This is a genomic window from Mucilaginibacter gotjawali (genome assembly GCF_002355435.1).
GTDB classification, from domain to species: Bacteria; Bacteroidota; Bacteroidia; order Sphingobacteriales; family Sphingobacteriaceae; genus Mucilaginibacter; species Mucilaginibacter gotjawali.
The window spans coordinates 4,030,966-4,492,338 of sequence record NZ_AP017313.1; the positions used below are offsets into that span (position 1 = coordinate 4,030,966).

The window sequence follows — 461,373 nt, forward strand, 5'->3', positions numbered from 1 at the left end:
CGCTTCGTCGGGGGTAATAGTGGCGCATTTAATGCCTACGCCGTATTTTAAAATAGCGTTGGCGGCATCAACGGTTACCTGGTCGTTGGTTTCATCGCGATACTCAATTCCAAGGTCATAATATTTAATATCAAGATCGAGATACGGAAAGATTAATTTGTCTTTGATGAATTTCCAGATGATCCGGGTCATTTCATCGCCATCCAGTTCAACTACCGGATTTTCTACTTTAATTTTTGACATTTTAGGATTCTTTTATTTTGTGCGCCAAATATATGAATTGGTTGATTAAGTTGAATAGTTGATTAAGTTTTAAATTAATGCCACATCCCGTTATATTCGCGTGCTGAAAATAAGAGCATAAATTCACAGGGACACCGCGTTTAAAAAACCAGGCATATTTATAATTGAGGCTAAAGCCATCTTTATTGCTTTAATTTACCCGTTGGCTAAAGCCAACAGCAATATATGAAAGACTATGCTTCTAAAATCCCTTGCCGTTCCTTAAAAGGAACGGTAGAAACAAACAAAAAGACAACGGCTTTAGCCATAATTAAGCCCCGGGTTTTTAAACGTCATTTCGCTGCATAAATTCAGCCTTATTTTTCAAATTCATTAACTTTATTAACTTAGCCAAACGATATATGATAAATATCCGTACAAGCGATAAAATATATCAGCTTAAAATAAGTTAAAGTAAATATCTTTAGCCATCTCCCGCATATTATGATAAAAAATATACTTAGAACAACCTTTTTAACCTTTGTGATTTGTTGCAGCGCGTTAATTACACGGGCGCAAATAGGGTTTGATTTTTCGCATTACGAAATAGGCTTTGCTGCCGGTTTTAATCAGGTGTATGGCGATGCACAAACACAAACTACCACCCCATCCTTTCATTTGAATTTAACTTATGACCCAACGCCTTACGTTAACATTGTGTTTGAAGCGCAAATGGGCCGGCTTGCAGGCGGCGACTCGCTAAAGACCTCCACCGGCAGGCAGTTTACAACCGATTTAACAGCACTGATATTAAGGGGCCAACTGCAAATGGGCGAAATTGTTGATTATTCGCACAGCCCTTTTAACAATGCCATCAAAAACCTTTATGTTTCGGCAGGGCTTGGCTTTGTAGTGAGCCATATTACCAGCATCAACAGGTACTCTATAAAACCTGTCGCGGGCTTGTATACACCGGGTGTATTAAACAGCCAGGGCCCCTTTATACCCTTGCGCCTTGGGTACGAATTTAAGGTGTTTAACAAATACCAGCAGCCCGCTTTTAAAATAGACCTCGGCTACGAGTATAATATCGTGTTAAGCGATAACCTCGACGGCCTCACTTCAGGCAGTCATTTTGACATTTACAGCCAGTTTATTATCGGTGTAAAGTTTGCCTTTGGGGGCGATATTGTTTCGTACAGAAAACAAATTCCATATTAACGGGTTTTTAAAGGTATACTTTAGGGATTGTTGCGGCTGGGTTATTTTTAATCATTATAGATTGAAAATAACCGCGAAATCTGCTTGCTCTTTAGCGTAAATTTAGCTTAGCTAATTAAACCTGATATTATGAATAAAGATACCTTTTATCCCGGATTTAACGACGAAAGCGAAGACCGGGACAGGACACTAAAAGATGACCTGGGCGAAACCATCGACAGCGAAGACCTGGCTTTTGATGAGGATGAAAATAGCTTTGAATATGACGTAAAAAGCGATGACCCCGACTACCAGCATGCCGACCCGTATAACACTGCCGCAAAAAACGGCGAGGATATGAACTCCACCTATGATGAAGCTAATCCTTACGATGCCGGTGAAGAATACATTCCCAATGAATCGTTGGAAACTGATGTGGACAAGTTAGGCATGCACATTGATGACGGCGAAATTGTGGACCTTGACGTTACCGACAGGGTACTTGGCCATACGCCCGAAGATGACCGTGATGATTTGGATGAAGAAGGGTATCCGAAAAATGACAGGGTGTAGATAAAAATTAAAATTTGATTTACCTGACGACGGGTGGTTTTCCTGGGATTATCAATAGTGGAACCGCATCTGTGCGATAACTATTTTCCACTCTTCAACCTGATAAACAAGCCGGTGTTCCTCATTTATCCGCCGGGACCACCATCCGGCGTAATCGTATTTTAAAGCTTCAGGTTTTCCGATGCCTTCGTATGGGGTTTCTAAAATAGATTGAATAATTTTACTGATTCGTTGTTGAATACCTTTATTTCCGGATTTCTTCCAATATAAAAGATCAGCTTGCGCCCTGGGAAGGTAAATTATTTTTATTTCCAAAGATCCTCAAGTTTAATCTCAACGCCTTCGCCTTTTTTGGCTTCAATCATAGCAGTATCCAGCCACTCTTTATTTGCATTCGTTGAAAGCAAATATTCAGTAGCATCAGACGGCGGTTCATTTTCATAAGGAACTTTAAAACCATCTAAAATTACCTGTAACGCCTTTTGTTGGGCTTCGTTTTCCGGGTGAATGACTATTATGTCCATAAATCAAATTTAAGCTTAAAAAATAAAACAGACAAGATAAATATCGATACCAATTAATGCCGGTAGCAAAAATATTTCATTAGTCACCCATTGTCAACCAAACATAATCTACATATCAAAAACCCACTCGTCAGCATCCGACTGTCAGTCCCGCGTAATCTGCATCCCCGCACATTTAAAATCTCCACATTAAGCACTATCTTTGCCGGTAGTAACTGACAATTTATGCTTAAAGGATTTTTTAACGTTCCTGCACCGCAGAACGAGCCGGTATTGAATTACGGCCCGCGCAGTGTGGAGAGGGCAGCGCTTAAAGCTGCTTTAGATGAGGCCCGCGCCCAACAATCAGATATACCCATGTATATCGGCGGTAAGGAAATACGGACCGGCAAAAAGCTGGAGATCCGCCCGCCGCATGACCACAAACATTTATTAGCTACTTTTCACGAAGGTGATGCCAGCCATGTGACTGCCGCAATTGACGCAGCCCTGGCCGCCAAAGCCGATTGGGAAAACCTGCCCTGGGAACAGCGCGCCGCTATATTTTTAAAAGCTGCCGAACTGCTTTCAGGTACTTACCGCGCAAAAATAAATGCAGCCACTATGCTGGGGCAATCAAAAAATGCCTACCAGGCTGAAATCGATTCTGCGTGTGAGCTGATCGATTTTCTGCGGTTTAACGTGGAGTACATGTCCGAGATCTACAAACAGCAGCCGCCCGTATCAGGCAAAGGTGTTTGGAACCGGGTGGAACAGCGCCCCCTGGAAGGCTTTATATTCGCCCTAACCCCTTTTAACTTTACTGCCATAGCAGGCAACCTGCCGGCATCTGCGGCCATGATGGGCAATGTGGTGGTTTGGAAACCTGCCTATACCCAGATCTACGCCGCTAACGTGATTATGCAGGTATTTAAAGAAGCAGGCGTACCCGACGGCGTGATCAATTTAATTTATGTTGACGGCCCGGTTGCCGGACAGGTGATCTTTAACCATCCTGATTTTGCCGGCATTCATTTTACCGGTTCAACCAAAGTATTCCAGAATATCTGGCAAACTATCGGTACCAATATCCATAAATACAAAACTTACCCACGTATTGTGGGCGAAACAGGCGGTAAAGACTTTGTTTTAGCGCACCCGAGCGCCGAAGCTGACGTGGTTAGCACAGCACTTGTCCGCGGCGCCTTTGAGTACCAGGGACAGAAATGTTCCGCTGCTTCACGGGCCTATATCCCGGCATCCTTATGGCCGGCAGTGAAAGAGAATATGCAGCGTGATATCGCCTCCTTTAAAATGGGGCCGGTTGAAGATTTTGGAAACTTCATCAACGCGGTGATCTCTGAAGTATCCTTTGATAAACTCGCTAAATATATTGATGCTGCTAAGGCTGACAAAGAAGTTGAAGTTGTTGCCGGTGGCAGTTATGATAAAAGTCAGGGTTGGTTTATTGAACCTACTGTGCTAAAAGTGAACGATCCGTACTATGTAACCATGTGCGAGGAATTATTCGGCCCGGTGCTTACCATTTATGTTTATGAAGATAAGGACTTCAGCAAGGTGCTGGATATTGTCGACAAAACATCCATCTATGCCTTAACAGGCGCCATTATATCGCAGGACCGGTATGCCATTGCGGAAGCAACCTACAAATTACGCAACGCCGCGGGAAACTTTTATATTAACGATAAACCCACCGGTGCCGTAGTTGGCCAGCAACCTTTTGGCGGCGCCAGGGGTTCAGGCACCAATGATAAAGCCGGATCAATGATCAACCTTTTACGCTGGGTATCGCCACGTACGATAAAAGAAACATTTGATCCGCCTAAAGATTACAGGTATCCGTTTTTGGGGAAAGAAGTGTAGTTTGGTTCATTGTTGATAGTTCATGGTTCATGGTAGAAGAAAAATCACTATGAACTATGAACCATCAAACAATTTAAATTACGTTTTTATCAGGCATCGTTAATTGCATATTGAAAAAGCCTTAAGGCGATTTCGGCGGAGCCGGGTTTAACAGCCAGGCTATTAACGTAATCATTAATAAATTCCTTAGCTATAAACACTTCCAATAGATAAACATATCTGACACCATTCTTTATTAAAACACCGTTGACATTATCTTCCCCGTCAAACAATGCAACCTCGGCCCCGATACTTAAATTATCTTTTTGAAAGATGATCATATCTTCATCAACATCATCAATTACATTAACAAAGTCTTCAAGAGTCATCTTTCGTTTTATTTATATTAATTCAAAAGTTCTCAGAACGATTGGGATTATTAGTGCCTTAACTCATTTTTAATCGCACTAAATAATACTTCACGCTTCACATTAGGGCTTACTTGAATTTAAATACGTTATCCATATTGGCATTGTCGTAGGCGCTAACCTTCATATCGGTGATCACACCTGTTTTAAGGCTGTAAACCCAACCGTGCACGCCAACGGGTTGGCCGATCTTCCAGGCGTTTTGCACGATGGAGGTTTTGCAGAGGTTACGTACATTTTCTATCACGTTATATTCCACCAGGCGGTCGCAGCGCTCGTCCATATCTGCTATTGCGTCGAGTTTAGCGGCATGCAGGCGGTACACGTCTTTGATGTGCCTGAGCCAGTTGTCGATCAACCCGAATTGCTGGTTGCCCATGGCGGCTATAACACCACCGCAGCCATAATGCCCCGTTACGATCACATGCTTTACCTTTAATACATTCACCGCATAATCCAGTACCGAGAGCATGTTCATGTCCGAGTGGATCACCATATTGGCGATATTACGGTGCACAAATATTTGCCCGGGTGCGGTATTGGTGATCTGGTTGGCCGGCACCCGGCTATCAGCACAACCTATCCATAAAACCGGCGGCGCCTGGCCTTTGGCAAGGGTAGTAAAATACTCCGGATCTATTTTTAAAGAGTCTTCAATAAACTGCTTGTTTCCCTCCAGCAAACTTTGGTACAGAGGGTCAAGTTCATTCAGGGCATCGTCAATTTTTGCGCACATTTTATTTTATAGGATAGTTTGTTTGGCTGTAAAAATACAATTTATGTTGGAAGGTTGGAATGTTGGAACGTTGAAAGGTTGTAATGTTTTGGGGTTAATTTCTTAATGGCATATTATCAGCGCAAAAACTATTTCCTCGGCATATACATAATCATACAAACCCCGATCAAAGCTATTCCGGCGCCTATCAAATCCCATTTATCGGGTTTAAAGCCATCTACTTTCCAGGCCCACAGCAACGCCATTACAATAAAGATGCCGCCGTAAGTAGCGTACACCCGCCCGAAATTACTGGTTTGCAGGGTAGCGACGATACCGTAAAGCACCAGGACCAAGCCTCCCAAAATCCCGTACCACAAAGGTTTATCCGATTTTAACCAAAGCCAAACCAAATAACCGCCGCCAATTTCGCATAAGCCGGCCAGCACAAATAACCCTAACGATTTTACAATATTCATTTCAACAAAAAAGCCACTTGTTTGGCGGCTTTAAGGTACATATAAATTTCAAATTGATGTTTAAAGCATGCTATTACCCCCTGGAAATCGCTTAAAAAAAACAGCAGTGAGGAGGCTCCTCCGGAGCCTTAATTTTTGATTTTATTTTCCTATAAACACGGCACTCCTCCGGAGTCCGATAGGCACGTTATGATTAGCTCCGGAGGAGCGGCCTGTTTATAGAAATTTGATTCATTTTTGAGGCTCCAGGAGAGTCCCCCTATAAAAGCGACTTCCATTTCTATTTCTGCCGCTGGCAGTGCTATTCAACTTTGCAACATTCAAACCTTTTCATTACCCCTCACTTCCCTCCTACCTCTCCGTAAACGGACAACGGCGTTAACCGGTTCTGAAAGATCAAATGACTGTCCTCCGAAAATTTCTTAAAATCTTCGGCACTTTGTTGGCCGGGATATGGCGCATAATATTGCTCAGTACCGGCGTTGCGCCAGATGAGTACATAGGAGGTTTTGTATTTGGAGATGACCGGCAGCAAAACATTCGTCCACCAATCCGTCTGAGGGATATTCAGATAACCTGTTTCGGCAAGGCAGGCTAACTTATGATGTTTAGCGGCAATCACATCCAGCAGCGCCAGCCTTTTGTCAAGGTTTTTCGCATAGGCTGCAGTATTGGCAAAGCAGTAATTATCGAAACCAACAAAATCAACATATCCATCGCCGGGGTAACGCTCCATAAAATCGGCTTCTGAATTAAAGTCAGACACCGAATAAACGATGAGTAAATTATGCAGCTTTTTGGTATTACGCATATAATCAATGGTAAAACGCCATAAGGTTTTAAACTCATCGGGTGTACAGGTATTTTTGCACCACCAGAACCAGGTACCCGTAAGCTCATGAAACGGCCTGAACAGCATCGGGATCTGCTCGCCATTCTTTCCTTTCACATCAGCAAGATAACTGGCGGCTTTATCCAGGTATTGCACATAAGCATCATGGAATGCCCCACCCGGTATAATATCGGCTACAGTACGCCTGCTGGTGTCCCAGGCTGTTTTACCGTTGGTTGGGTTATCCATATGCCAGCACCAGGTATTGATACCGCCGCGTTCATAAGCTTCTTTCACCCGCTCTTTCTGCACGGCAAACGGGAGGCCGTTGATATCGTTGATACTATCGTGCTCAATTTTTGATAGGTCCCATTCATAAATTGCCGGGTAAGTTCCGGTAATACTTTTCACATCCGAACTGTCCTGGTCATATTTCCAGTTAACGCCATAACCTGTATCATCATGATGACCAAACAATATACCTGCACCCTGCAGCCGCTGCATACTGTAATACAATTCCCGGGTTTCGGCCGTTGCCCGCCGGTCGCTTGGGCCAAACAACTGTCCTTTTGCACACGAATTAAACAAGATAATGCAGCATAAGATTTGTATTTTCTTCATTAATTAAATCGATATAAAATTACAATAACAAACATAGGGCCAAAAAGCCTATTTGGTTAACCTCAAAACCACCACATCATCCGCCGGAATTACCTGGCTGAAAGGCTTGGTGGTAGTGCCTATATCCTTTTTCTCCCAAAGGTCGCGCAATTTGTAAGTTGTTTGGTTGAAATCAAAACCGGTATTGGACAGTGCATCGTTGATCACGTGGTCTTTCCAGTCATAACTTACCTTTTGCGGCTTGCCGGAGCGGTTTAAAAAGCAAACGCCCAGTTCGTTATTGGCCAACGGTTTTACCCATATTTCAATCCCGTCAAAAGCATAAAACCTGAATGCCTCAACACCCAATGGATCCTGGTCAAGTGCGATCAGCTCTTTATTAGTTAAAATAGCCCTGGTTTGATCTGACATTTTGCGCAGATCGTTCCCTGCCATCAGCGGCGCTGCCAGCATGCACCATAGCGAGAAATGGGCCTTATCCTCATTATACTTCATCCCGTTGCCCACTTCCAGCATATCAGGATCGTTCCAGTGACCGGGACCGGCATATTGACGGATGCTATCCTGCTGGTCAAGAATCGATAGCACACTTAACGCTGTCCAGCCGCCTTTGCTGATATTTTTTTCAAAGCCGGCACCAATATCGCCGGTCGACCTCCAAAGCTGGCCCACATCTTTGGCCCAGCGCCATGGTTTATGCTGCCCCCACTCGCATAAACTAAAGATCATCGGCCTGCCTGCCGCGCGGATGGCTTTGCTCATCGTTTTATAGGCTTCAACGGCATTGATTCCATCCGTATTGCACCAGTCGAACTTTAAATAATCAACGCCCCATGAGGCATATAAGCGGGCATCCTGGTATTCGTATCCGCGGGTACCGGGATAACCGGCACAGGTCAATGTTCCGGCGCAATTATAAATGCCGAATTTCAGCCCTTTAGCATGCACATAATCCGCAAATTCCTTCATCCCGTTGGGGAATTTTTTGGGGTCGGCCACCAGGTTGCCATCCTTGTCCCGCTGCATCGCCATCCAGCCATCGTCCAAAACAAAATAAGTATAACCCGCGTCCTTCATTCCCGAAGACACATAGGTATCCACCATCCCTTTTAACAGGGGCAAATCAATATTAGTTTGAAATGTGTTCCAGCTGTTCCAGCCCATCGGGGGCGTTTGGGCCAGTTCCTCAAATTTTTGAGCGAACAATTGACCGCAGCAGGCCAGGCAAAGCAACGATGCCAGCAGGATTTTTTTTATAGGGTTTACCTTCATGTTATTGAAATTAAAGCAGCCAAAGTTTTTTGGTTTACAAAACCAAATTTAACGATATACCGCTGTGTTTTACTTTTTATCAGCCACTAAATAAACTGCGCCGTAAGCCGGAACCGTAACGATGATACCGCCTGAAACCGTTTGCGAGATGGCAGGCACTGTTGCATAAGAAGCCGGGCCACCGGTTTTGCCGCTTGCGGCGCCAACTCCGTTTACGAAAACATTATGCGAAAAAGGTACATTATCAGCACCTCCGTTAAGCGTATAATAATAGTATTTGGCGCCGATAGCATAGTTATTAAAGGCAATATTTACAACATGATCAAAATTGCCCTGGTTTACTAAAACTACACCTGCCTGGCCGGACGAAAAGGTTGACCCATAACTCACAATATCGCTGCTTCCGCTTACGGTTGAACTTACCACCCTGTCGCCAAAATATTTTTGAAAAAAATACATATAATAAAACGCGGGGCGCGGGTTCCATGCAGGTGCTCCCGGCTCGGCGCCGCCGCCTGATGAATTGTTAAACATGCCCATATCATCGCCATTGCTGTACCCGTTGGCCAAATCCCACCGGCTTGCCATACTCACCTGGTTTTTTAACGCCTCGCCCAACACCATTACCGCGTGCAAACCTGCGATATTCGAAACCATCTGGCTGGAACCTGTTGCCTGGATGTTCCATTCATCCATGGCCACAGGCTTTTGTGTTACACCGGCATTTTGCGCCGACGTTTTTACCCAGCTCATCATCGCGCTGGTTGAAGGCGCAGGTGAACTTAATATCACCGTCGGGTTTGAATTCTGGCCATAGGGTGTGTAATAATTATGCACCACAAAAAAATCTGCTGCATTACCGGCGGCGGCCAAAACATCGCGGTTCCAGTTGGTAACGCCGGCATTGTTATTTGCATCGTTGGTTGTGGTTAGTACGATACCTATTTTTATATTATTGTTACCCGCCTGGATGGCAGCGGCACGCATAGAGTCGGCAAAAACTTTAAAATGTGTCCCGTAAACAGTTCCCGTGATGATTGCCGGCTGCCCGTCCTGGTTTTTGGTCGGGTCGATCCGGTAACCGGCTTCCCAGTTGCCGTAATTCTCGTTACCTACTTCCCAATAAGTAGTTCGGCCCTTGTCATACCTCACCCAACTGGCTGCTAAATGTGCAGCGGTTTGAACAGGTGTTGGCCCGGTGCCATAACGGGCATAACCGTAATTCACGGTAATCAGGCCGGTGCTGCTGCTTTGCTGCAACAATTTATAATAGTTATCAATACTAAAGGTCCAGCTTTGGGTATTATTGCCAAACCAATACCCTGCAGAGGAGGCAGTGCCATTTAAATCGGGCAGCGTGGAAGGTGCATCAGCCGGCGCCTGTACATTTCCGTTACCATCACCATTAAAAAAATAAATATCAGAAAGGCTGCCTCCCGGTGCTCTTATGATATTAGGCGCGAGTGCGGTTATATTGTTAAGCAAAATTGAATTGCTGAACGTGGAAGGGTCAACAACCTGACCCATAAACGGGTTGGAATTATTGCCATAAAGCAAGTTGGAAACTTTTGTGGTGATCTGGCTAAGGTCGACAGTTACATTGATTGACCCGGCCGATGGTTTGGAAACACTTTGCGAGGTGGGAGCGGTAAACGTTTTACCCTGCCAGTTATCCAAAAAGAAGCCCTGTGTAGCAGCAACGGATGGATCTGTCCCGGCTACTATACTGCCGCCCGGGCCCGTACCAACGCCGGTTCCGGGCGTTGAAGGTGTTGTAGCTGTTCCTCCTCCCGAATTACCCGGGTCTTTTTTACATGATTGTATCGCCATAAACGACGCCAATAAAATTAATGCTGCTTTTTTCATTTTTTTCATTTTTGACTAAGATTCGTTGGATTTTCAGGATGATAGGATTGATAAAAAGCCGACGATTTAAAATCCTGTCAATCATTTAATCCTACGAATCTTAGTTCAGACAAATAGTCCTGTTCTTTTAATTATCTCTAAACACGCCCTGCTGTTGTGATAGGGGCATTTCCATATACCTGCTTTATCTTCGCCGGGCATTATTTGCCCGTTTTCATTGATGCCCCAAAACCATTCGCCGTTTACTTTATCTAAAATTTTATCTTTAACAAACGCCCAGTTTTTGATGGATAGTTGCAGGTATTTTTCATCGCCGCTTATTTGCCAGGCATTATAAAAGCCGATCATTGTCTCCGCCTGCACCCACCAATGTTTTTCTTTTATCAAATGATCTTTTGCAGGTTCATACTCATACCACAGGCCTCCGTCTGCATCCATACCTTTTATCGTAGCTTCAGCAACCGGTACACTTACCTTTCTCACCTTCGCGATCATGCCCTCATCGCCAATTGCTTCGGCGGCTTCCAGCAAAAGCCATGTTGCTTCAATATCGTGTCCAAAAGATACCAGGCCCGACTTTCTGTTCCAGTTTTCATCAAAAAAAAGTTGCAGGTGGTGGGTTTGCTGGTCAATGAAATGATCGAAAAAGTTATTCAGCAGCAGCCATATCTGCTCTTTCAGCGCTTTATCCGGCCATACCCGGTACAAATTAGTATACCCCTCCAGTACGTGGAGGTGGGTGTTCATCGTCTTTTTTTCATTTTCATCCTTGGCACTCAACCGCAAATCATCTATCGGGTTCCACTCTCTTGTGAAGGCTTCAAAGTACCCTGTTTTAACCGGGTCGTAAGCCTTGCCAACCAGTAAATAATATAATTCAACCGCTTTCGTCCTTGCTGCTTCAATACCCGAGGCAAGGTAATACTCGCTCAGCGCGTAAATGGTAAAAGCGATGGCATAAACCTGTTTTTTGGTATCAAGCGGCGCGCCGGTATGATCAACAGACCAAAAAACACCGCCAAACTCATGGTCCGTAATAAACCTGCCTATATAATCATAAGCGCGGTTCGCCATCTCCAGGTAAACCGGGTTTGCATCATGATTATAGGCAGCAGAAAATGTCCATAAGATCCGGGCGTTTAATACCGACCCTTTTGGCGCGTCAGCTATAATCCGTTCCTGACTATCAATCCTGCCTAAAAATCCGCCATTGGTTTTATCAATCGTATTACTTGCCCAATAATCCAATATGGACTGTAACTCCGTACCCAGTTCCGTCGTGTAGTTATCAATTTGTGACCTTATAGCCTTCCCCTGCATCCTTCCGTGTTATTGTTATTTTTATTTTTTTATAGTTCATTTAAACATTTTTTTTCTTTTACCCTCTTTGCCGCTTGCGGGAGAGAGGGTCGACCAGCGTAGCGCTGTCGGGGTGAGTAAACTCGCCGACATGCATTGGCGCTAATGTCCGCCGGGTTGACTCACCCGGTCTATGCTTCGCTCGACCACCCTCTCTTTTGCAAGCAAAAAAGAGGGTATAACTTCAATAAAACCATATTTTTCTGGCCAATGAAATTGACTCGTTTAGACTTCAGACTAAAGACTTCGGACTTAAAAGCGCCCTGTTGTTATCAATTATCCGGTAAAGGGTACTTACTGATGACGCTGAACGCAAACCATCCGGCGGCGTATTCATTACATAATCCAGCAGTTTATCTACCGTGCTGGTAGCCACATGCATCCTGGTATCCGATGATGCATAATAAATATAAACGGTATCGTCCTCGTCCCTGATCCAGCCGTTGCAGAACACTACATTGGATACATCGCCAGTGCGCTCCGCCCCTTCAGGCGCTAAAAAGTAACCTGCCGGTTTGTATAAAACTTTGGTTAGATCGTGCAGATCGGTCATAAACATATACAGCGTATAACGCAACCCAGCGGCAGTATTGCGAACACCGTGGGCTAAATGCAGCCAGCCTCTATCGGTTTTGATGGGTGTTGGCCCCTGCCCGTTTTTTGCCTCGTAAACCGTATGATAATTTTTATTGTCGATGATGGTTTCTTCATTAACAAAAGCATTTTCCATGGTTGCTGTTAAGCCAAAACCAATGCCACCGCCCTTACCGGCGCTTATAAAACCATCCTGCGGGCGAGTGTATAAAGCATATTGGCCATCCACAAATTCGGGATGTAATACCACGTTGCGCTGCTGCGGCGAGTTGGTGACCAGGTCGGGCAGGCGCTCCCATTTTACCATGTCTTTGGTACGGGCAATACCGCAGGCGGCTATCGCCATGGATTGGTCATGCGCAGGAGCGTCAGGGTCGCGTCTTTCGGTGCAAAATAAACCATAGATCCATCCGTCTTCATGGGCGGTTAAGCGCATATCGTAAACATTGGTGTCCGGTTCATCTGTTTCGGGCATATCCACCGGGTAATCCCAAAAGGTAAAGTTGTTAATGCCATCAGGGCTTTCGGCAACCGCGAAAAAAGATTTACGGTCGGCACCCTCTACCCGCGCTACCAACAAATATTTATCATTCAGCTTTATAGCCCCTGCGTTAAAGGCGGCATTGATGCCGAACCGTTCCATCAAATATGGATTGGTTTCCGGGTCAAGGTCATACCGCCAAAACAGCGGGGTATGTGCTGCCGTTAAAACAGGATATTTATAGCGATCAAAAACACCGTTTCCGGTACCCGCTATTTCATTACGGAGGTCCGTCAGCTGTTTTTGTTCCGCTTCTAATTCTTTTAAACGTTTTTCAAATAGTTGTGCCATTTTTTGTTTTTTTCTATTTCGTAGAGACGCAACACTTTGCGTCTCCATTTTCGTTATGCATAAATTCGTGGTAGGGGCGCAAATATTCCGGGGGCGCAAAATTTTGCGCCCCTACGTGTTAATAATCTTTCAATTTATCCCACCAGGTTTTCTTCAGGATGATGATGATCACCGCCAAAATGCCCACGGTGATCAATAGCGGCATTTTTTGGCTCAATACCAGGTACATGGGCAATATGGTTAAACAACATTGCGCTGCGGTACCTATCACCACGTTGAACATATTAAGCTTAAAGTTTTTATTGGGCTGAAATGATGGGTCATCGGCCAAAACAGCTGCTTTAACCGGCCCCCAAAATCCCCATGGGCGAACATTTTTATAAAAAGACTTTAACACTGATTCGTCCGTTGGAGGAAAAGCATAGGAACCAATGATTGAACCCGCCATAGATAAGCCGAACAATAACGGGAACCAATACAATAACTCACCATCAGGTATAACCAATGAGAAAACCATGGCGGTTACAATCCCTGTCAGCATACCAACAAAAAATCCGGACGCGTTAAAACGCCACCAATGCCATTTCAATACATTTGAAGCAATATACCCTCCATAGAGCGCCGACACGATCCACTGTAAAGTCGTATTTACGTTTTTCATAAAAAACCCTATGAAAACGCCCAGCGCCACAACTACTATTCCGGCAAGATAATTCATTGCGATCGTTCTTCGGTTTGACGCTTTTGGGTTAACGTATTTCAAATAGATATCATTAACCAAATACGCCTGCGCAGCATTCATCGTACCGCTAAAGGTGCTCATGAAAGCGCCAAGTAAACCGGCCAGCAGCAGGCCTACCAGCCCAACCGGTAAAAAGTTATTGATCACCGCCGGCAAGATCCGTTCAAAATCAATCCCTCCTGCGCCATCGCTTAAATTCATCTGGTGATAATAGATGAGCCCTAAAGCAGTGAGGCTGATGATAAGGGTGTAACGGATAGGTAACAGGATGATATTTACAAAACCACTCATCTTACTGGCCTCTTCAGGCGAGCGGGTGGAAAGGATCTTCTGCATATCATAATTTGGCGCCGGGCCTGCCAGGGCCGCAAAAAAGCCTTTAAAAGTCATCATCATGAAAAACAGCCCGAAAAGCGAATACCCGTCGCTTTTTATTTTATCATTTACCTGGCGGATAATACCCGACCAGTTTAAATCCAGGTGTTTGCCAAAAAACGGACTGAACCAACCATCCGGCACATTTAAATGATGGCTGCTTAATTGCCCGGCGGCAATAAACCCTATCCAGATACAGGCTACCGTCATGATACCGTATTTGACCATATCGCCTACTACAATGCTGTGCATACCGCCCAGAATGGAGTAAAACATGGCAAAAAGGGTAAAAATTATTCCATAAACATGCGGAACGTATTGCGGCGCAACATTAAAGGGAATATAACCCTTGATCATGTCCCAGGGGACAAATATTTCGATGAACTTACCGAGGCCGATAAAGCCATAGGCCATAAAACCAAGGCAGCTCAACAGCGCGAAGGCAATGACCACCACCTGTGAAGCATTAACCCCGGGACCGCTTTTGCCAAAGCGGGTGGCCAGCCACTCGGCGCCGGTGGAGGCATTGGAGCGGCGCAGCCAGCGCGACAGGTACATCATTAAAAATACCTGGTTAAATACCGGCCAAAGCCAGGGGATCCAGATACTTTTCATGCCGTACACAAAACACAGGCTCACCATCCACATGGTGCCGCTGATATCAAACATGTCAGAGGCATCGCTTAACCCCAGTTTATACCAGGGCAGCGATTTACCGCCAAGCATATAGCTCTCCTTGTTTTGCCGGGCCTTTTTACGATACCACAGCCCAATAAATATGGTACTTGACAGGTAGAGCGCAATAATGGCAATGTCAATGGGATGGAGCTTCATTTTTTAATTTGAAAATGTGTTGATTTGAGGATTTGAAAATTGTATTTCAAATGGGCTATAATGGCAATTACTAAAGTAGATTTATTGACAACCATTTTATAATACTTTTTTAACCATAAATTTCAATTTATTTACCATACAACCCATTTTCAAATTTTCAAATTGCCAAATCTTCAAATTGTCTAAATAAAAACCCGGTTACCGGTATAGGTCTCCCTGAATTCCTTCGGGATACACATCTTCTTGCGTTTAAAGATCCGGTTGAAGTTGGAAATGTTATTAAAACCGCATTTATAGGCAATTTCAGCAACCGTTGTGGTGGAATCGATCAGCATCCTTGAGGCATGACCAAGCCTGATCTCATTTAAACTATCAATAAATGTTTTGCCGGTGCGCTTTTTTATAAAGCGGCTAAACGAAGCTTCCGGCATATTGGCTATCCTGGCCACCTCTGCAAGCGTTACCTGTTTATTATAGTTATTGTTCATATGCTCAAACACCTTTTCGATACGGCGGCTGTTGTAATAAAACTTTTCATTAGTAAAACTGGAATCCGACAGCGTTTTCATGTTCCTTGAGGTAGAAAGATCATGAAGTATTGACAGTAACTCGAGCACAGAATCGAAGCCGCTTTTTTTATCCAAATTAAGCACCCTCTCCTTAAGCGTGTTGATGGTTTCCTGCGAAAACACGATACCCCGTTGCGAACGCTCCAGCATATTTTTTAAAAAGCTCAGCTGGTTCCTCTTTAAAAATTTCTCATCAAAAAGATCTTTGTGAAACTGGATGGTAATCTCGGTTATCGCCTCACTCTGGCACTGGTTGGTAAACCAGGCATGGTAAAGATTAGGGCCTATCAGGGCCAGTTCCAGGTCATCAATTACCTCAATGTGGCCGCCCACTACACGCTTCGCCCCTTTCGCGTTCAGTATCAGGTTAAGTTCGTATTCGTCATGATAATGAAGCGGGAAGTCAAATTTCTTTTTTACCCTGGAAAAAATAGTAAAGCAATCGCTTGGTGTCAGCGGGGTAATTTCGCGCATTACATTGCTTGTCATCATAAGTAATTTAGTTATACAAAAACATCGTTTATATGATACGAAATTAACAGTTTTTTTGGTGAGTTGTTAATGGCGAGTAGTGATTGGTGAAATGTGAGCCATGAATTGTTAAATATTTTATAAATCCCTATTCACTACTCACTATTCCACCTTCACCGCCGAAACGTCATCAACCAGCATAGTACCTGATGCATTTCCCATGGCAACAAGTATTTTAAAACTATATGCCTTATCAGGCATTTTTATTGTTTTTTTGTAAAAGGTCCAATCATTGGTGCCCGTTATTTGGGCAATATTAACGCCATCCTTCATTTCCTTATCCTGGCTATCTAAAAACACTACCGTAAAAATTGCCCCATCCCAATCATCTTTACCTTTTACAACATTGGTAGTTGCTATCCAGGCACTAAACATAATGTTTTGCACTTTTTTCGGGATCTCAACAATTTGGTCAATACCTACCCAGTTACCGGTATTATGGGTAACTATGGCGCAGCTGTATTTCCCGCTTTTAAGGTTGTACGGCGTTTGCATGGCGCCATTATTATTCCAGCCAAAAAATTCATCCTCGAAGCCACCGTTCAGCACCATGTTTTTTTGCGCCGGGGCACTATTAACCATCAGGAAGATGATAAAACAAAAGGTTAACAAATAACTTTTCATGAGCATGCGCGATAAAAAAAACGCCACCACCGGCCCAGCCTAAGCTTCCAGCCGGCGATGGCGGCAATTAATCAACTATTATGTAAATCCTCATTATTTACACTTTTATCTTTATCGTTATTTATAAAAAAACGTGGCAATGCTATGGTACTTTTATTATTTTTCAACTTATTTAATAAAAGCAACTTCATCAAAATAATAGGTTTCGTCAACATCAGCAACGGAGTTCTGACCGCTTTGAAGGAAGAACCCTAAGTTGTTTGCAGTGGCACCATTCGCCCAAAAATTAAGCAGGGTTGAAGTTTGCGAATAAGCAGTAGATGGCGCCGTAAGCGGGATTTTTACAAATGTCCAAACAGTAGGAGGCACATTAATGATCTGAGCAGCATAGGCATTTTGAACGGTTACCTGGCCATAGCCGTTAACTGTTTGATTACCTGTTAAAACAAGCTTATGGGCAACGGTTCCGCCTTTAACCCAAAACGTTAAATATTTATAAGCGGGATCATATGCAAAACCAGGCCACCAGTTGGCAAAGCCTTCAACCTTCCAGCCACCTGCGGGGAAGCTTGCTTCGGCAGAAGCGGTACCGCCAACGGCGTGTGCCGTACCTGTTTGTATCCCGGACGGACCCGCCCATGAATTATCGCCCCATCCATTTTGAAAACTATTGTTAAACACAATGGTATAGGCATTATCCAGATTATTAAACACCGCCGTGGAAGCGGTTTGGGCATTTGCATTTGAACCCGACGTATAAGTAAACAACAATGTTGACTCGGTTGCACTGCTGTTTGCAGGGGCCTTCAGTACCAGCGTGCTGTCATTTTGAGACACGATTGACATGGCTTCGCCGGTAGCAAGCAATTTAACGGCACTTACAGAGGCAAATCCTTTACCACTGAGCGTAAGCTGGGTATTTGACCAAAAGTCAAAATCAGATACCTGGAGAATGGTTGGCGGCGGAGGCAATGTTGTAAATTTATACGTTACCGAACCATGCAGGGTAGTAATCACTATTTCATTTGGTTGCGGTTGTACATAAGGAATATTATTTGGCAGGGTGAAGATAATAGCATTGTCACTGCCCAGGCTGCGGTTATAATAAACGTTAACCCCATTGATGGTAAGTTTAGTGGCGCTGCCCAAATTTGCTCCATTTATCTTATACATGGTACCCAAATTACCCGTTGCAGTAGTGGAGTCAAATGCCATTACCGATGTATGGTTTAAATTGGTATCAAGCACAGTGGTAACAATACCTGAGCTGCTATAAGTGGTTGTGGACTGTATAACGGTATCCGTTTTGTATTTATTAATAGTTTGCACCGACGATATTGTTGGCGCTCCCGTGCCCGGGGTATACCCCAGGCCGCTTTGCTTTTTACACGAAGCCATACCAAATACAGCCAACGCCGGCAGTATCCAGTAATAAATTTTTGATAGTTTCATTTTCTTTTTTATATAAAATGTTTACAATTATTTAAATACATATTTTACAGGCGCTTTAATCAGATTTGGGTCGGCAGCTGACTCCAGCACCGGCACCGGCAAGAAAAAGTTCGCGTCAACCGGCGTTAAATGCTGCGAATAAATCACCGGGTTATTGTCGGCAGTAGTGCTGTAAGTTCCTCTTTCCTGCTGGCTTATAATTGAGATGGCTGTTGGGTGATGCGTAGGAAAGGTTGCCGATCCTTCTTGCTGGTAACCGTCAATCCGGCATAAATCAAACCAGTAATCCTGCTCAAGCGCAAATTCAAGACGCCTTTCGCGCAGCAGGTCCGCGTAAGTGAACGAAGTAACCGCCGGCACGCCAACGCGCTGCCTAACCATATTAAAGTATGTTAAAGCGGTAGCATTTGAGGTGGACGCTGTTAACGGGATACCGGTACCGGCCGTTGCGCCCGATTCCTGGCCTAATATCGCCTCAGCTTCAATCAATAACACATCGGCAAAGCGCTCAATATAAGTATTGTTGCCGGCTGCCTGTGCGGCACTTTTACCGCCGTTATCGGCAGGCGTACCGACAACATATTTTTTTGCCGCGGCATTTTGATTCTGCGCGCTTCCGTTTACAGGGAAACGGTAACCGCCTGCTGCCGCATCCAGGTCGGGGTAAAAACTCCCGGGCACCATAATGGTAGCATGCCTGCGGATGGTATCTCCGCCTTCGGCTTTAAACGCATTTTGCAGATCGATAGTGGGGCCAAAAACAGCATACCCGTCGCCTGTACCTGTGATGGTACTGTTATACGCCCATGACGCCTGTATGGAATTGCCATAGTCATAGCCCGCTGTCGAGATCCATTGCATGGCCAAAATACTTTCTTTATTGTTGTTATTAGCAGTTTGGAACAAGTTTTCGTAAGTTGGCAAAAGTGCAAACTCGCCACTGTTGATCACCTTTTCGGCTTCTTTTTGTGCATTAACGTAGTCCTGCATATACAGGTAAACTTTCGCCAGCATTGCCGATGCCGAACCACTATCGCCGTGCCCGGTTTTTGCTGTACCCACCGAACAGTTGGCTTCCGCATATTTCAGGTCTTTAATTATGAAAGTATAAACATCGGATATCGGATTAGTTGGCACTGCGTCGGAATTATTGACTTCCTGCAGTGGATTTTCAACTATCGGTACGTTTCCAAAAACGCGCACCAGGTAAAAATAGGCCACCGCACGCATTAAATGGGCCTCGCCAAGGGCATTGTTTACCATTGATTGCGGTACACCCGGTATGGTTGCAGCCATATTGGTAATTAATCCATTGCATTGGGCAACCACGGTAAATGGCGAATCCCAGGCGGCCAGCACTTCGGGGTTGCCATTTGGAACCGACCAGTTAAAAAAGGCGTTAACGTCCGACGAATAGGTAAATCCGTTGCCGCTCGACAATTCGGTAAGCGCCCATCCCGCTTTGTTATTCCAGCCAAACCATAACGAGCCATACAAGCCATTAGTGGCGGCCTGTACCTGTGCCGTTGTTTGATAATAATTACCTACCGTTACCTGTGACTGCGGCGGACGGTTAAAAAAATCCTTTTTGCAACCGGCGGCAAGTACGCTCGCCACAAGCGCCAGTCCTGTAATGTATTTTATATGTCTTTTCATGTCAAATTTCTTTAATAAATTTAAAACTGTGCATTAACTCCCAATGTAAAAACACGGGGAGACGGATATCTTCCCATATCAACATTCATTAAAAGCGGATTTTCATTAAACGCACCTACTTCGGGATCAAGGCCCGGGTATTTAGTGATTACAAACAGGTTCTGTCCGGTTACATATACTTTTAAGCTATTCATCGCCACGTATTTAGCCCATCGTGCAGGCAAATTATATCCTAAACGCGCGCTTTGTAAGCGAAGAAAAGAGGCGCTTTCCAAAAATCTGTCAGACATCACCAGGTTGGCATTGGAAATACCTGCACGTGGCGCCGGGATATTTGAATTGGGATTGCTAGGTGTCCAGAAATTAGCTGTAGACGCTAACTGGTTGGAGTAAAGGCTTGACAAACCGGCGGTTTGATATTCAAGCACATCCAATATTTTGCCGCCGTATGAGCCATAGAAAGAAAAAGACAGATCAAAATCCTTGTATGTGAAATTATTGGTAAACCCATAGGTAAAATCAGGATTAGGGTTACCAAGCGGTACCTGGTCATTTTCATCCACTTTCCCATCATGATTGGTATCGGCATATTGCAGATCTCCCAGCCAGATCGTATTGCCCTGGGCGTTGCTAACCACCTGCGGTGAAGTGCCGGTAACATTTTGAGGATGGGTAGACAGGTATTCCAATTGCGCCTGTGTTTTTACTACGCCCTGTACTTTGTAACCAAAAAACTCGCCTTCCGGCTGGCCAACTATCGTTTTTGTGGCAGCCAAAGTAACATAAGACGTACCTACTGATTGCGTGATCGCCGGCGCACCACTTAATGAGGTTACGATGTTAGAGTAATGTGAAAATGTTAAAGTTGTGTTCCATTTAAAATTCTTAGTAGCAATGTTGCGGCTGTTAATAGTAAACTCAAACCCTTTATTTTCGATATTTCCGGCGTTAATGTAGGGAACTGCAATGCCGCCCGGGTTATCGCCATATTCGTTAGGCCCCCCTAAAAGGTAATGAGGTAAAGGTTTGGGGAACAGGAAGTTTTTGGCTGTTTTATCATAAGCATCAAAAGTAACATCTATGCGGTTAAGCAGCGTTAAATCAACACCCAGGTTTTTTTGAATAGCTGTTGCCCATACAAGGTTTGGATTTGCAACGTTGTTGATCAAAAATCCGGCGCCAAATGCAGTAGGTATGCCTTTAAGTGATGCACCATACACATATTGCGGCACATTTGAGTTGCCTGTTGTACCATATCCCAGCCTGATCTTGATATTATCAGCAATGCTTTTTACGCCGCTCATAAATGACTCTTCAGATAGCCGCCATGATACTGCTACACCCGGAAAATAGCCAATCTGTTTGTTTGGATTTGGGTTAAAATTTGAACTTTGGTCGCTACGTATATTGGCAGTAATACTGTACCTGTTGTTATAGGTATAAATTAAACGGCCGATGTACGATTGCATTACCTGTGTGCCTATTTGTTCGCCAATAGACGATGCCACCACATTAGCCAGCGCTATACTCTGAACATTATTACCGGCAGGAAAGCCGTTGCCCGAAAGCGGCAGATAATCGTAGTTTGATTCCCAAACTTCACGGCCCGCCAGGGCAGTAAGGTTATGCTTGCCCCAGCTGTGTGCATAGTTAAAATATTCTTTCCAGCTCCAATACGTGCTGTTTGTAATTGCCCGGTTTAACGTTGCATTATCGTTGTGATACGTTTGGTTGATATCGGTTACACCAGCAGCACCGTATTGATAAGTCGGATTAAACGTTTGACCGTTGGCCCAGTTAAAATCTCCGTCAAGTTCGGAGTGAAGGGTCAGGTCCTTAAAAAACTTAATATCGGCGTACATGTTACCGTTTATCTCGCTCCTGGTTAATGTATTGGTAATATTCAGGGCCTGCTGAACCGGGTTAGGGCCGCCTTCAAACTGACCGTTTATATAAGCCGGACCGGCAAATGAACCATCGGCGTTATAAACTGCCTGATCGGGCGCGGCTAACAATGCATTATAAATAATACCGGTATTGCTACCCAGGCCAACGTTTTCGTCGCTGCGCATGGCGCCAAATACGGTTCCAATTTTTAACCATTCTTTTACCTGCGAGTTAACTACGCCACGGAAAGAGTAACGGTCGAAATTATAACCTAAAATTGTTCCATCCTGTTTAAAGTAACCGCCCGAAATATAGTAGTCGGCTTTATCGCTGCCGCCTGATACACTCAGGTTATGGCTTTGCTCCATCGCTGTCCGGAAAATAGCCTGTTGCCAATTGGTACCGGAGCCCAAAGCACTTGGGTTGGCAAATTCGCCCCTTGGCGTTGTGCCGAAAATAGCCGCAAGTTTGTTTTCCAATACAGCATATTGCTGCAGGTTATCTACATCCAAAAACTTACCTTGTTTTTGCATGCCTACATAGCCATCATAACTCACTTTGGCGCTTCCGCTTTTACCACGCTTTGTGGTAATCAAAATAACGCCGTGTGAACCCCGGCTGCCGTAAATGGCGCTGGCCGACGCATCCTTTAAAATGTCGATCGACTCTATATCATCCGGGTTAAGCATGGACAGCGGGCTTACCGTAGTCTCCATATTACTTGACCCCGGACTATTTAATTGCGCACCGCCGCCGTAGCCGCCTTTTGCATCACCGTCAACCTCTACCCCGTCAATCACATATAAAGGCTCGCTTGAACCAAATTCCGTGATCCCGCGGATATGGACAGACGTTGCACTGCCTGGCTGGCCGGAGTTTAGCGTAACGGTTACACCCGCAGCTTTACCCTGCAATAGCTGATCGACAGATGGCAGCGGGATATCCTGTATATCTTTGGCGCTAACCGAAGATATGGCTCCGTTTACATCTCTCTTTTTTTGCGAGCCGTAACCGATAACCACTACATCCGACAGCGCTGTTGAGGACAATTGCAATGCCACATTAATAAGCGCTTTAGCACCAATAGCTACATCCTGTGCATCCATTCCAATGAATGAAAATGTAAGTACCTTGCCACCGGCCGGTACCACTATGCTATACTTTCCGTTTACATCGGTAGCTACTTTTGTTTGCGTACCCTTTACAGTAACCGTTGCGCCCGGAAGTGTGACGCCTTTATTATCGGTTACTGTACCTTTGATCACTGTCCCCTGGTTTTGCGCCATCACACCGGCACTTATTACCATGGAAAGAAACAGCAATGCTATTCGTAGAATTTTTCCCATAATGATTTGTTAATTGAAATTGGTTTATAATATGTATTGTTTGATGCACTATTGCTGCCCGTTTTTTGTCATATAAAAAAGCACGCCGGCGTTATAACCTGATCAATCAAATTGCCGCCAAACAGACTTTGAAGCCTCAACAACGCTTCAAAAACTTTCACTAAAATTTATAACTTATTACTTAGGCTTTGTTTTTAAACAATTGGTATCGCACCTCATGTTCATTTTTTCATTATTATGAGGGTAAAATTATATGCTAATAAAAGCCCGGTTGTGGATAAATAGGGGCACAAATGTCAACCTTAATTAAAATATTGATTATCAATAAATTAATTACAATAATTCGTAAACAAGAGATCAAAAACAGGTGAATTATTGACAAATGTGCACCCCTGTTGACTGTAAAATAGTTTTTAAAGTGGTATTATAGTACCATAAGCAGCTGGCTATAACTCCTGGCAGTTTGATGAGTTGCAGAAAGATTAACCGCAGCGGCTTGCACGACGAGCAGATTAACCAAACTGAATAGCGTTTAACACACCGGACTAGGGGGAAGTTTAATAAACTGAATAGGCCCCTTTTGCAGCGCGTCCATTAACGTAAGGGAGGCTTTATTTTTTTGAGAGTGCTATTAGGTGTCTGATATTGGCAGAAAATATAACGGAAGCGAAAGTGTGCCGGCGACCAATGTCACTAAGGTAAAGAAGGTAGCCCCTATGGCTAGGCAATCTCCTCTTCCTGTACACTTTCCAGGTATTTTGACGGGATGGTATTATATTCTGCTTTAAATGATTTTACAAAGTACTTCTGGCTCTTGAAACCAACTTTATGGCAAATTTGTGAAATGGTTAAGTGCCCGGTCTCCAGCAGTTGGACGGCTCGCTTAAGGCGCATGGAGCGTACCAGTTCGTTTGGCGTTTTACCCGTCATTGCTAATATTTTTTTATAAAGCGTATACCGGCTTACAAATACTTCACTGCTCAATTCTTCAACAGAAAAATTCGGGTTCGAGATGTTATTGTCTATTAAAAGCAGTACCTTTTTTATAAACAGCTCGTCAGGCGAATCCACCTGCATTTCTGTCGGCGAAACGTCAACCTGCTTGGTATAGGTTTTTCGCATATATTCCTGCTGGCTCAGTATATTCCTGATCTTTGATTGCAGGATCTCGAAATTGAATGGCTTGGTCAAATAATCAGTGGCCCCTGTCTCCAGGCCTTTTATCTGCTGGTCCTCCCCTATCAGGGCAGTCAGCAAAATAACCGGGATATGCGATGTACGCATATCATTCTTCAACTTTATACAAAGGTCAATGCCGTTCATTTCGGGCATGCTGATATCACTCACAATCAGGTTGGGGTGTTGAGCCAGCGCTTTTTGCCAGCCTTTTTTCCCATTTTCGGCCTCGATGATATTAAACGATGCCTTTAAATTGTCTTTTATATAAAACCTGAAATCTTCATTGTCTTCAACCAGTAAAATGGTTGGCTTTTTTAAGTCGCGGTTTTCCTTATGGCAGCCATTAAGTTTATTGGGCGCCTCAGCCGGCATAAAATCAAGTGAATGATCCAGCAACAATCCGGTATCGGTAAACAGGCTACTGTTCAATTGCCGTACCGGAAGTAAAACAGTAAAGCAACTGCCTTCGTTAAATTCACTTTCAACTGTTATTTCGCCCCCGTGCAGCTTCACAAACTCCCTGGTGATAGATAAACCTATCCCGCTGCCTGAGTTAAGCATTGACCCCGGGATATCATTCTGGAAAAACGGCTCGAATATTCTATCCTGTTTATCCGGCGCAATTCCGATACCGGTATCAATTATCCTTATCTCCAAAATCTTATCATCATCGCCATCCTTCGTTATCAAATTAAGCAATACACTTACTTGTCCGCCTTCAGGAGTAAACTTATAGGCGTTTGAAAGCAGGTTAAATACGATCCTTTCAATTTTATCGTGGTCAAAACTGGTGTAAAAGGAAGCTGTCTCCGTATCAAAAAGGAATTTAATGTTTTTCTGATCGGCAATATCTGTAAACGCGTAGGACAGGTCTTTAATAAAATTTACAATATCCCCATTTTTTTCATGCAGCTTTAATTCCTGGTATTCCATTTTCCTGAAATCAAGTAACTGGTTTACCAGGTTTAACAACCGTTTGGCATTCCGGTTAACCAGCATCAGTTGGCGCTGAATATCAGGTTCCGAAATCTGCTTCAATATTTTATCAACCGGGGCCATTATTAATGACAGGGGAGTACGGAACTCGTGGCTTACGTTGGTAAAGAACTTGATTTTCATCAGGTCCAGTTCGTGCATCCGGTGTGCTTCTTCCCGTTCTTTTTCTATGGAGAACTGTGCCCTCAGTTTTTGTATTGCCCTTTGCCTTAAATAAAGAAGCGCACCTATTATTGCCATGGCATATAAAATATAGGCCCAGGTAGTTTTCCAGAAAGGGGGAAGGATACTGATATTCATAAATTCAACCCGGCTATTCTTCCAGTTATCCCCGCTGGTTGCTCTCACTTTAAAAACGTAGTCATCCGGATCCAGGTTTGTATAGGTGGCCTTCCTTATCCTGTTATCAGCATTGATCCAGCCTTTGTCAAACCCTTCCATCATATACTGGTACCTTACTTTCCCGGGATTGAAATAGTTAAGCGCCGCAAATTCAATGGCGAAGACATTGTCGTTGTATTTTAAATTCAATGATTTAAGGCCGGTAATTGCTTCGGGTAAAATCACTTTCCCGTTTATTTTTTCGCCAACTTTAACACTTTCGTTAAAAACCTGAAAATCAGTAAATACAAGGTCAGGTACATTTTGGTTGGTATAAAGATTTGATGGTTTGAAGATATTAAAACCATTGCCCCCGCCAAAAAGCAATTCGCCTTCGCGTGTTTTAAATGAGGAGTTTTCGGTAAACTCACGGCCCTGCAAACCTTCAGTTTCATCGTAATTGGTAAAATGAAACTTAAGGGCCGCCCCGCTCCTGTCTACGTTGATATCTGAGATACCATTCAGCGTGCTTACCCAAATGTTACTTTTATCATACTCCTGCAGATCGATCACCGTATTATCCGGCAGGCCATCCTGCCTGGTGATGTTGGTAAACCGCCCGGTTTTATAATCAAACACACTCAAGCCTTCGCGTGTGCTTACCCATATTAAACCATAACTATCTTCCATTACGTTATTGGTACTGTTATTGATGAGGCTATATGGATTTTTGTCGTCGTGTATATAATGGATAAATTGATGTGTACGCTTAAGCAAAACATCAACGCCATACGAAGTAACTACCCATAGGTTTTTATGCCGGTCGAGCAAAATCTTACTGATATAATTAGAATGAATGGCGTTTTCTTTCGAATTATACACATAATGCGAAAAAGTTTGTGTTTTGCTGTCGAAAACATTCAATCCCGCCGATAGCGTGCCAACCAGTAAATGGTGCTCATCATCTTCGGCAATTGAGCAAACGCGATCGTCAGAAATACTTCCCGGTATTTTGTCGTCATGTTTAAAGTGGGTAAAATGCTGACCGTCAAAACAGTCGAGCCCCCCGAAATAGGTGCCTATCCATAATTTCTGATCGTGACTGAAGTATAAATAAACCACCACATTATTACCCAGGCTATTATTGTCAGCTGCATTATGCAGGTAAGTTTTAAAAGTTCCGTTTTTCCGGTCGAAACAGATAAGCCCGCCGCCGTTGGTGCCAATCCACAGGTTGCCTGTTTTATCTTCAGCGAAGCTATTGATGTCGCTAAAGCTCAGGCTATGCGGGTCAGAGAACGGATCGGCCAGGTGATGTGTGTATAAAGGGAATTTGATGATACTTTGGTGATAATACCCAACGCCCTTTTTGTATGTACCAACCCAAATAATACCGGTGTAGTCATGATAAAGCAGGGTGATGCTGTTTTGGCCTATCGTTTTGTTATCGTCTTCGCGGTTGAGCAGGTATTGGATTTTAAAATCATGTTTATTAAGCAGATTTACCCCGCCATGATCCGTCGCGATCCAGATCCTGTCTTTATCGTCCTGTATAACACTTGCAACTACATTGGTATTTAAATGGGCATTATCGGGCCCCTTATCAATATGTTTAAAAATGCCATTTTTTACATCAACAAAATACACGCCTTCTGAGTAGGTAGGCACATAGGCCCAGATACAGTTTTCTTTATCAATGAATATTTTATAAGATGCATTCTGCTCAGCCGACAACTTATTAAATACCTGCGAACGGTACGTAATTTGCAGGCTCCGGGGATCCATGCGTTCCAATTGCCCGTTGCGATAGGTGAGCCAGAAATCCCCCTGCGAATCCTGTCCAAGGTCAGACACTGTATTTGAACCTATCGTTTTTTTATCTGCCGCGGCATGCATTAAGTGAATAGTTTTATGACCCGCGGGATCAAATTTGAATATCCCCTGGTTTACATGCAGGAACCAAAAATTGCCGGCCCTATCCTTTTTTATGGCGGTAATATACCTGTCGGGGATATCAATTGTCCGCAAATAGCGGGTAATATTATGATCAAACTTTTCTGTAGCCGGGTCATAGATATTAAAGCCATTACGGGTTTCAATCCATAGTTTGTTTGCGGGTCCTTCACTTATACTTACAATATAATCACCATCAAGCGAGGTGGTATCGTTAACCAAATGCTTAAATATCTTAAATTTATACCCATCATACCGGTTTAAACCCGAAATGGTGCCAAACCACATAAAACCCCTGTTATCCTTAAATATGCAGGTAACATCGTTATGTGATAAACCGTTGTTGATATCAAGATGCGAAAACTGAAACTGGTTGTTTTGAGCGCACAGGAAAGTAGCCTGCAGCAACAGCAAAAAAAACAGTGTTAAAATTTTACACTTCATAAATGTATTTTTTCTATCAGATGCCCGCTTATTCAGGTGAATAAAACTTAGGTTTGCAACGCGTAATTCTATTACCGGGATTCAAATTAACCTAATAAAAATGGTTAAAACAGGTATTACCTTACAATTAGTATTTTTACAATAATACCCCTGCATTAATGTTGATTAGCACAGAGAGTTACTTTTTTAAAAATATATTTTAAAGAAAAACGATGTATAATTGACAATTATCAAAAATAACAGCATTTAAGAAGTTGGCTGTAATAGTATTTTTACATTTCTTAATTTAAAATTAACCCGTGGAAAGCAACAATCTGCCTTTAGTAAATCAAAATCAGTATAATATACGGAATTGGTAATAATACTTTTCCTTCAATTAACAGGTAAGTTTTTGAGGTTTATAAATTACTTTTAAAAAGTATGGTCATCCTGTTTTTTCACAATCGGTGTAATTACCAATATCAGCAAAACAACCTGTGAGTTTTTTTGTAGTAAACGCATTACATTTAGCGCTAAAAGCTTGTTATAATTAATGGATTCATCAAACAACATAGAAGAACCTGTACATAAAAAACGAAATGGCTTTAAAAATAGCCTGGTAACCTTTTTTGCCGATCTTTATAAGATCCACCTGTTTATCGTGCGCTTTTTTAAAGAGGCCTTCGTGCCTCCCTTTGAACTAAAAGAAGTGGTAAGGCAATGTTACGAAGTTGGCGTGCGCTCCTTAACGTTGATTAGTGTAACAGGTTTTATTGTAGGTTTTATTTTCACCAAGCAGGCTCGCCCTTCGCTGGCAAGTTTTGGGGCAAATTCGTGGTTGCCGTCATTGGTTTCCATCGCCATTATGCGTGCATTGGCACCTTTGGTTACAGCATTGATCGCATCAGGCAAAGTGGGATCGAGCATCGGCGCCGAATTAGGCTCCATGCGGGTAACCGAACAAATTGATGCCATGGAAGTTTCGGGCACCAAGCCCTTTAAATATTTAGTGTGTACCCGTGTGCTGGCCACTACCCTTACCCTCCCTATCCTGGCCACCTATACCGCTTTTATAGGTTTATTGGGTGGTTATTTAAATGTAAGCCTGGTTGAAGGCATCAGCTATACCGCATTTGTGCAGGATTTTTTTCAGCCCCTGGTATTTCTTGATTTTACAGCATCACTTGTAAAATCAATCGTATTTGGATTTACCATCGGCATAGTAGGCTGCTATCAGGGTTACTTTTCAACCAAGGGAACCGAAGGCGTTGGTAAAGCCGCAAATGGCGCTGTTGTTACCGCTATGTTTTTAGTTTTTATTGAAGAAGTGATCATCGTACAAATAACCAATAACTTCCGTTAATGAGTGCCCTCCAATCATGAAAAAGGCAAAAGCAAAGATCGATTATAACAATACAGTAATAAAAATCAGGGGGCTGGAAAAGTCGTTTGAAGATTATGCCGTATTGCGCGGCATCGACCTTGATCTGTACCAGGGGGAAAACCTGGTAGTTTTGGGGCGCTCCGGTTCGGGTAAATCGGTTTTGATAAAATTAGTTTCCGGGTTATTAAAGCCCGACAAAGGCAGCATTGAGGTTTTAGGGCAGGATGTTCGCAGTATCACCGAAAAAGAATTGCAGGTACTGAGGATAAGGATCGGTTTTTCTTTTCAGAACAGCGCCTTGTACGATAGCATGACCGTGCGCAAAAACCTTGAATTTCCGCTGGTGCGCAACCGGAAACATCTTACCCGAAAGGAAATTGACAGTGCCGTTGAAACGGTGCTGGATGCAGTTGGCCTTAGCCAGACGCTGAACCAGATGCCTGCCGAGCTTTCGGGCGGGCAGCGCAAGCGGATAGGTATAGCGCGCACGTTGATCCTTAACCCCGAGATCATGCTGTACGATGAACCCACAGCCGGGCTCGACCCGATCACCTGTATCGAGATCAACGACCTGATCAACGAGGTGCAGCAGCGTTTTAAAACATCGTCTATCATTATTACCCACGACCTAACCTGCGCCAAATCAACCGGCGACCGGATAGCAATGCTGATAGACGGCCAATTTCAGCGGGTAGGAAGCTTTGAAGAAGTATTTGACACAACAGACGAAAGGATAAAACCTTTTTATGATTACAATTTTACAGATTAGTCCGGGCGTCAGCAACGTTTGCGGGCAGGCAGGTCCGGAAGTCCGAAAGAAGCTGCAACTGACGTCCGCCAATTGGCGGATAACTTAAGTTATATAGAAGACATTTATCATATCATGGATTTAAAGGAAAACAGGAAAGCATTAACGGTAGGCATATTTTTAGCCATCGGGCTTGTTATTTTTATAGTGGGCGTTTTTACCCTGGGCGGCCAGCAAAAAAGCTTTGATAAAAGCATCCACGTCAGCGCCATATTTGACGATGTTGCCGGTTTAAAAAAGGGTAATGATGTTTGGTTCTCGGGCGTTAAAGTGGGCACGATAAGTGAGATCAAATTCGTCGGCTTATCGCAGGTTAACGTAAGAATGAAAATAGACGAAAAGGTACAGCCCTATATTCACCACAACTCGGGCGTGCATATCGGCACCGACGGATTGATCGGCAATAAGTTGATTGTGATTGACGGCGGCAGCCCCCAGGCCCCGGTAGTTGCAGACGGGGATACGCTGCATGCAGTAAAAATGCTTTCGACCGACGACATGCTGAAAACCTTCCAGAAAAACAATGAGAACCTGCTCGCCATTACCGGTGATTTTAAAGTATTGAGTCATAATATTTTAAAAGGTAAAGGTACCGTAGGCGCCCTGATGGCCGACAGCGCTATGGGAATGCAGCTTAAAAACTCCATGCGGAACCTGCAGGCAGCCACCGAAAAAGCGGCCACACTGGCTGCACAGCTGAACCAATTTGGCGATAAACTGAATACCAAAGGAGGCTTTGCAGATAAGCTATTAACAGATACGGCCACCTTTAACCGCCTTAAAACAGCCGCCAGCCAATTACAGGAGGCCGCTAATAATGCCAGTACATTCACCAATAACCTGAACAGGGCCAGCAATAAACTAAACAACACAGATAATACCCTGGGCGTATTGCTTAATGATCCCAAAGGCGCTGCACAGGTGCAATCAACCCTTAAAAACCTGCAGGAAAGCTCCGTAAAACTAAATGACGACCTTGAAGCTTTGCAGCATAACTTTTTATTGAAGGGATTTTTTAAAAACAAGGAAAAGGCGAAGGCAGATAGTTTGAAGAAGTAGTCCGGAAGTCGGGAAAGTCAGTAAAGTCCGAAAGATAGAGTTGTCTAAAATCAGGAGGCTGTGGGGGCTTTGAGGATTTAGGTTGATGAACATTATTAATGGATTCAAATCAAATATCGCACAACCACGAAATGTTCCTACGGAACATGAATCGTTCATTTTTTATTTTCTACCCACCAAACATCCCGATGGGATGTAAAAAATAATGTCCCGGAGGTACGTCTCGTCGGTAGAAAAAAGGCCGGTAAGGGCGTTCCATCGGAACGCATAGTGAGAAAACGCGACAGGTTGATTTGCAACCTTTACAATTAGTTGCTTGCTATCGTTAGTGTGATTAACTTAGTAAAAAGGAATAGATATGACACGCCTCACTATCGACAAAAAAAAATATGCGCTTATTCCTGAAGAAAATTACCAGGAATTAAAGAAAATGGCTGCTTTAAAACGCGAACCTGAAAAAACATTTTCTATAGAGGAGGCGCGTAATTACAGCAAAAGCCTTATCCGGAAATGGGCCTCAGAAAAGTAGTCAACAAACAATCCGCGGCCGAAAATATTACTAAAATATCTTGGTATCTTGAAGCGAATTTAGGTTGATAACTTTTTGCTGCGCGGATTTTTTAAAAGCAAGCTAAAGGCGAAGGTGGATAGTTTTAAGAAGCGGTGATTAGAAGTTGAGAATTGTATGTTAGAAAAAGCCAGTACACTATAATTAGAACAATGATATTTGTAAAGTTTTATAATGAAATAATTTCTAATTTTATCCAATAATTGATTTCTCAAACCTAAAATCCAATGGTTAAACCTAAAACCTATAGAATTCTTGGGGTCGTTTTTTTTGGATTGTTCAACATATATAATTTATATGCTTTCTTATATGTCCCATATAAAAGCGATCAGGATATTTTAAAAGTATCTTATGGTATAAAATCTAATCCACTAAGAAAAAAATTAAATATTCCTGTTATAGAAGGCGATATGTCGCCTATTTATAGATATCATCAATTCTATGCAAGCAATAGGTGGGAATCAGGAAATGAGTATCCAGTCAATGGAGTAATCGCTCATCCTTACAAGTTTGTAGATGCTGATAGAAAAACCCTGAGGCTAAAGGAAGAAGGTGATTCCTATCGACGGAGAATTAATGATACCATCTTTCAACAAATCAATATAGATTCTGAAATCATTGGGGACACCATTTCCAAAAGACATGGATTGCTTTTTTACATGCATAAAAGCAACTTACTACTGGATACTTTTGTATTAGTCAAACCATATAACAAGGAATTAAAACTTGATGAACGTGGCGTTGATAGCGTAGCCAAAAAGTGGCACCTTGATTATTTGGTTAAAGAGAAATAATTTTCAAAAAAAAGACTTCCGATGTTTGGTGACATCAGAAATTAAAACCGTAGGGGCGATCCTTGTGGTCGCCCCTGTTTTTGGAGCATTGTAGAGATTTTGCGATCAATGCGCCAGATTCGTGATGGCGAAGCCGGATTGGTGGCCGTGTTCCGGAATCTGATTGCATTGGTGGCTACGTCGTTTAGGGCGACCACAAGGGTCGCCCCTACGGACGTCTGCGTTGCTAATCACAATTCACTACTCACCTGCCGAAGGCTTTTTCTCACCACTCACATTCGCACCACTTACCTTTTCACCTGCGGCTTCATTCGCCTTTTGTAGCTTTTTCAGCATCTCGTTGCCTATCAGGGCATCGATCATACCGTTACCACCGCCATCTTTACCACTCACAAGGATATCAGGTACTAATTTGATACCATTACTTGCTAAGGCCTCGGCTACGCGGACAATAGCGTACTGTTCGGTACCCATGGCCATGGTTTTTTGCTTGGTTACTTCGGCTTCGGCCAAACCTATGGCTTTTATTTTGCTCGCTTCGGCATTACCGTTTACTTCAGTTGCGTTGGCATCCGCTTTGGCGTTAACCGTTTTGGCTTCGGCATCGGCCTTGGCTATGGTGATACGCACTTCGGCATCGGCAGTTGCATTAATGGTTTTGGCCTGGGCCTCACCACGCGATGCAGCAACCTTTGAAGCAGCCATCTGGGTGTTGATTTCTACCTGGCGGGTTGATTTTACCACCTCAGGCTGCATATCGGCGCCGGCTTTGGCGCTTTCAAATTCCTTACGTTCAATTTGCGCATTACGCTGAATCTCGTAAGTAACTTTTTCCTGCTCGGCTATTTTACGGTCGGTAAGCGTTTTCATTAAAGCGGCCGGCGGCACAATATCTCCGATCAGTGTATCCACGCCCACAACGTTATAATCATCCAGCACTTTGCTGATATGCTGCTTGGCATCATCCTGCCGCTGGATCCGGTTTGCCAAAAACTCAATCACGTCGCTTTTTTGTGCCGAGTTACGGAAATAGTTGGCAATGGTAGGCTCCAGCACCTGCGAAACCAGGTTTTTCATGTTACCAAACCTTGCGATAACTTTCGGCGCTTCGTTGCGCGGAATATGGATAATTTGCGACACGTCGAGGTTAAAAGTAAACCCGTCTGACGACCTTACCGTGATGGTACACAGGTTTTTATCCAGCTCGTGCGCCTCGGTACGGCTATCGGCCCAGTTGAGCACGATATTGGTGGTAGGCACCACTTCCACCGCGTGGGTGTAAATATTTACCGGGTGTTTACCGGGATCAAGCGGCTGGTCCCAAACCCCTTTTTCGTTGCGTTTTACAATATTGCCATGTTTAAAGCCCTCGCCGCTGGTATCCTTTCCTTCCGGACCAACGAAAGAGTTCACCACCCCCACATAACCAATGGGGATATAGATCATATCTACCTGCTCCACAATTACAAACCATGGGTTAAGGTAGTAAGTACCCGCCAGGATGACGTCTTCCTGCAAACCTTTCATACCACCGGCATTGATAAAAGCCATCGGGTCCTGGAAGTTTTTATGTCCGGGGACCGATACACCGGCGATCTCGCCTTTATCCAGCGGTTCGCCATCCAGCGTGGTAATAATACCTACCTTATTTTCATGGATCTGGGTAATGGGTACCATTTCGATATCAAACAAAAAGGTATTGATACGGTAACTACCGGGGGTTAAGAATGCAGCCTGCGGGCCTTTCTGGCCGTTATTGTCCAAAAATTTCACCGCATCCTGGAACTTGTCGGATTCCACAGGTTTGCCCAGTACGCGGCCTGTATCCATACCGGCGCCGTCTTTTGCCTTTACCAGGCCCAGGTTACCCTGCTCAATAATGGTAAAAGGCGCCATGGTAATGGCATACTGCCATGGAAACATGCCCCAGTATAAACCCGGGGCAAGCGCTTTTGCCTGCATACCGGCTTCGCCGTTGATGGCAATGATTCGGCCGTCGGGCAATCTTTTAGCGCCTGACAGGGCATACTTTTTTACCACAAGGCCGATACGGTCATCAGGTACGATCACCATACCAAAAAATACGCGCAGTACAAATTTGTACATCAATAAAACAACTACAACAGGCACAGCCCACCATAGGATTGGAATTAAATCGTTCATTTTTTTTTAGATTGTAAAAGTTGAATTTTTATAAACGGAACCCTTGAGATGCGGACCCTCACTGAAACTTACAGCATTTATGAAGTTTAACCTGGCTGTATAGTGTAATTTAGATAACAGGGCAATGGGTTTGTTACGCATTACGATAAGATTATTTTCAAATATGTTTGAATAGGTTGGGATTAGCAAGGGTTGGGGGAAATAAGATTTAACAGTTGTGGATCGCTTCCGTGCGCGGTGGTTTCCTGTTAGCTCGCCAATAAATGCGTTTTAAATTGTCATGCAGGTATAAAATGTTTTCGGGTGAGCGACGTATCGCCCAGAGGTATTAACCTATCCTTGTTTGTTTGCAGGTCCATGGCCGCCACAATCTCGTTCATATCGAAAAATTCATCGATTTTGTTGTCAAATAGATCAAGCATTTCCAAAAAAGCTTGTTCAATGGTTTTTTCCGAACACAAAAATTCTTTAAGACAATAAGTTTCACACTCGATATAAATAGCGTTAAAATCCTCATTATCTGGTGCAAAAGAAACATCGGTATAACCGACAAAGCACCTACAGCCTTTACTAATCAACGCGGGACCTAATTCAATTGCCGCACAACATCCCGTCGTATAAAAAAAAGTATCATCAAAATGGTGGCAATTATTTACACTAACAAAAATCTCACCCGCACCCAAAACCTCAGAATTACCGTGCGACAAACCGGCAAATATCGAGGGTTTAGCCCTACCCAAAACACAAGCGCTAATATTGGCTTCGTTACAGTCCAACCCAGGTATGGCGTGCAAAGAGATTAATGAATTATCAATAGCATCCCTGATAAATTGAAAACTTTCTTCGAAATACTCCCCCAACTCATTGTCGTTATCGTCGTAGGCGATAGCAAGGTTAATCATCGATTTTTATTTTTTGACGTCCGAATAATTCAATTGCCAACTTCAACAGGCTTTTTTCAAATTCGACTCCTATAGGCGTCTGCTTCCTGATGCTTTCCAAAATATCATTCATGGAGTATGATCTGTCGTCTTTCGTCTTCAACAAAGGCTGCTCTCTCTTTTCAGGCGGATGTCTCATTATCCAATCCTCTATGACAGAGTCTATTCTAAGGCTTAAACTCAATATTGCTTCATCGATCAACTGTATTATTTGAGCATAGTCTGAAGTGAAACTTTCAAATTTGAAAAGGTCTTTGTTTATAAGCATTTTCAGATCTTCATCACTTATTTCCGTGATCCTGCTTACACTAATTAAAATAATATATACTAAAGACGTTTTTTCACGAATACCTTCGAAAACCTTTAACCCGGATATATCCTTCGGGTCGTCGAAGTTCTTATCAAGAAGGACAATCATCTTCTTGCCTAAATTATCCAAAACATAATTTAGTCCGTCATTTGAATGAGAAAAAAGCTTTACATTTTCCTCTCCGTGCTTAATTGAAAGTTCGACCATAATAGGATCGTCCTTTCCTATATCATCATGAATGATGACTATTTGTGCAGGTGCAATTTCGTTCATATTATGATTTGCTAAATGGTATTGTTATCTTAAAAGTTGCGCCGGTGGGTTTAAACTCGTTGTCTACTACTTCTATGCTACCTCCTAGCGCTTTTACCTGTTTTTCTACTATATATAATCCTACGCCAGCGCCACCTTGCTCGGCGGTTCTGGTGTTATAGAGACCAAAAATCCATTCTATATCGCTATCTGCGATGCCGGAGCCATTATCGGAAAAATATATAACAAAGTTATTGGTATCTAAATACCCTGTACATTTAATTTTCTTGTCATCGATATTTCTTAGCGCTTTAATTGAATTGGAAACCAAATTCTGAAATATGTCTTGGAATGTTTTCTTGTTCGTATCTATGATAAAATCATCCCGTATATCGATTTCGAGTTTTATACCTTCGCGTTGGAAAACCTCTTTGTAAGAATCTTCCAGCAAGTCCGTGATCAGGCTTTTTACATTAAACTCTTCGTAATATTTGTCGGAACTGGCATAGCTGAGCATAAAATCAGTGACAACGACTAACGTGTTCATTTCGTCGTAAATCAAGCCTGCGTATTTAATAAAAATCTGTTCAAACTTTGGATTAGGATAGTTACGTTTAAAGAACTCTCCTAAATGCTTCACTTTTGCTATGGAAGTCCTCACTGCATGAGCGATGAGCGATGCATATTCCTGCATTGAAACAATGCTGTAAAGAATTTTCTCTTTTCTTGCTACTTCTCTTTGAAACTTTTTCTGTTCGTCAATTCCTTTGCTTATCGTCGTATGAAGTCGTTGTACTTGTTGTTTTAATATTGTCACATTTTCCTTTACTTCTGGAGGGCTATTGGCTATATCCTGTTCAACTTTTTCCAATTGCCGCTCTAGTTGCTTGACGTCCTTGCCAGCGTCGGATAATTCTTTAACTACTACAGACCGCTTTTCACTGCGTTCGTATTCTTTTAAAGCCTCAAATGCAGATAGCTGTTGTATTATGAACTCTTTTAATTGCCGGTATTCGACGTTATCAATAAAATCCTGCCGATTGGTTGCGTCAACGATATTGGGATTATCTTTTTTAGTGATATCTACCACGCCTATGATTTCCCTGGTAGCTATTTTCTCGAATGTTCCCCTCCATCTGCGTTTATCTATGCCAAGAATATCACGCCGCTTCTCTGTCTCAGGTTCAAATTCAGCAAATGGGGTCGCAATTACACCATCCCTATAAATCTTGATACCATCTATCCGCGTATCATCGTTTTTGTAGGCGGCATTGTATCGCTTTTTTGCAGCCTCATTAAAGTAATATAACTTCATTTTTATCGGGCCGAATGACTTGATGTCAACCGATTCGGTATCGATATTTCCTGTTTGCAAATTAAATTTAAGCGTACCTTGTTTACCTGCGTCTAAGTCATAATCGATTTCCGCCTGGTGTGAAAAAAACTTTACGGGGTCGGGTTTCACTTGCGCATTAGTGTAATGCTTAAATTCGTTACTGTTAATGAATACGTCAAATGGCGGATTCAAGGGGTAAAACGGAGACACCAGCCTTGATAATTCTTTATACAACCTTTCGATATCTTTTTCGGTCCACCCGTCGCTAACTTGTGAAATGATTAATTCAGTTCCATGATCCGTCGCAACGCCATCTTCATAAAAATATTCATTGGTAATGTCAGTAAACAAAGATAATTGGTTGTCTCTTGTCGCTTGCTTTTCTTTGGCTTCATACGCATCCCAGTTTATCGTTACGTTTAACCACTTTTCACTGCCGACTTCTTTTGTTTTTATGAGCAGCCGTTCTCCCAATTTATCGACTGCAAAACGACCTATGCCTTTCTCGCCTACAAATTTTCTATTAAAAGGAGGATCGGAATAAAGCTGTGTTCGTTTACTATTTGTCCCGACCACCATCCACTTATTTTTGATATCTAAAAATGACATGCCTGTACCGTTGTCTCTGATAACGATCGTACGATCGGGAGTTTTAGCACTTACATTGCGAAAATCTACCGTTACTTCGGTGGCATTAGCATCATAACAATTCTTTACGAGTTCAAATACTGCGGTAATCCGGTCTGTAATCAGGTCGCGACCAATTAGACGAAATGTATTTACATCAAAACGCCATTGTAGTACATCATCTTTATCTTCCGGTTCAGTTATCAAATTCCTGTATGTGGTTTTTTATCGTTTTCGCTATCGCCACTCCTAAGCCTACTGGCACAGCGTTACCAATTTGGCGGGCCAAAGTTGGTGCAGAAAACTTTTCGTTTGGGTCTAAGAATTTATAGGTTTGGGGGAAACTTTGAAGTAACGCCGCCTCTCTTAAGGTAATCGCTCTGTCTTGTTCAGGATGGCCGAACCTTCCGTTACCTAATCCGTTGCAACAGGTGGTCATTGTTGGTGCCACGTCATCCCATTTCATTCTGCCATAAACACTTCTGAAAGCCTTCCCACTTTCCTTTTTATGGCACTCCAGCCACAGGCTTTGATCCCAATCGCGCCAAAAACCGCCTTCCTTTGTCGCTTTGATCCTGCGTTTATTTATTTCTGAAAGCTTGCGTGCCTTATGAAGTCCGTCATCAGGATGAGCCACACCATCCTCCACCCAGGGTAAATGTCCGATAGCGTCTTTAACCGTAGTGTATTCTCCATCTCGCACGGTTTTCGGAACCAATTTAACAGCCCCGAATTTAGACCCGAATAAAAGCAACCTTTTTCGACGCTGGGGAACACCGTAGTCTTGCGCGTTCACAACCTTCCAGGTAACGACATAACCCCTATTTTTAAGTCGATTTACGAAGTCATTAAAAACCTTTCCGCCATTAAACTTAACCAACAACGGAACGTTTTCCATCGATACAATTTCCGGCTCAACCTCATCAATTAAATCAGCAAACGAATAAAGCAACTTCCATTTCTCGTCGGCAACGCTATTGTCATCCTCCCCTCCCGCCTTTGGCGAGCGATTTTTATTGGCGTTTTTATAGATAGAAAACGGCTGGCATGGGGCACAACCCACAAGAATTTTTCTTTTTCCTTTGCTATAAAGCTTGACCAATTCGTCGCCGGTGAAAACTGTAATATCTTTGTGCAGAAATTCAGCTTGGTTATTTTCTTCGTATGCAAAACGACAACTTTTGTCAAAATCAATTCCTGCTTTAACAACAAAGTCTTCTTTTACAAATCCGTGAGTAAGCCCACCAACGCCACAAAATAAATCGACTACTTCAAAATTTTTATGGTCTAAGTTTTGAGTAACGTTTTGCATGGTATAGTGACAATAATTCACGCGAATTTACCAATTTTAATTAACTTTGAGACTATCTGGAGTTAATTAATTTACTTAGCTGTGTTCCTGATTTTGCATTATTATTAACTAAACGCCTTTAGTTTTGGCAGATATCTTCAGTAAGGAAAAAAGAAGCGCTATCATGCGCAGGGTATCAGGAAAAAATACTAAACCAGAAATAATGGTACGGCAATTTCTTTATAAAAATGGTTTTCGATATAGGAAAAATTATAAAAAAATAGCAGGCAACCCCGACTTATATATTCTCAAATATAATATCGCAATTTTTATACACGGGTGTTTTTGGCATGGACATCCCGGCTGCAAACATGCGGCCCTACCCAGATCAAACAATAACTATTGGACGAATAAAATTCAAGCGAACATTAAAAGAGACAGTAAGAATTTTCAAATTCTTGCTAAGAACAATATTTCTTCGATCACTATTTGGGAATGTGAAATAAACACTGCGGCAAAACGAGAAGAACGATTAAATAGGTTAATAGCCGATATTCATTTGCTAAATTTACAGGCCCCGGGCTAGCAGATGTCTGGTCAGCGATGTTATCAAGTTTAGAGGACCAATCTGATTTCGATTGCGCCGTCAGGTGCAAAATATCGGTAGAAAAATTAATAATAAACGAAAAAGCGTGCCATCGGTACGCAACAATTGAAGCGGCATTAGCGCCAATGTATTACGTACAGTTCCGTACCTACGGCCAATGTCATTAAGTTAAGGATTTAGTAAGATGGTTTAAAGTTTGAAAACGTCCTATGTTTGCTTTTAGATTGTTTGTTTTTCCTGACTCGTTCATAGGATCTGTTGGGTCTCACCGGTAATATATCTCTTATAAAATGAGCGTGTAATATATTCAGGATACGACCAACGTCATTATCTGTAAAAAGAGAGATAAGGTTGATCTTAAGCTTACCGATTGACTTATTTCTATTAACTTTCATAGGATATTTTCTACTTTTTGAGTTTTCGTCTATTGATTGTTGAGCATCTTTTATCAAAACTGAATGTAGATTTGCAGTAAAAACGGTAGCATAGAAGTCCTGTTCAACGGATTCAACCGTTAATCCGCTGAAAGCTTCTAGTTGAAGGATATTCTTTTGAATGGATATATTCGTCTCTACCCCCCATCTCAAGAAGTAAAGCTTTTTGAAGTCGCTATTGGGAAAACCGTCTTCTGCCCATAAGTTTGTCACTAGTACTTCTATTGTTTTTTCAAGCTCAACCCGTACTAGCCTCACTTTTAGCAATGTCTGCCTGGTGATGATGAATCCGCTTTCTTTTAATCCTTCTATGGCCGCTTTCCCTGGTGATAGATGAATAACTTCTGTTTGTTTACCTCTCGCTACAAATTCCTGTACCATACTATGATTATCCTTTCCCCTGATGACGAATTTAATTTCCTTCTCGGCCCAAAGATGTAAGGCGAACATTTTGTAACTGCAAAAATTTCTGTCGTAAATAGCCAGCATATCTTCCTCCAATTCTTCTGTTGCATCGTAGGCCATTGGCACTTCTCCATAACGATAAGGCGCTATTTTAGAATAAAGAACAAGCTGATTGAGCACGTCGTAGTGGTAAAATGTTTTAGCCTGTACAAAATTGCAATTCTGATTACTTGCACCACCAAAATGGCCGTTGAGCACCGGAGTGTTTATTAAGCTTACATTAGAACCATCTGCTGCAATAACTCGTAAGGCTTTCCATTGCCTTATATCCGACCCCGCATAACAGTAAAAACTGCTGCAAAGAACCCTGTTCCAGAGACAAAAGAAGGATGGTTTTAGCTTTATGCGTTGTTGGGTAAAAGCACTTACCGAGCAGGTATTGGGGGCACCTAACTCCTCAAAAAACTTTTCCAACTCTATGCTAAGCGTCTTTTTGCAAAGCTTAACTATCAATAAAACAAGCCGTTCAAAAGGTAATTTTCTATTTCGAGTGAAGTCTTCAGGAGATCTTCGGAAATTATTCAGTAGAGCTTCATTATGTACTATCAATGAAACAAAGCTTTTTAGTTCGGAAATAATTTTTATTCCTATTTTTATCTCGGTCTTGGCCATTAGGGTTGTAGTAGTGTTTTGTGTTTTAGTCGATTCAAAACTACTTGCTGCAATCCTTTTTTGCTTGTCTTTTTCCTAACTTAATAACATGTGAGTCAATTGAGTATCGCTTAACTTAATGACATTGACCTACGGCACGGCTAATCGAGCTGGCATTTTTTTTCTACCGATATTAGACCCCGATGGGGTCGGACAGGTTAACTTAATGTCCGCCGGGTTGACTCACCCCGACTACTCCGCCTATAGGCGGATGGTCGACCCTCTCTTCGCTGCGCGGAAAGAGGGTAGCTGCGGTTATTTTATTGTGCCACACCGCTTATTTATGCGCTAAATTGCATTCATGATACTAATCGCTTAACTTTGTTATTATGGAAACTTTGATCATAAACGTTCCGGAAAAAAAGAGCACTTTGGTAAAACAACTACTAAAAGAGTTGGGGGTTACCATAGAAAATAAAACCAAAGCAAAACTGCTTGCCGAAGAAATCAATAAAAACATCAAACCCGGAAAAAAACCCAGCCTGGACGAAATCGTAGCAGAAGTGCGGGACGTGAGATCAAAACAATAACTATGGTAGTTGTTTTGGATTGTAATATATGGATAAGCCTTGCCATTAACAGCCAAATTGATTTCATAGCCGACTTAATGGTATTGTGATTGCCAGCTGCTCAACGTTGAGAAAGGAGATAACTGAGGTTTTGCACAGGCCAAGGTTACGTAAGTTCATTTCGGATGCCAATATCCAAAACATTGTGGCATTGCACGACTTAGTTTCAACCAACTTTTTACCACGGACAATTCCCAATGTAGTAGCTGACCCCAAAGACAATTACCTGTTTGCATTAGCGATGAAATCTAAAGCTGACTATCTTGTTACCGGAGATAAATTATTACTTGATGTTATCGAATACAAAAAAACGCAGGTAATTAAACTTACTGACTTTAAAAAGATTGTTCAATAATCTGTGCTCACCTTTAGGTAATTTGCCCAATACAACAACAATTATATTGTCACTTTTAACTATTGAACTGGGAAAGCATTAACGGTAATATCCGCCGGGTTTACTCACCCCGACTACTCCGCCTATAGGCGGATGGTCTACCCTCTCTTCGCTGCGCGGAAAGAGGGTAGCTGCTTTATTTTATTGTGCTACATACAAACACCGGTGAGGCATTGAAAATTACCAGAAAACAAGAAAAACTGCTGACAAGATCTTGTCAGTGACAAAATCTTGTCAGTAGTTAAATTGTTCATTATCAGTTGTGTTGCGCTTTGTTGCAGGGTATTTCACTTGTTGCGCATCGCAACATGTTTTTATTCATAAACTTTGGTTGATGGTAGTTGCCCCCGCCAGTTCAAGTTCGTCAATTGATCAGTAAGGCTTCGATTTTTTTGTTTAATTCATGGCCATGATTGCTATTGGTCATGGAAATAAAGCCGGTTCCGGTTTTGCGGTCGATCATGAAATTGGATTGAAAATCCTCGTTGGTGCCGCCATGGGCGTACACATCCCCGTAAGCTGTGGGTTTGACCGCGAAACCCAGCGCCCAGTCTGTCCAGCCGAAGTATTGGGTAATGATATGACCCGCCGGTAATTTAACCTGTTTACTTAGCATTAGTTCGGTATTGGGCTTTGATAACAGCTTATTGCTGATAACGGCCGACAAGAAACGCGCGTAGTCGCCGCAGGTAGTGAGCAAGCTGGAAGCGGCGTTGACCACTTTGGGCTTCCAGATCTCTCTGGGCGTTTTGCCGTCTTCATACCCGGTAGCCAGGCGGTCTTCCAGGCCATCCTGCCAAACGAGGTAACTATCCTGCATCCCCAAGGGAATAAACAGGTCCCGTCTGATCCTTAGCCCTAAGGTAACCGCATTGGTATGGGTGATCCTGGCCACTACTTTTGCCAGGTAATCATAACCTTCACCTGAATAAGAGAATTGCGTACCAGGCTCAAACTTAATATCGAGTTCCTGGCCGCGGTTATCGGCACGCCAGTTGGGTAAACCGCTGGTATGGCTCAGCACCATCCGCGCGGTTATCTTTTTATAACGAGGGTCATAATCCAGATCGGGAAGCGGTAAGTACTGGTATAAAGGTTTATCCAAGCCGATCATCCCTTTCTGGGCAAGCCAGTCCACATAATAAGCGAACAAAGGTTTGGTCATGGATGCTGCTTCGAACAAAGTAGCTTCGGTGACGGGCCGCTTTTGTTCCAGGTTGGCATAACCAAAAGCATGCCGGTAAACTACCTGGTTATTATTCATGATGCAAACAGCAGCACCAGGTACCTTCAGCGAATCCATCTGCTTTTTGATATAGACGCTCAAGGCCGCAGTGTCCATCGGCCGGCCGGACAGGCTCCTCACCTGCGCCGGCAATTTCGCCGAAAATAGCACCACCATTGCCAGAAATAAAATACTTGTTTTTTTTAACGGGTAGTTCATCGAAATTCAAATTTAAAAATAGAAGACGCTTTAGCGGGCCAAAATGTGACCGAATTTTAGCGATCATATACTGAGCAAATGCTAAAATATGCAAATGAGAACTTTCCGGCCGAAGAAAATAGAACGAAATTAGCCCGATAGCGTTTGGTACTTTAGAGAACAACGATGTTCTTCCACTGAATCGTATTTTTAGATAAGTAAACTAAAATTCCCACTATATTTAACCTAAATTTGGTTTATTATGAGAAGATTCCTTTTGTTCTTACTGCTTGGCCTTGCGGGTTCAAAGGCGATGTGTATTGACCCGGTTAAAACCTACGGACCCATCATCCCAAACAAAATACAGGATAAATATACACCGGCCTATTACCAAAACATTGGCGGCTACCTGGGTTACCGGATGAATATCAACCTGGAAAAAAGGCTGTTAAAAATTGATTCGGCTACGCTCCTGTCGGGTTTCCGGAAAAGGCCGGGCGAGCAAGTTTGGATCGGCGAGCATGTGGGCAAATTTTTGTTCTCGGCATCAAAAACGTATGCCTATACGCATGATGCCCGCATTAAACACCTGATGGACGATATGGTGCAAAAGTATATTGTTTGCCAGCTACCGGACGGCTACCTGGGCACCTATCTTTACAAAGACCGCTGGACCGACTGGGACGTTTGGGCGCATAAATATGCCATTATCGGCTTGCTGAATTATTATTCGGTTACCGGCTATAAACCCGCGCTCGAAACAGCCAAACGCGCCGCAGACCTGATTTGCCGTACCTTTGGTGACGGCCCCGGCAAACGCGATCTCATGCTGGCCGGCGATCATGTTGGGTTGGCGCCCGGCAGCATCCTTGAGCCGATGGTTGACCTTTACCGCTATACGGGCAATAAAAAGTATCTTGATTTTAGTAAATATATCCTCCGCGCATTTGAACAAAAGGATGGCCCGAAGATTATCGGCGGGCTGGAAAAATATGGCGATGTAACCAAAGTGGGTGATGCCAAGGCTTATGAAATGCTCTCCTGCTTTTTGGGGATGCTTAAATATTATAAGCTTACCGGGGATACCAAATATTTAACCCTGCTGCAATCCGCCTGGGTTGATATTACAAAACATCACCTCTATATCACCGGCACGGCCAGCGATCATGAAGTATTTCCGGCTGACGGCACCTTGCGGGCCACCAATAACGATGATATGGGCGAAGGCTGCGTTACGGTTACCTGGATCCAGTTTAACCTGTCGCTGCTGCAAATAACCGGCGATACAAAATATGCTACCGAAATGGAGCGATCTGTTTACAACCACCTGCTGGCTGCCGAAAACCCGCAAACAGGCTGCGTAAGCTATTATACGGCACTGCAGGGCGCTAAGCCCTACCGCTGCGACCAGGGTTACTCCTGCTGCCTCTCCAGCGTACCCCGGGCAATCTCGCTGATCCCCGAGATGATGGGTGGCAAAATAAATAATGTTTTCACGGTGCTGTTATACGAAAACGGCGAAGCGTCAACCCAAATCGTCGCCAATGACCATTCAAAGATCGGTCTGAAAGTGGATGCGGTAACCCGGTTCCCGCTGGACGGCAAAGTTGAATATACCATCACACCATCCGCCGCTAAAACATTTAAAATTGATTTCCGGGTGCCCGATTGGTCGGAGAACTTTACGGCCAGCGTTAACGGCGAAACTTATAAGGGTAAAAAAGGCCAATTACTCGGCATCGAAAGAAAATGGAGCGCCGGTGATAAAGTATCCATTGCTTTTGATATGCCGGTACAGGTGATCCCAGGCGGTATTTCATTTCCAAATGCCATAGCGGTAAAACGGGGCCCGCAGGTATTTGCCATAGACAAAGGGTTGAACAGGCAAATTGATTCGCTAAAGGATGTCAACTACTTTAAATACGATGGTGCGTTAACTAATGCCAGTGCAAATTTGCCTGCCGACTGGGATTGGAAAGAGGCTTTTTTCCTGAACATGAAAGTGAACAATATCCCCCAACAGGTGATGATGGTTCCCTTTGCGGAAGCCGGGCAAAAAAGCGCAAGTATTGAGGTTTGGATAAACAGGTGATGAATTGGTAACATTATTATTATCCGGTTTTTTATAATATATTTGATTACCAATATATTCCGAATGAAAAATTATGTGATTGCAGCAATAGCCTTCGTTTTGCTGGCTTGTTGCGGGTGCCTGAAAAAAGGCATACCAGGTCCTGATACAACCAACACCGTCCCTGGCTTTACCTTCACTCCTTCTAAAAATCCGGTAGTTACCCCTGTAAATGGCAACTGGCAATGGATAAAGAGCTACGGCGGCGAAGGCGGATTAAGCACCCCGGCCAGCACAAATTCAACCATGAGCATAAATTTTAAAGCGGACTCTACGGTAGAAGAATACAGGAATGGCACCCTCGGCTTACACGAAAATTTTAGTTATTTAAACAGCTATACTTTTTTTGATAATTCAGTATCCGCTGCTGTGGAAATTAACCAGCTTTATTACCGGCCTACCATCAGTAACGATACGCTAAGGCTCGATGTAATTGTAATGGCTGACCCTTCGTACTCGCTGTTTGTTAAAATCAAATAGTTGGGGCGACCAAAAAGGTCAGCCCCGCCATCTCAATGCCCGTAAGTAATCTCCCGGGTTACCCGCCAAACACCATCCTTCTTTTGCCAGATCTGCATAAATTTAAAAGTGGCCGACTGCAACTGGCCATTTTCGATGTGAGAGAAGGTGTGATGCCCGGTTTCGATAGCGCCATAATCCTTGATCGGGTACACTTCCATTGTTCCCGCAACTAATTTCCGGTTCAAAACATAACTCATTTTAAACAATGCCCCAAAAGCCTGTTTTGTCTGATCATAGTTTCGCACGCCGGTATTATCCTGGTAAAGTTCCAGGCTGCTGTCAAAATAATCCATCAACTTTTCAAGGTTTCGGGAGTTAAAGGCGTCGAACTGAAGTGAATCCTGCCGGGCGATCTCGTTAAACAAGGGACCAGAGGTCTGCGCCGCTGCGCTGTTAACTGTAAAAATGCCAGCTATTATTAAAAGTGTCGCAGCAAAAAATTTGTTAAATGTTCTCATATTTAGTTTTGGTTCTTAATTTTTCATTTCGGTAGCAACAATGGCATCGCCCTGTTTTTTCAGGAAATCTTTCACCAGGTCGGAGTAGATCTGGGGGCCGTTATCAGAATTGGTAAAGATCAGCAAGGCACGTTTTGATTGGGGTAAAACAAATACAATTGTATTTACGCCCGGATCAATGCCGCTATGCGATAAGCCAAACTCGCCGCCGATAGCCGGGTAGACTGCCCAGCCCAGCCCCATAAATTTATTTTCAATGATCCTTGACTGCGGGCCGGTCATTTGCTTGTAAAGTGATTCCGATAAGCCCGCGCCATTCAGTACCCATATCATAAATTTGCTGTAATCTGCTACGGTTGTCTTCATTTGGTCGGCTGCGCTGGCCTCGGTGTTTTTTACAATTTCCAATGCTTCGCCCTTTGCGTTGTGGGCAACAGCAAAATGATCCTGCATTGCATCGTTCCAGGTTAAATGGGTGTCATTCATGTGCAGCGGTTTGAAGATCAGCGAGTCGGCTAATTGTTCGAAGGAACGGTGAAACTTTTTTTCAAGGGCGCGCCGCAAATATTCCATTCCTTCGCCCGAATACTGGAACTTTAAGCCGGGCTCAAATTCAAAGGCCAGTTTTTTTGATGGGGTCATCCAGCGCCAGTTCGGGAAGCCTGTTTGGTGCGTCAGGATATGCCGGGTGGTGAGCCTTTTACTCCTTGGGTCGGCCGCCACATCCGGGTCGGTCCAGTAATGCCAGAGGGGTTCGTCCAGGTCCCATTTCCCGGAATTAACCAGGCGCAGCGTTATCATCGCCGTTACCGTCTTGGTAACCGAAGCAACATTAAATACCGTGTTAGCAGGTGCCGGTGCTCCGGCTCCGAGCTCGCCGTAAACCTTTGATTGTGCCACTTCGCCATTATCAATAAAGGCCAGGCCCAATGCCGGAATATGTTTCTCCTGCATCAGCCGGATAATAGTAGAGTCGGCCACCTGCGCGTTAGCTGCGGCATAAAAAATAGTTAACAAGAACAATGTGATAATTTTAGATAGGAATCGGTTCATAGTGGGTAATATTATAAAATAAAATTCAAACCGAATAAACCAAGGTTGTGCCGGAATTGTGATGAGTTGATTATCAATTAATTAGCATTAAGTACATTTTAAAGCGCTGTATCGTAAGCGGACAATCAGCGTACGTTAACAGGGGCGCCCGTTGCCGCTTGTTGATCGTAGCTGCATTTTGGATTCCCTGTAAATAAGTTTACCGACCTTTTTATAAGGATTTTTCTTTAAAAATACAAGTAAATTACAGAATTTATTAGCGTACCAGGTGTACCAGCCTTATTCATCTGTGTCGGGTGGTTCAGGTGCTTCCTAATCCCTGGCTGTAAAAAACGACGATATTCTACAGAATCTATTTAATACTCCTTATGATACCCCAACCCAAAAACTATCCCAAATGAAACGTAACTGTGCTGCGATACATTACCCGATAACTTAAACCCGAAACTATGCCCAAAGCCTGTTGGCCTGCCAACAGGAATGAGGTAATAGATATGATATTTTCGCTTGCGGCCCTTAAACCACATTACATTCATTTCAAAAGGCAGGCCCGGGTAACGTGACTCCAGTTGCAGCCTGTTGTTATTGGAAGAGTAGATGATTTCCCTGTCGTTGTATGAAACACCGGCCGAAACACTGAAGGCCTCGTCGTCGTCAACCGTTCTCCATCCATATAAAACGCTCCATTCGGTAAGGTGCCCCGCATCTTTAAAATACGGAAACACCGTAAACGGTGAAAGTTTAACCGTTGCAACGGTAAATGATTGAATGGCCACAACCCTCAATGTAAATAAACTTTTATTGCGCTGATAATTAAGGCTCGAATTGAATTGTACGCCGCCAATACCGGATATGGGTACGCTAAAACCGATATCCCCGTAAATAATAGGGTTGGTTTTTAATTTCAGGCTATCCTGTCCGAAAGCGGGTAAAGAGAACAGAAAAATAAAACAAGGTAAAAAGAAAAGGTGTTTCATTGCAATAGTTTGGTTTAAGGGATTACGGGGAAGATATTGCAACTGATACAATTACAGCTTTAAATCGGAGGCGGAGCTAAACTGAGTTTAATGTCATTTTTAAAATACGTAGCATAGAAGCTGAGAAAGCCACTGATACTTGTTTTAACTTAGCGGAAATAAATCATCAACCATGTTAAATAAAGGAACAATAACTATTGCAGGCAAAAGCGAAAACCCTTTAACCGTTAACCGCCTGGGCTACGGAACGATGCGCCTTACCGGCGAAGGCATCTACGGAGAACACCCAAACCGGCCTGAAGCGTTGCAGATCTTAAAGCGGGCCGTTGAAGCAGGCGTTAATTTTATTGATACGGCCGACTATTATGGCGAGGATGTTACCAACCGGCTGATATATGAAGCCCTATATCCCTACGGCGGTGACCTGGTGATTTGCACCAAGGTTGGCGCAACACGCAAACCCGACAAAAGCTGGATTCCCTTTAACACGCCGGAGAACCTGCGCAGCAGTATTGAAAATAATTTACGGACCCTGAAAATAGAACAGGTGAGCCTGGTGCACTTCAGGGTAATGCCGGGTGTTGGAGATTTTGAAGAATCAATGGAAGCCATGTTTCAAATGCAGCAGGAAGGAAAGATTTTGCACGTTGGCGTAAGCAACGTAAGCCGCGACCAGTTGGAAACTGCTATAAAAATGGGTCCGGTAGCCACTGTTGAAAATATGTATGGACACGCGCAACGCAATTCAATGAAAAGCCATTATGGCGATACCAACGGCGGCGCCGAAGTGCTTGACATTTGTGAAGCCAATGGCATACCACTGGTGCCCTATTTTTCACTATTTATGTCCATGCCTAAAAAGGATACGCGCATTGCAGAGATCGCCAAAAAATATGCCATCAGCGAAGTACAAGCTAATATAGCCTGGCTGTTGCACCGTTCGCCATGGATCCTGCCCATTCCGGGAACATCTGCGCTGAAACATTTCGAGGAAAATTTAAAAGCAGCCGAAATTGAGTTAACAAAAGAAGATATGGATTTTTTAGAATAAAAGGCGATGTTTGGTTGATTTTAAATTAAACATTTATGCTGATTGAAAATGAAATTCCGGAATATGCGGCCGAAGAAACTATAACTATGCTTGCCCCCGGCGATGATGACGATGCAGACGATGGGGATGGCGATTGGTCGGATATCGACGACGAAGATTTTGAAGATATGGCTGAAGACCGGGATGATCTGCATGAAATAGAGTTGGATAACAACATTTTTGATGTGGATGACGATGATCATTTGCCGGATGATGACGATTGATCTGGCTTTTTAATCTTTATCTTAATTATAATAACGGTTAGCCAGGCGTATATAAATTGTTGATGTATTCCGCAGATTTTACGGCAATAAATCAACTTATTAGCTAATTACACACACCACTTTCAGGATAACCATTTTGTTATTACCTTAGTGGCTGTGGATAATTTTATTGTTTCGGCACGCAAATACCGCCCTGTTACTTTCGAAAGCGTTGTAGGTCAGCAGCATATTACCAATACGCTCAAAAACGCCATCAAGAATAACCAGCTGGCGCAGGCCTTTTTGTTCTGCGGTCCGCGCGGTGTGGGCAAAACTACCTGTGCGCGTATCCTCGCTAAAACCATCAATTGCGAAAATTTGCAGCCCAACGGCGAAGCCTGCGGGGTTTGCGCCTCCTGCCTTTCGTTTCAAAATGGCAACTCCTTTAATGTGCACGAACTGGATGCCGCCTCCAATAACTCGGTTGACGATATCCGCAGTTTAATTGAGCAGGTACGTATCCCGCCCCAGGCTGTACGGTATAAGATCTACATCATCGACGAAGTGCACATGCTGTCGCAGGCAGCTTTCAATGCGTTTTTAAAAACGCTGGAAGAACCGCCGCACTATGCCATTTTTATATTGGCTACTACCGAAAAACATAAAATACTGCCTACTATCCTTTCCCGCTGCCAGATCTTTGATTTTAACCGCATCAGGGTAGAGGATATGGCCCATCACCTGGCAGCTATCGCTAAAAAGGAAAATATCAGTTATGAGAACGATGGTTTACACATCATCGCCCAAAAAGCTGATGGCGGGTTGCGGGATGCTTTGTCTATGTTCGACCAGATTGTCAGTTTTTCCGGTGGAAATGTTACTTACCGCTCGGTAATCGACAACCTTAACATCCTTGATTACGACTATTACTTTACCATAACAGATCGTTTGCTGAATGAGGATAATGCCAAATCGTTATTGTTGTTTGACGAGATTTTGGGTCGGGGTTTTGACGGAGCCCATTTTATTTCGGGGCTATCAGACCATTTTCGTAACCTGCTGGTAAGCAAGGATCAATCAACTTTAAAACTATTGGAGGTTAGCGAGGGGATTAAGGCTAAATACCTGCAGCAATCGCAGGCCTCATCAGTTTCTTTCCTGCTGTCAGCTTTGAACATAGCCAACCAATGCGATATTAACTATAAGCTGAGCAAAAACCAGCGCTTACAGGTGGAGCTGGCATTGCTGAAGATGTGTAACCTGCAATCCGTCTTTAATCTCGCGGCTAACCCGCTCGCAACAATGCCCGCGCCGGACGGGCAATTAAAAAAAAAACCTGATTCCGCAGTAATCAGGGAAGAAAGCCCCCAAAAAGTTGAAGAGAAAGTGGCATTAGCCAGCGATCCGCAGGTTGCTTATCAAGCCACAAAACCCCAATCTGCTCCGGCAACTCCGGTAACTACTGCTGTATCGGCACCTGCTGAAAAGCCCAAAATATTTATGCCTGCCGCAAGTGGTTTGTCAATTCCATCCTTAAAAGACGTGCGTAAAACCAGGGAAGAAGTGATGGAAGAGGAGGACCCCTATATAAAAGGGACTGCCAAAGACGATTATACCCCAGATCAGTTTTCAAAAGCCTGGAGCGATTTCGCGGCACAGCTAAAGGCCGATGGTAAAAAAAATGCGCTCACCATATTTATTTCTAATCCGCCAAAACTTACCGGTCCTCATATCTATGAAATTATTGTAGAAAATAAGGTTCAGGAAAGTACTTTCCGTGATGAGCGGCCCAACCTGTTGAATTTTTTGCGAACCACGTTAAGGAATTTTAACATTGAAGTTACCGCAAGGATAGATGAAAAAGAAGTGGTAAAACGCCCTTATACCGCTATCGAGAAATTCCAGTACATGGCCCAAAAAAATCCGGCGATGATGGATTTAAAGAATAAGTTTAATTTAGATTTTGATTAAGAGGAGTCGATAGACCATGGACCATAGTCCATAGCTGTTTTGGGATATATTCTGCCATGGAAATCGTTAATTTTGAAAGTGTTTTGCCATGGACTATGGACCATCGACCATGGACTTAATACTTATCGACCACGGACTTAAATCTATAAATATGGAGTTTTTAAAAGCAATCTGGGAAAATTTTACCGGCTTCTTCGGCTTCGGGAATTTAATTGATATTCTAAAATCGGGTAAGTACGACCGGTTACTTACCTACCAGGGGATTACTGCTGTTTTAGGGCCCTTGATTCCTTTTTTATTGATTGTTGAAATCATCCGTGCTGCATTTTACAAGCGTTTCAAGGTAATTGATTATAAGATCTCATTTTTCACTTATGTGCTGAATGCTTTTGTAGGCCGGGTAATATCATTTGCTATGGTGGGTATTTGTATCGGGCTTTTCGAAAAGTATGCTATCGTTAAAACTTCATTTACCTGGTATTGGTTTGTTTATGGTTATATAGTTTGGGAGTTTGCCCACTTTATTTATCATTACCTGGCCCATAAGGTGCGTTTGTTTTGGTGCCTGCATTCAACCCACCATGCCCCTGCATCCATGAATTTATCGGTTACCTACGCACACTTCTTTTTGGAGGGCCCTTATGCCGATATTATTCGTACCACCATTTGTATTTTGCTGGGCGTAAACCCCGCCATGTTGTTTGTGATCATGTTTATTGATGGTACCTGGGGCGCATTGATCCATATTGGCGAAAACCTGGTGAAAGATGCCCGCTTTGGGTTTTTAGGAAAAATAATCCTGACGCCCTCATTTCACCGGGTGCATCATGCCAAAAATCCACTTTATATGGATACCAATTTTTGCAACCTTTTAAATATATGGGACAGGGTATTTGGCACCTACCAGCCGGAAGACAGGGCAATCCCTATTGAGTACGGTATTACCCGCCCCATGAAACCACATAGTTTTCTGGATGCTTATTTTGGTGAGATCGTGGCCCTTGCAAAAGATGTGGCAAAAGCTCCCGGCGTTAAAAATAAGTTTCTATACATCTTTATGCCCCCGGGCTGGAGCCATACCGGCGATCATAAAATGTCAAGCATTGTGCGGAAGAAATATTTCGAGGAAGAACAAAATGCCAAACTTCAGCCTGAAATAATAAAAAACTGAGTTGACTTCACCAATTTTCTACCATGAACCATTAACTATTAACCACGAACTAACTCATACCACCTGGTTCAATACCAAAACCCCAAGCAATCCCACGACTGAAACAATGGTTTCCATAGCCGACCACGATTTAATAGTATCCTTTATCGAGAGATTGAAATACTCTTTAAATAACCAGAATCCCCCGTCGTTTACATGAGAAAAGGCCAGGCTGCCGGCGCCGATGGATAAAACCATCAGGTTTGGGTTGATGCTGTGATCGCGCAACACCATCGAAGATACTATCCCGGCGGCCGTAAGCCCTGCAACCGTGGCGGAGCCTAAACTGATGCGGATGATTGCAGCGATCAGCCAGCCTAAAACCAGCGGCTGCAAATTAAGGGTTTGCAGCGCGTTGGAAATTTGGGTGCTAACGCCGCTGTCGGTAAGTACCTGCTTAAATGCGCCCGACCCGGCGATAATGAGCAGAATGAGGGAAATATCCTTAACCGCGTCACCATAAATTTCGCCGAGTTGTTTCATTGTTTTGCCCTGGCTCAGGCCCAGGGTGTAGGTGCCCACCATAATGGAAATGAGCATAACAATAGGTGCATCGCCGATAAAGGCAATAAATTTATGCGTGCTGCCGGAGGATTTATCAATGTTGAGATATAAAGTCGTCGCCATCAGCAGGATTACCGGTAATAACGCAGTCAAAAAACTCTTCCCCGATCCGGGTAGCTGATCTGCCGGGATTTCTTTGGCGATAAATGTTTCCAGCGGGGTTGAAGGAATCTTTTTTAACGTTTGTGCGAACACAGGCCCTGCCAGTATCACTGCAGGTATAGCAACCAAAAGTCCATAAAACAAAGTTTTACCCATATCAGCATGGAAAATTAACACGAGCGCGGACGGCGAGGGGTGGGGTGGTAAAAAGCCATGGGTAACCGATAAAGCGGCCAGCATGGGCAGGCCGATATAAACCGCGGGCAATTTATATTTATAAGTAACCGAAAATATGAGCGGTACCACCAGTACAAAACCTGTATTATAAAATAAGGGTATGCCGATAATAAAACCTACTATTAATAGGGCCCACTGGATATGTTTAACCCCAAAAGCATTCACCAAAACATCAGCAATTTTTTGAGCCGCGCCGCTTTCAGCGACCAGTTTCCCCAGCATAGCGCCAAGGCAAATGATAATGGTGATTGATTTCAGCGTATCGCCCAAACCATTTTGAACTGAAGCAGTAACCTTACCCAACGGGATTCCAAGCAGTAAACCGACGGCTATTGAAACAATAAGGAATGCTAAAAAAGGGTTTACTTTTGCCCAGCTTACTAAAAGTACCAGCAGGATGATGCAAAAAAAGATGGTTAACAGGGCCATTGATTGGGTTATATATCGGGTTAGCCTGTAAATATAGAATCCTGGCGGTTATCCCAGAAAAATAAAATTAAAATTTCATTTTCGTGGATCTCGTAATAGAATGATGCCTGTTTGGAAATTAAGCCTTTTCGAACAGTTTCCTCAATTGATGGACTTTATACATGTACGGGTTTTCAGCCGTCAATTTAAGAACTTTATCAACACGCATTAAGAATTTATCGGCCTGCCTGGATCCCCATTCGCCTGCAATATAATTTTTGATTGATAAAAGGATTTCTAACGCATCATCAGTAAAAATAACGCTGCGGCTCATTGGGCAGCAAGAATTTCTTTCACCTCTTCATAGGTCTTGGTTTGGCCGTTCCTCGCTTGTTCCTGGCTTTTTTTAATGCCAGCTTTGACGTTTTCCGGTAAAGTCGTCCAAAAACCCGGTTCTTCTTCCACAATAGACGCATTTGCCGCTTTTACCACTTCGTAAAAAAGATTCTTGTATTTTTCATCAAGGTCAATTACCAATCGCATATTGAAGGATTTATAATAACAAATATAAGTTTTTAGGTAATATCATTATTTGCTTTGAAATTTTTTGAATGTAAAAACTTTGTACATTAGTATAAAAAACAACCTCAAATGAAACTAATCCCTTATTTAAACTTCGACGGTAATACCGAAGAAGTAATGAACACTTACGCAAGAATTTTTGAAGGAACAGTGCATGATGTCAGCCGTTTTGGTGATACCAACCCGGATATGCCCGAATCGCACAAAAACGGGATCATGCACGCGCGCTTAACTTTTGGCGATAATATGCTGATGTTTTCAGACGGAATGCCCGGCCACAAAGTGAACCATGGCGACGGGATCAGCTTAAGCATTGGCCTGAACGATGAAGCAAAGGCTGTGTCTGTTTTTGATCAGCTGAGTGAAGGTGGTATTGTTACCATGCCAATGGCCAAACAATTTTGGGGCGCCCTGTTTGGTATGGTTACAGATAAGTTTGGCATCCACTGGATGATCAATTGCGAAGCCGGTTCATAATTAACGATTGATGGTTCACAACACAAGCCGGTAAAATAATCGGGGTGGATGGCTTATTGTTTTGTTGCATTGACACTGTCCGGTACTGCACACTGCCTATTGCCTCACCGCCGTAACCTGTGATCCGTCATCCCCTCTCGTCTCAAAAATAATTTCCTTATCCGTTAATTCAGCTACCCAAAAAGGAAATTTGCGGGTGGTTCCGTCCGGCAGGCTTTCGGTATAGTTGATGTTATGCCCTTCGATGCTGAATTTGCCATGCGAGAGTAGTTTGCCGCCCCACATAATGATCAGTGTATTATTTGCTGAGAATTGAATATAAGGAACCGCGTAGGTAAGGTCATGCTTGCTTACTGTATCAGGCGGGTAGGCGTGCGGGTGTTCCACTTTGATGTATTTCCATTTGCCGTAAAGTTCATCGGCGCTGATAGTGGATTTGCAGGCGGAAAAGGACAGGATAAATAAAGGTGTTAGGTGAAATAAACGTCTGAGATAATTCACAATGACAAGATTAAACTAAATCCATTCATTTCTTACTTCTTTTTGGTAAGCGAGGCCGTCAATTCCTCTTTTTAATTTACCAAAGTGTTTCCGTAAACTCTTTTTCCCTGTTTCCTTATTCAGTAGCGCAATAGCCTGTTGAACTTTTTCCTTTGTAACAGGGTTTTTAATTTCTATTGTCATATTCAAATATAGCAAATTATTTTTTTATGGATACATTCAACAAAACATCTGCCAATAAAAATAATCGCACAAAATGCTAGGATTTGAAAATTCTTTATACATTTAACAATTGTTATTTTAACACTTATTAACCAGTTATGATCTTCAAAAAACAACTCAGCATTTTACTGTTCCTGGCCGGGTCTGCCTTGGCCGCAAATGCACAGACAACGGCTAATCTTAGCATCAGCAACGATTCAAAACTCATCGTCAGCAAGTACATCTACGGCCAGTTTGCCGAACATTTGGGCCATGGTATTTACGGTGGTTTTTGGGTAGATAAATCTATGCCGGTTGAAAAGCAGGATAGGATACGGCTTGATATTGTTAAAGCACTCGTAAAAATAAAGATTCCCAGCCTGCGCTGGCCCGGCGGTTGTTTTGCCGACGAATACCACTGGCGCGATGGCATAGGCCCGGCCGAACAAAGGCCGAAAATGGTAAACACCAATTGGGGTGGCACTACCGAAGATAACAGCTTTGGTACGCATGAGTTTCTGGAGCTTTGCAGCCTGCTGCACTGCGAACCTTATATGGCCGCCAATGTTGGCAGCGGAACAGTGGAAGAAATGTCCAAATGGATTGAATATGTAAATAGTAACAGTACCAGTACCGTTGCCGAAATGCGCAAACAAAACGGACACCCTGACCCATACAAAGTAACTTTTTGGGGTATCGGTAACGAGAGCTGGGGCTGCGGCGGCAACATGACGCCTGAGTTTTATAGCGACCAGTTTAAGCGCTACGCGTCTTTCGCCAAAAACTATCCCGGCGCCCCGTTGAAAAAGATTGCGAGCGGACCCAATTCAGATGATTATAACTGGACCGAAGTGATCATGAAAAACATCCCTGATTACTTTATGTGGGGTATTTCATTGCATTATTACACCGTACCAACCGGCAACTGGGGGCATAAAGGATCAGCTACCAGTTTTAGCGAGAGCGAATATTTTGCTACTATGCAGCGCTGCCTTAAAATGGATACGCTGGTTACAAAACATTCGGCCATAATGGATAAATATGATCCCGAAAAACATGTAGCACTGGTAGTTGACGAATGGGGTGTTTGGACCGATGTAGAACCCGGCACCAACCCAGGCTTTTTATACCAGCAAAACAGCCTGCGCGATGCTTTGATAGCCGGTACTAACCTTAATATCTTTAACAACCACTGCGACAGGGTGCGCGGCGCGGCACTGGCGCAAACCATCAATGTGCTGCAATCGCTTATCCTAACCGATAAAGAAAAAATGCTGCTGACCCCAACTTATCATATTTTTGATATGTACAAAGTGCACCAGGATGCCAAATATTTGCCGATTCAACTAATCTCTCCTGATTATGTGGTTGACGGTAAAAAAATGGCCGCGGTAAATGTTTCTGCTTCGCAGGATTCATCAGGCAGGGTGCATATCTCGCTGGTAAACCTTGATCTGCATAACAATATTACGATCAGCACTGCATTGAAAAATATCCAGTGGAAAACAGTTAACGGCCAGATCCTGACCTCGGCTAATATCACCGATATCAATACTTTTGACCAACCAGATAAAATCCACCTTGAAAATTTTAAAGGCGCCAAAAAAGACGGGGATAATTTAGTAGTGGTACTGCCTGCAAAATCAGTGGTTACGCTGGAATTGCAATAATAGTTTAGCCCGGTTGCTATGGCAACCGGCGGAAATAAGATACGTTGCTTTCGCGCCAGGGATAGTAGCGGATACAGGCCTTTGTGGCTAAGGCCTTGTGCAGTATGAGCGGATAGCCCGCCCGGGCGCCCACATTATTAGCGGCGGCAGTTAGCAGTTTATGAATGAAATACGTTAATACGTTCACACCATAAACGATGAATATCTGTTAAAATGAACGATGTAGAGACGCGATGCTTCGCGTCTCAATGCCTGCGACCCTGTGAAACGCCATTCAGACAAAAGACGCGATGCATCGCGTCTCAATACCTGCGACCTTATAAAAGCGCCATTCTGCCAAGAGACGCGAAGCATCGCGTCTCTACAATTTTCCATTAATTTAATCTTACCCGTTTCTATCAAATAATCAACAACATACCACCAAATCCTCATTAACAAACCCCAGCAAACACAACTGGATATTTTTTCACAAAAAGCACACACTTTTTCACAAAAACTTCTTACATTTGCAGCCCCGTAATAGCGGGTAATTTATTAAAAATCAAAGTATAACAATGCAACAGTACGAAATCGTGATCGTTCTAACCCCGTTGTTGTCAGTTGAAGCTGCTGCCGAAGGCATTGCCAAGTTCAGCAAAATTCTTACTGATAACGGAGCCGAAATTGTCCAGGAGGATAATTGGGGTTTGAGAAAACTTGCGTACCCTATCCAAAAAAAGACGACAGGGTACTATCACTTAACTGAATTCAGGGCTCCGGGTGATTTAATTAACAAACTGGAGATCGAATTAAGGCGCGACGAGCGTGTTTTGCGTTTCCTCACCATCGCTTTGGACAAACATGCCATCGCTTACAATGAGAAAAAACGCAGCGGCGCTTTCAACCAAAAGAAATCAGTTAAAACAGAGGAGGCTGCAAACTAATGGCAAACGAACAAATTAAATACGTTACCGCTCCAAAAGTGGAGGATACACGTAAAAAATACTGCCGTTTTAAAAAGAACGGGATCAAGTATATTGATTACAAAGACGCTAACTTTTTATTAAAGTTTGTTAATGAGCAGGGTAAAGTATTACCACGCCGTTTAACCGGTACTTCATTAAAATTCCAGCGTAAAGTGGCACAGGCTGTTAAGCGTGCACGCCACATCGGTTTATTACCTTACGTTACAGATTCACTTAAATAATCAGGAGGTAAAAAAATGGAAGTTATTTTAAAACAAGACGTAAAACACCTCGGTGATAAAGACGACGTAGTAAAAGTAAAACCAGGTTATGGCCGTAACTACCTTATCCCTAAGGGTTATGCTATCCAGGCTACTGAATCTGCACGCAAAGTTTTGGCTGAAAACCTTAAACAGGCCCAGTTTAAACAAGAGAAGATCCGCAAGGATGCTGATGCTATTGCTGCCCGTTTAGAAGGCGTGAAATTAACCATCGGCGCTAAAGCAGGCGAAACCGGCAAAATTTTCGGTGCTATCAATACAATTCAAATTGCTGACGCTTTGAAAAAAGAAGGCTTTGAAGTTGACCGCCGCCGCATCACTTTTGACCAGGAGCCAAAATTTGTTGGTGAATATATTGCCAACGTTAACCTGCATAAAGAAGTAAAAGTTCAGGTGCCGTTTGAAGTGGTAGCTGAGTAAGTTGATTTCGGAATTTCGATTTCGGAATTGGATATTAGAATATTTAAAGGTGTTTTGCGTCGCAAAGCACCTTTTTTATTATTTGCTTCTTAAAGTCTCCCCCCCCACCGGGGGAGATTTAGAGGGGGCTCTTTTTTCATTGCTACGTAAATATTCTGATACGGAGTGCCGCAGGAAACGGGATTCCGGATAAATTCATCTACTTTTCATAAAAATATTCCATCTTCATCAGCATGAAAAAATTATCACTAATAATAGCAATTCTATTTGGCGCTGTTTATTGCGCCTCTGCTCAATATTATAATAACGCGCCAACCGCAAAATTCGGTATCGGCGTAAGCTCCGGGTTTGCAACCGGCGCTGCCTCAGGGGTATTTCCCGAAGCAGGGGGCATATCCCTGAACCTTGACCTCCCCATTGATAAATCACCTTTAAGCTTTTTGGTAAGCACTGGTTACACTTTCTATGTATCAGGCGGCGGTTATTCTTTTGATTATTATGGCTACGGATATGGTGCATCAACGTACGTGAGCGGCGATGTAGCCTCGTTTATTCCCGTTGAAGCCGGTCTTAAACTACGGTTTGCGCACAGGCTTTTTGTTGAAGGCCTTGCCGGTGTATCATTCAATGTTAATGCCTACCCTTCGGATTATACTGGCAAAGCTACTGCACTCATTTACTCACCAGGCATGGGATATAGTTTCCCGCTGGACTATAACGGCAGATCAAATTTGGATTTGAGCCTGAACTACGAAAACCGCCAAGAACCCGGTGGCGGTTATAGCCAGGTGGCTTTAAAGGCTGTATGGAACTTTAAGTTATAATTGGTTAAAATGTAAACGGCATGGCAAATAAATTGCCATGCCGTTTTTTCATTCATCAAAGGCCGTGGTTTTTTGTATTTTTAACCGATGAAAACTTCCAGGGCTAAAGTTGCTCCAAATAGAAAATCAGGCGTCTCCAATTCAAAAGGGATCTTTAAAGGCGGAATCTTCAGGCTTATTTTTCGGATACTGAAATTGGTGATCATCGTTTTTGTGGTAGGCAGTGTGTTTTTTGTGGTGCTTTTCCGTTTTGTTAACCCGCCTGTTACTTACCTGATGATTGAGCGCGGTTTTGAGCGCAAAAGCGCAGGCAAGGAATGGAAGATTGACAAGAAATGGATCAACTTTGATGAAATTGCGGATCCCATGAAACGCGCCGCCGTAGCCGCGGAAGATCAAAAGTTCCTGGACCATTTTGGCTTCGACTTTAAAGCCATGGAAGCGGCTATTGATAAAAACGCGCATAGTCATAAGTTGCAGGGCGGCAGTACCATCTCACAGCAAACTGCCAAAAACATTTTCCTTTGGCAGGGCCGCTCCTATTTACGGAAAGGGCTCGAAGCATGGTTTACGATATTAATAGAGACCTTTTGGAGCAAAAAGCGCATTATGGAGGTTTATTTGAACGAAATTGAAATGGGTGACGGCATTTACGGTGTTGAAGCCGCCTCGCAGGCCTATTTCCATAAATCGGCACACGATCTTAATAATTACCAGGCCGCTGCCATTGCTTCCATCTGGCCCGATCCGCTAAAATGGTCAGCCACCGATCCGAGCGATTATGTGCGCCATCGGCAATACCTCATCAGGAAGAATATGCGAAGACTAGGGCCGCTGGATTTTTAGCCCCGGCCCCCTGGCCCCCTAAAGGGGGAGTTTAATTCTGATAGTTCGGAGCCTTCCCGGCTGTTGCCTCTAATGCTATTGATTTAAGGGAAAAGAACAAAATCAATATCGAATAATGAATATTGAATTTCGAAGTTTTTTATTTCATTATTCAATATTGGGCATTCGGTGTTCGATATTAAAACACTCCATTTAATAGCTTTCATATTCCCCCTTTAGGGGGCCAGGGGGCTATTTATACTTCCAATTCCTTGTCTTCCCTTCCCCTATCCATTCCACGGCTGTTTCCATCCGTTTCAGGCGGGTAGCTTCCGCTTTGGCGTCTACAATCCATTCCAGGTACTCACGTTTGGCTGATGGACTGAAATCATAATAAACTTCCAGCGCTTTTGGGTTGGCACCTAACAGCTCGGCAAAATCAGCGGGCATTTCAATCGGCGCTTTGGGAGCTGTTTCTTTTTTTACCGCAGGCTTTTTGTTCTCAGCTTTATTCAATTCCATAGCCTGCCGTATAAAATCAATTAAAATTTCGTCGGAAGGCAGTTCATTTAAGCTGGTGATCTTTCCAAAACTCCCCGCGGTACCATCCTCCTCTTTTATTAACTTACCCGGATCATTTAATTGTTTTTGTTTCCAGAATCCAAAACCCATATGTTGCTTAAAGGCGGCCATCTGGCAAACCGGGCCGTTATAATCAAAAAAAGGGAAGCCCCATTTCATAGTTTCAGTTAATAAAGGAGATACCGAGTGTACCAGTTGCCGTAAGTGTTTTAAAATTGGTTGTGCAAACGGGGCGGCTTTTTCTATGTAAGCATCTACCCGGCTATCGTATTGTTCCATACGCTAATTTAATTACAAAAATTAACTTAGCAAATCTTTAAGCGCAGGGTGATATTGAGAGGTTAAAAATTCGGTGACGGTAAACTCCGCCAGTTTATGCTTATGAAAGGGATCCTCTGAAATTATTTTTTCTACCTCTTCAACCGACCCGGCTAATGCCAATATAACGCCGCCTGTACGCGGAACTTTCCTGCCTGAAGCCACGAACACATTTTTGTCGTAATATTTACGAAGGTATTTCACATGATCGGCCATGTGTTGGTCTAACTCTTCCAGCGGAACAATATAGTTGAGATTTATAATGAACATGCTATTAACACTAAGGCTATTAATTAATTATTAGAAGAGTTCTTCTACCAGTTTGCCATTAGATATCTTTAAGACTCAACGGCTTCATTTTCCCCACCTGCAATTGTTTAACTTCTCTTAAAGCTTCCGCAATTTCCAGCGTAATTTTACTCACTTTTGGTTCTTTAATAACTTTTGCCTTAAATTTTTTCAAAATAGTTAACACCGCTTCGGCATCGCTATCTTTTATTTGCACGGTGAAAGTTGTCATACACAAAGCTAACTATAATCAAACATTTATCAAATCGCGGAATAACTGGATGTGCCAGCTATCCTTAAACGGCACTTCCCATTTGGTTTGCAGTTCGCTTAAGTTTTGCACCATGTTATTAAATACTATGGTGTCGGTATTGATACTGCCTTGTTTGATGAGGTTTTCAAAAACATGCCGCGGCGCCGAAAGCACTTCGCTGCCTTCGCGGTAAGCCAGGTTGAACCGATCCAGCAGGCTGATGTTAAATTGTTGTTGCATATCCTTGATAAAACGGACGGACTTATCAATGGAGCAGCCACTGGCGCCTGCCTGGCTTTCGTCAACGGTTAAAATTAAAAAGCGGTTGTACCTTACTTCGCCTTTCGCTTTTAGCTGGTTATTGTGTGCCGTCCAGCCGGTGGCAAAGCTGTCGAGTTCGTTTTGTATCAGCTGTACTTCCCTTTCCGACAGTTCCCTGTCAGCCTGGTAAACCCAAACCCTTGAATTTTCTGAAAATTGCATGTACAAAGCTATGCATTTTATTAATTAAGGGATTAACTTTGTTGTCATGCTAATATCAGATACCCAATATCCACGTTATTAACAGGATAAGCCGATTTTTACTATGAATGTTAAAAAAGTACTTATAACCACTGCATTTATTATTGCTTTATCAACCAGTTATGGGTTTAAATATCGTTTTGATGAACAGGACTGGCTCAGCTATACCAACCGCTGCCTTGCACAATCCTACGACGCATCGGGCGACAGTAAACTGAAAAAAGTAGAGTTTTTTTTAACACCTGATTCTTTTATCCGGCTGCGTAAAACCTATGCGAAAGGCAAACAGGAATATTACTCCTTTAACCTGCACCAACTGAATGATTTTGATTACCTGGGCAGCAGCACAACGGGTATTTTAGAATTTAAAACCCTGGCGGATGATATCATTGTACAGACCTACAACGACCGCCACGGCGATGTGGATTCCATGACCACCGTATTGGACATCCCTGTAAAGAACATGGAACCTGAACGTTTGGACAGCCTGCACGAAGCTTTGAATTATTTTAAAGCGAAGAGATTATAATTCCGGACACTATCCATTTAAAGAGAGAAACAGAATTTATTACTGAACACCGAATATCGAAGGCTGAATATTGAAGTTAAAAACTTCGAAATTCGATATTCAAAATTCGGTGTTCGTTATTACTTGCCGGCTTATAACCCGTTTGCTCTTACAGTGATCTCCGCAATATCCAGCACCTGGATTTCCTGTTCTTTATTTTCATTTTTAACGCCGTCGCTTAACATCGTCATGCAAAACGGGCATGCAGCCGCAACCACGCTGGCTTTTGATTCCAGCACATCGGTCATCCGTTCAATATTGATATCTTTCTTGCCTTTTTCGGGTTCTTTAAACATTTGTGCACCGCCGGCGCCGCAGCATAAGCCGTTGGATTTGCAACGTTTCATTTCTACCAGTTCGGCATCCAAAACTTCCAGCGCCGCACGCGGGGCCTCATAAACATTGTTTCCACGGCCCAGATAGCAGGGATCATGATAGGTGATCTTTTTGCCTTTAAAGCTTTCGCCGCCTTCGGCCTTTAATTTGCCTTCGTCAATCAATTGCTGGATCAGTTGCGAATGGTGGATCACTTCGTAATTGCCACCTAAACCAGGGTATTCGTTTTTAATCGTATTAAAACAATGCGGGCAGCCTGTTACTATTTTTTTGATCTCATACGCATCCAGCACCTGTATGTTAGCCATCGCCTGCATCTGGAACAGGAATTCATTACCCGCGCGTTTCGCAGGGTCGCCGGTACAGCTTTCTTCGGTACCCAGCACCGCAAAACCGATGCCCACATGATTCAATATCTTGCAGATATCGCGCGTGATTTTTTGCGCACGCTCATCAAAACTACCGGCACAGCCCACCCAAAACAGTATTTCGGGCTTTTTGCCTTCGGCAGCCATTTCGGCAACAGTTGGAACGGTTAATGGTTCATGGTTCATAGTTCATTGTATTTGTCCATAGTCGATGGACCATAGACCATGGAATATTTTCTCTAACTTCTAAATTTTTGCCATGGACTATCGACCATGGACTATGGTCTTAAATATTTTCCTTCCAATTCAACCTATCCGCACTGCTGTACTTCCAGGGTGCGCCGTTGTTTTCAACGTTGCTGAACATATTGTTTAAACTAGCCGGGGCCTGCGACTCTTCCATCACCACATAGCGGCGCATTTCGATAATAATTTCCAACGGGTTAATATTTACCGGGCAGGCATCGGTACAGGCATTGCAGGTGGTACAGGCCCATAATTCTTCGCGGGTGATATAATTATCCAGAAGTGATTTATCGTCCTTAAAATCCTTGCCGTGTTTATCTATGTTGTTGCCCACTTCAGTGATCCTGTCGCGGGTATCCATCATGATCTTGCGGGGCGACAGTAACTTCCCCGTTATATTCGCCGGGCAAACCGAGGTACACCTGCCGCATTCCGTACAGGTATAAGCCTCCATCAGGTTTTTCCAGGTAAGGTCTGTTACATCTTTGGCGCCGAATCTTCCTGGCTCGCCGGCTGTTTCGGGCACAAATGAAGGATCAAGCATGGCTTTTACCTCATTGGTAACCGAGGCCATATTGGTCAACTGTCCTTTCGGATGCAGGTTTGAATAATACGTATTCGGGAAAGCCAGCAGGATATGAAAATGCTTGGAATACGGCAAATAATTTAAAAACGCGAGGATCCCGACGATGTGGAACCACCAGCAACCACGTTCTATCATCTCAAGCGAACTTGCGCCATCAGGCAGCATAGGTGCAATAAACGAACTAACAGGAAAACTACCCGCTTTGATATAATGACCAAAATTTAGCAGCTGCAACTTGTGGTCGGCAGCGTTCATCGTTAAAAATGCGGTCATTAACAGTATTTCGATGATGAGGATATAGTTGGCGTCGGATCGTGGCCATTCGGTCATCTCAACGCCGCTAAAGCGCTTTAAACGGGCAATGTTACGCCGTGACAGGAAAGTAATACAGGCAACAAGTACCAACAGCGCCAAAAATTCAAAACCGCCGATAAGTAAATCATAAAGGCTGCCCAGGGGCTTTGAAAAGATGCGGTGCGACCCAAATACGCCGTCGATCATGATCTCCAACACCTCAAGGTTGATAATAATAAAGCCTGCGTAGATGAAAAAGTGCATTACGGCAGCAAGCGGCCGTTTCACCATTTTGGTTTGACCAAGGGCTATTTTAGCCATCGTTTTCCAGCGCAGCGCGGGGTTGTCCGAGCGGTCGGTGTCTTTACCCAAAAGAATATTGCGCCTTATTTTACCGGCATTTTTGCTGAACAGGTAAATGGCGGCGGCAAGGATGATGATAAAAAGAATCTGTGCAATCATTATGCGTGCATAGTATTTTTCAAATATAGTTGAAAAGTTTTAAGGTTGAAAAGTTTTAAGGTTGAAAAGTTGTATAGCGACATAATCGATTACAAACGAACCAATTACAGATAAATAGTCTTTTTATAATGATCGGATATTTTAACCTTACAACATTCCAACCTTACAACATTTCAACGTCTTGAATCTTTTTTCAAAAAAAATTAAGGTAAAATAAAAAAAACGCTACATTTGCAATCCCGAAACGGACGGTATCATAGCTCAGTCGGTAGAGCAAAGGACTGAAAATCCTTGTGTCGCTGGTTCGATCCCAGCTGATACCACAAAAATTCAAAAGGTCATTTTCAAGCGAAAATGACCTTTTTTGCGTAAAAAGGCATATTTCTGTCTCACTCTTTTATAATAGGTCTATTGCGCGACTTAACAGTTTAAAAGATTGAATTGACCGAATATTTATAGTGAAGCCTATAACGCTTAAACCGCAAATGGATGGCGATCATCTTGGATGACAAATTCAAAATATAACCTGCCGTTTGTACAAAGCTGGCGTAGTTCCCTTAATTTCTTTAAATACTCTTGAGAAATGATGCCGGTCTGAAAAACCACATTCACCTGAGATTTGCGCAATACCGGCATCGGTGTGCTGCAATAATATAACAGACTTATCAATCCTTTTCCGTTTAATATACTGCTGAATCGAAAACCCTGTAAATTCTTTAAAGAGGCGGGCAAACGAGTTTTCGACCATGTTGGCCTTATCCGCAAATAGCTTGTTGGGTAATCGTTCTCCCAGGTGCTGTTCGATAAAAGCTAATGCATTTGATACCCTTTTGTCAACAATTTGCACTTGCCACCGGTTTCTGGGAATTTCGTCGAGTAAGCATAAGATAAGGCCGTTGATGGCGGCACACACCGTAAAATCAAATGTATCGTCACCTTTAATGCAGTATTCCTTTATTTCGTCCAATAATTTATTTTCTCTTTCCCTCACCTTGAATGTATAGATAGCCGGTTGAAGCAAATCATAAGGTAGCCCAAGATTAAAGTGTATAAACAAGTGATCAGACATGATTCCGTTCGGCAATTCGGCCCGGCTGACTATTTTTCGCCGGTAATGCCTTTCATTTATTCCGTTTTCAATATTGCCTTTCAACCTTGTCGAGAATGGTGTATTTGGTGGAATTATCAGAATTTGCTCTTTATGGAGAACTGTGTTAACTCCATTATAGCTAACTGCAGCATCACCCATGGTATTGTAATAGAGTCGCCAGAAAGGAGAAGCCAGATTAGTACATTCCCACTCCATGATCATCCAATAATGACAGCAATGCAGCCTGAGGTTAATATCAGGAAAAATCTGTCTCACATTTGACGGGTCGTATTTCAGCCGGTCCGAAATATCTTCTTTCATTTTGATATGTTTAAATCATTCACAACACCGTGTGTTTATAACTACGTGAAAGTTTCCACTTTAACATAACTTTGACAGCTGCGAATGTGCAAAATATCCAATCATAATTTAATACCAAAGGATAAGAAGATATAAAATATCACATTAATTATAACCTGAAAAGAATGAAAATAGCTAAAGCCAATTGTTTTGCTTATTCTCTTTTTGCGTGCAAATGAAAGGCTGAAATCAAAATAAATTAAAAACTATTTACCGTGTGATTGAATGAAAAGAAGAACAGTTATTAAGGGGCTGGCGACAGGATTGTCATCATTATACCTTTCCAGGGTATATGCGGGTAATTATTTTAGTTCAACATCCAATCCCGGTTTGGCGCCGGGCCCGTTTCAGCCAAATTGGGAGTCGTTATCAAAGTACAAGGTGCCGGATTGGTTCAGGGATGCCAAATTTGGTATCTGGGCTCATTGGGGCCCCCAATGCCAGCCTGAGCGGGGCGACTGGTATGGGCGCGGTATGTACCAGGAAGGCAGCGATCAGTACAAATTTCACTGCGAAAAATACGGGCATCCTTCAAAATTTGGCTTTAAAGACGTGATCCATGAATGGAAAGCCGAAAACTGGGACCCTGAAGGATTGGTTGAGCTTTATAAAAAAGCGGGTGCGCAATATTTTGTTGCTTTAGCCAATCATCACGACAATTTTGACCTTTACGATAGTAAATATCAGAAATGGAACTCAACCCGGATCGGGCCCGGAAAAGACCTGATTGGCGGCTGGGCAAAAGCGGCTAAAAAAAATGGCCTGCCTTTTGGTGTCAGTGTTCATGCGAGTCACGCCTGGCGATGGTATGAAACGGCACAGCGGTCGGATAAAACCGGGACTTACGCCGGCATTCCTTACGATGGCAAGATGACGGCAGCAGATGGCAAGGGTAAATGGTGGGATGGTTATGATCCGCAGGAATTATATGAACAAAACCATCCTTTGAGCCTGAACAGCCTGGATGACAACTCAATTGGCGAACAATGGGACTGGAGCCACGGTGCAAATCAACCTTCAAAAGCTTATTGCGAAAAATTTTATAAACGCACCATCGATCTTATTGAAAAATACGAGCCCGAACTTTTGTATTTTGATGATACCGCATTGCCACTGTGGCCTGTAAGTGATGCTGGCTTGCGCATTGCCTCGCATTTCTATAACTCCAGCATTAAAAGGCATGGAGATCTTCGGGCGGTGCTTACCGGGAAGATCCTGGATGAAAAACAGCGCAAGTGCATGGTTTGGGACATTGAGCGGGGACAAAGCAACCAGATTGAGCCTTTACCCTGGCAAACTGATACCTGTATTGGCGGCTGGCATTACGACCGCAGGATTTTTGAACAGCATGGGTATAAAAGCGGTAAAACAGTTGTTCATACCCTTGCCGATGTGGTGAGCAAAAACGGCAACCTGCTTTTAAATATCCCCGTTAGGGGCGATGGCACCATTGATGCCGATGAACGTGCTGTTGTTGACGAAATTACCGGTTGGATACAGGTGAATAAGGAATGTATTTTTGGCAGCCGCCCATGGAAGGTATTTGGTGAAGGCCCCGCTATGGAATCAAGTGCACAATTAAGTGCGCAAGGCTTTAACGAGGGAAAGGGTAAACCATTTGGTGCAGAGGATGTCCGTTTTACTATAAACGGAAATACCTTGTACGCAATTGTATTGGGCTGGCCAGGCGAAAAGGATGCAGTTATTAAATCCCTGGCCACCCAATCAGCGCAGCTGAGCGGCCGTAAAATAGATGGTGTAACCTTACTTGGTTATAATGGAAAATTGGAATGGTCGCAAACACAGGAAGGGCTAAAAGTAAAAATGCCCGCAGAGCAACCGTGCAAACATGCTATTGTACTTAAAATCAATGGCGCTATTAGTTAATCGCTGAATAAAACGCCGGTAAGGGGTGGTGCTCTTTTGCGGGCGCGGCCATCATCATTACCCATAAATTAAAGCAGATAAATGAAAACATTGGTATGCGTTGAACCCGGAAGGTTTGAATTTGAGGAACGGGACGCGCCGGTTTTGAAAGAAGACCATGCGATTATAAAGATCAGGAGAATAGGGATCTGTGGAACTGATTTGCATGCATTTGAAGGCACACAGCCTTATTTTGAATACCCCCGTGTTTTAGGCCATGAGTTGGCTGGTGATTTGGTAGCTTTTAATAATGCACCAGGTTTTACACTGGGTGAAAAGGTAACATTTATACCTTATTTTAATTGCGGCAATTGTATTGCCTGCCGCTCGGGCGGCCCTAATTTTTGTGTAAATATTAAAGTTTGTGGTGTACACATTGATGGGGGTATGGCTGAATACCTGATGGTACCATCACCATCGCTGATACATGGAGACGGGCTTGGTGTTGATGAACTGGCATTGATTGAACCATTGGCTATTGGTGCCCATGGAATAAAACGCGCCAATATTAAGCCGGGCGAGTTTGTATTGGTAATTGGCGCCGGCCCGATAGGTTTAGGCACGATGGAGTTTGCCCGTATTGCCGGGGCAAAAGTAATTGCATTAGATATTAATGAGGCACGCCTTAAGTTTTGTAAAGAAAAAATCAAGGTCGATCATGCCATAAATGCGCTTTCAAATACCGTATTACAGCAGTTAATGGAAATTACGAATGGCGACATGCCAACTGTAGTGATTGATGCAACGGGGAACCTTAAAGCAATTAATAATGCGTTTCAATATATGGCCCATGGCGCCAGGTATGTTTTGATAGGGTTGCAGAAAGGCGATATCAGCTTCAGCCATCCTGAATTCCACAAACGGGAAGGAACATTAATGAGCAGCAGGAATGCACTGCGCCCGGATTTTGAACATGTTATTGATTGTTTGAAGAAAGGAATGGTTGACCCGTCAACCTATATTACCCACCGTGCTGATTTTGACCAGGTAAAAGATGAATTTGAAAGCTGGCTGAGACCGGAAAATGGCGTGATAAAAGCGATGGTTTCAATGTGACCATTTACCATACGGGTTTCCTGCCGTGCTCTGCGCGCCACTTTTGTTTTATTATTATGTGCTCGCACACGCATTTTTTTTATATTTGATTTCAAATCGTCAAATACCTGCAAATGGAAAGAAAACTGTTAATAATCATCTTATTTTTATTTCTGTATAATACCACATTTTCACAAAGTTCAAATTATAAGCCTAAACGAATTATAAAAATCAACAAGGGCGAAAAGTGGTTTGGCGGAACTGTTGATGATGGTTTTGTAATGCCATTTACTGACGGGTATAAATTAAATCTTTACGGCAATAATAAAGGCAACCAGGCGGCGCCTTTATTATTATCCACCAATGGCCGTTTTATCTGGAGTGATCAGCCGTTTGAATTCAGCTTCAGTAATGGACAGCTGATCATTGACAAAGCCCTAGATAGCGTGGTGGTTGTAAACGCTGGGACATCCCTTTCGGATGCATTTAAGCTGGCAAGTAAGAAAAACTTTGCACCGGGCGGTAAAATGCCCGACAGCCTGTTATTTAGCCGCCCGCAATATAATACCTGGATTGAATTAGCCTATAATCAAAATCAAACCGATATATTAAAGTACGCTCACCAGGTGATCGATAATGGTTTCCCTGCAGGTGTTTTGATGATTGATGATCACTGGGCCGATTATTATGGTAAATTCAGCTTTAGAAAGGATAGGTTTCCTGATCCGGCATCCATGATAGATCAGCTTCATCTTTTAGGGTTTAAAGTAATGCTATGGGTATCGCCGTTTATTTCCTCCGACTCCGAAATCTTTCAAACATTGAATGATAAAAAGCTTTTATTAATGGATAATAAAGGCGATAAAACCCTTACATGGGATAAAGCAGACCAGGCTGCAATCATACACTGGTGGAATGGCTACAGCGCTTTATTGGACTTTACCAATCCTAAAGCAGTGGAATGGTATAGTGATCAGTTGCATAACATGGTTACAAACTATAAACTGGATGGCTTTAAATTCGATGCGGGCGACATGGAATTTTACTCCGGAAATATGGTATCCTTTAAAGCTGCGTCACCCAACGAACAAACATCCCTTTGGGGTGATTTTGGATTATCCTATCCGCTGAATGAGTACCGCGCTATGTGGAAAAAAGGCGGGCAGCCCTTAGCTGAACGATTGCGCGATAAAAAGCACTCATGGGAAGATTTGCAAAAACTGATACCGGATATTACTGTAGCCGGGCTGCTTGGTTACCAGTTTACCTGCCCGGATATGATTGGCGGCGGTGAATATGGTTCATTTATCGGGCTGGCTAAAATCGACCAGGATCTGGTCGTCAGATCCGCCCAGTGCAGCGCCTTAATGCCCATGATGCAATTTTCTGTAGCGCCATGGAGGATATTGGATTCCGTTCATCTTAAAGCCGTAAAAAAAGCAGTGGATATAAGGATGGCTTATACGCCATATATTATGAAAACTGTAAGACGATCAGCCTTAAGCGGCGAACCCGTCATTCGAAACCTGGCGTATCAATTTCCTGGACAGGGCCTGGATACCGTCAGGGACCAGTTTATGTTAGGTGACGCACTGATGATCGCCCCCCTGGTAAACAAAGGCAACAGCAGAAAGATCATTTTCCCGGCAGGGAAGTGGAAATATTCCAATGGGAAAGTATTTGAAGGGCCGGCAACAAAAACCCTCGGGGTAGCGTTGGATCAAATCCCCGTTTTCGAAAAAATACAGTGATCATTTACCGCTGTATATAACCCTCCTACCCACAGTGTTATAAATCGTTCAACACCATGGCATCGAAGTTTTTTCAGCAATTGTAAACGCATTGTCCCCGCTGAACTGACTAAAGGATATTTTTTCGTTAATTTGTGTGTGATATCCATCATCTTGTAGTAATGAAAAAAAAACTTGTTCCATCGAATTTGCCCGTACGAATTAAAGATATAGCACTAAAAGCAAACGTGTCAACAGGTACAGTAGATAGGGTTATCCATAACCGTGGCCGGGTAGCAGACGATGTAAAAGAGCGTGTATTAAAAATAGTTAAAGAACTTAACTACGAGCCGAATATGATGGCCCGTATGCTCGGTTCTAAAAGACAGTATTACTTTGCCGCACTCCTCCCCGATCATCACTATGATAATTTTTGGCTTGCACCTAAATTGGGGATCGAAAAAGCTGAACAGGACTTAAAGCAGTATGGTGTAACGGTTGAACAATTTGTTTTTGACCCCCAGGACGTAAACTCCTACGTTGCCAAAGCCAATGAGATAACCCAAAAAATGCCTGACGGGATTTTGCTTTCACCCATATATTATAAGGAAACGTTAATGTTTTTTGAAAAGTGGAAAGAACAAGCAATTCCTTTCGTCCTGTTTAATACCCAGATAGCGGATTATGACCCTTTAAGTTACATAGGGCAGGATTCATACCAAAGTGGCCAGGTGGCCGCAAAATTAGTGCATTACGGACAGCCCTCCCCTTGCTCTATCTTAATAGCCCATATTGATGAAGAATTAAGTAATGCGCAGCACCTGGTGAAAAAGGAACAGGGCTTTAAGAATTATTTTGTACAAAACAACCTGGAGCATCAGTATAATATTTTAAGAGTTGAACTTAAAAGATCCAGCCAATCCAGCTTTATAAAAAAGTTGGACGAGATTTTTGAGAAAACCATTGATCTTAAACAAATATTTGTAACCACCTCGCAGGCATATGACGTAGCGAAATATTTGGAACAAAAGTATATTACACACATCAAGCTTATAGGTTACGACTTGATTCCACCAAATTTACACTACCTGGAGAAAGGTAATATCAGTTTTCTGATTAACCAAAACCCAAAAGGGCAAGGTTATTGGGGTATTTACCAGCTGGCAGAACACCTGGTTTTCAAAAAAGAAGTACCTATACTTAAATACCTTCCTTTAGATATTGTAACCAAAGAAAATCTGAATTATTTTTTGGATGAGAAGGACCCGTTTATTGCTAATTTCTAAGCATAAGGGTTTATTTGTTAATTAAAACATCTTAGGCGGCACTTTATTTTTGCCGTTATAATTACAAAATGAAGTATCTCCGTGTTCCCTTTGTTTCAACAATTACAGCCGCTACTGCAATTACAGATGTCTCTTTTTTTTTAAACGGAGCAACAAGACATAGCATTGACAACTTATTGTGGAGTAATAGTGGCTATAAACCAAATGTTTCGTTTGCTATTGCATATACAAGCGAAAGCATTTTATTGAAATACTTTGTAACTGAAAAATATACCACAGCAGTATATCACGAAATTAATGATCCTGTTTTTGAAGATACCTGTGTTGAATTTTTTATTGCCTTTGGTGATGATAAGAATTACTATAATTTAGAATTTAACCGGCTGGGCACCCCCCTTGTCGGTTACGGCCCGGGCAAGCAGGATCGAACCCTCCTGCAAAATGCCTCTATTTCTCAAATAAAAAGTCTGGGTAAAATGGCATCAGAACCTGATGCAGAGGGCCATATAGAATGGGAGCTAGCTTTATGCATACCTTTATCGTTGTTTGTTCACCATCATATTAACCCGTTAACTGACAGCATTGGACGGGTAAATTTCTTTAAATGCGGCGACAATCTCCCTGAGCCGCACTTTTTAAGCTGGAGCAGCGTTGACAGCCCTCTGCCTGATTTCCATTTGCCGGAATTTTTTGGCACCATTCAGTTCATTTAAAAGACATTAACTGATTCTTTGACTGATTTATTGATCCTAAAGATAAATGACAGTTAAAACATTACCAATTTGTCAATAAATATCACAATTTTATTGAGTTTTTTACCTTTTTAACATCAATTTAATATTAAAATAATAAAAATGCATTTTTTACGAAAAAAATAATTTTCTATGTGTGCGAACACGCAATTAAATTACATATATTTGTTTTAGCGATCAAATACACTTAATAATGAACGTATATGGAGATATATACACAATTAAATTTTGCGTATTCGGCGACACCTATTTTTTTTTGCAATTAACATTAAACAAACTAAAATGCACTTATCCGTTAACATTCTTTTAAAAAAACAACTATGTTCAATTTGAAAAAACTTTTACTCTTTCTTTTGTTGGTAGTGAGCTGTTGTAACCTTTTTGCCCAGGGCCGGGTGTTAAAAGGAAAGGTTACTGAAAAAGATGGCTCAGCATTACCCGGAGTTGTTATTGAAATAAAAGGCAACACTAAAAGCGCAGTCGCTTCGGGCCCGGATGGTTTCTTTTCCATAAACATTAGTGGCGCCGCTACTTTAGTGGCACACTCCATTGGTTACACGGCTCAAACCATTAATGTAACCGCATCGCAAAACAACTTAACCATCGTAATGCAGGTGGACAACCAGCAATTAGGCGAGATTGTAATTACAGGTTATGCCAAACAAAAGAAAGGCAACCTTACAAGCGCTATTTCTGTAGTATCAGCAGATAAATTAAAAGATGTAACCAGCGACGATATTGGCGCTATGTTACAAGGCAAAGTTGCGGGTTTGCAGGTAGTCAATTCATCAGGTGCCCCCGGCAGCGCATCTGAAATCCGACTCAGGGGGGTATCCTCTGTAAATGCCTCGCAAAGCCCTTTATTTGTGGTTGATGGCATAATTGGAGGCAATTATGACCCTAATGACGTGGAAAGCGTAACAGTTTTAAAAGATGCCGGTGCTACTGCCATTTATGGTTCACAGGCAAATGGCGGCGTTATCATCGTAACTACCAAAAAAGCTAAGGGCGATAAAACGCAATATGAATTTAGTGCCACAACAGGTTTTAAAACCCCTGATTTTGGCACCATGGTTATGATGAATAGCAGCGAGTTGTATCAAAACCAAAAGCAGTTGTTTCGTGATTACATTCCGGGCGCTGCCAATAACAGCTATGTAATTGATTTGGTTCAGTTTCAATCGCAGCGGCCGGCATCAATACTAAATACCAATACTAATTGGTTAACTACCTTATTTAAAAGCGCCCCTATTCAAAATTACCATTTTTCTACATCAGGTAAAACGGCAAAGAACGAATATTACTTCGGCGCCACTTTTTATAACGAAGGCGGAACCTTTATGAACACTGATTTTAAACGTGTTAATTTAAGGACAAACGATGTTTATCACTTTACCGACAAGATCACGATGACCAACAGCATTAATGTTAGCGGTACGCTGGGGAAAAGCTATGATTATAATGACATTTATTACGCTTACTTAAATTTGCCATGGGATAACCCGTATGATGCTAATCATAATGCGATTTATGTTGATGGCAACTCTACTTTCAAATGGTGGTCAAGGGATAAAACAAACCCTATAAATACCATCCAAAACTCAAACCATCCTTATAAAAATTTTGATGTGAATTATGACCTCGGGCTGGATTTGCCTATAACCCCCTGGTTATCATTTAATACATCAAACCGTTTAAGTGCATATTACGGGTACAGTTCAACTTATTACAGCCCCGCGGTCGAAGGATTTTATCATGGCACCGGGTATTTAAATAACCAAAGTTCGTTCAGCTATGGTGGCATTTCCACCAACTTACTGAAATTTAATTTTCAGTTTGGCAAAAGTGCATTGAACGGAATAGCCGGTGTTGAGTTTGAGGGTAGTGAAAATGATTATATGGGTGCAAGCGGTAAGGGATTGCCGCTCGGACTGGCTGTATTGGATGTAGTGTCTAATACGCAGACGGTAAACGGCTATTATAATACGCCATCAATCGTATCTTATCTTTCACAGGTAAATTACAGCTACCTTGGTCGCTACTTTTTAAGCGGATCCTTCCGGACAGACGGATCTTCAGCATTTCCTCCATCTAACCGTTATGCCTCTTTCCCATCTATATCTGCAGGATGGTTAGCAAGTAATGAGGATTTTTTAAAGGATAGCCACACCATTGACAATCTGAAATTGCGGGTAAGTTATGGTATTACCGGCACACAGGATATTGGTGCAGGCAGATACCTGGGTTTGTACTCGTTAAATACACAATATAACTCATCTGTAGGCGCCACGCCTTACCAATTGGAAAGCCCGAATTTAACATGGGAAAGTAAACACCAGCTGGATGCAGGTTTCGATATAGGCTTATTCCACCGCATTAACATTACGGTTGATGCCTATCACAATATTACAAAAAACCTGTTATTGCAGGTTGCCCAGCCCTTATCTGTTGGCTTTGAAACCAAATGGGAAAATAAAGGACAGGTACTTAATAATGGGTTGGAGTTTGCTATCAATAGCGTAAATATAAAAAGCGCTAATTTTCAGTGGACAACCGATTTTAACATCAGCTTTAACAACAACAAACTACAGGGTTTCCCTTCAACAGTTGTTTCAACAGGCGCCAGTTCAGTTTCGCAAATTTACCGTAATGATGGTAACCTGTACGAGTTCTATATGCCAAAATGGGAAGGGGTAAACCCGCAAACAGGCGCTCCCCAATGGGAAGTTGAAACTAAAGATAGCAAAGGCAATGTAACCTCTAAATCAGTTACTTCCAATTATGCTTTGGCAACTTTGGAGGAACAAGGTTCGGCCCTACCAAAATACCAGGGAGGTTTTAACAACGAGTTTAAATACAAGAAGTTTTTCTTGCGTGTAAATACTTACTTTGTATACGGTAACAAAATTTATAACGCAAATCTGAGCGAAGTACAAAATGACGGCAGCGAACCGTATCTGAACCAGATCGTTGCGCCAAAAGGCACTATCGTATGGACACATCCGGGTCAAATAGCGACAGATCCAAGCCCTCAGAATAACACTAACTCTACCTCACCGTCAACCAGGTATTTGAAAGACGGCAGTTACCTGAGTATAAGAAATATTGCATTGGGCTACAGCTTGCCCAAATCTTTCGTGCAGCGGCTGAAATTATCCGATGTAAACGTATCTGTAAGCGCCGACAATGTATACACCTTTACCCATTACCTGGGCCAGGATCCGGCAACAACTATTACACCAGGTAATTTTATTACCCCTGGCGTTGCCGATTTTAAATACCCGGACAATCGTCAATTTTTATTGAACATAAATATCAAATTTTAAAAGATCAGGTGATGAAAAATAAATTATTTTATATAACAGCGCTATCTCTGCTGATATGCACAGGCTGTAAACAAAATGACCTGCCTACCAATGCTGTAACTACGGCATCATTAACAACTACACCCGATGGCTTATTAAATGCCGTAAATGGCGCTTATGCGTTATTTAAGGATCATGTTTCTTTTGAGGGCACTACAGATGATAATAATATGTATCTGCGGCAGTATTTCCAGATGTCGGACTTCGCGTCAGACGATGTGGTATGCGCCCAGATCACTACCGACCCGTTATTTCTTGCTTTTTCGTTGGGTTTTACCCCTACACAAACCAATGCAAGTTATTTCTGGTACATTTCCTACAAAATCATCAGTGATGCAAATACTGTAATAGAGGCCGGAAGCAAAATAAGCAGCCCAACGGCCGCGCAGCAGCAATTGATTGGCGAATGCTATTTTTTAAGAGCTTTCTGCCACTTTAACCTGGTTCGCTTTTTTGCTGAGCCTTATACCATAAACCCCGATGCTCCCGGCATTATATTAAGAACATCAACCACTGATCCGTCATCAAAAGCGCGTTCAAGTGTTAAAGAAGTTTATGCACAAATAATTGCTGATGGAATTAAAGCTGCATCGCTGATGAACGCGCCGCGCGGAAAAACCTATGCGAGTAAGGAAGCTGCAGAGGCCTTATTATCAAGGGTTTCATTATACGAAGGTGATAATACAAGCACCATCACCTATAGCAACGCGGTTATTAATTCAGGGAACTTTACTGAATCAACTGCAGATGCCTATAAAACACTCTTTTCAAATGCACCGGCGAATCCTGAAACAATATTTTGCATAGCGTTTACCACTTTGGATGATTACGGAAAATTTGGTTCAATAGCTTCTCAATATTATTCAAACGGCAACTCCGGCTGGGGTGAAGAATATGCTTCGCAGCCTTTACGTACGTTATATGCCCAAAATCCATCGGACGTCCGCTCCTCCTATATAGTCGACCTGGTAGATTCAACAGGTACACAGCAGTACAAAAATGGCATTCCAATTTATTATGTAACCAAATTCTCCTTCCAGGGAGGCAGTCCTACGCTCAGCTCCCCGGTAATGTTCCGCCTGTCAGAAATGTACCTGAACAAGGCAGAGGCAGAAGCTAAACTTGGCCAAACAGCAGCCGCGCTTGCCGATGTGGATATGATCAGGAAAAACAGGGGATTATCCGGTGCGCTTTACAACGGCACCGTACCTTCAAATACGACTTTGTTGGATGTTGTATTAAAGGAAAGAAGGTTAGAACTGGCTTTTGAAGCCGACCGTACTTTCACAGTTTACCGCAACAAAATGAATATGGATAAAACTTATTGGGGATACCATTTGCAGGGCTTACAAGCCAGCGACATTAATTTAAGTGTTGCACCTGCCAACTACCCTAATATGATCATCCCGTACACCAGTACCAAAATCATTTATTATATACCACAAGCCGAGATATTATCTAATCCACTGGCAACTCAAAATCCATAATTAACAGTAAAATAATTCAATTGCTATTAATGAAAATGATATGAAAAAATTTAAGTTTATATTAAGCTGTTTCTTGCTGACAGGATTTATTACCGGATTTGAAGCCTGTAAAAAGAACCCGGAGCAACCCGTAAAAGATGTGGTTTTTACAGACGTTGTAAAAAGCTACGTAGTTACCTTTTCCAACAAAACTACTGATGCAAAAGCATTCAGATGGGATTTTGGAGACAGCACCAGCTCAACCGATGCCAATCCGGTACATACCTATACAAAAAAAGGGAAATTTGTAGCCACTTTGTATGCGACGTTAAATAACGGCCAGGTTATAAATGGTTCAACCATCATCAACGTATCAAAAAGCTCACCCATATTATTGAATGATAATTCATTAAAGGATTGGGATACCATATCAAACGTGGTTATACCAACCGGGGCCCTGGGCGGAATTGTTCAGAAAGCTAAATTCGATTATGATAGCCAGAATGTTTATATCTACATGGAGATGAAAGGAACGGTAGCTGCAGGAAACATTTTTGACTTCTATATGGATACTGACAATGATGCCACCACTGGTTTACTTACAGGCGAGATACCGGGCGGGGGTTACGATTACCTGCTGGAAGGCCCGATGCTTAGCGCCCCGGATGCATTGGTTCAATATCAACATACAGGGGCACAAAACGCGTTTAGTTTTAACGCACTAAGTATCGCTGAATTTTATACTGTAGGTACGGTTCAGGACGCAGAGGGAGTTGTAAAATTCGAGATGTCACTTAGCCGCAGTAAAATTGGCGGGTTAAGCGGCAAAGCGTTGACCTTCGGTATAATTGTTAGTGATTCGGGTTGGAGTGAAGTGGGTTGGATGCCTGGACAGGGCCAAACTGCTTTAACACTTGACATCAGCCAATAATAAGTTTTATACCTGATAAATGGAAAGCATTATTCCGAAATCGGCTAACAGGCTCATCTCCTTAGATGTGATGCGCGGGCTTATTATGATATTGCTGGCCGGCGAAAGCTGCCTGGTATATGAGCATTTACACGCACTGCATTTAGGAGGTGCCGCCGACGGCTTGATCAACCAGTTTTTTCATGACCCGTGGCATGGCCTCCACTTTTGGGACTGCGTACAGCCGGCCTTTATGCTAATGGCGGGGGCGGCCATGTATATTTCCTATAACTCAAAACGGGCGAAAGGCATAACCTGGCAGCAAAACTTTAAACACATTGCGCTGCGGTCGGTAAAATTATTTTTACTGGGTACAGGCTTACACTGTGTTTATGCAGGCAAACTTGTTTTTGAACTTTGGAATGTGCTTACCCAGTTATCGTTTACTACCATTATCGCTTATCTGATCATCAACAGATCGTTTTGGTTCCAGTTAAGTTTCTCAATAGCCCTGCTGGTGATAACTGATGTTTTGTACCGCAATATATTAATGCCCGGGTTTGATCGGCCTTATACAGAGTTTCACAACTTTGGGGCTTATATGGATACCGTGCTGATGGGGAAAATCAATACCGACGGGTGGGTTGCCATCAATATTATCCCAACGGCGGCACACACCATTTGGGGGGTATTGGCGGGCAAACTATTGATATCAAAAGAACCGGCCACGAAAAAGATCCAATACCTGGTAATTGCCGGCCTGGTTGGGCTGGCCTTGGGTTTTGGGCTGGATATTGCAAATATAACCCCGATCATAAAGCGGATAAGCACCAGCTCCTTTGTGCTGGCATCAGGCGGATGGGTATTGCTGCTCCTGGCTTTTCTGTATTGGTTAATCGATATAAAACACGTAAACAAATATGCATGGATTTGTATAGTGGTGGGGGTAAACTCCATCTTTATTTACCTGTTTTTTGAAACCGCAGGCGCACAATGGTTCAACAACGCCATAGGCATATTTGTTAAGGGATTGCTGGGCTTTACAGGCTTGCAGGCAAACCTGATTGCCGTATTTTCTGCACTGGTAACCTTATTTGCTGAATGGTACCTGTGTTATTTCCTGAGTAAGCATAAAGTGTTCATAAAAATATAACGAACAAGGCTTACCCGCGAATTTTAACCAACAAAAAATCAAAATGAAAAACTCAATCATAGTTGCTGCGCTATTATTTGCGCTGTCGTCATGCAGTAAAAAGGAAACAGTAGTTAAAACCCCTGTTGATACGTCGGCAATTGTAACGTATACCGAAAGCAGCCAGGATATAGTAAATCCCGAAAGAGGCTTTTTTCAATATGCCGAAATACACGCAAGTAATTATATTCCGCTGAGCGCAAGCCTGCTTGCGGGTTACCGCGGCAATCAAAGTATCCCGGGGGCAACTTATACAGTAGCCTGCAGTTTGGTTTATGTGGAATATGTGCTGGATAGCTTTGTTACCTCGCCGATCTCGGCCGACTTCTTAACCAAATTCGATCAGGACTGCGCCACGGCGCGAAGCGCCGGTGTAAAACTGATCCCGCGTTTTATCTATACCAACACTACGCACGGTGGCACTTGCCCCGAGCAATCAATCTGCACCCCATATGGTGATGCGACAAAGGCGGTGATATTGAATCATATCAGCCAGTTAAAGCCCTACCTGCAAAAGGATGCAGATGTAATTGCTTGTATGCAGCTTGGTTTTATAGGCATTTGGGGAGAAAATTACTACACCGATAATTTCGGTGATGCCTCAAGCAACGGACAGGGCAAACTATTGGACAATAACTGGCAGGACCGCATTGATGTGTTAAAGGCGCTTTTGGCGGCGTTGCCTGCTGACCGGATGGTGCAGGTCCGTATTCCGCAGCTCAAGGAAAGATATGTATATGGTATCAACGCTAATGTAAATTCTGCAGCGATGACTGATGCGGAAGCCTTTACTGAAACGGATAAAGCCCGCATTGGCTTTCATAACGATTGCTTTTTATCGGGTACTAATGACGAGGGCACTTATTTTGACTATGGCAACTCATCAACCCCGGAAGCCGATGCTACAACAGCTTTAAGGAATTTCGAGAAGTATGATACCAAATATGTTGCGGTTGGTGGCGAAACCTGCACCAATGGCTACACCCCGCAAAATGAATGCGAGCCCACGGGCATAGCCAAATCAGAGTTTGAAAGATTTCATTACAGTTTCCTGAACGCTGTTTACAACCTCGATCTGAATAATAACTGGGTAACCGGCGGTTGTATGGACAGCATCAAACAAAAATTAGGCTACCGGTTTGTATTGCGAAAAGCAGAATTCCCAACCTCTGCCAGCGCATCGGGCAACATCAGTGTAAATTTAACCATTGCCAATATTGGTTACGCATCGCCATACAACCCAAGGCCGGTACAATTGATCCTCCGTAATCAAACATCAGGCAATGTGTTCGTGGCTGCTTTTAAAACTGATATCCGGAAATGGTATACCGGCACTATAAATTTACAACAGACCCTGGCATTGCCGGCGGGCATTACTGCGGGCAATTATGATGTCCTGCTAAATATGCCGGATAACGCCCCTACCCTGAATACAAACCCAAATTTCAGCATTCAATTGGCCAATAATAATACCTGGGAATCAAACACCGGCTACAATAAATTACAAGGTGTTATCGCGATAAAATAGCAATGGGAAAAAAGATATTGGTTACAGGAGGCACAGGTTACATAGGTGCGCACACAGTTGTTGAATTACAAAATAATGATTACGAGGTTATTATCGTTGATAATTTAGCAAACTCGGATATAAAGATACTCGGGCAGATAGCGTCCATCACCGGGGAAAAACCGGAATTTTTTAGATTGGATCTCCGCGATAAAAATGCAATAGCTGAAATATTAAAAATCCATCCGGATATAAAAGGCGTTATACATTTCGCTGCCTCCAAATCGGTAAGTGAATCTGTAAAAAAGCCACTGCTATATTACGATAACAATATTTTAGCGCTGGTAAACCTGCTTAACGCTTTGGCCGGTAAGCCTGTGAATTTAGTCTTCTCTTCATCATGTACCGTTTACGGTGAACCCGATACATTACCGGTAACAGAACTTGCTGACATAAAAAAAGCGGAATCTCCGTATGGAAATACGAAACAAATCGGTGAGGAAATATTAAAAGAAACCGCCAACGCAGTAAAAGATTTAAGCGTTATTGCGCTCAGGTATTTTAACCCTGTGGGGGCCCATCCATCGGCTTTAATCGGGGAGTTGCCGAATGGGGTACCGCAGAACCTGGTACCCTATATCACGCAAACGGCTATCGGCAAACGCGAGCAGCTAACGGTCTTCGGCGACCAGTTTGATACGCCGGATGGCAGCTGTATCAGGGATTTTATTCATGTTGTTGATTTGGCCAGGGCACATGTTGCTGCAATCAGGCGGATGGAAGCCGGGCAGGCTCATGCTGCTTTCGAGGTTTTTAATATTGGCACAGGTCAGGGTTATTCCGTGCTGGAGCTTATCCGCACTTTTGAAAAAGTGACCGGAACACAATTGAACTATCGTATTGGCCCACCTCGCGACGGCGACATTGTAAAAATTTGGGGGGATGTGAGCCTGGCCGAAAAAGAATTGGGATGGAGAGCCGAAAATGATTTAACCAGCATGTTGTCTTCAGCATGGGCCTGGGAAAATTATATCAATAACAATCCTTTTAATTAATAAGATGCATAAAAAACTTTATTTGGTTTTAATTTGGTTGATTGCCGGGTTTAATTTTTCTTTTGCCCAGGTTGGTTACCTGGGCAAAAAACCCGGCCTTGCTGCTATCAAAAACACAAACGGCACCATCGTTTTTGAAAACAATGTACTCGCTTTGAGTTTTGCTACCAACGGTCGTAAATTAGTTATTACCGGCTTTAAGGATAAACAAACCAACCAACTACTGTCAATTCCAAACAGCCCACTATTTTCTTTATTGCTGGGCAACAACACCGTCAATTCAAATGAATTTACGTTAGTTGGCCAAGCATCATTATCAGAAATAACCGGTGATAAAAACGCACTAAAATTTGCGGGCAAATTGTCCGGCAAAAAATTAAGTGCGGATCTGGAAGATTCAAAAACAGGACTAAAAGTTCATTGGGAAGCAACTTTGTTAAACGGGGCCAACTACCTTCGCCAGGAATTTACATTCAGCGTTGCCGATTCCGTAAAAATATCAAAGATTACGTTGCTAAAATTCCCATCGTCGTTAAGTGTTAAAAAGAAGGCACCGTGGATGGATCCCCGCTGGTTCATAACAACATGTTCTTCGCAATTGAGCACCCGATGAGCCAAACTATGGCTGATAAATTTAGTACTTCTATTTACCTGCCGCGTTTAAATGCTGTTTATAAATCGGCTCCGCTTACCATTTCATCAGTATGGGGCATTACGCCGCCCAATCAAATGCGTCGTGGCTTTTTACGCTATATTGAGCTTGAAAGGGCAGTGCCCTATCGCCAGATGTTGCATTACAACTCATGGTTTGACATTTCGTGGGATGACCGTAAACTCAGCGACTCGGTTTGTCTTGACCGTATAAAAGGGTTTAAAGATAGCCTGGTAGATAAACGCAAAGTAAAACTTACCGCATTTTTATTTGATGATGGCTGGGACGACAATAAAACTTTATGGCAATTTAATACAGGTTTTCCTCGTGGCTTCAGCAAAATAGCAGCAGCAACTAAAGATGCCAGTTCAACACTGGGAGTTTGGATCTCACCATGGGGAGGTTACGATGAGCCGAAAATACAGCGTATAAATTACGGAAAGGCACAAAACCCGCCTTTTGAAACCAATGAAAATGGATTTTCATTAACGGGGCCTAATTATTATAAACGATTCAGGGCTGTAACCACCTCATTTATTAAAGACTACAATATCAGCATGTTTAAGTTTGATGGTGTTGGGGCGGGTAACGGTGCAAGTGGCGCCAGCATAACTTATCAAAAAGATATCGAAGCTTTTTTAAAGCTGATTACTGGGTTGCGTGATGAGAAGCCTGACCTCTACCTGAGTTTAACCGTTGGCACATGGCCATCTGTTTACTGGTTAAAATATGGCGATGCGATCTGGCGGGCCGGTGAAGATACAGGGCTTGGCGGCGAAGGCCCGAAGCGCCAGCAATGGATCACTTATAAAGACGGGCAGGCTTATACCAATATTGTTAAAAGAGCGCCCTTATTTCCGTTAAATTCCATTATGTATCACGGCGTTTGCATTGCGGATAATGGATTGCCCGGAACATTGGAAATGGACGACAAGAATATCAGTGATGAGATCTGGGCTTTTTTTGGCACAGGTACCGGCTTGCAGGAGTTGTATGTTAATCCGCATAAATTAAATTCAGCCAATTGGGATTGCATACGTAATGCTGCAAATTGGTCGCGGGCTCATGCTGAACAAATGGCAGATATCCATTGGGTAGGTGGCGACCCGTTAAAGGGCGAAGTTTATGGTTATGCAGGCTGGGCCGATAAAAAAGCTGTACTTACGCTGAGAAACCCCACATCTCATTCAAAAACATTTATTTTAGACGTTAAAAAAGTGTTTGACTTACCTGGTGGATACACTGCGGGGTACAGTTTTTCTGACGCAAAGTCAGGCTCAGGGTCGACTATGTATCGCGGAAAAAGGTTTACAGTAAAATTGGCCCCTTTTGAAGTTAAAACAATGAATGCAAGCCAGTTATAAATACAATACAGATTAATAATATTAGTGTGTGTGTTAATTTTCAACCAATGTGTACGGACACGCAAAAATTATATTATATTTGTATCATCATATTTTTATAAAACAAAAACAAGCGTAAACCAGGTTTAAAAAACATATATGAATAGCAGCGCAATGCTTTATGATTTTGCAGGCATCATTGCACAATTTAATACTGAAGAGGGCGATTTCGAAATATCAGGTTTTGGATCAGGACACATAAATGATACTTACCTGGTAAAAAATCCCGGAAGTGAACATCCGGGCTATTTGCTTCAAAAGATAAATAGTTTTGTATTCAAAAATATCGGCGGTTTAATGAACAACATGCTCTATGTTGTAAACCATTTAAAACAAAAAATAAGCGAAACAGGCGGCAATCCTGATAAAGAAGTATTAACACTTATCCCTACAAAAAAAGGCAAGTATTATTACAAAGATCAACAGGACAATTACTGGCGGATGACTTGCTTTTTAGCCGACACCAAAAGCTATGACCTGGTTACTACCAAACAACAAGCCTACCAGGGCGGCGTGGCTTTCGGCAGGTTCCAATATCTTTTATCCGATCTGGACCCGGCATTGCTGATCGATACTATTCCAGACTTTCTGAATATTGAAAAACGCTTGTTTGATTTCAGGAAAGCTATAGAAGGTGATACCGCCGGCAGGTTAAAGGAGGTTAAAGAAGAAGTTGATTTTCTGAACAGCCGGGCTACGGCCATGAATGAGATCCCGAAATTAGGGCGAGCGAATATTTTACCCCTGCGCATTACCCATAACGACACTAAATTTAACAATATACTGCTTGATAAGGAGGGTAATATTCAGTGTGTAATTGATTTAGATACGGTAATGCCCGGCTACATAGCTTTTGATTTTGGTGATGCCATCCGCACCATCATCAATACCGCTGCTGAAGACGAGGCTGATTTAAATACTATACAATTAAATATCCCGCTGTTTACAGAGTTTACCAAAGGTTATTTGAGTGAAACAAGGTCATTCCTTACCGAAGCTGAATTAAAATCGCTGATGATGGGTGTGTTATTGTTACCCTACATGCAGGCAGTGAGGTTCCTGACGGATTACCTGGAGGGCGACGTTTATTATAAAACGCACTTTGCCGGCCATAATTTACAGCGCACCCACGCACAGATACAACTGTTTAAAATACTTGAGCTGAACAAGACGGAGCTGGAGAATATTCTTCAAACCGAGTGGAACAATTTAAAACCCGGGGCTATACTAAATGCACCGGTAATAAAACAAGATGCCTTATAAAAATCATCATTTACCTATCCTACTTACCTATGGCACGCTTAAATCTTTTAGAAGAAACAAGATTTGAAAAACTACCGGTTACGGTGTACCCCGATAAACTTACTGCATCAAAAACAGTTGCAAAACGCATTGCCGATATCATCATCCGGAAAGCCGCCAAAGGCGAAAACGCTGTACTTGGCCTGGCAACAGGTGTAACGCCTATAGGTGTATACGCCGAATTGGTGCGGCTGCACAAGGAAGATGGGCTCAGCTTTAAAAATGTAATTACCTTCAACCTGGATGAATATTTTCCAATGTTGCCTTCATCATCACAAAGCTATGATGCTTTTATGAAGGAGCATTTGTTTAACCATATTGATATTGATTTAACCAACGTACACATCCCTGATGGTACATTAAAACAAGAGGAAGTAGCTGCCTTTTGTTTGGCCTATGAACAAAAGATCACCGCATTGGGCGGTCTGGATCTGCAAATATTAGGTATTGGGCGTACTGGTCATATCGGCTTCAATGAGCCCGGCTCTGCACCCAATTCGGGAACACGGCTGGTATCACTGGATGACTTAACGCGAAGCGATGCAGCGCATGATTTTGGTGCAAAATCAAAAGTGCCCACCAAAGCCATTACCATGGGGATAGGCACAATATTTAAGGCCCGCGAAATCATCCTGATGGCATGGAGCGCCAAAAAAGCGCCAATACTAAAAAAAGCCGTCGAGGGTGATCTATCCGCAGATGTGCCAGCTACCTACCTGCAACTATCTGATCATGTTGAATTTATAGTTGATAAAGAAGCAGCATCCGAATTAACCCGCTTTAATACCCCATGGCTGGTAAAAGATTGTGTATGGACCGACCTTTTAATTAAAAAAGCGGTGATCTGGCTTGCCAAAACATTAAACAAGCCGATTTTAAAGTTGACGGATGACGATTACAACAACCACGGTATGGCCCAGCTGGCGACCGAAAAAGGGCCTGTTTATAACATCAATATCCAAATATTTAATAAACTGCAGCATACTATAACCGGCTGGCCCGGAGGGAAACCCAATGCAGATGACAGCCAAAGACCTGAAAGGGCAATACCGGCCCAAAAACGGATCGTTGTGTTTTCGCCGCATCCGGATGATGACGTAATTTCAATGGGTGGCACCTTTATCCGCCTTGCCGACCAGGGGCATGATGTGCACGTAGCCTACCAAACATCGGGTAATACCGCAGTTTGGGACGACGACGCATTACGATATATCGAGTTCTCGCTTGATTTTTCAAAATCGCAAAACATCAAAGCTGATGCTATAGAAAAATTATATGGCGATACCCGCGGGTTCATCAACACAAAACAATCCAACCAGGCTGACCCTGCGGAACTCCAAGCAATAAAAGGGTTGATACGCAAAGGCGAAGCTATTGCCGGTGCGCGGTTTGTAGGTTTGGATGATGACCATATTCATTTTCAAAACCTGCCTTTTTACGATAAGCGGAAAACGAACAAAAATGTATCCTACGAAGATGACATTCAACAAACGGTAGCTTTATTGCAGCAGGTGAAACCGCACCAGGTTTTTGCAGCAGGCGATTTTGCAGATCCGCATGGCACCCATGAAACCTGTTTCAATATCATTTTAGAAGCCTTAAAACGTCTCAGTAAAACGGAAGCCTGGGTTAACGATTGCTGGCTATGGCTGTACCGTGGCGCATGGTTTGAGTTTGAAACCTACGAGATTGAAATGTGCGTGCCCTTATCGCCGGACGAAGTAGAGCGAAAGCGTTTGGCCATTTTCAAGCACCAGTCGCAAAAAGACAGGCCGGTATTCCCCGGCGATGATGCAAGGGAATTTTGGGTACGCGCAGAAGACCGTACCAGCGAGACGGCTAAAATATACAACGAACTTGGGTTAGCGGAGTACGAAGCCATGGAGGCATTTGTAAAATGGAAGTTCTGATAAAAAATTAAAATGACTTTAATTAAATCAATCTCCGGCATCAGGGGAACTATTGGCGGCAAGCCTGGTGAAGGCCTCACCCCTTTTGATATTGTTAAATACACGGCAGCTTATGGCCGTTGGGTGAAACAGACCACAGGTATCCCCAAAATCGTGATCGGGCGGGATGCCCGCATTTCGGGTGAAATGGTAAAAAACCTTGTTATTGGCACCCTGATGAGTATTGGTATTGACGTTATAGACATCGGGCTTTCAACCACCCCTACCGTTGAAATTGCTGTTCCCGGCGAAAAAGCAGGTGGCGGTATCATTATCACCGCCAGCCATAACCCCAAACAATGGAACGCATTAAAATTATTAAATGCGCTTGGCGAATTTATTAATGATGAGGAGGGTAAGGACGTTTTGGCAATTGCAGAAGATAGCGAGCTTACCTTTAGTAGCGTAGATAAAATAGGTAAAGTAACTGCCGACGATTCCTATCTCCAAAAACACATCGACAAAATTTTAGCGCTGCCTTACGTTGATGCTGAGGCGATAAGAAGTGCAGACTTCAGGGTGGTTATTGACTGCGTGAATTCAACAGGTGGCATCTTCTTACCGCCTTTATTGAATGCGTTGGGAGTTACACAAATAGAGGAACTATTTTGTGTGCCAAACGGGCAATTCCCGCATGACCCGGAGCCTTTGCCCGAAAACCTGGTAGCATTATCGGGCAAAGTAATTGAAACCAGGGCAAACCTCGGCATTGCCGTCGACCCTGATGTCGACCGGCTTTGTTTTGCAGACGAGAACGGCGCTATGTTTGGTGAAGAATATACGCTGGTTGCTGTTGCCGACTATATCATGCAGCGCAATCCCGGGAACACTGTGTCCAACCTGTCTTCGACACGCGCTTTGCGCGATATTACTGAACTGAACGGAGGCACCTATTATGCATCGGCAGTTGGTGAAGTTAACGTAGTAACAAAAATGAAGGAGACCAACGCGGTTATCGGCGGCGAAGGTAATGGAGGTATCATTTATCCTGAATTGCATTACGGCAGAGATGCGTTGGTTGGTATCGCTTTATTTTTAACGCACCTGGCAAAAACCGGTAAAACAGTGTCTGAATTACGCGCAACCTACCCTGCCTACTACATCTCGAAAAACAAGATCATCCTCACTGAAGGTATGGACATTGATGGTTTGTTAAAAAAGATGGAGCTGAAATACCGGCATCAGCCTTACAGCACAATTGATGGCTTAAAAATTGAATTCGATAAACAGTGGGTGCACCTGCGCAAATCAAATACTGAACCTGTGATCCGGATCTATGCGGAAGCAGGAACAATGGAGCGCGCTGCGCAATTAGCCGAACAAATCATTACCGACATCCATAAGCTTATTAAAAATCAGTAAAACAAATAGCTTGTGAGACTTTGGACAACATGCTGAATAAAGTAAAAACAAGGCTGCGGGTTTGTCAATTAATCTGACTTGATTTTTCAATCAATTCAACTTTACATCCCCTCCTGTTTTATCAGCCTCAGGTAAAACAGGACCAACATTTTTATACCCCGCATCCTTAAACTTTTTAAAGCATCCCCTGATATACACCTCCATGTCATAGTCTGTTGATTTTTTTACAAAATCATAAGTTGGGCGATATTGCAGTAAAAAGGCTGCAAGGGTATCGCCTTTCAGATCGGTGATGCCCGATACGATGCCCCGGTTAAAATGTTCATCCACATATTGCTCATGTTCATCGCGGATGAGCAGCTTATTGAATTTATATTCAGGTGTGCTTTTTTTGGTGAGGGCCTCAACTAAAGTAAGCAGATTAACCGAAAAAAACTCCCCCGGCGAAAAATTCATGCCATTGGTAAACGCATCAATTACCCTTGGGCCTTTATAATTAAACTGCCGGGCAAAGTCGGCCCGGTTGGCGAGGGAATCCTTTTTAAAGTTCCTGTCACCATAAATAGTCACCTCGTTAAGGTTATTTACTGTTGATGTAAGCTCGATGGTGAGCAGCACGTTTGGCTTGCCTGCAGCAACAAAACGCGTTTGATAGCCCGGGTGTATTATTTTCAGGCTGTCATCAGGATGAGAAATTGTGATCTCAAATTGACCAAGCTGGTTGCTGCGGGTGGTAACTAACGCGGCTTTTATAACCACACCACTGATGCATTGCCTGGTGGCTTTATCAATTACCAAACCCGTAACTTTTTGGGCATAAGAAGTAAGCCCCGATAAAAGGAAAAACAAAACCAATAAATATTTAGCCGGCTTTACCAATTCAAAAAAAGATTCTATCAAAAATAGCAATCTTTAATCGCGTGAGGATTCGTTTAACATCATTTAACAAACCGGAACTTAAAAGATTTCAACACTATCCGGGTTTTATTTTACTTTCTTTGTGTATAATATTACTGAACAATGAAATCCATTCCATTCCTGTTCCTTATCTTCTCAATAATAATTACCTCATGCAATTATGACGCAAAAAAATCAGCGCTGGTAAAAAGGCACAAGCAGCCGACCCGCCCGGATGCGGTTGACACGAACAAAATTTTGCTGAGTAGGACATACCTGCATGCTTTTTCAGATCAATCAAAACTTGACACTTTTAAACTGATTATACGGGGTTCTTCGATCAACACCGGAAGTCTCAAATTCGAGATCATTTCATATAAAAATGAGAAAATTTACAATGAAAATTATAGTGCTGTTGATTTGTTAGGTGATCTCGATGATTTATCAGCTAAAGAAAGTGAGGACACTATAAAAAGCCGGTTTAGTCATTTTTTTAACCCTGATGACTTTTATACCCCGGCGTTAGATCGAAAGTTAGATCTAACTGACACTGATTATGTGGATATAAATACGCAAAAGGACATAAGTGCTGATCCAACAGCAGTAGGGTTTATCTATAGCATTGGTTATGAAACCAGCTTAGAAATAGCTTACTCAAAAAAACAGAAGAAAACGCTAGTTTGCTATGCAAGTGATTAATCCTTTGTAAGGGGAACGGCTAGTTCCATCCAAACAAAAATTAAAATCAATTTAATAGATTTATGGCATGATATCATTGCAAGATTACAACCCTCCTCAAAATAAAGTACTTGGAGCAATCATTTTCATTTTGTTATGGGTTGGCATGGGTTTAATGTTTGCCAACATGATGTTGTTTGATGTTGTTGTTATGCCACTATACCTGGCGCTGTTGCTATGGATTGTGCCCGGTGCAATCCTTACGCCCTATTTAAATAATGCGAACCCAAGCAAAAAACTAAAAGGTCTGGCAAAAATTATCATCATGTTCGTTATAAGTATAATAGCGTTTGGCAGTATTACTTTATTTGCCGTTTTAGCACTTGATTATTACCCGGCTAACGGTACACCGCTTACGGTCCAAAACTTTCCGGTAGTTAAATATGGCTACACCCAGAGCCGTTCCGGCGACAAGACACTTTGCGCTGATATCAGCTATCAAAATCATTACAAGCGTTTTGATTTCCCCGAATATAAGCTGACCGACTCAAGTTTGTACCATTATGTTCAACTGCAAACCACGCCGGGATACATTGGTTTTGATGTGATCAGAAGCAAAAAGCTGGTTAAATAACATTTGGATTTCACCACATTCCTGCCATAATAGCCTCAAACTTTTTCACTTTCGGACTTTCGGACTTTTCCGACTTTCGGACTTTCCCAAAAATCCTATCTTTGCGCTATTATGAGCAAATCAACCGACGAACTTTTTAAAAACGTTATATCGCACGCAAAAGAATATGGCTTTGTTTTTCCTTCCAGTGAAATTTACGACGGACTAAGCGCCGTTTATGATTACGGGCAAAATGGTGTGGAATTAAAGAACAACATTAAAACCTACTGGTGGAAAGCCATGGTGCAGATGCACGAGAATATCGTAGGGCTTGATTCTGCCATATTTATGCACCCTACCATCTGGAAAGCCAGCGGACACGTAGATGGTTTCAGCGACCCGATGATCGATAACAAGGATTCGCAAAAACGCTACCGTGCTGATCAATTGCTGGAGGACAAAATTGCCCGTTATGATAAAGACGGCAAAACCGACAAGGCCGAACAGCTGCAAATTGAAATGGATAACGCCCTTAAGGCCGAGAATTTGCCGCGCTTAAGGGAATTGATTATAGAACATGAAATTGCCGACCCCGTTAGCGGTACCCGCAACTGGACAGAGGTGCGTCAGTTTAACCTGATGTTCAGCACGCAGATGGGCGCTGTTGCCGATGATGCCGACCTGATCTATCTCCGCCCCGAAACGGCCCAGGGCATCTTTGTAAATTACCTGAACGTGCAAAAATCGGGCAGGATGAAAATTCCTTTCGGGATCGCGCAAATTGGCAAGGCCTTCCGTAACGAAGTGATCGCCCGCCAGTTTATTATCCGCATGCGCGAATTTGAGCAGATGGAAATGCAATACTTTGTACGCCCCGGCACGCAAAAGGAATGGTTTAACAAATGGAAAGAAACCCGGTTAAAATGGCACCTTGCCTTAGGTACCGAACCCGAAAAATACCGTTACCACGAGCATACCAAGCTGGCGCATTACGCCGACGCTGCATATGATATTGAGTTTGAATTCCCGTTTGGCTTTAAAGAGGTAGAAGGCATCCATAGCCGTACCGATTTCGACCTGAGCCAGCACCAGAAGTTCTCGACCAAAAAAATGCAATATTTCGATCCGGAAGTTGACCCTGAAACCGGGAAACCTTTTGGTAACTATATCCCTTATGTAATTGAAACCTCCATCGGTTTGGACAGGATGTTTTTATTGACGATGATCAACGCCTTTGAGGAAGAAGACCTGAGCACCGAAGAAAAACAAGACAGCCGCACTGTATTAAGGCTTCACCCCTGCCTGGCGCCGGTTAAAGCCGCTATTTTCCCATTGATTAAAAAAGACGGTTTGCCCGAAAAGGCCCGTGAAATAATGGACAGGCTTAAGGTTGACTTTAACCTGCAATACGAAGAGAAAGACGCCATCGGCAAACGTTACCGCCGCCAGGATGCCATAGGTACCCCATTCTGTATCACCGTTGACCACCAGACATTAGAAGACGATACCGTAACCATCCGCTACCGCGACACCATGCAACAGGAACGCGTTAATTCAGCTGAACTGCAAAAGATCATTGGCGATAAGGTGAGCTGGAGGAATTTGCTGGCATAAGATGTGTGAACCAGGATTCGTAGGATTAGAGGATTAAAGGATTTTGATTTTTTTCAATCCTAAAATCCTTTAATCTTATAAATCTTAGTTCAGACAAATAACCATCATCTATAAACCCTTCCCCTTCGTCGATTGCTTTTTATATTGCCGGGATTCCTTCGTATTATTGTGAGTATAAATCACCAATTTATCCTTACTTAAAATGAAAAAACTTATCCTCTCCCTTGTGGTAGTTTCCGCATTTGCTATATCCGCTGTTACTGCTCAAACCTATCGAGTTGCCAAAACCTACCATATTAAAAGCAGCGGTGGTTACGATTATATAACGGTTGATTCGCTATCAAACAACCTCTACGTTTCGCATGGCAACCAGGTAAACGTTTTAAACAAAACTACCGGCGACTCCATCGGCGTTATCAAAACGGATAAAGATGTACATGGCATTGCATTGGTGCATGCAATGGGCAAAGGCTATATCACCAACGGTGGCGCCAACAGCGTAGCAGTTTTCGACCTGAAAACTAATAAAATATTGGGCCATGTGCCTGCCGGCGAATTTGCCGATGGTATATTTTACGATACTTTCTCCAAAAAAGTGATCAGCTGCAATGGCAAAAGCAAAAACATGACGGTGATTGACCCTTCAACAGACAAAGCCGTAGCCACTATCCAGCTTACCGGTTGGCCCGAAACAGCTACCAGCGATGGCAAAGGCAGGATCTATGTAAACAATGCCGAAAAAAGCGAGATTGATGTAATTGACGCTAAAACCTATAAAATTATTCATACATGGGCTTTAGCACCAGGCAAAGGCCCGTCAGGTTTGGCAATGGACCGCAAGACCATGCGCCTGTTTGCAGGTTGCGATGGTAATTTATTAGTGGTGATGGATGCCACCAATGGAAAAATAGTTACTACCCTCCCTATCGACGATGAATGCGATGCCGTTGGTTTTGATGTAAAGCTAAAAACAGTTTATTCATCCAACGGCGAAGGCACCTTAACCGTCATCAAAGAAATTACCCCGGATAAGTTTACCGTAGCCCAGGTGTTAAAAACCGAAAAAGGCGCACGCACAAACGCAGTCGACCAAATCACCCACAAAATTTATTTACCTACGGCAGATTTTAAACCGAAGGATCCAAAATCTTTCAGGCCAGCTGCGATACCAGGTACCTTCAGGGTTTTGGTGGTGAGCCAGTAAACCAAACATCGATTTATTGTAGAGACGCAATATTTTGCGTCTCTGGGGTGCCTCTCATAATGCAGACGCAATATTTTGCGTCTCCGGGCTATAAAAGAATAAACTTTTTATAAATTGTGATCTATTAGGAAACATCCAAAATGCATCTTTCAGAGACGCAAAATATTGCGTCTCTAAAAAAGTTTATTCTAATGGCAGGTTACGAAAACAAGATAGGTATCAAATCATGGGCGGAAGAAGATCGCCCCCGCGAAAAACTGGCGGGCCAGGGCAGGCGCGCTTTAACGGATGCAGAATTGATCGCCATCCTTATCGGCTCGGGCAGCAGGGATGAAACAGCGGTTGAGTTAAGCAAACGCATCCTGCATCATTATGATAACGACCTCAACAAACTGGGCAAAGCCTCCATTAACGAGCTATCCAACTTTAAAGGCATCGGCGAAGCCAAAGCTATCTCCATCATCGCCGCACTGGAGATAGGCCGCCGCAGGAACGATTTTGAAACCAAAGCGCCCGACATTATCAGCAGCAGCAAAGATGCCTACAACCTGATGCGCCGCCACCTGGTTGACCTGAACCACGAAGAGTTCTGGATCATATTAACAGGTCGGTCGCAAAAGGTTTTGGCAAAAGAACTGATCAGCAAAGGCGGTTTATCCAATACTGTTATCGACCCGAAAGTAATCTTCGGCGTAGCATTGCAGCACCAGGCAAGCAATATCATCCTGATCCATAACCATCCTTCGGGCAGTTTAAAACCGAGCCAGAATGATATTGTATTAACCAAACAACTGGTAAGCGCAGGCAATATCCTCGATATAAAAATACTCGACCACCTCATTATCTCCGACCAGGGGTATTTTAGCTTTGCGGATGAAGGGTTGTTTTGAGGAAGTCCGAAAGTCGGAAAAGTCAGGAAAGTCCGAAAGAAAGAGTTTTAAAAATATTCCCGAAACATCCATCTGGAAATATCGTTATCTTTATATCACTAAATACTAAAACCATGATAAACCCGGAAGACGAATTATTACCCGACGATTCAGACAGTTCAGATACCGCCGACCAGCAAAGCCAGCAGGATATCCATTCCAACGGGCTGGATGAAACCCCGGTGGATGAAAATACAACGGACACCGATATTTTAAAGCAATCGTATGATGCGGCAGAATCTGCCTACACCTTAAAGTTAGGCGGAGAAGGCAAACCTAAAAAAGAATAAACTTTGTAAACCGCCTACGCTATCAGAGTCGCAGGATAACAGCTTTTAAATATTAAAAGTTTAAGGTGACCTTGTGTTATGCTGAATAAAAATTCACAGGCTATTCATGCTCCGCCAATTGGCGGACTACCTGTTTGTAGAAAACAAATACAAGAAAATATTACCCCTTCAGGGGTTACCCATTCGCAAAGGGTATCCCCTGACGGGCATTCGATCAGATTTGCCTCATCAGCCGCAGCTTATTTTGCTTCATTCAGATTCGGCAGATCGTAATTACTTTTTAAATAGCGCTCCAGGTATTGAAAACTTACATTTTCAATCAGCAGGTAGCTTTGCCAGTTGTATGCCGCACCATGGGCACCGGGAGGATAGATCCTCAAGTCCACATCCTTACCTGCATTGGTTAATGCGGTTAACAATTGCATCGTATTAGCCGGGTGAACGTTATCATCGCTCATGGAATGAATGAGTAATAAATGATCTTTCAGGTTAGCAGCATAGGTCATATCCGCACTTTTGATGTAACCTGCTTTGTTTTCATTCAGCGGGGCCATATAACGCTCGGTATAAACATCATCATATAAACGCCAGTCGGTAACCGGGCTGTTCGCTATACCCACCTTAAACACGCCTGGATGGGTTAACAGTGTGTAGGTAGTGCTGTAACCGCCATAGCTGGTTCCCATAATGGCCATTTTGGTGCTATCAACCGACATGTTTTTTGCCAGGTAGCGTGCCAGGTCAACAAAATCGCTGCTTTCCAGTTTGCCCAATTGCTTGTAAACCGATTTCATAAAACCGCTGCCATAATTAGCCGAGCCCCGGTTATTTACATTGGCAACCATATAACCATTCTGGGCCAGCCATTGCGCCCAGGTATCGGTACCAAACTGGTCGAAGATCTCGTGCGATTCGGGCCCGCCGTAAACCAGTAATACCAAAGGGTATTTTTGTTTGGGTCGAAGTTTGCGGGTTTAATGTAAAAACCATCCAATGCAGCGCCATCGCTTGCGGTAAACTTAAATTGCGTTTCGGGCGCATATTCATGCGCTTTTAAATAATCGCTCACTTCGTGATTATCCACCAGCGTTTTCAGCACTTTGCCTTTATTATCATTCAAAGTAACCTGTGTTGGCGTGGTGTGGTTGCTATAGGTATCCAAAAAGTATTTGGTATTTGGCGACATGTTTACGTCGTGAAAACCGCTTATAGTAAATAGCCTCGTCTCCCCGCTCCCATCAAAATTAATGCTGTAGGGTTCCTGGTAAAGGCCGCCGCTTTCTGCCGACAAGTAGTAGATCTTTTTCGCTTCCGCGTCTATCCCGGTAACCTTTATCATATCCCAGTTACCTTTTGTAACCTGGTTGATCAGTTTGCCATCATAGCCATAACGGTAAATATGGTAATAACCTGAACGGTCGGATACCCAGAAAAACTCTTTTGATTTCTCGGGGAAATAAACCATATCGTTCACATTGGTATAAAAATTAAAAATAGCTACCCAGGTGCTGTTCTTTTCTTCCAATACCACATGATGCTCTCCTGTTTTTACATTAAAAAAGTACAGCTTCATATGGTTTTGGGCACGGTTAAGGGTCATCAATGCCAAAACATCGGGGTTGCTGGTCCAGTAAATGCGGGGGATATAAAAATCGCCGGTTTCATCAGGCGTCATCCAAACTTTTTTGCCGGTAGCCACATCAATAACGCCAATTTTTACGGATGGGTTTGGATCGCCCACCTGCGGGATCGAGATATGCACCTGTTCGGGATGATTACCTTCAAAGTTAGTCATCTGGAAATCGGGAACCGGCCGTTCATTAAACTGCCAGAAAGCCATATACCTGCTATCCGGCGACCAGTTCCAGGCTTGTGCCTGACCAAATTCTTCTTCGTACACCCAATCATAATGACCGTTAAAGGTGCCGTTTTCGCTGGTTTTATCGGCAGTTAATTGCTTTTCTTTCGCGGCAGCAAAATCATAAACAAACATGTTGCCGTCGCGTTCCATGCCTACTTTTTTACCATCAGGAGATAACTCGGCAGTACGGGCATCCTTTGCCGCCCGTTTGAGCTGTTTACTTTCCAAATCGTAGATATAATAATCCGCTACACCCGAGCGCCGGTAGATCGGCCTGAAATTGGCTTTAAAAACCAGGTGTTTCGAGTCATGCGACCACTGGAACGACTCGTAGTTGAATGGCTTAGTGCTTCCAGGAAAAGTAAATCCTTTATTACTGAAGATCAGTTCATCCTTTAAGGTTTGCGGGTCCATGGAGCGGATCTCGTCGTTATCGATGAAAGAATATTTATTCCCGCCGTTTGTCCAGTTAACGCTTTGCGGGCCAGCATTGCCAGCCAAACTGCCTGCAGACCGTATAGCATCCTCTAAACTGGTGTAGGCTTGTTTGGTTTGCGCCTTAAGCCCCATGGGTAAAATAACACATAATGAAAGCAAGCCTGTTAAACTAACCCGCACAAATTGAATCTTCATATAAAGAGTGTATAATTTTATAAACTGGGATAAAGCTAATAGAAAAAGGTGAAAGGTAAAAGGTGAAAGGCGAAAGGTAAATTATACTATAATTTTCAAATTAGCGATCAAATTTCATTGAACAGTTCAAAAACCTTTTACCTTTAGCCTTTTACCTTTCGCCTCATTAAGTATCTTTGCACAAACAACATATCTATGAAAGGAAAAACGCCCAAAGAATCACATACCATCATGAATGAACTGGTATTACCCAATGATACCAATACACTGCATAACTTAATGGGGGGGCGTTTACTGCACTGGATGGATATTGCTGCAGCCATATCAGCACAAAAACATTGTAACCGGATAGTAGTTACGGCATCGGTTGACAACGTATCCTTTAAACAACCCATTAAATTGGGGGATGTAATCACTATCGAGGCACAGGTTTCAAGGGCTTTTAACACTTCCCTCGAGGTAAGGCTGGATGTTTGGGCCGAAAATATCCCTTCGGGCACGCGGATAAAAAGCAACGAGGCTTTTTACACCTTTGTGGCCCTTGACCAGAACGGCCGGACTACTCAGGTACCGGAAGTAATCCCCGACACGATTGAGGACATGGTATTATACGAAGGCGCCCTGCGCAGAAGGCAATTACGGTTAATTTTAGCCGGTAAGATGAAACCCAACGATGCCACCGAGCTAAAAGCGCTTTTTTTTGGCGAAGAGTAATAATAAACGTGCTCTTATTTAAACATTAACGGCATACATCAAAACCGATTTTTTTCTTAAAGATTCAGTACCTTTATGCACCTGAATTTATTTTATGAGAAAGATAACCTTATTGCTGTTGATGATTTGCGCATTGGGCATTTCATGTTCAACAACTAAAAAAACGGTACAAAGCGGCGCTGCCTCCGTTTCCCGCACTGAAAATGACGGATCATCCTTCGAAAAAGCTATTGTTATACAGGAAACACATGAAACACCCGGCATTGATGCTGAATATGCCTGGATCAGGAATAAATACCCCGGTTCACACACCAATAGCCAGGCCTTAGTCTATAATAAAAATAAACCTTTCGATATCCTCCATATCACTACGGCGGATAATAACAAGGTGGACGTTTACTTCGATATTTCGAACTTTTACGGGAAGTTTTAGGGCTCAAACCAGGCTTCCGAAGTTTCGAAAACTTCGGAAATCTCTTATCATCCCTGGCTCTATCCCAACGTTTCCTGCTTTAAAATATCCAAAACAGACGGGGTAACATTGCCAAAAAAAGACACGCCGGAAGCGCCGTTTTTTAACGCAATTTGTATCCCCTGCCTTATTTCGTCATCGTTTTTAAAGTCCGAAAGATAAAGCCCTGCATAAAGCGGGAATGAGCCTGATAAAAAATGGATGCCTTCGGCAACCGCATCCCCTATCCAGGCCACCTTTTCTTTGTAAAACCCATGGTAGATCATCGGGCAAACGCCGTCCAGTTTAAAGTTGGTCCAGTCCTGCCTTACGTTACGGCGGGCAACTTCGGGTGTCGGGAAAACAGCCGCGGTAATTAATTTTTTATGCTGACGGGCAATAGCTGATAAGCTATTCACTACCCTGGCAATATTGTTATACCTGAACAGGCGCCATGACAGGCTTGCTTCAGGATATTGAATCTCAGAAAGGTCTGTACCATATTGTTCCTTAAATTTCGAGCGGCAAACATCGCAGTAGCAATAATCATAATCGGGCAGTTCCTTTGTTTGTTCAATATGGTAATTGCCCCAAAGATTTACAGGTAAAACCACATCGCAATAGCGCACATAATCCAGGTGGATGCCGTCAACGTAATCCTTATCCAAAATATCATTTACCTGTTGCTCCAGGTATTGCTGCACTTCCGGCCTCGAGGGGCAAAGCCAGCGGTAATAATTTACATAGGGAGGCTTGTCTGCACATGAATCGCCGTTGCGGTTTCTGCTGTACCAATCGTCATGAACGCCCAGTAATTCGGCACGGTTAAAGGTCCAGATCCAGCGGTGCGCTTCCAAACCCGCTGATTTGGCGGCACGAAAATGTTTTTCGCTGTCGGCTTCAAAAAACACACCGGTTATTCCACCTGCTTTAAAACCAGTATAACGTATTTTTAATTGATCCTCAGTATCTTTTGGATCAGGGCCTATCCAGACCCAGTTTTTGTGTTTCTTCTTTTTGGAATTTACATTAGTTGCCGCCGCTTCGCTTTTTAAACCGATAGCTGACGCCGCAGTAACCAATAGACCTGTTTTTAAAAATTCACGTTTATTCATATACCTGTAAAAATTAAATGACTGCGCCGCACACGTTCAGTCATACCGCTTCCAAAAATTACGTTTATCCCCCCGAAAGCTATTTATAGCTGTGAACAAGCCCTTCCTGGTTAATTGCCCAGGTAATATGATCCTTTTCATCCCTGATAAAAGCCATAAACTGGTGCGGGGTAGCTTCTACGCTAAGGGCATTCCTGTTTTTATTTATCACTACCTGCTTACCCAGGCCAAACGCTTTTAACGAAGCCGTATAACCTTGATGCTGCTGGTACCAAAGCTGCTCATGGTAGTAAATAAGCCATAAATATCGCTTTTGCTGTTCAAAATATGGCAAACTAAAGCCTGTATTATTTATGTTACTTTTTGTGAACGACAAGTATCCCCAGCGTTCCGGGCAATGCATATCCACTACGCCCTGCGGCGACCAAACCCAGTTGTGTTCCGGCAGGTTATGGCCGCCATTGTTTTTCAATTTTACATAGCTGCCATTTTCGGGCCTGGTGTCCCACTCCACCCGCGAAAAGTTAATACGCCACAAGGTACCCTCTGATGGCACCTGTACATTGTTGGCAAGGCTAATGGCTTTAAATGGAATAGCAATTTCAATGGTCCAGCCTTTGTCGGCAGCCGAGGGGTCGTTAACCGTTCCCTGTACCTTAACAGCCGAGTGCATCCCCTCCGCATCCCAGCTAAACATAGGCGTCCCGCCATTTCGGTAAGGCTTGTTTAAAAAAAGGTCGAACACCGTATTTAGCGCATTGTATTCCAGTTCAAAATATTGGTGGGTAGTGTTATTGGGATTGATAAAAACCTCGAAATCATTGTCATGGAAAACGATCTCATCATGCTGTTTGACGTACGCCCACACATTCGGATCGTGTATCTGCGCAGCAATATACAGGCAGCTGTCATCCCAAAGCATTTTTACATTGGTTTGCAGCCGCGGATCAGGTTTTAAATCACCCTCAATATCGCGGAAATCATCGGTCCATTTGGCCTGTTGCCAGGCGGTATCGTTAAGATCACCGTCAATTACCGGCGGGGCTTTGGCGTAGGCAACGACGTAGCTTTTTGGCATGGTAAACATATTGGCGAAAGCACTGAAAGGCGATTGCGCATTGGACGCCAGGGGGAAAAATGAGATGCAGAAAGACGTGAACAGGAAAATATTTTTTTTCAAATGGAGCGAATTGCTTTTTGTTAAGGATAAGACTTAATTTAAATTCAGCGGCTCATTTCCAATATCTTATCAAACTCTTCAGGCTTTACTGCACTTACAGATAATCGGCCCTGCCGCACCAGCTGGATCTCGCTTAACATGGGTTCAGCTTTTATCTGCGCAAGGGTAACCGGTTTTTTAAGTGATTCAACCGGTGAAAATTCAACCACTACCCAATTGGTGTCGTCGGTGGTAGGGTCCTGGTAGGCCTCTTTTACAACCTTTGCAATACCAACAATTTCTTTGCCTTCGTTACTGTGGTAAAAAAAAGCCAGGTCGCCTTCCTTCATGGCGCGCATGTTGTTACGTGCAGTGTAATTACGTACGCCGTCCCAAAAGGTGCGTCCATCCTTATTAAATTTTTCCCAGCTGTATTTTCGGGTTCTGATTTGATGAGCCAATAATTCATTTAGTTGATTTATGTTGCCCGTAAAATTGGGAAAAAGGATGCAGATTAGGAAATGGTAAAACTCCCGCGCGTGTAAAATTGAACAGCAGTATCTGTATAGGCTTTTATCAACATTAATTTCAGTCTCCATACAACATCCAACGAGCAGGTATCAGCAAAAAACAGCGCATAAAAAGAGTTGAATAAGTATTTGCCATCAAATTACCATTGCAATTTATTAATCCTGTTTTAACACTAAAAGGCTAAATTCGGTGCGGCATTTTAGCCTTTAATCAAAATACCCCATGCAAGATAACAGGCTGAAAGAGATCGCCCGCGTATTTCTAAAATTAGGCGTTATAGGTTTTGGCGGTCCGGCGGTACATATTGCCATGATGGAAGAAGAGGTCGTGAGGAAACGGCAGTGGTTTACCCATGAGCATTTCATTGACCTGATTGGGGCCACCAACCTTATCCCCGGCCCAAACTCAACCGAAATGGCTTTGCATTGTGGTAAAGAAAGGGGCGGCTGGAAGGGGTTGCTGGTAGCAGGCGCCTGTTTTATTTTACCGGCGGTGATTATAACAGCAGCATTCGCCTGGGCCTACCAGCAATATGGGCGTTTGCCGCAGGTTCAGCCGTTTATATATGGCATAAAACCAGCCATCATCGGCGTTATACTTTCGCTGATGATCACGCTCGGAAAAAAGACATTTAAGAATATAGAACTAGGGTTCATTGGCCTTTCGTGTGCCATTTTAGCCATTGCGGGTATTAATGAGGTGCTTATCCTTTTTGGAGCGGGGTTTACTGGCATACTGATTTACAATGTCAGAAATAAATTTAGCGCTTTAAATTCTATTAGCCCTTTTGCGATGCTGCCAGCATTAGTTGTTTCCGGAGACGGTTCAGATTGGAAGATTTTCTGGATCTTTCTTAAAGTAGGGGCAATTTTATACGGCAGCGGCTATGTCCTGTTTGCTTTCCTCGATTCGGAGTTAGTAAAAACAGGAATGCTCTCGCGGCAAACGCTGATTGATGCCATAGCCGTCGGGCAGTTTACTCCCGGACCGGTGTTTTCGTCGGCTACGTTTATTGGCTGGCAAATGGGTGGCTTAGCAGGCGCTGCAAAGGCTACCATCGGCATATTCCTGCCCTCATTTTTGTTTGTTGGATTGTTAAACCCGTTGGTTTCATGGCTCCGAAAATCAAAAGCTATGTCGGCGTTTTTGGATGCAGTAAATGCATCCGCTATCGCTTTGATCCTGGCGGTTTGCGTTGAGATGGGCAAAGAGTCCGTAAATAATTGGAAAACCGTTTTGATCCTGGTTGCGGGGATTGCAGTTAGCCTGTTCAATAAAAAGTTAAACAGCGCCTTTATAATTATTGGCGGCGCCGCGGCAGGTTACCTGCTTTGGTTAATATAACGGGCTGTAAAAATAGCTTAACTACTGCTTAACTACTGCAGATTTACCGCATCATCTATATTGCCAACGATATGCCTTATGGTGATGTCCAAAGATTGAACGGCTTGTTCAAGCAGTTGAAGGTATTCTTTTGGCGCCTTATAATCGTGTTCTTTTATCAGCCCCATCAACCCCATGATTGAAGTAAGGGGCGCCCGGAACTCGTGGGCTTGTATGTGCGCAATTTTCAACAGCGACGCATTTTGAGCGATAATCTTTTGTTCTTTAATTTTTCGTTCGGTTACATTCCGGATAAGGTAAGATACTCCAATAATATCATCCTGGTGATTCCTCGCGGTTTCAAAAGTAGCTTCCCACCATATTAAACCCAACTCTTCATAGTCGGTTGATCCTTCAACAAAAGCCCGCTGGCCATCTAAAGCCTGGTTGTACAGCCTGATAAACGTGGAAACAAATGCAGGTTCCAAATATTTAACGAGCTGATCTCCGCGCAATGGCTTCACCTTATGCACCATTCTTATAAAATTGTACGCAGTTCTGTTAAAGTCGATTATTTCGCCATGTTTGCCCAAAAGTACCTGGAAATTGGTTGAGCTTTCAAAAAAAGAACGAAGCCTGATATTAGCCTCGTCATTAATTTTCTTTTGCTCCATTAATTCATTTTGCTTTTTTTCAAGCATTTTTGTGATAACCTTAAACTCAAGTACTTTTACTACCTGGTTTCCAAGTAACTCGAGTGCCATTTGCTGATGTGAGTTCAAAAATCCCGGTTTAAGCCCCATAACACAAAGCGCACCAATGCCTTCACCTTTTGGGGTAATCAATGGTACGCCTGCAAAAAATCGTATGCCGGGATCCCCGCATACCATCGTACTACCGGCAAAACGTTCGTCAAGCAGGGTATCATTTATAGTAAGCGCACCATTATGCAAAGTGATATGAACACAAAAGCTCAAATGTCCTGAAATCGATTTTTCAATAGGCCCATATTTTATTCGTAAATAAACAACATCCCCGCCTGAGAATGCAATAAAAGCATAGGGCATACCGGTTATGGCAAACGCCTGCTCAACAATAGGCTGTAATTCTTTATTTATTTCCGGGGTAAAGTCAATAATGCCCTGGCCTTCCTGTAAACGTAAGTCTTCAATAATCATTTAAATGTTTGGAGTTTAGCCTTATTACATTTACCGGTAGGTACCCTGCGATAAAAATGTCAAATCAACAAATAATGCCGTTGTACGGATGAATTGCAGCTTTAGTTATCCTAAAACCACTGTTTTTGGTAAATAATTTAATTATCACAACATTTTTTTATCAGATGAATACATTTAGCAATAGATCTTAGGTAAAAGATAAATCTTCATAAATTTTATTTTACTGAATATCAATATCTTAACTTAATTAAATTAATTTTTATAGTTCTATGTATTGCATATTACTATCCTAAACATATATCTTTACATAACAATTAACAACTTAAAGGTTTTAAAAGCCTTTTGTAATAAAACATAAAAAAAGACATGAAAACAGGTGTATTTTTTGCTGTATTCAGCATCCTTTCATTGAGCATCTTCCTGGTTTGGTCGAGGTTTGAGGATTTCAACCATAATATCTCCATCACCGTGAGCGAGGAGACAGACACCTATGAATTTTCGGCCCGTTATGATAGATTAAATACGCGCCAGGTTCAGGCTTATATCAATGAGTGCATTAAACCTAACCAGATGGGTAACTCGGAAAATGATTACGTTGATGCTACCACTACATTACCGGATAATACCCGGTTTTATATAAAAGAATCGCCCGGAAGGGTAAAAATACGGCTGGATAAAACACAAAATTCACCGGCATCCTGTTTTCGCATAAAAAAGATGTGCGAAGGGCTAAAACAATTATTAGCAGGGAAATAGGCTTTACAACAACCAATATCAAAAAAATCAGTTAACAAATTCAAACAATGAAAACAATAGCCCTTATCCTTTCACTGCTGTTAGCAGGTGCTACCGGCAGTTTTGCCCAATGCGGCAAAAAATTTACCATTACAACATCAAAAACCGAACACATGGACAGCAGCGGCAATATTACCCGCACCGATGACGAAAAAGCTGTAGTGGTAATTGGTAAAACAGACATCAATATTTCGGTAAACGACGACCACAAAATGAGCGGAACCATCAAAGCCGACACCTGTAACTGGCCTGTAGCGTATAAAGAAGGAAAAACCGTTGTTAAGGCCGTTATCACTACGCAAAATGGAGAAGATAAAAATGTTACGATCACTATTACGGGCAAGGATGGAAAAGTTAGCCTGTTGTTTGAGGTAGAAGGCGAACCCGATGACAGGATCAGGGTTGCCGCAGATAAATTTGAAGAAACGCTCTGATATCCTTCTTAAAGCTTTGCCTATTTTAAAAGTTGGCAAAGCTTTAATTTTAACAGGCTATACCGCAAAAAGCATGACAAACTCGGTACCCTCGCCGAGTTTACTTTTTACTTTAATTGTTCCGCCGATAGCTTCAACCTGGGTTTTCACCATAAACAGGCCCATCCCTTTGCCTTCGGTTGTGGTATCAAAGCGCTTATACAAGCCAAATAACTCCGATGCATTTTTAAGAAGATCTATCCCTTTACCATTGTCTTTAAAACGCAATTCTATCTTGTTTTTAAGTTGATGGCTTTCAATGGTAATTACCGGCGAAACGCCGGCTTTACAGTATTTAATACTATTTGAGGAAAGGTTATAAAGAATACTATAAAGATAGCTCCTGATACTAAAAATAGAATCGACATCAAATTGACAGTTGAACTGAATTTTTTTGCCAACTACCGTGTTATTTATACTTGTTTTAATAGCATTGACAAGATCCAAAAAATAAATTTTTTCCTTTTTTTCATTCGTCAGCTCCCGTGCCTGTAAAATCTGATTCAGGTCCTGGATCACGGTGTCCATGTTTTTGATCGAGAGAGAGATTCTTTCCACCACTTCCTGTTTTTCGGCCTGGTCAAGGTCTTCTTCCATTAACATTTCGGACAAACCAATAATATTTGCCACAGGTGCGCGCAGGTTATGCGAAATGATATAGGTAAATTGTTCAAGATCCTTTATATGCTGTATCAGATCAGCTGTTATTCTTTCGCGTTCAAGGGCAGCGGTTTTAGTTTCTGTAATATCTTTATTGGCTAATATAAAGCCCCAATTTTGGTTGTTTTTGTCCTTTACGGCCAACCACCGTACGTTATTCCATTGCGTCGTCCGGTCGCCGCGCTGGTAGCTTACTTCATAGCTAACTGTTTCACCTTTAGCCACTCTATCCAGCATTTCTTTGATCAGTGACCATCGTTCTGCGGTAAAATAGTCACGTGCATGCGTACCTACTTCAAGCTGTTTACCGTTTTGCTGGATGGAATATCTATCTGCCAAAGCATTAAACGACAATATCTTCATATCAGCATCAAACAAGATGTATGACGAGTCTGTATTGTCAAAAATGGTTCGCAGGTTGGCTTCCGATTTTTTTATTGCTTCTTCATCCAGTTTGCGTTGTGTTATATCGGTCACCATGGCCAACGCTCCTTTATATTTGCCGGTTTCGTCAATTATCGGGTTTGCAGAGATATTGGCCCATACATCTTCCCCTGCCTTGGTTTTGTACCGGATATCCAGGTTTTCCTTTGATCCCCGCCTCCGCCTTTCCATACAGGCAATGGCATAGGCTTTGCCCTCCTCATCCATAAAATCATAGAGTTCTTTACCCATCATTTCATCGGCGCTATAGCCTAAAATATCGGCCATTTTTTTGTTTACAAAATTGGTCTTTTCATTTTCGTCAATCGTCCATATCCCTTCCTGGGCCGATTCAACAATCTGGCGGTACCATGCATCACTTTGCATGTGTTTTTCTTCTGCTTCTTTGCTTTCGGTGATATCGCGTGTTATGCCGTCGACCCTGATCAGCCTGCCTGTTTCATCAAGGCAGGGTAACACTTTATTTTCTACCCAGCGTACCGATTTATCTTTACGGATGATGCGATATTGCTTGCTAACCTTTTCGCCACGTTGTAACACTTCCTCTTCACCATCCAACAAATGTTTGTCATCCGGGTGGATCAGCTCAAACCACAGCCTGTTATTTTTCAGAAATTCGGATGCTTTATGCCCGTAAAGTTTTTCGCAGCCGCTGGAAATTTGGATAACCTTAAAGTTGATCATATCAACGGAGAAAAAAACCTCATCCATCGCGTTAAAAAACAAAGTGAGCTCCTGATGCGAGGCGACCAGTTCATTTATATTGTTGGGGATCTGAACATGCTCTGACATTGAGTTCGGCTTAATTTTTACGTTAATATTTAAGCCCATTGCCAATAGCGGCGGCTATATTATTGTTAAATTAAAACTATTTTATAAGCCATTAACTTACTGTAATACAAACAAAAAGGACTTAACAACTTATTATTAACCTAAATTAAATATAAAAGTTTGTTTTAATAAAAATTAAAATATTTTTAGGGTATATCATTTAACTATTTTTCATTTTTTAACCATTAGCCAAAAAATCTTCATAATATACCTAATTAAGTATTGTATATTAGTTATAAGAGGGGGCCATTTGGAACTAGCCCAAAAGTACATGCTTGACACGTACATGCAGCACAATCCCGATGTACCAACCGGCAGGCAGGGCTTCATTGATTTTTTTCAGCAAATTTGCCAAAGCGCAACCCATAGCCGATACCATTAAAGCACCCCTTATTCAATCGTCGCCGAAGGCGATTTAGTGGTGCTTAGTTTTAAGGAAATGAACCCTGACCCAAAAGACCGGTCAAAAAAATATACTACCACATGGTTTGATAGGTTGCTTATTGAAAACGGGGAGGTTGCAGAACGTTGGGAATCGCTTACGTTATAACCAAGCAATTCCTCCGGAGTCATAGACAGAAGGCCGTAATAGTTCCGGCGGAACTACCTGTTTATAGCACGTACAATTGGGTTTGAATTTCCCCGGTGGAGCTCCTCTCTCTTAAAAGAGAGGGCTGGTAAAAACTCACTTTATCTGATGCTATTCAATGCAATATCTTAAAAATCAGTTCCTTCATCAACCCACCATGGCCGGTAGTTGAATCAACGCCTTTGCTTTTCACATCGTACTCACGCAGGTAACTGATAATCTGCATTGTTTTGCCATAGCTGTAACTCCTGCCAGCCTGTTCATAATCCTTGATAAAATAGGGGCTTACGCCTAATTCGCGCGCCAGGTTTTGGGGCGACTTGTCTTTCACATAATGATAAACCAGCACCTTGCTGAAAAAATTATTCAGATTTCCCAATACCAGCACAATCGGGTTGGCTTTGGGATTTGCCTCGAAATAATTAATGATCTGGTTAGCTTTGAAAGCATCTTTTTTTCCAAGAGCTGCCTGCAGCTCAAATACATTATACTCTTTACTGATGCCGATATTATCCTGTATCAGTTTAAGGTTGATCTCCTGCCCTGCCGATATGTTCAGCATGAGTTTTTCAAGCTCGTTGGCAATCTTTGAAAGATCATTTCCTAAATATTCGGCCAGCATCAATGAGGCCTGCTGGTTTATTTTGTAGCCCTTCCCGGCAATAAAATCCTCTATCCAGGCTGGCACTTTACTGTCATAAAGGGCTGCGGATTCAAATATTAAACCGCTTTTTTCAATAGCCTTATAGGTTTTCTTTCTTTTGTCGAATTTGCCGTATTTATAGCAAAACACGAGGATAGTGCTTGATAAGGGGCTTTCGAGATAGCTTAATAATGGATTAATGCCTTTTTTATCCCCATCATCATTTCCCCATTTCATATCCTGGGCCTCTTTTACCAAAACTACCTGGTAATCAGCCATCATCGGGTAACGTTTGGATGCATTTAACACAGACATGATATCCGTATCCTTACCATAAAATACCGTTTGATTAAAGCCTTTTTCCGCGTCAGAAAGCAGTTTGTGTTCTATAAAATCGCTTACCAGGTCGATATAATAAGGCTCTTCACCATGCAACAGGTAAATAGGTTTGTATTTGCGGTTTTTTAAGTCTTTCAGTAATTCGGTGGCCGTCATTTCACCGGCAAATTACGGAAATTTATTATGAAAAGTCGTTGGGTATCGGTCATTAGTCATTGGTGAAAAATTGTTACTAATCGATTTGCTGCCCTCTGCCCATTATTAGGATTCTAGCGTTAAATTGATCATTTTCGCACCATGGATTTGTTGATTCCGCTTCAGTTGCCCCCTTACCCTTTTAAAATTACCGACCAAAACGGGCAATTGATAATGTTTGATCCCATCAGAAAAAAGAACATCGTCATTACCCCGGAGGAATGGGTGCGGCAGCATTTTGTGCAATACCTTATCAACCAAAAAAAATACCCAAAAACCCTCATTAAACTGGAAGGCGGGCATAAGCTGCACGGGATGGCCAAACGATCGGACATTGTGGTTTATAACCCTGCGGGCGAGAAAATATTACTGGTTGAATGCAAAGCCCCCTCGGTAAATATTGATCAAAAAGTTTTCGACCAGGTAGCGCGTTATAATATGGTGCACAAGGTAAAGGTAATTGCCGTTACCAACGGATTGCAGCATTACTTTTGCCTGATAGATTTTGAGGCTGTGAATTATAAATTTATAGAGGAATTGCCCACCTACGCCCAGATGTGATTAATGCACTGCTGCAACCAGGTTTTGGATCTTTTCAAGCAATTCTTCAGGCTTAAACGGTTTCGAAACATAATCATTCATACCGGCCTTTAATACCTGTGCCCTGATATCATATAACGCGGCGGCTGTAAGGGCGATAATGGGCGTAAGCGCTTTCCTTGGATCCTGCAGCCTGCGGATCTCCATCGCAGCATCGAACCCATTCATCACCGGCATTTGCAGATCCATCAAAATAATATCAAAATCGCTTTCTTTGGCTAGTTCTATTACATGCTGCCCGTTGTTGGCAATAACAGGTTTTATTCTCCATTTAGAAAGCAGCTTCTTCATCAGCAACACGTTAACCGGGTTATCTTCGGCAATCAGCATCCTCAAATTCTCAAAAGATTCGGCGTAGTTAAGCAATGTATTTTTGTCATCGGCATCATCAATAGCAGCAGCAACCGGAAAATCCATACTGAACGAAAACTCTGAACCGCGGCCTACTTTACTGGTTACATACATCTGCAGCCCCTGCAATTCAAGCAGTCGCTTTACAATGGCAAGGCCCATGCCGGTGCCGCCGTATTGCCGGGTTGTGGTTATTGATTCCTGCGTAAATGGTTCAAAAATACTTTCAAGGTTTCGTTGATCTATACCTATCCCCGTATCCTTAACCACAAAATTCACCGTAATATTATTACCCTGGCTTTCGTGAAAAGATGCTTTGATCCATATGTTACCGGCCTGGGTAAATTTGATGGCGTTGCTAACCAAATTAAATAATATTTGTCCAAGGCGGGTAGGGTCGCCAATCAACGTTTTCTCGTTTAGCAAAGGGTCTATTTTCACCATAAACTCCAGCCCTTTTTGTTCGGCTTTAATTTTTTCGGAACCGCAAATATTTTCAACCACTTCAACAAGATTAAACCTTGTTTTTTCAAAAATCACTTTCCCTGCCTCTATCTTGTTAAAATCAAGCACATCATTTACGATTGCCATCAGGTTATTGGCCGAAAACTTCAAAACATCAAGGTTTTCCACCTGGTCGGGCCTGGGCTTTGCCATTAACATTACATTGCTCATACCGATAATGGCATTAAGCGGCGTCCTGATCTCATGCGACATAGTGGCCAGGAATTCGGATTTTATCCTGGATGATTTTTCCGCCTTCTCAATAGCCAGCTCAAGTTCGGCATTCAGTTCCACCTGTTTTTCCCCGTTTTCTTTTAACTCACGGATATTATTTAAAAATGCCCCGTAAAAATGGCTGTGGATGTAAATGATCAATATAAAATTAGCAAAAATGCTGATAATGATCGTCGACTGGTCAACCGACTCGGGACGAAGTGCTATGGAATAGTTGCCCTTATAGGAAATCAGCAAAAATACCATTACGGGCACCAGGTTCAACAACGAGTAGAACAAACCCCAGCGCTGCCCGATCATATAATAACTAAACAGTATAACTAATAAAATTACCTGTACCGTAATAATATCAACCTTCTGCATGGCAATAAAAACATTATTAAGGTTAATGATGGTAGCAATAATTAGCACAGCGTGCGAAATTTGCTTCCAGTTGGCCCGGTAGGTCAGGTATTTAAACAATACCAATAACGACACGAGCAAAATACCTGCAGTAATGGTGAGTAAGGCCTGGCGTTGAAAATAAACACTTATAAAAAGGCCGAACACAGCTACCCCCACTATCCAGAAGCCATAATAAAGTAAACGTATCCGTGCCTGGTCAAGAAGAGATTGGTCCTTTGAAAGAATATTATTAAGTGAAAAGTTAAAAAAACTTACTTTCCTGTTCATTAAGAAATGGCCTAAATTGTTAAGTTTAAAATCTGCAATAAAAATTCAGCAATACAAGGCCAGGCCCATTGGGCGCCCTGCTTCATCTATAATTTATCACAGTTTCAAATGCAATTAACAAGCCAAAGCTTCTAAATTCTCTTCAATGATCTTCAACTTAGCTTCGGCATCCGCTTTTTTCCGTAACTCACCCTCTATGATCTCGGGTTTCGCGTTGCTCATAAACCTTTCGTTCCCTAACTTTGAGTTAACTGAACGAAGGAACCCTATATAATACTCCTGTTCTTTTTTAAGCTTTGCACACTCGGCAACCGGGTCTAAAGTTTCATTTAAAGGAACATAAAACTCGTCGGTTGACACCATAAAGCTCACTGCACCAACTATTTTATCAGTAACGATATTGAAGTCGTTTATATTGGCAGATTTGCAAATCACCTCCTCATAAATTTTATAAAGTATACCGGAATTTGCTTTAACGGAAAGTGCAAGTTTCTCTTTTGGAGCGATCTGTTTTTGGTTGCGAATATTTCTAACCTGGGTGACAATTTGCTTCACAATTTCTATATCCGACAGCAGCTGGGTATTAATTTTCCCATTGCTTGGTAATTGGGCAACGATGCAGCAATCATATACCGAACGTGTGCCGAACAACTCCTCATCATGCCATAATTCCTCAGATATAAATGGCATAAATGGGTGCAGGACCTTTAAAATATTTTCAAAAAATCCAATAGTTCTATTAAGCGTTTCTCTGTCAATCGGTTGCTGATATTCGGGCTTCACCATTTCCAGGTACCAGGCGCAAAAATCGTCCCATACCAATTTATAGGTTGCCATTAAAGCATCCGAAATCCGGTATTGTTCAAAATAATCTTCAATTTCGGCCAGTGCCTGGTTAAACCTGCTTTCAAACCATTCAATGGCTAAATCATTATTATTTTCAAGGGTTTCGTTAACTTCCCAGCCTTTTACCAGCCTGAAGGCATTCCAGATCTTATTGGCAAATTTACTTCCCTGCTCACAATAGCTTTCATCAAACATCAGGTCGTTTCCTGCCGGCGAACAAAGCAGCATCCCTACCCTTACGCCATCGGCGCCATACTTTTCAATCAAGCCGAGCGGGTCAGGCGAGTTGCCCAATGATTTTGACATTTTACGCCCAAGCTTGTCACGAACTATCCCGGTGAGGTAAACATTTTTAAACGGCACCTCGCCCCTGAATTCATGCCCCGCCATGATCATCCTGGCTACCCAGAAAAATAAGATCTCCGGCGCGGTTACCAGGTCGTTGGTTGGATAATAGTAGTTAATATCGGCATTATTGGGATCCTTAAAACCATCAAAAACGGATATAGGCCAAAGCCATGATGAGAACCAGGTATCCAATACGTCTTCATCCTGTTTTAAATCCTCAGATGTGAGCTGTGAGATGTGAGATGTGAGATTTTTGGCCAATTCAAAAGCTTCTTCGCGTGTTTTGGCAATTACAAACTGCCCGTTTGGTAAATACCAGGCAGGGATCTGCTGGCCCCACCATAGCTGGCGGCTAATGCACCAATCGCGCACGTTTTCCATCCAGTTGCGGTAGGTATTGATAAACTTTTCAGGGATCAGCTTAATATCGCCTTTCAACACATAGTCAAGCGCAGGTTTGGCCATTTCGTCCATCCTGCAAAACCATTGCATGGATAGTTTTGGCTCAATAACTGCATCGGTCCGTTCTGAAAAGCCAATCTGCGATTTGTACTCTTCTACTTTCTCAAGGCTGCCATCTGTTTCCAATAAAACGGCTATTTTTTTTCGGGCAATAAAACGATCCTCTCCAACTAAAATTTGGGCTTTTTCGTTCAATGTACCGTCGTCATTTAAAATATCAATAACCGGCAGATGGTGTTTTTGCCCAAGCTCATAATCGTTCAAGTCATGCGCAGGGGTAACTTTTAAACAGCCGGTACCAAAATCCATGGTAACATATTCGTCCAGGATCACCGGGATCTCCCGGTTGATTAACGGAATTAAAACGGTTTTGCCATGCAAATGAAAATACCGTTCGTCATTCGGGTTAATACAGATCGCTGCGTCAGCCATGATCGTTTCGGGCCGGGTGGTGGCAATAGTCAGGTAATCCAGAGCAGACTCCTGACTCAAGACTTCAGACTGAGGACTTACGACTTTATACCTGATATAATAAAGCTTTTGGTTAACTTCTTTACGGATCACCTCTTCATCACTCACCGCAGTTTTCCCTTGCGGGTCCCAGTTCACCATACGTACGCCGCGGTAAATCTGACCCTTTTTATACAAATGAATAAAGGTGTCTATAACCGCATCGGATAATTCATCCTCCATGGTAAAACGTGTCCGTTCCCAATCGCAGGAAGCACCGAGTTTTTTTAGTTGTTCAAGGATGATACCGCCGTATTTCTCTTTCCATTCCCAGGCGTGAGCCATAAATTCCGGACGGGTAAGATCTTTTTTTGCGATGCCCTTTTCCTTTAGCATGGCAACTACTTTGGCTTCGGTAGCAATACTGGCGTGGTCGGTTCCCGGTACCCAGCAGGCATTTTTGCCTTTCATACGGGCACGGCGGATCAAAACATCCTGTATGGTATTATTAAGCATATGGCCCATGTGCAGCACACCTGTGACGTTTGGCGGCGGAATTACGATGGTGTAAGGTTCGCGTTCATCAGGCACCGACCTAAAAAACTCATGCTGTAACCAGTAACTGTACCACTTCTCTTCGGTTGCTTTCGGCTCGTATGTTTTAGAAATACTCATAGGGTGCAAAAATAGGGTTTTGCTTTTATGGTTCATAGTTTTTTGTCCATAGACCATAGTCCATGGTCCATAGAAAGAATTTCTCAACATTAACAGCGAATGAGCTATGGTCCATCGACCATCGTCTATGGACTCTTCACCCCATCACAATATTTTTACAATACAGCGTTATCTTACTAAACTAAGCTCCCGTCCATGAAATCAGTGCCTGTTCAGCGTTTTTTACTGGATATTTTAAAAAAAATGCGCTCATCATTTTTAATCAAATGGTTTAACCGTTAGGTTATATCGCCATCTGTTGGCGGCAATATTCTTTATTTACTACCTTTAATTTTTCGGGCATGAAATTAATGCCTTAAAAAAAACTGACTGACCCTCATTATTAAAGAATTAACTAAATGAAAGTAAAATTTACCCATTTTATGCTGATCGGCCTTGTTGGCCTTTCGGTAAGCGCGTTTAAGGTTATAGGCGATAAAAAACCGGGGCACAAAAAACCGCCGATGAAGTATATTGATCCGGCAAACATGGATCTTTCTGTTAAGCCCGGTGATGATTTTTATGAGTATGCCAATGGCAACTGGATAAAGAACAACCCGATACCCGGCAAAGAAACCCGTTGGGGCAGTTTCGGCATATTGAGCCAGGGAAACACCAACAAACTGCTTGAATTATTAAAAACCGTTAGTAAAACACAGCATCCCAAAGGCAGTTTGGAGCAACGCGTGGGCGACTTGTATGCCAGCGCGATGGATACAGTTGCCATTGAAAAACTTGGTTATGACCCGATAAAACCGATCCTGGAAAGAATTGATAAAATATCCGACCTTAACGGGGTGATCAGCGAAGTGGTGTTTGAGCGTACGCATGGCGAGGCCGACCCATTATTCCGTTTTGGGGTTGGCCCCGATGATAAACACCCGAATAAAAATATCGCCAACCTTAACCAGGGCGGCACCAGCCTGCCCGACCGCGACAATTACCTGAAAAGCGATGCACGCAGTGTAAAGATCCAGGATGCCTACAAACAATACATTGTTAATTTATTTACATTAACCGGCTTAAACCATGATGACGGTGTAAAAAATGCGGAAACGATTTTTAATATCGAAAAAACGCTGGCCAAAGCACAGCTCAGCCGGGTAGCTATGCGCGATCCGAATGTTACCTACAATAAATTCTCGGTAGCTGATTTCAGCAAAACTACGCCACATTTAAACTGGGTTGAATTGATGCCCGAAATGAAAGTTGGCGGCCAGGATACGCTTTTAGTTGGCCAGCCCGGCTTTTTTAAGGCAGAAGACGCTTTATTGACTGAAACCCCTGTAAGCGATTGGAAAGTTTATTTGAAGTGGAATATCTTAAAAGGTTCAGCAGGATCTCTAAGTTCACCTTTTGTAAAGGCTAATTTTGATTTTAGTGCTGCTTTAAGCGGGCAAAAGGTGCAGACACCACGCAACGAGCGCATGGCCCGCCTGGTTGACGGCAGCGAAGGTGAATTGCTTGGCCAGTTATACGTAGCTAAATACTTTACCCCTGCAGCTAAACAATACATGGTTAACCTGGTAAACAACCTTAAAGTTACCCTTGGTGAACGCATTAAAAACCTGGCATGGATGAGTGAGGCAACCAAAACCCGGGCCCTTAAAAAACTGGCTGCCTTTACCGTAAAGATAGGTTACCCTGATAAATGGCAAACGTACAGCGGGCTGGAGATTGACAGGAACGATTATTTCGGTAACCTGAAACGCGTATCCGAATGGAGGTATAATTACGGCGTGAGCCAGATCAGTAAGCCGGTGGATAAAAAGCGCTGGGGAATGTCGCCGCCTACCGTAAATGCCTATTACAACCCGGTAAATAACGAGATCGTTTTCCCGGCAGGAATCCTGCAATTCCCTTTCTTTGATTTTGGAGCAGATGATGCCGTAAACTATGGCGGCATTGGCGCCGTAATAGGCCACGAAATGACCCATGGTTTTGATGACCAGGGCCGCCAGTATGATGCCGATGGTACACTGCGCGACTGGTGGACAAAGGATGATGCCGATAAATTTAAAACCCGCGCCGACCAGGTGGTTACCCAATACAATGGCTTTACTGTGCTGGATACCCTTCATGTAAATGGCAAACTTACACTTGGCGAAAACCTTGCCGACCTTGGCGGCCTAAATGTAGCGTATGCTGCATTTAAAAAGACCAAAGAAGGCCATTCGCATAAAAAGATCAATGGGTTTACGCCCGATCAGCGGTTCTTCCTGTCGTGGGCACAGGTATGGAGAAGCTCGCAACGCCCCGAAGCTGCCGCCCAGCGTATTTTGACCGACCCGCATTCACCTGAGCAGTTCCGGGCCAATGCGCCTATTACCAATATTGATGCGTGGTATGCCGCATTCAATGTAAAACCGGGTGATAAGATGTATCAAAAACCAGAAGACAGAATTAAGGTTTGGTAAAACTCGGTAAATTGAATAATATTAATCAATTAGCCTGTTTTACGTTTTTAACTGCAGGGAAATCGCTTTTAAGATTTCTGAACTTGGTTTCGTCTTTTTGGATGTGTCGTAGGCACATTTCGTTGGTAGAATATCAATTCGTAAGTTCACCAAGCGTTCCTATTGGAACGCCTCGTGCTTATTTATGCAAATCTACCAACCAAATGTCCCGCTGGGACATAGAAAACTAAGGTTTTTATCTTCTGTCACCATGAAATATTTTAAAACCGACTTCCCTGTTTTTAACTGTTAGGGCTAACAAAAATGCCTCCCAAAATTTGGAAGGCATTTTTGCTTTGTTGCACCAAAAGTAAAGTGCAGCCCCAAATTAAGCGCAATAAAGGAATGATCCATGTCCGGCGCCGGCACAGTAAGCCGGCTGACATCCGATTTTCATGCTTCCTGCCACCGGAAACGGTGTGCCAGGCGTTCCAGAACAATAAGTTTGACTGCCGCTTAGGCCGCCAACCACTTGTTTCATTTCGCTTTTTGTTAATTCTTTTGAAAGGCTGAATTTGCCATTTGGTTTTACCTGCTTTTTCATAGCATTTTTGATTTAGGTTTATTAATTGATATTTAAATCTAAATGTTTTATTGGTTAATCGCAAATAAATCTAAAAAATAATTTCTATTGCCCCGGCGTACAATAATTGCTTAACAATGCCAACAATCAATTTCCTGAAAGATAAATAATCCGCCTTAATTTCCTCCTCATCAAAATATTGTTCCATTTTGCTTATCAGCTCTTCAATCGTGATTATATTCGTAATATAATTGAAAATAAGCAGGTCAAGCTCATCTATATAGTATTCCCTTATATTTAATGGTAATATATCCGGCATTATTAAAGCCGTATAAGCCGACTTTTCAAGGTTAAAATTCTGTTCGGTTACGGCATCGATATTTTCGTTAAAGTCATATTTCCAGTTCCACCCCGTTTCAATAAGCCGGCACTCTTTTTTAACTGTTAGTTTAACACTTAAGTAATTCTGCTCGACCATACAAAACGTAGTTTGAATCCGTTTGTAAGCAATTGCATCCTCGTTATATAAGCGTTGCACTGAACCTGGTTCATTAACTAATTCCTTAAACAATGAGTTTTCTTGTGATTCTACTGCTAACAGGTCCCAAAAGCATTCTCTGTCATTTTCTTCTGTTATTAGTGCCAGAAAGCTTTGTACAAGATCATTGGCTAAATCATCGGCTGCATTAAAATGAAAATCAAGTCCATATTTGCGATTTAAGTAGTCCATCGCTGCTTTAGTGCGTCGCCGTACAGTTTCACTCACCGGCTTAACTAAACTACCGTCGCTTTCAGGAAGCATCGATCCTTCATATTTAAAGTACGGCATCTGGTACACCCGGCTGCTTATTTCAATACCCGCCTTTTTTACAACCTCAACTATCCTGTAATAATATTCGGGATAATCGGCTCTTAACTTTTTTGCAACGTGGTTACACACATGCCGGTATTTTTTAAAGTTGCCAACCGGGTGGATCATTTGCACATCCGGAAAATCGTCAAATTTTATATAATCCAAAAAGACGGGATTATCCACCTCATCTTTTAAATAAGCTATCGGTATGTTCTCCCTTTTTGCAAGCTGACAAAACAGGTATTGTTCAAAAATAAAGTTCAGACTTCCCAGTCTTAACTTATCAAAACCATCCCTGTTTTGGTCAATAAAATCAAAAGCTTCGCGGCTATATTTTTTAAAGAATTCGGGATGATTGCCTCCCAATATGCCGGCATTGCTGGCGTAAAGATCCTGGTGTTGATAATTCTCCCTTGAAAAAACAGGAGGGATATAGTTGAAGTTGCTATTTATCTCATTTAAAGCATGATAATATAGGGGTAGATTTTTATCCAGGTTTTGCGCGATAAGACTATTGTCAAAAAAAGCTTTCACGGGTTTTTGGAAAAAGTACACGTCGCTATCCAAATGGAGAAAAGGTTGTTCCTGAATACTGTAGCTATATATTTTGGCAAGCGCAAATAAATCCGCGGGGTATTGGTCGAGCCTTTTTTCCAAATCAGTAGACACTGTTGCATAGGGCAACTGCAGCTGATCAATAAGTATCTCCTTCCCTTTCAGATCTGTAATAAGGTGTACTTCGCCTAAATTATTTTTTGCATTCAAGCAGCTTAATGCCCAACTCATCCAATGAAATTCGCTGGATTGCCAGCCCGCTTTAAGACTTACAGGATTTACATCAGAAGATCCGGAGGGCCCCGTCCACAATGATTGAAGAAATTTCATAGGTTATGATCAGGTTTTGGTTATAATTACAAATATGGCTTTTATGTTCCATTATTCATATAAATTCCCTCTGACAGTCAGTCAAATTAAAGCAATCTACTTTGTTTGAATATTTAAATGTCCCTAACAGCATTTGTTCTAACAACAAACCAACAAATACTAAATCCAAAATTTCTTATTGGTTTACATCTAATTCGGTTAATAAACTTAATTTGTACATTTACACAAAATAAAAATTAAATGGATAGAGTTGATTATCAGTCTTTAGTAATTCAGGACATAATAAATTTAGCAAACAAGGGGGAACTTAATCTGACTCCGTGGTATCAAAGGCGCTCGGTTTGGAACAAACCGCAGCAATCATATCTTGTGAACACACTTTTCGAAAAGAAGCCATTGCCTTCTATCTATATAAGGCATTCTTTGGATTTACAAAAAGGTATAAGCATTAAGGAAGTTGTAGACGGTCAACAAAGAACAAATGCAATAATAGCCTATTGTAATAATGAATATTCTGCTAGACATCCCAACCATAAAAAACTGATCAAATTCTCCGAGTTAACTAAAACAGAAAAACAGGATTTACTTTTAACGTCTATTCCCGTTGGATATCTTTTGGGAGCAACTGATTCTGATGTGATCGATATTTTTGCTAGAATAAACTCAGTATCGAAAACATTAAATGTACAGGAAAAACGAAACGCAGTCTATAGTGGAGAATTTAAGCAATTCTGCGTTAAAGAATCAGTACTTAGAACAGACTTGTGGAAAGAATATAAAATATTTTCTGGCAACGATGTTGCCAGAATGAATGAAGTACAATTTATATCTGATTTAATCATTAATTTAATAGAGGGGCTCACAGATTTTAGCCAACCGAAGATAGATAAGTATTATAAAGACAATGATGAAAATTTTGCGGAGATGGAAAATGTTGACAAGAGACTTACAAATATTTTTGACACTATCGTTTCCCTCAACCCAGACGCAATTAAACAGACAATTTTCAGCAGGCAACCAATATTCTTTTCATTAATTATTGCGATTGATAAGTTGCCCAAAATTTCGATATCAAAAATCGAGAAAGGAATAATGGAAATCGACAATAGGTACAATTCCGATAAACCATTAACAGAACGGACTAAAGAAGATGCGAATTTTTATAATGCCTGTTCAGCAAGTACCCAGCGGTTAAACAACAGAACCATAAGAGATAACTATATTTACAACTATATTTCCTAGTGCCCAATTTAAGTATAAATAAATCATATAATAAAAGTATTAGCGATATAACTGTACTGGAGAATTATATAAATAATTGTACTGGATTAGATGTAAAACATCAATACATGATTAGCGAAATAATCATGTTGCGACTATTTTCTATAGTAGAAATATCAATAGAAGAAGTAGCGTTAAAACTAGCCTGCGGAGCGAAATATAAAAACGGCACTCCCCCAATTGTGTTGTTAAGATGCCGAAGCATGCAAGATGCACATGTCAATATGTTGACTCATAATAGGAGAAGAGCCAGCCGGTATTTGAAATGGACAAAAGCTTCTTATATACGGGACAGTATTCAATTTGTATTGAACATTACAGACTGTTTTTATTCTAACATTCAAATACATGGAAATATTATTAATGAAATGCGAATAGTGAGAAATCACGTTGCACATCGTTCGACCAGTACCAAAAATGAATATTTGAATCTACTACGTTCAAGATATGGAGGCAATCCAAATCTTACATTGGGGGCTTTTTTAATTTCGAAAACCAGGAATCCCATATCTAACATCGAATATTATATTCGTGCTGCTAAAATAGTATTAAACGATATCACAAAAGGTTAAAATATCGCTTCCGCAATTCTTTTTGTTGGCCCTGCGTTACTCATAGTATAAAAATGCAATACCGGCACACCAAAAGCCATCAATTCTTTACACTGGTTGATCATCCACTCAATACCCACGTCCCTAACATCTTTCTCGGATTTACAGGCGTTTATGGCGTCGCAAAGGTCTTCGGGCATATCAATATGAAAGGTTTTGGATAGGTTAACCAATTGTTTGGAGCCTGTAACCGGTTTTAACCCCGGGATAATGGGCACAGTGATGCCATTTGCCCGGCAATTATTTACAAAATCAAAATACTTCTGGTTATCGAAAAACATTTGGGTTACAATGAAATTTGCACCCATGTCTATCTTTTGTTTCAGGTATTTAAAATCAGTCTTCAGATTGGGGGCCTCAAAATGTTTTTCGGGATAACCTGCTACGCCGATACAGAAATCGGTTTTCAGGTTTTCTTCGTTATTTTCGTGCAGGTAAACACCGTTATTCATATTTACCACCTGCTCCAAAAGATCGGTTGCATAATTGTGTCCGTTGGGAGTCGGGATAAATGAGGCATCAGCTTTGCGGGCATCGCCGCGCAGAACCAAAACATTTTCGATGCCTAAAAACTGCAGGTCGATCAGTCCATTTTCGGTTTCGTCTTTAGTAAACCCTCCACACAATAAATGCGGAACAGTATCCACTTTGTATTTATTCATGATGGCCGCACAAATAGCGATAGTTCCCGGGCGCTTGCGGTAGCTCAGTTTCTCCAGTAAACCATTGGGATGCTGTTTGTAGATGAAGTCCTCACGCAGCGAGGTAACGTCAATAAAAGGCGGTTTAAATTCCATTAGAGGGTCAATAGCATCATACAAACCCTGTATGCTATGCCCTTTTAATGGCGGTATCAGTTCAAAAGAAAAAAGTGTTTTGCCTTTGGCGTTGTTAATATGTTCGGTTATCTTCATGCCCCCTGACCCCCTAAAGGGGGAATTTTTATTTAATTTTTTATGATTCTTGTTGTAAGCTCCCGCAGTTGCTCCCCCTTTAGGGGGCCGGGGGCTAATAATTCAAATTCGGCCCCAGCCAGCGCTCTACGGTTTCTAAATCCATATTCTTGCGCTTTGCATAATCTTCTACCTGGTCTTTACTAATCTTACCTAAACCAAAATAACGCGCTTGCGGATGTGCAAAATAAAAGCCGCTTACGGATGCTGCCGGCGTCATGGCGAGGCTTTCTGTCAGGTGCATTTTTGCGTTGTCTTCGGCCTTTAATATTTCAAATAAGGTTGTTTTTTCGGTATGATCCGGGCAGGCAGGATATCCCGGCGCCGGGCGGATGCCCTGGTATTCTTCTTTGATCAGCTCATCGGCCCCCAGGTTCTCCCCTTTCGAATACCCCCAATATTCCTTGCGTACCAACTCGTGCATTTTTTCTGCAAATGCCTCTGCTAACCTATCGGCAAGGGCTTTGGCCATGATACTATTATAATCGTCGTAATCTGCCTCAAATTTAGCCACCAGTTCATCGCAACCAATCCCGCTGGTTACGGCAAAGCCGCCAAAATAATCGGGCACGCCGCTTTCCTTTGGTGCGATAAAATCAGATAACGCGTAATATGGCTCGCCTTTCACTTTTTCGCTTTGCTGGCGCAGGGTGTGGATAGTGGTTAATAATGTTTTGCGGGTTTCATCTGTATATAATTCAATATCATCCCCTACGCTGTTTGCCGGCCAGAAACCGATGACACCGTTTGCCTGAAGCAGTTTTTCTTTAACTATTTTCTTTAATAATACCTGTGCATCATCATAAAGCTTCTTCGCTTCCACCCCAACATATTTGTCATCAAATATCTTAGGATAGCTGCCCCTTAGCTCCCAGGTATGGAAAAATGGCGTCCAGTCGATATAGGGCACCAGTTCTTCCAGCGGGAATGCTTCAATAACTTTCGTCCCGGTAAATGTTGGTTTATTGGCGATAGCGCCATTCAGATTGATCTGTAATTTTGAATTACGGGCATCCGCAATACTGATAAAGCGTTTGTCCGACCGTTTATTTAAATGGGCCTCACGCGCTTTTGCGTATTCTTCCTTTATATTTTTTACATACGGTCCGCGCTGGTCTTTATTCATCAAACTACTGCAAACCGTAACGCTGCGTGATGCATCCAGCACGTGGATAGCCGGGCCGGAGTAATGCGGGTCAACCTTAACCGCCGCATGGATGCGCGAGGTGGTTGCGCCGCCGATAATCAAAGGAATAGTAAACCCTTCGCGCTCCATTTCTTTGGCAAAATGCACCATTTCATCCAGCGAGGGGGTAATCAACCCACTCAGGCCGATAATATCTACATTTTGCTTTTTAGCTTCCTCGATAATCCTTTGCGCCGGAACCATCACCCCAAGGTCAATCACCTCGAAATTATTGCAGGCCAAAACTACGCCTACTATATTTTTGCCAATGTCGTGCACGTCGCCCTTAACGGTAGCCATTAGTACTTTACCGGCATTGGCGCGGCTTCCGCTGCTATCTTCACCCGCGTCAATCACCCTTTGTTTTTCCAGTTCAATAAAGGGCAGTAAATAGGCAACCGCCTTTTTCATTACCCTGGCCGATTTTACCACCTGCGGTAAAAACATCTTGCCTGAACCAAAAAGATCACCCACTACGTTCATCCCGTCCATTAACGGGCCTTCTATTACTTCCAAAGGTTTGGCATAAGCTTGCCTTGCCTCTTCCACATCTTCATCCAGGTATTCAATAATGCCTTTTACCAAAGCGTGCGATAAACGTTCAGCAACGGGCGCTTTACGCCATTCTTCATCTCTTACAATTTCTTTACCTTTTGATTTTATCGTATCAGCAAACTCTACCAGGCGTTCAGTTGCATCCTCACGGCGATTCAAAAGCACATCTTCGACCAGCACCAGCAGGTCTTTCGGTATTTCTTCGTAAACCTCCAGCATGCCGGCGTTTACAATGCCCATATCAAGGCCCGCTTTAATGGCATGATACAAAAATGCGGAGTGCATGGCCTCACGCACCACGTTATTCCCCCTGAAGGAGAACGAGATATTACTTACCCCGCCGCTTACTTTGGCATAAGGCAAATTTCCCTTTATCCAGCGGGTAGCTTCAATAAAATCAACCGCGTAATTGTTATGCTCTTCAAGCCCGGTGGCAACTGTCAGGATGTTTGGGTCGAAGATAATATCCTGCGGTGGAAAGCCAATTTCATTGACGAGTATGTTGTATGATCGCTGGCAAATTTCTTTACGGCGCTCCAATGAATCGGCCTGGCCGGTTTCATCAAAAGCCATCACTACTGTAGCGGCGCCGTAGCTTAATATCTTGCGGGCATATTCTTTAAATTTCTCTTCTCCTTCTTTCAGCGAGATAGAATTGACGATGCCTTTACCCTGTAAACATTTTAAACCAGCTTCAATCACCGTCCATTTGGAGGAGTCGATCATGATGGGCAGTTTGGCAATATCAGGTTCCGAAGCCACCAGGTTAAGGAACTTTACCATCACCGCTTCCGAATCGATCATCCCTTCATCCATGTTGATATCGATCACCTGGGCACCGCCTTCTACCTGCTGGCGGGCAACAGTTAATGCCGCTTCATAATCCTCGGCCAAAATCAATTTGGAGAACTTTGGCGAACCTGTGATGTTTGTCCGTTCGCCAATATTTACAAAATTAGTTTCGGGTGTAAGGGTAACTGCTTCCAGGCCGCTTAGGCGCAGGTAGGGCTCAATTTCAGGCCTCACCCTGGGCGGGTATTTTGCTGCCTTTTCGGCAATACATTTGATATGCTCAGGTGTGGTACCACAGCAGCCGCCAACAATATTTACCAGCCCGGCCTTCATAAACTCGTCTACCTGGTGGGCTGTTTCGTGGGCTGTTTCATCGTACTGGCCGAATTCATTTGGAAGGCCTGCATTTGGATATGCAGAGATAAATACATCCGCTTTTTGCGAAAGTTCTTCAATATGCGGCCGCATTTCTTTTGCTCCCAGAGCGCAATTTAAACCCACTGACAATAAATTGGCATGGCGCACCGAATTCCAGAAGGCTTCCACCGTTTGCCCTGAAAGGGTACGCCCGGAAGCATCAGTAATGGTGCCGGAGATCATGATGGGCAACCCGTCCGGCCCCCCTCTAAATCTCCCCCCGGTTGGGGGAGACTTTTTTATTTCATTAAAGTACCTGTTGATAGCAAACAGGGCTGCTTTTGCATTTAGGGTATCAAATATGGTTTCGATGATCAACAGATCAGCGCCACCATCTACAAGGCCGCGCACCTGGTCGTAATAGGCTTCTGCCAAATCGTCAAAACTAACCGCGCGATAGCCCGGGTCGTTTACGTCCGGTGAAAGTGAAGCCGTACGGTTGGTTGGCCCGACAGCGCCAGCCACAAAACGCGGTTTGGACGGGTCTTTTTTATTATATTCATCAGCAACCTCGCGGGCAATGCGGGCGCCTTCATAGCTCAATTCGTAGGCCAATTCTTCCAGGTGATAATCAGCCAGTGAAATGCGCTGGGTGCTGAAGGTATTCGTTTCGATGATATCGGCACCTGCCTCCAGGTATTCAGCATGTATGGCTTTGATCACATCGGGGCGTGTGATGTTCAGCAGGTCGTTATTTCCTTTAAGATCAGAGCCATGATTGCGAAACCGTTCGCCACGAAAATCCTCTTCGGATAATTCGTACCGCTGGATCATGGTACCCATTGCCCCGTCAATTACAAGAATGCGTTTTTGTAGTTCTTTTCTGATATCCATTTTTAAGATGTGAGACGTGAGATATGAGATATGAGATAATAAAAACCGACAAAACAGTCTCTTATCTCAAGTCTCATATCTCACATCTAATAAAAAAAGCTTATATCGAGAAGTCGTCTGATCACTGACCTTCGCTTATCTTTCCCGGGAGCCAGTTGGCTCTCAAGTAGAATGTGGCACCTTGTAAGCACAGGTTGCCAAGACTTCGCAGGGTCTAATCCCTCCGTCTTTCTCTATAAGCATTGCAAAGATGCGTAATAAAGTAATCATATGCAAGAGGCGTAAATGAGCCAGGTCAAATGATATCATTTTTTACTTTGTCTATACAAAAAAAGCTGCCTCCAATAATTGGAGGCAGCTTTTTTAAAAGATTATTTTTCTGTTACCTTCTTCTGCCAAAAATACGCAGCAACATCAGGAACAGGTTGATAAAATCCAGGTAAAGGGTTAAACCACCCATTAGAGCCATTTTTGAGGCAGTGGCATCGCCATAGGCTAAACCGGCACCAATGTTTTTCAATTTCTGTACGTCATAAGCGGTTAATCCTACAAACACCGCCACACCAATATAGCTGATCAGCATTTGAAGACCTGAGCTATGCAAAAATAGGTTTACCAGACTGGCAACAACAATACCAACAAGAAACATAATTAAAATAGAGCCAAATTTGGTGAGGTCAGTTTTAGTGGTGTAACCGGCAATAGCCATAATTCCAAATACTATTGATGAAGTTAAGAATACGCCAGTTACCGAAGAAGCGGTGTAAATCAATAGTATAAAGCTTAAACTGATACCTGTTAAAGTTGCATAGGCAACAAACAGTAAAGCCAAAACGGGATAGGAAATGCGATTAAGGCCAAATCTCATTAGCAGCACAAATGCTAGCGGCGAAAACATTGCAATGTATGCAAACCCTGTTAACTGCCCGGTAGTAACGTCGACAAGAGTCATCAGTAGCGACGGCGTATTCGCAAAAACATATGCGGACAGCGCAGATACACCCAATGCCACAAACATCCACATGAATACATTAGCTAAAAACCTACGCGATGCGTCGGTATCATTTATTTGGACTATGTTATCATAAACATAGTCAGGTTTATTTATTTCCATTTTTCTTTTAAAATTTATTTATACAAATTTAATTATTAGAGTTGAGATTTTAGACGCCCAAAATGAGAAAAAGTTTAGTTTGAGTCCGGAAGTCGGAAAAGACCGAAAGTCCGGAAGATTAAAATCCTGTTCTTAAACAAAGTTTCGGGTTTACTCCAGTTCGTCTTTCGGACTTTACTGACTTTCCGGACTTTCGGACTCTTACCTACCCCAGTCTTCTTACCAATTGCTCTTCTACTTTTTTAAATACCTGGATAGGTTTTAATGCACGCCAGCCCAGGTCGTCCAATACCCCACCGAAATTGATATAGTAGTCGATATTGTTTCGTTTAAACTCATCAATTACGTGTTCGCGGAAATTGATGCCGGCTATCCAGCCGTCCTCCACATCCTGGAACCATTCTTCGTAGTAACAATCGTCGGATGAGTGAAAATTCAATACGTTTTCGCCAATCAGGATGAAATAATGGATACCACTATCCGTCATCAGGTCAAGGATCTCGCGTTTCAGCATCATGATATCGTTATTGATCGCGTCGTTCCACTCGCCTATAAATTCTATGATGGTGTAACCACGTTCGTAATCAACAAAAAGTACTTTTAAATACAGCGTATTTGAACCAAAGGCATCCCATTGCGGATGCAGCAGGTAATTGTAAACCTGCTTATCAAATTCAAACTCACTGTATTCAGTTGCATAAAACGGCGAATATTCGTCTTCCGCAGCAATATAATCGTCGCGCCATTTATAATATGGTTCTATTTCGTGCATTCTTTAATTTTAAATGTGCGGATGAAAAATATTTCAAATGTGCGGATGTGCAAATGTGCAGATTATAAAAACCTAAACCTTTGCATCCGCAGTTTATCAACTCACATCCATTTTTTTAATTAACTAATTTGCTTCTTCACTATTTGCACATCTGCACATACGCACATTACCCCTTATAAGCTTCTACTGCTTTTCTAACGCTGCCATGTTCCTTCAATAAACCAACAGCGGTATGCTCATCCAGGCCTGTTTCCCTCATTACCATTTTTGTGCCACGGTCAATCAATTTATCGTTTGAGAGCTGCATGTCCACCATTTTATTGCCTTTTACCCTGCCTAATTGGATCATTACACAGGTGCTCAGCATATTTAACACCAGTTTTTGCGCGGTACCCGCTTTCATCCGGGTGGAGCCTGTCAAAAATTCAGGTCCGGTGACAACTTCAACAGGATACTTTGCCGCTGCTGCCACCGGGCTGCCGCTGTTACAAACAATACAACCGGTTACCATATGGTGTTTGTTGGCCATTTTTAATCCACCCACCACATACGGCGTAGTACCCGATGCCGCTATGCCAACCAGCACATCCTTTTCATTAATTCCGTATGCCAAAAGGTCTTCCCAGGCCTGCCTGTCGTCGTCTTCGGCAAATTCAACCGCTTTACGGATAGCGCCATCGCCTCCGGCTATAATGCCCACCACCCGATCAAACGGAACGCCGAATGTAGGCGGGCATTCAGAAGCATCAACAACACCCAGGCGCCCACTGGTGCCTGCACCGATATAAAAAAGCCTTCCCCCTGCTTTCATTCTTTCAGCAGTGATTTTCGCGAGTGCCTCAATTTGTGGCAATGCTTTTTCAACCGCCAGTGGAACGGTACGGTCCTCTTCGTTAATATGCTGAAGGATCTCCTTAACTGTCATTTTTTCAAGGTCGTTAAACCTCGAGTCCCTTTCTGTAGTCCTATCCATGGAGGAATAAATAAATTTCAGGCAAAATTCGGTAAAAATGTTGACAAATAAAGCCTGGGCTTACCCGCTGAATTTTTCACAGGATTGGAAAAATTTGCCACAGGATTGAAATTTTATTTAAAACAGTATCCAACACGCCACTACCTTAACAACAATTATTAACTTTGTAGTAAGTATACTAGTATGAAGAATGCGGGGGCTATAATATTCAGGTCGATGATATTGCTGTTGATAGGAACAGTTATTGGCTTTTATTTAGCTGATAATAACCTGTCGGGCAATGGCCTCAATTTTTCACTCAAAAGCAATAACAAAATCAACAGTGTTTTAAGGCTTGTAAAAGACAACTATGTCGATTCTGTAAACGAAGACAGCCTTGAGGGTGTAGCCGTAAATAACGTATTGCAAACGCTTGACCCGCATTCCCTTTACCTGCAGCCGCAAAGAGCGCAATCAATTAACGAAAATTTAGATGGGGGTTTTAACGGTGTGGGCCTTGAATACCAGATCCTGCGCGACACGCTGGTTGTAACCCAGGTATACAACGGCGGACCGGCAGCAACTGCAGGGCTTTTACCCGGTGACAAAATCCTCCGTATTAACGAAAAAACTTTTTCGGGCACAAAACTTACGGCTAAAAAGGTTGACCAATCGCTAAAAGGCGATTCTCTTACCCAAATATCGATGTCGGTACTCACTGCCAACAATTCCATGTTAAAAACTTATCATATCCAACGGGGGCATGTTGATTTGAGCAGCCTTGATGCCGCGTATATGATCAACCCCGAAACCGGTTATATCAAAATAAGCAAATTTGCCTCAACAACGGATGCTGATTTCAGGGACGCGTTAACTAAATTAAAGGCCCGGGGCTTAAAAAAACTGGTGCTTGATATCAGGGAAAACGGCGGCGGATATCTTAGTGCAGCTACGTCGCTTGCTGATGAGTTTTTATCCAAAGGCAAGCTCATCGTTTATACAAAGGGCGCCCACGAAGAACGAAAAGATTATTTTTCTACTGATTCAGGCATGTTTAAGGAAGGTAAACTTGCAGTCCTGATAGACGAATATTCGGCTTCTGCAAGTGAAATACTGGCGGGCGCATTGCAGGATCTTGACCGGGCCCTGATCGTTGGACGCCGCTCTTTCGGAAAAGGGCTGGTACAGCAACAATTTCCTTTTGGTGATGGCTCTGCCGTAAATTTAACCGTTGCCAGGTATTACACTCCCTCTGGCCGTTCAATCCAAAAATCATACAAATACGGTACTGAAATATATCACAACGAAATAGCAGAACGGATGCGGAAGGGTGAGCTTTTTTCGGAACAAAGCACTTTAAACGATAGCATTTTTAAAAAACCATCGCCTTACCATACTTCATCCGGCAAAAAGGTATACAGCGGCGGCGGTATTATGCCGGATATTTTTGTGCCTGCTGATACCACTATCAATACAGCGCTTGTGCAGGAATTGAGCGAACAACAATTATTCACGGCCTATACTATCGACCAGCTAGGGCCGGTGTTAAATAAGTTCCATACTTCCGATGCTTTTGTAAGCCAGTACAATGTTAGCGATGATGCATTCAACAGGTTCATCCTTTATGCTTCAAAAACAATAAAGGAAATGGATTCAAAGGAATTACTTGTATCAAAGCCAACCATAAAAACCCTGTTAAAAGCCTCAGCCGCCCGCTTTAAATGGGGTGATAATGCCTATTTTGAAGTGATGAACAGCGATGATATTGCGTTAAAAAAAGCGGTGGAGTCAATTAATTAATTTGAAAATTTGTTGATTTGAAGATTTGAAAATGGCTCATTATTTTGCATTTTCAAATTAACACATCTTCAAATTTTCAAATCCGAAATTACTTCTGCCTGAACCAAACCTGGATCGGCGCACCCTGAAACTCAAAATTCTCTCTCAGTTTATTTTCAATAAAGCGGTAATAAGGCTCCTTAACGTATTGCGGTAAGTTGCAAAAGAAGGCGAACATCGGTGATGTACCGGCAATCTGGGTGATGTATTTGATCTTTACGTATTTGCCTTTGATAGATGGCGGAGGATAATTTTCAATGATCGGCAACATTACCTCGTTCAACTTTGAGGTAGGTATTTTGCGGACCTTATTTTGGTAAACCTGATTCGCAGTTTCAATTACTTTCAACACCCTTTGTTTTTCCGTTACCGAAGTAAATACTATAGGCACATCGGTAAACGGCGCTATTTTGTCGCGGATCTGTTCTTCAAAAACCTTAACTGTTTTGTTATTTTTTTCGATGAGGTCCCACTTGTTGACGACGATCACGACGCCTTTTTTATTTTTCTCGGCCAGGTGGAAGATATTGATATCCTGCGATTCGATCCCTTCCACAGCATCGATCATTAAAATCACCACATCGGCTTCTTCCAAAGCCTTGATGGTACGCATAACCGAGTAAAACTCGATATTCTCTTTAACCTTTGTTTTTTTACGCAGCCCGGCGGTGTCTACCAACATAAAATCGTGGCCGTACTGGTTATAGTGGATATGGATGGAATCGCGGGTGGTGCCTGCAATAGGCGTTACAATATTACGCTCCTTGCCGATAAGCGAATTAATGATGGATGATTTACCCACATTCGGGCGGCCTACAATGGCGTACTTTGGTAAAGTATTTTCTTCCAGCTGCTCATCGTCAAAATGTTTTACCACTTCGTCCAGTAATTCGCCTGTGCCTGAACCTGTCATTGATGAAATATTATATAATTCGCCAAGTCCCAAACTATAAAACACCATGGAATCAGCCAACAGCGAAGTGTTGTCCAATTTATTAACTACTACAAACACAGGTTTTTTACCCTTACGCAGCAGCGTGGCAATTTCATCATCAAGATCGGTGATACCGGTAGTAACGTCGACCATAAACAGGATAACGGTCGCTTCCTCAATGGCGATGATCACCTGTTCGCGGATAGCGGCCTCAAATACATCTGCCGAATTGGCTACATAGCCGCCGGTATCGATAACAGTGAACGAATGGCCCGTCCACTCAGAGACACCATAGTGCCTGTCGCGGGTTACACCGCTCACGTCGTCCACAATGGCCTTGCGGGTTTCGGTTAAACGGTTATATAAAGTTGACTTGCCTACGTTAGGGCGACCTACTATGGCTACTATGTTACTCATTTTTAATTTTAGATTTTAGAATTACGATTTACGATTTGGTATAATTTAAATCGCGGCTCATAATTTAATGCTAATTTACAAATCCGATCAGCCTAAATCTAAAATCGTAATTCGTAAATCGTAAATATTCTTTACTCGTACCCAAATTGTTTAAGGTAATTTTTCTTACTGCGCCAGTCGGGTATAACTTTTACAAACATTTCAAGGAAAACCTTTTTCTGAAAAAACTCCTCCATATCACGGCGGGCATAAGTGCCAACAATTTTTAGCATTTCGCCGTTTTTGCCGATGATTATATTTTTTTGCGAATCGCGTTCAACTATGATCTCGGCGCTGATGCGGTGCAATTTTTCGCCTTCCACAAAAGCGGTGATAATTACTTCCGTACTATAAGGTATTTCCTTTTTGTATTGTTTAAAAACCTGCGCCCTGATCATTTCGGATGCAAAAAAACGATCATTACGATCTGTCAAAGCGTCCTTCTCATAATAAGCCGGGTGTTCGGGCAAATGCTCGATCACAAAATTCATAACCGCCAGCACATTATAATCTTTTAACGCAGAGATAGCAAACACCGCCTTGGGATTCAGTTTTTCCTGCCAGTATTCAATCTTCGCTTTAACCGTTTCCTCGTCAGACTGATCGACCTTATTTACCAAAACAGCCAGGGGCGCCTGCGAGCCTTCCAGTTTCTTTAAAACATCACCCTCATCATATTCCTCGTAAATATCGGTAACCAGCAATATCAGGTCGGCATCCACAATCGAACCATCTACCTGGTGCATCATACTTTCGTGCAAAGCGTAATGCGGTTTGATGATGCCCGGTGTGTCAGAAAAGACGATCTGGTAGTCCTCATCGTTTACAATACCCAAAATTCTATGCCGGGTTGTTTGTGCTTTTGGGGTGATGATGGACATTTTTTCGCCCACGAGCGCGTTCATCAGCGTTGATTTACCCGCGTTGGGTTTACCAATTATACTTACAAAACCTGCCCTGTGCGCCATATAAAAATAAATAAAATTTAATTTGGACTGCAAAGAAACGAATTATATCTTTGCAGTCCAATTAAAACGGAGTGCAAATTGCATTTTTGACAATTGGAAGGAACTTTCCGGAGTTATGAACGGATCGCAACATATCAAAAAACAGTGCGGGATGGAGCAGTTGGTAGCTCGTCGGGCTCATAACCCGAAGGTCGTAGGTTCGAGTCCTGCTCCCGCTACCGAACAGGACAACTTAGAAAAATCTAAGTTTGTCCTGTTTTTTTTTGAGTATAACTCACTGTTAATCAGAAAAATAAGTCGTGCAGCCTCGTTCACGCGGGTGGTTCGATAAGTAAAGCCGTCAAAAACCAATTTTTCAGGGTAAATCGAACCAATTATTTCACGCTTTAAAGCGGTATTTCCTTCTAAATAAAGATTATCAAGTCTCGATAACATATCGATAGTCTGATTCAATAAGCTCTCGATATTCTGCGTGCTTTTACCAAAGCCCGTCAGTTTGGCTTCAAGGCTCAATAGCTTAGTTTCGCATTCTCCTTTAATAGATTTGTAGTCGGCACTATCAATAGTCTCATCAAGCAATAGCTTTCTGGCCTTCGCAAGCCTGTCATTTTCCGCCTGAATCCGGTTAAGCAAATCCTTCCTGCAATCCATTTGAGAGCCGCTTTGCTGACTATAGACGTCGTTGACTATATATTTAAACAATTCCGACATCCCTGGCTTTGGGATAAATTTTTTAAGATCATCTAAGAAAGTGCCATTTGCAGATTCGGCCTTATACCTGACGCCGCATGCAGCGATACAATGATAATAGTAATAATAATCTTTCCGCCCTTTAGACGCACTTCCTGTCAATTGTTTCCCGCATTTTGGGCATACCAAATAACCCCGCAGCGGCAAATTATCCAATGAAGAATATTTAACCAGTTGCGTACGTTTTCTGCCGTTTAGCACATCCTGAACTTCGTAAAACAATTCTTCCGACACGATTGGTTCATGGAGGCCCTGTACCAATTGCCTCGGCTCGTCGCGATACTCTGGAACGACAATCTTTCCGTAATATACCGGATTTTGCACCAATGTATAAAAATGGCTTTTGCTGCACTTAAGCCCTCTTTTGTTCAATTCCTTCCGAACCTGGTCAATTGCAAATTCTCCCTTCGCAATTTGTTCGAATGCCCATTTTACTAAACTGGCTTTCGGCTCAATTGGTACAATCGTTTTTGCCCCAAATTCTGTTGTTCGATTAACATAACCATAGGGGCCTGTTGTTAAGTATCTTCCCTCCTTTCTGGCCCTTCGCATTCCGTAAAAGGTATTTAATGCCCGTCGATCATTCTCGACTTCCGGCGCTGCCAGATAGAAAGCCAGCATCATTTTATTTTCGGGAATAGAAAGATCAAGGGGCTGCTCCACTGCTTGTGGATCGATCCCGATCTTTCTGAGTATATTGATCATTTGGTAGGCATCGCCTGCATTTCTGCTAAACCTGTCCCATTTTGTAAATAGTAACAGATCTACTGCTTTGCCTTTTTCCCTGCGGAACTTGTTAAGCATTTCAGTCCACGCCGGCCGGTTAAATGTTTTCGCAGAGTAATCCTCGTTAACTACTTTTCGAACCTTAATATTTTGGAGGTTACAGTATTTTCGCAACACTTCTTCTTGACTACGAATGGAATAACCCTTATCTGCTTGTTCATCAGTACTAACTCTTACATATAAATCAGCTTGCAACATAATTCAATAATTTAAAATGAAATTCAATGAAAGTCTTAACATCTCTTAAAGTGTTGATTTACAGCTAATTTAGCTAAATTATACAAGAAATCCAAAATTATTTTCGCATCTTTTTCATCACATTCAATCCCATTTTTACGAAGTATCTTAATCGCCTGCTCTGGGGTGATATTTCTTTTTTCAAACTCATTTGTCTTCATCTAAAGCCATCTTAGGATACAATAATGGCCTTTATGCAGATTATTTTAAGGTTCTTTAAAGGGTCCGACCCTAATATTATTAAAGCCAACTCCGCGCAAAAATCAGGGAAACGCTAAAATTCCTGTTCAATTATTTTATTGCGTTTTCTTCATCCAGCCGCTTCAACAGTGCATCACGGATTTGATCCAAATACTTAGTCTGTGCAACTCTTTTCCTTTTCGAAATGGATGTCCATCTTCGATAGGCCCTCCCAATCCTTACCTGGAAATGTACTTCCAGCCATTGAATAATTTCAGTAATCCCGGCATTGCCATTATTGATTTGGCCCGTAAGCCAAATGCCATAAGCAAGCTCAACAAGGTTAATTGTTTCACCGGTCCATTTAAGCTCAATAAGACTTTCTTTTATGTCAACGTTTGCGAGCTTTACAGGGTTTTCAAGGCTCATCAGTTCGTCCGAAATATACAATTGCAAACGGTCAAAAGCCATAAATTTGGCAAACAAGTAATCACAACTTGTAGAAAACTGAGGATCCGGATCGAAAGTTTCAGACAACACGTTATCTGATATTTTAGCACCTCTGACAAAAAGGAACTGGTCTAACTCCTTCAACTCAAACTTATAATACTGGTGAAGAAACTGGTACTGGGTAAAGAAACGTTTGATGAATAGTAGTTCTTGTTCATAAAAGCCCTTAAGTTCAAGGCGATCCCCTATCGGCCTGTTCGTTTCTATGGTAAAGATTTCCAGGGCATATAACTTTTCGCTAACGACACGTGGCTTTTTATGCTTGAAAAAATCGATTTCTTCTACCTGGTCCTTAAACGGATGCTCTACCAGGTAATCTTTTAATTTGGCGAGGGCTTCCGATACGCAATTTAATGCCCCTGTTAGTCTTCTGACAGGCAGAGTCCCCATTTCCGAGAAAAGTGTTAATTCTTCTTCCAGTTGCATCTGCAACTTTTCATAATACGCTGCTAACATAGTAAATCATAAAATGAAGTGAACCCATGCTCTGACTGCCGCTCTCCATCAACAGTTACCGCAAGGCAAGGGTATGATCAATCTTTTTTATATATGATGTTTTATAAGGGCAAAGTCACTAATAAGCGCTTCATTAATCAAGTGTCTGACCAGGAGCCCGACCTAGACACCTAAAGGAAATATCCTGTCAGGTATAGGCGATAGGCCGGGTTTTAGGGTGTCTAAAAAAAGATTAATTTGTAATGATACCTAGCTTATTTATATTTGAAATACGAAACTTACAGATCAATAAAACTTATATATTATAAACCAAAAGCTTTTTAAAATTTTTACTTGTTGCCGGATTCTGCTAAACTTAGTCGATACTCAGAGATGAATAGGCTTGCTGCCATGGTACACGAGCGCCGATTTTAGCGGAGCCTTAGCAGCATATCGCTGACTACTGGCGTTATTTCTTTAGATATGGAATTAAAAAATGAAACCAAGGGCCTGCTCTATCTGGACATTTCCAATCTTCCGGTTTCAACCGGATTTATAGAGAACTGCCATAACATGGGGTTTAACACCCTAAAAGACATCACCGATAAGGGTTGGATTGCCCTGATGCAAAAAAAGGACTTCACCTATAGATGGTTTGGCGAACTGATGGCCCTTTTAGAAAGCAACCAACTGGTTTACCTGCTTCAGGCTAAGCCGGATACTGCTCATTGATTAACCTGATCACTTCTAATAGGGCAATTTTTATTTTTTGGGCGGCGGAATACTGTGGGTTATTATACTTGTTTTTGATACTTCCAAAAGAAAGGTTTTCTTTCCTTTCCGTCCCGATGTGTTTAGATATAAAATCAAATAGCACCACTTTTTTTTCAGTAATTACAATTCCGGCTTCAATAAGCAAGCGAAAAAAGAGCACCAAAACTTCCAGCGAAAAGGCGACATGAAAGTAGAAAGGTGTAAAAATCATTGAGGACCATTTCTTATAAGTGAGTTTAGCCTGAAGCCTTTGCAGTCTTTTAAGGCAGGAGATCTCTTCTTCATACACCTTGCAAAGGATTTCTTTCAGTGTCTCTGCCGATGGCTCATAGCCGTATCCAACTTTTGCAGGTATTTGCTGCAAGTTTCTCAGTTCTATGATGGTATTGATCAATTCCTCCTGGTAGAAATCTACCTGGTCATAATCCTTTTGTATCCGGTTAATATAAAACCAGATAACGGGAAGGCAATTGAAATTCAGATAGATCAGCTCACGAAATAATTTCAGGTTTAAATCCGGTCCCGTAATTTCAATAACCAATTTATGAATGGCCGAAATAAAGTTAACATGGTAGTCCAGGTCACCGTTTGTTTTAATCTCGTGGTACCCGGGCTTTGATAAGGTGTAAAGATAGTCTTGCATGAGCAGTATAAACTCCTTGTCTTCACCACTTGCAGCCAAAACCGACAGTATCTTTTTCGACAGCTTATTGATGAAAGGGATATAAGTTTCTTTAAATGCCTGATGTACGTTCAACTGGTCATTAAAAAAAGACTTGAAGTTTTCTTTGAGGTACCTGTAGAGCAAATTTAGTTCTGAAAGTAACTGACTAATCAAATCGGCTACGGGAGATCCTTTATTTTGAGACTGCAAAAACTGATAGTACTCATCTGAAAGACGCGTGATTTCAAGCTGTAAATGTTCTATGTACAACCTAATCTTATGAGGATCGCCCTGAAAACTATGTGAAGCGGCCCGGATTTTTTGAATGATGTTTTGTCGCTCCTTAATGATATAATGCTGCGCGTCATTAAACGCGGCAGTATCGTCTCCGGCGGGTGCTTTTTCAAAAAACGCTTTTAAAAAGATTTCCAGTTGTTCCAGTTCATTCATATCTCACCCTATCTGACGATTAAAATATAGCGCAGGCGGTCTTAATGCTCGCCATTTCTTCTAAAAACTATAATTCATTTCCCTTTTGTTTTATTTTACCGGCGGCGAATGACCATTTAATGATCTGGCGGATTGCTTTCAGTATTTCATTTCTGCCTTCTTCAGTATTGATGTCAATGCCGCACTGCGTGCTCTTATTTTTTCTTGCATGCAAAACCAGATAGTAGATGCCCGATACCAATAAAGCGGCAACAGCTTGAAAGTTCACCTCCGACCCTTTAAAATGCCTGTTGGTCAATTCAAAAAAATCCTCCCCCAAGCTTTCCCTTGCATTTCCAACACTATTCATCATGTCAGATTTTTCGGTGATTTCCCATAGGATTAGTTGCTGCATTTCTTCCTCATTAAAGAAATAATCAAATTGTTTTTGCAACACGAATACCAGTATTTCAATAAGGCAGCCTTTCGTATTTGCTTTTTCCAATAATCCTGTCATCTGACTTTTAGAAACCATCCAAAAATCCTTTTCAAGAATGTAAGTTTCAATAAGTTTATCCACCGAAGTAAAATAGGTGTAGATCAGCGATTTGCTTACATCCGCCTCTTTAGCGATGGCATTGACACCCAACCCTTTGTAGCCACGTTTCTCTATAATCGTGCCCACAGCATCTATTAACCGGCGCTCTGTCAGGGGGCGGTTATGTATATTTCCTGAAATCCGTTTATATCCTGTTCTCATCCATAGTGATTTTAAGTTTTTGAAATCCCGATTTTATGATCCACATATTCAAATGCGTTTAGTGTCTTATCCAATTGTGCTTTCGTGTGGGTTGCCATCAGGCTCATCCTGATCCTGGCGTTCTTTTTGGCTACTGCCGGATAGATAATCGGGTTGGTATAAATCCCCTGTTCCAAAAGGAGGCGGCCGGCTTCCCCGCTTTTTTTAGGGTCTCCAATTTTAACCGGAATGATGGCAGAAGCGGTATTTCCAACATCCATGCCGATATCGATCAGCCCCTGTTTAAAATAATTGACATTCTGCCATAGTTTATCCATCCAATGCGGTTCTTCGTCCACCAGTTCAATTGCCTTTATAATACCCGCAACAGCAGGAGTTGACGTAGCGGAAAAAAGATGCTGCCTTGATTGAAATTTCAAAAAGCGGATAAGTTCAGGTCTTGCAACCACGTACCCACCTGCACTGGCGAAAGTCTTGCTAAATGTCCCCGTAATCAAATCCACCTCCCCAAAGAGATCATATAATTCCAATACCCCTCTTCCTGTTTTACCGATAACGCCGGTACCATGCGCGTCATCAATTGCCAAATAAGCGCCGTAGTGTTTGGTGAGCTCGAGTATCTTATCCAAGGGTGCAAGATCACCGTCCTGCGAATAAACGCCATCTATAATGACCATCTTATTCCTGTATTTATCTTTAGCATCTCCAAGCGCCCGTTCCAGTAACTCCAGGTTATTATGCAGAAATGTTTTGATATTCGTTAGTTGACAGCCTTCATAGACACTCGCATGAACGGCCATATCCAGGATAGCGATGTCTTCCTTTTGTAAAAGGCTTTGAAAGGTCGCGCTGTTTGCGGTATATCCTGTGGTATATAGGATAGCATTATCGCGACGGAAAAATGAGGCGATTTTCTTTTCCAGTTTTTCATGATAGCTAAAATGGCCGCCTATAGCAGGTGAAGCTCCGGCACCCGTACCGTATTTCCGGATAGCGCCGACGACAGCTTCCTTTACTTTTGGATGCTGGGTAAAACCCAGGTAATCATTAGAAACCAGACCTACCAGCGTTTCATGTTTGGATTTACCAGGAATCAAAATGTCCATTTCCGGCCCGCATCCTGAAATGGATTCCATCCGGTAATTCAAATGTCCCTTGTTATCTAAAAAGTTTAAATATTTATTAAAAATTGCTGCCCTGGCGTACATATCGTAGTCTTTGATATTTTCAAAATCTTTAAAACTCGCCTTTTCAAAATCTATTTCCATGGAGTTTGTGTAAGTGTTTTTGGTCTTACACAATAAAAATAAACGTGAATATTTTCAAAAGTGGTAACATTTGAAAATTTATTTTAACTTATCGTTAATAATTAATTAACAATAAGTGCCTGAATTTAAACTAATGATTATTTCATAAATAGACAGAGATAAAAAACCAGCTATATCAATCAGATAGACATAAATGCCTTTATTCGAGCATGTTGCGATGACTTCTCAAATTAAGGTGCCTAAAACATCCAAAGTACGGACACTTGACAGAGAGCCTTTAAAACTTTCCTTTGCCTTCGATTTTCCACGGCAATTATTTATGGAAGCAGAGAAATTTTTTAAAAAAATCCGCGAAAAGGCTTTTTTGACGGACGAAATACAACAGGAATTAAAAAACAGCTTAACCGAAATGCACTTCGGGCCGAATGACGGACTGATCAGTCCCGGTTATATTCCTACCTCCATTTACTTTATTCAGAAAGGGTTGGCGATGGGTTATACCGGACGGCAAAAACCGCAGGCGGTCACATGGTTCATGAATGAAAATAATTTTTTGATCCCATCCTATTTTTTCCACCAGGAGCCGGGCACAGAATTTATAACATTCCTGGAAGAAACCACTTTGTTGGCTCTGTCAATTGATAAGGTAAAAGATATGATCAACCGTTATGAAGAAGCGTTTTTTATCTTTTTGCTGCTTACCGAAGATAGCATCAGGGCCGGCAAAGAGCGGGAGTACATGCTGCGTTTACTCCCCGAGGAAAGATATTTATATATCGCCAAAACAACTCCTTTCCTTTTCGCCAGGGGGCATTTTGATCAATTAGCTTCCTATCTCAATATATCGCGAAGGCATTTTGTACGAATCAGGAACAACTTTTCAAGACGCTAAGGGTACTTTTTAGCGCCGGATGGCATCCCCGCCGGTGTCAAAAGTCCGGAATCTTTGAGCCATCTGCCGGGAGGGAAATTTTGATTGCAACCTAACTTTACCCCAACAAGCGAAGCCAATGCCCGGCTGCCTGGATAACACAAAAAGAAAGGAGGAAGGTGACAAAAAATGCAAAAATAAAAATCGCAGGTTACGTACCCGCCGGTGGCAAACGTCACCATATATAGAAATGGCATTTACCAATAGGACAAATAATGGAAGCATCTATTCTCCCAAAATCAAAATTTCAGATTTCAAATAAAATAAGGGAAAGCCTGATATGCTTCATTTGTTTAAGCTGCATGTTTTTATTTTTATACACAGCCCATAGCAAGTGGACAGACCATGCCCGATTTTTGAAAGGCTTATCAAGAGTCTCATTTATAGCGGGCTTTGCCCTTTATATCTCATGGCTTGTTCCGGCTGCAGAAGTTTTGATTTCGATACTGCTAATCATACCACAAACTTACAAATGGGGCCTTTATGGATTTACAGGGTTGATGACCTTGTTCACAGGCTACATCATAAGTATGGTACTATGGGCGAAAAAGTTACCCTGTCATTGCGGTGGCGCTATTGAAAAATTAAGCTGGCCACAGCATATATGGTTTAACCTGGCTTTCATTGCCATAGCCGTATTTGCCCTGTGGCTCAGTAAGTCAAAAATTAATAATTAAAACAATAAACATGAAAAACGTTAAAAAAATCGCTTTAGGCCTGATCGCAGGCGCTATGGCCATTAGCTTCAGTGCTTTTACAAACGCACACAGTAATAATTTTATCCGGCCCAATAAAGCTGTAAAAGCCGGCATGATTACGGACAATTACATTGTTCAGCCATCATTAAATGATTTCGTGCAGTTGAGCAGCACACCGGTTTCCGCTGACTGCAGCGGCACTGCGACAAGGCAATGTGCCTATGATGTAACGAGTACAGGTAAGAGCAATATTCCTGACCTGGCTTCTTATACCGGTGCAGAAATTGACAACTACGTATCACACGGTTGGTTAACACCGGCGTCCGGTTCATCTGATGCATTGTATCAGCCATAATCAATTACGGCGAAATGGTAACCAGGGCTGTATGAAATTACAGCCCTGGTTTTTGTTTATAAATATTTATCGATAAGCGCTTTAAATGCCTCTTCATCGATTCTTGGATCCGGAGGAGCCGCAGATATGATCTTGCCTGTTTTAGAAATAACAATAAGTGTCGGGCACTCCTGTATATTATAATGTTTATAGATGGATGATTCCCTGTCCATGCCTGCCAGTAAGTTAATTTCATCCGTATTGCAGTATTTTTCTTCATGCAAACTCTTTAACCATAACTCCTTATTCCCGTCGATACTTATGCTTACAAATACAATATTGGGATTTGACTTATAATAAGAAACAATAGGTTTCAAACTCTCTGCCATAACAACGCAACCATGGCACCCGGTGAACCAGAAATCCATCACCACTACCTTGCCGCTGAAATCGCTTAACTTATATAATTTCCCGTTTTGACCGGGCAGCTCAAAAGGAAAAGCATCGGCTCCAATGGTATTGGCATCTCTGAATTGTATCAATGCGGTTTTATACGGATCATCTTTAGCTTTGTCTATGGCTTCATTGATATAGCTTGCAAAGTCGCCTTGCCTGCGCCTGTCGATATTATAAAAAGCCAACAGTTTTATTTTATCTTTTAAAATCCCATTTACATAATGCTGATCAATAGCCTTGTTAATGTCTGCAAACTTAAGTTTTGAATAATAGCTTATTCCGTTTAAACTATTTTGAATAATGGCAAAGACCTTTTCCTTTTCCGCCAGGAAATCGCTGTATTTGTAAGATTTAACCAGTAATGCGGTATCATTAAAATGACCTTCTTTATAATTGCCGAAGTGTTTACTGAACAGATTCCCTGCTGTTTGATATTCCTCTGATCGTTGTAAAAGAAAAGGGCTTAAATAAATGTCAGCTAAATGTTGGTTATAATTCCCCAGGCAATCTAGTTTGATTAAATTATAAACATCCGTATTCAATTTTGCCTTGAACGTTTCAAGGATATGGAGCTGTATGGCATAGATCGAATCCTGCTGAAATTTCCTGTAGGAATAAGCTCCTTCAAAATCCTTCAATTTCATATAAGCATTGTATTTGTCGACGGAATTTATTTCATCGCTGTTACTGATCCGGTAAATACAATTGTATTTGTCAGCGCTTTTCCCCGTAAAAAAAGCGCCTTTTTCATGGTTGGATAAATGCAGCACAACCGAGTCGCCTGGTTGAAAAACAAACAGGTCGTTATTTTGGTTAAGCGGCAATTGCGCGGCCTGTTGCCTGTTTAAATAATCTATCCGGCCATAAGTAACTGTACCTGTTAAAGGGATGACCAGCCTGGTTTTAGCTGTGACGATTTCCTGGCCAAAAGTATCCCGATCTGATGCAAAATTTGAATTGATCCCGTTTTTGCTCATATTAATATGGATGGACCCATCATGCAGCATGGCCGTATCTTCAACAACGATATCCACTACGGCAAATAGTTTTTTTTCAGTCGTTTGAGCCAAAGCGACTGATGTCCCGGCGATCATTAAAGTGATGATGAAAACCAGGAGCATATTTTTATGTAGGTGAATTGATTTCATGGGTTTGACATTTTTTTTAAAATGATTTGATTTTTTGTAAGAATCATCGGTTGGTCACCTAGGGTTCTGCTGAATGCCACTTAATGCGATTTCATCATTTGGAATGGGCAAGACCCAGCGGGGATCATTCGGGGGCAATGTATAACTAACGCCATTCAGTACCCTTGTCAGGGTTAGGCCCTCCCCTTCCATGTTCAACCGTTTCAGGTCATACCAGCGCAAACCGCGCCACATCAGTTCTTTTCGCCGTTCGAGTAAAATGGCAGCTAATGCATCGGCAGCAGAAGTCGCGGTTACCGGCACATAATTACCGGCATTATTGTAGCGTTTCACCAGTAATTGGTTTAACTCATCCATCGCCGCCGCCGTTTGTTCGCGGCGGGCCAGGCATTCGGCTTTGATCAGGTATACTTCATCGGTCGCCAGCCCAGTAAAAGGGTAATTGCCCTGTCCGTAGTAGCCCCGCTTTCTGTAATAAGAACCATCGGATAATTGAGAAAAATAAACAGATAAACGCAGATCATTTGAATTGTATAGATTAATGATATTTCCAGGCACCCTCCCTAATGATGATGAATTGGTCGGGGTAAAAAGACCGTAGGCGGTCACTTGTTTTGTATTATAAATCAATTCATCATTGGTGGTAGAAAAGGGGCTTCTGGCCGTGATGCTGATGGTATTGTAATCAATTAAGGTATTATATAAACCCAGACATTGATCCGCATAGCTTTCGGCTTGCGTATAATTCCGCATATCCAGGTTGATACGGGCAAACAAGGCATAAGCCGCTATTTTGGAGGGCCGGTTTAAATTGGCCGAAGGCCTTGCTGCGGGAAGCAGGATGGCAGCCGTTGTAAGGTCATTTAACACCTGGTCAAAGCTTTGCTGCAAGGTTGACCGTTTGGCAATATAATCTATGCCCGAAGTAAGGCGTAGTGGGATACCTAAATCGGTAGAAGCCGTACCTGCATTGTATGCTTTACAAAAAGTCCTTGTCAGATCGTAAAAGGCAAATGCACGGGTAAACAGCGCCCAGCCTTTTATATATTGTCCTTGGGCAGTTCCGGCACTGTCAGACTTCGATAAACCATCCAGTACACTATTGGCGTAAAAAACTTCCTGGTATAACTGGTTCCAGTCTGCAATACCAGTATCCCCTGCATAAATGTCTTTTGCCCAAACATAAGCATTGCGCTCCGTTGCGGAACCTGTTTGCCAGTCCGCATAGCTTACCGTGTATTCATCCGCTGAAAGCTGTGCCAGGCCGCCGGTGGCATTAAGGAAGGTGGTATTATCCAGTAGGTTCTGAAAGTCTGTCAGGGTGCTTGGCGTCAGAATATTGGTAGTTGGTTTTTTATCTAAAAAATCAGATTTTTTGCAAGCGCCCAGGATCGAAAACTGGCTTACTATCATAATCCATTGAATTGATTTTTTCATTTTTCTTTGTTTTGATTCGTTTTTATTCGTTTCAATTGCTGTGTTATTTACAGGCCGGCTTTTATTCCGAAAGCTATGGTGCGTACTGCGGGGATGTTTGCCGGGTAATCCGGGTCTATATGGTATTTGTTGGCCCTCCAGAGGATACCGATGTTATTGATATAGGTAAACAGGTTCAGGTTTCTGAATGGCAGATAGGGCGTTTGGGAATAGTATAACCCAAACGAAGATCCTGCAAGCGGATATGAGCTGCATTGACGACCAGTATATTGGAATAGGTATATAAGTCATCCCGGTAAATATTATCCGGGTACACCAGCGCAGGGACATTGGTATGCAGTTCATCCCCTGGTTTTTGCCAGCGGCTATCAAAATCGGCCATCTGGTAACTATTGGGACCGGCAGAATAAAGGGTGCCGTTATTTAAGGAGGCCCTTCTGAAGTAGTATCCCAATTTGTAGGTGATATTAAAAGAAAGATCAAAAGTTTTGTAATTAAAAGTGTTACGCAGACTACCGAATGAGGTGGGTGTCGCTGAACCATTGTATACCAGTTCCGTCCTGTTGGTGGCATTCATGATACTGGTATAATCGGTACTGATTTTCCCGTTTAAATAGCCTTGCGGGTCACCTGATTTGTTAAGTCCGGCATATTTGAAGCTAAAAATGGCATAATAAGGATAGCCTTGCAGCGGGTTGTTGTAGTTGGCGGAAACTACATTCAGATTGGTTCCGTTACTTACTTTATACTGTGTTACCTTGTTCTGGCAATAGTTATACAGGAAAGTGGTGGTCCATTTAAACTTGCCCTTCAGGTTGATGCTGTTGATCTGCAAATCAATCCCTTTGGTTATCGTATTGGCGGAGTTACCTGTATATAGGCTAATTCCGGTTTGCGGTGCAATGGGGCTGCTGCCGATCAGGTCCAGCCCTGCTTTCAGCCAGTAATCTATACTGCCGCTGATGCGGTTGTCTTTTGTTCCGAAATCCATGCCCAGGTCTGTATTACGGTCTACTTCCCAGCGGAGGGATGGGTTTGGCGGATTGACAATGGTGGAAGCATAAGCATTATAGGTTTGTGCGATATTTCCGCCGACTGCGGCCAGGTAGGCGGAAATGCTGGTGTTTACATTGCCCGTATAACCGTAAGTGGCCCTCAATTTGAGTTGCGGCAGCCAGTCAATGGCATAAAATGATTCTTTGTCTATGATCCAGGCCAGACCTGCGCTGCCTAATGGCACCCCTTTCTGATTGGCGGACACGCCAAATAAATTCGATTCATCTTTACGTGCGCTTAGTGATAAGATGTATTTATCATCATACGTATAGGAACCGTTAAAATACACCGAAAAAAAGCGGTTGGTGGTACCCGTCTCAGAGGTGTTTGCCGGTATTTGCGCTGTATTGTAGCCATAGAAATAAGGGTTGTAGGCGGTAAAATCAACCGCCTGGTTCTGGTCTGTGGCGGTTTCAGGATTATAACCATATAGCGTGTAGGCGTTGTTAAATGTGGTGTAATCTTTTACCTCGGTACCGGCAATAGCGCTTACGGCATTCTTACCCCAGTGATGATCATAGTTCAGCTGGAAGCGGCCATTATTGGAAGAAATATTGGTCAGGCTGGTATTCAGAATGGCCCCCATGGGTACCGGGTAGGTTACGGCCCCCGAAACAGGATCGATGTTGGTAAAAGTGTTAATGAGGTTTCTTGTATAATAGGATTGCAGCTCATTCAGGTTATTGACATCGTTAATTCCTTTTTCATAGTTATATAGCCCGGAAGCTTTTAGCCCTTTTATGATCTGATAACTTAATGATACGTTTATGCGATAATCTGTCAAACTGCTGGTGGTACCGCTGTAACCATTTTCCAGTTCCTGCAAGGGTTTATACAGCCAGTTAAGCAAAGCGCCATTCCCGGCTGTACTGCCATAGGGAATACTCAAGGTGTTGGCGATAGCTAAAGGGTTGCCATTGGCATCTGCAATCTGGTCATAAGGATAGTCCGTGGAAGCTAATGCAGGGCCGGATTTTGTGGTGCTGCCGGTATAGACAATGTTTGTAAACAGTTCCAGTTTGTTTTTCAAAAAGTACCAGGTATTGGCGGCATTTAAAGTGATGCGGTCATAACTGCTGTTTACCGTATTGTTAAGGTTTTTATCGTAGCCAGCGGAGAAAAAATATTTCTGGGTGGCGCTGCCGCCGCTTACGCTGGCCTGGTATTGCTGATTGACGCTTGGCCTGTAAAAATATTTCAGTAATTGCGCACGGGAATCGTAGCTTTTCAGGGTATTGATCTCTGAAAGAGAGTCCGATTTGGAGATCGTGCCATTTCTTGCTGCTGAAAAGATTTCAACTGCGGGTGACAATGCCTGGTAGCCGGTGCTTATGGCATTATCGTAAGCCCCCTGGTTGAACAGGTATTGTTCTACGCCGATGTACTGTGCTGACGTCAGCTGCGGCAGGTAATATAAATCAGGTCTTGCGCCTACGGTGGTATTGGCATTAAAGCTTACCTGCGGGGCTGAATTGAGGTGCCCCTTTTTTGTGGTGATGACAATTACGCCGTTACCGCTGCGGGATCCCCATGCAGAGGCTGCTGCGGCATCTTTTAAAATGGTGATACTTTCTATATCGTTTGGATTGATGTTCCCCGGGTCGCCGTCATATGGAAAGTTGTCGATAATAATTAAAGGGCTGGGGTTTGAAAACAAGGTCGCGCGTCCGCGGATTTCAATTGCACTTTGTCCAAACTGGAGGTTACTGCTATTATTAAAAAGAACGCCGCTGGTGACGCTATTCAACCGGTCGAGAATATTCGTACTTACACTCCGGTTTAAAAGTGCGCTGTCCGCCAGTACAAAGCTTCCGGTCGCCCTTTCTTTTGGGATATTCTGGTAGCCGGTGGAAACAACGCTGACTTCTTTTAAAAGGTTCTTATCTTCAGCAAGGCGGATCGCAAATGGGTCTTTATCAGTTGGGTTAAAACTGATTTCGGTGGTTTTATAGCCGAGATAGCTGATGGTTAATTTGCCGCTGGATTCTTTTGTATATAGGGTAAAGTCTCCTTTTTCGTTTGTGGAGGTTGTTGTGCCTGTTGATTTGATTTTAATGGTTGCGCCGTGAAGGGGGGTATTTTGGGCAGAGTCAATGACCCTCCCGGTGAGTTTGGTAACGGCCTGTGCTTTGGCCCGGAAATTCAGGCAAAGCGCGGCCAGTACTATATATAGTATGGTTTTTTTCATGGAAGTTTAGTTAGGTTAGCTGATTGAATTGTTACTAAATCAGTCGATGAAGGAAAAACGGCAACCGGGAAAAACTATTAACTATTTGGCTGATCGGAGGTTGCCGTTTGTCCTGAAACTCAATCAGGGGATTTGATGATGTTTTTAAAGCGGTTTTTGAATAAATGTGAAGAAACTGCCTGATTGAATAAAAAGCACACGATTTGCCCATTGCTATAAAAAGCAACCCCTATATAGTCGTAATGATTTTGCTTCACGCTCATTATTCATTTTAATAACGAGCCCCGACGTGGTAAGTAAAATAGGCTGGGCCTTAAAAACCAACACTCTTAGTTGACAGCCAAGACTTGGAATTACAGTAAGGCCCATACCTATTCTTAAGTGCAAAGATATACACTAAAGACGATATGGGCATTATTCTTACTGTCTCGTGTCTGGCTGTCATTTTTCGAGTAACGAGACTCTTTAATTAATACCCTCTTTTTTGGAAAGACGAGATTTAAACACTATTTCAATTCATATTAATCCTATTTCAAATTCAAATATATAAAATAAATCATTTATTGAAAATTAAATTTAAATAAATGACTGTTTTTATAAAGTAATTGTCTTTAACGCCTTCCTTCTATACATTTAATGAAATTGTAACTTTGAAAGTAGAAGCGCCAGATAATTTATTAGGCCCTTATTTGACAAATAAGGGGAAAGACAGTGTTGATATACATGGAAAAACTGGAATACCAATTGGCAGCATCAGAAAAATGCGAAGTGGGGAAACAAAAGCAATTCCAGCTATCGAACTCTATAAAATCTCATTGGTTACTAAAGATGCGATTGGTGTAGTGTTGAAGGAAATCTATCCAAGTCTAAAATTAGTTCAGACGGATAAGGTCATTCTAACTAATATAAAATCCGATACAACTGATCTCGGAAAAGTAATTATGCATCTCGAGGACTACAATTTGGATAATTTAGCGTATAGAACAGGAATAAAGCGAGGGCGTTTACAGCGCCTGACTAAATTAGATTCTACAAAAATTCTATCACATGAACTTTACCTTATTGAGATGGCATCTAATAAGGAACCGGGAGAACTTTTTATTAGTCTATTTGCGGACATTAAACTTCATATCCAAGGAGAAGAAAAGTAATATCGATAAGGGATGAATAACCTATCATTTTTAGCATTAACACCCAAAAAGGTTGAGACAAAAATAAAAGCATCCTCACACTCGCTGCTTGAGGGCTTTAACCTAAACATACAAGACCTTCCTGAAGAACAATAACTTTCAAAGCAGGTAAAAGCAGAATGGATGCAGAAGCGATCTAAAGGATATCTGGGTTTGATTGGCGTTTCAATTGGACAAATTAAATGCCTGTAATGCTACTGCAAATACCATACGAGAATTTTATCAATTACTTGAACGGCTGAAAACAAGTATAACTAACGTTAACTTGATTAATAGGATTAAATATTTCGACCATTTGAGCTAACCGCAACACCCAAAATAGACTGTTGCGAAAAATCGAAATTCCGACTTCCTAAATAATTCTAAATCATTTTTTATCAACAATTTTAAAAAAGCTCCGGGTAATCCTTTGTATAATGGTGGCATCCTGGGTTATTATTTCAGCATCGGCCATCATTCCCTGTTTTAAGTGAATAGGCCTTCTCATGTCTGAACTGCTCCCGACTTTAAAATCAACTTTTGAAATAAATACACTGTCTCTATAAGGCACTTCCGAAATGTATTTTATCCTGCCTTTTATCATTCCGTATTCTTCAAAAGGATAGCTCCTGAGTTTAACCAGCACCTGCTGCCCTTCTTTTACTTTACCCATATTACTTTGGGTGATGGTCATTTCGCCAAAAAAACCTTCATTGCCCGGATCTATATAAAAAACCTCCTGATTGGGGGTTAACACCTGGTTCTCCTGGATTATCCCGGCAAATATTAATTTACCCGACTGGGCCGCCGTCAATATGTATTTGCTTTTCCAGTCTTCCGCGATACTTATCAGGCTGTTTAGCGCTTGTAAAAACTTTGCTTTTTCCTCTTGTACCTGGTTATCCAGTTCGGTTAATTCGCTTTGTTTGGCAATATAATTATTGTCGCCTGTTATAATGGACGATTCTGTTTGGAGCAAGGCGGATTTTTTTGCAAGGTATTTACTTTCTTCCTGCCGCAATTCGGCGGGCGTTTCGACTCTTTCCTGTTCCAGTTTTTTGTGCATATTATATTCATCGCCAGCAAGATCATAATCCTTTTGCTGGATCATTTTTTCTGCACTCGATTGCTGTTGTTGTTTGTTTAAAAAAACCAGGTCTTTTTGCAGGTAGGCTTTCTTTTTAACAAGGAAGCCATTATTAATGGACGACCGGTAAGCTAAATACTCCTCGTAAAAAATTTGATAAGCAGATTGCAATTCGCCAAACTGGATATTATCTGCTTCATTAAAATGCCCGTCATTTATGGGTTTACCCGCGAGCATTTGCAATTGCAGTTCTTTAAGGTTGATTAACAGTGTTAATACCTTTTGGTGGTTTGCGGTACTTTCCAAATAAGCCAATGGTTGACCTTGCGCAACTATTTCATTCTCTATTACCAGTATTTTTACCAGTTTACCTGAAATTTTTGACACAATGGGTTTCGGAGAATTCGGCGAATCTATTTTTAACGTAGCGTTTACAATATCCGGATATCTTACCAATGCGGCCAACCCGACGATTAAAACCAGGATGCCAAAAAAAACGGTAATCCCCCAGCGTAAAAGCCAGGAAGGAACAGCTGTAATAATATCCTGCATATCATCCGTATGCCTTACTTGTAAATCTGCATCTGTATGAATTGATGGCATATTTCTAATTTTTATTTGATCTAATACATATCACATTCCCAGTTCAAGCTGATTTTTCACCAACTTATAATAATCACCTCGGAGATCGGTTAATTCATGGTGAGTGCCCTGTTCTATAATGCGCCCTCTGTCTACTACGATAATGTTATCGGCGTTGCTGACGGTGCTTAACCGGTGGGCGACAATAACTACAGTGCGCCCGTTAAAAAACTCCTGTAGGTTATTCATGATCACCTGCTCATTATTGGCATCAAGCGCGTTGGTAGCCTCGTCGAAAAACAGATATTCCGGATCTTTGTAAACAGCCCTTGCTATCAGGATCCGCTGGCGTTGACCCTGGCTTATTCCATTTCCTTCGGCGCCAATTTTTGTAGTGAGTCCCAATGGCAGGCTATCGATAAAGTCCTGTATGTTGGCTACCTTTATGGCGTGTTTTAGTTTTGCCTTATCGGGGTATATATCACCAACGACAATATTCTGTTCAATGCTTTCTGAGAAGATGAAACCGTCCTGCATTACAACGCCGCACTGGCTCCGCCAGGTTTTAAAACCAATATTATTAATCTGCTGGTCACCCACTTTAATTTCACCTTTTTGCGGCTCATAAAAACGTAACAGTAGTTTAAGAATAGTGGTTTTACCGCTGCCGCTCATGCCAACGATTGCGGTAGTTTTTCCTTGGGGAATTTGAAGGTTAATGTTTTCAAGCACGGGAACATTCCCAGCACCCGGGTATCGAAAGGTAAGATCGGTAAGTGATAAACTTTTATTTTCAGGAAGTAAATAACTCAATTCCTTATCAATCGGTTCCTCATCCTGCATTTGGTGAATTTCATTTAGCCGCTCAAGGCTGATCTTTGCATCCTGAAACCCCTGTATAAAAGTCAGCATTTGTTCAATCGGGCTACTCAATTGACCAACAATATATTGTACCGCTACCATGGCACCTAAGGTAAGGTTACCGTTGATAACGGCTTCGGCACTCAAAAAAGTGATCAATATATTTTTACCTTCGTTAATAAACGTAGCGCCGCCCTGCTGGTATTGGCTAAGTGCTAGTGATTTTACGTTAAGTTTAAATAGGCGGGCTTGTATGTGTTCCCATTCCCATCGTTTTTGCAGCTCGCAGTTGTTTAGTTTTATTTCCTGCATGCCGCCTATTAATTGAACAATGCTGCTTTGGTTTTTTGCCGATACTTCGAAAGCTTTATAATTTAATGTCCGCCGCTGTTTTAAAAAAATCACTATCCATGCTGTGTACAAGGAACTACTCAAGATGAATACAAAAAAGATGGGAATATTGTAATAAGCCAGCACCACTGAAAAAACCAGCAAATTAAACATAGAAAATATGGTGGTTAATGTTGAACCTGTTAAAAAGGTTTGGATATTTTTTTGATCGTTGATCCGCTGCATAATATCGCCCGTAATTTTAGTATCAAAAAACTCATGGGCAGTTTCATCAGCTTAATCAAAAAATCCGTCAGGATGCTGACATTTATTCGGGTACTTATGTGTAGCAATATCCAGCTTCTTATAAACTCGACACTTACACGCCCTATAATCAATGCTACTTGTGCAATTAGGATGACGTAAATAAAATTAAGGTTTCGAGTATTGATGCCAATATCAACGATGGACTGTGTTAAAAAAGGGCTAATGAGCTGTAGCAAGCTGCCAATGCCCATGCCAAACAACATCTGTACAACTAATTTGCGGTGAGTGATTAAATATCGAAGCAAAAAACTCCATCGAACCTCGCCTTCTTGCTCATCTTCCCGTTCATAAAATTGGGATGTTGGTGACAACAATAAAGCGATGCCTTCACCGCTTTCCTTATCGACTTGCCAGTTACGGTTGAACTCGTCTTCATTCAGTATAATCAGTCCAGTGGTAGGGTCGGCTAAGTAATATTTGTGGTTTTTGATTTTGTACAATACCACAAAATGAAAGTTTCGCCAATGCAAAATGCAAGGTAACTCGCATGTTTTTAATTGCGATTTATTCAATTTCGCGCCCATCGTTCGAAATCCCAATTTTTCAGCCGCGCGACTTATTCCCAATAATGAAACACCGTCCCTATTAATTTCACAAAGTTTGCTTATGGTTTGCTGTTTACTATTACGCCCATAATATTTGGCCACCATTCGTAAACAAGTTGGTCCACAGTCCATCACATCAAATTGCTTATAAAACTTGAAGCCCATAATTATCTATTGGGGGGGGTTATATTGGGTTTGAGATATATTTTAATGAAGTGGTAAAAAAGTACTTTAGAGTTGTTTTAATTGACATTGTGACTGATTAATCTCTTTGTGGATATAGAATATTAAAAATGCTTTTTGGTGATAGTCAATTTAAAAAAGTCATTTCAATATTTTGGGGAAACTGTTAATTATTCAAAAACGAAAATCGGCGCTAGGTATTTTTGAATATCCATTCCGCCTATTTAACATTCTTAAACACACGAAATGGAATGCCTTTTAATAACTGTTTTTTTGAAATTAAATGTCAAACTCTTCATAATATTATTAGTCTATTTCATAATTTTCAATCCGCAATTTTACCCATCTTTAATTATTTAATATTATTTCCTTTGCTTTATCCAAAAGTTCATCTTTCCCCAACGAAATCCCTTTAATGGTTGGTTTGACTATATAATCAATTTTTACTCCATTGCGCTGTGTTTCAGTCCCATCTGGATACAATATATCTAATCCAGATATCATGGTACTGATTCCTCCAGGCAGTGAAATATTCGAGACATTTCCGTCTGCCCCTGCTGTTCTACTTCCAATTACAATAACATTTGGAGAGCTTTGGAAAGCCATTGTGGTATACTCCGCTTGGCTTTGTGTCATTTCATTAACAATCACAACAACTCTGCCGTTATAATCTCCAGTCCCGACAATATTAAGTGGATTCTTTAACTCAAAGTATCCAGGGTTTTTAAGACTAGCTGTTCTGTACATAACAAAATCGGAATTCCCTCTTTTAATGAATGGAACAAAGGTAAACGGCATGAAATCTGACGGATAACATCGCATATCTACAATAATGCCTTTTGTCGATCTGAACTTTTGCTCAATTAGTGGTAAATCAACGTTTTTGTACTTACCAGGAAATATATATCCAATTTGAGAATTTAGATTAGCATAATACGGTTGAGATGGATGTGGGTCATAATCTATAGATTTATTTAGTTTTTTTCGTTCGATCGCAATAATTTTCATAGTCCTTTTATTTCTATTATGTACGATCTCAAGAGAAACTACCTTTTTGTTGAATCTTAATAAAAAATTGTTTGGCATCTCTCGAAGCTGGGTTGTATAATTGGATGCTGCCGTTATTGGTAAATATTTTTTTATAAGATCTTCAATTTTTACTCCATTTATACTAATTATTACATCGCCAATATTTGCCTTTTTTTTTATGTCTAAAGTATCTAAGTAAAACCCAGTAACCGTGAGATGGTTCTCTATAAATTTTGCTTGTAAAGGGATCTCGTATTTGCCCTTGTAGGCGTCGAGAGTTGGATTATTTGACCAAATGTTTGCATGCGTATCATGAATACTACTTATTAAGGCTAAAGTCGTGATTACATAACCGGTACTATCTTTTGCCTTTACAAATCGAGGGATAAAATCTTTAAGAACATTATCCCAGTTACTGCCTATCAAATGTTTATATGGGTAGTAGTATTGAATCATATTCCAATACCTAAACAAACATAAAAGTCTAAATCCTACATCTGGCTTGGTTACCGTGTTATATGGAAGTTCATGCGTAAATAAGGGGTTTCCAATGTTAGGATCCAATTCGACATAATAATTTTCATTAAAATCATGATTCCGTAATATATAACGAAGTTTATTGATTAATGATTTTTTTAAAATATTATCATTGAAAATATCCCCATAATCTGGTTCACATTTAATGTCTCCGGATAAAGGGAGCTGGCAAGAATTACATAAACCCGGTTTTTCAAATTTATCGATCCAATGCTCAAGAGCATCACTTAATTCTGAATTATTACTAGCTTTAATAATTAGCGGCATTGCTTTAAAGAGCTCCGCATCAAAATTATAATCACCCTTAGCCACTGAAGGGTTATGGTATTTTAAAAAACCCCAAACTTGTCCAAATAGGGTGAGGTTTATTATTTTTTGTTTCGTTAATTTAATGGAGTCAATTCCTGAGTTCCTAGAAAAAGATGTATCTAATTGTGCTTTTTTAAAAATTATATTTTTTGATGTGGCATTTTCTATAGGTTTTCCATCTATAAATAATCTTAAATTATCTATCCATATTTTACCCTTGCCTACTAAAAGTCCTCCGATATTTATTGTGTTTGCGATTCCATCATCGTAAGGCAGTTTAATACTGTATTCATTCCAATCAGTTGTTCCTGTTATGGATTTATCCTGCATGTTATCAAAAGCCAACATGCCATCTTGTCCATCAACGCGCATCCATAATCCCGCGAAGCCTCCTGATACATTTTCAGTTTTTAAATACCCCTTGAGTTCAAGCTCTTTTCCTTTATAGGTACGAGGAATTATATATTTGCATACACCAAACGAAGGGGTAGCTCCTTTTTGAAATATATGTAAAGAGTATTTACCTTCTTCCTTAACTGTACTATCGACTGCGATTAAGTAATCATCAGATTGTTCTTTTTCATTAGCCCATTGCCAACCTACTGGGATCTTGTCTTCGTCTAATTTCTCGAAACCACCATTGTATTTGGAGCTTGGTTTACTGCAACTATGTAAGATTATAATTACGAAAGTGAATATTATGCTGGAGTATTTCAAAACTAAATATTTTAAGATTTGTCTTTAATTTTAACGTGTAAAATAGACCTTGTGAAGTAAGATATAAAAATAAAGCCATATACATGTTAAGAGTCGTAAGTTCTTGCCCGGGCTAAATTTGAACTGTAGAAACGTTCAAGAAACGAGTAAATTAATAATTCATATTTACGTTGTTTGGCTATAAAAAGTCTATTTATAAACATGTGAATATGGCTTGATAAAAACGATAAAAATTCTTGATCATTTTTATTTTGTTCAAATTCATCCATTATAATTCCAATATACTTTATATTCAATTTTGAACGGATATTTAACAATTCCGCAGGTTCATCAATGGCGTTTTGAACATCAAATGCTGAATCCATATGTAAGGAAATCTTTTTTTCTTGCATTTTATATTTTTGATTAAGTGATGATCTTACTTGGCTACTTGAAGAAAATTCTTTAGAAAAGGCCTCAACCTGAAGCTTAAAAAATTTATGCTTATCTAAAGAGCTAAAATTAAAATCATTAAGAAACATGTCTATGCCCCGCATGCCAAATATTATCCTATAGAATTCCGAGTTTTGATCATCTAATAGAGAAATAAATTTTAATACAGTAACGCTATCGTTATTAAAAAAAGTCTCTGAAATTTCCATCAAGTTATTTTTATAACGATTATTCTCTTGAATATAGGTGTCGATAACTAATTTGTCAGTATACATATTTTCATATAAATCTTTGACGATTGGGTTGAAATCTCTTTGTAATTTTTGTTGTTTTTCATCGTCAGAATTATAAAATCTTATCCTAATATGTGGCCGTCCATCATTATACCTAATAAAAAAAATTTCTCGAATAATTTTTCCTTTTCTCCATTTTCAATAAACGGCAAAATAAATTGCGTTAAAATCTTTTCTTGTGTTTTTACTCCAGCATAAATTTTGTAGTAAACCCATTCACTACCTGGAAGAAACTTTTTCGGATTTTTAATCGCTGCTGTATTTTCATTATATGATTTTACAATTTGGAAATCATTCTTAATAGGAATTATTATTTCACTTACAAATGGGTTCTGTTGTCCATCATGCAATATGCAGTTTTCTTCAGTCTGTAAAAACTCTTCAACTATAATAACTTTAAATTTCCTGATGGATCTTAGTAAAAATTTAATCGACTCCAAATAGTTCAAGTCTATCAACAATTTATTGTCACCTTCCACTAATAAAATACGATAAGGTAATTGTTGTCTATCCCTCAATCCATTAAAAAATGCAATATATTCGGTTTCATCCGTAGGCAACTCTTTTAAGTCGTCTGTGTCGAGATACCATTGCGCTTTTTTCAAAATAACGTTTTTATATACTACCCTTGGCAAATATTTATAGCGAGACAATATACCCCAATCCCAAGGTCTCAGATTTGAAAAACCTTGATTTTGAACATCCCCTAAAAAAGAATATACGGATAAACTATTAACCATATAATAATTATGCGCCGTTGTTAATCTCGGTATAACGCGTTTATTGAACTTAATACTTCTTAATATAACTTGATCATTTTGAACGCTAACCAATAAATCATTAATGGGAATTTGAAAATCCTCCTCGGCTCCGGATCTTCCTACATAAGGAATTTCGTACATTCTTAATATTGGGCGTAATAAGACATTGGTATCACGAACTTGCGAGGCATGTACAACTTCAGCGAATATAATATCGGGATAACTCTTCTCCTCGCCTTCTATTATTTGTTTGGTATAATTATGAAGAGTTTTATCACCGTGTGTAAATCGAGATAACAAATTACAGGCTGAGGAACCGCCAATTCCAACAAGGTCAAATTGAAAGTTTTCGACATCGAATACACCAAGCTTTGCTTGTATCTCCCCAATTATATACATCCCATTTGAGAAGCATAATTTTGAAGAGTTAGGTTTAAACTTTAAAACATCTTCTTCTGTAATTTCTATTTCATTTAAATTTCTTTTTAAAAAGTCAGTATATTTATCAATGATAAATCTTTGAAAAAAACTAATAGTAATATCACTACTTAACAAATTAACACTTTCTGCTAAACCATCAACCCATTTACTTCCACCAGTGTTTTTTTCAATCACAGAAGCATACCCAACTCCCAAATCCGCATCTAAAGCAATATTTAAAGGCACCTCTGTATCTTCGAACTTTTCTACAAACAACCGTTTGAAACTATTGATATTTTCGTTATGATAGGGTGAAGCAAAAGTTAATAATTCATTACACTGGTTTATTATTTCATTAATGACCTTTTCATTTATAGTGTTATTTTTCAAATTAAGGAGTAAGTCAACTTGAAATATATTCTTAAATTCAATATCTTGGGTAATTATCTTTTTCGTGGTTTGAATTATTTTTTGATAATAGTCAATTCCGGTCCTTTCACTTTCAATCGAATTAGTAATATCAGAAAATGCCATTTTTATATTATCAATGTCATCAAATTGACCTAATTTGCTGATTAACTGTGCCAACGGTTCTGTACCGGTAACAGATATTTCTAAATCTGAAACAAAAATCTGATCTTCGCATAGCTGCTCGATAAACGCAATCGATTCTTCGTAGGAAACGTCTTCTATTTTCAATAATTCTTGAGCAAGTTCTTCAATTGTCACACCTCTTTGAGCTCCTTTGATTAATTTGACTAAATAATCTGTCTTTTCAACAGAGGTAAGTTTATAGTTACGCTCATTCCCATTAATCGTATATTCTATATACCGCAGATCGTTCGGGCTCTCATATAAACTTTGGTTAACTTTAAATTTCAACTGCTTTCTCAAGAAAGGATCCTTTTCCAATTGAGTTACAATAGCCGAAATGAAATTCATATCAAACCTGACATTTCTAACATGATTATCAGATTCTGAAATCAAATCAGTAAATCCTCCTAATTCAAGTACACAAGTACCGGCGAAGATTCCAAATGGAGTAGATCTTGAACAACTCCTTAACCAATATTTCAACAAAGATTCCTCAATTTTTGCTTTTTTTTGAAGGTCACCTTTTTTAATATTTTCCCATAGGTCTATAGATGCAAGAAATAGTGCTTCATCGAATTCCGAGCTTATTTCAATTGGTTGAAAGGCTTTATTTAGACTTTGTAAAGGTGCTCTCAATAAAACAAAATTGTAACTTTTCATTTTTAATTTATATCCAATCAAAACCTAAATCTCTAACCAAGCCCCTAAAAAACTAGCAATTTAGGGGCTTAATAATCTTTAATTTGACTTGTTAACAAATAAATATTTTATGTTATAATTACTTGTTAGGCACAAGGGTAGGTTGGGTTTGGGCATTTAAAGCTCATGCAGATCGTAGTGGGCGTTATACTTCCACATGGGATAGAAACATTGACGCAGCCATAAGAAGTAGCACAGTAATCTGTAATACCCGTGCTGCCACCTAATACCTCTTTCATTTCCTGCTCTGATAATGAAGAAATGGTAGTCTTGCTTAATTTTAATTTTGAGGTGTCCAATTTTAACTTTTTCATTTTTTTAATTTGATTTTTAATAATGTATATAATTAATGTAATCTAGTTTAACATTAAACAATGGTCCCACGAGTAATCTTCTGTTATAAAACTTATTAAGGCCAGTCCAATACCAGCGCTTCCTTCCAATAAACTTAAATTCTTTTCATACCTATTGGAATAAGCATTAAATTTCATAAAACAATTCTCCCCTTGTAAATAGTTTTCCTTTTCTAAAGAATAGTCAATCCAGAATTCCGCAGCATTCCTATAAATTAGATTATTTGTTAGCCTCCATATTTTATTATAAATATGTGCTATTCCTATACTTCCATGACAAATACTAGCATCGCGCACATATGTTTCCTTTGGCAATCGCCTATAGGTTGTTTCTATAAGAACATTATTGGCATGCTGTAATAGTATGTAGTCATCGAATATTTCTGCAGCTTGATACAAAATATACCCTATGATTAAATCACCATAACACCAACCAAGTCGACTATCTTCAATTTTAGAATCATTGGAACAAAAAGAAGGGAAAATACTAACAGCCCCTTTTTGGTGCGTATTTTTAAGTATAAAATCGATGATCTTTTTTGCTACCAGCTTTGAGTCTTCTTCACAAATACCGGCTTGAGTACATTGAATGCACATTTTTAGGACTCCTATTACTCCATGGGCTAAACCAAGGTTAACGCGATAAATGTCCACATTTTGGCTCTTTAAATTAAAACTATTAGCAATTGAATCTTCAATAATGAACATCTTAAGTTTTTCAAAAACCTTAAAAAAAATGAATCGTTTAATTTATAGTTTGAAAACAGAAGATATTGTGCTAATCCAACGGCACCATTTAGAAATTCGTAATTCTTCGTTTCTAATAAACCCAGGGCGCTTTCAACAATTAATTCATCACCCAAGCATATGTTGTTATAATCACATTCTTCTATGATCTCCAGTTGATAGAGATAAGAAAAAAACCATTTAGTCCCGGAGTTCCCGTAACAAAAACTATTATCATTAGAGGATACTAAACTTTCAGCTAATGCTTGGATTGTAGAAATAGTTTTATCATCATACAGTGAATTTTCAAAATGTTTCAAATACAATATTCTAAATAATGCTACCCCTGAATCACCAATCATAAGAGAAGATGATGAAGTACCCGTATCAGATTCTATATATATTCTTTTTAAAATAGATTCAAGCTTTGACCTCAGAGTTTTCAAGAATTTGATGAATAATTTATTGTTAGAAGATTTAGATTATTTAAAAATGGAGTGTTAAGATGCTGCTTTGGAAACCTCTGTACCTAAATTGCCATCGCCAATAATACCTCACATCACTACCCGGTAAGTTCTTTGGATAAGGACCTAAAAATTGAAAGAACGCATTTTTAATTTCTTAGCTTGATACAGTAGTGACTACTATCAAAAATTCCCACAACCGGCAGAAACGAAGCGCTATCTATAACAATTTGATTTTACCACTGCAACACAGTCATTAAATAAACCAATACGGCAACGCGGCAGGGAATACTTATCGCCTTTCAGTTTAAGTACTGCAAAATATTAAAGCAGCGACTATCGTTAATCGTGAATTGAACCTTATAAACCCGTCGGTTCTAACTCTCGCTTACTGCTGCGCGGGTAAATGTTAATGAATAAATTTTTAAACAGTTGATAAGCTGTTGCAATGGTATTGGATTCTGGAGGAAATGAAAACATATGATTCGGTTTAGCGATTATTTATTGTTTTGCCAAATTTAATTAATTAGTCTTTGAATTCAAAAGGTATTCTATTTTATATTTATGCTCCATTTTTCGATGAATAATTATCCACCTATTAGAGCCTGTTTAAATTTTAATCGAAACTTTTTTATGAGCATTATTTTACTGACTGTGATTCAATAATTGCTAATAAGGCGCTTTTGTTAATTCGAAAGCGAATATGGAAAAATCCGAAGTAAACTATTTATCAGTTTCGACACAAAGGCGAAATGTGTCGACAGAAAATAGATATCGGCTGATAGGTATTAAGGGTGGAAATTATGGAGCTATTGAAAACAGTTCATATTTCAATTTTTAATATCATTTGAAATTATAAACCGATTTATTTGAGGGAATTTCTACAATAGTGAAAACCCGCTCAAGTATACTTTGAAGCCTGTAGGAGGCCGAAGTACATACAAGAGTGAGTCCACCGCTATCTTCAAAAAATAACGAATAGTTATCTTTCTCTTACAATTTTAAAAATTCCTATATTTTCAAAGCAAGATCCAAAATCCAAATGCCAGATAAAAAACAACAAATATCCTCTATCATCCAATATTCAACATCCGATTTTGGGTGTTTGATATTATAAGTAGAGATATGTTATTCAAATGTAGATAAATAAACATCTAAAATAATTGTTTAACACTAAATTAGTGTTTTTACAAACTGATGCAATGTTATTTCGTGCTATTAATTAGTATCCATCGGATTTTTGGCCAAACGATAAAATATATGGCAAAAAAACTCGTGTGAATCCGGCCAAATTGAAAAGCACCTTAATTTCTATTCAATCAAGATTTGAAACAGGTAAGATAAATAAGATGTCTGATATTGGTGAAATGTACGTGACAGGGCTTATTGCTGCATTTAGGAATAGGCAATAATGGCTATGTTACTAAATTCGATTCCCCGGAAAACTTTACAGTTAATGACATGCTTAAACTGGCTGACATAACCAATACCAATGTGGAGTTAATATGGCAAGTTGTTAAGAAAAAAGCGAAAAAACGAGATATCAGTAATTTGCTTGGAGAGGATACTAAGATAAATGAAAAATCTTAGTAGATATATCTGAATGAGTCAAGAATTATTATGACAGCTATTTAGATCAATAAATCACCGTCAGCGACCCGCTAAATTTTTGCGACCCATTTTTCGCCGTAACAATATAATAATAAGCTCCTGCTGGCAGCTTTTTGCCTTTGTATTCGCCGTTCCATGGCGTGCCGTAGCCGATGCTACTGAATACCTGCACACCGTTACGGGTAAATACTTTTACAGTTGATGTAGGGTCGCTATCCAGCCCTTCTATTACCCAGGTATCGTTAATGCCATCGCCGTTGGGGGTAAAGGTATTGGGGATATAGATATCAGGGCATCGGTCGGCTACTTTTATCTGCTGGGTGGCCTGGCAGCCGTTTGCATCCGTTACGGTTAAGCTAACCGTTTGCGGCTGGCTTACCTGGTAGGTTTGGCCGCCTGTTTGCCCGTTCCAGTCGTATTGGGCAAATCCGGCCGGTGCAGTAAGCGTCACCACCTGTTTTTTATAGGTACAGATAGTAGTATCGTTCACGCTAAAAACCGGGTTGGGCAAAAAGGCAATATCGGTGCTGGCTGCAGCCTGGCACCCTGCGGTTGAAGTGACGGTTGCGGTGTAGGTTCCTGCCTGGGTTATGGAGACCTGGTCGGTTGTTTCACCGGTGGACCATTGCACCGTTCCACCGTTATAATTTGCTTTCAGGTTTATTGTTTGCCCATCGCAAATGGTGGTATTTACAATTTTTTCGATACTTACCGTTGGCGGCGGATTAAAAGTAATAGCCTGTACCGCCGAGGATTGCGAACAGGTGCTGCCATCGGTATTTGGCGTACTGTAGGCAAGGGTTACGGTATAACTACCGGGCACATTGGTTACAATGGAACTTTGACCTGTACTGTTGGGTACGGGCACATTGTCTTTATACCATTGGATGGTGTAATCCGGATCGACTGTTTCCGCCAGGGACAAAGTAGCATTATCACCCACGCAATACGCCGGCTTATCGGTACTGATGGCTGGCACGGGTACAATTACAAATGCAACCTGCACTTCTTTTGATGCTACCCAGCTTCCGGCGCAACTGCTTACTTCCACTTTATAGGCGCCGTTTCGGGTTATGGGTAGTGATGTGGTTGTGATTCCGTTTAACGTACCATCCTTATACCAGCGGTACTGGTAATTGGCGCTGCCGGTAACCTGTAGGGTAAGCAGTGTGCCTATACAATATTGCAGCTGATTGGGGTAATTAAAGGTAAAAACAGGCGCAGGGGTAAAGGCAAGGGGTAAAGCCGACGAGGTTTGGGTACAGGTGGAAATGGTGCTGGCCAGCACCACCGTGTAGCTGCCGGCTGTGGTTTCATTGATGGTAGTTAAATTCTTATCTGCAGTCAGCAAAGTACCATCCCGGTACCAGTTGATGGTGTAGGATGGATCGGTTGGGGCACTCTCTGCCAGTACGGCAATATCTTCGGCGCAGTAAACGGCTTTATCTGAAGTTACCTGCGGAACGGGCAGGGTAACCAGGTCGACCTCCACTTCTTTTGAGGGCACCCAGCTATTGGTACAGGCGCTTACCTCAACTTTGTATTTGCCGGTTTGGGTAACGGTGTAAGATGAAGTGGTATTGCCGTTGAGCACGCCGTTGGTATACCAGCGGTAAGTATAGCCGGGATTATCGGTAGTTTGCAGGGTAAGCGGGGTATTATCGCATTGCTGGATCTTATCGGGGTAGTTGAAAGTGAAGACAGGGGCGGTGATTACTTGTACCGTAAGATGATTACTTTCAAGATGCGTATTTCCGCAGGGATCGTATAATACTGCGTAATAATCACCACTTGAATTGATCTCCAGCGAATTCTGCGATTTACCCGGCAGTTCCTTCCCGTTTGCATACCACTGAATGGCAATTGTCGGATCAAGAAGAAAGCTTGCAACTGCCGTTACAGAGCTACCAGCGCATAACTCGATCTTTGATACAGTATTTGCCTGATTTTCAAAACTTATCGTATATGACTGTTGACCGTTCCAGAACGGAGCATAATCGGGCTTGATCAGATAAAGCCCGTTGTCGCAGGCTAGCCAAACACCATCTTCACATATAGGCATTGTAGTGGACGAAGTATTAACGCAAATATCATTTACCCTGATATTGCCAAGTTCGCCATAATGAAATAAAGAAAATTGTCGTAAGAATGTAGCAAGCCAGGTATTTGACTCATAGTTGTTGTATACGGTACTGCTGAAATAGAGCCCGACATCCGTGCCGACTAACAGGTTTTCTTTTATATTTCCCGGATAGCCGGGTGACCCGTTATCACCCAAAGCAACAAGGCCATAAATACTTGTGATTTTGTTTACTGTAATATCGTTTAGATAATGACCATGAGCGGAACCGGATGAGTAACTTCGCTTTTCCGAATTTTGAAACATCCCCTTATTGTTTCCCCAAAATAAATTGGTCAAGTCAGTTACATCACCGAGTTCTTGTACATCTGAGGATATATAATATGCGGTATTGATATTGTACCCGAAAGATTTTCCACCTTCCCATAAGTATTCCCCATAAACACCTCCTGCCCAGTTTTCATGATCGACAGGGAGGTAATTAATCGTATCATTGCCAGCAAAAGGGTTGGTGCCGAAACTATCTTTGTACATTTCTTTTCGATACGTAGCCTCGTATATTTTACTTGATCCATTGTTTAAAAGTTGAGCAGCATTTTCGTTGTCCATGTTATATCGGCAAAATCCGCCACTGGTACCGATTATCAGGCAATGTCCAACGTAAGTTTCCTGATAGTACAAATTTTTATCGATCCCGATTGAATTTACCGTACCCAGTATGCCATCAGCAGGGCCAAGTAAGCGCACTGAGCCATTTTTATATTGTACAATATTAGCAGAATTAGCAGCGATAAATACAGTATCCTGGCTGCGGCCAGCTATATCAATAAACTGTAAACTGCTATAAGCAGCAAATTTATCACTGTAGTCATCAATCTTCTTGGTGAGACTATTAATGCGGTAAACCTCGTTATTCTTAGCAAGCACCCACAAATAAGGGTCATAGAAATCACGCTTTATTTTAAGTATTGTTTTACCATTCAAAAGTTCACTGCTTAAATGGAAAGCTACGTCCTGCTGCTGGCTGTAAGTTGTTGTAGATAGGAGCAATAGTATCAAAACTAGCAAATTGCGATTAGACCGCATAATTTGTGCAGTATTTATATTTATTATTAAAATTTCTTTACATCGCCGTCAACACCATGTGTCCAGATATTATTTAAAGAAAACTAAGACCCAATCGTGTATTTCGGTATTATTTTAATCAATACTCAAAAATGCACTTAGAGTGTTTTAGGCAATTAATCCTTTTGTCTCATATTCCTCTACTTTGTGAATAGGGGCTAACCCAGTAGAGTTTATGCCCATTAATTAAATATTAAAGATAGTGTTCCGTACTCAGTCCCGGTGTATTACATCACAAACTTTTCTCTGGGTCACAATCTCCGCCTCTTTTGACCTATTTACATCTGCATCATAGTGCAGGGTTAATTTTGTTATCTAATATTTCTTTGACGATACTTTCACAATCTTTAGGGAACACAACTTCTAAATAATGGTTTTCATCATCTTTCCAATCATAAACGGAATCATATAATATTTCAACATACGTGTATAAATTTTCATAATCAAGTATCGGTAGAGTATCGTGTACCAATACAATTCTTCTTTCTTTAATCCAGTCAAAATCTCTTAGTAGGTCATATAACGCATCCCAATTAAACCCAAAATAATTGGGAAATTTGAGTTCCTTGCATAATGTAGACAGTAGTGTTTCCTTATTTGTTACGCCTGACAAGTGTGCTACAAATGCTAAACTTGGATTGTACAATCTAGGTGTTTCTTCAAATCTAATCCTATTCATCTCCATAATCATTTTACTCGAATAAATGTTAAATAATGATCCGCTGTAAAATACATCTCACCATTTTGTCCAACAACAAAACGCATCGCCCCGGGACGATTAAGAAGGCCGGGGGTAGGGTGGACGTATTCAGTATAGTATCCTAATGGTTTTGCTGGCAAAAGTCCATCTCTGTTCATAAATATTGAGGCATCATTTCTGTGTGGGAAAGACCCTCCCGTTTCAATTCTGTTTATGGTTGGTCCTAAATCATTGACTACGCCATCTGCACTTACAATAAATCGTGTTGCTAATGGCACATCTTCAACAACAGAAAAATAAGCTTTAACTTTTGAGTATATAGCTCCGACTTCAGAAACGCCCGATACAGCACCATAGGTATCCACTGTGTTATTCACGATAGCCAAACTAGTAGATGGAAGACCAAAATCTTGGTAATTAACTTGTTCAGGAGGAGGCCATGCCTTAATAACACCTTGATTAGTTGGATTTAAAGGAACTCTATGCGGAGAGGATTTTTGAGGCCTAAACTTCGGAATTTTAGAAGCGGTTTTTGCGGCATCCGCTTTCGTAGTTGGCCTTGTTCCTGGAAGACCTCCACCCTTACTGACCTTTGCGGTTTCCGTATTTGTTAGATTATAACTTCCGCTAAAATTTGTACTACTCGCGTCAGTTTCGCTGTTTAAAGTTTGATAACCATTACTATATTCAAACATGCCATCAGGATCTATAACCCTTATCGGATTATCAAATCCATAACGGTAAGGTGTCCATCGCCGGGCATCGTCTGCCATCGGATCAATCACATTCCACCTCGCAATCACCGGGTCATAGAAACGTGCGCCATAATCGTATTCACCTAGCTCCTCCTGCAGCTCTTTTTTATTGTAAAGATATTCATTTTTCGAGCCAACTAATGTATCTCTTAAGATTTCGAATCCAAACGGATAGTAATCATCTTTTTGTATGGCCGCCGCCGAACCTGTTTTGGTGTCAAAAGTAACCCTAGTATTCCCAAGGTTGTCGCTCAAATAATAGATATAGTCATAACTATTTGAGCCGTATGATGCAGCTTTTCCTTCCTCCGTTTGGATAAAATCGAGCGTATCAGTAGTTGTCCCGTCGTACTCAATGCCATTGATGTAATCAGTGGTGCCTGTCGCTGGACTTACACGTCTCAATTTATTCCCAATAGCATCGTAGGTATAGGTAATCGACTTGCTCCCCGTTATATTTTGCGGCAAATTAACTAAATTATAACTTATACTTATACCTGTAAGGCCTTTACTTGGATCACTTACAAGATTACCATTGCCATCGTAACTATAGGTCCAGGTCCCGTGCTTTAACCCGACATCGTTGGTGGTTTTATCTGTGATTTTAAGTAGCTGGTTGTAATAATTACCAGACGCGTCAGTAAAAGTATAACTTAGAGAATCAATTTTAGTGCCATTTTGAAACCTGTTCATGCCGACAATATTGCCCATTTTGTCGTAAACTATGCTACTTTCATTATTCGAAACTGTTGAAACGCCCGAGGTAAGTCTGTTGAGTTTGTCGTAAGTATACGTGTAATGGTTGTTAACTGTGGGGTACCCCCAGTATTGATACATTATATTACCATTATATGCCTTGTTGGTTAGCGAGTCGTAATAAAGGTGCATCGCAAATAACGCAGAGCTGCTTGCAGTGAGCCACCCTCTGGCATTGTATTGATAACTGACGTTCTGCAGAAAATTCACACTATCAGTGCTATGCAAGTGTTTAATATAGGTTTGTCCTATTTCATTATAGTCTACTTTTGAAATCAAAATTTTCGTGGTAGGGGTGTTATTGAGCTTTTTTATTTGCTCCCACGTAGATCTCTTCCTACCTACCTGATCGTAATAGTAGGTATTCGTAATAGTAACTAGTGGAAATGAAGTATTGTTTATGTTCTTATGTTTTCTTGTAACGGAAGTTGGTTGGTTAACAAAGTTGTAAAGAGTACTATCTTTATCATAGTTGGCTAAATTCACTACTCCACCTAAATAATGCTGTGCATAATTTTGCGATGTCCTCCCCAAATCATCATAGTAGACCGCATTCCATAATTGGTCAGTTGGCGTATTCAATACCGCTGTTTTCTTTACAGTAAGCAGGCTACGAGTCAGTTGACTCACCCCTGAAGTAATATAATATCCTGTGGAGGAAAATCCCGGAATATTTGAATAGGTGTCATAATAACTAAGTGCCAATGTGGCCGTCACATTAGTCGTCGGCCAGGCAACATTGGTATAACCATTACCGCTGTTAACGACGGCTTCATACAGGTTGGTGGTGATCCCATTCAATATGCTTTGCAGACTTGAGCGACTAATACTGGTTCCGCCGTTATTCCAAATGCCCGACATGATCATCCTTTGCTGCGCATCATACTTGGTAAAAACCCATTGCTTATTAAACCTTTGCAAGCTATCCTGAGTAGCAACAGGCTGATCCATCCGATTATAGACTGTATATTCCCACCCCTTGCCAGGTATCTTTTTACCGACGAGTCTATTTTTACCATCGTACTGATACTGATAACCCAAGTTATTGAGTTTAGTTTGACTAATCGCTAATGCCGAATCGGCAGCAGTGATTACGGGAGGAAGTACAAATGACAATTTCCCCAGATCATCGTACACATAATAGGTGGAAAGCATTTCTACGCTATTATTTTTGTAATTATAGGCTCGCTTTAGAACGATCCGGCCATCAATATCCTTATATTCCTCCATAGTACCAGCTCTTCCGCTAACCCAATTCTCATCTTTGGAAATGGTAATAGTTAGAGTATTTGCTGCGTAATAGCCATTGTTATGTAGTGTTCTGCTGCTGTCACTTCCAATCGTCACATAATACAAGGACGCTTGTCGTCCATTCAATGAATCACCGGTAAAAGCCGTGCTATTATTCAGGGTATAAACCATCTTAATTGTATGGCTGCCCAGTTGCCAGAGTACACCGGGCGCACCTTGCTCCACCGGCCTATTCAGTGGTGAATTATCAAAGCCTGTTTGCGAATGCGGATCCGCAATAACTGTGATACCTGATCCCGACGGCGGAGATGAATAGAACACACTATCGGCACTTACTGCACTAGATCGAAAGCTACCTGCCGTGCCCGTTTGCGGAGTGTAGGGTAGATATTTATATACTTCTCGTCCATATTTGTCGTAGACTTGTGGCAGAATCATATCATATCCTAACTGAGAGGCTTGTTTTTGCACCGTTTGTATGACTCGGCCAAGCCCATCCACATATTGTATGGTAATCTGCACCTTGGTTTTGTCCGTATTATTGGCCACCATGGTACTATCATTATTTATGCCACTAATGCGGGGTGTCTGGGTAATGACGTAGTTATTGGTTTGGGTTTGTGCGTTTGCGGAAGATATAATAGCCGTAAACAATAATCCAAATACAACCGTTAATAGATTGGTGTAAGTAAACCGGATAGTGCGCTGGCTGGTTTGCTTAAAAATATTTTTCATGGCTTACTGAATTGATAAGGTTAGATTTGAACCAGAAGTCACTGCCACGCTACTAAAGCTTGCAGAATGTGCTACTACAGGTGTATATCCTGTCAGCGTAAACGTGTGGGTACCCGAACCGACTGCGTTAACTGAAATAGTCGCATACGTTCCCACAGGCACATTTATTACCGTACTTCCCGATGAGGGGAAATTATACGGCGTTGCTATTCCGGAAAATGTAGCCTGAAAGCCCGTCAAACCCGTAGAATTGCTCAAAGTAAAAGAAGTTGTAATCACCGGGCATCCGCAATACTGGTTCGCTTTTGCCTGCCCATTGACATTCATATCATAGGTAGCATCCGCATTTGCCGAAACTTGGGTGGAAGAATAATACCGGTTAATTGGTACGGTATACGTCAATGATCCTGGTGTGGTATTGGGTGGGCAGTTATTGCGCGTAAAAACCGCCGATTGCAGTTGATTGCCTATTGTCTGATCATAGGTATGGTAGCCATAGTTATTGACAATATATCCGTAAAAGTTTTTGATGTTTTTCAAGCGTTGCGCAAAGTCATATTCAAAGTAATTATTAAGTCCCTTAGTATCGGATATAGAACGCACACCTGACGGATCGTAGGCGTACGTGGTCATCTGGGCAGCCGATGGATAGAGTCGCAATTCATCTATTGATACACTTCCGCTGATGCTGACAGTTGTTACGCTGGTCGGTATCAGATATTCATAATAGGTCCAACCGTTAATACTCGTTAATGCTGTTCCAGTCAAATAACCGCCTGCGTATACAGTTGCAGCACCGCCGTTACTCCAGTAGGACAACGTATAGCCGACACCACTTGAAACTGATGCTGAAATTGAACCCGAACTTAAAGGATAAACCAGGCTTCCAGTGGGCGCCGTTAGATCAGTGACAGGTGTGCCGCTATAATACCAATTATTGCTTGGACTTCCGCCAAACTCAAAACTTGTATAGGCTGCATTTGTACTTATGGCATCCTTTACTTGTGCTATCGGGCTCTCGCCGAGATAGCCCCAAAAAATACTGACCGGTGTTGTATTTCTCGGGGTGAACTGTGTAAGGTTATTATTGCTATCGTAATTGTCAAAGCTAATCACCTGTTCGTAATGGGTATCGTTAGTTAAGCTGCCAGAGGTTATTGTTGAAGGACTAAAACTCGTAAGGGGCAGTGCAACTCTTAATGTTTTGATAGTCGACAATACGGCAGCGTTATTCGTTCCAAACTTATAAGTCGTCAGTTCCCCTGAAGCCACCGCATTGACCCCAGTTGTCACATTTTTTAGCGTGTCATATTTTTCGATAGCTTCAGCCTGCATATTGCGGCTTACCATGGTGTCAATAACGGCGTTGCCCGATGGATAATCGGCCGGATATTTACTGACCGAAACAAGCGTGTTTCCCTTACTATCTGTATGATAGCTGCGGGTGACTTGCTGATGAATGAGATTATCGTATTTGTAGGTTGTGGTTGATGTCGTGTAATTAGCTGGATTATTCGTATCGTAATAGTTAACCGTAGTGCCGGTTAAATAATTGTCGTCTGAAGTGATATAGTAATTCGGATAAAGGAAAGAATTAGTATCATCCGGACTTTGTGTACCCGGAGAGATCGGGTTTGGTGCACCTTCGTTATAAAATAACTTTCTTACAGCCAGGCCGACATAACTATACGATGTATAGGGAAAGGCGGTATAACTATTGCTTGTCGATTTGACGATTTGATAGCCACCACCGGAGAGATGGATATATTCATTTTTCGTCAAAAGATGGCCTCTTACATAAAATGCGCTGATGTAAATAAGATTTCCGGACATTGAGGCACTAGTATAAGCGTCCTGCTGATCAGTAAAGGTGTAGTCAGTTCGACCAACATTTGTTCCTGGCGTACCGATATATTCAGTAACTGACGGGTACACAACGGTTGCGCCATCATAACCCTCAAGATCGCAGTGAGGATTATTTGAATATGTACGTACAATTTCAGTACTTATGGGACTCGATCCATATAACCGGTGGGTTTGCTGGGTGCTGAAATAACCATAGTCCAGTAAGAAATTCGCTCGTGCGCTGTTATAAATATACGTTTTAACAATAGGTGTCGGATTGATTCCATCGTAACTGCTTATCGTCTTAACACGTAACCCTCCTGCCAGCATTAGCGTACTGCCACTATAATATTGGTTGGTTTGGTAAGTAAACGTAGAATAGCCACCGGTGGGGTAGCGTATCGTATCTAACACGAACGCCTGCATATAATTAGAATCGCAGTTGCGTCCATTTGCAACACTACTGCCGATAGTCACATAAGAAGTGCTTCCGCCAGACACTGGCTGATAACTGATTGTTTGCTGCGGTGTCAGCATACTGTTAGCTTTTCCGTTATAAAATCCCCAGTAATCCTGCTGGTACGAGGTATATGCCGGCAAACTGATACTGGTGTTATAACCGAAACGATAATGCTGAACGATGCTGCCCGCTTTATCGAGTATTTGTATGGAATCGAGTCTTAGTCGTTGATTACCGCCGGAGTTAAAATAACTTTTATAAAACACAATGGTTTTCTGTAACTCCATCGCTTTCGTGCCGAAGTTGTATTTATATACCTTAATATCCTTTAGTCCGTACGCATACGACCCCGAGCCAACGTTGATATCTTGTCTGGAGGAAGCGTCCAGATCAAAGACCACCTTGCCGTTTTTGAATGTAATCTGGCTTACTAACTTCTCGGATGTACTATTGTAGTTTCCGGGAGTCGTAGGTGTCGAGCTGTACGATGCATTATGATAGCCAGTACCAACGATCTGATCAATAACAGAATAAATTTCTCCATCCGCTGAAGGATAAATTATTGCGTCATTCTGGTAAGAGAAAGAAACCGTATCTCTCCTGTTTTGGCTGATCATATTCTCCAGTTTCCATGCGGATGCCGAAGTGCTGCCTGTGTGCCCAGATGTTGAGGAATAGGTGGTTTCGGTGGAGGCATCGCCAAACGTGTAGTTATTGCCGTGCTCATCTGCAATGGTAAATCGGGTAAGTCCAGTATTGGGCGGTGGGTTACTATAGGAATAAGCAACCAGATTGTAATTTATTTTTAAAGGAGCATAAGGTAACATTTTGACCTTATAGGTGCCTACAGAATCATATATAAAAAATTTACCTCCGTGACCTGGAAAATCGTAGGAGAAAATATCCGGCTTTGTGTCATAAGTCCCGTCGGATGCCTTTTCAAGATAGTAAACACCCGCATATGTTGAGGTATTGATAGCGCTATTCTGCCAAACATAGCCATTTAAACAACCATAAGGCATGTCATCAGGAAGCCCGTAGGTACGCCTGGTAATTTGTCCTGCGCCCGAAACAGACCAACCTAGTCCGGCCCAACTTGCCACATCAGTGACCTTATTACCTGACGCATGATACGACAACGTAATTGGTACTTGAAAACCGCCCGCTTCAATCGTGTATAGCGGTATCGATATATCAGGTATTCCGGTAAATTCATTTACCTGGTACGTGCCATATTTCTCAATCGCGGTAGCTGTGGGCGAGCGCGGAAAAGGCTGCGGAACAAAATAATTGATCTGTGTACCTGACTGCGCTTTTAAATGAGATGGCAAAAAGCATGAGGCAACTGTCAGAAAAGACAAAAGAAATGGTTTAAGTTTAATAAGTTTCATTCGAAAAGGCGTTTTAGGTAACAAAAAATAATTGGCATCAATATCATGCCCAAGGGGAATTGGGTTGAGCCAATCAGGTTCGAGGTATACTGGATGGTTTCATTGCAAATTAGGTTTATAGGTTTTTGGATAAAATTTAATAGTCTAATGTAAAATATAAATTTTAGAAATCCAAAGAAAATACATGCGGCTTTGAAATATTTATTTTGAGCTCAATTCCTTCAACGTAGAGGTAATCCTTTAACAGTTTTATGCGTTTTACCGTTGATTAAGTCAAAAGAGAAAAGTATTTATCATATTTGTAGTTTGATGGTTATTTAAATATTAACCAAAAGCTATAATTACGATGGCCGACCTAACACCACCTTATCAAAATAAATCATTAGCTGACATTCCGGGGAGGTATGGAAGGATATTCCAGGTTTCGAAAGCACCTACCAGGCCTCTACACTGGGCAGAATAAAATCATTGGACCGTATTATCCCGCATCCCCGGCTCTACCAGCAGTTTGTAAAAGGACAGATCCTAAGTCAGAAAGTCAATCAAAACCAAAACCTTAAAACGGGTGACCCTTCGATCTATTTGTCAGTAACACTAACCGTTGAAAGCGAGCCAAAATGTTTCAACACCCGCAGGCTCATTTACAAGACATTTATTGACCCGCACCTAGATTACGAAAAAGACGGTTTGTATGTCATCAATCTCGATGGCGACGGTTATAACAACCAGCCTGAGAATTTACGGTTGATGACTAAAAGCGAAAAATCATTACGCGCCTTTGCACGGGACAGGGTTCCTCCATCCATCCTCAAAACAGGTGATCGTACCCACTGGCGCAAAAACTATTCCACCAGCAAGCCGGTGGAGCAATATGATTTAAAGGGGAACTTTATAAAAGAATACCGGAGTATAAAAGAAGCCGCAAGGCAAACTCGTATTGAGGACAAAGTGATCATCCAGGTGGCCAAGGGGATGTACAAGCAATGGAACGGGTTTGTTTGGAAGTATAGGGAGAAATAAACGGTCAGTTTGCATAGCCGTTAAAGTGCAAAATAAAAGCTACTCCAAACATGTTACCATCAATAGGACTAAGTTATTATTTTCGATATCACATGCTAAACCAATTGAAAGAGGCTGTAAGTGGCGTTGAATGGGGGCATACGAATCAGATTTTTACAATAATCCTGTCGTAAAAGCCTGTAGGGATGAATATTTAAGTAATAAAACAATCGACATGAAAACTACTAATACTTTTGACGGTGCTGTAGATGAATTTGCAAAAAAAATATAATACATTTTTAAGTTTCTAGGAAGCCGAAGGTTAAAATCCTTCGAGTGACATTGTTAATAATTTTAACTCTTTTTTTCCATTAGACTATTTTTATAAATTACTTGCTCCAAAAGTGCAGCAACCGTAACAGTTGCCTCTAAAAATTAATATCATGAAAAATAAATTTCTTGTAGCCGGAATTATCGTTTTAGGTATTTGCTTCTCATCGTGTAAAACCAAAAATAAACCTTCCGATAACATCGATTTAGGTATATCAAATAATAGCTTAAATAATGAACAAATTGATGTTGAAATATTTACAAACGGCAAACAGTTTTTTAAAAAAAAGCTCATAAAGAGTTTCTATTTTGAGAAACATCGGTTACGACCTGGGAATTACCTATTGAAAATAAGTATAAAAATAGAAATTTATCCAACACGTACAATGTTGCAGTTGAAGAAGATCAATCATATCTAATGACATTGGACTACACTTATACCCCCCATTTGATTCGGCAAAATTTTTATTGTAAAACATGCCATAAAAAACAGAGTGATCAAGCAACAGGATTCTTCTTTATTTTTAAAGGACGTAGAAAACAACAAAGCGTCATACAAAGAATCACCAAGAAAAATAAGATTTGAATTTATAAACAGAAAAAATATAGGTATTAATTAGCGATATCGAATATCAATAATGTCTTTCTATATAGCTTTTAAAGTTAAATAATTTACTGAAAATTATCGATTTGACTACTATGGATTTTGGTACAACTCACACAACAAAGTGCAGTATTGGAACGGCGAATACAATGGAAAAAACTACCGGCGGGTGTCTATTATATATTGTTACCGCGAAAAACGGCATGAAAAAGTCCACGGACCGCTGACGATTTAAAGGTGAAAATTTTACCAGTTCTCTAAAAAATTAAACATTTTAAATGTTGACTAGTTAGTTAAATCATTTTTTTTTCTAACGCAGTATTTTTACACAAGTTTTGCGATACCATTACTCAATCGTTTTGCACCACGCTCCATTGAAGGTCCTAATTACCCTGTGATCATTTAATAGTTCATAGAATCCTTTCGGTTAATTATTCATTGTCAACTACTGTGAAAATTAAATGATTTTCACCTGTCAAACCTGTTATCAAAATTATTTGAGGGTCCGACCCTCGAAGGAACCCATTATCGATTTCGAGCTTTCCAACCTTTGTCCCAATGCCAATGGCAGACTGTTTAAGGTCTTTGACATCCGGGAACGAAGCATTATCCTGTTAGCACCAGGAAATATTGTGAAGCTGAGATTGTATCAAGATAGCGAAAGCGCAATGGCAGACGAGAGTCCGGTTTGTAGAAACCGAGGTGAGTAGTTCCGAAAATATATTTTATAGGAGGGAGCCCTGTTGCTCCCTTTTTTTATGCCATCAATTTTATGAATGCAAACATTAACGCCCGCGACATTAAAGATCATGTTTCATTGGTTGACCTGCTTTCACGGCTGGGTTACCAGCCTCACAGAAAATCAGGACAGGAACATATTTATTGGAGTATGCTCCGGGATTCCGATACCACCCCCTCCTTTTCTGTCAACGACAAATTAGGCTGCTGGTACGATCACGGTGAAGGCAAAGGCGGTAACATCATCGATTTTGGCTTGCTGTATTGGAAAGGTTCCTCTTTTCAGGAAGTGCTGGAAAAAATCAGCAATATTATGGGCGCTGCCCTTCCGGTCCAATCAAATACGGACAAGGCAAAGCGTAAACGCTCTGCGATCAAAGAACCGCATTACAAGGTTTTAGAAGTAAAAGACCTAGGCCTTAACACGGCTATAACCAATTACCTGCAGAGCCGGGGTATCTGGCTCAAAGCACAGGGCAGACTCAAAGAAGTCTATTATTATGTGGAGGATGACAAAAGGAACCGTAAGCATTTCTTTGGAGCGGGCTGGCAAAACGAATTGGGCGCCTGGGAAGTCCGGAGTGTCAACTTCAAGGGCTGCCTTGGCCACAAAGCCATCAGTTTTATTCCGGGCAATCCTGACAAGCTTGCCGTCTTTGAAGGTTTTATCAATTACCTGAGCTGGCTATCAGAGAACACGTTCGCTGATGAAAGTGTACTGGTTTTAAATTCAATAGCCCTTATTCAGTCAGGCATCAGGAAAGCAAAGGATTTCAATGACATATCCTTGTATTTTGATAATGATACAACCGGACGGAAAGCTACTGTTACTTTTCAGCAAGCACTCAGACAATCTGTGGATTGTTCACCGGTATATGAAGGGCATAATGATTATAACGACAAGCTCATCGCCGGATTGAATGGCAATCATTTTTCAAGGTGAGATTCCTTTCAAATCACGCGTAAGGTAACTGGTTATCTTTTGGTTTTTATCCTTGCAAGATGTGCTCTTGTCCGACAAAAACTCCTTCGTCGTAATTTGTCAGCCAATCGCAATCTTGCCCCGGACGTCCCGCTCCGTTCAATCGTCGTTACGCCGGTCCCCGGCTATACTCCTCATTCACTCCGCAGGACAACCGGGGAATATCGGGAACTCGCAACTCGTTCCCTCTTTTTCAGATAGATGTATGCAAACAGGCAGGCCCAAAAAGACAGCCGATAAACGGACAAAGAAGGTAGACGCAAGGTTTACAGAGGACGAATTTAAACTGGTAATTGAGTTAGAAAAGACGCTGGGTGTCCGCAGGACTGATCTGGTACGGAACCGGTTGTTGCAGGATGCCTCGCTCACCATTGTCAACGCGAAGGAATTGATTGGCCTGCTTGACGGAATTGGTTCAGAAATGGGAAGGTGTGGCAATAACATCAACCAACTGGCGCGATACGCCAATATCCTGAATAAAAACGGCAGGCTATCGCCGGTAGTAATGGAGCGGTTTAACCTGCTGTTTGATATATATATTCAAAACCAGAAGGCTTTGGAAATAGCGCTGAGAAAGATCATTCGCTTATTGGGAAGGTAAATGGTTTAGAACCCGGAACTGGTTCGCAGGGAACTGGTTAATCATTAATCCGTTCGCAGCGAACTGGATAAAATTAAGCAGGTTCTGAAAGAACGGGTTAAAAAATAACCTGATTGGTTTTCGCAGAGAACGGGTTCGCTGGGAGCGCGTTCTTCAGGAGCAGAAGGTTAGCGAACTGGTTTTTTAGCAGCGCGTTCGGAATGAACGAGTTTTTAATGAACACGTTCGTTTATAACAGGTTCGTTGTGAGCTGGATTTTTAGAACCAGTTCCCGTTGAGCCTGCTCCTCATTAACCTTTTCTTATTTCACTGCCTATGATTGTTCGTATAATGCCGTCTGCAAAAGAATTTAAAGCAGTCAGCTATAACACCAACAAAATTGACAAGGATAAAGGCGAGTTGATGAAGGTGGCGAACTTCGGGCCCTTACAGGGTTTGCAGCAGTTGCGCCCGGAAGATTACCGGAATTACCTGAAAATGGTTTCCGCAACCAACAAGCATGTAAAGCTGCCGCAGTTTCACGCAGCGATTTCAGCCAAAGGAAAGGAATATACCAAAGATGAGTTAACCGCTATTGCCGTACAATGGCTTGGAAAAATGGGTTATGGCGAACAGCCATATCTGCTCGTTTACCATAAGGATACGAAGAATAACCATATCCACATGGTGACCACGAGAGTCGGCAAGGATGGCAAAAAGATCAGTGACAGTTTTGAAAAGGTCAGGGCAGTTAAGCAACTAAATGTTGTATTAGGCATCGATGAAAAGCATGATGCCAAATCTGATATAGCAAAAGCGCTGACCTACCAAGTCGGCACCAAAGCACAATTTATGATGGTGCTGGAAAGCCTGGGCTATACACTGAAGCAGCAGGACGGAAAATTAGCCGTTATCAAATTTGGCAAGCAACAGGATGAAATTGACCAGCCCCTTATCGAAGAAAGGTTAAAAAATTACACCCCGGACACGGACAGGAAGGTTCAGTTAAAGGCCTTATTCCATAAATATGCAGCCGGTTATGATACTACCCTGATCAAAAAATATGGCAAGTACACTTCCGGATTTGCGGCCTTTCTGAAGGAAAAACTTGGTATCGATCTCATTTTTCATGCTTCAGGCGATAAACCGCCATACGGTTATACGGTCGTTGATCATGCAGGAAAAACCGTATTCAAGGGTGGCGAAATTATGTCCCTGAAAGAATTATTAGCACTGCAAAAAGATGATCGCTTTGAAGCGGAGACTGTGGTTGCTGCACACCGAAAACAAGCAGACAGTGCGCACGGGGAGGAACAACGTGATTATTATGCGGCAATATTAAAAGCCGCCTTGTATAATTATCCCGATTTCATTCAGGGGCTTTACCACCAGGGCCTGACGCTTACCCGGCAAGGCGAAGATTTCTATTTAGGTGATCCGGGAACCGGCGTGTATATGGATACAGCGGATCTACTGGAGGAAAAAGATTTCGGTCACATGGCCGAGCAGTTCAGCCAATACACTGAAATGCAGGAAGAGATCAACCGTCAGCATATTTATATCCCCGAACCCTATATCGCCCCCGACATTGACGACGAGGCCATCCATGGCAGGAACCGCAGAAGAAAGAAAAAAGCAAGAACTAACCACCGCTAACATTAATTTTTTAAATCATGGTCATTATTGTAGGCAACCAGAAAGGCGGGGCCGGAAAAAGCACGCTCACACTTTTGCTGGCCAATTATCTAACCCGGTCGAAGGACTGTAAGGTTACCGTTTTAGACATGGATTACCAGCAGTCCATTTCACAGAAGTTTGAAAAAGCCAAGATCCTTGAAAACGCCGAACCCTATGAGGTGCTGGCTTATAGCCTCGCTGACTTTCCCGAAATGGAGGATACCATCAAAAGCAGTCCGAAGGATATCGTACTGATCGACCTGCCGGGCAAACTGGATGACGACGGCCTGATCCGGGTGTTTAAAGCAGCCGATATAGCGGTGTGCCCATTTTCTTATGACGAGTTCAGCTTTGAGTCCACGGTGCCTTTTGCACTGGTGCTGAAAAAGATCAACCCGGATGTACAGGTGCTGTTCGTACCGAACCGTATCAAAGCAAATGTCAAATATGAGATCAAAACGGAAGTGAACGAACAGCTTAACCAGATCGGGATTGTTACTGCGGTCATTCCTGACCGGATCGATTTCCAGCGGGCCAACACTTTCCAGACACCCCTGGCGGTGCATGCGGCCATTGTGCCGGTATTCAGCCACATCTTTCAAGATTATATCGAACCCCATTTATGAATGAAATCAAAACCCTGGCGGACCAGCTAAGAAGCAGGATGGCCAAACCGGACACCCCGGAAAAGCCAGCGGCGGCACCAAAGAAAAAGCAACAAAACCCCATACGATTCCGGCCATCATCGACCAGCTTCGCGCCTATGATATTACCGGTCATAAAACACTGGTGCATGGACGCTTCGATGTACAGACTGCACAATTGCTGCACCACCTGAAAATGGCGACGGGCATCGAGGTGACGCGGGTGCTTTGCTATGCAGTGAAGCAGCTGTTGGAAAAACACCCGGAAATTAAAACAGTGATTAAAGAACACTTAGACAAATTCGAGCTATGAACTGGAAACTTTTTAACGACAAAAATGCCACTGAACGCCAGGCAATATTGGAAAAGATTATGGCCTTCGATGAAAAAGAACAAAAGGCTACGGTGCATGCGCGACTGGACAAGAAAACAGCCATGTTGCTGAAACAGCTGAAACTGGCCACAGGCGTCGACATCCAGCAGGTGATCGCCTACGCAGTTAGCGAACTGATCCGGCAGCACCCGGAACTGAAAATCATCATCAAAAACTTCCTCAAAAAATTGAACGAATGAACTGGATACACTTTTTACTATGGGTGGCCGGGATATACTCCGTGTATTACCTGTCCGTAATTCTGATTGACCTTGCCGGGAGCAGGCGCATCCCGGCAGAGCAGCAGCATAACCAGGAGCTGACGTTTTCAGAAACCGTCACCCCAACAAAACTACAGCATGATCCTGTTGCAGGAGACAGGACAAACAGTAAGCCCCGGCCGGAAGCACCTGCCAAACGGAAAACCGGGCCGGAAGTGATTGGTTCCGGCGGTGTCGGCTTTAACGAGCTATTCCGCCTGGCCAAACAGGAGGCTATCATCTACACACAATCCGTAAGCTTTTAACGATGAGGAGATTTCTAATATCCGGTTGCTGTTGCCTGCTGGCATTGAGGGCAAGCGCCCAACCCGGAATAGATGAAATGCAGCAAGCGCAGCAGCAACTGGCTTCGTCATTCTTTTCAGCAATGGATTTTGCTTTGGTTCTGGCGGGCCTTTTCGGCATTATCGGCGCGGTGCGCATTTACCATAACTGGCAGTTGGGCCATCCGCGTATTGACGAAGCGGTTGCCGCATGGTTTTTTGCTGCTGTGTTCATGGTGATGGCAGGCGCTTTCCTGCGGGCAGTATTCGGCATCTGATCCGCTATTTAATACCCAAATAACCCTGGCGGTTTTCCCGATAAAAACCGGGAGGCCGCCTTTTTATTTCAAAACAAATTAATACCTCTTTAAATGAATAAATTAAAAACAATGTGGGCCACAGCCGTTGTGCTGGCCCTGGGCACGGCATCCGCCTTTGCCCAAAACGGTGTCACCGGCATCAATTCGGCCACCACCTCCCTGAAAACCTATGTGGGCCCGGTAACAAATGTCGTACTGGTCATCGGCGGTATTGTGGGCATCGTCGGTGCGATTCGGGTGTACTCCAAGTGGAATTCCGGAGACCAGGATATCAATAAGGAATTGATGGGCTGGGGAGGCTCTTGCGTATTCCTGGTGGTTTCCGCAGTCGTGATCAAGGCATTTTTCGGATTGACCTGATGGCAAGGCGCTATGCAATATACAAGGGGCTTCAAAAACCCCTTGTTTACCGCGGCTTCAAAGGGAAATTTATCTTTTGGGGCGTAGGCGCACTGCTCGCCGGGCTGGTCCTGGGAGGCCTGACGATTGCGCTGATCAATATGTGGCTCGGCGCTTTAGTGCTGGTCGGCTGCATTGTAGGGGGGCTGCTGTATATCGCGAACAAACAAAAAAATGGCCTGCATAGCAAATCAGGCGACAAAGCCATCTATATCCATCCATCCAGCTTAAAAAAAATCAATCGTCATGGCAAAACAAGTATTTAAATTACCCTATGCAGGCATTGACGACGGGCTACTGATTGGCTCCGGCGGCGAATTTTCCATCGTTATTCAAATGGTGAATCCGGTCATCCGTTATTCGGCTTCCGCTCCGGCGTATGATGAGTTTCACCAACTGATGATCAATATTGTCAAGATATTGGGCGACGGCTACCTATTACAAAAGCAGGACGTGATCAGCAGGGGTATTTACCCTGCAAAACAGGCGGATGAATACCTGCAGCAAAAATACAATGATCACTTTGCCGGCCGCAGGTTCCTGAAGGTGGACACCTATCTTACGATCACCAGGCAGGTAAAAAAGGGCGCGTTTTATGTCTATGAGGCTAAAGCCCTGCGGGATTTCCGGCAGGCTGTCGGCAAGGTCATGGATGTGCTCACCGCTGGCAAAACTTCACCGAAACTGCTGGATGAGAAAGGCATCAACCTGTTGGTCATGCAGATCCTCGCAATGGAGTTCGGCGGACCCGTTTCATTAAACAATATCAACCCCACAGAAACAGAACTGAAGATGGGCCCGCGTTCGGTACGCAATATCAGCCTGATCAATATCGATAATATCGACCTCCCCCTGGAAGTGAGCAGCCATATCGAGCTGAACGAAAAAGATACGCTGCGGGGATTCCCGGTGGACTTTCTTTCTTTTCTGTTCAGGGTGCCCGAATTTGAGACGATCCTTTTCAACCAGGTCATTGAAATACCCAGCCAGACGATGACACTGCGCAAGCTGGAGCAAAAGAAAAAACGGCATTCCGGCATTCCCGACCCGGCCAATCAGATCTGCGTTTCAGATATTGATCTGTTATTGAATGACGTGGCCAGGGAAAACCAACTGCTGGTCAACTGCCATTTCAATATCGTCGTCGCAGCCGCGAATGAGCATTTGCAGAAATCCTGCAATTTTATTGAAAGCACCCTTTTTTCGTTGGGAATCATTCCTAGCAAGAACGCCTATAACCAGCTGGAACTTTTCCGGACGGCTTTGCCGGGCAATGGCGTAGAGCTCAAAAATTATGACTGGTTCCTCACTACCTGCGACGCCGCCGTCTGTTTCTTTTTCAAGGAGGCCATGCAGCAGGACGAGCCTTCTGACTTCCTGATCCGCTTCACGGATCGCCAGGGTGTCCCGGTAGGCATCGACCCGGCTGACCTCCCGATGCGGACGAACCGGATCAATAACCGGAATAAGTTCGTCCTTGGACCGAGCGGCTCCGGCAAGAGCTTTTTTATGAATGCGCTCATTGAACAGTATATGGCCTACAATATGGATATGGTCATTGTCGACACAGGTCATTCCTATTCAGGTTTATGCAGCTATTACAAGGGCAAGTACATTACCTATACAGATCAGAAGCCGATCACGATGAACCCCTTCCAGATCAGGGAGGATGAATACAATATTGAAAAGAAAGATTTCCTGAGCACTTTGATCGGCCTGCTATGGAAAGGCGCGGACGGCACTTTCAGCCAGGTGGAACGGGATGTGATTTCCCATGTGATCAGTGCCTATTACCACCAATACTTTAATCAAAAGAAATTACCGCCATTGACCAAAAAGGAGCTGCTCGGGTTGCGAAAAAAAGTGCTGGAAGAAATGAAAGGTGGCTCGGGTATCTTTCCTTTTGAGGAACCTGACCTGGAAATCATCGCAGACGAATTACAGGAACAGGAACTGAGCAGCAATGATGAACAATTATTGGACGGATTGACACATCGGAAAGATGAGGCGCCACCTGAACAGCTAAGCCCGTTTAAAGCCGCTTTTGAGCAGAAATACGCGGAGGCTATCATAGAAGAACGGGCGGTCCGGTTAATAACCAAATTTGCTAACCCCATTCCTGAGCTGAATTTTAACAGCTTTTATGAGTTCGCCCTCTGGAAAATACCGGAGATCAGGAAGGAAGAACATATTCCTTTTGACGTGGATGAGTTTCGCTATGTGCTGAAGAAGTTTTACGGGGGCGGGGAATACGCAGCGATATTGAACGAGCCGGCAGACCAGTCATTGTTTACCGAAAAGTTTATCGTTTTCGAAATCGACTCCATTAAGGAATCGCGGATACTATTTCCCATCGTAACGCTCATTATCATGGATGTATTCATCCAAAAGATGCGTTTCCGTTCCGACCGTCGTAAGTGTTTATGCGTAGAAGAAGCGTGGGTACGACTTGATGCTGCATAAGTGATTGTCTGACACTTAGATCAGACCTGCTGTTTCGTCGGCAGTAACCTACTGGCACATGCATTACTGGTAACGGTTTTGTATGAAGTTGCCGGGATAAAGTGCCCTTTCGCGATGAAGGAGCAAAAGCCGTGAGGCTAAGCAACAATCTTTAGTACTATAAGATTAGGGTACAAGGTTGAATGGTATGGCTAACATAAGTGAACTGTCGTTTGAACCATCGTAACTTCGAACGAGCCAAAGGTACTGAAAGGCTCGAACCCAAAATGGGAAGCAGTTGGATAACCCAGTCCAAGCATGAGTTACACGAACAACAAAACTGCCGGTGGATAGACAGAGCCTAACCCATTCATTTGTCATTTATGCAGAACAAGGTAAGCCCGTATCACTCCTGCTGGCGCAGGAAAGCGAGCCGCAAGGTGAGCCGATAGTGGTGCGGGTAGAGGAATGTAGAAAAAGCGAACGCCATCCTGTAATCGGATGGATAAGGGTTTAAACGTCACCCTACGCGAAAGCGGGCAGACTTCTACGAGGTAACTTTTTACAATTAACTAATAGAACTTTCAAAGGAGGAAAGCAAATGAACGTCATTAAAACAACGTGTGCCCCTGCCGACCAACAACACAATTGGGACAGCATCGACTGGAACAAATGTGAGCAGGAGGTTAGAAAGCTACAAGTTAGACTTGTAAAGGCTCAGAAAGAAGGCAGGTATAATAAGGTGAAAGCCTTACAATGGCTGCTAACACATTCGTTTCACGCCAAAGCATTGGCTGTAAAACGGGTAACTTCAAACAAAGGTAAAAGGACATCGGGAGTTGACCATGTTTTATGGTCATCTTCAGAAGCCAAGTATCAGGCCGTAAGCGACCTGAAAAGAAGGGACTACACCCCTCAACCGTTAAAACGGGTTCATATTAAGAAGAGTAACGGGAAGCAACGTCCGTTAGGAATACCCACCATGAAGGACAGGGCCATGCAGGCACTGTATCTGTTGGCCTTAGAGCCAATCGCTGAAACCACAGCGGATAGCCATTCTTATGGCTTTCGCAAGGAACGCAGCACAGCAGATGCACGCCAAATGTGCTTTACAGCACTTGCAAAAAGAGTCTCTGCCGAATGGGTACTGGAAGCTGACATAAAAGGATGCTTTGACCACATTAGCCACGACTGGCTGCTTACTCACATCCCAATGGATAGAGTGGTGCTGAAGAAATGGCTCAAGAGTGGCTTCATCTTTAATAAAGAGCTGTTCCTGACAGACGAAGGTACACCGCAAGGTGGCATCATTTCCCCTACGCTTGCAAATATGGCTTTAGATGGGCTGCAAGATTTGCTTGCAGAAAAGATTAAAAGGAAACGGGTCAGTAAAACGACCTGTATTAATCCCAAAGTACATTTGGTGCGCTATGCGGATGATTTTATCATCACTGGCAAAAGCAAGGATCAGTTAGAAACTATCGTCTTACCGTTAGTCAGGGATTTTCTTACCGAGAGAGGCTTAACCCTTTCCGAAGAAAAGACCAGGATAACTCATATAGAAGATGGGTTCGATTTCTTGGGCTTCACTATCCGAAAGTACGAGGGCAAATTCCTCATCAAACCATCTAAGGAAAAGTTGAAGAAGTTTTCTGAAAAGGTAGCAGGCATTATTGATGCCAACAAAACCAGCAAACAGGACTCTTTAATCAGACTTTTAAACCCTGTAATAACAGGTTGGGCGAACTATTACAAAGGGTGTAATGCTTCCGACACTTTCAGGAAAGCGGACTACCTGATATTCCAGAAACTATGGGCATGGGCGCTAAGGCGTCATCCTAAAAAGGGTAAATATTGGATTGCGAATAAGTATTTCCGCACGATCAAAAATCAAAACTGGCGTTTTGCCGTGGATACTGCCTACAAGGGTAAAGACGATGTTTTTGTCCTAAAGAAGCTGTATGATACCAAAATTGTCAGGTATGTGATGATTAAGCAGGATGCTAATCCGTTCGACCCTGAATGGAACGCTTACTTTAAAAGGAGAGAGACTTATAAAATGCTCGAAACTTTTCAAGGTAAAAAGCCTGTACTATACATCTGGAAAAGGCAGAAAGGTGTTTGTCCAATCTGCGGCGAAATCATTGGCAGGGAACTTCCATGGGGCACTACCGATTATTTGGTAAATGGTCTTATCCAAAGAACTCTCGTCCATGATACGTGCCGCAGAAGAAACGACCAATTAAAATTGAAGTTATCATGAGCCGGCTTCTATATAGAAGCTTAAAGTTACTTGAGCCGTATGAGGGGAAACTCTCACGTACGGTTCTTAGGGGGAAAGCGGGAGTAATCCTGCCGACCTACCCGACAAAGCGATAGCCAGTCCGATGATGGCGGGATATATATTGTACCTCTATAAAACGGTCAGGAAATTTTGGGGAGAAGCAATCGTAGTTACACAGGAACTGGGCGACATCATCGGCAATGCGGTAGTCAAAGACAGCATCCTGAATAATTCGGATACTGTATGCCTGCTCGATCAGACCAGGTTCAAGGACAATTATAAGGACATCGCGGCTTTGCTCTCCATCAATGAAACCGAAAGGCGAAAGATATTTACGATCAATCAACTCGATAATACCGACGGGCGCAGCCGCTTTAAGGAAGTGTATATCCGGCGCGGTTCTGTCGGCGAGATCTACGGGGTCGAAGTGGCGCTCGAACAATACCTCACATACACGACTGAAAAACCAGAAAAACAGGCGGTGGAAGTGTATGTGGAATATTTCGGCACCTATCCCAGGGCGCTCGACCTTTTTGTTACCGATTTCAAAGAAAGCAAACTGGCGTTGGGCGAATTCGTCAGCCGGGTCAATAAATCCGGGAAGCCAATCAATTTATTATCCTATAAACCCATTATTTTTTAGTCCAATGATGAAAACAACATTTTTAATGCTGCTCCCGCTTTGCTTTTTTGTAAGGCAGGGAATGGCTCAGGTACTCGTCGTAGATCCGACAACCTCCGCCGCTGTCGCTGTGAACAGCGCCGTGATCAACGGCCAGCTGAATACCACCAACAATAACCTGAGCCTGATTCAGAAAGGCCAACTGGCGGTCACAGGGCAACTGGTCATCGTCAACAACCTTCAAAATAAAATTTACCAGGGACTCAGCCAGGTCGCGTCGGTAATTAGCAATCTGACCACCATCAAAGAAATCGCGGATTGCGGCACTGATATCGTCAGCGATGTGGAGCAGGCGATGATATTGGCCAAATCCGATCCGGTACTGCTTTTATTCGCTGAACGGGGTGCAAGGGATTTTGAGGCGAGGGCCATTACCCTGGCTACCGACGTCAGCGCCTTTGTATTGAAAGGCGGCGGGCAAAATTTGATGGATGCGGGCGAAAGAGGCAAACTGCTCAACCATATTGAAACGGAGATGCAAATATTACGGGGCATCGCTTATGGTATGCAAAGGGCCATGTATTGGGCGAAGATACGCGGGATATGGGCCTCACTAAACCCCTGGGAGACCTGGAAAAATATGGATGTGCAGATAGCCAACGATGTTGTTAATAATGCTAAATACTTAAAACAATGAAAAGAAAGTTAGTTTTATTCCTTTTACCGTTCGCCTTTTACCTTTCCCCTTGTTTTGCACAGCAAAGCACCATCGATATTGCCGGGATGCACCAGCTGATCGACCAGTCCAAAAACGAGCACACCCAACAGGTAAATGCCAGGAACAACCAGGCCGCAGTGAACGCCAATGAACAGGCCAACCTCACGCTACTGGAGAAGCTGAAAAATATGTACCGCACTTTGCAGCAGCGGTACAATACCCTGGGGACTGCCATCAATATTGCGGACATCGGCATTTATGCCACCCCAATGGTCGAACAGATCATCAGTTACCAGGGCCAGGTCGTTAAGCTGGTACAAAAGAACCCGGCCATCGCCTTTTTAGGTGTACAGTCGGAAATTGAATTTGTCGAAAAGGCCGAAGGGCTGTTGGGCTACGTAGCCGGACTAACATTATCTTTCGGCGATGTGAACCAGATGAAGGCGTCCGACCGGAAGCTGCTTTTCGATTACGTCATCCAGCAGCTAAGCGAGATACAGGAACTATCCGGCAACCTGGTTAATACTTTAAGTTATTCCAATCTGTCAACGCTGCTCAGATCGCTGAACCCTTTTCAAAACTTTGTCGATATGGACAAAAACATGGCTGAAGACATTATACAAAACGCAAAATATCTTAAACAATGAAAAAACCTTTTGCATTTCGTATTTTACTTTTCACCTCCAGCCTGTTTTTTGCTTTCTGCTTTTCGCTTTCAGCTCAAGCCCAGGAATACGTTTTTGACCAGCAATATTTCGTATCCGTAGAGGCTAACCAGGCGGTGCGCAGCAGCGCAGAATCGACCCACGATCAGTATTTGGGCAAAATTAATAACAACATCCAGGATGTAAATATTAACGTAGGTTCGGTCGTGCTGGCGGAAACGATCATATACAATGATCATTGCCGCCATGGAAATGAAACGGCTGGGTATTGTGCAGAAGCCAATGATCGCAGCGATGAAAGCCAATGTTCAGCAAATCGCTGAAACATTCCGCATCGCTTACCCGAATGCGAAACTTCTTGCGCCGGGTGAAAATGATTTTACACCTGCTAAACGTCGGCAGATCTTTCACCAGATCAAAAACAATAACTGGGATTGTATTATCCTGACCCATGAACAGTTCGGGATGATTCCGCAGTCCAAAGAAGTTCAACGCCTCATTTTCGAAACGGAACTGGAGGGCGTGCAAAAAGACCTGGATACCTTAAAAAATTCAGGGACAGAATTATCAAGGAGAATGCTGAAGGGCATGGAAATCCGCAGGAATAACCTGCAAAGTAAGCTGAACAGCGTGATCTACGCCATTGAACAAAGGAAAGACACAGGCATTGATTTTGAACAAATGAATGTTGACCATCTATTTATCGATGAATCTCACCGCTTTAAAAACCTGACGTTTACGACCCGGCATGACCGCGTGGCCGGTTTGGGAAATATAGAAGGCAGTCAGAAAGCGCTGAATATGCTTTTTGCAGTGCGTACGCTCCAGGCCAAATTTGATGCCGATTTGTGTGCGACTTTTCTGTCCGGCACGCCCATATCCAACAGCCTGACAGAAATGTACCTGATCTTCAAATACCTCCGGCCAAAAGAACTGGCGAGGCAACGAATCGAAAACTTTGATGCCTGGGCAGCGGTTTATGCACGGAAGACCGTCGACTTTGAATTCTCCGTTACCAATGAGATCATCCCGAAAGAACGGTTCCGGTATTTTATCAAAGTGCCGGAGCTGGCGCTTTTCTATAACGAAATCACCGATTATAAGACGGCCAAACATATCAGGCTTGACCGGCCCGAACTGGATGAGGTCCTGGTCAACATCAAGCCCACTGCCGATCAGCAGGAGTTTATCCAAAAGCTGATGCAATTTGCGAAGACGGGGAACGGCAGCCTGATCGGCAGAGGGCAACTCACCAGGCAGGAAGACATTGCCCGGATGCTGATCGCTACCAATTACGCCAAAAAGATGTCCGCAGACATGCGGCTGATTAACCCCGATTATGATGACCACCCGGATAACAAAGTAAATATTTGTGCCCGGAAGGTTGCGGAGATCTATCATGAAAGTGCTCCCCATAAAGGCACACAAATCATTTTCAGCGATACAGGCACCCCGAAAACAGGTGCCTTTAATATTTATGATGCCCTGAAGAACAAGCTCGTTAACGACCTGGGTGTACCTGCCGATGAAATAACTTTTATCCATGACTGGTCAGAAAAACAAAGGCCGGAACTGTTTCGCAAGATGAATAATGGGATTATCCGGATTCTGTTAGGCAGTACCGACAAGGCAGGCACGGGTTTGAATGTCCAGGAAAAGATGGTTGCCATACACGATTTTGACATACCCTGGACGCCAAAGGATTTGGAACAGCGGGGCGGCCGGGGTGCCAGGCAGGGCAACGTTGTGGCCAAAGCATTTTATGACAATAAAGTCCGGCGGTTTATCTATGCTATTGAACGTTCACTGGATAATTATAAGTTCAGCCTGTTACAAAATAAACAGCGGTTCATTAATCAAATGAAAAATAATGAGTTGCAATTACGGATAATCGACGAGGGTGCGATGGATGAACAAAGCGGGATGAATTTTTCTGAATACATCGCCATTCTTTCCGGGGACACTTCCTTACTGGAAAAGTCTAAACTGGAAAAGAAAATAGCCGTCATGGAAAGCCTGAAAGCGGCGCACTATAAGGAAATCGCCAGAACACGGTATAGCCTGGAAGATTTTGAAAGGCAAAAAGAAAATACTGAAAAAATGGTCAGCCGCTTGAGCAGCGATGAGCAGGTTTATAAAAAGCATTTGAAGTATGATAAGGATGGCGCTAAAGCCAACCTGATACGCCTCGATGATTTTCATTCAGGCAACCCGGAAGAGATCGGAAACCACCTCGTCAAACTTCATAAGTCCTGGAGGCCTGAAGAAGGACAGACAGGAACCGGAAAAATCGGCCATCTTTATGGTTTTGAACTTATGGTTCAACGCCAGACGGAGTGGCTGGAAGAAAAAGGCAGAAGCCTGCACAGGGAATATAATACTTTTTACGCGATCAGGCCCGAGACGGGCATCCGGTATACTTATTCATCCGGCGTTCCAAATCCGGATAACGCCAAACTGGCGGCCCGTTATTTCCTGAATGCTATCGATAAAGTGGAAGATTTGCTGTCCAGATACCAAAAAGAATTAGCCGAACTTAACGACAATATCGAAACAACTGCCGCCCTTGTTAGCAAACCTTTTGAAAAAGAAGAAGAACTGAAGCAAATGAAGGCGGAACATGCGAAATTGGAAAAAGAGATTTCGCAAAAAATCAGGGAGAACCAGCAGGTTCAGCCTGACCAGGAAGCTACAATAATAGCGCTCGCCCGTGACACGGAAGAGCCTTTGCTCCAATCCGGGATAAGCCGGTAATCATTTTCCAAATACTCCTGAAACATCATGGTTAGCTTCGGCCATTTTTCAATGTCCGCTTCACCGCTATATCCTTTTGGTCCATTAAAAATAATTTACTTATGGAGGAAACACACGCGCAGCAAAAGCTGCACGGCTTCATGCAATGCCTCATTTATATCTCCATTGCGCTCGAAGCCGCTATATTTGTATATAAGCAAGCCCCGTTCTGGGGCTTTTTTTATGGTGCGCTGGATAAGCTGAGCCATATCGCTATTTATCGGCAGCTGATCTATAGCAAGCTGGCCACCCTGTTGCTGATCTGTTTAGTGAGCATAGGCACGCTGGCCAAAAAGAAACAAGACCTCGATCCGAAAAAACACATTATCTACCCGCTATCGTTAGGGCTGTTCTTGTTTTTTGGGAGTATCCTGTACTGCAACCGGCCTTCGCCATTTGCCTTTGCATATACCACCTGGTTCAACATAGGGTATATGGCCTGCTCCCTGATCGGGGCAATACTAACCAGCCTATCAATGGATAACGTGTCAAAGATGATCCGCTCAGGATTGGGTAAGGATATCTGGAACGTGGAAGGTGAAAGTTTTATGCAGCCGGTCAAGCCGGATGTTACGCCTTATTCCGTGAATATTCCCATGCTCTTTTACTATAAAGGCAAAGTAAGGGATGGCTGGATCAATATCGTTAATCCCTTCAGGGGGACTATCCTGATCGGCACACCCGGTTCAGGTAAATCATTCGGGGTGGTCAATACTTTTATCCGGCAACTGATCGCCAAAGAGTTCTGCGCCTGTGTCTACGACTACAAATATCCGGACTTAGGGAAAATTGCCTATTACCATTATCTGTTGGCCAGGCAGCAGGGCAAATGCAAAAACTTCGGGTTCCATGTTATTAACTTAAATGATGTGGAGCGGAGCCGCCGGACCAATCCCTGGCGCAGTGATTACTTACGAACACTGGCAGACGCATCCGAAGGGGCCGAAGGCCTGGTGGAAGCCATGAAAAAAGGTGATAAGTCCGGCGGTAGCGACCAGTTTTTCACGCAGTCAGCGATCAATTTTTTGTCCGCTTGTATCTACTTTTTTAGTAAGTACAGCAATGGCAAATATTCCAGCTTTCCGCATGTATTGTCCTTTCTAAACCATTCCTATGAGGATATTTTCAATACGCTCTTTTCCGAGCCGGAGCTGGTTTCTTTATTATCGCCCTTTAAAAGCGCCTATGTGAGCAAAGCTTTTCCACAGCTGGAAGGACAGATCGGCACATTGAAAATATTCATCAGCCGCCTGGCGACAAAAGAAATGTTTTGGGTCTTTTCAGGCGACGATTTTAACCTGAAAATTTCGGATAAGGACACGCCGGGAATCGTAGTACTCGCCAACGACCCGAATACGCAGAACATCAATTCAGCCTGCTATTCAGTGGTGATGAACCGCCTGACCAAGCTGATCAACAGCAAAGGCAACCTCCCATCGGCATTGATCATCGACGAAATCCCAACCTTATATACCTATAAAATTGAAAACTTACTGGCTGTGGCACGGAGTAACAAGGTAGCCATTTTAATGGGGCTCCAGGAACTTCCTCAGTTCAATCAGCAATATGGGAAAGATACCGCTGCGACGATCACTTCGGTAGTGGGCAATATCCTGGCGGGTTCGGTCCGAAATAAAGAGACCCTCGAATGGCTGGAACGTCTGTTCGGCAAATCCAAACAAATCGGCGAAAGCCTGTCCATTGACCGCAACAAAACATCTACCTCTTTACAGGAAAAATTGGAGCCGCTCATCCCGGCAGGAAAAATGGCTTCGCTGAATACAGGGGAAATCGTCGGCCTGGTCGCCGCAGACGTCCAGGAAAAATTTACCGGGCGCTTTGATACCTCTGCGATCAATTGCAAGGTCAATCTTTCCAGAAGCGAGCTTGAAAAAGAGGAAGCGGGCTACCGTGACCTGCCTGTATACTACGACTTTGGAGACAAAAAGGAGGAAATCCTGCGCCAAAACTTTATGCGCATCAACAAAGAAGTGGAAGAAGTAGTCGCTGCTTTTCGCAAACCACCGGCCCAGGTACAGGTCATTCCGAAATCACGCGCGGGTAAGGCTAAAAAATAGTCCGTTTCATTTCAAAAAAACATGAATAAAATATTATGGTACTGCCTGGCGGCGCTGCCGCTTCACCACCTGCTACTGACCTCCGTCTACGGTTTCAGGGTTCACCCGATTACGGGTAAATACGCCTTTCACAGTGGCGTAGACCTACGGGCAAGACGCGATACGGTATATGCTGTACTCGATGGTGTGGTGACAGATGCCGGTTATGACCGTTTGTCGGGTATTTATATCCGGCTGGATCACGGTGATTTCCAGAGCAGCTATGGCCACCTTTCCCAAATCCTGGTCATTCCGGGGGACAGCGTTGCTGCGGGTGACGTCATCGCGATTTCCGGTTCAACAGGTAGGTCAACCGGGGAGCACCTCCACTTCAGCGTTGCTTTTCATCACATCAGTATCGATCCGCTCAAATTCCTGCTGGACATTCAAAAACTTAATCAACAACATAAGGAGATAAAACAATGAGTAACAATTTCAAATCATTAAATGAAAAGGTCAGTGAAAAAATGATCTCGGATTTAAAAAGGGGCATTTCGGTTTTTCAGAAACCCGACAACAGCCCGAACAGCATGCTGCCGTTCAATATCGAAAGCGGGAACCGCTATACAGGCGCAGCCGCGCTGACCCTGCTGATGCAACGACGGGATGATCCGCGTTGGGCGACCTTCAACCAGGCAAACCGGAACCGCACCGCCGTATTGGCAGGATCAACAGGTACTTTCATCAACTTTCATTCAAATTATGCCATCAAAATCGTATTTGAGAACGGCCAGCCGGTGCTGCGCGAGAACGGTTCACAGCGTACCGAAAAGATAAGGTTGAAAGAACCGGAACTCGTAGAGGCTAAAGTTTTCAATGGGGAGCAGTTACGCAAACTGCCTAAATGGGAAAAGGAGCCGCAGCAACTTACACCGGCAGAAAGAGCGCAGGTGATACTGGATAACAGCAAAGCAGTCATCGAACACGGCGGCGATGAAATGGTTTATGACGCCAAATCGGATACTATTGTCCTGCCGGAAATGGAGCAATTTGCAAAGCCGGAACAGTATTACGCCGAAGCACTGCACCAGCTCGCGCACCGAACAGCCGCACAGGAATTAGATCAATCACAGGAATCGGCTGTGGACGAGTCGTCGCACAGTAAAATAGAACTGCGCACCAATCTGGCTTCGCTGTTCTTAAGCAAAGAACTCAACCTGCCTTACGACCTCAATTACCACGTGGGCTATGTAAATAGCTGGGCGCAGGTAATGAAAGGCGACCCGGCTGAATTGTTTAATGCTGCCGGCGACGCGCAGAAAATTGTGGATCGTATTCTGGGCTTTGAACGGCAGATCGCGCAGCAACAGGAGGCGCATCAGGAACAGCAAAATGAACTACCGGCTCAACACCAGCCTGCGGCTGAAACTTCATTTAATCCCGACAAGCTGAATAAGGGCGAAGTCATTCCCTATGACGGCAAGGAGTTTAAAGTGGTGGCCGAATTGAAAAACAAAGTTTACCAGATGCAGGACCTGAGCGATAACCGCAAATTTAAAATGAGCTCAAAAGATGCCCTGTTTGCCAACTTACTGGAAGCACGCAATTATTCACAGGAAAATGTTCTGGACCGTAATGAGGCCCGCGAAACGGGACAGGATACTTCTGTCCAGGAAGAAGAAAACCAGGGTTACAGCATAAGTATTTAAAAAAAATAAAACATGATTAAGCAAGTATTTAACTGGCAGGATCTTCCGATGGAAGAACTGGAAAAAATTCATTTGGCAAAAGACGGCGAACTGCTCCTCGAGAAGGATGATCTGACACAGCTATTGTCCGGGAGGCGTACCAGTATGCTGCGGCTGGAAGATCTGGAATTGGATGGGCTGCGAATAGAAGTACTGGACGCGAAGCTGTCTTTAAAAGAAAATAAGGACGGCAGTATCGGTTTGCTATTGCACCCTATTTACCGTAAACCGGATATACCTTCGTTTCTGACCGCCGCACAGGCCGAAATGCTGGAGAAAGGCGATATCATCAGTCTTCAAAAGATGATCTTTGACGATGAGGGCCACGCCAAAGAAGTGCTGGTGGAGTTTGATAAAGATACCAACGAATTTATCATCACCGACACGGAAAAGATCCAGGCGCCGGATATGATCAATGGCATTCCTTTGACTGCTGAACAGAAGGACAGGTATAAAAAGGGCAGGGAAGTGGAAACACCGGACGGCACGACCATCCAATATTCCGGTACTGACAAGCAGGGTATCCGTTCGGATAAGCTTGCGCTGATCGCATCGATCATTGTAGACGGCGGCGTTTCCTATATGCTGTACAAAGGTTTACACGCTTTGTGGGGTAAGGAAGATAAAAAAAGAGGTGTTGGCAAAAATTACCATGAGGCCCTGAAAGAAATGCAGCAACGGGAGTCAAGGGATTTTGCGAAGCCGGTGCAGGATGACCTTGACAACGAACATAGCGAAACCATTTCCCGCTGATGCACCCTTTTTTAACCCGGCTGGGCATTGAGCCGGAAGTACAGGCATTCTTCGAACCTTTTTACCGGGCGGATGAATTGAGAAACCTGCTGTTTGACTACGGCGACGGCGTGGAACATTTCGGCTTTGCCTTTCACAAAGTACCGTTTTCCCAAAACTTCTGGATGGCGGGCAACCGTAATTTTCGGCAAGTCAGGCAGGTCGTCATCTGCGCCTCGGCTATGGAAGCGGTTTCCTGGCTGAAAAATAAGCAGGCTGCCTTTCCTTTTTTTGATGGCCTCTTATTCCTGTCTGCCGGTGTTTATCCCCTTCCCGTTCATTACCGCTGGATAGCAGACCATTTATCTGTTAAAGAATTCCGATTGGTCTTTGGCCGTGATTTGACCGGCAGGGTAGCCGACCTTAAACTGGCAGCAGGTATCAGGCAATGGCCGGTAGAGATTTACCATCACGACGACAAGATTGTGGTTAGCTTCCGTTCCGAGGTTTTTTTTTTCAGCCAGGAAACTTTCAGTCTGAATGCTTTTGAGAAAGCAGCAAAATATCGCTTTGGCATTCCTGCCGATAAACCAAAAGGTTTCGACAGCTATTTTGACCAATTAAAGGCAAACGCCTTTTTCGCCACTTAATTCTAAATTTATGGAACTTGAAAACTTGAATTCGCCGCAGGCGATCAGCCTGCGGCCTGCCGCTATTTTTGCGTTGATAAAAGTATTTCCGCTGATCATCCTTACGTTGGGCTTTTTGTTTTTAGCCTGGTGGATCTTCCCGGCTTTTATATGGCTGAGCCTGATTACGTTAGGGATGACCCTCTACCGTTTGACCTATATCCGCAAAATCAACTATTTGGTTACGCCTGAATTCGTCCGGATCAGCCGGGGTATTTTTTTTAGGCGGACAGACCAGGTGGAGCTTTTTCGCGTCAAAGACTACATTTTAACGCAGTCATTTTTATTGCAGGTATTCCGCTTAATGGACCTGGAATTGACAAGTACTGACCCGGTTAATCCGGTGATCTGGCTGCGGGGTATCCCGCATAGCAACCTCATAGACACCATCCGGGAGCATGTGCAGGAAACCCGGCAGCACAATAGAATTTACGAGATTAATTAAACTTTTTTGTAAAAAAACTTTCTAAAAACTAACATATTTAGTATATTTAAGGTATGAACCATCAGGCGTTGCCGCTAAAAATCAATGCATCTGATAGTTCATTGTCAATAAAAAAATAAAATACTCCTATGAAAACGGCACTCATCTTCCTGTTTACCACGTTTATTTCCATTGCCTGCCTCATGTCGGCGCTGGGTTCCCCGCATCCTGTACTGCTCTATCTCATCGGCTTTGGCGTATGGGGATTGTTCCTTTGGCATTGCTCCCTGCGGATGAAGAAAAAAGAGGAAAGACGTATGCACGAACAACAGTTCCAGGAGTTTATGCGCCAGCAGACACGCAAGCCGCAGCGTTGAGTCCAACTTCATTTTTACAAAGCATAAATAAATTTATTAGTACCTTTGTATTTCATATGGCAGGTACTCTACTTGCCTTTTGTGATAAGGTTTAGGTTAAAGCCCGCAAGCTGCGAGAGTAAGCGGGCTTTTATTTTCCGCCTTATTTTATGGAGGTTAGTATTAAGATGATGTTCTGTTGCCAACTGACCAGAGATCAGTCTGAAAAGTTTGAGGATATAAATGTTAAGCACAGCCATTAGCAAGTCTGAACAGGTTTACGCAAAATCATCTGCCGCTTGCAATCAAAATTTTGTCACATTAACCATCGGCTTGGCTGGTGTACTTGGCTATAAATTCTTTTTTCTTTACTGCCTGTAAATAAAGCAACGGTGAAGGTTCTTGAGTTCTTTGTTTGATCAGGTATAAAGATTCATCACCGAAGTCGAGGAAAACCGGCGCATTGGATTTAAGCCATCCGCTTACTTTGTTCTTCCAGCTAAAAAGCCAATATTGTTTTTCACTTTTATCAAATTCTTCAACTACTAACCGCAACTCCGGATCTTCAAGGGTGAAACTCCTGAGCAGCCCTTTTTGTCTATGCCAGTTGTATTCATCCTTTACATAGAAACGGGGAGACTTAGCTAAGCCGTTATGATCAACTACAAAGTAAAAGTCAACCAAAAAAAGAGATTTAGGATTTGGTGTGGCACTGGCAAATGTAAATTGTTCTTTGAAAGGCTGCGCGTTGACTACCCAGATCAGCTTTTTGTAAAATGTGTTCCGGCTTTCTAATTCTTTTGATGATAAGGGGGAGTGCTGAAATTCTATCGTCATGCCTTGTGGCGTATGAATATCAGCCCGGTGAAACTCTCCCGATTGCTCATCCCGAAAAATCACCTCGCGCCATGCCGGCGCAAAATTGTTTTGCCAGTCCAGATGCCATTGCGTCATTGGCTCCCACCAAGGGTCGCAGTCGATGCGTTGCGTATGCGCCCAATGATGAATTTTAATGGAGCCACATTTGGCAATTACATAGTTGCCGCAGCCCGGACAAATGCCTTTCAGGCCCGTGGTCGGCTCTCTCAATTGTCCGTCAACGTTTGCGTAGCGTATCATCAGATACAAAGGTAAGGTTCAAAGCTGAAAGCAACGGTGGTGTAACGAGTCGAAAATCTTTGTGTCACCGGTTCTAGCTCAGTTTTTACCGCAAAAAAGTGAAAAGCCTCAAGATTAAAGTGAAGAGGTTTTGCATTTAACCCAGCCAATGCTGGCAAAAAACCGTTTTGTAACCCTTTATGCTTATCCAACAAATTTTAAGCCTGATCCCTGGTCCGGGGATCAAAGTACATTCATTTTAAGGAGAGTCTCGAGCCGACCATCCTTTTCCCAGAATTTCCGTGTCTTTGACCAATAATGGAAAGCCTCTTGCTTGCTCCCTAAAGGAAAAACCCCTTCAAAAATATAAGACTGTTCAAACTCGTCAAATGGAAACTCATGTACTGCTTTAGCAAATTCTGCTGCTACATGGGGAAATGCGGATTTAGCAATGGCCAGTTGGGAGATCGCCTCCTCCGTTTTGTCGAGTTGCAATAATGCTAAGGCTTTTCCGTAAAGAAAATCAGCAGAATAATCCCCCTCATATTCCTCCTCCAGCTTAAGAATTTTTAAGTACTCTTCCCTCCATAGTAAACACTCCAGCATCAAGTAACGGATGCCCTGGTTGTCTGCCGGATTTACCCTTAACAAAAAATCCAAAGCGCCTTCAGCTCTTTCATAATCCTTTGCTTTAAACAATTCTACAGCATAAGCCTGAAACACGCGTAACAACGGCCGGTTATCCATATGGCTCCAAAGTATCTGGTCATAGCCTATAATGAAATCAGCCGGAAGGGCTTCTTTGGCAATGTGCCAGGCTTTAATGATCAGCGCATTGCCTTCGATGCTTTTGTTTCGGTCATTAAAAAGCAGCCCCAGGTGCAAAATGGCATCCATATGGGCATCTCCACATGCGCGGATTATTTTTTTGAATATCCTTTCTGCTTTAGCGGGGGCCTGGTCCATTAAGTCTACGGCGTCCCAAAACTGCTCTTCATAGGGCTCAATAACTTCCGGATTAACAGTCCGCCAATGCTCTCCTAAGTCTTTTTGTAAAAACGGTTGATTCATCCTTTCGTAATAATAGGGTGCAATAATAACGAAAATGGATCAGGCATTTTATTCTTGATTATATTATAGGTCCAGTCGTTATCTGATTAGGAGGCAATGGGTGCATATATAATCAGTGATTATATATGCCAACGAATTACTGCAGAGAATCAACAGGCCTGAGTTATTTACCAGGCCACTCAATTTGAGTTTGTACCTGGGAAAGGAGATGGGACAATCACCAACCTCATCCAAAACGCTTGTCTGTAAACTTCATTTTTCAGATTATGAAGTTTGTCAGTCTGTTAAATTCATCGATCAGATTAACTTTGAGATCATTTTCTACCCTTGAATTATTTATTAAATAAGAATAAAATTTTGTCGATATTTCGGGATCGAACCAATCATAACATATGCCTGAAACCACTCCTACAAACGATGTTAAGATCATTGCCATAAAGCCCTGCACAGGATGCCATAAAGATTACCTTCGGGTTCTGAAAAAAGACCATCTGTATTACCTCTGCAATGATTACGTTATTGATGAAAAAACAGATGCTATCACTTACACACCCTCGATCTCTGAAAACCTGTTTACGCAGGTCGCAGACGAAGAAAAGATAAAGGTCAGCATATCTGCCATAGCCGGACAAAACGGATCTGGAAAAAGCTCACTTATAGAATTGCTTTTCATGGCGGTAAATAATCTCGCTATTGATAAAGGTTTGAACAAAGATCTGGAGCCGGTTAGACAGATCAACGTGGAGTTATTCTGTCTGATTGGTTTTTACTACAAAATAAGGATCTTCAACCAAAAGATCAGCGTTTTTAAATATAAAGATGATTTTACGTTGAGAAGAACGACTGAAAAGGACTTTAAACTGGATGATTTCTTTTTTACCATAGCGATCAACTATTCTCTTTATGCCCATAACCTGAGCGATATCAGAACAGGTCAGAAAGACTGGCTCTCAGGGCTTTTTCATAAGAATGATGCTTACCAAACTCCGCTGGTCATAAACCCCAAGCGTGACAAGGGAATTATCGACATAAATTCGGAGAACAGCCTGGTCAAGATCCGCCTGATCGCCACGCTGCTTAGGCAGAACAATGATCCGGAATTTAGCTTTAGAAGAACCACGGATAATCTCGTAGCGACCAAACTACAGTTGAGGGTAAACAGGGGTAAGTCAAAGCATTCACTATATGATATTCCAGACCCCAACCGGAAAAACAGAAGATTGGATATCAAGTTAGCAGATCTTCCTAATGTCATTAAAGACAAAGAGGACATCATGAATAGGATCAACAAAAAGTATCCGTTCAATTACAAAGGCAATAAAACCGGCGTAGAATCAGCGGCAACAGATTATTTGATTGGCAAAATGGTCAGTATAGCTGTAACATATGATGAATATAAAGTTGAGAACTATTATTCAATCGAAGAGGGGTGCTTTGATCTAAGCAAGATCGATAAATACATTTCACAACTGCTTGATGATCCCAGCCATATCGTTTTTAAATTCCGGCAGACGCTTAACTTTATGCGCTATCCCAATTTAAAATGGGAAGCTGCCAATTTGGGGCTTAATGATCTGTCAGCACGATTAAATAAGATAATCAGCGAAGAAAAGGATATTAAGCTGCGGATTGAGGACCTTGTACCGCCACCGATATTCTTCATGGATATTCTGCTTGCCCCCATCGCCGATACAGATAAGATCCTTCCGGACGAGGAACTTATCGAGTTCCGGACGTTGAGCTCCGGGGAAAAGCAAATGGTATACTCGATCAGCTCAGTACTATATCACTTAATCAACCTGGATTCGGTCCGTAAAAAGGATGAAAGCTCAAAAGCCAAATACAAATTCGTTAACATCATTCTTGAGGAGGTAGAACTGTATTTCCACCCCGAAATGCAGCGCTGTTTTATCAGGAACCTACTTGATAGCATTCGAAATGTTCGCTTGAAAACAATCAAGGGCATCAATATCTGCTTTGTCACCCATTCACCATTCATTCTTTCTGATATACCCGATGCCAATGTTATGTTCCTTAAAGTGATCGACCAGGTATCTATACAGGTAAACCGCGAAGAGAAAACCTTTGGTGCTAACATCCATGACCTACTGGCGGACGGATTTTTCATGGAAAATGGATTTTGCGGAGCCTATGCTGTCAGGAAAATCACTGAAACAATCAACTTTCTGGAATACCACCAAACGCAGAAGGAGTTGCGGGATGACGACAGGCTGAGGGAGAGTGCAGTTGATAAGGCGCTACCGCAAGTATTACTCACCAGGGCAGAAAGAGAAAGGAAACAGCAACAGATGAATGAGCTGGAGAAGCTATTTACCGAGAATGACAAGATGGAACATCAGAAGCTGATTAAGTCTATCGGCGAGCCAGTGCTCTCCATTAAGCTGCTTGAAATGTATGATCAGGTATTCAATACCAGCCGTAAGGAATTTCTGGAAGACCAGATTGCCCGGCTGAACGAGGAACTTTCTAATATCAATAAGCATGCTGTTTCTTGACGATTCGACTACCGTTATTATAGCGGCTAAGGCCGCGCATGAGTCTGCTGTACGTTGTCTGCTCGGCAAAAAGCTTCGGGGAACTACTTGTGGGACTGCGGGATGTGCGGTCTGTGCAGAGAATATCCAGCAAGTTGTAACTCCTGCCGGAACAGCATTAGCCGCACTGATGACCGCCCCCAGGCTTTCGACCGTCATCTCCGGCGAGCCTAAAGATCTGTTCATCCTCAGTAACTATTTATGGGCACAGTTGGTGCCAGGATTCAGCTGGAAAGATTTCAAGGATTTCCGTAAGGCCGCAAGAAAAAAAGCGGGAACGCGTGATGCTGCGGAAATCCTGTTGGTCACAAGATTTGAAGGTGTATACAAGGCTTTCAAATCCGTGTTCGACTATACCGTTTGGTTCAGCAACAGTGCTGATAAGTTACGTTATGACGCCTATCAGCTCGCTGCCAACCTCGGGCGTAATACCTGCACTTATTGCAACCGGATATATACGCACACCATGAAGGGGAAGGGAAACAACAAGATCATGCGGCCGCAGTTCGATCATTGGTTCTCCAAAAGTAAGCACCCGGCGCTAGCTCTTTCATTCTATAATTTGATTCCCTGCTGCTCAGTTTGCAACAGTTCCATCAAGGGATCGCTTGATTTTGATCTGAGCACGCATGTACATCCCTATGTAGATAAGGATTGTCTGGACAGATTTGCTTACAGCTATCATTATACAAGATCTACTCAATCCTATGCGATTAATATTAATCCGGCATTTAATGACAAAAAGATTTTCCGGACTTACAGCGATTTTAAGCTAAAGGAAGTATTTAACTCTCATCATGCAGAACTGGCTGATCTCATCAGGATAAAGGAAGCTTATTCTAAAAAATATATTGAAAGACTTATGGGGGCCTTTCCCGGAGCAAAGCTAGCCTACAAGGAAGTTTACCGCCTGGCTTTTGGGGTAGAATATGATGAAAGTGACTTCTATAAAAAGCCGCTAAGCAAATTTAAAAAGGATATCTTAAGGGAGCTTAAGCTTATTAAATAAACACATTAAAAAGATAATTAAGTAGATGGAAGATTCTGAAAGCACTGAGATATTTATTGAAACAAACGGGCAGGGAAAATTTGTGCTGACCGGGGGGGCGGTCATCGTATGAGGAACTGATATCTGATTTCAGCAATGCTTCATTTATCAGGATCAGCCCAAAACGTTAATAATTAAATCAAAGTAGAGCTCAAATTAATTATCTGTCGTGAAGTATTTTTTTTATTCAAAAAACAATTTATATTTATATCTCAAACATCCTAAATTTATACACCAATGAATAATCAGACCCAAACCACTTTAAACAGCGAAATTGTCTCTGTTCAAAATGCATCAAATTCATCTTTGAAATCTGAAGTTGCCGGTAATCCAGTTATCGAAAGGGCGCTTCGGAGATTAAGGGAAAGCCAAACTAATGATAACCATATGAGTCATTATACTAAACATTCAAGCCATGCGGTAAAGCATAGCAGCTCTTGGTAGTATTTTCCCGACTATTTAATAACAGGGGATAGTATTAAGTTATTCCTTTAATTGTCTATGATGTATGCAGACTTCACTTCGATGGACACCTGATGATTATGATATTATATTGGCTTCAAAGTTTAAAAGACCAATTTATATGTTTATCATCAAAGTTGCTTCTCGATGTAATCTTGATTGTTCATACTGTTACGTTTATCAAAGCCCTGATAAATCCTGGCAAACAAAACCCAAGTTTCTTTCAATTGAAACTATTGAACAAATTGCTTATCGAATTCATGACCACGTATTTGAACACAATTTAGCTGATGTCAGCATTGTGTTTCATGGCGGAGAACCATTACTGGCCGGAGTGGAAAGGTTTAAAAATTATGTCCAAACTCTTACAGCAGTAATAAAATGCCCAATCCAATTCGGAATACAAACAAACGCAATTCTACTTGATATACCCATGATCGACTTTTTCTACGAGTATAATTTTCGTATCGGGATAAGTTTAGACGGCAATAAGGAATACAATGACCGGCACCGCATTTATCCTAATAAAAGCGGGTCTTATGATGATACGATTAATGGAATAAAGCTGTTACAATCCTATCCTGACTACAAAAAGATATTTGGAGGCGTTTTGATTGTCGTTCATGTTGAAAACGAGCCTTTGGAAATTTTAAAGACCTTAGAAGAATTGGGAATTGGCGGTGCGAACTTACTCCTTCCCGATTCTAATTATGAGTCTCCCCCGTTTAGAACAAATGACGATCCCTTAATTTATGGGAAATGGCTTTATAAATTTTTTAAACATTGGTTTGATAACTATTCACATATAGAAGTTCCTTATTTTGAAGAAATAATCAATTTAATGTTAGGCGGAGTATCTTCTTCGGAAGAAATAGGTGCGAAGTCTGTGGATTTTGTTGTTATTGACACAAACGGGGATATTGAGGCTGTCGATACGCTTAAAATGGTGGGCAGTGAAGCGACATCCTTAAATTTGAATGTTGGCCAAAATTCTCTTAACGAAGCCTTGGAGCACCCGGCTATTTATTCGAGAATGTCTGGCTATCATGCTCTATGCGAAAAATGCCGCAATTGCGAGTATCTCAATAATTGTGGCGGTGGATATATACCGCATAGATACAGCGAAGAGAAAGGATTTATTAACCCTTCTGTTTATTGCGACGATTTAAAATATCTATTTGCTAACATGTATTCTCATATTTTCCAATAGAGTTTAAGAAATGTTCAATCAAATTGAGAATATCGGTCAAAAATGGGTTAATGAACAATTATCGTTGTTGAATGACACTCAATTACTTCTTCAGGACATTGATATGAACCTTGGAAAGCACCTTCAAAATTTTATTGATTGCCTTTCTTCTTTAAATAAAAACGATAGGGACTCATTCTGTAAAGACCATGTTTTTCACAACTGGCTAAACAAGATAAAAACCGAGATATTGGGTGCTTATGAAATTCCAGATTTTCAAATAAATTCTGAACTGTTGTCGGATATTCTTAGCCTATTACATTTTGCCCTGGCAGTATTAACCGAGTCTGAATTGACCTTTAGTGTAAACAGATCGGTTACTACAAGGTTCTTACTTCCTGTTTCCGGTCTTTTTTTTGATTTTAATTCAATTAGTATCACACAAGAAAAACTTTTTTGTCTCTATTTTCCGAAATCAAAATCTATTTTGATTAACAATAAGGAGCATAAATTATCTAATTATCAAAGCTTTGAATCTATAAAAATTGCAGACAGCAATTTTGCCTTTTTTGCGGACCCAACAGAGGACGAATACACAATTGAATTTGACAACGAGATTGATTTGCCAAAGTGGATTTCCACCCTTAATAAGGCAATGGATATACTAAAAACCGACTACTCTTCCTATCAATTGGTAACGAACTTCACTTCTTACTTGGTTCCACTTAAACAAATGGAAATAGTCAAAAATTTAAGCTTTAGTGTGCGGAATTTACCAAATGTAATATTTAAGAACAACGAATTAACGCCCTATTTAATAGCTGAAACTTTAGTTCATGAATCAGACCATCAGCTTTTTTACTCTATAGAAAAGTTTGAAAGTTTTTGGTTGTCAGACGTCAAATTACAAAAGCCGATTTTTTTTTCCCCTTGGCGTGATGATCCGCGGCCTCTTGACGGGATATTAAGGGGGCTAAGTTCCTTTGCACGAGTTTCGAAATATTATTCAACAGTATTAAAGACATTTGATTTTATGCAGGAAGAAATTGAATTAGTCGGCGCAATGCTGTTAACAAGATTAAGGCAGTCTGAAACAGCTTTAAATACAATATTCCAGTCGTGTGAATTATCTTCTTTTGGGAAGCAATACTTATATGAAATTAAAGAGACATTAGATAATGTAAATGCGGTCACTAAAAATTTCCACCAATACAATCGTTGGAATGGTATCGCAGTAAATTCTATGGAAATCCATAGAAGAAATTGGGAGTTAATCAATACGCAGAAATGACGCACACATCTTTTAATAACGTACTTTTAGGTGACAAAGTTGAATTGTTTGACCAGCTATGTTGTATCAATAATAACACCCCACTAATAATTTCAGAAATTTTCGAAGAAATAAGAAACTATGATTCGTCAATGTTTTCTTTTTGGGAGGAGGCTGGTTTACAGTCTAAAATAATTACCTATTTATTGCACTATACAATTCCATTTTATGAACTATTAGAATCCGAAGGAAAAAACAATGTGGGTTTATTGACCACACAATTATTAAGCTGTTTAGCCTGGAGGACTTTTGATAATTGTATTGACGGGCATGAATCAAATAAAGTAGCTCATTTAAATTCCATTCAAACCTGTATGCATTTAATCGATTATGCTCAGTTTAAAAATTTGAATAGTACAATTAGCCAAGTCAAAGGCCACTACAATGTGATGTTAGAGCAAGCAATTCAGGAGGCAATTAATCCAATCGAACTTGACCACATATGGAAACGCTGTTCAATATTTCTATATGCGCCAGAAACGTTTGCCACGTTAAACGAAACTAATATTACTACCTATAAAAATTTTATAAATTATACGGGGTTGGCCCACGATTTAACTGATTTAGTCAGCGATATTTCAGGCGGTGCAATTTCACTGCCTATTTTTTGGATGCGTGAAGCAAATGAGTATAATTGGATTAATGTGAAAGTAATGAAATCAGTTTATCAGAAGGCAAGGGATTCCGTAAAACACGTTGAAGATTACTTTAGACAAAATGATATTGAACATAAATTCCCTATGTTAAATCATTTATTAAAACAGTCATCGTCAATTCTTAACAGTTAATAATTTTATCAAAAATGATAACTCTTGATGATTTTGATGCCAATTTCGAGGAATTCAGTAGTGTGTTGGAAGCCCATGCATCGTTTCTGAAGGATGTAAAAATACTTTAGAATTACTGTGTGATGCTAATCCTGAGATCTTTAGAAGGCCTCCAGATGCAAGGCCAAAAAAGGTTGGTAGTATTATTAGAAAACTAAATACAGATAACATTTCGAAAGATAGGCTTTTTGAAGGTTTATGCAATATCGAAGATATTGCTGGAGCAAGATTAACTATTGCAACCCAAGACCAATATTGTCTTGCGGAAGAATTGATAAAAAAATCACTCACTACAATAGGTGAGATAGAGCTAAAAAAAAGATGGCGTAAGGATGAACATGCAAATGGATACTGTGCCGATCATTATATTATTAAAAAACACAGCAATAGGGCAATTAAATGTGAGATACAAGTAAGGACCCTTACACACGATCTGTGGGCTGTTTTCACGCATTACGAATCTTATAAATCGAATGAAAGAGTGGAGAATAGTCGTGCAGACGAAATAAAAAATTATTCGAGATTAATGGATGTATCTGACTATTATGCGAAATTAATAAAAGATAGAAAAATCCAGGAAGCCAATGAATTTCATAAAAAAAATTCCCCCGTTGATTCACACAACAATATCTTAACGGTCGACGAGTTACAGGAAATTTTATTTGAGGAAGAGGCAACAATCAGCAAAAGTAAAATTGACGTAATAAAACTATGTGATCTACTTAGAGGGCTTTCTACTTATCAAATATTTACCTTAAATGATTTAAAAGAAACATTAGGAAATGCCCCTTTTAAATCGGCTTTGTTGGAGATAATTAGCGAGGTTAATAAAGAAAAAGGGACAGAGCATAAAATGGATATTTTAGATGCATTTCCTATTATTTTTAAATGCAGGAATACGAATAAAACAGAATTCAGAAATGGAGATATAACCCGAAGCATGAGAATTATAATTAAAGGGTACGTTTCGGCTTGGAAATTGGAAATGGAAATTAACGATAGAATTGATAATATAACTTTTGAAAGAGATGATAGCGAATAATGCACCATTCACAAAAAAAATATTTAGAAGTCCTTTCTGAATCGCATCCTTTAAATACATTCAGAGAGCTTTGTGATTGTATAGAGTCTAATAAATTGATGCGACTTGAACTATTCCTCGCTGATATTCCAAAGTTTTCTGAATTTACAAAGAAATTCGATTTGGACTTTGCTATTAGCGACAAAAGTTTCCAGGTTTTTGCTGATGAAGGTTTGGAGAACTGGTCCAGTTCTATTGCCTACTGTTCAGATGCTGAAAAAACAGCCATGCGTTTTGTGTATGTTCATAAAAGCAAAGCCGTTTGTGAAACTGCTAAAAAATTTGACGCGTCTGATAATGACGTAAATATTGGTTTATGTCTAAGTTATCCAAAATGTTGTATTGAAGCTTATAGAGATTGGCAAATAACCAACGAAGAAATTGATCCAATTTCCATTATTGTTGATTCATTTCCTTTCTTGGGCCAGGTGAACACATATGACTTTCCTAATCCATTCAGCCGCTATTTTAGTGCCGGTTTATTTAGCCATTTTCCATGTTCACTTGCATGTCTTGAAACAACGAAGATTGCAAAACAATCATTACAGAATTTACAGTTTCATTTTCCTTCTGTCGCTGAAAAAATATTAAAAATGGAAAACTCACTTGTCATTTTTCAAAAAGGAAGAGGTATTTGCCTCTGGCAGAAATTTGATTTAAATGACAACAGCATAAATTTAGATAAAGATAGCTTTCAAGGACAAGGGCAACTAAAACTAATTTTTGAAAATGTCGATAAATTTGAAATTTTCGGCAAACTATTGACGTTATTTCCAGAATCATTGGGCGTTTTTAAAGCAAATAGCTGTTTTGTAGGAATATTTAAATTGTGATTACTGATTTTTAAATGGCAAGACTATTCTCACCGTGGCATTAGGCCAACATCCCGCTCAATTACTATGCTTGTTATATTCTTCGATGGGTACTCTAAAAACCTTATCTTGGCGAAACTGGATATTCCGGAAGCTTTGACCAGCCTATTACGTAGGGGATAGACCATTGGGTTGTGTTTGTAATAACAGAAAACTAAATTGACGATCAAAGCATTAATATGGTCAAAGTGTCCCGGAATGAACTGAACTTAATTTCAGAATAGGGTGATCAATAGACCCGGAATTTCCACGTATACACCTAAAATGACAGCCTGGGGTTTCAGCATGTCGACACTGCAAATGCCGAATTGGGCGTAAAAGCAGAAAGTGCAAAAAAGTCCGGTTAGGTACAGGATGGCCCCGTTTTTAATGAGGGCAGCATCATCTGCAGGTAGTAAAAATATTTTGAGAAAATCGGGTTTCCATATTAAAACAAACTAATCAAAACTGCATTCATTATTGCAAGCGAATTAATACTGTATCCTCGCGCCATGATATTATTATCAGGCCCAAACCAAATCTCCTACTATTTACGGCTCACATTGAAGTTAATAAAAGGAATGTCTACCGCAATAAACAGGTTAAACCGACTATTGAATAAGCCCAGCACCGACTGCCCGTTTTGATCTACGCTTTTTAGTTTGGGTCCCCATTGATAATTTGCCCCAAATGACAACGGTATGTTATATTTTGCAATGATCGGAAAACCATAGATCACACCAATTGAAGGTGACAGAATTTGCCCGAGTTTTATTTCGGATTGAACGGTCTTATCGGAATTGACCTGGTAAGTAAAAATTGCGCCAATATCGATGATGCCGCCGTAGAGGGACATTGAGCCAATTTTGCCCGGCAAGGCGAAATTCGCGCTGATGCCAATTGGGGCGGTAACGATAGTTTCTTTCTCTGGTAAATTATTGGCTGCAAAATTGTGATTTCTCGCACTCGCGATGCCGACATACGAATTGATACCCCACGAAAAAATGTGTTCCTTTTTTATCCGGGAGCTTCCAACCGGCAGCGCGAATGCATCAATCGCTTTCTTGACATCACTACCCGATTGAGCTTCCGCTACAGTAGAAATGAATACCGCATATTTCAGGTACTCGTCACGGATACTGGTTAGGATAGCAAGTTCTTTGTTTAGTGCTTTCAATGCGGCAACAGAAGGAGCCGGATTAGCAGCAATTTTGGCTTTGACCGCATCAATTTCATTCTTGATTACTGTTCTGATCAATGTGTCAGCGGCAAAAATGGCCGATGTATATTCCTTTTGTTCGATATGATAAACAACGGAGTCCGCCTGAAAGAGGTATGGAATATAATCATCCTTGATTTTTTTAAGGATAGCCAGCTCTGGTTTGACTTTATCCGATGGTAAAATTTCTAAACATACGGTTGACAGGTCGACTATCTGTTTAAATATATCCGTTCCGATATTCAATTTTGTGGCCAGCGTCGTGTTTGCTGCCGTTAATTTGGCAACTTTTGTAGCAACTTGTTTATAGGTCGAGGAAAAGTTATAAATGACATATTGGGCACTATTGATGTCAGTCACATTAGCATTAAGCTGCGCGAAAATATCTGTGCCTCCGATATAGATTCCGTAAGTTTCTTGGGTAAGAAGGCCCATGAAAAGGTTAAAGATTTTTTTATTTTGGCCTAATGCGCTGATCTGTGAAACACCTACCCATTTATAGCTCGTTGGGGCCTGATCTCCAACCTTAATATCGATAAAGGAGTTGGATAAAATTGCAGCCAGTTTGATGGACGAGATATAATCATTGTCCTTAGGGTTGTTCACCTGTGGTAATTGAATATAAGGAGCGTTACCAAGCTGATACAGGATGTCTTCGACACTTTTAGACTGCCGGATCATTGAAACCACGTCACAGGTAACAAACAATAAAGCAAGTGCAGGTTTGTCATTAATCAGCTCTTGATATTTTTGTAGCGAAGCTAAGCCGCTGGCATTTGACATAACATTCTTGATATCGGTCTGATAAGCTGATTTGATAGCATTCAGAGACTGTTGATAACTGGTAACCTTGATTTTGTTAAGACTGGCGATGGTATTTGGGAAAAGAATTTTGAGTTCAGGATATTTATTGAGAAAATTCTGGAAGTGAACAAAAAATGCTTCATTGATCTCTTCATTTACGCGATCAATATAAAAACTGGCAAGTCCTTCAGCAATATTATTTAATGAAACGGGGCTGCCTCCCCCCACTGTCGGTGTCGTGGAAGCCCCTGTAACATCCGCAAGAGTTAAAGTAGCGGCGGGATAATCATAATCGCCGGCCGCCGAAAAAAGTGTAGGGAGGAAATTATTGTTCTTGTATATCGCGGCAACATCGGCATAATTAACAGCCGGTTTCGTAACGGCTAATTTGGCGAGTCCGGCTCTATCTGCCAATCCTACGTGTCTTGCCAGGATTTCGCTGATGAAAGTACTGTTCTCCGCTTGGTTAAACTTATGATTGTTAAGCGTAGCTATAAGGTTGTTAGCCGGGCACGCATCCATCAGGATTTTTCCCGTGGTCGATTCAATTACCGTGTATTGAACCGATCCATCGTCGCCTACTCCATTATTTATGGGGAATGCATTATAGTGATGTAATGCATAAAATAGTATCTCTGCATCGTAATACGTCGATTGCTGAAGATCTGCGGATTTTGCCGAAGGCTGCGCCATAGCCGATCCAAACAATAAAAAAAAAATAAAAGTGGCCGGTGAAAAACGGATCAGGTAAAGTGTTTTCATGATTGCTTAAATTATGGTATTGGTGAGTTTTGAGGTGGTTTTGTAAAATAGCTCCTTGTCCATATCCCTTCCCGGTATCCTTCGGCGAATACGCTGAAATCCTGCGAGCAAACACCGGCCTCTTTATCAGGGTCGCCAATTACTACCTTTGGACCTGTATAGCCAAAAATCGTAATGAAATGAGACCGCTCAAACGCTGGCCAGAAAATTTGACAGCACACCGGCCGGCCGGCATCAATTTCTTGACAGATAGTGTCAAATTTAAGCTTCCCTTCAAACGTATGCGACCAGTTCTTTGATCGCATCAGTGCTTTTTGCAGATCAAAGTCCTGATGGCATACAGCTGGTGCGGCATCAGGATCACTCGAAGCGACAATCGAACAGCTTTGGTCGATCAGCTGAGAAGCCAAAAAAGCCTGCGTGGGGCCACTTGACGGACTGTATTTTAGTGCTACGCTTGAAGCCACTGCTGCCCAGCACCACTCGTCCAGGATTTGTTTTTGCGTTTTATAATTGAGAATTACTGACATACTGCAAAGTTTATTTTTTTAGGATATGAGCCGGGATAGTAGTTGGCGGCGGAGCGTCAATCGTAGTTAAATCGTGTAACGGGATATCTTTGTTGCTATCGTTATTCGTGGTGGCTATATTTGATGAAGTACTGGTGATATTCCGATTTTCACTAAAAGACTGCACAGTTTTTGCCCCGAGTGCCGCTGCAATTACATATGCCCATGTGCTGTCGAGTTGGAAGTCTTTAAGCGAAGGACAAGTCCAGCTTATTTTAACAACAAGAAAAACAAATACAGCCACAATCATAAAGACGGCCATCCTCATGCTGGATGTTGTTCCGTCACGTTTCGATTTGAGTAAGTCCGGAAAGAAAAAAGCCATCCCAAGCATGGCGAGTAAAAATCCAATGGACATCACGGAGCTGACCGCCTTTTGATCAGCGCACCCATTTTCCCAGATTTCATAAATCCCGCAGCCGAGAATAGTAATGATCCCGAGAGCAACGATCACAGCTCCGAAAATTTGACCGATTGAAAAATCCTGTTGCTGATGTAATATCTTTCTGTTAGACATAATATTGTGATAAGTGTATTTTTATTGATTTAGGTACTTTTTAAATATTCTTACAGGTATTGTTGATACCTGAATGAAAACGTCGGCATTGAGCTGGAATAAGTTCAATTGCCGCCGTTCAATGCAGTTTTTTTGCTGCAATCCGTTTTCTTAAAGTAATCGTTCAGTATATGCTAATGCAACTTTTGAAAAGTTTTTCATGACGATACGGTTAGGTTATTATTCTGTCAATTATCAAAAATAAATAAAAGACCAACACATTGTATATATTTTTTTTATTTTTTATAATGCAATAAGTTTTTCCTTACAGGCAAAATTATATACTTTAACTACCAGTAACCCGCTCATTTTCTGTAAAATTGAATAACTAGATCGCGATCCCTTACCACATATTTGACTGTTTCGGTGTGGCATTTCATCTTTCCGTTTTTAGCCAAAAAACTAAATCCAGTTACCAACCTATAATAGACACCATTAATTCCGATTTCGTCTTACATTTTTAAAGACTTGATATGATTATACATCGTCTTTTAAAGTAATAAGGCAGCAGGAACGAACTTATTTCCAGCGCGGACTTTGATTTTTTCATTGAAATTGATGACCACTTAATGTTCAAAAAACGCTCCCGATCAGAGAAGAAACGTATATATGAAAGAAGATTAAATGCTAATCCTTCAAAAACAAAGTTGAACATACACAGATTCTATTATAACCTGCCGCCGATCATCCTCAGACAGTCCCAGCTCCTGCGCTATATCTTTATGGCTCATGTATTTTTTGCGGCTCATTTCAAACATCTCGCGCATGCCTTTAGGCATCAATGAGATCTCGTTATCAATAATTGACTGGACCTCTTTTTCACAAGTAACTCGAACGATCTGGTCGTCTTCCTTGCAAAAGGTTTAAGCGCTGAAAAATTGATAAGTGTCAATAGTCATTATTTAAGGATTTTATCTACGAAACGGTGCTAAAAAAATATGTGATCAGCATCCCCAAAATTAAACGCTATGCCCGGCGCGGGAATCAGTTGCAGAAAATTGAGGAATTACTAGTCCTTGCTGAAACGCACATTAATAAAAACCAATGATAGGTAAAGATTCATTCACATTAGCGTGGCTACAGCAACTAAGGACAAAGGTAGGCCGCCGCACCGACCCGAAATTACTCGAGAAAGTGAACCAGTTTTCCCGAAAATGTACAAGATATAAACAGGGGCAAGTGCCTACGGTACCTTACTGGTTGATCATTGTTTGTGGCGGTAAAGTGAGCGGTGGATTGAGGCAAAAGGCCAGATCTTATGGTTTATCCAACGGCATCAGCGGGGGTTCGTTATGGAGCGGCTCCGAACTGGAAGAAAAGATAAGGAAACAAGCCCCGGAAATCCTGCAACGTTTTTTTGAAGGCCAGCCATTCCCGGAGACCGGGAAGATATTTTAGCTTTGACTATATGTCGTTGTTCTGCGATCAACCGGACCTTTTTGCGAATAAATCCCCGAAACCAAAGTTACTTGAATTTCCAGCAAATAACTTCGGATAAAACTTGCACAACCCGCGTCCAATTATCTGTGTGCATACCGTCGTTTTTTGTAATTTAGGTTTTTTTTCCAAATGAACTCAGCTAAACCAGATTACCTTAAGCAGCTTAAAGATCTGCGCAACAAATTGGCCTCTGACCAAATGTCTTTATTGGTCGGTTCCGGGCTAAGTAAAAATGCAAGTACAAAATTCCTTACGTGGGACGAATTATTGATCGATCTGGCCTATGAGCTTAACGAACGCCATGTCAATTCAGCGTTTGACCGGTATACTGCAATGCATCCAGTCGTACCGCTTGAAGAAGCTGATTTTAGAAAACAAGAGTGCCTGCACTTGATCCGGGAGCAAGGATATCTGGAAATCGTTTCTGCCTATATGAAACGCAAGGCTATACCCGAAAGCATTACGACCTATATCGAGGAACGCATACCGGCAGTTTACCCTAACGGTGATGAATTTATCATGGATTGCAACGGCGTTACAGAACCGTTGGGAAGGGAAAAGCTGGCTTTACATAAAAGCCTGATAAATGATCTGCCGTGGAATAATATTTATACCACCAATTATGACGACCTGCTCGATATTTGCATCGACAATTCACGTTATGATCGTTTGCAGAGCGAGATCCACCAATTGGAGGAGGAGATCACACCGCTCGAACAGAATATTCGGAAGAAAGAAAAGACGGTTGAATCCCTCAATCAAACGCCGCTTAAGCCGGAGGTGGAAGAACGTGAGCCTATACCGATTGAAGGACTCGAACCAGTGACGCACGATGCCATGGTCAAAGCGGATCTGCAGACGCTGGCTTTTGAAATTCGTCAATTGCAGAGCAGCCTCCAACAAAAAGAGTTGCTATTGGCTGAGAAAAACCGCGAGGCCGAAGACTGTTATCAGGTGGTGAAAACAGCGGCTGGATTGCGCATAAAAAAAAGAAAGAACATCATCAAACTTCATGGCTCGCTACGTTCAGCAAGCGAGCGTGAGCGTTTCCATTTCGAATTTGATGGCGACCATAAAAAACAGTACGTCATATCTAAAGAGGACTACGAAAATTATCCCAAAGAACATGAAGCTTTTACCCAGCTGATGCGGATATCACTATTGCAGGAATCCTTTTGCCTGATCGGTTTTTCCGGCGTTGACCCCAATTTTCTGCAATGGATCAACTGGGTAAGGGACATTTTATTTAAAGCTGCCCGCTTGCACAGGAACGATAACCGGTACAAAATATATCTAATCGACACCGGGGAAGGCGATGTCCCTGCGGATAAACAACTTTTTTATGAGAACCATAATATTGTCCGTATCCCGCTGCGCGACCCCGACGTGATAAAAGTTTTCACGCAGGATCTGGGGGCCGACCCGATGATCACCGACAGGGCATCTGCCATCCAGGCCCTGATCAGTTTTTTGGGTAATGACGACCATATCAAACCGGATATACCGACAGCCGATATTTCAGTTCGGCGCGAACACCGGCAGCTTTGGGATGGCCTGCGCATTTTTGATCCAAACGAGTTGCCGGAAGAAGAGGCCATCGCCCCCATGCTCGGGCGTTTAACCGCACTCAATGAGCATATCTGGTTACCCGACCTGAGTTACGCCTCTACGCACAATCAACATTCCCTGCTGGGTTATATCAATTTCGAGAATTGGAACCGGCAGCTGCCGCAACGGCCACTTTTGCGCCAGTTGGTTATTTTAGCCTTAAAGGATATGGCGGTTCCTATCCGGAGCTTCCTGGAGATGCCAGTGATCGAACAGTTAGCAGCGCAACCGGAGAACAAAGATACGGTGGAACAGGCGATCAGCCGGAATGATGCCTTATCTGCCGTCGAAGAACGGCGGCTTTTATCCGAACAGGATACCCTGTTGCAACTGGCTTATACCTTCCAGTTTACGAAGTTAAAAACCTATTTGGAAGAATGGGCGCCTGGCGGACGGCAGCAAATCATCAAAGCGGGCTTCCTGGCCCTATATGACAGGCAGGCCGCGGGCGACGGTTTAGCACAGGCGCTGGCAAAGGATAGTATCAATAATGGCGAGGAAAAACTATATGCGCTGGAGCAGCTCCACCACATAACGCAGCCATTTCTGTTAAGTGATAAAAGGATCTCCCGGCAAATACTGGCTTACGAGCGTTCGGGCTACCACGGCCTGCAGAGCCGGATGGATGACCTGCAAAAACTGGTCGCGAAAAAAGCACAGGAAATTAAGCCTTACGGGGAAAACCGGATGAACAGGACGCGTTCGCTGAGGCTTTCCAAACACAGTGAAGCGGAAGCCGCCGTCCAAATCCTGATGTTACTTGCGGAATCCGGATTTCAAATGTCAATCCGTAATATCTACCTGCTGTCTTCAGAGGATTGGTACCCGGTGATGAAAGCCGGATTTGAGTTTTATCCGATGCCGTTTTTATTTTACAGCCTTCAATATTCCAAAAAGGAATTTCTAAAAAAGGCCGGACAGGATTATGCCTTCTCGACCGCGGCAAATGTCAGCGAACAGCTGCCCGCCATCTGCTGTGCCTTGTTCAAAAACCTTAAGAGCGCGCCTGTAAGTTATACGGACCACATCCAGGTGTTTCTTTCTACGCTAATTATCGGGGTCAGCCCTGGCATCTGGCAGCACGATTTCTTTAAATGGTGGCGGGCTTTGGTAAACGATGGTATTGCCTATCGCAAAGATCATGTAGATACGCACCCTGGTTTGGTGATCGCAGCGATTCAATATGTAGATGATCCGCATATTATTGAGCAATTGATCAGCGATTGGCTGAAAGCCGTTCTTGCGGGCGAGGTTGATCAGCCGATCAACTTTTTGTATCATTTAAACAAGAACTTGGGCTTTAAGGCTGTACAGGACGGAACTCAGCTATCGACGACGCTCGGCGGCCAGATCGATGCGGTTATTGCAGGCATTGACACCGCGAACATATCGAGGATATTTGTATTAGGGAACCTTTTCCGGCTACTGACGCCGGAACAGCAAACCGCGATCACTTCACGGTTGATGACCGTCGATTTTCAGGAGGTAAGTAATGCACGTATCTGGCGCATTCTGCTTCATTTTGCAAATGGGCAGCCGATACTCGACGGTTACATGCGAAAAGCGCTGCTCAATCACCGCAACCTTTGGTATACCGGCATCAATGGCAACCAGATCAGCGGCGGCCTCAACGATGAACCTATTCCTGTTTCCAGCCTGTCATTTAGTGAATGGCGTCCTAACGGACTGCAATGGGACGATAGTGAATTGGAACTGCTTTATAGCGGCTTGCAGGCAAGTCTGGCAAATATTGAAAGGTTGGCACCTGCACCTGATTTCTGGTTTACCTTTACGCCGGTGCTGGAAGAAATGGTCGATTTTTTAAAAGACTTCATATCCAGGATAGCGAGCTATGAAGGCTACGAGGACACACTTGCAAGGGCAATAGCGCAGTTAAACATTCACCGGAAGTATACGGAGCTGGAGGAAGGCCTGACGAGCCGCGATGAAAATGCGGTAGAAACAGCCTTGCATGAACTTGACCTTCGGGTCTATAAAGACGCTTTTGAAAACGATAACGTCGTCCTGGTCATGAATAAAATACTTTTGCAGGCAGAACCGGCAGTGGAAGCGTCGCTTGGATTTCTCACCAGCTGGCTTTTTTATAAACGATACCCTAATCGGTTCCGTGATCAGGAATCTTTATTAGTGCGCATACTTCGCAAGTATGAATTGCAGCCACCGGATGGCGGGGACGTCGCCTATATTGAAGAAAAACTGGTGCGCATTGCCTGGCGGCTTCATGCATGGCAATGTGCTGACCCGGTTGTTAACCGCTGGCTCGAAAAAGCAGCGGCTTCCAGGTTCAATAACGTGCGACAATTCTTAGCATCTGTGCGTGGCGGCGATGAAAATACGGGAATGGAATGATGTGGTTTGGTTATATCGATCCGCCAGCCTTTTCCTATCTTTAAATTTCTATTTATATGAAGATTGCAGCAATTTATATTCCGGGAGGTAATTTACCGATAATCTTTGGCGACGGGCATAAGGAAGTCACCATTAACCTGGGTGGCCGAAACTTGTACCAGTTCAACAACAAGGAACTGGTTTCGGTAGCCGAAAACCGTTATTATATTGACGACCTGCTGAGCAGCGATATTCCTCTGTTTTCTTGCATAGTGGGGAATAATGGTGGCGGCAAAACAACTTTGCTGCAATACATCGCCAACGCTTATTATTGCACCTATGTACTCGAGGAACAGGATGGTGCCTATGAGCTGACCCGGAATATCGAGAAAATACACCGCATTTATTTTACGCCATACCTTAATTACCATTCACTGGATGCGGCCCGTAACAACTACAAGGACCTGACTAAACTAACGCTGCTGAAACTGGATAACCACGGCGACAGCGGCCTGCTGGATGATTTTTTAGAGGCCCATAATTCTGAAAACACCAAGCGCTGGATCAAATTCAACCATTTTTATAAGAACCGCCAATTTACCAAGATCGCTTTGCCGGTTTTTAATGAGGTTACGCTAAGCCTGGCGTATTTTGATACGAGCACCCATAAGCCAGATAAATTTCATGACACTTCCTATCAGCTGCGGCCTGCTATTACCCTAATCTATGAAAAGATCAAGCAGGAAGCTTCTGAACGGGAAATACAGAAGGGCGAGCAATTCAAAGGTAATATCCGGGATGAAGAAGCCAAAATTTTAACATGGTTAATACGTTTTGAATATGACCTGTATGAAACGGCTTTAGGGAAATTGGTCTCGCTTTTTGAAAGGGCCGGTAACCATTACCTGGAGGAGGGCATCATTCCTGAAGATTTTGAAGAAATGATGGCCAACCTGACGGTTCGTGAAGCTTTTCAATGGTTCCTGGGAAATGCAGGGGTGTATGCGGATAGCGAACAATACCTGTTTGCCCAGCATTTAAATTTGCTGGCCCTTGTAGATTATGTGCACTCGCTCATAACTGCCGAAACGATGACTGAAAATTGGCGCAGTATTGTGATCAGCGAAGCTCAGGCTTTACGTGTGATTCAGTTGTACGACGCTTTCAACACTTCTTTTATCGGGGAGTGGTTTAATTTTGATACCCAACCGATGTTTAAGTTCAAGCCGCACATCAACGTCAGTTCCGGGGAGCAGTCGTTTTTAAATTTGTTCAGCACGCTTTACGATCATGCCGAAAACATCAAAACCGGTGTTGATATTGACAGGTATTCCACCAATTCGCTGGAGGGTATCGGAAAGGACATCCTGTTACTACTTGACGAGGGTGACAATGCCTTTCACCCGCAATGGAAAAAGGAGTATGTAAAATACCTCCGTGAGATCATACCCATCATTTTCGAGGGTTATCAAATACAGATCATCATCACTTCCCACGACCCACTGACTTTATCCGACCTACCCAAAAATAACGCGGTGTTTTTGGAGAAAATTGACCAGGTAACAAAGATCGGCAATTCCGGGTCTAAAAGAACGTTGGGTGCCAATATCGCGGATTTATTGAAGGATTCATTTTTTATGCAGGATGGACAGATCGGCGCTTATATTGCCGAAGTGATCGACTTCATTATTGAGGATATTGCCGCTGGTCGTCTTTCGGAGCAAAGGCAAATCGCCATAGAACGGATCATCTACTGTATCGACGAACCCATTATTAAATTTAAACTGGCGGAAATGTTATCCGAGGCATTAGGGGATAAAAATTTTGAAGCGCGCCTGATCGATGATGAGATCCGCAGGCTTCAGGAAAGAAGGAGGCAAATCTGATGTTTTATATCGATCAAACGACACCGTCATTTATAAACGCCAGGGATGAACATTATACCAATGTCCGGTATGTGATCAAAAAGAAATTGCTGGGTAAAAGGTTTACCGAGGCACATCCGAAAGGCCTGGATAAACGTATAGATGAGGTAACGGGCATCCATTCAACCGTGGCTGCTTTTCTTAATGATGAAACAAATCTAAAAGACCTGCTGATTGGTACGCCAGATGTGCTGAACCAGTTCAAGAAAAGGTTTATCAGTAAGAAAGCGATTGCCAGTATTAAGGCACTTATCCGTTATGATGCCTTTATTGATAAAAGCGCCGATAAAACTTTTGGATTTTATAATGGCTACCATCTGGCGGAAAATTTAGGGATGCAAACGTGTATCTATTGTAACCGGCTCTATACCCATACGATCATTACCGAAAACCGGGAATTTATAGCCCGGCCTACCTTTGACCACTGGTTCCCGCAAAGCAGCTACCCCCTATTAGCTTTGTCATTTTATAACCTGGTTCCCAGTTGCAATGTCTGTAACAGTAGTATTAAAGGCGCATCGCCCCTTGCATTAAAGGATATTTTTCATCCTTATTTGAGACATCCCGACACCGATAAATTGCTATCCTTTAAGTTTTCCTATACGCTGGAAGATCACCTGGCGGCTAAAAGCAAGATCATTTCCGGTAATGAATTTACGAACAATAGTATTAAAGCAATGAAGCTAAAGGAACTCTATTCAGGCCACCTGGATGAGATCAGGGAGTTGATCTACCTTAAAAAAGCCTATTCAGCCTCTTATATTAATTCCTTGAATTCCATTTTAAAACTAACCCTTTCCACAGATGAGATATACAGGCTGGCCTTTGGCGTTTTCCTTGATGATGAACATTTAAGCAAAAGGCCGCTAAGCAAACTGAAAAAGGACGTTTTAGCCGAATTGGGTATCATTCCTTAATTTTTCGTCATGAGGTTTCTAATAGGTGTCCCTTACTTCTTCTTTGCTTTTAAAAAACTCCTTCAGCTTTTTTGTTATTTGCTTATTGATCAGGCTGTAGGTTGGTGAGAGCTCAAACAGGAAATCCAGGGTTTGCACGCCTACCGACAGGATCTTATAGTGTACCCCATTGAGGTCACAATCCCATTTATCCATTTCAAACCTTTCTTTCCGGCTGACCGGGCAAGCCGGATCGCTTTGCTTAAAGAAATAATTTTGGGGTAGTACTTCCGTAGCCGCATTGAGCTTATAGACCTCCAGGAAAGGTTGGTTAGTCAGGTCGTCATCAAATACCAGCACGTAAAAGATCGTGTCGAAATGGTCGAAAAAGTTCAGTTCCTCCTGTAGATGCCGGAAATTGTGGTAAACATACTTTTGATATAGCCGGGTGAAGTTTTTGAAAAACAATTCCAGATTAGCGAAAATGGCGGGCCTGTTCCACGCGGCCCAATTGAATTTCATATTGATTTTTGGCCCCATTTCCGCATGGTAGACCCTTACCGCATTTTCTTCGCCGGATTGCAGCAACAGGTCCAGGTAATAATAGATCAGTTCGATATGGTACAGTTCCGAACTGATGGTCACTTTAACAACGGGTACAAAATCCGTTTTGAGCAGGCTAATTGCAGCCTCTTTACGTTTGGTCAAATTAGGGTGCAGCCTCGTGTTCTTGGTACCGTCAATGTTATAATTAAATTCTTTAACCCAATCAGCGAAGTTGTGACTTTGCGCGACCTCCACCGGCAATACCTCTCTCAGTATAAAATTTAACTGCTTCAAAGCATAGGTGTTTTGTTCTGGCTCGAAGCCCAAAGTCACCCAAAATGAATCGATGAAGCTGATTAGGTATTCATGCGCGATCACGGGGTCATTGATCGGGAAATTGTATTTTCCCATAATGCGGAAAAACTCTGATTTGAGTAGGGAGTAACTGAGCGCCAGGGGATTAGTCCGGATATTATTTTGGCTGATATAGGCTGCATAACTCAGTATGGTCCCATCAAATAAAGCTTCATGACGCTTGAAAAATGAGTCGGGCGCTAATTCCCGGATGATCGGATCGTTACGTCCAATATCCAGCGGGATCAATACAAAGGCACAGCGATCCATCGTATAGGATGCGATGCCGATGCCTATTTTCCAGTAACGGGTGTATAAGGTTTGCTTGAGTACAGCAAACTCTGTTTCCAGTATCGTATTATAATGATTTAAAAAGATGTGTATTTCCGCCAGGGCTTCCGGGCTTAAGGTGGATGGACGCAGACCTTCTTCCAATACTTCTAGTTTGGTTTCCAGTAATTCTTTATCTTGCAACAATCCATTATAGCCTTTCACCTTTGTCCGGGCCACCTGGATCAGTTTTTCCCACGCCGCTAAATAGGCGTGATTTTGCCCGTCGATACAATTTTCATAAGGAATTTTAATGTTTACCGTTTCGCCGTTAATCCTTTGGTCGGCATCTATGATTACATCCTCATCTACAGAAATCCAAAAAGCTTTTTTTTGTGCGTTATTGACCGCGACCAGGATAACCGGGAGTATACTGTCACTGCAATATTTCAGGAAATGTTTAGCACATTGATATTTTGGTGTAATCAGGTCATCATCCGCCAATGTTTTAAGCTGTACTTCGATTTTTCCGATAGGGTGCTGCTGTTGATCAGTTAGTTCTATATGCCCGTCTGTATTGGGGTATTTGTCCATTACACGAAGATCAGGCTTTACATAAACCGTACTGAGTAAAGATTCGAAGGTTATTTTAGACTGTAATTCCGTTGGCGAGGTTTTAGGGTAAGGCGCCGGGAAACTATCTATTATCGGTTGATCATCATTTTCCATCGTAATTATATGCAATAAAGATATGAAATCATTTTTAGTCCAGGTTTTTTTGGGCATTGCCTTTGGCCTGCGCTGTCCGCTGTATCTTTTTTTCCTAAAAAAGGATGCCGCTTTCATCGCTAATGCGGCCATGCCTGCCGGTCAGGTCTGCTCTCGCTGACCAAACCGCAGGCCGCACAGCAAGACCCAGCCTGCCGTATTCCAGCCGCACAACCCAAATCGGTCCGTACCGCTGCGCTATACTAGCCGATTTTACGCGCCCATCCGGAAGGCAGGGACTTGCTTTTTTGCCCTTATGTTTCGGTTGACTTTTGCTTCGATCAAACAGTCTTTCCAAACCATTTCAGTTTTTAACAGCAAAGGTAAAGCCCCCTGCGCCGCCGTCAAGGGTCTATGAAACCCCGCACAGGCCGGGCCCTTGACAACTGCGCACCGTGCTTTTATAACCCCTGCATTAAAAAACTAAAATGTAATGTTATGGAAGGCCTGGTATTAAATCTTCAATCAAAAAATCAAATCACCGATTACATCGCCAATAAGCATTTTATGCCTTATGCAACCGGTATTTTTAAAGAAATGCTGAATGCTATTGAAACCAGTGACCAGGCACAACTGGACTGGTTCCGCAGTTTCGGTGAATCGTTCATGGAAATTACAATGAATGTACATGCCTATCGTAAAGGGTTGGAATTCGGATTTACTGAAATCAGTTTTGACAAATACGGATGGTTTACGAGACCATCGTTTTTAGATACAAAAGAACTGACCTTTGGTGATACCAGCCGTTACGGAAACCATAGCCTGATCTATCTCGGCAGAGGTCAAAACCATATTTGGACCTACGGCATGAATTACAGCTTTGGCGTTGCAGGTGGCTGCTACGGCCTGTCCGTTCACGGCAAGCAATTCAAATGCGGTCAAGAAACTTTGAGCTATGCTCTAAATGAACTAATAACCATGATGACCAAAAAGATCGGCAGCACTGACACCACCAATGATAAACAACCGGTCATCCTTGCAACTTTGCGTGATATAGAAAAAGCCATGCTTGAGATGGTGCAACTGACGCTATTTTAGACAGCGTATTTTCCTTGCTGAAAAGAAATCTGTAGCATGGAAGTAAAAGGTCATTTCCAGGCAAATACTTTTACAACTTTATTAAACGATGATTATGAAAACGGTTTATTTTCCCAAATCCATGATGGAAGGTACGATAATAAATTGTTAGGGTCAAAGATAATCATCGTTTATGCCTGTATACCCAAATATCTTTTCTCTTAGAAAAATAGCCATCAAACCGGTTAGTGACTGACCATAACGTACTATCTTTTGAAGTCAGTAGTGAAACACGCTCACTATAATCAGGGGAAACCAGGTATAGGGTTTGGTCGTCAACAGATCTGACCAATAACACATCGGTTTCAAATTCCTTTCGAAGTCTGAGGTTATTAATTTTCTCCCTTCTACGCGGCTTATAATTTTGCGCTTCATTCGCGAAATTACTAAGCCATGCATGGGTCAATGGCTTTTTTGTTTCATCGATAAGGTTTTCCGTGTTTTGGAGCAGCAACTCGCGCAATTCATGGATTTTAATGTCATCCGATGTTTCTGATAACACGTCGGTGCTCTTAATCTCCATAGCGGCGCTACGCGAGCGGAGACCAGACAAATAGATTTTTGCGCTAACCAGATCAGGTAAGCCCATTTCGGCGGAAATGGCTAATTCCTCGAACACACTAGCTCGCACCTCGTCGTCACCGCTTTTGCATTTGTTAGCAAATGCGCCCATAACCCAGGTAATGGTATAAGCATAGTAATTGTTGCAGGCTTTTACCGCATCATCAATATCTTTTAAAAGCGAAAGGGATTTTCCGCCAATCCAAACGGAACGGATCAGGTCGTATTCAGCGGCTGTGAATTTAGGCGTCCCATTTGACTTTAGGATGGGCTGAAAAGGAGAGGATGGAAATCCGACAATGATCTGCTCTAATTCCTTTAGTAAATCAAGCTTGTCATCGATTTCCATATCCGACAACAGATACAGGTCGCACAATTCCAGTGCATCCTCGAATACCTCGTCCAGTTTTATAGCCGCCGCAAGTGGCAACCCGGAAGAAACCAGCCCCAATCTGCGCCCTTCCTCCGGCACCACAATTTCTTTTAGTGATTTCAAACGGGCCTTTAAAAAGTCAAAGACATTATCCTGGCTGATTCCTTTGAGATCATCAGCCTGGATATAAGCTAGCGTATTTCGCAAGTGATCATCAAAATCTTCCTGATCTCCTTCCAGGCGAATGTCAAGGGATAGCAAAGTGTCGTCCAGCCAATCCATGATTTCCAAAAACTCCTGGTCAAGCCTAACCCCGGTTGTAACCAGTTTTCTTTTCCGGAACCCACTGAATTTATTCTCAGCGATTAGCCCCAACAAAGTTTCAAAATCAACATCGGCCTGTTTCGCAAGGTCTTTAACCCTTTTGATTTGGATAAGTACACCACTAAGTGCGTCATGCGGTTCATTTTTTAGGTAAACCTCGGCTTGTTTTCGGTCGTCTACAGATCCCACAGCAAACAATATTTTACCCTCAACATCCTGGAACGCCCTACCCGCTCTTCCAATGACGTTCCAGACTTCGCTATTGGTAAGCTTTGTTTGCTTTTTTCGAACAGCATCATAATATTCGATGTCTGCCATGATAGCTGTACTGACGCCCAGGTTAACCCCTTGGCCCAAAGTCGTAGTAGCCACTATAATTCTGGGTTTGGCATTCCTCATAAGTTTTTCCAGTACCAATCGTAATTCCTTGTTCAGGTCGCCTTTGTGGCATAAAATACCATGTTTTGCAAATTCCAGAATCTGATTATTTTCGGCAGATTCATATTCTTTACAAACCAGTTGGAGCTCCAACCATTCCGGACAGTCCTGCCAATCGAAAAGCTCTTCATCGTCGATCAGTTTTAATCCTTTCAACAAAGCTTTTGCATAAGTATAAACGCTAACTGCCCTCGCTGTAAAAAGAAGCAAGGACTGCTTGTTATCACTTAACTTAAGGGCTGTCAGTGCTACCGCCAATGCCTTGTCATTTGGCAGCGTTAATCCTCCTTTCCGCTTTGAAGTAAAAGGCCGGATAAATCCTGGGTTAAAACTTTTTTCTTCACCAAGCCATTCGAGACTAACACTATGATTACGATAGATCATCAAACCCAGGCGCTGCCTCGCCAGCCGTTCTTTTCCCTCGGCACAGGCTTTTTCATCCCCGCAAAGCCACTTCGCTATAGTGCCGGCATTAGGTAATACTGCCGAGAGCAAAACTAACTTACCAGAGTTACGGGATAATAACAATCTGATTTCCTCGATGAAAAATTCATTAATAACGTTCCGTCGTTGTTTACCTAACAAATGGCCTTCATCAATAATGACCAATTTGACCGCATCAAAAATGTGCGCATTCCCTCTCAATATGACCTTGGCCTTTTCGGGTGTGGCAATAAGGATACTGGCCTCGTCCAACACCAACTGATCAATCTTGCTGAATTGGCCGGTGCCATATAACTGAGAAACCGAAAAATTCAACGGCTCAAAAAGGGATTTAAACGACACTTCCACTTCATAGGCCAAAGACCTGTACGGCGCAAGATAGAGAACCTTTGCAGCAGCATCTTGGGAAAGTATTTCCAGTGCAGCTATAGCTGCAATCTGGGTTTTTCCTGAGCTAGTCGGTAAGCTTACTACAGCTCCCTCAGGCGACAAAATTTTAGGCAATGCCGAGATCTGCGCGTTAAAAAGCTCTATAATGGGTTTTGCGGCAAACAGTAAATTATGTACGTAGCTTTTTTTCGTGCTGAAAATATCGTCAGTGATCTGCTCGTTGATAGTAGCCCACAAAGAACTGGTCTCAAAGCCTGTGGCAATGATCCGAAACAATCTGACCACCCACCAAAAGGATGGCTCCCGTTCAATACTTAGCAGCTCAAGTAAGTCCTTTAAAATATCTATGGCCTTTTCAAGGCTATCGGCTTGGCCGGAAAAAAGATAATCCATCAACATTGCTACAGACCTGGCAAAAAGAATAATGGGAATTGAGTTTTCACGTTCTTCTTCTTCGAAAGATTCTGCGTAAGTTCCGGAGTTAATCAGTATGCGGTTTAAAACAATGCCCACTTCATCAAATCTTTTCCGTAAAAACGCGCTAACAAGAACTGCGACATCGGTATCATACTTTTCAATACCCCTGAGAATAATGTAGGCCTTTGAATATTGGCTAGATGCATAATAGGCTAATCCGCAAGTTAATATATAATAAGGACTCAGTGAGGACCTGTTAGCTTCCGGTGAATGGTTATATTCCAAAAATTCCGCCCCTTTTTCTAGGCAACGGCCAATAATTTCGGATTGCATATTATTTTCATAAAGGGTACAGCCGATGTTTAAATAATAAAATGCCAGGCTGTCTGAACCAAGGTCCAGGTTGGTTTCCAATGTTCTGGGGAAGTTCTCGCGCGATTCATTAACCCCAAAAAGTATATAACGGGCATTTGCCCTTGCAAAGAGGTTTTGCGCGTCGCCATCTCTCTCCAAACGGTTAAAGTTTTCTATAGCTCTGTCCTTATTCATTTGACAGCGGCTTTAAGAAGTTTATAGGCCTCATCAAAAGTTTTGTCCACGATCTCGTCAGGGTCGTCTATTCCCAACGATAGTGCTACCAAGTTAGGATTGGTGGTCTTTAAATAATGGTCGAGTTGCTGCCCCGCGTCCTGGCCTCTGTTAGTGGATTTAGTGCTTATGATCAGGCCGACATTTATCACATTAACTTTTCCCGTGATGAGCTCATATAACAGGTCATCGATTTGTGCTGCCATATTCTCATCCCCTATGCTCGTAAAATGCTGTGAAATAAAAGGGAGAGAAATTGGTAATTTCTTGGCGCCTTCCAGATTTTTAATCATCTCCTTGATTGCTTTGTTATCCGGCGATCTACCACGAAATTTTGCTTCCCCCACAATTACCTTGCTGGTAAGATCTTTTACGTCAAATAGTAGGCAATCATCCCCCTTGATAGCTTGGTCTACATTTGGATTGTAAGTCAGTTTAAAAGCCAGCAAGGATAAGCCACTGGTAACCTGTAAGTAGTTCGATAGGATAACCTCCGCGGTGTTTCCGTTTCGAGTGTTTTTTGCTTTCGGAAAATAAGTTTGCGTGTCTAAATATTCTTCAAAAGACTTAAGCTTGTATTTTTTTAATATCTCCTCTTTTCTTTTTTTTGCCCTTTCAAGCTTTTTCGGGTCTACATGATGGTCTAATAGATACTTAGCGATACTCTTAATAGCTAGGCCTCGTTTCCCGGTAACTTCGCTAAGTTTACGATGTTTTTTGTTCAGATCGGCGGCAGGAACAGCTTCATCCACAAAGTCGAGCCACTCGGCAAAAAAGTTAGGCTTTGCGGGGTGCTTACCAATCAAAATTTCTTGTGGAGTAGGCATATAAGTAAGAGTCTTTAAAAAAATTAAATATAATAATTTATCCAATTCACATTTCTTGCGTAAAGGTGTTAATCTACGTTGAATTTATTGAAAATCCCAATAGTAACGGTCACCTGACACGCGCCTGCGGAGGTTTCTGGCAGCAGGATCATGTCCGTGCCTAGTCGCCGCGAAGATATCGTGGATCAAGGGTTTGCTCTCCGCAAAATAGCCATGCCCTAAGAAATCAGTCGTCTCCTGCGAAGCGTCAACCGTATCGATCCCAGGAAAAACGGCCAACTGCTTCCCGGCCGATCCTGCCCTTTGAATGTTCCCGTGAATACCGGTCGAAAGCTGGAGTGCTTTATCATGCGCGGACGTATAAAGGGTCACCTGCTTGCCGGCATGGGCGATCTTCGGCGCGATATGCTTGACAAACACCTCGGCGTCGATATCCGGCGCGGCCAGGATGATCTGGTTGAACTGGAACTGCTGCGTAAAACCCTGGTCGGCCAGCGATCTCAGCGCATCTGTTAGAAACCGGTTGCCCATACTGTGCGCGATCAAATGGACACGCTCGGCGCCCGTCTCGGTCCTGATGGCCTTGATCAGTTCAATTATGTTATCGATCGAATAGCCCGTGGACGTAGCTTCGTCGGCGGTATACTTGAAAACGCTTTTACGCGAGGGCCAGCTGTAAACGACCGGCGCCCCCCGGAACCCGATGTCCGCGGTGATCTGCGCGGTTCGCAGCACGCTCTCGGTAAATCCGACATTGAAGCCGTGGATGAATAGGAGGGCGTCCTTCTCCGGCGAGCCGCCGACCTTTTCGGTTATCTGCGCGAGAAAGTCATCGGGCTTGAGTTGGTCGGTACGCTTGACCGACATATGTAAAGTGTCATTCGTATACAGGCCGAAAAGATACCATGGCGGAAGCGGCAATTCGCCCTTTTTGCGGTTACCCGGCACGTTGACCTGGCATACCCCGAATTCAAGGTCACCCCGCTTGTTCGTATAGGCTATTTCACCGCTTTTATTTTGTTGCCTGGCGCGATCTGTAGCGTAAAATACATCTACCAGGGTGTTTTGCGGTTCATCGGCCCTTGCGGTCAGCAACTCATCTCGCGGCGGCTGGGCGAACGATTCATTGGCCGAATATTTCTGCTCGACGAACTGGATCTTCGCCCTGATCTCCCTGATCTCATTCCGGCTCGGCCGCCTGACCGGTACCATATTCGGCATTAACCGGCCGCTATCGGTTACCCGCTCGATCCGGCTCTCCAGCAGGTCGATCCGCAGGTCAGCGGCTTCGTCCGGTTGCGCCAGTGTTTGCCAGTCAGACAGGATATTCTGTCCGGCATCACTATGAACGGAAATGATCACCGTCACTGCTTCGGATAGGTTTTGGATGCGGAGCGCGATGGACCTTTCCTGGTAATTACGCAATTCATAGACATAGATGCGGTGACCTGCCACCACTTCGGTCTGCAAACCGACATTTTCCCCATTTAGCGACACGCCGATCAGCTGGCGCTCAACGGCCTTGAATTCGAAGTAAATGCGGTAGTTCATGCGTAACGGATTAGTTCATTAAAATTAGCAAATATCAGCTACTTACTAACATCCTATGATTTCAGGTTACCGAAGGTATTTTTAATCAGCGGAATAAATTAATTTTAATATTTATTTGTGCCGGCTGCCATTTTTGGTAACCTCAATGCATATAGATAAGTAACGCATGGAAGCAAAGTATCTTCAAGTCATCGCCAAGTACCAGGAAGACCTCAAAGGAGGCCTTTCGCTCCTGTATGAATTATACGGGCACTCCTTGTACCAGTATTCCTTAAAGAACTGGGCGCTGGATGAGGAGGAATGTTATGAGGTGCTTTATAAGACCCTGGAAACGGTCGGCAAAGTGATCCTCCGGAACGAGTTCGATTCCGAAAGGCATTTCCAGAACTGGCTTTTTAAGATCCACCGGAACAATACGCTGATGGCTGTCCGGGCGAAAATGGCCAAAGAGCAGATCGAATTCAAGCTGGTCGACTGGCAGGACGAATACGCTGCTACCGAAGAGGATAGTGAAGGGATCGGATTTGAGCGCCATCCCGTATTGAACATAAGCAGTACGGAGGTTTACGAAGAGGAAGCATCGCAAAACCCCTTGTTCACCGCGCTCGAAAAAGCCCTGCAGGAGATCAGTGAGACGGACCGGGATATTTTATTGCTGCGGATGAACAACTACAGTTATGATGACATCGCCACCATGCTGGGGATCGAGAACAATCAACTGAAAGTACGTTTCCTGCGGGCTAAAGCGAAAGTAGAAAAGAAAACATTGGGCATTATAAAAGAAAACATGTCATGAAAAAAGATAAGCATTTATTGCCGTTCGAGCATATCCTGACCGCTTACGCCAGCCGGACGGACCAGGCCTCGGCTGTTTCTCCGGAAGCAGAAGCTGCCTTTGTATTTCAGCAGGCGGTGGATGTACAGCTGCCCGACGAAAAGGCTACCCGGATGCTGGACGCCCTGACAGCAGAGCTCAGCAAAGCCTCATTGGGTAGCATGGTGACCCAAAGTGTTGCTGTTAAACAACTGACCAGCCCGGAACTGCAGGAAAAAACCGGTTTGACCCCATCGCTGATCGAAGCGATCCAGGCAGACCGGGTGTTTACCAACAGCGTGCCTGTCAAGTCGCTGGTCAAACTCCTTAAGCTGCTGGGCTTGGGCATCGACAGCGCGATGGAGGCGATCCAGGTCACCTTTGACCGCCTGCAGACGGAAGCCCGGAATATGGTCATGCCTTCCGGCAGCTTCCAGCCGTCTTACCGGAAAGGGATGATCCGCGGCGAACTGGGTAAAGACCTTTCGGGCATCAAATCTGACGAGAGCTTTTTATACCAGAACGAAGAGGCCCTGAAGAATTATACAGATCGTTTAACAGAACTTTATCATACTTTGTAATGGCGAACAGGGATTGGAATATCAGTAAATTGCAGGTGCTGCGGCAGTGCCACCGCAAGTTCTACTTCGCGTACGAGCTGGCATCACGCAGTTTTGCCGATCCCTTCCGGCGCAAAGCGCATGAGCTGTCCAAAATGAAGAACTTGAAGATGTGGCAGGGAACCATCGTCGATTGGATGATCACCAACGAGATCCTGCTCTATTACCAGGAACGCGAGGTCCCTGATTATGCCGCGGTCGCCAAAAAAGGGGTCGATATGGCTAAAAAGCAATTCGAGTTCTCTGCCAACAGGTTCTATCACGACCCGGAGATCTCCAAGACGGAATCCGGTACCGATTACGCGATCCTCGATGTCCATGAGTCCAATGCGCCGTACACGGAAGCGGAACTGCAGGGCGTCTACCAGACCATCGAAGAAATCCTGCTGGCCTTTCCGAATTTTCAAAGCCCGGTGCCGGGGAAAAATATGGAGCAGTATTTGCTTTCCGCCCGCTTTCTGCGGCCCGATGCCAAGACGCTGAAATACGAATATGAGGGTATCAAGATCCAGCCACAGATCGATTTGATCAGCTATATGGGGAAATCCATGCATGTTATCGACTGGAAAGTCGTGGAAAAAGCGGACGCCGACTACTCGCGCCAGCTGCTGCTGGGCGGTATCGTAGCGCTCCATTTTTCAAGGGAGCGTTATAAAAAAGAGCAGTGGAAGCCGCTGCCCGCCCTGGAGGATGTGCGCCTTTTCGAATTCAACCTGCTCAACGGCAAATTCAAAGAGCATGTGATCAACAAGGACTCAGCCGCCAACGCGCTGGACGGGGTGTTCCTACTCAGCGACGAACAGGAGGAACTTTCCCAATCCAGGCCCTGGGACGAGCTGGACATCGAAGATTATGAACGTACGGACAAAGCGGCAACCTGCGCGATATGCAATTTCAGGTTCCTGTGTAAACAAATTATCCTAAATGATTTAAATTATGACGAAGGACAATACACTCAATTGGTTCAGCATCAGCAATTGCAGCCAGTTACGGTTTAGCTACCGGCTAATGGCGGTCTCTGTAGAGGGCGGAAAGACCGAGGGTAAGGATTACAACACCTCGTTCAATAACGCGATCAAACACATGGCCTCTGTGACCCGTGGCGTGGTATCGGAAGCCTGGTACGACCATAAAAATATATCGCTGTCCGTTCGGACGCGGAGCTTTGCGCGATCACCCTGATCGGTACGCCGCTGGATGTTTACCTGGAACCAGTAGAGCAGGTCTTTCAGTTCGATCCCGAAGACCGTTCCTATGAGAATATGGCCCTGGCCGTGCGGTTCCTGGAGAATGCCATCGAATTTCAGCTGAAACGCAAAAAAGGTTTATGGAGCGGCGGGAATAATTCCTTCCTCAAAAAGAACCCGACCAGCAATTCGGAAGATATTCAAACGGATATCTACCAGGGCTTCAAATACCGCGTGCACCAGCAGAATGGGGAGTTCTTCGTCTGCGTTGACCTGGCCTACCGCTACGCCGATAAAAATACACTGACGGAGATCCTGAAAACCCTGCCTAAAGAGCAGTGGGCCAGTTATGTGCTCGGCCAATCTTTCCTTTACCTGAATGGCGACGAATGGTATGCCGTCAAAGGCAGCGCCATCGGCGGCAAGATCGGCGAGCAGCCTTTTATCAAGGACGATTTCGACGGTACGATCTACGATTATATTACGACCAAGGGTTTGTATGCCAATGCTGCGGAACCGCCGAAGCTGAGCAAGGATTCCCTGACCTTTTATCATACATATACCAAGGACGGCGATAAGAAAATGGAGGGCGCCGCGGACCTGGCCAAGCCGATCACGCTGGCCGAGGACGGCCTGCACCGCCTTTCGATCAATCAGCCGCACCGCCGCTTCGCCAGTGCCGAGTTCTTCGTTCAAAAGTATTTTCAGAACTTTAGCTTCGCCGGGATCAAATTAGCGATCACCACCGTGCCGTTCATCCAGCCATGCCGGATCATCGATTTCCCGGCCCTGAAATATGCGAACGGACATATTCTCGATCCCTATCAGTCGGCCTCCGGTGTTCGCGGTGCTGAACTGTACCTTTTTCCGAAAAGGCGCCGCAAGTTCACCTATAATTATGGCCTGCTGAACGACGACGAATACATGAGCCAGTACATCTTCGTACCTGATACGATGCCTTTCGCCATGCAAAAGAGCATCAAATATTACTTTAACCGGGCAATGATGCAACTGGATAAAACTTTCCGCGGCTTTGAGCTGATGACCTATTCGATGAAGCAGCGGCCCTTTGCCGAAAAGGTCTGCCGCGAATTCGAGGCCATGGTCAATACCAAGCAATTGAACGGCAGTTACGGATTGTTCGTCCTTCCGCAACTGGAAGGTAATAACTGGTTCAGCCAGAACTTGCATAAGCTGGTCAAGAAAGAGCTGTTCGATACGATCAACCTGAAGTGTATCAGCGAAAAAAGCCTGAAGCGTTATATGCGCTCGGCGATGGATACCCGCGGCGCCAAGATCTACGAAGTTCCGGACCATAAGATGCAGGATTTTAAATCATACCAGGTCAACACGCTTTTCAAATACCTGGTGGTGAACCGGAAGTGGCCGTATGCACTGGCGAAGGACCTGAACTACGACCTCTACATCGGTATCGACGCGCATGAGTTTTATGCAGGCTTCTGCTTTCTGTTCAAAAATGGAGAAAAGATCGTCTTCGATATTGAAAAGACCGCCAAAAAAGCCGGCAACACCTTCCGGACCGAAAAGGTCAATTCCGGCCTGATCCGGGATAAGATCGTAGAAGTGCTCACCCGCCACCTAGATGCAGGTGAGGATTTTCCGAAAAGTATCGTCGTACTGCGTGACGGGATCTCCTGGGGAGAAGAGCAAAAAGCCCTCAACGCCGCTATCGATAAATTGCGGGAGGACAGCAAGATCGATCAATCAGAGATCAAACTCGCTGTACTCGATGTCGCCAAGTCTTCGGCTATTCCTATCCGCGCCGCCGTGCCCGATCAGAACAATATGCTGGACAACGCGGATGCCGGTACGGTCGTGCCGATCCGTGAGGGAAAAGAATGTTATATCTTCAACACAGGTTTCCCTTATAAGATACCCGGCTCATCCAACCCGATCCGGGTCAGCCTGGCCTGGGGCGACATCGATTTCGATAAGGCCGTTGATGATGTTTTCGCGATGACGCAGCTCAATTTCACGGCGCCCGACCGGGCCAGCTCCTTGCCGTTGCCGCTGAAACTGATCGACCTGATCATCCGCGATGTGGCCCATGAGTACACCTATGCGAACGTCCAGGCCAAAGAATATAAACTGCTGCAGGATACAATGGAGGAATAAGCCATGAGTGATTTCACTTTATTATATAAAAAATACAGTTCGGTCTCCAACCTGACGAACGAGCTCAACGGCTCGGTGATCGTGCTGAAAAGGCGGAATATGGCCGCCAATAAAAAGATCCTGGAAACGCATCCCCGGCTCCAGGTTGCTGATGAGGAAGTCGCCAAAGCTAACCGGGAACTACTGAATATCCTCGCCACGCTGGAGGCTTTTTACGATAAGCAGGACTCATCCAATTCGCTATACCAGCTGTCGGAGAACCAGTTGTTCCGGAAATATATTCTGGAGAACGTGGAGTACCGCGAGCAGGTTAAGCAGGCTGCGGCCAAGCTGCGCAACCACCAGCACCTGTCGAATAAGGACCTGGGGGATATCGACCGCTTCATTTCGATACTAGATAATGAAGCCTCCGTGCTTTATCGCAAACTAAGATCATCGCGGGGATGAAGAACTTCGTCAAAGCCCTATATGCTGATCTGCTGCACCGTATCGACCTGGTGATCGCCGAGATCAACGGGATGGACCATCATGAGGATTACCGGACCCGCTTTATCGAAAGTACGCTGTTGAAGATCCGGGAGATCCGTAAACCCATCCAGCAGGCCCTAGAGATCGGCGGGCTGGAGTATGATAACCTTTCAGGGAATTACCTGTTCCAGTATAACCGGCTGAACCGGGAGTTCAACGCTTACCATACCTACCGCTTTCTGGCGATCAAGAACTACGGCGACCCGGAGATTTTTTTTTACCGGCTGATCAAGAAGATCTATAAGGAGCACCGCATTACTTCGGTGCCACCCATCGTTTCGACGATCAGCAACCATGACTATTATTACTGGGCCGTACCCATGCTGGAGATCATCGCGATCCCCTCAGGCGAGGAAAACAGTTTGCTGAACTTACCGGATATGTACCACGAGATCGGCCATTTGCTGTACTCGATGTACGAAGGCCGCAGCTGTGAACTTTCCGCCCCGGAGATCGAAAAGCACCTCAAACGGGAGATCGCGACCTTGCATGATAAAAAGCAGTACGCCCATTTTGGAGCGGAAGTGGAGCGCGCGAAATACCTTTGGCAGGTATCCTGGCTGGAGGAATTCTCGTGTGACCTGGCCGGTACCTATATGACCGGTGCGGCATACGCCTGGACGAACCTTAAACTGATCTCCGCCGATCACGGATCCTCCAAGATCTTTGAATATAACGATACCCACCCGGCCAATGAGGCCAGGATGCGGATCATCCTGCTGATGCTTGAAAAACTGGGCCTCGCCGAAGAAAAAAAACAGATCGAAGAAACCTGGCAGCGCTTTCTGAGCGAAGCTGAAATTTTCCGGCCATCAGCCTATAAACTGATCTACCCGGATAAGTTGTTCAACCTGATCATTAACGAGTTCATCGGGTTTTATGATAATGCCGACCTGGCACCTTGCACGGAACTCAAAGGAGCGCAAAATAAGTCTGTTTCGGAATTACTGTCGGCCGCCTGGCAAACTGCCCAGAACGACCCGCTGAATTTCTATCAGCATGAGACCGACGTGATCAACGGGTTGAAAGCACAGTTCGGCTTGAGCACCGGCGGATCAAAATAACGTATCGCCTTCCCCCAGGAATTCCCTGACCATCCGGAGCACCGCATCGCCATATTCCTGCGCGCGCTGTTCTCCGAAATTCTTAATGGCGGATAACTGGCTGAAGGTCTTGGGCAGCTTCTTCGCAATCTCCCGCAGGGTTTTCTCCGAGATCAGTGAATATTCAGGCGTGCCTTTTTGCTGCGCCGTTTCCGCGCGCCAGTCCAACAGCGCTTTATATAAGGCCGGGTTATCCACTTCAGCGTCCTTAGCCGTGGTCTTCGGCCGCCAGTTCTTAAAGACGGGTTTATAAGCGGCGAGCGCATTCTGCGCATATAGTAAGATCTCCGCACCGGTCGGGAAGTAGACGGCGCCGTGCAGCATCGCTAGCTTTTGCCGGATGCCGGACTGCAGATAATTATAGCGATTATAAAATTCGGACTCTAGCTCGCTGCCAGGCAATTGCAGCAGGATCTGCTCCAGCCGCGTTTGCAGGCCAGTCAGCTTCGGCTGGAAAAATGCGGCCGCCGCATTGATGCGTTCCTGGAGTACGGTCCGCGGCAGGTCCTCCCACAGTTCTTTTTGTATAAAACGCTCACCAACAATCTTAAGCTCGCTGGCGAAAATGTTGGTGATTCCGGCGGTATCAAACGCACTGATGGATCCTGGACTTTCGGCGTGCTTTTCGAGTTCTTCTTTAAAGCCCGCCCAGGCATCGGCCAGCACCTTGAAATTGAAGGCGTCGCTGATCACATTGAATTCTGATATTTTTTTGGCCTCGGCTAAGGTGGCCAGGTCCGGGGGGCCCTGGGTCGCAGCCGTCATGAAGGCCACGATGGTTGGGTCGGTCTTTACATTTTCGGGCCTGATCGGGGACTGCAATATGATCCCGTCCAAAGTTCGGCAGCGGCTGAGCGCGACATAGGTCTGGCCTGCTGCAAAAGCCGAGGCCACGTCAATGACTGCTTTATCGAAGGTAAGGCCCTGGCTTTTATGAATAGTAATCGCCCAGGCCAGCCGCAAGGGATACTGGGTAAATGAACCGGCGCTGGTCTCATCGATCTTCTTTTCTGAAGCCGACAAAGCAAATTTCACATTCTGCCAGGTTTCTTTGAGCACTTCGAACGTGCTGTGGTCGTCGAGAAAGGTCACCTGAATGCTTGTCTCCTGCAGCGCGGTGACCCGCGCCGTTCGCCCGTTAAAATATTGCTTTTTCCCCGAAAGGTCGTTCTTAACGAACATGACCTGCGCGCCCACCTTCAGGCTGAGCTCGGCTTCGGCCGGATAGGCGTCCGCGGAAAAATCGCCGGTGACATCCGCTTTATAGACGAAACCTGCACTATCCAGTCCTTCCAGGCGCTGCGTATTGATCCGGTCGACCGATTGCACGTGGGTCGATAGGATAACGTAGTCCTGGAGGGTTCCGATCTCCTTTTCCGTGCGGTACTGCGTGTTCAGCGGTTCCAACAGTTCAGCGCTCACCTGGCCATGCCGGATCTCGTTAAGAATAGAAATAAAGGCCTGGTCGGTTTGACGGTAGACCTCGTTAAGCTCTAAAGTAAAAAAAGCGTGCTTTTGAAGTACCAGGCTGTTAAAAAAGTAAGGGCCTTTGTAATAACGGCCTAGGATCGGCCAGTCGCGCTCCCATACCGGCGGCAACTGGAAAAGATCGCCGATCATCAACACCTGGACCCCGCCGAAGGGCTGCGCCGAGCCTTTTACCTGGCGAAGCAGTGTATCGATATGGTCGAGCGTATCTGCCCGGACCATACTGATCTCATCAATGATCAGTAGTTCGAGCTTGATGAGTACCAGCATTTTCTCCCTGCTCATCCGCAGCGCAAGCGGCTCGCCGCTGTTCGGCGGCAGCGGGCCGATAGGCATCTGGAAAAAAGAATGAATGGTCGTACCGCCGGCGTTAATCGCCGCCACCGCCGTTGGCGCGACAACGGCCAGGTTTTTAGTGATCGCCGTTTTGACCCGGTGAAGCAGCGTCGTTTTTCCTGTACCGGCCTTGCCCGTCAGGAATAACGGCACGTTACATTCTTCTAAAAATTTAATGACCAGATCCTGGACATTGATGCCTGTTTCCACGCATCTAAATTAAGGATATTATCAGGTTCTGCTCGGCAGGATGCTCTTTTGTTTGGGAATATTTTTGTTCTTCTATAGTATCGAAATGGAAACAGCAACTTAAAAATAATAAAATCTGATTTTGCAACCCAACAAACGATCAATGAAAATTATCATAAAATTTGTTTTAAGTATCGAATTTCCAGCTTTTCCTGGCTGAAAAAAAATAAATTTTCAGTGACATGTACATGGATTTAGACCAGGCAACTCGACGACCAAACCAACAACGAATTAAGAAAGAATTGCCAGCCGAGTCTATATTTTAAGGGCCTTTATAGCTTTTGTTTATAAAATAATTCGCATATTTAACGTTCTCATACAGCCTCAAATTGATCTAAAGAATTCGGTATACTTTGCGGTATACGTTTTAAATTTGACGCCATAACATATTGATAATAATAGCTTTATCTCATTTGGTTCGAATCCCAGCGGGGTCACCTTAATTAATCTTTGCTTGAACTCGTCAAATTAAGAAAACGTCTTTCTTTCGTGGCTGAAAAAATCATCTCCGCGAGCCCCGACAAGAAAAGTCGAACCGAAAAAGGGAATAAAGTTTTATCTTTGTTTTGGATAAAGATGGAAATTGGAATGTATTCTTCTTTAAAACAGCTCTTTACATCGTAAGACTTAATTTATTTAGGCTGAAATATTTGCCAAACGTTTCAAATCTTCGAAAAAGTGGTTCGAGATTTGTCCTGTTGGGGCTACCTGAAGCCTCTGATTAAAATCAGAGGCTTTTTTTATCCTCCGGGGAATCCGGAGGATGGTGACGGGATAATCCACTAATAAAGTCCCTTTTCGCGGTAATGAAGCGGATCGTAAAAATAAAATAGTGCGGGATGGAGCAGTTGGTAGCTCGTCGGGCTCATAACCCGAAGGTCATAGGTTCGAGTCCTGTTCCCGCTACCTTTTTCTAAGTCAAAAGTCTTTAGTCGTAAGTCTGAAGACTTTTTTCGTTTTGGAGATTCGGCTGCTCGCCGGGCTCATACCCGCCAAAAGGCGGGCATAGGTTCGAGTCCTGTTCCCGCTACCTTTTTCTAAGTCAAAAGTCTTTAGTCGTAAGTCTGAAGACTTTTTTCGTTTTGGAGATTCGGCTGCTCGCCGGGCTCATACCCGCCAAAAGGCGGGCATAGGTTCGAGTCCTGTTCCCGCTACCTTTTTCTAAGTCAAAAGTCTTTAGTCGTAAGTCTGAAGACTTTTTTCGTTTTGGAGATTTGGCTGCTCGCCGGGCTCATACCCGCCAAAAGGCGGGCATAGGTTCGAGTCCTGCTCCCGCTACCTTTTTCTAAGTCAAAAGTCTTTAGTCGTAAGTCTGAAGACTTTTTTCGTTCTGGAGATTTGGCTGCTCGCCGGGCTCATACCCGCCAAAAGGCGGGCATAGGTTCGAGTCCTGCTCCCGCTACCTTTTTCTAAGTCAAAAGTCTTTAGTCGTATTGCAAGATCGGGGGCTTCGGCGCGATGGCGCTGAAATCGGAATTCGTTAAAAAAAACCTGACGCCTTTATACTAAATTTGCGCATGCTGACGGTGAAGGATTATGAGGCGCTGAGAGAGGCGAAAAAAGCGCATGCAGCAACTGACGCCTTACCTTGCACATATCCGTTTTAATACCCATTCCTAAAATTGACCGGGCGGAAACCTTGCCGCCATCCATTTTACTTTTTTTAAAATCTTCAACCAGTTGAACTTTTTTGTGACCGGGCCGGGCGACCTTTGGGTTATGGAAAATATAAAAAGTATACAAGAAATCATACTCACCTAACATGAGAGTAGTAACGATCCCGGAAAACGTGCAAGGCACGGGCCCGGTACTGATGCTGAATATGCTTAAATTCGCGGACCGTCGCCTGTATATAGAGGAATACCTCCCGGCATTTAACCGGGTGATGGAACTGTTGGGGCTGGAAGCCAAAATGGAACTACTGAGCGACGTATTAGCCAGCGTGGTGGCTGATGAAGGCGAGGACTGGGACGCCATCCTCATCGTGGAATATGCCAGCGTCGAAGCATTTTTAACCGTGGCGCAAAGCGATGCTTACCGCGAGATAGCCGAACCGCTGCGCCTGGCTGCGCTCGCCGACCTGAAATTGTACATGACGCGCCGGGTTGCGTTGTAATACGTATCTTAGCACATGCACCAGCTGATCCTGAACAATTTTGCCCTGCATATAGCGCTTGCTCCTGCCGAACAGGAGCAGGCGCTTGCCTTCTTCCAGCTTAAGGAAGTAAAGAAGCGCAAGTGGCTGCTAAACGCGGGAGAAACCGAACGCTACGTTTATTTCGTCAAGCGCGGCTGCCTGCGCATGTTTTATACCGATAAGAGCGGGGAAGACCACATCATCGGTTTTTACCCCGAAAACTGGTGGGTTTGCGATATTGTGAGCTTTTTTAATGCAAAACCCTCCGCAAATGCCATCCAGGCGCTGGAAGACGGCGAGGTATATTACGTCTCGCTTCCCCGTCTAGAAGAATTGTTACAAACCATCCCTAAGTTCGAGCGCTTTTTCCGCATCCTTACCCAAAATGGCTTCGAACTTTTCCAGCGGCGCATCACCTCACAACTGTACAAAACCGCCGAAGAACGCTACCTCGAATTCCGTATGCGCCACCCCGGGCTGGAGCAGCGCATCGCCCAAAAACATATCGCCGGTTATTTAGGCATTACGCCGGCATTCTTAAGCATGATGCGAAAGGAAAAAGGTGTTTGACCGATCCCGGACTGAAATTCGCTTTTCATCAATAAGGTTTGATTTGCTTAACTTTGCCGGATGACAGAAGAAATTCCGGGCGTTAATATGGCCGAACTGCGGCTGCAAGGTTTTAAGGTGCATGAACTACCCGCGCTCGTGGACGTACCGGCCGTGCACGGCCGCCGGGATTTTTATAAAATGGGCCTGGTAACCGGTGAAATGACCATGGTTTATGGCGACCGGGTGGTAGAACTAAAGGATACCGTGTTGTTTTTTGTCAATCCCAGGGTACCGCGCTCGGTGCTGCGCCGCTCTACGTCGACCACGGGCTACGCGTGCATTTTTACCGAAGCCTTTATGCCGGCGATTGTCAAAAAGTCGCCCTTGTTTAACGCCGGGCAGAACCCACTCATCCGGTTGAACAGCGAACAGGCGGCTTTCATGAGGGGCATTTTCGGGAAGATGCTAGCCGCGCGTGATGGGGATTATGCGTATAAGAGCGACCTGATCAAAAGCTGTATCGAAATTATTATCCATGAAGCTTTGTCAATACAGCCACCTGTGCAGCAGCCAGTCAACGGCGCGGCCCGGATGGCACACTTATTTATGGACCTGCTGGAAAGACAATTTCCGATTGAGCACACCGCGGAGCCGCTGAAATTGCGGACGGCCCAGGATTTTGCCGCTAAGCTGGCGGTGCATATCAATTACCTGAACAGGGCAGTAAAAACGGTTACCGGCAAGCCGACCTCGGTACATATTGCGGAACGCATCGCCGCGGAGGCTAAGGCACTCCTGCAGCATACCGACTGGGGTGTGGCGGACATCGCTTATGCGCTCGGTTTTGGTTACCCGACTTACTTTAATAACTTTTTCAAGCGGGTGACGGGCGTTACGCCTAAATCCTTGCGCAAGGTTTGATAATCATACTTATTGGTTTGATTATTGTTTAAACAGTGCCGGTTTTAACCCGAACTTTGGGTTATGAAAATATTAGTTACCGGGGCTACCGGCAAGGTCGGTAGCCGCTTTGTTCCCCGTTTATTGGCCAAAGGCTATGACGTGCGTATTTTGGTTCGTGATGCCTCCAAGGCAACCGTGTTAGCGACACTGGGCGCCGAGGTGGTGACAGGCGATCTTTTTAATGCCGCCAGTTTAACGCCCGCGTTAGCGGACATAGACGCGGTAATCCATTTGGCGGCGTTGTTCCGCACGTTTACCGATAACGAAGGGATCATCAAGACCAACCATGAGGGTTCGGTAGCCCTTGCCGATGCGGCAGTTGCCGCGGGCGTGAAACGCTTTATTTTTGTCAGCACCAGCAATGTATACGGGTCCGGCTACGGGCACCCGGCGAAGGAGGACGACCCCGTGAATATGAATGACCCGAGACCCTATGCGTCCAGCAAGATTGCGGCCGAGCAGGAACTGTTAAAAAAAGAGATGGATGTGCGCATATTGCGTTTGGGCTTTGTTTATGGGGATAAGGACCCGCATATCGAAGAGATCATCCCGCTGCTTAAAAAAATGAAGCGCCATTCAGGTTCGCGCATGCACATGGTGCACCATTTGGATGTGACCCAGGCCCTGATCATGCTACTGGAACGGGACGGCCTGAACGGGGAAATCTTTAATATCGCCGATGATGCGCCGATCACCTTATATGAACTTGCCGATTCAGTGGGAAAGGCGGGCGATACCTTCGATGAGGTGGAAGCGCCGCTGGCCGATCCGTTTGAGGGCCTTACAGATATTTCCAAACTGCGCAAGGCCGGATTCCGGCTGCTCGTGCCCAGTTATTATGTGGCACGCGACCTGGATATTTTATAACCGCAGTGAAGGCCCATCATTCTCCTTTGGAATGTCCATGATCACAACAGCAAAGCACGATATCAGTTGTACTTTGTTATTGGAACAGGTTTTGGGCCGTCTCCGCTTCAATTACTTGAGAATGCAGATTTACAACGGAGGCCAAACGATTGAACCCTCCAAACCCGGCAATTTCCTTGTCCCGAGACGAGGCACGAATCAACTCATATATAGCGGTTAATTTATGCATTTCTTCTAAAAAGCAGCTCGAGTTAGTCCGATTGGGGCTACCTCTTTCTAAGTCAAAAGTCTTTAGTCGTAAGTCTGAAGGCTTTTTTCGTTTAAAGCTTTGGCAGATCGTCGGGCTCATACCCGCCAAAAGGCGGGCATAGGCTCGATTCCTGCAACCAAATTGGGCTAATAAAAAAAGGTTTCGGATATGATCTTATCATCCTTTACGCCAAAAACGGCAATTTCTGCCACTTGTAACCTCTGCCCGGTTTTTAAGGTCATGTCCCTACCCATGGCCAGGCTAAAATAGTTGCCGCCAACCACCGGTTCGCTGCAAAAGAAGCTGTGTACTTCTGCAATAATCTCTTGTCTGGCTTTTGACTTTGCTAAAACCGCTTCAATACCCCTGGTTATGGTAGGTACGCCCATTGAGAGGGCATGTTCTGGTTCGGTACAAATAATATCGGCGCTATAAAGGCTTTGATAAATTTCTGCTACTTGTCTTTGTTGAAAAAGATCAAAGTAACGATTGGCTAGTTCTTGAGTTGTCATTTTCATTGATTATTTATTTATACAAAGCTACCATGCTGTTAAATACTTAAAGTATTAAAAAGTGTTATATATTTGCTTAATCGTATCAATTTTATTAAAATGGACGCTTTAAGCACCGTATTAGAGGCAACCCGGCTGAGAAGTGTTGTTTACAACAAGTTCCCCTTTGCAGCCCCATGGGGATTAGATGTTGTTAAGGACGAAAATTCGCAATTCTGGCGATTGGTGAGTGGTAGTTGTACGGTTGGCTCGCCTGATGGCCGTATCATTGAATTGGCGGAGGGCGATCTGGTATTTGTACCTCACGGAAGCGCCCATTGGATAGCTGATAAATCTACAAGCTTACGCATGCCATCGCCCGAATTTGTTAAGGCCCGCAGGGCGGGGATAGAGGTTTTTAAAGGCAATGGCGATGTAACCATCCTTATAGCGGGCCATTTTGAATTTGCTTACCAACCCCTGCACCCTTTTTTAAAGGATTTGCCGCCAATAATCCATATCAAGCAATATGTAACAGAAAACCAGCTATTGTTAAAGCAGGTTGCTGAATTAATGCTGGAAGAACTCAATAACGAACGGCCGGGAAGCGGGGTAATGCTGAAATGCTTGTCTGAAATAATGTTTGTCAGTATCATCAGGGCATATTTAGAACAGGCTGTGCCTGACCATGGTTTTCTTTCCGCATTAAACGACGCAAGGATCAGTAAGGCGTTGAAGCTGATACAGGACTCCCCTCAAAACGATTGGACGCTGGAATCTCTTTCATCGGAGATTGGCATGTCACGTTCCGTTTTCTTTAATCAGTTTAAAAAATTATTACGTGAAACACCGCTGAGCTATCTTACTAATTGGCGCATTGGACAAGCCCAAAAGCTATTATTGACTGATAACAGCAATATATCAGAAATTGCAGCAAACGTTGGTTATCAGTCGGAAGCGGCTTTTAACCGGATATTTAAATCAAAAACGGGGCAAACTCCCGCCGTATACAGAAGAACTCATTTATTGTCTTAGGATACACCATTGCCGATGTTGCCCAATTAAAAGAGTATCAACAACCGAATGAACTCATCTGCGTAACGTACTGGAGCAAATTATAAGCGGATTGGTTAACCTGAAGACTCTAATCCACCCAAAGGCGGAAAATAGGTTCGGGTCCTGTTCCGGCAAATGGCAATTGAAAACCTCAGGTCAAAAGCCCTGGTTTTTTTCTTACCCTAATCGCTATTTAAGCGAATGCAGGCAGCCGCAATTTTTCTTCGGGGTTATTTGTCCCAATCTACCCCTTATTTTGTCACGCTTACCCGGCGTAAAATCCTTGAAATGCGCCGATCTTTGTAAAGACAAATAAATTAAAATAACCTATTATGAAAAGTGAAACCAAGGGATCTGATTCCCTCAAACCGGCATTAATAATTGCTCTTCTGTTTTTTACTGTGTTTCAATCTAAAGGACAACAAAGTAAACCTGCTGAAAGTGGCTACGCGCCTGTTAATGGCATTAAAGTTTATTACGAAGTATATGGCGAGGGTAAGCCCCTGGTTTTGCTGCATGGTGCTTTTATGAACATTGCGATGAACTGGGGGCAATTAATACCTGAATTGTCGAAAACAAGAAAAGTAATTGCCATTGAAATGCAGGGACATGGGCACACGCAGTATTCTGATAGAAAATTAGACCTGCCTGATATGGCAAGCGACGTAGAAGGCGTAATGAATTATTTAAAAGTTGACAGTGCTGATATTGTAGGATACAGCATGGGGGGCTCCGTAGCTTACCAATTGATCATACAAAGCCCTAAACGGGTAAACAAATTAGTGATCATTTCATCTACTTATAAAAGTACCGGCTGGCTGCCCCAGGTAACCAATGCGTTTAAAGTAATGAAGCCGGAATTATTTGCCAATTCGCCCATGAAAGCGGCATACGATGCGATAGCGCCGGATAAAACAAAATGGACAAAGTTTACAGAACAGATGTTTGCTTTTGTTGCCTCGCCATTCGACATGGGTGACAGTAATATTGCAAAAATCACTTCGCCGGTATTGATCATTTCTGGCGACAATGATGGCCTGGATAAAATTGAGTTGGCGAAAACATATCAATTGCTGGGAGGCGGTATATCTGCTGATATGGCACCGATGCCAAAATCGCATTTGGCCATTGTTCCTTCGCAAGGGCATGTAAGCCTGATGATGCAGACGAAAATCCTATTAGATTACCTGGAAGACTTTTTAAAGTAAACATGATGGTATCTGGCATTAAAAAGATGCTTCCATAAATATTTTCGAATTATTAAAAAAATAAACAACGAGGCAACAATTTCAATTAAGCCCATATGAGAAAGATAATCGTTTTGGAATTTATAACATTAGATGGAGTAATGCAGGCACCCGGCGGACCTGAAGAAGATACGTCAGGCGGTTTTAAATATGGAGGTTGGAGTGCCCCTTACGGTGATGAAGTTAGCGGTAAGGTGATGCAAAAACAGATGGCGCCTGCGGATCTCCTGCTGGGCAGAAAAACATTTGAGATTTTCGCCTCCTACTGGCCAGCACACGCCGACTATTGGCCGGGGATAAATGAGGTCACAAAATATGTGATATCCAACACAATGAAAGAGTCGCCATGGGAAAACTCAGTATTCCTTACAAGCGTGGCAGATATCGAAAAGCTCAAAAATTCCGAAGGTTCTGACATCAAAGTATGGGGCAGCGGCGAGCTCACTCAATTGCTATTGCAGCATGATCTGGTGGACGAACTTTGGCTCAAAATCTACCCGGTGACGCTTGGTGAAGGGAAAAAGCTGTTTGATAATGGCACCATGCCGGCAGCATTTAAATTAACCGAGAGCCTTGTTACACCTGGTGGTGTTATTGTTGCCAATTACGCTCGTGCCGGAAATGTTAAAACAGGTACTATAGGAGCTTAAGAGAAATATTCGCTAAACGCGTCAAATCCTCAAAAAAGCGGTTCAACTTTAGTCCTGCTCCTACTATGTCAAAAGTCCTTAGTAATTAGGCTGAAGCATTTTTCCGTCTATAGCAATTAGTTGCTCGCCGGGCCGATTATAGCCACAAAGAGGTTTGACATTATTTAAATTACATTAAGTTTGCTAAAAAGAATTATTCTTTGGTAAATTATTAGCTACACTAAAAAAATAAATAAACCTGGCACAAATACACACAACACGACCAATAAAACCTATCGGCGCTAATGAAATAAAGAGTTTAACGGGTATCCGCGGCCTGGCTGCCGTTTATGTTATTATTTTCCATTGGTATGTAGTGCTATTCCATAAAAAACCGCAGCTAATTAATCATTATTTGTCGGTTCTTATTGGTCATGGCTATCTTTCCGTCGATCTGTTTTTTGTGCTGAGCGGCTTTTTATTAAGTTTAACATCATCAGCCAGCTTTAATAATCACCTGTTTATACATGACTATAAAGCGTTTATGTATAAACGGTTTTGCAGGATCTTTCCTTTATATATCGTTGCAACACTATTGTATTTTTTTCTTTTTCATTTTGGAGAAGTTGAAAGCCTTATTGTTAATTTAACTTTATTACAAGGGGTCTTTTCTTTCTCAAACAATTCCCTGATTTCGCCAGGCTGGTCATTAACTAATGAATGGGTTATTTATTTTTTCTTACCATTAGCGTTTTATTTGACATGGAAAATCAGAAACAAAGCCTGGATCCTAATATTGTCATCAATTACAATATTTATAGCGATAAGTATTTTCAGGAACGATTTTTTAAACTGGGGTAATTCTTATTCATTACAAAAAATTCATGGGTTTAACCCGGTAATTTTATTTACCCGGGGTCCGTCAAGTTTTTTACGAACTATTGCAGACTATCTGTTAGGTATTTTCGCCTATTTAAGTTTCGAAAGAATAAAAAAACGAGCTGTGCTTTTAAAATACTCAGCCATCCCTTTAGTTGTTTTTCTGTTTTTTAAAAAGACGGATATTTTGATAATACTTTTAATGCCCTTTTTTATGGTTCACATAACAGAAAGAAATGTTATCAATCGATTTTTATCAAGCAAAGTAGTTTACTTTTTAGGCCTCATCTCCTATTCGTTATATGTAAATCACTTTCTATTTATTGATACCTATGATAAAATATCAAAATCATTCGGCCTTAACACCAATAACTACCTTATTATCAGCGCTTGCTACGTAGCTACAGGAACACTGATTTTTAGCACCATCACTTATTATGCAATAGAAAAACCGGCCCTAAAATATTTAAAAAAAATGGGGGAACGCTTTATTTAAAATTTGTAAACCGGCTGAGCCCCAAATATTCACTTTGGGGTTACCTTTTTCTAAGTCAAAGGTCTGTAGTCGCAAGGCTAAAGATTTTTTTTTCATTTGACGCAGCTGATATCCATCTAACAGGAGACATTATCTCTCCCCAAGTTTCGGCCCTACCGTTACTTTTAAAACAAAAAAATCGTGTAAGGCTGGCATATTACCGGGATTGACCGATCCTCGTTATGCGTAAACAAAGAATGGTACCGGAGACGTTATCCTAGATAAGTTTTTCGTTCAGCGCTTTTGCTATTGCTTCTTTACCGCAATTGACGTGGAGTTTCAGATAAATTTTCTTCAGGTGGGAACGCACTGTATCGAAAGCCATATTTAATGCGTCTGCTATCACTTTAATGCTGTTCCCTTTTACCAAAAGCTGTAATACTTCTGTCTCCCGGTCGGTTAAATTGTATAAGTTATCAGTTTTTTGCTGAAAGGAGTTGAGCACCTTTCGGGCAATATTTGGCGACATTGGCGCGCCCCCATTCAATACTTCCTGTATCGCATCAAACAAACGGGCCGGAGGGGTTTTTTTTAACAAATACCCGTTTGCGCCCGCGCAAAGACACTGAAATAACCTTTCATCGTCTTCAAAAACGGTGTACATGATCACAGCAGTGTCTGGCCGGGTTTGTTTAACCATTGCCACCCCTGATATACCCGTTTTGCCGGGCATATCAATATCCATCAGTACCACATCAGGGGCAAGTTCTTCTATAATTTCCACCGCCTGGTTACAATTGTTATAATCGCCGGTTACTGTATATTCAGGGTCGCTGTTTAACAGGTAGGCTAAAGATTCCCTCAAGCGATCGTTATCCTCAAATAAAACTATACTTACCGGCATGTATGCTAAATTACAGTTTAGTATTTAATAGCCTATCACTCATTTGAGTGATTATTATGTAATGGGGACGATGATAGTGACAACAGTTCCTTTATTTGCGACCGATAAAACTGTCAAACTTCCCCTCCATTTTGCCACCCTTGTTTTCATGTTTTTCAGTCCGTTACGTACCGAAGGTTTAGCTGTATCAAAGCCACGACCGTTATCGCTTATGATCATTTGAAAAAAATGCTGATCGGTCTTCATGTTTATCTCCACACTTGAAGCCTCTGCATGCTTGTAGATATTATTAACAGCTTCCTTAAAAACAAGATAAATATCCTTTCGCTTTTCCATGTGCAGTTTCCTTTGTGAAAGTTTTTCATCGACATGCACGTGGTATGCAATATTTGCCCCTTCAAATATCTCTGCGGCATATCTTCGCATCCGCGCAGTTATCTCATCAAAACTGTCATTAAGGGAATTTATGCTCCATACGATATCATCTAACGATTGATTTGAAGTATTTACTTCCTCTGTTATCCTTTTTAAAAAGCTTTTCGCCTTATCTGGCTCATTGAGATTTGCCCGGCTGAGTTCGGTTAGAATATTGATATTGCTCAGGGTCGAACCGATATCATCATGCAGATCTGTAGCAATGCTGTTACGGATAGATTGCAGATGCATCAGCTGCCTTATCCGGTTTAAGTATAATAAATAGATCACTCCTGCAACAAGCATAACAACCGAAATGATAAAAATCCAGCTTTTGTAATAAGGTGTGTCTACCGAAAATAGTAACGTCGCCTCATTTCTGCTCATCGTCCCGTCTGACAATTGCGCCCTTACCCTGAAAGTGTATTTACCTGATAAAAGATTGGAAAATGTTATCTGCCTGGTACTGCCTGCGGCAATCCAATTTTTACTTAATTCGTTCAGCCGGTAAAAATATTTATTTTGCGGGCCATCTACCAGGTTTACAGCACTGTACGCAATACTGATATTATTGTCGTTAGCGGGAAGGTTGATCGTGGTGGCCGGATTTAAATTATCGCCTGAAGAGGTAACAGCCGTAATCAAAATCTTAGGTGATCCACGCGGTTGCAACCACTCATCCGGGTTAAGGCTGTTAAATGTGTGGCGGGTATTAAAATAGATCTTATTTGCAGCGGAATCGAACTTTACATTAATCACCGGCTCATCTGACAATTGAAAATAACCGCTGAATGAAAAAAAACGAGCTTTACGAAGGTCCATACAATTCAACCCATTTTTTGTCCCTATCCACAAATGATAATTATTGTCGGCTGTAAGGCTATAAATGGTATTGGATGACAAGCCCCCCGGCATATCATATTTTTGGACGCTGTGTGTCAAAATATCAAATTTTACCAAGCCGGAATTGGTGCCCAGCCATACTTTTCCTTTATGGTCGGCGTATAATGAATTGATTACGCCGTTATCAAAATCCGTATTATATAATGGCGGAAAAATGGTAAACCTGCCTGTTTTCCTCTCCCATTTTACCAGGCCGCGGCCTTCAACGCCCCCCATCCACAAATCGCCGTATTCATCCTCCGCAATAGTGACCGGGAACCGTATCGGCAAATTATTTTCATTATTGGTTTTTGAATAGATCTTTAAGTTGTGATCTTTCAAATTATAAGCTGCCAGCCCTCCCCCAAAACCGAGCCCCATCCAAAGGGTATTTTCCTTATCAGTAAATTGGGTTACTATGGGGTAGCTTTCAATCAATTTAGCATTTCCGGGCCAATTTACCAGTTTCAATTGCCTTGTATCTTCTTTCCACTCATATACGCCTTTTTGCGTGCCTATCCAGTAAGTATCCCTGCCCGCCGCTCTTACATTCCAGGTAATGTTAAGTTCGCTGTTATTTTTCCAGGAGATCGACCTCCAGGGTTCATCTATTTGTTTGGTATAAAACACCCCACCACCGGTAGTTGACAGAAAGATCTTTTTATTGACCATAAAAATCCCCGCCAGGTCAATTCCGCGATGATCAGCCGTATATTCCGGCAATACTGATGTGGTAACTGCTTTTGCTATTAAGCTAAATTTATATAGCCCGTTTAAGGTACCTATCCAAAGGTTGTTTTCGTTATCATACAAGGCGCAGATAACGTGTGCATCAGGCAATAAAACATTGCTGCTCAGCCCCTGTCTCGCAAAAGCCGAGGGATCGCTGTTCCAGTTTACTAATCCGCCGTCGCTCAGGGTGCAGCCCGCAAGGCGGTTATTTATCAGGCTTATATGGCTGTTAAAATAGATTTGACCTTTGCCCGGCATATGATTAAAGGAAGCCCCGGAGATCCGGCCGGAGCCTGAATTAAAAAAGAAAACACTATCTACCAAATGCTTAACAAACCAGGCATTGCCCTGGTAATCAAATGCAATGTCCCTCACGTTTAAATTATCAAGCATCGCCAGGGGAAAATCTTTTTTTGATTTAACGGAATGATTTTGCCATCAGCAGGTGTATAGATATAATATTGAGGCCTTTTGGCGTGTAACAACCTGAAAAGCACGTTTCCATCGGGTAGTGGTACGATACTTTCAACAAATAACACCCCTGCTACCCCTATTTCCTGTTCACTTAGCCCCCTGGTAACCTGCAGCACCCGGAGATGTTGATCAAGTTTATAAAGGCAGGTTTGGGAGGCGGCCCAAATATTGTTACCCTTATCAATTTTAACCATCGTAAAATTATTTTCAAAAGGGAACATTTTTGCAGAAGCCGGAACGAGCAGGTTTGTAAAGGTATTTGCCCGGGTATTGAACAGGCACAAACCTGTTGTGGTGGCAACCAATAACCTGTGCCCCGGCAATTTTTGCAATGATTTAATGTCGTTCCCGGGCAACGAGGGATTGGTTTTTGAATGGTAGAAATTCTTAAATTCCACCCCATCATACCTGCTCAGGCCATTATTGGTTCCGATCCATAAAAAACCGTCATCATCCTGGCAAATTGAATTAATGGTAGCATCGGGCAGGCCGTCTTTTACCGAGATATAGGCAGGCTTAATATTATCCAGTTTTTGTGACCTTACCGGAAGCAGCAAGCTATTGAGCAGCAAAAACAATATCAGTTGGCGGTACATGTATTCAAAATACCTAAAGATATAATATTCCGCGCATTCTTTTACAGATGTTAAAATATTCACCTGTTACCCACTCAATAGCACCCCGAAGGGGAATCAACCAAAAAAGCTTATACAAGTTATGGGTTAATCTTTAAAAATCAACCACTTTCCACCAGGCCTTTTTGGGCTGAAGTTTTTGATCGAACAGCAAAGGATAGTTTTTTCTCCCATGTACCGGGTAGTTATCGAGCCAGGTGTTCCGGTCAGAGATATTCCAAAAAGTAACCCCGGTTATTACCTCCCTGTATTGGCGAAATATTTTAAATACTTCAGCATATTTTTCAATTTGCTTTCTCTCCAGGTCAGCTGTATAGACTTCCGATTCCCCCGGCCGCAGCGAACGCTGGTTTTTTTCCCAGGGATAGATGGAGATATCCAGTTCCGTTACCTGGACCTTCAACCCGAGCGACGCAAACTTTTTGATCGTTTCAACCAGGTCTTTTTGACCGGGTTCATAAACCGACCAATGCGCCTGGATGCCAACCCCATTAACGGCTACCCCGGCATCAACCAATTGTTTCAGCAGGCGGTAAACACGTTCTCGTTTTTCGGGGCGTTCGGTATTGTAATCGTTATAAAATAGCATGGCGTTGGGGTCGGCCTCATGCGCATATTCAAATGCTTTGGTTATAAAATCATCACCGCAGATCTGGTACCACAGCGAATTCCGTAAAAACTTGGTACTGTCGTCATCAATGGCTTCGTTTACAACATCCCAGGCATATATTTTCCCTTTATAGCGGTTTACAACCGTAGTAATATGATCTTTTAATCTTTTCAGCAACACCTCTTTGGTCACCAGGTTACCCAAACTATCTTTAAACAGCCATGTGGGGGCTTGCTCATGCCAGCAAAGGTTATGTCCCCGTACCTTTAAACCATGTGCCTGCGCAAATGCCACGATAGAATCCGCATCTTTCCAGTTATAGCGGTTTTCCTCCGGGTGAATAGGCCCCATTTTCATGGCATTCTCCGGCGTAAGGCTGTTAAATTGACTGAGTATTAGCGCAACTTCTCCCGGGTCCTTTAAATCTGCAGCCGAAACTGCAACGCCAACGGGGAAATAGTTTTTATAATAATATTTTAACCCTTTTGGCTGCCCCGGCTGCGCTTTTAGCTGCAGTACAGCAGCTAACATAATTATTAAAAAACACCCCTCCCTTTTTATCATAAAAATTACGCTTTTAAAATATTAACCGGTAAAATAATGGTTCACAATTCCACAATGCCATTGAGTCAACAGCCTTATGCAATCGATTACAAACATAATTTAAAATAAACACACCATGATGCCCAAAAAACCCACAACAGCAATAATAACAGGCTATTTACGCAAGCGTTCCACTTTTGCACACGGAACACGCGGAACGCTGTGAAACACGCTCATTATCAGCATGTTTCACTATTTTAAAAATTACGCCGTTTATCTAATCGATTGATAATCAACCATATCGAAATTGCCATTTTTTAGCACATCTGTGTAAATTACTGATAATCAATTGTTTCATATTTCAGGACGATACAATTTTACTGATAAATCCTGATTTGAGTTTACACTTGGGAGAAAAGCGCGGGTTATCTTTCTATAGTCCTTGCTCCCAACCATGCATATTTAACATGAAATATACATGGTAAAGAACGCCAAAATTCCCCACGCTACCGCAAGCCTCCCGGCTTGTGGTCCGCGTTCAGGTAATCAGCTTTTGCGGGTGAGCCAAATCAATAGCATATCAACCTTCGCGATAATGGAATTTGTAGTTATGGCTTATGCATTAAAACTACAAAATTCTGTTTTAATGCATAAGGCTCAACAACGGGAATACGGGCCACCTGTCGGCAGGCGGCATATCGGCGGGCCACCCCGATAAATCGGGGCGGCAGCGAAGGGAGAAAAAACGTTTGCGACGGCGTGGGGCTGCGGTGGTGCGAGAATAAGCCTTGTTACTCCATAATTTGATTGAACAACCTTTTAATGACTCTGTCGCTTATTATGACCAGGTCCGACTGCCGGTATCTCTCCGTCATTTGTTCGGCATGCCAGCCCAAATGCCCTGCTTTTTTAGGGTGGGTTACACCCAACTGAATGGCGCACTGGTTCATGAAAGTGGTCGTTATTTCCAAGTCGGCCTCGCTTTTTGCAGCAAACCCATTTAAAATTTCCAGCAACAAATATTTTGGCGAATGATGGAACCGCATTTGTTCAGAGGCATCGTCGAGAATAATTGGCATTAATGGGCTTAATTGTTCCAATCCCCAGACTGTTGGCACGTTCCAAACAGCGATATTACCCTGGATGTCGAAAGGCGCTAATTGTCCCGGCTTAAGATGCGCTACGATATAAGAAAAGCCCTCCTGATTACCTAGTTGGGCGAGGCGCCTGGCCGCTTCCATTTTACGCTCCGCCGAAGTATCTCCGGCATTCAGGCAAAACAACAACCGCGCTGTTACCGCATCTGGGTAACTTTCACCAAGTAACTTAACCATGTGAAGAAACAGATAGCTATTCAGGTCCGTAATACTTTCCAATACTGGCAACAAGTCAGCCTGCGAACCACCTAAATCGAGATAGAGATTCACAAAGTCGTCGTCATGCCGGGTAGGTGAATTTTCGTCCAATATGTAAGTGAGGATAAATGGAAGTGCCTCCCGAATGCGCAACACACGGCAAAATTCCAGGTGTGTTCCGATCACCTTTGCATCACTTAGCCCATTTTGGAGATTGGCTAATATTTTTTCTTTTATTAATTGCGGGTAATCCTTGAAATATTCCAGTAACAATGCGGTAACGGAGTTGCGCTTGTTAACTTCTGCGAAGTGCATCCCATTGAAGCCTTCCGAATTCATCCTGATAAATTCCAGCAATACCGTGTCGGGTGTCTCGAACTGATATTTTTCCCATATTTTCAGGAATTGCACCGCCTGCCGCCTGTCCCGCAGCGGGCTGTTGGCGTTAACTGCTGGGAATGGAAAAGTGATCACAGCCTCCTTATAATAAGCATCGAGATGTTCCCTTATAATATCAGGGAAATAGTTGACAAGGTAACTTTTCATTAGTTTATCGATTCGCCAGGTCAGAAACCACTGTTTATCGCCCAAGGCCTGTAGGCATCGCTCCAATTCGATCCCATTTTCGTCGTCTGCCTGCTCCGACAGAAACCAGCATACCAAGTCAGAGTTAACCTCCAGCAACGGCTTATCTGAATCATATCGTTCATGTAACTCCTCTGTGCTGATGATGGTCTTTCCAAAATGTTCATATAGCTTAATAATCCCTTCCCGAAAAGCATCCGGAGAACTTATATAATAAAGGTCATTCTGCCGTTTGCGCTGCTCAGCCTCACGGTACAGCAAAGCCTTCGGGTCTGGCTCATTTTTAAAGTCGAACAAAACTACGCCCAACTGCTCCAGTTGCTCCGCTTCCTGTTGGTGGCCGCTATAATAAAAGCCACTTCCAAAAACAGCAAATTGTCTGCGGTCAATATATCCCTCTTCGACTGCATAAAGGATGTCCTCAAAGCAGCTAGCACGGAGTGCACCGCTAAAAGCATATCTCTGCTGCGCAGTTTTATCCGACAGTAGTGCGATTCTTAACCCCAATGAAAACGTATTGGTTTTGTCCAAAAACTCCACCATTTCGTTTGCTTCCCGGTCAAAGTTGTGTCTGCCGGTAAAGATCAGGTAAGCGACAACCGGGAAAATAATCGCAGTATCGGTTTGATAGATTTCTGCGCAAGCTGTGGCCAAGTTATGGTAAAACTCCTTGATCGTATCGTTATTATGCCGAAAGAACCGTTGGAACGGTTCACTTTGAACGAGATGAAACAACTGGCGTATACGCCTGGGTTCGCGTGTATCCAAAACCAATTCAAGCAATCTTCGTTCCGAGCCAAAATGCGAAGTCGATTGATTATGGGCATAAAGTACATCAAAGCCTTCCAGCAAAAAATTATAATACAGGTCTACAAGTTCAAGCCGTGAAAAATACCGATACAAACCTTGGCGAAATTCATGCATTTCCAGGAGACTTCTTCTTTGAAGCAATTCCGTTAAAAATAAGTCGTCGCCCATCTGGTAATGGGCCAGCGCCTCCAGCAGCAGTCGGCACAACCCCGATTCGTTTTCGATTAATAGCTGCCGCTTGGCTATAACTGAATAACGCCCTGCCTGTGTGTTGGTCAGTTGTAGGTAACGAAGCGTGCGACAGGCTACGATTTTGACAATTACTGGGGTATCAGCCGCTAGCACACCGATTAATTCGTTCACTACCGCATCGCTGTTGCCTGCGAAGGTCGCAAGGTTGGATTCATCTATGGCTACTAGTCTTGCCTGATGCCGGTTTGCCCTTTGTAAAATCTTTTGCAATACCTCCAACCGAAAAGCCGGACTGAACTTACTACCCTCGCTCAATGCCAATAACTCGATGTTATCTGCTTCAATGACCGCAATTAATTGTTGCCTTTCTGTATTGTTTTCCGGTAACAGAGAGAGATAGGTCGCCAGTGTTTGGATCCATTTTTTACTAACTTTTCGAATATTTTGCCCAACCGTTATCAAGCAGATGATCGTTGCTACATCAAAGTTAAGCAACGCCAATGCCGCCAATTGTTCCTGGAAAAAAGCATTCATAAAAGACCATTGATTTCTGCGGATGTTCAGTATCGAACTATGCGCCAGCAGGTCAATATCTACCTGTGAAAAAAAATCCTGGAGCGTTTCATCCAGGCAGGCGTTCACCCCTTTGATTTGTAATAGGAGCGCTAGTTGCTGCAATAACTTTTTGTAATGAACACTAAACTTATCCAAGCTGAGTCCTGCCCGTATTTTCCGGCTGGCAGATAGCTGAAGTGATTCGTCAACGAATCGTCTGGCGACGTCTATTTTCGTTTTTGGAACTTCACGGGAAGCATCGCGGAACCAACTGACGAGATGGATCAGGTAAAAAGGTGTCGTTAGTAGATCCCCGATTCCCAGTCCGTTCATCTTTGAATAAAATGTCATCGCAGCAGCGCGGCTGTTTAGTTGCGCTTCCAGATAGGCGAAAAGCTGGCCATGATGCAGGTCCATTAGCTCATAAAAGCCAAATCCCGGTAATTCCTCTGGCAAATGTTGATAGGCATAGAATAATTTGCGGCAGGAAAAGGCGACTCGGACTGCAGGATGATCTCGGCTGAAATCCCGAATATGTCCGACTACGGTATTGAACTGTTCTGTGGGAACCTCGTCGAGGCCGTCGATCAGCACGATGATGTCCTTCGCAGGAACGCTCAGCCAACTGGCATAATAATCCTCTAGCAAACGCGCAATTGGCAGTACCGAGCAAAACTTCAGGTCCAATGGTAGCGGAGCTAACCCAATACCCAGTTCCGAAAGCTCCCAGGCGGTTTGGCGGAATAAGCTACTTTTACCTTCGTAAGCTTCGGCTACCAGGCAAATCTTCTGCTGTGTTCCGGATACCGACAGTAAGGCGGTCAGGGTCAGAACCGAACGGGGTTTATCCCCAAAGTCCCAGGATTGATCCGCTGGACCATCAGCCAGCGGCTGGATATGTCGGGCAATAAAATTCGGGCACGATGTTAGTTCCGGTAGCTGAAAAGCCGGCTGTAAACAGTGTACTTTAGCTTCTGTCTTGCCAAAATATTTTTCAACGAGCCGGTATTGAAATTTAAGCATATCTTCTATACGGGTCACATCCCATACATCGAAAGCCAGTCCATTTTGCGTTCTTAGTAAGATCTTCTGCTGATTAATCCATTGTTGTATTTTTTGATTTTGCAGGTCAGCGGTTGTAGTCAGAATAAAGATGTCAGCAGTTGCGGCAAAAGTGCCGTTCAAAAAAACACTCAGAGCTTTTTTCAATTGTGCTAGAGATAGTTCGCTATGCTTGTTTTGGATACAGGTATGCCTACCCGTGGATTGCACAAAAGACAACAGATCAATACCCGCCTGGAAATGTCCTTGGCGTAAAAATTCTTCCACGGCAGGGTCTCCAGACTGTTCTCTGTAAAGAAACAAACTGATTTTCTGAAAATTCTTCCAATCGACTTTTGGCCAAGAAAGTGCTGTTTGGTTCATGGGTTAAAGATAAGGGAAGATAAGGATGTTTCGTAGCTGGGGGGTATCATTTTAATGCCAACACTCTCACAAGAATCGGCAAAAGGCCCTCATCTTCGCCTTCCCGTGCGCCGCCGACAGGTAATGAGGCAGGATATTTTTGCATTACTACTCCCGAACTGTTAAACTACCGCACGGCCACTCGCTACATACCCCGGCCAGCGGAGCAATTTGCGAGAAAACCCGGATGGAATTAACTTAGCGCCCCAGACCCCATCGGGGTCAAATATTGGTAGAAAAAAAGTCAGCCTGAAATTTCGTTCCGTAGGTCAATGTCATTAAGTTAAGCGGACAATGGCGATCATAAACGCGCTCCGTTGACTCACCCGGACGTTGCTACGCTCGTCCGCCCTCTCTTTCGCTACGCGATAAAGAGGGCAAAAAAAAAGAAACTCTCTTAACTTAATGACATTGGCCGTAGGTCAATGTCATTAAGTTAAGCGATACTCAATTGACTCACATGTTATTAAGTTAGGAAAAAGACAAGCAAAAAAGGATTGCAGCAAGTAGTTTTGAATCGACTAAAACACAAAACACTACTACAACCCTAATGGCCAAGACCGAGATAAAAATAGGAATAAAAATTATTTCCGAACTAAAAAGCTTTGTTTCATTGATAGTACATAATGAAGCTCTACTGAATAATTTCCGAAGATCTCCTGAAGACTTCACTCGAAATAGAAAATTACCTTTTGAACGGCTTGTTTTATTGATAGTTAAGCTTTGCAAAAAGACGCTTAGCATAGAGTTGGAAAAGTTTTTTGAGGAGTTAGGTGCCCCCAATACCTGCTCGGTAAGTGCTTTTACCCAACAACGCATAAAGCTAAAACCATCCTTCTTTTGTCTCTGGAACAGGGTTCTTTGCAGCAGTTTTTACTGTTATGCGGGGTCGGATATAAGGCAATGGAAAGCCTTACGAGTTATTGCAGCAGATGGTTCTAATGTAAGCTTAATAAACACTCCGGTGCTCAACGGCCATTTTGGTGGTGCAAGTAATCAGAATTGCAATTTTGTACAGGCTAAAACATTTTACCACTACGACGTGCTCAATCAGCTTGTTCTTTATTCTAAAATAGCGCCTTATCGTTATGGAGAAGTGCCAATGGCCTACGATGCAACAGAAGAATTGGAGGAAGATATGCTGGCTATTTACGACAGAAATTTTTGCAGTTACAAAATGTTCGCCTTACATCTTTGGGCCGAGAAGGAAATTAAATTCGTCATCAGGGGAAAGGATAATCATAGTATGGTACAGGAATTTGTAGCGAGAGGTAAACAAACAGAAGTTATTCATCTATCACCAGGGAAAGCGGCCATAGAAGGATTAAAAGAAAGCGGATTCATCATCACCAGGCAGACATTGCTAAAAGTGAGGCTAGTACGGGTTGAGCTTGAAAAAACAATAGAAGTACTAGTGACAAACTTATGGGCAGAAGACGGTTTTCCCAATAGCGACTTCAAAAAGCTTTACTTCTTGAGATGGGGGGTAGAGACGAATATATCCATTCAAAAGAATATCCTTCAACTAGAAGCTTTCAGCGGATTAACGGTTGAATCCGTTGAACAGGACTTCTATGCTACCGTTTTTACTGCAAATCTACATTCAGTTTTGATAAAAGATGCTCAACAATCAATAGACGAAAACTCAAAAAGTAGAAAATATCCTATGAAAGTTAATAGAAATAAGTCAATCGGTAAGCTTAAGATCAACCTTATCTCTCTTTTTACAGATAATGACGTTGGTCGTATCCTGAATATATTACACGCTCATTTTATAAGAGATATATTACCGGTGAGACCCAACAGATCCTATGAACGAGTCAGGAAAAACAAACAATCTAAAAGCAAACATAGGACGTTTTCAAACTTTAAACCATCTTACTAAATCCTTAACTTAATGACATTGGCCGTAGGTACGAAACCTATACGCCATGCATTAGCGCCGATGCCGCTTCAATAGTTGCGTACCGATGGCACGCTTTTCATGTGTTGTTTATTTTCTACAAATGTTTTGCACCTAACGGCGCAAGGGAAATAATATCGTCTCGCCTCTCTACAAATCCCCACCCCAACTCCGGTATATCGCCTATGCATAAAAAAAAGCAGCGATGATTTTAACCTATCGCTGCTTTTTTTGAACTTATTTTTCTGCCTACCAGAAAACAGTATAAAGCGCTACAAGGATACCGATGATAATAAGCGCACCCACGGCAAAGCCGTTGGTAGTGCGGAACATTTTGGCATCAACTTCCAGGCCGTTGGTTGTTTTGCCCCTCGCATGATCTATCAAACTGATAACGATCATCCCGACGATACAAATTACAAAAACAAAACCCATCCGGTCGAGAAAAGGGATCTCGTATAAATGGCTGTCTGCGTTTTTATAGGAAAAACCAGAATGTGCCAGGGATGACAGATCGGTCAGCTTCGGTAAAAATTTAAAGAAAACCGAGAAGATAAACCCACCGATGGTTGCAAACATGGCGGCATTGGATGATGCTTTTTTCCAGAAGAACCCCAAAATGAACATCGCAAAAATACCGGGCGATACAAAGCCGGTATATTCCTGTATAAACTGGAATCCGCCTTTTTTATCAATGCCCAGGAATGGTGAAATAACTACCCCCAGGATCATCGCTACCACCACCGTAATTTTGCCCACTTTTACCAGGTTAGTTTCGGAGGCATCGGGCCTGATCTTCTTTTTGTAAATATCCAATGTAAAAATGGTAGCGATGCTATTGGCCTTTCCGGCTAACGACGCTACAACGGCAGCGGTTAGGGCTGCAAAAGCAAGTCCCTTAATGCCCGCCGGCAACAGGTTTAATAAAACCGGGTAGGCATTATCATGATTACTTGAAATACTGCCCGCCATATCGGTATTAAATACGTTTTCCTTGTATAACACAAAAGCCGCAATACCTGGTAATACTACGATTAGCGGCATTAAAAGCTTTAAAAATGCCGCAAACAGGATGCCGCCGCGAGCCGTCGGCAAGTCAGCCCCAAGCGCGCGCTGCGTGATATACTGGTTGCATCCCCAATAATTCAGGTTTACAATCCACATACCGCCAATTAATACGGTTAAGCCGGGTAAGTCACCGTAACTCGCATTATCCTTCTTCAGGATCATATGGAAATGGTCGTGAAATTTCGAGTACATGATAGACAGCCCACTGCCTATGCCGCTCTGCCCGTAATGTGTTGCAACAAGGTTAACGGCGATGTAGGTGGTTACCAGGCCGCCTAAAATTAAAAAGAATACCTGTATAACATCGGTATAACCAATTACCTTCATGCCACCCAGCGTAATAACGATGGCAAATACCGCCAGCAAGCCGATACATACATTAAAATTAACCCCTGATATCCCGTGGATGGCAATGGCCCCAAGGTAAAGTATCGACGTTAAATTTACGATCACGTACAGCAGCAGCCAAAACACTGCCATAATCATGGCAACGGTGCTGTTGTACCGCTGGTGCAAAAATTGCGGCATCGTGAAGATCTTGTTTTTAAGATAAACCGGGATAAAAAATACCGCCACAATGATCAGCGTCAGCGCGGCCATCCACTCATAGGTGGAGATGGCCAATCCCATGGTAAAACCGTTACTGCTCATTGCCACCATCTGCTCGGCAGAGATATTGGAGGCGATAAGAGAGGCACCGATGGCCCACCAGGTAAGCGACCCTTCTGCTAAAAAGTAATCTTTAGATTTAGAAACATCGGATTTTTTTTTACGACGATATACCGTTAAGCCGTAAGTAGCGACAATGACAAAGTATATAAAAAATACCAGGTAATCACCGTAAGATAATTGTCTCATAGTTTATTATTCGTTTAAATGTTGGTTTGACAATTATAGTCATTTTTTTGGAAAAGTTGATTAAGATGAATTGGTTGATTAAATTTTAATTTATTTTCGATCATTTTAACCTAATCAACCAATTCATCTTAATCAACTCAATCAACTAAACCGACTAAATATACCTGTTGATTAAATTTTCGATATACTCCTGTTTGCCGCTGATGGTTGCCGGCTCGCCGTTTTCAATGGCGTAGGCCCTTAAGTCTTCCAGCGTCAGTTTACCTTCTTCAAAAGCCTTTCCTTTGCCGGTATCGAAAGAGGCATACCTGTCTTTACGCAGTTTTAAGTATTCAGATTTTTGGAGGATGTTATCGGCAGTAACCAACGCCCTGGCAAAGATGTCCATACCGCCAACGTGGGCATAAAACAAATCAGCCGGATCGGTTGAGTTGCGGCGGATCTTGGCATCAAAATTAATACCGCCACCTGCAAAACCGCCTGCTTCCAGGATGATCATCATGATTTCGGTTACTTCGTTGATATCATTCGGAAACTGGTCGGTATCCCATCCGTTTTGTGTGTCGCCCCTATTTGCATCAATGGAACCTAACAAACCTGCACCCGCAGCTACCTGTAGCTCATGCTGGAAAGTATGGCCGGCCAATGTAGCATGGTTCACCTCAAGGTTCAGTTTAAAATCGTTGATCAGGTCGTATTTTTGCAAAAAGCCTAATACGGTAGCTGCATCATAATCATACTGGTGTTTGGTTGGCTCGCATGGTTTTGGTTCGATAAAGAAAGTACCTTTAAACCCTTGTTTGCGGGCATAGTCTTTTGCGGTATGCAAAAATTTGGCCAGGTGTTCCTGTTCGCGTTTCATGTCAGTATTCAATAATGACATATAGCCTTCCCGACCACCCCAGAACACATAGTTTTCGCCGCCCAGGGCTATGGTTGCATCCAGGGCTGCCTTTACCTGCGCGCCGGCATGGCTCAGCACCTGGAAATCAGGGTTGGTTGCCGCGCCGTTCATATACCTGCGATGGCTGAACAGGTTGGCTGTTCCCCACAATAATTTTACCCCGCTGGCGGCTTGTTTTTGTTTGGCATATTCAACCAAAGCCTGCAGGCGGCGGTCGTTTTCATTAACGTCATTGGTGTAATCTACCACATCCACATCATGGAAGCAGTAATAATGCATGCCCATTTTAGTGATGAATTCAAAGGCTGCGTCCATTTTGTCTTTTGCCCGTTCAACGGCATCGGCTTTTTCATTCCATGGGAACAAATGGGTTGGTTCGCCAAATGGATCGGCGCCGCTACCGCAGAAAGAATGCCAGTATGCGCAGGCAAAACGCAAATGGTCTTTCATGGTTTTGCCGGCCACTACTCTATTCTCGTCGTACCAGCGGAATGCCAGCGGGTTATCTGATTGTGCTCCTTCGAATTTTACCTGGCCTATGCCTTTAAAAAATTCCTTTTCTCCTGTTATTATCATAATTATTGAATTAGTGATTTATTGAATTAGTGATTGCCTGTCCGTTCAGACTTACGAAGTTTTAGAAACTTCGTAAGTCTTTGGTAACGATTATTTTTATAGTTGTTTTTGCAGTAAAGTTTTCCATTCATGGTAAGCGGGTTCCAGGCTTTTGCCGGAGGGTTGCACCAGTTCAACCGGGTGCATATGTTCAAATGCCTGTTTAGGGGATGAAAAGATATTTGCACCAATACCTGCGCCAAGGGCAGCCCCAACGCTGCCGTCGTTTTTGTATAGTTCGACAGGCACGCCGGTTATATTAACGAAGGTTTCTGTAAATAACTCACTCAAAAACAAGTTATTTTTTCCTGCCCTGATCACTGTCGGGTTCATTCCATTTTCGCGCATAATATCCAGGCCATAGCGGAATGCAAATGCGATACCTTCCTGTACAGCCCTGATCATATGCGCCTGGGTGTGGATATTCAGGTCGATGTTACTAAATTGAGCCCCTACGATTTTATTGCTGAGCATCCGTTCAGCGCCGTTGCCGAACGGCAATACTAAAAGGCCGTTGCTGCCAGCCTGGGCTTCTGCTCCCTTGCTGTTCATCTGCAAATAACTTTCTGATCCGCCGATAATATTCTTCAACCAGCGGTACATGCTGCCTACACCATTGATACACAGGAGCACGCCCAACCGTTTTTGGGTTTCCGTATAATTTACGTGGGCAAAAGTATTTACCCGTGATTGCTGGTCGTATGCCAGTTGATCACTAACCCCGTAGATAACACCCGATGTACCTGCCGTTGCAGCCACTTCGCCCGGGTTAAGTACATTTAAAGAAAGTGCGTTATTGGGCTGATCACCGGCTTTGTAGGTAACAGGTATGCCCGGTTTTAAATTAAGTTTTTGAGCTATGGAAGGCGTCAGGCCGCCATGTGCCGAAAATACCGGCTGAATGGCAGGAAACAAGGCTTCGTCAAAACCAAAATAGTCGATAAGATCTTTTGACAATCGATTGTTTAAAAAGTCGTAAAATATCCCTTCAGACAAAGAAGAAACAGAGGTAGAAACTTCTCCGGTTAGCCGCATGGCAATAAAGTCGCCGGGCAGCATAAATTTATCAATACGATCATAAACCTCCGGCTCATTTTCCTTTACCCAGGCCAGTTTTGATGCAGTGAAATTGCCGGGTGAATTAAGCAGGTGCGAAAGACAATGCTCCTCCCCGATGGCGCCAAAAGCCTTATTGCCTGTTTCTACCGCGCGGCTGTCGCACCAGATAATACTGTCGCGTAACACCTGCTGGTTTTTATCCACCAAAACCAAACCATGCATCTGGTAGGCTATGCCTATCGCCGCAATGTCCAAAGGATCATAAAGCCCTTTGTTATTGCAAATTACAATAGCTTTTTGAACATGTTCCCACCACATTTCCGGAGATTGCTCTGCCCAGCCAGGATGGAGTACGGTGATGGGCGATTCAATATCCGGGTATTGCGCCGAAGCGACCACCTTTTGCGTAGCAGCATCAACAACCGACGCCTTAATGGATGAAGTTCCTAAATCAATTCCTAATAATAACATCTTTAAATTGGTTTATAAGTAGATTCAAGCGTCAGGAACCGGGAGTCAAGAGGAAGAAAATGGAAGCGTTTTTCTGCGCTGTCAACCTTTTAAAGATTAATTATTTCAATAAAATCCTGGCTCTTGATTCCTGGCTCCTGGTTCTTTCTTTCCACAGCGAAATTAAATTATTTTTTTAATCTGCAATCGATTGCAGGAATATATTTTATTATTTTTACGAATTGTATGAAAAATAAAAAGAGAACTACTATTTATGACATCGCCAAGAAGCTGAATATTGCCGCATCTTCGGTGTCCAGGGCCTTAAATAATAGTGATCAGGTAAACGAAGCGACCAAAAAATTAATCGTTAAAACAGCCGCCGAATTAAACTATAAGCGCAACACCCTGGCTTCTAACCTGCGCAAAGGGCAGTCCAAAACAATAGGTGTAGTAGTTCCTTTTATTAATCAAAACTTTTTCTCGAATGTAATAGCGGGCATTGAGGAAGCATCCTACCAAAAAGGGTATAACCTTATCATTTGCCAGTCGAACGAATTACAGAGCAAGGAGATCAAATGTGTAAATACATTGATTAACCAGCATGTTGATTGCATTGTAATATCCATCTCGGCAGATAGTTCAGATCACAAACACCTGCAAAATGTGCTGGATAATGGCATTCAATTGATCCAGTTTGACCGGGTAGCCGACGAACTGGAAACTTTAAAAGTGATCAATGACAATGAACAGGCCTCGCTTGAAGCAGTTTCGCACCTGGTTGAACAAGGCTATAAGCGCATCGCCCTGCTGGAGGGGCCGCAAAACCTGCAGATCTTCCGCCAGCGCAAGGCAGGGTATTTAAATGCCCTAAAAAAATACGGGATGCCGGTACTGAATGAACTGATAGTTGAAAATGCGTGGACAAAAGAACTGGGTGCAAAAGGAACCCGGAAATTGCTCAACCTTGCCCAGCCGCCCGATGCCATATTCGCCTCCACATCCGATTTTTCGGCACTGGGCGTATTGGAAGTAGCTACCGCGATGGGTATTAAAGTGCCATCGGAACTGGGAATCTGCGGTTACTCCAATGAGGCTTTTACCGAGATTACCAGCCCATCCATTACCACCATCGACCAGTTTAGCGTTTATATGGGTAAAACAGTGGCTAATTTGTATTTCCAGGAAATGGAGAATAAGGAAGAGACAGCAGTGGTACCTAAGATCATCAGCATAAAGCCAAAGCTGATCGTGAGGTCATCGACAAAGAAGGGTGGATGAGGAAAACAACGAGAACTTGTCAGGCTTGATGTGTATCGATCTTAAGTCGCAAAGTCTTTTCCTTCCGTTTTGCATTTTTAGCCTTAATTTCCTGCATGATCTTTCTGAAATCCAATAACTCCTCTGCCGTCCAGGGTTCAGACTTTCCGGATAAATCTATATTCTTCGGTTCTTTAATGAGTCCCATTTTTTTAGATATTAAAGTATTTTGAAATCAGCCTTAAAGCCGCTTTAGTTTCAATGAACATTCTGAGACCACGGAAATGCGTTGCATGAAGCGATTCCTGATAATGCTTGATAAGTGCTGATTTGGCATCAAAAGCAAGGAAACCATCATAGCCCTTGGCAAACGAAACTTTGCAGGCGTAAACAACAAGGTTCCCGGGAACGCCAAAATACACTTTATCTTTCCCTTTATTAAATTTTGCACTTTCAATCAAGTGCATAAAAATATGGTCTTGCTTATCTTCTACACTCAAAAGCCCTTGTATGATTGTTGGATTATTAACTGTAGTTAGTTTATAAACTTCTTTAGTCTCATCCTTCAATTCTTTGTGCCAGTCAAATTGCCAATCTTTTTTATTTATTTGTTTAATGTCTGCACCTTTTACGGCAACAATTTCAGTATCAAATACTTCTCCTGTTAAAGCATTCTCGATAGAATTTGTCAGCTTGTCTATAATAAAATCAAGTCCGGTATTATGCTGTTTTTTCAATTAACGAATTTACAAAAAAATAGGATTATTGTCAATACACGGCTTTAAATACCACCTCGCCGATTTGAAACACTATTGAGCAAGGTCCAATTAATTGCGCTTCAAATGGTTCGCCACCTGGTATTCTCTTATACGCACTGCAACATCCACCATTGGCGCTACCCAAATATCCTTTTCGTTTTGTTTAATAAAATGTAAAAGCTGGCTATGCTCTTTTAAACTGACATTAAGGTTATGCCCGCCGCCAACCCCATGAAAAAGAAAAACGAGCAAGGTGTGGGTTTCCATCGCCTTTTTCACCAGGGCTATCATATAGTCCGCCGTCTGCCCATTGATGGCGTAACAATCAACGTTATCCAGGTCTACTTTATCGATAGTTTGCAGCCCCGGGGTAACACCCCTTGCGCCGGCAAAATCATTTCTCAGCTGTTCGTAAAAAAACACGTCGCCGATTTTACGGTCGCCGCAAGGATAGGCGAATGTCCGTACATCTTTGCCGTCAATAGCTTTAAGCAAGCTATTAGTCGCCCTAATCTCATCTACCGTGCGGGCAACAGAATATTTGCTCAGATCATTATCAGGGCCAACAAAGCTGCGGCCAGGCAAACTGCCGTCGCAGGGATGAAATAAAGAATGGTTACCCAATTCGTGCCCGTGTTTAGCAGCCCGGCGCCATTCACCCATACGCTTATTTACCACAGGGGATGACCCGATAATGTAAAAAGTGCCTTTTAGTTTCATCGAATCCAGCGCCGGCACCACATTATCCAGGTCGACATCAATTGCATCATCATAAGTTAGCACTACCGCGCATTTTTTGTTGTTCCAAACCTGTGTGTTTTGAGGCCTGAAACTTGTCCCCGCCAATAACAAGGGAATAAACAGTAAACAGCTTTTTATATTTATCATGATGTTGGATTTGTTACCAAATATCTGTTTTAAACCGGCTAGTTTAACCATGAGAACTGAAGATGTTTTAAATTTAATTTAAAGCATGTACTCGCTTGGGGTATAACCTACTCATTCAAAGTTAGTGCAATCGTCTGTTGTTTTCAGTACCTTAACGGGTGAATAAGTAATATTGGTAGCTAATACCGTAATCTGTATAACAATCGAAATAAAAATAGACCGCACTTTTGTGCTATTATAAATTGAATAACCCAACTATAAAATTATTTATATGAAAAATGTAAACGTTGTTATCGGCGCCGGGTCAATCGGCCAGGCTATTGTACGGCGGGTTAGTGCCGGTAAGCATGTGTTGCTGGCAGATATAAAGCAGGAAAATGCGGACGCAGCCGCAAAAACACTGAATGATGCCGGGTTCACTGTAACCACAGCAGTAGTCGACGTGACATCACGTGCTTCAGTTCATGCGCTTGTTGAACTTGCGCAGACGCTCGGAGAAGTATGGGGAGTAATCCATGCGGCAGGCGTTTCTCCTTCCCAGGCCTCACCAGGAACTATCCTCAAAGTTGATCTTTACGGGACCGCGCTTGTGCTGGAAGAGTTTGGCAACGTAATCGCTGCCGGTGGCGCAGGCATTGTCATTGCGTCACAATCTGGTCACCGTTTGCCGCCGCTATCCATCCAACAAAATAAGGCACTGGCCACAACGCCGACTGAAGAGCTGTTAAACCTCCCGTTTTTGCAACCCGAAAAAGTGACGGACGCCCTTAATGCCTATCAATTATCCAAGCGCGGTAACTCTTTAAGGGTGATGGCAGAAGCAGTGCGCTGGGGAAAAAGGGGCGCACGGGTAAATACGATAAGCCCGGGAATTATAATTACGCCTTTAGCAAATGATGAATTAAAAGGGCCGCGCGGTGATGGCTACCGCCGCATGCTCTCCGTATCTCCAGCCGGGCGGGCAGGAACGCCTGACGAGGTTGGAACTATAGGCGCGCTACTTATGGGGCCTGACGGTGCGTTTATCACCGGCAGCGACTTCCTGATGGACGGCGGCGTAACGGCGGCGTATTGGTTCGGCGACCTTGCCCCTGATAAGTAATACGCCAGGCAGTGATATTGGTAGTAAATACCGTAATCTGTATAACAATAAGCTTGAAAATACGGCTGACCTTTGTGCTGGTCAGAAGATGACAATTTAAAAAGAATAGCGATGGAAAAGAGAAAACTTGGAAACAGCGGCCTGGAAGTATCAGCATTGGGCCTGGGCTGCATGGGATTAAGCTACGGTTACGGCCCGGCTGCTGATAAACAGGATGCTATAAAACTTATCCGCCGGGCATTTGAACTTGGCGTAACGTTTTTCGACAGCGCGGAGGCTTACGGGCCCTTTGAAAACGAAGAACTGCTGGGCGAGGCGCTTGCACCCTTCCGTGATGAGGTAGTGATCGCTACTAAATTTGGATTTAAAGAGGGGAAACCTGCGCTGGGCCAGGATAGCAGCCCTGCACGGATCCGGATAGTGGCCGAGGAGGCCCTGAAACGGCTGAAGACCGATCGCATCGACCTGTTTTACCAGCACCGGGTGGATACCGCCGTGCCGATGGAAGACGTAGCGGGAACGGTAAAAGACCTGATCGCCGAAGGAAAAGTAAAACATTTTGGTATGTCAGAAGCCGGGGAACAATCTATCCGGAAGGCGCACGCTGTGCAGCCGGTAGCAGCACTTCAAAGTGAATACTCTTTGTGGTGGAGAGAGCCCGAAAAAGAAATAATGCCCACGCTGGAAGAATTGGGGATCGGCTTTGTGCCATTCAGCCCGCTGGGTAAAGGCTTTCTGACCGGCGCCATCAACGAAAATACCACCTTTGATAAAACCGATTTCCGTAATATCGTACCCCGCTTTACGCCGGAAGCAAGAAAAGCAAACCAGGCCTTGGTTGAGCTGCTTGGAAAAATTGCACAGGAAAAGCAAGCGACGCCGGCACAAATTGCACTCGCCTGGCTGCTGGCTCAAAAACCATGGATCGTTCCGATCCCGGGCACTACCAGGCTGCACCGTTTGGAAGAAAACCTGGGCGGCGCTGCGGTTGAACTTACCGCTAATGATTTGGCAAATATTGAAGCTGCTACAGCCCAAATTACTATTGAAGGGGCAAGGTACCCGGCCAGTTTACAAGATCGCGTAGGGAAATAAGCGCTCCCGGTAGCCTTTGATCGTTTCTGTATTTCCTTTCCCTTGTTAGTTTCGACAAAAAAAGAGCACCCTTTTGGGATGCTCTTCAAAACTGAACTTTAAATGATCAACTAAATCTCACCTTAGTCTCTTTAAACAAGTGTACCGGTCTGTTCCTGGCACTAAATCACTCATTTGTTAATATTTCATCAATTAACTGCCTATGGCTGTTCCATTGTATACAATGACTTTACCTCCGTATCGCTTAAAACTTTATTATAAAGATGCACGTCATCAATTGATCCCATAAAATAATTACCGCCATAATAAGCGTTAGGGCTGTTGGGATCAGCAAAGTTATAAGCGCTTTTTGGAAGTTCGTTACCTATGGCAACAGGCGGCGGCGAAACCAACGTGGTCGGGTCACCGGTAATGTTAGCCGTTTTTACCAATGCACCGTTGATATAAAATTTCTCGGTACCGTTTGTAAAACTTGCTACTACCTGCGTCCAAACACCTAAGGTAACCGACGGGCCGCCATCATCCTGGTCATGGTCGCCGGTGCTGGTCATTACCGTAAGGAAAGGTAAGTCGCCTCCCTGCAATTGAAATTTGTAGCCGTTCCAGCGATCCAGTGAAAATATGTAATTTCCATTGCTGGCCACATCTGGTTTTATCCATGCACAAATGGTAAAGCTCGACGGCCGGAGCGACGCGTCATAAGGAACCTCAACATAAGCGCCGTTGTTAAAATGATAAGCGTTGTTGGCAACGCCATAACGGTCGGCAACCAACGCGGGCAGTGTAGCGCCATCAACAGCGGGTGCGCCGTAAGGACCTACCCAGCCTGTTTGTAAAGTACCATCGTGGCCATTGCCTGATACATCTTTAGGATTTCCGTTAAAAGTCCAGGAGGCGACAAGGTTTGCCGCCGAAATCTGCTGAATCAAGTTAACATTAAACTGCGCGGCAGCCCGCATTAAATTTGCTGCGGCATTATTAACCTGCTGTTGTGTAAATTGACCGTCTACAACACTTTTGGCCAACGACAGCGCAGTTTGAAGTGCCGCTTTTGAGCCAGGTACATAATCTCCTGCTTGTTTTCCCTCAACCGCTGCGTTATAAACCGCCGTCAATGAATCTGTTTCTGCTGCAAGTTTGGTCTTATCAGAACTATAATTTGGTTTATCAGCGCTTTTCTTACACGATTGAAAGACTGCTGCCAGCGCCATCGCCATGATGAACACTGCTTTTAGTTTTTTAAGCTTTTTCATTTATCAATGATTATTTAAAAAATGTACAATTACTCACCCAATTTTAAATTAGCCTCCCTTTCACTTTCCGGTATCGGGAAAAACTGGTTGGTGGTAAAATTAAAGTTGGGTTTATTACTGAGTGCCGCTGCGGCGTAAGCCTGGCCGTAACGGATAATATCAAAAAATCTATGAAACTCTAAAGCAAGTTCTGATCTTCTTTCTGCACGGATAATATCGCGCAACGATGACTGGTCGGTTATACTTACATCAGGTAATAAACCTGCAGGTACGGTACCGTAACCGGGTAAAGAAGCATCATATAAATAACTTTCCCTTGCGCGTTTACGTACTTTGTTCAGCGGAATTAACGCTGCCGCTGAGCTACCCGACTCATTTAATGCTTCAGCTTCGATCAGAAGCACTTCTGAAAAACGTATGGCCTGGTAATTTAAATTGCCATCGCCCCTGATATTAACCGGGATCTCGGATAATGGCTGCGTGTGCTTTTTACTTACGTAACCGGTTGAGGTCCATGACGGATCAAAAGCGCTATCGAAATAAGGATGTCCCGCCCGTCCAACAGTATAATCAAGGCGCGGGTCAACGGTGCCATCCGGTGCCTTTTCAAAATTATTAACCAGGCTTTGTGTTGGCAGGTAAAATCCGTAGCCATTTAATGGCCGCGGTGCAAACCATGCATTTAAATTATTACCCTGGTACGGAACAAGGCCGCTTGTGTGTTGAATGGAGAACACAGCTTCAGCGTTATTTTTGGTTGCCGCCCTAAAGTTATCGGCAAAAACCGGCAGCAGGCTATAAACACCAAGTGCCTCTACCTGTTGTGCGGTTGATGCCGCCAGGGCCCATTTTTGTTCAAAAAGATAGGTTTTAGCCAATAAAGACAAAGCTGCACCTTTGGTTACACGCCCAACATCCGCACCGGTCCAGGTGGTTGGTAAAACGGCAGCGGCGGCCTGGCAGTCCTTTTCTATCTGCGCGTAAATTTGCGCCTGTGGTAAAGCAGGGCTCTGTAGTTCTGCAGGGGTTTCAACCTTTAAATGCAAAGGTATTTTTCCGTAAGCCGCAGTTAAATTAAAGTAGTAATAAGCCCTTAAAAATTCAGCCTGTGCCAATACGGAGGCCCTTACCGGCTCGCTTACGCCGGGCTGGCTGGTCGCCAGGCCGTCGGTTACCACATTACAGGCAAAAACACCGTCATAATACCTTTTCCAAACAGCTTCAACAGCCGAATTTGAAGGGTTGATGTTAAAGTTTTGCACGCTCAAAAAATCAGATTGGTCGCCATCACTGCTTCCTTTTATCGCATCGTCTGAAGCCAGGTCGCCTAAAACCCAGATTGCATTTGATGCCCCGTCCGTAAAGGTGAGCGGCGCATAGGCAGCATTTACCCCCAAAATAGCGTTGGCATCAGAGGTAAAAAAATTGCTGGTTTGGTACTGGCCCAACACGGGTTGATCCAGTACCTTTTTACATCCTGTTGAAATAATAAACAGGGATGCGGTTAGGTAGATATAAATATTTTTTGCTTTCATCTCTATATTTTTTTGAGTTAGAAATTAGCGTTAACACCAACAGTTATTGTACGTGCCGATGGATAAGTTCCCCAATCGATACCAACCGCCCTTGGGCCATCCGCCGCATTGTCGTTATTTTGATATTGCTCAGGGTCAAGGCCACTGTATTTGGTAAATGTTAACAGGTTTTGACCGCTTACATATACCCTCACCGCTGATAAACCAATGCTTTTTAAGGTATTGGCGCCAAGCTTATATCCCAGCTGCACATTCTTAAGCCGCAAATACGATCCGCTTTCAAGAAAACGGGTAGATGGCATTTTGTTATTTGAACCATCGGTCCATGACAACAGCGGATAAGTATTGGTTGATCCGGGGCCGGTCCATGCATTTTCAGCGATACGTTGCGTAATATTAAAAGGGCGATAAAAGCCTTCAATATCAGTAAGTACCTGGTTATAAATTTTATTACCATACACGCCCTGGAAGAATGCGCTCAGGTCGAAGTTTTTATAGGTAACATTGGCAGTAAGGCCATAAGTAAACTTAGGTATCGGGCTGCCTACAAAGCTGCGGTCTTTATCATTAATAACACCGTCGCCGTTTATATCTTTATACATCACGTCACCCGGCCTGATGCCCGGGCCCTGGTAGGCATGCGTAAATACCTGCTGTGCATTTTGAAAAATACCTTCCTGCTGCAACAGGTAAAACGAGCCAATGGGCTGCCCCACTTCGGTCAATGTTCCGAAATAGTTATTATCAATCCGTCCGCCCGGGATTGGTGTGCCACCCGCAAGGGAGGTTACTTCGTTTTTAAGGGTAGCAAAATTACCGGTCAAACCATAACTCCAGTTGTTATTCACTACTTTTTTATAGCTCAGTTCCAGTTCAAGGCCGCTGTTACGTACACTTCCTGCGTTAACTTCAGGTTCGCCTACGCCAAAGGGCTGTTGCCCGCCGCCGCTGCTTGGTTCAGGTAGCGGTATTAACATATTGGTGGTGTTTTTTACATAATAGTCGGCTGTTAACATCAGCGCGTTCTGGAAAAAGCCGATATCTAAACCTACGTCTTCCTGGGTACTTGTTTCCCAGCGCACATTTGGATTACCTAAAGATGTTATGCTGATTCCCTGGTTGGTTGTTCCTCCAAAAGGATAGTATCCGCTGGTGCCAAAGGTGGAAGTGTATGGATAATTACCGATACCTGAATTACCTAACTGACCAACGCTTGCACGCAGTTTGAGGGTAGAAATAGGTTTAACGTCCTTCATAAAATCCTCCCTGTCAATCCGCCATCCCAATGATCCTGAATAAAAATTCTCATAACGGGATGTTGGGTCGAGCTGAGAAGAGCCATCCCTCCGGAAATTTGCGCTGGCCAAATATTTATTATCATATTGATAATCCACACGGCCAAAAAGCGAGAACATTGCCAAATGTGCTTCATTGCCACCATTTTGCTGGCTTGCTGCCGTACCGTTATCCAGGTACTGAAAATTAGCTGTCTGATTAACATAACCGGTGCGTGAGGCGGACATCCCCTGCTGATCTTGTTTAATCAGTTCAGTTCCTGCTAAAAACTTAAAAGTACTTTTCCCTAAAGCAAGATCATAGGTTGCCGTATTTGTCCAGTTGTAGTTTAAATTCTGCGCATTTGATTGAGAAAGCGCGTTTGGCGAATTGAAAAAACGATCAATGCCAAATGTTTCAAAAAATTGTTTGTTATCGGTCTGGATCCAGTTTAACCCAACATCCGACTTTATTTTTAAACCTTTAATCGGGTCAACCTCTGCATAGGCATCACCTAAAATGGTATAGCCGTAAGTATTGTCATTGGTAGCATTGGCCAAAGCTACAGGGTTTACGCCATCGCCCAGGAAATTACCTAAAGTGGCATTTTGTTGCGGCAGATCCACATATTGCCCGTTTGCATTGTAAACGGGGGTACCCGGCGTACGGAACAAAGCATACCGTACAACACTGGCAGCCCCTTCATAACCATCGCCCGATGTACCAACCGTCCTTGTTTTGGAATAGGACAGATTAATGTTTGTACCCAGTTTAACATATTTTGATGGCGTACTGCTTATAGCAGTGCGCAGGTTAAACCTGTTGTATGATGAGTTTTGGATCAATCCGTCCTGGCTAAAATAGTTGGCTGATAAAATATATTGAGAGGTTTCATTGCCGCCGCTCATAGAGAGGTTAGCGTTGCTGATCTGCGCCGGCTTCAAAATTTCTTTCAACCAGTTTACATTTGATAATGTACGGGCCAGGCTATCAGATATCAGGGGCCTGTTATCATTAGTTGCAGCGGTATTATACGCTTGTACATATTGCGTATTATTGGCCATTTTTATTAAATTCTGAGCGGTTTGCACACCGGTATAAGCGCTAAAACTGATCTGCGTTTTTCCGGCCTTACCTCTTTTAGTGGTGATGATCACCACGCCACCCGCTGCCCTTGCACCATAAATAGCCGCCGATGAAGCATCCTTTAATACGTTGATGCTTTCGATATCATTTGGCGAGATCTCGTTGATGCCGTCCTGCGTGGGCACACCATCAATAACATACAGCGGCGAGATACCATTAATGGTTCCAACACCGCGGATGATAACGCTGATACCATCGCCGGGGGCGCCCGTGTTTTGCGTTACTGCTACGCCGGCTGCTTTACCCTGTAATATCTGGTCAACACCACCTACAGGTATTGCTGCAATATCTTTAGCATTTATTAACGATACAGCGCCGGTAAGGTCTTTTTTTCGTTGTGTGGTATAACCTACCACAACCACCTCGTTTAAATTGCCCTGCAGCGCGTTTAACACAATATTTATTTGTGTGCGGCCTGCTATTGCAACTTCCTGGGTCTGGTATCCGATATAGGATACGACCAGCGTAGCACTTTCCGGCACTGTTACCGTAAAACTACCGTTTACATCGGTAACGGCCAGGCCTTTTCCGCCCTTAAGGCTGATGGATGCGCCAATAAGCCCCTCGCCACTGGCGTCGGTCACCTTCCCTGTTACTTTTATATCCGCAATTTGCGAATGTGTCAGCGATGATTTTGATGGAAGATTGTTTTTGGACGAACCGGCGGCAGGATATACCCGGTTGCTTCCATTTGGAGAACCCGCGTATGCCGAAAACTGAACCATTGCTGCCAGAAGGAAAGCAACGGCAAGTTTCGTGGCTAAACGAATTGCTTTTTCATATCGGGAGATAATGAAATAACTGTAAGTTTTTTTCATATACTTTAAATTAATGTGAATAATTGAATAATGCTCCTGATATGGCCGGGAGCGGCCATATCCGTATTGTCGGTAAAATGGAAATGCCGTGCATTTAACTTCACCGGGTACTGTTTTTAATAAATTATTTCATTAAGATTCCCCTTTCTTCTCATATTTTTAATTGGTTTCAGATATTCTTTTCAGAAGTAATTTTTGGTTTTCAGAGAAAAAAAATCCCCTTACCCGCTAAATAGCAGCAGGTTATTTTAAAAAACGGAATAAACAATCAGGGGAATAGTACTATAAAACTGGTATTGGGTCAGGAGGCGCCGGTTTATTGGGATCAAAAACAGCTACCCCTACCCTTGAGTCAGCACAACCATAGTAGAGGAACCATTTTTTTTGAAAATAAACCAATCCTTCAATAAAAACTGTTCCGTTTACATATTGGCCGCTTTTTTCAAACGGTTCCATGGGGCGCAGGAACGGAACATCCAAACGGGTTATCAGCTTCGAAGGATCAGACAATGATAATAATGCCTGCCCGGCGCAGTATGAATTGCCATTAAAACGTTTATCCCCGCCATTGCCGGGATGGTTTTTGCCGTTATAAAATAAGATGATGCCTTTTTTAGTCATGATTGCCGGCGGCCCGCACTCGGTAAGGTCACTGTCAAAATAGCCCGCGCGCGGAGAAAACAACTGTTTGAGTTCGCCATTTTTGTCTACTTCCGGTTTCCAGTCAACCAAATTCGTTGAAGTGGCTGCATAAACATGCTGCTCGCCCCAATACATCCAGTATCTGCCATTTATCCTGGCGATAACCTGTTTATCACCCGCCAGTTTAGTGAGTATGGAAGCAGATTTATTGGGAATATCAGCAAATTTGCCTTTATAAGATTTCCTGAAAATAGGACCATATTTTACCCAGGTGATCAGGTCTTTTGAGGTAGCCACGCCCAGGCGCGGAACTTTACGGTTCCATTGGGTATAAAACATCACATAGGTACCGTTTTCGGTTACAGCAACGCGGGGGTCCTCGCAGCCGCCGGGCCATTCAAATTCTTTCTGGCTGTCATTTCCCGGGTACAGCACCGGCTTGGTGTTTCGTTTAAAACTAAGGCCATCGCTGCTTTCGGCATAACCGATGCGTGAGGTGCGGGTGCCGATCTCAACGCCGGTCAGGTCTTCTGAACGGTAAAGCACCACAATCTTGTGGTTTTTAACAGTGGCAGCAGGGTTAAAAGTATAATTAGCTTCCCATTTTTTCATTTTGTTCGACATGGGATCTAAAAACGCCGCATTTAAATCCGGCGAGATAATCGGGTTAATACCGGCCGGCCTGGCAAAGCCACCAAATGCCCATTTGGGAAGAACATTATGATTGCTTGTTTGTGCGACAGAAAAGTTAAAAAACAGCAGACAGGCTACAAATCCTGATAGTTTAGTAAGTATCTTCTTCATTAAGCGTTTTTATAATTGGTTTATATCTGGTCAGGCAAATTTGGATTTGCAAAACCGGTTTTATTTATCAATAGCAATAATACTCAATAAAACCGGTTTTGCAAATTTATTTTGAAAAATATTGATATTTGTTACAACATTACCGGGCTGTTACCGCGTGCCCGGTAATGAATCGAATAAAATTAATGTTTTACCTTATAAAACTTATAGCCGAATAAAAAGATAACAACATAACAAACTATCGGCAAATAATAAGCTTTTGCAACATCGTGATTAGCAACCTGTCCCATTATCAGCGGAAAGACGGCCCCGCCAACAACACCCATTGATATAAAAGAGGATGCCTGCTGGGTGTGAGATCCCAGGTTTTTTAAGCCGAGGCTAAAAATTGTCGGGAACATGATACTAAAGAAAAAGTTGATCATCATTAGCGCAATAAATGACGGCCAGCCCAGGCCCTGCGCTACGATGATACACATAAGGATACTGCCCATTGCAAAAAACGCCAGCAACTTATTGGGGGCAATAAATTTCATCAGGTAGGTTCCGGTGAAACGCCCCAGCATCATCATCGCCATAAAAATGCTGAAATACCTCGATGCCGACATATTGCTAAAATGCATTATTGACGAGGCGTAATTGATAAAAAATGCCCATGTGCCGGCCTGCGCGGCCACATTAAAAAACTGGGCCACCGTTGCCCAAACAAAATGCTTGTGCTGGTACAGCTTTTTTTCGGGAGCAGTGTCGACATTAATAGCCTCGGGATCTATCTCAGCTACAGCGACGTGCGGGTCATTTAATACCGGCACCCTGAGAAATAAAAAGGCCATAATAAGTAAAACCAATACACCACCGATACTGACATACAGGTATTTAGCCGCATCCAGGTCGTGCGCGTTTCCTGTAGTTACGCGAAAAAGGAACCACGAAGCAATCAACGGTCCGGCAGTAGCGCCTAACGCATTAAACGATTGCGAGAAATTTATCCGCCGGTCGCTGGTACGCTGATCACCCAGGGCCGCCGCAAAAGGGTGGGCCACTGTTTCCAGGGTGGCCATACCGCAGCCCATCACAAACAAGGCAATCCTGAAAAAGGTAAAAGAGGCTGCATTGGCTGCCGGAATAAAAAGGAATGTACCCATGGCGAATAGTGACAAGCCAAGAAGAACGCCGGGTTTATAGCCAAATTTCTTTAGAAAATACCCGGCAGGGTAGCTCATCACAGCGTAAGCACCGAAAACTGAAAACTGGATAAGCCCCGATTGTGATTTTGAAACGTTTAACGCCCCCTGGAAATACTTGTTGAGCACATCGCTCATTGAATGCAATAATCCCCACATTAAAAAGAGGGAGGTTACAAAAATAAAGTTGACAACAAACTTTTTTTCGATAAATGCTGCTTTTTGCATGATATGTTAAGCTATAATTTGGTTACAGAATCAGACGACCCGGCGGTATTAAGGCTATTAAACATAGCTGCAGCGCCTATAAGCGGGGCATTTTCGCCAAGCTGGGCCAACTTAACGGGGATAGCGTTTAATTTTTTTGAAAGCTGCGGCAAAAAGAATTCAGCTGCTTTCGCAATATTGCCGCAAACAACTAAAACCTCAGGGCTATACCGGGCAAATGGCCCCGAAAGAAATTCACTCATATTATTTGCAAACTCTGCAAAGATGTCGCGTGCTACGGCGCTGTCCGGCGCCATGGCTGCAAGCGCTCTTACGCCGCCTGTTAAATTCGTGCCCGTCAGTTCAAGGTAACGGCGCAAAAACCAGCGGGTCGAAAGATAGTCATCCGCTATAGTGTCCCTGTAAGCGTCACTCCCCAGGTTCAAATCTTTTGTAATTGCATTTTCAGTAAATGCCGACCCGAAACCAGTTCCAAGGGTAATGCCCATTACACGCTGGTAGTTTCGGCCGGCGCCACTTAATACTTCACCCGCAACGGTTGATTCCGCGTCGTTTTTGAATAGGATAACCGCGGGATCTATGGTCAGCAAATCAGCCAGGTGCTGCTTAATATCCATTCCGTACAGGGTCTCATATTTATCAAGTCCTTTAATATAGGAAATCCCTTTTTCGTAATCAAACGGCCCTGGCATTGCAATACTTAGCCCCGAAACCGTTGCTGTTATGTTTTTTTGCAATACCTGTTCAAAGGCACTTTCCCAGCGGGCCAGGATACTTTCTGCAGGGCCCTTACTGTTCACTTCAACACGCGTGATACTTTGTGAGAGGATACTGTAACTTTCCAGGTGGCAAATACCTGCAGTGATATGTGAACCGCCTATATCTGCTGTTAAAATGAATGATGTTGATAAGCTGTTAATTTGCATTATTTTCTCTTTTTGTCATCTCATTAATTGTTAAAACCCATCCTCCGTCCATATGCAAAAAGGGAGAAACCCATCATCGTCTATAAGCAGAAATCGCTTTTAAAGAGGCGGCTCCTCTGGAGCCTAAAACGAATTAATTTTTTTTCTATAAACAGGCTGCTCCTCCGGAGCTCATTATAATGCATATATCAGACTCCGGAGGAGTCTCGTGTTTATAGAAAAAGAAAATTGAAAATTAAGGCTCCTCCGGAGCCTCATCCCACTGTTTGATTTCAAATGCGATTTCCCTTGTTATCTATTATTATATGATGTTCGTTATTAAATATTATTATATTAGTTCCCGCAGGTTTTAAGCATTATCCGGCTGGTTATAGCGGACTATGCTGTACAAAGATGAAGTTCATTTCCCTGGCCAATTACAGTTTATCCGTCTTAAAAAAGAAGACATAAACCAGTTTGCCCTTTATATAAAAAAAACTGTCATCATTTACAATCGGCCTGAACAATTGGTTGCAGGAATAAATTTTACGGGTACCTTTCAGAGGGTCCAGGGGATTTAAAGCCTTGCAGGATGCAATAATAATTAATAAAACCGGTTTTGCAATATAAAATGCTATTTTCGGAGAATTAAATTAGCTTTAAAGGAAAGAAACCCGGTTTTGCAAGCCATCTTATACAATTATAAAAACGATACCTTTACTGATTAGACCATTATACAACCTGGATCACCCAGTTTTTTTATCCAGGATAAGATGGCCTGGAAACAAATTAATATAATTGATGAAAAACGTTTACTTGAGAAAACTCAGTAACGCAGTAACAATAATAACTGAAAGCGCTAAATGAATAAAAAACTATCAATCAATGACATCGCTAACGAATTGCATGTTGCAAAATCTACCGTTTCGTTCATACTTAACGGAAAGGCTAAAGAAAAGAGGATAACGGATGAGTTAGCGGAAAAGGTTTTAAAGTTTTGCGAGGAAAAAGGCTACAAACCCAACCAGCTTGCAAAAAGCTTAAGCACCGGTAAAACAAAGATGATCTGTTTAATGGTTGAAAAGATCTCCGATTATTTCTTTTCACATATTGCCTTCCATTTAGAGGCACTGGCTTATAAAAATGGGTACAAAATAATTTACTGCAGCACCGAAAACGACCCCGAGAAAACGAGAGAACTGATCAATTTATTACGCGCACGCTATGTTGACGGCTATATTATTACCCCGCCGGTGGGCATTGAAGCCGAGATTAAAGGATTAATAAACGATAATTTACCGGTAGTACTGTTTGACCGTTATTTACCAAATGTTTCGACAGACTATGTGGGGCTTGATAATTATAAAGGCACTTTTGATGGGGTAGAATACCTGGTTAAAACCCATGCAAAAAAAATCGCATTGGTGACTTTGGATTCTGTACAGAGCCAGATGACTGAAAGACATGCAGGTTATATAGCTGCTTTAAAACAGCACCGGCTTAAACCTGTCATCCTTAAAGTACCTTTTGCGAATGATACGGAAACAAACGCCGGGCAATGCGCTCAGTTTATTAAAGATAACCCGGGGATAGATGCCATTATATTTGCAACCAATTACCTGGCACTAAGCGGTATAAAAGCCATTAATGAATTAGGGCTCAATATCCCGGGCGACATTTCTGTTATCGCTTTTGACGACCACGACGTATTTAATATTTATAACCCATCTATCAGTGCCATTGCCCAGCCATTGGATGAAATGGCCAAGCAGTTATTCAAAACACTGTTGGACAAGCTCGAAAACAGGGTGCGTTTAAAAGATGTAAGCAGGATAATTATTCAGCCGGATTTGATCTTAAGGGGATCGACCAAATAACGCTACCGGTAGCTTACCACTGAATTTTAACTAAAGGATTAGGGTAATTATCGCTTTGGTCTTCGGCTACGTTATCCAGGCACTTAAAGTCTTTTTCAATTAAAAGATGCAGCCCGTTTTCGCAATAATCGAACCCTACCCTATCACTCTGCAGCCATTCATTCGCCATTATTTCAGGCATAAATAGCGTTATTTTATTATTTTCAAATAGCGCAGACAAATTATTGAGGTGATTTTGCTGGATAGCGTACGTAAGCATCTGCATCCCGAAGTCGATTGCTTCTTCCAAATATCCATCCGCTAAAAATCTGGCTACATCTGTTTTTGTTAGCCTGTAACGCAGTGAATTCCCTTTTATCCTGATCTTCATAACTCTCTTTTTTTATTGGCCAATATTTGTTACTTCGCCTATAATAATAATAGCCGGGTAGGTAAGCCCCTTGCTTTCGGCCAGTTCGGGCAGGTCTTTCACCAGTCCCCTGGCGGATTTTTGATTTGGTAACGATGCATGTTGTATAATGGCTGCATGAATATCCCCAAAACCGGCCTCTATATAGGTATCAGCAATTTCCTTCAGCTTCTTCATCCCCATATATATAACTACTGTTGCCTTGCTTTGTATGGCCAGTTTTAAATCTGCCGATAACCTGCCGTCTTTTTTCGTCCCCGTAACCATCCATACGCTTTCGCTCAAAGCCCGGTGTGTAAGCGGGATATCTTCGAAACCCGAAGCCTGCATGCTGGTAATACCGGGTATAAAATGGGTTTTAATCCCTTGTTCGCGTGCGTACATCATCTCCTCGAATCCCCGGCCGAATATAAACGGGTCGCCGCCCTTTAATCGTACAACTTTTCCTTTGGCAAATGCAAAGTGTTTAATCATTTCATGAATTTGCTCCTGGGGGGTATACTCGCCGTAGGGTTGTTTGCCCACATAAATTTTATCGCAGCTTTCGGGGGCAATACTTAACAGCTCCTGGTTAGCCAGGTTATCGTACAAAATCACATCGGCCTGTTGTAATATCTTATAACCCTTTACAGTAATTAGTTCCGGGTCGCCGGGGCCTGCGCCCAGAACAAATAATTCGGGAATGATGGCTTTATTTTGCATTATTTTAGTAATTTATTAAAAAAGTACTGTTTTTATCTGTTCAAATCATCATAATTTTAATCAATTATGATTTTCAATTAAAATTTTTCAATAAAACATGACTAAAATCATGTTAAAATTCAATTTATGTTGAAAATATTTAATTATTTACGACCAAATTAATAATTTTTATTTGAATTTTAAATTTTTTTGTTTAAAATTGCTATTGTAAATGCAAATAAGGTCGCACTAATTGTATTTACCGGTTTAAAAGCTTTAACATTTAAAAAATTTCGGTATGATCAAACCAACAATTATAGTAGTTGGCAACGGCATGGTAGGTTATAAGTTTTGTGAAAAACTGGTAGCCAGGTCAACAGATTTCAACATCATCGTTTTTGGCGAAGAGCCCCGCCACGCTTATGACCGCGTTCACCTGAGTGAATACTTTAGCGGAAAAACAGCTGATGACCTTTCTCTCTCCACCCATTCATGGTACGATGAAAATAACATCACTCTTCATCTTGGCGATCCGATACAGGAAATAAACAGATCGGCAAAAACAGTCCATTCTTTATCGGGCCTTACCTGCGCATATGATTTCCTGGTAATGGCTACCGGTTCGTCGGCCTTTGTTCCTGACATTCCGGGAGTGGAAAAAGACGGCGTTTTTGTTTACCGCACTATAGAGGACCTGGAGCTGATGAAAGCCTGGGCGCCAAAAGTTAAAACCGGGGCAGTTATGGGCGGCGGCCTGCTGGGCCTTGAAGCCGCTAAAGCCATGATGGACCTTGGCGTTGCCGATACCCACGTAATTGAATTTGCACCGAGGCTAATGCCACGGCAGATTGACTCGGCCGGAAGCATGATGCTGCAATCAAAACTCAAAGAGCTTGGCTTAAGTATTCATTTAAATAAAAGCACCGCTTATATAGGCGGCGAAGGCAAAATAGAAAACCTGCATTTTACAGACGAAAGCGCCCTGGCGGTTGACATGCTGGTGATATCAGCAGGCATCAGGCCGCGCGACGAACTGGCAAAACTATCGGGCCTGCAAACCGGCACACGCGGCGGCATTGTGGTAAACGAAAAAATGCAAACCAATGATAGCTGCATTTTTGCCATTGGCGAATGCGCTTTATATGAAGGCATGATCTATGGCCTGGTAGCACCCGGCTATGAAATGGCCGATATTGTGGTAAACCAGTTAACCCGCGGCGACAAGTCCTTTTATGGTTACGACATGAGCACCAAGCTAAAATTGATCGGTGTAGATGTAGCCAGCTTTGGGGATGCATTTATTACTGAGCCGGATTGCCGTACTATTGTTTTTGAAGATACCCATAAAGGCGTTTACAAGCGCATAAATATCAGCACCGATGGCAAACAGCTGCTGGGCGGTATTTTAATTGGCGATGCGGATGCCTATAATATGCTGCTGCAAACAGTTAATAATAAAATTGTATTGCCGCCAAACCCCGAAGATCTGATATTAGGATCAAGAGGCGGGGCCGAAAGTGAAGGCGCGGGCGTAATGAGCCTGCCTGATGAGGCACTTATCTGCTCCTGCGAAGCGGTTAACAAAGCAGCCATTTGCTCGGCAGTTAGCGATCAGGGAATAACAAGTATTGATGGCATAAAAAAATGCACCAAAGCCGGAACCGGCTGCGGCGGCTGTGTTCCATTAATTAAAGACCTCATTGCCGGCACCATGAAAGCTAACGGTCAGTATATTAAAAATGTGATCTGCGAACATTTTGACTATTCGAGGCAGGAGCTTTTTGACCTGGTAAAGATCAACAAACTGAAAAACTACGACCTGGCGCTCGATCATTTTGGCAAGGGCGATGGCTGCGAGGTATGCAAGCCGGCAGTAGCCAGCATTCTTTCCAGCTTATGGAACGACGTGATCGTTAAACAGGATACGATACAAGACAGCAACGATCGTTTTTTGGCCAACATCCAAAAAGGCGGTACTTATTCGGTAGTACCCCGTATTCCTGGTGGCGAAATTACACCTGATAAGCTGATTGTTTTGGGCCAGGTTGCCAAACGCTACGGTTTATATACCAAAATTACCGGCGGGCAAAGGATTGATATGTTCGGCGCGCACTTAAATGACCTGCCTGCAATCTGGGAAGAGCTGATTGACGCCGGTTTTGAAAGCGGCCATGCTTATGGCAAGGCTTTGCGTACGGTTAAAAGCTGCGTGGGAAGCACCTGGTGCCGCTTCGGCTTGCACGACAGCGTATCATTCGCCATTGAAATTGAAGACAGGTATAAAGGGATCCGCGCCCCACATAAAATTAAAGGCGGCGTAAGCGGCTGTGTACGCGAATGCGCCGAGGCACAGGCAAAAGACTTTGGCATTATCGCCACCGAAAAAGGCTGGAACCTGTATGTATGCGGTAACGGCGGTTCAAAACCGCAGCATGCACAATTGCTCGCTACCGATATAGACAAGGAAACCCTTGTAAAATACCTCGACAGGTTCCTGATGTTTTATATTAAAACAGCCGAGCCCCTATCCCGCACAGCTACCTGGCTGAATAAAATGGATGGCGGCTTAAGCTACCTGAAAAATGTAATTTTAAATGACAGCCTTGGTATTGCTGCTCAACTGGAAGAGGAGATGCAATCACTGGTGGATACCTACCACTGCGAATGGAAAGAGGTGATTGATGACCCGGCTTTGCGCAAACGTTTCACTCATTTTGTTAACGCGCCGGAAGAAAAAGACCCCAACGTTCAGTTTGAGCCAATGCGCGACCAGGTGAAGGCTACGTGGTGAGTAGTGAATGGTGAGCAGTGAGTTATTATTGGGGTGAATTAAATAATTGGATTAGGTTTTAAGATTTAAAGATAAAACTCCGGCAGGCCGGGTAAAAAAATAAAAACATGGAAACAACAGTTGCAATTGAATGGGTTTTGGCTTGTTATGCGGATGATGTTCCGGCAAACGGGGGCGCCTGTGTTAAATTAAGGGACGAACAAATAGCGGTTTACAATTTTACCCGCCGGGGTGAGTGGTATGCTACCCAGAATTTATGTCCGCATAAACAACAAATGGTTTTGTCCCGTGGGATGATCGGCAGCACCGGCGAAAACTGTGAACCGAAAGTAGCCTGCCCGTTCCATAAAAATACATTCTCGCTTTTAAGTGGACAATGCTTAACCAATGAAGAATATTCCATCAAAACCTTCCCGGTGAAGGTAAGCGATGGCCGTGTTTACATCGGTTTTGCTGACTAAAATTGCAGAAAATCGTGTTTAAAATAAAACAATCAGGTGGCGAAGACCGCCTCAAAAGTCGCTCCATGTAAAAAGTTACCAAATTATATTTTGAAACTTTAGGTCTTTGTGACCTTAGTGTACTTTCTTCGTGTACCTGGTGGTAAAAAACAAACCACAAAGGGCACAAAGAATTCACTAAGAACACTAAGTCCAAATTTTATTTCGTTTGCTTTTCAGTTCATACACTTTTGATACAGCCTCCTTAATTTTCAATTTTGTTTTTCTATAAACACGGGACTCGCCTGGAGTCCGATACACACATTATCAGGTAAACACATTATTATAAGCTCCGGAGGAGCTGCCTGTTTATAGAAAAATGGAGGCGTTTTTAAGGCTCCAGGGGAGCCACCTCTTTAAAGCAACTTCCATTATCAAAACGGCAGATAAAGAAATTTCGTGTGCAATTCGTGCAAACGGGACCTGGTTTTAGTTTGAGAATGATGCTGAATGTCTCCCCGCCTGCCCGGCGGGGAGCTTTAGCTTTACGATTCCTGGGCCGTTAACTGCAAAAGCTGCTCCCGGTTATTAATAATAATTTTCTTCCCGGAGGTCTTGATCAGATTTTCTTTCAGCATTTCATTCAGCACCCTGAAAACAGTTTCATAGGTAGCACCGGCGTACGATGCCAGGTCCTGCCTTGATAGTTCGATATTGATGGAACCATCTTCTTTTTTACCAAATTGATCGCGCAGAGAGACCAGCGCCTGGGCCACCCTTCCTTTTACCGACATATGCGCCAGGTTGCGCATTTTTTTCTCGGATTCCTGCAGCTCGCTTACCAGGAACATCATCAGGTTATACGTAAATTCAGTATTTACCTTTAGTGTTGACTCAAAAAATTCGGTATCTACGTAGCAGACGATCCCATCCTCCAGGGCGGTTGCCGAAATCGGGTAAACATTGTTGCCGCCAAGCCCCCGGTGACCAAAAATTGCACCCTTGGAAGCAAATCTGATGATTAACTCCTTATCGGGGCCCCATTTCTTATGCACCTTTACCACTCCATCGTAAACAAAGTAAACCCCTTTAACTTCGTCACCCTCATTAAAGATCACTTCGCCCCGTTTTACTTTAAGATTTACCTTATTTGCAGCTATGGCCGGTTGCCATTGTTTTAAACAATTCCGGCACATAAAACAACTATTTACATCACATTCACTCTTGCTTTTTTTCATTTATTTAAAAAAACGGGATAAATATCAACTTACGAACTAAATTTTACCTGATTAACATTAATATGATTCAAAATTACCATTAAATAAATAAAATAAATTACAAATTATGGATTTATTGTGATTTATATCATAAAAACTATCATCATTTTTTAATGAAATGCAAATACAACTTAATTAAATTTACAATAACCGCCAAAATGCATTGCAAAATTTACATTTTACTAAAAAAATCACTTTGCGTTTTTGATAATTTGATAAAAAATCATGTTTTATCTAATTTAAATCATAAAAGTGTGTATAAATAACACCTTTAATTGATTTTTTATATTAATTACGCTATATTTATGACTATTAAATCACTGAATTGGATGAATTAACAAAATATAAGCAGCCTATGAAGAAAAGCTAACATCAGCAACCATAAAAAAGCCCCGCCGGGAGGTCGCATTCCCGGGCAGGGTTAAACAGTTTTTATCGCTTTAACAAATAAAAAACTCAATCAAATGTACAAAAATGTATCAAACCAACACATTATTGGCGTAATTCTATTATTTTCATCATGTTTTTTGACGGTCACGGCAAAAGCACAGGCAACAATTGAAAATTCACAGATAAATTATGCAAATGCTGATATAAAATCAGCCAAAAAATCAAATCAACCTACCGACCCATCTACCATTACCGTAAAACCATCCGAAACTGATACCTCCTGGAAGCCTGTGCGCAGATTATGGGGTTATGCTTTCGGTGATCTTTACTACGATGCACATGCCGATGCCGGCAACCGCGGCCCCGAAACCAACTATAATGGCGTACCCACTTACCGTAACGCATTCCAGTTTCGGCGGATTTATTTAGGCTATGAATATGATATCAATAAAAAATTTACCGCCGAGGTTTTATTAGCTTCTGAGCCATCAGCCAATACCGCCGTTTCGGGTACGACAAGCATATCCGGCAGCGATAATCTTGCCGACAACAAGATGGCCTTCTATATCAAGAATGTCGACCTGAGGTGGCATGGCGTTTGGACCGGCACCGACTTTGTTATCGGCGAAATGCTTACCCCGGGCTTCCCTATGTTAACCGAAAAAATTTGGGGCTACCGTGCTATAGAACGTACGGTTGCCGATTTCCACAGAACTAATGCCTATGATATTGGCGCCTCTTTACAAGGCGTTTTTGATCCTGCCACTAAAAACTTTGGCTATAATATACTGATCGCTAACAATAGCGCCGGTAGTTCCGCCAGTTTAGGTTCGGCCACCAACCCTGCTACTGGTTTCTACAAAGCATTTTATGGCGATGTGTACGCAAAATTCTTAAACCAGACCCTGATCTTCGACCTGTATGCGGATTATATGAAAACCGCCCCGGCAACTTCGGCAATAGGCGGCCAGTCGCGCAGTATGCTGAAAGGATTTGCAGCTTATACCACCCCGAAAATCACTTTCGGTATTGAAGCCTACACCCAAAAATTTGTAAATGGTGTTAGCGACGCAACCACCAAAACATCAGTCAACGCAACAGCCGAGGCTATTTCGCTTTATGCGCACGGCGCCCTTTACAAAGATAAATGGGGTTTCTTCGCCCGTTATGACGGTTATAACCCCGACAACGATTTTAATGCAAGCGATGTTTACACCTCAAATACCAACCTGCCCGCTTACAGCCCCTACACAAAAGAGCATTTTGTAACCGCTGGCCTGGATTTTACCCCGGCAAAGAATATTCATTTCATGCCGAATGTATGGTTTATCCAATATAAGGACGAGCGTGCCCCCACAACAACAGGCTATTTACCCGACAGCCATGTGCTGGTTTACCGGGCTACTTTCTTTTTCATTTTTGGCAAATAAAACAATAAGGAGAAACGAATCATGAAGAATCAATTAACCAAACTCAATATATTCTCGCTGAAAGGTGTGCAGATGCGCACCTTCCACATCACCTGGCTCATGTTTTTTGTATGCTTTTTTGGCTGGTTTGGCCTGGCGCCCTTAATGCCAACCATAAGGGCCGAACTGCATTTAACAAAAGGGCAGGTGGGCAATATTATTATCGCCTCCGTAACTGCCACCATTATTGCACGCCTTATTATAGGCAAACTTTGCGATACCTGGGGACCGCGTAAAACGGCCATCAGGTTATTGCTGATCGGCTCATTACCCGTATTTTTTGTTGGCCTGGCGCATAGTTATATGACCTTTCTTTTATTCAGGCTGGCTATAGGCGTAATTGGTGCGTCGTTTGTGATCACCCAGTTCCATACCTCTATGATGTTTGCCTCTAAAATAAAAGGTACGGCAAATGCAGTTACCGGCGGATGGGGAAACCTGGGTGGTGGCGTAACCAATATGGTAATGCCATTGATCTTTGCCGCTATTGTAGGTTTTGGTTATACCAAAGGCGAAGCATGGCGTTATGCGATGATCGTTCCGGGAGTAATGATGCTGATCATCGCATTCCTGTATTATAAGTATACTAAAGATACCCCGAACGGCAATTATGATGAAATAGGGCACAAGCAAAACAGGTCGAAAACAGATTGGTCGATTTTAACCGACTGGCGCGTGTGGGCATTAACCATGGCGTATGCTGTTTGTTTTGGAATGGAGATCACTTTTGACAATGTTGCCTCGCTGCATTTTGTGGATTCCTTTCATTTAACCCAAAGTATGGCCGGTTTCTGGGCCGGTGTTTTCGGTTTCATGAATTTGTTTGCAAGGGCGTTGGGTGGTATAGTGTCTGACAAGGTTGGCGGCAAATTCGGTATGCGCGGAAAAGGGCTGTTACTGGCCGGCGTTTTATTGCTTGAAGGCTGCGGACTGATCTTATTTGCGCAGGCAGGCAGCTTAACAATGGCTATTGTTTCCATGTTATCTTTTGCCCTGTTCCTTAAAATGTCAAACGGGGCTACTTATGGTATCGTGCCTTTTGTAAACACAAAAAATGTGGGTATGGTAAGCGGCATTGTGGGCGCCGGCGGCAACCTTGGCGGCATGCTGTTTGGCTTTCTGTTTAAATCAACCACCATTACTTATGTACAGGCCTTTAGCTATATCGGCTATGCCGTAATTGCCGTGGCCTTAATAATATTGATAACCAAGTTTGCAAAAACGGCGGAAGAAGCAGAAATAGTTAAAGCTGAACCCATATTGGCTGGTGGTGCAGCGTGATTAAAAAAATAAATAAATGCCGGTAAAAAAGCAGCAAATAAATACATCCACTTCTACCTGTTGTTATTGCGGGGTGGGTTGCGGCGTGCTTGTTCACAAGGACAAAAGCGGCAATGTATTGATTGAGGGCAATAAGGAGCATCCCGTAAATAAGGGGATGCTCTGCAGCAAGGGCCTCAACCTGCATTACACCGTAAATGATAAAAGCGACAGGCTGCTTTACCCGCAAATGCGGTATAACAAAAATATGCCCATGCAGCGGGTAAGCTGGGATGAGGCGCTTGACCGTACCGCAGCTGTTTTTAAAACCTTTATCAATAAGTACGGACCTGACTCGGTGGCATTTTATGCATCGGGTCAGTGTCTTACTGAAGAATATTATGTGATCAATAAACTGATGAAAGGGTTTATTGGCAGCAATAATATCGATACCAACTCGCGCCTTTGCATGAGCAGCGCGGTTGCGGCCTATAAAATGGCTTTGGGTGAAGACACCGTGCCGGTTTGTTATGATGATATTGAACTGGCCGACTGCTTTTATGTAACCGGCGCAAACCCGGCCTGGTGCCATCCCATTTTATGGAGAAGAGTGGAGGCCCATAAAGCGGCCAACCCCAAAACCAAAATAATTGTTGTTGATCCGCGTGTAACGGACACCTGCGGCATTGCCGACCTGCACCTTCAAATAAACCCCGGCACTGATATTACCCTGAACCATGCCATTGGCAGGGCGCTGATTGAAAACGGCGATATCGACCTCGACTTTGTTACCCGGCATGCCGAAGGCTTCGAGCAGTACAGCGCCATGGTATTTAAAAGATCAATGGCCGATGCTGCCCGGCATTGCGGAGTAAGTGAAGCTGACATCCGCCTTGCGGCCAGATACATTGCCGAAGCAAAAGGCTTTATTTCGATGTGGACCATGGGGCTTAACCAAAGTTCAACAGGGGTAAATAAAAACCTGAGTTTGATCAACCTTAACCTCATTACCGGGCATATCGGTAAACCGGGTTCGGGGCCGCTTTCACTAACAGGGCAACCGAACGCTATGGGTGGCCGCGAAGTTGGCGGCCTGGCAAATTTACTGCCTGCGCACCGCAACCTGGACAACCCTTTGCACCGCGAAGAAGTTCAAAAATTTTGGGGTGGTTCTGTTATCAACCCAAAACCGGGCTTAACCGCTACCGAAATGTTTGAGGCGCTGGAAAATGGCAGTTTAAAAGCAATATGGATCCTTTGCACCAATCCGCTTACCAGTCTGCCCAATGTTCGCCTGGCCGAAGCAGCGTTAAAAAAAGCCAAATTTGTGGTGGTGCAGGAGGTGAGCAATAAACCGGAAAGCCTGGCTTTTGCCGATGTAATATTACCGGCAGCGGCCTGGGCCGAAAAGGAAGGCACCATGACAAATTCGGAGCGGAGGATCAGCTACCTCAATAAAATTATTGAGCCGCCCGGCGAGGCTTTACCCGACGCCGAGATCATTTGCCGTTTTGCCCGAAAAATGGGCTATAAAGGATTTGATTTTGAAGATCCGGCGGCAATTTATGCCGAACATGCCCGCTTAACCACTAAAACAAATATTGATATCAGCAGCTTAACTTATGAGATCCTGAAAGAAAAAGGAACGGTACAATGGCCCTATAAAAAGAAAAGTGCAGAAGAAGGAACGATACGGTTATTTACCGACAAACGTTTTTATACCCTTTCAAAAAGAGCAATTATCCACCCGGTGCCCGATGCCAACACCAGCGAACAACCGGATGGTGATTTCCCATTTATACTAACCACCGGCCGCATCCGCGATCAATGGCATACCATGAGCAAAACCGGCAAGGTAAACAAGCTTAACCAGCACCTTCCGCAATCGTTTATGGAGATCCACCCGGATGATGCCTCCACACTGGGGATCAACGATGGAGATATTACTGTAATTACTTCGCGCCGGGGTAAAGTGCAGGTTAAAGCGAAAATATCAACCCAAATAAAACAGGGCGTTGTTTTTGTGCCGATGCACTGGGGTAAAATATTGGGCAACGATCTGAACAGGGTGAATAACCTGACCTCGGACCAGGTTGACCCTATTTCAAAAGAACCTGATTTTAAGTTCTGTGCCGTAAATGTGGTTAAATTTAAAAAGCCGTTCCAGCGCATAGTGGTGATTGGCGCCGGTGCGGGTGCCTATGGCTTCGTAAAATCGTACCGCGAGCTTAACCCCGACGATGAGATCACCATTTTCAGCAAGGAGAATTTCCCCTTTTATAACCGGGTAATGCTGCCTGATTATATCAGCGGCGAGCAAAAGTGGGAACAACTGGTTAAAATGACCGACGAAGATGAGCCTGGTTATAAAATTAAGCTGTTGCGCGGTGTAAGTGTTGAAAAAATTGACCGCTCTAACAAACAGGTAACCGATTCAAGGGGGATAAAAACCAGTTATGATATTTTATTAGTTGCAACAGGCAGCAGGGCTTCGGTCCCCAAAAATGTTCCGTCGTTGCCCGGGATCTTCACCATGCGCAGTCGTGTTGATGCCGATAACTTTAAAAAGCACATGCCCAATGATGCGCATGTGGTCATTGTTGGCGGTGGCTTACTTGGTTTGGAGATGGCGGCTTCGCTGAGGGAGATGGGCGTAAAAATCACCATCATCCAGCGCACCTCATCCTTTTTAAACCGGCAACTGGATGCGCTCGGCAGCCAGCTTTTGCATGAAGAAATGGCCGACCAGGGCTGCGATATTTACTATGATGACGAGGTACAGCTTTATTACGGGCGGTCGAAATTAACCGGCATCGGCTTAAAGAGCGGCCGCAAGATCAATTGCGATGCCATGATCCTGGCCATCGGCACCACCCCCAACATGGAAATTGCCAAAGATTGCGGACTGGATTGCCGCCGTGGCGTAACCGTAAACGAGCGCCTGCAAACCAGCGACCCTGATGTTTTCGCCATCGGCGAAATAGCTGAATTTAATGGTACACTGTACGGCATCACGGCTGCCGCCGAGCAGCAGGCCCAGGTGGTAGCCGGTTATTTAAACGGAGATATCGCCAGCTATTACAAAGGCAGCTTGTTTATGAATATCATCAAAATCCACGGGTTCGACCTGTGCAGTATTGGCATACCTGAATGCCCGGATGATAAAGATTACGAAGAAGTGGTTTTTATAGATAAAGCCAAAAGATATTATAAAAAATGTATCATCCACCAGGACAGGCTGGTGGGTGCGATCCTGATTGGCGATAAAAGTGAGTTATTGGAATTCAGGGACCTGATTGCCAATAAAACAGAGTTGAGCGAGAAAAGGCTCCAGTTATTGCGGAGCGGCAATAAGGCCGACCCTGTATTGGGCAAACTGGTTTGCAGCTGCAATAATGTTGGTTCAGAAAATATCAGGAAAAAAATTGAATCAGGTTGCAATACAATGACCGATTTGTGCAAAACAACCGGTGCAGGCACGGGCTGCGGCTCATGCAGGCCAGAAGTTAAAAGGATACTTGATGAAGCATTGAAAAGTATGGTTTCAATTAATAATTAACGCATGGAGCATCTGATCAAAATAAACCTTCCGGGCGGCCTGGTTTCTGCGGGCGATTTTTACGAGATGTTGCTGATCGCCGAAAAAGCCGGTGCCAGTAATATCCGCTTTGGTAACCGGCAGCAGCTGTATTTTACGATACATGAAGACCATTTGGAGGACCTGGAAACGGAAATGCTTAAAACGGAAATACGTTTTGAAATTGACTGCGACGCCCGGCCAAATATCATCAGTTCCTATGTGGGCGATACCATTTTTAACCAGGAAGGCTGGTTGCGCGAAGGCTTGTATAAGGATATTTTGGATAGCTTTGATTACCAGCCCCGGTTAAAAGTAAACCTGGTTGATAACCAGCAAACCTTTGTCCCTTTTTTTAGCGGGAACTTTAATTTTATTACGTCGGATATTAGTAATTACTGGTTTTTTTATATCCGTTTTCTAAAATCAGGGAAACATTTTTGCTTTCCTTCGCTGGTTTATTCTGACGATATTTCCTCATTGGCCAAAACTGCCGAAGATCTTATCCTGACCAACAAAAAACTTTTTTTTGACCAGGAACAAACTGATGAGCAGCTGTTTTTTAAGCTACTTGCAAAAAAGGCCAATGCTACGCTTCAGCCCATAACGTCAGCGCTTAAATTGCCTGCGTTCCAGCTGCCTTATTACGAGGGATTTAATAAGTACAACAACCGTTACTGGCTGGGTGTTTATCGCCGCAATGAACTTTATCCGCTGGAGTTTTTAAAGGACGTTTGCTTATTATGTTTAAAAACCCGCATCGGGCAGTTGTATACAACGCCGTGGAAATCAATCATTATTAAGGGGATTGACCCTGCTGAACGCAACGAATGGGGGCTGCTTTTGAGCAAATACCAGTTGAACGTAAGGCACGCCGCCAACGAATTAAACTGGCAGGTAGAGGACATTTGCGACGAAGGCCTGGCATTAAAAAAACAGCTGGTGCGCGAATTTGAGGAAGCCGACCTGCGTACCTATCAGCTTTGCTTTGCCATTAAAACCCAGCCTAAAACAGGTTTACCCGGATCTATCATCATCAAAAAAACCGGGGACAATTTGTTTGATATCTTTCATACGCGGGATTTTAACCCTAACTCAAAAGACTATATCACTTATTCGGAAAAGGTAAAAGCTGATATCGTGGCCCCTACCCTGATCTCGTTATGTAATATATTTTATAAAACCCAAAGCCGGCAGGTTGCTGCCACGCAAGATTTCCATAACGAGGAAGCTGACGTAACAAACGCGCTTGAAGGAATTTATCAATGCAATAACTGCCACACCAGGTACGATAAAGCTTACGGAGATGATGTTAATTGCGTTGATAAGGGAATTGAATTTGAAACCCTCGCCGAATATTGCTGCCCGGTTTGCGATTCGCCAAAAAGTGAATTTAGTTTGATGGAAGTTTGCGTTTGATATGATGCCGGTCTGCGGGGCAGGGCATACACATTCATTTCATTCGGGCATTGTTACTCCAAAACCGTCTTAATTGAGGCGGCTCTTAACAGAGCCCATCACATTTTCTGTTATACTATAAACACGCGGCTCCGCTGGAGCCAAGCATTTATTTATCAAAACAATTTAACTCCGTTAGGAGTCGCCTGTTTATAGAATCTTTCGAAGCGGAACAGAAGGCTCCATCGGAGCCTCCGATCACCAGCCTGTTTAACAAATTTATTTTTACGTGTTTACCCTGAGCTGGGGTATATTTTATTCAAATAATCCATTTGCTTTTACGATAAATAAAAACGATTTTTCGGGTCGTGTTCGGCTCCCCTGGCAAACACGGATTATCAACCAAAACAAATGCCTTTTTCCAATTATATTTATCATACTGCTCAATGAGTACAACTGCTGTATTGCCTGATTCAAAAAAACATTACGAGATCCTTGACGGACTACGCGGCGTAGCCTCTGTTTTGGTGATCGCTTTCCATGTGATGGAAACTTTTACCGGCGGTAACCGCTTTATCCAGGTGATCAATCATGGCTACCTGGCGGTAGATTTCTTTTTTCTCCTGTCGGGATTTGTGGTAGCCTATGCCTATGACGACCGCTGGGGTAAAATGGGCCAGTGGGACTTTTATAAGCGACGCCTGATCCGTTTGCAGCCCATGGTAGTGATGGGCTCGCTGATTGGCGCTGCGCTTTTTTATTTCGGGATTAGCCCTGTGTTCCCGAATATTGCGGGAACGCCCGTTTGGGAAATGCTTTTGGTGATGCTGGTGGGCTGTACGCTGATCCCGCTGCCGGTTTCGATGGACATCCGCGGCTGGACAGAAATGCACCCCCTTAACGGCCCGGCCTGGTCGCTGTTTTTTGAATATATCGCCAATATTCTGTACGCTTTATTCATCCGCAAATTCTCCAAAACACTGTTGACTATATTTGTTATCCTGTGCGCTATTTTCCTTGTGCAGTATTTGATAATGGGTCCGCAGGGCGATGTGATCGGCGGCTGGAGTATTGATAAAACCCAGCTTCATGTTGGTTTCGCCCGTTTGCTTTATCCCTTTTTCGCTGGCGTATTGCTTTGCCGCGCAGGCAAGCTGATCCATATTAAAGGGGCGTTTACCGTTTGCAGCCTGATGATTGTTGCTGTACTGGCGATTCCGAGAATTGGCGGTACGGACCATTTGTGGATGAATGGTATTTACGAATCAGTGGTCATTATTCTCATTTTCCCGCTGATCGTTTCTATTGGGGCCGGCGGTAAAATCATAGGGGCACGCGCCGCTAAAACATGCAAGTTCCTGGGAGACATCTCGTACCCGCTTTATATCACTCATTACCCGCTCATTTATCTTTATACAGCATGGGTGGTCAACAACAAAATACAATTGGGTGCTTACGGGCTTTTGGTTGGATTTTTACTGATGATCTGCAGTATTACACTTGCCTGGGCATGCCTTAAATTTTATGATGTGCCGGTACGCAACTGGCTTGCCAAACGCTACCTGGTGAAAAAGGAGGCTGTCTAAAAAGTTGGAAAATAACGGTCAAAACCAAATAATAGTTTGCCGCAATCAACTCTTCGTGGCCTTAGTGAAATATTAGTGTCCATTGTGGTAAAAAAATAACCACCAGGTACACAAAGTTTTCACAAAGAGCACAATGACAAATTAAATTCGGTTGTGTTTTATACTAAATACTTTTGAGCCTCTAAGGATTGATCAGAACGAACTTTGCTGTAAAGTAACCGGCCCCATCAATCCTGATTTAAATAAGGGTGAATTTTGGTTGTAAGGATGAAAACTTGAAAAGGTGATCCTGCCCGAAGGTCGCGGCAGGCCCTTAATTAACCAATCGGGCCATTTATCGTCTTTGATACCATCATCGGGTAATTTCTCATCCCCTATCAGCCTGTTTACCCATAAATTGGCCACTTCTATTTCCAATTGGTTGTTCCCATGCTTTAATGCGCTGCTGATATCGACATGCCATGGAGCGGTCCAAATAACGCCAAGGTCCTTACCATTCAGTTTTACGCGGGCCAGGTTTTTGATGTCGCCAAGGTCAAGGTAGATCTTTCCATGTGTTATGGAAACGTTGCCCGGCAGGGTAAAATCCTTTCTGTACACGGCTATGCCCGAATAATATTTAACCCCTTCCACGGGGCTTTTTGTCCAGTCGGCAAGTTCGTTAAATGTTGTTTTTGCCGGGCCGCCTTTTTTCGGATCAAATGATACCTGCCACGAGCCGTTTAGAGTTTCAATTTTATTTAACACCGGGAAGTTATCTTTATTTGCCGATGGTTTTGCAGCGCCGCCCGAATGGAATACTATAAAATAGCTTTGATAGGCGTCAAATTGAAGCGGAATGGTGGTTTGCGATCCTTTCACCTTAAACTGCGGCAGCTTTCTTGTTTCGCCGGTGATGGGGTCCCAAAGTTCGGGCGCGCCCTTAACGCTGCGAAAAACAGCCTCTGTTTTTTCGGGATCACTGGTTTTATTTGCAACAAAATAGATATCCCATCCCGGCGAGGTGCGATGTGTGTACCGCACAGGCTTATCAGACCCGAAATCCGTAAGAACATGCATCTGCTTTAAAATCCCCGCAGTCAGTTCGTATTCAGGATAGAGGTCATTGATCTGTTTATCCAATTCGCCGCCAAAAATAATCCTGCCCAACCCATAACGGCGTGTGGTGATCGTTTCAGCCCCGCCGGGTTGCCCCCAAAGTATTTTGGCCAGCGCCTGTACCTGCGCGTCACATGCCGGGTAACCGGTTAAACCGGGCGAACGAAATGGCGGCGAACCTGCCACTGTTGCCCCGGCCTTTACCAGCGCAAGAATCTTTGACAACAACGCCGGTGTCATGGTTTTTACCGCAGGCAACACCAGCAGGTGATAACTGGCCCCGCCCGGAAATACAATCAGCCCGTTTTTTACGCTGGCTCTGTACAACTGACCCGGCGCGCAACCATCAAAATTATAGCCCCTTCTGTCGGGGATGGTATCGTTACCCGTTAATGCTGAGGATGGCGGCCTAAAAACATGCGGCGCGCCTTCCGGGGTTAAATACAGTACGTCTGCTACTGCCCTGCCCTGTTGCAAAATATACTGGCATCGCGAAATATAGTGATGGTACCCTGAGGCCATTGGCCACCAGGTTTGCCCCCTGTCCCAGTGCACGCCGTAAGGGCCCATCGTCATCCCTGGCCGTAGCGTGTCATTTAATACCTGGTTGATAAAGGTGTGAAAAACAAACCTGTTGATACCCGTGGCGAAGGCCCAGTCGCCCTGGTTTTTCATTGCGCCGGGGTATTGCCGCCAGCCTTCATCATTCTGGGCAGTGAATGACTCAGAAGGCATGATCCGCTGCCCGTTGACATGCGCAATAGAAGTTGCCTCGATACAACTGAAAGATGAATTATAACCATATCCCTTGCTCCAAAACTCGCACATCGCCAAATCAGCGACGGCGCCCAATTCAAGATCGGCAGTTGGGTTCATGTCGTAGGGCTCGATGGATAAACCCAGGCCATTTTTATGGGCATATTTTTTTACCTGCCCGGCATGGTATTCCAAAACAAGTTCCTGTGCGGTTTGGCGCAGGTCCCATAAAAAACGTTCACTTATCTCCGGGCTTTCCACTACGTTACCGGCATATACCGGATAAAATGGCAGCGGATCGTAGCCCCGCCTTTTAATAAACTCATGGCGAAAGTGGCCCGTCCAGTTTTGCGAGCCCATTTCCCAGCTGTCCATATGCAGGCGTTTCAGGCCACCGGCCAGGCGTGGGTCGGGTTTGCCGATCCTTTTTAATAAACGGCCAATGTAATTTTCCAGGTGAGCATTTAATGCCACGGTATCAAACTTATCCGATTCAAAACCCAGGCCGGTTACCGGCGCCGGGCGGGTGATGGCGCCGTTGTTGCGGCTTACAAACCGCACAATGGTCCAGTTACCCGGTGGTACATCCCAATCGAGTGTTCCGTCTTTTTGCAGCTTGCTGGTTATATCAATGATATTTTTTTGTGCAATAACCGCCCCTTTCGGAACTCCATCAAATTTTACCGGCGACGGCAAAAATTGCTTAACCCCGTTAACCGACGAGTACGGCGCCCTGTAGTAGAGTGCTTTTTCATCAATATCCTTTATTTTGCTATCGCCCGATGGTGTGGGGTAGGCTAATACGGCAACATCTTTATAAAAATCAAGCCATTGCTTTTTTAATTCTGGTGTAAATACCCCCTGCCCAAAATAGGGTTCCTTTGGCAAGGGCAGCGGCAGTTTTATGTTTTGTTTTTGGCCGCCGGTAACGGTAAGCGATGCAGCAACCAAATCCTGCATGGATTGATCAGCGGGCACCCACGGGCCGCCGCTCCCTGTCCAGCCCGGGCCTATGCCCAGCGTTATCTCAATCCCAAGGCGTTTGCTTTCCTGCACAGCGTGTTTAAAAATATCCTGCCATTGTGCGCTTAAAAAATCAACAGGGCCTACAGGCAACCCCACATTCACCTCCAGGAAAATCACATTCCCGATCCCGGCCTTTTTCATGGATTCAAGGTCGGCGGTAACGGATTTTTTGTTCATGTTGCCATCCATAAAATACCAGTATACACCCGGCCTGGCAGACGCCGGCGGACTTAAAAACCCGCTCCTGACGTTGCGCATGTTATCCTGAGCGAAAACAGCAGCGCATATGTTGATTAACAGCAACAACAGCAAATATTTTTTTACGGAAACAGCCATTATTTAAATTTGATTAGTTTTTCGATGCCCTTCGCAAAATACACAAGAGTTAATAAAGTATAACGCAGTTTTTCAATAAATCGGCGATATAAAGTGTACCTTATTACCGGTACGACAACCATTCCGGGCCGCAGGGATTAATTTCACTAACGTCCCTGCCGGTGTATACCAGCATCCTTGTGATACAGCTGGTATTCGTTTCGAGGCTATCTGCAGTACGTTAGTGAATTATATCAAACAAATTATTTGGAACCTGTTACTTTAATTTAGTTATATTTGACTACCATCTTATAAAACCACTTAAAATCATGAAAAAGTATTTATTATCTCTCGCCATTGTTTTAGCCTTCAGCGTATCGTTTGCCTCAGGGACTGACGGTGTTCATTTGAAGGGTGTTATCGAAGATTCGACATGTGCGGCAAGCAAATCGCAAATGTCTCCTGCTACTTCGCGTGTTGCCTGCGTCAAAAAATGCCTTAAAAATGGCGCCTCCGCCGTTTTGGTTGTGGGCGACAAGGTTTATAAAATATCCAACCAAAAGACAGTTTTAAAATTTGCCGGCCAGGACGTAGCCGTTGACGGTGTTGTTACCGGCGACACTATTGAAGTAACCAAAATCACTGCAGAAAAAGCCTGAGATACTGTCATCAATTAAAATGGCCCCGGTTTTTCATAGTTCCGGGGCTTTTTTATGCCCCGCCTGCTCCCGGCAGGTGTTGTTTATGCAAACGGGTAAGGTATTGCCGCAAAGGGATATCATACAGCACCATTATCCCCCAGGAAATCAACACCAGCACGAGCATCCCCGTGGGTATGATCAAAAACAACCATCCTGCCGATGGCTTGTGGGTGATTAAATAATTATTGAACATAAACATGGCCGCATAGTGTGTCATGTATAAAGGATAGGAGAGCTTTCCCGCAAACACGCAGCGTTTTTTGAGCCCTTTGCTCAATGTTGCACCGGCGCCCAGGGCTACCACCAGCGGAAAAAACAGCAATACCGCTAAGGGCTCGGTAACCCGGTTCCATTTGCCGTAAGGCATTATAAATGCCAAAAAAAGCAACACTGCAATACCGGTAAAACCCAGCCGGTTTTTAACTATCCACTTTGAGCGGAAGACGAGCAAGCCGGCTATAAAAGAGTAAGCGATGCGGGCGCCGCCATCCCAGAAGTTTGTCATGCTCCAGCCGCCCATTAAATCGCCCGCGCGAAAACAAACCATGCAAACCCCTGCCGCCGCCGGCACCAACAGCACCAGCAGCCAGCCGCGGCTAAGGCGGCGCAATACAAAGGCGTAAATAATATTGGCCGCATACTCCCAAAAAAGCGACCAGGCAGGCGGGTTAATCCCGAATAAATTGAAACCACGATCAGCCATCCCCCCAAAAGGGATCATCAGGATTGAACATAGGAAAATGAGTACAATTTTACCGGCACTGTACAACCCGGGGTGGCCGCCAAAGGGATCGAACAGGAAGGCAAGCAAGCCTAATACAGAACCCGACAGCACCAGTGGGTGCAACCGGATGAGACGTAATTTGAAAAATTCAACAACGCCCATTTTTCCGATGCGGTCATCATATGCGTAACCGATCACAAAACCGGAGAGGCAGAAGAAAAAATCGACGGCTAAAAATCCATGGCCTATGAAATTTTTGCTATAGTCGGAATAGACTATTTCCATAAAATGAAAACATACTACCGAGATGGCCGCCACGCCCCGCAGGCCGTCAAGAATCTCGAAATGTGGTTTTGTTTTAAGGATCGCTGCCGGGCTTATTTCCATATTGCTGAAGGGTTTTGAGCAGCTGCGAGAATACCGATTAAAAAGGGATTTCCAAAATTTGTTTAGGTGTTTGGCTGGCAAAAGCAAAGGCCCATGCTTTCAGCTTCAAAAAATCAGCAGGAATTTTGAAGGCATTTTATCTGGCCGCTGGCGCAGGAATTTCAAAGCGATTAATGCCTGACCCCTTAACTAAAACAATGGCGGTATTTGAAACGCGATCCGGGTCGGAAATATAATTCGTCATCTGCAGCGTTTGATAACCTGGTTTAGCTATCGTTAAGGTGAATGTACCTTTTCCGGGCTCTATTGAAAACGATCCTTTTAAATCAGTTTTAACAACCGTACCATTCTGTTCGGCTTTAATGGCTGCCCCCGAAACCGGGATAGTGTCGCCAATATTATCAATCTTGTTTATCTCAAAAACTTTGCCGTATAAAATAGTATAGATGGAATCGCCGTTGCCGGTATATTGAAAATCAACTACCCTGCTCCATTCACTGCCAATAATTTCATTGCAACTCGTAAACAGGCTCACAACAATTAATATGGTGACTTTGCCGATAAATTTCGAGGGGGGTAAGCATGTGTTAATGGCATCCTTAAAAGCATAAATATGGTATTTATTCGTAAACTGTTCTACGGTATTGATTTACAGCGATATTCGGTTGTAAACTGCAGGCATATTGGTTACATCTATTGAATAACCCCGGAATTGTAATTCATATCATAGGTGTTGATATGAGTAACGATATCTTCTCCGCTTCCCTGCATTATTACCGTCCCATTGCGTGTCAATTTAAATCGCTGCGCTCCGGGTTTAAAAGGAAACTCGATATTTGAAATTCCTTGTTTAACATGAAAAACTTTTTCTGTACCACCTGTTTCGATCACCAAATCAGCAGGTGTGGTAAGCATAACTGTGACATACAAATTATCTTTAATATCACCATTCTTTACCAAACTTTTACCTATTGAATCGTTAGGCGCAACTGCATTGTTGGGGTGGGTTCTGTAAAAATAAAATATCCTGTCATTTTGAATGGCGGGCTGCCTACCTGATTTATACCAATCTATGTAATATTTATTAAGCGCTGCATAACCTGCGTGTGATTTATAAAATCCATTTTCCTGGTGCCTTACATGTATTGAGTATTTTTCAATATTGAGCATCGGACTAAAATAAGTACTTTCATCCCAATCATTCCAGGTTACCAGTTCAACCCATTCGGGCCTTTGAACATCAATAATCGATTTCCACTGTGCAATTATGCCCTCGCCTCCCGGATAGTCATAATATCTTGGCGGCCGACCGTTTGGAATTTTTTTTGATTGAAATACAAGGGGACTAACTTGCGCCATATAGGTTAACCCGTTTTGGTGACATGCCTTTGAGATCTCTTCACCGCTTTTCAAAATCGAAGTACTGGAACTGCCATAGGAAGGAGAACCGGCGGGCCCGAAACGAAAATAGCCATTGATCGTATTTTTCCAACGATCAACGCTGCTCAAATCTTCATCATAAGTTGGCATTTCTTTCCTGTTAGGAGCAAAATAAGGAACAAAATAAATATCATAACCTGCTTTTTTAAGCGGCAATAAAACATTAAATTTCCAATCTTCTGCTGATCCCTGCGGATCCCAGGCTGACAGGAAAAACCGGCCGTTATACCTGAAATAATTTTTATTATTACAATATTGCTTTATAACTTTAATAATAACGGAATCCGGCATGTGTACCACTTTATCAAACGAAAAGAAAAATACAAAATCAGCATCAATTTCATTTATGGCCTGAACAAGGTTCTTCATGTTTTGCTGGTATCGTGGCGGCCAGCCTGCTAAATTCACAGCAAATCCATCAACGCCGCCAGCAATCGCCTCTTTTACGTCCTGTTTAAACCCCTCAACTGAACTATTATCCCTGGTGCCGATGTTCAGCATATAATGTGCAAACACTTTCCTGGTTTGACATTGTGCACTTATGGTTATCATCAGGAGTGAAACCAGTAAAGTTATTTTTATGGCGTATTTCATACAGCTTTAAAATTAAATAATATTTAAATTAAATAAAATAAGGTAGTAATTAAAAACAAAATATTGCGCCGGACTTTTTAGTTTTCTGTGCCAATATATTAGAACGTATTACTCAAAAAAACAATACGATAAAGAATAAATTTTTTTCTGGTCACAGCAGTAGTTACTGGCCATGGCCATGGGCAGCTTTTATTGCCTTGTCCTAAGATAAGCTGACCACAAGTATACTGACCTAAAACGTTTCATTCAAATTTAAAAAGAATCCCCTGTTGCCAAATTTGCCGAACGCATAATCCAAAGCAAGGTTGGTACGGGTAGTTTTGTTAAACAACAGCCTTAAGCCGGCGCCATAGCCTGGCTGAAATACCTGGAAGAGCCGGGTGCCCTGCTCATCGTTACCGGATTGCAAATTGGCAAATGCTACGCCGCTGATAAATTTATTTGCCAGGATAGGAAAGCGAAATTCGGCTTCGGTATCGTTATATTCTGTGCCTTTAAAATACTGGCCTGTATAGCCACGGCCGCTTCGGAAAGTACCATCGCGGCTGGTGCCGGGCAGCTCGAGGTAAGGGATGGCGCCGTTAAGCAGGTAGGAGCCCCAGTTCCAAAAGGCCAGCACTGTTTCAGGACTGGCGGCCGATAAACTGAAATATTTGCGAAAGTCGGTGGTCAGCTGCATGGAGTTTTTAGTGCTGCCTATCCAGGTTTGGTTCATCCTGATGCCGGCATCAAAATAAATGCCTTTATAAGCGCGGTTGGGGTTATCGCGCGTAATGTACTCCAGGTTGAACAGGAAACCATCGGCAGCGTAATGGTCTTTCGGGAAGCCGTATTTATTGTCATAAACGCTTAACGGCGTGCCGTTGTTAACCGTATCGGCCACCTTAATGCTGCGCCTCACCTCGAATGACGCCCCGGCGCCGAGGAACAGGTGTTTGGCCACTTCTTTATAAACCTTTTCCCTGAAATTGAAATACAGCGAATGGATGGCGTAAGTCTTATGCGATGGGTCGGCCAGTACCTGTTGAGCGGCGGTTCCCCCGGCGCGCGCGTTCCCTATTCCGAAGCCTTCGTCGGGTGTAACTGTTTTTGAAACGACGAGGTTGCCCTGGATATTCCATTTATTGCCGGGTGTAAAAATATTATGGTTAACATAAAAATAAATGATGCCCTTTGTGGTGATAGAGGCCGATGTTGCTGCTATGGACATGAGGGTATTTGGATCGCTACCTAATTTGCGGCCCGCCACCGCTTTGATGCCCAACTGGGCGCCTATAGTCGGGTTGGCGGCGACGTTGGGCACAATGGTGATGCCCGAACTTTTTCGCAGCGAATCGGCCTTTTTTTGGGGGTGTAACACATTGCGCAGCAAATCGCCAAAATCATATTGCCTGTTGAAATTGTAAATAGCAGGCTGAATCTTTTGGCCTTTATTGCCTGGTGAATCAGATTTAAGGGAATCCGCCGGCACGGTTACCTGGCTGTATGCCAGCCATGGCGTGCAAAACAGTATCAATAATAGCAGTAATTTGAATACCGGGGATTTTTTATTAGCTGGGATAAAGTGCACAGTTTGAATAAATATTAGCTTAATGAAATTCAATACTGACTAAACCAGTATGGGGTGTTAATGTTTCAGATAGCTATAAGGAGTTGGCGAAATGCCGGGGTCACGATTTGCATCGCAGGGGAATCATACGGCTCCGAGTTTTTTAATTGCATTGCACAATGAGTTCCCCCTTGACGGGGACAGGAGCGTATCAAAGCGGCAGGGGGCATTTTTATGATGAGCATATGACCAAACTGTCTAATTCAAACCGGTCTCGTTTTATTTTCAGGCTGTTGCCCGCTCATTTCACCCACTCCTCACTCCGCAAAAACTTCAGCAAGCGCGAATCATCCTTAGATACTACCGGGATCCAATCCCCAAGCCTTTCCATTGTCCAATATATTCCTTTCGGACTGCCGGGTTTTGCAAATTGATAGCGGTATAATACTGCCCGGATAAACCGGGGCGGCCGGTTGGGGAACGGATTGCCGGCAAACAGGCTTACCGCACCTGGGTCGTTGTGCAGGAGTTTATATACCAGGTTATAGGTCCAGGGGTACTGCCCGGCCGTGCCCATGGCGGCAAACCACATCTGCCAGTCGAGGTGCGGCTGGTAAGGCGCTATTTGCGGCGGCGCCTTGTCCGGCAGCGTGGGCAGGTATTTATAAACGTAAGGTTTCCATTGGGCTTTGCCGCCTGTGGTATCATCTGTAGTGCCTTCAAAAACTACGTTGTAGCGCTCCTGCCCTACCGAGCCGAAGGCGCCGTAGGTATTTACCAGGTCGAGCGGGTCGAAAGAGCTGTTCATCACTTGGCCCGGCGACAGCATATTTAACACCGGCTGGATGCTGAGCAACGCGACAATCCCTGCGACGATCCACGACGTGGTAAGCATGGGGCTCGATTCTTCAGCGGTTTCAGCTGCGGCAGCTGCCTTTCGGACCAGTATCCGGGGCAACAGTTTTGCCCAGAAACCATCATCAAAACAAGCCAGCGCCGGGATAATGGTAAGCCAGTTTAAAAACGAGAGGTTGCCGCTGATGATGAGCGTTAGCTGAAATAAGACGATAACCACCCCGGCGATATGCCGGCCCGGCCTGGGCCACCAAACAAACCACGGCGCCATAAGTTCGGCAAGCCAGTTAAACCAAACGCCTGCCTTGAGCAGCGCACGCGGTAAAAAATGGAACCAGCGGCTTAAGGGGCCGGGGATGGGCTGTGTCTGGAAGTAATAATAAAGAGCCGTGCCGTCGCGCCAGACCTTGTCACCCCGGTATTTGATGAGCCCGGCACCCAGCATGATACGAAAAACCAACCAGCGGAATAAAACAATAACGGGGAACGGTGGCGGGCGTTTGGGGAAGGGCCGCATGTCAAGCAACGGGCATAAAAAAATAGCCAGGAAGCCGGTTTCAGTAAGCTGGATCTCCCAGCCATAGCTATACCAGTCTTGCCCGGCATGTACGATAGACATATACAAAAACCACAGCAACGTAAGCAGCGGGGCATTGGCATAGCCTGCCAACACCACCAAACTAAGCACCAGGCCCAACCAGGCTACGGTTAGCAGCGCCGTATCCGAATGCCAGAACCAAAAAATCGTAGGCAACCGCACAAAACCCGCACCGGCTGAGCCATAGGCAATGCCAAGGTACTTGATGTAAATACCTGCAGGAAGCAAGCCATTTTGGCCAACCAGAGGGACAATCTGATTAACCGCAACCAGGAAAGCGAGTACATACACCAAACCCAGCAAACGTAGGATCACAAAACGCGTAAGCCAGTACGATGGCCGGGCATCCTGGCCGGCAAACAGGCTGGCAGGGGTAGCATCCGTTTTATTTGCGATTTCCATTTGCTTTATTAAAAATACGACATACGATTGTGTTTATTACAAAGATTTCGGGTTTAAATCGTGAAGGTTTTTTGGGGAAACGGTATTCAGGGAGAACAGCATAAAAGACACAAAACGCAAGAAGCCCCGGGAGTTTTATCCGGAGCTTCTCGTGTGCTATTTCTTACTATGTACCATGGACTATTGACCATGGACTTTACCCTACGGGAACTTAACGCCAGGGTAAGCGGCAACGTTGGTTTCGGGGATATTTGAACCGTATTTAGCGTTGATCGCGTCAATAAACTGGTTGGCGACAATGGCATACCCGCGCGGGGTAAGATGCACACCGTCTAACGAGAAAATACCGCCGCTGATATAGCCTGAGTTAAAGCCTACGCCATCAACAACCAGCCCGTACTGTTTAACATTATTAAGGAATGTATACGCATCAAATACAGCAAGGCCATGTGCCGCAGCCACAGATTTAATGGTGCTGTTAAAGGCAATAACATGATTGCGTGTTAAGGCAACTTCATTTTCATCCAGTACATATTGGTTATCAACCGGTGTATAAGGCGTTAAACCGTAAGGCAGCGGCCCGAAGGGCGTAGTTACAGGGGTACCGATCTTACTTGTTGGAAAGGTGAGAACGATCAGGTCGCTTGCTGTAGCAAGCCTTGGCGCATAAGTTGTGCCGGAAACCAAAGCGTTGATATAAATACCTTTTACTGACGGATTTGCCTGTTGCACGCCTGCAACAATAGCGCCAACCGTAACCGTGTTAAAATAAGGGATGGAAGTAACATCCGGAACGGTAGCCACAACGCCTTTAGCGCCCTTGGCTGTTAAAGTTCCGATAAGCAAATTATCAAGGGCTGCAAAAGTATTTGGGTCTGTTAATACATCGCCTGCGCCGCCAGAAGTTGCATAAGCAAGTGCATCATTATTACCTAACCAGTTTGAAAAGAAGGTAAACGGCTTGGCGGTAATAAATGCGAGGTAAGGCATGGTATTATTAGGTGCATCCTGGGGCAGTAGCCTTTCATAAAAACCATTCAGGTTGCCATAGGGAGCATAGGTGATCTGCAGTAATTTAATACCGGGTACGCCGTAGTTTTCAATGTCGCCGGTGTATTTGGTATATAAAGTTACATTTCCAAATCCGGGAACAGCGATCTGCCCCCTAACAGCGAGGTTCGACGTAACAGGAGTCAGATTAGGAGATCCAGCAGCGCTGAACCCTGCTAATTGCAGGTAACCGGAGCCATTGGCCTGGTCGCTGTTGAACAATGGCTGGTTAAATACGCCGCCGCCAACAGTTTGCATTTGTTTGGCTACGATTGAAGGATATGAATTCATCTGTCCGGCCAAATAAAGGCCGCCATCAGCATAACCTGCCGTAAGTGAATTACCAATAGAGATATACCTCGAAAAATCAGCCGCCCCGTTTGTTGGCTTCGGGGTTTTGATATCGGGCTTGCAGGCGGTTATTAATAATAAGCCTGCGATTATATAGTAGTGTTGTTTTAAAAATTTCATCTGCTTAAATATTAATGATTACCAGTGATAAGAAAGTGAGATACCCGGAATATATACATTAGTCTCATAGGTACCCGACAATTGGGTATAGGCATTGGTGGTTTGCCTGGCCAACAGGTGTTCAAATTCAAATGATGCATCCACATTAAGGTGACTGGCTATCTTGTAGCCTATACCGCCAGTAAAATAAACGCGGTTAGCGTCAGGCACCTGCGGTGAAACAAAATCAGCAGGTGCTGCAGCAGTGGCGTAACCTCCGCCAAAGCGCAAAGCCAATTTTGGACACCCCCTGTATTCGGCACCTGCACGTAAGGTATATGCCTGCTCGTAATTTTGCGGAAGAACGGTAGTGTTTATCGTTGACGATTTCTGCGCGTAAGTAAATGACAGGTTTTTAAACACGTCCCAGTTTACCTCGTTAGCGTCAATGGCGATGGTCCAGTTTGGTGAAGGATATAACCCGATACCTACTGAGTTGGTTGATGGCAACGGCACTTTTGACGTAAATGTATTAGGCGAAGGGAAATTGCCCTGTACCGATGGCGCCACCGAAAACATGGCGTTACCGTTAAAGCTGGTAGAAACACCACTTCGGTGCGAAAGACCAATAGTTACACCTGAAAGGGTTTTGAAGAATATACCAGCATTCCAGCCGTAGCCTTTGCCGGTACCGCTTAAATGGCCCTGTCCGTCGGCGCCTGCCGAATTTGAAATAGGAATAGCCTGGTGAAGGTCGATATCGGCGTGGTTATAAACAAAGCCGGCGCCTATGCTCAGGTAATCTGTTAGCTTAACACTTAGTGTAGGCTGAAAAAAGATGGTTTTCAGGTCGAGGCTTTCGAGCGCATATTTTCCCTGCCAGCTATCGCCCCAGTCAGTTAAACCGCCAAAGGGTGTATAAATACCCAAACCAAATTTCCAGAACGAATTTTTTGGCCCCCAAACGCCATAAAAGGTAAATGGCGTGGCAATTTTATTTGCTGTGCGGAAAGTGGCGTTTGAATTTGAAGGGTTAAACTCCGACATAAAAACCAGCGGACTAATGCCGGCTTGCACATAATTTTCGGGCAGCATGGCCACTGCACCCGGGTTAAAAAACACCGAAGCGCCGTCCTGTAAGGTTCCGGTGCCGGTATGTCCCATACCAATTTGCTTCTCGCCTTCCAGGTTCACCTGGAAACCTTGGGCAAACACCAAAACAGGCATTAGTGCAAGCACTAATAGTAGATATTTCTTCATAAAAATAAAATATTGAATGGTTTATAATGTGCAATTTGCAGGATCCAAAACCAGCAAAAGCAAAAAATAAAATTAGGTTGGATTTAAAAGAAAAAAAGGGCTATAATGCGGAGATATTAGTCAAAAAGTCGGAGAAAACAGATTTACGCCTTATCAGTTAAAAAAATTAATTATTAACGGGGTTTATTCCGTTATTGAAAAACAACAGAATATTTTATTTTTATCATAAATGAGTAAAAGAGTCGCCCGTTTAAGCTTATCAAAATTTGCTGACTTATACGCAGATAAATTAGCAGGACCTGATTTTTTCATCACCGATGAAAAGCAGTTGTTAAGCTTAAGTGAATTTCCTTACCGGTCTGACGGTTACATCATTGGTATTTGCACACGCGGACATGCCCGCGTTGAAGTAAACCTTCAGAATTACGAAGCCAGGCCCGACGCAATGCTTTTGGCTACCCCATTTCATGTTTTAAGGATCTATAACAGCAGCGAAGATTTTTTGTGCAGGTTTATTGTTTTTTCAAAAGCGTTTTTAACCGAAAACAATGTTAACAGCCACTTTTTGGAATCATTCAGCTATTTTAAAAGTGCTTCTATCCCTGTAATTTATCCCGAACATGCAGACGCGGCCGTGTTATTGGATATTTACCTGCAGATAAAACAAATTTTAGAGCGGGAGGACCATCCCTACCGCGTCGAAATATCACGAAGCATTCTCACCATGCTTTTGTACGAGGTGGCCTTTATTTACGAAAAACAACACCTTATTATTAAAGGCAAACAAACCCGCAAACAGGAGCTGAACGTATTGTTCCAGGAACTGGTATTCCATCATTATAAGGAACACCGGAATGTGCAATATTATGCTGATGCCCTTTTTGTATCGCCTAAACATTTAACAGAAACCATTAAGGAGGTAACCGGCCGGACTGCCGGTGAATGGATTGACGATGCTGTAGTGCTGGAAGCAAAGGTATTGCTACGCAATCACCAGATAAGCATCGCGCGCGTAGCCGAGAATATCCACTTTCCCGATCAATCGTCCTTCGGCAAGTATTTTAAAAAACATACCGGCATGTCGCCATCCGACTATCGTTTGGTTTCTTCTTATTAATATGCTCAGTTTTTATTAATACTTGATGCCAGCGTTCCACCGTTCCATTTTTTTACGCGCGGAACACCATGGAACGCTATGAAACACACTCATTATCAGCATGTTTCATATTTTATCAAATTATCATACTTCGCTAAGTAGCTGATAATCAATTCGTATCAAATTAACTTTTTTGTCAATACCGCTGTAATTTACTGATAATCAATTGTTTCCTATTTTACTTCTGCGCTGGCGCATTATTTACAGTCACTTTTCTTTCTTCCGACTTTTTGACTAATATCTCCGTATTGCAGCCCTTTCATTGGTTTAGCTACGGCTCTAATTTTACAATAATTATAAAAACTTAAAAAACGCCCCTATAGCGCTGTGCCTGATTTATTGAATTGCAAACAATTTTAGGATTGATGTTATTTATTTTTTAGCTGCTGCGGTTGGGCAATATAACAACGGTTTTAATTCGGACACTTAAAAATTAAAAGATACAACCATGAACGACGTTGAAAATGTTAAAGCCATTAAAGGTGGTGAGTTTTTGATCAGGGAAACAGCCGCCGAAAGTATTTTTATTCCTGAGGAATGGAATGAAGAGCAATTAATGATCGCTGAAACCTGCAACAATTTTCTCGCACAACATGTTACGCCTAACTTAAACAGGATCGACGCTCAGGAGGAAGGCTTAATGCCGCATTTGATGGATGAAGCGGGCGCTTTGGGGTTGTTAGGAATCTCCGTCCCCGAAGAATACGGTGGTTTCGGGAAAGATTTTAAGACCTCGATGCTGGTGACTGAGAAACTGGGTGCCGGTAACTCTTTTTCTGTAGCCTTTTCTGCACATTCAGGCATCGGCACATTGCCGATATTATACTATGGTAACGACGCTCAAAAACAAAAATATATTCCCAAACTGGCCAGCGGCGAATGGAAGGGCGCCTATTGCCTTACTGAACCCGGCTCAGGCTCCGATGCCAATTCCGGAAAAGCAAGGGCAAAGCTTACGGAGGATGGCAAACATTACCTCATTACCGGGCAAAAAATGTGGATCACCAATGCCGGCTTTGCTGATGTATTTACCGTATTTGCAAAAATTGACAATGATGAAAACCTGAGTGCTTTTATTGTTGAAAAAGATTTTGAAGGGCTCAGCCTGAATACCGAAGAACATAAAATGGGCATAAAAGGCAGCTCGACCCGCCAGGTATTTTTTAACGATTGCAAAGTACCGGTAGAAAACCTGCTGTCCGAACGCCAGAATGGGTTTAAAATAGCGGTTAATATCCTGAATATAGGCCGTATGAAATTGGGCGGTGGCACCGTGGGCGCAAGTAAAGAAGTCATCGGCATGGCGGTAAAGTATGCCAATGAACGCGAGCAGTTTGGCAGGGCCATTTCAAAATACGGCGCTATACGGCATAAACTTGCCCAGCAGGCCATCTTAACTTATGCTGCGGAATCTGCAGTTTATCGCGCCAGCCAAAACATGGAAGAAGCGACCGACATGCTGATCGAATCAGGTCTTGATGAAATAAAAGCAAAATTAAAAGGCACTGAACAGTTTGCCATTGAAGCGGCCATCATCAAAGTACATGCGTCCGAAGTACTCGACTATGTAGTTGACGAAGGCGTACAGATCTACGGCGGTATGGGATACAGCGCCGAAGCGCCTATGGAAAGGGCTTACCGCGACTCGAGGATCAACCGGATTTTTGAAGGCACTAACGAGATCAACCGGATGCTGACTGTGGATATGATGCTGAAACGCGCCATGAAAGGCGAGCTCGACCTGATGGGTCCTGCCCAAAAAGTAGCGGGCGAACTGATGAGTATCCCTGATTTCAGCGCCGGCGGCGAAGAAGGCTTGTTTACAAAAGAGAAAAAATACATCGCCAATTTCAAAAAAGCCATTTTGATGGTTGCAGGTGCGGCTGTTCAAAAACTGATGACCCAGTTGGCTAAAGAACAGGAAGTTTTGATGAACCTTGCCGATATGCTCATCGAGCTTTATGTAAGCGAATCGCTGCAGTTAAGGGTTGAAAAGCTGGTTGGCCTGCGCGGTGAAGAAAGCTGCAAAGAACAACTTGATATGATGCGGGTTTACATCAACGATGCGGCCGAAAAAATAGCCCGGTCGGGTAAAGAAGCCTTAAACTCATTTGCCGAAGGTGATGAAAAACGGATGATGATGATGGGACTGAAACGCTATACCAAAACTGATGACCTGAATACCACCCAGGCACGCCGGAATATCGCCGCAAAACTAATCGCTGAAAACAAATACTGTTTTTAAATAGCTGCAAAACCTAAAAATCAAATAACCAGTTCTTTGTGAACTTCGTGCCTCCTTTGTGTTCTTAGTGGTAAAAAATAACCACAAAGGGCACAAGGATTTTCACAAAGAGCACAAAGCGATACTAAAACCACATCTTAAATGAAGATATTAGTGTGCATCAGCCAGGTGCCGGATACCAGTACAAAAGCTGTTTTGAGAGACAACAATACCGCCGTTGAAAGCAACGGGGTTACCTACATCATCAACCCGTATGACGAATGGTACGGGCTTATCCGCGCTATCGAATTAAAGGAAACCGGCATCGCCGGCGAAATCGACCTGGTAACCGTAGGTAAGGCCAATACTGAACCGGTTATCCGGAAAGCACTGGCCCTGGGCGGCGATAAGGCCATCAGGATAGATGCTGATAGTAATGACCCTTATTTAACCGCAGTTTATATCGCAGATTATGCCAAAAGCGAGAATTACGACCTGATTCTTTGCGGAAAGGAATCAATAGATTATAACAACGGCACCGTTGGTTCCATGCTGGCTGAATTGCTCGACATGGATTACATCGGCTTTGCCACCGAAATTAAAACGGAAGGAAATACAGCTATCGTAAAAAGAGAGATTGAAGGCGGCGAAGAAACCGACACCTGTAATTTCCCTCTGGTGATCTCCTGTCAAAAAGGGGTTGCAGAGGCCCGGATACCTAATATGCGGGGCATTATGGCCGCGCGCACCCGGCCGCTGAACGTGATAACACCTGCAGCTATTGAACCTGTTACCTCTATTTTGTCGTACGAACTTCCGCCCGCCAAAGCAGGTGTAAAATTAGTTGATCCTGCTGACATGGATCAACTGGTAGAACTGTTGCATACCGAGGCCAAAGTAATTTGATCCTTAAATATTGAAGAGTTGAATAGCGACTGATGTTTCTTTAAAACAGCTTATTTATAAGGCGATGTTTTTAACACGAAGAAGGCACAAAGAACACAAAGAAAAAAAATTGAAAACTATTAATGCTCAGCGCTCTTTGTGCCTCCTCTGCGTATCTCCGTGTTAAAATCTAAAAATGATAATTATATAGAGTATTTAAATAATTGAAAAAAATGTCTGTAATTGTTTTTGTTGAACATGATGGCGGGGTCATCAAAAAGAAAAATTTCGAAGCGGTTCAGTATGCCTCGGGCATAGCCCAAAAAACCGGCGCTACCGTAACTGCGGTGATCCTTGGCACTATTGCTGACGCTGAAATTGAAAAACTGGGAGCATATGGCGCACAAAAAGTATTGCATGTTGATGATAACCGGCTGGATGAACTACATCCCCGCGCCTACACAACAGCCCTGTTAACAGCCATTGAAAAAGAAGACGCGAAAATAATTGTCGCCCTGAATGATATCAACGGCAGGGCAGTTGCGCCACGGGTAGCCGTAAAATTAAAGGCGGGCCTGGTAGCAGGCGCGCTCACCTACCCCGATATGGAGAAGGGTTTTCTGATAAAAAAAGCAGTTTACTCCGGTAAAGCGTTTGCTTATGTAAATATCACCAGCGATACAAAGGTGATCATGCTAATGCCCAATACTTTCCCAGTCGCCAAAACAGAGGGTAAAGCCACCATTGAAAAATTGCCGGTAAATTTTGGCGATAAGGATTTCGGCATAAAAGTAAAAGAAGTAAGTAAAGTAACCGGCGAAGTATCGCTTTCAGATGCGGCTTTGGTCGTGTCCGGTGGACGTGGGATGAAAGGCCCCGAAAACTGGTACCTGATTGAAGATTTAGCCAAAGAGCTGGGCGCGGCAACCGCCTGCTCGCGCCCGGTGTCCGACGCCGATTGGCGGCCCCATCACGAGCATGTGGGCCAAACCGGCGGCACTATCCGCCCCGACCTGTACATTGCGGTCGGCATTTCAGGCGCTATCCAGCACCTGGCAGGCGTAAACGGTTCCAAAACAATTGTGGTCATCAACCGCGACCCTGAAGCACCGTTTTTTAAAGCAGCAAATTATGGCGTTATTGGCGATGCCATGGAGGTTTTGCCAAGGCTGACCGAAGCAGTTAAAAAATTCAAACTACATAAATAAAATCATGACTTTTTTTTATGAAGGGCAAGTATTATGGGCGCAGATAGATGCTAACCAGCATATGCGGCACACTGCTTACGGTGATTTCGGTGCACAGGCCAGGTTAGGCTTGCTGGAGTACCTGGGCTTAACGCCGGCTGTGCTTTATGGCCACAAAGTCGGGCCGGTACTATTCAGGGAAGAGTTGATTTACCTGCGCGAGATCGGCATCAATGAGCATATAAAAGTAACCTGTGAAATTATAAAATCGCGTCCTGATGGTTCCCGTTGGTCAATGCGGCAGGAGCTTTACCGCGGGGATGGCGTAAAAGCGGCTATTATTGTTGCTGACGGCGCGTGGATCGATATGGAAAAACGAAAGCTTGCCATACTGCCACCTGACCTAATTGATTTATTTAAGCACGCCCCCAAAAGTCACGATTATATCGAAGAACCCAATAAACCCGTTATATCTTAAAGATCAACATTGTACCAATGGAACTAAAAGAAGCATTTGACAACGCAGTTGCGGCAAGTAAAACCCTGCCCGCCCGCCCCGATAACGAAACTTTATTGCAACTCTACAGCTTGTTTAAACAGGCCACTGAAGGCGATATCAACACCGGTAACCCGCCGGGGATGTTTGATTTTGTAGCCAAAGCCAAATACGACGCCTGGTTAAAATTAAAAGGAACGCCCCCTGAAAATGCCATGGAGCAGTACATCAGCCTGGTAAAGCAACTCGGTGAAAATTAATTTCCGAAATTTTGACAAATGTTTCCGCCATATAGCCCTTTGTTTTTCGCCGGTAAAAAGGATATTTGTTAATATAAGCCAATACTAAATTATTTTATTCTACCTGATCTGCTAATACTTTTTTATAAGTAAGCGTTTGCCTCGTTTTAATTGCACCGCAATATAAAATGAACGTTGATGTTTTGATGATATAAAAGATTTAAAGAACGCGGCAGGATATTTTTTTCACTTTTTATTAAACACTAAAATGATGTCGTTATTTAACAAAAAACATTTCCTGTTAGTGATTTTTTTGCTCACAGTATGCTGCGTAACCGTAGCGAAAGCCCAAACAGACCAGATTGAAGGGCAGTGGTACAATGATATCAAAAGCGCCAAAATATTGATCACTAAAGCCGCCAACGGTAAATTTTATGGCAAGGTAATTTGGCTGAAAGAGCCCTTAAAAAATGGTAAACCAAAGGTAGATGAGTTAAATGCCGATCCCAAATTGCGCTCAAGGCCGCGCCTTGGTTTACAGGTTTTGTCCGATTTTGTAAAAGACGGAGATATTAAATATACCGACGGTACCATTTACGACCCGCTTAACGGGAAGACCTATGCCTGCAATATCACTTATAAAGGTAAAACACTCGCCATCCGGGGATATATCGGCATTTCGCTTTTTGGACGCACCACCACCTGGTCGCGGGTCGAATAAATCAGTATAAATAAAACAAGCATAGTATAATGAGTGCTCAACGAGTAATAAAAAAGTAGCAGTATTAGGTTCAGGTGTTATGGGTAGCCGCATCGCCTGTCACTTTGCAAATATTGGCGTCCAGGTTCTTTTATTGGACATTGTGCCAAAAGATGCCCCTGCAGGCGATAAAAAAGCCCGCAATAAAATTGTGAATGATGCGCTGGAGTTCGCCTTAAAATCAAACCCCTCGCCCATCTATCTTAAATCATTCGCCAAAAGGATAAGCACCGGTAATTTTGAAGATGATATGCCCAAAATTGCTGAATGCGATTGGACAATTGAAGTAGTGGTTGAACGCCTGGATATCAAACAAACCGTATTTGAATCTGTTGAAAAATTCAGGAAACCGGGCACGCTCATCACATCCAACACCTCCGGCATCCCCATCCATTTAATGGCAGAGGGCCGCAGCGAAGATTTCAGGAAAAACTTTTGCGGCAGCCATTTCTTTAACCCGCCGCGCTATTTAAAGTTGCTGGAGATCATCCCCACAAAAGATACTTCGCCCGGTGTGGTGAACTTTTTACTGGAGTTTGGCGAGAAGTTCCTCGGCAAAACCACCGTATTAGCTAAAGATACCCCTGCATTTATTGGTAACCGTATCGGCGTTTTCAGCATCATGAGCCTGCTGCATTACGTACAAAAAACCGGCTTGACTGTTGAAGAAGTGGATAAACTGACGGGCCCCGTCATCGGTCACCCAAAATCGGCAACCTTCCGCACCAACGATGTGGTAGGGTTGGATACGATGGTGCATGTTGCCAACGGTTTATTTAAAAATGCACCGGATGACGAAGCAAACGAACTTTTTGAAATCCCCGATTTTGTAAACCGGATGCTTACCAATAACTGGCTGGGAAGCAAAACCGGGCAGGGTTTTTATAAAAAGGAAAAGGTGGATGGCGTAAACCAGTTTTATGCGCTCGACCTGAAATCGCTCGATTACAAGCCCTCCCAAAAAGTAAAATTCGCTGCTTTAGAGACAACTAAAACCGTTGAAAGCCTGAAGGACAGGCTAAAAATATTATTTGCATCAAAAGATAAGGCGGGTGATTTTTACCGCGCTACCTCCTACCAGCTTTTTGCCTATTCGAGCAAACGCATTCCCGAAATTGCGGATGAACTTTACAAAATAGATGCCGCCATGAATGCCGGTTTCGGCTGGGAAATGGGTCCGTTTGAAAAATGGGACGCCCTGGGTGTGGAAGATACTGTAAAGGAGATGGAAGCAAGTAGCAATAAACCTGCAAAATGGGTTTACGATATGCTTGAATCGGGAGCGAAAAGCTTTTATGTGATCGAGAATGGTAAACGGATGTATTATGATATTCCATCGAAGGCTTACAAAGTAATTCCGGGGACAGAAGATTTCATTTTACTAAAAAATATCACTGCTACAAATACCGTATGGAAAAACAGCGGCAGCACCATTACCGATATCGGTGACGGCATCCTGAACCTGGCTTTCCACACCAAGATGAATACGATAGGCGGCGAAGTGATTGAAGGCATTAACAAAGCCATTACACTTGCCGAGGCCGGCTATAAAGGCCTGGTGATCTCGAACGAGGGCGCCAACTTCAGCGCCGGAGCCAATGTAGGGATGATATTTATGATGGCGGTGGAACAAGAGTTTGATGAACTGAACGCGGTGATCAAAGCATTCCAGAATACGATGATGCGCATCCGCTATTCATCCATCCCGGTAGTAGCCGCGCCGCACCAGATGGCTTTAGGCGGGGGATGCGAAATGTGCCTCCATGCCGATAAAGTAGTCGCTCATGCTGAACTGTATATGGGTTTGGTTGAATTTGGGGTGGGATTGATCCCCGGCGGCGGCGGCACCAAAGAGTTTGCTCTTCGCCTGTCGGACGAATTGCAGGATGGTGATATCGAAGTAAATAATTTCAGGGAGCGCTTTTTAACCATCGGCCAGGCCAAAGTCTCTACCTCTGCTTATGAGGCCTTTGAATTTGGCTACCTCAAAAAAGGCCGCGATGTGGTGGTGGTTTCGCAAAACAGGCTGCTTGCCGAGGCCAAACGTCATTGCCTGCAAATGGCCGAAGACGGCTATACACAACCCGTTCAGCGAACTGACATAAAAGTGCTGGGTAAACAGGCCCTTGGCCTGGCTTATGTTGGTGCAAATACCATGTACAGCGGCAATTACATCAGCGAGCATGATGTAAAGATCTCGCAAAAACTGGGATACGTATTGTCTGGCGGCGATTTATCGCAACCGTCGCTGGTGAGCGAAAGCTACCTGCTCGACCTGGAAAGAGAAGCATTTCTTTCCCTATGCACCGAAAAGAAAACGCTGGAACGCATTCAATCCATCCTTACAGGTGGCAAAGTGCTTAGAAACTAATTTTTAACCGAAAAAAACAAGATAAATGAACGCATATATTGTTGCAGCCAGCCGCAGTGCTATCGGTAAAGCCACCCGTGGTGGTTTCAGGTTTACCCGGCCGGATACGCTTGCTGCCGACGTCATCAAACACCTTTTATCCACCGTACCCAATGTGGATAAGGAGCAGATAGAGGATGTAATTGTAGGCAACGCGACACCCGAAGCTGAACAGGGGCTTAATGTGGCAAGGTTGATCTCTTTAATGGCTTTGGATACCGATAAAGTTCCGGGGATGACCGTTAACCGGTATTGTGCCTCGGGTTTGGAAACTATAGCCATAGCGTCCGCTAAAATTCATAGCGGTATTGCCGATTGCATTATTGCCGGCGGTGTGGAAAGCATGAGCCTGCTGCCCATGGGCGGCTGGCGGATAGTACCCAATGCTGACGTTGCCCTGGCACACCCTGATTATTACTGGGGCATGGGCCTCACTGCTGAAGCGGTGGCAAAAGAATACAATATCGGCCGCGAAGAGCAGGATCAGTTTGCATTCAATTCGCACCAAAAAGCCATCAGCGCTATAAAGGAAGGAAAATTTAAGGATGAAATTGTGCCGGTGAACATTACCGAAATTTATATAGATGAAGCCGGAAAAAAGAAAAAAAGAGAGTTTAAGGTAGATACTGATGAAGGCCCGCGTGCCGATACTTCGCTGGACGCTTTAGCCAAACTGAAGCCTGTGTTTAATGCCAAAGGAGTGGTTACAGCCGGAAATTCATCCCAAACAAGCGATGGTGCCGCTTTTGTAATGGTGGTTAGCGAAAAGTTTTTAAAACAAAACAACCTGAGGCCCATAGCGCGGCTGGTGAATTACGCCGTTGCCGGCGTGCCCCCGCGCATAATGGGTATCGGCCCGCTGGAAGCCATTCCAAAAGTATTGAAAGCTGCAGGACTGAAGCAACAGGACATGGATTTGATCGAGCTGAACGAAGCATTTGCTTCCCAGTCGCTTGCGGTAATAAAAGGACTGGAACTCAACCCTGAAATCATTAATGTTAACGGCGGAGCGATTTCATTGGGCCACCCGCTGGGATGCACCGGGGCGAAGCTCTCGGTCCAGCTTTTTAATGAGCTGAAACGACGGGATAAAAAATACGGCATGGTAACCATGTGCGTTGGCACAGGCCAGGGCGCCGCAGGAATTTTTGAACTATTATAATTAAATAAAACGTGTTTAGCGATTGAAAAATGATAAAATGAAGTAGCTTTTAAAGCTTGGGCTGTGCGATTCCCCTCTTGAGAGGCCTGCCTGCCGGCAGGGGTGGAGGGGTGTATTAAGCCGCATGATGGCGAACACACCCCCGCCACTGCACTTCCCAACGCACCCCCTCTCGAGAGGGGAGTTTCATAAGTTAACATTGTCAATGTCGCTTGAAGGGTTTAAATAAAGTATTTTAATAAAAAAATGGCAACAGCAGAAAAAGCCCTGAGATTATTCGATTGCATGGCGGTGCAGGCAAAAGAACCCAGACCCGATCTTTTAAATGCCAAAGTAAATGGCGTTTGGCAGTCATACAGTACCCAACAGGTACATGATATGGTTTACCAGTTAGCCATTGCGCTGTTGAAATATGGCATTTCACAAGGGGATGGTACCGCTGAGGGCCGCGATAAAGTGGGCCTGATCAGCAGCGGCAGGCCCGAATGGATCATTACCGATCTGGCCGTTCAGCAAACGGGGGCAGTATTGGTTCCTTTGTACCCCAATACCAATGCTAAAGAAATTGAACAGATCCTGATCGAAGCTGAAGTAAAGATCATGTTTATCAGCAACAGGGAGTTATATGACAAGGTAAGCAGCATCCGTAACAATATCCCTTCGCTTAAAGCTATTTATACTTTTGATCAGTTACAGGATTGCGCCAACTGGACCGAACTGTTAAAACCCATAACAGCAGATGAAAAAAAGAATCTGCAGGATATAAGCGACAAGATTGGTGAAAATGATATCACTACCATTATTTATACCTCCGGCACTACCGGCAGGCCTAAAGGGGTGATGCTTACGCATAAAAACATTGTGAGTAATGCGATGGCCTCCGGCGATGTGCTTGCGCAGATCCCGATTGAAGAGCGCCGGGCATTCAGCTTCTTGCCGGTGAACCACATATTTGAAAAAATGTGCTCTTATATCTATCTTTTCTTTGGCTTTTCCATCTATTACGCCGAAAGCATGGATACCATCGGTCCTAATATTAAGGAAGTGCAACCCTATATTTTTACCGCTGTGCCCAGGGTACTTGAAAAAGTGTTCGAAAAAATTATTGCCGAGGGAAAAAAGCTAAGCGGAATAAAGAGTAAAATATTTTTATGGTCGATAAAGATCGCCGATCACTTCGACTTGAATGGTAAGAGTGCCTGGTATAAATTCATCCATGGCATCGCCGATAAACTCGTTTACAGCAAATGGCGCGCAGCTTTGGGTGGCAACGTCAAGGCTATTGTTGTCGGTAGTTCTGCCTGCCCTATCCGGCTGGAGCGGATATTTACCGCTGCCGGGATCGTTATTTTAGAGGGATACGGGCTAACCGAAACATCGCCTGTTATTTCTGTTAATAACTACAACCCCGAAAAAAGAAGGTTTGGCACCGTAGGGCCGTTATTACGCGATGTGCAGGTAAAAATTGCAGAGGATGGCGAGATCCTTTGCAAGGGCCCCAATGTAATGCCCGGCTATTATAAAAACCCGGAACTTACCGCCGAAGTTTTGCAGGACGGATGGTTCCATACCGGCGATATTGGCGAGCTTGATAAAGATTCATTCCTGAAGATTACTGACCGTAAAAAAGAAATTTTTAAAACTTCCGGTGGAAAATACGTAGCGCCCCTGCCCATCGAAAATAAAATGAAGGAAAATTATTTTATTGAACAAATGATGGTGGTTGGCGCCGGCAGGAAATTTGCATCGGCGCTGATCGTACCTTCCTATGCCAACCTGGTTCCCTGGTGCAAAAAAAATCATATCCCGGATATGGCAAAGGAAGAAATGGTTAAAGACAGCCGGATTATCGCCATGTATCAATCTATCCTTGAGGGCTTCAACCCTGAATTTAATCGCGTTGAGCAGATCAAAAGGTTCGTGATCCTTCCCGACGAATGGACGGTTGATACCGGTGAGCTTACCCCTACCGGTAAAATGCGCCGCAAGATCATTACTGAAAAATATAACGCCGAAATAGAAGAGATGTATGCTGACCAGGCAGACTTAACCGCGAACCCCGATAAATAAGAGATGGAAACCATACAAATTGCCGTAAATGACAAAATCGCGGTAGTTACCCTTGACAGGGGCCGCTCCAACCCGATTAACCACCAAATGGTGAAGGAACTCACGAATTGCATAAAAGACCTGGAAAATGACGACCGGGTTGGCGGGGTAATATTAACCGGCAAAGAGGGCTTTTTCTCCTCCGGCGCCGACCTGATGGAAGTTTACGGGTACGATGAACAACAGGCCAGGGCATTCTGGACCGATTTTTTTGCCCTGCAATCCACACTGATCGCTTTTAAAAAACCAATAGTGGCTGCACTTAGCGGGCATAGCCCGGCAGGCGGATGTGTACTGGCCGTTTGCTGCGATTACCGTTTAATGGCTGAAGGAGAATACATCATCGGCTTAAATGAAATTCCGGTGGGCATCATAGTCCCTGAGGGGATCTTTAAAGTATATGCTTTCTGGATCGGCAAGCAAAAAGCCTATCAATTTTTGTTAGAAGGAAAACTCGTTAAAGTGAATGAAGCCCTTCAAATCGGCCTGATAGATGAAGTTTGTCAGGCCGAAGACCTGCTGGCACAGGCAGAAAAAAAGGTAAAAACATATATGCAGTTTAACCCGGTTACGTGGAGCCAGAGCAAACTAAACCTGAGGCAGGAACTGATCAGCGACTCAAATACGGATCAAAGCGCGACACTTAACCAGATGCTGAAACAATGGTGGGCGCCCGAAACAAGAGCCACGCTGGAAGTGATCATCCAAAACTTAAAAGCAAGAAGTTCTGCTCCTAAAAAATGACCCGGAAGGGTTAATATCGATAAACAACATACACAATGGAACAAAAACAGCAAGCTGCCGGTGGCATGTTAAAAGAGGATGCCCTGAAGGGAAAAACCATCATTATAACTGGCGGAGGCACCGGTTTGGGCAAAGCCATGGGCACTTATTTTTTACAACTAGGGGCCAATTTGGTAATCACCAGCCGTAAACTGGATGTGTTAAAACAAACCGCCGCCGAAATGGAAGCTGCCACAGGCGGAAAAGTATTGGCCGTTGCCTGTGATGTGCGCAAGTATGAGGAAGTTGAAAACATGCTCAACGAGTCCGTTAAAGTTTTTGGGGGCGTTGACGCCCTGCTGAATAACGCTGCGGGTAACTTTATCTCACCTACCGAGCGTTTGTCGGCAAACGCATTTTCAGCTATCATTGATATTGTGTTAAAGGGATCGGTGAATTGCGCGCTGGCCCTGGGCAAATATTGGATCAGCAAAAAAAGACCGGGTAATATCATCAATATCGTAACTACCTATGCCTTTACCGGATCAGCTTATGTGGTGCCATCAGCTTGCGCAAAAGGCGGCGTTTTGGCCATGACCAGGTCGCTGGCGGTTGAGTGGGGCCGGCACGGCATCCGCTGCAATGCGATAGCGCCCGGGCCTTTCCCTACAAAGGGCGCCTGGGACCGTTTATTGCCCGGCGAAATGGCAGAAAAATTTGATTTTAAAAACCGCGTTCCACTAAAACGCGTTGGCGAACACCAGGAACTGGCTAACCTGGCAGCTTTCCTTGTTTCCGATTTTTCGGGCTATATTAATGGCGAGGTGATCACGATTGATGGCGGCGAATGGCTGCAGGGAGCCGGTCAGTTTAACGCACTTGAAATGGTACCTGATAAAATGTGGGACAGCATTGAGCAAGCAACCCGGAAAGCATAAAAAAGCCACCGGTGAGACGACATTGTCTGGCCGGTGGCTTTAAAATTCCAAATACTATTTAGCGTGCGTTTTGAAGATAGGATTCGATGATCTTGTCATAAATCCCGACGTTAATTTTTTTGTTTTTCAGATCTTCTTTTGAAATATCATATTTTTTTGACCAATAGTCTACCTCGGAATTTTCCTTAACCTGCTTCTTTTCATTTTCAGGAATTTCGATGTCGGTGCGGTTTTTCATGATATACTGATTAATATTTTGTGTTAAAATTATGTTATGTTGCTTGTTATTAGGGTGTTCTAAAAATCAGACTTATAACACTAACAACTCTTAAAAATACCGGTTTGTTTGTATAGTTATCATTACTATTATGTTAAGGAATTGTTAACAGTATTGTTTCTTTGTGTTAACCCGGGTCCTTCCCCTTTTGCAAATTGAACAAAAGATTTTTTCGGGCGGTCGTAGCCAAAATAAAGCATTTAAATGTCTACCTTCGCAGACCTTGAAAATTTAAAAAAAACGCCGTTTAACCTGTATTACAATACATTATGAATTCCCTGCCATCGATTTAAAAATTTCGACCTATTTTTAGGTCATTTTGTAAAACAAATTACGGTCTCAGATGTTCAAGGTTTGCATTGATCATTTAACATGAAATATTTAAAATTCACTTTAATAGTAGCTATACTTTTTATTTGTTGTATAATCACCATTCCGGGTTTTGCCCAAAGCATCCCGCAAAACCTCTCGGGGGTAAATATTAGTGACCTTACTGACGCCCAGATTCAGCAAATCATTCAGCAAGCCCAGGCATCAGGCTTAAGTGACAGCCAGTTGGTCCAACAGGCGCAAAACAGGGGACTAACGGCTGACCAGGTTCAACTTCTTCAGCAACGTATTGCCGATTACCGGAAAACGCATAATGCGCCGCCGGGGGATGATACCACTCAAAATCAGCCCAGGAGGCTCAATTATCAGCAGGATACCTCTAACAGGCCAAAAAGGGTGAATGCCGCGCAAATGGCCGCCCATTCGAGAATCTTTGGCGCCGATCTTTTCAGAAATGGGAATCTAACATTCGAGCCGAATTTACACATGGCCACCCCGGTAAATTACGTACTTGGCCCTGACGACCAGGTGGATATAAATGTTTATGGCAACTCATTGATCAACTGGAAATTGAATGTTTCGCCAGAGGGCAACATTAATATCCCCGGAATTGGTTTACTGAATGTTTCGGGCAAAACCATTGAACAGGCTACCGCGTCCATCAAAAGCAAATTGGCGGCAAACAATTACGCCATTGGCCGCGGCACCAGTGTGCAGGTGAATTTAGGGAACATCAGGAGCATTAAAGTTATTATAGTAGGCGAAGTGCAAAAACCCGGTACTTATACCCTCCCTTCGTTGGCTACCGTGTTTAATGCCTTGTATTCCGCTGGAGGGCCAAACGATAAGGGCTCATTCAGGCAGATCGAAGTGATCAGGAATAACCACGTTGTAAGGCGGCTTGACATTTATGATTTTTTAGTTAAAGGCGAAACCAGGGATAACATAGGCTTGCAGGACCAGGATATTATACGCGTGCCCACCTATAAGGTAAGGGTTGAAATGGACGGAATGGTAAAAACCCCGGCATTGTTTGAAGTTCTGCCCGGCGAAAGCCTCCATGATGTGATCAGGTTTGCCGGCGGCTTTGCGGATGAAGCCTATACGGCCATCGTAAAAGTCTCGCAGATAAGCGATCAGCAACGCCGGATAACAGATGTGCCCGAAAGCGATTACAATAACTATATACCGCTTCGCGGCGACATTTATACGGTGGGAAGTATCATTAACCGTTTTGAAAACCGCGTTACTATAAATGGCGCGGTTTTCAGGCCAGGACAGTTTGAGTTGCAAAAAGGATTAACCTTATCGCAACTGATCGCAAAAGCGGCGGGATTAAAAGAAGATGCGTTTATGGGTACAGGCACCATTACCCGGCTTAAACCAGATAACAGCTCAGAAATTATATCCTTCAATTTAGCAGATGTGGTCAACAAAACAGCTCCAGATATACTTTTACAGCGGGAGGACGTAGTTAACATCTCTTCTATATTTGACCTGCGCGATAAATATATCGTATCAATTAAAGGTGATGTAAGGCGTTCAGGAGATTTTGCGTACGCCGACAGCATGAGTGTGGAGGATTTGATCATACAAGCCGGCGGCTTTGTAACCGGCGCCAGCCCCAAACGAATAGAGGTTGCCCGCAGAGTGAATGACAGCGACCCGAAATCAAAAAGCAGCAAAGTTGCCGATGTTTTTAGTATTGACGTTGATGCCGACTTAAAAAACGGTAAGGTTAATTTTAAATTAAAGCCGTTTGATATTGTTTCAGTTTACTCATTACCCGGCTATGAGAACCAAAGAACGGTAAAAGTTGAAGGTGAAGTGCTGTATCCCGGTTATTACACTATCCAGCAGAAAAACGAAAAAGTATCAGACATCATCGTGCGTGCAGGTGGTTTAACCGCGTCAGCAGACGCTGAAGGCGGAACGTTAAAAAGAGATAACATTGCCATTTTGGGCATTGATAAGTATAAAACGGATACTACCGGCATAGCGAAGGAACGCGTTGACCGTTTAAAAAGACTAAAGGTGGCTTACAAAGATTCCACATCAAATGAAAACCTGCAGTTTAGAAATGACTATGTCGGCATTGACCTGCCGGCTATACTTAAAAAGCCGGGCACGGGTATTGACCTGATATTGGAGGATGGTGACGTTATCAGGATACCCAAACAGGAACAAGTGGTTAGGGTAAATGGCGAAGTACTTTATCCGAGCGCCATCGTTTACAATAAAAATAAAACTTTTGACGGCTATGTTTATAATGCAGGAGGTTATTCGCCTGAAGCTTTAAGACACGGGGCCTATGTAGTTTACCCTAACGGCACTGTAAAAGGCACCAGAAAATTCCTGTTTTTTAATAATCACCCGGCTGTAAAACCCGGAAGTGAGATCTATGTTCCCAAAAAACCGGTAAGGCGCGGCCTCTCACCAACAGAGCTTATTGGTATTACATCAGGGCTTGCTTCAATAGCTGCAGTAATTTTAGGAATCATCAGCCTGCATAAATAATTATATTAATTGATCAGATCCTTATGAACCAGGGAGACCAGGAAAAGAAAATAAATAACTCGCACGAAATATCTGTTAAAGATATTTTAATGAACATACATTCGGCTATACGGTTCCTTAAAAGCAAATGGCTAGTCATTCTGATTTGCGCAATTTTGGGGGGTGCAACAGGTCTTATTTACTCCATTTTTAAAAAGCCGCAATACAGGGCGGTTTATACTTTTGTTCTTGAGGAAAACGAAAAAGGAGGATTAGGCCAATATGCAAATTTAGCATCAATCGCCGGTATTGACCTGGGTTCAGGCGGAGGCGATATTTTTCAGGGTGAAAATATTCTCGAATTATACAAATCGCGCACGATGATAGAAACAGCATTGCTCAGCACCGCTGTTTTTAATGGAAAAACTCAAAAACTTATCGACCGGTACGTGGAATTTAATAAACTCCGCAAAAAATGGGACGAAAAAGCACAACTTAAGGGTATCAATTTTAATGGAGATCCCGCACATTTTAATCGTCAGCAGGATAGTATAATTATTGATTTAGTATTAAAATTTAATAATGAGGTATTAAGCGTAGTAAAGCCCGATAAAAAATTGAGCATTATAGAGGTCAACGTATTCTCACACGACGAATTATTTGCAAAAGAGTTTGCCGATAATATAGTTAGTACAGTAAATAGTTTTTATGTGCAAACCAAAACAAAAAAACTATTGCAAAATGTAGGTGTTATGCAAAAGCAAGCCGACAGTGTAAAATCAGTGCTCAACAAGTCAATATCGGGCGTCGCGGAGGCTGTAGATGCATCTCCAAATGCCAATCCATTAATGTCAGTTTTGCGGACCTCTTCTCAAAAAAAGCAGGTTGATGTTCAGGCAAGCACGGCAATTTACGCTGAACTTGTAAAAAACCTGGAACTCTCAAAAATACAACTCCGGAAAGAAACGCCTTTGATACAAGCTATCGATATGCCTTTATTACCTTTGTTTGTAAGCAAATTGGGGAAAATTAAAGCTATTATAATTGGATTTATTTTAGCGATGTTTTTATCGGCATGCTGGTTGTTATTTAAAAAGTTATTAGCAAGTTTTAAATGGAAATAAAAAAAAGACTTGTTTTATTAAATGTTATTACCTCAGGCGGCCAGGTTGTTTTTATAGGATTGGTTTATTTCCTGTTATATAAATATCTTTTATCAAAGCTTGGTGTCGAGCTATTGGGGGTTTGGTCAGTGGTATTATCAACATCATCGCTTGCAAACCTTGCAAATTTCGGCGTGGCCGATTCTGTGATCAGGTTTGTTGCTTTATTTACTGCGGAAAAAGATGATTTAAAAATCAAGCAACTGATCTTCACTTCAACCATTTTTTTAACTGTTTTATTCATACTGATCGCTGCAATAATTTATCCCTTTGCCGATTTGATTTTAACAGGCGTTTTGCCTGCTAAGTATATAAAGCAAGGTCTTAGCATTTTGCCTTATTCCTTGATTTGTTTGGTTATAAATGCTGTAAACGGTATTTATGCTTCAGTACTGGACGGCATGCAAAGAAATTATATCCGCAATATGATATTTAGTGCTTCATCAATTCTCCTGTTAGTGGGCACCTACGTATTAGTCCCTTTATTTCATTTAAAAGGAGTAGCTTTCGCCCAGGTAGGCCAGTCGATTTTTACTGCAATAACATGTTTAACACTCATCGTTTTCCGATTGAAATATAACCCCTTTAAATGGAATTGGAGCAAGGTTATCTTTAAGCAAATATTTAGTTACGGGATGAAATTCCAGTTTATTTCATTAGCGGCAATGGTAAATGAGCCCATAATTAAAATTTTATTGGGCAAATTTGGAGGTATGGCGTTTGCAGGCTATTACGAAATGGCTAACCGGTTGTTGTCACAAGCCAGGGGAGTAATTGTTAGCGCCACACAAAGTTTAGTCCCTGTATTGGTAAATGTGTCAAAGGGCGACGTGCCCATATTCTATAAAAGGGTTTTTTCCAACGTCGTATTTTTCTCATTAGCTGTTGTCTGTATTATAGTGCCGGCAGGCAGGTTAATTTCTTTTTATTGGATAGGCCATTACGAACATGTATTTTATGTTACCCTGGTATTGCTGGCATTCAGTACGTTTATTAATTTGCTTATCACGCCATCCTATTTCTACTATATCGCTAAAGCTAATTTAAACATCCTTATTAAAACACATTTGATGCTAAGCTTTTCAAATGTGTTGATTGGCGCCATAGTCGGGTATTTTTTTGGAGGATATGGCGTGGTGTGCGGCTGGTTTTTAGCAACAATTATCGGGTCATTTTACCTCATGACTTTCTTTAACAAAGACCACGACATAGTTTTTAAAACGCTAATCATGGCAAGCGATGTTTATTATTTTATAGTACTCATTAGTATCGTTTTAATAAACGTTTTCTTCTTCAAGTCTAATTTTAAAATCATTGATCCGATTGTCTTGTTAATTATTATATCAATTACAGTATATTATTTTATGAAATATAAATTTGCTGAAATCCGTCGCACATGATTTTTTTTAAACGTAAGTTTCGTAAAATCAGCAATTTACTTTTTTGTTGAATAGAAAGGTGCAGTATATGTTAAAAGATTACGTTGATTACAGTTTTTTTACTAATCCAATGGGTGAATACTTTAAGTGGTTGATAAAAAAAGCATATTATCAAGCTAAATATTGGGGAAGCCATTTAAGGATAGGCTATAAAAGCAAGGTGTCAAACACAATATTCGGCAAGTATAACTGGATTGTTAATGATGTAATTATTGAAAATTCCATTTTAGGCGATTTCTCTTACATTTCCAGTGGGTCTGTGATCCTTGAGGCTGAAATTGGAAAGTTTTGTTCAATTGGCCCCAATGTAAGGATAGCCCCCGGAAAGCACCCTACGAATATAATTGTGAGTACACATCCCGCTATTTATTCTAATCCATCATATTGTTTAATGAATTTTTCAAAAACCGACAAACACAACCCCTATCGTAAGGTTAAGGTCGGGAATGATGTTTGGATATGCGCAAATGTTGTAATTTCTGATGGTGTCATCATTGGTGACGGGGCTGTTATTGCTGCCAACTCAGTCGTTACCAAAAATGTCGAGCCGTATTCCATCGTTGGCGGCGTTCCTGCCAAACATATCAGATATAGGTTTGAAAAAAATCAGATAGACTACCTCTTAAATAACAAATGGTGGGAAAAGGATATTAAATGGTTAAAGGAACACGCCCATACTTTGTGGGATATTGATGATTATCTCAAATCTAACTAAATCAATTTAAATTTAATAATCATGCTTTATTGTTATGAATAAATGAAAGTAGCAAACATTTTAAGGAAACTCTCGTGGTGGTATCACGCTGCTAAAACGCTTCTGTTTTATCGCGTGTTTTTAAAAAAGTGTGATGGAAATTTCGTTATTATAAACCCTATTATTTTCACACAACAACATTGCATTATAGGGAAAAATGTTTTTATCAGAAACAATGCACGGATAGAGGGAGTAGACCACTATGAACACACCAGGTTTTATCCGCTTATTCAAATAGGCGAAAATGTTTCAATAGAACAGAATGTACACTTAACCTGTGCTGATAAAATTATTATTGGGAGTAATACAGCAATTGCCTCCAATGTTACTATTACAGATATTAACCATTGTTATACAGATATAAATTTACCGCCCGAAAAACAACCTTTACAAGTTAACGCGGTAACTATCGGCACTAATTGTAAAATTTATAATAATGCTGTTATACTACCAGGTACAATTTTAGGTACTCATAATATAGTAGGTGCCAATTCAGTTGTTAGCGGAGTATTTCCTGACTATTGTGTTATCGCGGGCGCGCCGGCAAAAATCGTAAAAAGGCATAACCCTTCCACAAAAAATTGGGAAAAAGTTAATCAAAGCGGGGAATTTATAAATTAAAAATTTTAGATGTAAACTTAATTCCCCTTTCATGGGTTATGCTGATGTTGATGTTAATTAAATAGTATGATGGTCATATGAAACGTCGTCAACATTTAAAGAACAACTATCATGAAAAAAAACTTTTGGGAAAACTTCGCAAAAGCGGATGCTGAATATTACATCCTTACTGAAAATCCCTACCCTTCTGATACAAAAGCAGGGAGAACGTATTTTTTCGATTCGGGTGAGCAACTTACTGAAAACCTTTTAAAGGATGTTAAGGAACACATTGATTTTAAGGGTACAGTTTGCGAAATCGGATGTGGTGTTGGCAGGTTATTGATCCCACACGCCAAATTGTTTAATGGGGCAGTAGGGGTTGATATTTCCCAAACGATGTTGAATAAACTTATGGATAACGGCAAAGAATTTAAAGTAAAAAATATAACGCCTTATTTGCCGTCGGAGCGATGGTACAACAATGCCTTTTCCTACGTATATTCATTTATAGTGTTTCAACATATTGAAAACTTTGAAATTATCAGGGATTATATATTAAAAATAGCCGGTTCGCTCCAAAAAGACGGGATCGCTCAGCTGCATTTTGATACACGCAAACAATCTTTCAGTTACATTTTACGAAATGCATTGCCTGATTTCATTTTACCCAGGACACAAAGAAAAGGGATTCGCCGGATCAGGAGGAACGCTGATGATCTTAAAAAGATTTTTAATGATGCATCACTAACATTACTAAAAGAATCCGGACCCGGCTCCGAAGAACACATATTTATTTTACAGAAAAATTTCTGAGGGTGATTTTTCTTTATAAATCGAATTTAACAATCAATAGCACTAATTAGAACATTACTTAAATAAAAAAATTATGAAAATACTTATTACAGGTGGAGCTGGATTTATAGGCAGTAACCTGGCTTTAAGTTTACTAAAAGAAAATCACGAGATAACAATATTAGATAATCTTTCTGCCCAAATTCATGGCGATGAACCGGATAAAACTTCGCCCTTGTATAACTCAATCAAAAATGAAGTCAATTTTATTAAAGGAAGCGTTACTTCAAAAACCGATTGGGAAAAAGCTATAAACGATAATGAAGTAATAGTACATTTTGCTGCCGAAACGGGCACAGGCCAGTCAATGTATGAGATTGCGCGGTATACCGAGGTAAATATACAGGGCACTGCTTTAATGCTCGATATTTTAGCCAACAGTAACCATCATGTTAAAAAAGTGGTTATAGCCTCCTCCCGCTCAATTTACGGCGAAGGAAAATACTATGCTGAAGACCTGAATGAATACGTTTACCCTGAACACCGGACATCCGGATTTATGGATAAAGGCTACTTTGATGTAAAATACCCCGGTTGCGAAAAAGAGCTTAAACTGGTAGCTACCGATGAAAACTCGAAAATCCATCCCTCCTCCGTTTATGGCATTACAAAGCAAAACCAGGAGCAACTGGTCATGACGGTTTGCCCTACTATTGGAATAGCACCGGTTGCCTTCAGGTATCAAAATGTGTACGGCCCCGGCCAGTCATTAACCAACCCTTACACCGGGATACTCTCTATATTTTCAACATTAATCAAAAACGGTAAGCCTATAAATATTTTTGAGGATGGATTGGAAAGCCGGGACTTTGTGTTTATAGATGATGTTGTAAATGCCACTTATTTGGGTATAACAAAAGAAGCGGCCAATAACGGAATTTTTAACGTGGGAACCGGTGTTGCTATTGATGTGCTGACTGTGGCGAAAACGCTGGTCGAAAAATATAATATTGACGTGCCCTTAAATATTACCGGCAACTACCGGTTGGGCGATATAAGACACAATTACGCCGATATTGAAAAGATTGGAAAAACGCTTGGATTTAAGCCATCAGTAAGTTTTAACAAAGGAATAGGTGCATTTACCGATTGGGTAAACAAGCAGGAAATAGGTTTAGGCAAATATGAACAATCGCTTGCCGAAATGAAACAAAAAGGATTATTTAAATAATGGCAAAGGTATCTTTAGTTACTGTATTATTTAACAGCGATGGCGTTTTGGATGGCTTTTTAAAAAGCCTGTCGATACAAAGTTTTACGGATTATCATCTATATATGATTGATAACACCGCTAACAACAATACCGATAAGCTTTTAAAGGAGCTAACAAATAGCTATGGTATAAATAATTATACACATATAAAAAACCCTGATAATGCGGGCATAGCACGTGGCAACAACCAGGGGATCGATTTATCATTAAACGCGGGCGCTGCTTATACTTTGTTATTGAACAACGACATTGAATTTTCGCAGCCCTTTTTACTTGAAGCTATCGTATCACATGCCGATAAATACGCCGAACCAATTATCACCCCTAAAATATTTTTTTATGATGATAAGAAGGTTTGGATGGCGGGCGGCAGGTTTTCAATTTATAAAGGTACATCCATTCATGTGGGCGAAGGCAGCGACGACGGGCCGCTTTATGACAATGAAGCATACTTTGATTATGCGCCAACCTGTTTTATGCTCATTAATAATTCGGTGTTCGGAAAAGTTGGTATAATGGATGAAAAATACTTTGTTTATTATGACGATACTGATTTTATGTACAGGGCTTGTCAACAAGGATACAAAGTAAAATTGTTGCCCCAATTGCATGTCTATCATAAAGTAAGTTCACTCACCGGCGGGGGCGAATCTTTATTTACTATTTATTATGGTATTCGTAACCGGATATATTTTATAAGCAAAAACTTTAAAGGGTTTAATTATGTTTTTGCTATGCTGTTTACTTTAACTACCCGGATTTTCAAATATTTAAGGTACGATAAACAACAAAGAAAAAAACTTTTAAACGGCATAACTGCGGGGTTTGAATTATTAAAGTAGTGATGATAAAAGATATCAAGAGTATATTCAGGTTAAATGGATTTCATGCCCGTATCGTGCTGATGATACTTTATTTTGAAAAAAAACTCATTATAAAACTTCCTTTTAAAATTTTACGGAAACTTATAAACCAGGCGCTTTATCATTGCGAAATACACCCCGATACTTTCAGAGATCTTAACGCTATCACTACGCTAAGGCTCCCCCACCCGTTTTTGATCATTATTCATAAAACCTCAAAAATAGGCTCAAATGGCACCATATTTCAGGGCGTGACTATTGGTGTTATCGAAAATAGAGAAATAATAGCCGCGCAGATAGGCAATAACGTTTATATAGGCTGCAATTCATCCATTTTAGGTCCGGTAAAAATTGTTGATGATGTGGTAGTAGGCGCCCATTCATTAATCTTAAAGGATGTTAATAAAAGTGGAGTCGTTTTTGGGCGTAATTAATGAAAAAAGATTTAGAAAACATATCTATAACAGATAACCTTATACTTCTCATTATAGTTTTAATAGGCTTTCAGCAATTTCCCGTTATAAGGATTGGAGGCAGCTTTAAACTATATGAATTGGCAGCACTGGCGTTGTTGGTAATTGATTTTGTTTATTTAAAGCATTTTAAGTTTAATTCGTACACGTCTATCATAGCGTTTGGCTTTTTTGTAGTATCTCCTGTACTAAGTTATCTGTATTCTGTTTTTTTTCTGGACTATCCTGCAGGTTTTTATATTTATTACCCTGATGCGGATTCATTCAAATTCAATTACTATGTATTCCCGCTTTTACAATTGCTGTATATGTTCTTTAATTTCTGCGCGATAAATGGAATTATAGGAGCCAATTTTATTTATAAAAATTTTGACAGGGTAGCTAAATTAATCATTATAACAGGGACATTCATATCAATCTATTCACTCATTGCTATGAGCACCGTTGATGTCATCGGTAAGTTGCCGCAGTTTATACAAAACAAATCAGATTTTCGTTTCCGCAGTTCAGGGCTATCACAGGAGCCAAGTTTTTATGTATTATATCAAACCTGGGTATGCTTATTTGCAGTGTATTCAAAGCATTTATTTAACAAAAATATATGGCGGTTAATTCTGTTAATCAATATTTTGTCGTTAATAACTACTTTTTCAACGGCCCTGGTATCATTAATCGCGATAATTTTCCTTTCGGCGTTTTTCCTGAAAAATAGTTTTAAAACAAGGTTTTCAATCTTCTTTTTAACAGGATTTTTTATAGCCACCATTATTTTTGCAGCTTTTTATTTTGACCTGAACGACCTTTTGAATGGGTTCTTTTTAAATAAGATCCAAAACTTTTTTACAAGCCCTGATCATACAATGGATAGTGGTGGGTTTAGAAGTTACACTACTGGCATTGGCGTAAAAATATTCTTATCGCACCCGCTAACGGGCGTAGGTGTAGGCAACAGTGTTTATTATATGTATTTATTTGAAAACAAAATGGGGATTATAAGTTTTGGCGAAACGTTGCAACCGGGTTCGTTCCCCCAAAATTTATTTTCAATTGTTTTAAGTGAACAGGGTATAATTGGCGGTTTACTCCTTTTGGGTTTCTTGTTGTCGTGTTTGCGCAAGTTTTGGCATTACCGCAACTATTCTAAATATAACAATATGTTTTTAATCGGGATTTTGTTTAATATAACGGCAATGCTCAGCATTGCACCACAATATTCGCTCTTTATTTGGGTGTTTTTTGCTTTGGGTTTAGGTTATATAAAGCATATTAATATGGGCAGTATACAAAATGGCGGACAGCAGAATTAGGCTTACAATTGATGCGCGGATGATATATCATTCAGGCATTGGGAAATATCTGCGGATGTTGCTGCCGTTTATCATCAAAGAATATGATGTAACCTTGCTTGGGAATCCGGAGCAACTGGCTCAATTTACGCCTCCGGCAAAAGTGATCGCCTTCAACGCTCCAATTTACTCTATAGGTGAACAAATTCAGCTCCCCAAATTAGTATCACATGCTGATATATTTTGGTCGCCTCATTACAATGTCCCGCTACTGGGTATTAAATGTGAAAAAAAAGTAGTCACCATACACGACGTTTATCACCTGGCTTTTTATAAAGACCTTTCATTAAAACAAAAACTGTATGCCAAAGTTGTAATCAATAACGCCGTAAAAACAAGTGATGCGATTATTACCGTGTCTGATTTTTCAAAAAGTGAAATAATAAAATATACCGCGTGCAATCCCGGAAAAATAGCGGTGATCTATAATGGGGTGGAACAAAGCGTAACTAATGTAAATCCCGGCACGGTCCGTGAAAAATATCAACTACCGGCAAAATATATCTTATTCGTTGGTAATGTTAAACCTCACAAAAACCTGAAAACATTATTAAAGGCTTTTCTGTTATTAAACGAGCGATTTAAATCGATTTATAAAATTGTTATTGCAGGAAAAAAAGATGGCTTTATAACAGGTGATCGCGATCTGATAGACTGGGTAAACGCGAATGATGAATTACGGGATCGGGTAGTTTTTACCGGTTATATCGATAATGACGATATGAATGGTATATATTTAAACGCTTCCTTATTTGTATTCCCCACTGTTTATGAAGGCTTCGGGCTACCGCCTTTGGAGGCTATGCTAAATAGCTGCCCGGTAATAGCGTCAAATGCATCCTGCATCCCCGAGGTTTGCGGGCAGGCTGCATTGTACTTCGATCCGATGAATGAGTATGATTTAAAAAATGCAATCGAAAAAGTATTAACTGATAAAGCCACAATGGATGAAATGGTAAATGAAGGTTTGGAGAGAATAAAATTATTTGATTGGAAAAATGCGGCAGACAGCCACATCAGGCTTTTTAACCAAATAATTGAGAATTAATATATGAAGGTTGCACTTATCCAGGAATGGCTCACCGTAATTGGTGGCTCGGAAAACGTTTTTAAAGAAATTGCATCATTATTTCCGGAAGCTGATATTTATACACTTGTTGCCCGCGATGAGACGATTAAAAGTTTAGGCCTCGGGCGGCATAAGGTCACCACATCGTTTATTCAAAATTTACCATTTGCAAAAACAAAGTACCGGAATTATCTGCCTCTTTTCCCCTTGGCGATCGAGCAATTTGATCTTTCATCATATGACCTTATTATATCGTCCTCACATGCTGTTGCAAAGGGGGTTTTAACGCATTCAGGCCAGGTGCATGTATGTTACTGCCATTCGCCGATGAGGTATGCCTGGGATCTCTACCACCAGTATATCCGGGAGGCCGGGCTTGACACAGGGCTTAAAGGTTTCTTTGTTAAATTAGTATTGCACCGAATAAGGCAATGGGATATCGCCAGCACCAACAGGGTTGATCACTTTATTTCAAATTCAAATTATATCGGCAAACGAATTAAAAAAATTTATAACCGCGAAAGTACTACCATATACCCGAATGTCGCTGTTGAGGATTTTGAAATTTGTTTAGCGCGTGAAGACTTTTATTTAACATGCTCGCGCCTTGTACCCTATAAAAAGATCGATTTGATTGTAAAAGCCTTCAACGGCATGCCCGATAAAAAACTAATTGTTATCGGCGATGGGCCTGACTTTAAAAAAATAAAAAATCTGGCCGCCGATAATATTGTTATGATGGGGTATCAGCCTTTTGACGTATTAAAACGTCATCTGTCAACAGCAAAAGCTTTTGTTTTTGCCGCCGAAGAAGATTTTGGCATTTTGCCTGTAGAGGCGCAAGCTTGCGGCACCCCGGTAATTGCCTATGGCAAAGGCGGCGTTACAGAAACTGTAATAGAAAATAAGACAGGTGTTTATTTTAGTGAACAGACCGCTGCATCAATAATCGATGCAGTAAACCGCTTTGAAAATAATATAACTCTTTTCAGCCCAGTCGAAATTGCCCAACACGCGTCCCTGTTCTCATCTCAACATTTTAGAAATCAGCTCATTAATTATTTGCGTGGCATTTTACCCCAAAATTTAATTTCCTAATTCCCTCCTGCTAAATCACTATTAATTTCCATCGGCGCAAGTTTGGAGTCAAAGTTGATATTTAGTTTAAAAAAAATATTATTAATTAACAGCTTTGATTAATTAATAATATTATTTTTAAAAAATTAATTATAGTATATATTAATTAATACCCCATGTCTGTACGCTACTCTAAACACCTCCCTTCTTTTGTTTTTTTTTGTGACTGGTTGCTGCTGAATATAGCCTTATATATCTCATACCTAGTGGTTCACAACACGTATTCACCTATCAGTGTTTCGCGCGTTTTTGTTTTACTTTTTAACGTTGCCTGGGTCTTGGTATCCATCGCATCCAAAAATTATACCGTCAGGCGGCCATTAGTGCTAAAGGATAACATTAACCGGTTCCTGTCAACACTGATCTATCATTTATTGCTTGTATTCGCAGTAATTTACTTCTTCGAGATCTATGACATTTCAAAATCGGGCATTGTTATGGGCTATTCACTGTTCTCGTTATTTATTGTTGTCCAGCGGTGTATCCTCTTCTTTATGCTCGATTATTATCGTAAAAGAGGCTATAATCACCGCCAGATCCTGATTATTGGAGATGAAGGCATAGCCGCCCGTTTGATGGATTCATTGAAACGACACAGCGAATACGGGTATGACCTGGTTGATTTTATATCAGAAGATCAATTAAGTACTATTCCGCAAGACGCCCTGAGCAGCAAAATCCTTAGTAGCAAGCCTGATGAAATAGTTATTTGCTACAAAATGATGGACGAAGCATTATTGCAGCACCTTATCCGGCTGGGCGACGATAATTTTATCAAGATAAAAGTAGTGTCGGGATTGTTATTGAATGACAATCACGCTGAGCTGGTTAACTACGATAACCTGCCGGTATTACTTATTAAACCAAATTCGGAGGTAAGCAATAAGATCCTTCTTTTAAAACGCTGTTTTGATGTAACTTTTTCAGTTGCGGTTATGACGATTGGTTCGCCTATTTTTTTGATCCTCCTGTTAATAACTAAAACAACATCAAAAGGGCCCGCATTTTACCGGCAGGAAAGAATAGGAAGAAATGGCAAGCCATTTTACATTTATAAATTCAGAAGCATGCGCATCGACGCAGAAAAATTCGGACCGCAGCTTTCGCGCGACAACGACCCAAGAATAACCAAATGGGGAAATGTAATGCGTAAAACCAGGCTGGATGAACTGCCCCAATTCTGGAACGTTATAAAAGGTGAAATGTCGGTAGTGGGCCCCCGCCCTGAACGCCAGCATTTTATTGAAAAAATTGTCGAAAAAACACCCAACTATAAAAAATTACTGCGCTTAAAACCCGGAATCACCTCCATAGGCCAGGTACATTATGGATATGCCGAAAATATTGATCAAATGTGTACGCGCATGCGGTACGATCTGTTGTATCTGCAAAACATTAATCTAAATTCCGACCTGGATATTATTTATAAAACGGTTAAAGTAATGATCAAGCGTAAGGGAAAGTAAGCGTATCATAATTTACTTCAAATTATGCTGATTTAGCTGATATTCCGGCCCGTTGTCCCTGCGGGCATACCGATACGTTCAAAATCATGCTAATTCATCCGAATTTCTTTATAAAATTCGCGTTATTTTGACTGCCCGGTAAAAAGGTATTGTTGCCACAAATGCCTGAAGGAAAAATTGGGATTTCTTTAATGAACATTTCAAAGTCCATTTCGTTAAAGCTTAGCGGGGTTTTGCCGATAATATTAATCATTTTTCAGAATTAATAAGCATTTATTTAGTTGCCGAAAAATTATTTAAATTTCACTTTACGGCAAATTTTTACCCAACATACTATAAATCAAATACTTGAAGCTTTTTTCACCCCAAATCACAGTGTAAAATAAATACCTCTGTTTCAATCACTTTACATTACAACCACATAACTTTAACTACCTTTGCCGTAATTACATGAGACAACTTAAAATAACCCAGTCAATAACAAACCGCGAATCACAATCGCTGGATAAATATTTAAGCGAAATCGCTAAAGTTGACCTGATCACCGCGCAGGAAGAAGTGATACTGGCACAAAAAATACGCGAAGGCGACCAGGCCGCATTGGAACGCCTGACAAAAACTAACCTTCGTTTTGTGGTGTCGGTTGCAAAGCAATACCAAAACCAGGGATTAACCCTTGGAGACCTGATCAATGAGGGAAACCTTGGCCTGATAAAAGCTGCAAAGCGTTTTGACGAAACAAAAGGTTTTAAATTTATTTCGTACGCGGTATGGTGGATCCGTCAATCTATTTTGTCTGCAGTAGCAGACCAGAGCAGGATTGTTCGTTTGCCGCTTAACCAGGTGGGCTCTTTAAGCAAGATCCGCAAATCATCTTCAAAATTGGAACAACAATTTGAAAGGGTACCTACACCTGAAGAATTGGCCGAGGATCTGGAGACAACCGTTGAAAAGATATCCGACTCTTTAGCCAATGCAGGCCGTCATTTATCATTTGACGCCCCCTTTGTAGTTGGAGAAGAAAACACCCTGCTGGATGTGATGCAAAGTACAGATGCAGGCACGGACAGTATGCTGATCATCGACTCACTATCCCAGGAGATCAAACGCTCGCTTGGAATATTAGCTGAACGCGAACGCCAGGTGATCGTATTGTTTTTTGGACTTGGTAGCAGCACGGCTCATTCCCTTGAGGAAATCGGCGAAAAATTTAGCCTTACCCGCGAACGTGTACGCCAGATAAAAGATAAAGCGTTGATGCGTTTGAGACAAAATTCTAAATCGAGGTTATTACAATCGTATTTATAATCCCTAAAGCCGGGTTGGAACATTAAGTCCAATTTCACTTTAAGCAAAAAAGTTCCCGTAAACATGTTACGGGAACTTTTTTGCTTTTATCTCCGGGGGTTGCCCTTTAAACAGGGAATTTAAATTCTTTTTTCACCGTTTTAATCCATTCATCCGCTATGAGCTGGTGTCCTGCAGGCATGGGATGGATGCCATCCCAAATCCAGTAATCAGCCGGGGCTTTATTGCAAGCCGATAAAAATAGCCGTTGCAGCGGGATAAAGGCAGTATCAAACTGTGCAGCCAGCTCTTTAACTATTGCCTGGCGCGGCGCAATTTCATTCTGCCAGCGTTCGGGGGCATCTGCTACCTGCCCCAACGGCAAAATAAAAGGCTCGCATATTACAATTTTTGTTTCCGGAAGTGCCTGCTTTGTTTGCTTTAACAAGGCTTGCAAGTCTGCCCTGAACTGTTCGGCCGTCCTTGGGTTCTTATTATGTATCACCCCGTAAACGTCATTAACCCCTACCATAATACTCAGGATATCCGGCTTTATATCAATTGTATCCTGCTGCCACCTTGCCTGCAGATCTAAAACCGTATTGCCGCTTATACCACGGTTATAAAACATCATGTTATGGCCAATATATTGATACCAAAGCATACTTGAAACCAGGTAAGCATAGCCCTGACCTAAAACATGATTCCAGTCCTGGTTGAATGACCGTCCGCCGTCTGTTATGCTATCGCCCTGGAATAAAACCGTTACTGTTTTACCATTATTTTGCGGCTTTGTTAAATCTGCCGGAAAGCCTTCTGCCGTAACCATTGTGGCAATAGCCGCTAAGCCGGCTTGTTTAATAAATTGCCTTCTTTTTGTATTGTTTTCCAATTCACCAAAGTTTTATCGTTCTATTACACCCACTTCGGCAACAGATACTCCATTACCGCTAACCACATGCTTTATCGTAAATTTAAAATAGCTTGCCTTCACCGGCTGTTTGAGCACAACCGTTTGTTCAATCGGGTTTGATTTGATATTGGAAAACTCACCTTCCGCAACCGGCGACCACGTTACCCCATCGGTGCTGGTACTGAAAGTGTAACGATCAGCAATACCATCAAACTTCTGATCCTGCCTTGGCAGATAGGTAAACGCTTTTATCAATCGCTCTTCACCTAATAATATGCTGATCTCCTGCGGCATTTCCTTTTCTGTGGTATTCCATGTTGTGTATGGATCTTCATCAATAGCTGATTGCGCATTTCCGGATGATGGGCTTATTGAAAGTACTTTCCAATTCTGTTTGGACAGGCCGAACTGTTTAACAGCTACTTCACTGCGTGCCGAAGGGCCGTCAAATCCCGCCGCCTTTAGCAAACCACCCTCTTTTAAAAGAATGGGTTTTAAATAAACGGCTGATTTAATTGTTGGTTCACTGCCGTCCAGCGTATAATGGATGCTTTCAACCGGTGCTTCGGTAACGATGGAGATACTGCCGGTCTTATCCCTCATAATTTCAGGCGCGGTTAAATGCACAGGCTCCTTAAACAATCCGAAGTCGCTTAACGCGGTACAAACGGGCGCATTTATGCGTAACCTGATTTTTGACGAGGTAATGGTTTGCGGTAAGCGGATCAACCGGCAGGCACCAATGGAGGTAACCCCGGCTATTTTTGTCCACTTGTGGGCCAGCCAGGCCTCCACCCCAACCGAATCAATCCGCTGGCCAAGTTTGATATTCTCACGCAGGCGGATCACATTGAAAGTCTTCGGCGTGTGCAGGTTGATGGTAAGTTGCGGATTGGTAACTGCATCATCAGTGGCCCAGTACGAATAACGATCATTATCCATCAACTTTTCGGGCCCGTATTTTGCCAAATTATGGCCCCTTACATTGTCAGCAATAAAGGTCGCACCATGTGCCAGGTTTACGGCAAAAGTCTTTTTGATGATCTGCCCAAACTGTTTCAGCTTGTCAACATCCTCAGTGGTGAGCCGCCCGGTTTTATCAGGCGACAGCCCAAGATCAAGGCAGGCGCCACGACCGACACTTTTATAGTAAAGATCAACCAATTGATACGGCGTTTTTGATTTGCCGTCCTGCGACTGGTGGTAAAACCATCCCGGTCTTAACGGCACATCACATTCAGCCGGGATCCAATATTTACCGCCGCGGGTACCGTCAACGCTTTCCCATGCTTTTACGTTGCCGTTTGAAGGGACATCCCCCTCCTCGGCATGTGGGGTAAATGTAGCCCAGCAGGTTTCGCCGGCATGGCCCTCTTCATTTCCCACCCAGCGAACGTCAGGGCCCACATCTCCAAAAAGGCAAGCGCCAGGCTGCATTTTACGGGTTATCGACCAGGTATCGTTCCAGCCGTAATAGGTTGATTTATCTATCTTCCGTACTTCGCGTGTGCCTCCGTAATACCCGTCTCCTCCATTGGCCCCATCGTGCCACGACATAAACAGCGGCCCGTAATTGCTGTAAAGTTCTTTTAATTGTTCGCGGTAAATATTAGTCACATATTCTGGTGTACCATAAATCGGGTTGTTCCTGTCCCATGGCGAACAATACACGCCCATTTTCATTCCTAATTTTTGGGTGGCCAGTTCATACTCCCTTAAAATGTCCCCATGCCCGTTTTTGTACGGGCTTTTGCTCACATTATGGCCGGTAGTTTTTGTAGGCCAAAGGCAAAACCCATCATGGTGCTTGGCTACTACAACAATGCCATTTAACCCGCCGGCTTTTGCTGCACCCAGTATTTGCATCGCGCTGAAATGGGCGGGGTTAAAAGTTTGGTTAGGCTCATCGCCGTAGCCCCATTCCTTATCCGTAAAAGTCGCCATGCTAAAATGTACTATACAATACATCTCCGTTTCCTGCCAGCGCAACTGCCGGGTTGAAGGCAATACGCCATATGGTTTTGGCGCGGGTTGCGCTAATGCAGCCGCACTGCTTAACAAAAATAAAAGTGCTGTTAATCTGTTTTTCATCAGGCATTAATTTTTGAACCAAGAGGATGGGATCTCCTGCGGGGCCGACCCGTTTATACTGTATTTTAATTTTAAGGTGAAGCCGCCCCCGCCCTCAATAAAATCAAGCGCGAAGGGCTGTAAACCTTTGCGCAGGGCAACCTGCCCGTTCTTTTCAATAGCGGAGTGCAGGCCATCGTTATTCACGGTTTCGCCGCCGGCTATTTTCAAAATGCCGCCGTCATCGCAAGTTAAATAAAAACTATAAATGCCATCAGCCGGTATGTCAATATATCCCCGGTACTGTAACCCGAACGACGGCGCTTTTACGCTTTCCGGAACAGTAATACTGTTGCTGGTAAATGTGCTGTCGGGTTTACCGGTAATTAATTGGCTGCTTTTAAAAAATGCTTTGTAATAGCTGCAAACCAATCCCGGCTTTGTTGCTGAGGCTGTAACAGCTTCGGCATATTTTTCCTTTTTATAGTTGAGTGTATAAATATCCCCGCGCAAGCCGTTGGGCGTAAATGCAGCAAGCTTTATAGTTTGTGATTTACTAATCACCAAAGCACCTTTCAATTCTGTTGATGAATTAGTCGGCAATGTATTATCGGTTGTATAAAAAATCCGCATTGCATCAAGTGGTTTCTTAACCGACAAGGTATCTGCATCGGTAAATACATTTTCGGTAATCATGCCCGGAAGATCTGGCAACCGGTAATGTACTTTTAAGGCATCCAGTCGTTTATATTGAAGGGTTAGCCTTTGCGTGTATGAATCGTACTCGCCTGGCTGGTTTGTCCATAAATTTTCGGCAAGCGCAGTCATGCGGGGCATAATCATATAATCAGCCCGCTTCTCCGACGGTATGGTTTCCGACCAGGTGCAGGCTTGTCCGCCAATAATTAATCCAGCCTCAGTTGCCGTCAGGCCTTTGGGAACAGGATTAAAGTGATATACTTTATATACCGAATATTGGTCGGGCTGATTATCAAAATACAGCGGCTCACCTGGCGCCATAATTACCTGGTTGCCATTTTTTACTGCTTTAACCGGTGCATCAGGTACCCAGGTGCGCCAGTACATAATTTTCGCGGTCGGGCTTATGCCGCCTTCAATAATCTCGTCCCAGCCAATCAATTTACGACCTTTTGAGTTGAAGAATTTTTCCATCCGGTTGATAAAGTAGCTTTGCAGCGCCGGCAGGTCCTTTATACCTTCACGCTCCATCAATGCTTTGCAAGCCGGAGATTTTGCCCATTGAGACCTTTCCACCTCATCGCCCCCGATATGGATATATTCCGACGGAAAAATAGCCATAATCTCGGTGAAAATATTTTCAGCAAATTCAAAAGTCTTTTCGTTGCAGGGGCAGATCGGTTCGCTAAAATCGTTCTTTTTATTTACTTCGTTACAGGTTAAAAATGGATAAGCGTTGATCGCGGCCATCATATGGCCCGGCATGTCAATCTCGGGGATAATATCAATGTGCCTGGAAGCGGCATAAGCCACCAGGGCCTTCATTTGCTGCTGGGTATAAAATCCGCCGTAAAGTATTTTCCCGTCACGATGGATAATATGTGAACCATCTATCTTAAAATCAGGGTTGTCTTTCTCCCGTTTCATGCAAACTGAATCGTTTATGTCGAACGAGCGCCATGCGCCTTCCCCGGTAAGCTTCGGGTATTTTTTAATTTCGATGCGCCAGCCCTGGTCGTCAGTTAAATGCAGGTGCAGTTTATTCATTTTATACAGCGCCATTACGTCAATCAACTTTTTAAGATAACTGATGCCAAAAAAATGCCGCGAAACATCCAGGTGCATCCCCCGCCAGGCATATGCCGGGGCATCGTTGATCTTTAAAGCAGGTATTGAAAGATGCTTATAGGTTTTTCCGCTTTCAATTTCTGCCGGCAATAATTGCCTGATGGTTTCGATTGCGTGGAATATGCCGGCAGGCGATCCGGCTGAAATGGTGACCTTTGAAGGAGTAATTTCAAGGCCATAGGCTTCTGGGGCAGTCATAGATGCATCATTTACCAGTTGAATAGAATGCGATGCCCGTGAGTTTATAACCTTCAGTCTTCTACCCAAACCTTTTATCAAAATTTGGTTAAGCTGATCAGCTTCGCCGCTAAAATAACCATGCGGGATAATTATAGTTGTTTGCGGGCTGATATCAAAAGTTCCAGTTCCCCTAACCAAATGTGCCGGCATCGGAATAAGGGGCAAGTTTTGGGCCCTTGAAAGATTTATTGTAGCAATAACAATAATAAAGGACAACAGAAAAAAACGTTTACACATATGTAGAATTTTAAAAGACAGCATAAATATTTCAGGCTTTCCAGCGATCAGCCATGAAAAAACATAAAAGCAAGCCCTCCTGCTAAGCCAAGCCGGCAACAGAGTGACAACCAAATGTAAAAAAATTTAGCTTCTTTCGTGGATAGGTGAATGTCTAAATTTTAAAAAGGTACCCCCTCTTTTTGAAAAAACAGTTTTTATCTCGGCAATGATGGATAAAGCAATCTCTTCGGGGCTTAATGCGCCAATATCCAGGCCGGCCGGCGCATAAATACGTGCCATGTATTCGCCGGATATAGATTGGCCTTCTGTGGCCAGCTCATTAAATATCTTTTCTGAGCGCACCCTTGGGCCAAGCATCCCGATATAAAAAGCCGCCGTCTGCAACACTTTTGGCAAATTTGCCTTATCGGTTTTATAATCATGCGCCATCAGCACGATGGCAGTGTACTGGTCAATCCGGATATCGCTTAACTGATCGTAGCTAAAAATAGCATCCACAGTATCCACTAATCTGGTATTTATCTTCAGCGGGTTTGAAACCATGGTTACCTGCCAGCCTACCTCCTTTGTGAGCCTGGCCAGCGGGTAGATGTCATATTGATGGCCCATTAAAACCAGCCTGATTTCGGGCAGCAAAATTTCAATAAATACCGCTAATTTTTCGCCACCCGCTTTCCTGATGCCGACATGCCTTGATTTTCCGCTTTCAATTTGGGCGTTTATATGTTCCTCTAACTGTTGTTCGATCGCAGCATCAGCAAATACAGCCAGGCTTTGAACCGTTTTATACCGGATCACGTTGCCGGTCCGAACATTCGGCCAAAAACCCTCAAGGTTGGTAATGGTGACCAATATGTTGGTTTGCCTGTTAGCAGCCACGCAGGTTTTTAAAACCTCCACCGGGTTGTTTTTATCCTGATATTGCAGCGGGGTAAACAAAACATCAATAATCCCGTTGCAACCCAGTCCAACGCCAATCTGGTAGGCATCATCCTCGGTAGTATCGTAAGTTATTAAGGAAGACTCGGATTTGGCGATAGCCAGGCGTGCACGCTTCAATGCATCACCCTCCAGGCAGCCACCACTGATCCCGCCAACCCAAACACCGTCGTCGGTAACCAGCATCCTTGCGCCGGTACGGCGATAGGATGATCCTTCTACCCTCACAACCGTTGCCAGGGCCGCACCTGTTTTGGCTTTATCTATTTTATCGTAAGCACTAATTATGGCTTTGATCTCTTTCATTTCTATATTTTTCAGCTATCCGGCTTTTTAAATTACAGGCAGCATCGGCATCAAATTGCTTTTTAAGTAAAAATACCTGAATTAATATTGAAAAAGCAGATTACCCAAAAAATATCACGCCGCGGTAATCGCTCACTTATGCTTTTATCATAAAATAAAAGTAAACATTTGTCCGGGTGTTAAATCCAAGATCTTCATAAACTTTAATAGCGCGTTCATTACTGTCCCTGACATGCAAAAAAGGGACGTTGGAAGCGGCTTTCATCCTGGCTATCTGTGCAAGTAATAGTAGCCTGGCGTAACCTTTTCCGGTATAATCAGGGTGCGTACAAACAGCGCTCACCTCGGTATAATTAAAGGGGTGCAGCCTTTGGCCGGCCATGGCCACCAATTTATCATCTTCGAAAATACCGTTGTAATGACCAAAAGCTATCGTACGTGAGGCAAAGGGCCCCGGGTTGGTTAATTGAGTGAGAGCCAGCATTTGGGTTACATGTTCGCCGTTTAAAGAGACTACTTCCGGGCTTGTTTCAGATAACGGCCCTTCTTTATCATAAACCATCTGTAAGCCGCCGATCTCCCGCAACACTTTCCAGGCGTCCGGAATTTTCACTTCAACCGGGCTAACAAATAATACCGGCCCGCTATGAGGAAGTATTTTATGAAGCAACAGGAAACTCTCATCTGTATTTTCTTTAAACGCAGCAAAAGGAGAGACTTCTTTGTCAAAATACCTGACCGAATCATTACCAAAAGAAAGATGCTTGTTGCCTGAGATCAAAGCATTCCACGCCGGATTGTCCAATACATGTCCCATGGCAACAAACCTATAAAAAAGCTTTAAGAAAATTGTGTCTGCCTGTAATGCGACAAGAAAAAAAACAAATTTTCAGCTACAAAACTAAGCGGCGTTTGCAAACCGCTAAAACTGCTTTCTGGGCCGTTTCTTCTTTGTATCCTCCCCAGGCCTTCCAACCTTTACATAGGAGGCAGGTGATGAAGAATAACTGTTATTGGGTTTAAATGAGGGCTTTTTTACCGGGACAGGCTTGTCGATGGTAATTTTTACACTTAATTGCCTGTCGCCCATAAACGAGCCATCAAGCGCTTCCATCGCCCTGTCAGCACCCTCTTTGTCTTTCATCTCCAAAAAAGCGTAGCCTTTGCATTTCCCGGTTTTTTTATCGCGGACAATTTTGATGGTATCTACTTCTCCGTGGGGACTAACCAGCATCACCAGTTCCAGTTCTGTAATATTCAGGGGAAAGCCTCCCAAAAAAAGTTTAATCATAATCTAAGCAGAAATAATTGAGTCAAATATACTATTCAAAGGGCAAAAGATTTGGCATTGCCATCCTGTTTATAACAAACGTTAAAATATTGATTTGTTTTGTTGATTGATATTAGTGTTGTTTAAAACAGGTTTTTAATCCCTGTATTATTAAAATTTATTACCGGCAAGCCACTTTTCGATCAATTGGGGGTAAACCGCAGTGCCGCCGGTTTTATTCCTGATGCCATAACCGTGCCCGCCTGATGGATACAAATGCATCTCGGCTGAAACCCCGGCTTTTTTTAACGCGAGGTAATAATACAAAGCATTTTCCACATTTATAGGATCATCCTCCGTTTGCATGATAAAAGTTGGCGGGGTATTGGCACTTACCTGTATTTCGGGGGCCAGTTTACCATCTTCTTTATCATTAACCAGGTAAGCCGGGTAAACCAATATGGTAAAATCGGGCCTGCAACTTTCGTTATCCGCCTCGTCCACCTGCTCATAAGTCCTTTTAGCATAGCTGTTACTCACAAGGGCGGACAGGTGCCCCCCTGCAGAAAAGCCCATGATCCCGATATGATCTGGTTTGATACCCCATTTTGCAGCATTTGACCTCACCAAACCGACAGCTCTTTGCGCATCCTGCAAAGGCAATTCGTACCTCAATTTTCCGGGAGGAGCGGGTACACGGTATTTTAAAAGGATTGCGGTAACCCCAATGGAATTATACCAGTTACACAGCTCGGTACCTTCAAGATCAAGGGCAAGGATATAATAACCGCCACCCGGACAAACAATAACTGCTGTTCCGTTTGGATTTTTGGGTGTAAAGATCTTTATCGTCGGGTTGGTAACCTCTGCCAGGCGTATCACATCTTTCCCTGCAACTAACTCTTCGCCGGGTTTGCTCAAATCATGCTCCACCAGTTTATGGCCGTTAGCGGTATCGATCAGCCGGTTTTGGGGCCACAGCCTGATCTCTGCGGGTACCTGGGCTTTTGCAATTACACTCATTGAACATGCGATAATAAGTAAATACTTTTTCATTTTAACAGGCTTGAATAGATGATCGCTTCAATCTTCGGTATGATATCACCGTGGCTGTTTGGCGATTGCTGCGTCATGATAAGACATACCATATGTTTGTTCGGGTCAGCAAAATAGGATGTGCCGTAATAACCGCCCCACGAAAAAGTACCTTCGGTGCGTGCTGTTCTGGCAGCAGATTTTGCACTTGCGATCCCGAAGCCCAGGCCGAAGTTATCTATCCCGTTAAACGGAAAATCGAGCTGGCTGCTGGTCATCATTTGGATGGTACGCGGCGAAAGTATCCTGTGCCCGTTATAAATGCCACCGTTTAGCAACATCTGCATAAAAATGGCATAATCAAATGCTGTACCCGATAAGCCGGCGCCGCCCGAAAAATAATGTTTTTTCATAAGCGGGTAATCCGGATCAATGTGCCGGAAGGTGTGGTTCCATTTAATAACGTGCTGTAAGGAATCTTCAGTATAAACGGTTGCCATGCGGCCGGCTTTTGAAGCCGGTACGTTAAAATAAGTATCCTTCATACCCAGGGGTTGAAAAATATTTTTGGCAAAAAAATCATCAAGCGACATGCCGCTGATCACTTCAATTAAACAGCCCAATAAATCGGAGTTTAAGCCATATTGCCATTTTTCGCCGGGCTGAAACATCAGGGGCTGTTTGGCCAGTATTTTCATCTTATCCAGCAGGTTTGCATCAAAATACCCGAGCCCTGAAGGAATATGCGCTTTTGCATAAATGGCGCTACCGGCTTTGGTACCAATATCTGTGTAGTCGATTCCGGAGCTATGCGTAAGCAAGTCGCGGAAGGTGATCTCTCTTTTAGCCGGCACCGTTGTATAGGTAGTGTCCGCAGCGTTAAATTTATCAATAACCGCCGGGTGCCTGAATTCGGGGATAAAATCAGCGATGGGTTCATCCAGCAAAAACTTGCCATGCTCATAAAGGATCATCATGCCCACACTTGTGATGCCCTTTGTTTGGCTCATGATCCGGAAAATGGCATCTTTTTCCATTGGTTTTTTGGTCTCCGCATCAGCATAGCCATAACCTTTATACTGCACCACCTGGTTATCTTTAACTACCAGCGTTACAATACCTTTAATCCATCCCTTATCCAGGTAATCCTGCACCAGGGTGTCAATTCTTTTCAACCTTTCTGTGCTTACTTCCGGATTTGCCTTACCCGTAATTTGTATCACCTGCGCGCCGGCAACAAAGGGCAGGGCTACAACGAATATGAATAGTAAATACTGTATAATGATTCTTTTCATATTAACCGGCGTTTATAAATAATTGGCATTTTAAAGGTAGAAATTTATATCATCAAAAAATTGAAGCTGCTGAAATTACTTATTACTGTCAACAACAGAAAATAAATAAAAACCGTATCCTCCAATAATCAAATGCTCATTATCCGGGCCTGCAACCACTTCTTTTGCTGCAATATGGTCGTAAAATTTAAGCGGGGTGATTCCTTTGTCCTTAAAGGCGCTCCATTTTAAATAGCAGGGTTCTTCACTAAAATTAAAAACACCATAAAACTGATGCCCGCCAAGCGTTCTTAAATAGGCAGCGACGTGGATATTGAAAGGCGGCAGCCAGGCTATATTTTTATAATCGCCGATCACGGGTAATTTTTTGCGGATACTTATCAATTTTTGTGTTGCTGAAAATATCCTTTGCTCAATCGTTCCCGGTTTGTCAATTTTTTTATTCTTTTCCCAGTCAATAACGGGCCGGTGCATCCAGCGGTTATCATAACTTTTGCCGGGGTCATCCAGGTACGAGTAATCATTGCAATAACCCAGTTCGTCGCCATAAAAAAGCATCGGCACGCCCCCCAGGAAAAAGCTGTGCGCCTGCATCAGCAAAATTTTATTAATTGACTGGTTTATAGCAGCGTTATCATCAGCTTTAATGGCTTTTTCGAGCCCGCAGAGCGATGCCAGCGTACCGCTGATCCGTGCATCGCCGGTTTTGGGGTTGGCGGAAAACAAGGCCCCTTTTGAAGGGCTGCCGGGCAAACTGCCTTCATAGTATTCCTTCAGGTATTTGCGATGAAGGTATGGGTCGTATCCCGCAGCCCGGATCATGTGGTCGTCATAGGCCAGGCCAATATCGTCATGGCAACGGGTATAAGTGATCCAGGAAGTACCGTAAGGCTTTTTCAATAGACCGGGTTGCGCCGCCAGCATGACGCGCGTATCGCCGGTAGCCAGCATATCCCACTGCAGCGCCATTTGTGTGGCGTTATAGGCAAAATCGCATTCCTTAGCCGTATATTCTCCGGTACCGAAGTATTTCATGATCTCTTCGGGGCTAACAATGGCTTCGCCTAAAATCGCCATCCCCGGCGCAGCAGCAATCACGCACTGTTTTATTAAACGCAGTAAAGTATGCGCCTGCGGCAGATTCTGGCAATTGGTGCCCTTTTGCTTCCAGATAAACGCCGGGGCATCTATCCGCAAAATATCAACCCCGATATTGGCGTAAAAGAAAATATGATCAAGCATATCCACCAATACGGCTGGATTGGTAAAGTTTAGGTCCCACTGGTAATTGTGGAATACCGTCATCACCCATTTGTTGCATTCAGGGATCCAGGTAAAATTTCCGGGGGCGCTTTCCGGGAAAATCTCCGGCATAGCTTTTTCATATTCATCAGGAATAACCCTGTCGTCAAACATGTAAAAATAATCCTGGTATTTGGCATCGCCCTGCCTTGCTTTTTCGGCCCACTCATGGCGGCGCGACGTATGGTTCAGTACGATATCCTGCATCAGGTACATGCCCATTTTATCCATCTTTTTACGGACGGCTTTCAGATCATCCAGCGAACCAAAACGCTGATCAACCTTCCTGAAATCGGAAACAGCATAGCCGCCGTCGCTTTCGCCTGCCGGGCTCTCAAAAACGGGGAGCAGATGCAGCAGGTTAACACCCAGCTTTTCAAAATGATCCAGCTTGTTACCCAGCCCTTTTAGGTTTGCGCTAAAACGGTCGACATACAGGCTCATCCCCGTAATTTCGTTGCTTAAAAACCAGTTTCCCCTGTTTTCCTTTTCAAAATCTTTCTTTTTTAAAACAGCTGAGCGTGTTTTGTATGACTGGATGATCACCGCTGTCAATTCAGCAAATGTGCTTTCACTTTCAGGATGATTACCATAGATCTCGTTGTATAAATTATATACCGCATCAGCGTTGGCGATCATCCGGGTATAGAAGAGGTTGTCGGCCCCGGCGATGTCGATATTGTTTTTTTGTAATGCAGCATTGATATGCTGATGGATAGAAGAATTGTACACGTTATTAGTTCAAAAAAGTATCTTATCGTTTCTTGCCCTCGTTAATGACCGCCCGCAGCCATAGGGATATCGTCAGTTACTACATCCTTTTTTATGCGGGTTGTTGCCAAAGCGGCAATAAGCAACAGCACCCCGGCAAAGGTAATGGCATTGGTAGGGTTATCGCCAAGAAAATTTTTATACACATAACCAAAGCTAAGTGTTTGTAAGATCATGGGAATAACAATCATCATATTAATAATACCCATATAAACGCCATATCTTTCTTTAGGGATATTACCTACCACCATTATGTAGGGTACGCCCATCATACTTGCCCAGGCAATACCAAAACCAACCATTGGTGCGAATAAAAGCATTCTATCGGTAATATGCACAAATACCAGCAAGCCGATCCCCGCCATAGCCAGGCAGGCGATGTGCACATACTTGGCGCTGAATTTGCGCGCCAGCCAAACCAGCCCGAATGCTGACGTAAAAGTAATGATATTATAAAAGCCGTTTACTTTACCTGCCCAAACTACCGCCTGTTCATACAATTCCTTGTTGCCGTCGGGCGTGGTATGGAATACGGATTTTGCGATGCTTAATGATACAAACTGCCAGTAACAAAACATGGCGTACCATTGGAACAGGTAAACCAGGGCCAGTTTCCACATTACCGAGGGCATGTCACCTATCGCGGCAAAAATCTCTTTCATGGGTTCAAGGAAACCTTTTTTGCGGGCGCGAAGCTCCGCGAGTTCCTCTTCTGTCGGCGGGATCTCCGGGGTCGTCATTACCGACCAAACTACTGACACGATGGAGCAAACCGCGCCAACAAAGAAAGAACCAAATACCCAGTACGGGATACCCGATTGACCGGTGCTCGTTTTAGTTTCGCCGGCAATAATGTTTTTAAAAAAACCCAGCGAAAGGTTAGCCAGCGTTATACCAAGGCCGGTAAAAAAGCTTTGCGTTAAAAACCCCAGGGCGCGTTGTTTGTCGGGCAATTTGTCGGCAATAAAGGCGCGGTACGGCTCCATTGCGGTATTGTTGGCCGCGTCCAGGATCCATAACAGTCCGGCCGCCATCCATAACGTGCGGCTAAACGGGAACGAAAAAAGGCAAAGGCTGCAAAAAACGGCGCCCATTAAAAAATAGGGCTTACGCCTTCCCCATCGCGGGTGCCAGGTTTTGTCGCTTAAAGCGCCTATTAAGGGTTGGATCAATAAGCCCGTCATCGGCCCCGCCAAATTAAGCAGCGGCAATTGGTCAGCGCGGGCATGCAAAAAAGTATATAAAGGATTTATAGCCGTTTGCTGCAACCCGAAACTGTACTGAATGCCAAAAAAACCGACATTCATGTTTATAATTTGCCAAAAGCTAAGTTTTGGTTTGGTAAAAGCCATAAATCAATAAAAAATTATCGTTGACAAATCAACAGGTTCATAATCAAGAGATGGACAATAATACTTTTTTGATTTGATAATAAAAGCAAGAAAAATATTTTATAAATATTTTTGCTTTAATAATTGATGGTTTATTGCGAATCCGTATAAATAACGAAGTATTTACAGGGAAAAACCTATCCATTTTTGACGATGAATTATTTTATTTTATAGGATAAACCGTACTTTTAAAAATGACTTTTGATTTTTCGGGTAAAAATATTGTGATTACCGGTGGCACGCGTGGTATTGGCAGGGCCGCAGCAGAATTGTTTGCAGCAGCGGGCGGCAACGTTATACTCACTTACCGTTCCGACGCGGAGACCGCCGGGCAAACTTTAAGGGCGTTAACCGGAGAAGGGCATCAAATTTATCAACTTGATGTAAGCGATCCGCCTGCCATCCAAAACTTTTTCAGTTGGTATTCCGATCGTTTTGATAAGCTGGATGTATTGGTCAATAATGCAGGCGTATATCTTGAACACAAGATACTGGAAACGGATTTTGAAAACTGGCAGAAAAACTGGGAAGAAACCATAAAAGCTAACCTAACCGGACCGGCCAACATGTGTTTTTTTGCAGTGAAGCTGATGGCCAGGAACAAATACGGAAAGATTATTAACATATCCTCGAGAGGCGCTTTCAGAGGCAAACCTGATCACCCTGGCTATGGGGCCAGTAAAGCCGGCTTAAATGCGATGAGCCAGTCGCTGGCAATTGCTTTGGCGCCCACAGGCATCAGTGTACATATTATAGCGCCTGGTTTTGTGGAAACTGAAATGGCGGCAAGTGCTTTAAGCGGCGAGCCGGGAGAGGCGATAAAAAGGCAAAGCCCGTTTGGCAGGGTGGCTAAACCCGAAGAGGTGGCCCGCTTGATTGCCGTATATGCCGGCGATGGTTTGGAATTTACCAGCGCCGGCATAGTCGACATTAATGGCGCTTCTTATTTAAGAAGCTGAGCCACAAATCATATTACTTCTGTAATCAACTTTTCACCGCTTTCAGCAGGAACATTACCCGTTGTTTTTTGCTCCAGGTAAGGTTGATGGTATTTGGCGTAAAATTGTTTTTTTGAATCCTTATAACTGCTGATGGCGCCAAGACGGTTCATCAGCCGGATATAATACCAGGCCATATCTACCTGGTGCGGCATAAAGCCACTGCGTGCGCTACGCGGGAACAGGTGATGGTTGTTATGCCATTCTCCGGCTACAAAACCCGGCCATATCTGGTTTACCGACATGTCATTCCGGTTAAAATCAATACCCTCGCGTTGTTTATCCTTACCTTTACCATGTCCTTCATAATTAAAGGTACGTACACCAATAGCCCAAAAGCCTGCAGCGCCAAATAACGTGCAGGCTAAAGCGTTACCGCCCATCAGGTAAAATGCAAGGTACCAAAACGACCAGTTGAGCACCCACGATAAAATTGCACGGTTGGGATTAACGTACGACCCCCATTTTTGATATTGCGCATAGGTATTACCTGTTACCCCGGTATGTTTCATTAATAATTTTACGCGGTTGTATTCTGCTTCGGTAAGGTTCTTGGCTATTGGCTGATGGTTTACATCCGCCAAAAAACAATATAAAAAGCCACCGTATGCGTTATATGGATCGCCCGGCGTATCAGATTTTGCATGGTGCACATGGTGCGACACGACATAAATTTCTTCGGGGATCACATTAATGGTAAGGTTCTGCGTAAAAAACCGCCAGAAATTATTCCTGAATTTATAAGCACCGTGCGTACAATAGCGGTGATGCCAAATTGTGCCATGCGTACCCATAATGATCATGCTGTAAGCAAAAGCCGCGAGCAGCATCCAGGGGCTCATGAATTTAAATACAAAAAGAAAAAAGAAAGGCATAAAACATAACACCTTAAGCCAGCTAAAAAAAGGGAGCCAGTTTTTACGGGACTTAAAAACATTAAGTCTGGAAAAGAACTCCCGTATGATCCTTCCATTGCTGGGTTTAACCAGTTCGCCTTTGGCATCCATCCATCCATACGATGGTGGTTGCAGTACATTGTCTAAAAATGGCATTATTTTATAGTTTATTAATTAGGGTACAAATTGGTATTTGCCGCTGAGCCATTCATTTTTTTTATAATGAATACGCAGAGAGTTGTTAGTGCCTGGCTCGTTTTGGGTTAAAGGCAATGATATACTTCAGTTCGCTGTTTAAAATAGTCTGGCTGTTCATCAGTTCTTCTTCTTTGCTTAAAGGCGAGTTCAGGGCAGATTTTACAGATTGAAAAACCTGCAGCAGGATATCCGAAAATGCTTTACTTGCCACCGCCGGATAATAGTCTTTTTGGATCCGCACCCTGTCAGTTTCCGATACCAGGCTCACTTCCCAGGTATCGTCGGCTTTAAAACCATGTTCTTTTGCCTCGTTCATCAAATCATACACATAAGTCATGGTTTGGACCTTAATTGCTGCTAAATCCATTATTATTTAAATTTTTTGTAAATTGTTTGTTTGTTGCAGGCAGTTTCGAAATTGAATGCTGCATTTATTGAAGCCCCGAAAGCTAAATACCGATTAACCCCGCCTGGGATTAACTCCTTTTTAAAGTCTTTTTTCATGCTATGCTGGTTAATGCTTAAATATCACCGCATTATTATCCAGGCAATGTCTAAGAATTTAAATTGGATTAGTGGATTTGTTAAAGGTAAGTAAAATTACTGAATTACTGTTGATTTTATCAGTAAAAAAACCTATTCCTTATCTGTGTTTTTTATTGAAAAATGGCAAACCTGTTATACCTTGTTAAACAGGCATTTACTATTCCTACTACCATATAAACACCTTGATAATTTATTTATTGCAGCCAGGCATGCTTTTATTTAAACCTGCCTGGTATTACCCTATGCCAAACTTTTATTTAAAATAACGTGAAAAAAATTTCTTTTCACTCTCATTAGTATAAATAATTGTTAAATAATTTTATCAAAAAGTAAATTATGCCAATATTTATGACTACCTTGTCAGCTTATTAATAAATAATTTAATGCAAAAAGAAGGAACAGTAAAGTTTTTCAATACCCAAAAGGGTTTTGGATTCATTTCACAGAACGATAACAGGAACGAAATTTTCGTTCACTCTACCGGCTTAATCGATAGCATCCGTGAAAATGATAAAGTACAATTTGATGTTGAAGAAGGCAAAAAAGGCCTGAACGCAATAAATGTAAAAGTTATCAACTAATTTATTTTAGTTTTATCGTAAGAGCACCTGCCCTTTATATGGCAGGTGCTTTTTATTTAATCAGAATCAAGGATCAGGAGAAAAAGCCAATAATCACGAATAATGAATAACGAATGTAGAATTATGAAGTGAACTTCAATATTCAATATTCGGCATTCAATATTTCTTCTATTCTTACATTTCGTCTTGATTCCTGGCTCTTGACTCCTGGCTCTTAATAAAAACACTATGGCTAAATCAAAATCAACATTCATGAAAAAAGAGCTGGAAAAGAAACGGCTCAAAAAGAAAGAGGACAAAGCATACCGCAAAGAAGAACGGTTGAAAAATGCAACCGGCGGCGACCTCGACAGCATGCTGGCTTATGTAAATGAGTACGGCGAAATTGTATCTACCCCTCAAACAAAATCAATCGCCGAAGAAGGCGAACCTGCCCACCATTAAGGCCCCCACCCGGCGCTGCAAATTAAAGTTTGTTTATTTTATTTTGCATCGCCTGCTTGTCGGCCTGTGTTTTTGCCAATGAAAAAGCCTTTTCAAAATTTTGTTTTGCTTTTTCATTGTCAATGCCGGCATAAAGTTCGCCAAGCAGGGCAAAATAAAATTGGTTATCAATAAGCTTCAGTTTCTCCGCTTCTGCGATTGCTTCAGTCTTTCCGTTTGCTTTTGAAAGTGCGTAGGTTCTGTTAAGCGCAGCGACAGGTGAATAATCCAACTGAAGCAAGCGGTTATACAACTGCAAAATATTCTCCCACTTCTCTTCGGTATCAGCTTTTTGCGTGTTCCACCAGGCGATGCCTGCCTGCAGGTGATATTTTGATAGTACGGCGCCCACCGAGGCACATTTTAAATAATAAGCGCCTTTACTGATCAGTTCCATGTTCCATAAACCAGTATCCTGGTCATCATATAACACCAGTTCGCCGTTTTTATTTATCCTTGCCTCAAACCTCGAAGCATGAAAATACATGAGGGCAAGCAAAGCATAAACCTGCGGTTTACAGGTGCTTTTATTTTCGATAAGCATAGTGCATAAACGCATGGCTTCGAGGCATAGATCCTGCCGGAGTGTTTGGTTTTGGCTCACCGAATAATAGCCCTCGCTAAAAAGCAGGTAAATGGTTGTTAGTACATTTTCAAGCCGTTCTTCAATTTCAGCAGTGCCCGGAAACTCAATCTTTATCTTCTCTTCCCTTAATTTTTCCCTGGCGCGGTAAAGCCTTTTATTGATGGTTTCTTTATTTGACAGGAATGCTTCTGCTATTTCGTCGATGCCAAACCCGCAAAGTATGCGTAATGCTAAACCGACTTGTGCCCCAGGGGATAAAGCGGGGTGACAGATGGCAAACATCATTTGCAACTGGCTGTCGCTGATGTTTTGGGGCGATAAATCGATTTCCATTACATCTTCAACTCCAGGCGAAGCTGCAATCTGGGGCGCAATTTTCGTTTCGAAGGTCAAATTCCGGATCAGATGATTCCTTGCTTTGTTTTTTGCAACTTTATATAGCCAGGCTGTGGGATTTGGGGGAGCGCCCTTATATGCCCAGGTTTGGGCGGCAGTTAAAAAGGTATCACTGGCAATATCTTCAGCAGTTTCTATCTGGCCAAAACCAAAGCGTTTGCAAAGAACCGAAACGATTTTCCGGTATTCCGTTCTGAATAAATGCGGTATCAGCTCCTGGTTTTTCATGGGTAGAAAAAAGGCATTAGCTTAAAATAAACTGTAAACGCAGAGAAATTATATTTTTATTTCCATAACGACGGGTTTTTAAACCCAAGGTGTTCGAAATATTTTTTTCACCCTCTTTACGGCTTGGTGACCGTTGCACAACTAAAGTAAGTCGATGAAGACTCACAATAAAAGTTCTTTGAAATATTGATTAAAATTTTGATTTTTAGTATATTAGCCTATGCAAGGCAAAAAAGATCATCAGGAAAAGCTGTTCATTCAATTTCAGCTTTCAGACTATGTTCCGGCGGATAACTTCTATCGACGGTTAAAAAAACTGCTTAATCTGGATTTCTTATATCGGTCTACTTCAGCGTATTACGGTAAAGAAGGCCAAAAGAGTATTGATCCGGTGGTTTTTATGAAGTTAATGTTAGTTGGTTATCTTGAGAACATTAACAGTGACCGACGCATCATTGCTGCATCAGGCATGCGAATGGATATTCTTTACTTCCTGGGGTATGACCTTGGTGAAGAACTGCCGTGGCATTCTACTTTAAGCCGCACCCGTAAACTCTATGGCGAAGAGACCTTTTTAGACTTATTTAAACAGGTGTTAAAACTCTGTATCAATCACGGCCTGATTAATGGTACACGACAGGCCGTGGACAGTGCTTTAATACCGGCAAACGCCGCAAAGCAAAGCATGGTTGAGCGGCTGGTCATGGAAGATGCTTCCGTTTTCAGCCGGGAGTTGAACGATAATAGTGAAGATGAACCCAAAACGCCGGAAGATGATAATAAAGGCGGTCAGGGTAATCCGGATAAGAAGAACAAAAAATCAGCTCAGGTTAATGAAACCCATTATAGCCCTTCAGACCCTGACGCCCGTTTAACCACCAAACCCGGCAAACCGATGCGGCTGTATTACCGGGCACAAATGAGTGTGGATACAGCCAGCCATTATATCACTTATATACAAGCCTTTAAGGGAAACCAGGCTGATAATACTTCACTGCCGCTAATGCTTCCGCAGATTGCAGGTAATATGGCTGATCAAGCTATTCAGGTAGAAGAAATACTGGCTGATACAGGTTACAGCAGCGGTAAAGCGATACGGGCATTAACAGCCAATGGTATGAAAGGGTTCATTCCCAATCCTGGAAACTATAAATCTTCAAGAGAGATCGAAGGGTTTACCTATGAGGCGGACCATGACCGGTACACCTGTATAATGGGTGTACATCTGCCTTTCAGGCGCATCGAGTCCGCCTATAAAGAGCCAACCGTTCTCAAAAAGATTTATGAGTCCAACATCAGCGACTGCAAAAACTGTCCGTGCAGGGAAATCTGTGCTAACAAAAAAGGGTTTAAAAAGCTGATCGACTCTGCGGATAAACCACTTTATGAATACATGCAGCGGCGGGTAGAAAGCCCCAAAGGCAAACTGATGAAGTTGCTTCGGTCCAGTACGGTCGAGCCGGTTTTCGGTTCTTTAATTAACCACACGGGCTTAAACAGGATAAACAGCAAGGGGCTTAAACAAGCTAACAAATGCATGCTTATGGCCGCTACGGCTTATAATCTCAAAAAACTCCTTAAATATAAGTTCAAGCCCATTCAAGAAACACAAAAACAGATCAGTAATTTCTTAAACAGCATATTTGATACGCTATTAAGCAGCTTTAAACAACAATATGCTATAAATGCATCGTCTTGGTTTTAATCGATATTTCAAAGAACTTTTTATAGTCTCACGACTATAATCCTTCAAACTGGACAAGTTTTTTTAAAACTTAATCCGGTTTGGTTGTGCAACGGCCACCTTGCCGTAGAGAGGGTCGACCAGCGTAGCGCAGTCGGGGTGAGTAAACTCGCCGCCATGCATTGGCGGTAATGTCCGCCGGGCTGACTCACCCCGACTACGCTTCGCTGGTCGACCCTCTCTTTTGCAGGCAAAAAAGAGGGTAGCTCCAATTATTTTTTTATCTTTCAAACACTTAAGGTTTAAAAACCCATCGCTATAAGCTATCAGGCCATGCGTTTTTGGTCTTTTAATGACCATCATCTCTTTTAGCTATTCTGCGCACTTCCATGGTATTGCCTTCGCCTTGCAAAACGGGGCAACCTTTTGCAAACCCGGCTGCTTCTTCGGCAGACTCGGCCCTTACGGTGATAAACCCTCCGATGGTTTCTTTAATTTCGCCAAAGGGGCCATTGGTTACCATTTTGTTGTGATGAACCACCTTTGCATCGTCAAAAAGCAAACCTGTGCCACTCACAAATTTGTTTTGGGCTGCAATGCCGCCGATCCAGTCCATGGTTTGTTTCATCCAGATTTGCATTTGCTCGGGTGAGGCAATCTTGCTGCCGTCTTCGTGCCTCATAATTAATGCATACTCGTCCATTTTGTTTAAGTTTTAATTGTTAACTAATTTATGAATTATACCTCCATAACAAACGGGCAAAAACAAACTGGACATCAGCCTGAAAATATTCATAAAATTATAACCACAGCGAGCCAATAGCCAGCAACAATGCAACCATCATCACAAAAAAACCAATTTTGAGGAACGCCCAGGCGCTAACCATATGACCTTCGCGGCGCAGGGCCACCAGCCATAATATAGTTGCCAGAGACCCTGTGATAGACAGATTGGGGCCGAGGTCCACCCCTATCAGTATAGCGCTTTTTACCATTTCCGGTAAATGGGCAACCTGGATGGCATTTCCGGCTACCAACCCGACCGGCAGGTTATTGGCGAGGTTGCAGGCAATGGCGATGCTAAAACTGCTGCCCCATGCAGCACCTGCAGCAGAATGAGCCGCACTATGATCAAGCAGCTGACTTATTGCATGGATGAGCCCTGTCTTATAAAGCGCCTCCACAATAATAAACAGCCCGCCCACCAGCGGCAGCACCGACCAGGTAACGCCTTTGATAACGATGCGGGGATCTTTCCGGGCACTAATAATAACGATAGCAGATGTCAGTATCCCGGTGATGGCTGTAGGCAGGCCCAGTTGCAGATCCATAGCCGATGCGATGAGCAAAACTACAGCCGTTCCTAAAATACCATATAAAGCCGTTTTTCCGCCTCGTGATAAGGTTGGTAATTGAATATCGGTTTCAGTTTGTTGTTTTAGGGCCGTTCGCTGGGTAAGGTACAGCATTAAATAAGTGGCGGCAATAGCAAAAAGCGACGGTAAAAAATACAACCTCAGCCAATGCAAAAGCGGCGGCATGTGGCTGCCATAAATCACCAGGTTAGCCGGGTTAGAGATTGGTAGTACAAAAGAGGCAGCATTGGCGATAAACGCGCAGATAAGCAAATAGGGCAATGGATTTTTAACATTCGCGGCTCTTACAGCCGCTGCTACGGCCGGGGTTAATACTACTGCTGTGGCATCATTTGATAAAAACACGGTAACAATGATACCCACCAGGTAAATAAGCAGGAAAAGCCTTGTTGATGAGCCCTTCGCCAGCACCGTTGCGTGTGCCGCCAGCCAGTCGAAAAGCTTTTCTTCGCGGGCGGTTTCGGCTAAAAGCATCATTCCGGTTAGAAAAAGATAGACATCTGTCCCCCTGTTGAGGCCAGTAAGAGCTTCCGTGGGTGATATTTGCCGCAGTAGTACAAGCAACACCGCCCCTGCTACTGCCCAAACAGCTTCGGGTAATTTAAATGGACGGATTATAACGCCTGCTATCGCTAAAACTGAAATAACACGGATGAGGGTATAAGACATATAAGTACAAAGTCGAAAGTCTTTAGTCATAAGTCGTGCTTTTCTCTACTTATGACTTTTGTAATAATTCAAAACCGCCTAAAAGTAAGAATTTGTATTACAACAGCTACCATCGCCCGTTTATACTTTGATTCCCGTTAGGTGCCTCCCCCTTTTAATTCGCGTAAAAAAGCAGCTTTTCCCAATCATTTTACAACAACTAAAAACTTAGTTAAACGCCCGTTTTATGGTTATAGTATCTCCAAAAAAATATAGTTCAAAAACACCGTTTTATCGGCTTTTTGATAAAATAAGGCTGTTTTTTTGCCGTTCAGGTAACTCACATAAACAAAAAACCATGAACAAAATCTTGATTCTTATCACAGCATTTTTATTGACAATTCAATTTTCAAACGCGCAAACTGAAAAAGGCTCGCAAACCCTCGGCTTTAATTTCGGCTTTGGCGTAGGCAAAACAAATGAAAGTCCCGGCGCTCAGCAAACCGGTGATGGATCGCCATTTGTATTGCGTAATAACAATTTTACTTTCGGTCCGCTGTACAGCTATTTTATTGCAAACGGCATTGACATTAGCCTTGCCCTTAACTTTGCTTCCATTTCGCAGACAACCTCTGATAATAATTTCGGCTATCCTGTAAATTACCATGACTATCAATTCAGCGGTACCTTGTATGCCCGGAAATATTTGCTTTATAAAAACAAATTCGGCATCCGAACCGGACCGTATATCAGTTATGGAAAGGGAACAACTAACTTTACCTATCCGCCGGGCGACAACTTTAACGACAATAGCTATACCTCACATAACCTAACCGCTGGAGTCAAACTGGAAATGGTTTACTATGCTTCAAAAAAGTTTGGTTTTGCCGCTACATTGGCTAACCTGCAATACGAGCATTACAACTCGGCGGGCGGGAATCAGCTCAATCAAAACGGCAATAATGTGTCGTTTTATACCGGCACCACAGCACTCCAGGTATCCATGTTCTATACCTTCGGTGGCAAAGGATAAAGCTATATAACACACAACCCACTATCACCTAAGCTTTCACAACACTGCATTCCTTAAGGTAGTAACCTACTACTTTAGGGAATCTTTTTTTATCCCCTATCCAATCTTCTGGCAAAGTCTTTGAACTCCGGCGGGTGATGATGTTGGCTGTAAACAATTCAGGCGAATTGCTTCGCCTGAATGCTGATGCGGGCGGACTGCCATATGGGACCCCGAAGCAAAAGCTTTACAGGATGACATTCTTATCTTTTTTGTGCTTTGGATACGGGTTTTTACCTGTTAGCTATTAAGGACGAAGATTTTTAAAAAATATTTAAAAAAATCGCAACTTAAAAAAAACAATGCCCGTATAAAAGCATTCATTGAGCGCCCTGCTCATCAATAATTTATCAAATCAAAAAGATCCCCAGCGCGAGGCCGGGGACCTTTTTATTGACACGAAAATAAACTATAACTTTTAAATAACCAACTCCTTATAAATAAATAAGTTAAGTTAATAATTAATATCTTAGGGATTACACCGATTATCTTTCGATTTCACCGATTTATTTTTTTGTGATTACACCGATTATGTCCTTATGATTTCACCGATTGTTTTGGGATGATTTCCCCGATTTTCCGGCGCACTAAAATGCGATATCTACCTACCAACCAATGAACCAATGAACTAATGAACTAATGAACTAATGAACCAGTGAACTAATGACGATTAAGCCAGCGCTTCGGCAATTTCAATAAAGCCCTTTTCGCGGGCCAGGTCGGCAGCGAGTTTGCCGCCTTCCATCCGGATGCTCACATCGGCGCCATGCTCAAGCAGAAGAATGAGCAGGTCGATATTGCCATTTTGTGCAGCAGAGTGCAGTGCGGTAACGCCCGCCTGCTGCCTTACGTTTACCTGCGCGTTATTTTCAATCAGCATCCGCGCAATCTGGGTATAATTTCCGGCAGCGGCTGAATGCAGGGGATAAACCTGGAACCCGTTGTTGGACGGTAGATTAACATCGGCACCTTTTAAAACAAGGTATCGTGCAATTTCATACTGCCCGAAATAGCAGGCCAGGCCCAGTGATGTAAACCCATCTTCGGCATAAAAATTTATCGCCTCAGGGTGCTGGTATACCAGGTTGGCAACCACATCAAACTTGCCTGCTGCTGCCGCTTCAAATAAACTGATCTCATCAACATATTTCAACAGCAGGGCGGTAACCTCGGGCTTTTTATAGTAACAGGAAAGCATGAGCGGAGAAACCTGGTGACTGGTACGGCTTTTTGCCAACGCCGGCTCACTTACCAGCAAGGCATCAAGGCCGTTCAGATCGGCGCTGGTGATGTATGACTCCAGTTTTTCTACGCTCATGTTGTATTTAGTTAGTAGTTGATTGGGTTGATTAAGTTGATTAAGTTAAAACCAGCTTGAAAACACCTTTTTTAGCTGCTATGTATTTTCAACCAATCAACATAATCAACTCAATCTAACTTAATCAACTTCCTCTTTACGTTAAATTAACATCTTAATTCCAATATTACTAAAAAATTAAAATAACAAGGTAAATAAGTTGTTTAATCTATTAACTTTATATTTGTAGAATATCAGGGTTACATCAGGATGCCGGTAAAAGGAAATCAGTTTAAATCAAATAGTTTCAAGCCAGAAAATCAGCCACGCCAGCCATCGGCAAAAACCGAAAGGGAGCGTCCTGTAAAGCAAAAGCAGGAGAGCCCGCGAAATTTCGGGCTGATGAACAGTCAAATCATCAAAATAACAGGCTTATTTTCGCTGCTGCTGTCGGTTTATTTTTTTGTTGCATTTACTTCCTACCTGTTTACCTGGCAGGAAGACCAGAGTTACGTGTCAAAAGCAAATGGCGGCTGGGGCAATTTATTTAAAACCACGCAGGAATTAATGGATAATGGGGTTAAAAGCCCCATGGTTGATAATTGGATGGGCAAGCTGGGCGCTTTATTAAGCAACCAGTTTATTTATGAGTGGTTCGGCGTCGGCTCGTTCCTTTTTGTATTGGTCTTTTTTATCATCGGTTACAGGCTGCTGTTTAAAGTAAGCTTGTTCGCTATCGGAAAAACGCTGGCCTATTCACTTTTCGGCATCGTTTATATCTCCGTATTCTTAGGCTTTTTTCATGCTTTTATTGCTGATACGCCGAACTACCTTGAAGGTGAATTTGGCTTCTGGACCAATCGCCTGCTGGACGCGCAAATAGGACAAACGGGCACAGCCGGTATTTTAATTTTTGCGGCGCTAACCCTATTGGTAATTGCTTACAATATTGACTTTAAATTACCCAACCGTAAAAAAAATCCTGACGAACTTGCAGAAGCGGTGCCTGTTAACCAGGTGGTACCCGAACCTGCAGACCTGGAGGATGAAGAAATATCGTTGCCTGTTGAATGGCCCGGGCGGGCGAATAAAATAAAAGGCAATGGCGAAAACATCGCAAAGGCTGAACCGCTTAAGCAGCAGCCTTTGGTGCAAAATCCAATTTTTCATGAGCCCGTTGTTTTAACACCCGACCCAAACAGCGAAGGGCATGAACCTGAGTTTGAAAATGAGATTCCGTTAACGGTTGGCGTTACCCGCCCTACCCCTGTTTTAAATATTGAAAAAAACGACGAAGATAAAGCCAACAGCCTGCTTGAGCAATTTGGCATTTATGACCATACGCTTGAACTGGCTTCTTATAAATATCCTACGCTGGACCTATTGGAGAATTACGGATCCAACAAAATCAATGTAAACTCGGATGAACTGGCCGCCAATAAAAATAAGATCGTTGAAACGCTGAACCATTATAATATCGAGATAGATAAAATTAAGGCAACCATCGGGCCAACGGTTACCCTGTATGAAATTATACCCGCGCCGGGGGTACGGATCTCCAAAATCAAAAACCTGGAAGATGACATCGCTTTAAGTTTAGCGGCTTTAGGGATCCGTATTATTGCCCCTATGCCGGGTAAAGGTACCATTGGTATCGAGGTACCCAATCAAAGCCCCGAAATGGTTTCGATGCGGTCGGTACTGGCTACTGAGAAATGGCAGAATACGACCATGGACCTGCCCATCGCCCTCGGAAAAACCATCAGCAACGAAGTGTTTATTGCCGATCTGGCTAAGATGCCACACTTACTGGTTGCGGGGGCTACAGGGCAGGGTAAATCAGTTGGTATTAATGCGATATTGGTATCGCTGCTATACAAAAAACATCCTGCCGAACTGAAATTTGTTTTGGTGGATCCGAAAAAGGTGGAGCTAACCCTTTTCCGCAAGATAGAAAGGCACTTTTTGGCAAAACTGCCGGACGAAGCCGATGCCATTATCACTGACACTAAAAAGGTAGTGAATACCCTGAACTCCCTGTGTATCGAAATGGACCAGCGGTATGACCTGTTAAAAGACGCCGGTGTGCGTAACCTGAAGGAATACAACGAAAAATTTGTTAAGCGAAAGATCAGTGATCCGGAAAAGCACCGGTACCTGCCTTTTATTGTGCTGGTAATTGATGAGTTTGCCGACCTGATGATGACCGCCGGAAAAGAAGTGGAAGTGCCGATAGCCCGTATAGCGCAACTGGCGCGTGCGGTGGGTATTCACCTGGTAATTGCCACGCAAAGGCCATCGGTAAATATTATTACCGGTACCATAAAGGCTAACTTTCCCTCCAGGCTCGCTTTCAGGGTGCTCTCAAAGATCGATTCGCGTACCATACTGGATACGGGCGGCGCCGACCAATTGATCGGACGCGGGGATATGCTGCTGTCAACCGGCAGCGATTTGATCCGCCTGCAGTGCGCGTTTGTGGATACACACGAAGTGGAACGGATCTCGGATTTTATAGGTAACCAGCGGGGTTATGCCTCGGCAATGTTGCTGCCGGAGTATGCCGGTGAGGGTGAAGCCAGCAGCACCAAAGAATATGACCCTGATAACCGCGATCCGATGTTTGAAGATGCTGCCCGATTAATTGTACTGCACCAGCAGGGCTCTACTTCGCTGATACAACGTAAAATGAAACTAGGTTATAACCGTGCCGGGCGCATCATCGACCAGTTGGAAGCGGCCGGTATAGTTGGCCCGTTTGAAGGCAGTAAAGCCCGTGACGTTTTGTACCCGGATGAATACAGCCTGGAGCGATATTTGGAAACGCTGGCAAAACAAGGCAATTAAACCGGATCAGCATTAAACAATTTGCAACATTAACTGTCTGAAAAATAAACCCGGTGAAATCACTAAAAAAATAAACGGTGAGATCACAAAATAAACAATCGGTGAATCACCAAAAAAAACAAATGAAAAAGCTAATTCTATTACCCCTCCTTTTACTGATAAGTTCCTACACATTCGCCCAAAAAGATGCCGCAGCAAAAGCAATACTTAATAAAGTGAGCGAAAAATACCGCCTTTATGATGTAGTGAAAACAGATTTTGATTTTACCCTGGATAACCAGCAGGCGAAGATAAAAGAAACCCGTAACGGCACTTTGATAGCCCGATCAAAAGCCAATAAGTTTAAGGTAACTATTTACAGCGCCGGGCCATCGTCAAAGGCTGATGTAGAACAGGAAGTGATCAGCGATGGTAAAACCCAATGGACCTATCTTAAAAAAGATAATGAAGTGCAGGTAAATAATGTTGACAATAGCGGCAGCGGCATCAACCCTGCCCAAATATTCACTATTTACGAAAAAGGCTATAAATATATTTACAATGGCGAAGTAAAGATAGCCGGAAAAACCTACCAGGAAATTGACCTGACCCCCGAAGAGGATAAACAGTTTTTTAAAGTGCGTTTAGAAATAGATAAAGTTAAAAAACAGATCTACAGCGCCCTGATCTTCGACAAAAACGGCAACCGGTATACTTATACCATACGCGGTTTTGTACCCAACATCCAGGTACCGGATAATACTTTCTCTTTCGATCCTAAAGCGCATAAAGGGGTTGAAGTGGTTGATTTACGGTAAACTCCTGATTGTTTGTGCTATAGCGAGGGCATGTTTTTGTACTGGTGTTTGTCTGACAGACTGGATTCCGCGTAATCCAGCACTTTTTCCCTTTTGAGTTTATCCAGTTTACTTTTTAGCGGGATGTAATCAACAGACGCAGGTACTGCTATTGTAAAGTATCTGTCGTTAAGTTTTTCCGCAACACAGCCATCCGCTTTAAAAGTGACCAAAATTTCATCCATGTCTGGTTCAATATTTAATAATATACCCTGGATAGTTGAATTACCTGAATGCTGAACGGTTTTACGACAGACCAACATTCCTTCGCTTTGTTTAAATTCTGCCCAAACCACATCATCCAAAGCCAGTTTTGGCACATAAAAAGGAAGGTTTTTTAGTTTATAATAGCCGTACTCTTCGTTCACAACTTCCGCCAGCAAGGTTTCGGTGGCATAGTCATCGAGTATATCGCTGAAAAAGTTAAAAAGTATTTTAACTGAACTGCTGTCGGGCATCGTTTACTATTCTATTTTTATTTTTGTCGGAACTTGAATTTATAGAATTGAAGAATTACCAAAATTTTCAATTAAATATTTGTACCGAGGTGCGATTTGGCTGTGGATGTGAGCAGACGTAAGTGTTAACACACCATTCCATCCCTCTCCTTCTGATAACTGGCTTTAAATTCCACTTTGTTTTATTTTTACTCGCAGATACGTTAATTCTATAAATTCTTTAATTCCATAAATTCGAGTTCAGACAGCTTATTCCGTATTCCCAACCTTTATCCTTCGCTCCATAACTTCCCGCCAGGTGGTTAAAATAAAGCCGTTATCTGTTAAAAATTTCCGCAGGCGCGGGTCGAGCATGGCCAGCAGGTCGCCTTTGCGTTTATTGCCCGTATCGGATATGTATTTAAAATTGGCCGATGGCATGGTGCAATGCATAATCACCATGGTTAAACCAGGGCTCAGCCTGCCGATGCTTTCGATATAATGATCGGTGTACCATTTTTGAATTTCTGCATCTGTTTTATGATCAACATCGGGCATATTCCAGTCGTAGCTGGAATTGTGCAGGTCGTCCAAAACAGGTAAGCCGTTTTTCCACAGGTACTCCCCTATTGTTTTTGCTTTGTCTAAGGCAGCAGGTTCGGCAATTTTCATTCCTTCGGTGTATTTGCCTTGTTTCTTTAGCTCAGCAATGGTGGCCGCTTTAGCCTCATAGCGGTAAAAAAGGTCATTGCCACCGGGAAACATCACCGGGATCTGTTTTTCAATCCCCAGCAGCAGATATTTTTGCATATAGGATTCTTTGGCAAAAAGCGTCCCCATGTGCGAATCCAGGTGCGTGGGTTTAAATCCCATGGTTAATGCCCTGTCGAGCTGTGCACGCATTTCTTTATCCACCTCATCAGCTGACGCGTTAAAGTAAACACCTTCGACAGAAGAATACAAACTACCCTGTTTATCCACCAAACCCGGCACTGCTGCTTTTCCGGCCAGGGGCCCCCACCTGTAATTATTCCATTCGGATGTTAAGGTTAAATGCAGGCCGGCATCAAATCCGGGGTGTTCTTTGATATACTTTACAATCTCCGGCACAAACGGGCAGGGCATCATCACGCTGGTTGAAGTGGATACCCCCTCGGAGATGGCTTTTTCAACCCCTTCATCCGACTCATGCGACATGCCCGCATCATCCACATGCAGGATCAGCACCCTGGCCCCCTTGGGCCAGCCCAATTTTTCGGCATAGGTTTTTGTTTCCTGCGCGGATACGGCCACTGCGGCAATCAGCAGAAACGATAAAAAACTTAACTTTTTCATATAAATAAAATATCCAGCCCCCTCTAAATCTCCCCCGGTTGGGGGAGACTTTAAGAAACTGATCATTAAAAAGCCCTCCCTACCGGGGAGGGTTGGGAGGGGCTTACACCCTGATATAAATCTTCCGCTTATCCAATATCTTACCAAATAACCAGCACACCAGCATGTAGTAAATAGCAAATAATAGTGAGCCTATAGCGCCGGGCGCTATTACCTGGAACACCTTTACGCTCATGATCTCGTTAAAATTCATTTTATTGATATAAAACCAGCCAACTACAAACCCAAAGAAATCGCCAAAAATATAAATAGCCAGCGGGTTTTTACCGAAGGTGGTGAAAAAGGACGTCCAGTTTAACGGGTTCCATTTTTGCATTTCAACGATATACACCAACGCAGAAATTAATACGAGGTCGATACCGACGGTTAACAGAACAAAGGAGCTTGTCCATAATTTTTTGGCAATAGGGAAGCTCATGTTCCAGCAAAGGGCCAGGAAGATAAGCAGGAAGCCGGCCATCAAAAGTTTCGAGATCATTTCAAACGACTTCCCTTTTTCCTGGATGAATTTACCTGCATAATAGCCGCAGATAACGTTTACAATGGACGGCAGCGTACTTAAAATACCTTCAGGGTCAAAAGCTACACCCTCGCCGTGGTACATATGGTTTTCACCCAGCACCGCTTTATCAATATAGGTACCAACATTGGTGAGCATACCAAAATGATTACCCGGATCGCCGAAGATCCGCAGGATCACCCAATAGCCCAGCAATAGTAATATACTGATAACAATGATAACATTCTTCGACTTAATAAAATATACCATCATTGCTGCAAACAGATAACAGAGCGCAATGCGTGGTAATACGCCAAGTATCCGCAAATGGTCAATTGATCCTACCGACCACCCCCCGTTTACCTGGTGACGGAGCGAGCCTAAAAATTCAAGGCAATAGGCCACTAAAAAAATCAATGCTGATCTTTTTAATATTTTCAGAATAACCGAACTGCTGCTCAGCCCATCAAATTTCTTCATGGCGAAGCTCATGGCATTCCCCATAGCAAACAGGAAGGATGGGAAAACCAGGTCGGTAGGCGTAAAACCAAACCATTTGGCATGATCCAATGGGGCAAATGAGATATCGCTGCCCGGATTGTTCACGATGATCATAAAACAAATAGTCATCCCGCGAAACACATCCAGCGATGTAAACCTGTTGTTAATTTGTTCCATATTTTAACTTGGTTTTAAACCCTGATGTAGATTTTGTTTTTATCCAGTATTTTACCAAATGTCCAGCAAACAAGCATATAGCATATCGCAAATAGCAACGATCCTACGGCGCCAGGCGCTATCACCTGGAAAAAGACAGCGTTGATCCATTCATAAAAGCTTTTAGGCCCGATATGAATCATATACAGGATCACCACAAAAAGTTCGGAAAACAAGTATACGGGCAGCGGGTTTTTGCCTACTGTAGTAAAAAACTTCGTCCAGTTTCCCTGGTTCCATAATTTGATTTCTACAATATAAATCAGTGCGGAGATCAGCACCAGATCGATCCCTACGGTTAATAATACGAATGGGCTTGTCCATAATTTTTTAGCGATCGGGAAAGTCATATTCCAGCAAAGGGCGATAAAAATAAACAGGAAGCCGTATAACATCAGCTTTGAAATAGTTTCATATCCTTTGCCTTTTTCCTGGATGAACTTACCGGCATAATATCCGCAGATCACATTTACGATGGCCGGCAGTGTGCTTAAAATACCTTCGGGATCGAATGCCACACCTTCCCCATGGTACAGGTGAGCATCGCCCAACAAATTTTTATCCAATGTAGTGCCGAAGTTAGTGAGCATACCATACGGATCACTATGATCGCCAAAAATGAGCAGGATAAACCAGTAACCCAAAAGCATTGCTATGCTGATGACCACAACGGCCGTTTTGGATTTAATAAAATAGATGATAAGCGATGCAAAAAGATAACAAAGGGCTATACGCTGCAATACGCCAAAAATACGGGTTGTACTGATCGGCGCCAGGTGGTAGCCGGTAGCGTCATGCTGCACAAAGGGAAACCAATACATCAGGTAGCCCAGCAAAAAGATGATTGCCGCCCGTTTAAAGATCCTGAAAACTACCGCGCCGGTTGCTAAACTATCAAACTTTTTCATCGCAAAACTCATCGCATTGCCTACCGCAAATAAAAAGGATGGAAATACCAGGTCTGTCGGGGTAAAACCAAACCATTTGGCATGTTCAAGCGGGGCAAACGGGGCAGCACCGCTTCCGGCAGTATTAACAATGATCATAAAAACGATCGTCATTCCGCGAAAAACATCCAGCGAAAGAAACCGGTTAGAGGTTTGTTCCATAGTTTAAAAATAAGTTTAAAGTTTAATTCAGGAAATATGCGACAAGATATAAATTATTTGAGTTTTATTATTAAACATCAAAACTTTTTAAAATAATTTAGTAAGTCCGAAAGTCGGGAAAGTCCGAAAGACCGAAAGTCAGAAAGATGCATTTAGTATTTTAATAGCGGTTGGTTTGAAAAGTTTTCACGACATGACTTTCAATTCCAAAACTTTCTTTCGGGTTAAAGAAAAAACTTCTTCCGGACTTCCGGACTTTACTGACTTTCGGACTAAAAAAACTATTTTTGACCATCAATGCTTAACATTACCAACCATACCCTCGAAAAGCTGGAGATGTTACTCCGGACAACCGGCTATAAGGTGAGGTATGAAAAAGGAAATTTTAAAACGGGGGCCTGTTTACTGCTAAACAGCAAAATAGTGGTGGTAAATAAATTTTCGGGGCTGGAGAGTAAAATATTGGGATTAATTGAACTGGCGAGGACGCTCGAAATGGACCTTAGCCTGCTGGACGAGAAGCAGGCCGCATTTTTGCACCAGTTAAAACAAACAACACTTGAATTTTGAGGGTTACATTTTTAGGCACCGGAACTTCGCAGGGTGTACCTGTTATTGCCTGCGGCTGCGAGGTTTGTACCTCTGCTGACCCCCGCGATAAACGATTGCGCACCTCTATTCTGATTGAAGGCGAACAAAAAGTAGTCGTAATTGATTCGGGACCTGATTTCAGGTACCAGATGTTGCGGGCCAAAGTGCAGCGCCTGGATGCCATTGTGTTTACCCATGAGCATAAAGACCACGTAGCCGGCCTGGATGACATCAGGGCCTTTAATTATAAGCAGCGGGGGGCAATTGATGTTTATGCAGATGCACGGGTACAGGAAGCTTTAAAAAAAGAGTTTCATTATATCTTTCGTGAATTTAAATACCCCGGCATCCCGCAGCTAAATTTGCATACCCTTTATGGCGACCCTTTTAATATCGGCAAATTAACATTTACCCCTATTGAGGTGATGCACTACAAATTGCCCATATTAGGTTTCAGGATAAAGGATTTTACCTATATAACCGATGCCAAAACAATTAGTGAGGCCGAAAAAGAAAAAATAAGAGGATCAAGAATACTGGTGGTAAACGCCCTGCAAAAGGAGGAACATATCTCGCATTTTACTTTTGACGAAGCGATAGCGTTTGCACTGGATATCGGGGCGGAGAAAACATACTTAACACATATCAGCCACCGCCTTGGAAAACATGCTGAAATTTCCGAAACCCTTCCTGCCGGTATTGAGTTAGCTTATGACGGGCTGGAGCTGGATATTGGTTGAAGTCCATGGTCTATGGTCCATGGAACATGGACTTGATCACAGCTTCACATAACTGATCCTGTCGATTGAGCCGCTATAGCTTCCCAAATGCCCTTTGTGGCGTACGTCTATCTTCCCGCGAATGGTAACGCTTTTATTATTGAGTTGCGTGAATTTGCCATCGTTAATTTCAAAGATGCCCCTATTGGTGCCTTTTAAAACCAGCGGGCAATCCTGGCTAAAATTTACCCAAAGGGCGTGTTGAGTTGAATGGTCGGCAAAAAGGCTGTCGTTCACCAATGCCGATTCTTCATTGCCTTCTATGTAGGTACCGTCTATTTCAACATACTGGTGATCGTACAATTGAATACTATCGATCAGCTGCCTGAAACCTACGTGTTTATAGCTTAAGTCGTCGTTACAATTGCTCTGGTAAATTTTTTTTTCGTGCTTGCAGGATTGAAAAAAAAGGGGTGCTAAAAAAAAGGGGGCTATTATCGCTTTAACAAAAAAAGCAACCATACGTTTTGGATGAGTAAATGCCACAGCGCGGATCATACGTTTAAGCTAAATATCTAAAAATGGCTATTACTCCTATGCCCCTTTAGGAAAATTATGCGTTAGACCATTTGTCTATCAGTAAGTTTAATGTGTAAATTAAAAAAAATACGGCGATTTCCAATTTAAATAGAAACTTTACATTTCAAAACCCCAAAACCAATGACGAAGACAAGGATAATTACATTGTTCTTATTGCTTTTTGCTGCCGCCATAAATGCCCAGCAAAAAGTGATCCCGCTTTATAACGGTGCCGATCCGGGTTCCGAAAACTGGACCTATAACGAAAAAGTGAAAGAATATAACCAGCCAACTTTTCATGGTTCGGTTGTTTATGATGTTTCCCGCCCTACCCTAACCGTTTACCCGGCTGATCCCGCTATTAATACCGGCACCGCGATGATTGTTTGCCCGGGCGGTGGTTTTTATATTTTATCCATGACGAGTGAGGGTACCGAAGTGGCCCATTGGCTGAATCAAAAAGGCATTACGGTTTTCGTATTAAAGTATAGGCTGGCCGAAAGCCTTACAAATGACCCCGCAACTGAGCTTTTTACCAATCTGCAGAAAAAAGATTTTAACGAAAAGATAAAATCCATCGTACCGTTAAGTATTGCCGATGGGAAAGAAGCAATCAGGTATGTACGTGAACATGCGGCCGAATATGGTATCTCGCCTTCGCGCATCGGCATCATCGGGTTCTCGGCTGGTGGTACGGTTGCGGCGGCATCGGCCTTTAAATACACCGCCGAAAACCGGCCCGATTTTGTAGCGCCGATATATGGATTTCTGCCGCATGAACTGCAAACTGACCTCGCCAAAGATGAACCGCCGATGTATATCGCCGCAGCTTCGGACGATCAATTGGGGCTGGCCCCGCATAGCGTTGAGCTTTATTCAAAATGGCTGGCTGCCAAATTCCCTGTTGAAATGCACATGTACGTAAAAGGCGGACATGGATTTGGGATGAATAAACAAAACATCCCTACAGATACCTGGATTGACCGCTTTGGTGACTGGCTGGGCGAACTGGGTCTTTTGAAACCTATCGACCCAAAAGTGCAGGTACACCTGGACGAGGAAGAAAAAAACAGGAAAGTTAATGCCGAACGGCCCGCCAAAGACTGGGCATTCATCAAAAAATACGAGGAAGAAAATAGTAAAGTACCTGCACCAGCTGAAGGCGAAAATCGTGTTGTTTTTATGGGCAACTCCATCACCGAAGGCTGGAACAGCTGGGGCGACCCGGCTTTCTTTACGGGAAAGCCTTATTATGACCGGGGTATCAGCGGGCAAACAAGCGGGCAAATGCTGGTGCGCTTCCGCGAGGATGTGATCAACCTAAAACCAAAGGTGGTGCTGATAATGGCCGGGATAAATGATATCGCCGAAAACAACGGCCCCTCAAAACTGGAGGATGTTTTTGGCAATATCGTATCTATGGCTGTGCTCGCCAAATCGGCCCATATAAAAGTAGTGTTATGCTCTGTTATGCCTGCTTTCCGTTTCCCCTGGCGGCCGGCTATCGACCCTGTCCCCGGTATAGCCAAACTGAATACCATGATAAAAGACTATTGCGATCAAAACCATATGGTTTATTGTGATTATTTTACCGCTATGGCGGATGACCGCAGGGGTTTACCTGCAGCCTTGTCCGGCGATGGCGTCCACCCCAACCTTGCAGGTTATAAAATGATGGAGCCTATTGCTGAGAAGGCGATTGCGCAGGCGTTGGGGAGGTAGAGGTTAGTCCGAAAGTCAGTAAAGTCCGTAAGTCCGAAAGAAGCTGCAGTTGACGTTTCGGCAAAAAGGGCCTGAGCCATATAGAAAAAAGCAAATGCAATACCACGCGTCGGTGTCATGGTGAGGCACTCGAACCATGCGGGCAAAGGCCTTTACGCGCGCACTTCGAGAGCCTCAGTGTGACACCCTTCTTTATTATTTCACTACCGGCAAAATCAGTTTTGATTGGTTATGATAAATATTGATGGTTTCCTTTAAAAAGTCCGAATCCTTAGCGTGGTAAATATCAATAAACTGCTGGGGGTTGCGGTCGACCAAAGGAAACCAGCTGCTTTGTACCTGCACCATAATGCGGTGGCCTTTTTTAAAGGTATGGGCCACATCTGGGATGGAATATTTAACTTCGGTTGGTTTTCCGGGCACAAAAGCCTCGGGGTTTGAATAGCTGTTACGATACCTGCCGCGCATAATTTCGGCATGTACCAGCATCTGGTAGCCGCCCATAGGGTATTTTAAAACGGGGTCAGTTTCGGCATAAATATCTACATCATTATAGCTGCCTTTATCCGGGAAAACATCTACCAGTTTAACCACAAAATCTGCATCGGTATTGGAGATACTTACCATCAGGTCGGCAATTACAGGGCCGGCAAGGGTGACATCACCGGTTAAGGTATCGGTTTGATAAACCAGCACATCGGTGCGGCGGGCCGCGAAGCGCTGGTCGTCGGTCATGTAAGTACGGGTGCGGTTGTAATGCACATCCTGGGTATAAGGCACCGGTTTTGCCGGGTCGCTGATATATGTATCGAATGTCGGCTGGCTGGTTTTAGAGGCTGTAAACGACAAATTTCCATTTTGTCCGAGATAAATATCTGTTGGCGTTACATCCGCGGGCGGCCATTGCGGCAATTGGTGCCATTTGTTTTCGCCGGTAAAAAATACGGTGGCTTTGCTGATTGGGTCAACAGAACCCTTTCCGCGCAGGTAAAATTCAAAAAACGGGATCTCGATATTATTGGCATACCATTCGCTGGTGTTGCTGCCCCACTGCACATTACCCAGGTGGGTGCCATCGTTATTGCGCCATTGCTCGTGGTACCAGGGGCCCATCACCAAACGGTTATTGGTGGCAGGGCTTTGTTTATCAATCGCTTTGTACAAATTCCATGCGCCAAAGCAGTCTTCGGCATCAAATTCCCCTCCCACTACCAACATGGCCGGTTTTACATCTTTAACACCAACCCTGGCGTTACGGGCCATCCACCAGGCATCCCGGTTGGGATGGTTCATCATTTCGTTCCAGAATTTCAAACTGTCACCTGCCAGTTTGGTAAGGTTGGGCAACGCGCCTTCGCTCAAAAAAAACTGGTAATTATCATGTATTGCCGGGTCATAAGTTGGCGCAGCTACAGTAGTCGGGCGAGGGTGAGGCACTCCAAAACCAAATTGCTTGTAAAACGCGAAGGCATCCATCTGGAAAAACGCACCATTGTGGTGGAAATCATCCCCCACAAACCAATCCGTAACGGGTGCTTCGGGGCTAACGGCTTTTAATGCAGGGTGGCCGCTCAACGAGGCCATGGTTGAATAAAAGCCCGGATAGGAAATCCCAAACACCCCCACATTGCCATTATTATCTGGCAGGTTTTTTATCATCCAGTCGATGGTATCATACGTATCGCTGGCCTCATCAATATCTTTGTTTGTTTTTTTGTTGGGGTTAAAAGGGCGCACGTCGGCAAATTCGCCTTCGCTATTCCATCGGCCCCTTACATCTGCTATCACCATGATGTAGCCTTTTTTGCAATACTGGATCAAATGGTTCACCCAAAACGGGCGAAACTGGCCTTTACCATAAGGCGCACAGGAATAAGGGGTACGCTCCATCAGGATGGGATGTTTTTCCGAATTATCCTTTGGCAGGTAGGCCGAAATAAACAGCTTTACCCCATCGCGCATCGGGATGCTTACTTCTGTTTTGGTATAATTATTTACCAGCCAAACCGAATCGGCATTTTGGGCAAAAGCCAAAACAGGGAACAGGAAAAACACAAGGGTGTATAATTTCTTCATGATTATAATTGTGAGGTCAATAGGGTAAAGATGGAGATTTTTTTGATTGAAAGGAAATGAATCGAAATAACTCAATCGCCCTGTGCGACAGATTCCTCTCTCGGGAAGGCAGGGGCGTGTTATTCTATTTCAGGAATTGGGGATAACCACTGGCATTGTTCACCACACACCCCTCCGCCCCTCTCAAGAGGGGAATCGCACAGGGCCATGCGCCTAAAACGGCCTGCGCGTCGGGTTCCCCTCTTGAGAGGGGCAGGGGTGTGTTATTCTACGTTCAGGAATTGGGCATAAACCCTGGTATTATTAACCACACACCCCTTCGCTCCTCACAAGATGGGAATCGCATGGGGCCCATGCGCATTAAAACGGCCTGCGCGTCGGGCTCCCCTGTTGAGAGGGGCAGTGGGGTGTTTCTTCTTTTTTTGAAGAAATTGGCTATTTTCACATCAAATACGCTAAACCGTAACCTTATGCGCCGCAAAATCATCCCTTACAACTCAAACCTTAAACTGTTAGCTCGAAAACTAAGGAATGATAGTACATTAGGCGAGGTACTGCTTTGGAACGAGCTAAAAAATAAACAATTTTATGGGTACGATTTTCACCGGCAAAAGCCGTTATTGAACTACATTGTTGATCTGTATTGTTATGAGCTCGAATTAGTCATAGAAATTGATGGGCTTTACCACAACTGGGAAGAACAGGATAGTCGGGACGTTTTGCGGGATAACGAACTGAGCAGCTACGGCTTGACGGTTCTTCGTTTTACAGAAAAGGAGGTAAGAAAAAATATGCCGGATGTTTTGCGAACTATAGAACTGCATGTTTTTAATCGTGATCCTGACGCATTTCTTCCAACCGAACACGAATAACACAAAACTCAGCATTATCCATAACACACCCCTCCGCCCCTCTCAAGAGGGGAATCGCACAAGGCCCGGCTTTTTGGCGCTACTTATTCAACGCCCTCAACTTCTTCATAATATAAATCCCTGCAGGGGTTAGCTGATCGGGTGTCGATCCCACTAGTCATCCCCGAGTCAGGTTACCGATTACTTACCATAATAATCAAACGCCGCTTTCGCAATTTTTGAGATCACACCTTCGCGGGTGGCTTCATCATTGGTGGAGTTGCAAACAAAAACCGAAATAACGAGGTGCTTGCCATTAGGCAAAGTAATAATGCCCACATCATTTGTTGCCGGAGACAAGCCCTCGGCATTGGTTGGCGATGTGCCTGTTTTATGGGCCACAACTGTACCGGAAGGTAATAGACCTTTTAACCTGTTAGGGCCGGTGGTAGTTTCGGTCATTATTTTGTATAAGGTATCTGTTGTGGATTTGGCCAAAATTTTGCCGCGGTAAAATCGATCGAGCAGCGTGGTCATTTCAACGGGCTTGCACCAATTGGTATATTGAAGCTCCCACATGGATGCCATATCAGCTTCAGACGCCCGGATGGCGATGCCTTTGATACCAATATGCAACATATAATCCTGAACGGTTTTTGTCCCTCCTATCGTTTTTAACAGGAAGTCGCAGGCGTTATTATCACTTTCGGCAACCATGTATTTTACTATTTCACTTAAAGGTAGGTCTACGCCCTTCGGATATTTGTCGCGCATCGGGCTATGGGTGTCTTTTACCAGGTCGCGTTTGGGGATGTGCATCACCTGGCTTAACGTATACACTCCGCTGTCAACCAAATGCATCACTGTAAGCGCTATCGGGAACTTCATCACACTATGCAAAACAAGGCGTGCTTTGCCGTTATACGAAAGCGTGTCGCCTGTTTCTGTGTTTAATATAGAAACGCCGACGATGCCTTTAACAGGTTTTGACAATTCTTCGATACGGCTGCGGAGTGCCGCATCTTTTCCGGACTGTGCAAAAGCAGGTGTAATAAAAATAAAGGCTATAAATGCAGATAGAATAAAGCTTTTCATATCCTAAATAACGCAATTATTTGACATGAAGTTTAATCCAGCTGCAAATAATATTCATCGCTACCGGCGACATGGTTTCGGTTATTTGTTCATATTCTGCAACATCCCCGGTATTAGCGGTTTGAAATAAATGGTTTAGCCCGGCAATAGTTTTTACCTCAAAATCTTTGTTGCCGCTTTTGGTTAATATCTCTTTTATCCTGCCTAAATTTTCAGCCGCGTCAACCTGCGTATCCTTTCCGCCGGTTACTGCCAAAACGGGGCATTTTACTTTGCTTAACGCAATGACAGGGTCGTAACTGATAAAAAAACGCAGCCAGCCCGAATTATAGGTACCATCATAGGTTTTTAAAACATCCGCCATTGAGGCTTTGGGAACGTTTAACGCATCTAAAGTTTTTTGCGTTTGATCCTTTTTCCAGGCTTCGAAAACCGGTGGAATTTGCTGGTCAAGATCAGCCTGTGTAGCCGAAGTTGCAAACAAACTCAATATGCTAAAGTGTAGTTTTTTATAAGCCGCAACCGACGTGCTGTCTATCCCCTGTTCCTTTAGCGCCCGGGCCGATTGTTCAGTCAAAATCTGTGCGCCGCTAACACCCGGCCCTCCCCATAATACTATAAAAGCCACATCTTTACGCCGTGCGGCCACCATTGGGGCAATCATTCCTCCTTCGCTATGGCCGATGAGGCCAAGTTGTTTTTTGTCTATTTCGGGCCTTGTTTCCAGGTAATTAAGGCTGGCCTCCACATCGTAGGAAAAATCAAGGCTTGTTTTTTGGTTGATATCTTTTCCCAGTGAGCTTTTGCCTGCGCCCCTGTCATCCACCCGTAAAACTGCTATGCCGTTTTTAGTCAGGTAATCGGCCAGCACCCAGTAAGGCTGGTGCCCCATCATGGTACCGTTCCTGTCCTGTGTGCCGCTCCCGCTGATGATAATTACCGCCGGAAATTTACCTTCACCATCCGGCCGGGTAAATGTAGCGCCGTAATGCTGGCTCTTATCAGCATTATCATATTCTACCTCTTCGCTATGATAACCATAAGGAGGCCTGGGGGTTTGCGGCCTTATTTTCTCAGCTGATAAGTTCGCTTTTTCCGCGCCAGTTATTTTTTTTAGGCTGAGGGGCAATTTTGCGATGCCCTGGCTAAAAGTTCCGCTGATGCTATCTTTTCCGGCCAAAACACCTTTATACCCCCCTTTGATGATTGCGATCCCGATAAATAAGCTATCTTTTTTAACAAAAGTACTGCTACAGGCAATACCAAATGCCTTTTGGTCGGGACTGTCAAACGTAGAGGAGTAGCTGGTATCCGATGTTTTTTTAATATTAAAAACCAGATGCAGCTTTACACCGCTTACAGAGATGGCGCCTACCCAGCTACCTGTAACATCCTGTGCTTTAAGCTGACCGGCAAAACAAATCACTAAGGCCGCTAACAATAATTTTTTCATGAATTTTGATTTACCTGGTGTTTTTTAAAATATACAAACGAATAAATAACGGGTATTAAAGCCATAATGACAACGAAGCTTGTAAAAAGGATAGTCGCAATGGTCGCGGGCAAAATGAGCATGACCATGGTAATCAGCAAGCCGCCAACAAACCATATTTTGCCGGCCAGCCGGTGTGTTGCCCGCCAGTTATCCTCACTTTCCAATGTCCATGGCGTGCGGATCCCCGCAAAATAGTTGGGTTTAATACTGTTCATCATATTGCCGATGAAAGCAAACAACAGGCCTATCACCGGGAACAGCAGTTTTTCAATAGGGAAACCATGATGTGCTGTTGCGTAGGCAATGCCTATGTTTAAGGCCGCCATAAACACCACAAGGCCCAGGCCCAATTTCTGAAAGGTACCTTCGCCGTATCTGATCTGTTTTTTCGGATCTATAGCCGGCAAAAATTTCAACAGCAGGTAAACCAGTGCCGAAACGCCTGTTAATATAATGGGCCCGATTAAAAATTCGTTTTTACTGCCATACCTGTCCACCGTTCCGTTGATGCCATAATGCACCGGCACTGTTTGCGGCAGGGATGGAAATAAGATCCATATATAAACCACCGGCAGTAACCATACCACCAGTGCCGCGCCATCTAATAAGGTAAACTTTTTCATTTTGATGAGTTATTTTTTTTGTGATTGTAAACTGATGATCCATTTCAGCATTTCGTCCATAACTGTGGTATTTAAAGAATAAAAAATAAACTGTCCCTCTTTTACTGAAACCACTAATCCCGCCTGCCTGAGCAAGTCGAGATGGTGCGAAATACTGGGTTTCGAGATATTAAACTGGTCCGCTATCTCCCCCGCCGTAAGGTCCTTTTCCTTTAATAATTCCAAAATTTCTCTCCGGGTAGGGTCATTTAATGCTTTAAACAGTAAATTCAAATCAACCTCCATTTAAATATTTAGACAAATATCTAAATACTTTGTTACAAACAAAATATTTATTGAATTTTCAGGCGGATAATGATTAACTCCCAAATAATCCGTTTCTTGTAGAAGCAAAACGAAACGCTTTATGCAACGAAGAAATTTTATTAAAACAGGCGCCGCGGCCGGCTTATCCATAACAGCTATAGCCACAACATCATTTATTGCCCAACCAGCTGAGACAAGATACCCCGCCCGCCCAAAAGCCGACGATTTTGTTTTAAATGAAATAACCATCGATCTGCTCCAGCAGAAAATGCATAAAGGGGAATATAGCTCGGTGGCGATTACCAGGCTATATTTACAGCGGATTGAGGAGATTGATAAAAACGGGCCGAAACTAAATTCGGTGATTGAGCTCAACCCGGATGCGCTGGCTATTGCTGAAGCAATGGACAGGGAACGTGCAGCCGGAAAAATTCGCGGGCCCCTGCATGGCATCCCGGTATTAATAAAGGATAACATCAGCACTGGCGACAAAATGCATACTACTGCAGGGGCGCTGGCCATAGCAGATAATGTAATGGCAGCCGATGCCTTCATTATTCAAAAGCTTAGAACAGCAGGCGCGGTTTTGCTGGGAAAGACCAATTTGAGCGAATGGGCCAATTTCAGGTCGGAGCACTCCACCAGCGCGTGGAGCAGTCGTGGCGGGCAAACCAAATGCCCCTATATTTTAGACCGGAACCCAAGCGGATCGAGCGCCGGGTCAGGTTCTGCGGCTTCGGCCAACTTGTGTGCCATTGCTATAGGTACAGAAACGGATGGGTCGATTGTATCGCCCTCATCAATAAACGGATTGGTCGGCATCAAACCAACGGTTGGTTTGTGGAGCCGCACAGGCATTATCCCCATTTCAAAAACACAGGATACCGCCGGGCCAATGGCGCGAACCGTGAAAGACGCCGCAATTTTATTAGGCGCGTTGGCCGGCGAAGATCCGCAGGATAGCTATACCGCTGCCAGTAAAGGGAAATTACAAGCCGATTACGCCAAATTTTTAGATATAAACGGGCTGCAGGGCAAAAGGATTGGGGTTGAAAAGGATGGTTTAAAAGTTAGCCCGGCAATGGATGCGATATTTCAGGAGGCGATGGAACTGCTGAAAAGCAAGGGTGCCACCATTGTGGAGGTTGAGTTATACAAACTGCTAAAGCCAAACGGGCACGATGAATTTAAAGTATTACTATATGAATTTAAGGACGGCCTGAATAAGTATTTAAGTACCGCCAATTCAAAAGTAAAATCGCTGGCCGATGTAATTGCATTTAACAAACAGAATGAAGCCGCGGCCATGCCGTTCTTTAAACAGGATACACTTGAACTTGCCGATACCAAAGGCGGGCTGGATACCAAAGAGTATCTGGATGCCGTAAAAAACACTACCGAAACAACGCGAAATGCCATCGATAAGTTATTGACCGACAACAAGCTTGATGCCATAATAGCCCCCACCAATGGTTTTGCCTGCTGTATCGACCTGGTAAACGGCGATTATGATAACGGATTTTCTTTTTCAACGCCTGCGGCAATGGCAGGTTACCCCCATATTACCGTGCCCATGGGTTATTTTAATGAATTACCGGTCGGCCTGTCATTCATCAGCAGCGCTTATAAAGAAGGCGATATTATTAAACAGGCTTATGCTTATGAGCAAGCATCGAAAAAAAGGGTGCCGCCAAGGTTTAAAGGGCCGTTGGTTGGATAATTGAGCCTTTAAAGGAGGATCTATTCGCAGCTGTAATGCCTATTTAACAAAATACCAATAAAGGTAAATAGCCATCACCAGGAAAATAAACAGATCCGAAACCATCGCTATCACCTCATTGGCGCCGGCTGGTTTTTTTATGATATGATGAACTCCGGCAATTCCCATATACAATCCACCGACAAATGCAGCTGCCGGGCACCATCCAGGGAGAAGTATGGAAAGTATCCCGATGAGCCCCATGCAAACATTAGCAAAGCCTAATTCCCTGACAATTACCTGGCTGCCTGCATCGTTAATATGGAAGATATGCTGTGCGGTAAAGGCGGGTTTCGCAGCCTGCCTTAGCCCTGCGGTAAATAACCTTACGCCTATGGCCCAAAAAACAAACCACTTACCGGTTAATGCCATCAAAGCCATATCGGGATTGTAATATGTATCAATAGCAATGGATATTATTGGCAATAGTAACATCAATAACATGATAACAGCAAAATAGCCTTTACTAAAACCCTTGTTGGCGGTTTCCTTTTTCATGTGGCATAAATAATTGTGTTTACGATAACAGGTACCCAAAGATGAGTAAAGTTTTACTTAATTTGCAACACGAAACTGCACACCGTAAACTTAAAACTGCAAACTGATATGGAATTTGGCCGTGTAAAACCCGAAGAACTGGCAGACGTAGATTTTACGCTTCCCCCTGACCCTGAGTTAACTATTACTACCTTAAAAGAAGCTAAGGGCGACCAGCCATTGCAGGTACATGTCGGCTGCGCCAAATGGGGCCGCAAAGAATGGGTGGGCCAGATCTATCCGCCTAAAACCAAAGAGGCTAATTTTTTGGATGAATATGTAAAGCATTTTGATTGTATTGAACTGAATGCCACTTTTTATAATATTTACGGGCCCGAAACTATTTTAAAATGGAAGGAAAAGGCTGCGCCAAACCCGGGTTTTAAGTTTTGCCCCAAGTTTTCGCAAAGTATTACGCATATCCGCAGGTTAAAAAACGCGGATGAGATCACTACCAAATACTACGAAGGCATTATGGCTTTCGGCGAAAACCTGGGTCCGCTGTTTTTACAGGTAGGTGATAACTTTACCCCAAAAAGCCTGCCTGATCTGAAAGCTTACCTTGAACATATTCCAAAAGATGTACCTGTATTTCTGGAGTTGAGGCATAAAGAGTGGTTTGCTAACGCAGAAAACCGGGATGCCATATTCAACCTGCTGCATGAGCTTAAAATCGGCGCGGTAATAACCGATGCTTCGGGCCGCAGGGATGTTGTGCATATGACTTTGCCAACACCACATGCCTTTATCCGTTTTGTGGGCAATGGCCTCCACCCTACCGACTATACCCGAGTTGATGAATGGGTGGCACGCATTAAACAATGGCAGCAAATGGGCCTGCAATCTGTTTGGTTTTTAATGCACCAGCACGAAGAGGAATTTTCGCCCAGGCTGGTGGATTATGTGGTAAAACAAATCAATCAGGAACTAGGGCTGAGCCTTAAACGTCCTCATTTTTTGGATGATGATAAAGAAGGGTTGTTTGCATAGTTTGTCTGAACTCGAATTTTTCGAATTAAAGAATTACCGGAATTTTTAGATGCAATAGATATCTAATCTCCTGATAATTCTATGAATTCGACAAATTCAAAAAATTCGAGTTCAGACTAAGATACCATTCCCGAAATTACATTGATACTTAAGGCCAATATAGCCGTATTAAATGCAAACGACATCAGCGAGTGCATCAGGCAAACGCGGCGAATCCGGCGCGAGGATATTTCGACATCGGACACCTGGAATGTCATACCCACAATAAACGAGAAGTAAACAAACTCCAGGTAATCCGGCTGATCTTTGCCGGGGAACTGAAGTCCGCCAATCCCTTTGAACTCACCATCCACATCGGTATTTTCATCATAGTACAAGTGTGCATAACGCAATGTAAATATAGTATGCAGCAGCCACCACGAAATTAATACGGCGCCAATCGCCAGCAGGATATGTCTGGCTTTAACCGCTTCCGGCAGCCCTTTGGTTGATTTCAGGAGAAATATAATTGCCACGAGGCTTGCAATTGACGCAGCTGAAATAAACACAAAGAGCAGCGTGCGGCTTGAATCCTGCAATTTGGCAATTTTTCTCACCTCGAGCGGGTGCGACGAAAGGATGATGATCCAATCAAGCAGGATAATGGTTAGCGCACAGCCGATCCAGGTTACCAGGGCCAGTGCGGGGGGCGACGTCCGGTTAAAATTATATACGAAAACTATTGCACCTACAAATAGCGCGATCAATACACGGTAATGGGCATCCAGCCGAAAAAAAAGTCTTTTGTCTGCTTTTATAGTTTTGGTCATAATTCAATGGGTTAACAGTTTTGATGGTTAATGGTTTGAATTAGTCCATGGTCGATGGACCATAAATCATAGCAATTATAGTGAAATTAAAGATTTTAATCGGTTTTACTGCGTAATTTGTCAAAAGGCGATGAACCAGGGGTTATTAACAACGAATTATTCTTCAATAATTTCGGCAACGCGGCCAACCTGGCCGTCTTCCAGCCTCACCTTAATACCGCGCGAATGATACGGCGAGCTGGTGAGCAGGTCTTTTACTATCCCCCGGGTCTTTTTTCCCGAACGCTGATCTTTTTTAAGGATAATGTCAACTTCAACGCCGGGGTAAATGTCTTCGCGGTTTCTTCCGTGCATAGCTAATTTATTTTTTGTCTCTTATTGACACCAGATCATTAGTGGTGACTATCTTATCAAAGCCCTTGCTCCTCAAACCAGTCGTCAGTTTTTTGTCGCCCGACCAAATCTTACATTTAAATTGTTTGGCGAACGCAACATATTGAATATCCTTCAAATCAATATCTTTCACCAGATCAAATGCCTCATCCCAAAACTCGTGGTTGATTTGCTCCTCCGAGATAAAGTTAATGTCTTTACAAACCAAATATTCTGTTTCCATAACTGATTCAAGGCTCGTACCTGACGCCTGGCAATTTTCTCATATTTAGATCTGATTTCATGCCGCAAAAATTCAGGTGAAATAAACTTAAAATACTTTTGGGAATTAATCAACAGATCGCCAATTTTTCCGTTAGAGTTCAAGATACCACTGTAAACAATATTGGCATCGACGATGATTTTCACTTATTAAATCTTGATTTATTCGCCTCCCACCAGGAGGAGTTGGTCTCTTCGGCCAATTTATCGGCGTCGGCTTGGGTAGCTTTGGATTTCGACGTTAGTTCGAGATATTTCAGGTAATCTATAATACGTTGCAGGCCAAACCTATCAATAGAAGATGGAATTGTAATTGTTATTTTGTCCTTATTTGCGTTTTCAATCACCATACACAAATATAATAAAATATTAAAAACAAATGTTTATTGCCCGTTAACTTAATTAACGCTGTACTAAGTTTTGAATTGCTGCTTCTACCTTCGCAAAATCAAAATTTTTCAAAACACTGTCCATTCCGGCAGTAATTTGATCATTGCCTAAATTGCCAATACTGCCCTCGTGGGTATGGTTTACTTGTTTATCCGGATTAAATTCTCCTTTTTCAATAGCATAGCCAACCTGTTTATAGGCATCACGGAATGGGGTGCCGCTTAATACCATCCGGTTTACTTCCTCCACGCTGAAGAGGTAGGCGTATTTGGGGTCGTTCAATATATCTTTATTTACGCTGATGTTTTGCAACATAAAAGTGGCCATGTGCAGGCAATTCTTCAGATCGGTAAACGCCGGGAACAGCAGTTCTTTTAATAGTTGCAGTTCACGATGATAACCCGATGGCAGGTTGGTGGTCATCATGGCCACATCATTGGGCAGTGCCTGCAGGCGGTTGCATTTGCCGCGCATAATTTCCCAAACGTCCGGGTTCTTTTTATGCGGCATAATACTGCTGCCGGTTGTTAAGGTATCCGGGTAACTTACAAAGGCAAAGTTCTGGCTTAAATACAGCGCCTGATCCATTGCCATTTTAGCCAATGTGGCTGCTATGGATGATAATGCCTGGGCAATTACCCGCTCTGTTTTTCCCCGGCCCATCTGGGCGTAAACAACGTTATAGTTCAGGCTTTCAAAACCTAATAATTTAGTGGTTAAAGTGCGGTTAAGCGGAAAAGATGAACCATAACCCGCAGCCGAGCCTAATGGATTTTTATTGGTGATCTTCCAGGCAGCTAAAACCATTTCCAGGTCATCGGCCAGGCTTTCGGCATAAGCGCCGAACCAAAGGCCGAACGAAGATGGCATCGCCACCTGCAAATGGGTATAGCCAGGCAGCAAAACATCTTTATATTTTTCACTTAGTTCGATGAGCTGGCGGAACAGAGTTTCGGTTTCTTCAACTACCTGTTGTAATTCGTGCCGGAAGAATAGTTTCAGGTCGACCAGCACCTGGTCGTTACGTGAACGGCCGCTATGGATCTTTTTGCCGGCATCGCCGATGCGTTGGGTAAGCAGCATTTCAACCTGCGAATGTACATCCTCTACCTCGGGCTGAATCGTAAATTCACCCGCCTCTATATCCTTATAAATGTTTTTTAATTCCTTTTGAACCAATTGCAGGTCGTCACCACTCATCAGACCAATACTTTCCAGCATTTGGGTATGCGCCAATGAGCCCAGCACATCAAAAGCCGCCATTTGCAGGTCAAACTCGCGGTCTCGACCAACAGTGAAATTTTCTACAAGTTCATTAACGGTGACGGACTTTTGCCAGATTTTAGCCATTTTAATTTACGATTTACGATTTACGAATTACGAATTCGTAAGATCAATTTCCGCGTAAGGTATTTAACGCGGCAACAATAATAGAAAGAAGTTCGTTTCCTTCCTTATAAATCGGATCGATTTTTTCTTTTATCTGAGGATTTAATTCAATCAACAGTTCTAAAAAGAACAGTGTTTCGTCCAATTCCTCTTCAACTATCTTTAATTTGTTTATAAAATCATTTTTTGATTTCGCTCTGCATGCGGCCCGGTAATTTGCTCCTGTAGAGCTTGCACTTCTGTTTAATTGATCAGCATAATTTTTGTTGACGATATTGTACGGAAGGCTAAGTACTAATCTTGCATTTGCTAACGAATAATTCTTAGTTCTTTGTTTAAGTTCTTATTTTGTCATGGCTACAGGTTTTTTTATAGCTAAACATAATCTAAAATAAATGAACAACCAAAAAATCGTAATTCGTAAATCGTAATTCGTAAATCAGATTATCTGTTCCAGCATTTTGATATACAATTCAATCCCTTCTCCAATTTCATCTACGTAAACAAACTCATCCGCCATATGTGATCGTGCGGAATCTCCGGGACCAATTTTCAGGGATGGGATATCCAGCAGCGCCTGGTCGGATGTAGTGGGCGAACCATAGGTTGTTCTACCCAGGGCAATGCCCGCCTGTACAATAGGGTGGCTTTTATCAATTTTTGAAGATTTGAGCCTTAACGAACGCGGGGTAACATCACAACTAACATGCTGTTTAATGACCTGCAAAACTTCTTCGTTACGATAGGTTTCAGGTACCCTTACATCCACCGTAAAAGTACAGGTTACCGGAACTACATTATGCTGCGAACCTGCATTGATAATAGTCACCGACATTTTTACCGGCCCGAAAGCCTCTGATTCTTTCGGAAAACGATAGTTCCGGAACCATTCAATATCTGTTAATGCTTTGTAAATGGCATTTTCACCTTCTTCGCGGGCGGCGTGGCCGGCCTTGCCATGGGCAACGCAATCCAAAACCATCAGTCCGCGTTCGGCAACAGCAAGCTGCATTTGGGTAGGCTCTCCCACTATAGCAAAATCAAGTTTTCCTAATTCCGGCAGGATAAATTCCAGGCCATGAATACCCGATACCTCTTCCTCAGCAGTAGCAGCCAGGCAAAAATTATATTTAAGATTCTCTTTGTTATAAAAATACAGGAATACCGAGATCAGCGAAACCAAACAGCCGCCTGCATCATTGCTACCCAGGCCATAAAGTTTACCATCTTCAATTTTCGCCTCGAACGGATCGCGCGTATAGCCGGGATTTGGTTTTACCGTATCATGATGCGAATTGAGCAGAATAGTTGGTTTAACAGGATCGAAATGCTTGTTCCATACCCAGATATTATTGAGCTTCCGATTGGTTTTAATCCCTTTATCCTGCAAAAGCTTTTCTATCAAGGCAGCTGTCTTATCTTCCTCCCGGCTGAATGATGGCGTTGAAATCAATTGCTGGAGCAGGCTTACCGCCTGTTCGGCCAATGTTTTTAGTTCAGTCATAAATGTGGGGCAAAAATAAGGTTTTTGGTGGAGGAATGTTGTAAGGTTGAAAAGTTGTAAGGTTGGAACGTTGAATAACGACGTTTATTGATAACTGATTGCAATAACATTACAACCTTTCAACATTCCAACTTTCCAACAACTCCTACTCTATTTTTGAATACTTGCGGGTATCATTCATGGTGATATACAACACCAGCGACAGTACAATACAAATGGTAACATACCAGTAAAACCATTCCTGGTGATGGTTATCTTTAAAATCAAGGGCGATGTACTCTGCTGAGCCGCCAAAAAGAGATACCGCTATGGCATAGGGAAATCCAACACCCAGCGCCCGCACATTGACCGGGAAGAGTTCGGCTTTTACCACTGCGTTAATAGAAGTATAACCGCTTACAATTACCAGCGCACACATGATCAACGCAAAGGCCGGCCAAAAATCTTTAGTGGTACTTAAGGTACTCATGATGGGGTAAGTGGTTAAAGCGCCAAGAATACCAAAACCGATCAGCAAAGGTTTGCGACCGATCTTATCCGACAGTAAGCCAAAAACCGGCTGCAGCAACATGAAAACGCCAAGGGTTAATGCCGAAATAAGGGTAGCGCTGTTTTTTGAGAAACCTGAAGTATTTACCAAAAACTTCTGCATGTAAGTGGTAAACGTGTAAAAAGCAACAGTGCCGCCAATGGTAAGCCCAATAACGGTAAAAACTGCGCGCGGATGCTGCATCAGCGACTTTAGGGTACCGCGGGTGTTATTTTTTTTGTCATCATCCAAAACCACTGTCTCCTGCATACTTCGCCGCAAATACATTACGGTTACCGCCAGCACGGCGCCAATGCCAAAAGGGATGCGCCAGCCCCATTGGTGCAATTGTGCAGGACTCAAAAATACGCGCTGCAACAAAACCAATACGCCAAGCGCGATCAACTGCCCCATAATTAGCGTTACGTATTGAAAACTGGAATAAAACCCGCGGTGCTTTTTGGTGGCCATTTCGCTGAGGTAGGTAGCGCTGGTGCCATATTCGCCGCCAACGCTCAAGCCCTGGATAATTCGCGCAATAACTAAAATTAAAGGGGCTGCAACGCCGATCTGTTTATAGCCGGGCACTACTGCTATCATCAGCGAACCAACGCTCATTAACAGTACGGACAGGGTTAAGGCGGCTTTTCGGCCTTTTTTGTCGGCGTACGACCCCATCAGCCAGCCGCCTATGGGGCGCATTAAAAAACCGATAGCGAAAATACCTGCCGTATTTAACAATTGAACGGTTTGGTTGTCGGATGGGAAAAAAGCGCCTGAAAAATAGAGCGTAAATGCCGAATAAACATACCAGTCGTACCATTCAACCAGGTTGCCGAGCGAACCGCCAACAATGGACCGGATGCGGTGGACAGTTATTTGGGTTGAATTTTCAGTTTTATCAGGCATTAAATTTAAAATTGGTTTTTAAAGATATATATTTATTACTTCGAACAAAATAAACTCAATGATAATTTAGCCGGCCATGAACAGGAAACTTTTATTTATCACTTTATCTTTTGTTCAGCTAATTGCTGCTCATTGTTTTAGCCAAACAAAATCCATCCCCTACGGCAACAACCCCGCTGCAGGTAAATACTATAACATCAGGGGCATAAAAATGTATTGCGAGGTTTATGGCAAAGGCAAGCCGGTATTATTGATCCACGGCAATGGCGGCAGTATTGCTGCATTTAGTAAAACCATTCCATATTTCGACAAAGAATATATGGTGATTGCGGTTGACAGCCGTGCCCATGGTAAATCTGTCGATCGGAAAGATTCCTTGAGTTTTGAAATGATGGCGGATGATTTTGACGCTTTGCTGGATGCCATGCACATCAAAAAAACTTATGTGATTGGCTGGAGCGATGGTGGCATCAATGCGCTGGTATTAGCCATGCGGCACCCGGATAGGGTGATTAAACTTGCTTCAACAGGTGCAAATTTATGGCCGGATTCCACGGCGCTGATCCCCTCGCTGTGGAAGGATATGGAAAAACAGTATGCCGAACAGCGAAATAAAAAATGGAGCACCGACAAGGAAAAAAACGACTGGAAAATATTTTTGCTCGACTATCAGCAACCCAACATTCCGCTTTCGGCAATGAAACAGGTGACATGCCCTTCGCTGATCATTTGCGGCGACCATGACCTGATCCCGGTTGAGCATACTTACCTTATTTACAAAAATATCCCTAAAGCGTATTTATGGGTCGTCCCTAATTCCGGCCACCCAACGTTAATTGAGCATGCGGATGATTTCAACCAAAAAGTGAATGCGTTTTTCAGCAAAAAACATTTTTAAACAGCCTTAATTGGTCATTTAAAAGGCCATTACGCCGGTTATAACAATTTTGCTTTATCGGAAAACCCGGACGATCTTCCGGCAATCATGTCATAATAGCTGTCAATCGCATCGCCAATCTCGTCAATAGGGATATTTTCTTTTCCGAAACGGTGCTGGATAGCGCGCCAAACGCCAAAATCATTTTTCTTAATAACATGAAAAGTTGCGTGATTAAAAACGCTGAAAGAATTACCGGGAGTATTCTTTGAGACTTTAAATGATTCGTTCTGTATGTTTACTTCAAATGTTTCCATAGGATCAGGATGCTCAAATTTAAAACAATAAAAATGGCCCTGCAATTGTAATCGGGGAGTATTTTAACGGTATTTACGGGGTGTTTTAACGGTATTTAGTTGTAAGGGTTGTAAGGGCTGTAAGGGCTGTAAGGGTTGTAAGGGTTGTAAGGGTTGTAAGGGTTGTAAGGGTTGTAAGGGTTGTAATTTATAACCTTTTTTAACTTGCTACAACTTATTTCAACCTTTACAACCTTTAAACCCCTATAACTTATTTCAACTAAAACTAATTATTCACCATTTTCATTGCACCTTCGGCATAGCGCATGCCTGTATCGGGATATTTATTGATAACCGTCTGTATGTCTTTAAGGTCTGCGGCTGTAAGTTCAACGTCAACAGCTGCAGCGTTTTCGCGCAGATATTTTCTTCTTTTGGTGCCGGGGATAGGGATAATATCATCGCCTTGCGCCAAAACCCAGGCCAGCGCCAGTTGAGCAGCAGTACAGTTTTTTTGTGAGGCAAGTGCCGCAAAAGCTTCTGCCAGGTGCTCATTATTATCTTTGTAGGCATCACTGAAACGCGGCAAGGTTTTGCGGAAATCATTGCCACCCAGTTCATCAATTTTAAGGGCATTGGTGATTAACCCGCGCGAAAGCGGGCTGAAGGGAACCAATGAAATACCGAGCTCCCGGCAAACAGGCAGTATTTCTGCTTCCACATCGCGGGTTAATAACGAAAATTCACTCTGCAAAGCAGCGATTGGATGCACCGCGTACGCCTTGCGGATAGATACCGCCGAGGCTTCAGACAAGCCCAAATAGCGCACCTTTCCTTCTTTCACCAAATCGGCCATGGCGCCAACCATGTCTTCAACCGGTACATTGGGGTCAATACGGTGCGCATAATAAAGATCTATGGTATCGATATTTAAGCGTTTCAGGCTTTTTTCAACAGCTGCTTTAAGGTATACCGGCGAGCCGTCAAAATACGAGCCCGGCGCGCCAGGGTAACTGTTCGCATCCTGTTGCCTGAAACCAAATTTGGTAGCGATAAAAACATTGCCACGATTGTGCGCCAGCACTTTGGCCACCAGCTCTTCGTTTTTACCATTGGCGTAAATATCGGCAGTATCCCAAAAGTTAATCCCAAGGTCAAGGGCGAGGTTTAAAGTAGCTATGGATTCATCATCATCAAAAGTACCGTAACCATGGTTCATTCCCATGCAGCCCAAACCTATGGCCGAAAGCTTTTCGCCTGTTTTTCCTAATTCCCTGTATTTCATAAATAGATTGATTTTCATCAAATATAAGGCTGGCGCATACGATATAAACTGTAACATTGTAATATGACTTTTACCTGAACCGGGACCGGCAAATCACACAATTGTCAAAAATTATATGTTTGAACATTTATTTTTTATTAGAGAAAGTATTGTAGTATGTTTGTGACAAAGAATTAAACTTATTAAAGAATCATATCAAAAAAAACAATAATGAAAAAAGCTATTATTTTATTTGCAGTTGCTTTGTTGAACACAGCAGCTTTTGCACAAACCACCTGGACAAACGACAAAATGCACTCGAAACTGGGTTTTACCATTACCCACTTATCGGTATCTGATGTAGATGGCATCTTTACAGATTTTACCTGTACTATTACCGCTTCAAAACCAGATTTCAGCGATGCCAAATTCGCATTGACTGTAAACGCGGCTTCAGTAAATACAGACGTTGATTATCGTGACAAGGACTTACGCAGCGCCGGCTATTTTGATGTTGCCAAATACCCAATCATTACATTTGCCAGCACAGGCGTAAGCACTGTATCTGCAAACCACTATAAATTAAGCGGAAACCTTACTTTACATGGCGTAACAAAACCGGTAACATTGGATCTTTGGTACCGCGGCACCATCACCAACCCAATGACCAAAAAAGATGACGCAGGCTTTAAATTAACCGGCACCATCAACCGTACTGATTTTGGCATAGCCCCCAACGCTCCTAACGCAATGCTAAGCACTGATGTTATTATCAATGCTAACGGCGAATTTGCTAAGCAGTAATTGGTTGATTAGTTGGATTGGGTTGATTACGTTCAATATTCCATTAAAAAATCAATCGTCATTGATGAAAAATATTTGAAAAACGCTCCGGATTTCCGGGGCGTTTTTTTTTGTCTGAACTGGGATTTTTCGTTAGCAATCTTTTTTCAATGGAACTCAGGAAGGCTGCGCCGTTCGTAGGATTAGAGGATTTTAGGATTTGACCGCGTTTTGGCTATTCGATAGAAATTGTCGCAAGGGGTATAATTGTTGCCTGTCAATTAGCTATTGCCTGTACAATTTTGGCTAAAGCCTTTATTTACTATCTTTTATCCCGTTGGCTGAAGCCAACGGCAATGAATTATTTTTTTAATTCATTGCCGTCCCATTTATGGGACGGGTTAAAAAGAGAGTGACAATTGGCTTTAGCCAAAAGTGCGCTTCTCCGCAAACCCAATCAAACATTTTACAAAAAGCTTATCCGTACTTTTCTATATTTGGGAGAGCCAATTCCAGCCTTCCATGAAAAAACTATCCCTGCTACTGCTTCTGCTGATTACTACTAAAACCCACGCCCAGGAAAAAAGTATTTACCATAAAGGCTGGATCGACTTTAATAAAAATGGCAAAATGGATGTGTTTGAAGATCCTTCGCAGCCTATTGATGTGCGTGTGGCCGACCTGCTGAGCCAGATGACCATGGCCGAAAAAACCTGCCAGCTGGCTACACTTTACGGCTATAAGCGTGTTTTGAAAGAGGAAATGCCCACACCATCCTGGAAAAATGAAGTTTGGAAGGACGGCATTGCCAATATCGATGAAGAGCTGAATAACTTAACCTCGCATACCGATGCCGCGCCAACGCAATACTCCTACCCTTACAGCAAACATGCGGCGGCCATTAATACCATCCAAAAATGGTTTGTGGAGGAAACCCGGATGGGCATCCCGGTTGACTTCACCAACGAAGGGATTCACGGGCTCAACCACGACAGGGCTACACCCCTGCCTGCCCCTATCGGCATCGGCAGTACATGGGATAAGGAGCTGGTGCGCCATGCCGGCCAGGTAGTTGGTCGCGAAGCAAAAGCGCTGGGCTATACCAATATTTATACGCCGATACTGGATGTTTCGCGCGACCAGCGCTGGGGCCGGGTGGTGGAAACCTATGGCGAAAATCCTTTTTTAATAGCCGAAATGGGCAAACAAATGTGTTTGGGCGTGCAGGAAGAAGGCGTGGCATCTACCTTAAAACATTTTGCGGTGTACAGCGTACCGAAGGGCGGCCGCGATGGCGCCGACCGCACCGACCCGCACGTGGCGCCAAGGGAATTGTACGAAATGTTTCTATATCCTTTTCGCAGGGTGATCCAGGAAGCGCACCCGCTGGGGGTAATGAGCAGTTATAACGACTGGAACGGCGAACCCGTTACCGGTAGCTATTTTTTCCTGACGGAGCTGCTGCGCCAGAAATTTGGCTTTAACGGCTACGTGGTTTCGGACAGCGAAGCGGTTGAATACCTGTACAGCAAACATCATGTGGCTGATAGCCCCGAAGAAGCGGTAAGGCAGGCTTTTGAAGCGGGGCTGAATGTGCGTACAAATTTTACCATGCCGCAAACCTATATTATGCCGCTGCGAAACCTTTATAAAGAAGGCAAAATAGCTATGAAAACGCTCGATTCGCGGGTGGGTGATGTGCTTAGGGTGAAATTTAAGCTGGGCTTGTTTGACCATCCTTATGTGGAAGATACCAAAGCAGCAAATAAACTGGTGCATAACGAAGACGGGACCGCCATGAGTTTAAAAATGAACCGGGAGTCGATGGTGTTGTTAAAGAATGAAAATAATTTGCTGCCGTTAAATAAATCAGCCATAAAAAATATTTTGGTGACCGGTCCGTTGGCTACGGAAACCAATTACGCGATCAGCAGGTACGGACCGTCACATAATCCCGTAACCAGTGTGCTGGATGGAGTAAAAAATTACGTTGGCACCGGCGTGGTGGTAAACTATGCCAAAGGCTGTAATATTATCGACGCTACCTGGCCCGAAAGTGAAATTATTGAAACGCCATTGACCGCGCCGGAGCAAGCCTCAATTGATTCGGCCGTGGCTGCCGCGAAACAAGCCGACGTTGTTATTGCAGTTGTGGGTGAAGACGTTGACCGTGTTGGCGAAAGTTTATCGCGTACAGGCCTGAACTTGCCCGGCAGGCAGCTAAAACTTATCCAGGCCTTGCAGGCTACCGGTAAACCGGTGGTAATGGTGATGATAAACGGGCAGCCGCTTACCGTTAACTGGGAAAACAAATATGTACCGGCCATACTGGAAGCCTGGTTCCCCGGACCGGAAAGCGGGCGGGTAATTGCTGAAACGCTTTTTGGCGACAATAACCCGGGCGGAAAACTGCCGATTACTTTCCCGAAAACTGTCGGGCAGATAGAATTCAACTTCCCCTTTAAACCCGGCAGCCAGGACCCGCAGGGCGGCAAAAACAGCTGGGGAAATACCAGCGTTAACGGCGCCTTATATCCTTTTGGCTACGGTTTAAGTTATACCACATTTGCTTACAGCAACTTGCAGGTATCGCCCCAAAAAGAAAACCAGCAGGGCGATGTTGAAGTAAGCGTTGATGTTACCAATACCGGGCAACGCGCCGGCGATGATGTGGTGGAATTGTACCTGAAACAGGAATACAGCAGCGTAACCGTTTATGATTACGACCTGCGCGGCTTTGACCGCGTGCCCCTGGCCCCCGGCGAAAAGAAGACGGTGCACTTCACCCTGCACCCCGATGACCTGGCCATCCTTGATAAAAACATGAACTGGACCGTTGAACCGGGGAGATTTATGGTGATGATCGGGAGCTCATCGGAGGATATCAAACTGAAGCAGGAGTTTGAGGTAGTGGGGAGAGATTAGAGACTGGAGATTAGAGATTAGTTGAAGAATTCGCAAGGCGGAATGCCGATTGCGGAAGTAAAAATGGTTGAAAGGTGAAAGCTGAACGGCTATAGGTGGTTTAACCTATCAGGCGTAGAGACGTGATGCATCACGTCTCTACCTGCGTTTTCTTTGGAACCAAAAGCGATATAAGAAGGTCTCTGTAAATAACATTAAGTGGTATTTAGCGCCTTGCCGTTCTCTTCCTATTTTTGTATATTTGTGATAGTCACCAAGTCATAATAGGTCAATCCTCTGGTTCAGTTTCTTTTATAAATCTCCCGGATCTGGTCAAAACCAAAATTCAAACAAGTTCTTTTTCCATTTTTTTACATCTGACTGATAAATAGCATTTTAGCAAAAAACAAGCCCGATTTCCTTTGGTAACCAAAACACGTTTTGCCTTCGGAATCACCCTAAAATCTGGTACCCAAAATGCGTTTTGCCTTCGGAATGCCCCCGAAATGTGGTACCCAAAACGCGTTTTGCCTTCGGAAATGATTTTTTCCTGCTACCCAAAACGCATTTAGGGTAGCAGAAACCAGCATTTTTCGCCAATTTCTTTATTTTCGGGGTGAACATATTCATAATTATAGCCTAAATTTATACCGTTTCGGGGCCGGGCAAACCTCCAAAACAACCCTTTATACACTAAACTTATGATCAATAAAATTGCTCTTTTATCCTTTTTTATTTTTTCATTCTTATCCCGGTCGGCCGTGGCGCAAGAGATCATCGATACCCCCATAGTGCATGACCTTACCCCTATAGTTTATAAAACATACCCGGTAAAAGGGCGCGTGATCGGCATGAACCTCGAATTTGTGCAGGGGGTTAGCGTTACTAATAAACGCACTTCCGAAAATGTAAGCACTGATGTAAATGGTATTTTTCGCATCACCGCCGCCACCGGCGATACGCTCGTGTTTAATATTTCAAAATACTCGAATGATACACTCAGGGTTCGATCCCAAAAAGAAAACCTGAACCTGGTTATGATCAAAAGAAAAACGGATAGTTTGCCACCAGGCTATTCAACAGGCGAATACAATAAAGCAAAAAGAGAAGATAATGAGCTTTACCGGATCTTGAATAAAGATGCGAAAACTGAAGAGAAATGGAAGTATTGATCACCTTTACGAAATTGAAATAAAATGAGAAAATACCTGCCCATATTTGCCTTGCTGGCGCTACTTTCCAAAGCTGCTTTTTGCCAGGAGATTATTGATACGCCGATAGAGCATTATATTGTGTATAAGGATCCAAAAGTTATCAAAGTAAAAATTAACCCGCCTTTTGCAATAACCGGCCGCGTTATTGGGATGAACCTTGAAAATGTACAGGGTGTTATGGTAACTAATATATGCACTGCTGAAACTGCGAAAACCGACAACAACGGAATTTATCATATCCACGCGGCGAAAGGTGATACGCTTGCATTTGTGATCCCTAAATATTCCAACGAGTTGAGGGGTATCAAACCGTCAAGGGAAAATTTGAATATCATCCTGATAAAACGAAAGGCGGATAGTTTTGTTAATAAAAGCCCCGGGCGCGATTATAGCAAAGCCCTAAGTGATGACAATGAGCTTTACCGCATCCTTGAAAAAGATGCGAAGCTGGAAGGGAAGTGGATTTATTAAGTTGATTAGGGTAATTGAGTTAAATCAGGTAATTGATTTTAGGCTTTCCGACTTCACCTTTTAAACTTAATCAACAACTCACTTAATCAACTTAATCAACAACTCACCTATTCCACCCTTGATATTCATTACTTTATTGCTAATTTTAGGCGATAAATTAATCTATTGCCGCTATGCCGGGAAGCAGGCAATAAACCCCTTTTTTAAATGGAAATAAAACCGAAAAGTGTAAAAAGCACTCATTTAAAAAACATGATCATCAAATGCCTTTATTTTGATAAGGCTATGTCATGTGCCGAATTGAGTGAATTGTTTGACAAAAGCATCCCCTCCATAGCCAAAGCGGTTAATGAATTGATTGAAGAAGGTTTTGTAATTGAGCAGGGATATGCCCCATCAAGCGGCGGGCGGCGGCCATTAATGTATGCCATCAATGCCAGCGCCATGTATATCCTTTCCATAGCCATGGACCAACTGTCAACGCGCATTCAACTGGTCGACCTGCTCAACCATCCCGTTGCAGACATGGAAATGTTCGACCTGAAACTTTTGCATAACGAGCAGGCGCTTGATTTACTGGTTGAAAAAATCAACAATTATCTTGCACACTCCGGGATCCCGAAAGAAAAGATCGCAGGCATAGGCATTGGGATGCCTGGTTTTATAAACCCTATAAAAGGCATCAACTATACTTATCTTGATGCAGGTGATAAAACCTTAAACCAATACCTTTCCGACGAAACAGGTTTGCCGGCTTATATCGATAACGATTCCAGCCTGATTGCTTTGGCCGAACAAAAATTCGGGATAGCCAGGTCGCAAAAAGAAGTAATGGTGATTAACCTGGGCTGGGGCATTGGTTTGGGGATGATCGTTAACGGCGAGATCTTCAGGGGCAGAAACGGCTTTGCGGGTGAGTTCAGTCACATCCCCATATCCGAAGATGGAGCGCTTTGCACCTGCGGCAAACGCGGCTGCCTTGAAGCTGAAGCATCGATGCTGGTGGTATCAAAAAAAGCGATAGAAGGCATACAGCAAGGCAGGATAACCAGTTTAAAGCAAATTGATGAGGCACATTCAAAGCAAATGGGCGATGCCATCATGGAAGCCGCTTTAAACGGCGACCAGTTTGCCATTGAGCTTTTTTCGGATGCGGGCTATAAAATCGGCAAAGCGCTGGCCATACTCATCCATATCATGAACCCGCAGGCCATTGTATTAAGCGGCCATGGCGCTAAGGTTGGTAAAATATTACTGGCGCCTATTCAGCAGGCTTTGCATAAATATTGTATTCCACGGCTTTCGCGCGGCACTGAACTGTTAATTTCTGAACTTGGTTTCGACGCTGAGCTCATAGGCGCTGCGGTACTGGTGATGGAGAATTTTGACAAGGAAGTAAAAAGCCAACTGGTGGCAGGTTGAGGACCATAGTAGATGGACCAAGTGCATGGCAGAATCAATCGGCAGGCAAAGCCTATAACTCTTAAATTTGACCCCAAATTACCATGGTCCATGGACTATCGACCATGGACTTAAAACATTAGTGTCTATTCCTCAATAATTTATGCAAATTAAAAGAATAACCCTATCTGAATACCAACTGGTAACCGGCCTGTTTGATAAATACCGGGTATTTTATAAGCAACCATCGGACATTCCACTTGCCGAAAAATTCATCAGGGAACGTCTTGAAAATAAGGAGTCTGTAATTTTCGTGGCTTTTGATAACGATGGTTCGCCCGCAGGTTTTACACAACTATATCCCTTAATTTCATCCGTAAGGGCGATAAAAAACTGGCTGCTGAATGATCTTTATGTTGATGCCGCTTACCGCAAACAAGGCGTCGGCGAAGCCCTCATAAAAACCGCTATGGATTTTGCAGCGGGTGAGAATGCAGTGTACCTAAAACTGGAAACAGCCGTGGATAACTATGCCGCCCAAAGCCTTTACGAGGCCATTGGTTTTAAGAAACAGGAACCTGAAACCGGGTATTTGACTTATAAGATAGAAGTAAACAAGCAATAAATATTATCAAAAAAAAAACAAACAGAATAAATGCAAAAACCTGACAGCCTGATCTTCGATATGGACGGCACCCTTTGGGACGCCGTGGACACTTATGCCGCTTCGTGGAATTTAGTTTTTGAAGAACTGGGTATTGACATCGTAGTTGAACGCGAAGAGTTGGCCAAAATGGTGGGCATGGAAGGCCGGAAGGTTATCGGTATCATCATGCCTGATTTTGACGATGAAAAACGCCGGATGATCTATAACCTGGTGAACGAGAAACGCAAAGTAATACTTCCCCAACGTGGCGGAGCCTTATATGATGGTGTAAAAGAAGGCCTGAAACAACTAAGCGAAAAATACGACCTGTTTATCTTGAGCAATTGTGCTAAAGGCATCATCCGTTTATTTATTGACTGGGCGGGTATTGATGAGCATATTAAGGACGAACTGGCCCACGGCGTAAACTTTATGCCCAAAAGCCATAACATTAAACTACTTTCAGACATGCACGGGCTAAAAAATCCGGTTTATATTGGCGACACTGAAGGCGATGGTCAGCAAAGCCGCCTGGCAGGGATTCCCTTTGTTTTTGTGAGCTATGGCTTCGGGAAAACTGATGATTATAATCTGAAATTTGATGATTTTAAATCATTGACCGAATATTTTATGGGCCTTTAACTTAATGTTAAGGCTCCCCTCCTGTTTCAAAAAATAAAATCAGCCGCCTGATCGATGGTTTTTAATCGAAGGGTTCCTTCATTTAACTCAAAAAAGTTAAATATTGTTAAACTGACAGGCAAAAATCCTTTACAGGCGTTCTCCCAGCAAATTTATAGCGATAATTACCCCGGTTATCGGCACAAATGCCTGCCTGGTCTATTATTTAAAACTACCATGCGGTAATTGGCTACTTTAGTTGATATGTTGAAACGTTTAAAACCGGCTGTAGTTATTGAAGTACTTATACACCTCCTGTTTTGGGCGTTTATTACGCTTATCCCATATCTGTCAGGGCCGTTCGGCGGTTCATCACATCACTTTTGGTTTTCGCCCTGGCATTTGGTCGTTAACAATGCTTTCCTGGCTGTTCAGTTTTACCTGAATGCTTTCTTCCTGATCCCTGTAGTTTTAAATCAGCATAAAAAAATCCTGCTGTATTTTATTTTGCTGCTTATTGCGTTCGTTACGATAGATTTCATCATTATTCAGTTGCAACCGGAGATGCCGTTTCACAGGTTTCCTGATGAGCATGGCATCCCGCCAAAGCCGCCTTTTTTCCTGAGGTTTAATCTTTTGCCGTTGATCGCTATTACTGCTGCTGGTTTTGCTTACCGCTACCTGGCAGATCAGTTCAGAACGATTAGTAAAGAGAGGGAAATTGTTAATGAAGCGCTGGTGTCCGAACTTGCTTTCCTGCGTTCGCAAATCAGCCCGCACTTTATTTTCAATGTTATTAATAGTGTAGTAGCGCTTTCGCGGCTGAACCCGGCGCTGGTTGAGCCTACCCTGATACAGCTTTCAAAATTGCTGCGTTATATGTTGTATGTAAGCGATGAAGAGAAGGTAACATTGGTCAGCAAAGCGGACTACCTGAACAGTTATATCGAATTGCAAAAACTGCGGTTCCAGGACCAGGTTAAGGTAAACGTGCATTTTGACATTGGCGAACCCGAAAAAACCATTGAGCCCATGCTGCTGATCCCGTTTGTTGAAAATGCCTTTAAACATGGTATAGGAGATGTTGCCGTCCCGGTAATTGATATTCGTTTAAAATCGGATAATAAAATACTGGCTTTCAGCGTACAAAATGCTTTTAACCCGACAGAACCCAATAAGGATGAAGCCCACGGGATAGGATTACCTAATGTAAAAAGGCGGCTTGAGTTGCTTTACCCCGGCAAACACAGCCTGGCTATTCATAAAAACAGAAATATCTATAGTGTTGAACTGCAAATACAATTGAAATGATGAGATGCCTGCTAGTTGATGATGAAACCCTTGCACTTGACCTGCTGGAAGATAATTTAAAACACGTTAACTATCTGCAGGTTGCCGGCCGTTGCCGCACTGCAGGCGAGGCGATATTATTTTTACAAAATGAAGCGGTCGACCTTTTGTTTTGTGATATCCAGATGCCTGGGTTCAATGGCCTGCAGCTGGTAAAAAGCCTCGTAAAAAAGCCCATGATCATTTTTGTTACCGCTTATGAAAAATTTGCCATCGACGGGTTTGAACTGGATGTAATTGACTACCTGGTTAAACCTGTACCATTGGAGCGTTTTTTAAAAGCATGCCAAAAAGCCTATATGTTGTTTGAATTGAACAGAAAATCGGTAGAACAGGTGCCTGTTAAACGACCCTATATTTTTGTACATTCGGATTACAACCTGGTGAAGATCAATTTCAGCGATATTGAATATGTAGAGGGCTTGAAGGATTATGTAAAAATAAACCTGGTTAACCAACCGAAGCCTCTTTTATCCCGCACAAGCATTAAGGCACTTGAATTGCAACTCCCGGCAGAACTATTTTTCAGGATCCATAAATCATACATTGTTAATATTGATTTTGTACAGCAAATAAGGCGCGGAAAAATAAAGACCGCCAATTCCGAATTACCGTTGAGCGACAATTACCGCGATGTGATCCATAAAATGATCGGAAAAGAAACTGCATAATGCCGGAATTTATGGCGTTCGTCTGCAAATAGGCCCCATTTATCTCATTTATTTCCCGTCGTTATAAACAAGCTGCACTTTCGTCCGGATAGAAACTAACCGGATGAAGAAACTGATACTTGTATTTTTATTTACCGGGTTCGGCTGCACCACATTTGCACAGCAAACTCAAAAAATCATCGACAAAACCAATATCGACCATTTTTATACCTGTTCACTTGATCTGTTGCTGGATACTTTATCCATTAATTATCATCTGAACATTGTTTTTGAGCGGGATTCGGTGAGTAAGTTTGATATTGCTGAACACTTTTTTAATGAATCGCTCAAAACCGTATTGAACAAAGTTTGCAGTGATAATGCCCTGCATTACTGGATAGAGTCAGACGGAACCATCTACATCCTGCAAAACACAGATGACCTTGCCCGGCTGAAACAATTAAACAGGTTGAAACAAACCCGGCTGGGCAATGTAAAACCGCTGATAGAAGAACCAAAGGCTCCGCCCATGCATTATCTTTTCAGCATTGGTGGGAAGGTGATAGACCAGGCAACAGGCGAGTCGCTGCCCTCAGCTACTTTAAAGATCCGCAATACCAACATTACCACCTCAACCAACACCGACGGTAATTTTACCTTATTTAATATTCCATCAGACACCTGCGTGGTTGAGGCTTCCTTTTCGGGCTATCAAACCGATTATATCAGGCTTAATGCCAAAAACATCAATACCGAACTCGTATTCGGAATGTTTAAGGCATTAAACACATTAAATGAAGTGACAGTTTTGGGCAGAAAAAGCGGCGTTATGAATACTGACACTAAAAAAGTTGGCGTGTTACAGCTAACGCCCGCCAGTTTGGATAAGCTGCCCAATATAGGCGAAAAGGATATTTTACGGGCCTTTCAGCTGATGCCGGGGGTGAGCGCCACCAATGAATCTTCATCAGGCGCCTATGTACGCGGCGGCACACCCGACCAAAACCTGGTTGTTTTTGATGGGTTTACGGTTTACCAGGTAGATCACCTTTACGGGTTTTTCAGCGCATTTAACAGCAATGCAGTTAAGGATGTACAGTTATACAAAGGCGGTTTCTCGTCCATTTATGGCGGCAGGCTCTCCAGCGTTACCGAGATCAACGGGAAAGACGGCAACCACAACCAGGCCAGTTTTGGTGTAGATCTGAGTTTACTAAGTGTAAATGCCTTTGCCGAGTTGCCCTTAAGCGACAAATCATCTCTCTTGCTCGCCTTCCGGCGGTCGTACCAGGGCCCTTTGTATGATAAAATATTCAAGCAGTTCAATACGTCAACGGTACAGGGCGGTCCTGGTGGTGGCGGTCCTGGTGGGCCACCGGGAGGAGGCGGCTTTGGAGAATCAACAACACCTGCCTCTCACTTTTACGATGCTGACGTGAGGTATAATTATCGCATAAATAAAACCAACTCGTTTACCTGGAGTTTTTATAACGGAGAGGATAAAACCGATAATAGCAGGGCTTTGCAAATACCCTCGTTTTTAAGCTCAACTACCGGTAATATCAATATTACAGACTATACCAAATATGGTAATACCGGAAGCAGCATCAAATGGTTCAGCCAGTGGAACAAAAAGGTGCATTCAAATACCTATATTACTTATTCCTCCTATTTTAACGACCGGGTTCGTTCAACTTCAGGCACTTCAACGGATAGTAACGGCAATACAACCAGCTTTGCTAACGGCACCTCCGAAAAAAACAACCTGCATGATATTGGCGTAAAGTCGGAATGGGAATGGCAGATCAATAATAAGTATAAATTGCTGTATGGCGGTTTCGGAAATTTTCAGAAAATCAACTACGGCTATATCCAAAATGATACCAGCATTTTGATCAACCAGCATAACAGCGCGTTTTCGGGCGGCACTTATGCCGAACTGGAAATTGAGCCAACTGACAAGCTACATTTGCAACCCGGCATTCGTGATACATGGTTCCAGCCGACAGGCAAGTTGTACATTGAGCCGCGTTTATCTGCGAGCTATGTTATTAATGAAAATTACACACTGAAAGCCGCTACCGGGGAGTTTTACCAGTATATGAATGAGGTTACGCGGGAGGATATTGTAAACGGCAACAGGAGTTTCTGGGTATTATCCAATAACAGCAATATACCGGTGAGCGAAGCGAAGCACTATATGGCGGGTATCAGCTACGAAAACGATAAGTTTTTGATAGATGTAGAGGGGTATTACAAAGCGCTCTCCAACTTAACCCAATATACCATCAGGCAAACAGGAATGGGGCCGGGAACTGTCAGCTCGGTTGAGCAGGATTTTTATACCGGAACGGGCAGGGCAAAAGGAATAGAAATATTGCTGCAAAAAAAATTAGGAAATTATACAGGCTGGCTGAGCTATACACTTGCTGATGCTAAAAACAAGTTTTCTATTTTCGGCACTAACTATTATCCGGCAGACCAGGATATCAGGCACGAATTTAAGGCCATCAATATGTACCATTATTACAGGTGGAATTTTTCGGCCGTATTTATTTTCAGTACCGGGCATCCGTATACTGCGCCGCTGTCAAGCTACACCATCACCTCGCCCGACGGAAATACCTCAACTGCCTTTAATATCAGCGGCAAAAACGCCCTGCGTTACCCGGATTACCACCGGTTAGATCTTTCGGCCACCTATGACCTGATCAAAATAAACGGGAATAAAATTGGCAGCATCGGCCTCTCGCTTTTTAATGTTTACAACCATACCAATATTTGGTATCGTGAATACCAGCTGCAAAATTACGCGGCTATTACCACCGATGTTAATTACCTGGGCTTTACCCCCAATATTACACTAAGCTTAAGATGGAAATGAAAAGACAATTATTAACCCTGGCGCTATTTTTAAGTTTTACCGCTATCATAATTACCGCCTGTAAAAAAGAAAGCACCGATAACAGCGTTTACCTTCCGGTTGTTGAGGGCTACCTTATGCCGGGGCATGCGCTGAGCATAAAACTTTACCAGCAAAAGTCGCTTACCGATACAGCTAAATATGGCGCCGCCATAAGCGGATTGCAGGTTTATGTATCAGATGGCAGCACAAAAGTACAGTTAACCGAATCGCCAAAAGGCACCTATACCTACAGCGATCAAACTTTCCTGGCGGAAGGCAAGACCTATACGCTTCAATTTAATTACCTTACCTACGCCGTTTCGGCCAAAACCGTTATGCCGGGTAAACCAACCAATTTTGCAACGCAATACGGTACGGTAACGCTTTCAAGTACAACAACTTCTGATCCCAACACATCTAATACCACTATTGATAAACTGACCTGGGATAATCCCGATTCTTTGAATCATGTACTGGTTTTTTACAATAAGAATGGCGCCGATTTTCCACTCAGCAGTTTTGGCGGAAGCAGGTCGGCAAATTTCGAATTAAATACGAACCGTGCTTCTTACTACAATTTAACGCAGGCTACTTTCAGCTATTACGGCCATTATACCGTAACATTGCTTCGGGTTAACCAGGAATTTATCGACCTGATAAAAAGCAATACCAGCAACTCTACATCGCAAAACCTTACCAATATCCCAACGAATGTAGTTAACGGCTATGGGATTTTTACGGCTATGCAGGCAGATACACTGAGTTTTAATTTGCTATAATGCAGCACCAATCCACAAATTATTAAGGTGCCATGTTGATTTCGGAATAAACCGATAAGGTTCAGATGTCGAACTCCTTTATTGAGAAGTGCAAGAAAATTGTGACTTTAAGCGAACCATAAAATTAGATAATTGCTATTTACACCCAAACTTTTGTAAATTTGTTAACATAAATATCGTGTTATGGCAGTCGCATTGAATCAACATACCGAATTAAATCCTGTACAGATAAGTCTGCTCCGTTTGTTTAACAGGCCCATGTCAGAAAAAGAAACACTGGAGATCAGGAATTTGCTGGTGGATCATTATTCCGAAATCTTAAAGCATGAAGTTACTAAAGTTATCGCGGAAAAGGGGTATACTTCCGAGGACCTTGACAATTTGCTAAACGCTGAAAGTTAATGCGGGTGGTTATCGACACCAACTGCCTGATTGCTTCGATACCACCCAAAGGCAACTATTATTGGCTTTATGAAGCTTTCCGTACCGGAAAATTTGAATGGCTGATCAGCAATGAAATACTTACAGAGTATATTGAAAAGCTAACGGACATTTATTCAGAAAGTACCGCCCTGGTTGTTTACTCTATCCTGAGCACCTCACCGCATGTCACATTTTCAGAGCCCTTTTTTAAATGGGAGTTGATGCATAATGATTTTGATGACAATAAATTCGCCGATATGGCTGTTGCCGGAAATGCGGATTATTTAATCACTGCTGACCGGCATTTTGATATATTGAAAGAGGTACAATTCCCCAGGTTTAATGTGATTTCATTAGACGCTTTTAAAAAGGTCATCTTAGATTAATCCCGATAAAATACAAATGCCGGACTCTTTTATTGATGTAAAGAAAATTATGCCCTTAAAATCTAACGAATAGCTCTAAATCGTTAAAAATTGGAGACATCCAATTAAAGCACTTATGAAAATTTCTCGAGTATAGTCGTATAAAATTCGTAATGATTGGCGTTCCTCGTATACTAACACTAACAAGGCCCGAAGTCGAAAAGTGGCCGTAATCTGGTGACCGACAATAATAGCGAACACCGAATATTGTATGCTGAAGAAAAGGCTTCGGCGTTCATTATTCAGCATTCGATATTCATTATTTTAATAAATCGTACTTTAAAAAATCCTGCTGACATAGGGCTGTCATTAACGCATGCTTACTTTGTTTAACAATTAAAAACAACAAAGCTATGGACATCATCCCAATGTTATTAAAAGAAATGCGCCAGGAAGCGGAAACTACACGCAAAATGCTCAGCCGCGTACCCAATGATAAATATGATTGGCAGCCGCACGAAAGAAGTATGACGATAAGACAATTGGCCACCCACATTGCCGAAATCCCTGACTGGGTAGCTATGGGGCTAACCACGGACGAACTTGATTTTGCTGCGAATGCTTACAACCCTACCCCGGTTGATAATACCGAAGAATTACTGCAGCTGTTTGAAAAGTCATACGCCAACGGGTATGCCCACCTGGAAAAAGCAACCGAGCCCGACCTGCTGCCAACCTGGACCATGCGAAACGGCGACCAGGTTTATATGGTTTTGACAAAAGCCGAACTGATCCGCGTGTCTTTTTGCCAGATAGTTCATCATCGCGCACAATTAGGGGTTTTTCTGCGTCTGCTGGATATTCCCATCCCGGGCAGCTACGGGCCAAGTGCTGATGAGACAGGATTTTAAGAAAGATTCAAGAACCAAGAACAAGGAACCTGAAGAGTGGGACTTACGAAGTTTCTAAAACTTCGTAAGTCTTAGGTTTTTCTTAATTATTTTTATGCTATGAAAACAATTAAGCTGGATTTAACCGCATCAGAAAAGCAACAGCTAAAACAAAAAGGGGTAAAAATAAACCGACTGGCTGAATATGCCCCCGACGAGGTTAGTGCGTTGATAAATTCGGACAAACAAAGAGCCAGCGAGGTGGCCGCCTTAATCGCTTTCCAGCGTATACCCTCCGTAGGGCCGAAATTTGCTCATGATCTGATCTCTTTGGGTTACTACTCAATAGATGACTTTCTTGATAAAGAAGGCCCTGCCCTCCTTAATGAACTGGAACGAAAACAAGGCTTTTGGACAGATCCATGTGTGGAGGACCAGTTTTGGCTGGTGGTGCATTATGCAAAACATCGCGGCAGCAATAAAAACTGGTGGGATTTTACCGCAGACAGAAAAGCGTATCGCGCAAAACACGGCTACCCTCCCGACCGGCCTGTTAACGCATGGCATGAAGCGTAGAGTCAAGAGCAAAGAATCAAGAGCCAGGAAGGAGAAACTGTTTCAGTTAATAAATATAATTGCCAAATTGCTCTTCTATTTCCTATCTTGGCTCTTGCCTCTTGATTCTTTACTCTCGACTCTTAACCAATATGATCTACTACACGCAGCTTATTTTTGTAAAAAAAGGTGCTGAGGCAGATTTTAATGCTTTTGAAGAAAAGGTATTACCACTTTTAAATGATCATAATGGCAAGCTGATCTATCGCCTCAGACCGGATAAAAACTGTGTAGTCGAAATGAACGGTGAGTTGCCTTACGAAATTCATTTTGTCAGCTTTGGTAGTAAGGTTGATTTTGAAAATTATAAAAACGACCCTAAACGACTGGCAGCCATGGCGCTTAAAAATAACTCTATTGAAAAGGTAATTTTGATAGAAGGTGCAGAAATATAATGTATCTATTATTGGTAATGTGGTCAAAAATGGTTGGTGATAATTTGCAGAAAAAGTATTAAATAGGCCTTGTAGATCAGAAGAGGAAACAGGCGCTGCCGGAGGGCAACTTGTCAGCAATTTGATTTACAGGAATAAAGCCAGAGCCGCTCCGAATCATCGGACCGGCTTTTTTTATTGGCTGGTTCCTCCAATGGCTAAGAAAACTCATTTACCGTTATTCTTAAAATGCAGATACCATTTGATGAAGTTTCGTTTGGCTTTTGGCCGCAGGCCGCGATGAACGTCGAGCTTTTCTTTCAGATGTCCGAAGAATGATTCAAGGCGATTGGTAGTATAAGGAATTTGCGGATCATCCAGGTAGTGAAACATATTGGGTATCGCTTTAATAATCAGGCTTGCCGTTTGACGCAGCATCTTATGCCTGTACCAATATCTGCCGGTATCCGGGTTAAATGCTTTCTCATTAACATAGAACTTACTTCTTTCATACCAGTGGTAAATATCTGCCAGCCATTGATTGCTTTGTTCATAGGTCCTTAAATAAGTGATTTGTTTGGATAAGTATAACAGTTGCTGTGCAACCGGAGCCTTAGGATTCTTTGTAAGCCAGGTTTGGCTTTGGCGTTTAATGTGTACCAGGCAGCGCTGGATCAATACATTTGGATAGACTTTACGGATAGCTTTTAATAGTGCTTTGTGTCCGTCGCAGGTGATACTAGCTATATTAACACCAAGCTTCTTTAGATTCTCCAGATCCTCCTGCATTTGTTCATAGCGCTCCTGATCAGTCATCCGGTAAAGCTGGGTATAACGGATATCATGATCGTAGTAAAGCACAAGACAAAGATCGTTTGGAAAGTAAGTTGCATCAATCAGCAGGTGTGCCTTTACCTTGCTTTTAATCCGTACTTCAGGTGCCTGCTCCAGGTAATAATGGAACAAGCGCTGTATGCTGCTTTGCGATAATCCACTGTCACGAACCAGGTATTTATAAACCTGCCGCTCGCTGACCCACTTCTCAAACCAAATAAATTGATTGCTGTAAGCGACCCCGGAGTTCGATCGGGTAAACATCATGCCGCAGGATTTGCACTTAAACCGCTGCCTGTCATTGCGTTTACCCCAGCCAATAACTGTCAGGCTACCGCAGGCCCAACACGCGTTTTTTTAACACTTTTCATAAACGAAAAAAGTCAATTGAAACCATTTTCAATTAACTTAATGTATTTATTTGATAGTCTGTTAGTTACAATGATTTTACCAACCATTTTTGACCACATTATCCTATTATTTGTTATGCAATGGCAAACTAAAATAAAAGGTAGATCCCATATCCTCAGCGCTTTCCACCCAAATTTTGCCCTTATGCCGCTGAATGATCTCGCTGGCAAGGTAAAGGCCAATGCCAAAACCTGAAATATTTTTCATCCTCGAGCTCTCGACCCTGTAAAACCGCTGGAACAATTTTTCCTGGTCTTTAGGTTTAATGCCAAAACCCTCATCTTTAACGGCTACCTGCACACCCCCAGCCTGCTGTTGGCAGCTTACGATAATTTCACTCCCTTTATTTGAATATTTAATAGCATTGCTTAAAAAATTAGTGATCACCTGCCCTATTTTTTCCCTGTCGGCTGATACTGTTAAATACTCCCCCGGCTTAAAACTGATCTTGTGATTCGGACTGATCAAAGTCGTTTCCCCTATCATCTCTTCAATTAATTTATTTAAATCAAAAACCTGGAGGTTGAGCTTCAGTTTTCCCGGCTCAAGTTTCGATAGGTCAAGAAAACCGTGGATAAGGTCGGTCATTCTGTTCACCTGCATGTTGGCAATGTGCAGGGCATTATTGATAAATTTATCATTTGATGGTTCAAGTTTTCTCGAGAGTAATTGTAAATAAGCTTTTATGGAGGTTAGCGGGGTTTTTAATTCATGACTAACCATCGCTATAAAATCATTTTTCCTGATCTCATCGCGTTTGCTTTCGGTAGTATCCAATATGGTACCCAGCAGCATTAGCGGCATCTTCTTTTCGTCGTAAACAAGTACTCCCTGCACCTTTATCCAACGCAACGAATTGTCGGGCCAGTTTATCCTAACTTCATATAAGTATTTACCTGTTTTCAAGGCCTTCAGGTAGGCGTCGACAACAATATGCTCCATATCGTCCGCGTAAATCTGGGCTCTTACATCCAAAAGGCCAAGGGATGTGCCCGCCGGGTGCCCAAAAATCTCGGCAAGCCTGGGCGAATAGTTAAATACCTGGGTCTGGATATTTAGTTCCCAGGTGCCAAACGCTGCGGCTTCAGCAGCAAGCCGCAAACGATTTTCGTTTTCAATGGCAGCTTCTTTGGCCATCACCTCCTCTGTAATGTCTACAACGGTATTTAATATGTAAGCAACCCTGTTCCCGCCATCGGCAATTGGGGTGTTACAGCAAGACCAGTAACGAGGCTCATATTTGCCGGTATTATTGCTGAGCACATCAAACCTATAAACAGGGACCTCAATTTTTTGGCCTGTTTCAACAACCCTTGTAAATACCTTTCTGGCGGCGTTTTCGTCGTCTTTCGTGGCATTGTCAGGAAATTCTTCAAAAAAGCCTTTTCCAACGATGTTTTCCCTTGTGCGAGAAGTTATTTGCAGGTAGGAATCACTCGCTGCTATTATTGTAAACCGGGGTATATCGCCTTTTACCAGCAATGACCCAGGCGATTTTTCGAAAATAGATTGAAAAATATCTGCTGGGAAAGATCCGGTTATCATGGGTTAAAGTAAAATTGCGCAATAGTTAAACATACAAATTTAAATGCGAAGTATTTTAACAAACAATATTTTTCACATAAAAACTATATTTTAACATCCTTGTTTTATCATAATATGAAGAATATTTTACGTAAAGTTGTTTATAACAGCTACATTCAACCAAATCTGATTCCATGAAACAAGAAACCGAGATTGCCGCAAAAGTTAAAGGTTTTTGGCGAAAGCTCGGCCCTGGCCTGGTAACAGGGGCAGCAGATGACGATCCTTCGGGAATAGCCACTTATTCACAAACGGGCGCCCAATTTGGTTATGGCCAATTATGGACAGCCCTTTACATGCTCCCTTTAATGATCGCAGTTCAGGAAGCCTGCGCGCGGATTGGGCTGGTAACAGGTAAAGGGATAACCACCATTGTTAGGGAGCAATACAGCAAGGGCGTTTTATATGCGGTTGTTGGGCTGGTTGTTGTAGCTAATACCATTAATATTGGCGCCGACCTTGGCGCCATGGCTGCAGCCGCACAATTGCTGGTTCCTGCCCCGTTTATTTTGCTCACCTTATTTTTCACCACTGTAATTTTATTGCTCGAAGTATTTACCAATTACCGGGTATATGCTAAAATATTGAAATGGCTGGCGCTTACCCTGCTGGCCTATCCTATCACTGTGTTTATTGTAAATCAGCCCTGGGCGACTATTCTAAAGGCCACGGTTATCCCCCACTTTGAATTTTCTTTTGCTTTTCTTTTCATAATCACCGGTGTTTTAGGTACGACCATTTCGCCGTACATGTTTTTTTGGGAATCATCACAGGAAGTAGAAGAAGACAAAGAAAAAAATTAATTAAAAAAAAGGGAAAACCATCGATCAGTACATTTATCGTCAACAAGATGCGATTGGACAATTCTTTTGGAATGATCTTCTCTGAATTTGCTACATGGAGTATCATCGTTGTTGCCGCAACCGTGCTGCATAATAGCGGGGTAAAAAATATTAATACCGCCGCGGATGCCGCGAAAGCCATAGAACCGCTGGTACATAGTTTTCCGCATGCCGGCTTTTTATCTAAACTAATTTTTTCAATCGGCATTATTGGCCTGGGTATGCTGGCCATCCCCGTACTTTCTGGCTCAGCAGCCTATTCTGTGGCGAATGCTTTTAATTGGAAAGCCAGCCTGAATTTAAAATTTAACAAAGCGAAAGGATTTTACATCATTATTATTGCGGCGACCCTTGTTGGGCTATTGCTGAATTTTATCGGGGTAAACCCGGTGAAGGCGTTGGTTTACGCGGCTGTATTAAATGGCGTAGCAGCCGTTCCCCTTTTGTATTTAATTCTCAAAATATCATCGGATGAAAATATAATGGGAGAATTCAAGAGTAAAACGATTTCGAAGACTATTCTATGGATAACCTTTATAGCGATGGGTGCAGCGGCGGTTGCCATGTTTTATACAATTTTTAACTAAACCTATCCGGGTTGATAACTAAATACCTGCTAAGCGAAACATTAGGGCTGATTAATTTGTTGAAGTTATGAAACCATTGTAAATCAACTTCATAAAAAAATCATGAAAATATTTAGTAAAAAATATTTAACCTTACCAGGCACCGCATTATTATTACTTTCTATGGGCTGTCACTCAGGGCAGAAAGATAGCAGTGCAATTGCTGATTCAACCAATAAGGCACAAATAGCTGCCACCGATTCGGCTAACAAGGCGCAGATCAGCAGCTCTGATTCAAGTTTAAAAGCATCAAAGAGCTTAAAAGAAGATGCGTCGAAATTCCTTGTAAAAAATTACGAATCAGGTATATATGAAATACAATTGTCAGAACTGGCAGCTACTAACGCGCTGGATCCTGATGTAAAAAATCTGGCAATTAATATGGTAGCAGCCCACAAAGCCATCAACTCCCGGATAAGTGCGATAGCCGCCAGTGCAAATTTTTTATTACCCGCCGCACTGAATGCAGATCATCAAAAGAGCCTCCGGGATTTGGGGAAATTAACTGGTGCTGATTTTGATAAAAAATACATAAACACCATCGTGAGCGGTCATGAAAACGCTGTTAGCGACTATAAGGATGCTTATAAGAATTTAAGCGAGGGCGACACCAGGACATTTGCAGGAGAAACTTTACCAAAAATTGAGGATCACCTTGCGATGGCAAAAAAAGTTAAGGACAGGATAAAATAGCTATTATACGCTCAAAAAGCCGGAAGCAATAAAATTCCTTTTCCATTCGGGCCATATCTTTTCGAGATCTTCTATTTTAAACTCGAAATTTTTGGCGAGGTATTTCATGGATTTCTTGACAGATCTTCCCTCCTGCATACTTTTGAGAAAATGATATTGCGCTCTTCGTATCACAAAAAGGCCCAGCTTATAATCTCTGCGGCTTACGGCGCAATAACTTTCGTCCGGAAATGGCAGCTCTGGTTCTTTATGCCGGATAACATCAAGGTAATACTGGCAAACAGGAAACCGGTGACTAAACAGGTGCAGCACCGGGGTAAGTTTCAATAAATGATCAGGGGTATCCGGCGTTAAAATGGTGCAGTCGCGGGCGGCCCGCTGATCAAAAATTTCAGAAAGCGCATATTCAAAACCAGCCAGTTCGATCATAAAATCGGGCCAGCTTTCTTTTTGCTCCAGGCCGGCATCAGGCCGTGTTTGTTCTAAAAATGCCGGAAGCTTTCCGCCAAGGGTATTAAGCGTATAACTTTCTGAAGGGCAGGAATCAAGGTATTGATCAGCAAATGATTCAAACAGGTCATTACCCAGCGCATATGCCAGGGCTACAAACTGGTTTTGCATACAGGCCCTTAGCCGGGCAATATAACTGCTCCGGTAAATATTCAGATGCCGCATAGCACTTAACCTTCGGGATGTGTTGACGACTGCCTCTATCGCCAACCGTTCATCAGCCGACGGGCTGCCTTTTACCAGCATTCCCTGCATCCAGTTTTGGAGCTGGGGTAAGGATATTTTGTTGGTTTCCATTATAATATCATTAACCGGCTTCCTTCACCATTTAAAATCATTCACTAAAAAATCAACCGGGTTTGAAACCGGAGTACTGCTAAATTCCTGGTTTTGTGTATCCATGTTATAAGCGGTCATCACACTCATATATTGTTTTGCTTTTAGCAGTTCAGCATGGTACACGTCAAAATCGGGGATATTGCTATCCCATTCCAGCAAAGTAGCCACGCCGCCGGTAAGCTGCCAGGCTTGTGTAAATAGTTTCCACACCTCATGCACAACGTTACGGTCATGGGTATCAATAATATAGTCGCCGCAATGCTGGTGCCCGGCTATGTGCATTTGCACAATACGGTCGTGCGGCAATTGGTTAATATAATTAACCGGATCAAAATCATTGTTAAAGGCCGATACAAATACATTGTTCACATCAAGCAGTAACCCGCAGCCGGTTTCTTCGGCCATGTACTTTAAAAACTCCCACTCGGGTATAGTGGATTGTTTAAAGGTAAGGTAGGTACTGGGATTTTCGAAAACAAGCGGGCGTTCCATAAAATCCTGGGCCAGGCGGATCCGCGAACAAATATGTTTTAATGATTCTTCGTTCAGCAAAACCGGCAGCAGATCGTGCGTGTTAAGGCTGTTTACCCCTGTCCAGCATAAATGATCGCTTATCCAAAGCGGCTTTACTTCCACCGCAAGGGATTTTAACTTTCCGAGGTACTCCATATTCAACGGATCGGTGCTGCCGATGGAAAGCGAAACCCCATGCATTACAACCGGGTATCTTTCGGCTACCTGCCTTAAAATATGGCGGGGCCTTCCGCCGGAATCCATAAAGTTTTCCGAAATCACTTCAAACCAGTCAACTGCAGGGCTGTGCTCAAGGATATAATTAAAATGTTTACTCCTTAAACCCAACCCCAGGCCCGGGTTTGGCAGGGCTTTAACTATCTCGCGATATTGATCCCTTTTTTCGACCATTGTTATTTTTTTAGCTATACAAAAGGCAGTAGTCGTAATATTATAAATTCGACATGCGAAACTTAATCAACCACTCACCCAATCAACTCAATCAACTATTTTATTCTTTCTTTCCTTCGCAAAGCTCTTTAGCATGGTCATCCGGGTTATTGAAACCGAACGAACACCGTTTGTCGCCGCTGTTGCCGCATGAATCATAGGAACCCAATACAGATGTGAGCCAATTTTCAGGCGGCCCGCATTTAAATGGCGGCTCTCCAACGGTTCTCTTTGCTTTCATCATCCTTTCCTCAAATAATTTACGGGCCAGCAGCCATACGCTCTTCCCGGTATTCTCACCCAAAGTACTGTATCGCTCTGCCTGGATCGGAACGGCACAGCTGCCCTGCCATGCACAATCATTTGAACCGGGGCGCATTTGTTGCCCGGCATCGCCATAAAGGCCGCAGCCGCCCTGTCCATGGCAATCATTCAAAGTCTGGCAATTGTGTCGCGTAGCAGTAGCACAATACCCGGTGCCTGCACAATTGTTTGTCCCGTTACGATCATGCCCTTTGCAGGCGTTTAACCCCATGCAAACGTGAAGTTCCACAGATGGAGTGGCAACAGCCGGAGCAGCAGCGCCTTCAGCCGGTGCCGGCGCTGGCGGGGTACCTCCGCAAAGTGATAAATTTGGATTATAATTTACGATAGCCATAATGTGCCGTTTTGTTGTTATCTGTTAATATTTTCATTTTTAAAATTTCCATTCGGTTTATAACCCCACATCCGGCAAATCCTGCACCCTTTGACCCAGGTAGCTGATAGTTGGGTATACTGCAACAGCCGCTGTATAAAGTTCAAGCAGCTGCGATTTGGGGCTTGAAATCAGCCCGAAAGGATAATCCTCAAACGTTGGCGCGGCAACATATTCTTTTTCCTTCCCATCTTCATGAACCTTATATTTCAGCTTCATGATATCGCCGCAAACCGAATTAAGGATAAATATCATCGATTTATGAATGCCGAACATGAATAGCTCATACTGTGTGTTGCCCGATTTTTTGTAGCAGTTTTCAACCATTACAAATAAGTAGGTATATACCCCGTTCAAAAATTCAGACACAGGTCGGATATGGGCCGGATAATCGGCGGTTTTAGGGTTTTTCGCTACATTAACAACAAAATAATCGCTGATCTCAATTTTACCGATCCCGAGTTTATTAAACTGCTCATTTAATGTTTTATAGTGACAATAGATCTGTGCAAATTTTTCAAAATGCGACAGTTCTTTTTTATCAAAATCATCATAATCAGCCGGAATCATTTTCCCGCAGTCTACCGTGCCATCCGCATCAAAGCCCTGCGCACCGGGGAAACCTTCGCCTTGCTCCACTATGCAATGGATAGCGTGGATAGCCGACTCCCTATCCTTTACATAAAGCAGGTCGCCGCTGTCCGGCGCGTTTGTAAAATGGGGGTTATGCTCTTTATCGTAATATACGGTATCAATGTTATTTTGGGCATAGTAGGCATTACCGGGCAGCAACTGCGGCGAATGGGTATTGTAAGGCAAATCATTGTTTTCAATACAGTCCATTATCATCTTATAAAACAATCCAATGGTTTTATAAGGGATTGCCTTCTCAAGCAGCGTTTTTTCAGGCAAAGGGTCGGGGCTTTCTATTTTAAGGAAAGTAACCAATTGATCCAGCGACAGTTTTGCCCTGTTAATAGGAAACTCCGGCTCGTGGCCGGGCAAACAGGCAGGCCAAACGCTTGGTGATTTACCGATCAGCTCGGGCAAACCTGCGAGGGCCTGCTTCAGGTTTGAAGAAAGTGCCATGTGCAGCATCTCTTCAATCGCAACGCTCATGATCAGGGCGCCGGCTTTATTGGCGTATACCATAATCTCTGCGGATAGGTCTAATGCGATCTTATTGGCTTCTTTAACAGGCCTGCCACTTTTAACCAATTCCTGTACCAGCGAACCGCTGATTGCATCCTGATCGGGCACTCGGTTAATGGAATAATAGGTGTAAAGATAAACGGGGATAGTAGCGATCTCAATTTCGATGGCCTGCTGTATAGCTTCGCCCAGGTTGGCGGGCGTTACTTCACTGTCGGCACTGAAAAACTTATTTTGCAACATAATTTAGGTTTATAATGGGTTATATATAATTGATATTGGCGATTAAATATACCCAGCCAAAACGATACTTTTTGGTATTTTACACCAACGGGGTTAATGTATATACCAACGCGGTTATTAGCCATATGAATAATAAAATGTTTTTTGAAATGATCAAAAAACATGGCTTAATACTGCAAATATCCCCGCAGGAAATTAACGGCCAAAGCGCTGCAATACCTCATCATCCCAGCCCGCTGAACAACACGACGGACAACAAAACGAGCCAATAATTATAAATTGTTATTTTTGGCGTTTTTAAAATCAAAACCAACACCATTATGAAACAATTTTTACTTATTCTGCTACTTGCAGGCTTATCACTCGCAGGCTTTTCTCAAACCACCGCTCCTAAAGACACCATACACCCGTGGACGATCCATGGCCAAAACACGATTTTGATCAGCCAGAGTTCATTTTCAAACTGGGCTGCCGGCGGTGTTAATGCCTTTTCAGGCAACGTTATTTTTGATTATGACTTTGATTACAAAAGAGGCAGCTGGAGCTGGGACAATAAAACCATACTGGCTTATGGCTTAAGCGACCAAACCGGTTTGGGCTGGCGCAAAAATGATGACCGCATTATTTTAAACTCCTTGCTGGGATATAAAGCTGCCAAATATTGGCTGTATACTTTTTATGCCAACTTCCAGACACAGTTAACCAATGGTTATTCGTACGACAGCAATAACAACAGAACCTTAATTTCAGCCTTGTTTGCCCCGGCGTACCTCACTTTCGGACCAGGCTTTGCCTTTAAAAAATCTGATAACTTTAGGGTAAATATATCTCCGCTGGCAGCAAAGCTCACTTTTGTACAAAATGATTCGCTTGCATCTGTTGGCGCTTTTGGTGTAACACCGGGCGAAAATCATCTTTTTGAATTTGGCGCCTCGCTTGATGCCTACTATAAAGTGAACCTTGATAAAAATATCGCTTTCGAAAATATTTTAAAACTATTTTCAAACTATCGCTCACAGCCACAGAATATCTACACGGATTATTCAGCGAATATTTTCATGAAAGTAAACAAACTGGTTACTGTAAATGCAGGTGTTGAATTAATTGCAGATCCCAACGCTAAAATACCAGTTACAACCAATGGCTTAACTGCATATCATTCGTTATTGCAGGTAAAACAAATATTTGGAGCAGGCTTAACCTATAAGTTCTAAACTGCCCCGCCTGTAAGCCGTCCCTCTTTTATATCTCCGCAGAAAAAAGAGTGACGGCTTATTTTTTTGCTGTCTCTTTCTATAATTCCCTCTATCCTATTGTTTTAAGCAAAGCCCGCGTAGTTGATAAACTATCTCTTCTTTGTAACAATTCTTCTAAAATTTCACGGCGAAAAAACAATTTTTCAAATTTTTTATTATTAGGATTTAACAGAAATCAACCTTACCACGCCGCATTATTTACAAAAAAATACAATGCTGCGGGAAGCTGAACTGTTGTAAATGAAGTAAATATCTTTATCATAACATGACAAAGGAAATTAAAAACAATAAAAAAAGGCCGGCAAGCATACAGCTTAAAAAGACCTTAACGGGGATTACCGGGCTTGATGAAATCACCGGGGGCGGATTACCGGCGGGCCGCCCCAGTCTTATATGCGGTGAGGCCGGCTGCGGCAAAACACTGATGTCGTTAGAGTTTTTGGTGCGCGGAATTCTGGACCATAACGAGCCCGGCGTTTTTATGGCTTTTGAAGAGAAATCAGAAGAACTGGCCCTTAATGTGGCTTCGTTGGGTTTTGACCTTGAAAAGCTTCAAGAAGAAAAGAAACTGAAACTTGATTATGTTCATATAGACCGCGCCGAGATAGAAGAAACCGGAGAGTATGACCTTGATGGTTTATTCATCCGCCTTGGTTACGCCATCGACAATATTGGCGCCAAACGCGTGGTATTGGATACGATAGAGAACCTGTTTTCGGGATTGAGCAACCAGGCCATATTGCGGGCCGAACTGCGCAGGCTTTTTCATTGGCTGAAAGAAAAAGGGGTAACATCTATTATAACCGGCGAACGCGGCGAAGGTGCATCCTTAACCAGGCAGGGCCTTGAAGAATATGTATCGGATTGCGTGATATTGTTGGATCACAGGGTAATCAACCAGATCTCTACCCGCCGTTTACGGATCGTTAAATACCGCGGATCGATGCATGGCACCAATGAATATCCGTTCTTAATTGATGAGGACGGTATTTCGGTTTTGCCGGTCACCTCCCTAAAGCTTGAAAAAGAGGTATCTTCCGAAAGGGTATCGTCAGGCATACCGGCACTTGATAAAATGCTTAGCGGACAGGGATTTTTTAAAGGAGGAAGCATCCTGGTGTCGGGCACAGCAGGCACCGGCAAAACAAGTATTGCTGCATGCTTTGCCAATGAAGCCTGCAGCAGGGGAAAAAAATGCCTTTATTTTGCGTTTGAGGAATCGCCCCGGCAAATCATCCGCAATATGCGTTCCATTAACATGGATCTGCAAAAACATATCGACAATGGATTGCTGGAGTTCCACGCATCGCGCCCGACTCTTCATGGTCTCGAACAGCATCTGGTGTCAATTCATAAGCTCATCAAAAGATTTAAACCAGAGGCGGTGGTATTAGATCCAATAACTAATCTGATCACGGTGGGTTCGGTAAGCGAGGTAAAGGCTATGCTGATCAGGCTGATTGACTTTTTGCAGGAGGAACAAATCACGGTAATGTTTACCGCACTTAGTTTAAACACTATTGTGAGCGAACAAACCGACGAGGGTGTTTCATCTTTGGTAGACGCCTGGTTGCTGGTGCGCGATATTGAATTTAACGGCGAGCGTAACAGGGGGATGTACATCATGAAATCAAGAGGCATGAAACACTCTAACCAGGTGCGGGAATTTATTATAACGGATAATGGGATTGACCTGGTAGATGTTTACCTGGGGCCCGACGGCATCCTTACCGGATCAGCCCGCGAAGCGCAAAAGTTACAGGAAAAAACCGGTGAAATATTGAAAAATAATGCGTTGAACATGAAGGACCGCGAGATAGACCGGAAGAGGAAAGTACTGGAAGCAAAAATAGCGAGCCTGCAAACCGAATTTGAATCTGCAGAAGAAGAACTGAATAAAATATATGTTGAGGAAGACCTGATTAAACAGGTAAGCGCTGAAAACCGCCTGGAGATGCTGCGAAAAAGAAGCGGCGAGACCCCGGGCAACGGTAATTAACTGAAATAATAATGGAAACAAAAAGATATCAATACGAGTTAAGGTTATATATAGCCGGCAAAACGGCAAAATCTCAAACGGCCCTGGCCAACCTTAATAAATATTGCGAGGAATATTTGCACGGAGAATATAAAATTGAGGTAATTGACCTTTTGGTTAAGCCGCAACTGGCCGAAGGAGACCAGATTTTTGCTGTACCTACCCTGGTACGTAAAGTACCTGAGCCCATACGGAAAATCATCGGCGATTTATCAAATGAAGAAAAGGTGTTGGTAGGATTAAATATACGGCCGGTTAATATAAAACAATAATGATCAAGCAAAAGCAAGTGCCCGTAGAAAATGAAAATTCATACAACGACGATATTTTCAGGTTGTGCCTGTTTGTAACAGGTGCAACCCCCAACTCGGTAAGAGCGATATCGAACTTAAAGGAGTTGTGTGAAACTCACCTTAAAGGCAGGTATCAGCTGGATATTGTAGATGTTTATCAGCAGCCTTTAATTGCCGAAAAAGAACAAATCGTAGCCTTGCCGTTGCTTATAAAAAAGTTTCCGTTCCCGCAACGAAGGTTGATTGGTGATATGTCAGATAAAGAAAAGGTGTTACGGGGATTAAATTTATCATCTAGCCAATAATATGGATCGAGCAAAAATAACATATGAGCAGTTATTGAGCGAAAACGAAGAGTTAAGGTTACAATTAGAGGAAGCCAATGATACCGTGGAGGCTATTCGCACCGGGCAGGTTGACGCGCTGATTGTAAATAACGGAGAGGGTCACCAGATCTATACGCTTAAAACTGCCGATCAAACCTACCGGGTGTTCATCGAAAAAATGAACGAAGGTGCGGTAACCATCAACCACGAGGGGATTATTTTATACAGCAATACCCGTTTCGCCATGATGGTGAACCTGCCCCTCGAAAAAACAATCGGGCTGCAGTTTAATCTTTTTATTCCGGAGATCTTTCGCGAAGCTTTTGACAGGCTTATATCGAATGCCTGGAACGAAGACTGCAAAGAGGAAATTGAACTCATCTCAAGCGCCGAGCGTTTGGTACCGTGCCTGTTGTCATGCAACACACTCGAGCTGGACGAAGGCACGGCCCTAAGCCTTATTTTAACTGATCTTACCGTCCTTAAGGATGCTGAAAAACAACTCAAAATAAAAAATCTCCAGTTGGCCGCGGCGCATATGGTTACGGAAAAACTTAATAATCAATTGGAGGATACCGTTAAAGAGCGTACGAATGAATTATTTTTAAGCAGGGAGCATTTTAAATTCCTGGCCAATAACATTCCGCAAATGACCTGGACTAACTTGCCCAATGGCGAAATTGATTATTTTAACCAGCAATGGTATGCCTATACCGGTCTTGGTACCGACGAAAGCAAAGGCCTTGGCTGGCAAAAAGCGATCCACCCTGATGATTTGGCTTTAACGCTGCAACGGTATCAGCTGGCTATAAAAACCGGCACAGCCCTCGAGATGGAAAACCGGTATAAAAGAGGCGGCGACGGGGTTTACCGGTGGCACCTTAACCGCGCCGTACCCCTCAAAAATGAAATGGGAGCGATTGTTTTTTGGGTAGGAACAGCAACCGATATTGAAGACCAAAAAAAGGAAATGGAAAAAAGGGATGAGTTTATTGGTATTGCCAGCCATGAATTAAAAACACCCTTAACCAGCCTGAAAGGGTATTTGCAACTGATGGGAACCTACCAGAAAGAGGAGTTGCCGCATAGGATTACGCAATATATTGAGAAGGCTAACAAAGCGCTAAATAAATTGCAGTCGTTGATCAATGACCTTCTGGATGTTAGCAAAATACAAGCCGGAAAACTGGAGTATGCATTTTCAACCGTTAACATCTCGGAATTGATCAGAGTCTGCATCGAAAATGCCGTACATATTTACCCGGATAATATTTTCATTAACGAAGACGGCAGTGAATACCTGGTGAATGGTAACCCGGAAAGATTGGAACAGGTGTTAATGAACCTGATCAACAATGCTGTTAAATACTCACACGGCAATAAAAAGGTTATCATCAAAACAACCCGCCATGAGCACCGGGTGCGGGTATCAGTGATAGATTTTGGCATTGGCCTATCAACAGATCAGAAGCAACGGATTTTTGAACGTTTTTATCGGGTGGAGGATAAAAAACACCTCACCAGCGGCCTGGGCATGGGCCTGTATATATCAACCGACATTATCCACAACCACAGGGGCCAAATAGGGGTTGAGAGTGAATTAGGTAAAGGGGCCGTTTTTTATTTTGAGTTACCACTGATTGAGCAGAAAGGTGAAAGCTAAAAGGCCAAAGCGATTTTCGCCTCTTATTAAGTTACAACACACATACTTCCCACTCTACAATAAATTAAGGCCCCCGGTAATCAGTCGCCGCCTGGAGCGACCCAAAAATCAGGGGGGGCATGACTGCCAGGGTCGTGTCAATCATAAATTGACCTATCGTCAATCCGTAAGTTCATTGAAGGGAAAAAGTACAAAAAGGGTTTACAAAAGATTTACACTTTTAGGGATTCAGATTTTTTAAATACTTAATAATAAGCTATTTATACATCAACCTATTACAATAGGGTTTACACTATCTTACCTAACATCCTCCCGGCATTTTTAAGCTTTTCTGATAAAAGCTGAACGTCAATTTATTAATGACATGACAATAGTATCATAACACATCATGGATTTTTTGCGTAAATGTTATTGCCGTTCGCCACGTTACAACACCATTCATTGGTGATATTCCACTCATCACCAAAAACCGTCCTTTGGTCAAAAAGGTTTTGGCGCAAGTGCTGATAATAGTTTCTTTATATCAAAAAAGAAAAAATGGAAACCTCAGCACGTCAAACCTATCTCGACTGGTTAAGAATACTATCTATAGTAGGGGTATTATTCTTCCACTCGGCAATGCCCTATGTGACCGGTGATTGGTGGCATATCAAAAACCACGAAACCAGCAATCTTTTAATGGAATCAAACTATTTTATGCACCTGTTCCGCATGCCCCTGCTTTTCTTTATTTCGGGCACCGTAAGTTATTTTATGATGCAGCGCCGCAGCAGTATCAGCTTTATCGGTTTAAGGTTTCGCCGCCTGTTTATTCCGCTCCTGGTGGGCATGTTTTTTATTGTTCCGCCACAGATCTATATGGAGCGGTTAAATAACGGGTACACTGGCGGTATCTGGAACTTTTATAAAACCGTATTCAATTTTGTGCCTTATCCAAAAGGGAGCTTTAGTTGGCACCACCTTTGGTTTATTGCCTACCTGTTTTTGTACGATATTTTGTTTGCGCCGCTATTTGCCTGGATGGCATCGCCCAAAAGCATCCTCCTGAAAGAAAAACTGGCCTTGCTGGCCAAAGGAAAATGGCTCTATATTTTAATGATTCCCGGTATTATTTGGTATGCCCTGCTTGCCGCCAAATTCCCCGAAACGAACGACCTGGCACATGATTACTGCTATTTTGTTTACTGGCTGTTTTTCCTGCTGGCCGGTTTTATCTGCATTACACAACCGCTGCTGATGGATAGTTTGGAGCGCAACCGCCGCTTTGCTTTGACTATTGGGTTTGTTTGTTTAATTTTCCTCAACTGTTTACGCTGGAACAAAATTGAACCCGGCGAAGCTCAATGGCCTTTCGGCGGCTATTCATTAGTGGAGTTATTTTTAGCGTTAAAGGCCATTGTGGCCTGGAGCTGGGTACTGGCCCTGGTGGGTTACGGCAAAAAATACATGAACCGTAAACATAAAGTGCTTGATTATTTAAACCAGGCAGTTTATCCGTTTTATATTTTGCACCAAACTGTGATTGTAATACTGACTTATTATATCGTTCAAACACAGAACGAAAGCATTTTATCAAAGTATATTTATACCGTTGGATTTACCTTTTTTATAACAGTCGGTATCTATCACCTGCTGGTAAGGCCATTTGCGCTGACACGGTTTTTGTTTGGGATGAAACCAAAGACGAAGAAAAAGGTTGCCACTTTTCCCGAAACCGAAAAATCAGGCGAAGTGGCTATGCTTTCCGCTTAAATTTGTAATTTGAACCAATGAAAATTTTTAGGAAATATATTTTCCCGCCGCTATACGGCCTGCTGATTTACTTTACGGTAAGGCTGCTGCATGATACGGATATAGGCCTTCGGTTTTGGAAAAGGACATGGTCGCAAAATACAATAGAGATTATGTTAAGCTTAATTGTAGGCTACGCAGGTGTTTATTTATTTGAGCGTTTATTTAAATATTACGATCAACACTGGCCCCTTCAATTTCGATACCAGAATGTAGTACGTGAGCTGGCCATTATGGTAGGGCTTAACCTGGTGCTGGTAAATCTCGTATTTACGCCCTGGGTAATAATTATTAACGGCCGGCTTTTTATGGATGACCTGGCGGATATTTGTACCATACCCAGCCTTTATACTATTGTATATTATGGCATAGCCCGGGCACGTACCTATATGATGGCCTATGTTGACAACCGGGTACTGCTGGAAAAAGTAACCAACGATCACCTGGAAACAGAGCTCAAATTTCTGAAATCACAGTATCATCCGCACTTTCTATTCAACGCCTTAAATACCATTTATTTCCAAATGGATGATGACCTGCCCGGCGCTAAAAACAGCATCGAAAAATTTTCCGAACTGTTGCGTTACCAGTTGTACGACCAGCAGCAGCAGGTACCGGTTAAAAATGAAATGGAATACCTGCAAAGTTTCATCGACCTGCAAAAGATCCGGAGCAGCGACAGGCTTAAATTGAACGTCAGCATCGATGAAAAACTCGACGGGCAAATGGTGTACCCCCTGTTATTTTTACCGTTAGTGGAGAATGCTTTTAAGTTTTTAGGGGGCGATTATAAATTAGCTATCAGCGCCGGAACGGTTAACAATAAGATCCATTTCAGGGTAGAAAATTCTGTCCCGGAATTTGAAACGCCAGCTACCCGAAAAGGCGGCATCGGGCTGGAGAATTTAAAACGAAGGCTCGATCTGCTGTATCCGGGCAGGCATATTTTTTTTATAAAAAAAGAACATAACAATTTTACAGCTGAGCTTACATTGAACTATGAATAAAATCACTTGCATCATAACTGATGACGAACCATTCGCCCGAAAAGGTTTGCAGGGCTATATTGAAAAGGTTGGTTTGCTGGACCTGAAAGGAGTTTGTGAAGATGCATTACAGTTAAATGAATTGCTGCAGCAACAAACGGTGGATCTGCTTTTCCTGGATATACAAATGCCGCATATTACGGGTGTTGATTTTATCAGGGCGCTGCCCAGGCCGCCAAAAGTTATTTTTACCACGGCTTACGAGCAATATGCCATACAAGGCTTTGAGCTTGACGTGCTCGATTATTTGCTTAAGCCTATCTCGTACGAACGCTTCTTAAAAGCAGCATGGAAGGCACAGGATTATTTCGCCTCGAAGGAACAAAAAGGTAGTGAAGCTATCCCTTATATGTTTGCCAAATCAAACGGCCGGCTGGAGAAAATAAATTTTGACGAGATCCTGTTTATAGAAGGGATGGAAAACTACGCAGCCATCCATTTTGAAAACAAAAAACTCATCATCCATACTACTATCAAAGGTCTTTTGGAGAAATTGCCCCCCGGGCAATTTGTTCAAACCCACAAATCATACATCGCCGCCATAAATAAGGTGGATAGTATTGATGGCAATACCCTCCATATAAAAAAACATATGGTGCCAATAAGTAAATATTTGCGGGAAGAAGTTTTAGGGCAGATTGTGAGGTGATGTGCGGATATGCAAATGTGCTGATGTGCTGATGTGCAGATGTAAATATATACAGATTTAACGTCTATCTTTCGGACTTCCGGCCCCAATGTATTACTTAAGTAACCCATACGCCAAATTCAAAGCATCTTCCAGCATATCCCGCCTCACTATGGACAATTCAACAAAAGTTGCGCCCTTTAAACCCCATTTATTGGGAACGGGGTAAAAAACGGCAGGATCAAATGAATGAAATACATCCTGGTCAATTGGGGTTAACTTTACCATCATCCGGTTTTGGCCGGGCCAAAGGGTTGCAAATATTTTGTTGTTGAACCGGAAAGATGGTCGCCCAAAATGGTCCAGTTCCACTGTACCGGGTAGGGATAAAGCTAATTGCCGGGCGGTTTCTATATCCATTTTTGGTTACGTTTGGGATGCGAGCGCGATCTTAACCCCCAGGCCGATCAAAATAAAACCTGTGATTTTTTCCTGTATGCGCCAAACTTTTGGATTGTTCCTGAAAAAGTCTTTCGACTTTCCCAAAATGCAGGCTACAATGATGAGCACCAAAGTGCCCTGCGCGGCAAACCAAACGCCGGGCGTAAGCAACCGGAACTTAAAAAAAGGCGATCCCGGGTCAATAAATTGTGGCAAAAACGACAAAAAGAAAACAGCAACCTTTGGATTTAAAGCATTGGTTACAATCCCTTGTTTAAATAATTTCCAGTAATTTGCTTTTGATGGCTTTTCATTTGTATCATCAACAACAGGTTTTGATAATAATGCTTTAATTCCCAGGTAAATAAGGTAGCCCGCGCCGGCAAATTTAATGATTTGAAACAGGTTCGCCGACTTTGATATAACAAGGGATAAACCCAGCACTGCTGCTGAAATATGTACAAAACAACCAACAAAAATACCTGCGGCTGACGCAATGCCCGCCTTTATTCCCTGTGACACGCTGCGCGAAGCCACGTATAGCATATCGTTACCCGGCGTGAGGTTCAGCAGCAAGGATGCGATGAAGAACAAGTACAGGTTTTGAAAGTTGAACATGTGTTGGTTGATTGGGTTGATTAAGTTTGATTGGGTTGATTAGTTGGCATCCTTCATTTGCATAATTAAAAATGCAGTATTTATTTTTTAATTCAAATTGAAAATCCGGTTTATTTAAATGATTAACCTATTTTAAGTTAAATTTGAAAGGCTATTCACTCCAATACAACCTATGTCAGTACCCGATAACGGAAACGTAACCCTTAGCATAAATCAAAGCGGCATTGCCACTATCAGTTTTTATCATCCGGCTCAAAATTCGTTACCAACAGCTTTGCTGAACGACTTAACGGCGAAGATCAATCAGGCGGGCAACGATTCACAAACCCGCATAATCATTTTAAAGAGCGACGGCAACCGAACTTTTTGTGCCGGCGCCAGTTTTGATGAATTACTCCTGATCAAAGACAAACAAGCCGGCGCCGAATTCTTTTCGGGGTTTGCGCGGGTAATTAATGCGTGTCGTAAATCTCCAAAAATCATCATCGCCCGCATCCAGGGAAAAGCAGTTGGCGGCGGAGTTGGCCTGGCCGCCGCGGCCGATTATTGCCTGGCAACCGAAGCTGCATCCGTTAAACTTAGCGAACTGGCTATTGGCATAGGGCCTTTTGTTATTTCGCCTGCCGTTATTCGCAAAATTGGTTTGCCTGCATTTTCTCAGCTCACTATCCGTGCCGTTGATTTTCAGTCGGCGAAATGGGCGATGGAAAAGGGCCTTTACAATGAAGTCTATCCTGATATTACGGCCCTGGACGATGCGATTGTTGCATTAACTGAAAAACTGGCCGCTTACCACCCTGAAGCGCTTAATGGTTTAAAAGAAATTTTGTGGGAAGGTACTGCCGACTGGGACGAGCTACTTAACCACCGGGCGGCCATCAGCGGCGCACTGGTATTGTCAGAATTTACGCAGCAGGCACTGAAGGGATTTTTAGGCGGAAAAAGATAAAACAAGACCTGTTTTTTTATCTTTTCAACCAATTGCCTGATTACACTTCATGTTAAAAACGATAAATATTTTATCAGTTGCTTAAACAACTTTAACTTCCAAAACCCGTATAAAGCAGACGATCAATTGTATTTTTTTACAATTAATTATTTGTATAAGTATTGCTTATTGTTAAAGTTTAAATAGCTTTACGATAGGTTTGAAAAAAAATTATTTACCTTTTACTGATATATTTTCCCTATGTTTTATTGGTTATTTACCGTAGTAGTTTTAGTATGTATACTGGTAGTTTTTTACGTTTACAATTATTACGCTGAACGCAGAACAACAGAAAGAAATCTGGAAAGAATAAAAAACAAATGGGGCCGCCCGGTAAATTCACGTCGTAATTTCAAACTCATTGCTGCCTATTTAAATGGTATTGATGACCCGGCAAGGGTTTCAATGCCGATTGCTGATGACCTTGACCTGAACAACGTTTTTAACTTTATTGACCGGACAAACTCAAAACCCGGAAAACAGTACCTCTACAAAAAGCTGTTTACTCCTGAAACATCATTTGAGGACCTTTTAAAATTCGACCGTAAAATTGAAACGCTTAATATACTACGCCCCGACCTTGAAAGAATTGAACTTGATATTTCAAAGCTTAACAGTACTGATGCTTATTACCTGGCAGAATTATTTTTAAAAGAACATGAATTTTTACTGGTTCCATTAATGAGCCTTTATATCAGGATCTCGGGCATTGCCATAATCGGCTTACTGGTATCCTTGTTTATTGTGCCCAACCCTATCAGTTTCGTGGTGTTGCTGGTATTGATTCTCGGCAACATTGCCCTCCATTTCGGCACCCGGAATAAAATATCATCCTACACCCGGTCGTTGCCACAGTTGATGATCCTGCATAGCGTTGCCCGTAAATTATTAAAAACGGTAAAATTTGAACAGGATGAACTTACTAAACAAAGCCTGAATAATTTGTCCGGGCTTAACCGCTCCTTACGTCTTGTAAATTTTGAAAGCAAAATAGCCGGCAACCCTGAAAACTTAAGCTATGCCATTTATAAGCTATTTAAAGTGACATTTTTGCTGGAACCATTGATGTTCATCACATCGGTAAAACGCATAAACAAATACCGCTCTGATATCGAAGTACTGTATAAATATGTGGCAGAGATCGACGCGCTTATCGCGATCCTGTCGGTTAGAGCAGGTTTACCGCATTACAGCAAACCTGTTTTTTATACTGATAACCTTCGGATGGACCTTACCGATATGTTCCACCCGCTGATCTATAACTGCGTGCCCAACTCTATCCACACCCGTACAGATGAAGGGGTGTTGATCACCGGCTCCAATATGTCCGGCAAAACCACTTTTATCCGGTCTATTGCCTTAAATACTTTGTTGGCGCAAACCATTTATACCACCTGCACAACTGAATATAAAGCGCCCTTGCTTAAAATTCAGACCAGCATACGGACCACTGACGACCTGGGCGAAAATAAGAGTTATTTCCAGGCTGAAGCTTTATCTATTCTTGATATCATCAACCAGAGCGGCGGCGACGAGCCAGTTAAAAGCCTGGTTATTATTGATGAGATCTTCCGTGGCACCAATACCATTGAGCGTATCGCGGCAGCAAAATCAGTGCTTACTTACCTCACGGATAATAAAAACTTTGTATTTGTATCCACCCATGACCTTGAGCTTGCCGAATTACTCGACAATGATTATGCGGTTTATTCTTTCGAGGAATCGGTAAACGATACCCGCCTGGTATTTGATTACAAAATGAAGACCGGCGTATTGAAAAACAAAAATGGCATCGCCATTTTGGAAACCATCGGCTACCCTGAATCGGTGGTGGAGGATGCTTATATCGTGAGTGAGGAGTTGAAACGGAAATATTCGATGTGAGTACGGCTCGTTGAAGACTTACGAAGTTTTAAAAACTTCGTAAGTCTGATCAGATCAGAAATTTACCCGATTCCTCAGCACCCGAATTTCTTCCTGCATTTGTTCAACGCGTTCCAGTAAATGGCTAATGGCTTCAATGCCGGCAACATTAATCTCCAGTTCGTGGTGCATCCTGATCATTTTTTCCAGCCTTTGCAGGTCGCTTTCAGGGATATAGGGCGTTTGGTCAACAACTTCCAGGTGAAGCAATCCAGCCTCGCTTAAAGAGTTGATAAAAGTATATTCAACTTCGTGATAAGTACAAATGGTTGTTATTGCTATTAAATTTTCCATCTCTTTCTGGTTCATTGGTTCAATGGTTCATTAGTTCATTGGTCCTATCGAAGGGCTTTCGGACTTTACTGACTTTACTGACTCTACTGACTATCTCTTATCTCCTCAAATAACTTCTTCTGCTTATCGGTAAGGTTCGCGGGGATCTGGATGTCGTAGGTAACAAACAAATCACCGAATTCGCTTTCCTTTTTATAAACCGGCATTCCTTTGCCTTTCAGCTTAACCTTTGTGCCGTTCTGGGTTTCGGGTTTTACTTTTATTTTCACTTTGCCGCTCAGGGTATCAATGGTTACTTCGCCACCAAGCACTGCGGTAAAAAGGTCGAGTTTAGTGGTGGCATACAGATCATTGCCAATTCGTTTAAATTGCGGATCATCTTCTATTGAAAAAGTAATAAACAGATCGCCGGCCGGGCCGCCATTTACACCCGGGCCGCCGTGCCCGGCAATTTTAATGATCTGCCCGTTTTCAATCCCCGCCGGGATCGTTATCCTGATGTTTTTACCGTTAACCGTTAGGGTTTGTTTATGGGTTTCGGCAACGTCCTTTAGGCTTAAACCAAGCGATGCATTAAAGTCTTGCCCGCGAAACTTAGACTGCCTGCTCCCGCCTGCCGATCTTGCTCCCTGCCCGAACATAGATTGAAAAAAATCGGAAAAATCTTCACTTCCAAAACCTTCAGTACCAAATCCTTCAAAGCTTGAGCCCTGCCCCCCTGTATAAGCGCCTTGCTGGCGGCTGCGCTGCTGCTGTTCATACCTTTCGTGTTCCTCGCCATGCTGCCAGTTTTCGCCGTATTTATCATATTTTTTCCTTTTTTCAGGATCGCTCAGCACCTCGTTGGCTTCGTTCAGTTGCTGAAATTTTTTGTTTGCTTCAGCATCGTTAGGATTTAAGTCGGGATGATATTTTCGTGCGAGCTTTCGGTAAGCATTTTTAATATCCTTATCAGTTGCATTTTTAGCAATACCCAATACCTGGTAATAATCAATAAATGCCATAGTTGAAGGTTGTATAAAATATTTTTACAGATAATGTTAAACAGCATTTTTAGTTTGACCGATTTGCGACAGTTTAAACGTCAGGATCAATCTTTTAGACTTATAAAAACTTCTTCCTTTCAAAAATATAAAGAGCAATTGTATTATTCAGCTATTACCGGTTATTTATTTTGTTTCTTGATAAAAAGGATTTTTTAACTTTACGATGAACTTTGTGAGGTCTTTTTTCGTTTGTTTAAATATGCTACGCTTTTTTATAGATAGTCTTATATTTTTAAGCCAAAACTATAATCATCATACAAAAGCTATTTATCTTAATTGTTCATTAAAATAATAAACTGCCAAAAATCCGGCAAATAAATGATTTCAGCACCAATTCCTAAAAATGAGAGCAAGAGGCTTCAGGACCTGCACCAAAGTGGTTTATTGGATACACCGCAGGAAGCCGAATTTGACGAGATCGTAAAACTTGCCTCCATATTGTGCAATATGCCTATTTCGTTAATTAGTCTTGTCGATTCAAACCGCCAATGGTTTAAGGCCCGGGTCGGACTTGATGTAAGCGAAACCACCCGGGATATTTCTTTTTGCAGCCATGCCATTTTGCAGGAGGGCCTTTTTGAAGTGCCTGATACCTTGGAAGACTTGCGCTTTAAAGATAATCCACTGGTAACCAATAACCCGGAAATCCGTTTTTATGCCGGGATGCCGCTGGTAACCAGCGGAGGGTACCGCCTGGGCACCCTCTGTGTAATTGACCGGAGTCCGGGCCGCTTAACTGAAAAACAAAGGTTTGGTTTAAAAGTACTCGCCAATAATGTAATAAAAATTACCGAACTGAGGATAAAAAACAAGGAGCTTTATTACCTCACCGAAAACCAAAAAAGAATAATTTCCATACTCGCACATGACGTCAGAACGCCCTTATCGTCTATTAAAAATATCATCGAACTTAAACAAACCAATATTATTGATACATTAGATGCTGCCGAAATGATGGAGATGGTAAGTGGCCAATTAACCAACACTATCGAAATGGTTGAAAACATTGTAAGCTGGGGGCAGCAGCAATTACAGTTTGGTAGTTTACAATTAAAGGATTTTGATTTTTATAAGCTGGTAAAACGGGTTTTTGGCACCGAATCATTAAAAAGCAAGGCAAAAAACAATAAACTGATCAATAGTATACCAAGGCAAACCATCATCCATTCTGACGAAAGAGCTTTGGAATTCATTTTACGAAACCTGATAAGCAACGCCAATAAATTCACCGCCAACGGAAACATTACGGTTGAAATGCAGCCAAAGGGATTAAAAACGCTGTTTACCATAACTGATACCGGTGTGGGGATGTCGCCTGAAAAGGCTGTTGAGTTGCTTGAAAATAATTCCTTTAGATCAACTTTAGGTACCCATAAAGAAAAAGGCAGCGGCTTGGGTCTTATGCTGGTAAAAGAGTTTATTGAACGGCTTGATGGTAAAATCACTGTTGAAAGCGAAATTGATAAAGGCACGAGTTTCAAAATTATTATATAATGGAAGAATCCATATTTCAAAAATTTTCTTCAATCGATACCAAAGAAATTGCCCCGGGCTTTTTCTCTAAACTGATCCATACTTCCACCAACACCATCAATTTTATTGAGGTAAAGGCAGGCTGTTCTATACCGCGGCACAGGCACATTCATGAGCAATGCTCCTTCTCGGTTGAAGGCAAGTTTGAGATGACCGTTAACGATATTCCCCAAATATTAGATCCGGGCTTATTTGCTATCATACCATCAAATGCATGGCATAGCGGCATCGCCATCACCGATTGTAAACTGATAGACATTTTCAGCCCGGTAAGGGAAGACTACCGGGCACTTTAATCAACAAAAAGCCCCGGTAAATCCGAGGGCACTGAAAAAGTGACTATTTATCAAAAGAGGCTGTTTTCATTATTGAAAACAGCCTCTTTTTCTTTGACTTGTTCGGGTAGGTGGTGGAACTCACTTTCGTGCAGACGATTCTCAGAGCCTCCATTTTACTTGTAAAACTACCTATTTAACTTTAAAGGACTTTTTCAGTGCCCTCGTAAATCCGGGGCTTTTCTTTTCTAACGATGTTCATCTTTATGAGCTGAATGATGATAGTGATGATGACGGCGGTTGTGCTTATGGTGAATAGGGTGATCCTGGGCCATTGCGCCGCTAAATGTTCCGATAGTCAGTATTCCAACTAAAAGTGCTTTTATGTATTTCATAATCTTTTCTACTAATGAGTTTATTTTTTTTCTTACAAATTAAACCGCAATTTATTTCAAAGGTTTAAGCCGGCGGTATAATGAAATATAATTGTAACACGAAGCAACTTTAGTGAAAAAATTAGCGGTGGCAGGCTATCAAATTTTTGTTCTCAGCTGCAAAAAGTTTAGGTTTGTCGTTTTCAAAATACTTTATGCCAGTAATAAAAGCCCTTGTAAGCGACGTTCCGGAACTTAACATTTTAGTAAACAGCGCCTATCGCGGCGAAACCTCCAAAAAAGGCTGGACCACCGAAGCCAATTTGCTTGAAGGGCTACGGATTGACGAGGCGACCCTCTACGGTTATTTTGAAGATCCGGATATTATTATTTTAAAAAATACAGGCGATAACGGATCAATTACGGGTTGCGTTTACCTTGAAAAACGTTCACCCAAATTATATGTAGGCATGTTTAGCGTTTCGCCATTACTGCAGGCAAAAGGCATAGGGCGGCAATTACTGATTGCGGCTGAAGAATACGCCCGGCAGTTGGATTGCCATACCTTAACCATGACGGTGATCAGCATACGGCACGAACTTATCGCCTGGTACCAGCGCCGGGGCTATCAACCTAACGGAGAAGTGCTTCCTTTTCATCACGATAAAAAATTCGGAAATCCAAAACAGCCCATTGAGCTGATCGTTATGGAAAAAAACATCTGAAACATTCATTTTTCTTTAAAAAAAGCCATTCAGGGTGCAACTTTCCAAAAGTTTTGGCGTCTCATAAAACAGATGATACAAAAACTTTTTATTTAGATGGAAGAAATTCATCCGCAATTAAAAGCGTTCATTGTTGATTACTGTTCCCGGTATAAGATCAGGGAAGTTGACCCCTGTGCGTTGAACCTCGATACCAGTATCGACCTCGACCTGGATATCGTTGATATAGAGATTGATCTGTTCATTGCTGAATTTGCAGAGACCTTCCGTGTGGACCAATCTAAATTCAGCTGGTATAAGTATGGTTACCCCACTGGGTCGGCAAGTGTAAAGGTCTTAAAAACCGTTTTTGGGTATAAGTCACCTTGGGTAAACCGTTTGTCCAACAGGCTCTATAAGCCAAAGTTCAGGGTGAGCAACCTGCAGGATGCTGTACGAACCGGGAAATTGTTATAGAAGCCATTGCGGGTTACAAGCATCTCCTGCTTTTGAGCAATAAATGTGTGGTCAGCTTGCAACGGTCCGGCATTTAAAGGGAGAAAGCTGGTAGCCCGCAATGGCGTTTTTTTTCAATCCATAACGAAAATCCAGTTGTTTTATGATAAGGTAAAAGAGAAATAGCCTACTTTTATCATTCAAACCAATGATTAGAACCAGGAGTCAGGAATCAGGGGCCACGAGTTTAGAAATAAAGCGGAAACGGATTCATTCCGGCTCCGGTTTCCGAAAAATCTTACCAGGGTATTTTCCCCTACCCTGGTTCCTGACGCTAAAAAATAAAAGTATGCCAACACCCTGCCGCATCATATGCATATTGTGCTTGTTTTTTTGTTCCCGCGCCTTTGCCGGAAAAATCGTCACGGTAAGTTCTCCGGACGCCAGGATCATATTTTCATTAAGTACCGACGGGGACGGACTGTATTACCGGGTCACATACAAAAGCGTTTTAATGGTTGATCGTTCCAGGCTCAATATCAGCTTTAAGGAAGGTGGTCCATTTGGTAACAGCCTTATTATTTCATCTGCAAAACCTGAAAAAATAATTGAAGACTACGACCTTTTAATTGGCAAAACCAGCAAGGTCCACAGCGAAAGTAACAGAATAATTGTACCCGTTGCGGAGCAAACGGGCACCAGGCGACAGATGAATATTGAAGTACGCGTATTTAATGACGGCGTTGCGTTCAGGTATACCATCCCTGCACAAAAAAAATGGGCGGAGATGATAAATATTACGGATGAGGCCGACTCGTTTAACCTTACACAAAACCCCGTTGCCACGGTAATGTATCGTGTTAACTATACCACATCGCACGAAGGCTTGTATTCCAGGACAAGCCTTCGTGATTTGAAAGCTGACACGCTGATGGATATGCCCGCGCTGTTCGAATTCCCCGGCGGGAATTATATGGCTATAACTGAAGCTAATTTACATGATTACGCGGGTATGTACCTGATGAAACACAACAACGTGCTCGAAAGCAGGTTATCCCCCTGCCTCATCAAACCGAAATTAAAGTAAAAGCTGCTTTACCGCATAACAGCCCCTGGCGGGTAATGATGATCAGTGACCGGGCCGGTGCATTCCTGGAATCAAATATCCTCACTAATCTGAATGAGCCTTGTAAAATAAAAGATGTTTCGTGGATAAAGCCGGGCAAAACTACCTTCCCCTGGTGGAACGGTGATGTTGTGCCTGATACCATTAACGCACCAGGCAATAACTATGTCACCAATATGTATTATGTGGATTTTTGCGCAAAATACGGTTTAGAATATCACTCGGTTGTTGAATACGGCCTGCATGAATGGTATGTAAATGATGGGGCCGGTTTTCAGCCGGGGCCAAATGCCGATCCTTCGAAAGCAGTTCCGGGGCTTGATATGCAGCAGATTTGCGACTCAGCCGCGAAAAAAGGCGTGGGCATACGTGTTTGGGTGCATTTTTATGCTTTATATCCCAAACTTGATGAAACTTTCGCCCAATATGAAAAATGGGGCATCAAAGGGTTGATGTGCGATTTTATGGACCGCGACGACCAGGAAATGGTAAACATGCAGGAAGAAATATTGCAAAAGGCGGCACAGCATCATTTGCATATCCAGTTTCACGGGGCGTATAAGCCAACAGGCGAGAGCCGCACCTGGCCTAATGAGTTTACCCGTGAAGGAACGCTGAATTATGAGAATGACAAATGGAGCGATTGGGTTACCCCCGATGCTGATGTAAACGTCGCCTTTACCCGCTTGCTGGCGGGTTCTACAGATTATCATTTAGGCGGTTTCAGGGCAGCATCTCCGCAGCAATTTAAGATTCACTATACCCGCCCCTATGTTATGGGGACGCGCTGCCATATGCTGGCCATGTATGTGGTGCTGGAGAATGCTATAGGCATGGCCTGCGATGACCCCGAAGCTTATATCAACCAGCCTGGGTTTGAATTTATACAAAAAGTGCCCACCACATGGGACGAGACCCGTGTAATTGATGCCAAACCCGGCGAATACCTGGCAATTGCAAGGCGAAAAGGGAATGAGTGGTATATCGGCGCAATTACTAACCATGCCTCACGTACGATATCAAAATCTTTTGATTTTTTATCTGAAGGCAATTATACTGCTGACATCTGGAGTGATGTACCGGCTTCGGACCCCAATTTAAACCATTTGGTTAAAGTGGTAAAAAACATTAACAAACAAACATTAGTAACAATGGTACTGGCCGAAGGTGGCGGGCAGGTGATACATATCTATGCAGATTCAGAAAAGAAATAGCATTCCTGTTTCGGATATCGTCTGCCTGCCGCTGGCGGCATTTGAAATTACAGGTCAGTAACCCTGGTATGCACCCTTTTTACATAATTCCGGATATCCAAAACGATACCGGCAAATACATAAAATATCAACGGGAATCCAACCGCCAGAAAAGAGGAGTAGATAAAAAACAACCTTATCTTACTGATCGAAACATTAAATTTTTCGCCAAGATAAGTGCATACCCCGAAGGAGTATCTTTCAAAAAAAGTGATTATCTTTTGCATCATATCAAGCCAACTTTAAAATCTTATTACCAACGCCACAATGCAGGCATTTTTTATAATTGCAATAGTTATTTTTTAACTCAATTAAAGCCTGCGATTCAAACGCTGTTTTAATTTTGACCCCTAAGTTACTAAAATCTGTTATAATTTTATTGTTTTCGCAGGGTAAATGTTCAAGCAACTGCAAACTCCGGTTAATAAAATGCTGCTGCTGGTTGTATTTTCCATAACTAAACAAAAATAAGGCCATTGTGTTTAAAAGTAAAATATCAACCGATGCTTCACCTATATTTTTTGATGAACGGGGCGAAGCGATATCAAAACGGTAATGATCTTCCCAATACGGGTTTACTTTTATATCGGTAAACAATGCCTTTAACACTTTTACGTCTTTTATCTCCAATAGTTTTGAAAATAAGTGATTCGATCTGATTATCAGCGCGGCAAACTGTGCCAACCTTATTGTCGGGAAATTTGCAGGGCGCAACCGCATAAATTTCCATAAATGTGTTTCCACCGGCGCCAGTTTATATTTCTTTTGCAGGAAACCGTATTCTTCTTTCAGTTTCAGCGGGTATTCATCTTTAAAGTCCTCTCCTAAAAAACCTGCCTGCCCAAATACCAGCGCCTCTATCTGCATTGGGTTGTTCTTATGCTTTGCCAGAATATTTTGCGGTAACGATTTTGCCAGCAATTCAAACGGAAGTGCATTAATTTTGAAGCCAAAATTTGCTGCTAAAAACTGGTAAAAGGTTTCTTCCCAATCACCCCGGTTAAGGGCTAACGCCGCGGTTACCGCGACCGACTTCTTTTCAAGCCGCTCAACTAACACCCTGGTGAGCCAGTTATGCAGGGTAAGGCTATCAACAGCACCAATACTGGCCTCGCAGGGTATAATAGTTTGTTCGCCAAAAATCAGCTGGTGGTAGCGGCTATAAAGTTCATCCGGTATCCGGTTTTGCAATTCAAGGGTTGGCACCCGCCGCCCGTCCGGTAATACAAGCGGAATATCATCTTTGTAAACTACATGCAAAATTATATTCCCGTAGGCATTGTCAGCGGCATGTCCGTGCTTCTTCCAGTCAGATGATGACAGGTGGACTTCAATATTTCCCGCCCAAACGGTATCCCCTATCCTGATCCGCGCATTTTGAAAATCGGGACCCGAATCAGAATTATGCAGCCCCGGCGAAAATATTTCCAATGCCTCGCCATCACCGGTCTGCAGGCGATCCCGGTCAAACAACCGGAATTTCCAGATATAATGGAGAAAATCTTCGGGGAAAAGCATTTGATGGGTTGATTAGGTGAGTGGTTGATTAAGTTTATTTAGTTAAAATTACTACCATTGGCCAAAATAGAAAGATTTATTTTAATTAAAAAACAAAGTGGTTAAAGACAAAACCCACTTAATCAACCACTCACCCAATCAACTAATTCCTATAGCATTTTCACCAGGTCACCAAAGCTGCTAATAGTAGCTATCTGCCCGTTTTCAACAACACCAAAACCGTAGTTCGCAAAAATAAAGGGAACGCCGGCTTTTGTTGCTGAGTTGTAATCGCCCATGGTATCACCAATATACACTGGTGTTTTAAGCTGATAGTCGTTTACAATATCTTTGATGTTTTCGGCCTTGGGGTTACCTTTTGTTCCATAACATTGGTGTCCCGAAAAATAATGCGCCATACCACTTAATTTCAGAAATACTTCGATATAACCATTCTGGCAGTTACTCACAATAAATAACCTATATCTGCCGGCCAGGTAACCCAGGGTTTCGTCAAGCGCCGGGTATAATTCTCCGCCGCGGGTATGCAATATCTCCAATTCGCTTTTAGCACAGATTGCCATAAGCTCATTTCGCTTTGCTGCATCAAGGTAAGGAAACAGGGTATCAAAAATAACATTGTATGCCATCCCTGTTATTGATCTGACTTTTTCCTGCGTCATTACCTCATCTACATAATCCACCTGGTTAATTGCATTCTGCCATGCTACAGCAACGTTCCCGGTACTGTCCCAAAGAGTCCCGTCAAGGTCAAAAATTATACTGTCAAATTTATTTTGTTCAGACATGTCCATTAGTTGTGGCATTTCCGGCAAAAGTAGAAGATTTTTTAAACACAATAGAAATACCAGGAACAAAATGTATGGTTATCATCAAAGACAAAGCCGCAGGCCCCCAACTTCACAACTATAGCTAAGTATAACTAATAGTTTATATTTTTTGAGTTATATCCTTAAAGTAAAACATTTTTAATACCATTTACCCCATAGGGCGTTAATACTAAAAATGTTAGAAAAAGTAGCTATAATTATTACATCCTTATGAATATTCGCCAAGTTTTAAAAAATGCGTAAAACTACGCAAGCAAAAAAGGTATTTCCCACTATGAAGTTTAATTTTTTGTTGCTATATTTGAAATAAGATTTTGCTTATTAAGCATTATTTGATGTAACTGCCTTTAATACATTTTTACCATGAAACATCTATTACTCTATTTCTTGTTTTTTGTTGGGGCGGCGTTTATCTTTATACAGTGCGCAAAACTTTTCCCGACTAAAAATAAAACTGAAAAACATCAAACAAAAAGCCAACCTGAAAACAGTTTAAGCAACGCAAATAAACAGAACAGAACTGTGGCCATTGCAACCCGCAATTGAAAAATAAAACCGCCTTTTTGCATGCGCAAAGGTGTTTTTTTAAAATTGGGAAAGTTTGATTTTTGGTGTTAAATGTCCGTTAACGATTATTGCAGGTTAGCAACCCGGAGCTGGGTTGATACAATATGCAAAAGCTATTTTATTGAAGTGATTTCAAGCTGCAATCTGCCAGGCGTATAATTATAAACTTTTTATATATCAGCAGCCTATTATTTCCGCCTTATCATTTTTAAACCCGGCCGGGATTTTTTTTTTGAGAGGCAACTCCTGCGCTGGCAGGTGTGGGTAAAAGTAACTTACTAATGGTTTTTAAATGCTGTTTGTCGCAAATATTCAATACTTGATTGAGTGATACCCTAACATAAAAACAATGCATACTGGTACTGCCAGCAACATAAATACCCTTGCCATTTGCATACTGCTTGCATTACCTTCAACAAATACGTTGTACAAATCGGCTTTAAAATTGTTTAATTTGTGTTCCATGAGAATTAATTTTTATTTATCAAATAACTTATCAGCAATATATAATTTATCAAATTATGCCTCTTCTACGGTATAAAAAATAATAAGGTTACATGGGTGATATAAAAAAATTAAAAAAAGTGGGTATAGAGCCAAAAACAAGCCTAAAGCAGTATTTAATTTTACCTAAAAAAAATTTCAGTACTGTAGGCGGGACTGTTTTAAAAGAATAAAAACAAGTCAGGAAGCAAAAATAAATTGCTCAAAAACAAGGCTCTTGCAGGCCGAAATACACTCATTACGTAAAATTGCAGGTAATACCTCTTCGTTTTTGAACCTGAAAACGACGACACCGCCTTCAAAATGGTACTGGATCTGACACTGCAGCCAGTGATTTATGGCCCGTGTTTCTGTCGTATTATTGATAAGCCAGCTATAATTTTCTTCAATTTGCAGGATACGTCCGGTAAATTTCTCTATTATTTTTAAACAGGCTCCGGCATCGTCGCCGATATACAGGATATTATCGTAAGAAAAGCAATTGTTAAAAATAAGTTGATTCATATCAATAGTGTATGCCGGCAATTTATGAGGGATAAATGAAATTACTGTGAAAGCGCCAAAAGCTTGCACAATTGTTACAATACAAACAGATTTCAACAAAAGGACTTTGTTTTTCTATTTATTTGATGAGTAATTGTCGCCGCTCATCTCCGGGCGATAATGTAAGCCTGGCGTTAGCCAATACAGCAATATAACTCTCGAATACCTGAAGTTAAATGGAGAAAGTACAACCCCGATGGTTAATATAACGCTGATATATAGCCATGGATTCTTACTACCCCCGGTTAAAACACTTATCGCTACAGCAAGACCTATCATCTCGGCAACGAACATTGCATAACTGATTAACATCGAAACATAAAAATAGCCGGGCTCCCGTTCAAAGGTTAAGCCGCAATGCGGGCAAGTTTTATTCATCCCCTGCGATTTTAAACCATACATGGGTGCGGTAAACATTTCTCCCCGCCGGCACCGGGGGCAACGGGCGTGCATAATAGCCGGCATGGCCGGCAACGGAATAACCTGTTTATTCATGCTTATGGTGATTTAATATTCCTCTCCTGAAATCTTCAGGCGTTTTACCCTCAAATTTTTTAAAAAACTTTGTGAAATAAGAGTTATCACTAAAGTTCAGCATAAAGGCAATTTCGTTAATATTTAACTGTGGGTTTGTTAGTAATCGTTTCGCTTCCAGCATCATCCTGTTCCTGATAACTTCTCCCGCTGATATACCCAGCAAATCTTTACATACTGCATTTAAATGATTAGGGGTTATATAAAGTAATTCCGCATAGTCTTTGGGTAATTTTATCCTGGTATAATGTTCACCAATCAGTTTTTGAAAATTGCGGAGCAGGGTTTGATTGTAGGATGAAGGCCCCCTGCCGATACCCTTTTTTGTTATGCGGCCAATAGTTATAAACAACTGCAGCATTAATATCCTGATCATGTCGGGTGCGGAATCCTCCTCATGTACAGCTTCATTTACTATTTTTTCAAATAACTCGGCTACTTTTTGGTGGAGGTGATCAGGCAAATCAATAACGGCGGCTTTAACATTCTCACCGAAAAATGAAAAAGTTTCGGGATACGATGGATTTAATAAAAATGACTGGAAGAAAGCAGCTGAAAAATTGATAATATACCCATCGGTAAAACCTTCAAAGTCCCACGAATGAACCTGCCCCGGCACCATAAAATAGATCTGATAGGGTTTTACAAAAAACCTCTCAAAATCAATGGAATGGGTGCCGGCCCCGGTTGTAAAAAGCACAAGGTGATAAAAAGAGTGCCTATGTGCGGCACTAAGGTTTTTATGCTGCGCTAAGTAAGGTGCAAAACGGCTGATGAGTATATCATTCTCCTTAAAATCAGACAAGGTACATATATCAAATACCGGCGTGCTTTGCATAGCACAATGATAGGCACTTTATTACCATTTTAGTGGTATTATTAACTGTTTTTGTGGTATTATTCAATTATCGGCAAAAATATAGTTGCTTTTCTGCGGTGCCTTATTTTGCGGCCCCCATTTATGAATAACATTTTCAAGGCGTTCGATGGTAAAGGGTTTACTTATAAAATCCCTCATACCAGCCTTTTTACATTTAACTTCATCTTCACTTAATACATTGGCAGTCATTGCTATTATCGGAGGTGCGCTGTTCCCATATTTTTCGATAATGCATGCAGCGGCTTCCAGGCCATCCATTTCGGGCATTTGTATATCCATAAAAATGAGATCGTATTTTTTTTGCTCCTGCATTTCAATGGCAATCTTGCCGTTATCAGCTATATCAATCTCATAACCGATCTTATTGAAAGTTTTCCTGGCAATTAACTGGTTCATTTTATTGTCTTCGGCCAGCAATATTTCAAGGGGACGGTACTGGTATCCTTCGCTATTATCGGATCTTTCATCAACAATCTTGTTTACAGACGCCACCGATAACGGCAGACTAAAGCTGAATACCGAACCTTCTGTTTCTTTACTTTCGGCCCAAATCCTGCCGTTCATCATTTCAACGAGTTTTTTGCAGATAGAAAGCCCCAGGCCGGTACCGCCATATTTACGTAACGCTGTATTATTTACCTGCGAAAATGGCTTAAATAATTGCGCCAATGCCTCTTCACTTATCCCTATACCGGTATCTTTAACACTAAAGGTAACCTGTTGTATATTATCCGGATGGCTAATTGCTGAAACCGCCAGGGTAACAAATCCATCGTCGGTAAACTTGATGGCATTTCCTATCAAATTCACCAATATCTGCTGAATCCTGCTTTCATCCATTTTTAAACATTCTGCAACATTTTCGTCTATCAGATAGTGCAGGACGATGTTTTTTCCGTGCGCGGTTACCCCGGGCTGGCTTATTTCAAACACTGTTTTTATACACGTCCTGATATTTGCAGGTTTGGGATGCAAAGTAAGCTTATCAGCTTCAATCTTTGACAGGTCAAGGATATCGCTAATGATGTTAATCAAAAGGTTACTGCTTGACTGCAGCGTTTGCAACAATTCATGCTGCTCTAATGACAAATCCGACAGCGTCAGCAACTGGGCTGCACCAATAATTCCATTTAAGGGGGTGCGTATTTCGTGGCTCATGTTGGCCAAAAAGTTCGATTTGGCTATAGTTGCCCCTTCGGCCTGGTCTTTTGCAGCAGACAGCTCTATTTGCGAGGATTGTAATTGCTCGCTTTGTTTAATCAGCCTTAATTTATCTTTTTCATGGCTTCTTTTCAAAAAACTGATTAACAAACCGGCATATAAAATATTGGATAATGCAGAAGATATGATGTCAGCTTCTTTTTGGGCCTTGCTCTTAACTGGGATCGTCAAGCCGGGAAAATGCTTTTCGAGATAGTAACAAGCAAAAAAAACAATCATTAAAAACGCAATAAAAAAAAGGTGGTATTTGCGCTTTAGCAAAATAATGATCAGTACTACTAAAAACACCCCTGAGAGAACAGAAGACCCTTCAATGCCGCCATTAAAAAACCATCCGGGAATAAAAGCGAGGATTCCAAGGGTAATAAAACCGATGGACATATTTTCTTTATAAGCCACATACCTGCTCCTGTAAAAAGCAAGTGCGCAAAAACTGCCTATAAATAGTTCAACAAAAATCAGCAGGATTGGAAACCCTAATAAGATGTTATTAATAAGACCTGTTAAAAGGCTAAATCCTAACAAAAGGCATATGGCATTGAAAAGCTTATTTTCCAATGATAATTCCGGATTGTCAAATCCAACAAAATGACTAATTTTTTCTACCAGTTTCATTAAGTTCCTTTTTAACAAATTTTATTGGTGTGCATTAACACTTTATTAAAAAATTCGCCCCTAATTAGCTGCAATAGATGGCGAATAGATTAATTGTCAATAATTTGCTATTACTATAAAAAAATACAATTTTTTATTACCAGGCCATTATGGGGTTAAGGTTAAAATCGGCTGTTGATGCCGGGATCGTGTTGTGCCTGTTCCAATCCTCAATATCAATCAGGCCTGGCATGGTTTGATAGTGCCGTTCGTCTTTTGAACATTTAACAATATATCCTATATCATCAACCAGGGAGATGACAGGCCGTGCACCGCACTCTTTACACAGCTTACAATAAATCGATCCCGGAATATTTACATAACCCTTCATAATACCTTTTTACGATGCTTTCCAGCAAGAAGTTGCTAAAAATCAGGCATTTTATCAAAGCAATTGAAAATATGACATTTATCTAAGAATTGCTACAGAACCGGCTATGGGTTTTTTCCCGTTTTTCAGATCGATAACATAATAGTAAGTCCCGGCCGATAGCTTTTTGCCATTAACGGTACCATCCCAGGCTTTGGGGTAGTTAACGGAGTTATAAACCAACGCACCATACCTGTTGTAAATGGAGATTGTACAACCTGGATATGACTGCAATGCGCTCACATTCCACACATCATTTATCCCGTCGCCATTAGGGGTAAAGGCGTTCGGAATAGTAACGATGCACTGACCAGGGGGGCTAAGGGCAATAGCTATGGCATTTGAGGTAACTGAAGGGTTTATGATGCATTTGCCTGTACTTAATAAAATACAGGTAACAACACTCCCATCTGCCAGGCTGGTTGTTGTAAATGCCGGCTGATCAGTTCCCACATTAAGCCCGTTAACCTGCCATTGGTATGATGGGTGTACATCCGGGCTAAATGCTATGGCATTAAATGTGATTGCCGTTCCGGCACAAACAGGGCCATTTGCCGATGAAGTGATCTTTACAGATGTGGCTATGGGCGGATCCATAACAAAACTAACCGGGTTTGAAACAGCAGTTGCGCTGGTAACACATACGGCATCGCTGGTTAATTTGCAAGTGATGATATCGCCATTGTTTAAACTGTAACTGGTAAATTGCGGTGTGCCGGCGCCTGCATTTTGCCCGTTAACCTGCCATTGATATTGAGGGTTTGTGCCGCCATTGGTTACGGTTGTTGTAAAAGTTACAGCGTTTCCCTGGCAATCGTCGGCCGAAGATGGTGAAATGGTAATGGCGGGCACAACTGCATCGGTTACGGTTAATGTTTGCCTTGCCTGCGACGTACCATCACTGGCGACTATATCCGCTACCCCGGGGCCATTAATGTGCACCTTACCCGCAACAATGGTAGCCACTGCCTGGTTACTGCTGGTATAGGTAATGGGGCCGCCGCCTGTAGCGCCAGGGTCAAAATCGGCATCGCAAACAGTTTTCGCCGGTATTGGGTTAAACACAACCGAAATTTCCAGAATCTGTATATTAATAACAAAACTGCTGCTCCCACCTGTATTATAAGCGGTAATGGTATAGTTTTCGGGCGGAGACGAGAAAGTGGGCGTGCCGCTGATTAAACCAGTTGTGGCATCGAAGACCAGGCCAGTTGGCAGCGACTTATCGATGCCATAGCCGGTAATAGTAACTTTCCTTATCAGGTTATTGCCCTTATCAGCTACAAATAAAAAATTTCGTGTGGGATCAACCGCTAAACCCAAAGGGTGAAAGAAAGTAGCAGAAGAACCAACGCCATCATTATTGCCACCATAGCCGCCTTCTCCCGCAAGTGTTTTCACCAGCCCGGTAGCATCTACTTTCCTGATCCTGTTGTTATAGCTATCACTGATATAAATATTGCCAATGGGGTCAGCAGTTATTCCGTTCGGGCCAAAAAACAAAGCAGATGTTCCGCTACCGTCAGCAAATCCTGGCCTGCCACTGCCTGCGATAACTTTTGGAAAGGAGGCGGGCATATTCAACTCAACCTGATCGGTATTACCAAAATAAAGATTGCCGTTTGCATCTGCCGCCATAAATGCCAGGCCGGCATCAAAAGTTACCGGGGGAGCGCCACCGTTTAACACCGCAAAAGTGCTTACTTGCCCGCTGGCATCTATCTTTCTAATAGTGCTATTACCCCTGTCGGCAATATACATATTCCCGGACGGGTCAAACACAAGGCCTTCCGGGTTATAAAAGGTTGCAGTTGCCTTAGGCCCGTTATTTGTTCCCTGGCTGCCTGTTCCGGCAAAAGTGCTTACTACTGCTGTTGGGGTAATCTGCCTGATGATGTTATTCGTAAAGTCGCTTACATATAAATTTTGACCGCCATCTATCGCCAGTTGGAATGGGTCATGAAATGTTGCAGTATTGCCGGGGCCGTTTATTTCGCCCGGGGTACCGGTTCCGGCAAAGGTGGAAACCAAGCCGGATGGGTCCATCTTCCGGATATCATTATTGATTGTTTCAGAAATAAATAAATTTCCTGCCCGGTCAAATACCAGGCCTGCAGGGCCGCCAAAGGTTGCTTTTGTACCCACCGCATTATGATTACCCAATGCGGAACTTCCGGCAACCGTTGTAACCTGCCCGTAAACATTGGCAGGCACTGCTCCCCCTGAATTAGTTGGAGACAAGGGCGATATCGCGTTATTCACATAATAGGTTTGGGGTGTTTGGTAAGTAATGTTTGGCGGCGCGGGCAGCGCGCCATTGTTTCCGTTTACCGTAATATTTACAACAGTGCTGCTATTTCCTGCAGCGTTAAAGGCCGTAATGGTATAATTGGTTGATGGAGACTGTACCGTGGGGGTGCCACTGATGATGCCTGTGGTAGCATCAAAAGTTAAACCGGCCGGCAATGCCTTATCAATTTTATAGCCCGTTACCGCTATTTTTCTGATAATGAAGGTACTTACATCACCCACATAAACATTACCCATATTATCCGCAACTATTGAGCCCGGGTAGCTGAAAGTGGCGTTTTGCGCAATTCCATCAATTGCACCACTTTGACCGTTACCGGCCAGCGTTGAAACAAAACCCTGGGGAGAAATCTGCCGAACAACGTTATTTTTCTCATCAGCTACGTATAAAGTTCCATAAAAATCGGTGCTGATCCCGGTCGGGTGGTTAAAACTTGCGGCGGCTCCCTGCCCGTCATTTGCACCGGGCATGCCACTCCCGGCAAAAGTACTGACGTTGCCTGAAAGCGTGACCGCCCTGATCAGGTTGTTCCCGGCATCGGCCACAAACAAATTTTGCGAGTTATCAAATGTCAATGCGGTTGGGGCGTTAAAAGTTGCGTTGGCCCCGTCATTGGCCCCTGTTACCCCTGCAGTGCCCGCTAATGTAGATACATTACCATTTGGCGTGATCTTACGGATAAGGTTATTTCCCTGGTCGGCTACATAAACATTGCCTGCATTATCCACGGCTACGCCGGTTGGCGAATTAAAGGTGGCATTAATTCCATTAGCAAACCCGGCAACATTAGCCTGCCCGGCCAGGGTAGAAACAGTTCCACCCGGCGTTATTTTCCTGATCAGATCGTTGAATGAATCGGCCACGTAAACATTTCCGTTTTTATCAACCGCTACCCCCTGCGGCAATTCAAATGTTGCAATGGTTGATGGGCCGTCTTTCGCACCGTACTTTCCGGGCAACCCCGCCAGCGTAGTTACAACGGCTGCAGTTGTTATTTTTCTGATCAGGTTATTGTTATAATCACCCACGTAAATATTGCCGTTTACATCAGCACCTAACCCCAATGGCGCCGAAAAACTTGCATTTGTTCCAGTATTGTTTACCAGTCCTGCTTTGCCTGTACCGGCAAAAGTGATCACCTGGCCATAGTGGTTCGGCGGTACTGCGCCGCCGGTATTTTTGGGCACTAATGGAATAATGGCTGCGTTTACCTTATATGCCTGTGGTGTTTGATAGCTGATATTGGGGGCTGTTAAAAAGAAGTTTGGATTATTTACGGCATATCTGATTTCAGGATGGGGAATATACAGCGTTTGAGAAAAGGCAGTCCCCGCCTTAAAATAAAATAAGACAAATAGGAATACGCTAAGAACACGCTTATTGCTGTTCATATACTGCTTTAGTAAACGAATTAAAGAAATGACGGTTTATTTAGCTCTCAAGACAAAGCTAATATAACTTATATATCAGCATTTTCAACGGCCGGGCAATACTATTTTAACCATTAAAAATCAAATTCCTTATTTACCAGGTTTAATAGAGTGATACGCAATAATAAATTTTGCGGTTGCCTGCGCCCGTTAAATTAGCGGAACCGTAGCCGGGCATCTTCACACACGTCCCGCTCCCGCGTTTTCTGGCACCTTAATTGCCTTAACAATTATACATTTAGATAAAATCAATTACTATGAAAAAGCACTTGTTAAGATTAATCGCCCTGCTGATATTTGCTTCAGCTATTTCCAGCTGTACTGTCGAATATCGTCAGCGCCACATGCACCATGATAATGGCCGTCGCGACAATGACCGTCATGATCACAATTAGCAGCAAGTCCAAAATTGAATTGTAAACAGTACAATCGATCGCGTATTTCCGAATAATCACTATAATTAAAAAAGCTTCTGTCAACGCAGGAGCTTTTTTAATTATAATAATATCAATTTGCTTTTTTTGTCACCAGCACCCAATCAACCAATACTTTTGCCTGCCCGGCTTTTATGATATCAACAGTCGACCGGGATATGCCAAAATATGGTTCCTTTATTCTGTTTACGCCATTTGGATAACCTCCGCCCAAAGCAAAATTAAGAATGATGAATTTAGCGTTGTCAAATGCATAACGACCATAATGTTCAACCTTAGCACGCGTTACTGAATACGTGACGATACCATCAACCTTAAAAACAAGGCTATTGGCCGACCAGTCTACTGAGTAAACATGCCATTGGCTGACATCTGTGCCCTTTGGAAAAAAGTACCTGTATGTAAGCGGGGTGTTACCGAAATACTTTGGCCCATGGAGTGCATTGCTGAACCAGGTTGGATCGCCAACGGTTTCCATTATATCAATTTCGCCGCAGTCGGGCCATTCACCGTTCCCCAATGCCCAAAATGCCGGCCATAAACCAGCGCCGCCGGTCATTTTCATGCGGGCCGAGGCTGTACCGTAAGTAAACTCCATTTTATGCTGCGTATTGATTCTGCCTGATAAAAAATCGTATTTTTTATTTTCATTACTGATATAACCGGGATGATAGATCGCTTTGATCAGCAATGCGCCGTTTTTGGCACCATCAGCTGCAGCTCCTTTTACCAGTGAAAGCGTACTTGCTGAATCAACGTAGGCCTGCTGCTCCTCGTTTACTGTATTGCCGGTAATCTCAACATTCCATTTTGTACGATCGAGCGTGTTTTCATTGAAATCTTCAAAAAAAACAGTATCGGTTTTAGTATTGCTTTGCTGTGCTTTAGCTATGTTAAATATCAAAACACAAGCTATCGCGGTGAGACGGAGAATTTTCATGAAAATTTATAATTGGTAACTTAAAATAGAATATGTAAACATAAATATTTTAGTTTGCGTCAACGAAGTTTTTTTAAAACGATATCTAATCACCATATTTCAACACGTACCCTGCAATCTGCAAAATAGTCGGTAACCTAACCGGCTATTCAGCATCTAACCATTAATCATCATCACAATTATTGAAATGAAACTCAGCATAAACAATATATCCAAACGGTACAATAAGGAAAAGTATGGCCTGAAAGACTATACATTAACCATTGAAAATGGCATCCTGGGCTTATTGGGACCTAATGGCGCAGGCAAATCAACTTTAATGAAGATTATTGCCACCATCAGCCAGCCAACCAACGGCACCATTGAATTAGATGGCCATGATATCCAAAAAGATCCGGATTTTATCCGCAAAATGCTTGGTTACCTGCCGCAGGATTTCGGCGTTTATGCCAACCTGAATGCCTACGAGTTTTTAGAATACATTGCCGCCATGAAAGGTGTTGGCGGCCCCGGATTACGAAAGCGGATTGAAGCATTGCTGGAAGGTGTAAACTTAATTGAAAGTGCCCGGCTACCAATAGGCGCCTACTCAGGGGGAATGAAACAGCGCATCGGTATTGCACAGGCTTTACTTAACGACCCTAAAATTTTAATTTTTGATGAACCGACTGTAGGCCTTGATCCTGAAGAGCGGATGCGTTTCAGAAATCTGATAGCTGACCTGGCGCAAAACAGCATTATTATTTTATCATCACACATTGTATCGGACATTGAAACCATTGCGGATGAGGTAGCCATTATGCAGTCAGGCATACTCATCGCCAGGGGAACACAGCATGAAGTGATCAAACTGGTGGAAGATAAAGTGTTTGAAACGCTGCTTGACAACGCAGAATTGAGCGATTTTAAAGCAAAAAACCTGGTAGTGAATACCAGCCGCCAAAAAGATAAAGTTTGGGTGAGATACATCAGCAACGATGCTGCCAGCGGATCAAAACCGACCCCTGCCTCGCTTGAGGATGCCTACCTTTTTATAACCCATAAAAACAATTAACATGGACGCCTTTTATAAGATCGTTATTTCCGATTATAAACAGCGTACCCGTAGCTACGCCTTTTTGGTTACACTTGCCATCAGCTTATATTTTGCCTATGCTTTTTTGCCCGCCGCTAACGCCGCATACACTACGGTACGCATAGGAAACTACACCGGCGTTCAAAATGCCGCATGGATAGGTTATGTAACCGCCATGATGACCAGCGTATTTTTGGCGATGACCGGGTTTTACCTGGTAAACAGCGGGATAAAAAAAGATATAGATACCGGTGTGGGAGAAATTGTGGCTACTACCCCCATCAGCAATTTCAATTACCTTTTTGCCAAGGCATGCAGCAATTTTTTGGTATTGCTGAGTATTACAGGCTGTGTGTTTGCAATGAGCATAGCACTGTTTTTTATACGATCAGCAGGATACCCGTTTGACCTGTCTCAGTTGATGTTGCCATACCTGCTCGTTACGTTACCAACCATATGCTTTGTTGCTGCTTTAGCCGTAGCCGGCGAGGTGTTTTTACACAGGTATACCATATTGATGAACATTGGTTACTTTTTCTTTTTCTGTGCCATGGGATCATTACAGGCCAGCACCACAGGTTCATTTGATCTTTTTGGCAATAAACCTGTTACCACTGCCATGCAGGCATCTGTAGCGCGCCATTCCGGGGAAACCAACCTGGCTTTATCCATGGGTTTTAATTTCAGCGATAAAAGGGACTTTCACTCTTTTATTTTTAACGGGGTTGACTGGACGATTACCGGCATTTTGAGCCGGCTGCTATGGATAGGCCTTGGACTGCTAATCATATTTATTTCGGCAAAATTCTTCCATCGTTTTGATATCAAACAAAAAGTAAAAACGAAAAAGAAATCAAGATCAGCCGAAGTAATTTTACACGCACAACCACTGCATGACATCAAACTTTCAGAACTGCCGCCGGTTACGCCGGCATATGGTATTATGCCATTTGTAAAAACAGAGCTGTTAATGCTTTACCGCAAAGGCCCCCGATGGCTTTGGATCATCAATATCGGCGGCATGATAGCATTGTCATTTGCACCTCTGGTCGTTGCTCACCAAATGATCCTGCCCTGTCTTTGGTTTTTGCAGGTTGCACGATGGTCAGACCTGGCTACCAAAGAGAAAACCAACCGCATCCACTATTTTACATATGCATCCTACAAGCCATTAACCCGTTTATTGCCCGCGCAAATGATGGCAGGTATCATCATCGCAATGGCTTTAGCCTCGCCCCTGGTAATCAGGTACCTTTTGTTATTGCAATTTTTGCCTGTATTCAACATCATCATGGGAAGTATATTCATTGTTCTTTTTGCTGTTGCTGTAGGGATTTTAAGCGGCGGTAAAAAGCTGTTCGAAATAATATTTTTCCTTTTCACCTATTTAAACGTCGAAAAAGTGCCTTTTACGGATTATTTTGGGGGGATAAATCACGGCATGAATTATATAGCGCTGATAAGCGGATTAATTGTGCTTTTAGCTTTTACCAGTTTTACGCTGAGAAAGTTGGAGATCAGCAGGGTTTAAATAAAGCTTTGTACCAGGATAGCTTAAAACAGAAACAGCTTCGTCAAGCTGTTAAAGCGTTGACGAAGCTGTTTGCATAAAATCGCATTGAGTTTATCACTTCACTTTTATATACTTTTCAATAATTGTTCTGTTGATATTTTCCTTTTCCACTTTTTCCTGGCCGGTTTGAATCAACGTATCGTTTTTAAAAGTGATGGTAAAATCAAATGACTTACCCTCCCAGTTTTTATCGCTGTAGAAATCGAGGTGCTCGGTATATTTATTACCCAACAGTGTGTAGGCGCCGCCCCCTGCATCAAAATGATTGGTTGAATCTTTTGGCGTATTTAATTTATGTGTGAAAAAAGCGAAGTGGGTATCATTACGGATCTTTAAAAATTGCTGATTTTTTGTATAATCAGTAACAACGCTTACACCCTTAGTAATGGTTGTACCGGTAATTAATTGCCAGGTACCTTTTATATCCATAGATTGGTCATCAGCTTTTTTGCTATTGTTGCAGGAAAATAAAAAAGTCGCAGCTATTGCGATGGAGAATAGTTTAAGTTTCATTTTTAAGCTTTTGTGAGATACTTTATTTGGTTATTTAGTTGATTAGCTTGTAAATTAAATTATTTTGCGCTACATATAAGTAAGTGAATGCCCGCTGGGTACATGTGTTGCCTTAACGCCCGGAACGTTCTTTTTAAGCCAATTAAGCATATACTCCGAACCTGGCTCTTCACTCGCAATATGTCCCAAAACAACTAATGCTATGTTGTCACCTTTCGCCAGGGCATCGCGTACATACTCGGCTGTTTCCCATTCAGACAATTCGCCCACCATCAAAACATCAGGTTTATATTTCTCTATCCCTTCAATATGAGTTACACGGCCAGCTGCCCCGGGGTACAGCAGCACCCGGCGGCATTTCTGCAAAGGGTCGCCAATGTATCTTACTTTTTCAATATTTAGCTTAGCTTTTGTATGACGGATCAGGTCCTTTAACGGCCCGGAAGGCACGTTAACCAGATTTGGTAAATCTTTATCGGCATATTGTTGCCATCCCAATTGATCAAGCACACCCATGGTAACGCCATCGGGCACCAGCCGGTGAATATAGTCATGGTTTCGCCATACGGCTATGTTATGTTCTTTTAAAAGATTGGCCTTATAGCGATAAACATTATCGTCCTGCAGCCAGTCTGTCTTATCCTCATGGTTATAAAACGTAGGCTCATGGGCGATGATAAAATTCGCGCCCAGGTCAATCGCGTTACGGATAACGGCGATGGTGGCAAACATGGTGGTCACAATGCCGGTTACTTTGGTATCAGCGCTGCCAGACTTTAGCGTATCCACGGTTTCGGCCATCGCGCCGCCGGGCACATCTTTTATAAACAGGTCCATGATCTGTTTTACCGTGTAGGTTTCCTCCTTCTTTACCGGCTCCGCAGCCAGGCTCATTAGCGGCGAAGACAATACTATACCGGCCCCAACTGCGGTTGAAACATTATAGATGAATTTTCTGCGGGTATAGCCGGCTAAAATCCCGGTTTGGTCTGGTCCTGGTTCCATTGTTGGTCAGTTTTAGTTCTTTATTTAAAAGGAAAATATTTAAAGTTAAGCAATTTACATTCGTGCATTACAAGCGTCTTTTATATTTCTAAAAAATAAACGCCACAACGCCTATCAATAGCATCTGCCTTTACAGGCTTATTATCAGCATACCCGAATAGTTGCTATGCCGAGCAATTGACCCAATTTAGTAATTTTTGATGCGATATGCCCTACCCCAATGGCACAGTGATGCGCCGGTCCGTGTGCGTTCCACTGTTCAACAAAATTCTTTGCGCCGATGGGGAACCTGTAACGGCTATTGGTATTCCCGATCCCGAGTATAGGTCCCGCAACGGATTCCGCTTCCGCAACAAGTAAAAATACCTTTCCATCACCTGTTTCCACAACAGATAACAAGGTCACCGGGCCATGTTTAACAGACATTTCGACCGATAAGCCGCTGCCAACTTTACCATGGTACACCTGTAATGGTTTTACCTTTATCCTGCCTTCGGCAATTGCAGGGTGGCATGGGCCATCGTGTCCCATCAGCACTACATCGTCCGTAAAATCCATGGCGTAGTATTCCGTAAATGAGCCTCCGGCACCAAAACTATCCATGATCTTCATCGCCTGGGCATTTTTTATTTCATATTCCCCTGCGACCGGAACACTGTTTGAGGTGAGCAGGGAACAACCCAATATTACCGAACTCATCGTATCCGCATTAAGCGGGTTACCCGCCCCTTTGTGATAATAGGCGATCGACCCGAGGCTGTATTTTTTTACTATTTTATCCAGGGCAACCGAAGTTCTCGCGGCACGTTTCAGTTCATCAATTGAACATTCCGGCAGTATCTCAAAACTTTCGGAGAATTCTTCCAGTTTTCCCTGTACTTCATCCTCCGAAACTTTAAGGCGAAGGGCTGAAAGTTCATCCACTTCGATAATTTCCATATGGCCGCCAAACACGATGGATTGAAGCGTTAGGTTTGCATAAATATCCAGCATGCCGTTATAATAATTACCCATCAGCCCCAGCCGGTTATAACTCATCACGTGCGCAACTTTTGCGGCGGCTATCCAATCATCAATTTCCTGCCACACTGCCGGGTCGTTATGCAGCACGCCCGTAACCTGGTGAAATGGGATATTGGCGCGCCTGAACACATTGGCGATCTCCGGAACCGGGCATGCCGAGCAATAGGCCAGCCACTCACCGGTCATTTTGGTACGATCGTCCAGTTTATTAAAAGTTGCATAGTCAATAGCGGCTTCGGGCGCCAGGTTTAAAACAATCACCGGCACTTTCGCCTTTTTTATTACCGGGAGCACGGTGGACGATAAGGCATAGGTAGTTACGTATAAAAATACCAGGTCCACCTCTTCCCGCCTGAACAAACTGCCGGCCTGGTACGCTTTATCTACCGTATCAATTAAACCCAGGTTGATAACGGCAGCGCCCGATCTTTCGATCCCGGCGGCTACCTGGCCGATATAACCCCTAAGGCGGTCTTCCAATCCCGCAAATTGTTCCCAGTAAATATCAAGGCCAATACCAAAAAGACCGACTTTCAACACAGGTATTTCCATTATCCTAAATTATTTAACCATAAATATATGCAGAAACCTGCGACATATATTTTTCAACCCTGATTTCGTTGGCACATGCCTGGTCGCCTACCAAAGGTTAGCCCGGGCCAAAAAATCGGCCGGTTGCAAATTCCCTCCAAAATGTTTTTTTAAAGTGGATTTTTTTGAGAATAGATAACCTCTAAAGGAGTTTAACTTTCCAATCTCTTTAAACGCCCTTAAATCGGGATTAATAAAATCCGGATTGATATTCCAACCTATCAGGTTTTCATTCTTTCGTTCCTGATGATATTTAATAGTCCAGGCTTTAAAGCTTTTTATACCCCAGGCATTAAAACCGCTTTTTAAACTCCACCAATCGTTGCCTTCGAATTTACATTTACCCAAAATATCGCGGCCTTTGATCAATGAATCTTTCCCGACAAATACGTTGTGGTAAAAATCAAAGCCGCCATTTTCGCTTTTATCTGAAAAACTGATCGCGGCCACTTTTGTATTGTAA

389 protein-coding genes, 3 tRNA genes, 6 pseudogenes and 1 riboswitch (2 of these 399 cut by a window edge) are annotated in these 461,373 nt (G+C 43.0%); of the genes and pseudogenes, 212 read left to right on the forward strand and 186 right to left on the reverse strand.

Annotated features, from left to right (window positions below; translation table 11 throughout):
- Positions 1-243: the beginning of an NADP-dependent isocitrate dehydrogenase gene (locus MgSA37_RS17825; RefSeq protein ID WP_096353819.1), read on the reverse strand. Its footprint begins 987 nt before the window's first position; 243 of the gene's 1,230 nt are visible here — the first part of the coding sequence; it begins with the start codon at positions 241-243; its stop codon lies beyond the left edge, outside the window.
- 483 nt (positions 244-726) lie between these two features.
- Here MgSA37_RS17825 and MgSA37_RS17830 point away from each other — a divergent pair, with 483 nt between their 5' ends.
- Both MgSA37_RS17830 and MgSA37_RS17835 read left to right on the forward strand, forming a co-directional pair.
- Positions 727-1,443 (forward strand): hypothetical protein, encoded by a 717-nt coding sequence (locus tag MgSA37_RS17830; protein WP_096353820.1) that lies wholly within the window; start codon positions 727-729, stop codon positions 1,441-1,443.
- Positions 1,444-1,572: 129 nt separating this feature from the next.
- Positions 1,573-1,995: a hypothetical protein gene (locus MgSA37_RS17835; RefSeq protein WP_096353822.1), complete on the forward strand. Its 423-nt coding sequence runs from the start codon at positions 1,573-1,575 to the stop codon at positions 1,993-1,995.
- A 51-nt stretch (positions 1,996-2,046) separates the two neighbouring features.
- Here the strand turns inward: MgSA37_RS17835 and MgSA37_RS17840 are convergent, their stop codons facing one another.
- Positions 2,047-2,310: a Txe/YoeB family addiction module toxin gene (locus MgSA37_RS17840; RefSeq protein ID WP_197706018.1), complete on the reverse strand. Its 264-nt coding sequence runs from the start codon at positions 2,308-2,310 to the stop codon at positions 2,047-2,049.
- On the reverse strand, positions 2,301-2,519 hold the full coding sequence (locus tag MgSA37_RS17845) for a DUF2683 family protein (RefSeq protein WP_096353824.1): 219 nt from the start codon (positions 2,517-2,519) through the stop codon (positions 2,301-2,303). The genes MgSA37_RS17840 and MgSA37_RS17845 overlap by 10 nt, the downstream gene beginning before the upstream one ends.
- 225 nt (positions 2,520-2,744) lie before the next feature.
- Between MgSA37_RS17845 and pruA the strand changes: the two genes are divergently transcribed.
- Entirely contained in the window at positions 2,745-4,382 is a 1,638-nt protein-coding gene (gene pruA / locus MgSA37_RS17850) for an L-glutamate gamma-semialdehyde dehydrogenase (protein ID WP_096353825.1), read from the forward strand.
- Positions 4,383-4,471: 89 nt separating this feature from the next.
- On the opposite strand, the gene MgSA37_RS17855 is transcribed toward pruA, so the two are convergent.
- From MgSA37_RS17855 to MgSA37_RS17925, 15 genes are all read right to left on the reverse strand, one after another.
- Positions 4,472-4,750, reverse strand: a complete 279-nt coding sequence (locus tag MgSA37_RS17855) for a hypothetical protein (RefSeq protein ID WP_096353827.1) — start codon at positions 4,748-4,750, stop codon at positions 4,472-4,474.
- Positions 4,751-4,859: 109 nt separating this feature from the next.
- Entirely contained in the window at positions 4,860-5,525 is a 666-nt protein-coding gene (locus MgSA37_RS17860) for a carbonic anhydrase (protein WP_096353828.1), read from the reverse strand.
- A gap of 128 nt (positions 5,526-5,653) precedes the next feature.
- On the reverse strand, positions 5,654-5,983 hold the full coding sequence (locus MgSA37_RS17865) for a YnfA family protein (protein ID WP_096353830.1): 330 nt from the start codon (positions 5,981-5,983) through the stop codon (positions 5,654-5,656).
- A 340-nt stretch (positions 5,984-6,323) separates the two neighbouring features.
- On the reverse strand, positions 6,324-7,436 hold the full coding sequence (locus MgSA37_RS17870; protein ID WP_096353831.1) for a glycoside hydrolase family 26 protein: 1,113 nt from the start codon (positions 7,434-7,436) through the stop codon (positions 6,324-6,326).
- 48 nt (positions 7,437-7,484) lie between these two features.
- The gene (locus MgSA37_RS17875; RefSeq protein WP_096353833.1) at positions 7,485-8,708 is read right to left on the reverse strand and encodes a glycoside hydrolase family 27 protein; all 1,224 of its coding nucleotides are present in this window, start codon (positions 8,706-8,708) and stop codon (positions 7,485-7,487) included.
- 69 nt (positions 8,709-8,777) lie between these two features.
- A complete protein-coding gene (locus MgSA37_RS17880) occupies positions 8,778-10,574 on the reverse strand; it encodes an alpha-L-arabinofuranosidase (RefSeq protein ID WP_157750620.1) in 1,797 nt (598 codons plus the stop codon).
- 105 nt (positions 10,575-10,679) lie between these two features.
- Complete coding sequence (locus tag MgSA37_RS17885; protein ID WP_096353836.1) at positions 10,680-11,894, reverse strand: AGE family epimerase/isomerase; 1,215 nt, start codon at positions 11,892-11,894, stop codon at positions 10,680-10,682.
- A 271-nt stretch (positions 11,895-12,165) separates the two neighbouring features.
- Entirely contained in the window at positions 12,166-13,359 is a 1,194-nt protein-coding gene (locus tag MgSA37_RS17890) for a glycoside hydrolase family 130 protein (RefSeq protein WP_096353837.1), read from the reverse strand.
- A 118-nt stretch (positions 13,360-13,477) separates the two neighbouring features.
- Positions 13,478-15,310 carry a sodium:solute symporter family protein gene (locus MgSA37_RS17895; RefSeq protein ID WP_096353839.1) on the reverse strand — a complete coding sequence of 611 codons (1,833 nt, stop codon included), beginning with the start codon at positions 15,308-15,310 and terminating at the stop codon, positions 13,478-13,480.
- Positions 15,311-15,492: 182 nt separating this feature from the next.
- On the reverse strand, positions 15,493-16,371 hold the full coding sequence (locus tag MgSA37_RS17900) for an AraC family transcriptional regulator (protein ID WP_232010676.1): 879 nt from the start codon (positions 16,369-16,371) through the stop codon (positions 15,493-15,495).
- Between the two features lie 141 nt (positions 16,372-16,512).
- Positions 16,513-17,034: a carbohydrate binding domain-containing protein gene (locus MgSA37_RS17905; protein WP_096353842.1), complete on the reverse strand. Its 522-nt coding sequence runs from the start codon at positions 17,032-17,034 to the stop codon at positions 16,513-16,515.
- 168 nt (positions 17,035-17,202) lie between these two features.
- Positions 17,203-18,486: a hypothetical protein gene (locus MgSA37_RS17910; RefSeq protein WP_096353843.1), complete on the reverse strand. Its 1,284-nt coding sequence runs from the start codon at positions 18,484-18,486 to the stop codon at positions 17,203-17,205.
- Positions 18,487-18,513: 27 nt separating this feature from the next.
- Positions 18,514-20,142 (reverse strand): RagB/SusD family nutrient uptake outer membrane protein, encoded by a 1,629-nt coding sequence (locus MgSA37_RS17915; protein ID WP_096353845.1) that lies wholly within the window; start codon positions 20,140-20,142, stop codon positions 18,514-18,516.
- Positions 20,143-20,162: 20 nt separating this feature from the next.
- Positions 20,163-23,375: a SusC/RagA family TonB-linked outer membrane protein gene (locus MgSA37_RS17920; protein ID WP_096353847.1), complete on the reverse strand. Its 3,213-nt coding sequence runs from the start codon at positions 23,373-23,375 to the stop codon at positions 20,163-20,165.
- A 720-nt stretch (positions 23,376-24,095) separates the two neighbouring features.
- Complete coding sequence (locus MgSA37_RS17925; protein ID WP_096353849.1) at positions 24,096-28,268, reverse strand: hybrid sensor histidine kinase/response regulator transcription factor; 4,173 nt, start codon at positions 28,266-28,268, stop codon at positions 24,096-24,098.
- Positions 28,269-28,800: 532 nt separating this feature from the next.
- Here MgSA37_RS17925 and MgSA37_RS17930 point away from each other — a divergent pair.
- From MgSA37_RS17930 to MgSA37_RS17945, 5 genes are all read left to right on the forward strand, one after another.
- Positions 28,801-29,610 carry an MlaE family ABC transporter permease gene (locus MgSA37_RS17930; RefSeq protein WP_096353850.1) on the forward strand — a complete coding sequence of 270 codons (810 nt, stop codon included), beginning with the start codon at positions 28,801-28,803 and terminating at the stop codon, positions 29,608-29,610.
- A gap of 16 nt (positions 29,611-29,626) precedes the next feature.
- Positions 29,627-30,400: an ABC transporter ATP-binding protein gene (locus tag MgSA37_RS17935; protein ID WP_096353852.1), complete on the forward strand. Its 774-nt coding sequence runs from the start codon at positions 29,627-29,629 to the stop codon at positions 30,398-30,400.
- A 114-nt stretch (positions 30,401-30,514) separates the two neighbouring features.
- The gene (locus MgSA37_RS17940) at positions 30,515-31,498 is read left to right on the forward strand and encodes an MlaD family protein (protein WP_096357571.1); all 984 of its coding nucleotides are present in this window, start codon (positions 30,515-30,517) and stop codon (positions 31,496-31,498) included.
- A gap of 358 nt (positions 31,499-31,856) precedes the next feature.
- Entirely contained in the window at positions 31,857-32,027 is a 171-nt protein-coding gene (locus tag MgSA37_RS28300) for a hypothetical protein (protein ID WP_157750621.1), read from the forward strand.
- Positions 32,028-32,293: 266 nt separating this feature from the next.
- Positions 32,294-32,860, forward strand: coding sequence for a hypothetical protein (locus MgSA37_RS17945; protein ID WP_096353853.1), 567 nt, complete (start codon positions 32,294-32,296; stop codon positions 32,858-32,860).
- A gap of 240 nt (positions 32,861-33,100) precedes the next feature.
- On the opposite strand, the gene MgSA37_RS17950 is transcribed toward MgSA37_RS17945, so the two are convergent.
- The 5 genes from MgSA37_RS17950 to MgSA37_RS17970 all read right to left on the reverse strand — a co-directional run bounded on the left by MgSA37_RS17950 (position 33,101) and on the right by MgSA37_RS17970 (position 39,801).
- Entirely contained in the window at positions 33,101-35,023 is a 1,923-nt protein-coding gene (locus tag MgSA37_RS17950) for an SPFH domain-containing protein (RefSeq protein ID WP_096353855.1), read from the reverse strand.
- Positions 35,024-35,301: 278 nt separating this feature from the next.
- Positions 35,302-35,925, reverse strand: coding sequence for a hypothetical protein (locus MgSA37_RS17955; RefSeq protein ID WP_096353856.1), 624 nt, complete (start codon positions 35,923-35,925; stop codon positions 35,302-35,304).
- Positions 35,918-36,547 (reverse strand): hypothetical protein, encoded by a 630-nt coding sequence (locus tag MgSA37_RS17960; RefSeq protein WP_096353858.1) that lies wholly within the window; start codon positions 36,545-36,547, stop codon positions 35,918-35,920. The genes MgSA37_RS17955 and MgSA37_RS17960 overlap by 8 nt, the downstream gene beginning before the upstream one ends.
- 1 nt (position 36,548) lies before the next feature.
- Positions 36,549-38,696, reverse strand: coding sequence for a sensor histidine kinase (locus tag MgSA37_RS17965; RefSeq protein WP_096353859.1), 2,148 nt, complete (start codon positions 38,694-38,696; stop codon positions 36,549-36,551).
- On the reverse strand, positions 38,686-39,801 hold the full coding sequence (locus MgSA37_RS17970) for a DNA cytosine methyltransferase (RefSeq protein WP_096353861.1): 1,116 nt from the start codon (positions 39,799-39,801) through the stop codon (positions 38,686-38,688). Before MgSA37_RS17970 ends, MgSA37_RS17965 begins: the two co-directional genes overlap by 11 nt.
- 124 nt (positions 39,802-39,925) lie before the next feature.
- Between MgSA37_RS17970 and MgSA37_RS29775 the strand changes: the two genes are divergently transcribed.
- Positions 39,926-40,366, forward strand: a complete 441-nt coding sequence (locus MgSA37_RS29775) for a very short patch repair endonuclease (protein ID WP_096353862.1) — start codon at positions 39,926-39,928, stop codon at positions 40,364-40,366.
- Positions 40,367-40,563: 197 nt separating this feature from the next.
- Here the strand turns inward: MgSA37_RS29775 and MgSA37_RS17980 are convergent, their stop codons facing one another.
- Entirely contained in the window at positions 40,564-41,898 is a 1,335-nt protein-coding gene (locus MgSA37_RS17980) for an IS4 family transposase (protein ID WP_096353864.1), read from the reverse strand.
- 368 nt (positions 41,899-42,266) lie between these two features.
- Between MgSA37_RS17980 and MgSA37_RS17985 the strand changes: the two genes are divergently transcribed.
- Both MgSA37_RS17985 and MgSA37_RS17990 read left to right on the forward strand, forming a co-directional pair.
- A complete protein-coding gene (locus MgSA37_RS17985; RefSeq protein WP_096353865.1) occupies positions 42,267-42,467 on the forward strand; it encodes a hypothetical protein in 201 nt (66 codons plus the stop codon).
- A gap of 85 nt (positions 42,468-42,552) precedes the next feature.
- A complete protein-coding gene (locus MgSA37_RS17990; RefSeq protein ID WP_262497452.1) occupies positions 42,553-42,861 on the forward strand; it encodes a putative toxin-antitoxin system toxin component, PIN family in 309 nt (102 codons plus the stop codon).
- Between the two features lie 403 nt (positions 42,862-43,264).
- On the opposite strand, the gene MgSA37_RS17995 is transcribed toward MgSA37_RS17990, so the two are convergent.
- On the reverse strand, positions 43,265-44,344 hold the full coding sequence (locus MgSA37_RS17995) for a serine hydrolase domain-containing protein (protein ID WP_096353868.1): 1,080 nt from the start codon (positions 44,342-44,344) through the stop codon (positions 43,265-43,267).
- A gap of 241 nt (positions 44,345-44,585) precedes the next feature.
- Here MgSA37_RS17995 and MgSA37_RS18000 point away from each other — a divergent pair, with 241 nt between their 5' ends.
- Both MgSA37_RS18000 and MgSA37_RS18005 read left to right on the forward strand, forming a co-directional pair.
- Entirely contained in the window at positions 44,586-46,415 is a 1,830-nt protein-coding gene (locus MgSA37_RS18000) for a glycoside hydrolase family 127 protein (protein ID WP_096353870.1), read from the forward strand.
- Between the two features lie 63 nt (positions 46,416-46,478).
- Positions 46,479-46,934: a hypothetical protein gene (locus MgSA37_RS18005; RefSeq protein WP_096353871.1), complete on the forward strand. Its 456-nt coding sequence runs from the start codon at positions 46,479-46,481 to the stop codon at positions 46,932-46,934.
- A gap of 32 nt (positions 46,935-46,966) precedes the next feature.
- Here MgSA37_RS18005 and MgSA37_RS18010 read toward each other — a convergent pair whose 3' ends face one another.
- From MgSA37_RS18010 to MgSA37_RS18020, 3 genes are all read right to left on the reverse strand, one after another.
- A complete protein-coding gene (locus MgSA37_RS18010) occupies positions 46,967-47,434 on the reverse strand; it encodes a nuclear transport factor 2 family protein (RefSeq protein WP_096353873.1) in 468 nt (155 codons plus the stop codon).
- A 15-nt stretch (positions 47,435-47,449) separates the two neighbouring features.
- Positions 47,450-48,487 (reverse strand): serine hydrolase domain-containing protein, encoded by a 1,038-nt coding sequence (locus tag MgSA37_RS18015; protein WP_096353874.1) that lies wholly within the window; start codon positions 48,485-48,487, stop codon positions 47,450-47,452.
- 356 nt (positions 48,488-48,843) lie between these two features.
- Positions 48,844-49,464 carry a hypothetical protein gene (locus MgSA37_RS18020; protein ID WP_096353876.1) on the reverse strand — a complete coding sequence of 207 codons (621 nt, stop codon included), beginning with the start codon at positions 49,462-49,464 and terminating at the stop codon, positions 48,844-48,846.
- 172 nt (positions 49,465-49,636) lie between these two features.
- On the opposite strand from MgSA37_RS18020, the gene MgSA37_RS18025 reads away from it, so the two are divergent.
- The 4 genes from MgSA37_RS18025 (at position 49,637) to MgSA37_RS18040 (ending at position 53,899) form a co-directional block, all read left to right on the forward strand.
- On the forward strand, positions 49,637-50,515 hold the full coding sequence (locus tag MgSA37_RS18025) for an aldo/keto reductase (protein ID WP_096353877.1): 879 nt from the start codon (positions 49,637-49,639) through the stop codon (positions 50,513-50,515).
- Between the two features lie 35 nt (positions 50,516-50,550).
- Entirely contained in the window at positions 50,551-50,778 is a 228-nt protein-coding gene (locus tag MgSA37_RS18030; RefSeq protein WP_096353879.1) for a hypothetical protein, read from the forward strand.
- A 156-nt stretch (positions 50,779-50,934) separates the two neighbouring features.
- Positions 50,935-52,728 carry a DNA polymerase III subunit gamma/tau gene (locus MgSA37_RS18035; RefSeq protein ID WP_096357573.1) on the forward strand — a complete coding sequence of 598 codons (1,794 nt, stop codon included), beginning with the start codon at positions 50,935-50,937 and terminating at the stop codon, positions 52,726-52,728.
- Between the two features lie 109 nt (positions 52,729-52,837).
- A complete protein-coding gene (locus MgSA37_RS18040) occupies positions 52,838-53,899 on the forward strand; it encodes a sterol desaturase family protein (protein ID WP_197706019.1) in 1,062 nt (353 codons plus the stop codon).
- Positions 53,900-53,953: 54 nt separating this feature from the next.
- On the opposite strand, the gene MgSA37_RS18045 is transcribed toward MgSA37_RS18040, so the two are convergent.
- The 3 genes from MgSA37_RS18045 to MgSA37_RS18055 form a co-directional block, all read right to left on the reverse strand.
- On the reverse strand, positions 53,954-55,270 hold the full coding sequence (locus MgSA37_RS18045) for a gluconate:H+ symporter (protein ID WP_096353881.1): 1,317 nt from the start codon (positions 55,268-55,270) through the stop codon (positions 53,954-53,956).
- A gap of 118 nt (positions 55,271-55,388) precedes the next feature.
- Positions 55,389-55,583, reverse strand: coding sequence for a type II toxin-antitoxin system RelE/ParE family toxin (locus tag MgSA37_RS29780; protein WP_096353882.1), 195 nt, complete (start codon positions 55,581-55,583; stop codon positions 55,389-55,391).
- Positions 55,580-55,792 (reverse strand): hypothetical protein, encoded by a 213-nt coding sequence (locus MgSA37_RS18055; RefSeq protein ID WP_096353884.1) that lies wholly within the window; start codon positions 55,790-55,792, stop codon positions 55,580-55,582. The genes MgSA37_RS29780 and MgSA37_RS18055 overlap by 4 nt, the downstream gene beginning before the upstream one ends.
- 108 nt (positions 55,793-55,900) lie before the next feature.
- Between MgSA37_RS18055 and MgSA37_RS18060 the strand changes: the two genes are divergently transcribed.
- On the forward strand, positions 55,901-56,308 hold the full coding sequence (locus tag MgSA37_RS18060; RefSeq protein WP_096353885.1) for a VOC family protein: 408 nt from the start codon (positions 55,901-55,903) through the stop codon (positions 56,306-56,308).
- Between the two features lie 96 nt (positions 56,309-56,404).
- Here MgSA37_RS18060 and MgSA37_RS18065 read toward each other — a convergent pair whose 3' ends face one another.
- Together MgSA37_RS18065 and MgSA37_RS28305 are read right to left on the reverse strand one after the other, a co-directional pair.
- Complete coding sequence (locus tag MgSA37_RS18065; RefSeq protein WP_096353887.1) at positions 56,405-56,809, reverse strand: hypothetical protein; 405 nt, start codon at positions 56,807-56,809, stop codon at positions 56,405-56,407.
- Between the two features lie 15 nt (positions 56,810-56,824).
- Entirely contained in the window at positions 56,825-56,992 is a 168-nt protein-coding gene (locus MgSA37_RS28305) for a hypothetical protein (protein ID WP_157750623.1), read from the reverse strand.
- A gap of 137 nt (positions 56,993-57,129) precedes the next feature.
- On the opposite strand from MgSA37_RS28305, the gene MgSA37_RS18070 reads away from it, so the two are divergent.
- Positions 57,130-58,680 carry an alpha-N-arabinofuranosidase gene (locus MgSA37_RS18070; protein ID WP_096353888.1) on the forward strand — a complete coding sequence of 517 codons (1,551 nt, stop codon included), beginning with the start codon at positions 57,130-57,132 and terminating at the stop codon, positions 58,678-58,680.
- A gap of 16 nt (positions 58,681-58,696) precedes the next feature.
- Here the strand turns inward: MgSA37_RS18070 and MgSA37_RS28310 are convergent, their stop codons facing one another.
- On the reverse strand, positions 58,697-58,867 hold the full coding sequence (locus MgSA37_RS28310) for a hypothetical protein (protein ID WP_157750624.1): 171 nt from the start codon (positions 58,865-58,867) through the stop codon (positions 58,697-58,699).
- 367 nt (positions 58,868-59,234) lie between these two features.
- Here MgSA37_RS28310 and rpsF point away from each other — a divergent pair, with 367 nt between their 5' ends.
- The 5 genes from rpsF (at position 59,235) to mtgA (ending at position 61,995) form a co-directional block, all read left to right on the forward strand.
- Positions 59,235-59,603 (forward strand): 30S ribosomal protein S6, encoded by a 369-nt coding sequence (gene rpsF, locus MgSA37_RS18075; protein ID WP_096353890.1) that lies wholly within the window; start codon positions 59,235-59,237, stop codon positions 59,601-59,603.
- A complete protein-coding gene (gene rpsR / locus MgSA37_RS18080; RefSeq protein ID WP_096353891.1) occupies positions 59,603-59,866 on the forward strand; it encodes a 30S ribosomal protein S18 in 264 nt (87 codons plus the stop codon). Before rpsF ends, rpsR begins: the two co-directional genes overlap by 1 nt.
- Before the next feature lie 15 nt (positions 59,867-59,881).
- Positions 59,882-60,325, forward strand: a complete 444-nt coding sequence (gene rplI / locus MgSA37_RS18085; protein WP_096353893.1) for a 50S ribosomal protein L9 — start codon at positions 59,882-59,884, stop codon at positions 60,323-60,325.
- Between the two features lie 233 nt (positions 60,326-60,558).
- Entirely contained in the window at positions 60,559-61,149 is a 591-nt protein-coding gene (locus MgSA37_RS18090) for a hypothetical protein (RefSeq protein WP_096353894.1), read from the forward strand.
- Positions 61,150-61,236: 87 nt separating this feature from the next.
- On the forward strand, positions 61,237-61,995 hold the full coding sequence (gene mtgA / locus MgSA37_RS18095; protein WP_172885341.1) for a monofunctional biosynthetic peptidoglycan transglycosylase: 759 nt from the start codon (positions 61,237-61,239) through the stop codon (positions 61,993-61,995).
- Between the two features lie 231 nt (positions 61,996-62,226).
- On the opposite strand, the gene MgSA37_RS18100 is transcribed toward mtgA, so the two are convergent.
- Genes MgSA37_RS18100 through MgSA37_RS18115 form a run of 4 tightly spaced genes read right to left on the reverse strand, consistent with a single transcriptional unit; the run spans position 62,227 to position 63,898 of the window.
- Positions 62,227-62,835 carry a YdeI/OmpD-associated family protein gene (locus tag MgSA37_RS18100; protein ID WP_096353896.1) on the reverse strand — a complete coding sequence of 203 codons (609 nt, stop codon included), beginning with the start codon at positions 62,833-62,835 and terminating at the stop codon, positions 62,227-62,229.
- A gap of 21 nt (positions 62,836-62,856) precedes the next feature.
- Positions 62,857-63,144, reverse strand: coding sequence for a YciI family protein (locus MgSA37_RS18105; RefSeq protein WP_096353897.1), 288 nt, complete (start codon positions 63,142-63,144; stop codon positions 62,857-62,859).
- A gap of 58 nt (positions 63,145-63,202) precedes the next feature.
- Positions 63,203-63,394, reverse strand: coding sequence for a hypothetical protein (locus tag MgSA37_RS18110; protein ID WP_096353899.1), 192 nt, complete (start codon positions 63,392-63,394; stop codon positions 63,203-63,205).
- Positions 63,395-63,412: 18 nt separating this feature from the next.
- A complete protein-coding gene (locus MgSA37_RS18115) occupies positions 63,413-63,898 on the reverse strand; it encodes an ABC transporter ATPase (protein ID WP_096353900.1) in 486 nt (161 codons plus the stop codon).
- Positions 63,899-64,001: 103 nt separating this feature from the next.
- Here MgSA37_RS18115 and MgSA37_RS18120 point away from each other — a divergent pair, with 103 nt between their 5' ends.
- Entirely contained in the window at positions 64,002-64,466 is a 465-nt protein-coding gene (locus MgSA37_RS18120; protein WP_096353902.1) for a hypothetical protein, read from the forward strand.
- 131 nt (positions 64,467-64,597) lie between these two features.
- On the opposite strand, the gene MgSA37_RS18125 is transcribed toward MgSA37_RS18120, so the two are convergent.
- Complete coding sequence (locus MgSA37_RS18125; protein ID WP_096353903.1) at positions 64,598-65,395, reverse strand: (Fe-S)-binding protein; 798 nt, start codon at positions 65,393-65,395, stop codon at positions 64,598-64,600.
- 100 nt (positions 65,396-65,495) lie between these two features.
- Complete coding sequence (locus MgSA37_RS18130) at positions 65,496-66,797, reverse strand: (Fe-S)-binding protein (RefSeq protein WP_096353905.1); 1,302 nt, start codon at positions 66,795-66,797, stop codon at positions 65,496-65,498.
- Positions 66,798-67,047: 250 nt separating this feature from the next.
- Here MgSA37_RS18130 and MgSA37_RS18135 point away from each other — a divergent pair.
- A tRNA-Phe gene (locus MgSA37_RS18135) sits at positions 67,048-67,120 on the forward strand.
- Positions 67,121-67,311: 191 nt separating this feature from the next.
- Here the strand turns inward: MgSA37_RS18135 and MgSA37_RS18140 are convergent.
- Complete coding sequence (locus MgSA37_RS18140; RefSeq protein WP_172885342.1) at positions 67,312-68,046, reverse strand: helix-turn-helix domain-containing protein; 735 nt, start codon at positions 68,044-68,046, stop codon at positions 67,312-67,314.
- Between the two features lie 426 nt (positions 68,047-68,472).
- Between MgSA37_RS18140 and MgSA37_RS18145 the strand changes: the two genes are divergently transcribed.
- The 16 genes from MgSA37_RS18145 to glmM all read left to right on the forward strand — a co-directional run bounded on the left by MgSA37_RS18145 (position 68,473) and on the right by glmM (position 91,139).
- Entirely contained in the window at positions 68,473-70,134 is a 1,662-nt protein-coding gene (locus MgSA37_RS18145; RefSeq protein ID WP_096353908.1) for an alpha-L-fucosidase, read from the forward strand.
- A gap of 81 nt (positions 70,135-70,215) precedes the next feature.
- Positions 70,216-71,229 (forward strand): zinc-binding alcohol dehydrogenase family protein, encoded by a 1,014-nt coding sequence (locus MgSA37_RS18150; protein WP_096353910.1) that lies wholly within the window; start codon positions 70,216-70,218, stop codon positions 71,227-71,229.
- 113 nt (positions 71,230-71,342) lie between these two features.
- A complete protein-coding gene (locus tag MgSA37_RS18155) occupies positions 71,343-72,959 on the forward strand; it encodes a glycoside hydrolase family 31 protein (RefSeq protein ID WP_096353912.1) in 1,617 nt (538 codons plus the stop codon).
- Positions 72,960-73,120: 161 nt separating this feature from the next.
- Positions 73,121-74,224, forward strand: coding sequence for a substrate-binding domain-containing protein (locus MgSA37_RS18160; RefSeq protein ID WP_096353914.1), 1,104 nt, complete (start codon positions 73,121-73,123; stop codon positions 74,222-74,224).
- 68 nt (positions 74,225-74,292) lie between these two features.
- Positions 74,293-74,937: a carbohydrate-binding family 9-like protein gene (locus MgSA37_RS18165; protein ID WP_096353915.1), complete on the forward strand. Its 645-nt coding sequence runs from the start codon at positions 74,293-74,295 to the stop codon at positions 74,935-74,937.
- Positions 74,938-75,296: 359 nt separating this feature from the next.
- Positions 75,297-78,302 carry a SusC/RagA family TonB-linked outer membrane protein gene (locus MgSA37_RS18170; RefSeq protein ID WP_096353917.1) on the forward strand — a complete coding sequence of 1,002 codons (3,006 nt, stop codon included), beginning with the start codon at positions 75,297-75,299 and terminating at the stop codon, positions 78,300-78,302.
- 11 nt (positions 78,303-78,313) lie between these two features.
- Complete coding sequence (locus MgSA37_RS18175; protein WP_096353918.1) at positions 78,314-79,828, forward strand: RagB/SusD family nutrient uptake outer membrane protein; 1,515 nt, start codon at positions 78,314-78,316, stop codon at positions 79,826-79,828.
- Positions 79,829-79,868: 40 nt separating this feature from the next.
- Positions 79,869-80,738 (forward strand): PKD domain-containing protein, encoded by an 870-nt coding sequence (locus MgSA37_RS18180; protein WP_096353920.1) that lies wholly within the window; start codon positions 79,869-79,871, stop codon positions 80,736-80,738.
- Between the two features lie 19 nt (positions 80,739-80,757).
- Entirely contained in the window at positions 80,758-81,870 is a 1,113-nt protein-coding gene (locus tag MgSA37_RS18185; protein WP_096353921.1) for an acyltransferase family protein, read from the forward strand.
- 43 nt (positions 81,871-81,913) lie between these two features.
- Positions 81,914-83,437, forward strand: a complete 1,524-nt coding sequence (locus MgSA37_RS18190; RefSeq protein ID WP_096353923.1) for a DUF4832 domain-containing protein — start codon at positions 81,914-81,916, stop codon at positions 83,435-83,437.
- A 2-nt stretch (positions 83,438-83,439) separates the two neighbouring features.
- Complete coding sequence (galE, locus tag MgSA37_RS18195; RefSeq protein WP_096353924.1) at positions 83,440-84,471, forward strand: UDP-glucose 4-epimerase GalE; 1,032 nt, start codon at positions 83,440-83,442, stop codon at positions 84,469-84,471.
- Positions 84,472-84,475: 4 nt separating this feature from the next.
- Complete coding sequence (locus tag MgSA37_RS18200; RefSeq protein ID WP_096353926.1) at positions 84,476-85,084, forward strand: hypothetical protein; 609 nt, start codon at positions 84,476-84,478, stop codon at positions 85,082-85,084.
- The gene (locus tag MgSA37_RS18205; protein ID WP_172885343.1) at positions 85,057-86,487 is read left to right on the forward strand and encodes an alpha-galactosidase; all 1,431 of its coding nucleotides are present in this window, start codon (positions 85,057-85,059) and stop codon (positions 86,485-86,487) included. The genes MgSA37_RS18200 and MgSA37_RS18205 overlap by 28 nt, the downstream gene beginning before the upstream one ends.
- A 138-nt stretch (positions 86,488-86,625) precedes the next feature.
- On the forward strand, positions 86,626-87,789 hold the full coding sequence (locus MgSA37_RS18210; RefSeq protein WP_232010677.1) for a phosphotransferase enzyme family protein: 1,164 nt from the start codon (positions 86,626-86,628) through the stop codon (positions 87,787-87,789).
- Between the two features lie 29 nt (positions 87,790-87,818).
- The gene (locus MgSA37_RS18215; protein ID WP_096353929.1) at positions 87,819-89,738 is read left to right on the forward strand and encodes a glucosamine-6-phosphate deaminase; all 1,920 of its coding nucleotides are present in this window, start codon (positions 87,819-87,821) and stop codon (positions 89,736-89,738) included.
- 12 nt (positions 89,739-89,750) lie between these two features.
- Positions 89,751-91,139 (forward strand): phosphoglucosamine mutase, encoded by a 1,389-nt coding sequence (gene glmM / locus MgSA37_RS18220; RefSeq protein WP_096353931.1) that lies wholly within the window; start codon positions 89,751-89,753, stop codon positions 91,137-91,139.
- Positions 91,140-91,229: 90 nt separating this feature from the next.
- On the opposite strand, the gene MgSA37_RS18225 is transcribed toward glmM, so the two are convergent.
- Complete coding sequence (locus MgSA37_RS18225) at positions 91,230-92,039, reverse strand: peptidase associated/transthyretin-like domain-containing protein (protein ID WP_157750626.1); 810 nt, start codon at positions 92,037-92,039, stop codon at positions 91,230-91,232.
- Between the two features lie 120 nt (positions 92,040-92,159).
- Between MgSA37_RS18225 and MgSA37_RS18230 the strand changes: the two genes are divergently transcribed.
- The 6 genes from MgSA37_RS18230 to MgSA37_RS18255 all read left to right on the forward strand — a co-directional run bounded on the left by MgSA37_RS18230 (position 92,160) and on the right by MgSA37_RS18255 (position 97,364).
- Positions 92,160-92,735, forward strand: a complete 576-nt coding sequence (locus tag MgSA37_RS18230) for a hypothetical protein (RefSeq protein ID WP_096353934.1) — start codon at positions 92,160-92,162, stop codon at positions 92,733-92,735.
- A gap of 67 nt (positions 92,736-92,802) precedes the next feature.
- Positions 92,803-93,348, forward strand: a complete 546-nt coding sequence (locus MgSA37_RS18235) for a hypothetical protein (RefSeq protein ID WP_096353935.1) — start codon at positions 92,803-92,805, stop codon at positions 93,346-93,348.
- A 111-nt stretch (positions 93,349-93,459) separates the two neighbouring features.
- Positions 93,460-94,941, forward strand: coding sequence for a glycine--tRNA ligase (locus tag MgSA37_RS18240; protein ID WP_096353937.1), 1,482 nt, complete (start codon positions 93,460-93,462; stop codon positions 94,939-94,941).
- Between the two features lie 202 nt (positions 94,942-95,143).
- Positions 95,144-96,145, forward strand: a complete 1,002-nt coding sequence (locus MgSA37_RS18245; RefSeq protein WP_096353938.1) for a YncE family protein — start codon at positions 95,144-95,146, stop codon at positions 96,143-96,145.
- A 191-nt stretch (positions 96,146-96,336) separates the two neighbouring features.
- The gene (gene radC, locus MgSA37_RS18250) at positions 96,337-97,035 is read left to right on the forward strand and encodes a RadC family protein (protein ID WP_096353940.1); all 699 of its coding nucleotides are present in this window, start codon (positions 96,337-96,339) and stop codon (positions 97,033-97,035) included.
- Between the two features lie 113 nt (positions 97,036-97,148).
- On the forward strand, positions 97,149-97,364 hold the full coding sequence (locus MgSA37_RS18255; RefSeq protein ID WP_096353941.1) for a hypothetical protein: 216 nt from the start codon (positions 97,149-97,151) through the stop codon (positions 97,362-97,364).
- Positions 97,365-97,603: 239 nt separating this feature from the next.
- On the opposite strand, the gene MgSA37_RS28855 is transcribed toward MgSA37_RS18255, so the two are convergent.
- Together MgSA37_RS28855 and MgSA37_RS18260 are read right to left on the reverse strand one after the other, a co-directional pair.
- On the reverse strand, positions 97,604-98,305 hold the full coding sequence (locus tag MgSA37_RS28855) for a S9 family peptidase (RefSeq protein WP_197706020.1): 702 nt from the start codon (positions 98,303-98,305) through the stop codon (positions 97,604-97,606).
- Complete coding sequence (locus MgSA37_RS18260) at positions 98,194-99,858, reverse strand: beta-propeller domain-containing protein (RefSeq protein WP_197706021.1); 1,665 nt, start codon at positions 99,856-99,858, stop codon at positions 98,194-98,196. The genes MgSA37_RS28855 and MgSA37_RS18260 overlap by 112 nt, the downstream gene beginning before the upstream one ends.
- Before the next feature lie 195 nt (positions 99,859-100,053).
- Here MgSA37_RS18260 and MgSA37_RS18265 point away from each other — a divergent pair, with 195 nt between their 5' ends.
- Together MgSA37_RS18265 and MgSA37_RS18270 are read left to right on the forward strand one after the other, a co-directional pair.
- Complete coding sequence (locus MgSA37_RS18265; RefSeq protein ID WP_096353943.1) at positions 100,054-100,572, forward strand: acyl-CoA thioesterase; 519 nt, start codon at positions 100,054-100,056, stop codon at positions 100,570-100,572.
- A 94-nt stretch (positions 100,573-100,666) separates the two neighbouring features.
- Complete coding sequence (locus MgSA37_RS18270; RefSeq protein ID WP_096353944.1) at positions 100,667-101,005, forward strand: hypothetical protein; 339 nt, start codon at positions 100,667-100,669, stop codon at positions 101,003-101,005.
- 59 nt (positions 101,006-101,064) lie between these two features.
- Here MgSA37_RS18270 and MgSA37_RS18275 read toward each other — a convergent pair whose 3' ends face one another.
- From MgSA37_RS18275 to MgSA37_RS18285, 3 genes and pseudogenes are all read right to left on the reverse strand, one after another.
- The gene (locus MgSA37_RS18275; RefSeq protein WP_096353946.1) at positions 101,065-102,138 is read right to left on the reverse strand and encodes a family 10 glycosylhydrolase; all 1,074 of its coding nucleotides are present in this window, start codon (positions 102,136-102,138) and stop codon (positions 101,065-101,067) included.
- A 79-nt stretch (positions 102,139-102,217) separates the two neighbouring features.
- Positions 102,218-103,318 (reverse strand): carbohydrate-binding family 9-like protein, encoded by a 1,101-nt coding sequence (locus MgSA37_RS18280; protein WP_221199454.1) that lies wholly within the window; start codon positions 103,316-103,318, stop codon positions 102,218-102,220.
- A gap of 44 nt (positions 103,319-103,362) precedes the next feature.
- Positions 103,363-103,766: pseudogene (locus MgSA37_RS18285) on the reverse strand (EVE domain-containing protein).
- 284 nt (positions 103,767-104,050) lie between these two features.
- Between MgSA37_RS18285 and chrA the strand changes: the two are divergent.
- A complete protein-coding gene (gene chrA / locus MgSA37_RS18290) occupies positions 104,051-105,172 on the forward strand; it encodes a chromate efflux transporter (protein WP_096353949.1) in 1,122 nt (373 codons plus the stop codon).
- A 32-nt stretch (positions 105,173-105,204) separates the two neighbouring features.
- On the opposite strand, the gene MgSA37_RS18295 is transcribed toward chrA, so the two are convergent.
- A complete protein-coding gene (locus MgSA37_RS18295; RefSeq protein ID WP_096353950.1) occupies positions 105,205-106,329 on the reverse strand; it encodes a GAF domain-containing protein in 1,125 nt (374 codons plus the stop codon).
- A gap of 366 nt (positions 106,330-106,695) precedes the next feature.
- Here MgSA37_RS18295 and MgSA37_RS18300 point away from each other — a divergent pair, with 366 nt between their 5' ends.
- Both MgSA37_RS18300 and MgSA37_RS18305 read left to right on the forward strand, forming a co-directional pair.
- Complete coding sequence (locus tag MgSA37_RS18300; protein ID WP_096353952.1) at positions 106,696-107,085, forward strand: hypothetical protein; 390 nt, start codon at positions 106,696-106,698, stop codon at positions 107,083-107,085.
- A 47-nt stretch (positions 107,086-107,132) separates the two neighbouring features.
- Positions 107,133-107,558, forward strand: coding sequence for a hypothetical protein (locus MgSA37_RS18305; RefSeq protein ID WP_096353954.1), 426 nt, complete (start codon positions 107,133-107,135; stop codon positions 107,556-107,558).
- A gap of 57 nt (positions 107,559-107,615) precedes the next feature.
- Here the strand turns inward: MgSA37_RS18305 and MgSA37_RS18310 are convergent, their stop codons facing one another.
- Complete coding sequence (locus tag MgSA37_RS18310) at positions 107,616-109,493, reverse strand: PAS domain-containing sensor histidine kinase (protein WP_172885344.1); 1,878 nt, start codon at positions 109,491-109,493, stop codon at positions 107,616-107,618.
- Positions 109,494-110,236: 743 nt separating this feature from the next.
- Positions 110,237-111,259 carry a DNA polymerase III subunit delta gene (gene holA / locus MgSA37_RS18315; protein ID WP_096353957.1) on the reverse strand — a complete coding sequence of 341 codons (1,023 nt, stop codon included), beginning with the start codon at positions 111,257-111,259 and terminating at the stop codon, positions 110,237-110,239.
- 141 nt (positions 111,260-111,400) lie between these two features.
- Between holA and MgSA37_RS18320 the strand changes: the two genes are divergently transcribed.
- Positions 111,401-111,859 (forward strand): type I restriction enzyme HsdR N-terminal domain-containing protein, encoded by a 459-nt coding sequence (locus tag MgSA37_RS18320; protein WP_096353958.1) that lies wholly within the window; start codon positions 111,401-111,403, stop codon positions 111,857-111,859.
- On the opposite strand, the gene MgSA37_RS18325 is transcribed toward MgSA37_RS18320, so the two are convergent.
- Entirely contained in the window at positions 111,860-113,659 is a 1,800-nt protein-coding gene (locus MgSA37_RS18325; RefSeq protein WP_096353960.1) for an ATP-binding protein, read from the reverse strand.
- 114 nt (positions 113,660-113,773) lie between these two features.
- A complete protein-coding gene (locus MgSA37_RS18330; protein ID WP_096353961.1) occupies positions 113,774-116,440 on the reverse strand; it encodes a valine--tRNA ligase in 2,667 nt (888 codons plus the stop codon).
- Positions 116,441-116,838: 398 nt separating this feature from the next.
- On the opposite strand from MgSA37_RS18330, the gene MgSA37_RS18335 reads away from it, so the two are divergent.
- Positions 116,839-118,896 carry a M13 family metallopeptidase gene (locus MgSA37_RS18335; RefSeq protein ID WP_096353963.1) on the forward strand — a complete coding sequence of 686 codons (2,058 nt, stop codon included), beginning with the start codon at positions 116,839-116,841 and terminating at the stop codon, positions 118,894-118,896.
- A 367-nt stretch (positions 118,897-119,263) separates the two neighbouring features.
- Here MgSA37_RS18335 and MgSA37_RS18340 read toward each other — a convergent pair whose 3' ends face one another.
- Positions 119,264-119,479, reverse strand: coding sequence for a bacteriocin (locus tag MgSA37_RS18340; RefSeq protein ID WP_096353964.1), 216 nt, complete (start codon positions 119,477-119,479; stop codon positions 119,264-119,266).
- Between the two features lie 70 nt (positions 119,480-119,549).
- Complete coding sequence (locus tag MgSA37_RS18345; RefSeq protein ID WP_157750627.1) at positions 119,550-121,196, reverse strand: DUF6734 family protein; 1,647 nt, start codon at positions 121,194-121,196, stop codon at positions 119,550-119,552.
- A 240-nt stretch (positions 121,197-121,436) separates the two neighbouring features.
- Between MgSA37_RS18345 and MgSA37_RS18350 the strand changes: the two genes are divergently transcribed.
- The gene (locus MgSA37_RS18350) at positions 121,437-122,438 is read left to right on the forward strand and encodes a DUF262 domain-containing protein (RefSeq protein ID WP_096353967.1); all 1,002 of its coding nucleotides are present in this window, start codon (positions 121,437-121,439) and stop codon (positions 122,436-122,438) included.
- A gap of 107 nt (positions 122,439-122,545) precedes the next feature.
- The gene (locus MgSA37_RS18355) at positions 122,546-123,049 is read left to right on the forward strand and encodes a hypothetical protein (protein WP_157750628.1); all 504 of its coding nucleotides are present in this window, start codon (positions 122,546-122,548) and stop codon (positions 123,047-123,049) included.
- Here the strand turns inward: MgSA37_RS18355 and metF are convergent.
- From metF to murQ, 5 genes are all read right to left on the reverse strand, one after another.
- Positions 123,046-124,002: a methylenetetrahydrofolate reductase [NAD(P)H] gene (metF, locus tag MgSA37_RS18360; protein WP_096353970.1), complete on the reverse strand. Its 957-nt coding sequence runs from the start codon at positions 124,000-124,002 to the stop codon at positions 123,046-123,048. The two genes, MgSA37_RS18355 and metF, sit on opposite strands and share 4 nt — an antisense overlap.
- Before the next feature lie 94 nt (positions 124,003-124,096).
- On the reverse strand, positions 124,097-127,825 hold the full coding sequence (metH, locus tag MgSA37_RS18365) for a methionine synthase (RefSeq protein WP_096353971.1): 3,729 nt from the start codon (positions 127,823-127,825) through the stop codon (positions 124,097-124,099).
- A 132-nt stretch (positions 127,826-127,957) separates the two neighbouring features.
- Positions 127,958-128,067: riboswitch (SAM riboswitch) on the reverse strand.
- 140 nt (positions 128,068-128,207) lie between these two features.
- Positions 128,208-128,939, reverse strand: coding sequence for a Bax inhibitor-1/YccA family protein (locus MgSA37_RS18370; RefSeq protein ID WP_096353972.1), 732 nt, complete (start codon positions 128,937-128,939; stop codon positions 128,208-128,210).
- A 205-nt stretch (positions 128,940-129,144) separates the two neighbouring features.
- A complete protein-coding gene (locus MgSA37_RS18375) occupies positions 129,145-129,711 on the reverse strand; it encodes a hypothetical protein (RefSeq protein WP_096353973.1) in 567 nt (188 codons plus the stop codon).
- Positions 129,712-129,877: 166 nt separating this feature from the next.
- Positions 129,878-130,684, reverse strand: coding sequence for an N-acetylmuramic acid 6-phosphate etherase (gene murQ / locus MgSA37_RS18380; protein ID WP_096353974.1), 807 nt, complete (start codon positions 130,682-130,684; stop codon positions 129,878-129,880).
- Between the two features lie 183 nt (positions 130,685-130,867).
- On the opposite strand from murQ, the gene MgSA37_RS18385 reads away from it, so the two are divergent.
- On the forward strand, positions 130,868-132,463 hold the full coding sequence (locus tag MgSA37_RS18385; RefSeq protein ID WP_096353975.1) for a S41 family peptidase: 1,596 nt from the start codon (positions 130,868-130,870) through the stop codon (positions 132,461-132,463).
- Between the two features lie 88 nt (positions 132,464-132,551).
- On the opposite strand, the gene der is transcribed toward MgSA37_RS18385, so the two are convergent.
- Positions 132,552-133,853 carry a ribosome biogenesis GTPase Der gene (der, locus tag MgSA37_RS18390; RefSeq protein WP_096353976.1) on the reverse strand — a complete coding sequence of 434 codons (1,302 nt, stop codon included), beginning with the start codon at positions 133,851-133,853 and terminating at the stop codon, positions 132,552-132,554.
- Between the two features lie 131 nt (positions 133,854-133,984).
- Positions 133,985-134,860: a GTPase Era gene (gene era / locus MgSA37_RS18395; protein WP_096357581.1), complete on the reverse strand. Its 876-nt coding sequence runs from the start codon at positions 134,858-134,860 to the stop codon at positions 133,985-133,987.
- A 145-nt stretch (positions 134,861-135,005) separates the two neighbouring features.
- Between era and MgSA37_RS18400 the strand changes: the two genes are divergently transcribed.
- A tRNA-Met gene (locus MgSA37_RS18400) sits at positions 135,006-135,078 on the forward strand.
- Here MgSA37_RS18400 and MgSA37_RS18405 read toward each other — a convergent pair.
- From MgSA37_RS18405 to MgSA37_RS18410, 3 genes are all read right to left on the reverse strand, one after another.
- Positions 135,038-136,594: a recombinase family protein gene (locus MgSA37_RS18405; protein WP_096357583.1), complete on the reverse strand. Its 1,557-nt coding sequence runs from the start codon at positions 136,592-136,594 to the stop codon at positions 135,038-135,040. The genes MgSA37_RS18400 and MgSA37_RS18405 overlap by 41 nt on opposite strands.
- Before the next feature lie 35 nt (positions 136,595-136,629).
- Positions 136,630-136,794 (reverse strand): hypothetical protein, encoded by a 165-nt coding sequence (locus MgSA37_RS28605; RefSeq protein WP_172885345.1) that lies wholly within the window; start codon positions 136,792-136,794, stop codon positions 136,630-136,632.
- Between the two features lie 130 nt (positions 136,795-136,924).
- A complete protein-coding gene (locus MgSA37_RS18410) occupies positions 136,925-137,779 on the reverse strand; it encodes an RteC domain-containing protein (RefSeq protein WP_096353977.1) in 855 nt (284 codons plus the stop codon).
- Positions 137,780-138,241: 462 nt separating this feature from the next.
- On the opposite strand from MgSA37_RS18410, the gene MgSA37_RS18415 reads away from it, so the two are divergent.
- Positions 138,242-138,490, forward strand: a complete 249-nt coding sequence (locus MgSA37_RS18415) for a hypothetical protein (RefSeq protein ID WP_096353978.1) — start codon at positions 138,242-138,244, stop codon at positions 138,488-138,490.
- On the opposite strand, the gene MgSA37_RS18420 is transcribed toward MgSA37_RS18415, so the two are convergent.
- The 3 genes from MgSA37_RS18420 to MgSA37_RS18430 form a co-directional block, all read right to left on the reverse strand.
- Entirely contained in the window at positions 138,468-139,646 is a 1,179-nt protein-coding gene (locus MgSA37_RS18420; protein ID WP_096353979.1) for a hypothetical protein, read from the reverse strand. The two genes, MgSA37_RS18415 and MgSA37_RS18420, sit on opposite strands and share 23 nt — an antisense overlap.
- Positions 139,647-139,713: 67 nt before the next feature.
- Positions 139,714-140,385, reverse strand: a complete 672-nt coding sequence (locus MgSA37_RS18425; protein ID WP_096353980.1) for a TetR/AcrR family transcriptional regulator — start codon at positions 140,383-140,385, stop codon at positions 139,714-139,716.
- An 11-nt stretch (positions 140,386-140,396) separates the two neighbouring features.
- Positions 140,397-141,653 carry an aminotransferase class I/II-fold pyridoxal phosphate-dependent enzyme gene (locus MgSA37_RS18430; protein ID WP_096353981.1) on the reverse strand — a complete coding sequence of 419 codons (1,257 nt, stop codon included), beginning with the start codon at positions 141,651-141,653 and terminating at the stop codon, positions 140,397-140,399.
- A gap of 193 nt (positions 141,654-141,846) precedes the next feature.
- Between MgSA37_RS18430 and MgSA37_RS18435 the strand changes: the two genes are divergently transcribed.
- The 3 genes from MgSA37_RS18435 (at position 141,847) to MgSA37_RS18450 (ending at position 143,637) form a co-directional block, all read left to right on the forward strand.
- Entirely contained in the window at positions 141,847-142,545 is a 699-nt protein-coding gene (locus MgSA37_RS18435) for a Crp/Fnr family transcriptional regulator (protein WP_157750629.1), read from the forward strand.
- A gap of 254 nt (positions 142,546-142,799) precedes the next feature.
- Complete coding sequence (locus MgSA37_RS18445; RefSeq protein WP_096353984.1) at positions 142,800-143,261, forward strand: MauE/DoxX family redox-associated membrane protein; 462 nt, start codon at positions 142,800-142,802, stop codon at positions 143,259-143,261.
- A 10-nt stretch (positions 143,262-143,271) separates the two neighbouring features.
- Complete coding sequence (locus MgSA37_RS18450) at positions 143,272-143,637, forward strand: hypothetical protein (RefSeq protein ID WP_096353985.1); 366 nt, start codon at positions 143,272-143,274, stop codon at positions 143,635-143,637.
- 56 nt (positions 143,638-143,693) lie between these two features.
- Here the strand turns inward: MgSA37_RS18450 and MgSA37_RS18455 are convergent, their stop codons facing one another.
- The 3 genes from MgSA37_RS18455 to MgSA37_RS18470 all read right to left on the reverse strand — a co-directional run bounded on the left by MgSA37_RS18455 (position 143,694) and on the right by MgSA37_RS18470 (position 149,901).
- Complete coding sequence (locus tag MgSA37_RS18455) at positions 143,694-145,193, reverse strand: TlpA family protein disulfide reductase (protein ID WP_157750631.1); 1,500 nt, start codon at positions 145,191-145,193, stop codon at positions 143,694-143,696.
- Positions 145,194-145,274: 81 nt separating this feature from the next.
- Positions 145,275-146,657, reverse strand: a complete 1,383-nt coding sequence (locus tag MgSA37_RS18460) for a RagB/SusD family nutrient uptake outer membrane protein (RefSeq protein WP_096353987.1) — start codon at positions 146,655-146,657, stop codon at positions 145,275-145,277.
- A 175-nt stretch (positions 146,658-146,832) separates the two neighbouring features.
- Entirely contained in the window at positions 146,833-149,901 is a 3,069-nt protein-coding gene (locus MgSA37_RS18470) for a SusC/RagA family TonB-linked outer membrane protein (protein WP_096353989.1), read from the reverse strand.
- Between the two features lie 650 nt (positions 149,902-150,551).
- Here MgSA37_RS18470 and MgSA37_RS28860 point away from each other — a divergent pair.
- Positions 150,552-151,052, forward strand: coding sequence for a hypothetical protein (locus MgSA37_RS28860; protein WP_197706023.1), 501 nt, complete (start codon positions 150,552-150,554; stop codon positions 151,050-151,052).
- 406 nt (positions 151,053-151,458) lie between these two features.
- Here MgSA37_RS28860 and MgSA37_RS18480 read toward each other — a convergent pair whose 3' ends face one another.
- The 13 genes from MgSA37_RS18480 to MgSA37_RS18535 all read right to left on the reverse strand — a co-directional run bounded on the left by MgSA37_RS18480 (position 151,459) and on the right by MgSA37_RS18535 (position 175,028).
- Entirely contained in the window at positions 151,459-152,760 is a 1,302-nt protein-coding gene (locus tag MgSA37_RS18480; protein ID WP_096353990.1) for an HlyD family secretion protein, read from the reverse strand.
- Between the two features lie 30 nt (positions 152,761-152,790).
- Positions 152,791-154,176: a peptidase domain-containing ABC transporter gene (locus MgSA37_RS29570; protein ID WP_317046593.1), complete on the reverse strand. Its 1,386-nt coding sequence runs from the start codon at positions 154,174-154,176 to the stop codon at positions 152,791-152,793.
- Positions 154,134-154,967 carry a cysteine peptidase family C39 domain-containing protein gene (locus MgSA37_RS29575; protein ID WP_317046594.1) on the reverse strand — a complete coding sequence of 278 codons (834 nt, stop codon included), beginning with the start codon at positions 154,965-154,967 and terminating at the stop codon, positions 154,134-154,136. Before MgSA37_RS29575 ends, MgSA37_RS29570 begins: the two co-directional genes overlap by 43 nt.
- Positions 154,968-155,333: 366 nt before the next feature.
- Positions 155,334-157,577 carry a S41 family peptidase gene (locus MgSA37_RS18490; protein WP_096353992.1) on the reverse strand — a complete coding sequence of 748 codons (2,244 nt, stop codon included), beginning with the start codon at positions 157,575-157,577 and terminating at the stop codon, positions 155,334-155,336.
- Between the two features lie 86 nt (positions 157,578-157,663).
- Entirely contained in the window at positions 157,664-158,422 is a 759-nt protein-coding gene (locus tag MgSA37_RS18495; RefSeq protein ID WP_096353993.1) for a thiopeptide-type bacteriocin biosynthesis protein, read from the reverse strand.
- Positions 158,365-160,737 carry a lantibiotic dehydratase family protein gene (locus tag MgSA37_RS18500; RefSeq protein WP_096353995.1) on the reverse strand — a complete coding sequence of 791 codons (2,373 nt, stop codon included), beginning with the start codon at positions 160,735-160,737 and terminating at the stop codon, positions 158,365-158,367. Before MgSA37_RS18500 ends, MgSA37_RS18495 begins: the two co-directional genes overlap by 58 nt.
- 125 nt (positions 160,738-160,862) lie before the next feature.
- Entirely contained in the window at positions 160,863-161,090 is a 228-nt protein-coding gene (locus MgSA37_RS28315; protein ID WP_157750632.1) for a class I lanthipeptide, read from the reverse strand.
- Between the two features lie 42 nt (positions 161,091-161,132).
- Entirely contained in the window at positions 161,133-161,837 is a 705-nt protein-coding gene (locus MgSA37_RS29420; protein WP_096353996.1) for a lanthionine synthetase LanC family protein, read from the reverse strand.
- A complete protein-coding gene (locus MgSA37_RS29425; RefSeq protein WP_157750633.1) occupies positions 161,795-162,301 on the reverse strand; it encodes a lanthionine synthetase LanC family protein in 507 nt (168 codons plus the stop codon). The genes MgSA37_RS29420 and MgSA37_RS29425 overlap by 43 nt, the downstream gene beginning before the upstream one ends.
- Positions 162,302-163,955: 1,654 nt before the next feature.
- Positions 163,956-167,069, reverse strand: coding sequence for a gliding motility-associated C-terminal domain-containing protein (locus tag MgSA37_RS18520; protein WP_157750634.1), 3,114 nt, complete (start codon positions 167,067-167,069; stop codon positions 163,956-163,958).
- 355 nt (positions 167,070-167,424) lie between these two features.
- On the reverse strand, positions 167,425-167,814 hold the full coding sequence (locus MgSA37_RS18525) for a barstar family protein (protein WP_157750635.1): 390 nt from the start codon (positions 167,812-167,814) through the stop codon (positions 167,425-167,427).
- 8 nt (positions 167,815-167,822) lie between these two features.
- Positions 167,823-171,332 (reverse strand): DUF6443 domain-containing protein, encoded by a 3,510-nt coding sequence (locus tag MgSA37_RS18530; RefSeq protein ID WP_096354004.1) that lies wholly within the window; start codon positions 171,330-171,332, stop codon positions 167,823-167,825.
- 3 nt (positions 171,333-171,335) lie between these two features.
- A complete protein-coding gene (locus MgSA37_RS18535) occupies positions 171,336-175,028 on the reverse strand; it encodes a DUF5977 domain-containing protein (RefSeq protein ID WP_096354005.1) in 3,693 nt (1,230 codons plus the stop codon).
- 411 nt (positions 175,029-175,439) lie between these two features.
- Here MgSA37_RS18535 and MgSA37_RS29430 point away from each other — a divergent pair.
- The 27 genes and pseudogenes from MgSA37_RS29430 to MgSA37_RS28330 form a co-directional block, all read left to right on the forward strand.
- Positions 175,440-175,565: pseudogene (locus MgSA37_RS29430) on the forward strand (NUMOD4 domain-containing protein); the annotation flags it as partial.
- A gap of 210 nt (positions 175,566-175,775) precedes the next feature.
- Entirely contained in the window at positions 175,776-176,048 is a 273-nt protein-coding gene (locus MgSA37_RS29435) for an NUMOD1 domain-containing DNA-binding protein (protein WP_262497482.1), read from the forward strand.
- Positions 176,049-176,470: 422 nt separating this feature from the next.
- Entirely contained in the window at positions 176,471-176,776 is a 306-nt protein-coding gene (locus MgSA37_RS18545) for a hypothetical protein (RefSeq protein WP_096354008.1), read from the forward strand.
- 957 nt (positions 176,777-177,733) lie between these two features.
- Positions 177,734-178,642 (forward strand): toprim domain-containing protein, encoded by a 909-nt coding sequence (locus MgSA37_RS18550; protein WP_096354010.1) that lies wholly within the window; start codon positions 177,734-177,736, stop codon positions 178,640-178,642.
- 244 nt (positions 178,643-178,886) lie between these two features.
- On the forward strand, positions 178,887-179,282 hold the full coding sequence (locus MgSA37_RS18555) for a plasmid mobilization protein (RefSeq protein WP_096354011.1): 396 nt from the start codon (positions 178,887-178,889) through the stop codon (positions 179,280-179,282).
- Between the two features lie 315 nt (positions 179,283-179,597).
- Positions 179,598-180,917, forward strand: coding sequence for a relaxase/mobilization nuclease domain-containing protein (locus MgSA37_RS18560; protein WP_096354013.1), 1,320 nt, complete (start codon positions 179,598-179,600; stop codon positions 180,915-180,917).
- A 17-nt stretch (positions 180,918-180,934) separates the two neighbouring features.
- Positions 180,935-181,564, forward strand: a complete 630-nt coding sequence (locus MgSA37_RS18565) for a ParA family protein (RefSeq protein WP_096354015.1) — start codon at positions 180,935-180,937, stop codon at positions 181,562-181,564.
- A gap of 327 nt (positions 181,565-181,891) precedes the next feature.
- Complete coding sequence (locus tag MgSA37_RS18575) at positions 181,892-182,155, forward strand: hypothetical protein (protein WP_096354018.1); 264 nt, start codon at positions 181,892-181,894, stop codon at positions 182,153-182,155.
- Positions 182,152-182,481: a hypothetical protein gene (locus tag MgSA37_RS18580; RefSeq protein ID WP_096354019.1), complete on the forward strand. Its 330-nt coding sequence runs from the start codon at positions 182,152-182,154 to the stop codon at positions 182,479-182,481. Before MgSA37_RS18575 ends, MgSA37_RS18580 begins: the two co-directional genes overlap by 4 nt.
- Positions 182,482-182,483: 2 nt before the next feature.
- Entirely contained in the window at positions 182,484-182,777 is a 294-nt protein-coding gene (locus MgSA37_RS18585; RefSeq protein WP_096354021.1) for a DUF4134 family protein, read from the forward strand.
- A 93-nt stretch (positions 182,778-182,870) separates the two neighbouring features.
- Positions 182,871-183,179, forward strand: coding sequence for a DUF4134 domain-containing protein (locus MgSA37_RS18590; RefSeq protein ID WP_096354022.1), 309 nt, complete (start codon positions 182,871-182,873; stop codon positions 183,177-183,179).
- Positions 183,179-183,484: a plasmid transfer protein gene (locus MgSA37_RS18595; RefSeq protein WP_096354024.1), complete on the forward strand. Its 306-nt coding sequence runs from the start codon at positions 183,179-183,181 to the stop codon at positions 183,482-183,484. The genes MgSA37_RS18590 and MgSA37_RS18595 overlap by 1 nt, the downstream gene beginning before the upstream one ends.
- Entirely contained in the window at positions 183,465-185,681 is a 2,217-nt protein-coding gene (locus MgSA37_RS18600; RefSeq protein WP_232010678.1) for a TraG/VirB4 family ATPase, read from the forward strand. The genes MgSA37_RS18595 and MgSA37_RS18600 overlap by 20 nt, the downstream gene beginning before the upstream one ends.
- Positions 185,682-186,006: 325 nt before the next feature.
- Positions 186,007-186,177: a hypothetical protein gene (locus MgSA37_RS28325; RefSeq protein ID WP_157750363.1), complete on the forward strand. Its 171-nt coding sequence runs from the start codon at positions 186,007-186,009 to the stop codon at positions 186,175-186,177.
- Between the two features lie 84 nt (positions 186,178-186,261).
- The gene (gene ltrA / locus MgSA37_RS18605) at positions 186,262-187,923 is read left to right on the forward strand and encodes a group II intron reverse transcriptase/maturase (protein WP_096354025.1); all 1,662 of its coding nucleotides are present in this window, start codon (positions 186,262-186,264) and stop codon (positions 187,921-187,923) included.
- A 112-nt stretch (positions 187,924-188,035) separates the two neighbouring features.
- A complete protein-coding gene (locus tag MgSA37_RS18610; RefSeq protein ID WP_262497483.1) occupies positions 188,036-188,587 on the forward strand; it encodes a TraG/VirB4 family ATPase in 552 nt (183 codons plus the stop codon).
- Between the two features lie 4 nt (positions 188,588-188,591).
- A complete protein-coding gene (locus MgSA37_RS18615; RefSeq protein WP_232010680.1) occupies positions 188,592-189,263 on the forward strand; it encodes a hypothetical protein in 672 nt (223 codons plus the stop codon).
- Positions 189,260-189,931: a hypothetical protein gene (locus MgSA37_RS18620; protein ID WP_096354027.1), complete on the forward strand. Its 672-nt coding sequence runs from the start codon at positions 189,260-189,262 to the stop codon at positions 189,929-189,931. The genes MgSA37_RS18615 and MgSA37_RS18620 overlap by 4 nt, the downstream gene beginning before the upstream one ends.
- Complete coding sequence (locus MgSA37_RS18625) at positions 189,928-190,272, forward strand: hypothetical protein (protein WP_096354028.1); 345 nt, start codon at positions 189,928-189,930, stop codon at positions 190,270-190,272. The genes MgSA37_RS18620 and MgSA37_RS18625 overlap by 4 nt, the downstream gene beginning before the upstream one ends.
- On the forward strand, positions 190,181-192,703 hold the full coding sequence (locus MgSA37_RS18630) for a helicase-related protein (RefSeq protein WP_096354030.1): 2,523 nt from the start codon (positions 190,181-190,183) through the stop codon (positions 192,701-192,703). The genes MgSA37_RS18625 and MgSA37_RS18630 overlap by 92 nt, the downstream gene beginning before the upstream one ends.
- A gap of 101 nt (positions 192,704-192,804) precedes the next feature.
- Entirely contained in the window at positions 192,805-194,820 is a 2,016-nt protein-coding gene (locus MgSA37_RS18635; protein WP_096354031.1) for a type IV secretion system DNA-binding domain-containing protein, read from the forward strand.
- A gap of 21 nt (positions 194,821-194,841) precedes the next feature.
- Positions 194,842-195,285 (forward strand): M23 family metallopeptidase, encoded by a 444-nt coding sequence (locus tag MgSA37_RS18640; RefSeq protein ID WP_096354033.1) that lies wholly within the window; start codon positions 194,842-194,844, stop codon positions 195,283-195,285.
- On the forward strand, positions 195,282-196,508 hold the full coding sequence (locus MgSA37_RS18645) for a zincin-like metallopeptidase domain-containing protein (RefSeq protein ID WP_096354034.1): 1,227 nt from the start codon (positions 195,282-195,284) through the stop codon (positions 196,506-196,508). Before MgSA37_RS18640 ends, MgSA37_RS18645 begins: the two co-directional genes overlap by 4 nt.
- Positions 196,509-196,520: 12 nt before the next feature.
- A complete protein-coding gene (locus tag MgSA37_RS18650) occupies positions 196,521-197,300 on the forward strand; it encodes a DUF4099 domain-containing protein (protein WP_096354036.1) in 780 nt (259 codons plus the stop codon).
- Positions 197,300-197,929, forward strand: a complete 630-nt coding sequence (locus MgSA37_RS18655) for a hypothetical protein (RefSeq protein ID WP_096354037.1) — start codon at positions 197,300-197,302, stop codon at positions 197,927-197,929. The genes MgSA37_RS18650 and MgSA37_RS18655 overlap by 1 nt, the downstream gene beginning before the upstream one ends.
- Before the next feature lie 10 nt (positions 197,930-197,939).
- Positions 197,940-198,413 carry a PH domain-containing protein gene (locus MgSA37_RS18660; RefSeq protein ID WP_096354039.1) on the forward strand — a complete coding sequence of 158 codons (474 nt, stop codon included), beginning with the start codon at positions 197,940-197,942 and terminating at the stop codon, positions 198,411-198,413.
- Positions 198,414-198,541: 128 nt separating this feature from the next.
- On the forward strand, positions 198,542-198,769 hold the full coding sequence (locus MgSA37_RS28330) for a hypothetical protein (RefSeq protein ID WP_157750636.1): 228 nt from the start codon (positions 198,542-198,544) through the stop codon (positions 198,767-198,769).
- 300 nt (positions 198,770-199,069) lie between these two features.
- Here MgSA37_RS28330 and MgSA37_RS18670 read toward each other — a convergent pair whose 3' ends face one another.
- The 3 genes from MgSA37_RS18670 to MgSA37_RS18680 are packed head-to-tail and all read right to left on the reverse strand — an operon-like array spanning position 199,070 to position 200,917.
- Positions 199,070-199,867, reverse strand: a complete 798-nt coding sequence (locus MgSA37_RS18670; RefSeq protein ID WP_096354042.1) for a competence protein CoiA — start codon at positions 199,865-199,867, stop codon at positions 199,070-199,072.
- Entirely contained in the window at positions 199,867-200,058 is a 192-nt protein-coding gene (locus tag MgSA37_RS18675; protein ID WP_096354044.1) for a hypothetical protein, read from the reverse strand. The genes MgSA37_RS18670 and MgSA37_RS18675 overlap by 1 nt, the downstream gene beginning before the upstream one ends.
- Positions 200,059-200,089: 31 nt before the next feature.
- Positions 200,090-200,917 carry a tetratricopeptide repeat protein gene (locus tag MgSA37_RS18680; protein WP_096354046.1) on the reverse strand — a complete coding sequence of 276 codons (828 nt, stop codon included), beginning with the start codon at positions 200,915-200,917 and terminating at the stop codon, positions 200,090-200,092.
- 392 nt (positions 200,918-201,309) lie between these two features.
- On the opposite strand from MgSA37_RS18680, the gene MgSA37_RS18685 reads away from it, so the two are divergent.
- The 7 genes from MgSA37_RS18685 to MgSA37_RS18715 all read left to right on the forward strand — a co-directional run bounded on the left by MgSA37_RS18685 (position 201,310) and on the right by MgSA37_RS18715 (position 210,242).
- A complete protein-coding gene (locus MgSA37_RS18685; RefSeq protein WP_096354048.1) occupies positions 201,310-203,433 on the forward strand; it encodes an AAA family ATPase in 2,124 nt (707 codons plus the stop codon).
- Entirely contained in the window at positions 203,420-204,481 is a 1,062-nt protein-coding gene (locus MgSA37_RS18690) for a hypothetical protein (protein WP_096354049.1), read from the forward strand. Before MgSA37_RS18685 ends, MgSA37_RS18690 begins: the two co-directional genes overlap by 14 nt.
- Positions 204,482-205,028: 547 nt before the next feature.
- On the forward strand, positions 205,029-206,192 hold the full coding sequence (locus MgSA37_RS18695; protein WP_096354051.1) for an FxsB family cyclophane-forming radical SAM/SPASM peptide maturase: 1,164 nt from the start codon (positions 205,029-205,031) through the stop codon (positions 206,190-206,192).
- A 10-nt stretch (positions 206,193-206,202) separates the two neighbouring features.
- Positions 206,203-207,462, forward strand: coding sequence for an aKG-HExxH-type peptide beta-hydroxylase (locus MgSA37_RS18700; protein WP_096354053.1), 1,260 nt, complete (start codon positions 206,203-206,205; stop codon positions 207,460-207,462).
- Entirely contained in the window at positions 207,459-208,289 is an 831-nt protein-coding gene (locus MgSA37_RS18705; RefSeq protein WP_096354054.1) for a hypothetical protein, read from the forward strand. The genes MgSA37_RS18700 and MgSA37_RS18705 overlap by 4 nt, the downstream gene beginning before the upstream one ends.
- 136 nt (positions 208,290-208,425) lie before the next feature.
- On the forward strand, positions 208,426-209,370 hold the full coding sequence (locus MgSA37_RS18710; RefSeq protein ID WP_262497484.1) for a RelA/SpoT domain-containing protein: 945 nt from the start codon (positions 208,426-208,428) through the stop codon (positions 209,368-209,370).
- Positions 209,370-210,242: a hypothetical protein gene (locus MgSA37_RS18715; protein ID WP_096354057.1), complete on the forward strand. Its 873-nt coding sequence runs from the start codon at positions 209,370-209,372 to the stop codon at positions 210,240-210,242. The genes MgSA37_RS18710 and MgSA37_RS18715 overlap by 1 nt, the downstream gene beginning before the upstream one ends.
- A 565-nt stretch (positions 210,243-210,807) precedes the next feature.
- Here MgSA37_RS18715 and MgSA37_RS18720 read toward each other — a convergent pair.
- The 4 genes from MgSA37_RS18720 to MgSA37_RS29785 form a co-directional block, all read right to left on the reverse strand.
- The gene (locus MgSA37_RS18720; RefSeq protein ID WP_157750637.1) at positions 210,808-212,976 is read right to left on the reverse strand and encodes a hypothetical protein; all 2,169 of its coding nucleotides are present in this window, start codon (positions 212,974-212,976) and stop codon (positions 210,808-210,810) included.
- Positions 212,977-213,056: 80 nt separating this feature from the next.
- On the reverse strand, positions 213,057-213,575 hold the full coding sequence (locus MgSA37_RS18725) for a C39 family peptidase (RefSeq protein WP_096354061.1): 519 nt from the start codon (positions 213,573-213,575) through the stop codon (positions 213,057-213,059).
- A 10-nt stretch (positions 213,576-213,585) separates the two neighbouring features.
- Positions 213,586-214,131, reverse strand: a complete 546-nt coding sequence (locus tag MgSA37_RS18730) for a hypothetical protein (protein ID WP_096354062.1) — start codon at positions 214,129-214,131, stop codon at positions 213,586-213,588.
- Positions 214,132-214,805: 674 nt separating this feature from the next.
- The gene (locus tag MgSA37_RS29785) at positions 214,806-215,009 is read right to left on the reverse strand and encodes a sigma factor-like helix-turn-helix DNA-binding protein (RefSeq protein WP_394365403.1); all 204 of its coding nucleotides are present in this window, start codon (positions 215,007-215,009) and stop codon (positions 214,806-214,808) included.
- Between the two features lie 205 nt (positions 215,010-215,214).
- On the opposite strand from MgSA37_RS29785, the gene MgSA37_RS18735 reads away from it, so the two are divergent.
- The 4 genes from MgSA37_RS18735 (at position 215,215) to MgSA37_RS18750 (ending at position 222,409) form a co-directional block, all read left to right on the forward strand.
- Positions 215,215-215,568: a hypothetical protein gene (locus MgSA37_RS18735; protein ID WP_096354064.1), complete on the forward strand. Its 354-nt coding sequence runs from the start codon at positions 215,215-215,217 to the stop codon at positions 215,566-215,568.
- A gap of 171 nt (positions 215,569-215,739) precedes the next feature.
- Positions 215,740-219,588, forward strand: a complete 3,849-nt coding sequence (locus tag MgSA37_RS18740) for an SIR2 family protein (RefSeq protein WP_096354065.1) — start codon at positions 215,740-215,742, stop codon at positions 219,586-219,588.
- A 56-nt stretch (positions 219,589-219,644) separates the two neighbouring features.
- On the forward strand, positions 219,645-221,453 hold the full coding sequence (locus tag MgSA37_RS18745; protein WP_096354067.1) for an OLD family protein: 1,809 nt from the start codon (positions 219,645-219,647) through the stop codon (positions 221,451-221,453).
- A complete protein-coding gene (locus tag MgSA37_RS18750) occupies positions 221,453-222,409 on the forward strand; it encodes a hypothetical protein (RefSeq protein ID WP_096354068.1) in 957 nt (318 codons plus the stop codon). The genes MgSA37_RS18745 and MgSA37_RS18750 overlap by 1 nt, the downstream gene beginning before the upstream one ends.
- A gap of 18 nt (positions 222,410-222,427) precedes the next feature.
- Here MgSA37_RS18750 and MgSA37_RS18755 read toward each other — a convergent pair whose 3' ends face one another.
- The gene (locus MgSA37_RS18755) at positions 222,428-224,287 is read right to left on the reverse strand and encodes a DUF4365 domain-containing protein (protein ID WP_157750638.1); all 1,860 of its coding nucleotides are present in this window, start codon (positions 224,285-224,287) and stop codon (positions 222,428-222,430) included.
- Positions 224,288-224,309: 22 nt separating this feature from the next.
- Between MgSA37_RS18755 and MgSA37_RS28335 the strand changes: the two genes are divergently transcribed.
- Complete coding sequence (locus MgSA37_RS28335) at positions 224,310-224,447, forward strand: hypothetical protein (protein WP_157750639.1); 138 nt, start codon at positions 224,310-224,312, stop codon at positions 224,445-224,447.
- A gap of 317 nt (positions 224,448-224,764) precedes the next feature.
- Positions 224,765-225,364, forward strand: a complete 600-nt coding sequence (locus MgSA37_RS18765) for a hypothetical protein (protein WP_096354072.1) — start codon at positions 224,765-224,767, stop codon at positions 225,362-225,364.
- A gap of 163 nt (positions 225,365-225,527) precedes the next feature.
- Here the strand turns inward: MgSA37_RS18765 and MgSA37_RS18770 are convergent, their stop codons facing one another.
- The 3 genes from MgSA37_RS18770 to MgSA37_RS18780 are packed head-to-tail and all read right to left on the reverse strand — an operon-like array spanning position 225,528 to position 231,316.
- Entirely contained in the window at positions 225,528-228,899 is a 3,372-nt protein-coding gene (locus MgSA37_RS18770) for a DEAD/DEAH box helicase (protein WP_096354073.1), read from the reverse strand.
- Positions 228,896-229,810: a Hachiman antiphage defense system protein HamA gene (locus MgSA37_RS18775; RefSeq protein ID WP_157750640.1), complete on the reverse strand. Its 915-nt coding sequence runs from the start codon at positions 229,808-229,810 to the stop codon at positions 228,896-228,898. The genes MgSA37_RS18770 and MgSA37_RS18775 overlap by 4 nt, the downstream gene beginning before the upstream one ends.
- A 39-nt stretch (positions 229,811-229,849) precedes the next feature.
- A complete protein-coding gene (locus MgSA37_RS18780) occupies positions 229,850-231,316 on the reverse strand; it encodes an alpha/beta hydrolase (protein ID WP_096354077.1) in 1,467 nt (488 codons plus the stop codon).
- 166 nt (positions 231,317-231,482) lie between these two features.
- On the opposite strand from MgSA37_RS18780, the gene MgSA37_RS18785 reads away from it, so the two are divergent.
- From MgSA37_RS18785 to MgSA37_RS18810, 7 genes are all read left to right on the forward strand, one after another.
- Entirely contained in the window at positions 231,483-232,112 is a 630-nt protein-coding gene (locus MgSA37_RS18785; RefSeq protein WP_096354078.1) for an RNA polymerase sigma factor, read from the forward strand.
- Positions 232,109-232,711, forward strand: coding sequence for a hypothetical protein (locus tag MgSA37_RS18790; protein WP_096354080.1), 603 nt, complete (start codon positions 232,109-232,111; stop codon positions 232,709-232,711). Before MgSA37_RS18785 ends, MgSA37_RS18790 begins: the two co-directional genes overlap by 4 nt.
- The gene (locus tag MgSA37_RS18795) at positions 232,711-233,748 is read left to right on the forward strand and encodes a PD-(D/E)XK nuclease family protein (RefSeq protein WP_096354081.1); all 1,038 of its coding nucleotides are present in this window, start codon (positions 232,711-232,713) and stop codon (positions 233,746-233,748) included. Before MgSA37_RS18790 ends, MgSA37_RS18795 begins: the two co-directional genes overlap by 1 nt.
- Positions 233,687-233,932 carry a hypothetical protein gene (locus MgSA37_RS28340; RefSeq protein WP_157750641.1) on the forward strand — a complete coding sequence of 82 codons (246 nt, stop codon included), beginning with the start codon at positions 233,687-233,689 and terminating at the stop codon, positions 233,930-233,932. Before MgSA37_RS18795 ends, MgSA37_RS28340 begins: the two co-directional genes overlap by 62 nt.
- 80 nt (positions 233,933-234,012) lie before the next feature.
- Positions 234,013-236,073: an argonaute/piwi family protein gene (locus MgSA37_RS18800; protein WP_096354083.1), complete on the forward strand. Its 2,061-nt coding sequence runs from the start codon at positions 234,013-234,015 to the stop codon at positions 236,071-236,073.
- Between the two features lie 3 nt (positions 236,074-236,076).
- Positions 236,077-236,520, forward strand: a complete 444-nt coding sequence (locus MgSA37_RS18805; protein WP_096354084.1) for a hypothetical protein — start codon at positions 236,077-236,079, stop codon at positions 236,518-236,520.
- Positions 236,517-237,665 carry a hypothetical protein gene (locus MgSA37_RS18810; RefSeq protein WP_096354086.1) on the forward strand — a complete coding sequence of 383 codons (1,149 nt, stop codon included), beginning with the start codon at positions 236,517-236,519 and terminating at the stop codon, positions 237,663-237,665. The genes MgSA37_RS18805 and MgSA37_RS18810 overlap by 4 nt, the downstream gene beginning before the upstream one ends.
- Here MgSA37_RS18810 and MgSA37_RS18815 read toward each other — a convergent pair.
- Positions 237,657-239,738: an HRDC domain-containing protein gene (locus MgSA37_RS18815; RefSeq protein ID WP_096354087.1), complete on the reverse strand. Its 2,082-nt coding sequence runs from the start codon at positions 239,736-239,738 to the stop codon at positions 237,657-237,659. The genes MgSA37_RS18810 and MgSA37_RS18815 overlap by 9 nt on opposite strands.
- Before the next feature lie 872 nt (positions 239,739-240,610).
- Between MgSA37_RS18815 and MgSA37_RS18820 the strand changes: the two genes are divergently transcribed.
- The 5 genes from MgSA37_RS18820 to MgSA37_RS18845 all read left to right on the forward strand — a co-directional run bounded on the left by MgSA37_RS18820 (position 240,611) and on the right by MgSA37_RS18845 (position 244,296).
- Positions 240,611-240,683, forward strand: a tRNA-Met gene (locus MgSA37_RS18820).
- Positions 240,684-241,539: 856 nt separating this feature from the next.
- The gene (locus tag MgSA37_RS18830) at positions 241,540-241,893 is read left to right on the forward strand and encodes a hypothetical protein (protein WP_096354090.1); all 354 of its coding nucleotides are present in this window, start codon (positions 241,540-241,542) and stop codon (positions 241,891-241,893) included.
- 15 nt (positions 241,894-241,908) lie between these two features.
- Positions 241,909-242,484, forward strand: coding sequence for a Crp/Fnr family transcriptional regulator (locus tag MgSA37_RS18835; RefSeq protein ID WP_096354092.1), 576 nt, complete (start codon positions 241,909-241,911; stop codon positions 242,482-242,484).
- 60 nt (positions 242,485-242,544) lie between these two features.
- Positions 242,545-243,387, forward strand: a complete 843-nt coding sequence (locus MgSA37_RS18840) for a helix-turn-helix domain-containing protein (protein ID WP_096354093.1) — start codon at positions 242,545-242,547, stop codon at positions 243,385-243,387.
- 63 nt (positions 243,388-243,450) lie between these two features.
- Positions 243,451-244,296, forward strand: coding sequence for an NAD-dependent epimerase/dehydratase family protein (locus tag MgSA37_RS18845; protein WP_096354095.1), 846 nt, complete (start codon positions 243,451-243,453; stop codon positions 244,294-244,296).
- A 396-nt stretch (positions 244,297-244,692) separates the two neighbouring features.
- Here MgSA37_RS18845 and MgSA37_RS18855 read toward each other — a convergent pair whose 3' ends face one another.
- Positions 244,693-245,058, reverse strand: coding sequence for a nuclear transport factor 2 family protein (locus tag MgSA37_RS18855; RefSeq protein ID WP_157750642.1), 366 nt, complete (start codon positions 245,056-245,058; stop codon positions 244,693-244,695).
- Positions 245,059-245,157: 99 nt separating this feature from the next.
- Here MgSA37_RS18855 and MgSA37_RS18860 point away from each other — a divergent pair, with 99 nt between their 5' ends.
- The 4 genes from MgSA37_RS18860 to MgSA37_RS18875 all read left to right on the forward strand — a co-directional run bounded on the left by MgSA37_RS18860 (position 245,158) and on the right by MgSA37_RS18875 (position 249,344).
- Positions 245,158-246,072, forward strand: coding sequence for an AraC family transcriptional regulator (locus MgSA37_RS18860; RefSeq protein ID WP_096354101.1), 915 nt, complete (start codon positions 245,158-245,160; stop codon positions 246,070-246,072).
- Positions 246,073-246,425: 353 nt separating this feature from the next.
- Positions 246,426-247,301, forward strand: coding sequence for an alpha/beta fold hydrolase (locus tag MgSA37_RS18865; RefSeq protein WP_096354102.1), 876 nt, complete (start codon positions 246,426-246,428; stop codon positions 247,299-247,301).
- A gap of 95 nt (positions 247,302-247,396) precedes the next feature.
- Positions 247,397-247,990: a dihydrofolate reductase family protein gene (locus MgSA37_RS18870; protein ID WP_096354104.1), complete on the forward strand. Its 594-nt coding sequence runs from the start codon at positions 247,397-247,399 to the stop codon at positions 247,988-247,990.
- A 289-nt stretch (positions 247,991-248,279) separates the two neighbouring features.
- Positions 248,280-249,344 (forward strand): acyltransferase family protein, encoded by a 1,065-nt coding sequence (locus tag MgSA37_RS18875; protein ID WP_262497485.1) that lies wholly within the window; start codon positions 248,280-248,282, stop codon positions 249,342-249,344.
- Positions 249,345-249,600: 256 nt separating this feature from the next.
- On the opposite strand, the gene MgSA37_RS18880 is transcribed toward MgSA37_RS18875, so the two are convergent.
- The 5 genes from MgSA37_RS18880 to MgSA37_RS18905 all read right to left on the reverse strand — a co-directional run bounded on the left by MgSA37_RS18880 (position 249,601) and on the right by MgSA37_RS18905 (position 259,439).
- Positions 249,601-250,227: a response regulator gene (locus tag MgSA37_RS18880; RefSeq protein ID WP_096354107.1), complete on the reverse strand. Its 627-nt coding sequence runs from the start codon at positions 250,225-250,227 to the stop codon at positions 249,601-249,603.
- 54 nt (positions 250,228-250,281) lie between these two features.
- Positions 250,282-252,648 (reverse strand): sensor histidine kinase, encoded by a 2,367-nt coding sequence (locus MgSA37_RS18885; RefSeq protein ID WP_096354109.1) that lies wholly within the window; start codon positions 252,646-252,648, stop codon positions 250,282-250,284.
- The gene (locus MgSA37_RS18890; RefSeq protein WP_096354110.1) at positions 252,633-253,325 is read right to left on the reverse strand and encodes a ligand-binding sensor domain-containing protein; all 693 of its coding nucleotides are present in this window, start codon (positions 253,323-253,325) and stop codon (positions 252,633-252,635) included. Before MgSA37_RS18890 ends, MgSA37_RS18885 begins: the two co-directional genes overlap by 16 nt.
- A 133-nt stretch (positions 253,326-253,458) precedes the next feature.
- A complete protein-coding gene (locus tag MgSA37_RS18895) occupies positions 253,459-254,505 on the reverse strand; it encodes an endo-1,4-beta-xylanase (RefSeq protein ID WP_232010681.1) in 1,047 nt (348 codons plus the stop codon).
- Between the two features lie 803 nt (positions 254,506-255,308).
- Positions 255,309-259,439, reverse strand: coding sequence for an NACHT domain-containing protein (locus MgSA37_RS18905; RefSeq protein WP_096354115.1), 4,131 nt, complete (start codon positions 259,437-259,439; stop codon positions 255,309-255,311).
- 589 nt (positions 259,440-260,028) lie between these two features.
- On the opposite strand from MgSA37_RS18905, the gene MgSA37_RS18910 reads away from it, so the two are divergent.
- Positions 260,029-261,363, forward strand: a complete 1,335-nt coding sequence (locus tag MgSA37_RS18910; protein WP_096353864.1) for an IS4 family transposase — start codon at positions 260,029-260,031, stop codon at positions 261,361-261,363.
- A 267-nt stretch (positions 261,364-261,630) separates the two neighbouring features.
- Here the strand turns inward: MgSA37_RS18910 and MgSA37_RS18915 are convergent, their stop codons facing one another.
- The 3 genes from MgSA37_RS18915 to MgSA37_RS18925 form a co-directional block, all read right to left on the reverse strand.
- Positions 261,631-263,307, reverse strand: coding sequence for a sodium:solute symporter family transporter (locus MgSA37_RS18915; protein WP_096354117.1), 1,677 nt, complete (start codon positions 263,305-263,307; stop codon positions 261,631-261,633).
- A 154-nt stretch (positions 263,308-263,461) separates the two neighbouring features.
- Positions 263,462-264,787 (reverse strand): xylose isomerase, encoded by a 1,326-nt coding sequence (xylA, locus tag MgSA37_RS18920; RefSeq protein ID WP_096354118.1) that lies wholly within the window; start codon positions 264,785-264,787, stop codon positions 263,462-263,464.
- A 96-nt stretch (positions 264,788-264,883) separates the two neighbouring features.
- A complete protein-coding gene (locus tag MgSA37_RS18925; protein WP_096354120.1) occupies positions 264,884-266,356 on the reverse strand; it encodes a xylulokinase in 1,473 nt (490 codons plus the stop codon).
- A gap of 225 nt (positions 266,357-266,581) precedes the next feature.
- Here MgSA37_RS18925 and MgSA37_RS18930 point away from each other — a divergent pair, with 225 nt between their 5' ends.
- Positions 266,582-267,616 (forward strand): LacI family DNA-binding transcriptional regulator, encoded by a 1,035-nt coding sequence (locus tag MgSA37_RS18930; protein WP_096354122.1) that lies wholly within the window; start codon positions 266,582-266,584, stop codon positions 267,614-267,616.
- A 19-nt stretch (positions 267,617-267,635) separates the two neighbouring features.
- Here MgSA37_RS18930 and MgSA37_RS28350 read toward each other — a convergent pair whose 3' ends face one another.
- From MgSA37_RS28350 to MgSA37_RS18940, 3 genes are all read right to left on the reverse strand, one after another.
- Entirely contained in the window at positions 267,636-267,803 is a 168-nt protein-coding gene (locus tag MgSA37_RS28350) for a hypothetical protein (protein WP_157750643.1), read from the reverse strand.
- A gap of 4 nt (positions 267,804-267,807) precedes the next feature.
- A complete protein-coding gene (locus MgSA37_RS18935; protein ID WP_096354123.1) occupies positions 267,808-268,332 on the reverse strand; it encodes a hypothetical protein in 525 nt (174 codons plus the stop codon).
- Between the two features lie 90 nt (positions 268,333-268,422).
- On the reverse strand, positions 268,423-269,241 hold the full coding sequence (locus tag MgSA37_RS18940) for a polysaccharide deacetylase family protein (RefSeq protein WP_096357589.1): 819 nt from the start codon (positions 269,239-269,241) through the stop codon (positions 268,423-268,425).
- 271 nt (positions 269,242-269,512) lie between these two features.
- Between MgSA37_RS18940 and MgSA37_RS18945 the strand changes: the two genes are divergently transcribed.
- Positions 269,513-270,343, forward strand: a complete 831-nt coding sequence (locus tag MgSA37_RS18945; RefSeq protein ID WP_096354125.1) for an SDR family oxidoreductase — start codon at positions 269,513-269,515, stop codon at positions 270,341-270,343.
- A 111-nt stretch (positions 270,344-270,454) separates the two neighbouring features.
- The gene (locus MgSA37_RS18950) at positions 270,455-271,438 is read left to right on the forward strand and encodes an aldo/keto reductase (RefSeq protein ID WP_096354127.1); all 984 of its coding nucleotides are present in this window, start codon (positions 270,455-270,457) and stop codon (positions 271,436-271,438) included.
- 200 nt (positions 271,439-271,638) lie between these two features.
- On the opposite strand, the gene MgSA37_RS18955 is transcribed toward MgSA37_RS18950, so the two are convergent.
- The 6 genes from MgSA37_RS18955 to MgSA37_RS18980 form a co-directional block, all read right to left on the reverse strand.
- Positions 271,639-272,691: a LamG domain-containing protein gene (locus MgSA37_RS18955; protein ID WP_096354128.1), complete on the reverse strand. Its 1,053-nt coding sequence runs from the start codon at positions 272,689-272,691 to the stop codon at positions 271,639-271,641.
- 29 nt (positions 272,692-272,720) lie between these two features.
- Positions 272,721-274,226 (reverse strand): RagB/SusD family nutrient uptake outer membrane protein, encoded by a 1,506-nt coding sequence (locus MgSA37_RS18960; protein WP_096354130.1) that lies wholly within the window; start codon positions 274,224-274,226, stop codon positions 272,721-272,723.
- Positions 274,227-274,243: 17 nt separating this feature from the next.
- A complete protein-coding gene (locus MgSA37_RS18965) occupies positions 274,244-277,465 on the reverse strand; it encodes a SusC/RagA family TonB-linked outer membrane protein (RefSeq protein ID WP_096354131.1) in 3,222 nt (1,073 codons plus the stop codon).
- A 282-nt stretch (positions 277,466-277,747) separates the two neighbouring features.
- On the reverse strand, positions 277,748-278,911 hold the full coding sequence (locus MgSA37_RS18970) for a glycoside hydrolase family 130 protein (RefSeq protein WP_096354133.1): 1,164 nt from the start codon (positions 278,909-278,911) through the stop codon (positions 277,748-277,750).
- A gap of 182 nt (positions 278,912-279,093) precedes the next feature.
- Complete coding sequence (locus MgSA37_RS18975; RefSeq protein WP_197706177.1) at positions 279,094-280,326, reverse strand: sugar MFS transporter; 1,233 nt, start codon at positions 280,324-280,326, stop codon at positions 279,094-279,096.
- An 8-nt stretch (positions 280,327-280,334) separates the two neighbouring features.
- Positions 280,335-281,249 carry an ROK family protein gene (locus tag MgSA37_RS18980; protein ID WP_096354136.1) on the reverse strand — a complete coding sequence of 305 codons (915 nt, stop codon included), beginning with the start codon at positions 281,247-281,249 and terminating at the stop codon, positions 280,335-280,337.
- Between the two features lie 842 nt (positions 281,250-282,091).
- On the opposite strand from MgSA37_RS18980, the gene MgSA37_RS18990 reads away from it, so the two are divergent.
- Positions 282,092-283,105: a LacI family DNA-binding transcriptional regulator gene (locus tag MgSA37_RS18990; RefSeq protein ID WP_096354139.1), complete on the forward strand. Its 1,014-nt coding sequence runs from the start codon at positions 282,092-282,094 to the stop codon at positions 283,103-283,105.
- Between the two features lie 13 nt (positions 283,106-283,118).
- On the opposite strand, the gene MgSA37_RS18995 is transcribed toward MgSA37_RS18990, so the two are convergent.
- A complete protein-coding gene (locus tag MgSA37_RS18995; RefSeq protein WP_096354140.1) occupies positions 283,119-283,475 on the reverse strand; it encodes a DUF7009 family protein in 357 nt (118 codons plus the stop codon).
- A gap of 12 nt (positions 283,476-283,487) precedes the next feature.
- Positions 283,488-284,216, reverse strand: a complete 729-nt coding sequence (gene cobA / locus MgSA37_RS19000; protein ID WP_096354142.1) for a uroporphyrinogen-III C-methyltransferase — start codon at positions 284,214-284,216, stop codon at positions 283,488-283,490.
- Positions 284,217-284,493: 277 nt separating this feature from the next.
- Here cobA and nirB point away from each other — a divergent pair, with 277 nt between their 5' ends.
- Together nirB and nirD are read left to right on the forward strand one after the other, a co-directional pair.
- On the forward strand, positions 284,494-286,986 hold the full coding sequence (nirB, locus tag MgSA37_RS19005) for a nitrite reductase large subunit NirB (RefSeq protein ID WP_096354143.1): 2,493 nt from the start codon (positions 284,494-284,496) through the stop codon (positions 286,984-286,986).
- Between the two features lie 107 nt (positions 286,987-287,093).
- Positions 287,094-287,447 (forward strand): nitrite reductase small subunit NirD, encoded by a 354-nt coding sequence (gene nirD, locus MgSA37_RS19010; protein WP_096354145.1) that lies wholly within the window; start codon positions 287,094-287,096, stop codon positions 287,445-287,447.
- 524 nt (positions 287,448-287,971) lie between these two features.
- Here the strand turns inward: nirD and MgSA37_RS19015 are convergent.
- Entirely contained in the window at positions 287,972-288,664 is a 693-nt protein-coding gene (locus tag MgSA37_RS19015) for a Crp/Fnr family transcriptional regulator (protein WP_096354146.1), read from the reverse strand.
- 503 nt (positions 288,665-289,167) lie between these two features.
- Between MgSA37_RS19015 and MgSA37_RS19020 the strand changes: the two genes are divergently transcribed.
- The 5 genes from MgSA37_RS19020 (at position 289,168) to MgSA37_RS19040 (ending at position 298,383) form a co-directional block, all read left to right on the forward strand.
- Positions 289,168-290,523: a hypothetical protein gene (locus MgSA37_RS19020; protein WP_096354148.1), complete on the forward strand. Its 1,356-nt coding sequence runs from the start codon at positions 289,168-289,170 to the stop codon at positions 290,521-290,523.
- Between the two features lie 21 nt (positions 290,524-290,544).
- Entirely contained in the window at positions 290,545-291,843 is a 1,299-nt protein-coding gene (locus MgSA37_RS19025) for an MFS transporter (protein ID WP_096354149.1), read from the forward strand.
- A 16-nt stretch (positions 291,844-291,859) separates the two neighbouring features.
- Positions 291,860-295,381 (forward strand): nitrate reductase, encoded by a 3,522-nt coding sequence (locus tag MgSA37_RS19030; RefSeq protein WP_096354151.1) that lies wholly within the window; start codon positions 291,860-291,862, stop codon positions 295,379-295,381.
- Positions 295,382-295,384: 3 nt separating this feature from the next.
- Positions 295,385-296,818 carry a rubredoxin domain-containing protein gene (locus tag MgSA37_RS19035; RefSeq protein WP_157750644.1) on the forward strand — a complete coding sequence of 478 codons (1,434 nt, stop codon included), beginning with the start codon at positions 295,385-295,387 and terminating at the stop codon, positions 296,816-296,818.
- A 425-nt stretch (positions 296,819-297,243) separates the two neighbouring features.
- A complete protein-coding gene (locus MgSA37_RS19040; RefSeq protein ID WP_096354152.1) occupies positions 297,244-298,383 on the forward strand; it encodes an acyltransferase family protein in 1,140 nt (379 codons plus the stop codon).
- A gap of 192 nt (positions 298,384-298,575) precedes the next feature.
- Here the strand turns inward: MgSA37_RS19040 and MgSA37_RS19045 are convergent, their stop codons facing one another.
- Entirely contained in the window at positions 298,576-301,599 is a 3,024-nt protein-coding gene (locus tag MgSA37_RS19045) for a glycosyl hydrolase (protein WP_096354154.1), read from the reverse strand.
- Positions 301,600-301,907: 308 nt separating this feature from the next.
- On the opposite strand from MgSA37_RS19045, the gene MgSA37_RS19050 reads away from it, so the two are divergent.
- A complete protein-coding gene (locus MgSA37_RS19050) occupies positions 301,908-302,237 on the forward strand; it encodes a hypothetical protein (RefSeq protein WP_096354155.1) in 330 nt (109 codons plus the stop codon).
- Positions 302,238-302,289: 52 nt separating this feature from the next.
- Here the strand turns inward: MgSA37_RS19050 and MgSA37_RS19055 are convergent, their stop codons facing one another.
- The 7 genes from MgSA37_RS19055 to MgSA37_RS19085 all read right to left on the reverse strand — a co-directional run bounded on the left by MgSA37_RS19055 (position 302,290) and on the right by MgSA37_RS19085 (position 311,588).
- Entirely contained in the window at positions 302,290-303,390 is a 1,101-nt protein-coding gene (locus MgSA37_RS19055) for an acyltransferase family protein (protein ID WP_096357593.1), read from the reverse strand.
- 136 nt (positions 303,391-303,526) lie between these two features.
- The gene (locus MgSA37_RS19060; protein WP_096354157.1) at positions 303,527-303,925 is read right to left on the reverse strand and encodes a peptidase associated/transthyretin-like domain-containing protein; all 399 of its coding nucleotides are present in this window, start codon (positions 303,923-303,925) and stop codon (positions 303,527-303,529) included.
- Positions 303,926-304,083: 158 nt separating this feature from the next.
- Positions 304,084-305,424 carry an endo-1,3-alpha-glucanase family glycosylhydrolase gene (locus MgSA37_RS19065; protein ID WP_096354158.1) on the reverse strand — a complete coding sequence of 447 codons (1,341 nt, stop codon included), beginning with the start codon at positions 305,422-305,424 and terminating at the stop codon, positions 304,084-304,086.
- Between the two features lie 232 nt (positions 305,425-305,656).
- Positions 305,657-306,994 (reverse strand): BamA/TamA family outer membrane protein, encoded by a 1,338-nt coding sequence (locus MgSA37_RS19070; RefSeq protein ID WP_232010682.1) that lies wholly within the window; start codon positions 306,992-306,994, stop codon positions 305,657-305,659.
- Between the two features lie 280 nt (positions 306,995-307,274).
- Positions 307,275-308,828, reverse strand: a complete 1,554-nt coding sequence (locus tag MgSA37_RS19075; RefSeq protein WP_096354160.1) for a lipase maturation factor family protein — start codon at positions 308,826-308,828, stop codon at positions 307,275-307,277.
- A gap of 201 nt (positions 308,829-309,029) precedes the next feature.
- Entirely contained in the window at positions 309,030-310,349 is a 1,320-nt protein-coding gene (locus MgSA37_RS19080; protein ID WP_096354161.1) for an SGNH/GDSL hydrolase family protein, read from the reverse strand.
- A gap of 18 nt (positions 310,350-310,367) precedes the next feature.
- Positions 310,368-311,588: an OmpP1/FadL family transporter gene (locus MgSA37_RS19085; protein WP_096354163.1), complete on the reverse strand. Its 1,221-nt coding sequence runs from the start codon at positions 311,586-311,588 to the stop codon at positions 310,368-310,370.
- A 229-nt stretch (positions 311,589-311,817) separates the two neighbouring features.
- Between MgSA37_RS19085 and MgSA37_RS19090 the strand changes: the two genes are divergently transcribed.
- The 12 genes and pseudogenes from MgSA37_RS19090 (at position 311,818) to MgSA37_RS19145 (ending at position 325,877) form a co-directional block, all read left to right on the forward strand.
- Positions 311,818-312,705, forward strand: coding sequence for a helix-turn-helix domain-containing protein (locus MgSA37_RS19090; RefSeq protein WP_096354164.1), 888 nt, complete (start codon positions 311,818-311,820; stop codon positions 312,703-312,705).
- Positions 312,706-313,192: 487 nt separating this feature from the next.
- Positions 313,193-314,989, forward strand: coding sequence for an acyl-CoA dehydrogenase family protein (locus MgSA37_RS19095; RefSeq protein WP_096354166.1), 1,797 nt, complete (start codon positions 313,193-313,195; stop codon positions 314,987-314,989).
- Between the two features lie 141 nt (positions 314,990-315,130).
- Positions 315,131-315,874, forward strand: a complete 744-nt coding sequence (locus tag MgSA37_RS19100; RefSeq protein ID WP_096354167.1) for an electron transfer flavoprotein subunit beta/FixA family protein — start codon at positions 315,131-315,133, stop codon at positions 315,872-315,874.
- 212 nt (positions 315,875-316,086) lie between these two features.
- Positions 316,087-317,061, forward strand: a complete 975-nt coding sequence (locus MgSA37_RS19105; protein ID WP_096354169.1) for an electron transfer flavoprotein subunit alpha/FixB family protein — start codon at positions 316,087-316,089, stop codon at positions 317,059-317,061.
- 4 nt (positions 317,062-317,065) lie between these two features.
- A complete protein-coding gene (locus MgSA37_RS19110; RefSeq protein ID WP_096354171.1) occupies positions 317,066-317,518 on the forward strand; it encodes an acyl-CoA thioesterase in 453 nt (150 codons plus the stop codon).
- A 17-nt stretch (positions 317,519-317,535) separates the two neighbouring features.
- Entirely contained in the window at positions 317,536-317,796 is a 261-nt protein-coding gene (locus MgSA37_RS19115; protein ID WP_096354172.1) for an acyl-CoA-binding protein, read from the forward strand.
- Positions 317,797-318,043: 247 nt separating this feature from the next.
- The gene (locus MgSA37_RS19120; RefSeq protein ID WP_232010683.1) at positions 318,044-318,496 is read left to right on the forward strand and encodes a DUF2147 domain-containing protein; all 453 of its coding nucleotides are present in this window, start codon (positions 318,044-318,046) and stop codon (positions 318,494-318,496) included.
- 49 nt (positions 318,497-318,545) lie between these two features.
- Positions 318,546-320,906, forward strand: a pseudogene (locus tag MgSA37_RS19125) (3-hydroxyacyl-CoA dehydrogenase NAD-binding domain-containing protein); the annotation flags it as partial.
- Between the two features lie 25 nt (positions 320,907-320,931).
- Positions 320,932-322,107, forward strand: coding sequence for an acetyl-CoA C-acyltransferase (locus MgSA37_RS19130; RefSeq protein WP_096354176.1), 1,176 nt, complete (start codon positions 320,932-320,934; stop codon positions 322,105-322,107).
- A gap of 246 nt (positions 322,108-322,353) precedes the next feature.
- On the forward strand, positions 322,354-324,177 hold the full coding sequence (locus MgSA37_RS19135) for an AMP-dependent synthetase/ligase (RefSeq protein WP_096354178.1): 1,824 nt from the start codon (positions 322,354-322,356) through the stop codon (positions 324,175-324,177).
- Positions 324,178-324,180: 3 nt separating this feature from the next.
- Positions 324,181-324,960 carry an enoyl-CoA hydratase/isomerase family protein gene (locus MgSA37_RS19140; protein WP_096354180.1) on the forward strand — a complete coding sequence of 260 codons (780 nt, stop codon included), beginning with the start codon at positions 324,181-324,183 and terminating at the stop codon, positions 324,958-324,960.
- Positions 324,961-324,995: 35 nt separating this feature from the next.
- A complete protein-coding gene (locus MgSA37_RS19145) occupies positions 324,996-325,877 on the forward strand; it encodes an SDR family oxidoreductase (protein ID WP_232010684.1) in 882 nt (293 codons plus the stop codon).
- A gap of 58 nt (positions 325,878-325,935) precedes the next feature.
- On the opposite strand, the gene MgSA37_RS19150 is transcribed toward MgSA37_RS19145, so the two are convergent.
- Positions 325,936-326,115, reverse strand: a complete 180-nt coding sequence (locus tag MgSA37_RS19150; RefSeq protein WP_096354181.1) for a hypothetical protein — start codon at positions 326,113-326,115, stop codon at positions 325,936-325,938.
- Between the two features lie 411 nt (positions 326,116-326,526).
- Here MgSA37_RS19150 and MgSA37_RS19155 point away from each other — a divergent pair, with 411 nt between their 5' ends.
- From MgSA37_RS19155 to MgSA37_RS19220, 14 genes are all read left to right on the forward strand, one after another.
- Positions 326,527-329,001, forward strand: a complete 2,475-nt coding sequence (locus MgSA37_RS19155) for an SLBB domain-containing protein (RefSeq protein WP_096354183.1) — start codon at positions 326,527-326,529, stop codon at positions 328,999-329,001.
- Between the two features lie 23 nt (positions 329,002-329,024).
- Complete coding sequence (locus MgSA37_RS19160; protein ID WP_096354184.1) at positions 329,025-330,104, forward strand: Wzz/FepE/Etk N-terminal domain-containing protein; 1,080 nt, start codon at positions 329,025-329,027, stop codon at positions 330,102-330,104.
- A complete protein-coding gene (locus MgSA37_RS19165; protein WP_096354186.1) occupies positions 330,095-331,543 on the forward strand; it encodes a lipopolysaccharide biosynthesis protein in 1,449 nt (482 codons plus the stop codon). The genes MgSA37_RS19160 and MgSA37_RS19165 overlap by 10 nt, the downstream gene beginning before the upstream one ends.
- A 67-nt stretch (positions 331,544-331,610) precedes the next feature.
- Positions 331,611-332,297, forward strand: coding sequence for a CatB-related O-acetyltransferase (locus MgSA37_RS19170; protein ID WP_172885346.1), 687 nt, complete (start codon positions 331,611-331,613; stop codon positions 332,295-332,297).
- 42 nt (positions 332,298-332,339) lie between these two features.
- Positions 332,340-332,957 carry an LbetaH domain-containing protein gene (locus tag MgSA37_RS29440; RefSeq protein WP_096354187.1) on the forward strand — a complete coding sequence of 206 codons (618 nt, stop codon included), beginning with the start codon at positions 332,340-332,342 and terminating at the stop codon, positions 332,955-332,957.
- Positions 332,958-333,068: 111 nt separating this feature from the next.
- Positions 333,069-333,752: a class I SAM-dependent methyltransferase gene (locus MgSA37_RS19180; RefSeq protein ID WP_096354189.1), complete on the forward strand. Its 684-nt coding sequence runs from the start codon at positions 333,069-333,071 to the stop codon at positions 333,750-333,752.
- Between the two features lie 73 nt (positions 333,753-333,825).
- Positions 333,826-334,962, forward strand: a complete 1,137-nt coding sequence (locus MgSA37_RS19185; RefSeq protein WP_096354190.1) for an NAD-dependent epimerase/dehydratase family protein — start codon at positions 333,826-333,828, stop codon at positions 334,960-334,962.
- The gene (locus MgSA37_RS19190) at positions 334,962-335,846 is read left to right on the forward strand and encodes a glycosyltransferase family 2 protein (RefSeq protein WP_096354192.1); all 885 of its coding nucleotides are present in this window, start codon (positions 334,962-334,964) and stop codon (positions 335,844-335,846) included. Before MgSA37_RS19185 ends, MgSA37_RS19190 begins: the two co-directional genes overlap by 1 nt.
- 2 nt (positions 335,847-335,848) lie before the next feature.
- Entirely contained in the window at positions 335,849-336,301 is a 453-nt protein-coding gene (locus tag MgSA37_RS19195; protein WP_096354193.1) for an LbetaH domain-containing protein, read from the forward strand.
- Entirely contained in the window at positions 336,301-337,647 is a 1,347-nt protein-coding gene (locus MgSA37_RS19200) for a hypothetical protein (protein ID WP_096354195.1), read from the forward strand. The genes MgSA37_RS19195 and MgSA37_RS19200 overlap by 1 nt, the downstream gene beginning before the upstream one ends.
- 19 nt (positions 337,648-337,666) lie before the next feature.
- Positions 337,667-338,734: a glycosyltransferase family 4 protein gene (locus MgSA37_RS19205; RefSeq protein WP_096357601.1), complete on the forward strand. Its 1,068-nt coding sequence runs from the start codon at positions 337,667-337,669 to the stop codon at positions 338,732-338,734.
- Between the two features lie 3 nt (positions 338,735-338,737).
- Entirely contained in the window at positions 338,738-339,853 is a 1,116-nt protein-coding gene (locus MgSA37_RS19210) for a glycosyltransferase family 4 protein (RefSeq protein WP_096354196.1), read from the forward strand.
- Between the two features lie 155 nt (positions 339,854-340,008).
- On the forward strand, positions 340,009-341,358 hold the full coding sequence (locus tag MgSA37_RS19215; RefSeq protein ID WP_096354198.1) for a sugar transferase: 1,350 nt from the start codon (positions 340,009-340,011) through the stop codon (positions 341,356-341,358).
- 450 nt (positions 341,359-341,808) lie between these two features.
- The gene (locus MgSA37_RS19220; protein ID WP_096354199.1) at positions 341,809-342,666 is read left to right on the forward strand and encodes a sigma-70 family RNA polymerase sigma factor; all 858 of its coding nucleotides are present in this window, start codon (positions 341,809-341,811) and stop codon (positions 342,664-342,666) included.
- Positions 342,667-342,772: 106 nt separating this feature from the next.
- On the opposite strand, the gene MgSA37_RS19225 is transcribed toward MgSA37_RS19220, so the two are convergent.
- The 10 genes from MgSA37_RS19225 to MgSA37_RS19270 form a co-directional block, all read right to left on the reverse strand.
- Positions 342,773-343,537 (reverse strand): SGNH/GDSL hydrolase family protein, encoded by a 765-nt coding sequence (locus tag MgSA37_RS19225; protein ID WP_096354201.1) that lies wholly within the window; start codon positions 343,535-343,537, stop codon positions 342,773-342,775.
- A 12-nt stretch (positions 343,538-343,549) separates the two neighbouring features.
- Complete coding sequence (locus MgSA37_RS19230; protein WP_096354202.1) at positions 343,550-345,649, reverse strand: alpha-L-fucosidase; 2,100 nt, start codon at positions 345,647-345,649, stop codon at positions 343,550-343,552.
- 6 nt (positions 345,650-345,655) lie between these two features.
- The gene (locus MgSA37_RS19235) at positions 345,656-347,932 is read right to left on the reverse strand and encodes a family 20 glycosylhydrolase (protein ID WP_232010685.1); all 2,277 of its coding nucleotides are present in this window, start codon (positions 347,930-347,932) and stop codon (positions 345,656-345,658) included.
- Positions 347,933-348,058: 126 nt separating this feature from the next.
- Positions 348,059-349,180 (reverse strand): XdhC family protein, encoded by a 1,122-nt coding sequence (locus tag MgSA37_RS19240; protein ID WP_096354204.1) that lies wholly within the window; start codon positions 349,178-349,180, stop codon positions 348,059-348,061.
- Positions 349,181-349,316: 136 nt separating this feature from the next.
- Positions 349,317-349,997 (reverse strand): GNAT family N-acetyltransferase, encoded by a 681-nt coding sequence (locus tag MgSA37_RS19245; RefSeq protein WP_096354205.1) that lies wholly within the window; start codon positions 349,995-349,997, stop codon positions 349,317-349,319.
- Positions 349,998-350,102: 105 nt separating this feature from the next.
- The gene (locus MgSA37_RS19250; RefSeq protein ID WP_096354207.1) at positions 350,103-350,471 is read right to left on the reverse strand and encodes an RNA recognition motif domain-containing protein; all 369 of its coding nucleotides are present in this window, start codon (positions 350,469-350,471) and stop codon (positions 350,103-350,105) included.
- Positions 350,472-350,621: 150 nt separating this feature from the next.
- Complete coding sequence (locus MgSA37_RS19255) at positions 350,622-351,506, reverse strand: alpha/beta hydrolase (RefSeq protein WP_096354208.1); 885 nt, start codon at positions 351,504-351,506, stop codon at positions 350,622-350,624.
- A complete protein-coding gene (locus MgSA37_RS29180; RefSeq protein ID WP_096354210.1) occupies positions 351,503-352,780 on the reverse strand; it encodes a serine hydrolase domain-containing protein in 1,278 nt (425 codons plus the stop codon). The genes MgSA37_RS19255 and MgSA37_RS29180 overlap by 4 nt, the downstream gene beginning before the upstream one ends.
- 75 nt (positions 352,781-352,855) lie before the next feature.
- A complete protein-coding gene (locus MgSA37_RS19265; RefSeq protein ID WP_096354212.1) occupies positions 352,856-354,814 on the reverse strand; it encodes an amylosucrase in 1,959 nt (652 codons plus the stop codon).
- 41 nt (positions 354,815-354,855) lie between these two features.
- Entirely contained in the window at positions 354,856-356,160 is a 1,305-nt protein-coding gene (locus MgSA37_RS19270; protein ID WP_232010686.1) for an MFS transporter, read from the reverse strand.
- A gap of 278 nt (positions 356,161-356,438) precedes the next feature.
- On the opposite strand from MgSA37_RS19270, the gene MgSA37_RS19275 reads away from it, so the two are divergent.
- Positions 356,439-357,203, forward strand: a complete 765-nt coding sequence (locus MgSA37_RS19275; RefSeq protein ID WP_096354215.1) for an SDR family NAD(P)-dependent oxidoreductase — start codon at positions 356,439-356,441, stop codon at positions 357,201-357,203.
- 8 nt (positions 357,204-357,211) lie between these two features.
- Here the strand turns inward: MgSA37_RS19275 and MgSA37_RS19280 are convergent, their stop codons facing one another.
- A complete protein-coding gene (locus tag MgSA37_RS19280; protein ID WP_096354216.1) occupies positions 357,212-358,294 on the reverse strand; it encodes a fatty acid desaturase in 1,083 nt (360 codons plus the stop codon).
- Positions 358,295-358,379: 85 nt separating this feature from the next.
- Positions 358,380-358,703: a hypothetical protein gene (locus MgSA37_RS19285; RefSeq protein WP_096354218.1), complete on the reverse strand. Its 324-nt coding sequence runs from the start codon at positions 358,701-358,703 to the stop codon at positions 358,380-358,382.
- A 562-nt stretch (positions 358,704-359,265) separates the two neighbouring features.
- On the opposite strand from MgSA37_RS19285, the gene MgSA37_RS19290 reads away from it, so the two are divergent.
- On the forward strand, positions 359,266-359,463 hold the full coding sequence (locus MgSA37_RS19290; RefSeq protein WP_096354219.1) for a cold-shock protein: 198 nt from the start codon (positions 359,266-359,268) through the stop codon (positions 359,461-359,463).
- A gap of 228 nt (positions 359,464-359,691) precedes the next feature.
- Positions 359,692-359,907 (forward strand): hypothetical protein, encoded by a 216-nt coding sequence (locus MgSA37_RS19295; protein WP_096354221.1) that lies wholly within the window; start codon positions 359,692-359,694, stop codon positions 359,905-359,907.
- 22 nt (positions 359,908-359,929) lie between these two features.
- Here MgSA37_RS19295 and MgSA37_RS19300 read toward each other — a convergent pair whose 3' ends face one another.
- On the reverse strand, positions 359,930-361,156 hold the full coding sequence (locus MgSA37_RS19300; RefSeq protein ID WP_096354223.1) for an RNA polymerase sigma factor: 1,227 nt from the start codon (positions 361,154-361,156) through the stop codon (positions 359,930-359,932).
- Positions 361,157-361,376: 220 nt separating this feature from the next.
- On the opposite strand from MgSA37_RS19300, the gene MgSA37_RS19305 reads away from it, so the two are divergent.
- Positions 361,377-362,861: an IS1182 family transposase gene (locus MgSA37_RS19305; protein ID WP_096349482.1), complete on the forward strand. Its 1,485-nt coding sequence runs from the start codon at positions 361,377-361,379 to the stop codon at positions 362,859-362,861.
- Positions 362,862-363,189: 328 nt separating this feature from the next.
- Here MgSA37_RS19305 and MgSA37_RS19315 read toward each other — a convergent pair whose 3' ends face one another.
- Together MgSA37_RS19315 and MgSA37_RS19320 are read right to left on the reverse strand one after the other, a co-directional pair.
- The gene (locus MgSA37_RS19315; protein WP_096354227.1) at positions 363,190-363,543 is read right to left on the reverse strand and encodes a YciI family protein; all 354 of its coding nucleotides are present in this window, start codon (positions 363,541-363,543) and stop codon (positions 363,190-363,192) included.
- 97 nt (positions 363,544-363,640) lie between these two features.
- Entirely contained in the window at positions 363,641-364,915 is a 1,275-nt protein-coding gene (locus tag MgSA37_RS19320; protein WP_232010687.1) for an arsenic transporter, read from the reverse strand.
- Positions 364,916-365,222: 307 nt separating this feature from the next.
- Between MgSA37_RS19320 and MgSA37_RS19325 the strand changes: the two genes are divergently transcribed.
- Positions 365,223-365,897 (forward strand): hypothetical protein, encoded by a 675-nt coding sequence (locus MgSA37_RS19325; protein ID WP_157750645.1) that lies wholly within the window; start codon positions 365,223-365,225, stop codon positions 365,895-365,897.
- A gap of 709 nt (positions 365,898-366,606) precedes the next feature.
- Here MgSA37_RS19325 and MgSA37_RS19330 read toward each other — a convergent pair.
- On the reverse strand, positions 366,607-367,254 hold the full coding sequence (locus tag MgSA37_RS19330) for an ankyrin repeat domain-containing protein (RefSeq protein WP_096354232.1): 648 nt from the start codon (positions 367,252-367,254) through the stop codon (positions 366,607-366,609).
- 249 nt (positions 367,255-367,503) lie between these two features.
- Between MgSA37_RS19330 and MgSA37_RS19335 the strand changes: the two genes are divergently transcribed.
- The gene (locus tag MgSA37_RS19335; RefSeq protein WP_096354233.1) at positions 367,504-370,080 is read left to right on the forward strand and encodes an FtsK/SpoIIIE family DNA translocase; all 2,577 of its coding nucleotides are present in this window, start codon (positions 367,504-367,506) and stop codon (positions 370,078-370,080) included.
- A 122-nt stretch (positions 370,081-370,202) separates the two neighbouring features.
- The gene (locus MgSA37_RS19340) at positions 370,203-370,877 is read left to right on the forward strand and encodes a LolA family protein (protein WP_096354235.1); all 675 of its coding nucleotides are present in this window, start codon (positions 370,203-370,205) and stop codon (positions 370,875-370,877) included.
- A gap of 17 nt (positions 370,878-370,894) precedes the next feature.
- On the opposite strand, the gene MgSA37_RS19345 is transcribed toward MgSA37_RS19340, so the two are convergent.
- The 4 genes from MgSA37_RS19345 to MgSA37_RS19360 form a co-directional block, all read right to left on the reverse strand.
- Entirely contained in the window at positions 370,895-371,374 is a 480-nt protein-coding gene (locus MgSA37_RS19345; protein WP_096354236.1) for a DUF4265 domain-containing protein, read from the reverse strand.
- Positions 371,375-371,623: 249 nt separating this feature from the next.
- A complete protein-coding gene (locus MgSA37_RS19350) occupies positions 371,624-372,688 on the reverse strand; it encodes a polysaccharide deacetylase family protein (protein ID WP_096354238.1) in 1,065 nt (354 codons plus the stop codon).
- Positions 372,689-372,791: 103 nt separating this feature from the next.
- On the reverse strand, positions 372,792-373,925 hold the full coding sequence (locus tag MgSA37_RS19355; protein WP_096354240.1) for an acyltransferase family protein: 1,134 nt from the start codon (positions 373,923-373,925) through the stop codon (positions 372,792-372,794).
- A 14-nt stretch (positions 373,926-373,939) separates the two neighbouring features.
- On the reverse strand, positions 373,940-375,073 hold the full coding sequence (locus MgSA37_RS19360; protein WP_096354241.1) for an acyltransferase family protein: 1,134 nt from the start codon (positions 375,071-375,073) through the stop codon (positions 373,940-373,942).
- Positions 375,074-375,370: 297 nt separating this feature from the next.
- On the opposite strand from MgSA37_RS19360, the gene MgSA37_RS19365 reads away from it, so the two are divergent.
- Both MgSA37_RS19365 and MgSA37_RS19370 read left to right on the forward strand, forming a co-directional pair.
- Entirely contained in the window at positions 375,371-375,643 is a 273-nt protein-coding gene (locus MgSA37_RS19365) for a hypothetical protein (RefSeq protein ID WP_096354243.1), read from the forward strand.
- A complete protein-coding gene (locus tag MgSA37_RS19370) occupies positions 375,640-376,404 on the forward strand; it encodes an MBL fold metallo-hydrolase (protein WP_096354244.1) in 765 nt (254 codons plus the stop codon). The genes MgSA37_RS19365 and MgSA37_RS19370 overlap by 4 nt, the downstream gene beginning before the upstream one ends.
- Before the next feature lie 36 nt (positions 376,405-376,440).
- Here MgSA37_RS19370 and MgSA37_RS19375 read toward each other — a convergent pair whose 3' ends face one another.
- Positions 376,441-376,941, reverse strand: a complete 501-nt coding sequence (locus MgSA37_RS19375) for a hypothetical protein (RefSeq protein ID WP_096354246.1) — start codon at positions 376,939-376,941, stop codon at positions 376,441-376,443.
- A gap of 162 nt (positions 376,942-377,103) precedes the next feature.
- Between MgSA37_RS19375 and MgSA37_RS19380 the strand changes: the two genes are divergently transcribed.
- On the forward strand, positions 377,104-378,684 hold the full coding sequence (locus MgSA37_RS19380) for a GDSL-type esterase/lipase family protein (protein ID WP_096354247.1): 1,581 nt from the start codon (positions 377,104-377,106) through the stop codon (positions 378,682-378,684).
- A 195-nt stretch (positions 378,685-378,879) separates the two neighbouring features.
- Here MgSA37_RS19380 and MgSA37_RS19385 read toward each other — a convergent pair whose 3' ends face one another.
- On the reverse strand, positions 378,880-380,760 hold the full coding sequence (locus MgSA37_RS19385) for a CocE/NonD family hydrolase (protein ID WP_096354249.1): 1,881 nt from the start codon (positions 380,758-380,760) through the stop codon (positions 378,880-378,882).
- Between the two features lie 470 nt (positions 380,761-381,230).
- On the opposite strand from MgSA37_RS19385, the gene MgSA37_RS19390 reads away from it, so the two are divergent.
- Entirely contained in the window at positions 381,231-381,632 is a 402-nt protein-coding gene (locus tag MgSA37_RS19390; protein WP_096357605.1) for an endonuclease domain-containing protein, read from the forward strand.
- Positions 381,633-381,812: 180 nt separating this feature from the next.
- On the opposite strand, the gene bla is transcribed toward MgSA37_RS19390, so the two are convergent.
- Genes bla through MgSA37_RS19410 form a run of 4 tightly spaced genes read right to left on the reverse strand, consistent with a single transcriptional unit; the run spans position 381,813 to position 385,097 of the window.
- The gene (bla, locus tag MgSA37_RS19395) at positions 381,813-382,706 is read right to left on the reverse strand and encodes a class A beta-lactamase, subclass A2 (RefSeq protein WP_096354250.1); all 894 of its coding nucleotides are present in this window, start codon (positions 382,704-382,706) and stop codon (positions 381,813-381,815) included.
- Positions 382,707-382,722: 16 nt separating this feature from the next.
- Positions 382,723-384,159, reverse strand: a complete 1,437-nt coding sequence (locus tag MgSA37_RS19400; protein ID WP_096354252.1) for an alpha/beta hydrolase family protein — start codon at positions 384,157-384,159, stop codon at positions 382,723-382,725.
- A complete protein-coding gene (locus tag MgSA37_RS19405; RefSeq protein ID WP_096354253.1) occupies positions 384,156-384,824 on the reverse strand; it encodes an SdpI family protein in 669 nt (222 codons plus the stop codon). The genes MgSA37_RS19400 and MgSA37_RS19405 overlap by 4 nt, the downstream gene beginning before the upstream one ends.
- Before the next feature lie 9 nt (positions 384,825-384,833).
- Positions 384,834-385,097 (reverse strand): autorepressor SdpR family transcription factor, encoded by a 264-nt coding sequence (locus MgSA37_RS19410; protein WP_096357607.1) that lies wholly within the window; start codon positions 385,095-385,097, stop codon positions 384,834-384,836.
- A gap of 133 nt (positions 385,098-385,230) precedes the next feature.
- On the opposite strand from MgSA37_RS19410, the gene MgSA37_RS19415 reads away from it, so the two are divergent.
- Positions 385,231-386,850 carry an amidase gene (locus tag MgSA37_RS19415; protein WP_096354255.1) on the forward strand — a complete coding sequence of 540 codons (1,620 nt, stop codon included), beginning with the start codon at positions 385,231-385,233 and terminating at the stop codon, positions 386,848-386,850.
- Positions 386,851-386,889: 39 nt separating this feature from the next.
- On the opposite strand, the gene MgSA37_RS19420 is transcribed toward MgSA37_RS19415, so the two are convergent.
- Entirely contained in the window at positions 386,890-387,387 is a 498-nt protein-coding gene (locus MgSA37_RS19420) for a DUF6790 family protein (protein WP_096354257.1), read from the reverse strand.
- 108 nt (positions 387,388-387,495) lie between these two features.
- On the opposite strand from MgSA37_RS19420, the gene MgSA37_RS19425 reads away from it, so the two are divergent.
- Positions 387,496-388,416, forward strand: coding sequence for a DUF72 domain-containing protein (locus MgSA37_RS19425; protein ID WP_096354258.1), 921 nt, complete (start codon positions 387,496-387,498; stop codon positions 388,414-388,416).
- 116 nt (positions 388,417-388,532) lie between these two features.
- Here the strand turns inward: MgSA37_RS19425 and MgSA37_RS19430 are convergent, their stop codons facing one another.
- From MgSA37_RS19430 to MgSA37_RS19470, 8 genes and pseudogenes are all read right to left on the reverse strand, one after another.
- Positions 388,533-389,225, reverse strand: coding sequence for a DUF1345 domain-containing protein (locus MgSA37_RS19430; protein WP_096354260.1), 693 nt, complete (start codon positions 389,223-389,225; stop codon positions 388,533-388,535).
- Positions 389,226-389,381: 156 nt separating this feature from the next.
- Positions 389,382-389,579, reverse strand: a complete 198-nt coding sequence (locus MgSA37_RS19435) for a YwbE family protein (protein ID WP_096354261.1) — start codon at positions 389,577-389,579, stop codon at positions 389,382-389,384.
- Positions 389,580-389,586: 7 nt separating this feature from the next.
- A pseudogene (locus MgSA37_RS29790) lies at positions 389,587-390,026 on the reverse strand (PIN domain-containing protein).
- Positions 390,023-390,229 (reverse strand): hypothetical protein, encoded by a 207-nt coding sequence (locus tag MgSA37_RS19450; RefSeq protein WP_096354266.1) that lies wholly within the window; start codon positions 390,227-390,229, stop codon positions 390,023-390,025. Before MgSA37_RS19450 ends, MgSA37_RS29790 begins: the two are co-directional and overlap by 4 nt.
- Before the next feature lie 52 nt (positions 390,230-390,281).
- Positions 390,282-391,619, reverse strand: a complete 1,338-nt coding sequence (gene argH, locus MgSA37_RS19455; protein WP_096354267.1) for an argininosuccinate lyase — start codon at positions 391,617-391,619, stop codon at positions 390,282-390,284.
- A gap of 43 nt (positions 391,620-391,662) precedes the next feature.
- Positions 391,663-391,983: pseudogene (locus tag MgSA37_RS29795) on the reverse strand (four helix bundle protein); the annotation flags it as partial.
- A gap of 114 nt (positions 391,984-392,097) precedes the next feature.
- Positions 392,098-393,162 carry a M20 family metallo-hydrolase gene (locus MgSA37_RS19465; protein ID WP_096354269.1) on the reverse strand — a complete coding sequence of 355 codons (1,065 nt, stop codon included), beginning with the start codon at positions 393,160-393,162 and terminating at the stop codon, positions 392,098-392,100.
- Between the two features lie 145 nt (positions 393,163-393,307).
- On the reverse strand, positions 393,308-394,600 hold the full coding sequence (locus MgSA37_RS19470) for an MFS transporter (RefSeq protein WP_096354270.1): 1,293 nt from the start codon (positions 394,598-394,600) through the stop codon (positions 393,308-393,310).
- 76 nt (positions 394,601-394,676) lie between these two features.
- Here MgSA37_RS19470 and MgSA37_RS19475 point away from each other — a divergent pair, with 76 nt between their 5' ends.
- Complete coding sequence (locus MgSA37_RS19475; protein ID WP_096354272.1) at positions 394,677-395,498, forward strand: alpha/beta fold hydrolase; 822 nt, start codon at positions 394,677-394,679, stop codon at positions 395,496-395,498.
- Between the two features lie 38 nt (positions 395,499-395,536).
- Here MgSA37_RS19475 and MgSA37_RS19480 read toward each other — a convergent pair whose 3' ends face one another.
- Positions 395,537-395,794 carry a hypothetical protein gene (locus MgSA37_RS19480; protein WP_096354273.1) on the reverse strand — a complete coding sequence of 86 codons (258 nt, stop codon included), beginning with the start codon at positions 395,792-395,794 and terminating at the stop codon, positions 395,537-395,539.
- Positions 395,795-396,059: 265 nt separating this feature from the next.
- The gene (locus MgSA37_RS19485) at positions 396,060-397,058 is read right to left on the reverse strand and encodes an aldo/keto reductase (protein WP_096357609.1); all 999 of its coding nucleotides are present in this window, start codon (positions 397,056-397,058) and stop codon (positions 396,060-396,062) included.
- A 210-nt stretch (positions 397,059-397,268) separates the two neighbouring features.
- Between MgSA37_RS19485 and MgSA37_RS19490 the strand changes: the two genes are divergently transcribed.
- The 16 genes from MgSA37_RS19490 to MgSA37_RS19565 all read left to right on the forward strand — a co-directional run bounded on the left by MgSA37_RS19490 (position 397,269) and on the right by MgSA37_RS19565 (position 413,449).
- A complete protein-coding gene (locus MgSA37_RS19490) occupies positions 397,269-397,841 on the forward strand; it encodes a YceI family protein (protein ID WP_096354275.1) in 573 nt (190 codons plus the stop codon).
- Positions 397,842-398,342: 501 nt separating this feature from the next.
- Positions 398,343-400,745: a glycoside hydrolase family 3 N-terminal domain-containing protein gene (locus tag MgSA37_RS19495; RefSeq protein ID WP_096354277.1), complete on the forward strand. Its 2,403-nt coding sequence runs from the start codon at positions 398,343-398,345 to the stop codon at positions 400,743-400,745.
- Between the two features lie 680 nt (positions 400,746-401,425).
- The gene (locus MgSA37_RS19500; RefSeq protein ID WP_096354278.1) at positions 401,426-401,896 is read left to right on the forward strand and encodes a hypothetical protein; all 471 of its coding nucleotides are present in this window, start codon (positions 401,426-401,428) and stop codon (positions 401,894-401,896) included.
- Positions 401,897-401,920: 24 nt separating this feature from the next.
- Positions 401,921-402,409: a hypothetical protein gene (locus tag MgSA37_RS19505; protein ID WP_096354280.1), complete on the forward strand. Its 489-nt coding sequence runs from the start codon at positions 401,921-401,923 to the stop codon at positions 402,407-402,409.
- A gap of 207 nt (positions 402,410-402,616) precedes the next feature.
- On the forward strand, positions 402,617-403,831 hold the full coding sequence (locus MgSA37_RS19510; protein WP_096354282.1) for an ROK family transcriptional regulator: 1,215 nt from the start codon (positions 402,617-402,619) through the stop codon (positions 403,829-403,831).
- 142 nt (positions 403,832-403,973) lie between these two features.
- Positions 403,974-404,435: a GNAT family N-acetyltransferase gene (locus tag MgSA37_RS19515; RefSeq protein WP_096354283.1), complete on the forward strand. Its 462-nt coding sequence runs from the start codon at positions 403,974-403,976 to the stop codon at positions 404,433-404,435.
- A 30-nt stretch (positions 404,436-404,465) separates the two neighbouring features.
- A complete protein-coding gene (locus MgSA37_RS19520; protein WP_096354285.1) occupies positions 404,466-405,098 on the forward strand; it encodes an HAD family hydrolase in 633 nt (210 codons plus the stop codon).
- A 243-nt stretch (positions 405,099-405,341) separates the two neighbouring features.
- Positions 405,342-406,388 (forward strand): sensor histidine kinase, encoded by a 1,047-nt coding sequence (locus MgSA37_RS19525; RefSeq protein ID WP_096354286.1) that lies wholly within the window; start codon positions 405,342-405,344, stop codon positions 406,386-406,388.
- A complete protein-coding gene (locus MgSA37_RS19530; protein WP_232010688.1) occupies positions 406,385-407,098 on the forward strand; it encodes a LytR/AlgR family response regulator transcription factor in 714 nt (237 codons plus the stop codon). Before MgSA37_RS19525 ends, MgSA37_RS19530 begins: the two co-directional genes overlap by 4 nt.
- A gap of 103 nt (positions 407,099-407,201) precedes the next feature.
- A complete protein-coding gene (locus MgSA37_RS19535) occupies positions 407,202-409,961 on the forward strand; it encodes a TonB-dependent receptor (protein WP_096354290.1) in 2,760 nt (919 codons plus the stop codon).
- Positions 409,958-410,761, forward strand: coding sequence for a DUF4249 family protein (locus MgSA37_RS19540; protein ID WP_157750646.1), 804 nt, complete (start codon positions 409,958-409,960; stop codon positions 410,759-410,761). Before MgSA37_RS19535 ends, MgSA37_RS19540 begins: the two co-directional genes overlap by 4 nt.
- Before the next feature lie 258 nt (positions 410,762-411,019).
- A complete protein-coding gene (locus tag MgSA37_RS19545; protein ID WP_232010689.1) occupies positions 411,020-411,163 on the forward strand; it encodes a hypothetical protein in 144 nt (47 codons plus the stop codon).
- Positions 411,163-411,570 carry a putative toxin-antitoxin system toxin component, PIN family gene (locus MgSA37_RS19550; RefSeq protein WP_096354295.1) on the forward strand — a complete coding sequence of 136 codons (408 nt, stop codon included), beginning with the start codon at positions 411,163-411,165 and terminating at the stop codon, positions 411,568-411,570. Before MgSA37_RS19545 ends, MgSA37_RS19550 begins: the two co-directional genes overlap by 1 nt.
- A 392-nt stretch (positions 411,571-411,962) precedes the next feature.
- A complete protein-coding gene (locus MgSA37_RS19555; RefSeq protein WP_096354296.1) occupies positions 411,963-412,460 on the forward strand; it encodes a DinB family protein in 498 nt (165 codons plus the stop codon).
- A 99-nt stretch (positions 412,461-412,559) separates the two neighbouring features.
- Positions 412,560-413,015 (forward strand): helix-hairpin-helix domain-containing protein, encoded by a 456-nt coding sequence (locus tag MgSA37_RS19560; protein WP_096354298.1) that lies wholly within the window; start codon positions 412,560-412,562, stop codon positions 413,013-413,015.
- Between the two features lie 131 nt (positions 413,016-413,146).
- Positions 413,147-413,449 carry a DUF1330 domain-containing protein gene (locus MgSA37_RS19565; protein WP_096354300.1) on the forward strand — a complete coding sequence of 101 codons (303 nt, stop codon included), beginning with the start codon at positions 413,147-413,149 and terminating at the stop codon, positions 413,447-413,449.
- Between the two features lie 207 nt (positions 413,450-413,656).
- Here the strand turns inward: MgSA37_RS19565 and MgSA37_RS19570 are convergent.
- Positions 413,657-414,598, reverse strand: a pseudogene (locus MgSA37_RS19570) (IS256 family transposase, variant Zn-binding type); the annotation flags it as partial.
- 141 nt (positions 414,599-414,739) lie between these two features.
- Positions 414,740-416,218: a PAS domain-containing sensor histidine kinase gene (locus MgSA37_RS19575; protein ID WP_096354301.1), complete on the reverse strand. Its 1,479-nt coding sequence runs from the start codon at positions 416,216-416,218 to the stop codon at positions 414,740-414,742.
- A 173-nt stretch (positions 416,219-416,391) separates the two neighbouring features.
- Here MgSA37_RS19575 and MgSA37_RS29445 point away from each other — a divergent pair, with 173 nt between their 5' ends.
- The 3 genes from MgSA37_RS29445 to MgSA37_RS19585 all read left to right on the forward strand — a co-directional run bounded on the left by MgSA37_RS29445 (position 416,392) and on the right by MgSA37_RS19585 (position 418,418).
- Positions 416,392-417,060 carry an NRAMP family divalent metal transporter gene (locus tag MgSA37_RS29445; RefSeq protein ID WP_197706024.1) on the forward strand — a complete coding sequence of 223 codons (669 nt, stop codon included), beginning with the start codon at positions 416,392-416,394 and terminating at the stop codon, positions 417,058-417,060.
- Positions 417,061-417,107: 47 nt separating this feature from the next.
- Complete coding sequence (locus MgSA37_RS29450; protein WP_262497457.1) at positions 417,108-417,686, forward strand: divalent metal cation transporter; 579 nt, start codon at positions 417,108-417,110, stop codon at positions 417,684-417,686.
- Between the two features lie 102 nt (positions 417,687-417,788).
- Entirely contained in the window at positions 417,789-418,418 is a 630-nt protein-coding gene (locus MgSA37_RS19585) for a DUF4142 domain-containing protein (RefSeq protein ID WP_096354303.1), read from the forward strand.
- Positions 418,419-418,421: 3 nt separating this feature from the next.
- On the opposite strand, the gene MgSA37_RS19590 is transcribed toward MgSA37_RS19585, so the two are convergent.
- From MgSA37_RS19590 to MgSA37_RS19605, 4 genes are all read right to left on the reverse strand, one after another.
- A complete protein-coding gene (locus MgSA37_RS19590; RefSeq protein ID WP_096354305.1) occupies positions 418,422-419,225 on the reverse strand; it encodes an HvfC/BufC family peptide modification chaperone in 804 nt (267 codons plus the stop codon).
- 24 nt (positions 419,226-419,249) lie between these two features.
- Positions 419,250-420,191: an MNIO family bufferin maturase gene (bufB, locus tag MgSA37_RS19595; protein ID WP_096354306.1), complete on the reverse strand. Its 942-nt coding sequence runs from the start codon at positions 420,189-420,191 to the stop codon at positions 419,250-419,252.
- Between the two features lie 100 nt (positions 420,192-420,291).
- Positions 420,292-420,888 carry a hypothetical protein gene (locus tag MgSA37_RS19600; RefSeq protein WP_096354308.1) on the reverse strand — a complete coding sequence of 199 codons (597 nt, stop codon included), beginning with the start codon at positions 420,886-420,888 and terminating at the stop codon, positions 420,292-420,294.
- A 57-nt stretch (positions 420,889-420,945) separates the two neighbouring features.
- Positions 420,946-422,322 carry a ferritin-like domain-containing protein gene (locus tag MgSA37_RS19605; protein WP_096354310.1) on the reverse strand — a complete coding sequence of 459 codons (1,377 nt, stop codon included), beginning with the start codon at positions 422,320-422,322 and terminating at the stop codon, positions 420,946-420,948.
- A gap of 35 nt (positions 422,323-422,357) precedes the next feature.
- On the opposite strand from MgSA37_RS19605, the gene MgSA37_RS19610 reads away from it, so the two are divergent.
- From MgSA37_RS19610 to MgSA37_RS19650, 9 genes are all read left to right on the forward strand, one after another.
- Entirely contained in the window at positions 422,358-422,594 is a 237-nt protein-coding gene (locus tag MgSA37_RS19610) for a hypothetical protein (protein WP_157750647.1), read from the forward strand.
- Positions 422,595-422,642: 48 nt separating this feature from the next.
- Positions 422,643-423,536 carry a DUF3078 domain-containing protein gene (locus tag MgSA37_RS19615; protein WP_096354314.1) on the forward strand — a complete coding sequence of 298 codons (894 nt, stop codon included), beginning with the start codon at positions 422,643-422,645 and terminating at the stop codon, positions 423,534-423,536.
- Positions 423,537-423,843: 307 nt separating this feature from the next.
- Positions 423,844-425,577, forward strand: a complete 1,734-nt coding sequence (gene kaiC, locus MgSA37_RS19620; RefSeq protein WP_096354315.1) for a circadian clock protein KaiC — start codon at positions 423,844-423,846, stop codon at positions 425,575-425,577.
- Between the two features lie 11 nt (positions 425,578-425,588).
- Complete coding sequence (locus tag MgSA37_RS19625; RefSeq protein WP_096354317.1) at positions 425,589-425,888, forward strand: circadian clock KaiB family protein; 300 nt, start codon at positions 425,589-425,591, stop codon at positions 425,886-425,888.
- Positions 425,888-426,214 carry a circadian clock KaiB family protein gene (locus MgSA37_RS19630; RefSeq protein WP_096354318.1) on the forward strand — a complete coding sequence of 109 codons (327 nt, stop codon included), beginning with the start codon at positions 425,888-425,890 and terminating at the stop codon, positions 426,212-426,214. Before MgSA37_RS19625 ends, MgSA37_RS19630 begins: the two co-directional genes overlap by 1 nt.
- A gap of 1 nt (position 426,215) precedes the next feature.
- Positions 426,216-427,898 (forward strand): PAS domain-containing sensor histidine kinase, encoded by a 1,683-nt coding sequence (locus tag MgSA37_RS19635; RefSeq protein ID WP_096354320.1) that lies wholly within the window; start codon positions 426,216-426,218, stop codon positions 427,896-427,898.
- A 537-nt stretch (positions 427,899-428,435) separates the two neighbouring features.
- A complete protein-coding gene (locus tag MgSA37_RS19640) occupies positions 428,436-429,650 on the forward strand; it encodes an acyltransferase family protein (protein WP_096354321.1) in 1,215 nt (404 codons plus the stop codon).
- A gap of 17 nt (positions 429,651-429,667) precedes the next feature.
- Positions 429,668-430,696, forward strand: coding sequence for a sensor histidine kinase (locus tag MgSA37_RS19645; protein ID WP_096354323.1), 1,029 nt, complete (start codon positions 429,668-429,670; stop codon positions 430,694-430,696).
- Complete coding sequence (locus MgSA37_RS19650; RefSeq protein ID WP_096354325.1) at positions 430,689-431,384, forward strand: LytR/AlgR family response regulator transcription factor; 696 nt, start codon at positions 430,689-430,691, stop codon at positions 431,382-431,384. Before MgSA37_RS19645 ends, MgSA37_RS19650 begins: the two co-directional genes overlap by 8 nt.
- A gap of 93 nt (positions 431,385-431,477) precedes the next feature.
- Here MgSA37_RS19650 and MgSA37_RS19655 read toward each other — a convergent pair whose 3' ends face one another.
- Together MgSA37_RS19655 and MgSA37_RS19660 are read right to left on the reverse strand one after the other, a co-directional pair.
- The gene (locus tag MgSA37_RS19655) at positions 431,478-431,783 is read right to left on the reverse strand and encodes an MmcQ/YjbR family DNA-binding protein (RefSeq protein ID WP_096354327.1); all 306 of its coding nucleotides are present in this window, start codon (positions 431,781-431,783) and stop codon (positions 431,478-431,480) included.
- A gap of 6 nt (positions 431,784-431,789) precedes the next feature.
- Positions 431,790-432,422, reverse strand: a complete 633-nt coding sequence (locus tag MgSA37_RS19660; protein ID WP_096354329.1) for a LysE family translocator — start codon at positions 432,420-432,422, stop codon at positions 431,790-431,792.
- Positions 432,423-432,594: 172 nt separating this feature from the next.
- On the opposite strand from MgSA37_RS19660, the gene MgSA37_RS19665 reads away from it, so the two are divergent.
- Positions 432,595-433,371, forward strand: a complete 777-nt coding sequence (locus MgSA37_RS19665) for an enoyl-CoA hydratase/isomerase family protein (protein WP_096354330.1) — start codon at positions 432,595-432,597, stop codon at positions 433,369-433,371.
- Between the two features lie 240 nt (positions 433,372-433,611).
- On the forward strand, positions 433,612-435,294 hold the full coding sequence (locus MgSA37_RS19670) for a MutS-related protein (RefSeq protein ID WP_096354332.1): 1,683 nt from the start codon (positions 433,612-433,614) through the stop codon (positions 435,292-435,294).
- Between the two features lie 54 nt (positions 435,295-435,348).
- Here the strand turns inward: MgSA37_RS19670 and MgSA37_RS19675 are convergent, their stop codons facing one another.
- Both MgSA37_RS19675 and MgSA37_RS19680 read right to left on the reverse strand, forming a co-directional pair.
- Positions 435,349-435,642 carry a chaperone modulator CbpM gene (locus MgSA37_RS19675; RefSeq protein ID WP_096354334.1) on the reverse strand — a complete coding sequence of 98 codons (294 nt, stop codon included), beginning with the start codon at positions 435,640-435,642 and terminating at the stop codon, positions 435,349-435,351.
- Positions 435,643-435,710: 68 nt separating this feature from the next.
- Positions 435,711-436,631, reverse strand: a complete 921-nt coding sequence (locus MgSA37_RS19680) for a DnaJ C-terminal domain-containing protein (RefSeq protein ID WP_096354336.1) — start codon at positions 436,629-436,631, stop codon at positions 435,711-435,713.
- Positions 436,632-436,991: 360 nt separating this feature from the next.
- Between MgSA37_RS19680 and MgSA37_RS19685 the strand changes: the two genes are divergently transcribed.
- From MgSA37_RS19685 to MgSA37_RS29460, 6 genes are all read left to right on the forward strand, one after another.
- Entirely contained in the window at positions 436,992-438,167 is a 1,176-nt protein-coding gene (locus tag MgSA37_RS19685) for a GAF domain-containing sensor histidine kinase (protein ID WP_096354338.1), read from the forward strand.
- Positions 438,167-438,502: a cupin domain-containing protein gene (locus MgSA37_RS19690; RefSeq protein WP_096354339.1), complete on the forward strand. Its 336-nt coding sequence runs from the start codon at positions 438,167-438,169 to the stop codon at positions 438,500-438,502. Before MgSA37_RS19685 ends, MgSA37_RS19690 begins: the two co-directional genes overlap by 1 nt.
- Positions 438,503-439,070: 568 nt before the next feature.
- Positions 439,071-439,580, forward strand: a complete 510-nt coding sequence (locus MgSA37_RS19695) for a GNAT family N-acetyltransferase (protein WP_096354341.1) — start codon at positions 439,071-439,073, stop codon at positions 439,578-439,580.
- Between the two features lie 96 nt (positions 439,581-439,676).
- Positions 439,677-440,036 (forward strand): DUF1493 family protein, encoded by a 360-nt coding sequence (locus tag MgSA37_RS19700; protein ID WP_096354342.1) that lies wholly within the window; start codon positions 439,677-439,679, stop codon positions 440,034-440,036.
- 328 nt (positions 440,037-440,364) lie between these two features.
- Positions 440,365-441,102, forward strand: a complete 738-nt coding sequence (locus MgSA37_RS29455) for a glycoside hydrolase family 97 N-terminal domain-containing protein (RefSeq protein ID WP_197706026.1) — start codon at positions 440,365-440,367, stop codon at positions 441,100-441,102.
- Between the two features lie 35 nt (positions 441,103-441,137).
- Complete coding sequence (locus MgSA37_RS29460) at positions 441,138-442,355, forward strand: glycoside hydrolase family 97 catalytic domain-containing protein (RefSeq protein ID WP_197706027.1); 1,218 nt, start codon at positions 441,138-441,140, stop codon at positions 442,353-442,355.
- Between the two features lie 47 nt (positions 442,356-442,402).
- Here the strand turns inward: MgSA37_RS29460 and MgSA37_RS19710 are convergent, their stop codons facing one another.
- From MgSA37_RS19710 to MgSA37_RS19750, 9 genes are all read right to left on the reverse strand, one after another.
- Positions 442,403-442,624: a PspC domain-containing protein gene (locus MgSA37_RS19710; protein ID WP_096354344.1), complete on the reverse strand. Its 222-nt coding sequence runs from the start codon at positions 442,622-442,624 to the stop codon at positions 442,403-442,405.
- A 1-nt stretch (position 442,625) separates the two neighbouring features.
- The gene (locus MgSA37_RS19715; protein WP_096354345.1) at positions 442,626-443,912 is read right to left on the reverse strand and encodes a DUF2851 family protein; all 1,287 of its coding nucleotides are present in this window, start codon (positions 443,910-443,912) and stop codon (positions 442,626-442,628) included.
- A gap of 149 nt (positions 443,913-444,061) precedes the next feature.
- On the reverse strand, positions 444,062-444,700 hold the full coding sequence (locus MgSA37_RS19720; RefSeq protein WP_232010690.1) for an HAD family hydrolase: 639 nt from the start codon (positions 444,698-444,700) through the stop codon (positions 444,062-444,064).
- A 1,293-nt stretch (positions 444,701-445,993) separates the two neighbouring features.
- Positions 445,994-446,317: a hypothetical protein gene (locus MgSA37_RS19725; RefSeq protein WP_157750648.1), complete on the reverse strand. Its 324-nt coding sequence runs from the start codon at positions 446,315-446,317 to the stop codon at positions 445,994-445,996.
- Between the two features lie 114 nt (positions 446,318-446,431).
- Positions 446,432-446,851 carry a DUF983 domain-containing protein gene (locus MgSA37_RS19730; RefSeq protein WP_172885349.1) on the reverse strand — a complete coding sequence of 140 codons (420 nt, stop codon included), beginning with the start codon at positions 446,849-446,851 and terminating at the stop codon, positions 446,432-446,434.
- A complete protein-coding gene (locus MgSA37_RS19735) occupies positions 446,844-447,728 on the reverse strand; it encodes an AraC family transcriptional regulator (protein ID WP_096354350.1) in 885 nt (294 codons plus the stop codon). Before MgSA37_RS19735 ends, MgSA37_RS19730 begins: the two co-directional genes overlap by 8 nt.
- 63 nt (positions 447,729-447,791) lie before the next feature.
- Positions 447,792-449,606 (reverse strand): ATP-binding protein, encoded by a 1,815-nt coding sequence (locus MgSA37_RS19740; RefSeq protein WP_096354351.1) that lies wholly within the window; start codon positions 449,604-449,606, stop codon positions 447,792-447,794.
- Positions 449,607-449,742: 136 nt separating this feature from the next.
- Positions 449,743-449,976: a hypothetical protein gene (locus MgSA37_RS19745; protein ID WP_096354353.1), complete on the reverse strand. Its 234-nt coding sequence runs from the start codon at positions 449,974-449,976 to the stop codon at positions 449,743-449,745.
- Positions 449,977-450,054: 78 nt separating this feature from the next.
- Positions 450,055-453,717 (reverse strand): T9SS type B sorting domain-containing protein, encoded by a 3,663-nt coding sequence (locus MgSA37_RS19750; RefSeq protein WP_096354355.1) that lies wholly within the window; start codon positions 453,715-453,717, stop codon positions 450,055-450,057.
- 296 nt (positions 453,718-454,013) lie between these two features.
- Here MgSA37_RS19750 and MgSA37_RS28355 point away from each other — a divergent pair, with 296 nt between their 5' ends.
- Positions 454,014-454,151, forward strand: a complete 138-nt coding sequence (locus MgSA37_RS28355) for a hypothetical protein (protein WP_157750649.1) — start codon at positions 454,014-454,016, stop codon at positions 454,149-454,151.
- A 112-nt stretch (positions 454,152-454,263) separates the two neighbouring features.
- Here MgSA37_RS28355 and MgSA37_RS19755 read toward each other — a convergent pair whose 3' ends face one another.
- Positions 454,264-455,130 (reverse strand): glycoside hydrolase family 16 protein, encoded by an 867-nt coding sequence (locus MgSA37_RS19755; protein ID WP_096354356.1) that lies wholly within the window; start codon positions 455,128-455,130, stop codon positions 454,264-454,266.
- A gap of 187 nt (positions 455,131-455,317) precedes the next feature.
- Here MgSA37_RS19755 and MgSA37_RS19760 point away from each other — a divergent pair, with 187 nt between their 5' ends.
- Entirely contained in the window at positions 455,318-456,184 is an 867-nt protein-coding gene (locus MgSA37_RS19760; RefSeq protein ID WP_096354358.1) for an ABC transporter ATP-binding protein, read from the forward strand.
- A 1-nt stretch (position 456,185) separates the two neighbouring features.
- Positions 456,186-457,736, forward strand: a complete 1,551-nt coding sequence (locus MgSA37_RS19765; protein WP_096354359.1) for a hypothetical protein — start codon at positions 456,186-456,188, stop codon at positions 457,734-457,736.
- A gap of 96 nt (positions 457,737-457,832) precedes the next feature.
- Here the strand turns inward: MgSA37_RS19765 and MgSA37_RS19770 are convergent, their stop codons facing one another.
- The 4 genes from MgSA37_RS19770 to MgSA37_RS19785 form a co-directional block, all read right to left on the reverse strand.
- Positions 457,833-458,291: a hypothetical protein gene (locus MgSA37_RS19770; protein WP_096354361.1), complete on the reverse strand. Its 459-nt coding sequence runs from the start codon at positions 458,289-458,291 to the stop codon at positions 457,833-457,835.
- 69 nt (positions 458,292-458,360) lie between these two features.
- On the reverse strand, positions 458,361-459,296 hold the full coding sequence (locus MgSA37_RS19775) for a Nif3-like dinuclear metal center hexameric protein (protein WP_096354362.1): 936 nt from the start codon (positions 459,294-459,296) through the stop codon (positions 458,361-458,363).
- 144 nt (positions 459,297-459,440) lie between these two features.
- The gene (locus MgSA37_RS19780) at positions 459,441-460,871 is read right to left on the reverse strand and encodes an arabinose isomerase (protein ID WP_096354364.1); all 1,431 of its coding nucleotides are present in this window, start codon (positions 460,869-460,871) and stop codon (positions 459,441-459,443) included.
- 87 nt (positions 460,872-460,958) lie between these two features.
- A protein-coding gene (locus MgSA37_RS19785; protein WP_096354366.1) for a right-handed parallel beta-helix repeat-containing protein crosses the window boundary here: on the reverse strand, positions 460,959-461,373 show its end. 1,118 nt of this gene lie beyond the right edge of the window; only the last 415 of its 1,533 coding nucleotides appear in the window; its start codon lies off the right edge, out of view — the gene reads right to left on this strand; it ends in the stop codon at positions 460,959-460,961.

Coding starts and splice junctions, on each gene's coding strand:
- MgSA37_RS19500 (WP_096354278.1), top strand. CDS start 401,426: ATGATCAATAAAATTGCTCTTTTATCCTTTTTTATTTTTTCATTCTTA.
- MgSA37_RS19360 (WP_096354241.1), bottom strand. CDS start 375,073: ATGGAACAAACCTCTAACCGGTTTCTTTCGCTGGATGTTTTTCGCGGA.
- MgSA37_RS19045 (WP_096354154.1), bottom strand. CDS start 301,599: ATGGCTGTTTCCGTAAAAAAATATTTGCTGTTGTTGCTGTTAATCAAC.
- MgSA37_RS19325 (WP_157750645.1), top strand. CDS start 365,223: ATGAACAAAATCTTGATTCTTATCACAGCATTTTTATTGACAATTCAA.
- MgSA37_RS19545 (WP_232010689.1), top strand. CDS start 411,020: ATGTCAGAAAAAGAAACACTGGAGATCAGGAATTTGCTGGTGGATCAT.
- MgSA37_RS17935 (WP_096353852.1), top strand. CDS start 29,627: ATGAAAAAGGCAAAAGCAAAGATCGATTATAACAATACAGTAATAAAA.
- MgSA37_RS19655 (WP_096354327.1), bottom strand. CDS start 431,783: ATGGATATAGAAACCGCCCGGCAATTAGCTTTATCCCTACCCGGTACA.
- MgSA37_RS28350 (WP_157750643.1), bottom strand. CDS start 267,803: ATGGGACTCATTAAAGAACCGAAGAATATAGATTTATCCGGAAAGTCT.
- MgSA37_RS19215 (WP_096354198.1), top strand. CDS start 340,009: ATGTCTGTACGCTACTCTAAACACCTCCCTTCTTTTGTTTTTTTTTGT.
- MgSA37_RS18535 (WP_096354005.1), bottom strand. CDS start 175,028: ATGAAACTTATTAAACTTAAACCATTTCTTTTGTCTTTTCTGACAGTT.
- MgSA37_RS19670 (WP_096354332.1), top strand. CDS start 433,612: ATGTTTTATTGGTTATTTACCGTAGTAGTTTTAGTATGTATACTGGTA.
- MgSA37_RS19220 (WP_096354199.1), top strand. CDS start 341,809: ATGAGACAACTTAAAATAACCCAGTCAATAACAAACCGCGAATCACAA.
- MgSA37_RS18370 (WP_096353972.1), bottom strand. CDS start 128,939: ATGGAAATAAATAAACCTGACTATGTTTATGATAACATAGTCCAAATA.
- MgSA37_RS17895 (WP_096353839.1), bottom strand. CDS start 15,310: ATGAAGCTCCATCCCATTGACATTGCCATTATTGCGCTCTACCTGTCA.
- MgSA37_RS19025 (WP_096354149.1), top strand. CDS start 290,545: ATGAAGAATCAATTAACCAAACTCAATATATTCTCGCTGAAAGGTGTG.
- MgSA37_RS19575 (WP_096354301.1), bottom strand. CDS start 416,218: ATGATAACCGGATCTTTCCCAGCAGATATTTTTCAATCTATTTTCGAA.
- MgSA37_RS19405 (WP_096354253.1), bottom strand. CDS start 384,824: ATGAAAAAGTTTACCTTATTAGATGGCGCGGCACTGGTGGTATGGTTA.
- holA (WP_096353957.1), bottom strand. CDS start 111,259: ATGACGGCCACCGAATTACTGAAAGACTTAAAAAACCGCAAATACAAA.
- MgSA37_RS18170 (WP_096353917.1), top strand. CDS start 75,297: ATGTTCAATTTGAAAAAACTTTTACTCTTTCTTTTGTTGGTAGTGAGC.
- MgSA37_RS19700 (WP_096354342.1), top strand. CDS start 439,677: ATGGAAGAAATTCATCCGCAATTAAAAGCGTTCATTGTTGATTACTGT.
- MgSA37_RS18670 (WP_096354042.1), bottom strand. CDS start 199,867: ATGATACGCTACGCAAACGTTGACGGACAATTGAGAGAGCCGACCACG.
- MgSA37_RS19210 (WP_096354196.1), top strand. CDS start 338,738: ATGAAGGTTGCACTTATCCAGGAATGGCTCACCGTAATTGGTGGCTCG.
- MgSA37_RS18070 (WP_096353888.1), top strand. CDS start 57,130: ATGATCTTCAAAAAACAACTCAGCATTTTACTGTTCCTGGCCGGGTCT.
- MgSA37_RS19195 (WP_096354193.1), top strand. CDS start 335,849: ATGATAAAAGATATCAAGAGTATATTCAGGTTAAATGGATTTCATGCC.
- MgSA37_RS17985 (WP_096353865.1), top strand. CDS start 42,267: ATGGAAACTTTGATCATAAACGTTCCGGAAAAAAAGAGCACTTTGGTA.
- MgSA37_RS18110 (WP_096353899.1), bottom strand. CDS start 63,394: ATGACAACTTTCACCGTGCAAATAAAAGATAGCGATGCCGAAGCGGTG.
- MgSA37_RS18235 (WP_096353935.1), top strand. CDS start 92,803: ATGATATCATTGCAAGATTACAACCCTCCTCAAAATAAAGTACTTGGA.
- MgSA37_RS19020 (WP_096354148.1), top strand. CDS start 289,168: ATGTACAAAAATGTATCAAACCAACACATTATTGGCGTAATTCTATTA.
- MgSA37_RS18460 (WP_096353987.1), bottom strand. CDS start 146,657: ATGAAAAAATCAATTCAATGGATTATGATAGTAAGCCAGTTTTCGATC.
- MgSA37_RS19750 (WP_096354355.1), bottom strand. CDS start 453,717: ATGAACAGCAATAAGCGTGTTCTTAGCGTATTCCTATTTGTCTTATTT.
- kaiC (WP_096354315.1), top strand. CDS start 423,844: ATGACAAAGGAAATTAAAAACAATAAAAAAAGGCCGGCAAGCATACAG.
- MgSA37_RS28315 (WP_157750632.1), bottom strand. CDS start 161,090: ATGAAAAAGTTAAAATTGGACACCTCAAAATTAAAATTAAGCAAGACT.
- MgSA37_RS19330 (WP_096354232.1), bottom strand. CDS start 367,254: ATGAGCGTAGAAAAACTGGAGTCATACATCACCAGCGCCGATCTGAAC.
- MgSA37_RS19415 (WP_096354255.1), top strand. CDS start 385,231: ATGCAACGAAGAAATTTTATTAAAACAGGCGCCGCGGCCGGCTTATCC.
- nirB (WP_096354143.1), top strand. CDS start 284,494: ATGATCAAACCAACAATTATAGTAGTTGGCAACGGCATGGTAGGTTAT.
- MgSA37_RS17885 (WP_096353836.1), bottom strand. CDS start 11,894: ATGCAGGGGAAGGCTATAAGGTCACAAATTGATAACTACACGACGGAA.
- MgSA37_RS18695 (WP_096354051.1), top strand. CDS start 205,029: ATGCAGACTTCACTTCGATGGACACCTGATGATTATGATATTATATTG.
- MgSA37_RS18955 (WP_096354128.1), bottom strand. CDS start 272,691: ATGAAAAAGCTTAAAAAACTAAAAGCAGTGTTCATCATGGCGATGGCG.
- MgSA37_RS17845 (WP_096353824.1), bottom strand. CDS start 2,519: ATGGACATAATAGTCATTCACCCGGAAAACGAAGCCCAACAAAAGGCG.
- MgSA37_RS18745 (WP_096354067.1), top strand. CDS start 219,645: ATGAAGATTGCAGCAATTTATATTCCGGGAGGTAATTTACCGATAATC.
- MgSA37_RS18685 (WP_096354048.1), top strand. CDS start 201,310: ATGCCTGAAACCACTCCTACAAACGATGTTAAGATCATTGCCATAAAG.
- MgSA37_RS18420 (WP_096353979.1), bottom strand. CDS start 139,646: ATGAATGAACTGGAACAACTGGAAATCTTTTTAAAAGCGTTTTTTGAA.
- MgSA37_RS17905 (WP_096353842.1), bottom strand. CDS start 17,034: ATGAAAAGTTATTTGTTAACCTTTTGTTTTATCATCTTCCTGATGGTT.
- MgSA37_RS18530 (WP_096354004.1), bottom strand. CDS start 171,332: ATGAAAAATATTTTTAAGCAAACCAGCCAGCGCACTATCCGGTTTACT.
- MgSA37_RS18905 (WP_096354115.1), bottom strand. CDS start 259,439: ATGAACCAAACAGCACTTTCTTGGCCAAAAGTCGATTGGAAGAATTTT.
- MgSA37_RS18835 (WP_096354092.1), top strand. CDS start 241,909: ATGCACCAGCTGATCCTGAACAATTTTGCCCTGCATATAGCGCTTGCT.
- MgSA37_RS17880 (WP_157750620.1), bottom strand. CDS start 10,574: ATGAAAAAAGCAGCATTAATTTTATTGGCGTCGTTTATGGCGATACAA.
- MgSA37_RS17920 (WP_096353847.1), bottom strand. CDS start 23,375: ATGGGAAAAATTCTACGAATAGCATTGCTGTTTCTTTCCATGGTAATA.
- ltrA (WP_096354025.1), top strand. CDS start 186,262: ATGAACGTCATTAAAACAACGTGTGCCCCTGCCGACCAACAACACAAT.
- MgSA37_RS18005 (WP_096353871.1), top strand. CDS start 46,479: ATGAAAAATTATGTGATTGCAGCAATAGCCTTCGTTTTGCTGGCTTGT.
- MgSA37_RS19780 (WP_096354364.1), bottom strand. CDS start 460,871: ATGGAAATACCTGTGTTGAAAGTCGGTCTTTTTGGTATTGGCCTTGAT.
- MgSA37_RS18410 (WP_096353977.1), bottom strand. CDS start 137,779: ATGTTAGCAGCGTATTATGAAAAGTTGCAGATGCAACTGGAAGAAGAA.
- MgSA37_RS17835 (WP_096353822.1), top strand. CDS start 1,573: ATGAATAAAGATACCTTTTATCCCGGATTTAACGACGAAAGCGAAGAC.
- MgSA37_RS17945 (WP_096353853.1), top strand. CDS start 32,294: ATGGTTAAACCTAAAACCTATAGAATTCTTGGGGTCGTTTTTTTTGGA.
- MgSA37_RS19765 (WP_096354359.1), top strand. CDS start 456,186: ATGGACGCCTTTTATAAGATCGTTATTTCCGATTATAAACAGCGTACC.
- MgSA37_RS19140 (WP_096354180.1), top strand. CDS start 324,181: ATGGAAACCATACAAATTGCCGTAAATGACAAAATCGCGGTAGTTACC.
- MgSA37_RS18340 (WP_096353964.1), bottom strand. CDS start 119,479: ATGAAAAAGCAGGTAAAACCAAATGGCAAATTCAGCCTTTCAAAAGAA.
- MgSA37_RS19110 (WP_096354171.1), top strand. CDS start 317,066: ATGACTTTTTTTTATGAAGGGCAAGTATTATGGGCGCAGATAGATGCT.
- MgSA37_RS17970 (WP_096353861.1), bottom strand. CDS start 39,801: ATGCAAAACGTTACTCAAAACTTAGACCATAAAAATTTTGAAGTAGTC.
- MgSA37_RS19230 (WP_096354202.1), bottom strand. CDS start 345,649: ATGAAAAACAGATTAACAGCACTTTTATTTTTGTTAAGCAGTGCGGCT.
- MgSA37_RS18425 (WP_096353980.1), bottom strand. CDS start 140,385: ATGAGAACAGGATATAAACGGATTTCAGGAAATATACATAACCGCCCC.
- MgSA37_RS28340 (WP_157750641.1), top strand. CDS start 233,687: ATGACGAAGGACAATACACTCAATTGGTTCAGCATCAGCAATTGCAGC.
- MgSA37_RS28335 (WP_157750639.1), top strand. CDS start 224,310: ATGAAATCATTTTTAGTCCAGGTTTTTTTGGGCATTGCCTTTGGCCTG.
- MgSA37_RS19530 (WP_232010688.1), top strand. CDS start 406,385: ATGATGAGATGCCTGCTAGTTGATGATGAAACCCTTGCACTTGACCTG.
- MgSA37_RS29420 (WP_096353996.1), bottom strand. CDS start 161,837: ATGTTCATTATTGAAGATTCAATTGCTAATAGTTTTAATTTAAAGAGC.
- MgSA37_RS18355 (WP_157750628.1), top strand. CDS start 122,546: ATGATTAGCGAAATAATCATGTTGCGACTATTTTCTATAGTAGAAATA.
- MgSA37_RS18680 (WP_096354046.1), bottom strand. CDS start 200,917: ATGAATCAACCGTTTTTACAAAAAGACTTAGGAGAGCATTGGCGGACT.
- MgSA37_RS19600 (WP_096354308.1), bottom strand. CDS start 420,888: ATGGCTATCGTAAATTATAATCCAAATTTATCACTTTGCGGAGGTACC.
- MgSA37_RS18915 (WP_096354117.1), bottom strand. CDS start 263,307: ATGAGACAATTATCTTACGGTGATTACCTGGTATTTTTTATATACTTT.
- MgSA37_RS18705 (WP_096354054.1), top strand. CDS start 207,459: ATGACGCACACATCTTTTAATAACGTACTTTTAGGTGACAAAGTTGAA.
- MgSA37_RS19465 (WP_096354269.1), bottom strand. CDS start 393,162: ATGACTGAACTAAAAACATTGGCCGAACAGGCGGTAAGCCTGCTCCAG.
- MgSA37_RS18445 (WP_096353984.1), top strand. CDS start 142,800: ATGGAAGCATCTATTCTCCCAAAATCAAAATTTCAGATTTCAAATAAA.
- MgSA37_RS18010 (WP_096353873.1), bottom strand. CDS start 47,434: ATGAGAACATTTAACAAATTTTTTGCTGCGACACTTTTAATAATAGCT.
- MgSA37_RS19745 (WP_096354353.1), bottom strand. CDS start 449,976: ATGAAGGGTTATGTAAATATTCCGGGATCGATTTATTGTAAGCTGTGT.
- MgSA37_RS19495 (WP_096354277.1), top strand. CDS start 398,343: ATGAAAAAACTATCCCTGCTACTGCTTCTGCTGATTACTACTAAAACC.
- MgSA37_RS18430 (WP_096353981.1), bottom strand. CDS start 141,653: ATGGAAATAGATTTTGAAAAGGCGAGTTTTAAAGATTTTGAAAATATC.
- MgSA37_RS19635 (WP_096354320.1), top strand. CDS start 426,216: ATGGATCGAGCAAAAATAACATATGAGCAGTTATTGAGCGAAAACGAA.
- MgSA37_RS18860 (WP_096354101.1), top strand. CDS start 245,158: ATGGACGCTTTAAGCACCGTATTAGAGGCAACCCGGCTGAGAAGTGTT.
- MgSA37_RS18265 (WP_096353943.1), top strand. CDS start 100,054: ATGAAAGGAAAAACGCCCAAAGAATCACATACCATCATGAATGAACTG.
- rplI (WP_096353893.1), top strand. CDS start 59,882: ATGGAAGTTATTTTAAAACAAGACGTAAAACACCTCGGTGATAAAGAC.
- MgSA37_RS18320 (WP_096353958.1), top strand. CDS start 111,401: ATGGATTTGTTGATTCCGCTTCAGTTGCCCCCTTACCCTTTTAAAATT.
- MgSA37_RS18590 (WP_096354022.1), top strand. CDS start 182,871: ATGAATAAATTAAAAACAATGTGGGCCACAGCCGTTGTGCTGGCCCTG.
- MgSA37_RS19275 (WP_096354215.1), top strand. CDS start 356,439: ATGACTTTTGATTTTTCGGGTAAAAATATTGTGATTACCGGTGGCACG.
- MgSA37_RS17860 (WP_096353828.1), bottom strand. CDS start 5,525: ATGTGCGCAAAAATTGACGATGCCCTGAATGAACTTGACCCTCTGTAC.
- MgSA37_RS19245 (WP_096354205.1), bottom strand. CDS start 349,997: ATGGGACATGTATTGGACAATCCGGCGTGGAATGCTTTGATCTCAGGC.
- MgSA37_RS18965 (WP_096354131.1), bottom strand. CDS start 277,465: ATGAAAAAAACTTACAGTTATTTCATTATCTCCCGATATGAAAAAGCA.
- MgSA37_RS19480 (WP_096354273.1), bottom strand. CDS start 395,794: ATGGAAACATTTGAAGTAAACATACAGAACGAATCATTTAAAGTCTCA.
- MgSA37_RS18090 (WP_096353894.1), top strand. CDS start 60,559: ATGAAAAAATTATCACTAATAATAGCAATTCTATTTGGCGCTGTTTAT.
- MgSA37_RS18175 (WP_096353918.1), top strand. CDS start 78,314: ATGAAAAATAAATTATTTTATATAACAGCGCTATCTCTGCTGATATGC.
- MgSA37_RS19240 (WP_096354204.1), bottom strand. CDS start 349,180: ATGAAAGAGATCAAAGCCATAATTAGTGCTTACGATAAAATAGATAAA.
- MgSA37_RS19555 (WP_096354296.1), top strand. CDS start 411,963: ATGGACATCATCCCAATGTTATTAAAAGAAATGCGCCAGGAAGCGGAA.
- MgSA37_RS17930 (WP_096353850.1), top strand. CDS start 28,801: ATGGATTCATCAAACAACATAGAAGAACCTGTACATAAAAAACGAAAT.
- MgSA37_RS18145 (WP_096353908.1), top strand. CDS start 68,473: ATGAAAAGAAGAACAGTTATTAAGGGGCTGGCGACAGGATTGTCATCA.
- MgSA37_RS19105 (WP_096354169.1), top strand. CDS start 316,087: ATGTCTGTAATTGTTTTTGTTGAACATGATGGCGGGGTCATCAAAAAG.
- MgSA37_RS18755 (WP_157750638.1), bottom strand. CDS start 224,287: ATGGAAAATGATGATCAACCGATAATAGATAGTTTCCCGGCGCCTTAC.
- MgSA37_RS19135 (WP_096354178.1), top strand. CDS start 322,354: ATGGCAACAGCAGAAAAAGCCCTGAGATTATTCGATTGCATGGCGGTG.
- MgSA37_RS19665 (WP_096354330.1), top strand. CDS start 432,595: ATGTCAGTACCCGATAACGGAAACGTAACCCTTAGCATAAATCAAAGC.
- MgSA37_RS19550 (WP_096354295.1), top strand. CDS start 411,163: ATGCGGGTGGTTATCGACACCAACTGCCTGATTGCTTCGATACCACCC.
- MgSA37_RS18325 (WP_096353960.1), bottom strand. CDS start 113,659: ATGAACAGGAAAGTAAGTTTTTTTAACTTTTCACTTAATAATATTCTT.
- MgSA37_RS18060 (WP_096353885.1), top strand. CDS start 55,901: ATGAAACTAATCCCTTATTTAAACTTCGACGGTAATACCGAAGAAGTA.
- MgSA37_RS19390 (WP_096357605.1), top strand. CDS start 381,231: ATGCGCCGCAAAATCATCCCTTACAACTCAAACCTTAAACTGTTAGCT.
- MgSA37_RS18300 (WP_096353952.1), top strand. CDS start 106,696: ATGAAAACAGGTGTATTTTTTGCTGTATTCAGCATCCTTTCATTGAGC.
- MgSA37_RS18600 (WP_232010678.1), top strand. CDS start 183,465: ATGGCAAAACAAGTATTTAAATTACCCTATGCAGGCATTGACGACGGG.
- MgSA37_RS19535 (WP_096354290.1), top strand. CDS start 407,202: ATGAAGAAACTGATACTTGTATTTTTATTTACCGGGTTCGGCTGCACC.
- MgSA37_RS18970 (WP_096354133.1), bottom strand. CDS start 278,911: ATGAAGAAGATACTTACTAAACTATCAGGATTTGTAGCCTGTCTGCTG.
- MgSA37_RS29180 (WP_096354210.1), bottom strand. CDS start 352,780: ATGAAAAGAATCATTATACAGTATTTACTATTCATATTCGTTGTAGCC.
- MgSA37_RS19605 (WP_096354310.1), bottom strand. CDS start 422,322: ATGTTGCAAAATAAGTTTTTCAGTGCCGACAGTGAAGTAACGCCCGCC.
- MgSA37_RS18645 (WP_096354034.1), top strand. CDS start 195,282: ATGAGTAACAATTTCAAATCATTAAATGAAAAGGTCAGTGAAAAAATG.
- MgSA37_RS18230 (WP_096353934.1), top strand. CDS start 92,160: ATGAAATCCATTCCATTCCTGTTCCTTATCTTCTCAATAATAATTACC.
- MgSA37_RS18270 (WP_096353944.1), top strand. CDS start 100,667: ATGAGAAAGATAACCTTATTGCTGTTGATGATTTGCGCATTGGGCATT.
- MgSA37_RS29440 (WP_096354187.1), top strand. CDS start 332,340: ATGAAAGTAGCAAACATTTTAAGGAAACTCTCGTGGTGGTATCACGCT.
- MgSA37_RS17980 (WP_096353864.1), bottom strand. CDS start 41,898: ATGGCCAAGACCGAGATAAAAATAGGAATAAAAATTATTTCCGAACTA.
- MgSA37_RS18910 (WP_096353864.1), top strand. CDS start 260,029: ATGGCCAAGACCGAGATAAAAATAGGAATAAAAATTATTTCCGAACTA.
- MgSA37_RS18020 (WP_096353876.1), bottom strand. CDS start 49,464: ATGAAACACCTTTTCTTTTTACCTTGTTTTATTTTTCTGTTCTCTTTA.
- MgSA37_RS19050 (WP_096354155.1), top strand. CDS start 301,908: ATGAAAAAGTATTTATTATCTCTCGCCATTGTTTTAGCCTTCAGCGTA.
- MgSA37_RS18640 (WP_096354033.1), top strand. CDS start 194,842: ATGAATAAAATATTATGGTACTGCCTGGCGGCGCTGCCGCTTCACCAC.
- MgSA37_RS17915 (WP_096353845.1), bottom strand. CDS start 20,142: ATGAAAAGACATATAAAATACATTACAGGACTGGCGCTTGTGGCGAGC.
- MgSA37_RS19630 (WP_096354318.1), top strand. CDS start 425,888: ATGATCAAGCAAAAGCAAGTGCCCGTAGAAAATGAAAATTCATACAAC.
- MgSA37_RS18800 (WP_096354083.1), top strand. CDS start 234,013: ATGGCCCTGGCCGTGCGGTTCCTGGAGAATGCCATCGAATTTCAGCTG.
- MgSA37_RS29570 (WP_317046593.1), bottom strand. CDS start 154,176: ATGCAGCGGATCAACGATCAAAAAAATATCCAAACCTTTTTAACAGGT.
- MgSA37_RS18960 (WP_096354130.1), bottom strand. CDS start 274,226: ATGAAAGCAAAAAATATTTATATCTACCTAACCGCATCCCTGTTTATT.
- MgSA37_RS19170 (WP_172885346.1), top strand. CDS start 331,611: ATGTTAAAAGATTACGTTGATTACAGTTTTTTTACTAATCCAATGGGT.
- MgSA37_RS18255 (WP_096353941.1), top strand. CDS start 97,149: ATGATAAACCCGGAAGACGAATTATTACCCGACGATTCAGACAGTTCA.
- MgSA37_RS18295 (WP_096353950.1), bottom strand. CDS start 106,329: ATGATTATTGAAGACTTACGTTTACAGGAAGGCCAGGGCATTATTGAC.
- MgSA37_RS18830 (WP_096354090.1), top strand. CDS start 241,540: ATGAGAGTAGTAACGATCCCGGAAAACGTGCAAGGCACGGGCCCGGTA.
- MgSA37_RS18890 (WP_096354110.1), bottom strand. CDS start 253,325: ATGTACCGCCAACTGATATTGTTTTTGCTGCTCAATAGCTTGCTGCTT.
- MgSA37_RS18950 (WP_096354127.1), top strand. CDS start 270,455: ATGGAAAAGAGAAAACTTGGAAACAGCGGCCTGGAAGTATCAGCATTG.
- MgSA37_RS18200 (WP_096353926.1), top strand. CDS start 84,476: ATGCATAAAAAACTTTATTTGGTTTTAATTTGGTTGATTGCCGGGTTT.
- MgSA37_RS17960 (WP_096353858.1), bottom strand. CDS start 36,547: ATGAACGAAATTGCACCTGCACAAATAGTCATCATTCATGATGATATA.
- MgSA37_RS18040 (WP_197706019.1), top strand. CDS start 52,838: ATGGACTTAATACTTATCGACCACGGACTTAAATCTATAAATATGGAG.
- MgSA37_RS18885 (WP_096354109.1), bottom strand. CDS start 252,648: ATGCTTGATAATTTAAACGTGAGGGACATTGCATTTGATTACCAGGGC.
- MgSA37_RS18155 (WP_096353912.1), top strand. CDS start 71,343: ATGGAAAGAAAACTGTTAATAATCATCTTATTTTTATTTCTGTATAAT.
- MgSA37_RS19080 (WP_096354161.1), bottom strand. CDS start 310,349: ATGAAATTTTTAAAACAACACTACTATATAATCGCAGGCTTATTATTA.
- MgSA37_RS19015 (WP_096354146.1), bottom strand. CDS start 288,664: ATGAAAAAAAGCAAGAGTGAATGTGATGTAAATAGTTGTTTTATGTGC.
- MgSA37_RS19075 (WP_096354160.1), bottom strand. CDS start 308,828: ATGGAAATCGCAAATAAAACGGATGCTACCCCTGCCAGCCTGTTTGCC.
- MgSA37_RS19660 (WP_096354329.1), bottom strand. CDS start 432,422: ATGTTCAACTTTCAAAACCTGTACTTGTTCTTCATCGCATCCTTGCTG.
- MgSA37_RS18635 (WP_096354031.1), top strand. CDS start 192,805: ATGGAGGAAACACACGCGCAGCAAAAGCTGCACGGCTTCATGCAATGC.
- MgSA37_RS18205 (WP_172885343.1), top strand. CDS start 85,057: ATGTTCTTCGCAATTGAGCACCCGATGAGCCAAACTATGGCTGATAAA.
- der (WP_096353976.1), bottom strand. CDS start 133,853: ATGAGTAACATAGTAGCCATAGTAGGTCGCCCTAACGTAGGCAAGTCA.
- MgSA37_RS18880 (WP_096354107.1), bottom strand. CDS start 250,227: ATGCCGGTAAGTATAGTTTTATTTGAGGATAACGATCGCTTGAGGGAA.
- MgSA37_RS18650 (WP_096354036.1), top strand. CDS start 196,521: ATGATTAAGCAAGTATTTAACTGGCAGGATCTTCCGATGGAAGAACTG.
- MgSA37_RS19725 (WP_157750648.1), bottom strand. CDS start 446,317: ATGAATCAACTTATTTTTAACAATTGCTTTTCTTACGATAATATCCTG.
- MgSA37_RS19680 (WP_096354336.1), bottom strand. CDS start 436,631: ATGGCATTTATTGATTATTACCAGGTATTGGGTATTGCTAAAAATGCA.
- MgSA37_RS19775 (WP_096354362.1), bottom strand. CDS start 459,296: ATGGAACCAGGACCAGACCAAACCGGGATTTTAGCCGGCTATACCCGC.
- chrA (WP_096353949.1), top strand. CDS start 104,051: ATGCAAGATAACAGGCTGAAAGAGATCGCCCGCGTATTTCTAAAATTA.
- MgSA37_RS19350 (WP_096354238.1), bottom strand. CDS start 372,688: ATGAAAAAGTTAAGTTTTTTATCGTTTCTGCTGATTGCCGCAGTGGCC.
- MgSA37_RS18930 (WP_096354122.1), top strand. CDS start 266,582: ATGAAAAATAAAAAGAGAACTACTATTTATGACATCGCCAAGAAGCTG.
- MgSA37_RS19165 (WP_096354186.1), top strand. CDS start 330,095: ATGGAAATAAAAAAAAGACTTGTTTTATTAAATGTTATTACCTCAGGC.
- MgSA37_RS19380 (WP_096354247.1), top strand. CDS start 377,104: ATGACGAAGACAAGGATAATTACATTGTTCTTATTGCTTTTTGCTGCC.
- MgSA37_RS18105 (WP_096353897.1), bottom strand. CDS start 63,144: ATGTTCATTATAAATCTCAACTATATTGTTCCGCTGGAAGAGTTAGAC.
- MgSA37_RS18185 (WP_096353921.1), top strand. CDS start 80,758: ATGGAAAGCATTATTCCGAAATCGGCTAACAGGCTCATCTCCTTAGAT.
- MgSA37_RS19585 (WP_096354303.1), top strand. CDS start 417,789: ATGAAAATATTTAGTAAAAAATATTTAACCTTACCAGGCACCGCATTA.
- MgSA37_RS18925 (WP_096354120.1), bottom strand. CDS start 266,356: ATGTTATTATTAGGAATTGATTTAGGAACTTCATCCATTAAGGCGTCG.
- cobA (WP_096354142.1), bottom strand. CDS start 284,216: ATGCAAAATAAAGCCATCATTCCCGAATTATTTGTTCTGGGCGCAGGC.
- MgSA37_RS18615 (WP_232010680.1), top strand. CDS start 188,592: ATGATGAAAACAACATTTTTAATGCTGCTCCCGCTTTGCTTTTTTGTA.
- MgSA37_RS18240 (WP_096353937.1), top strand. CDS start 93,460: ATGAGCAAATCAACCGACGAACTTTTTAAAAACGTTATATCGCACGCA.
- MgSA37_RS19065 (WP_096354158.1), bottom strand. CDS start 305,424: ATGAAATACGCCATAAAAATAACTTTACTGGTTTCACTCCTGATGATA.
- MgSA37_RS19270 (WP_232010686.1), bottom strand. CDS start 356,160: ATGAATGTCGGTTTTTTTGGCATTCAGTACAGTTTCGGGTTGCAGCAA.
- MgSA37_RS18715 (WP_096354057.1), top strand. CDS start 209,370: ATGCACCATTCACAAAAAAAATATTTAGAAGTCCTTTCTGAATCGCAT.
- MgSA37_RS19280 (WP_096354216.1), bottom strand. CDS start 358,294: ATGCCATTTTTAGACAATGTACTGCAACCACCATCGTATGGATGGATG.
- MgSA37_RS19090 (WP_096354164.1), top strand. CDS start 311,818: ATGAGTAAAAGAGTCGCCCGTTTAAGCTTATCAAAATTTGCTGACTTA.
- MgSA37_RS18660 (WP_096354039.1), top strand. CDS start 197,940: ATGGAACTTGAAAACTTGAATTCGCCGCAGGCGATCAGCCTGCGGCCT.
- MgSA37_RS19145 (WP_232010684.1), top strand. CDS start 324,996: ATGGAACAAAAACAGCAAGCTGCCGGTGGCATGTTAAAAGAGGATGCC.
- MgSA37_RS18130 (WP_096353905.1), bottom strand. CDS start 66,797: ATGATTGCACAGATTCTTTTTATCATCATCCTTGCCGCCGCCATTTAC.
- MgSA37_RS18750 (WP_096354068.1), top strand. CDS start 221,453: ATGTTTTATATCGATCAAACGACACCGTCATTTATAAACGCCAGGGAT.
- MgSA37_RS19490 (WP_096354275.1), top strand. CDS start 397,269: ATGAAAAAAGCTATTATTTTATTTGCAGTTGCTTTGTTGAACACAGCA.
- MgSA37_RS18000 (WP_096353870.1), top strand. CDS start 44,586: ATGAGAAGATTCCTTTTGTTCTTACTGCTTGGCCTTGCGGGTTCAAAG.
- MgSA37_RS18655 (WP_096354037.1), top strand. CDS start 197,300: ATGCACCCTTTTTTAACCCGGCTGGGCATTGAGCCGGAAGTACAGGCA.
- MgSA37_RS19030 (WP_096354151.1), top strand. CDS start 291,860: ATGCCGGTAAAAAAGCAGCAAATAAATACATCCACTTCTACCTGTTGT.
- bla (WP_096354250.1), bottom strand. CDS start 382,706: ATGAAAAGCTTTATTCTATCTGCATTTATAGCCTTTATTTTTATTACA.
- MgSA37_RS17955 (WP_096353856.1), bottom strand. CDS start 35,925: ATGATTAACCTTGCTATCGCCTACGACGATAACGACAATGAGTTGGGG.
- MgSA37_RS19295 (WP_096354221.1), top strand. CDS start 359,692: ATGGCTAAATCAAAATCAACATTCATGAAAAAAGAGCTGGAAAAGAAA.
- MgSA37_RS18125 (WP_096353903.1), bottom strand. CDS start 65,395: ATGAACCATGAACCATTAACCGTTCCAACTGTTGCCGAAATGGCTGCC.
- MgSA37_RS19420 (WP_096354257.1), bottom strand. CDS start 387,387: ATGAAAAAGGAAACCGCCAACAAGGGTTTTAGTAAAGGCTATTTTGCT.
- MgSA37_RS18700 (WP_096354053.1), top strand. CDS start 206,203: ATGTTCAATCAAATTGAGAATATCGGTCAAAAATGGGTTAATGAACAA.
- MgSA37_RS17995 (WP_096353868.1), bottom strand. CDS start 44,344: ATGAACTACCCGTTAAAAAAAACAAGTATTTTATTTCTGGCAATGGTG.
- MgSA37_RS18575 (WP_096354018.1), top strand. CDS start 181,892: ATGAACTGGAAACTTTTTAACGACAAAAATGCCACTGAACGCCAGGCA.
- MgSA37_RS29780 (WP_096353882.1), bottom strand. CDS start 55,583: ATGAGCCGCAGCGTTATTTTTACTGATGATGCGTTAGAAATCCTTTTA.
- MgSA37_RS19690 (WP_096354339.1), top strand. CDS start 438,167: ATGGAAGAATCCATATTTCAAAAATTTTCTTCAATCGATACCAAAGAA.
- MgSA37_RS17900 (WP_232010676.1), bottom strand. CDS start 16,371: ATGATGACAAGCAATGTAATGCGCGAAATTACCCCGCTGACACCAAGC.
- metF (WP_096353970.1), bottom strand. CDS start 124,002: ATGAAGATAACCGAACATATTAACAACGCCAAAGGCAAAACACTTTTT.
- MgSA37_RS19375 (WP_096354246.1), bottom strand. CDS start 376,941: ATGATCCGCGCTGTGGCATTTACTCATCCAAAACGTATGGTTGCTTTT.
- MgSA37_RS18480 (WP_096353990.1), bottom strand. CDS start 152,760: ATGCCATCAATTCATACAGATGCAGATTTACAAGTAAGGCATACGGAT.
- MgSA37_RS19540 (WP_157750646.1), top strand. CDS start 409,958: ATGAAAAGACAATTATTAACCCTGGCGCTATTTTTAAGTTTTACCGCT.
- MgSA37_RS19320 (WP_232010687.1), bottom strand. CDS start 364,915: ATGACTAAAGACTTTCGACTTTGTACTTATATGTCTTATACCCTCATC.
- MgSA37_RS18160 (WP_096353914.1), top strand. CDS start 73,121: ATGAAAAAAAAACTTGTTCCATCGAATTTGCCCGTACGAATTAAAGAT.
- MgSA37_RS18895 (WP_232010681.1), bottom strand. CDS start 254,505: ATGTTAGCTGCTGTACTGCAGCTAAAAGCGCAGCCGGGGCAGCCAAAA.
- MgSA37_RS18450 (WP_096353985.1), top strand. CDS start 143,272: ATGAAAAACGTTAAAAAAATCGCTTTAGGCCTGATCGCAGGCGCTATG.
- MgSA37_RS18015 (WP_096353874.1), bottom strand. CDS start 48,487: ATGAACCGATTCCTATCTAAAATTATCACATTGTTCTTGTTAACTATT.
- MgSA37_RS19160 (WP_096354184.1), top strand. CDS start 329,025: ATGAACCAGGGAGACCAGGAAAAGAAAATAAATAACTCGCACGAAATA.
- bufB (WP_096354306.1), bottom strand. CDS start 420,191: ATGGTCGAAAAAAGGGATCAATATCGCGAGATAGTTAAAGCCCTGCCA.
- MgSA37_RS18245 (WP_096353938.1), top strand. CDS start 95,144: ATGAAAAAACTTATCCTCTCCCTTGTGGTAGTTTCCGCATTTGCTATA.
- MgSA37_RS19150 (WP_096354181.1), bottom strand. CDS start 326,115: ATGAAAAACCGCACCGACATCGAAATTCCTGAAAATGAAAAGAAGCAG.
- MgSA37_RS18805 (WP_096354084.1), top strand. CDS start 236,077: ATGAGTGATTTCACTTTATTATATAAAAAATACAGTTCGGTCTCCAAC.
- MgSA37_RS18055 (WP_096353884.1), bottom strand. CDS start 55,792: ATGCGATTGGTAATTGACCTTGATGAAAAATACAAGAATCTTTTTTAC.
- MgSA37_RS18470 (WP_096353989.1), bottom strand. CDS start 149,901: ATGAAAAAAACCATACTATATATAGTACTGGCCGCGCTTTGCCTGAAT.
- MgSA37_RS18870 (WP_096354104.1), top strand. CDS start 247,397: ATGAGAAAGATAATCGTTTTGGAATTTATAACATTAGATGGAGTAATG.
- MgSA37_RS17865 (WP_096353830.1), bottom strand. CDS start 5,983: ATGAATATTGTAAAATCGTTAGGGTTATTTGTGCTGGCCGGCTTATGC.
- MgSA37_RS18550 (WP_096354010.1), top strand. CDS start 177,734: ATGAATGCAAACATTAACGCCCGCGACATTAAAGATCATGTTTCATTG.
- MgSA37_RS19335 (WP_096354233.1), top strand. CDS start 367,504: ATGCCGGTAAAAGGAAATCAGTTTAAATCAAATAGTTTCAAGCCAGAA.
- MgSA37_RS19650 (WP_096354325.1), top strand. CDS start 430,689: ATGAATAAAATCACTTGCATCATAACTGATGACGAACCATTCGCCCGA.
- MgSA37_RS18595 (WP_096354024.1), top strand. CDS start 183,179: ATGGCAAGGCGCTATGCAATATACAAGGGGCTTCAAAAACCCCTTGTT.
- MgSA37_RS19305 (WP_096349482.1), top strand. CDS start 361,377: ATGCAAGGCAAAAAAGATCATCAGGAAAAGCTGTTCATTCAATTTCAG.
- MgSA37_RS19095 (WP_096354166.1), top strand. CDS start 313,193: ATGAACGACGTTGAAAATGTTAAAGCCATTAAAGGTGGTGAGTTTTTG.
- MgSA37_RS19640 (WP_096354321.1), top strand. CDS start 428,436: ATGGAAACCTCAGCACGTCAAACCTATCTCGACTGGTTAAGAATACTA.
- MgSA37_RS19190 (WP_096354192.1), top strand. CDS start 334,962: ATGGCAAAGGTATCTTTAGTTACTGTATTATTTAACAGCGATGGCGTT.
- MgSA37_RS19710 (WP_096354344.1), bottom strand. CDS start 442,624: ATGATGCAAAAGATAATCACTTTTTTTGAAAGATACTCCTTCGGGGTA.
- MgSA37_RS18025 (WP_096353877.1), top strand. CDS start 49,637: ATGTTAAATAAAGGAACAATAACTATTGCAGGCAAAAGCGAAAACCCT.
- MgSA37_RS19720 (WP_232010690.1), bottom strand. CDS start 444,700: ATGTCTGAACAAAATAAATTTGACAGTATAATTTTTGACCTTGACGGG.
- MgSA37_RS18770 (WP_096354073.1), bottom strand. CDS start 228,899: ATGAATAAGGACAGAGCTATAGAAAACTTTAACCGTTTGGAGAGAGAT.
- rpsR (WP_096353891.1), top strand. CDS start 59,603: ATGGCAAACGAACAAATTAAATACGTTACCGCTCCAAAAGTGGAGGAT.
- MgSA37_RS19255 (WP_096354208.1), bottom strand. CDS start 351,506: ATGAAAAAGTATTTACTTATTATCGCATGTTCAATGAGTGTAATTGCA.
- MgSA37_RS18045 (WP_096353881.1), bottom strand. CDS start 55,270: ATGGCCCTGTTAACCATCTTTTTTTGCATCATCCTGCTGGTACTTTTA.
- MgSA37_RS18415 (WP_096353978.1), top strand. CDS start 138,242: ATGGAATTAAAAAATGAAACCAAGGGCCTGCTCTATCTGGACATTTCC.
- MgSA37_RS18940 (WP_096357589.1), bottom strand. CDS start 269,241: ATGATAAATATAAAAAGCTGTTTACTGTTTATTCCCTTGTTATTGGCG.
- MgSA37_RS18435 (WP_157750629.1), top strand. CDS start 141,847: ATGCCTTTATTCGAGCATGTTGCGATGACTTCTCAAATTAAGGTGCCT.
- xylA (WP_096354118.1), bottom strand. CDS start 264,787: ATGATAATAACAGGAGAAAAGGAATTTTTTAAAGGCATAGGCCAGGTA.
- mtgA (WP_172885341.1), top strand. CDS start 61,237: ATGAAAACTTCCAGGGCTAAAGTTGCTCCAAATAGAAAATCAGGCGTC.
- MgSA37_RS18630 (WP_096354030.1), top strand. CDS start 190,181: ATGATCATTGCCGCCATGGAAATGAAACGGCTGGGTATTGTGCAGAAG.
- MgSA37_RS17890 (WP_096353837.1), bottom strand. CDS start 13,359: ATGGCACAACTATTTGAAAAACGTTTAAAAGAATTAGAAGCGGAACAA.
- MgSA37_RS18180 (WP_096353920.1), top strand. CDS start 79,869: ATGAAAAAATTTAAGTTTATATTAAGCTGTTTCTTGCTGACAGGATTT.
- MgSA37_RS19740 (WP_096354351.1), bottom strand. CDS start 449,606: ATGAAACTGGTAGAAAAAATTAGTCATTTTGTTGGATTTGACAATCCG.
- MgSA37_RS17950 (WP_096353855.1), bottom strand. CDS start 35,023: ATGAACGATTTAATTCCAATCCTATGGTGGGCTGTGCCTGTTGTAGTT.
- MgSA37_RS19235 (WP_232010685.1), bottom strand. CDS start 347,932: ATGTGTAAACGTTTTTTTCTGTTGTCCTTTATTATTGTTATTGCTACA.
- nirD (WP_096354145.1), top strand. CDS start 287,094: ATGGAAACAACAGTTGCAATTGAATGGGTTTTGGCTTGTTATGCGGAT.
- MgSA37_RS18730 (WP_096354062.1), bottom strand. CDS start 214,131: ATGTCTAACAGAAAGATATTACATCAGCAACAGGATTTTTCAATCGGT.
- MgSA37_RS18330 (WP_096353961.1), bottom strand. CDS start 116,440: ATGAGTATTTCTAAAACATACGAGCCGAAAGCAACCGAAGAGAAGTGG.
- pruA (WP_096353825.1), top strand. CDS start 2,745: ATGCTTAAAGGATTTTTTAACGTTCCTGCACCGCAGAACGAGCCGGTA.
- MgSA37_RS18140 (WP_172885342.1), bottom strand. CDS start 68,046: ATGGGTGATGCTGCAGTTAGCTATAATGGAGTTAACACAGTTCTCCAT.
- MgSA37_RS18030 (WP_096353879.1), top strand. CDS start 50,551: ATGCTGATTGAAAATGAAATTCCGGAATATGCGGCCGAAGAAACTATA.
- MgSA37_RS19205 (WP_096357601.1), top strand. CDS start 337,667: ATGATATATCATTCAGGCATTGGGAAATATCTGCGGATGTTGCTGCCG.
- MgSA37_RS18100 (WP_096353896.1), bottom strand. CDS start 62,835: ATGGAACAATACGATAGCCGGGTAGATGCTTACATAGAAAAAGCCGCC.
- MgSA37_RS19130 (WP_096354176.1), top strand. CDS start 320,932: ATGAACGCATATATTGTTGCAGCCAGCCGCAGTGCTATCGGTAAAGCC.
- MgSA37_RS18585 (WP_096354021.1), top strand. CDS start 182,484: ATGAGGAGATTTCTAATATCCGGTTGCTGTTGCCTGCTGGCATTGAGG.
- MgSA37_RS18565 (WP_096354015.1), top strand. CDS start 180,935: ATGGTCATTATTGTAGGCAACCAGAAAGGCGGGGCCGGAAAAAGCACG.
- MgSA37_RS28305 (WP_157750623.1), bottom strand. CDS start 56,992: ATGACAATAGAAATTAAAAACCCTGTTACAAAGGAAAAAGTTCAACAG.
- MgSA37_RS18990 (WP_096354139.1), top strand. CDS start 282,092: ATGAATAAAAAACTATCAATCAATGACATCGCTAACGAATTGCATGTT.
- MgSA37_RS19770 (WP_096354361.1), bottom strand. CDS start 458,291: ATGAAACTTAAACTATTCTCCATCGCAATAGCTGCGACTTTTTTATTT.
- MgSA37_RS19355 (WP_096354240.1), bottom strand. CDS start 373,925: ATGGAACAAATTAACAACAGGTTTACATCGCTGGATGTGTTTCGCGGG.
- MgSA37_RS18405 (WP_096357583.1), bottom strand. CDS start 136,594: ATGTTGCAAGCTGATTTATATGTAAGAGTTAGTACTGATGAACAAGCA.
- MgSA37_RS18560 (WP_096354013.1), top strand. CDS start 179,598: ATGATTGTTCGTATAATGCCGTCTGCAAAAGAATTTAAAGCAGTCAGC.
- MgSA37_RS19515 (WP_096354283.1), top strand. CDS start 403,974: ATGCAAATTAAAAGAATAACCCTATCTGAATACCAACTGGTAACCGGC.
- MgSA37_RS19040 (WP_096354152.1), top strand. CDS start 297,244: ATGAGTACAACTGCTGTATTGCCTGATTCAAAAAAACATTACGAGATC.
- MgSA37_RS18165 (WP_096353915.1), top strand. CDS start 74,293: ATGAAGTATCTCCGTGTTCCCTTTGTTTCAACAATTACAGCCGCTACT.
- MgSA37_RS19755 (WP_096354356.1), bottom strand. CDS start 455,130: ATGAAAATTCTCCGTCTCACCGCGATAGCTTGTGTTTTGATATTTAAC.
- MgSA37_RS28330 (WP_157750636.1), top strand. CDS start 198,542: ATGAAAACGGCACTCATCTTCCTGTTTACCACGTTTATTTCCATTGCC.
- MgSA37_RS18555 (WP_096354011.1), top strand. CDS start 178,887: ATGCAAACAGGCAGGCCCAAAAAGACAGCCGATAAACGGACAAAGAAG.
- MgSA37_RS19200 (WP_096354195.1), top strand. CDS start 336,301: ATGAAAAAAGATTTAGAAAACATATCTATAACAGATAACCTTATACTT.
- glmM (WP_096353931.1), top strand. CDS start 89,751: ATGACTTTAATTAAATCAATCTCCGGCATCAGGGGAACTATTGGCGGC.
- MgSA37_RS19435 (WP_096354261.1), bottom strand. CDS start 389,579: ATGCACGGAAGAAACCGCGAAGACATTTACCCCGGCGTTGAAGTTGAC.
- MgSA37_RS19115 (WP_096354172.1), top strand. CDS start 317,536: ATGGAACTAAAAGAAGCATTTGACAACGCAGTTGCGGCAAGTAAAACC.
- MgSA37_RS19675 (WP_096354334.1), bottom strand. CDS start 435,642: ATGAACCAGAAAGAGATGGAAAATTTAATAGCAATAACAACCATTTGT.
- MgSA37_RS18620 (WP_096354027.1), top strand. CDS start 189,260: ATGAAAAGAAAGTTAGTTTTATTCCTTTTACCGTTCGCCTTTTACCTT.
- MgSA37_RS18690 (WP_096354049.1), top strand. CDS start 203,420: ATGCTGTTTCTTGACGATTCGACTACCGTTATTATAGCGGCTAAGGCC.
- rpsF (WP_096353890.1), top strand. CDS start 59,235: ATGCAACAGTACGAAATCGTGATCGTTCTAACCCCGTTGTTGTCAGTT.
- MgSA37_RS18735 (WP_096354064.1), top strand. CDS start 215,215: ATGATAGGTAAAGATTCATTCACATTAGCGTGGCTACAGCAACTAAGG.
- MgSA37_RS19300 (WP_096354223.1), bottom strand. CDS start 361,156: ATGAAAAACCAGGAGCTGATACCGCATTTATTCAGAACGGAATACCGG.
- MgSA37_RS29575 (WP_317046594.1), bottom strand. CDS start 154,967: ATGGGCTTCAAGTTTTATAAGCAATTTGATGTGATGGACTGTGGACCA.
- MgSA37_RS19425 (WP_096354258.1), top strand. CDS start 387,496: ATGGAATTTGGCCGTGTAAAACCCGAAGAACTGGCAGACGTAGATTTT.
- MgSA37_RS17925 (WP_096353849.1), bottom strand. CDS start 28,268: ATGAAGTGTAAAATTTTAACACTGTTTTTTTTGCTGTTGCTGCAGGCT.
- MgSA37_RS18855 (WP_157750642.1), bottom strand. CDS start 245,058: ATGACAACTCAAGAACTAGCCAATCGTTACTTTGATCTTTTTCAACAA.
- MgSA37_RS18275 (WP_096353946.1), bottom strand. CDS start 102,138: ATGAATAAACGTGAATTTTTAAAAACAGGTCTATTGGTTACTGCGGCG.
- MgSA37_RS29445 (WP_197706024.1), top strand. CDS start 416,392: ATGAAACAAGAAACCGAGATTGCCGCAAAAGTTAAAGGTTTTTGGCGA.
- MgSA37_RS18345 (WP_157750627.1), bottom strand. CDS start 121,196: ATGAAATTTCTTCAATCATTGTGGACGGGGCCCTCCGGATCTTCTGAT.
- MgSA37_RS19565 (WP_096354300.1), top strand. CDS start 413,147: ATGATCTACTACACGCAGCTTATTTTTGTAAAAAAAGGTGCTGAGGCA.
- MgSA37_RS19180 (WP_096354189.1), top strand. CDS start 333,069: ATGAAAAAAAACTTTTGGGAAAACTTCGCAAAAGCGGATGCTGAATAT.
- MgSA37_RS19120 (WP_232010683.1), top strand. CDS start 318,044: ATGATGTCGTTATTTAACAAAAAACATTTCCTGTTAGTGATTTTTTTG.
- MgSA37_RS19155 (WP_096354183.1), top strand. CDS start 326,527: ATGAAATATTTAAAATTCACTTTAATAGTAGCTATACTTTTTATTTGT.
- MgSA37_RS29455 (WP_197706026.1), top strand. CDS start 440,365: ATGCCAACACCCTGCCGCATCATATGCATATTGTGCTTGTTTTTTTGT.
- MgSA37_RS18215 (WP_096353929.1), top strand. CDS start 87,819: ATGGCACGCTTAAATCTTTTAGAAGAAACAAGATTTGAAAAACTACCG.
- MgSA37_RS18120 (WP_096353902.1), top strand. CDS start 64,002: ATGAATGTTAAAAAAGTACTTATAACCACTGCATTTATTATTGCTTTA.
- MgSA37_RS19735 (WP_096354350.1), bottom strand. CDS start 447,728: ATGCAAAGCACGCCGGTATTTGATATATGTACCTTGTCTGATTTTAAG.
- MgSA37_RS19760 (WP_096354358.1), top strand. CDS start 455,318: ATGAAACTCAGCATAAACAATATATCCAAACGGTACAATAAGGAAAAG.
- MgSA37_RS18310 (WP_172885344.1), bottom strand. CDS start 109,493: ATGTCAGAGCATGTTCAGATCCCCAACAATATAAATGAACTGGTCGCC.
- MgSA37_RS18810 (WP_096354086.1), top strand. CDS start 236,517: ATGAAGAACTTCGTCAAAGCCCTATATGCTGATCTGCTGCACCGTATC.
- MgSA37_RS18115 (WP_096353900.1), bottom strand. CDS start 63,898: ATGCAATTTTCAGAAAATTCAAGGGTTTGGGTTTACCAGGCTGACAGG.
- MgSA37_RS17940 (WP_096357571.1), top strand. CDS start 30,515: ATGGATTTAAAGGAAAACAGGAAAGCATTAACGGTAGGCATATTTTTA.
- MgSA37_RS19685 (WP_096354338.1), top strand. CDS start 436,992: ATGATTTCAGCACCAATTCCTAAAAATGAGAGCAAGAGGCTTCAGGAC.
- MgSA37_RS19035 (WP_157750644.1), top strand. CDS start 295,385: ATGGAGCATCTGATCAAAATAAACCTTCCGGGCGGCCTGGTTTCTGCG.
- MgSA37_RS18995 (WP_096354140.1), bottom strand. CDS start 283,475: ATGAAGATCAGGATAAAAGGGAATTCACTGCGTTACAGGCTAACAAAA.
- MgSA37_RS18385 (WP_096353975.1), top strand. CDS start 130,868: ATGAAGAATGCGGGGGCTATAATATTCAGGTCGATGATATTGCTGTTG.
- MgSA37_RS19730 (WP_172885349.1), bottom strand. CDS start 446,851: ATGAATAAACAGGTTATTCCGTTGCCGGCCATGCCGGCTATTATGCAC.
- MgSA37_RS29450 (WP_262497457.1), top strand. CDS start 417,108: ATGCGATTGGACAATTCTTTTGGAATGATCTTCTCTGAATTTGCTACA.
- argH (WP_096354267.1), bottom strand. CDS start 391,619: ATGGCTAAAATCTGGCAAAAGTCCGTCACCGTTAATGAACTTGTAGAA.
- MgSA37_RS18845 (WP_096354095.1), top strand. CDS start 243,451: ATGAAAATATTAGTTACCGGGGCTACCGGCAAGGTCGGTAGCCGCTTT.
- MgSA37_RS19695 (WP_096354341.1), top strand. CDS start 439,071: ATGCCAGTAATAAAAGCCCTTGTAAGCGACGTTCCGGAACTTAACATT.
- MgSA37_RS19285 (WP_096354218.1), bottom strand. CDS start 358,703: ATGGATTTAGCAGCAATTAAGGTCCAAACCATGACTTATGTGTATGAT.
- MgSA37_RS19645 (WP_096354323.1), top strand. CDS start 429,668: ATGAAAATTTTTAGGAAATATATTTTCCCGCCGCTATACGGCCTGCTG.
- MgSA37_RS19400 (WP_096354252.1), bottom strand. CDS start 384,159: ATGAAAAAATTATTGTTAGCGGCCTTAGTGATTTGTTTTGCCGGTCAG.
- MgSA37_RS19185 (WP_096354190.1), top strand. CDS start 333,826: ATGAAAATACTTATTACAGGTGGAGCTGGATTTATAGGCAGTAACCTG.
- MgSA37_RS18865 (WP_096354102.1), top strand. CDS start 246,426: ATGAAAAGTGAAACCAAGGGATCTGATTCCCTCAAACCGGCATTAATA.
- MgSA37_RS19470 (WP_096354270.1), bottom strand. CDS start 394,600: ATGCCTGATAAAACTGAAAATTCAACCCAAATAACTGTCCACCGCATC.
- radC (WP_096353940.1), top strand. CDS start 96,337: ATGGCAGGTTACGAAAACAAGATAGGTATCAAATCATGGGCGGAAGAA.
- MgSA37_RS17910 (WP_096353843.1), bottom strand. CDS start 18,486: ATGAAACTATCAAAAATTTATTACTGGATACTGCCGGCGTTGGCTGTA.
- MgSA37_RS17870 (WP_096353831.1), bottom strand. CDS start 7,436: ATGAAGAAAATACAAATCTTATGCTGCATTATCTTGTTTAATTCGTGT.
- MgSA37_RS18720 (WP_157750637.1), bottom strand. CDS start 212,976: ATGGCGCAGCCTTCGGCAAAATCCGCAGATCTTCAGCAATCGACGTAT.
- MgSA37_RS18625 (WP_096354028.1), top strand. CDS start 189,928: ATGAAAAAACCTTTTGCATTTCGTATTTTACTTTTCACCTCCAGCCTG.
- MgSA37_RS28605 (WP_172885345.1), bottom strand. CDS start 136,794: ATGAAGACAAATGAGTTTGAAAAAAGAAATATCACCCCAGAGCAGGCG.
- MgSA37_RS19520 (WP_096354285.1), top strand. CDS start 404,466: ATGCAAAAACCTGACAGCCTGATCTTCGATATGGACGGCACCCTTTGG.
- MgSA37_RS19385 (WP_096354249.1), bottom strand. CDS start 380,760: ATGAAGAAATTATACACCCTTGTGTTTTTCCTGTTCCCTGTTTTGGCT.
- MgSA37_RS29435 (WP_262497482.1), top strand. CDS start 175,776: ATGACTAAAAGCGAAAAATCATTACGCGCCTTTGCACGGGACAGGGTT.
- MgSA37_RS17855 (WP_096353827.1), bottom strand. CDS start 4,750: ATGACTCTTGAAGACTTTGTTAATGTAATTGATGATGTTGATGAAGAT.
- MgSA37_RS18350 (WP_096353967.1), top strand. CDS start 121,437: ATGGATAGAGTTGATTATCAGTCTTTAGTAATTCAGGACATAATAAAT.
- MgSA37_RS19250 (WP_096354207.1), bottom strand. CDS start 350,471: ATGATTAAACTTTTTTTGGGAGGCTTTCCCCTGAATATTACAGAACTG.
- MgSA37_RS19450 (WP_096354266.1), bottom strand. CDS start 390,229: ATGGTGATTGAAAACGCAAATAAGGACAAAATAACAATTACAATTCCA.
- MgSA37_RS19485 (WP_096357609.1), bottom strand. CDS start 397,058: ATGAAATACAGGGAATTAGGAAAAACAGGCGAAAAGCTTTCGGCCATA.
- MgSA37_RS18525 (WP_157750635.1), bottom strand. CDS start 167,814: ATGAATAGGATTAGATTTGAAGAAACACCTAGATTGTACAATCCAAGT.
- MgSA37_RS19525 (WP_096354286.1), top strand. CDS start 405,342: ATGTTGAAACGTTTAAAACCGGCTGTAGTTATTGAAGTACTTATACAC.
- MgSA37_RS18780 (WP_096354077.1), bottom strand. CDS start 231,316: ATGAACTACCGCATTTACTTCGAATTCAAGGCCGTTGAGCGCCAGCTG.
- MgSA37_RS18500 (WP_096353995.1), bottom strand. CDS start 160,737: ATGAAAAGTTACAATTTTGTTTTATTGAGAGCACCTTTACAAAGTCTA.
- MgSA37_RS19510 (WP_096354282.1), top strand. CDS start 402,617: ATGGAAATAAAACCGAAAAGTGTAAAAAGCACTCATTTAAAAAACATG.
- MgSA37_RS18980 (WP_096354136.1), bottom strand. CDS start 281,249: ATGCAAATTAACAGCTTATCAACATCATTCATTTTAACAGCAGATATA.
- MgSA37_RS17875 (WP_096353833.1), bottom strand. CDS start 8,708: ATGAAGGTAAACCCTATAAAAAAAATCCTGCTGGCATCGTTGCTTTGC.
- MgSA37_RS19615 (WP_096354314.1), top strand. CDS start 422,643: ATGAAACAATTTTTACTTATTCTGCTACTTGCAGGCTTATCACTCGCA.
- MgSA37_RS28300 (WP_157750621.1), top strand. CDS start 31,857: ATGACACGCCTCACTATCGACAAAAAAAAATATGCGCTTATTCCTGAA.
- MgSA37_RS19475 (WP_096354272.1), top strand. CDS start 394,677: ATGAACAGGAAACTTTTATTTATCACTTTATCTTTTGTTCAGCTAATT.
- MgSA37_RS18455 (WP_157750631.1), bottom strand. CDS start 145,193: ATGCTCCTGGTTTTCATCATCACTTTAATGATCGCCGGGACATCAGTC.
- MgSA37_RS19365 (WP_096354243.1), top strand. CDS start 375,371: ATGCTTAACATTACCAACCATACCCTCGAAAAGCTGGAGATGTTACTC.
- MgSA37_RS19085 (WP_096354163.1), bottom strand. CDS start 311,588: ATGAAGAAATATCTACTATTAGTGCTTGCACTAATGCCTGTTTTGGTG.
- MgSA37_RS19590 (WP_096354305.1), bottom strand. CDS start 419,225: ATGGAAACCAACAAAATATCCTTACCCCAGCTCCAAAACTGGATGCAG.
- MgSA37_RS18335 (WP_096353963.1), top strand. CDS start 116,839: ATGAAAGTAAAATTTACCCATTTTATGCTGATCGGCCTTGTTGGCCTT.
- MgSA37_RS19100 (WP_096354167.1), top strand. CDS start 315,131: ATGAAGATATTAGTGTGCATCAGCCAGGTGCCGGATACCAGTACAAAA.
- MgSA37_RS17830 (WP_096353820.1), top strand. CDS start 727: ATGATAAAAAATATACTTAGAACAACCTTTTTAACCTTTGTGATTTGT.
- MgSA37_RS19505 (WP_096354280.1), top strand. CDS start 401,921: ATGAGAAAATACCTGCCCATATTTGCCTTGCTGGCGCTACTTTCCAAA.
- MgSA37_RS18260 (WP_197706021.1), bottom strand. CDS start 99,858: ATGAAGATTCAATTTGTGCGGGTTAGTTTAACAGGCTTGCTTTCATTA.
- MgSA37_RS19345 (WP_096354236.1), bottom strand. CDS start 371,374: ATGCCCGACAGCAGTTCAGTTAAAATACTTTTTAACTTTTTCAGCGAT.
- MgSA37_RS19340 (WP_096354235.1), top strand. CDS start 370,203: ATGAAAAAGCTAATTCTATTACCCCTCCTTTTACTGATAAGTTCCTAC.
- MgSA37_RS18725 (WP_096354061.1), bottom strand. CDS start 213,575: ATGTCAGTAATTCTCAATTATAAAACGCAAAAACAAATCCTGGACGAG.
- MgSA37_RS18790 (WP_096354080.1), top strand. CDS start 232,109: ATGAAAAAAGATAAGCATTTATTGCCGTTCGAGCATATCCTGACCGCT.
- MgSA37_RS18765 (WP_096354072.1), top strand. CDS start 224,765: ATGGAAGGCCTGGTATTAAATCTTCAATCAAAAAATCAAATCACCGAT.
- MgSA37_RS19715 (WP_096354345.1), bottom strand. CDS start 443,912: ATGCTTTTCCCCGAAGATTTTCTCCATTATATCTGGAAATTCCGGTTG.
- MgSA37_RS18190 (WP_096353923.1), top strand. CDS start 81,914: ATGAAAAACTCAATCATAGTTGCTGCGCTATTATTTGCGCTGTCGTCA.
- MgSA37_RS18210 (WP_232010677.1), top strand. CDS start 86,626: ATGAATAGCAGCGCAATGCTTTATGATTTTGCAGGCATCATTGCACAA.
- MgSA37_RS18740 (WP_096354065.1), top strand. CDS start 215,740: ATGAACTCAGCTAAACCAGATTACCTTAAGCAGCTTAAAGATCTGCGC.
- MgSA37_RS18795 (WP_096354081.1), top strand. CDS start 232,711: ATGGCGAACAGGGATTGGAATATCAGTAAATTGCAGGTGCTGCGGCAG.
- MgSA37_RS28355 (WP_157750649.1), top strand. CDS start 454,014: ATGAAAAAGCACTTGTTAAGATTAATCGCCCTGCTGATATTTGCTTCA.
- MgSA37_RS18840 (WP_096354093.1), top strand. CDS start 242,545: ATGACAGAAGAAATTCCGGGCGTTAATATGGCCGAACTGCGGCTGCAA.
- MgSA37_RS18945 (WP_096354125.1), top strand. CDS start 269,513: ATGAAAAATGTAAACGTTGTTATCGGCGCCGGGTCAATCGGCCAGGCT.
- galE (WP_096353924.1), top strand. CDS start 83,440: ATGGGAAAAAAGATATTGGTTACAGGAGGCACAGGTTACATAGGTGCG.
- MgSA37_RS19315 (WP_096354227.1), bottom strand. CDS start 363,543: ATGGACGAGTATGCATTAATTATGAGGCACGAAGACGGCAGCAAGATT.
- MgSA37_RS18150 (WP_096353910.1), top strand. CDS start 70,216: ATGAAAACATTGGTATGCGTTGAACCCGGAAGGTTTGAATTTGAGGAA.
- murQ (WP_096353974.1), bottom strand. CDS start 130,684: ATGGATAGGACTACAGAAAGGGACTCGAGGTTTAACGACCTTGAAAAA.
- MgSA37_RS18545 (WP_096354008.1), top strand. CDS start 176,471: ATGAAAAATAAATTTCTTGTAGCCGGAATTATCGTTTTAGGTATTTGC.
- MgSA37_RS18375 (WP_096353973.1), bottom strand. CDS start 129,711: ATGCACGAAATAGAACCATATTATAAATGGCGCGACGATTATATTGCT.
- MgSA37_RS18785 (WP_096354078.1), top strand. CDS start 231,483: ATGGAAGCAAAGTATCTTCAAGTCATCGCCAAGTACCAGGAAGACCTC.
- MgSA37_RS18305 (WP_096353954.1), top strand. CDS start 107,133: ATGAAAACAATAGCCCTTATCCTTTCACTGCTGTTAGCAGGTGCTACC.
- MgSA37_RS19560 (WP_096354298.1), top strand. CDS start 412,560: ATGAAAACAATTAAGCTGGATTTAACCGCATCAGAAAAGCAACAGCTA.
- MgSA37_RS19290 (WP_096354219.1), top strand. CDS start 359,266: ATGCAAAAAGAAGGAACAGTAAAGTTTTTCAATACCCAAAAGGGTTTT.
- MgSA37_RS18580 (WP_096354019.1), top strand. CDS start 182,152: ATGAACTGGATACACTTTTTACTATGGGTGGCCGGGATATACTCCGTG.
- MgSA37_RS19430 (WP_096354260.1), bottom strand. CDS start 389,225: ATGACCAAAACTATAAAAGCAGACAAAAGACTTTTTTTTCGGCTGGAT.
- MgSA37_RS29460 (WP_197706027.1), top strand. CDS start 441,138: ATGATGATCAGTGACCGGGCCGGTGCATTCCTGGAATCAAATATCCTC.
- MgSA37_RS19055 (WP_096357593.1), bottom strand. CDS start 303,390: ATGGAAATAAGCCCGGCAGCGATCCTTAAAACAAAACCACATTTCGAG.
- metH (WP_096353971.1), bottom strand. CDS start 127,825: ATGGATATCAGAAAAGAACTACAAAAACGCATTCTTGTAATTGACGGG.
- era (WP_096357581.1), bottom strand. CDS start 134,860: ATGGCGCACAGGGCAGGTTTTGTAAGTATAATTGGTAAACCCAACGCG.
- MgSA37_RS19625 (WP_096354317.1), top strand. CDS start 425,589: ATGGAAACAAAAAGATATCAATACGAGTTAAGGTTATATATAGCCGGC.